This is a genomic window from Delftia sp. HK171, from assembly GCF_001886655.1.
Lineage (GTDB): Bacteria > Pseudomonadota > Gammaproteobacteria > Burkholderiales > Burkholderiaceae_C > Comamonas > Comamonas acidovorans.
The window spans coordinates 341273-735000 of the sequence record NZ_CP018101.1 but is presented as its reverse complement, the minus strand read 5'-3'; the positions used below and the strand labels follow the sequence as shown (position 1 = coordinate 735000).

Below are 393728 nucleotides of genomic sequence, written 5' to 3'. Positions count from 1 at the left end.
CAGGGTGGCGATGCCGGTCATGCTGATGATGCGGGAGATGGGCAGGTTGTAGCCCGTGGCGCGGATGACGGCCACGCCGGGCAGGTTCTGCGAGGCCATGGTGACGACGAACAGGGGCAAGGCCAGGCTCACCAGGGCGGGCACGGAGAACTCGGGCATGGTGAAGACCGGCCAGGCCAGTGCGACCTGCACGGCAGACCATTGCATCTGGCCGGTGAGCGCCACCCAGGCGATGGAGACCGCCAGCGTGGCGATGACCGCATAGCGCGGTGCCAGGCGGCGAGACAGCAGATAGGTCAGCAGCATGACCAGCACCAGGGGCAGCGCGTGCCTGGCGGCGGCAAAGGCCTGCATGCCGAAGTTGGCCAGTACGCCCGCCAGGAGGGCGGCAGCGATTTCCATGGGGATGCGGTTCATGACGCGCTCGAACCAGCCTGTGGCACCCACCAGGATGATCAGCCCCGCGCTGATGATGAAGGCGCCGACGGCCTCTCCCATGGAAAAGCCACCGGCAAGCCCCGCCGTGGCCAGCACGGCAGCGCCTGGTGTGGACCAGGCGACCATGACGGGCATGCGCAGTATCAGCGAGGGCAGCAAGGAGCACAGGCCCATGCCCAGCCCCAGCGCCCAGACCCAGGAGGTGATCTGCTCAGGAGTGGCATGGAAGGCCTGGGCGGCCTGGAAGACCAGGGCCACCGAGCTGGTGAAGCCCACGAGCACGGCCACGAAGCCGGCCGCAAAGGCGGAGGGACTCAAGTCACGGAGAAAGCGCATCGCGCGATTCTGTCACCACAGTCGCGGATCGTGCGATGCGCGGGCGACGCCTACAGCTCGATCTTGGAGCCCAGCTCCACCACGGAGTTGCTGGGCAGGTGCAGGAAGTCGGAGACACGGCTGGCGTTGCGGTGCATCTGGGCGAACAGCTTTTCGCGCCAGGGCGCCATGCGGTGGCTGATGCGCGGGATGATGACATCGCGCGACAGGAAGTAGCTGGTCTCCATGGCGTCGAGCTGGCAGCCCCGGGGGCGCAACAGGGACAGCGCCGCCGGCACGTCGGGTTCGTTCTTGAAGCCGTAGTTGATGATGACCTGCCAGCAGTCGCTGCCCAGGGCCTCGATCTCGGTACGCTTGTCCAGGCCCACCCAGGGAATTTCGTGGTTGCGCACCGTGACGAAGATGTTCTGGCTGTGCAGCACCTTGTTGTGCTTGAGGTTGTGCAGCAGGGCGTTGGGCACGGTGCCAGGCTCGCCGGACAGGAAGACGGCCGTGCCCGGCACCCGCGCCGGGGGATGGCGCCAGACCGATTCGAGGAAGCTCTTGAGGTCGATGGCATCGGCCTGCAGCTTTTGGTGCAGCAGCTCGCGGCCCTTGCGCCAGGTCATCATCAGCGAGAACACCGTGCCGCCGATCAGCAGCGGGAACCAGCCGCCATCGAACAGCTTGAGCAGGTTGGACGAGAAGAAGGCCAGGTCCACCAGGAAGAAGAAGCCGGTGGCGGCAATGCACAGGGCCAGCGGGTAGTTCCAGCGGTAGCGGATCACGAAGAAGGTCAGCGTGGTGGTGATCAGCATGTCCAGCGTCACCGCAATGCCGTAGGCGGCCGCCAGGTTGCCGCTGGAGCGGAACAGCACCACGGCCAGCGCAATCGCCACGAACAGGCTCCAGTTGACCAGGGGCATATAGATCTGGCCAGCCTCGCGCACGCTGGTGTGGCGCACTTCCAGGCGCGGCAGATAGCCCAGCTGTATGACCTGGCGCGTGACGCTGAAGGCGCCCGTGATCAGGGCCTGCGAAGCGATGACCGTGGCCATGGTGGCCATCAGCACCAGGGGCAGCAGGGCCCAGGCCGGGGCCATCATGTAGAAGGGGTTCTTCACGGCGGCCGGGTTGGCCAGCAGCAGCGCACCCTGGCCGAAGTAATTGAGCGTGAGGGCAGGCATGGCCACGGAGAACCAGGCCAGGCGGATGGGCTTCTTGCCGAAGTGGCCCAGGTCGGCGTAGAGCGCCTCCGCCCCGGTCACGCACAGCACGACGGCGCCCAGGATGATGAAGCTGGTGCCGGGGTTGTCCCAGATGAAGCGCACCGCGAAGTGCGGGCTGATGGCCGCCAGGATTTCCGGATGGCCGGCGATCTGGTGTATGCCCAGGGCGGCGATGGTGGCGAACCAGACCAGGGTGATGGGGCCGAAAAAGCGCCCTATCCCTGCCGTGCCGTGCTTCTGGAACCAGAACAGCAGGAACAGGATGACCAGGGTCAGCGGGATCACCGCCTTGGTGAAGTGCGGGGACACCACCTCCAGGCCCTCGACGGCCGAAAGCACGGAGATGGCCGGCGTGATCACGCCGTCGCCATAGAACAGCGAGGTGCCGAAGATGCCGATGAGCAGCAGCACGCTGCGCAGGCGCGGCTTGTCCTTGACGGTCTGCGAGGCCAGGGCCAGCATGGCGACCAGGCCGCCTTCGCCATTGTTGTCGGCGCGCAGCACCAGGACCACGTATTTGAGCGAGACGATGACCGTCAGCGTCCAGAACAGCAGCGACAGGACGCCGTAGATGTTCTCCTGGGTGAACGGCACATGGCCGGAGCCGAACACCTCCTTGACCGAATACAGCACGCTGGTGCCGATATCGCCATAGACCACGCCGATGGCGCCCAGGGTGAGCGCGGCCAACGAAGATTTGGTTTTCTGCACAGGTCTATGCGCCATCCCGTGGGGAGATGGCTTCAGTCAATTGAAATGCCGGCATTGTCCGCTGTCCTGATGACGAGCGCATCGGACAGCACCCCGATCAGTCGTAGATTTCCGCGTTGGGGTTGGTCGCCTCCAGCTCATAGCTGGCCGCCAGCATGGCGACCCGGGCCACCACGCCGTACATGTAGAAGCGATTGGGCATGCTGGCACCCGGGCGGGCGCCGATCTGGGGCAGCTGGGTGCTGTGCTGGAAGGCCAGCGGCACGAAGCCGGCACCGGGCGCGTTGAGGTTTTCGTCCACATCGCGCTCGGGGTGCATGCGGTAGAAGCCGCCGACCACGTAGCGGTCCATCATGTAGACCACGGGCTCGGCCACGGCGTTGTTCATGCGCTCCTGGGTGAGCACGCCTTCCTGGATGATCACGTCGTGCACGGTCTGGCCGTCCTTGATCATGCCCATCTTGTTGCGGCTCTTGCGCGGCAGCTCGGCCAGTTCCTTGGCGTCGCGCACGGTCATCACGCCCATGCCATAGGTGCCGTTGTCGGCCTTGACGATGGCAAACGGCTTTTCCTTGATGCCGTATTCCTTGTACTTGCGGCGCACCTTGGCCAGCAGCACATCGACCTGCTCGGCCAGGCCTTCCATGCCCACGCCATTGGCGAAGTCGATGCCTTCGCTGCGCCCGAACAGCGGGTTGATCAGCCAGGGATCGATGCCCAGCAGCTTGCCGAAGCGCTTGGCCACTTCCTCGTAGCTCTGGAAATGGCGGCTCTTGCGGCGCACGCTCCAGCCTGCATGCAAGGGCGGCAGCAGGTATTGCTCGTACAGCTCCTCGACGATGCCCGGCACGCCGGAGGACAGGTCGTTGTTGAGCAAGATGGTGCAGGGGTCGAAATCCTTGAGGCCGATGCGGCGCTTGCTGCGGATCACCGGCTCCAGCGTCACCGTGTCGCCATGCGGCAGGGTGACGGTGGTGGTCTTCTTCACATCGGGGCTGATGGAGCCGATGCGCACATTCAGACCGGCCATGTTGAAGATGCGCTTGAGCTGCACCACGTTGGCCAGGTAATGGGTGTTGCGCGTGTGGTTCTCGGGAATGATGAGCAGGTTGCGCGCTTCGGGGCAGATCTTCTCGATCGCCGCCATGGCCGCCTGCACGGCCAGCGGCAGCATTTCGTCGGTCAGGTTGTTCCAGCCGCCAGGAAACAGGTTGGTATCCACGGGCGCGAGCTTGAAGCCGGCGTTGCGGATGTCCACCGAGCAATAGAAAGGCGGCGTGTGTTCCATCCATTCGAGCCGGAACCAGCGCTCGATCGCCGGCATGGAGTCGAGGATGCGCTGCTCAAGCTCGTTGATCGGGCCTGTCAGGGCCGTGATGAGATGTGGAACCATAAAGACCCTCTGGGTACGGCGGTGGGGGGCAATTGTAGAGATTGGACCATGGTCTAAGTGTTTTCCCTAGTCTCTTCGGCATCATCGGCGCCAGAAAGCCGGGGAAAGCAGCGCCATGAAACTGAGGATTTCCAGGCGCCCCAGCAGCATGGCCAGGGTGCAGATCCAGGTCTGGAAGTCGGTGAGCACAGCATAGTTGGAGCTCGGCCCCAGCGCGCCCAGGCCCGGCCCCATGCAGTGCACGCTGGCCAGCACGGCGGAAAAGGCGGTCACCGGGTCCAGGTCGGTGAGCAGCAGCACCATGCTGAGCGTGATCACGGTGGCGCCATAGACCAGCATGAAGGCCAGCACCGAGAAGATCATGCGGTCGTCCACCACGCCGTTGCCCAGCCGCACGGGCTGCATGGCGCGTGGGTGCACGAGCCGCGTGAGCTCGCGCCGCGCCTGCTTGAGCAGGATGAGCATGCGCACCATCTTGATGCCGCCACCCGTGGAGCCCGCGCTGGTGGCCACGCCCGACAGCAGCAGCATCAGCACGGGCGCGAAGACGGGCCAGCTCAGGTAGTCAACGGTGGTGAAGCCCGTGGTCGTGGCCACCGAGACCACGTGGAAGATGCCGTAGCGCAGCGCCTCGACAGGCCCGTACACGCCCTTGGCCCACAGCAGCAACGCGACGATGAGCCCGCCGCCCAGTAGCACGGCCAGCGTGGCGCGCATTTCGGGGTCGCGCCAGAAGCCGTCCCAGCGGCCCTTGCGCATGGCCACGAAGTACAGCGCGAAGTTGCAGCTGGCCAGCAGCATGAAGACCAGGGCGATCAGCTCGATCAGCGGCGAGTCGAAGTAGGCGAAGCTGGCGTCATGCGAGGACAGGCCGCCCAGGCTCACCGTGGCGAACATGTGCATCAGCGCATCCAGCGGCTCCATGCCCGCGGCCCAGAAAGCCAGTGCACAGGCCAGCGAGAACACGCCGTAGACGCCCCACAGGCCCTTGGCGGTCTCGGTCATGCGCGGCGTCAGCTTGGTGTCCTTGATGGGGCCGGCGGCCTCGGCGCGGAACAGCTGGGCACCGCCCACGCCCAGCAGCGGCAGGATGGCCACGGCCAGGATCAGGATGCCCATGCCGCCCAACCATTGCAGGAAGGTGCGCCAGACATTGATGGACACGGGCAATGCGTCCAGCCCCGTGAGCACGGTGGCGCCCGTCGTCGTCAGGCCCGAGACGGCCTCGAAATAGGCATGGGTGAAGCTGATGCTCAGGCCCACATGGCCCAGGCCCAGCACCAGGGGCAGCATGGCGCACAGCGGCAGCACCACCCAGACCAGGGTGACGAGGATGACGCCGTGGCGCGGCTGCAGCTCGCGCCGGAAATGGTCCAGGCCTACCCACAGCGACAGCCCCGCCGCCGCCGTGATGCCGATGGCCCAGGGGTAGATGCGCCAGATGCCGTCGTCGGCAAACCAGGACACGGCAAAGGGCAGCAGCATGGACAGCGCGAACATGACCATGAGCATGCCAAGCACGCGCAGGACGGGGAACAGGTCGCGCATGGGTATGGGCTCAGAAGAAGGTGGCGCTGACGCGGAACAGGTTTTCCACGTCCCGCACCAGCCGCTTGTGGGGCAGGAAGAAGACCACGTGGTCGCCGCTCTCGATCACGGTGTTGCCGCGCGGGATGATGACCTCGGGCTCGGCACCGGCCGCGATCTCGTCGGCCGGCACGCCTTCGGGAATACCGCGCACGATGAGGCCGATGTGCGCATCCTCGGGCACGCGCAGGTCCTCGACCTTGCGGCCAACCACGCGCGAGCTCTTGCGGTCGCCGCGCGCCACGATCTCCAGCGCCTCGGCCACGCCCCGGCGCAGGCTGTGCACGGCCTGCACGTCGCCGCGGCGCACATAGGCCAGCAGCTCGCCGAGCATGGCCTGGGCCGGCGACAGCGCAATGTCGATCTGCGTTCCGTGCATCAGGTCGGCATAGGCGCGCCGCGTGATCAGCGAGAGCACGCGCCGCGCGCCCATGCGCTTGCCCAGCAGGCTGGCCATGATGTTGTTCTCGTCGTCGTCGGTGAGGGCCAGGAACAGGTCCACGTCCTCCACGCTTTCATCGGCCAGCAGGTCCTCGTCGGTGGCATCGCCGTGCAGCACAAGCACCTCGGCCGGCAGCAGCGAGGCCAGGTCCTGGCAGCGCTGCTCGTCGGGCTCGATGATCTTGATGTGAAAGCGGCCCGGCACGCGCGACAGCTGCAGCGCCAGGCGCAGGCTGACCTGGTCGCCACCGGCGATCATGATGCGGTAGACGGGGCGCGAAGGCCGGCCCGCGGGCTGGTGGATGGCGCGCAGCACCTCGGCCACATGCTCGCGCGCGGCCAGGATGAAGACTTCGTCGCCGGGCTCGATGCGGGTGTTACCGTCGCAGCGCACGAAGCGGTCGGGCTCCTCCAGGAAACGCCGGTAGATGGCCACGATGCGCATGGCCAGCTCGGGCATGCAGTCGCGCAGCTCGCCGATGTGCTTGCCGACGGCGGGGGCGCCGTCGCGCGCACGCACCGAGGCCAGCGCGGCACGTCCGCCCGCGAAGGCGCGCACCTGCATGGCCTCGGGGAACTCGATGAGCTTGCTGATGTAGTTGGTCAGCGACTCCTCGGGGCAGATGATGCGGTCCACGCCGAAGCCTTCCTTGCCCAGCAGCGTCTCGTCATCGCCAAAGCCCGAGGAGCGCACGCGCGCGATGCGGGTGGGAATCTCGAACAGCACCTGGGCCAGCTTGCAGCACACCAGGTTGGTTTCGTCGAGCGCGGCGCAGGCGATCAGCAGGTCCGTGTCCTTGGCTCCGGCCTCGGCCAGCACCTGGGGATCGATACCGTTGCCCACGACACCGCGCAGGTCGAACCGCGACTCCAGCTCGCGCAGGCGACGCGCATCGGTGTCGATCACCGTGATGTCGTTGCGTTCGGACACCAGGCTTTCGGCCACGCTGTAGCCCACACGGCCGGCGCCAAGAATGATGATTTTCATGGGTTCATTGCGGTGCTGCGGTGCCGGCGCGGGGCATCCCGGCCGGGTGCCTGCCAGCGCGCAGCACGGTCCGGTCAGGTGCGGACTTCGCCTTCACCCAGCACCACGTATTTGAGCGAAGTGAGACCTTCGATGCCCACAGGACCGCGCGCATGGAACTTGTCGGTGCTGATGCCGATTTCCGCGCCCAGGCCGTACTCGAAGCCATCGGCAAAGCGCGTGCTGGCATTGACCATGACGCTGGCCGAGTCCACCTCGCGCAGAAAGCGCTGGGCATGCATGTGGTCGCGCGTGAGGATGGCATCCGTGTGGTGGCTGGAGTAGCGGTTGATGTGGGCGATGGCTTCGTCCACACCCGCGACGATCTTGACGCTGATGATGGGCGCCAGGTATTCCTCGCTCCAGTCCTGCTCGGTGGCCTCGGCCAGCTGGGCACCGGCCACGGACTTCAGGATGGCCAGCGATTCGGGGCAGCCGCGCATCTCGACCCCCTTGGCGGCGTAGATGGCACCGATCTGCGGCAGGAACTCGGCGGCCACGCCGCGCGCCACCAGCAGGCTCTCGCTGGCGTTGCAGGGGCTGTACTTGTTGGTCTTGGCGTTGTCGGCCACCTTGACGGCCATGGCGATGTCGCAGGGATCATCGACATAGGTGTGGCAATTGCCGTCCAGGTGCTTGATGACGGGCACCTTGGCCTCGCGGCTGATGCGCTCGATCAGGCCCTTGCCGCCGCGCGGGATGATGACGTCCACGTAGTCGGGCATGGCGATGAGCTGGCCCACGGCCTCGCGGTCCGTGGTCTGCACCAGCTGCACGCCGTGCTCGGGCAGGCCGGCCTCGGCCAGCGCCCTGGCCACGAGGGCGGCCAGTGCCTTGTTGGAGTCGATGGCTTCCGAGCCGCCGCGCAGGATGCAGGCGTTGCCGCTCTTGATGCTGAGGCTGGCCGCCTCGATGGTCACGTTGGGGCGGCTCTCATAGATCATGCCGAACACGCCGATCGGCACGCGCATCTGGCCCACGCGGATGCCGCTGGGCATTTGCTTCATGCCGATGATCTCGCCGATCACGTCGGCCATGGATGCCAGCTGTTCGCAGCCCTGGGCACAGGTTTCAAGCACCTTGGGCGTCAGGCGCAGGCGGTCCACCATGGGTGCGGACAGGCCGTTGGCCACGGCGCGGTCGAGGTCACGGGCGTTGTCGGTCTGCAACGGCTCCACGTTCTCCCGCAGCAGGCGCGCCAGCGCCAGCAGGGCGCGGCTTTTGACGGCAGCCGAGGCTCGGGCCATCTGGGCGGAGGCCACTTTGGCCTGAACGCCCAGGTTGTGGGTGTATTCGACGATATTGAGCGCGTTCATTCCGAGATTCTCGCCGAGTTGCGCCCATTTGCGCACCGGGACCGGGCATGCCCCGCGCCGACATGCGGCTGCGATGCGGCCGGGATGCGTCTGCGCACGGCCGCCAGAGGGCAAACCCCGCGTTGCGGCGGCCGGCAGGATGTCGCGGCCACCCTACACTGCTGCCCAGTACGCAGAGGTTTCCCGCCATGTCCACCAGCCACGACACTCTTCTCGCCGCCCAGCAGCTCGCCCAGTTGCACGCCGGCTTCGCCCAACTGGCACAGCAGCAGCTGTCGGCCGCCGTGCTCGGACAGCAGGCCAGGGCCTCGTCGGAGTTGCTGCAGGCCCTGCCGCCGCGCTACGGCGAAGTGCTGCTCAATCTGCTGGACCGACTGGAGTCCAGCGCGCTGTTCAGCGAGGAAAGCTGCTCCTTCAGCCAGAAGGACCTGCTGGACAACCTTGAGACCTGGGCCACCAAGGCCCAGGCGCAGCTGGAAAAGACGCGCTAGAACGGTACGTCAGCCCTTGGCACCGGCCTGGGCCAGGTCCACGGCCAGGCGGCGCAGGGCCTGCCAGCCGTCGCGCGGCCAGCCTTCGAAGGCCAGGCCCTTGACGATGCCGTCCACCGCGTGGGCCGATTGCAGCAGGCGCGCGGCCTGGGCATCGGTGATGCGCGGCAGCAGGCGCTCGAACAAGCGTTCCTTGACGCCCCAGATGCGCTGGGCGCGCAGCGCCATCGGCAGGGGCTGGCCTGCGGCCATGGCGTCCCTCACGCGGCAGATGGCGCGGATGTCCTCGGCCAGGGTCCAGTGCACCAGCACCTCGGCCGTGCCTTCGGCCTGCAGGCCATCGAGCATGCGCGAGACGCGCGCCAGCTGCCCGCCCAGCACGGCCTCCGACAGCTTGAAAACGTCGTAGCGCGCCACATTGAGCACGGCCTGCTCGACCTGGGCCTGGCTCAGTTCACCCTCGGGATGCAACAGCGCCAGCTTCTGGATTTCCTGGTGCGCGGCCAGCAGGTTGCCTTCGACGCGGTCGGCAAAGAACTGCAGCGTGCGCTGCCCTTCCTCGCCGGGTGCGACGCGCTGGCACTGGGCCGCCAGCCGCTGGGCAATCCAGGCCGGCAACTGGGCGCGCTCAATGGGATCGATCTGCAGCGTCATGCCCTGGGCCTCCAGCGCGCTGAACCAGGCCCCCGTCTTGGTGGCCTTGTCCAGGCGCGGCAGCAGGACCAGGGTGAGCGTGCTGTCGTTGCCCCGCGCGGACTCGGCGATCTGCTGCAGCGCGGCGCCGCCGTCCTTGCCGGGCTTGCCCGAGGGAATGCGGATCTCGACGATCTGCCGGTCGGCAAACAGCGACAGCGAGCCACCGGCCGCCAGCACGGCGCTCCAGTCGAAATGCGCGCCGGCCACGGTATAGCTGCTGCGCTCGGTATAACCGGCCGCGCGCGCCGCGGCGCGGATGGCATCGGCCGCCTCCTGCTGCTGCAGCGGCTCGTCGCCGTGCAGCACATAAAGCGGGCGCAGGCCCTTGGCCAGATGGCCGCCAAGCTGGTTCAGGGCAAGCTGCATGGGGCTCAGGTCAGGCTCTTGACGGCCGCCAGACGGCGCAGCAACTGCTGCACGATGTCAGTGCGCATGTCCTTGTAGAGCATGGCCTCCTCGGCTTCCTTGGACAGCGCGTTGGTTTCGTTGTACGTCACATCGCGCTGCTGCAGGATTTCGGTCTCGGGAATCGGCTCGTCGCCATTGGGCGTGCGCAGCTTGAAGCGCACGCGCAGGCGCAGCTGCAACTCGCGCACCTGGCCCAGCGCGTTCATGCCGACGATGACCCGCTCCTGCCGCTCGCTGACGATCTGGAAGATCGCTTCGGCATCGTCGGGCGATGCAGGATCGCGCAGCACGGTCAGCTTGTCGCTGGCACTGGCCAGATTGCGCGAAAGCTCCCGCGCTACCGGAGAGCCCCGGCCCGCCTGGATGTAGAGCGAGCGGAACACGAAGGTCGGCACCCCCCGCAGGCGAAAGCCGCAGGCCCCCAGCAGCGGAGCCAGGGCCAGGGCGGTGAGCAGGGTACGTTTTTGCATGCTTGGTTCCTTGTGGGCGCCGGGCAAGCCCGGCGCCCAGGGGGTCAGACCACGACGTTGACGAGGCGGCCAGGCACCACGATCACCTTCTTGGGCACGGCACCGTTGGTGAACTTCTGGCATTCCTCGTTGGCCAGGGCAATGCGCTCGATCTCGGCCTTGTCGGCCGTCGAGGACACCAGGATGGCCCCGCGCAGCTTGCCGTTGACCTGCAGCACCAGAGAGATCTCGTCCTGCACCAGAGCCTGGGGATCGACCTGGGGCCAGGGCGCGTCCAGCACATCGCCCAGGTGGGCGGCGTAGCCCAGCTCGCTCCACAGCGCATGGGCCAGGTGGGGCGTGGCCGGGTAGAGCACGCGCAGCAGGATGCCGAAGCCTTCGATCAGCGCCACCTGGGCGCCCGCGTCGTCGAAGGACTTGAAGTCCTCCAGCGCGTTGATCATCTTCATGGCGCCCGAGACCACGGTGTTGTACTGCATGCGCTGGTAGTCGTATTCCACCTGCTTGAGCACGGTGTGGATCTCCAGGCGCAGGGACTTGGCGGCCTTGCCGAACTCCACGTCGTCCAGCGACTTGGCGCCGGCCACGCTTTGCACGGCACCGGCCATGTCCATCTGCGACAGCTTGGCGCCGAAGTTGTAGACGCGGCGCAGGAAGCGGTAGCTGCCTTCGACGGCGGCATCGTTCCACTCCAGCGTCAGCTCGGGCGGCGCGGTGAACATGGTGTACAGGCGCGCGGTGTCGGCGCCGTACTTCTCGATCAGCTCCTGCGGATCGATGCCGTTGTTCTTGGACTTGGACATGGTGCCCACGCCCTCGTAGTCGATGTCCGTGCCCACGGGCAGCAGGCCATCGGCGCTGTCCACCTCGGCCTTGAGCTTGGCGCCCACGATCTTGCCGGTCTCGTCGAACACATGCTCGACATCCTTGGGCCAGAAGTACTCCTTGGCACCCTTGGCCGTGCGGCGGCTGTAGATGTGGTTGAGCACCATGCCCTGGGTCAGCAGCTTGGTGAAGGGCTCATCGACCTTGACCAGGCCCAGGTCACGCATGACCTTGGTCCAGAAGCGCGCGTACAGCAGGTGCAGGATGGCGTGCTCGATGCCGCCGATGTACTGGTCCATGCCGCTGCCGCCGGTGGCGGCATTCTGGTCCCGCATCCAGTACTCGGCACCTTCCGCCACCATCTGCTCGCTGTTCCTGGCGTCGCAATAGCGCATGAAGTACCAGGACGAGTCCACGAAGGTGTCCATGGTGTCGGTCTCGCGGCGCGCGCTCTTGCCGCAGCAGGGGCAGACCACGCCGGCGTGGAAGGCTTCGCTCTTGATCAGGGGGTTGCCCGAGCCATCGGGCACCAGGTCCTGGGGCAGGACCACGGGCAGGTCCTTGGCAGGCACGGGCTGGGCGCCGCAGTCCTCGCAGTGGATGATGGGAATCGGCGTGCCCCAGTAGCGCTGGCGGCTCACGCCCCAGTCGCGCAGGCGCCAGGTGGTTTTCTTCTCGCCAAGGCCCTTGGCCGCCAGCAGTTCGGCCACCTTGTCCACGGCCGCCGCATGGGGCAGGCCGTCGAGTTCGCCGGATTCGATGCAGACAGCGCGCTGCTTGTCGCCGTACGAGTCGGCCCATGCCTCGGTGCTGAAGGTCTCGCCTTCGACCGCGATGACCTGGCGGATGGCGATGCCGTACTTCTTCGCAAAGGCGAAGTCACGCTCGTCATGCGCGGGCACGCCCATGACGGCGCCGTCGCCGTAGCTCATGAGCACGTAGTTGCCGACCCAGACCTCGACCTGGGCGCCCGTCAGCGGATGCGTGACGAACAGGCCCGTGGGCAGGCCTTCCTTTTCCTTGACCGCGAGTTCGGCCTCGGTGGTGCCGCCCTTCTTGCACTCTTCGATGAAGGCGGCCAGCTTGGGGCTCGTGGCGGCGGCGTGCAGGGCCAGCGGATGCTCGGGCGCCACGGCGCAGAACGTCACGCCCATGATGGTGTCGGCACGCGTGGTGAACACGTACAGGCGGCCGTCCTGGATGGGCTGGCCGTCGGCGCCACGGATGTCGTGGGTGAACGCAAAGCGCACGCCGGAGCTCTTGCCGATCCAGTTTTCCTGCATCAGGCGGACTTTTTCAGGCCAGCCGGTCAGCGTGGCCTTGTCGCCGCCCACCTGGACATGGTCCAGCAGTTCCTGGGCGTAGTCGGTGATCTTCAGGTAGTAGCCGGGGATTTCGCGCTTTTCGACCGGCGCGCCCGTGCGCCAGCCGCGGCCGTCGATGACCTGCTCGTTGGCCAGCACGGTCTGGTCCACCGGGTCCCAGTTCACGACCTGGGTCTTGCGGTAGGCAATGCCCTTTTCCAGCATCTTCAGGAACAGCCACTGGTTCCACTTGTAGTAGTCGGGGTCGCAGGTGGCGATCTCGCGGCTCCAGTCGATGGCCAGCCCCATCGCCTGCATCTGCTTTTTCATGTAGGCGATGTTGTCGTAGGTCCACTGCGCGGGCGGCACCTTGTTCTTGAGCGCAGCGTTCTCGGCCGGCAGGCCGAAGGCGTCCCAGCCCATGGGCATGAGGACGTTGTAGCCCTTCATGCGCAGCTGGCGCGTCAGCATGTCGTTGATGGTGTAGTTGCGCACATGGCCCATGTGCAGCTTGCCGCTGGGGTAGGGCAGCATGGAGCAGGCATAGAACTTGGGCTTGGCCTGGTCTTCGGTCACGCGGTAAGCGTCGCGGGCGGACCAGTGGTCTTGCGCTGCGCGCTCAACGTCGATGTGGTTGTATTTCTCTTGCATGGTGCTGCGGCCCAGGGGCCTGACAAGGTGGATTGCCGGAATCAACCGGCGATTTTAGGCCCCCGGCCCGGCCGTGCCCGAAGCCGCCCACAAGCCCGCAGGCGGTACTGCGTCATCGGCGGCCGCTTGCCCGCCTGTGGCACGGGGAAAAGCCGCACTGCGTATGCTTGCCAACTCTGCGGCGCCATGCCGCAGGCGTTCCTCCATCGCCAGCCCGGGCTTGCGCAGGAACCGATGCGCATCTCCCGGGCATGCCGCCACTGCGCGCGGCCTCATGGTGCCGGCCGCAGGCAGGCCGGCACTGCAACGCCCTGGAGTTTTTCTTGCTGAACTGGTCTTTGATTTCCGGCTGGGATCCCGTCATGCAGGCCCTGGCCGCGCTGTGCGCGCTGGTGCTGCTGGCCCGCTCGGCGGGGTTTGTCGTGCAATGGCTGCTGCTGCGTGTGCTGCCGCGCATGCGCAGCACGCTGGTGGAGATGGAATGGGCACAGGTGCTGCTGCACGACAGCGTGCTGCAGCGGCTGGCCAAGGCCGTGCCTTCGCTGGTCATGCAGTCGGGCGTGCAGGCCATACCGCAGCTGCAGCCGCAGTGGGCCACGCTGATCCTGAACCTGGCCATCGCCTGCACCATCTACCACGTGGCCCGCGTGATCAGCGCCCTGCTCAACGCCATGAACGAGGCGCACGAGCTCAAGGAAGAGCGCAAGGCCACGCAGGCCCACTCGATCAAGAGCTATGTGCAGCTGGGCAAGCTGCTGGTGTTCCTGATCGCCATCGTGCTCATCGTCGCCACCCTGGTGGACCGCTCGCCGCTGTTGCTGCTGTCGGGCCTGGGCGCGGCCTCGGCCGTGCTGATGCTGATCTTCAAGGACACCATCATGTCCTTCGTGGCCGGCGTGCAGCTGGGCTCCAACGACATGCTGCGCGTGGGCGACTGGATAGAGATGCCCCAGGTCGGCGCCGATGGCTTCGTGATCGACATCGCGCTGCACACGGTGAAGGTGCAGAACTGGGACAAGACCATCACCACCATTCCCACCTGGCGGCTGATGAGCGACAGCTACAAGAACTGGCGCGGCATGTTCGAGTCGGGCGGGCGCCGCATCCGCCGCTCGCTGCACATAGACGCCCACACCATCCGCCTGCTGACGCCCGAGCAGCGGCAGAAACTGGCGCTGCTGGAGCCCCTGAAGGACCATTGGACCCGCAGCGGCGACCTGCGCATGGCCGACGCGCCTGCAGGCAGCAAGATGGCCGCGCAGCAACTCAGCAATCTGGCCGTTTTCAAGGCCTATGCATACGCCTACCTGCTGCGCCATCCGCACATCCACAAGACGCCGAACATGTTTTTGCTGGTGCGCACCATGGAGCCTTCGCCCATGGGGGTGCCGCTGGAGCTGTTTTGCTACACCAGCACCACGGTCTGGGTGGAGTACGAGGCCATACAGGGCGCGATCTTCGATCACCTGATCGGCATGCTGCCGCTGTTCGGGCTCAGCCTGTACCAGCGTTCCTCGGACCATGGCCAGCATCTGCGGCTGGCGGGCAGCGAGCGCTGGCCCGAAGGGCAGGAATAGGTTCGCGGGCGCAGGCCCGGCGGCGCTTCAGCGCCCGGCGCCGGAGGGGCCCAGGACGGCGGCGGACCGGCCCTGCTGGCTTCGCGCAGGCTCTGCCACGAAGCCCATGCGCGTCAGGCCCGCCGCGTGGGCCCAGCCCATGAGCTCAGCCACGCGGCCATAGGGCACGGCCTGGTCGGCACGCAATTGCAACTCGGCCTGGGGATTGCGGGCGCCAAGCCGGGCCAGGCGCTCGCGCAGCGCCTCGGGCGTGGTGGGCTGGCCCTGCACCCAGAGCGCGCCCTGCGCATCGACCTCCAGCAGCAGCGCATCGTCCTCGCCCGCAGCCGCCATGGGCTGGGTGCCCTGGGCCTGGGGCAATTGCACGCGCAGGGAGGCGGCCAGCATGGGTGCCGCAAGAATGAAGATGACCACCAGCACCAGCATCACGTCCACCAGCGGGGTGACATTGATGGCGTGCATGGGCTGGGGGGCGCTTTCCTTGCCGCTCAGTCGTCCGAAGGCCATGTGCGCTCCTGCCTGGCCGCCCGGTCAGGGCGCGTCCATGGGGCCGGCCGGCAGGCCGGCGACGGGCATGCCGTCATCCTGCTGCGCCTGCCCCGGCTGCTCCAGGCCGAACATGGCCTGCAGGTCATGGGCAAAGCCTTCGAGCAGGGCTTCCATCTGGGCGGCGGCGCGGCCCAGCAGGTTATAGGCCAGCACGGCCGGCAGGGCCACGGCCAGGCCGGCTGCCGTCATCACCAGGGCCTCGCCCACAGGGCCGGCCAGTTGCTCGATGCCGATCTGTCCGCTGCCGGCCAGCGTGGCCAGCGCGTGGTGAATGCCCCAGACGGTGCCCAGCAGGCCGACGAAGGGCGCCGTGGCGCCCACGGTGGCCAGCAGGGTCTGGCCCCATTGAAGCTGGTGGCTAGCCGACTGCAGCGCCTGGCGCAGGCCGCGCGTGAGGCGCACGGAGCGCGCTGCGCGCCCCGAGAGCGCCATGCCGCTGCTGCCCGTGGGCGCGAGGGCCTGGTATACGGCCCCGGCCATGGGCGCCACCAGTTGCTGGCGATCGCCCTCGGCCATGCGGGCCTGGCCCGTGGCCAGGTCCGGCGCACTCCAGAACGCCGCAATGGCCTGTGGAACGCGGCGGCGGCTGGCGGCCATGAACCAGATCTTCCAGACGATGACCACCCAGCTGGCCACCGACAGCGCCAGCAGCAGCAGCGCCGTGCCGCGCGCCACGGCGTCGCCTTGCTGCCACCAGAGCCAGAGTGGGCCGGTCATGGTCTTTATCTCGCCCGTATGGCCAAAGAGAGGTACGCGGCGCTACGGCCCTGGGTCTGTGCCATCACAGACCCAGGACATCGTTCATGTCGTACTGGCCTGTTGCCTTGCCAGCCAGGAAGCGCGCCGCCCGCAGGCTGCCCTGCGCATAGCCGGCACGGCTGCTGGACTTGTGCGAGATCTCGATGCGCTCGCCCGTGCCCGCGAACAGCACCGTGTGGTCGCCGATGATGTCGCCGCCGCGCACGGTGGCAAAGCCGATGGTGTTGTCCTCGCGCGCGCCGGTGTGGCCGAAGCGCTCGTAGACAGCGCGGTCGGCCAGCTTCGTGCCCTGGGCTTCGGCGATGACCTCGCCCATCTTGAGGGCCGTGCCCGAGGGGGCATCGACCTTGTGGCGGTGGTGGGCCTCGACGATTTCGATGTCATAGCCGCTGGACAGCGCCTTGGCCGCCATCTCCAGCAGCTTGAAGGTGACGTTCACGCCCACGCTCATGTTGGGCGACAGCACCACGGCCGTGCGCTGGGCGTACTCGGCGATGCGGGCCTTTTGCTCGTCGCTGAAGCCCGTGGTGCCGATGACCAGCTTGACGCCCAGCTCGGCGCAGATGGCCAGGTGGTCCATCGTGCCTTCGGGGCGCGTGAAGTCGATCAGGCAATCGGCCTTGGACAGCGCGGCGCGCACATCGCTTTCGATGGCGATGCCGCTGGGCTGGCCCAGGAAGGCCGAGGGATCGGTGCCCAGCGAAGGGCTGTCGGCGCGGTCCAGCGCGGCGGCCAGCGCAAGGTCATCGCTTTGCGCGATGGCCTCGATCAGCATGCGGCCCATGCGGCCGGAGGCGCCGGCCACGGCCACACGCAGGCGCTGGTTGTTGCTGGAGGAAGTGGCAGTCGTGGCGTTCATGTCGGGAAAGGGATGCACAAGCTCAATGCATGGACAGCAGGCAACAGGGGCGCCAGACAGGCGCCGCAGCGGCCGCCATCCACGGAAAAACGCCCGCATGCCTTGCGGCGCGCGGGCGGCGATATCAACGGGCGCCGGATTCCAGTGGCGGGTAGCTGGCCGCTGCAGGCGGCGGCTCGGCGGCCACGGGCTCTTCCACAGGCTTGGCGGCCGGGAACTTGGACAGCTGCTCCTCGCTGGCTTCCAGCTGCGGAATCTTGCCCAGCTTCTTCTTGGAGCCCAGGCTGGCGACGAATTCGGCCTCGGTGGGCATCTCGTCGCCTTCGGAGCGGGCAAACAGGTCGCCGTTGAAGAAGACGGTCAGCTTGCGCACCTGAGAATCGACGCCGGGGCGCTTGATGGTGAACACATATTCCCAGCGGTCGGCATGGAATACGCTGGTGACCAGCGGCGTGCCGAGAATGTCGCGCACCTGCTGGCGGCTCATTCCGGGCTGCAGGGCCTCGACCTGTTCACGGGAGACGAAGTTGCCTTGGACGACCTCGACCTTGTAGGGAGTGACGACATTGGCGACTCGGTGCGCGGCGCCATCGAGGCTGCTGCAGCCTGCCAGCGCCACCCCGATCGACAGCATCAGGGCCGCACTCGTGCGGCAACGGGCTTGAACATGCATTGGTATCAGCATAGGGATATGATCGTGGATCATTGTAGCGGCTGGTCCCTAGGGCTTGCGATCATGCGACGCCCCTGGCACCAGGGCCATTTTGTTCGCCGCCCCGCGCCTGCCATGGTGGCAGTCCAGCGGGCAGTCTCTGCCAAAGACCCAGACATGAAGAACATCGACGAACTCAAGAGTACCGGCCTGAAGGCCACGCTTCCCCGCCTGAAGATCCTGGAGATCTTCCAGACGGGTGCGCAACGCCACATGACGGCCGAAGACGTGTTCCGCGTGCTGCTGGACGAACGCTCGGACATCGGCCTGGCCACGGTCTACCGCGTGCTCACGCAGTTCGAGCAGGCCGGCATCCTCATCCGCAGCAATTTCGAGAGCGGCAAGGCCGTCTACGAACTCAATGAAGGCCAGCACCACGACCACTTCGTGTGCACCAGCTGCGGCAAGGTCGAGGAGTTCTACGATCCCGATATCGAAAAGCGCCAGAACCTGATCGCCAAGGCCAAGGGCTGGGTGATCCAGGACCATTCGATGGCCCTGTACGGACAGTGCGCGGAATGCGCGAGCCGGCCCAGCAAATAAGGCCGGGTCCCTCAAAAAAAGCGGAGTGCTTCACACTCCGCTTTTTTTTGCCTTTTACTTTTTGCTACCGGCGCTTTACAGGGCGAAGCACATGGGCGGCGGATGCTGGCGTCCAATGGATGCCCCCTACCCACCGAGACACCATGCGCCGCACATCGCCGTTCGCCATCGCTCTCACGTTCTGCGCCATCACCCTGGCCACGGGCTGCGCGCCCCTGCAGGCGCCGCACTCCTCCGCAACGCCCGCACTCCAGGCCCTGCCCGATGCGCCCCTCACCGCCGCGCAGCGCCAGCAATGGCTGGACCGCGTGACCTGGGGCGCCAACGACAGCGAGGATGCACAGCTGCAGCGCCTGGGCCTGAAGGCCTGGCTGGCCCGGCAGTTGCAGCCCGGCCCCCGGCCGCTGCCGCCGCAGGCGCAGCAGCGGATTGACCAGTTGGCCATCAGCCAGCGCCCCATGAACGAGGTCTTGCTGGAACTGGAGACCCAGCGCAAGGCCGTGCAGGAGGCGGCATCGGCCGATGAAAAGGCCACGCTGCAGCAGACCTACCAGCGCACGCTGAACCAGTTGGGCAACGATGCCCAGAAGCGCTTCGTGATCCGCGCGCTGTACTCGCCGGCGCAGCTGCAGGAGCAGATGACCTGGTTCTGGATGAACCATTTCAGCGTCAGCCTGCGCAAGGCCGATATCCGCGCCTGGGTGGGCGACTACGAGGAGCAGGCCATACGCCCGCATGCGCTGGGCAGCTTTCGCAGCCTGCTGGAAGCCTCGCTGCGCCACCCGGCCATGCTGCGCTACCTGGACAACGCCAGCAATGCGGCGGGCCGCATCAACGAGAACTACGCGCGCGAACTGCTGGAGCTTCACACCATGGGCGTGGGCAGCGGCTACACCCAGGCCGATGTGCAGGAGATGGCGCGCATCCTGACCGGCGTGGGCATCAGCCTGCAGCCGGCCGGCACGCCGCCGCCGCGCATGCGCCCCGAGCGCCAGGGCGACTACCTGCGCTCGGGCTTTTTCGAGTTCAACCCCAACCGGCACGACTACGGCCCCAAGACCTTCCTGGGTCAGCCCCTGCACGCACGCGGCATGGCCGAGGTCCAGGAGGCGCTGGACCGCATCGTCGCCTCGCCGGCCACGGCGCAGTTCATCGCGCGCAAGCTGGCGGTGTTCTTCATTGCCGACGATCCGCCGCCCGCCCTGGTGCAGCGCACGGCCCAGGCCTTCACGCGCAGCCGGGGCGATATCGCGGCCACCGTGGCCACGCTGCTGGCCGATCCCGAGGCTGCCCGCTTCGGCCGCAAGTTCCGCGATCCGCTGCACTACGTGCTGGCCGCCACGCGGCTGTCGGTGGACCAGCGCGTGGCGGCCGACGTGGCGCCGGTGCTGGGCTGGGTCAACCGGCTGGGGCAGAACCTCTATGCGCACGAGACGCCGGACGGCTATCCGCAGATGCAGTCCGACTGGGCCAGCTCGGGCCAGATGGCGGCGCGCTTCGAGGTGGCGCGCCAGATCGCCACGCGCAGCGCCGTGCTGTTCCGCACCGACCCCGCAGACGCGCTGGAGAAGCCGCCCTACCCCACGCTGTCGGAATTGGCCAGCGTGCGCCAGCGCCTGCCGCAGTGGAGCCAGGCCACGCAGGCGGCACTGGCCCAGGCCCGCAATCCGGCGGACTGGAATACCTACTTCCTGTCCGCCCCCGAAATGATGTTCCGCTGACCCCCGGGGAGACTGTCCATGCAGCGACGCCACTTTCTGTCCCTGGCCTCCACCCTGCCCTTTGCCGCCCACCTGGGCCGGCTGCAGGCCGCCACGCCCCGGCCAGCCACGCCGCGCCTGCTGCTGGTGTTCCTGCGCGGCGCCTATGACAGCAGCAATCTGCTCGTGCCCACGCACAGCGACTTCTACTACGAGGCCCGCCCCAGCATCGCCATTGCCCGGCCCGGCGAGGCCCGGGGCGCCCTGGCGCTGGACGACCGCTGGGGCCTGCACCCGGTGCTGCAGGACAGCATCCACCCGCTGTTCCAGGCAGGCCAGGCCTGCTTTGTGCCCTTTGCGGGCACGCACGACCTGTCGCGCAGCCATTTCGAGACGCAGGACTCCATCGAGCTGGGCCAGGGCCTGGACGGGCGCCGCAGCTACCAGTCGGGCTTTCTGAACCGGCTGGCCCAGGTGCTGGGACAGGATGGCCGCACGGCGGTATCGCCCATGGCCTTCACGCCCCAGCTTCCGCTGCTGCTGCGCGGCAGCCTGCCGGCCGCCAACATGGCGCTGGCATCCGTGGGCAAGGGCGGCCTGGACGATCGCCGCAGCCAGGCCATTGCCGCCATGTACGCGGGCACTGCCCTGGGCCCGACCGTGCAGGAGGGCTTTGCGGTGCGTGATGCCGTGCAGCGCAGCGTGCAGGAGGAAATGGACCAGGCCGGGCGCAATGCCATCAGCGCACGCGGCTTTGCCCTGGTGGCGCAGCGCATGGCGGCCCTGATGCGCGAGCGCTTCGACCTGGGCTTCGTCGATGTGGGCGGCTGGGATACGCACGTGGCCCAGGGCGGCGCCACGGGCGCGCTGGCCGGGCGGCTGGACGAGCTGGGCCGGGGCCTGGCCGGCTTTGCCCAGGAGATCGGCCCCGAGGCCTGGCGGCATACGGTGGTGGTGGTGATCAGCGAGTTCGGCCGCACCTTCCGCGAGAACGGCAACAAGGGCACGGACCACGGCCACGGCACGACCTACTGGCTGCTGGGCGGCGGGCTGTCCTCGCATGCGGGCGGGCGCATCGTGGGCGAGCAGGTCGAGGTCAACCAGAAAAACCTGTTCCAGAACCGCGACCACCCCGTGCTCAACGAGTACCGCGCCGTGCTGGGCGGCCTGTTCCAGCGCATGTATGGATTGAGCCCGGCCCAGCTGCAGCGCGTGTTCGAGGGCGTCACGCCCCGCGATCTTCAGTTCATCTGACCCTCTGACTACGCTGCAGGGCCTGCCGGGAACGGCAGTGGCGCCGGCACGGCCACGCCGGCCAGCTTGTCGGGGTTGCGCAGCGTGTAGATGCAGCGGATCAGGCCGTCCTCGACCAGCAGCGTCTGCACGGACTCCAGTTCGCCGTCGATGCAGCGCAGCAGGCCCGGCAGGCCGTTGACGCGCGCCAGATGCAGGCTCTGTTGCTGGCCGTTGCGCCGCATGCGGCGCGTGGTGGCGAAGTACAGCAGGGCCAGGCGCCGGCCCGTCTCCAGCACGCGGCCAAACGAGGGCACCTTGCCGCCGCCGTCGCTGATGAGCTCGGCATCGGGCGCGAACAGCGCCTGGATCTGCGCGAAGTTCCCGCCCTGCACGGCCTGCGCAAAGCGCTGCAGCAGCGCGGCATGGGCCTCGGGCGGCGCCGCAAAGCGCGGGCGGCCGGCCTGTACATGGCTGCGGGCGCGGTGCACGAGCTGGCGGCAGGCGGCCTCGCTGCGGCCCAGGGCCTGGGCCACCTCGGCATAGTCGGCATCGAAGATCTCGCGCAGCAGGAAGGCCGCACGTTCGTCGGGGGTGAGCTGCTCCAGCACGAACATCAGGGCCGTGGACACGTCGTGGGCCCGCTCCAGCAGGTCTTCGGCCGAGGGCGCGGCCTCCTCGGCCCAGGGCTGGACCAGGGGCTCGGGCAGCCAGAAGCCCTGGTAGTGCTCGCGCTCGGCGCGCAGGCGGCGCAGCCGGTCTATGGCCAGGCGCGTGGTCACGGAGACCAGCCAGGCCTCGGGCTGCTCTATGCCGGCGCGCTCGGCGCCATGCCAGCGCAGCCAGGCTTCCTGGACCAGGTCTTCGGCATCGGCGCGCTGGCCCAGCATGCGGTAGGCCAGGCCGAACAGGCGCGGGCGGTGGCGCTCAAACAGCGCCAGGGGATCGTCAGGGGCGGAGGAGGTCTGCATGCCATCAAGACGCGGGAGCGTGGCGTTTTGTGACAGACAGGGCCGGCATGGTGCTCGGTGCCTTGGTGACTCAGTGGGGCTGCGGAGCCTGCATCACGCTGGGATCGGTATGGATCAGCTCCAGCGGATAGCGGCGGCCGGCCAGGTAGTCCTCGATGCTTTGCATCACCAGCGGGCTGCGGTGCTGGGCTGCGCAGGCCTTGAGTTCGTCCAGCGTCATCCAGACCGTGCGCAGGATGCCGTCGTCCAGCGGCTGGCCGGGCCGGAAGTCGCCCAGCTCGCCCGTGAACGCAAAGCGCAGATAGGTGATGTCCGAACCCGTGCGCGTACGCACGAAGCGGTTCAGGTAAATGCCGACCAGGGCCGTGGGCACGAAGTCGTGCGCGGTTTCCTCATCGACCTCGCGCACGCAGGCGGCGATGGGCGACTCGGCCGGGTCGAGATGGCCTGCGGGCGTGTTGTAGCGCACGCCATCGGCCGTGTCTTCTTCCACCAGCAGAAAACGGCCATCGCGCTCAATGATGGCCGCCACAGTGACATTGGGTTTCCAGCGATCGGGCATGGCGCGCATTATGACCAGAGGCGGCCAGCACGTCCCCGACCAAAACCCCATCAACACGCCCTCAACACGCCCTGCCGGCCACCCACGCGACACCGCGCCCTACAGCGGCCGGACCATGTACAGCGCACCATCGCCATAGCTGTCCAGGCGCTGCTGCTGCAGCGGGTTCACCAGCGCCTGCACGGCATAGCCATGGCGCTCCCAGTAGCCGCGTGAGCCCTGCACCGAGACCAGGGCCGTGTGGCGCAGGCCCTCGGCACGCGCCCTGTCCCACAGCGGCGCCAGCAGCGCACGCGCCAGGCCCTGGCCTGCAGCGTCGGGGTGCACGGCCATGTCGTGCAGGTAGAGGGTGTCGGCCTGCTCCACGGCTTCGAAGTCACCGTGCAGCGGGGTGATCTTGGCCATCCGGCTGCGGTAGGCCGCGAGGTAGGCGCGCACCCGGCCGCCCTGCTCCAGCGCCAGCGAGCAGTTCGCCGCGCTGGCCAGGCGCCGCGCAAAGACCTCGCCGCTCTCGGCATAGTCCGCGCCATAGCAGGCCAGCTGGATGTGCAGCAGATCGGACAGGTCGGCAGCAGTCAGTGCGCGGACATGGAAGCGGCCAGCGAGGGACGGGGGAGAAGACATGGACAGGTCATTTGAGCGCCGATGGCAGGCCCGCCAGGGTAAGCGATGGCCCATGCCCCAGCATGCCCTGCCGGAATCGGTGCTGCCGGTGCAGTCAATCCTTCCAGCGCTCGCGTATGTCTTCCAGCTGCGGGCGCAGGCCGATGAACAGCGGCACCAGGCGCGGGTCGAAGTGGGCGCCGGCCTGCTGCTCTATGTGCTCCATGGCGTCGTCCACGGTCCAGGCGTGCTTGTAGGGGCGCTCCGTGGTGAGGGCATCGAACACGTCGGCCACGGCCACGATGCGCGAGGCCAGCGGAATGTCCTCGCCGGCCAGGCCCTGCGGGTAGCCCGTGCCGTCCCATTTCTCGTGATGGGTCAGCGCAATGCTGTAGGCCATCTGCAGCACCTGGGAATCGTGCTCGCCGATGATCTCGGCGCCGATCTGCGGATGGCGGCGCATGACCGTCCATTCCTCGGCCGTCAGCGGGCCGTTCTTGAGCAGGATGGCGTCGGGGATGCCGATCTTGCCCACGTCGTGCATGGGCGCGGCGTTGAGCAGGTCGTCCGCCCACTCGTCGGTGCAGCCGGCCGCCAGCGCCAACGTCTTTGCGTAGTGGCTCATGCGGATCACGTGCATGCCGGTTTCGTTGTCGCGGTACTCGGCCGCGCGGCCCAGGCGCTGCACGATCTGCAGCCGCGTGCTGCGCAGCTCGTCGAGCTTGACCAGCGACAGGTGGTTGCGCACCCGCGCGCGCACCACCGGCGCACGCACGGGCTTGACGATGTAGTCCACCGCGCCGGAGGCAAAGCCCAGCGCCTCGTCCTGCCCGTCCGACAGGGCCGTGATGAAGATCACCGGGATGCGGGCGGTGTCGGCCTGTGCCTTGAGCTGTCGGCACACGGCGTAGCCATCGAGCTCGGGCATCATGATGTCCAGCAGGATCAGGTCCGGCTGGTGCTGTGCCAGCTGCAGTGCCTTGCGCCCGTCCGTGGCGAACGAGAGCCGGTAGTCCTCGCCCAGGATCTGGCGCAGCACATGCAGGTTGGTCGGGTCGTCATCGACCAGCAGCAGGCGCGGGCGCTTGTCCGTTGCCAGTAGATTGGGCGCATTCATGCTCTGTCTCCATCGATCGAGGGCAGTTGCTGCTGCAGCTGCTGGGCGCATTCCTGCGCACGCTCGAAGTCGAAATTATCCAGTGCCTGCTGCAGTGGTTGCAGCTGTTCGGCCGTCAGCATGCGCACCAGGGCCTGCATGGCCTGCCCGTCCAGCTCCCCGCTTTGCAATGCGGCAACGATGCGCTCCAGCCAGGGCCGGGCATCGGCCGGCAGGCAGGACGCGCCGCCCTGCGGCCCGGCATCGGCCACGGGCGGCGCCGGTGCCGTGCCGCCGGGCAGCGCCTGGCCCGCGACCTCGGCCACCGGCATGGCGGCCGGATGGCGCTGGCGCAGCTCCTGCGTCACGGCATCCAGCGCCTGCTGCAACTGGTCGATGAGGGCAAGCAGCTGGGGTTGCGGGGCGCCATCCTGCGCATGGCCTTCCAGGCGCGATGCCAGGCGGTATACGGCCTGCAGCCCCAGGTTGCCTGCCGCGCCGCGCACGCGGTGCGCCAGGCCCACCAGGGCCTCGGTCCCCGGGCGCTGCAGGGCGCGGCGCAGGCGATCGGCCAGATCAAGCTGCTCGTTCAGAAAGCGCCGAATGGCAGCCACCAGCGGGTCGACCCGGCCCCACAGCGCAATGCCCGAGGCCCAGTCCACCGTGACATCGGGCAGCCCCGCCTGGGCACTGGCGGGCGCGGGCGGCCTGGCCTCCTTGAGCGCCACCTGCAGCGACAGCAGCCGCGCGATCTCGGCCTGCAGCCGCGCCATGTCCAGCGGTTTGGAGGCAAAGCCGTCCATGCCGGCGGCGCTGGCGTCGCTGCGGTCCTTCTCCAGCACGCTGGCCGACAGCGCGACGATGGGCACGGGCCGGCGCTGCAGTTGCCGCTCCCAGACGCGGATGGCACGCGCCGCCGCCAGGCCGTCCATGCCCGGCATCTGCAGGTCCATCAGCACCACGTCGAAGGGCGGCTCCTGCGCCTGCACGCAGCGCAGCGCCTCGGCGCCGTCATGCGCCAGCGCCATCTGGTGGTTCTGGCTGGAGAAGTTGATCTGCAGCAGCTCCAGGTTCTCGGGCACATCGTCCACGGCCAGGATGTGCAGCGGCGGCAGGCCGCGGCTGGCCGCGCCGCGCTCGGACAGCGGACTCTCGCCGACCGGCAGGGGCAGGCGCACCTCGAACACCGTGCCCACGCCCACGGTGCTGTGCAGCTGGATGCTGCCGCCCATGAGCTCGGCCAGCTGGCGCGAGATGGTCGTGCCCAGGCCCGTGCCGCCAAAGCGCCGCGTGGTCGAGGCATCGGCCTGGGCGAAGGGGTCGAAGATGCGGTGGATCTTCTCGGGCGCGATGCCGATGCCCGTGTCATGCACATCGAGCTGCAGCACGCCCTGCTCGTAGCGCACGCGCAGCAGCACATGGCCACGCTCGGTGAACTTCACGGCATTGCCCAGCAGGTTCACCAGGATCTGCTGCACGCGCATGCCGTCGCCACGCAGGGCCGCCGGTGTGTGCGGGTCGTAGTCCAGGCGCAGGTCCAGGCCCTTGCGGTCGGCCGTGATGCGCAGCGACGCCAGGATCTGCTGGCACAGCTCGCGCACCGAGAAATCCTCGATCTCCAGCTCCACCGCGCCCTTGTCGAGCTTGGCCGTGTCCAGGATGTCATTGAGCAGGCGCAGCATGGAGCGCGCCGCGTAGTGCACCGTGTCCAGGTAGCGCGCCTGCGTGGGCTGCAGGGCGGTTTCGCGCAGCGCCTCGGTGAAGCCGATGATGGCGTTCATGGGCGTGCGGATTTCGTGGCTCATGTTGGCCAGGAAGGTGCTGCGCGCGGCGGCGGCCGCCTCGGCATGCTCCTTGGCCAGCACCAGCTCCTGGGCCAGCTTGCGCTGGGCACTGATGTCGGTGAGCAGCTTGACGATCTTGTAGGGCCGGCCGTCGGCGTCGCGTATGGGGTTGTAGGTGGCCTGCACCCAGATGCGCCGCCCCTCGCGCCCGCAGCGCAGGAATTCGCCGGCCTGGAACTCGCCCTCGGCCAGGCGGCGCCAGAACTGCACATGCTCGGGCGTGTGGGCATAGCCGGGCTCGCAGAACATGCCGTGGTGGCGGCCCGCGACCTCGTCGAGCCGGTAGCCGAACAGGTCCAGGAAATTGCGGTTGGCGCGCAGCACTTGGCCCAGCAGGTCGTACTCGATGGTGGCCAGCGACAGGTCGATGGCGCGCACCGTGCCCTCGAACTCGGCATTGCGCGCGCGCGCCGCCGTCTGGTCCATGATCACGCCGTCGATCCAGGTCAGCTCGTCGTGCTCGTTGAAGACGCCGCGCCCGGTCTCGGACACCCAGCGGGTGCTGCCGTCGCGGTGCAGCAGGCGGTAGTCGGCGTTGTAGGTCTGGCGCCGTGACAGCGAATGCGAGACCGCAGCCTCCAGCCGGTCGCGGTCCTCGGCATGGATGAGCCGGTCCCAGCCCGTGAGTCCGTCCGTGAAGTCCTGCTCCGTCCAGCCGGTCAGCTCCTTGATGGAGCGGCTGAGCAGCAGCGGCGTCCACTTGCCGTCATACAGGCAGCGGAAGGTGGTGCCCGGCACGTTGTTGATCAGGGTGCGGTACTGCTCCTCGCTGCGGCGCAGCGACTGCAGCATCTGGCGGCGCTCGCGGATGTCGGTCACAAAGCCCACGAACAGCGGATCGCCCGCAATCGCCACCCGGCCCACGGCCAGGCGCACGGCGATCTGCGTGCCGTCCTTGTGCAGGGCATGGACATCGCGGCTGGAGCCGAGCAGGCCTGCAAAGCCCGCGGCCAGCTGCTTTTCCAGCGAGCCGCCCTCACCATCGCAGCCCGACGCAGGCATGAGCAGGCTGGCGCTGCGGCCCAGCACCTCCTGCGCCGTCCAGCCCAGCAGCCGCTCGGCCGCGCCGTTGAACGAGACGATGCTGCCGCGCCCGTCGATCATCACGATGCCGTCCACCGCCGTATCCACCACGGCGCGCAGGCGCGACTCGCTGCGCTGGACCTGCCGGTAGATCTGGCGGTAGCGCAGCGTCATGTTGACCGCGAGCACCAGGCCGAAGATCAGCACCACCACGCCCACGATGGAGAACACCAGCAGCGCATGCGTGGGCGCCTGCTGCTGCGCCAGCGCATCGATACCGGGCTTGAGGCGCAGTGCGTACAGGCCCGCATAGTGCATGCAGGAAATGGCCAGGCCCATGACTATGCCGGCCACCAGCGTGGGCCACAGGCGGCCCGTGTTGCCCAGCCGAAAGCGCACCCACAGCGACAGCATGGCCATGGTGGCGGCCACGATCACCGACAGCAGCACGCCCCAGGGGTCGTAGAGCATCAGGCTCCAGGTCTGGGCCGCCGCCATGCCGATGTAGTGCATGGAGCCAATGCCCAGCCCCATGAGCACGCCGCCGCCGACCAGCGCCTGGGCGGACAGCCGGGGCCGCACCATCAGCGTCAGCGCCAGCCAGGACGCCAGCATGCTGGGCAGCATGGACAGCGCGGTAATCCAGGGGTCGTAGTCGCCGAAGGTGCAGGGCACGAAGGCGAGCATGCCGATGAAGTGCATGGCCCAGATGCCGGCGCCCAGGCAGAAGGCGCCGGTCAGCACGCCGGTGCGGCGTATCCGGGGCGAGGCGGCATTGCGCGCCAGCCCCGCGATCTGCATGGCCATCATCGACGTGGCCACGGCCACCCCCACCGACAGCGCCACCAGGCCCGGATGCAGCCACTGGAACCACTGCGGATGGGGTGCCCATCCGAGCACGAAGATCTCGTCCCAATTCATGGCGCTCCCCCTGAATGGCACAGGGCCACGGCACCTGCCTGCCCGCCATCGATAGTCTTCATGTCTTTGATAATCATTTTCGATTGGCCGCAGCTATTGATCACACCTAGCATGGAGTCTCATCACGAGAAAAGCCCCGAGGAAAGCCCCATGACCCGCATCCGCCAGACCCTGCACCACCACCGCCACACGCTGATGAAAACCGCCAGCTACTACGTCATCCACGTCACGGTGGCGGCGGCAGTGGCCTATGCCGTGACCCGCAACCTCTGGGCCGCGCTGACGCTCAGCCTGCTGGAGCCCACTGTCCAGGCCGTGGCCTTCTTCTTCCATGAAAAGCTCTGGGAACGGGGCCTGCGCCGCCGTGCCGATGCCGCCGCCGCGATGGCGCCGCCCACGGCTGCAGCCTGAGCCTGCCGAGAGGACGGAGATGAACATGCCCATGCCCATGCCGGCACCCATGCAGCCCCTTGGCGCAGACTCATTCGGGAAATGGCTGGCCGAGACCCTGGCCAGGATGGTCGATGGCGGCACGGGCTGAAACCCGGCCCTGCCGTGGCGGCAAGAGAGGTGGACATGGCGGCGCATGGTGGCAAGAACCCGGAAAATGCGAAATCGTTGGTATCAAGGCGCTGCTCGTACGGCCCAGGGCCGACACGGAATCCATGCATGCATGTCGGCGCAATCGGGGCGGACTGAAGCCCTGGCACCGGCCACAATGCCAAACATTGTCAAGCGCATACGCTGCAAAAACCTGAGCACAAGCTGTGCAAAAACCTGTGCACATCCTGATATCAAACCTGTGAATTTCCTCTTTCCAAGGCTGTGATGAACCCGTTCATCCATGGTGCACGGACAGCAGGGCGTCAATGAACACCCGGGCCGCACGCCCAGGGGCCACGGCATTGCGCCAGACCGCGAAGAAATCGCACAGATAGAAAAAGCGGTGCGGTGCCACGGCCTGCAGCAGGCCCTGGTCCTGCATGGCCTGTGCATAGTGATCGGGCAGAAAGCCCAGGTAGCGGCCCGATCGCACCAGCATGGCAATGGCCTCCTGGTCAAAACCGGTGGCCTGGCGCTGCAGGCCGGCCTGGTGGCTGAGCGCCATGTTGGGCGACTGGTAGCCCAGGCCTGCGAAGGCATGCGCGCCCAGGCTGCTCCAGTCCAGCGCGCCATGGTCGGCGCCATGCAGCGGATGGCCGGGAGCGCAATACAGCTGCATGCGCTCGCCAAACAGCCGGGCGCTGTCCAGCGCGCCCGAACTGGGTGCCGATGGCAGCACGCCCACCTGCCAGCGCCCCTCCATCAGCCCCCGCTCGATGGCCTGGATGGAGGCCACATGCAGGCGCAGATGCAGCTGCGGCGCCTGGTCGTGCAAAACGCCGATCGCCTCGGGAATGCGCGACTGCGGATTGCCCACGGTCTTGTCGAACAGCGCCACGTCCAGCGTACCGGCCAGCCGGCCATGGATGTCGTCCACCTGGCCCAGGAAGCCTTCCACGCCACCGAGCAGTTGCAAGGTGGCCTCATAGATGCGGTGGCCTTCGGGCGTGAGCGCGAAGCCCGCGCGCCCGCGCCGGCACAGCGTCAGGCCCAGGCGCTCCTCCAGGTCCTTCATATGGCGGCTCAGCGTGGAGCTGCCGATGTTCAGCTCCAGCTCGGCAGCCGACATGCCGCCGCACTCGACCACGGCCTTGAACACGCGCAGCAGGCGCAGGTCCATGTCGCCCAGCTGGCCCAGCGCGGCGCGCGCGCGCCCGTCCCGCGCCGGGCGGCCTGGGGTGCTGTCCATCGAAAAATCCGCCATCGCCCTTCGCCTCCCGGTGCCCGCCTGAACCGGCCACCACTACAGGGGAGCCACTATAGGCGAGCACCAGGGCGGCATCGGCCATGGATTCCCACAATGCGCGCTCTCCGGGCCCGGACCGGCAAGCCCCTGCTCACTTGCAGGAATCCGCAAGTGAACCTCGATATCACGCACTTCGAGAAATCAAAAGGCACGATCACAATGGGCCGGTTCCTTTATTTCTTTCCCGGCCCGAGGAGATCACCATGACCCTGGTTCCCACCGAACAAGGCGCTGCAGCCGCCACGCGCACCGATGCCGCCTGGCTTGACGCCCACTGGATGCCCTTCACCGGCAACCGCGAGTTCAAGGCGCGCCCGCGCATGATCACCAGCGCCCAGGGCGCCTACTACACCGATGCCGACGGCCGCAAGATCTTCGACGGCCTGTCGGGCCTGTGGTGCTCGGGCCTGGGCCATGGCCGCCGCGAGATCGCCGAAGCCATCGGCCGCGCGGCCCAGCAGCTGGACTATGCGCCGGCCTTCCAGTTCGGCCACCCGGCCTCGTTCGCGCTGGCCAACAAGATCAAGGAGCTGACGCCTGCAGGCCTGGACCATGTGTTCTTTACGGGCTCGGGCTCGGAGGCGGCCGACACGGCGCTGAAGATGGCGCGCGCCTACTGGCGCGCCAAGGGCCAGGGCGGCAAGACCCGGCTGATCGGGCGCGAGAAGGGCTACCACGGCGTGAACTTCGGCGGCATCTCCGTCGGCGGCATGGTGGGCAACCGCAAGACCTTCGGCCAGGGCGTGGAGGCCGACCACCTGCCGCACACGCAGCCAGCGCTGGGTTCCTTCCACAAAGGCATGCCCACCACCGATGGCCGCGCGCTGGCCGACCGGCTGCTGGACCTGATCGCCCTGCATGACGCCAGCAACATCGCGGCCGTCATCGTCGAGCCCTTCTCGGGCTCGGCCGGCGTGGTGATTCCGCCGGCCGGCTACCTGCAGCGCCTGCGCGAGATCTGCACGCAGAACAACATCCTGCTGATCTTCGACGAGGTCATCACGGGCTTTGGCCGCTGCGGCGCCATGACGGGGGCCGAGGCCTTCGGCGTCACGCCCGACATCATGAACATCGCCAAGCAGGTGACCAATGGCGCCCAGCCCCTGGGCGCCGTGGTGGCCAGCAAGGAGATCTACGACACCTTCATGGCAGCGGGCGGCCCCGAGTACATGCTGGAGTTCCCGCACGGCTACACCTACTCGGCCCACCCCATTGCCTGCGCAGCAGGCGTGGCCGCGCTGGACCTGCTGCAGCGCGAGGACGGCCCGGGCCGCGTGCGCGCGCTGGCCCCGTTCTTCGAGCAGGCCGTGCACAGCCTCAAGGGAGCAAAGCATGTGGCCGACATCCGCAACTTCGGCCTGGCTGCGGGCTTCACCATCGAGTCGCTGCCCGGCGAGCCGGCCCGCCGTCCCTACGAGATCGCCATGAAGTGCTGGGACAAGGGCTTTTACGTGCGCTACGGCGGCGACACCATCCAGATCGCGCCGCCCTTCATCAGCGAGAAGGCCGAGATCGAGCGGCTGGTCAGCGCCCTGGGCGATGCCCTGACGGAAACGAACTGAGCATCTCCGGCACATGAGAAAAGCCCCTGGGCCGTGAGGCCGCAGGGGCTTTTTTACATGGCAACGGCAAGGCTGCGAAATCAGTCCAGCGTGATGCCCGCGTTCTTGATCACATCGCGCCACTTGTCCACTTCCACGCGCAGGAACTGGGCCGAGGCATCGGGCTTGAGGCCCGAGGGCAGCACGCCCATGGCGTCCAGCTTTTCCTTGACCTCGGGCGCGGGCAGGGCCTTGGCGATCTCGGCGTAGAGCCTGTCCACGATGGGCTTGGGCGTGCCTGCGGGCACGGCCGCGAGGAACCAGGCATCGGCCGTGAAGTCCTTGAGGCCGGCCTCGGACATGGTGGGCACGTCGGGCATGGACTGCAGACGCTCGTTGTGGGCCACGGCCAGGGCGCGCACCTTGCCGGCCTTGAGCTGCGCGGCAATCGTCACGGCCGTGAGAAAGCCGAAGTCGGTCTCACCGGCGGCCAGCGACACCACGGAAGGCGCGCTGCCCTTGTAGGGCACGTGGCCGATCTTGACCTTGGCCTGCATGGCATACAGCTCGGCGCCCAGGTGGTTGGGGCCGCCCGTGCCCGACGAGGGGTAGTTGAGCTTGCCGGGCTGGGCCTGGGCCGCCGCCGTCAGCTCCTTGAGCGAGTGGAACGGGCTTTGCGCGCCCACGGTGAGCACCAGCGGGCTGCGTGCCACCAGGCTGATGGGCGCGAAGTCGCGCAGCGGGTCATAGGGCAGCTTGGTGTACAGGCCCTTGGCCATGGCCATGCAGCCCACATCGCCCAGCACCACGGTGTAGCCGTCGGCCGGCGCCTTGGCCACCAGGTCGCAGCCGATGGTGCCGTTGGCGCCGGGCTTGTTGTCCACCACCACCGTGGTGTGCATGCTCTCGCCCATCTTTTGCGCCAGCAGGCGGCCCAGGATGTCGGTGGAGCCGCCAGGCGCAAAGGGCACGACCAGGCGAATGGTCTTGGACGGATAGCTGCCTGCGCCCTGGGCATGGGCGAAGGGCGCCGCCAGCGTGGCCGCCAGCGCCAGGCCGCCGGCCAGGGCGCGCCACAGGGCAGGGGTACGGGAAGATGCGAAAGGGGTTTGTCTCATGCTGTTGTCTCGTGAGGGGGTGGAATGCGTGAAGGCCGAGCGCGCGGCAGCATACCAGCAGCGGGCGGCGCGAAACGCGTGGCGCGGGCCGGCAATGACCGGCGCGGGACAGTTCAGGAGGCCGCGCGCTTGCGTGCGGCGGCGGGACGCGCCGACGGTGACTTGGCGGGTGCCTTCGGAGCCGCCTTTGCGGTGGTCTTCGCGACGGCTTTTGCGGCGGTCTTCGCGGCCGGCCTTGCCGTTGTTGTTGGCGCTGCTTTTGCTGCCGGTTTCGGTGCCTTTTTTGGTGCAGTCCTCGGCACTGCCATCGCAGGCTTTTCCACCGGCTGCACGGCGCGTTGCGGACGCGGGCTGCGCAGGCTGTCGGCATCCAGGATGAGCCGCCCCTGGATGCGGCCCTTCATGCGCTTGACGCTGCTGGCCGCATCCCGCATGTGCTGCTGCATCAGTGCATGCACCTTCACGGCATCGCGTTCGCGTGCGGCCTGCACGATGTCGCGGTGGATCCGGGCATTGGCCTCGCCAAAGCGCCGGTGCTCGGACTGGGGCGTGCGGTTGGCGAAGACGATGAGCTGGCGAATCATCTCGTTGATGAGCTCGCAGGTGAAGCGCAGGAAGGGGTTGGGATTGGCTGCGGCAAGGATGTCGTGGAAGTTCACGTCCTCGCGCCGCTGGCTGACCAGGTCCTCGCTGCTTTGCGTGGGGTCGCAGCAGGCGATGCTGTGCTCCAGCGCGTCGAAATCCGCCTCGGTCAGATGGGGCACGGCGCCTGCCGCCAGCTCGGGCTCCAGCATCTGACGCACCGTGTAGATGTCGTCGATGGTCACCTCCTGGAAGAACAGGTAGTTCTGCATGAACTGCAGCGTGCGGTCCAGCGGCACCTCGACGACCGTGCCACCGCCCGAAGGGCCGGTGGAGATGGTGATCAGCCCCTGCACTTCCAGCGATTTGAGGGCCTCGCGGATCGTGCCCTTGCTGACCTGGAACTGTGCCTGCAGCTCGCTTTCGCGCGGCAGGCGGTCGCCGGGGCTGAGGTTCTTTTCGGTGATCAGGCGCTTGATCTCCTGGGCCACGAGATCCGGGCGCTTGAGCTGCCGGATGGCCAGGGAGGGCGACTTGGGTGTATCCATTGTTGTGTTCTCCGGAAGGGCACCGGATCGTGTCCGCGCCCAATCTGCATGCGGGTTTGGTGCAGTATGCACCGCCATGGCGCGTGGCCGTGCCCGCCTAGGGTTAGCACGCGCCCTATTTCTTCTATTTATCACTATAAATATGAATCAAGGAGCCTGCACGCACCCATTTCGACTGGCATGCAACTTGCTCTGAAAAGCGTACCCGGGCCGCAGCGCCTTCAGTCCCCACCACGGAGATCCCATGCAACGTCGTCACCTCCTGCAACTCTCGGCACTGGGCGCATTGCCCGCATCGCTGGGCCTGGGCCGCAGCGTCTGGGCGCAGTCCAAGGACAGCATCCAGTTCGCCTGCCCCGTGCCCATGTCGGGCGCCTTCGCGGCCAACGGAAAGTATGCGGACCTGGGCATGAAGCTGGCCATCGAGCAGTACGGCAAGGCGCTGGGCCGGCCGCTGGCCTACACCGTGCTGGACACCGAGGGCAAGCCCGCCACGGCCGTGCGCAAGCTGCAGGAGTCTTCGCAGCAGCAGGGCACGCGCTTCTTCGCAGGCGGCATCCTGTCGTCGGAGGCGCTGGCCATGGGCAAGGAGGCCGAGAAGACCGGCGGCATCTTCATCACCACCGCAGGCGCCGACGAGATCACGGGCAAGGACTGCAACAGCGCCACCTTCCGCTGGTCGGCACCCACCTTCGGCGCCATCGAGCAGACCGTGCGCCCCCTGGTCGAATCCCTGCCCAAGGCCAAGCGCTGGTACACCATCACGCCGCAGTACGTGTTCGGCGACGGCCTGCTGACGGCGGCCAAGAACATCTTCAAGGAAAAGGGCATCGAGCATGTGGGCAACAGCTACCACTCGCTGACCGAAAAGGAGTTCAGCGGCTACCTGACCAACGCCGTGGCCGCCAAGCCCGACGTGCTGCTGCTGCTGAACTTCGGCGCCCAGTCCTCGGACACGCTGCGCCAGGCCATCAGCTTCGGCATGAACAAGAACATGACCATCCTGATCGCCTGGGCCTCGGGGCTGGAGCAGTTCGAATCGCTGGGCGCCGACCTGTGCGACGGCGTGTACTTCGGCGCCCAGTACTGGCACACGGTGGACACGCCGCTCAACCGCGATCTGGTGCAGCGCTGCAACGACAAGTTCAAGGCCAATCCCAACTACAGCCTGGCCGGCCACTACATCTGCACCAAGCTGATGATCGACGCCATCATCAAGGCCGGCACGGCCGACCCCAAGGCCGTGGTCGCCGCGCTGGAAGGCATGAAGTACCAGGGCCTGACGGGCGAGGAAGAGGTGCGCAAGGCCGACCACCAGGTGCTCAAGAGCTACTACCTGCTCAAGGGCAAGGCCAAGTCCAAGATGAAGAACAAGGACGACTACGTGGATGTGGTCAGCTCAGGCAAGTCCTTCCTGCCCGTAGATCAGACCGGCTGCAAGCTGGTTTGAGATGGAAGGCACCCCCTGAGGCGCTGCGCGCCTTCCCCCTCTCCTTCGGGAGGGGGACGACACCCTCGCGGCGGGGCGGCCCTTGCTCGGTGTCCCCGAGTTGGGCCATGCCGGTTCAAGGGCTCAGCCCTGTGTCGCACGGGGTTCAAACCATCGCGCATTCCGCGCCGCCTCCTTCGTCCATCGTTTCGGACCCTGTATGAGCATCTATCTGCTTCAGACCATCAACGGGATCGGCATAGGCATGCTGTATTTCCTGTTGGCCGTGGGCCTGTCCATTGTTTTCGGCCTGCTGCGTTTCGTGAATTTCGCGCACGGTGCCTTCTACCTGCTGGGCGCCTATTTCTGCTATCAGATGACGCGCTGGGGCATGAGCTTCTGGCTGTCCCTGGTCGTGGTGCCGCTGGCCGTTGGCGCGCTGGGCTGGCTGGTGGAAAAGCTCATGCTGCGCCATGTGTATGCCAAGGCGCATGAGTTCCACATCATCGTCACCGTGGGCCTGGCCCTGGTGGTGCAGGAGCTGGTGATCGTGCAATGGGGCCCGCTGGGCGACAGCGTGGCCGTGCCCGATCTGCTGCAGGGCGTGGTGATGTGGGGCAGCTTCGTCTATCCCAAGTACCGGCTGTTCGTGATCGGCTTCACCGCCGTGCTGGCCGTGCTGCTGTGGTGGCTGCTGGAGGGCACGCGGCTGGGCAGCGCGGTGCGCGCGGGCAGCGAATCGACCGAGATGGTGTCCCTGCTGGGCGTGAACGTGCTGCGCATCTTCAGCCTGGTGTTCGCGCTGGGCGCGGCCACGGCGGCGCTGGCCGGCGTGCTGGCCGCGCCCATACGCGGCGCCGAGCCCTTCATGGGCGTGGAGGCGCTGGGCGTGGCGTTCGTGATCGTGGTCGTGGGCGGGCTGGGCAGCTTCGGCGGCGCCCTGGTCGGCGGCCTGCTGATCGGCATCGTGCAAAGCGTGATGAGCACGCTGTGGCCCGAGGGCGCGCGCCTGATGATCTACGTGGCCATGGCCGCGGTGCTGCTGCTGCGACCCCATGGCCTGCTGGGCCGCAAAGGATGAAGACCATGACCAGGCATTCCCATCTCCTTCTCGCGCTGGCCATCGTGGTCGCCATGCCGCTGTGCATGCAGTCGGGCTCGCTGGCCAGCGAGGTGCTGATCTTCGGCCTCGCGGCCATGGGCTGCAATCTGCTGCTGGGCTACACGGGGCTGCTGTCCTTCGGGCAGGGCATCTTCTTCGGCCTGGGCAGCTACACCATCGCCCTGCTGCTGACGCGCTGGCCCCTGCCCATGCCGCTGGCCCTGCTGGCCGCCACGGCCATGGGCGCCGTGGGCGCGGCCATCGTCGGCTGGGTGGCCATACGCCAGCGCGGCACCTACTTCGTGATGCTCACCCTGGCGTTTGCGCAGATGTTCTATTTTCTGGCCTACTCGGCCACGGACATCACCGGCGGCGACAACGGCCTGCTCGATGTGCCCCGCCCCGCCCTCGCGGTGGCCGGCCAGACGCTGTGGCCGCTGGCCACGCCCTGGCAGTACTACGGCTTTGTGGCCGTGCTCTTTCTGGTGGTGTTCTGGCTGCTGCGCCGCGTCTGCGACTCCATGTTCGGCCGCACCCTGCTGGCCGTGCGCGACAACGAGGAGCGCGCCGCCGCCGTGGGCTACGACCTGAGGCTGCTGAAGCTGCAGGCCTTCGTGATCTCGGGCGCGGTCACGGGCCTGGCCGGCGCGCTGCACGCCATGATGACGGGCATCGCCCCGCTGTCCAACGCCGAGTACCACACCAGCGAAATGATCCTGGTGATGACCGTGATCGGTGGCACGGGCAACCTGCTGGCCTCGGTGCTGGGCGCGGCCTTCTATGTGCTGCTGGGCGACTGGCTGTCCACCCTGTGGCCACGCTGGCTGCTGCTGCTGGGCGTGGTGCTGATGATCGTGAGCCTGGGCCTGCAGCGCGGCCTGTGGGGCCTGGGCGAGAGCCTGTGGGCCCTGGTGCGCCGCAAAGGGCCGGCAGATGCCGAGACGGCCGCTGCAGAAACCAAAGGAGGCCAGGCATGAGCGCCGCAGCATCTCCCATCCTGCTCGAAGCCGTGGGCGTCGAGAAACGCTATGACAAGTTCGTCGCCCTGGGCGGCGTGGACCTCACGGTCCGCGCCCACACCGTGCACTCGGTGATCGGCCCCAACGGCGCGGGCAAGACCACGCTGTTCCACATGCTTACGGGCACCAAGAGCGTGAGCGGCGGGCGCATCGTCTTCGACGGCCACGACGTGACGCGCGAGCCCGACCACCGCCGCGTGCGCCGTGGCATGGCACGGTCCTTTCAGGTCACCAGCCTGTTCCTGACCCTGCCCGTGCGCGAGAACCTGCGCCTGGCCGCGCAGGGCGTGGCGCCCGCCAGGGCCCTGGACTGCTGGAACGCGCCCGTGGGTGCTCGCGCCCTGGCCGATACCGTGGCCAGCGTGCTGTCGCGCCTGGGCCTGGAGCGCCACGCGGACACGCCGGCCGGCAACCTCTCGCACGGCCAGCAGCGGCGGCTGGAGGTGGGCATGGCCCTGGCCGCCCGACCCAAGGCCATCTTCCTGGACGAGCCGACCTCGGGCATGGGCATCGACGACCTGGACGAGATGAAGCGCCTGATCCAGGGCCTCAGGGACGAGCACACCGTGGTCCTCATCGAGCACAACATGAACATCGTCATGGACATCTCCGACACCATCACCGTCATGCAGCAAGGCCGCGTGCTGGCCGAAGGACTGCCCCACGAGATCCGCGCCGACGAGCGCGTGCGCAGCGCCTATCTGGGCAACATGATCACGGGAGGAAAGGCATGAGCGGTCCCCTGCTTTCGGTCGAGGGCATACACGCCCACTACGGCAAGAGCCATGTGCTGCAGGGCGTGTCGCTGCAAGTGCAGGACGGCGAACTGGTCACGCTGCTGGGCCGCAACGGCGCGGGCAAGACCACCACGCTCAAGTCCATCGCGGGGGTGATGCAACCCTCGCAGGGGCAGATCCGCTTCGGCGGTGAACCCGTGCACCGGATGGCCACGCACCAGGTGGCCCAGCGCGGCATCTGCCTGGTGCCAGAGCACCGCGGCATCTTCAAGCTGCTCACGGTGGAGGAGAACCTGCTGCTGGGCCAGCGCAAACGCTCGCCCTGGCAACTGGCCGACATCTACCGCATCTTCCCGCGCCTCAAGGAGCGGCGCGGCAACGGCGGCGGCCAGCTGTCGGGCGGCGAGCAGCAGATGCTGGCCATAGGCCGCGCCCTGATGAACGCGCCGCGCCTGCTCATGCTGGACGAGCCCGTCGAGGGCCTGGCGCCCGTGATCGTGGAGGAGATCGTGGCCCAGCTCAAGACCATCAAGGCCGCTGGCGTGGCGATCTTGCTGGTGGAGCAGAACCTGGAGGTCTGCACCCAGCTGGCCGACCGCCACTACATCATCGAACAGGGTGCGATTGCGCACGAGGCAGGCAATGCCGCTTTCCTGGCCGATGACGCCATCAAGGACCGGTATCTCGGTGTAGGGATCGCCTGATCCACCGCTTTTCGCATTCCCAGGAGTCATTCATGGATCTCAGTACCCCTCTTGCAGCCACCGCCGTTGCGGCCGGGCTGCGCACCGACGGCGCCCGCCTGTGGCAATCGCTGATGGACCTGGCGCGCATAGGCGCCACACCCAAGGGCGGCGTGTGCCGCCTGGCGCTGACGGACCTGGACCGCCAGGGGCGCGATCTCTTCGTGCAGTGGGCGCGCGAGGCCGGCTGCAGCATCCGCGTCGATGCCATCGGCAACATCTTCGCGCGGCGCGCGGGCCTGGACGATGCGCTGCCGCCCGTGATGACGGGCAGCCACATCGACACCCAGCCCACGGGCGGCAAGTTCGACGGCAACTACGGCGTGCTGGCCGGGCTGGAGGTGCTGCGCACGCTCAACGATGGCGGCGTGCGCACGCGCGCCCCGGTGGAGGTGGCCGTGTGGACCAATGAGGAAGGCTCGCGCTTCGTGCCCGTGATGATGGGCTCGGGCGTGTTCGTCAATGCCTTCACGCTGGAGCATGCGCTGGCCCAGCGCGATGCCCAGGGCGTGAGCGTGGACGAGGCGCTGCGCGCCATCGGCTATGCCGGGCCGGCCGGCCCGGCGCCTGCAGTGGGCGCGTATTTCGAAGCCCATATCGAGCAGGGCCCGGTGCTGGAAAACCATGAACGCGTGATCGGCGTGGTCAGCGCCGCGCTGGGCCAGCGCTGGTACGACGTCAGCGTGCAGGGCATGGAGGCCCACGCCGGCCCCACTCCCATGGAGCTGCGCCACGACGCCCTGCTGGCCGCCAGTTGCATCGTGGCCGAGGTCAACCGCATCGCCCTGGACCGCCTGCCGCATGCGCGCGGCACCGTGGGATCGCTGGAGGTGTTTCCCAACTCGCGCAACGTGATCCCGGGCGGCGTCAAGCTCAGCGTGGACCTGCGCGCGCCGGACGACGACCAACTGCTGGACATGGACGCCGCACTGCGCGCGGCCTGCGAGCACATTGCCGCCGCGCGTGGCGTGACCATTGGCGTGGAGCAGGTCGTCTACTTCCCGCCCCAGCCCTTCACGCCGCACCTGGTGGAGGCCGTGCGCACCAATGCCGCCGACCTGGGCTACAGCGCCATGGACGTGGTCAGCGGCGCGGGCCACGATGCCGTCTACCTGGCGCGCGTGGCGCCTGCGGCCATGATCTTCGTGCCCTGCGCCGACGGCATCAGCCACAACGAGATCGAGGATGCCGAGCCCGCCCACCTGGAGGCCGGCTGCAACGTGCTGCTGCGCGCCATGCTGGCGGCCGCGGGCGTGGTGCAGGCAGCGGACGGCGGGGTGCCGGCATGAAGATCCTGATCGCCCGGCTCAACCACGAGACCAATACCTTCTCGCCCGTGCCCACGCCCATCGAGGCCTTTGCGCCCACCTATGGCGAGGCGGCCTATTCGGCCAACAAGGGCATGCGCACGGCCATGGCCGCCTTCATCGACCTGGCCGAGGCGGCGGGCGCCACCCTGGTCACGCCGGTATCGGCCACCTCCAATCCCAGCGGCCCCGTGCATGCTGCCGCCTACGACGAACTCACGCAACGCATCGTGGCGGCCGCGCCGGGCTGCGATGCCATCTTGCTGGACCTGCACGGCGCTATGGTGGCCGAGAACAGTGCCGACGGCGAAGGCGACCTGCTCGAACGCGTGCGCGCCGCCGCGCCCGGCGTGCCCGTTGGCGTGGCGCTGGACCTGCACGGCAACATCACCGAAAAAATGGTGGGCAATGCCGATGTGATGGTCGGCTTCAAGACCTATCCGCACATCGACATGTACGAGACCGGCGAGCACGCGGGCCGGCTGCTGCTGGACATGCTGGCCGGCCGCGCGCGCTACGCCGTGTGCTGGCACCGCCTGCCCCTGATGAGCCACACGCTGCGCAGCACCACGCTGGACGGTCCCATGCTGGACGCCGTGAACGCAGCGCGCGCCCTGGAAGCGGAGGGCCTGCCCGCGGTCTCGGTGTTCGGCGGCTTCTCGCTGGCCGACATCGCCGCGCCCTGCGTGAGCGTGGTCGCCACCTGTCGCACCGAGGAGCGCGCGGCCACCCAGGCGAGCGTGGACGCGCTGGCCGCCCGGATCTGGCAGCGCCGGGCCGATTTCATCTACCGCAGCGAGCCGCTGGCCGATTCGCTGCGCCGCGCCCAGGCCCTGGCCGAAGGCGCCGACCGCCCCGTGCTGCTGCTCGACCATGGCGACAACTGCATGTCCGGCGGCACCTGCGACACCATGGACGTGCTGCAGACCGCGCTGGAGCTGGGCCTGTCAGGTATTGCCGTGGGCCCGCTGTGCGACCCCGAAGCGGTTGCCTCGCTCACGGCGGCGGGCGAAGGCGCCGAGGTGGAGATCGCGCTGGGCAACAAGGTATCGCTGGAGCGCATAGGCCTGCACAAGCAGCCGCTGCGGCTGCGCGGCACAGTGCGCGCCGTCAGCGACGGCGCCTACACGGTCAGCGGCCCCATCTACACGGGCCAGCGCTGCCACATGGGCCGCACGGTCTGCCTGGATACGGGCGCCGCGCAGATCGTGATCACCGAGCAGACGCACGAGCCCTGGGACCTGGGCGTGTTCCACTGCGTGGGCATGGACCCGACGCGCTTTCGCTTCGTGCTGCTCAAGTCGCGCATGTACTGCCGGCCCGTCTTCGTGCCGCTGTCGGCCGGCCTGGTCGAGTGCGACAGCCCCGGCGTGACCACCTCGGACTATTCGCGCTTTCCGTTCGCCCGGGTCAGCCGCCCGGTGTTTCCGCTGGACGCCATCTGATGGATGCCAGGTGATTGCCCGGCTTTGCGGCGGCGCGCAAGCAAAGACCGCCGCCGCCGCGGGGCATTGGGCAACCAGGCATCACAACAGTTTCACAGCAGGGCCCGGCTATTGCCTGTCGGCCTACAATCGGTTCCCCCCTACCTCGGCCGACGGCACGCGGGCTGATCCGCGCGTGCGTTGGCCATGCCTTCGCTGGAGACGCTTGATGTCCGACAACACGGCCCCGACCCCTTCCGATAAACGTGCCCAGCTGCGCCGTGCCGCACTCGAATACCACGAGTTTCCCAAGCCCGGCAAGTTGACCATCGTGCCGACCAAGCCCATGGCCAACCAGCATGACCTGGCCCTGGCCTACTCGCCCGGCGTGGCAGCGCCCTGCGAAGAGATCGTCAAGGACCCGGCCGCCGCCTTCAAGTACACGGCGCGCGGCAACCTGGTGGCCGTGATCTCCAACGGCACCGCCGTGCTGGGCCTGGGCGACATCGGCGCCCTGGCCTCCAAGCCGGTGATGGAAGGCAAGGCCGTCCTGTTCAAGAAGTTCGCGGGCGTGGACGTCTTCGACATCGAGATCAACGAGAAGGACCCGCAAAAGCTGGTCGATGTGATCGCCGCGCTGGAGCCCACCTTCGGCGCCATCAACCTGGAAGACATCAAGGCACCCGAGTGCTTCTTCGTGGAGCGCGAGCTGCGCCGCCGCCTGAAGATCCCCGTCTTCCACGATGACCAGCACGGCACGGCCATCACCGTGGCAGCGGCCATGGTCAACGCGCTCAAGGTGGCCGGCAAGAAGATCGAGGAGGTCCGTCTCGTGGCCTCGGGCGCGGGCGCTGCCGCCCTGGCCTGCCTGAACCTGCTGCTCAAGGTCGGCCTGCGCCGCGAGAACGTGTTCGTCACCGACCTGGCCGGCGTGGTCTACGAGGGCCGCACCGAGCTGATGGACGAGGACAAGGCCCAGTTCGCGCGCGCCACCGAGCTGCGCACGCTGGGCCAGGTCATTGAAGGCGCCGACGTCTTCCTGGGCCTGTCGGCCGGCGGCGTGCTCAAGCAGGACATGGTGGTCAAGATGGCCGCGCGTCCGGTGATCTTCGCGCTGGCCAACCCCAACCCCGAAATCATTCCCGAAGACGTGAAGGCCGTGCGCAGCGACGCCATCATCGCCACGGGCCGCTCGGACTACCCCAACCAGGTCAACAACGTCCTGTGCTTCCCGTACATCTTCCGGGGTGCCCTGGACTGCGGCGCGACCACCATCACCACCGAGATGGAAATCGCCACCGTCCACGCCATCGCCGAGCTGGCCCAAGCCGAGCAAAGCGAGGAAGTGGCGGCCGCCTACGTGGGCGAGCAACTGACTTTCGGCCCTGAGTACCTGATCCCCAAGCCCTTCGATCCGCGCCTGATGATGAAGATCGCATCGGCCGTGGCACAGGCCGCCGCCGAGTGCGGCGTGGCCCAGCGTCCGATCCAGGACATGGATGCCTACCGCGCCCACCTGCAGACCTTCGTCTACGCCTCGGGCACGATGATGAAGCCGCTGTTCGCCGCGGCCAAGAAGGCCGCCAAGAAGCGCGTGGCCTACGCCGAGGGCGAGGAAGAGCGCATCCTGCGCGCCACGCAGATCGTGGTGGACGAGCGCATTGCGCGCCCCACGCTGATCGGCCGCCCGGCCATCATTGCCCAGCGCATCGAGAAATTCGGCCTGCGCCTGAAGGAAGGCACGGACTACGACGTGGTCAACGTCGAGCACGACGAGCGCTACCGCGACTTCTGGCAGACCTACCACCGCATGACCGAGCGCAAGGGCATCACCGTGCCCATCGCCCGGATCGAGATGCGCCGCCGCCTGACCCTGATCGGCTCCATGCTGCTGCACAAGGGCGAAGTCGATGGCCTGATCACCGGCACCTGGGGCCAGACATCGCACCACCTGCAGTATGTGGACCAGGTGATCGGCCGCCGCGCCGGCGTGCAGACCTATGCCTGCATGAACGGCCTGCTGCTGCCCGACCGCCAGGTCTTCCTGGTGGACACCCACGTCAACTACGACCCCACGGCCGAGCAGCTGGCCGAGATCACCATCATGGCCGCCGAGGAAATGATGCGTTTCGGCGTCAAGCCCAAGGCCGCCCTGCTGTCGCACTCCAACTACGGCTCCAGCAACCAGCCCAGCGCCGTCAAGATGCGCCAGACCCTGGAGCTGCTGCGCGAGCAGGCCCCGTGGCTGGAAGTGGACGGCGAGATGCACGGCGACGTGGCCCTGGACGGCAAGGCCCGCGCCCAGCTCATGCCCAACAGCACGCTGCTGGGCAACGCCAACCTGCTGGTCATGCCCAACATCGACGCGGCCAACATCAGCTACAACCTGCTCAAGCAGGCCGCCGGCGGCGGCATTGCCATCGGCCCCGTGCTGCTGGGCGCCGCCCGTCCCGTGCACATCCTCACGCCGAGCACGACGGTGCGCCGCATCGTCAACATGACGGCGCTGACGGTGGCGGACGCTAACGCTAACCGTTGAGGCTCCCCCTGAGCCGCTTCGCGGCTTCCCCCTCTCTCGCTTCGCGGGAGGGGGACGACACCCTCGCTGCGGGGCGGCCCTTGCTCGGTGTCCCTCGTTTTGGCCGCGCGCGCTTTTTTTGACAACGGGCGGCATTTGCATTGAATAGCAGGCAACTCAGGCGCAGAGTTGCCTTCCCACTGTTCAATCCCCAGACATTTCCTTGGTCAAGCTGCCTGTTTTTTGGGCAGAACTTGCATTTTGAGGGGTGTTCCGTCACACTAGCGGGTCGAGATTTCAGGGCTTCCCTGGATTTCTGAAAGGTGTAGTTGATGCTGAAGGCAGCCGCCGCCAAGGCGTACCAGTCCGGTCTAGCGCTCATCGTCGGGGCCGCCTTTGTGCTGTCGCCCTCGCTCGCTGATGCGCGCCGCTCGGCGCCCGAGAGCGTGGAGACGACGGCGGCCGTGGCCACCGTCGCCCTGTCCGAGTTGCCGCGCGAAGGCCGTTCCACGTATACGCTGATCCTGCGCGGCGGGCCTTTTGCCCACGACAAGGACGGCACGGTGTTCGGCAACCGCGAGCGCATCCTGCCGCGCCAGTCGCGCGGCTATTACCGTGAGTACACGGTGCGCACGCCCGGTTCGCGTGACCGTGGGGCCCGCCGCATCGTCTGCGGCGGAGAGCCCCAGCAGCCCGATGCCTGCTACTACACCAGCGACCACTACAGCAGCTTTCGCAAGATCATCGAATGACCTCGACCCAGTCTCTACAGCCAGTTCGACCCTCCGTGTCCGACGCAGTGCGCTGGCAGGGGTCTGCATTTCATCCACAGCCCAGGGATGCCGAAGGCCATGAGCCCGTCCCCGCAGGCCACATCCACGTTAGAGAAAGAGCCACGGAGATGGATGCACCACTTCGTAAGATCCCCGACACCCCTTTGCGGAACGTGCGCGCCAACATCGTGCAGTCGATCCGCGCCTACAGGGTGGAGGATCTGCAACAGGCGGCCGAGACGCTGGGGTGCCATTTTCTGTATGCCAACCTGGCCCATGCGCAGACCAAGGCCGATATCCTGGAACTGCTGGCCACGCAGTTCTTCTTCCCCGCGCATTTCGGCAAGAACTTCGACGCGCTCTACGACTGCCTGACCGACCCCATCCACAAGGCCGGCCCGCAGCCGGGCTTTGTGCTCGTGCTCGACCAGATCCCGACCACGCCCAAGTTCGACAAGGAAGTGCGCGAGCAGCTGCTGGACAGCTTCCGCGACGCGGCCGAGTACTGGGCCGAGCGCAAGATTCCGTTCCGCTGCTTCTACTCGTTCCTGTAAGCGCAGGACATTGAGGACCCAGAGCCCCCAGCGCCCAATCGGGTGCTGTGGGCTCTGCAGTCGCTGGGCGCCGCCTGTGCCTAGGCGCGCGTGAAACGGGCGGCGAGTGCCTCGTATTCGGACACCGGCACTTCCTCGGCGCGGCGCTGCAGGTCGAATTCCCCGTCAAAGCCCTTGGCTTCCAGCCAGCGCCCCAGCGTGTTGCGCAGGATCTTGCGCCGCTGGCTGAAGGCCACCTGCACCATCTCCTCCAGCAGCTTCGCGTCCAGGGTCGCCGGCGCCTCGCGCGGGACCATGCGCACGACGGCGCTGTCCACCTTGGGCGGCGGATTGAAGCTCTCGGGCGGCACATACAGCACGCTCTCCATCGCATAGCGCCACTGCAGCATGACCGTCAGCCGCCCATAGGCGGCCGTGGAGGGCGACGCCACCATGCGGTCGATGACCTCCTTTTGCAGCATGAAATGCTGGTCCTCGACCACGTCCACCTGCTCGAGCAGGTGAAAGAGGATGGGGCTGGAGATGTTGTAGGGCAGGTTGCCCGCAATGCGCAGCTTGGGCACGCCCAGGCGCGCGGCAATGGCACGGAAGTCCACCTTGAGCACGTCGGACTCGACCACGTCGAGCTGCTCGTGCAGGCGCAGGCGCACGGCCAGGTCGCGGTCCAGCTCGATCACGGTGAGCCGGCCCAGGCGTTCAACCAGGGGCTGGGTCAGGGCCATCAGGCCCGGCCCGATCTCGACCATGGACTGGCCCGGCCGGGGGTCGATGGCGCTCACGATGCCGTCGATGATGCCGTCATCGGTCAGGAAGTTCTGGCCGAAGCGTTTGCGAGGAATGTGTTTCATAGAAAAAGCAAGGCGGTGCGCCATGGCACCGCCTTCCATTGTGGACTGCCGCAGCCGCAGCTGCTCGGGGGGTGTCTTATTGCGGAGGCTCGCGGTACTCGACGTAGGCGCGGCCACGCAGCTCCTGAAGCCAGGTCTGGTAGTCGGTTTCGAGCTTGCGCTCGCGCACCACGTTGCGCACCATGTCGCGCTGCTCGCGCGGCGTCAGCGCAGCCTGGCGGCGCTCGATGAGCTGGATCAGGTGCACACCGAAGCGCGAGACCAGCGGGTCGCTGACCTGGCCGGGCTGCAGCGCATTGAGCACCTGCTCGAACTCGGGCACGAACTGGCCGGGCGAGGCCCAGCCCAGGTCGCCGCCGTTGCGCGCGCTGCCGTCCTGCGAGAACTCGCGGGCCAGCGATTCGAAGCTGGCCTGGCCGCTGTCCACGCGGCGCTTGTAGTCGGCCAGGCGCTTGGCGGCATCGGCCTCGGTCATCTGGTCGCCAATGCGCAGCAGGATGTGGCGCGCATGGTTTTGCGTGACCACGGACGGCATGCCGGCCTGCGACTTCTCCAGCACCTTGAGCACGTGAAAGCCCGCGCCCGAACGGAAGGGGCCGACGATGCCGCCCTGCGCCGTCTGGCCCACGGCCTTGGTGAACAGCTCGGGATAGCGGTCCAGCGGGCGCATGCCCATGGCGCCGCCGCCCTGGCCGTCGGGCACATCGGAGAACTCCTTGACCACGGCCAGGAAGTCGCCTTGCGTGCGGGCGGCCTCGGCGGCCTGCTTGGCGCGGGCCTCGCGCTCGGCCACTTCGGCGGGGCTGGCGTTCTCGGGCACGGAAATCAGGATGTGGCCCAGGTTCACGGCGGCCGGTGCCTTGTCGGCACCGCCGCTGCGCTGCTCAGCCAGGTAGCGATCGATGTCGGCATCGGTGACGCGCACGCGGCCGTCCACATCGCGCTCGCGCAGACGTTGCAGCGTGATCTGGCGACGCAGCTCTTCGCGGAACTGCTTTTCGTTCACGCCTTCGGCCCGCAGGCGGGACTGCAGGCCAGCCTTGTCCAGGCCGTTTTGCCGCGCCACATTGGTCAGCGCCTGGTCTACGGCGTAGTCATCCACGCGCAGGCCCGTGTCCTTGGCTTCCTGCAGCTGGGCCTTTTCGACGATCAGGCGCTCCAGCACCTCGCGGGCCAGCAGCGCCTCGGGCGGCATCTGGCCACCCTGCTCGGCAATGTTCTGCGCCACGCGCGCCATGCGGGCACGCACTTCGTTGTTGGTCACCGGCTCGGAGTTGACCACGGCGACGATGTAATCGGCCGAGCGCACGCCTGCCTTGGCGCCGCGATCGCGCGACGAGGGCAGGTTGGTGGCGTCCAGCGCACGCGAGACGGAGGCATCGCCGGCCTGGGGCGCCCTGGACTGGCCCGGAACACGCAGGCCTTGCGCCTGGGCTGTGGTGGCCAGCAAGGCCAGCGCCACAGCGGCAGCTGCGCAGCAATGGGTCTGGGAAAGAAAACGCATGGGAGAGATGCCTTGCAAAAAGCGTGTTTGGAGCGTTGGCTCTAATCGTAGTTGGTGAAGCGGCTGGGAGGCGTCACGGACTCGCGCAGGTACTGGTAGCGCGGCACATTCTGCTTGAGGCTGCGCTGCGGGTCTGCACCCAGGCTCAGCCGCGAGAAGCCGACGAACTCGATCTGGAACAGCAGCCGGGTGTTGGACTGGGTGATGGAGCTTTGCAGACGCTCCAGCACCACGCGGCCAATCCAGCAGCAGCCGTCGTACTCCAGCCCGACCACGGTATCGACGAGCTTGCGGTCCTTCAGGCTGTAGTTCAACCGGCCCACCGTGTACCAGCGCCCGCCGCCCTGGCCACGGCCGGCACCCAGGTCGCGCCCCTTGTCGCCCCACAGGTCGTTGATGGGCCATTGCCAGCCCACGTCGACCAGCTTGCTGGCGTCGGTACGCGCCACGGTGTCGTACTGGGTACGGTAGGCCACGTTCACCGTGCGGTAGGAACTGGGGCTGTAGCGCGCGCCAAAGGTGGTACGCACCGAGCGGTTGAGGTCGCGGTTGTACTGGGTCGTGCCTTCGGTGGACCAGGCATCGGTCCAGTTGATGGCCGCACCCAGCAGCACGTCGGACAGGCGGCTGGTGGCCGGCACCTCGCCGGGCAGGATGACCTTCTGGTCGGAGAAACGCACGCGCTGCGCAATGCCGAAGCGCGCCTTTTCCGCACCCGTGGTCCCGTCGATCAGGCGCGTGGTCGCACCCAGGGTCAGCAGGTGGTTGTCGGCAATGCGGTCCTGGCCGTTGTAGTCGTTCTCGGAGTAGATGCTCGCGAAGTTGAAGTCGTTGCGCGCCGTGTCATACAGCGGCAGAAAGCTCTGGTCGCGGTAGGGCGTGTAGGTGTAGAAGGCGCGCGGCTCGAAGGTCTGCAGCAGCTGGCGGCCGAACAGCGTGGTGTCGCGCTCGAACACCAGCCCGCTGTCCACGCTGACCGTGGGCAGCGTGCGCGAGGCATTGCGGCTGCCGTTGCTCATCAGGCTGTCCACCTGGTAGTTGCTGGTGTGCAACTGGATCCTGGGCGTGATGAAGGCGCCCGGCGACAGGAAGGGGCGGCTCACCTGGGCCAGCATGTAGCTGCGCTGGCCGTTGTTGTAGGTGATGCCGGCCAGGGGCTTGTCGATCTCGAAGCGCGTGGTGTCGGCCACAAAGCTGAAGTCCAGGCCGTGCGGCAGGTCCAGCGGCGTGTAGCGCCATTGCAGCTGCGGCTTCATGCCGTAGGGCGGGGCAATGGGCGCCGATGCATCCTGCATGGTCTGCCAGTACAGGGTGCGCAGTGTCAGCACATTGTCGCCCCGCGCCCAGGACAGGTTCACATCGTTGGGCAGCAGGCGCTCGCGCAGCGATTTCGCGGCCAGCGGGAAGTCGCGCCAGTAGTTGTCGTCGCTGACGCGGTTGAGGTTCATGTTCAACCCCAGGCCACCGATGGGCGAGTCGATGACGCCCCGGTGCTGCAGCGAGTAGGCCCAGCGGTCCCGGTCACGCTGGCGGTCGCCGGGCATGTAGGCCGCATAGGCCTCGCCCGAATAGGTCGGCTCCAGGTAGCGGAACTGGGCTCCCAGGTTGACGCCGCGCTTGCTCATGACCGAGGGATACAGGGTCATGTCGCGGTTGGGCGCAAGGTTCCAGTAATAGGGCTGCGTGTATTCGATGCCGCTGAGCTTGTCCAGGCCCATGGTGGGAGGCAGCAGGCCCGACTTGCGCTTGTCCGACAGCGGAAAGCTCATGCGCGGCACGGGCAGCACGGTCACGCCCTTGAACTGCAGGGCCGCACCTTCGGCCACGCCCACTTCCTCGGCCATATCGATGTGCAGGGTCCGGGCGCGCAGCATCCAGGCCGGCTCCCAGCTGGCCTCGTCGTCGCGCTGGCAGGTAGTGTAGGTGGCATCGTGGACCACGGCATGGTCGCGGTCGATGAAGTCCACGCGCGAGGATTTGCCGTAGGCGCCATTGGCCAGGAAGCGATATCCGGCGTTGTCGAAAAAGCCCTTGAAGGCATCGACCTCCAAGTCCAGCTGCGAGCCCTCGTAGACATTGCCGGCCTGGTTGATGTGTACTGCGCCCGAGGCATTGACGCGGTCGTCGGGCACCTGGTACTCGAGCCGGTCGGCGCGGATCATCGTGTCGCCACGGCGCAGTTCGGCATTGCCCTCGACCACCGAGTTGATGTCCGGCTGGCCGCTGAGCGCGTCACCGCGCACATAGACGGGCTGCTGGGAGCGCACCGCCTCGGGATAGGTTTCCTGCATCAGCGTGCTGGGGCGCAGCGGGCGGACTTGCTGCAGCCGGCCTTCGTCGGCTGCAGCGGGCTGGGCCTGGGCCATGGTGGAGCCACCGGCCCATGCGAGAGCCACAAGCCAGGCCAGCGGGCGTACAGCGGGGCGCGCGGGCGCGCGGGCAGCCAGCGGATCGGGGAGCGGCGGTCGGAGGTACACGGTGGTCAACAGCGGCGGGTGGACAAAGGCGCAAGCCTAGCATCACCGCCGGGCATTCGCCGGGGTGGCGGTTTGTAGAATCGCGATTATCCATGAGCCATCCAAACACCCCCACGGCCGGCGTTGTCTGGGCCGACCCCGCCCGCCACGCCGCCTTCGACGCCTGGCTGGCCCCGCTGTCCGCCCGCCACGCGCTGCGCCCCGAAACCCTGCGCCCTGCCTCGGCCGATGCCAGCTTTCGCCGCTATCTGCGCCTGGACACCAGCGCGGGCGCCAGCCTCATCGTCATGGATGCCCCGCCGGACAAGGAAGATTGCGCGCCCTTCGCCAAGGTGCAGGCGCTGATGGCCTCGGCCGGGCTGGCCGTGCCGCAGATCCTGGACTGGGATGCGGCGCACGGTTTCATGCTGCTGTCCGACCTGGGCGGCCACACCGTCATCGAGGCGCTGGACCCGGAAAAGCCCCAGGACGCGGAAGCCTGGTACCGCTCGGCGCTGGAGGTGCTGCTGGCCTGGCAGACCGCCTCGCGCCCCGACGTGCTGCCCGCGTATGACGACGCGCTGCTGCGCCGCGAGCTGCAGCTGTTCCCCGACTGGTACATCGCGCGCCACCGCGAGACCGTGCTCGACGACAGGCAGCAGGCCACGCTGGCCAAGGCCTTCGACCAGATCGTGGCCCACAACCTGGCGGCACCCAGCGTCTTCGTGCACCGCGACTTCATGACGCGCAATCTCATGCAGCCCGTGACCGCCAGCGGCCCGCTGGGCGTGCTGGACTTCCAGGATGCGGTCTATGGCCCGGTGACCTATGACATCGCCAGCCTGCTGCGCGATGCCTTCATCAGCTGGGAAGAGGACTTTGTCATCGACATTACCGTGCGTTACTGGGAGAAGGCGCGCAAGTCGGGATTGGTCGGCGCACGCAGCCAAAGCGGCTGGGGCGACGATTTCGGCGAGTTCTACCGGGGCGTGGAGTGGATGGGCCTGCAGCGCCACCTCAAGGTGGCCGGCATCTTCGCGCGGCTGACGCTGCGCGACGGCAAGCCCCGCTACCTGGCCGACGCGCCGCGCTTCATCCACTACATCCGCTCCACCTGCAGCCGCTACCGCGAGCTGACGCCGCTGCTGCGCCTGGTGGACCAGATCGAAAACATCCAGCCCCAGGTCGGCTGGGCCTACGGGCGCGTCTGAGAACGGATACGCCATGCCACGCTTTCACTGCCCCATTGCGCTGCGCAGCGGCGCCGACATCGACCTGCCGCCCGGCGCGGCGCGCCATGTGCAGGTGCTGCGCCTGCAGCCCGGCGACGGCATCACCCTCTTCGAAGGCCGCGCCGGCGAAGGCTTCAGCGGCGGCGAGTTCGAGGCCACCGTGCTGCGCATGGGCCGCAGCGACGTGGCCGTGCGCATAGGCGCGCACCACGCCGTGGAACGCGAGCCCCTGCGCCCCGTGCACCTGCTGGCCGGCATCACGGCCAACGAACGCATGGACTGGCTGGTGGAGAAGGCCGCCGAGCTGGGCGCCGCCAGCATCACCCCGCTGGTGGCCGAGCGCAGCGTGCTCAAGCTCAAGGGCGAGCGCGCCGAGAAAAAACTCGCCCACTGGCAGGCCGTGGCCGTATCGGCCTGCGAGCAGTGCACGCGCAACCGCGTTCCCCCGCTGCACACCCCGGCAGACCTGGAGGACTGGCTGGAGGGCGGTGCGAAACAGCTGCCGCCCGGCACGCTGCGCCTGCTGCTGTCGCTGGGCGAGGGCACGCGGCCGCTGGGTGAGATCCTGGATGCCACGGCCGAGGATGCACCCGTGGTCTTTCTCTCCGGCCCCGAGGGCGGCCTGTCGCCTGCCGAGGAGGCCCTGGCCCGCGCCCAGGGCTTTGTGCCCGTCACGCTGGGGCCACGCGTGCTGCGCGCGGAAACCGCGCCCCTGGCCGCGTTGGCGGCGCTCACGCTGGCCTGAAGCGGCCCAGCCAGTCGCGCAGCCGCGCGAACACGGGCGCGGCGAAGTCATCGCGCTCGTTGAACAGCTCGTGGTAGGCGCCGTCAAAGCACTGCGCCTGTACCACGGCTGGCGGCGCGCGGTCGGCAAAGGCCTGGCTGCCGGCCGGCGCCACCAGCCTGTCGTCCCCCGCCCACATCAGCAGGCTGGGCACGCTCCACTGCCCCGCGCGGGCCAGCACCTGCGGGCCGCCCTGCGCCAGAAACCGCGCCAGCCGCGCGCAGATGCGGTCATGGCACAGCGGATCGGCGCGGTAGGCATCGCAGACCGCCGCGTCATGCGAGAGATAGGGAATCTGCAGGCCGTTGGACACGCGCAGGTCGGGCACCAGGCGCGGCAGCGTGCCCACGAGCAGTTTCTGGACGGGCGACAGGCCCACGTCGAAGGCCGGCGAAGACAGCACCAGCGCATCGACAGGCCGGATGGCACGCGCCACGAACAGCGCAGCCACCAGGCCGCCCAGGCTGTGGCCCAGCAGCACCAGCGGCTGGCCAGCGGGCTGCTGGGCACGCGTGGCATCGACCACGGCCGCAAGGTCATCCAGCAGCCGGCCATCGGCCGTCAAGCCGCCGCGCGGCCCTGCCGAGCGCCCATGGCCGTATTGGTCGTAGCCGCGCACCGCATAGCCCCAGGCATTGAGGCGCCGGGCCAGCGCCTCATAGCGGCCGATGTGCTCGCCCAGGCCGTGCACCAGCAGCACGGTGGCGCGCGCCTGGCCCCCGTCCACGGGCCAGTCGCGCAGTGACAGCTCGGCGCCGTCGCTGGACGCAAGGCGCGTGACCTGGCCTTGCGAGGCAGGTGCGGGAACGGGTGCGGGGGCCGGCGCTGCCATCACGCCACGCCAGCAGCGCCAGCCTCGGCGGCTGCCTGCGCCCCGGCCATGGCGGCGATCACCTGGGCCACGGCGGCCGTGAGCTTCTTGGCATAGGGCACGTGCAGGAATTCATTGGGACCGTGGGCATTGCTCTTGGGACCGAGCACGCCGCAGACCATCATCTGGGCCTTGGGAAAGCCCTGGCTGAGCATGTTCATCAGCGGAATCGTGCCCCCCTGGCCGATGTAGCCGCAGGAGGCGCCGAAATGCGCCTGGCTTGCCGCGTTGAGCGCGTCCTCGAACCAGCCGTCCATGGCTGGCGCATTCCAGCCGCTGGCGCCCGACAGGCCCTGCCAGGTCACACGGGCCTGGTAGGGCGCGTTGTCCTCCAGCAGCGCCTTCATTTCCTGCACGCAGGCAGCGGCATCGACCAGGGGTGGCAGGCGCAGGCTGAGCTTGAAGGCGGTATAGGGGCGCAGCACGTTGCCGGCATCCTGCAGCGCGGGCAGGCCCTCGGCGCCGGTCACGCTCAACGTGGGCTCCCAGGTGCGCTTGACCAGGGCCTGGACCGGGTCGGTGGTGGTGGGCAGGGCGAACAGCGTGGAGCCGCCGCAGTCGTAGTGCGCCCAGGGGAAGCGGGCATAGGTCTCCTCGCCCAGGATGGCCGCCGTGTCTTGCATCTGCGCCATGCGCTCGGCCGGCACCTCGCAGTGGAAGCTGGCAGGCAGCAGGCGCCCGGTCTTGCTGTCCTCCAGCCGGTCCAGCACCTGGCGCAGGATGCGGAAGGACGACGGCACGACGCCCGAGGCATCGCCCGAATGCACGCCCTCGGTGAGGATTTCCACCTTCAGCGTGCCGCTGGCCATGCCGCGCAGGCTGGTGGTCAGCCACAGCTGGTCGTAGTTGCCGGCACCACTGTCCAGGCAGATCACTAGGCCCACATCGCCCAGGCGCGGACGCAGGGCATCGACATAGGGCAACAGGTCGCGCGAGCCGCTTTCCTCGCAGGTCTCGATCAGGCCCAGGATGCGCGGGTGCGGCACGCCCTGGCGCTTGAGCTCCTGCACGGCCGCGATGCTGGCGTAGACCGCATAGCCGTCGTCGGCGCCGCCACGGCCATAGAGCTTGCCGTTCTCGTACTTGGGCGTCCACGGGCCCAGGTCGCTGCGCCAGCCGTCGAACTCGGGCTGCTTGTCCAGGTGGCCGTACATCAGCACCGTGGGGCTGGAGGCCGCCTTGTCCTGCGTGCCTTCCACCTCGAAGAACAGCACCGGCGTGCGGCCGGGCTGGCGCACGATCTCCAGCGTCAGGCCCGCCACCTTCTGCGCCAGCACCCAGTCGGCCGCATTGCGCAGCACGGTCTCCAGGTGGCCCTGCTGCTCCCAGTCGGGCGCGAACATGGGCGATTTGGCGGGAATGGCGATGTACTCGGTCAGCGCCGGGACGATGCGCTCGTCCCAGGAGCGGCTGATCTGGTCAAGCGCGGCTGCGGGCTGCAGCAGCTGCGAAGGGGTGCGTGCGTTCATGGCGGGTCCTCGTGTCATGGGTCGGCGCACCGTTCGAGCGAAGCCAGCGCCGCGATCCGATCATTGTGCGCCAAGGCGGCACGGACCCCGGACACCCCGCCGCCAACGACTACGATCGCGCCATGTATATTGGAGAACTCGCCCGACGCGCCGGCTGCTCGCCCAAGGCCGTCCGGCTGTATGAATCACGGGGCCTGCTCGGCGCCGTGGCACGGGCAGGCAGCTACCGCATCTATGGCGAGCAGGACCTGGTGCTTGTGCAGCGCATCCGCCAGGCGCTGGGACTGGGCTTTCGGCTGGACGAGCTGCACGGCCTGCACCGCATCCATGAGGCCGCAAGCTGGGAAGCCCTGGCCCGGCTGCTGCGCGAGCGCAGCACCCAGGTTCAGGCGGACATCCGGCGCCTTCAGGCACAGCAGTCCCAGTTGGCGGCGCTGGAGCGCGAACTGCTCGAATGCAGCCTGGAGACGGCAGGTACCCAGGGCGCCTGCGAACCCGCATTGGCCTGAGCACGCGGCCTGAGCCCGGGTGCTTGACCCTGCCCCAAGGGGCAAGGCGAACATGGGTGCCATGTCTCCAAGCACCGCCCACCCTCCTGCCGATACGCATCCCCAGCGCATCCTGATCATCCTCGGCCACCCGTCGGCCAGCAGCCTGTGCGCAGGCCTGGCCGACGCCTACGCACAGGGCGCACGCGACAGCGGCGCCGAGGTACGCCTGCTGCGCCTGGGCGAACTGGACTTCGACCCGCTGCTGCGCGCCGGCTACCGCCAGGACCAGCCCCTGGAGCCTGACCTGCAGCGGGCCCAGGCCGACATCCTCTGGGCCAGCCACCTGGCATGGGCCTATCCCACCTGGTGGGGCGGCCTGCCGGCCTTGCTCAAGGGCTTCATCGATCGCATCTTTCTGCCGGGCTTCGCGTTCAAGTACCGCAAGGGCTCGGTGCTGTGGGACCGGCTGCTGGCCGGCCGCACGGCCGACCTGCTGGTGAGCATGGATTCACCGCCCTGGTACTACCGCTGGGTGGCGCACATGCCGGGCCACCACCAGATGCGCCGCGCCATCCTGGAATTCAGCGGCATCCGGCCCGTGCGCATACATAGCTTCGGCCCCGTGCTCGGCGCCGAGGCCGCCCGTGTGCAGCAGTGGCTGGAGCAGGCGCAGGCAGCAGGCAAGCGCGCGGCGGCGCGCCGTCTCAAGGCTTCGGTTTGAGCAGGTCATCGATGGCCGCGCGCCCCACCGACGGATCGTCGGTGAAGATGCCGTCGATGCCCGTGCGCAGGAAATCGTCCATGTCGGCGCGTGCATTGCCGCGCCGGGTGCCGTCCTGTGCGGGCGGCGATTTCAGGCTCAGGGGAAGGAAGGCGTTCTCGGGCCGCAGCGTCCAGGGATGGACCAGCAGCCCCGCACGGTGGGCATCGGCCACTAGCGCCGTGGGCGCCGCATTGGCGCCCTGCACCACGGGGATCACCATGCTCTTGCTCGGCCCGATGCCATTGGCATAGCGCGCAATCTCGGCCAGGCCTGCGGGCGTGACCATGTCGGCATAGCCGGGGCCCGTGCCGCGCGCCACGCTGTCATAGGGCTTGCCCTTGGGCGCCAGCAACTGCACCAGGCGCAGGCTGCTGCGCGCACGGATCCAGCGCAGGTTCTCGACCTCGAAGGACTGCACGAAGACTGGCGCCTGCGCATGGTTCCAGCCGTTGTCCGCAAGCAGCTTCAGCAGCGCGGGCTCCAGCGGCAGGCCGATGGACTGGAAGTAGCTCGGGTGCTTGGTCTCGGGATAGATGCCTATGGTGCGGTTCGTGCGTACGCTCTCGGCTCGGGCCAGGTCGATGACCTCCTGCAGCGTGGGCACCTCGAAACGGTCATTGAACTGCACATTCGCCGGGCGGATCGCCGGGATGCGTTCACGCGCACGCAGCGTCTTCAGCTCGGCCAGCGTGAAATCCTCCACGAACCAGCCCGTGATCGCCTGCCCGTCGATGGTTTTGGTGGTCTTGCGCGCCGCGAACTCGGGGCGGTCGGCCACATTGGTGGTGGCCTCCTTGAGGCTGCCGTCGGCCGCGAGGATGGCGATGGCGTTCTCATGCCGCGCCACCAGCACGCCATCACGCGTGATGACCAGGTCGGGCTCGATGAAGTCGGCGCCCGCGCGTATGGCCTCCCGGTAGGCCTCCAGCGTGTGCTCTGGCCGCAGCGCCGATGCGCCGCGGTGCGCGATCAGCGCGGGCCGGGGAGGCCAGTCCGCGGCCCGCGATGGGGAATTGGCGGCCTGCGGCGTGGCGCAGCCTGCCAGCAGCAGGCCGGCGGCCGCGCCGGCCAGGGCCAGCGCGCGGCGGCGTGGGAAGCGGTTCATGTCTGCCTTTCGGGTTCGCAATCCGTCGATTGTGCGCGCCACCCATGGCACGGGCATGGACCGGACCGCCGCTCAGGCGTGCTCGAAATGGAAGACGGCCGTGCCCGCCATGAGATTGGGCAGGGTGCGCACGCTGCGGCCATCCTGCAGGCCGAAGGAGTCCAGGATGCGCAGCCGGTTGCGGGTGGCCAGCACCTCGAAGTCCTTGTAGGTGCCCACGCGGATGTTGGGCGTGTCATACCACTGGTAGGGCAGGCGCCGCGTCACCGGCATGCGCCCGCGCAGCACGGACAGGCGGTTGGGCCAGTGCGCGAAGTTGGGGAAGGCGACGATGCCCGCGCGGCCTATGCGCGCCGTCTCCTGCAGCATGGTCTCGGCATTGCGCAGATGCTGCAGCGTGTCGATCTGCAGCACCACGTCGAAGCTGTTGTCCTGGAAGATGGCCAGGCCGTCCTCCAGGTTCAGCTGCAGCACGTTCACGCCCCGGCGCACGCAGGCCAGCACATTGGCGTCGTCCAGCTCCACGCCGTAGCCGGTGCAGCCGCGCTCGCGCTGCAGGTGCGACAGCAGGGCGCCATCGCCGCAGCCCAGGTCGAGCACGCGCGAGCCCTTGGGGATCAGGCGCGCAATCGCCTGCATGGTGTTCAGCTCGGTCATGCGGCCTCCTTGGCAGCTGTCGTGGTTTCCTGGGCGATGTTGTCAAAGTAGGAGCGCATCACCTTCATGTAGCGGGGGTCGTCGAGCAGGAAGGCGTCATGGCCGTGGGGCGCGTCGATCTCGGCGTAGCTGACGTCGCGGTTGTTCTCCAGCAGCGACTTGACCAGCTCGCGGCTGCGCGCGGGGGCAAAGCGCCAGTCGGTGGTGAAGCTCACCAGCAGGAAGCCGGCCTTGGCCACGGACAGCGCCCGGGTCAGGTCGCCGCCATGCGCGCGCGCCGGGTCGAAATAATCGAGCGCACGCGTGATCAGCAGGTAGGTGTTGGCGTCGAAGTAGCTGCTGAACTTCTCGCCCTGGTAGCGCAGGTAGCTCTCGATCTGGAACTCCACGTCCTGCGTGCTGTACTTCAGGTCCAGCCCCTCCCTCAGCTGGCGGCCGAACTTCTGGTTCATCACATCGTCGCTGAGGTAGGTGATGTGGCCGATCATGCGGGCGATGCGCAGGCCCCGCGCCGGCACCACGCCGTGCTCGTAGAAATGCCCGCCGTGGAAATCAGGGTCGGTGACGATGGCGCGCCGCGCCACCTCGTTGAAGGCGATGTTCTCGGCATTGAGGTTGGGCGCGCTGGCCACGACCACGGCGTGGCGCATGCGGTCAGGGTGGCGCAGCGACCACGACAGCGCCTGCATGCCGCCCAGGCTGCCGCCCAGCACGGCGGCCAGCTGGCCAATGCCCAGCCGGTCCAGCAGCCGGGCCTGGGCGTCCACCCAGTCCTCCACCGTGACCACGGGGAAGTCGGCGCCGTAGATCTTGCCGGTGTCGGGATGCGCGTGCATGGGGCCGGTCGAGCCAAAGCACGAGCCCAGGTTGTTCACGCCGATCACGAAGAACCGGTTCGTATCCACGGGCTTGCCCGGGCCGATCATGTTGTCCCACCAGCCTTCGCTCTTGGCCTGGCCTTCGTAGACGCCTGCCACATGGTGGGAGGCATTGAGCGCATGGCAGACCAGCACCGCGTTGCTGCGATCGGCATTGAGCTGCCCGTAGGTCTCATAGGCGAGGTCGTAGTCCCGGATCGAGCCGCCGCCCTGCAGCGGCAGGGGCTCGTCGAAGTGCATGGTTTGTGGTGTGGCGATGAAGGACATGAAAAAACCCGGCATCGCTAAAAACGAGGCCGGGTTCTCTGGTGTCGTCTTTAGCAGGATTTATAAAGCGCCCGCAAGCAGAAGCAAATCGGCGCATGAAGGCTCATTATGCCAAAACGCCCGTCCCCGGAAGGAACAGGGCCAGCACGCCCAGCACCAGGAAGATCACGGCCGAGACCACATGCACCAGGCGTATGGGCACGCGCTTGACCAGCTTGTCGCCCAGCCACACCACAGGCGCGTTGGCCAGCATCATGCCCAGCGTGGTGCCGGCCACCACCCACAGGTAGGCGTTGTACTTGGCCGCCAGCATCACGGTGGCAATCTGCGTCTTGTCGCCCATCTCGGCCAGGAAGAAAGCCACCAGCGTGGTGCCGAAGACGCCCCAGCGCGAATGCCCGGAGACCTCGTCCTCGTCGAGCTTGTCGGGGATCAGCATCCAGATCGCCATGGCGATGAAGGAAAGGCCCAGGATCCAGCGCATGGCGTTCTCGCCCAGGTAGCTGGTGATCCAGGCACCCACGGCACCGGCCAGCGCATGGTTGACCAGCGTGGCCACGAAAATGCCCGCAACGATGGGCCAGGGTTTGCGAAAACGCGCGGCGAGCACCAGCGACAGCAGCTGGGTCTTGTCCCCCATCTCGGCAAGTGCGACGACGGAGGTTGAAATCAGGAAGGCTTCCATGGTGTGGGGATTTATCCGGCCGGATAGAGCACGCATTGACCACGCTCCGACTCCGGCCTTTGGATCGGTGCGCGGTCAATGGTCTCGATCGGTCACACGCAGCATTGCACTGCGCGCCGCATACGCCATAGGCCAGCGAAGGCCCAAGTTTGTTGACGCATGCATCCGGCCACTGAGCCGAACAATCTACTCCCCAAAGACTGAGGCGGCGATCATAGCAGCCCCCCGATCCGCATGCCGACCACCACTGCCGCCACGGCACTTGCTTATGCGCTGCCGCAATTTCAGGGTTACTCCCAGGGGCATTCTGTGGCGGGCACGACGAATTTTTGCGAAACAGTAATAACGTGCGAAAACTTCTGCCACATAATGGGCAGGCTTTCGTTCGGGCTTCGGCTCAATGAGGGCGAGTGCGTTTGCGTCTCTAACGTTGTCATCCCGTGTTGACTCCCTAGGGCTCCATCGCGTTTTCCAGTTTTTTCAGGAGTCCTCCATGGGCAACAAGCTTTACGTCGGCAACCTGCCGTACACCTTCCGTGACAGCGATCTGGAGCAAGCCTTCAGCGAATTCGGCGCCGTCAACAGCGCCAAAGTGATGATGGAGCGCGACACCGGCCGTTCCAAGGGTTTCGGCTTCGTCGAAATGGGCAGCGATGCCGAAGCACAAGCTGCTATCCAAGGCCTGCACGGCCAAAACCGCGGCGGCCGTGACCTGGTGGTCAACGAAGCCCGTCCGATGGAGCCCCGCGCTCCCCGTAGCGGCGGCTTCGGCGGCGGCTTTGGTGGTGGCGGCGGTGGCGGCTTCGGCGGCGGCAACCGTGACGGCGGCTACGGCGGTGGCGGCGGCCGTCGCAACAGCTACTAAGCACTCGCTTAGAGCTTGCGTTAGCAAAAAAATGGGGCCTTCGGGCCCCTTTTTTGTTGCCAAACGTTATCAGCTTGTGTTTTCGAGCATTTATCTTTTTGATTTTTGTGCTTCATAATTTGGTTTCGGGCAGACCCGTTCGAACGCTATGTGTTTAGGAAGGTTGGACAGGCTCTTGTATACAAAGAACCTGATGTCTGTGCGTCCTGAAGCCGAGCGCAAACCAGTGAGCATTGAGGAGTTGAGGAGTTTTTGATGGGCAATAAGCTTTACGTCGGCAACCTTCCCTATGGTGTGCGTGACAACGACTTGGAGCAGGCATTCAGCCAGTTCGGCGCTGTCACCAGCGCCCGGGTCATGATGGAACGCGACACAGGCCGCTCCAAGGGATTCGGGTTTGTCGAAATGGGCAGCGATGCCGAGGCACAGGCAGCCGTTCAAGGCATGAATGGCCAGCCATTGGGCGGGCGCAGCCTCGTGGTGAACGAAGCGCGCCCCATGGAGCCTCGTCCCCCGCGCTCGGGCGGCTTTGGTGGCGGCGGCGGTGGTGGCGGCTATGGGCGTGGTGATGGCGGCGGCGGTGGCTACGGTGGCGGTGGCCGCGGTGATGGCGGAGGCTACGGACGCAGCGATGGCGGCGGCGGTGGTGGCTATGGCCGTGGTGACGGCGGTGGTGGCGGCGGCTACGGCGGCCGTGGCGATGGGGGTTTCCGCAGCCCCTATGGCTCCGGCCCCCGCAATGGCGGCCGTGGCGGCGGCTGGGGAAACAACAATAACAATGGAGAATGAGACCCCGGTCTCCATGTTCTCCCAAACAAGAAAAGGCTCCTTCAGGGAGCCTTTTTTGCGGGTGCAAGTTTATGCATGAACATATTCCCTGAGCACGACGAACTTCAGGGATTTTTCGAATGACGATGTTTGCGCTTTCGTCCTACAAGCAGCCGATCAAACAAGGGGTTTGGCAGAATTTTCATCAAACGGCCAACCCACACCATTTGCCAGGGGATGATGGCCAGGCTGCGCCCGGCATCAATGGAACGCCAGGCCCTTGCAGCAAACTCATGGGGTTGCAATAGGAATGGCATGCCATAGCGGTTACCGCGTGTGAGGGGTGTATCTACATAACCAGGAAGCAATGTAGTGACTTTTACGCCACTACTGCGCAATTCACCGCGAAGGCTTTCGCAATAGGCAATGACTGCAGCCTTGCTGGCGCAATAAGCACCATGTCCCGGCAGGCCGCGCAGCCCGGCCACGCTGGCGATACCGACCAACTGCCCGCTGCCACGCCGCACCATGGGCGCGATAAAGGGATGGAAACTGGCCGCCACGCCCATGGTGTTGACGGCCAGCACCTGCTGCATGGTGTCGATATCCTCGCGCATCGAGGTGTCCACACCCCAGCTGACGCCGGCATTGGCAATCACGACATCGGGCAGGCCCTGCTGCTGCTCACAGCGCCGGGCGGCAGCGATGATGCTGTCGGGCACGGCCACATCGGCCTCGTAGATGGCGAAGCGCGACGCCTCCAGGCCCTGCTGCGCAGCCCATTGCGCCATCACGTCGCCACGCCGCGCAACCAGTGCCAGCGACCAGCCTTGCTGGTAGGCATGCCAGGCCAGGGCCTGGCCTATGCCGCTGGATGCGCCGGTGATGAAGGCCAGGGGTGCCGGGCTGCGCGAGGATGTCGTCATGGCTTGTTCTCCATCGGCAGGCCTGCGCTTGCGCTGGCGCCTTACTTGGTCCTGGACGGCTGCAGGGTGCCGCGCACGCGGCCCTGCAGCTTCATCACCAGATCCAGGTTGCTGTACTGCATGCTGTCGGCCGTGAAACGGTCCTTGTCACGGGTCAGCACCACGGGCTGGTTGGAACTCACTCTTTCCTCGTTGGGCCAGGCGTGCAGGAATTCGCCCTGGAATTGCAACTGCGGCTGCGGTTGTTTACCTGCTGTCACAAATGGCTCGCGCGTGACGACGGCATTGCCAAACATCTGCACCTCGGAACCATCGGCATTGCTCAGCGCCCGCTTGGCGCTGCCGCGCGTGATGCGACCTTCAGGCGAGACCGCGAACATGCGCACGTTGTCGATTTCGAGGGTGTCGGTATCCGGATAGTGGCGGCCCATGCTGCCCTCGATCTGGCTCTTGAGCCGCCCCGTGGCGTCGAAGCTCTTGATCGAGAAATCCTTCATGAAGTAGTCGGGCTCATGCGCCACGGCCTTTTCGGTGCCGCTGGCCACGGGCTGCGGTGCATTGCGCACCAGCCACCAAGTGCCCAGCGCCAGCAGGCCCATCAGCAGCACGGGCAGGTACAGGGAAAGCCGGTCACCGACGCGGCGCCAGGCCTGGATCATGATGCGTATTCCGCCAGCAGTCCGGCATAGGCGCCACGCGCGGCCAGCAGCAGGTCGCACAGCTGGCGCACCGCCCCTTCGCCACCGCTGCGCGGCGTGATCCAGTCGGCCACGGCCAGCACCTCGTCATGGGCGTTGGCCGGCGCGCAGGCAAAGGCGGAGCGCCGCATCACGGGCAGGTCGGGCCAGTCGTCGCCCATGGCTGCCGCCTGGTGCCACTGCAGGCCCAGCTCGCCCAGAATGGCCTCGGCGGCAGGCACCTTGTCTTCCGTGCCAAAGCGCGCATGCGTGACGCCCAGGTTGCTCAGCCGCAGGCGCAGGGCCGGCGAATCGCGGCCCGTCACCACGGCGGGCGTGATGCCGGCCTTTTGCAGCAGCTTCAGGCCATGGCCGTCCAGCGTGTTGAAGCGCTTGAGCACCTCGCCTTCGCCAGAGAACAGCAGGCCGCCATCGGTAAGCACACCATCGACATCGAAGAAGGCCACCCGCACATCCTGTGCCAGCAGCAGCAGTTGTGCGTCCCAGTTCTGCACGGGCGTCAAAGGAGCGCGTGCCATCAGATCACCTTGGCGCGCATCAGGTCGCGGATATGGACCACGCCGCGCAGCTGGCGCTGCGCATCGGCCACCAGCACCGCGGTGATGCCGTGCTCCTCCATCATGCTGGCGGCGTCCACGGCCAGCGCGTCTTCGGCGATGGTGCGGGGCCCCTTGTGCATGACATCGCCGGCCTGCAGCGCGCGCAGGTCGGTGCCGGCCTCCACGCGGCGGCGCAGATCTCCGTCAGTGAAGATGCCCTGCAGCACGCCCGCCGCATCGACGATGGCCGAGCAGCCCAGGCCCTTGGCGCTCATCTCGCGCATCAGTTCGACAAAGCTGGCATCGGCCCCGACCTTCGGCAGCTCATCGCCGCTGCGCATGACATCACGCACATGGGTCAGCAGCTTGCGGCCCAGCGCACCGCCCGGATGGGAGCGCGCAAAGTCCTCGGCGCCAAAGCCGCGCGCATCGAGCAGGGCCACGGCCAGGGCGTCGCCCATGGCCATCTGCGCCGTGGTGCTGGCCGTGGGTGCAAGGTTCAGGGGGCAGGCCTCGCGCTCGACACGGGTGTCCAGCACCCAGTCGGCATGGCGGGCCAGCGTGGATTGCGCGCCGCCGGTCATGGCCACCAGCGCAATGCCCTGGCGCTTGATGGCCGGCAGCAGCGCAGCGAGCTCATCGGCCTCGCCGCTGTTGGACAGCGCCAGCACCAGGTCGATGCCGGTCACCATGCCCAGATCGCCATGGCTGGCCTCGGCCGGATGCACGAAGAACGCAGGCGTGCCCGTGGAAGCCAGGGTGGCGGCCACCTTGCGCCCGACATGGCCGCTCTTGCCCATGCCCATCACGACGACGCGGCCGGACAGCCGCAGGATGCGCTGCACCACTTCGCCGAACACGCCATCAAGGCGCTGCGACATGGCTTGAAGGGCATCGGCCTCGATGCCCAGGGTGTCGCGGGCCAGGCGCAGGGCACGGGGCGTGTCCAGCGCATCCAGGGTGGCAGCATCAGAATTCATCTGGATGATTTTAGGCGGTCTGGCCATCCGGCGGCGGCGGTCGCCATCGGGCGCCTGGGTACACTGGCCCGTCTTCTCCAGCCCCCCGATCCAGCGCCATGCATACCACCCCCAGCGTCAACGACTACCTGCGCACGCACATACGCACCGTTCCCGACTGGCCGGCGCCCGGCGTGCAGTTTCGCGACATCACGCCGCTGCTGCAGGACCCGCAGGTCTTTCGCGTGATGACCGACGCCTTCGTGCACCGCTACATGCAGCGCGGCATGCGCCCCGATGTGGTGGCCGGGCTCGATGCGCGCGGCTTCATCCTGGGCGCCGTGGTGGCCCACGAATTGGGCGTGGGATTTGTACCCATCCGCAAAAAGGGCAAGCTGCCCTTCACCACGGTGGAGGAGACCTATGAACTCGAATACGGCAGTGCCACCGTGGAGCTGCACACCGACGCCGTCAAGGCGGGCGACCGCGTGCTGCTGATCGACGATCTGATCGCCACCGGCGGCACCATGATGGCCGGCAAGCGGCTGCTGGAAAAACTCGGCGCCACCGTGATCGAGGGCGCGGCCATCGTGGACCTGCCCGAGCTGGGCGGCTCCACCTTGCTGCGCGATAGCGGACTGCCGCTGTTCACGCTGGTGGATTTCGCCGGCCACTGACACTGAGCCAGGCCGCAGCCCGGTCAGCGCAGTTCGCCGTACTGGGTGACGCCCAGGTCCAGGTGGTCCAGCGTGCTGTGGGGAAAGTCCGCACCGCGATCGCCTGCGCCCGGCCCGAGCAAGGGGCCCGAGCGGCGCACACCAGCGGGAGCCGCTGCAGCAGAGCCTGCAGAACCCGCTCCCCGCCCGGCTGCGGGCATGGCCGCCACGGCGAGCTTGAAGGCCGCCATTTCCTGATCGTCTATGGGTTCGAAGGGCGCCATGTCCTGCCTGCGGCGCTGGGGCGCTGCCGCCTCCATCGAGGCCGCCAACGGGACGGCCATGGGCGGGACGGGACGCGGTGCGCGCGTCGCCGCGGAATGCACCTGGGCTTGGGCCTGGGCTGCAGCGTTCTGGTCGCTGACCCGCCAGTACACGGCCGTCACGACCGCGCCCATGCGGGCCTTGGCCGCCTGGGCCAGCATGGCCTCGATCTCGCTGAGCCGCGCGGTTTCGCTGGCATAGGCCCGCGCCAGGTCCATCATCACCACGAAGCGCTGGCCCACGTTGTCCAGCGAGAGCACCTTGAACTTGTAGCTGGCGGACAACACCCCGGCACGCACCATGACATCGCGCACCACACCGTAGAGCTGCTCACGGCGCTCGGAACGCTCGCTGCGGCGCCCGCCGGGCCCTGCATCACGACGCGCCGCGGCACTGGCCTGGCCATCGTCTCCGGGCGAACCACGGCCCTGCTCCGGCACAGGCTTGCGGGAAAACCAGTTGAACACAGACATGGGGGCTCTCATTGTCACGAATAGTCACAAACTCGCGGCATTGTGCCTGCAACTTTGCGACATTTCGAGCACGGGCGCAGCAAAACCGCTGTATCAATTTGTCGCAGCGCAAAGGCCGGCCTGTCACCGCCCCGCGCCCGCAGAGCGCCCCGCCCCAGGTGCTGCCCGGGAGCCTTTCAGGTACTGGCCACCCGGCGGCGGCTGTCCACCGCACGGCGGGCAAGCACTTGGCCGGCCGCCATGACCAGGGCCAGCGCCACACCGGGCTGGCGATTGCTGAGTTCGGCGAAGCGCATGGCCGTCAGGCACCAAAGCCGTCCCGGCGCAGCCGCCTGCACGGTGGCATGGCGCGCACGGTGGGCGAAGAAGGCGCCCTCACCCAGGATGGAACCCGGGCCGACGATGGCCAGGCGGATGCGCTCCTTCGCATCCTGGTAGTGCACGCTGAGGCTGCCGGACTCCACGAAGTACAGATTGCGGTCCAGCGAACCTTCGGCAAACAGCAGCTCGCCCGCCGCCAGCATGACCGGCACCAGGTAGGGCGCCAGCAGATCCCATTGCTCCAAGGTCAGCGCGTTCTGCACACCATCGACAGCCACGGCCGACGACATGGCCTGGGCCAGTGGCCGCAAATCATTGTGGGAGGAAGAAGACATGGCGGATCCGGTTCGAATTGGGCCGCGCACCCGCGCCAGGGCTGCGCCCGGCGACAGGCAGCGACGAGGGCCGCTGCGGCACGCCGCATGCTAAGCGACGGCAGCGGGCACGCCAATGCCGACAAGCGGGTTTTCGGCGGCAAATTTTGTAGCAAAAGATAAGTATTGCAGCAACTCTGCCGGCTGTGCGAATGGGTCGGGGCCATCCGGCAGCCCGGTCACTTGCCGATGCAGAAGCTGGAAAAGATCACGCCCAGCAGATCGTCGGAGCTGAATTCCCCGGTGATGGAGTTCAGCGAGACCTGGGCCAGGCGCAGTTCCTCGGCCAGCAAGTCCAGGTGGGCGGCCTGGGCCGCCAGCTGCAGCTCGGCCTCCTGCAGGTGGGCGGCCACGGCCTGCAGTGCCTCCACATGGCGCGCGCGCGCCAGGTACAGGCCTTCTGGGGCCGACTGCCAGCCGGCCACGTCCAGCAGGCGCCGGCGCAGGGCATCCAGGCCGTCGCCCGTGCGTGCCGACAGTGCCACGCTGCCTTCACGGCCGCCATGCGCCTGCATCTGGGCGGGTTCCGCGCGATCAGTCTTGTTCCAGACGTCGATGACGGGCACCTGGCGCGGCAGCTTCTGGGCCAGGGTTTCGGCAATGGCGGCATCGGCAGCGAGGTAGTCGTGCTCGCCCATGCGTGTGAGGTCGTGCAGGAAGAGCACGGCATCGGCCGCGGCGATCTCGTCCCAGGCGCGCGCGATGCCGATGCGCTCGACCTCGTCGCTGCTCTCGCGCAGGCCTGCCGTGTCGATCACATGCAGGGGCACGCCCTCGATCTGGATGGTCTGCTGCACCTTGTCGCGCGTGGTGCCGGCAATCGGGGTGACGATGGCCAGCTCCGCACCGGCCAGCGCGTTGAGCAGCGAGCTCTTGCCCGCGTTGGGCTGGCCCGCGATCACGACCTTGATGCCTTCGCGCAACAGCGCACCCTGGTGGGCACGCGACAGCACCTGGTCCAGCTTGCCACGCAGCCGCGCGAGCTGGCCGCTGGCATCGGCCTTTTGCAGGAAGTCGATCTCTTCCTCGGGAAAGTCCAGCGTGGCCTCGACCAGCATGCGCAGGTGCACCAGCGCGTCGCGCAGGCCATGGATTTCCTCGGAAAAAGCGCCCGACAGCGAACGGCTCGCACTGCGCGCGGCGGCCTCGGTGCTGGCGTCGATCAGGTCGGCAATGGCCTCGGCCTGGGCCAGGTCGATCTTGTCGTTGAGAAAGGCGCGCTCGGTGAATTCACCGGGCTGGGCCAGGCGCAGGCCCGGCAGCACGCTGCGATGGTCTTCGCCAGAGGCTTGTGCAGCCTCCAGGCAGCGCGCCAGCAGCAGTTGCAGAACGACGGGGCCGCCGTGGGCCTGCAACTCCAGCACATCCTCGCCGGTATAGCTGTGCGGCGCCGGGAAGAACAGGGCCAGGCCGTGGTCGATGGGGCCACCCTGGGCATCGCGAAACGGCAGATAGGTGGCCTCGCGCGGCTTGAGGTCGCGCCCGCACAGCGCCCGCACCAGCGGCGCCACGCCCTTGCCGGACACACGCACGATGCCCACGGCACCCCGCCCCGGGGCGGTGGCGATGGCGGCGATGGGGTCGTTGTGGCGGGGCAGCATGGATGGAGCTTTCTTGGGAGGGATTTCAGGCCGCCGATGATAGGCCGCCCATGAAAAAGCCCGCCGAAGCGGGCTTTGGAGCCAGGGCCTTCGCAGGCTTACTTGGCCGGCGTGGACTTGCCGAATTTGGGCAGGTTGAACTGCGGCGGCACGCCCATGCGGGTATTGATGATCCACTGCTGGGCGATGGACAGGATGTTGTTCGTCAGCCAGTACAGCACCAGGCCGGCCGGGAAGAAGAAGAACATCACGCTGAAGACCAGGGGCATGATCCACATCATCTTGGCCTGCATCGGATCCGGCGGAGCGGGGTTCAGCGCGGTCTGCAGCAGCGAGGACAGGGTCATCAGCACGGGCAGGATGAACAGAGGATCCTTGGCCGACAGGTCGGTGATCCAGCCGATCCACGGCGCGTTGCGGATTTCCACGCTGGACAGCAGCACCCAGTACAGCGCGATGAATACCGGGATCTGGATGATGATGGGCAGGCAGCCGCCCATGGGGTTGACCTTTTCCTCGCGGTAGATGCGCATCATCTCCTGCTGCATCTGCTGGGGCTTGTCCTTGAGGCGCTCACGCATTTCCATGATGCGCGGGTTGATGGCCTTCATCTTGGCCATCGAGGAGTAGGCCTTGGCATTGAGCCAGTAGAAGGCGATCTTCAGCAGCAGCACCAGGGCCACGATGGACCAGCCCCAGTTGCCCAGGAAGCCGTGCAGCTTGTCCAGCAGCCAGTACAGCGGCTTGGCCAGGATGGTCAGCCAGCCATAGTCCTTGACCAGCTCCAGCCCGGGCGCCAGCGATTCCAGGCGCTTTTCGATCTGGGGACCGGCGAACAGGCGCGCTTCCACGCTCTTGCTCTGGCCAGGCTCGATGGTGCCCACCGGCGTGATCATGCCGACGGCGTAGAGGTTGTTGTCCACCTTGCGCAGGAAGTTGTCGCGCTGGATGCCTTCGGCCAGCAGCCAGGCGCTGGCGAAGTAATGCTGGACCATGGCCACGTAGCCGCCCGAGGACGACTTCTCGACGCTGGCCTTGCCGCTCTCGATGTCCTTGAACTCGACCTTCTGGTACTTCTTCTCGTCGGTGTAGACGGCCGGGCCCGTGAAGGTGGAGTACATGGTGGACTGTTCGCCTTCGGGCTTGTTGCCGTCGCGCACCAGTTGCAGGTACAGCTGCGGGCTCACGGCCGCCGTGCCGGTGTTCACCACTTCATGGCGCACGCCGATGTCGTAGGCGCCGCGCTTGAGCGTCCAGATCTTGACCAGCTTCACGCCACCCATGTCGGGCGACTCGAAGCGCAGTTCCATCTGGTCCTCGCCGTCCTTGAGCTCGCGCGCGCCGGGCAGCGCGGTCATGGTCGTCTTGTGCGTGGGGAAACCGCCGCCGATCAGGCCCGACTGGCCCAGGTACACGCGGTGCACGCTCTCGTCGAACAGCACCACAGGCTTGTCCTTGTGCACGGAATCCGCGTACTTGAGCAGTTCGGCATGGCGCAGCGTGCCGCCCTGGCTGTCGAAGGTCAGGCGCAGCACGTCGGTGCTGATGGTGACGTTCTGGCGCGGGGCCGCCTCGGGCGCGGCGGCAGCGCCGCCAGGCACTTCGCCGGCACCGGCCGTTGCCGCAGCAGCCGCCGAGGGCACGCTGGCATCGCCGGGCGCCTTGCCCGTTTCAGGTGCCGGGGCCGTGGCGACGGCAGGCGCGGGGAAGAAAGTGGCCTTCTTGCCGCTGTGCACTTGCCATTTGTCCCATAGCAAGACCAGCGAAAAGCCAAATATCACCCACAGGATGGTGCGGCGAATATCGTTCATGAAGACTTCTTAGGTGAGGAAGGTTGGGTGTTTTCGGGCGCAGCCGTCAGGCTGGTGAACAGCCTGGGCTTTTGCTCTGGCACAGGGTCATGCCCCCCGTCACACCACGGATGACAGCGCGCCAGGCGGCGCAGCGTCAGGTAGGAGCCTACCGCAGCGCCGTGTTGCTCCAACGCTTCAAGGGAATAGGCCGAGCAGGTGGGCGTGAAGCGGCAGGCCGAGCCCAGCCAGGGACTGAGCATCAGCCGATAGCCGCGCACCAGCGCCATCAGCAGCCGCTGCATCATGGCGCAACCCCGATGCTCTCGCCAGCGGCTGCGGCGCGTTCCTGTGCAGGCTGCGGCAGCTCGGGCGCAGGCTGCGACAGGCGTTTCGCCGCATAGGCGAACAACTGCTGCAGCTCGGCGCGCACGGCCTGCCGGAGCACATCAGAAGTGGCGCTCACGAACTGGCGCCGGTCAAAGCCCGAGCGCAGCCGCACTACATGGGCGCCTTGGAGCATCAGGGTCTCATGCTCGCTGCCCACTGCATAGATCTGCCGCTTGATGGTGTGTCGCGTCACCGAGCGGCGCGCCCAGCGCTTGGGCACCATGGCGCCCAGCCAGGCATCCTGGCGCACGGCGCCAACGCCGAACAGGGCCTGCGGGTCTTGCGACCCGGGCCCTGTCGGTGGCGCCATGGCGCCGCCCTGCTCCGTCAGAACGAGACGGTGCAGGGCGAAATGCGCGGTACGCGATACCGTACCGGCAGCCATGGCGGCCTGAAACTGCGGACGTGTTTTCAGCCGTTGCATGCCAGCACCCCGTTCAGGGGTTCAGTGCAGCGAGCAAACCGCCCAGCAATGGCTGGCCTTAGACGGCCAGACGCTTGCGGCCCTTGGCGCGGCGAGCGTTGATCACGGCGCGGCCGCCCTTGGTCTTCATGCGGACCAGAAAGCCGTGGGTGCGGGCGCGACGGGTCTTGGAGGGTTGGTAAGTACGTTTCATGTTGGTTCCTAGAGAAGGTTCAGTTTTGCACCGGTCCCGTATCCGGCACGCTACACGCAGTGCAGCCAGCAGCCGCCACAAAGGCAAACCGCCAGGCCACCTGCCAAAAATCTGCACGATGCACTTGCCATGTGCAGCCCAAGGAGCAACCCCGAGAGGTTTCGCCCAAGGCCGCCAGCGGCAGCATGCAGACCCGATGCAGACGGGCGGGACATATCACCCTGAACACATTCAGGGAAACCCGCGATTATCACAGCGTTGTCCACTTGATGCAATGCCCTTCGAACCCGAAGGATGCCTGCCCATTTTGCGACAAGGCGGAGGACAAGCTCCTGATATTTTGTGGATAACTTCCGCAAAAGCTACAATGGCAGCCTCGCAACAGTTCCTCCTATCCACAACTAGACTTCGACAATGACAGAGGAACCTACGAACGATGCAGGCCAGGGCCTGTGGCAAGTCTGCGTTGAGCAACTGGGGCAGGAAATGCCCGAACAGCAGTTCAACACCTGGATCAAGCCCCTGACCGCGCACGTCGCCGAAGACTTCTCCAAAGTCACCGTCTACGTGGCCAACCGCTTCAAGCTCGACTGGATCCGCGCCCAATATGCAGGCCGCATCTCGGCCATGCTGGAGTCGCTCTATGGCCAGCCGGTGACGCTTGAGTTGGCACTCGCTCAGCGGGAAAGCGTTGTGCGGACTTACGTCCGCCCCTCCTCCAGCGAGCGCTCGGCCCCGCCGGAAACCATTGTCACCTCGGTGCCCACGGTCACCAGCGAAGACGCGGCAGCGCCCGTCTTTCGCACGCGCCTGAACGCCGCGCTGACCTTCGAGACCCTGGTGGAAGGTACAGCCAACCGCATGGCACGCTCGGCCGCCATGCATGTGGCGGGCTCGCCCGGACACCTGTACAACCCGCTGTTCATCTACGGCGGCGTGGGCCTGGGCAAGACCCACCTGGTGCATGCCGTGGGCAACAAGCTGCTGGCCGACAAGCCCGACGCCAAAGTTCTCTACATCCACGCCGAGCAGTTCGTCTCGGATGTGGTCAAGGCCTACCAGCGCCGCACCTTTGACGAATTCAAGGAGCGTTACCACTCGCTGGATCTGCTGCTGATCGACGACGTGCAGTTCTTCGCCAACAAGGACCGCACGCAGGAGGAGTTCTTCAACGCCTTCGAGGCGCTGCTGGCCAAGAAGAGCCACATCGTGATGACCTCGGACACCTATCCCAAGGGTCTGGCGAACATCCACGAGCGGCTGGTATCGCGCTTCGACTCCGGGCTGACGGTGGCCATCGAGCCGCCCGAGCTGGAGATGCGCGTGGCCATCCTGATCAACAAGGCCCGCGCCGAGAACGCCGAGATGCCCGAGGAAGTCGCCTTCTTCGTGGCCAAGAACGTGCGCTCCAACGTGCGCGAGCTCGAAGGCGCGCTGCGCAAGATCCTGGCCTATTCGCGCTTCAACCAGAAGGAAGTCTCCATCCAGCTGGCCCGCGAGGCCCTGCGTGATCTGCTGTCCATCCAGAACCGCCAGATCAGTGTGGAGAACATCCAGAAGACGGTGGCCGATTACTACAAGATCAAGGTGGCCGACATGTACAGCAAGAAGCGCCCGGCCAGCATCGCCCGGCCGCGCCAGATTGCCATGTACCTGGCCAAGGAATTGACCCAGAAGAGCCTGCCCGAGATCGGCGAGCTGTTCGGCGGGCGCGACCACACCACCGTGCTGCACGCGGTGCGCAAGATCGCCGGCGAACGCCAGCAACTGACCGAGCTGAACCAGCAGCTGCACGTGCTGGAGCAAACTCTCAAAGGTTGATGAAAACTCCCCCATTCTGGTCGTATGTACGCGGCAAAATGGGGGATTCGAGCGGCAAGAGGGGGCTCATTTGTGAGCCGCCGCTCCTACCGAGACCCGCATCCTTAAATCAGAGGTTGACATGATCGTCCTGAAAGCCACACAAGACAAAGTTCTCGCGGTCCTGCAATCGGTGTCCGGCATCGTCGAACGCCGCCACACGCTGCCCATCCTGGCCAACGTGCTGATCAAGAAGACCGGCAACGCATTGCAGCTGACCACCAGCGACCTGGAAATCCAGATCCGCACCACCGCCGAGCTCGGCGGCGACACCGGCGACTTCACCACCACCGTGGGCGCGCGCAAGCTGATCGACATCCTCAAGACCATGCCCGGCGACCAGACCGTGAGCCTGGAGACCCAGCAGGCCAAGATGGTGCTCAAGGGCGGCAAGAGCCGCTTCACGCTGCAGACCCTGCCGGCCGAGGACTTCCCGCTGGTGCAGGAGGCTGCGGCCTTCGGCCCTTCCTTCAGCGTGCCGCAGAAGGTGCTCAAGGACCTGCTGGGCCAGGTCTCCTTCGCCATGGCCGTGCAGGACATCCGCTACTACCTCAACGGCATCCTGTTCGTGGCCGAGGGCAAGCAGCTGTCCCTGGTGGCCACCGACGGCCACCGCCTGGCGTTCGCAAGCAGCCAGCTGGACGTGGAAGTGCCCAAGCAGGAAGTGATCCTGCCGCGCAAGACCGTGCTGGAGCTGCAGCGCCTGCTGTCGGATGCCGGTGGCGAGAACCAGCCCCACATCGAGATGCAGTTCGCCAACAACCAGGCCAAGTTCACCTTTGGCGGCATGGAGTTCGTGACCAAGCTGGTCGAGGGCAAGTTCCCCGACTACAACCGTGTCATCCCGCGCAACCACACCAACAGCGTGACCCTGGGCCGCGCCCCTCTGCTGGCCAGCCTGCAGCGCACGGCCATCATGACCAGCGACAAGTTCAAGGGCGTGCGCCTGACGGTGGAGCCCGGCACCTTGCGCGTGGCGTCCAACAACGCCGAGCAGGAAGAGGCCATGGACGAGCTGGACATCGACTACGGTGGCGACACCATCGAGATCGGCTTCAACGTCACCTACCTGATCGACGCCCTGTCCAACATGAGCCAGGACATGATCAGGATCGACCTGCAGGACGGCAACAGCTCGGCCCTGCTGACCATCCCCGAGAACGACAGCTTCAAGTACGTCGTGATGCCCATGCGCATCTGACCGCGCGCCACACGACACCGATGCCTGACACATTGCGCAGCCCCTGCACCCGCCGCCCGGTGGCACAAGCCGGTGCACGGTGCGCAACCACCCTACCCGACTCGTAGCCCGCAGCGCGCGTCCCTACGCACCGCGCCAGCGGCCGAATCGAACATTTTCAAGCGAAGCGACAGCTTCCGACGGAACTACCCCAGGGCCTTCCATGACCGACGAGAACAAGCCAGAAAACCAGACCATTGCCCCCGAAGGCTCAGACTCCAGCGGCTATGGCGAAGGTGCGATCCAGATCCTCGAAGGCCTGGAGGCCGTGCGCAAGCGCCCCGGCATGTACATCGGCGATACCTCCGATGGCACGGGCCTGCACCACCTGGTCTTCGAAGTGGTGGACAACTCCATCGACGAAGCCCTGGCCGGCTACTGCGACGACATCCTGGTCACCATCCATGCCGATGGCTCCCTGTCCGTCATCGACAACGGCCGCGGCATCCCCACGCGCGTGAAGATGGACGACAAGCACGAGCCCAAGCGCTCGGCGGCCGAGATCGCCCTCACCGAACTGCACGCGGGCGGCAAGTTCAACCAGAACAGCTACAAGGTCTCGGGCGGCCTGCACGGCGTGGGCGTGTCCTGCGTGAACGCGCTGTCCATCTGGCTCAAGCTCAACGTGCGCCGCGATGGCGAGGTCTACGAAATCGACTTCTCGCGCGGCCACGTGCAGAACCGCCCGATCGAGATCGTGGACGGCGTCGAGGTCTCGCCCATGCGCGTGGTCGGCAAGAGCGACAAGCGCGGCACCAAGGTCCACTTCCTGCCCGACACGGAAATCTTCACGCAGAACCATGAGTTCCGCTACGAGATCCTGGCCAAGCGCCTGCGCGAACTGTCCTTCCTGAACAACGGCGTGCGCATCCGCCTCAAGGACGAGCGCGACGGCCGCGAAGACGACTTCTCCGGCGCCGGCGGCGTCATGGGCTTCGTGCAGTTCATCAACGCCAACAAGAAGGTGCTGCATCCCACGGCCTTCCACGCCAACGGCACGCGTCCTGCGGAAAGCTACGGCGGCATCCCCGGCACCGAGATCGGCGTCGAAGTCGCCATGCAGTGGAACGACAGCTATGCCGAACAGGTGCTGTGCTTCACCAACAACATCCCGCAACGCGACGGCGGCACCCACCTGACGGGCCTGCGCGCCGCCATGACGCGCGTGATCGGCAAGTACATCGAGCAGAACGAACTGGCCAAGAAGGCCAAGGTCGAGGTCAGCGGCGACGACATGCGCGAAGGCCTGTGCTGCGTGCTGTCCGTGAAGGTGCCCGAACCAAAGTTCAGCAGCCAGACCAAGGACAAGCTGGTCTCCAGCGAAGTGCGCGCGCCCGTGGAGGACATCGTCGCCAAGGCGCTGACCGACTACCTGGAAGAAAAGCCCAACGACGCCAAGATCCTGTGCAGCAAGATCGTCGATGCCGCGCGTGCCCGCGAGGCCGCGCGCAAGGCCCGCGAGATGACGCGCCGCAAGGGCGTGCTCGACGGCATGGGCCTGCCCGGCAAGCTGGCCGACTGCCAGGAAAAGGACCCGGCGCTGTGCGAGATCTACATCGTCGAGGGTGACTCCGCCGGCGGCTCCGCCAAGCAAGGTCGCGACCGCAAGTTCCAGGCCATCCTGCCGCTGCGCGGCAAGATCCTGAACGTGGAAAAGGCCCGCTACGAAAAGCTGCTGACCAGCAACGAAATCGTCACCCTGATCACGGCCCTGGGCACCGGCATCGGCAAGGCCACGGCCGAATCGGGCAAGAGCGGCAGCGACGACTTCGACCCCAACAAGCTGCGCTACCACCGCATCATCATCATGACCGACGCGGACGTGGACGGCGCCCACATCCGCACCCTGCTGCTGACCTTCTTCTACCGCCAGATGCCGGACCTGGTCGAGCGCGGCCACATCTACATCGCCCAGCCGCCGCTGTACAAGGTCAAGAACGGCAAGGAAGAGCTGTACATCAAGGACGGCCCCGCGCTCAACCAGTACCTGCTGCGCATCGCGCTGATGAACGCCAGCGTCAGCACCGGCGGCGCCAACCCGCGCACGCTGGACGGCGAGGAACTGGCCAAGCTGGCCAACATGCACCTGGCGGCAGAGACCGTCATCGACCGCCTGTCCAACTTCATGGATGCCGAGGCCCTGCGCGCCATCGCCGACGGCGTGCAGATCACGCTGGACAGCATCGAGGCGGCCCAGGCCTGCGCCCCCATCCTGGAGGCCAAGCTGCGCGAGTTGACCACCACGGGCGTGCCCGCCGAGGTCACGGCCGAAATCGACCCGGTCTCCGAAAAGCCCGTGCTGCGCATCAGCCGCCACCACCACGGCAACATCAAGAGCTCCATCCTCACCCAGGAGTTCGTGCGCAGCCACGACTACGCCGCGCTGGCCGACGAAGCCCAGAACTTCAACGGCCTGCTGGGCGAAGGCGCCAAGGTCACGCGTGGCGAGGGCGAAAAGGCCAAGAGCGACAAGGCCGGCGACTTCCGGCAGGCCATGCAATGGCTGCTGCACGAAGCCGAACGCACCACGGCCCGCCAGCGCTACAAGGGCCTGGGCGAAATGAACCCCGAGCAGCTGTGGGAAACCACCATGGACCCCACCGTCCGCAGCCTGCTGCAGGTGCAGATCGGCGACGCCATCGAGGCCGACCGCGTGTTCACCATGCTCATGGGCGATGAAGTGGAGCCACGCCGGGAATTCATCGAGACGAATGCGCTGCGGGCGGGCAATATCGACGTGTGATCGCGCAGGTTCTCATCCATCTCGTAGAACCTTCGACGTCGCCATCGAGCTGTTGACCCTGCAGTGCGGCATTGGATTGCACAGCATGGCGCCAACAGCAACGCAAAGCCCGGGATCAGCATGCCCCTGATACCCGGGCACCAGCGCATCGCCAGATCAAGCGCAGAAAACAGCGGCTGAAAGAGAATGTCGATCGATCCAAGAATCGCCGGCATTCTTCACCCGGGCCATGATGTGATGCCTCAATTGATGCATTCGCATGCGCGAGAAATTCGTTGGGAGCCGTTTTGCTGAATGCAGAAACGAGCATGTCCAACCAACGACATCAACCGCCGGGCCTCCTTCTGCCTTGATGCACGACCGGCTCGAGGAACAACTGCCGAAAGTAGTCGCGAAACGCCGTCATCGCTGGGGAAAATTCGATGCCTTGCTTCCACCCAAGCCCGATGTTCATCGTAGGCACGGCGTCGCGCAGACTGATGGTTTCAATGCGCTTTCCCTCCAGCGACCAAGGTCGATAAACCATATCCGAGAGAACGGTCACGCCAAGGCCATTCGCCACGGTGCTGCGCACTGCTTCTACAGAGCTCGTGCGCAGCCTGATCTGAGGTTGGTACGGCGTCTTGCTCCAATATTTCATTGCAGTGCCCGCAGCCTCGTCCACGGTGAGCAGGATATAGGGCTCGGCAGCCACATCGGCCAGCGTGACTTCCGCCTTTTCGAGCAGCGCATGCTTGGCCGGCACCCACAGTCGGCGTTGCGAGCCAAAGAATGTCTCGAGCGACAGCTCGCGCAGCACCACATTGGACGTGAGCAGTACTCCCATGTCGTATTGCTGCGTGATCAGCCCCTCCTCAATGGCTTCACGCACTACTTCGTGCACCTTGACCTTGATCTGCGGATGCAATTGCTCGAAACGCTGAAGGTGATGGGGCAAGAAGTAGCCGAGTACCGTGTAGGTGGCGGCAATGGTCAGCGTCCCCTCGACATTCACTCCCTCATGCGGCATGCGGATCGCCTCGTCGGCAGCCGAGAGCACGGCATAGGCATGGCTCAGAAAACGCCGTCCGGCCCGGGTCAGTTCCACGCCATGAGGCTGTCGCTCAAACAGCTGCTGCCCCAGCATTTCCTCCAGCTCCCGGACTGCCGTGGTCACCGCCGATTGCGAGATGTTGAGTTGCAGTGCCGCATGTGAGATGCGCCCCACTTCGGCCACCGCCGTGAAGTATTTGAGCTGGCGAAGGGTCAGAGACATGGTGCGGTCTTCCTGGGGTATTTACTTATCTCTCAAAAATTACATGCCAGCGCGCGCAAATCCGATACCGAGTATTCACTGATCTACAGGGTAGCGTTCATTGCAGGCAGTCGGAGTAACTGTTTTTCAGATATCGCATCGCCTGTAAATAATGCTTTTCAGCCGATTTTCAGCTGACTAATCTTCACCTTGTCCCGCATTGCTGCCATCTGGCCGTGCCAACAACACAAGGTGAAACGTGAAGAAGACGCTGATTGATCTGAACTCCGACATGGGCGAAAGCTTCGGTCCATGGGCCATCGGCGATGGCGTGGACCAGGAATTGATGCCGTTGATCAGCTCGGCCAATATCGCCACAGGCTTTCATGCGGGTGATCCGAACATCATGCGCAAGACGGTGTTGTTGGCCCGGGAAAACGGCGTGGGCATCGGCGCGCACCCGGGCTTTCGCGACCTCGTGGGCTTCGGGCGCCGCCATATCAATGCACCGGCCGACGAGCTGGTGAACGACATGGTCTACCAGCTCGGCGCGCTGCGCGAATTCGCGCGGCTGGCCGGCATGACGCTGCAGCACATCAAGCCGCACGGCGCGCTCTACATGCATGCGGCGCGCGACGAGGCGCTGTCGCGCGCACTCGTCACGGCCCTGCAGCAGATCGAACCGACGCTGCGCCTGTTCTGCATGGAATCGTCCGTCACCTTCCAGGTGGCGTGCGAATTGGGCCAGCCCGTGGCGCGCGAGTTCTATGCCGACCGCGACTACGACCTGAGCGGCTCCATCGTCTTCACCCGCCGCGTCGGCGCGCTCGACCCCGAGGCCGTGGCCGCCAAGGTGCTGCGCGCCTGCACCGAAGGCGTGGTGCGCACGGTCGAAGGCCAGGACCTGGCGATCGGCTTCGACTCGGTGTGCATCCACAGCGATACACCTGGCGCGCTGGCGCTCGTGCAGGCCACGCGCCGCGCACTGGCCGAGCACGGCATCGAAGTTGCAGGTTTTGCCGGTGCGGCTGCGCCGGCGCAGCCTTGAGTTTTCCGTTCTTCCCGCTTTCGTTCCTGTTCCCGCTTTCCAGGAGTGCATCGATGCCCGCTACCCATGAAGTCCTGAGCCCGCTGCCGGGCACCTTCTACCGCCGTTCGGCGCCTGACGCTCCGCCATTCAAGGCCGAAGGCGACACCGTGGCCGTGGGCGATGTGATCGGCCTGGTCGAGGTGATGAAGCAGTTCAGCGAAGTCACGGCCGACGTGGCCGGACGGCTGCGGGGCTTTGCCGTGGAGAACGGCGAACCCGTCGATCCTGGCCAAGCGCTGGCCGTCATCGAAACGGCGTGAGGCCCCGGACCATGACCGCCGCATTCGACAAACTGCTCATCGCCAACCGCGGCGAGATCGCGGTGCGCATCATCCGCGCCGCGAAGGAACTGGGCCTCAAGACCGTCGCCATCTACAGCGACGCTGACGCGCAAAGCCTCGCGGTGCGCATGGCCGACGAAGCCGTGCGCATTGGCCCGGCGCATGCCACCAGGAGCTATCTGAGCGTGGACGCCATTCTTGAAGCGGCAGCCGACAGCGGCGCCGGCGCGGTGCATCCGGGCTACGGTTTCCTGTCGGAGAACGCCGCGTTCGCCGAGCGCATCGAGGCCGCGGGCTTGGTGTTCGTCGGCCCGACGCCGCACGCGATCCGCACCATGGGCGACAAGGCCGCCGCGCGCGCCGCAGCCATGAAGGCCGGTGTGCCCACCGTGCCCGGCAGCGCGGGCGTGGTGACAGACGCCGACAGCGCCGTCGCGCTGGCAAAGGGCATCGGCTACCCCATCATGATCAAGGCCTCGGCCGGCGGGGGCGGGCGCGGCATTCGCGTGGCGCACGACGAAGCCGAGCTGCGCCAGCAGTTCGCCACCGCCACGGCGGAAGCGCAGGCCGCTTTCGGCAACGGCGAGGTGTACCTCGAACGCTTCATCCGCCAGGCGCGCCACATCGAGGTGCAGATCCTGGGCGACGGCCAGCGCGTGGTTCACTGCTTCGAGCGCGAATGCTCGCTGCAGCGACGCCGCCAGAAAGTGTGGGAAGAAGCGCCCTCGGCCGCCATCAGCGAGGCCACGCGCGCGGCGCTGTGCGAATCGGCGCTGCGGCTGGCCCATGCCGTGGCCTACCGCGGCGCGGGCACGCTCGAATACCTGTACGACGACGACACGCGCGAGTTCTTCTTCATCGAGATGAACACGCGCATCCAGGTCGAGCACCCCATCACCGAGATGATCACCGGCATCGACCTCGTGAAGGAGATGCTGCGCATCGCGCTCGGCCAGCCGCTGCGCCTGCAGCAGGAAGACATCCGGCTGACCGGCGCGGCCATCGAGGTGCGCATCAACGCCGAGAACGCCGCGAAGAACTTCACGCCAAGCCCGGGCCTCGTGTCGCAGCTCGTGGTGCCGGGCGGCCCCGGCGTGCGCTTCGACACCATGCTGTTCCCCGGCTGCACCGTGCCGACGTACTACGACTCGCTGCTGGGCAAGCTGATCGTGCACGACACCGATCGCGCCGGTGCACTGGCCCGCATGCGGCGCGCGCTCGGCGAGCTGCAGGTCGAAGGCATCCACACCACGATCCCGCTGCACCGCGCACTGTGCGAGGACGCGGGCGTGGCGCAGGCCGCATTCCACACGGGCTTTCTCGAAACCTGGCTGTCGGTGAATCCGCTGGCCGACGCACCCGCCCCACTTGCGAAGGTGACCGCATGACCGCTGCCAGCACCCTCCCCGCCCAGGCCCGCTACAGCTTCGGCGGCGACGAGCACCTGTTCGTCGAGATCAGCGAGGAGATGTCGCTGCCCGCGTTCTTCAAAGGCATGGCCATCTGCAACGAGCTGCGCCGCCGCGCACAGGCGGGCGAGATCACGGGCGTGACCGAGATCTGTCCCGCCAACGCCGCCTACCTCGTGCGCTTCGATCCCGATGCGATCGCGCCCGACGCACTGCTCGCCATGCTCAAAGACATCGAAGCGGGCCTGGGCGATGCCGACCTGCAGATGCAGACGCGCATCGTCGAGATTCCCGTGCTCTACAACGACCCGTGGACGCACGAGACGCTGATGCGCTTTCGCGAGCGGCACCAGGACCCGTCGGGCACCGACATCGAGTACGCGGCGCGCATCAACGGCCACGTCTCGGTCGAGGCCTTCATCGAGGCGCACTCATCGGCGCCCTGGTTCGTGTCGATGGTCGGCTTCGTGGCCGGCCTGCCCTTTCTGTTCCAGATGGTCGAGCGCCAGCGCCAGATCCAGGTGCCCAAGTACCTGAGCCCGCGCACCGACACGCCCAGGCTCACGCTGGGCCACGGCGGTTGCTTCAGCTGCATCTACTCGGTGCGTGGTGCGGGCGGCTACCAGATGTTCGGTGTCACGCCCGCGCCCATCTTCGACCCGGCGCAACGGCTGTCCTACCTGAAGGAGCTGATGGTGTTCTTCCAGCCCGGCGACATCGTCAAGTACAAGCCCATTGACCGCGCCGAGTACGACCGCCAGATCGCGCAGGTCGAGGCCGGCACCTACGCGCTGCGCATCGCACCAGTGTCGTTCTCACTCAACGATTTCCTGGCCGACCCGGGCGGCTACAACCAACAGCTCCTGAAAGTGCTCCATGGCGATTGAAGTGCTCAAGCCCGGCCTCGCGACCAGCGTGCAGGACGCCGGCCGCCCCGGCTACTACCACCTGGGCATTCCGCTGTCGGGTGCGCTCGACCAGCAAAGCCTGGTGCTCGCAAACCTGCTGGTCGGCAACGACGAAGGTGCGGCCGTCATCGAAAGCACGCTGCTCGGGCCCGAGCTGCAGTTCGACGCGCCCGCGCTGGTGGCCGTGACCGGCGCCGACGCGAAGATCAAGCTCAACGGCAATGAGGTGCCACGCAATACCGCATTCGCGGTGCAGGCCGGCGACAGGCTCGGCTTCGACTTCATGAAGCTCGGCGCGCGCATGTGCATCGCCGTGGCCGGCGGCATCGACGTGCCGGTGGTGCTGGGCAGCCGCTCGACCTACGGCCTTGGCGCATTCGGCGGCTTCAACGGACGCAAGCTGCTGGCCGGCGACAGACTGCCCGTGGGAGTACCGTCCGCCACCGCCCGCGCGGGTCGCACGGTGCAGGCCGCATTGCTGCCGGTGCTCGACAAGGAAGTGGTCCTGCGCGTGCTGCCGGGCATCTACTTTCACCGACTGCAGGAGGTGTCGGTGCAAAGCTTCTTTGCCGACACCTGGACCGTCGGTTCCGAGGCCGACCGCATCGGCTACCGCTACAAGAACGGCACGCCGCTGAAGTTCCACGAGCGCACGCCGCCATTCGGCGCGGGCGACGACCCGTCGAACATCGTCGATGCGGGCTACCCGTACGGTTCCATCCAGGTGCCGGGCGGACGCGAACCGATCATCCTGCACCGCGACGCAGTCTCGGGCGGCGGCTACGCGATGGTCGGCACCGTCATCAGCGCCGACATGGATCTCATCGCCCAGATGCAGCCAAACCACAAGGCACGCTTTGTCGAGGTCGATATGGCGCAGGCGCTCGAAGCACGCGCCGAGCGGCGGCGAAGCATCGAGCGCTTGCGCGCAGCGCTCTCGGCCTGAGCGCGACCCTCTTCGTCCCTCTCAAGAGAGCCGATGACAACCAAGGAAGCGGTCGAGTTCGCCACGCTCGAATGGGTTGCGTCGTTCAACCACCATCGCCCGCCTGGACCCATCGGGCATCACTCTTGCCGGCCTCGAGCCTGCCCGCCAAACTCCTCCCACAGCGCCTGCGTGTGCTCGCCCAGCGCGGGCACGGCGCCCATGGCGGCTTCGGCATCCGACAGCGTGGCCGGGGGCAGCAGGGCCTGGATGCTGCCGGCGGGCGTGGCCACCTCGCGCCAGCGTTCGCGCGCCTGCAATTGCGGATGGTTCCAGACCGCGTGCATGTCGTTGAGCGGCGCGTTGGCGATGCCGCCTGCATCCAGGCGCTGCATGGCCTGTTCGCGGCTCAGGTGGGCCAGCACGGATGCGATCACCGCATCGAGTTCCTTGCGGTGCGCCACGCGCTGCAGGTTGGTGGCAAAGCGCGCGTCCTGCGCCAGCGCGGGCTGCTGCAGCACATGGGTGCAGAAGCTGTGCCATTCGCGGTCGTTCTGCAGGCCGAAGATCAGGCTCTGGCCATCACCGGCCGTGTACTGGCCATAGGGCGCGATGGAAGGATGGGTCAGCCCGCTGCGCGCGGGCGCCGTGCCGCCGTAGTGGGCGAAGTTCAGCGGGTAGGACATCCATTCGGCCAGCGCCTCCAGCATGGACACCTCCACGCGCAGGCCCCGGCCCGTGCGGGCGCGCTGCAGCAGCGCAGACAGGATGCCCGAGTAGGCATACATGCCGGCCGCGATGTCGGCGATGGAAATGCCCACGCGCGCGGGCTGGTCGGGCGTGCCCGTGACCGAGATCAGGCCGGCTGCCGCCTGGATCAGCAGGTCATAGGCCTTCCTGTCGCTGAGCGGGCCGCCCTCGCCATAGCCCGATATATCGCAGACGATGAGACGCGGATATTTCTCATGCAGGCTGTCGAAATCCATGCCCATTCTCTGCATGGCACCCGGGGCCAGGTTCTGGATCAGGATATCGGCGTTTTCCAGTATTTTCCCGACGATATGCTGCCCCTCGGCAGTCTTGATATCCGCAGCCAGGCTTTGCTTTCCCCGATTGGCCCAGACAAAAAAGGATGATTCACCATGGACCTTGTCGTCATAGCCCCGTGCAAAATCCCCATCGGGCAATCGCTCCAGCTTGATGACCCTGGCCCCCAGGTCCGCCAGCTGCCGGCTGGCAAAAGGCCCTGCCACGGCGTGTTCCATGGCCAATACCGTCAAACCATCCAATGGGCGTGTCTGCATTTTCTTGAACGAGGCGAATATTCGATTCGCCGCATTCTAGAAGTGCGACCATCACCCAGCCAGTCGGCATTTTCTAAGCGGAATTTCAAATCTTCTAAGGCAGGGATTCCTGCACGGCGCCTTCCTCGGGCAAAGGCTGGGCCGCCACATAGGCCACGAAATCGCGGGCATAGGCGGGCAGGGTTTCGGGTTCGCGCGTGACCACCCTCTGCTCGCGCTGCGCCCAGGCCTCGTCCAGGCCTACGGCAGCCAGCCGGCGCGCCTGCAGCGCCGGCCGGGCAATGGAGCGTGGCACCAGCGCAATGCCCACGCCTTCCTGCACGCACTGCAGCACGGCCTCGAATGTTGGTGCGTGCACACGTACCCTGGGATTCATACCCAGCTTGGAAGCCATGCCTTGGAGGTAGAGGAAGTTGCTGGTCTTGCGGCCGATCGAGACCAGGTCGTAGGTCAGCGCGGTTTCCAGCGGCACCCTGCTGCTGGCGGCCAAGGGGTGGCCAGCGGGCACCACAAACACCAGTTCATCGTGGCCATAGGTGATGGCATGCAGGCCATGCAGATCGATCTGGCCGGCCACCAGGCCCACATCGGCACTGCCGTCGAGCACGGCGCGCACCGTGTCTTCGCTCAGGCGCTCCTCCAGGTCCACATTGACGTTCGGATAATGGGCCAGATAGCGGCTGAGCACAGGCGCAATTCCCGTCAGCGTGCTGCTGTTGGCAAAGACGCGGATATGGCCTGATATTCCGTTGATGTGTCTTTGCATTTCTCCGTGCAAGCGGTCCACGCTGCCGAAAATGGAATCGGCGTATTTCTTGACCGTCATTCCCGCCGGCGTGAGCACCATGCCTTTGGACGTTCTTTCAAACAGCGATGCACCCATGGCCTGCTCCAGATTCTTGAGCCGGTAGCTGGCCGATGGCGCCGTCAAATGCATTTCAGCCGCGCCTGCGCTGAGGCTTTTGGCCTGGGCAATGGCAAGGAAAACCCTGAGATCCGTCAATTCATATCGCATCCGTTGCATGCCCGCCGGGAGCATTTCCTTGGTGTTAGACGGTTTCTAACCGCCCTATCAATGATTCGACTGGCTGCATTGGCCGCGCATTTCTATAGTCGGCGCCAGGAGACAACGGAGAAAATTATGGACTTCAAGACGGCAAGACGCCAAACCCTTCTCACCGCCCTGCTTCTGGCCGCAGGCGCGGCCGCATCGCAGGACTATCCTGCGCGCCCCATCAAGCTGGTGATTCCCTATGCGGCAGGCGGCCCCACCGACACCTTTGGCCGCGCCATGGCCGATGTCTGGAGCCAGAAGCTGGGCACGCCCGTGGTGATCGAGAACCGCACGGGTGCCGGCACCCTGGTGGGCACGGAGGCGGTTGCCAAGGCAGCCCCTGACGGCTACACCCTGCTGCTGACCACGGTGGCGCATGCCGTCAATCCCTACATCCACGACAAGCTGGGCTACCGCACGGAGGAAGACTTCGCGCCCGTGGGATTGCTCGCCAGGGCGCCGCTGGTGCTGGTGGTGGACAAGCGGCTGCCCGTGCAGAGCCTGCCGGATTTCCTGGCCTATCTGCGGGCGCGGCCCGGCCAGGTCAACTATGCCTCGGCGGGCGTGGGCAGCGCTCCGCACCTGGGTGCGGAGCTGCTGAACCTGATGGCGGGCACCCGGGCCCAGCATGTGCCCTACCGGGGCAGTGCGCCGGCCATACAGGACCTCATCGGCGGGCACCTGGCCTTCATGCTGGACAGCGCTCCAACGGGCCTGGCCCAGGTCAAGGCGGGCACGGTGCGCCTGCTGGCCACCACCATGGCCCAGCGCCTGCCGCAGACACCCGACACGCCTGCCATTGCCGAGCAGGTGCCCGGCTACGAGGCCTATACCTGGAACGCCGTGTTCGCCCCCGCAGGCACGCCGCCAGCGCTGATTGCCCGCCTGCAGTCCAGCCTGCAGGCCACGGTGGACGATGCCGGGCTGCAGAAAAAGGCCTACGACATGGGCCTGGTGCTGGAAAAGCAGCCGCGCCCCCAGGCGCTGGCCACCTTCCTCAAGCAGGAACTGGACAAATGGGGCAAGGTCGCCCGGGCCGCCCACATGAGCGCGAACTGAGGAGAGTCGCCATGCCACGCCACCCATCCCTGTGCGCCCAGCGCTACTTTGAAGACTTCGCGCTGGGCGAGGTCTTCGCCCTGCCCTCGCGCACCATGACCGATGCCCTGTTCGCCGCCTTCCAGCTGGCCAGCGGCGACAACCATCCCGTGCACTACGACGTGGAGTACTGCCGCGCGCGCGGCATGCCCCATATGCTGGCCCACGGCTACCAGGTGGCCATACAGACGGCGGCAGGCGCCGGCCTGTTCCCGCACATGGTCGAGGAATCGCTCAAGGGCTTCCTGGAGCAGGGCAGCCGCTTCCTGGCCCCCGTCTATGTGGGCGACACGCTGTACTGCACGCTGACGGTGTCCGAGCTCAAGCCCGGCAACACCACGGGCGTGCTGACCCTGGCCACCGAGGTGCTGAACCAGCGCGACGAGCGGGTATCCGACGGGTTTCAGAAATACCTGTTGAGGAAGCGGCCGGCCTGAAGGCCAGGGGATGGATGCAGGGGCAGCGTCCCCCAAAGACCCGCCCCCTCGCTTGGCTACGCCGGCGCGGCAACCGCCGCCGGGCTTTCTGGCGAAAAATAGCGGCCCTGCACACGCCCATCCCCCCACCATGAGATCCCCCATAAGCATCGTCGACGTCGACCGCCTCGACTCCTGGAGCAAATACAAGCCCGGCATGTGCGACAGCTGTGCGGCCAACTGCTGCACCATGCCGCTGGAGGTGCAGTTGCCCGATCTGGTGCGGCTGGAGCTGGTGGATCCGTTCGAGGTGGACAACGTGGAGCCCAAGCTCATCGCCAAGCGGCTGATGAAGATGCGGCTGATCGACCACTACAACCCCAAGCACAACATCTTCACCATGGCGCGGCGCGCCAGCGGGGACTGCAATTTCCTGGATGCCAAGTCGCGGCGCTGCACGGTATACGACAAGCGGCCCGAAACCTGTCGCCTGCACCCCAAGAAGGGCCCCAAGCCCGGCTTTTGCGCCTACGGTCACAAGGACCGCTGAAACGGCTTCAGGCCGTGGGCAACCCGGGCAGCCAGATCCTTGCCTGCAGGCCCGGATGCATGTTCTCGAAGCCCAGCTTGCCGCCGTGCAGCTGCACGATGGCCAGCACGCTGGCCAGGCCCAGGCCATAGCCTTCGCGGTCCGATTCGGCGCGGTAAAAGCGGGTGCTCATCTTCTCGCGCGTCTGCGCGTCCACACCGGGGCCTCGGTCCTGCACGATGATTTCCACGCCCCAGGCGCCGCCGTCCATGCCGTGCTCGTGGGCCACGCCCGCGCGCAGCAGCATGTCGGCGCCGTGGTCGCTGTCGGGCAGTGATCCGTACTTGATGGCGTTGTCCACGAGGTTGGCCACGGCGCTGGCCAGCAGGTCGCCGTCACCCAGCGCCATGGGCGTGCCCTCGACCTCCAGGCGCAGCACGCCGCCTGCGTCCTCGACCAGCGGTTCGTAGAACTCCACCACGTCGACCAGCAGGGCACGCAGGTCCACGGGCGCGAAGTTCTTGCGGCTGGCCCCGCTTTCCACTTCGGCGATCTGCAGCAGCTTGTCGAAGACCACACCCAGCTCGGCCACTTCCTGGGCCACCAGCGCCAGCGTCTCGTTCTTTTCCTCGGGCGTGGCCTGCTGGGCATTGCGCAGGCGCAGCAGGATGCGCGTCAGCGGCGTGCGCAGGTTGTGGGCGATGGTGTTGGAGACATGGCGTATGCCGTCCATCAGCAGTTCCAGCCGGTCCAGCATGGTGTTGATGTCGCGGTTGAGCAGCGTGAACTCATCGTCGCGGCGCGTGACCGGGATGCGCTGGCGCAGGTCGCCCGTGGCCACGCGCGCCATGGTGCTGCGGATGTCGGCGGCACGCTCTTCCACCACGCGCCGGAAGGCCCCGGCGCCCAGCACGGCCATGCCCAGGGCCACCAGGCCGGCCAGCAGGCTGGCGCGGCCGAACAGCTCCTCCACATCGCTTTGCACCTGCATGTCGCTGCCCACGGCCAGCAGCTTGCCGTCGGACAGCTGGGCCACGGCCACGCGGCCCGCGATGATGCGGCCGTTGCGCCGCACCTTGAGATCGCGCACGCCCATCTCCGTCAGGCGGCGTGCGGGCACCACGTCGGCGTTGCCGATGATGGGATTGCCGTCGCCATCCATGAGGATGAGGATTTCGGTATCGGTGTTGACGCCGTCCAGCAGGGTCTGCTGGATCTCGGCCTCCAGCGCGGGCTCGCCGTACTTGTCGCGGTGCTCGACCAGGCGGCGCATGTGGTTCTCGGCCTGCCGGTCCATGCGCATGCGCAGCACGCCCACGGTCTGCACGTAGAACACCGACAGCACGATGGACATGGTCAGCACCAGCAGCACGCCGTAGGTCAGCGCCAGCCGGAAGGCCGTGGAGCTCCAGGGCTTGGCCAGCGACATCGGGTCAGGCCACCTGCGGCAGGTCCTGCGGCCGGTCCGACAGGCTGTAGCCCACGCCGCGCACGGTGTGGATCAGCGCAGGCTCGAAGCCCTTGTCCACCTTGCCGCGCAGGCGGCTGATATGCACGTCGATGACATTGGTCTGCGGGTCGAACCGGTAGTCCCACACCGACTCCAGCAGCATGGTGCGCGTGACGATCTGGTGCGCGTGCTGCATCAGAAAGGCCAGCAGGCGGAACTCGCGCGGCTGCAGGGCCAGCGGCTGGCCTGCGCGCTCGGCGCTGCGCGTGAGCAGGTTCAGCCGCAGGTCGGCCAGGCGCATCTCGCGCGCAGGGGCCGGGATCTGGGCGCGGCGCACCAGGGCCTCCAGGCGCGCCGAGAGTTCGGAGAAGGCAAAGGGCTTGGTCAGGTAGTCGTCGCAGCCGGCCTTGAGGCCGCGCACGCGCTCGTCCGTGGCCGACAGGGCGCTGAGCACCAGCACCGGCGTCTGCTTGCCCATGGAGCGCAGCGTCTGCAGGATCTGCAGGCCGTCGAAGCCGTTGGGCAGCATGCGGTCGAGGATGATCACATCCCAGCTCTCGCCCACGGCCATGGCGATGCCCTGCACACCATCGCTGCACACCGCCACCTGCGCGCCCTGCTGGCGCAGGCCTTCGGCGATGTAGCGCGCGTTCAGCGCGTCGTCTTCGATGATGAGATAGCGGTACATGCGGGCGGCAGGGCCTGACTCGAAACTGAGGCAGACACTATACGGCGCGCCAGACTCCGCCGATATCGGTGGGGGTGCCGGCATGTTTACCACCTCTTTTCAGCCTTGGGCTGCGCTGCGCGGCATCGCACCGCATGAAACTGGCGTGATCCGGACCAGGCACACCGCGGGGTGCCACCCAGGGTCCGACCGCCCCTCCCGCACAGCAGGAGGGGAAGGGCGTCAAGCGCCTCAGGGCGCTGCCCACATCGGCAGATCGCCGCTGGCCACGCGCACCTGCCACTCGGCCAGCATCATTTCCTTGACCAGGTCCAGGTGCTCCAGGCGGTGCTCGTTGATCGATCCCAGCGAATCGATCAGCTCCAGGATGGAGCCCTGGCCCAGCTTGTAGGCGTCCTGGGCCATCTGGTTGAGCGGCGCGATCTGCGCCAGGCCCTGCTTTTCGTAGGCGCGCACGGCATCGCGGCGCAGCTTCAGCTGCTTGATGGCGCGCTGCAGCTCGGTACGCGCCTCGATCAGCGCGGCGTCGTAGCGCAGCTGGGCCTGCTCGGCCTCCACCTGGGCACGCGCGATAGGGCCTTCGCGGCGGTCGAACAGCGGTAGCTCCACCGACACGCCGATCTGGTTGTAGTTGCCGTCAAGGCGGTTGCGCACGCGCGCCACGCTCACGCTGGGCGTGGGCAGGGCTTCGCGGCGTTCCAGCTCGACCTTGTGGCGCAGCTGGTCCAGCTCGGCCTGGGCAGCGACCAGGGCCGGCAGGCGCTGGCGCGCGGCCTCCCACAGCTCCTGCTCGTGCAGCAGCTGGCCCACGGGCACGGCCTGCAGGCTGCCCGTGGCGCGCGGCGCCCATTGGGGCAGGGCGGCCAGCGCGGCGGCGTGCGAGGCGGCGTCCTGCCAGTCCGACTGGGCCTGGCTGACCTGCATGGCCATCTGGGCCTGCTGCAGGCTCAGGCGCGCGCCGTCATAGCGGCTGCGCGCGCCGGCCTCGATCTGGCCGCGCACGATATTGCCTGCGCCGTTCAGCGACTCCTGCGCCTCTTCCCAGACCTTCAGGCGCTGCTGCGTCATCAGCAGGTCGATGAAGGCCGTGGCTGCATCGTTGAGCGTGGTGGCCACGGCCACCTCGACATTGGCACGCGCCGCCGTCTCGCCCTTGCGCGCGTTCTCCATGCGCAAACGCCGCTGGCCGAAGATGGGCAGCGGCTGCTCTATGCCCCACTGCTTCTCGCCCGGCTTGCTGCTGTACGACGCCGTGGGATTGGGAAACGCCGCCGCTGTGCGGCTGTCCGCCTGCGCAATCCCGATCTGCAACCGCTGCGCCGCCAGCTGGGGCTGGTTGCGCACCACCATCTGCAGATACTCCTGCATCCCCACCGGCTGCTGCGGCGCAGCCGCCGGAGCCACCTCGGAGGCAGGCGCCGCAGTGATGGCCGGCACAGCCGCCCCGCCCGGTACAGCGGGCACAGCGGGCACAGCGGGCACAGCCTGCTGCGCAAGCGCAGAACCCGCCCCCCAGCACAGCGCCACAGCCACAAACAGGGCCCGATAAGGTGAACGACCCGCAAAACCGGCACGGCCCAAATCAGAGACGCCAAGCAAGAGCCGCCTCGCGGCGATGGCGTCGTCCCTCTCCCGCGAAGCGAGAGAGGGGGAAGCGGCGCAGCCGCTCAGGGGGTGCTTACTCTTTTTCATCGAGTTCTTCCTGCGTCAACATGTTCTTGGGGCCCAGCAGCGCATAGAGCACGGGCAGCAGCACCAGGGCCACCAGGGGCAGCACCACCATGCCGCCCACGATCACGGAGGCGAAGGGCTTTTGCGTCTCGCTGCCCACGCCCGTGGACAGCGCCATGGGCAGCAGGCCCAGCAGCGCCAGCAGCGCCACGAGCACAATGGAGCGCATGCGTTCGGCAGCGCCCTCGACCAGGGCCTGCATCATGGGCATGCCCTGCCGTCGCAATTCCTCCACGGCCGAGATCACCAGCAGGCCGGCCAGCGCCACCTGTCCCAGCAGCGCGATGAAGCCGATGGCCGCGCTGATGGACAGCTCGATGCCCGCAAAGTGCAGGGCCGCGATGCCGCCCACCATGGTGAAGGGCGCACACAGCAAGATGATGCCGGCGCTGCGCGCCTGGCCCAGCGCGCCGAACAGCAGGGCGTAGACGATGATCAGCGACAGCGGCACCACGATCTTCAGGCGTGCGGCCGCGCGCTGCTGGTTCTCCCACTCGCCGCCCCAGACGGCCTGGTAGCCCTCGGGGATCTTCACGTTCTTCTTGAACGTGGCCAGCGTGTCCTTGACCACGGAGCCGATGTCGCGGCCTTCCACGTTGAACTTGAGCGCCATGTAGCGCGCATTGCCTTCGCGGAAGATGGAGGAGTTGCCGATCTTGATGGCGACCTGGCCCACTGAATGCAGCGGCACCGAGCCGCCGTTGGGCAGGGGGATGGCGATGTTGCGGATGCGCTCCTCATCCATGCGGTCCACATAGGGCAGGCGCACGCGCACGGGCACGGGGTACTCGCCCTCCCACAGCGTGGTGGAGATGTTGCCGGCCAGCGCCGCCTCCAGCGTCTTTTGCGCGGTCTCCATGGCAATGCCCTGGCGCGCCAGCGACTGGCGGTCGAACTCCACGTGGACCTGGGGTGCAGGCGCATCGCGGTACAGGCCCAGATCGACCACGCCGTCGATGTCCTTCACCAGGTCCACGGTCTGCTGCAGGATGGCGCGCAGCTGCGGAATGTCGGGGCCGAAGACCTTGAGCACCACCTGGCCGCGCGCGCCGGACGTCGATTCCTCCACGCTGTCGCGGATGGGCTGGGCGAAGTTGAACGACACGCCCGGAATCTCGCCCAGCGTGGCGCGCATCTGCTCGATGAGCTGGGGCTTGGTCAGGCCCTTGCGCCATTCGCCGTGGCCCTTCAGGCGCACCAGCACCTTGGCCAGGTTCAGCGTCTCGTTGTCGGTGCCGGACTCGGGCCGGCCCTGCTCGGTGGTGACGGTGATCACCTCGGGGAAGGTCTTCAGGCGCAGGCGCACGTCGCGCAGCACTTCCTGGCCCTTTTCCAGCGAGATCGATGCGGGCATCTGCACCAGCACATAGGCATCGCCCTCATCGAGCTCGGGCAGGAATTCCGTGCCCAGCCAGGCCGCCGACAGGCCGGCCGCCACCAGGATGGCGAGCGAGCCGACGATGACGATGACGCGGCGGCGCCCGGCACCCAGCAGGGTGCCGATCCAGTGCTGGTAGCCGTGGTGCGCGCGGTCGAAGATCTTGGGCTCTTCCACCATCACGTGCTGGGGCTTGAGGAACAGCGCGCACAGCGCCGGCACCAGGCCCATGGCGAAGACCAGGGCGCCCAGCAGCGCGAAGCTGTAGGTCATGGCCAGCGGACGGAAGATGCGGCCCTCGATGCTTTCCAGCGAGAACACGGGGATCAGCGCCGCGATCACAATGGCCATGGCGAACAGCGTGGGCTTGGCCACGGCCACGGCCGAGTCGATGATGATGTGGCGCATGTCCGCCTGCGTCTGCGGCTTGCGCAGGCGGGCGTTGCGGATGATGTTCTCGGCCAGCACCACGGCGCCGTCCACCATGATGCCGAAGTCGATGGCACCCATGGAGATCAGGTTGGCCGGCATGCCCAGCAGGTGCAGGCCGATGAAGGCCACCAGCAGCGACAGCGGGATCACCGTGGCCACGATCAGCGAGCCGCGCAGGCTGCGCAGGAACAGCCACAGCACGCCCACGATCAGCGTGGCGCCGAACAGCAGGTTGTGCTGCACCGTGCCCAGCGTGTGGCCGACCAGGTCGGAGCGGTCGTAGTTGGTCTCCATGTGCATGCCCTCGGGCAGGCCGCCGTCATTGAGCGCGGCCACCTTGGCATGGATCTGGTCCAGCACCACCGAGGGGTTCTCGCCGCGCTTGAGCAGCACGATGCCCTGGACCACGTCGTCGGCATCGTCCATGCCCACCGAGCCCTGGCGCGGCGTATGCGACTGCACCACGCGCGCCACGTCGCCAATGGTCACGGGCGCGCTGCCGCGCATGGCCACGACCACGCCCTGGATCTCCTGCGGCGTGCGCAGCAGGCCGATGCCGCGGATGATCAGCGACTGCTCGCCCCGGCGCATCAGGCCGCCGCCCACGTTGCGGTTGGACTTGGACAGGGCATCGCTCACGTCTTCCAGCGACAGTCCCAGCGCATACAGCTTCTCGGGATCCACCTCGACGTGGTACTCCTTGACGAAGCCGCCGATGCTGACCACGTCGGCCACGCCCTGCACCTGCTTGAGGGTGCGCACCACGCGCCATTCCTGCTCGGTGCGCAGCTGTGCCAGCGTGTGGCGGTCGCTCTTCAGGCGGTAGTAGAAGATCTTGCCCAGCGGCGTGTAGTCGGGCGCCATCTCGGGCGTGACGCCGTCGGGCAGATTGGCCTGGGGCAGGCGCTGCGACACCTCGGCGCGCGCATGGAAACTGTCGGCATCGTCATTGAAGACGAGGTTGATCATGGCCAGGCCGAAGTAGCTCTCCGAGCGCAGCGACACCAGGCCCGGCGTGCCGTTGAGCTCGCGCTCCAGCGGCTGGGTGATCTGGCGCTCCACCTCCTCGGGGGCCAGGCCCGGCGCCTGGGCAATCACGCCGACCTGCACATTGGTCACATCGGGATAGGCCTCGATGGCCGTGTGCAGGTATGAGTACACGCCATAGATGGCGATGATCAGGGTGGCACACAGGGCGACGAGCCGCCGGTGCACCACAAACGCTATCAGGGAACGCAGCATTGATGGGACTCCTTGCCGCGATCAGAGCAGCTGGCTGGCTGCGCCGTCGAGCAGCAGGCCACCGCGCACGACGATCTTTTCACCCGACTTCAGGCCCGACACCACGGGCACCATGCCGCGCGAGGGCCGGCCCAGCACCACGGTGCGGGCCTCGAACTGCTGCTCGCCGGTCTGCACGAAGACGATGCTGCGGCTTTCATCCTTGATGAGCACGGCCGTCACGGGGATCAGCATCTCGTGCTCGTTGGAGACCTGCAGGCCCACGCGCGCCTGCATGCCGGAACGCAGCACGGGGTTCTGCGCATCGAGCTGCACGATGACGGAGGCGCGGCGCGACTCCTTGTCCAGCGTGGCGCCCAGGTGGCGCACCGTGCCGGTCAGGGGCTTGGGCAGCTGCGGCACATCGACCTGCACGGCACTGCCCAGGCGGATGCCGGGCAGATCGCTTTCAAAGACATCGGCCACCACGTTCATGGCGGCGGGATCTCCGATCAGGAACAGCTCGCCGCTGGGCTCGACCGAGGCGCCGACCACGGCCTTGCGCTCGGCCACCACGCCGGCGCGCGGCGCCCGCAGCACCAGCCGGTCGCCGCCGCCTTGCCCCAGCAGCGCCGACGTGCCCTGGGCACGCGCCAGCTCCTGGGCCGACTCGCGCAGCTTGGCCTGGGCCGCACGCAGATCCACTTCCACGCCCACGCCCTTGTCCACCATGGTCTGCTGGCGCCGCACTTCCACGGTTGCCACGTCATGCGCGCTGCGGGCAGCTTCCACCTCGTAGCGCACACGCAGTGCCTCGGGGCTGACCAGGGTGGCCAGCTCGTCGCCGGCCTTGACGATGTCACCCACGTGGGCACGAACCGACACCACGCGCGCGGCCAGCGGCACCGAGACGGTGGCCACGCGGTCCTCGGCAAAGGCCACACGCGCGGGCGCCCAGGCCATTTGCGTGCCCTGCGGATCGGCCACCACGGCGATATCCAGCATCTTCAGCGACTCGGGCTTGACCCGCACCACGCCGGCCGGCGCGGGCGCCTGCACGGCAGGTTCGTTCTGTGCCGATGCCTTGGATGCATCGCAGCCCGCCACAAGGCAGGCCACGGCGATGACAGCGCATGCCGATGCCGCCGGAAACCGGGCTGCCTTGGGCAGGCCCGCAAATGTCTTGATCATTCTTGCCCCTTCAATCCATGCCTGGAGCGCAGGGACTGCAGCGAGCCGACCCTTGTCTCCTGAGATGAAACAGATGCTAGAAAACGCATCTTCCTGCGTGCGTGAAGCCTTCATTACCGTTTGGTAAGACATTCGCGTACCTGGGCCGGCGCCCAGGGCTGATCCCTGGCAGGGATCGCCTGCGCTTTTTCGAGATCCAGCGCGATCCGCTGCGCCGCCGCGGACCTGCCGCCTGGCGGTGCACCAAGGCCCCAGCCGCAGCGGCTGCAGCGGCCGCAGACCTGTGGATATCCCGGGGAAAAACGTGCTTTGCAAAGCCAAAGATCTGCACAGGCCCTGTTTTCCACAGTGGTGACAACTTCCACCGTCTTCTGGAAATCGCGGGGAACCTGAATCCATGAAAAATCCGTTGCAAATCAACGGTGAATAGCGACAATCACCCAATCAATCCACAAACATGCCAACAACATGCACACAGGATTGATCACAGGCCGAACGCCCTGGCCGCTGTGGGCAAGACTGTGGATGCGGCCGCGCGCATGGTCATCAACGACCATGGGAACAATCCAGGAACAGCCGGTGGACAGATGTCCATCCCGGTGACCGATACCCACCTGTGCACACATGCGATTGGCGGGTTCAGTGATCCATATGACGGGCAGCTTGTAGGCTGTACGGCATACGAAAAACGCGCTTTGTGCGCTGTATTTCATAAGATTTCGCATCTTATTTAATACATATCACTGTACGAATCTTTATAAACAGATGGACCAAGATGATCCATTTGGTCAAAACACGCCGAAATGCATGAAAAAAAATGGGCTGATCAGGCCCTGAAATCCTTTGATGACGTGGTCGGGGCCATCCCAGGGTTCCGAAATCGTGAGGGGCAGCGAAAAATGGCGGCCCAGATCGCGCAGACCTTCAGCCAAGCCCAGCTGGGAAAAATCGATGAGGGCGCACCGGAGCCCACCCGGTCCATTGCCGTGGTGCAGGCCGGAACGGGGGTGGGCAAATCGCTGGCGTACAGCATTCCCGCCATTTCGATGGCGCTGGCGCGCGGCACCCGGGTGCTGATTTCCACGGCCACCGTCGCCCTGCAGGAACAGCTGGTAAACAAGGATCTGCCCGCGCTGGCCCAGCAGCTGGAGCAGCCCTTCAAATTCGCGCTGGCCAAGGGGCGGGGCCGCTTTGTCTGCAAGCTCAAGCTGGAGCGGCTGGCCAGCACCGGCGAGGCCCAGGACGAGGATCTGGACGATCTGTTCGCCGAAGAAAAGGCGCAGGCCCAAAGCCGCGTGGCACGCCCGGCCCAGGAGCTGGAGGCGCGCATGCAGTTCTACAAAAGCATGGCCAACGCGCTGGCGTCCCAGGCCTGGGACGGCGACCGCGACTCTCTGGAGACCCCGCCCGAGGCCGAGGCCTGGAGCCCCGTGGCGGCCGAATCCTCGTCCTGCACCGGCAAGCACTGTCCGGCCTTCAGCAACTGCGTCTACTACGAGCGCCGCAAGGACCTGGTGGCCGCCCAGGTCATCGTGGCCAACCACGATCTGCTGCTGTCCTCCCTGGGCGCGCGGCTGCTGCCCGAGCTGGACAACTGCCTGCTGGTGCTGGACGAAGCCCACCATCTGCCCGCCACGGCGCTGGGCCAATTCGCCGGCGAGATGGACCTGAGCCGTCTGGGCTGGATAGACAAGCTGACCAGCCGCGCCCTGCGCGTGAATACCCTGGTCGAAGTGGAGGAACTGGCCGACCTGCCCAGCCATGCCAGCCAGCTGCGCCAGCAGCTGCAGGAACTGGCGCGCCTGGTGATGGAGCTGTACGGCGACACGCTCAAGTCGCAAAAGGACAGCTGGGGGCCGGCGCGGGTGCGCGCACCGCGCGGCATGCTGCCCGAGCCCCTGCTGGAGCCTCTGGGCAAGGCCGCCCACCATGCCAGCAGCTTTCTGGATGCGCTGCGCGCCATCTCCAAGGCACTGCGCGCCGCCATCAAGGACAATCCAGAGGAAGCACGCAGGCTGTCTACAGCTTATGCACAGGTTGGCGCACTGGCTCCCCGCCTGGAATCCGTCTATGACACGGCTCAGCTGCTGATGCAGCAGCCAGCACAGGATGACGACAGTAGCCGCGTTCCCAATGCCAAATGGTTCACGTTGGAGACAGATGGCGAGTACATCGTAGTCAAGGCCCATGCCAGCCCCATCCTGCCTGGTGCCACGCTGCGCCACCATCTGTGGTCCCAGGTGCGTGGTGCCGTGCTCACGTCGGCCACCCTGACCAGCTGTGGACAATTCGACTTCTTCCTGCGCGAGGCAGGCCTGCACGACGATGCGGCCGTGACCACGCTGGAAGTGCCCAGCCCCTTCGACTACGCGCGCCAGGGCACGCTGGTGGCGCGCGAAACCGTGGCCGACCCCAAGGAGGCCGCCCGCTTCACCCAGGAGATGGTGGACGCGCTGCTGGGCGACCTGTCCCACGTGCAGGCCGGCGCCCTGGTGCTGTTCACCTCGCGCGAGCAGATGCGCCTGGCGGTCGATGCGCTGTCCACGGCCATGCGCTCGCAGGTGCTGGTGCAGACGGCCATGCCCCGCGCCCTGCTGCTGGCCCGCCACCGCGATGCCGTGGAGATGGGCGAGCCGTCCATCATCTTCGGCATGCAGTCCTTCGGCGAGGGCCTGGACCTGCCCGGCGCGCTGTGCGAGTCCCTGTTCATCACCAAGCTGCCCTTTGCCCCGCCCGATGACCCCGTGGGCGAGGCCCGGGCCGAATGGCTGCGCAGCAGCGGCCGCAACCCCTTCAATGAGCTGGTGGTGCCGGCCACGGCGATCCGCCTGGCCCAGTGGGTGGGCCGCGCCATACGCACCGAGGAAGACCAGGCCCATGTGTATTGCTATGACCGGCGCCTGGTGAACACCAGCTATGGCCAGCAGCTGCTCAAGGGCCTGCCGCCCTTTGCCTTGCAGCGCCGCCCGGCACGCTAAGCCGGACCCTGTGGAAAGCATGCGAAAAACAGGCCACGCCCTGTCGCCACTGCATTCCTTTGCATACGCAAGTCATTGATCACGGCTGATTTTTTCAATCAGCGAGCTTGCCGATTGCCCACAGGCCACTTGCACACAGCCTGTGGGCAACCGTATTTCCCGGCTCCCGCATCTCCCTGCATGCCTGTGCAGCACGGTCCCCGGATCCCGCGGGATACCGCTGGATCTCGCAGACCGTGCCTGCTCCCCGGCCCGGCCATACCCGCCATACCCCGCCAACGGGCCAGCAGAACGCCCAGGACGCGCTGGCGCGGGCAACTCAGGGCCTGACAGCTGCCAAGCCTCCACGGTCCTCTGCAGGCCGCTGAAGCGCTCGGGCTGATTCACATCCTCTTGCCCTGGTGCGCCAGCAGCCATCACTTTTCGTGATTGCCCTTGCCTGGACTGGATCTGCTGCTCCTGATCCGGATGCGCAGTCCTCTTGCAGGCCGGCAACAAGGGGTTGAATTTTTTTGAATGGCCGAACACTGCCTCTGGCGCATCCGCTTGCGTCCGCCTGGCAGGCCGCGTTTTCCTGAAGTCTTCCACGTCCAGTGCACAGCCCGTTGTGGAAAAGCGCCCGTTCCACAGCGTTCCTGCGTGGCCGCGAGGAAGTCTTGTCTTCGTGCTTCTTTGTGCATACGGCCATGGCGCGTGAATCGATCCGGAATTTTTTTGAACACAGGCGCGCCAATTTCGCTGGAGCAGTCCCTCGTCTGGACATGCCCAGGCTCCAGACAACCTGGCACGTCTGTTTTTTTTTGAAAAACCGTTCGGCCTTCGCTTCCCGCGTGACTTCGCCTTCGGTTGTTCTTTGATCTTCTTATAAAGAATAGTCGTAGTAGTAGAGGCATGACATCTCTGTGGATAACTCTCTATTTATCAAAAAAAACAATGCCTTGCCCGATTGAAAAACATGTGATCAAAGCCCTGTTCCCGGTGTCTCCCGAACGGGGATAGTTTGCCTGTTTCGATTTTTTCTGTGGATAACTGTTGAGTTGGTCTTCATCTATCCACAGTTTTGTGCGATGTGTATTTTTTCCTTTATTGCACTTCAAGTTGTTGATCTATAAGGATTTTTCTGTTTATCCAGGTGAAAAGAAGGCTTGCCAGACATGGATGAGCACATGGTCTGCCAGCGCTGTGACCTGTTGACAGGCTTTTTTTTCTGATGGATCGGCTGCCTTTTTTTATCCAGAACGGTCTTGCCGCTGTGAAAAACCGCCCTTGGCTGTTATTCCTATCTCTCTTATTTTTTAATTAGTAGTAGTAGTAAGTGAAGTGCTTAATTGTTGATAACTGAATTTGTCTTATAAAAATCAACAACTTAAGACACTTCAAACCCTGTGGTGGATGCTGCTTCGCTGCTGCACCCGTTTTGGGCACAACTTTCCATGGCGCATCCTCCTTGTGGATAAGCATGGATTTACGAGATTTTTATGCCCAGGTTTTTCCACAGGGCGGCCGAGGACAAAAAAAGACCACCTCGAAGGTGGTCTTGCCGGGATCTGCAACCGTGATCAGAAATGGTGGGCGTAGCGCAGCTGCAGGAAGTTTTCGCCGGGGTTGGGTTTCTTGATGCCTGCGTTGGAATGGTGCTCCAGCCGCAGCACCAGCTCATGCTGGCCCTGGCTGCCAAACAGGTAGCCCACGCCGATATGGGTGGCGAAGTTGTAGCGCGTGGGGAATTCCTTCTCGTCCGTGACGTAGCGACGGTTCAGCGCCCAGCTCAGGCCCACGCCGGTTTCTGCAAACCAGGGCGACTGCCCGTTGCTGGGACGCCAGCGCACGGTGGGATTCACGCCGATGACCCAGGTGCCGCGATCGCGACCCTCCAGCGGCGCCGACCAGCGGGCGCCCCAGACATCCCAGTAGCCGCTGAGCTGGCCGCCCCACAGCGCATGGCGCCAGTTGCGCCATGGCACAGTGACGCCCACGGTCCAGCTGTCGGCACTGTGCTCGGCCGCGCCGTATTGCAGGTACATGGAGGGGGAGGATTCCGGCGTGGACTGCGCCTGCGCCGCCAGGGGCAGGAGGGCCGCTGCACCGGCCAGCAGCACGGCGGCAAAACTTCCGGTTCGTCTGGGTCGCTCTGGTCGCCCTGAACGTCCTGGTGGATGTTTGCGCGCCGTTGCGTGGTTCTGGCAGCTGGATGGCGTCGTTTGAGTGTTTTTGGGGGCCATGATCTTCTCCGGGGCAGCACACAATGCTGTGCCTGTTCCACTCTAGGCAGTCCGGGGAAGATCGGGGAGTCAGCAAAAAAGCCCTTGCACTGTCGGCCGCCTGACAAGGCGTCCGTGCAAGGGCTGGCGCAAGCAATCCGGCTGCCCGCTGGTGGCGGGCAGGCCAGGTGGCTGCTTACTGGGCGGGTGCCGGGGCAGGGCGGGCCTGGCCGCTCTTGTGGTCATGGCGCGGGCCGTGGTCCATGCCGTGGTGGCCGGGGTGGCCCTTGTGCAGCGTGGCGGCATCGAAGGTCTTTTGCTGGCTGGCATCCAGCTGGGCGTAGAAGGCCTTGGTGGCTTCGCCGCGGCGATCGGCATCGGCCGCGCGCTGGGCGCGCATTTCACGCATCTTGTCGATGCGCTGGGGCGTGGTCAGCTTGGCGAAGTCCTCGCGCTCCATGCGCTGGGGACGCTCGCCGGGCTTGAAGGTGGCCGCATAGGTGTTCCATGCGGTCTCCTGGGCCGGCGTGAGCTTGAGGTCGGCCTTGAGCTTGGCGATGCGCTGCTGCATGTGCTCCCTGCGGTCGCCGTGCTTGTGCATGGCGCGATCGGGCTTGGGTGCTGTGGTGGTAGCGGCGGCGGCGGGGGCTGCCGGCGCGGCGGTCTGGGCGTACGAGGGCAGGGCGAACGATGCCAGCAAGGCGGTGGCAGCGGCGGCGCTGGCGAGGGTGCGGCGGAAGGTGGTGGTCATTCCAAAATCCTTTCTGGAGAGGGTGACTGAAGGCCGCCGTCAAGGCACTTGGCGAGCCCTGTGCAGCGGATGATTGAAGTGTGGTCGTCCGATGTATCGGGGCAGTGAGGTTTTGCGCACGGCTTGTAAAGAATTGACAAGCTTGTGCAGCGCTGTCCGGTGCCAGGCATGCACAATGACCGGGCGGGGCGCCAAGGCATGGCGCCCCTGCTGTTTTTTCTGTTTTCTCCCTCTGGATGGAGGCGGCGCAGCCCGGTGTTGCACACCCCTGCTGCGGCGCAGCCGCAGTCCGTCCGAGCAAAGGTTCGCTATGTTCAAAAACATGATCGTCTATCGCATTGCCGAGAGCTGGCAGGGCGATTTGCAGCAGCTTGAAGAAGCCCTGGGCAAGAGCCCGTTTGCCGAGTGCGGCGCCACGCAGGAGCGCAGCGCCGGCTGGGTGCCGCCGCGCGGCGAGCCCCATGGCCCGCTGGCCGAGTCCGTGGCCAATCAGTGGGTGATGCGCTTCATGACCGAGGCCAAGATGCTGCCGGCCAGCGTGCTCAACCGCCGCGTCAACGAAAAGGCTGCCCACATCGAGGCCACCGAAGGCCGCAAGCCCGGCAAGAAGGAAAAGAAGGAACTCAAGGACGAGGCCAAGCTGGACCTGCTGCCCATGGCCTTCACCAAGCAGGGCGCCATGTGGGTCTGGCTGGACCCGCAGGCCCGCACCCTGGTGCTGGACACGGGCAGCCAGGCGCGCGCCGACGAGGTGGTCAGCTCGCTGGTGGAGGGCCTCACAGGCTTTGCGCTGGCCCTGGTCGATACGCAGACCAGCGCCCAGGCCGCCATGGCGCACTGGCTGACCACGCAGGAAAGCCCGGCCGGCTTCTCGATTGACCGCGAATGCGAGCTCAAGGCCGCCGACGACTCCAAGGCCGTGGTGCGCTATGCGCGCCATCCGCTGGACATCGACGAGGTGCGCCAGCATATCGAGCACGGCAAGCTGCCCACGCGCTTGGCGCTGACCTGGGATGACCGCGTGAGCTTCGTGCTGACCGAGGGTCTGCAGATCCGCAAGATCGCGCTGCTCGATGCCGTGATGGAAGGCCAGTCGCAGGACGACGGCGGCTTCGATGCCGATGTGGCGATTGCCACGGGCGAGCTGTCCAGGCTCATCCCCGATCTGATCGAGGCGCTGGGCGGGGAAGGGCGCACGGGCCTGGGCCAGGATCTGCCGGCATCGCTGCAGACGCCCGCTGCCCAGACTCCTACAGCGACACCAGCGGCACCGCGTGCAGCGACGTCGGGCCGTGGTGCGCTGACGGGGCCGGCCCTGGCGCCCGTGGATACGGCGCCTGAAGAAGCGCCTTTCTAGGCCGGCAGGCGGCTGCGGTGGCGATGTTTCATGTGAAACATCGCCACGCCCAGGCGGCGCTCAGACTCTTTCAAAGATGGCCGAGATCCCTTGGCCGCCACCAATGCACATGGTCACCAGCGCATAGCGGCCGCCCGTGCGCTGCAGCTCGGCGATGGCCTTGGTGGTGATGATGGCGCCCGTGGCGCCGACCGGGTGGCCCAGCGAGATGCCCGAGCCGTTGGGGTTGACCTTGGCCGGGTCCATGCCCAGCTGCTGGATCACGGCGCAGGCCTGGGCCGCGAAGGCCTCGTTGGCCTCGATCACGTCCATGTCTGCAATCTTCAGGCCCGTGCGCTGCAGCACCTTCTGCGTGGCCGGCACGGGGCCTATGCCCATGTAGGCGGGGTCCACGCCGGCATGGGCGTAGCCCACCAGGCGCGCCAGCGGCTTCAGTCCCAGGGCCGCCACGCGATCGCCTGCGGCCAGGGCCACGGCGGCGGCGCCGTCGTTGATGCCCGAGGCATTGCCGGCCGTCACGCTGCCGCTTTCCTTTCGGAACGCGGGCTTCATGGTGGACAGCAATTCGATGGTGGTGCTGGCGCGCACATGCTCGTCGGTGTCGAAGACCACGACGCCCTTGCGCGTGGCGATCTCCACGGGAACGATCTGCTCCTTGAAGTGGCCGGCCGCAATGGCAGCGGCCGCGCGCTGGTGGCTGGCTGCCGCCAGTTCGTCCTGCATTTCGCGGCTGATGTGGTAGCGCTCGGCCACGTTTTCGGCCGTGATGCCCATGTGCATTTTCTGCCAGGGGTCGTGCAGGATGCCCAGCATGTAGTCGATGCTCTTGGCGTCGCCCATGCGCGCGCCCCAGCGGGCGGCCTGGTCGAAGTAGGGCCCGCGGCTCATGGACTCGCTGCCGCCGCCGATGGCCACGTCGCAGTCGCCCAGCGCAATGGCCTGGGCGGCAGAGACGATGGCCTGCAGGCCGGAGCCGCACAGCCGGTTGACGTTGAAGGCCGGCGTCTCGATGGGGCAGCCCGCATCGATGGCGGCCACGCGCGAGAGGTAGGCGTCCTTGGTATCGGTGGGGATCACATTGCCCATGACCACGTGGCCGACGGCGTCGGGCGCCAGGCCCGCGCGCTCGATGGCCGCCTTGACGGCCGTGGTGGCCAGCTGGGTGTTGGGTACGTCCTTGAGGCTGCCGCCGAAGGTGCCGATGGCGGTGCGCGCAGTGCCGACGACGAAGACGTCGCGTGGGGTCATGGTGAAGCTCCTCGAAGCGATGAACACGGGGGATGGAGTGCATTGTGCCGGGCAGGCGGCAGGCAGCGCAGCCGCCTCGGCGTCAGTTCCGGGCGCAGGTCAACGTCCCTCGAATTGCGGCGTCTGCTTGGCGTGGAACGCCGCAATACCGCGCGGCAGGTCGGCCGTGCGGGCACAGGCGTCGAAGGCGCAGGCCTCGGCGGCCAGCTGGTCGCGCAGGCTGCGGTCCAGGCCGGCGCGCATGAGGCGGCGCATATGGCCCAGCGCCACCGTGGGGCCGGCGGCCAGGCGCTGGGCCAGCTGCAGCACGGCGGCGTCGAGTTCGGCGGGCGGCAGGACGCGGTTGATGAGGCTCAGGCGCTGCGCTTGGGCGCAGTCCAGGGTCTCGCCCAGCATGGCGATCTCCAGCGCGTTGCGCAGGCCCACGATGCGCGGCAGCGCCCAGGAGGCTCCCACGTCGCAGCTGGCGCCCAGGTTGATGTAGGCCAGGTTGAAGCGCGTGCCCTCGGCCGCGCAGACGAAGTCGGCCTGCAGCATCAGCGACAGGCCTGCGCCTGCCGCCGCGCCATGCACCTTGGCGATGACGGGCGCATCGAGCTGGCCCAGCAGCGCCACGGCCTCGTTGAGCGGCGCCAGCAGCTCGGCCGCGCCGCGCACGGGGTCGGCGGCCAGCGTGTCCAGGTCGCCGCCCGCCATGAAGGCGCGGCCTGCGCCTTCCAGCACCACGCAGCGCAGCGCGCGGTCCTGGGCCAGGGCGCGCACGGCGTCGCGCAGTGCCAGCGCCATGGGCACGTCGATGGCGTTGAGGGCGGCGGGGCGGTGGAAGGTCAGCGTGGCGATGGCGCCTTCGCGGTGCAGCAGCAGCGGGGTGTCTTGCGTGTCGGTCATGGGAGCGGATCAGTGGTACAGGGCGTCGATTTCGGCGGCGTAGGTCTTGTAGATGGACGAGCGGCGCACCTTCATCGTGGCCGTGACTTCGCCGTCGTCGTGGTCCAGCTCCTTGGTCAGCAGATGGAAGCGCCGCACATGCGAGACCTGGGCCAGGCGCGCATTGCCCTGCGCGATCTCGGCATCGATCAGCGCGCGCACCTCGGCCATCTCGGCCAGGGAGCGGAAATGCGTGAAGGGAATGCGCCGCGCCTGGGCCCATTGGCCCACCGTCTCGTAGTCGATCTGCACCAGCGCGCCCACGAACTTGCGGCCCTCGGCCACGACGATGCACTCCTTGATGAAGGGGCTGGCCTTCATGGTGTTCTCGATCTCCGAGGGCGTGAGGTTCTTGCCGCCGGCGGTGATCATGATGTCCTTGAGGCGGTCCACGATGCGCAGCTGGCCGCCCTGCACGCGCACCACGTCGCCCGTGTGCAGCCAGCCGTCCTGCAGGCTTTGCGCCGTGGCCTCGGGGTTCTTGTAGTAGCCCGCGAAGACCATGTCGCCCTTGATCTGGAGCTCGCCGCTGCCGTCGCCCTCATCGGGGCCGGCATGGGTGGCAATGCGCCATTGCACGCCTTCGGTGGCCACGCCCACGGTGCCCACGGCCACGTCGTCCAGGCGGTGGCCGGTAACCATTCCCGTGGATTCGGTCAGCCCGTAGACCTCGATCAGCGGCACGCCCAGCGTGCGGAAAAAGCGCACCACGTCGGGCGGTATGGGCGCGGCGCCGGTGAGCGCCACGCGCGCCTCGCGCAGGCCGATGAAGTTCTGCAGCGCGCGCAGCACGCTCCAGTAGCTGGCGGCCCAGGCCAGGCGCTCGGCCAGGCTCCACTGCCTGCGGGGCTTTTCGGCCAGCGGCGCGCAGGCCGCCATGGCGCGCCGGTAGAGCGCGCGGCGCAGCGGTCCGGTCTCCTGCATCTTGATGCTGATGGCCGCATGCAGCTTCTCCCAGATGCGCGGCACGCCCAGGAACATGTTGGGCGCGACTTCGCGCAGGTCTTCCTGCACCGTGCGAATGGACTCGCCGAAGTGCACCTGCGAGCCCAGGTAGACGGGCACGAAGCTGGTCAGCATCTGCTCGGCCACGTGGCACAGCGGCAGGTAGGACAGGTGGCGCGTGCCGCCGTCCAGCCCCAGCCGCTCGGCAATGCCGGGCACCACGCCGCGAATGTTGCGGTAGGTGATCATGGCGCCCTTGGGCTTGCCGGTGGAGCCCGAGGTGTAGATCATCAGCCCCACGTCATCCAGCGTCTGGTGTGCCAGCGCCTCTTCGATGGGGGCGCGGCTGGCGGCCTGGGTGCCCAGGCGCTCGACCTCGTCGAAGGTGGCGATCAGGGCGCGGACCTCCGGCGCGAAGCTGCGCAGGCCCTTGGTCTCCATGACGATGATCTTTTTCAGGCGCGGCAGCTGGGGCAGTGCGGCCAGCAGCTTGTCGGTCTGCTCCTGGTCCTCGCAGACCATGATGTCCACATCGGCATGGCCCGCCACATAGGCGACCTCGGGCGTGGGACTGGTGGGGTACACGCCCACGGTGATGGCGCCGATCAGGCCCGCGCCCATCTGGGCCAGCACCCACTCGATGCGGTTCTCGGAGATCACGCCCATGTGGCCGCCTGGCGGCAGGCCCAGCTGCGCCAGGCCCAGCCCGAAGTGGCTGGCACGCTCGTGGTAGCGCGCCCAGCTGGTGGGCTTCCAGATGCCGAAGTCCTTTTGCCGTATGGCCACGCGCTGGGCATCGCTGCGCGCGCGTTCGGCCAGCATCTGGGGCAGGGTGAGTTCGGGAAGGTTCTTCATATCAATGACCCATCGCGCTGCCTTTGACACTGGCGTGCCCCCACACGGGAGCACCGAGGAAGGGCCGCCCCGCACCGAGGGTGCTGTCCCCCTCCCTCGCGAAGCGGGAGAGAGGGGGAAGGCGCGAAGCGACTCAGGGGGTGCTTCATGACAACCAGCGCTTGCGGCGCTTGTAGTGCTTCAGGTCGCGAAAACTTTTTGCCTCGCCACCACCGCCCATGCCCAGGTAGAACTCGCGCACGTCGGCATCCTGGGCCAGGCGTTCGGCCGGGCCGTCGATGACGATCTTGCCGTTCTCCATGATGTAGCCGCTGTGCGCCACGGCCAGGGCCACGGTGGCGTTCTGCTCGACCAGCAGCATGGAGGTGCCGCGCTCGGCATTGATGCGCGCGATGATGGTGAAGATGTCCTCCACCAGCTTCGGCGCCAGGCCCAGCGAGGGCTCGTCCAGCAGCATGAGCTGGGGCTCGGCAATCAGCGCGCGGCCAATGGCCAGCATCTGCTGCTCGCCGCCCGACAGGTAGCCGGCCAGGCCTTTGCGTCGCTCATGCAGGCGCGGGAAGTAGCTGTAGACCAGGTCGAAGTCGGGCTTGACTTGATTGCGGCCCGTGAGCGCGTAGGTGGCGGCCACGAGGTTTTCCTCCACCGTGAGGTCCTCGAACACGCGCCGGCCCTCCATCACATGCGACAGCCCCAGGCGCACCAGCTGCTGGGGCGCGTACTGCGCGGTGGACTGGCCGTTGTAGCGCACGCTGCCGCTGGCCAGCAGGCCGTCCTCCAGCGCCAGCAGTCCGGAGACGGCCTTGAGCGTGGTGCTCTTGCCCGCGCCGTTGCTGCCCAGCAGGGCCACGATCTGGCCGCGCGGCACGGCCAGCGACAGGCCCCGCAGGGCCTGCACGACCTTGTTGTAGATGACCTCGATGTTGTTGATTTCGAGGACCTTGTCCGTGGGCTGCTCGGTCATGTGCGGGCGTCTGTTCGGACGACGGTCAAAGTGCGATCCAGTCAGAGGCGGGCAGCATCTTCTGCGCCTTCATGTCCGCCTTGTAGACGCGGCCCACGGGAATCGAATTGCCCTTGATGGTGATGGGCACGCCGATCAGTCCGCCCGTGTCGAAGTCCTTGATGGAATTGAGCGCGGCCTTGAGGTTGGGGCCGGTGAGCGGCTTGCCCGCGTCCAGGCAGCGCCTGGCCGATTCCACGAACAGCATGGCCGCCAGAAAGCCCTGGATATAGGCCGTGCTCTGGTACTCGGGGCGCAGCGCGCGGATCTTGTCCAGCATGGGCGCCTTGGCCGAGGTGTCGTAGTAGTAGCGGTAGGGCATGACGCCCATGAAGCCGTCGCCGGCCTCGCCCATCTTCATGACGGTGGAGCTGTCCATGGTCCAGAAGGTGCCCATCCATTGGCTTGTCATGCCCATCTGCTTGCCCTGCTGGATGAACTCGGGAATGGGCGCGAGGATGTAGCCGTGGAAGATGGTGTAGTCGGGCGCGGCGCGGCGCAGCTTGATGACTTCGGTGGACACGTCCACGCTGCCGGGCGGCGTCATCAGCTTGGCCACCACGTTCAGGCCCAGCTTCTTGGCGGCCGCCTCGCTGGCCTCGATGGGGTCGCGGCCGAATTCGGAGTCGGAGTAGACGAAGGCCACCTTGGCGCCCGGCTTTTCCTTGGCGATGTGCTTGAGCAGGATGCCGAACATCTCCGTGTAGTCGGGCCCCACGAGGAACTGGTTCGGGTACTTGGCCGGGTTGTTGAGCTCGGTGGCGAAGGAGGCGCCCGCCATGAGGATGGCGCCGTTGCGGTCCAGCTCGGGGTTGATGGTCTTGGAAAAGCCCGTGGAGTCGCCGTAGTAGAGGTTGACCTTGTTCTGGCTGGTGATCTTCTTGAACGCGGCCACCGAGACATCGACCTTGTAGCCCGTGTCCTCGGGCACGTAGCGGACCTTGCGGCCCTTGATGCCGCCGGCCTCGTTGACCATCTTCACGTAGTCGCCCATGCCGGCATTGATGCCCACGCCCGCGAAGGCGAACACGCCCGTCATGGGGATGGAGCCGCCGATCACGATGTCTTCGCCGCCAGCCTGGGCGCGGGCGGCCAGCGGTGCGGCCAGGCTGGCGCCGGCCGCCAGCAGCAGGCTGCGGCGGCGCGAGGAGGTCGGGTGTTGCTGCATTGCTTGTCTCCTTTTGCTTGTCGTGCGCGGCGCCGCCTCAATTGCGGAAGGGCCACAGGTGGAAGAAGCGGCGCAGGCGCCGCCACATTTCTGCGAGCCCCTGCGGCTCGAAGACCAGAAAGACGATGATCAGCAGCCCGAACACCATGGTGCGCACGGGCGACAGGAAGACGGCCAGCTCGGAGCCGCCGGGCAGCAGGTCCACGATGAGCTTGAGCAGCTCCGGGACCATGGTCATGAAGACCGCGCCCAGGATGCCGCCCAGGATGGAGCCCATGCCGCCGACGATGATGGCCGCCAGAAAGAAGATGGACATCAAGAGCGGAAAGCTCTCGGGCGTGACCACGCGAAAGAAGTACGCCCACAGCCCGCCCGCCACGCCCGCGTAGAACGAGGACAGCCCGAACGACAGCAGCTTGTAGCGCAGCAGCGGTATGCCCAGCACCTCGGCCGAGATGTCGCGGTCGCGGATGGCGATGAAGGCGCGGCCGATGCGCGTGCGAAACAGGTTGGCCGCGCCCAGCAGCATCAGCAGCGTGACGGGCACGATCACCCAGTACAGCCGGAACGAGGTGTCCAGCGTCACGCCGAACACCGTGGCCGGCTGCAGCGTCAGGCCCGCCGTGCCGCCCGTGAGCTTGAGGTTGGCGAACAGGAAGTGCGCGATGAACGAGGCCGCGATGGTGGCAATCGCCAGGTACAGGCCCTTGACGCGCAGCGAGGGCAGGCCCACCACGATGCCGCCCAGCATGGCCACGAAGCCGCCAGCCAGCAGGTTGAACAGCACGGGCGTGCCCCAGCGCGCCTGCAGGATGGCCACCGTGTAGGCGCCCAGGCCCATGAAGGCGGCCTGGCCCAGGCTGACCAGGCCCGTGTAGCCGGTGAGGATGTTCAGCCCCGTGGCGCCGGCCACGTTGATGCTGACCAGGCAGGCCAGGTACAGCCAGTAGTCGCTGGCCATGAAGGGAAACAGCACCAGCAGCGCGCCGGCCATGGCCAGCCAGATGCGTTGCGTGCGGGAGTCGAACAGCGCCGCATCGGCGATGTAGCTTTCCTTGAGGGTGCCTATGCGCATGCTGCCGTCTTTCTGAAGCTGTCTAGAGCCGCTCGATCTCGTGCGTGCCGAACAGGCCGTAGGGCCTGAGCATGAGCACCACGACCAGCACGATGAAGGTGGCCAGCAGCTTGTACTCGCCGCCCAGGTAGGCACCGGCCAGCGCCTCCACCAGGCCGATGAACAGGCCGCCGACCAGGGCGCCCAGCACGCTGTCCAGCCCGCCCACGATGACGACCACCAGCACCGACAGGCCGAACACGCCCATGCTCGACGAGATGCCGCCGATGGAGCCGACGATGATTCCCGACACGGCGGCGATCATGGCCGACACCACCCAGGCCAGCGAGAACACACGCGGCACGTTGATGCCCACCGAATAGGCCGCTGCCTGGTCGCTGGCCGTGGCGCGCAGGGCCACGCCGCCACGCCAGTAGCGGAACACCAGCAGCACGGCCGCGATGAAGACCACGGCCACAGCTGCGCCCCAGGCCACCTTGGGCGCGAGAAAGGCCTCGCCGATCATCACGGGCTGCGTGGGCATGAACTCGGGCAGGCGGCGCTGGTCGGCCGTCCAGATCAGCTCCACCAGGCCCACCAGCACCGAGGCCAGGCCCACGGTGACCATGAACACCGAGATCGGCGGCTCGCCCAGCAGCGGCCGGATCATGGTGCGCTCGATCAGCGCGCCCAGCAGCCCCGTGCCCAGCACGGCGGCGGGAATGGCCAGCCACAGCGGCAGCGCGAACATGGCCGCGAAGGTGAAGAACAGGTAGGCGCCCACCATCAGCAGCTCGCCGATGGCGATGTTGACCACGCGCGTGGCCTTGTAGACCACCACGAAGGCCAGCGCGGCCAGCGCATACAGGCCGCCTGCGGCCAGGCCCGTGAGGGCGATCTCGAACAGGTAGGCCCAGTCCATCATGCGGCTTCCTGTGCCAGGGCAGGCTGCGGCTTGGCGGGCTCTGGCCGGGTGGACGCGCCGCGCAGCCGGCGCCGCAGCTCGCCCACATCACCGGCGCCCAGGTAGGCCCGGTTCACCTCGGGATCGGCCTGCACCACGGCAGGCGTGCCCTGGGCGATGACCTGGCCGAAGTTGAGCACCACCACATGGTCGGACAGGTCCATGACCATGCCCATGTCGTGCTCCACCATGAGCACGGTCACGCCCCATTCGGCGCGCACGTCGAGGATGAAGCGCGCCATGTCCTCGGTCTCCTCTCGGTTCATGCCGGCCACGGGCTCGTCCAGCATCAGGATGCGCGGCTGCATGGCCAGGGCGCGCGCCATCTCCACGCGCTTTTGCAGCCCGTAGGACAGGGCGGCCACGGGCGCATGGCGGATGTGGTCTATCTCCAGGAAATCGATGATGCGCTCCTCGATGTCGCGGCGCAGCTCGGCCTCTTCGCGGCGTGCGCGGCCCAGGTAGAGGAGGGCATCGAGCACGTTGGTGCGCAGGTGGGCGTGGCGGCCCAGCTTGATGTTGTCCAGCACCGTCATGCCCCGGAACAGCGCAATGTTCTGGAAGCTGCGCCCCAGGCCCAGCCGCGCGCGGCGCGGCGCCGGCATGCGCGTGATGTCCTCGCCCTGGAAGCGGATGGAGCCGCCCGTGGGCCGGTAAAAGCCCGAGATGGTGTTGAACAGCGACGTCTTGCCCGCGCCGTTGGGGCCGATCACGGCCGTGATCGAGCCGGGCTGCACATCGAAGCCCACGCCCGACAGCGCCTTCACGCCGCCAAAGGCGAGCGTGACGCCATCGACCTGCAGCAAGGGGGCGGGCGGGCCGCCGTCGGGGTGTGTCTCCATGGCGCTCTCGTGCGTTGGTTCGTCGAGCCGGGCAGGAGCCTACTGAAGCGTAGGCTGTTTACTTTGGAGTAGATTCTGGTTGTCGCCCTCCGCATGCAGCATCGGTGATTTCCCCGGTGCACCCGCCGCCATGAAGCCATCGAGCCCTGAAACCAAGACCCGACCCAGCCCCGGAACCCGCACCCGCAAAGGCCGTGCGGCGCCCGCCGTGGACTCGCCCTGGAGCGGCACGCCCGACCGCGAGCAGCAGCGCGAGGCCAAGCGCCAGGCCGTGCTGCAGGCCGCCGCGCAGCTGTTCAACGAGCGCGGCTTCTCCGCCACCTCGCTGGACGACATCGCCGCACGGCTGGGCGTGAGCAAGCCCACGCTGTACTACTACGTCAAGAACAAGGACGAGATCCTGCTGCAGTGCGTGAACCAGGGCCTGGCCATGACGCTGGAAGGCATCGAGGCCTCGCGCCGTGCAGGTGGCCAGGCCGTGGACCAGCTGCGCGCCTGCATGCAGGTCTATGCGCGCATCGTCACCATGGACTTCGGCATGTGCCTGATCCGCGTGGGCGACGAACAGGTCCCCCCGACAGCCGCCGCGAACTGCGCCGCCAGAAGGCCGCCATAGACCAGGCCTTCCGGCGCCTTGTGGCCGCCGGCGTGCAGGAGGGCTCTCTGGCTCCTTGCGACCCCAAGATGACGGCCTTCGTGATTGCCGGCGCGCTCAGCTGGATAGGCCGCTGGTACCAGCCTGGCGGCCAGTACTCGGCCGAGGAAGTGGCGCAGCAGTGCATTGATACCTTGATGGGGGGGTGTTGCGCAGGGCGGATGTTCTCGATACGCCCAAGTTATCCAAGCCACCCAAGGTGGGCAAGCCTGCAAAGCGTGCGAAGGCGGGCGGCTGAAGCGCCGTTCCCTGCCGTGAGACACGCTACGGCGCCGCACTCTCCTGCGCCGCCAGATCATCCAATATCGGGCAGTCCGGCCGGTCGTCGCCGTGGCAGCAGTGCACCAGGGTCTTGAGCGTGCGCTGCATGGCCTGCATGGCGGCGATGCGCTCGGTCAGTTCGTCGATGTGGCGCTGGGCGATGGCCTTGACCTGGCTGCTGGCGCGGCTCTTGTCCTGCCACAGGCCGAGCAGGGTGGCGATCTCGTCCATGGAAAAGCCGAGGTCGCGCCCCCGGCGGATGAAGCGCAGGGCATGCACGTCGGCCTCGGCGTACTGGCGGTAGCCACCGTCCGTGCGGTGCATGGGCGGCAGCAGGCCCTGGGCTTCGTAGTGGCGCACCATGCGCGCCGAGACACCGGCGCGGCGCGCGGCCTCGCCGATGGAGACGGGCCAGTGCTGTGCGGGGTGGGCGGACATGGTGCGTGCCTTTCGGATGCCTTCGGTGTCTTTGAGGTGTCTCTCAGGCGACCTTGTAGCCTTCTTCGGCAATGGCGGCGCCCAGTGCCTCGCGGCTGGCGCTGCTGTCGACTTCCACGCGCTGGGCGGCGCGATCGATTTTTACCTGGGCCTGGTCATCCACGCCCTGCACGGCCTGGGTGACGGCGCGTTCGCAGTGGCCGCAGGTCATGCCCTGCACGGTGAAAACATGTTGCATCTCTCGCTCCTGGTTGGGGCGCGCCGAAGTGGCGCAAGCCATGGACGGCATGTTGAACCCTGACACCATGGCAAGGTCAAGCGTCTGGCTGGACAAGGGTTGATTTGGCCCAATTCGATGTGAGTCGGCCGGCTCAATGATCCGCTGCAATGGCCGATAGATCGAAAAGAGCCGTGAATAGGCAAAAACCGTCATAGGCCATTGGCGATCATCTGACAAACTGCAACAATTTGTATTTACGTTGGCGCTATGCATTTGGAGACCGTGCGGGCGCCTTGACTGACAGAGAGGAAAACGGTCATGAACTTGTTGGGAATGATGCGGGCTTTCACGATCCGCACGCGGATGCTGGGTGCCATCGCCATGGTGCTGGTACTGCTGGGTCTGCTGGGCGGAGCCGGGATGCTGGGCATGTTCCGCATCCATGGCATGAGTCAGCAGTTCATGCATACCTCGTACGCCAAGATGGGCTACATGGTGGAGTTGCGCGCCGAGCTGGGTGCCGTGCGCGCCCATGAAAAGGACATGATCATCCAGTACGAGCGTGCCGAAGAGGTGCGCAAGGCCCACACCCAGTGGCTGGCCGCCATCGACCGCGTGAAATCCGTGGCCGAGCGCTTTCTGAAGGACGAGGACCCGGCCGACGATGCCATCGTCAGCGGCATCTCCGAGCGCGTGGACCGCTACCGCCAGCAGTTCGAGCACATTGCGCGGCAGCTGGAGGCCGGTGGCTATGACACGGCGACCACGGCCAACCGCATGAGCGGCAAGGCCATGGCCGAGGTGGCCGAGGTCGAAAAGCTCATCGCCCAGCTCGACCAGCTGCTGCGCCAGCAGGTCGATGCCATGGCCGCGGAGGAGCAGGGCGTGGCCGAGCAGACGCAGTGGATCTTCGTGGCTGCCGTGGTGCTCACGGTGCTGGTGGTGGTGCCGCTGACGCTGATGAACATGCTGTCCATCTGCCGCCCCCTGGTGCAGGCGCGCCAGACGGCGCTGACCATTGCCCAGGGCGATCTGTCGCAGAGCGTGAAGGTGGAGGGCAAGGACGAGGTGGCCGATCTGCAGCGCGCGCTGGACCAGATGCAGCAGAGCCTGGGCTCCATGGTGACCCAGGTGCGCGACGCCAGCGGCAACATCGCCACGGCCAGCCAGGAGATCGCCACGGGCAACCAGGACCTGTCCTCGCGCACCGAGCAGACGGCCAGCAATGTGCAGGAGACCGTGGCCTCGCTGTCCCAGCTCACGGCCACGGTGCAGCAGACGGCATCGTCCTCGCAGCTGGCCAACCAGCTGGCGGCCTCTGCCTCGACCACGGCCACGCGCGGTGGCGACGTGGTGGCCCAGGCGGTGGTCAGCATGCAGGAGATCACGACCTCCAGCCGCAAGATCGGCGACATCATCGGCCTTATCGACTCCATCGCCTTCCAGACCAACATCCTGGCGCTGAACGCCGCCGTGGAAGCGGCACGCGCCGGCGAGCAGGGCCGCGGCTTTGCCGTGGTGGCGGCCGAGGTGCGATCCCTGGCCCAGCGCTCGGCCCAGGCGGCCAGCGAGATCAAGGCGCTGATCCAGACCAGCGTGCAGGCCGTGGACGTGGGCGTGCGCCAGGTCGAGGACGCGGGCAAGACCATGAAGGAAATCGTGGACAGCGTGCAGCGCGTGGGCGACATCATTGGCGAGATCACGGCGGCTTCCAGCGAGCAGTCGGGGGGCATCGGCCAGGTCAACCAGGCCGTGGGCGACATCGACCGCATGACGCAGCAGAACGCAGCCCTGGTCGAGGAATCGGCTGCCGCCGCCGAGTCGCTGCGCGAGCAGGCCGCGCGCCTGGCGCAGGTGGTGGGCCAGTTCCGCATTGCCGGTGCGGCCGTGGCGTCCATGGGCTCGCATGCTTCCTATGGCCGTCCCTCCCAGGGCCAGCCCAGCCTGGCGCCGGCTGCAGGCCGCGCCTCGCTGGCTTCGGCCCGCGAGACCCAGCTGCTGGAACACGCCTGAGAAGGCAGGGGCCAGCGGCCCTGTTTCACGTGACCCCGTGAATCGCGCGAACGAAAAAGCCCGCAGGCATGGCCTGCGGGCTTTTTGCTTTGCAGCGCCGCAAATCAGGCCTGGCGCGCGAACGGGTAGTCGGTATAGCCCTCGGCGCCGCCGCCGTAGAACAGGCTGGAGTTCCAGGGGTTCAGCGGCAGGTCGTCGCGCAGGCGGTGGACCAGGTCGGGGTTGGAGATGAAGGCCTTGCCGAAGGCCACGATATCGGCGTGGCCGCTTTCCACGGCGCGCAGCGCCATGTCGCGGTCATAGCCGTTGTTGACCATCCAGGCGCCCTGGCCCCCGGCCTCGCGGTAGGCGGATTTGAGCGCCGCGTAGTCGAAGGGCCGGTCGGGCAATTCACGCGGGCCGCCGGTGGAGCCTTCGATGATGTGGATGTAGGCCAGGCCCAGCGGCGCCAGCTGGCGCACCACGTATTCGAACAGCGGCTGGGGGTCGGCATCGGCGATGTCGTTGGCCGGCGTCACGGGCGACAGGCGGATGCCCACGCGGCCGCCGCCCACGGCATCGGCAGCGGCGCGCGTGCATTCGAGCAGCAGGCGGGCGCGGTTCTCGATGCTGCCGCCGTAGTCGTCATCGCGCTGGTTGGCGCCGGTCTTGAGGAACTGGTCCAGCAGATAGCCGTTGGCGCCGTGCAGCTCCACGCCGTCGAAGCCGGCCGTCTCCACGGCATTGCGCGCGGCCACGGCGAAGCTGTGGACGATGGCGGGAAGCTCCTGCTGGGCGAGCGCGCGCGGCGCGGAGGTGGGCACGAACTGGCCCTTGCCCGAGTCCTCGTCGATCACATAGGTCTTGGATCTGGCCGCCACCGGGGACGGCCCCACGGGCGCCTGGCCTTCGGGCTGCAGCGAGGTGTGCGAGACCCGGCCCACATGCCACAGCTGGGTGACGATGCGCCCGCCGGCCTTGTGCACGGCGTCGGTCACGCGCTTCCAGCCGTCGAGCTGCTCGCTGCCGTACAGGCCCGGCACATGGGCATAGCCCTGGCCCTGGTGGCTGATGGCCGTGCCTTCGCTGATCAGCAGGCCGGCGCTGGCGCGCTGGGCGTAGTAGGTGACCATGATGTCGTTGGGCAGGGCCTGGGGTGCGCGGTTGCGCGTCAGCGGCGCCATGGCGATGCGGTTGGGCAGGCGCAGCTCGCCAGCCTGTATGGGATCGAACAGAGAGGTCATGCAACGGGGCTTTCTGTGCGTGAAGCAAAAGCGCCACCCGTGCGGGCGGCGCGGCGTACGGCACAGATTACGCCCATGAAATCAATCGTGCAGGCCAGGGATTTGCGCGCTGTCGTGCAGGCGACGGTGCTGCGCCACGAGTCGCCCCAGCGCCTGCATCTGCGCCGTCACGAAGCTGCGCGTGGCGGCATCGGTGCACAGGCCCTGGCTGTCGAATTTCTGCGCCGCCTGGCCCACGAACACCTCGGGCCGGGCCAGCACGTCGGCTTCCATGCACTGCAATACCTTGCGCAGTTCGTACTGCACGCGCGCGCCGCCCAGCGGGCCGGGCGAGGCCGAGACAAGGGCCACGGGCTTGTGCCGAAAGGGCTGGTCGTCGCCACGCGAGATCCAGTCCAGCGCATTCTTGAACATGCCTGGAATGGAGAAGTTGTACTCGGGCGTGGCCAGCAACACGGCGTCGGCACGGCGGATGCGCTCGCGCAACTGGTGCACGGATTCGGGCATGCCCGTGGCCAGCAGGTCGGCATCCAGCGGCGGCAGCGCGCGCCAGTCGCAGACCTGCATCGTGGCCTGGGGTGGCAGGCAGCTGCCCGCCAACTCCAGCAGCAGGCGGTTCAGGGAATGGCGGCGCAGGCTGCCGCACAGGCCGATGATGTCCATGGCGTCAGGCCTGCAGCGGAATGCCGACCTGCTGGATTACGCCGCGCCAGCGCGAGATCTCGGCGCCCACCATGGCACGCATCTCCTCGGGGCTGCAGGGCGTGGCCGCGCTGCCGGCGCTGGCCAGGGCCTGGAGCAGGTCGGGCTCCTTCAGGGCCTTGTGGGCTTCGGCGGCCAGCCTTTGCACCACGTCGGCGGGCGTGCCTGCGGGCGCGGCCAGGCCCAGCCAGGAGCGCACCTCGAAGCCGGGCAGCACGGCCGAGGCCGGCGGCACCTCGGGCAGGGTGGGCCAGGCCTGGGCGCTGGTGACGGCCAGGGCGCGCAGCCGGCCCGACTTGATGTGCGGCATGGCCACGGTCAGCGTGTCGCTGAGCACGTCCACATCGCCCGCTATCACGGCCTGCACGGGTGCGCCGCCGCCCCGGTAGGGCACGTGCAGCAGCTGTACCTTGGCCGTGGAGCCCAGCAGCTCGCCGGCCATGTGCTGGGTGGAGCCCACGCCCACCGAGGTGAAGGTGATGCGGCCCGGTTCCTTGCGCGCCATGGCCAGCAGATCAGCCAGGGTCCTGGCGGGATGCTCGGCGCGCACGGCCACCACGAAGGGAAAGGACGAGACGGTGGAGACAAAGGCGAAGTCCTTGACCGCGTCGTAGGGCAGCGATTTGCGCAGCGCGGCCGACACGGTGTGCGCGCCCGTGAGCATGACCAGGCTGTAGCCGTCCGGCACCGCCTTGGCCACGAAGTTGCTGGCAATGGAGCCGCCCGCGCCGCTCTTGATCTCCACCACCACGGGCTGCCTGAGCGATTCCTGCAGCTTCTGGGCCACGAGCCGGGCCACCACGTCGGCGTTGCCGCCCGCGCCAAAGCCGTGGATCAATTGAATGGGCCGGTTGGGAAAACCGCCCTGGGCCCGGGCCGTGGGCAGGGCGAGTGAGGCGGCGCCTGCAAGCAGGGCCGTGCGTCGGGTGATGGCAGTCATGTCGTGTCTCCTGTTTTTGTATTGCGCGCTGCGGACGTGTCCAGTGGCTTCGCTGGCCTCGCTGGCGTTGCGGCTAGCGGTCTGCGCGCGCGTAGCCGGTCTGGGCGCCGTAGAGCTTTTCGCGCTGCGACCAGTCGCGGGTCTCGTTCCACAGGGCCAGCACCTGCATGGCCTCCTGCTCGAAGACCTGGTGGCGCGCCGCGTCGGCCGTGCGTGCGGTCAGCTCCAGGCGGTGGCCCGAAGGGTCGAAGAAGTAGATGGAGGTGATGAAGTCGTCGTGGTTGGTGGGACCCACCACGTCAATGCCCCGGTCCAGCAGGTCCTGCCGGGCGCGCAGCACGGTGTCCACGTCGGCGACCTCGAAGGCGAAGTGCTGTATCCAGCCCGGCGACTCCATGTCCTTCATCTGGCCCGGGTCCCTGGGGCACTCGAAGAAGGCGATGGAGCTGCCGTCCTCCATCTCGAAAAAGATGTGTATGTGCGGGCTGTACTGGCCCGTGGAGGGCACATGGTCCTCGCCCATGGCGTGGGTGAAGCGCAGGCCCAGCACCTCGGTATAGAAGCGCACGGTCTCGGCCGCGTCCTTGCAGCGGTAGGCGGCGTGGTGAAGCTTTTTGCACAGCATGGATGTCTCCTGTCAGTCGGTGGAAAGGGGGCCGGAAGTGGACGCGGGGCCTGTGGCGCCGTGGAGCGGCTCCTGGCAGCCGCTCCACTGGGGCTGGAAGAAGGGGGCCGGGACCAGGAACTTCGATTCCTGGCTTTGCAGCAGCGGCAGCATGCGCGCCACATAGGCCTGCCAGCGTGGCTCGGCCAGCAGGCGGGCGCGGCGCTCGGCGCGCTCGTTCAGGTCCGTATAGGCCCACAGGTGGACGATCTGGTTGAGCGGCCCCGAGTCGCTGGTGTAGTAGCCGACCATGCGGCCCAGAATGCGCTGCTGCAGCTCCAGGCCCTCGGCCTGGTAGAGCGCCAGGTAGTCCCGCCACTTGCCGGGGTGGGCTGTGTAGGTGCGTTGTTCGACGAGCATGCCGTGCCTTCTTTCAACCGAGGCTGTGGCCGCCGTCGATCACGATGCGCGTGCCCGTGGCCGTGCGCAGATGCGTGGCGCAGGCGAGGATGGCCTGCGCCACATCGCCGGGCTCGACCACGCGGCCCAGCGGCGTGTGCGCGGCCTTTTTCTCCAGCTCCTGGCGGCTGCGGCCCCCGACGAAGCCCGTGTCCACGGCGGCGGGCGAGACGCAGAGAAAGCGCACCGGGCCGAAGGCGCGCGCCATGGACACCGTCAGCGTGTCCAGCGCGGCCTTGGCGGCGCAATAGGCCATGTTGCTGCCCAGGCCCGTGAAGGCGGAGACCGAGGACACGTTGACCACGGCGGCATCCTGCGAGGCGCGCAGCAGCGGCAGCAGGGCCCGCGTCACGGCATAGGTGCCGCCCACGTTGGCGCACAGGATGCGGTTGAACAGAGCGGGCTCCAGCGCATCGATCTGCGCGTGCGCGATGCGCTCGGTGAAGCCCGCGCAGTTGACCAGCAGGTCCACCCGGCCCAGATGCTGCTGCAGCCACTGGGCGGCGGTGGCGTGGCTGGCCTCGTCTTGCAGCGACAGCTGCAGCGTGTGGTGGCTGCCCGGCAGCTCCTCGCGCAGCGCCTGGGCGCGGTCGCGGCCCTGGTGGTAGCCGATCACGACGGTGGCGCCCTCGCGGGCCAGGGCCCGCGCCGTGGCGGCGCCTATGCCGCTGCTGGCGCCAGTGACGACGGCGATTCTGTCTTGCAATGGCGGATGGGAGAGTTGCATCATTCGGAAATCCGTGGCGCCCGGCCTTGCCGTGCCCTGGCCGGGCCGTGGTTGATCGGCCATTCCGATTGTTTTCAAATCGCCCGGCGGCGCCACTCAGTTGTCCGATAAACGAACATGACCTCATCGTCCGATGCCGGCTCCCTCAAGCGGGGCGTGGCCTTTCTCAAGCTGCTGGCGACCGGGGGCGCGCGCGGTTGCCCGCTCAGCGAACTGGCCGAAAAATCCGGCGTGCCCCACCCTTCGGCCCACCGCATCCTCAAGCAGCTGATTGCCGAGCGCCTGGTGGTGCACGACGCCCAGACCCACCGCTACCGGCTGGGGCCGCTGGCCTTCGAGCTGGGCCTGGCAGGGTCGATGCTGCACGACATACGCGACCTGTGCGAGCCGGCCATGGCGGCGCTGTCACGTGAAACCGAGGACACGGCCTACCTGGTGGTGCGCAGCGGATTCGAGGCCGTGTGCCTGCACCGGCTCGAAGGCGACTTCCCCATACGCACGCTGGTGCTGCAGGTCGGCAGCCGGCGCCCGCTGGGCGTGGGCGCCGGGGGGCTGGCCGTGCTGGCCGCCATTGCGCCCGAGGAGCGCGAGGCCATCATCGAGCGCGTGGCGCCCGCCCTGCCGGCCTTTGGCAAGCTCACCGATGCGGGGCTGCGCCTGGCCTGCGAGGAAACGGCCCGCGCAGGCGTGGCCGTGATACAGAACCGCGTGAGCCTGGGCGTGACGGCCGTGGGCGCGCATTTTTGCGACAGCATGGGCCAGGCCATGGGGGCGGTCAGCGTGGCCGCGCTGACCCAGCGCATGACGGCGGCGCGCGTGCGGCGCATCGCCCAGCAGGTGCGCGCTGCGGCGGCCCAGATAGAGCAGCGCATCCGCACGCGCAAAAGATAAGGGGCCGGCTGGTTCACACCAGCCGGCCCCTTGTGCCGCCGAGCCCGGGCTCGGCGCTGCTTACTTGAGCAGGCCTTCGGCCTTCATCGCGGCCTGCACGGCAGGGCGGGCCAGCACGCGCTCGCGGTAGGCCAGGAGGTTGGTCAGCTCGGAGATGTCCACGCCTACGAACTGGGCCCAGCCCGTCACGGTGAACAGGTAGGCGTCGGCCACGGTGAACTGCTCGCCCATCAGGTAGTCGCGGCCATTGAGCTCGCCGTCCACCCACTTGAGGCGGTCCAGCACGCGCTGGCGCACCACGGGCTTGTAGTCGTCGGGCGTGGCGGGGTTGAACAGGGGGCCGAAGCCCTTGTGCAGCTCGGTGCCGATGAAGTTCAACCACTCCTGAAGGTGGTAGCGGGCCATGGTGCCGTTGGCCGGTGCCAGCTTCTTCTCGGGGACCAGATCGGCCAGGTACTGGACGATGGCCGGGCCTTCATGCAGCGTGTCGCCGTCGTCGAGCACGAGGAAGGGAACATAGCCCAGCGGGTTGATGCCGTAGTAGTCCGTGCCGTCCTGCAGCTTGTGCGTCTTGGTGCTGGCCAGGACCGGCTCGTAGGCCAGGCCTGCCTCGTGCAGGACGATGTGGGGAGACAGAGAGCAGGCGCCAGGGCTGTAGTAGAGCTTCATGGTGGATGGCTTCCGATCAGGGTAAGAAAGACAAGCGCCCATGCTAACCCCATGTGCAGGGGCTGCGCATGATGGGACCGCGCTGGCGGCAGGGTTCAGGCCGACAGGCGCTGTGCAGCCCAGAGCACCTGTTCCAGCACGGCCTTCATGCCCAGCTGGTCCTGGGGTCGCTGCAGGCGGCCGGCGTCGTCGAATGCCTGGCCTGCCTGGCCGACGGCGTGGCTCACGGGGGCCAGCCAGCACTGCAGGTTCAGCAGCAGCGGCGCCAGGTGCGACTGGGCGCGCAGGCCGCCCAGGCCGCCGGGCGAGGCGCTGGCCATGCCCACGACCTTGCCGCGAAAGGGCAGGGTGCCATCGGACCAGACCGGATCACCGGCCACGGGGCTGGAAGCCCAGTCAATGGCGTTCTTGAGCAGGGCAGGGTAGCTGCCGTTGTACTCGGGCGAGCAGATCAGCCAGGCCGGGTGGCTGTGCAGCGCGGCCTTGAAGCGCAGCACGTCAGGCGGCGTGCCGCTGGCCTCCAGGTCGGCGTTGTACATGGGGATGTCGAAATCCGACAGCTCCAGCAGCGTGGGCTGGGCGCCCAGTTCGCGCGCCATGCCGGCGGCGGCGGCGGCCAGGCGCCGGTTGTGCGATTGTTGGCGGGTACTGCCCGCGAAGATGAGGATCTGCATGGCCGCCATTGCATCACAGGCCCTGCACATGTTTCTTGCAAGCGGGCCGCCCTGCGGGCGGCGGCGCGCAGCATCCTGCGGTGAACACGCTGTGTCCGCCGCACTGTTTCACGTGGAACACCGGCGCAGTGCCGGCCCGGTGGCAGGGCCGGCCGACCCCTTGCAAGGCACTGGTGCGGCAAAGGTGGGAAAATCGCGGGTTCCCCGCTGGGTTCCCCTCGCTACATGAACGAGGGCCGCCTGCCATGAGCGCCGGAGCGTGAGTGCTCCGTGTCGGGGGCTTGGGCCGGGCAGGCCCCCGGAGTGATAAGCATGTTGTACCCACAGGAATTTGATGTGATCGTGGTCGGTGGCGGCCACGCCGGCACCGAGGCCGCGCTGGCCGCTGCGCGCATGGGCTGCAGGACGCTGCTGCTGAGCCACAACATCGAGACCCTGGGCCAGATGAGCTGCAATCCCAGCATCGGCGGGATCGGCAAGGGCCATCTGGTCAAGGAAGTGGATGCGCTGGGCGGCGCGATGGCGCTGGCCACCGATATCGGCGGCATACAGTTCCGCATCCTCAACAGCTCCAAGGGCCCGGCCGTGCGTGCCACGCGCGCCCAGGCCGACCGCATTCTCTACAAGGCCGCCATCCGCGACATGCTGGAGAACCAGCCCAACCTGTGGCTGTTCCAGCAGGCGGTGGATGACCTCATGGTCGAGGGCGACCGCGTGGTGGGCGCCGTCACCCAGGTGGGCGTGCGCTTTCGCAGCCGCACCGTGGTGCTCACGGCGGGCACCTTCCTGGACGGCAAGATCCACGTGGGCCTGAACAACTACGCGGCAGGCCGCGCGGGCGACCCGCCAGCCGTCAGCCTGTCGTCGCGGCTCAAGGAGCTGCAGCTGCCCCAGGGGCGCCTGAAGACCGGCACGCCGCCGCGCCTGGATGGCCGCAGCATCGATTTCTCGCAGTGCGAGGAGCAGCCCGGCGACGGCATGCCCGGTGGTGTCAACGAAGGCGTGCTGCCCGTGTTCAGCTTCATCGGCAATGCGGCCATGCACCCGCGCCAGATGCCCTGCTGGATCACCCACACCAACGAGCGCACGCACGACATCATCCGCAGCGGCTTTGACCGCAGCCCCATGTTCACGGGCAAGATCGAGGGCGTGGGCCCGCGCTACTGCCCCAGCGTCGAGGACAAGATCAACCGCTTTGCCGACAAGGAAAGCCACCAGATCTTCCTGGAGCCCGAAGGCCTGACCACCAACGAGTTCTATCCCAACGGCATCTCCACCAGCCTGCCCTTCGACATCCAGTACGAACTGGTGCGCAGCATGAAGGGGCTGGAGAACGCGCACATCCTGCGCCCCGGCTACGCCATCGAGTACGACTACTTCGATCCGCGCTCGCTCAAGAGCAGCTTCGAGACGCGCCAGATCCAGGGCCTGTTCTTCGCGGGCCAGATCAACGGCACGACCGGCTACGAGGAGGCGGCGGCCCAGGGCCTGTTCGCCGGCCTCAACGCCGCGCTGCAGTGCCGCGGCCAGGAAGCCTGGCTGCCGCGCCGCGACGAGGCCTACCTGGGCGTGCTGGTCGATGACCTGATCACCAAGGGCGTGACCGAGCCCTACCGCATGTTCACCAGCCGCGCCGAGTTCCGGCTGCAGCTGCGCGAGGACAACGCCGACATGCGCCTGACCGAAGCGGGCCGCGCCATGGGCCTGGTGGACGATGCGCGCTGGGATGCCTTCAGCCGCAAGCGCGATGCTGTTTCACGTGAAACAGAGCGCCTGAAGTCCACCTGGGTCAATCCGCGCATCGTCACGCCCGAGGAATCGGAGCGGGTGCTGGGCAAGTCCATCGAGCGCGAGTACAACCTGTTCGACCTGCTGCGCCGGCCCGATGTGGGCTACGGCAAGCTGATGAGCCTGAACGAGGGCCGCTATGCCTCGGCCGATGTCCAGCCCGAGGTGCTGGGCGATCTCAGCGCCTCCGTGGTCGAGCAGGTGGAAATCGCGGCCAAGTACGCAGGCTACATCGACCGCCAGAAGGACGAGGTGCAGCGCGCCGCCCACTTCGAGAACCTGCGCCTGCCGGCCGAGCTGGACTATATGCAGGTGCCGGCCCTGTCCTTCGAGGTGCGCCAGTCGCTGCAAAAGCACAGGCCCGAAACCTTGGGCCAGGCGTCGCGCATGTCGGGCGTGACGCCGGCGGCGATCTCGCTGCTGATGGTGCATCTGAAGAAGGGCGGCTTTCGGGGCTTTGCACCGGATGTGACTGACGCGAAGGGCGAGGAGGCATCCGCATGAGCCAGGAACTGCGCGCTCCGCTCGAAGCCGGCCTGCAGGCGCTGGGGCTGGGCCTCACCCCCGCCCAGATCGATACGCTGATGGAATTCCAGGCCCTGCTGGGCAAGTGGAACAAGGTCTACAACCTCACGGCCGTGCGTGATCCGCAGGAAATGCTGACCCATCACCTGCTCGACAGCCTGGCTGCCGTGCCGGCGCTGCAGCGCCATCTGGCACAGATGCCTGCGCGCGAAGGCCGCACCGCCATGCTGGACGTGGGCTCGGGCGGCGGCCTGCCTGGCGTGGTCTTTGCCATCTGCTGCCCGCAGATCGACGTGCACTGCGTGGACACGGTGGGCAAGAAGGCCGCCTTCATCCAGCAGGCGGCGGCCACGCTGCGCCTGCCCAACCTGCGCGGCATCCACAGCCGCGTGGAGCAGCTGACCACGCGCTATCCGCTGATCAGCTGCCGTGCCTTTGCCTCGCTGGTGGACTTCACCAGCTGGTCGCGTCAGGCGCTGGAGGAGGGCGGCACCTGGCTGGCCATGAAGGGCAAGCACCCCGACGATGAAATCGCCGCGCTGCCCGCCGACGTGCAGGTGTTTCACGTGGAACCATTGAAGGTGCCGGGCCTGGATGCCGAGCGCTGCATCCTCTGGCTGCGCGTTTGCGCCTGATTTTTTTACCGAATGGCACACTGCCGCGTTGCGGCGGGGCCATGTTCCACATGCGCTGGCCATGGCCCTCGCATAAACTCCCAGCTTTCATCGCTCAGGGGTCAGCATGTTCGGCATCTCCGATTTCAGCGCATTCGTTGTTGCCATTCTTCTGTTTTTGCTGATTCCGGGGCCGGGCAATCTGGCGCTGATCACCTCCACCGGCAAGGGCGGCATACGTGCCGGAATGGCGGCCTGCGCCGGCGTGCTGGCGGCCGACCAGGTGCTGATCTGGATGGCCGTGGCGGGCGTTGCCGCGCTGCTGGCTTCCTATCCCACGGCCTTCCATGCCGTGCAGTGGCTGGGCGCCGCCTACCTAGGCTGGCTGGGTTTCAGGATGCTCACGGCCAAGCCCGGCGACAAGCCCGTGCTACACATCGAGCCGCGCCACTACTTTCGCCAGGCCGGCCTGATCACCCTGATGAACCCCAAGTCCATCGTGTTCTACATGGCCTTCTTCCCGCTGTTCGTGGATCCCGCAAGCCACCAGGGCCTGCTCACGTTCGCGGTGATGGCGGCCACGGTGGCCGCGCTGACCTTTCTCTATTGCCTGATCGTGGTGCTGCTGACCGCGCATCTGGCCGAGCGCATGCGCGCCAATCCTGCGGTTTCCCGGGTTCTCGAAAAGACTGCGGGCGTGTTCCTGATCGGTTTTGGCCTCAAGCTGGCCATCGCCAAATAAGCGTGTAAATACCATGGCCAAAATCTTCTGTGTCGCCAATCAAAAGGGCGGGGTCGGCAAGACCACCACCGCCGTCAACCTTGCAGCGGGCCTGGCCAAGGTCGGCCAGCGCGTGCTGATGATCGACCTGGACCCGCAGGGCAATGCCACCATGGGCTCGGGCGTGGACAAGCGTGCGCTGGAGCTGTCGGTCTATGACGTGCTGCTGGAGAACGCCAGCGTCAAGGAAGCCGCCGTGCGTTCCGATGCCGTGGGCTACGACGTGCTGGGCGCCAACCGCGAACTCAGCGGCGCCGAGATCGAGCTGGTCACCCTGGAGCGCCGCAACGATCGCCTGAAGGGCGCCCTCAAGGCGGTCGATGCCGACTACGACTTCGTGCTGGTGGACTGCCCGCCCAGCCTGTCCATGCTCACCTTGAACGGCCTGTGCGCGGCCCATGGCGTGGTCGTGCCCATGCAGTGCGAGTACTTCGCGCTCGAAGGCCTGACCGACCTGGTCAACACGATCAAGCAGGTGCACGCCAACATGAACCCCGACCTGCAGATCATCGGCCTGCTGCGCGTGATGTTCGATCCGCGCACCACGCTGCAGCAGCAGGTCAGCGACCAGCTCAAGGAGCACTTCGGCGACAAGGTGTTCGACACCGTCATCCCGCGCAACGTGCGCCTGGCTGAGGCGCCCAGCTATGGCGTGCCCGGCGTGGTCTTCGACCCGGGCGCCAAGGGCAGCAAGGCCTTCATCGATTTCGCGCACGAGATGGTGCGCCGCATCAAGAAGATGTAGCCATGCAAGGTTCACATGAAGCGGCAGGGCAGGGCGTGCCGACCGGGTGGGCCGCCGAGGACGTCTGGCTGCTGCCCGGCTGGCAGAACTCGGACGCCGATCACTGGCAAAGCCGCTGGGAGCAGCGCCACGGCTACCGCCGCCTGGAGCAAAACGACTGGGACCGCCCGCTGCGCGGCGACTGGAGCGCCAGGCTGCAGGAGACGGTGCTCGACGCGCCGCGCCCCGTGGTGCTGGTGGCGCACAGCCTGGGCTGCATCCTTGTGGCCTGGTGGGCGGCGCATTCGCCGCTGGCCGCCCGCAAGGTGCGCGGCGCGCTGCTGGTCGCCCCCGGCGATACCGAGCAGCCCCAGCTGCGCGAGCAACTGCCCGGCTGGTCGCCCGTGATGATGCAGCGCCTGCCGTTTGCCTCCATCGTGGTCGGCAGCGACAACGACATTTACTGCAGCGCCCAGCGCGTGCAAGCCATGGCCGATGCCTGGGGCGCACGCTTCGTCGACGCAGGGCCTTCGGGCCATCTCAACACGGCCAGCGGGCTGGGCGACTGGGACAGCGGACACGCGCTGCTGGCATCGCTTTGACAAGGACAACACCATGGTGACCAAGAAACCCAAGGGACTGGGACGCGGGCTGGAAGCCCTGCTCGGACCCAAGGTCCACGACAAGGAAGAGGGCGGCGGCCCGGTGGCCGAGACCGGCCTGCCCAGCATCCTGCAGCTCGACGTCATGGTGCCCGGCCAGTACCAGCCGCGCACCCACATGGACGAGGGCGCGCTCTACGAGCTGGCCGAAAGCATCAAGGCCCAGGGCATCATGCAGCCCATCCTGGTGCGCCGCCTGGCCAAGGGCGACCACGCCGGCAAGTACGAAATCATCGCGGGCGAGCGGCGCTTCCGTGCGGCCCGCATCGCCGGCCTGGCCGAGGTGCCGGTGCTGGTGCGCGAGGTGCCCGACGAGGCCGCCGCCGCCATGGCGCTGATCGAGAACATCCAGCGTGAGGACCTCAACCCGCTGGAAGAGGCCCAGGGCCTGTCGCGCCTGGTCAAGGAATTCGGCCTCACGCACGAGCAGGCGGCCCAGGCCGTGGGCCGCTCGCGCAGCGCGGCCACCAACATCCTGCGCCTGCTCAACCTGGCCGACCCGGTGCAGACCATGCTCATGGCCGGCGACATCGACATGGGCCATGCGCGCGCCCTGCTGTCGCTGGACCGCGCGGCCCAGATCACGGCCGGCAACCAGATCGCGGCCAAGAAGCTGTCGGTGCGCGAGGCCGAGGCCCTGGTCAAGAAGATCGGCGCCGACTTCAGCCTGGTGCGCCAGAAGTCCAAGAAGGACGGCAAGTCGCGCGACATCAAGCGCGTGGAAGAAGAGCTGTCCGACCTGCTCATGGCCGATGTCGAAGTGCGCATCAAGAAGTCCGTGCGCCGTGGCGGCAAGCTGCAGGAAATGGGCGAAGTGGCGATCCAGTTCGGCTCGCTCGATGCGCTCAACGGGCTGATCGAACGTTTGCGCGGCGATGCACCCGAGTGATGACAACAGCTTGTAACCGTCTGTGATCTGTCGTTCTCCAGCAAAGCAGCGCTTTTTCGCAAGGGTGAATCCCGGTATATTTGCGCGCTGTTATGCGGGGTAATTGTGTGTAATCGCTGACTGGCGACGCTGCCAGTGCGTGGATGCCCATTGCCCTGGCGCTGATTCACCTAGACCAGACCAAGAGGATTACAACGTGAAGAAGTATCTTGCCCTGACTGCCATCGCTGCCGTGGCGCTGACCGGCTGCGTGACCACCGACATGCGCATGGGCTCGCCCGAAGCCAAGACCGTGGCCACGGGCGCCGCAGGCGGTGCCAGCGCCGAGAACGCCAACACCGAGCTGGAGCGCTGCGACTCCTCGCTGGGCACCATCTCCCTGGTCGAGAACCAGACCGCGGGCTGGTACACCATCCTCACCCAGCAGTACCGCCTGCCGCCCACCTCGCAGCTGCTGCGCCTGATGATCCAGCAGTCCAACTGCTTCATCGTCGTGGAACGCGGCGCGGCCGGCATGGGTGCCATGGCGCGTGAGCGCGCGCTGATGGACTCGGGCGAAATGCGCGGCGGCAGCAACCTGGGCAAGGGCCAGATGGTGGCCTCCGACTACGGCCTGTCCCCCGAAGTGATCTTCAACCAGAGCGATGCCGGCGGCATGGGCGGTGCCATCGGCGGCCGCGCAGGCGGCATCTTCGGCGCGCTGGCTGCGGCCACCAAGACGCGCGAGGCCTCGGTCATGCTGGCCCTGGTGGACAACCGCTCGGGCGTGCAGGTGTCGGCTTCCGAAGGCTCGTCCTCCAAGACCGACTGGGGCGGCATGGGCGCGCTGTTCGGCGGCTCCGCCGGCGCCTCGCTGGGCGGCTACACGCGCACGGCCGAAGGCAAGGTGATCGCCGCCGCCTTCATGGACGCCTACAACCAGATGGTGCGCTCGCTGCGCAACTACAAGGCGCAGACCGTCAAGGGCCAGGGCCTGGGCGGCGGTGGACGCCTGGGCGTGGACGGCGGTGCCGCACCGTCGCAGACATCGGCTCCGGGCGCCAATGCCGCCGGCATGTCGCTGCGCGCCGCGCAGCAAAAGCTCAATGCCCTGGGCTACACCGCAGGCACGCCTGACGGCTCCATGGGCAAGAACACCCAGAACGCCCTGCGCGAGTTCCAGCGCGACCAGAGCCTGCCGCAGACCGGCCGCCTCGACCGTGCCACCTCGCAAGCACTGCAACAGCAATAAGCGGCTCCCGGCCGGAGGGCGCGCATGATGCGGCGCCTTCCCTGGCCGGCCTCGGCCCTTCTTGCCTGGGCGGGCGCCTGGCTTGTCTACGCCGCGCTGCAATCGACTCTAGGGCCGCTGGCCGCCTGGCTGGCGGCCTGTTTTTTGGGCGTGCTCGCCAGCCTGCTGGCCACGCCCTGGTGGCGGCGCCTGGCCGTGGCGGCGGGCTTTCCGCTGTCCTGCCTGATGCTGTGGGGGCCGGGCGGCCTGGCCGCCATCAGCCCCTGGCTGTGGCTGGCGGCGCTGGGCCTGCTCACCCTGGTCTACCCGCTCAACGCCTGGCGCGATGCGCCGCTGTTTCCCACGCCGACCGATGCGCTGCAAGGCCTGGCCGATGCCGCGCCGCTGCCCGATGGCGCCGCCGTGCTCGATGCCGGCTGCGGCCTGGGTGACGGCCTGCGCGCGCTGCGCGGGCAGTACCCGCAGGCGCGGCTCAACGGCATGGAGTGGAGCTGGCCGCTGCGCTGGCTGTGCGCGCTGCGCTGCCCCTGGGCCCGCGTGCGCCGCGCCGATATCTGGCTGGCCGACTGGAGCGGCTACCAGATGGTCTACCTGTTCCAGCGCCCCGAAAGCATGGGCCGTGCGGCCGTCAAGGCCGCCACGGAGCTGCCTGAGGGCGCCTGGCTGGTCAGCCTGGACTTTGCGCTGCCCGGCGTGGAGCCCTCCTGGCAGCGCCAGGGCCCGGGCCGGCATAGCCTCTGGGTCTACCGCATGCCGCTGGGCGGTGCCGGCGAGGCCGTGGTGCATGTGCCCGAGCCCGAGGAGACGCCCTACGAAAAGGCGCGGCGGGAACTGCAGGAACGCCGGTGACGGCTGTGCGTGGCGCCTACTTCTTCGCGCTGGCCTTGCTCACATAGAGCGACAGCGCGGCGATATCGGCCTCGCTGAGCGTGGCCTTGAACGAGGGCATGGCGCCTATGCCGTCGCGCAGGGCACGGGCCACGCGCGCGGCGTCGGGCTTGAGCTCGTCGAGCACGGGGCCGATGGCGCCCTCGGCACCCGCGTCCTTGAGCGTGTGGCACAGCGCGCAGGCGGGCGTGGCCGTGGCGAACAGCTTCTTGCCCAGGGCCATCTGGGCCGCTTCATCGGCAAAGGCGGGGGCGGACAGCAGCGCGCTGCCGAGCAAAGTGCTGCCCAGCAGGGCAGTGTGGATCAGGTGTTTCATCGTGAACATGGCAATGGGGGTACGGGCCCGCCACGGTCTGGCGCCGTGTGCGGGAAGTGACGGGAGTGAAGAGAAGGGGTGGCGGGATGAGCGCGCGGGCCGTGCTCAGGCCACGGTGACGGTCACGGCGTGGTCGGCCCAGCTGGTGTTGTTGTAGCCACTCTGGTTTTCACCGCGCGTCTCGGGCTGGGCCCGGCCGCGCGCGTCGGTGGCGCGGCTGGCCAGCACATGCGTGCCCTTGGGCAGGCGCGCCTGCAGCACGAACTGGCGCCAGGCGTACTTGCCCAGGTCGGGGCCGATCAGGCGCGCGGCCTGCCAGCTCTTGCCGCCGTCCGTGGACACCTCCACGCCCTTGACGGCGTCCATGCCGCCAAAGGCCACGCCGTGGATCTGCACCAGGCCGGCGGCCTGCCCGCCGTCCTCGGGCAGGGGCGAGTTGATCCAGGACTTGACGCTCATCTCCTGCACCGAGGGCTGGCTCGGGTCGCCCTTGCTGCCGGGTGGCGAGATGCGGTAGCCGTGGGACATGATGTGGGCCTCGCTCTCGCGCGGCGTGAAGGCCAGCTGCTTGATGTACTTGATGTTGTTCACGCCCGTGTAGCCGGGCACGATCAGGCGCAGCGGCCCGCCGTGGGCCAGCGGGATGGGCTCGCCGTTCATCTCCCAGGCCAGCAGGGCGTCTTCCATGGCCGAAAGCGGCACCGAGCGCTCGACGATGACGCTCTTGAGGTCCAGCCCCGCAGGCAGCACCTCGCCGCCCGTGCCGGTCATGTAGAGACCGCCGTCTGACACACCGCCCAGGGCCTTGACCACCTCGCGCACGGGCACGCCGCTCCAGACCACGCAGCCGGCCGCACCCACGGTCCAGGCCGTGCCGCTGGGCTTGCTGGGAAAGAAGGCCCGGCCATTGCCCGAGCACTGCAGCACCATGGCCACGGTCTCCAGTCCCAGGGACTTGAGCTCGCGCACGCTGAGGCTGCGGGGCTGGCGTACGCCCTCCACCTGCAGCTGCCAGGCATCGCGGTCGGCCACGATGGATTCGGGCGGCGTGGGCAGGTTGTTGCGCACATAGAGCTGGTCGCTGGGCGTGATCACGCTGGTGCCGAAGGCGCCGCGCCGCGTCTCTATGGTGGTGGAGCTGTGGACGATGAGGGCATCGGCCTTCTTCCAGCCCGCGTAGCCGGGCAGGGGCTTGGCCGCCGGTGCTGCCGCAGCTGCGGGTGCCTGGGCTTGGGCTTGGGCTTGGGCCAGTGCGCCCTGGTGCAGGCCGGCCAGGCCTGCGGCGGCCAGTGCGCTGGCGCTGCCGGCCAGCAGGCTGCGGCGCGCGGGGGAGGTGGGGGATGTCGGCAAGTGGTTCATGGGTGTCTCCTCGTGGTGGTTGTCATGGGGCATCTCATGGGGCAGGGGTGCCCAGGGCCTTGCTGGCCACGGCCAGGGCCTGTTTCTTCTGGGCCACCAGCACCAGCGGCCGGCCTTCGCGCGAGCGAACGACCTGCCAGTGCATGTTGGCCCACCAGCCCTGGCCATCGGCCAGGCGCTGGGGCTGGTCGAAGGCCAGCACGGTGACGATGCCGCCCTTCTCGAAGAAGGTGGTCAGGTGGTAGGCGCGCGTGCCGTCGATGTCGCAGGGCCGCATCAGCTGGGTGTAGCCGGGCAGCTTCTCGCCGGCCGGCAGGTCCATGCGGCGCGCGACCTCGGCTTCGGGCATGAAGCTGCCGCGCAGCGTGCGCTCGTAGTACTCGTGCTCGATGGCGGCGCGCACCAGCTCGGGCGGGCGCATGGCGAACACGGCGGTGGCGGCCGAGCTGCCCACCAGCAGCGCGGCGATCAGCCGGCGCACGCCGCTGCGCGCATGCCAGGGCGTGTGGCGCAGCAGATGGGCGGGCGGCTCGCCGTGCGGTCCGGGGTCGAAGGCCAGGGCCAGTTCGGCGCGTGCGCGCAGGTCGAAGGCCGATTCGTCGGTCGTGTCCGGGGCAGTCATTTCAAGCCTTGGTATCGGGTGGGGCGCAGCGGGGTGGGGCGCAGCGGAATCACGCTGGCAGTCTCTGGCGCAGGCGCCGGGGCCGCCTGCTCCAGCGCCGCCTTCAGCGCATCGCGGGCGCGTGACAGGCGCGACAGCACCGTGCCCGGCGCAATGTCCAGGGCCTCGGCCATCTGGGCCGTGGGCATGTCGTCGAAGTAATAGAGCACCAGCACTTCGCGGTGGATGGGCGCGATGCGCGCCAGCGCCTTGACCACGTCGAGCCGGTCGTCCAGCGCCGAAGGCGAGGGGGAGGGGGCGGGATGCTGGTCCAGCGCCTCGTCATCGCTGACCAGATGGGCCGATGGCGCAAGGTGCCGGAAGGCATGGCGGCGCATGATCTGGAACAGCCAGGCCCGTGCCATTGCGGCCTCGCGCAGCTGGTGGCGAAAGCGCCAGGCGCTGGTGAAGCAGTCCTGCACCACATCCTCGGCCAGCGCGCGCGAGCCGGTCAGCGCCCAGGCGCTGCGCAGCAGGAATCGGTAGTGCTCGCGCACCCACTGGTTGTAGCGCGACTCGGCGGTGGAGATCATGCGGCATAAGAGCACGCAGGGCGCCGCCGCATTCCATGGCCGGCCCATCGGCAAACCCTATATCGGATCAGCTATCGCGAAGAGGCGATGGCTCCCTGTCATTCCCTGGTCGGCCGCGATACAGCGCCTGTTCCGACCCTGTGGGCAGCGGAACCGGCCTGCTGCCCGAAGAACCGTGCCGGAGGCATGCCCACCGTGCGGTGCACCATGGCGCTGAAGGCGCTGGGGCTGTAGCCCAGCTCGGCGGCGATCTGCTGTATGGGCAGGCCGCGCGCGGCCAGGCTCAGGCCATGGGCCAGCACCACTTGCTGGCGCCAGGTGGTGAAGCTGCAGCCCAGCTGCTGCTGGAACAGCCGGGCCACGGTGCGCGGGCTGGCGCCGGTGTCTGCCGCCCAGTCGGCCAGGCTCTCGTGCTGGGTGGGGTCGGCCACCACGGCCTCGCAGAGCATGCGCAGCCGCTTGTCCTGGGGCATGTTCACGCCAAGGTGGACTTCGCTGGCGCGGCGCAGTTCTTCCAGCAGCAGGGCGCTCAGATGGTGCTCGCGCTGCAGGGTGGCGGCGTCCGGGGCGGGCTGGTCATCGCTTTGCTTGGGCAGGGCCGTGATCAGCTCGCGCATCAGCGGCGAAACCTCCAGCACGCGGCAGCGTGCCCAGTCCTGCGGGTTGCAGGCCACGCCGCAGGACGGGAGGTCCGGCAGTACGGGGCCCTGGGCCGGATCGTCCTGCAGCACGTAGATGGAGACGAGATCGGCTTCCTCGACCATGGCCACGGCGTGGACCAGGCCGGGCGGAATCCACACGGCCTTGGAGGGTGGGGCGATCAGCGTGCCCTGGGGCGCCGACAGGTGCAGCACGCCGTCCAGCGAGATGGCGATCTGTGCCCAGCTGTGGCTGTGCGGTATGACGCGCGTGCGTGCCGACAGGCGATGCTGCTTGGCGCGCACGGGGCGCTGGGGCGTGGGCACGAACAGGTGCGGATGCAGGGCCTCGACCGGCTCCATCGGCCGGGCCCTGCGCACCGACCGCAGTGCGGCTGCGGGGCAGGCGCTGGGCAGGGTGTCGGCAGAAGGGTCGGCAAGGGTGTGGGCAGGGGTGCCGGGCGTGGAGACAGGCTTTGGCATGTTTGCGACAGAAGTTGGCAGACTATCGCATACAAGACGAAACGCTGCTGCCTAAGATGCGGCCCATGACCGCCTCTTCTTCTTCCATGCCGGACGCCGTGGCTCCGGACCCGCTGCGCAGCGATGTGCGCACCATCGGCCTGATCGGCCTGGCGCATGGTTCCTCGCATTTCTTCCACCTGCTGCTGCCGCCGCTGTTCCCGTGGCTGATCGCCGAGTTCGGCTACAGCTATGCCGAACTCAGCGTGATGGTGTCGCTGTTCTTCGTGGTCTCCGGTGTGGGACAGGCCATGGCCGGCTTTGCCGTGGACCGCTTTGGTGCGCGCCCCATTCTGTTTGCGGCGCTGGGCAGCTTCACCGTGGCGGGCGTGGTCGCCAGCCTGGCACAGGGCTATGGAATGCTGCTGCTGGCAGCCTTCTTCGCGGGCCTGGGCAATGCGCCCTTCCACCCGGTGGACTTCACCATCCTCAACAAGCGCGTGTCGGCCAAGCGCATCGGCCATGCGTTCTCGGTGCACGGCCTGTCGGGCAATATCGGCTGGGCGCTGGCGCCGCTGTTCATGGCGGGCATCACCACGGCCACGGGCTCGTGGCGCCTGGCCTGCCTGTGCGGCGCGGCCCTGGCCGCCGTCATCCTCACCATCATGGTGCTCAACCGCGAGGCGCTGGACGACCGTGCGGCCGATGCCCAGGCCCCCGCAGCGCGCGCCGCTGCGGCCGCCGTGCCGCAGGAGCATCCCATGGCCTTCCTGAAGCTGCCCTCGGTCTGGCTGTGCTTCTCGTTCTTCTTCTGGAGCACCTGCGCGCTCAGCGCCATCCAGAGCTTTGCCAGCCCCGCCATGCAGTCCATGTACGGACTGCCGCTGAGCGTGACGGCGCTGATCGTCACGGGCTACATGCTCTGCGGCGCGGCAGGCATGCTGGCCGGCGGCTTCCTCGTGGGCCGTGTGCAGCGGCTGGAGAAGGTGATTTCCATCTGCATGCTGGGCTCGGGCGTTGCGCTGTTTCTGGTCGGCACGGGCTGGCTGCCGGCCATGGCGGCCGTGGCCGTGGCCTCCATCGCGGGCCTGGGCACGGGCCTGGCCGGCCCCTCGCGCGACATGCTGATCAAGCGCGCCGCGCCCCCCGGCGCCACCGGCCGCGTCTACGGCACGGTGTATTCGGGCCTGGACCTGGGCTTTTGCCTGGCAGCCCCTGTGTTCGGCTACATGCTGGACCACGGCATGAGCCACGGCGTGTTCTACGGATCGGCCATTGCCCTGGTGCTGAGCGTGGTGTCGGCCGTGGTCGTGGGCGATGGCGTGAGCAAGAAGGGCGGCATGGCGCTGAGCGCGGGCTGATCCCGGGTCTCGCTCCCCACAAGGCCCCGCAAGCCAAGGCTTGCGGGGCCTTTGCTTTGGGCAGTGAGATGGACAAAACAGGCACGGCAATTGCGTGCGCCCTGCGCGGCGCCTGCTATCGTGCAGGCACAACTTTTTCAACACAGGAGACCTGTCCATGCGTTCCGCCTTCGCACCGCTTTCCCTCATGTTCCGCAGCGCCCCGCTGGCGCTGGCCCTTGCCATGGCCGGCCTGTCCGGCAGTGCCCTGGCTGCGCCCAAGGCTGATATCCAGGCGCTGGCGCAAAAGCACCAGCAGCCCTTGCTGGACACGCTGCGCGACCTGGTGCACATCGAGTCAGGCAGCAAGGACATGGAGGGCGTGGAGCAGATCGCCAACTACGTGGCCGGCAAGCTGCGCGAGCAGGGCGGCAAGGTCGAGATCCTGCAGCCCACCGACGTCTACCGGCTGGGTGACACGCCCGAGAAGATCGGTCCCATGGTGCATGCCGAGTTCAAGGGCAAGGGCAGCAGCCGCATCATGCTGATCGCCCACATGGACACGGTCTACCTGCGCGGCATGCTCAAGGACCAGCCGTTTCGCATCGACGGCGAGCGCGCCTACGGCCTGGGCATTGCCGACGACAAGCAGGGCGTGGCCCTGATCCTGCACACCGTGGCCATGCTGCGCCAGCTGGGCTTCGACAACTACGGCACGCTGACCGTGCTGATGAACAGCGACGAGGAAATCAGCTCGCCCGGCGCGCGCAGCACCATCACGCGCATGGGCGCCGAGCAGGATGCGGTCTTCTCGTTCGAAGGCGGCGGCACCGACGGCGGCGTGCGCCTGGCCACCAGCGGCATCGGCGCGGCCTACCTCAAGGTCGAGGGCAAGGCCTCGCACGCGGGCGCCAAGCCCGAGGACGGCGTGAACGCGCTGTACGAGCTGTCGCACCAGCTGCTGCAGATGAAGGACCTGTCCAAGCCCGAGACCGGCCTCAAGCTCAACTGGACCGTGGCCAAGGCCGGCACCAACCGCAACGTCATTCCCGCCGAGGCCACGGCCCAGGCCGACGCCCGCGCGCTGCGCGTGGCCGACTTCACGGCGCTGGAGCAGGCCATGCAGGCCAAGGTGGGCCACAAGCTGCTGGACGCCAGCAAGGTGCAGCTCAAGTTCGAAGTGCGCCGCCCGCCGCTGGAGGCAAACGAGGCCTCGCGCAGCCTGGCCAAACAGGCGCAGACCATCTACAGCGATGAGCTGGGCCTGAAGATGAGCGTGATGGAAAAGGCCACGGGCGGCGGCACCGACGCGGCGTTTGCGGCGCTCAAGGCCAAGGGTGCCGTCATCGAGGGCTTTGGCCTGAGCGGCTACGGCGCGCACTCCAATGATGCGGAGTATGTGCAGCTGAACACCATCGTGCCGCGCCTGTACCTGGCCACGCGCATGATCATGGATCTTTCCAAGTAAGGGTCGGCTATCAGGCTGCACTCCTGCGTTAAGCCAAAGCCAGACGGTGGCTTGAGTCGCTTTTTCTGACCCTGCCGGGTGGTTGTTTTTCGAGGCCGGGTTTCGGCCCGGCAGCCGACTGCCCTTTCTTGTTTCGCCAAGAAAGGTCAGGTCAAAGAAGGCGACCCGGTACGACTCACACTCATAGGTGACACATCAGTACAAGGACATGGGTAACAGATCCAAGCTTGGCAGCTGGAGCCAACAGCAGCCAAGGAGCGATCACCATGCCCTGGAAGGAGTGCGCACCCATGGACGAGAAACTGCTCTTCATAGCCGACCACCTGCGCGGTGGTGTGCCGCTGAGCGAGCTGTGCAGGCGCTACGGCATCAGCCGCAAGACGGCCTACAAGTGGGTTGAGCGTTACCGCCAACTGGGCATGGATGGATTGCAAGAACGCAGTCGCAGGCCCCACGGGAACAATCAGGCGATCAGCTATGCACAGCGCCGGGCCATCATTGAGCTGCGCACGCAGCAAAGGTCACAGATGGGGCCCAAGAAGCTGCACGCCTTGCTCCTGCAGCGTTGGGGCCCACAGGAGACACCCAGCAAAACCACCATCTACAACGTGCTGAAGGCTGAGGGGCTTGTTTGCAGCAGGCGTGTACGCAGACGCTCGGTGCCTACGGCCCAGCCCTTGCGAACGAGCAAGCAGCCCAATGGGGTGTGGAGTGCAGACTACAAAGGCCAGTTCAAGACAGCCGATGGTCACTGGTGCTATCCATTGACCATCATGGACCACGCCAGCCGCTATTTGCTGGCCGTGCATGTCTACGACAGCCCCAACTACGAGGATGCCAAACGCAGCTTTGAACAAGTGTTTCGGCAATACGGACTGCCCGAGCGCATACGCAGTGACAACGGTCCGCCGTTCGCGACTACTGGCGTGGCGGGCCTGTCACGCCTGGCGATATGGTGGATAAGGCTGGGCATCAGGCCGGAGCGCATCGAGAGGGGCAAGCCACAGCAAAACGGTCGCCACGAGCGGATGCACCGCACGCTCAAGCATGCCCTAGGCAAAGAGCCTGCGGCGGACAAAGCGGCATTGCAGATGCAGCTCGATGCCTTTGTGGAGCACTACAACCAGCAGCGCCCGCATGAGGCCTTGCAGCAAAGCATGCCGGCCCAGCATTACAGCGACTCGACCAGGCCATACCCCTCAAAGCTACCCGAGCTGCAGTACCCGAAGCATTGGGAACGAGTTCGAGTCAGCCACAACGGCCTGATCTACTGGCGAGCGCTGCGGGTCTACATAGGCTACCTGCTGGCGGGGCAGTGGATCGGGATGCAGGAGGTGGCCGCTGGCCAGTGGGATGTGTATCTGGGGCCGGTGCGACTGGGCTGCTTCAACGAAGAGGATGTGCGAGGACCCCAGAAGGACTATGTGAGCTTGAAGTGTTACCCATGTCTGTGAGCTGAGTTGTTACCCATGTCCTTGACACGTACAGACCCGAATGTCCGCGACCCCTTCGCTTCGCTGCGGGGCAACCTGCGTCGTGGCGGTTGCGGGGTTCGCTGCGGAACTCGCTGCGTTCACTGCGTGAACTCCGCTCAGACAACCGCAGCGAGTCAGTTGACGAAGCAGTCCTGTCCTTCGGCAGGACTGCAACCCCGCAACCACCACGCCGCAGGCGCGGCCATACGGGAGTGAACAGCAGGCGCCGAGCATTTGCGGCCGTAAAAAAGGGCATGCCTTGCGGCATGCCCTGAAGGCTCATCGTGGGGCGCTCTGTGTTCTTTACTGCGAAGAGATGTTCTTGTCTTTCGCGATCTTGCTCCAGCGCGTGAAGTCGGCATTCAGGCGTGCCTTCATGGCTGCGCCGTCCTGGTAGGTGGCGATGGCGCCTGCGGCCAGCATCTTCTTTTGCAGCTCGGGCTCGGCCAGGATGAGCTTGAGCTCCTGGTTCAGGCGCTGGACCACGGCGGGAGGCGTGTTCAGCGGGGCGATCAGGCCGCCCCAGGTGTCGGCGTCGAAGCCGGGGAAGCCCTGCTCGGCCACCGACTTCACATTGGGCAGCAGCTGCTTGGCCTTTTGCGAGCTGACGGCAATGGCGCGCAGCTTGCCTGCCTGGATGTGCGGCAGGGCGGCGACCACGTCGGCGAACATCACGGCGATCTGGCCGCCGATCAGGTCGGTCACGGCCGGCGCGCTGCCGCGGTACGGCACGTGCTGCATGTCGAAGCCGCCCAGGTCCTTGAGCTGCTCCATGGACAGATGGCCGAAGCTGCCCGTGCCCGAGCTGGTGTAGTTCAGCGCCGGCTTGGCCTTCTTGGCATGCTCGATCAGTTGCTGCAGGTTGGTCACGTCCGGCAGCTCGCGCGGGTTGATGACGATGGCCATGGGCAGGTCATAGACCGTGGCCACGGGCAGGAAGTCCTTGCGCACGTCGTACAGGTTGTTGTTGAACAGCATGGGCGCCAGCAGCGCGGGCATGCCGAACATGGACAGCGAGTAGCCGTCGGGCTGCGACTTGATGAAGGCCGCCGTGCCCACCGAGCCCGAGGCGCCGGGGCGGTTGTCGATGACGATGGTCTGGCCCAGGCGCTCGGTCAGGCGCTGCGCGACGATGCGCGCGGCCGTGTCGGTGGGGCCGCCGGGCGGGAAGGCCACGGTCAGCTTGATCAGCTTGTCGGGCCACTGGCTCTGGGCCCGGGCGGTGGGAGCCAGCGTGGCGATGGCGGTGGCGCAGGCGGCGGAAAGGATCTGGCGGCGCGAGGCCTGGAAGGGGGTGGAAGTCATATGTCTCCTCAAGCGGGAAGGGGTGGAAATGAGAGCCGTGGAGCGGTCTGGGTGGGAACGTCTGCGCGCTCTCAGATGATGTTTTTGGCGCGCAGTGCGGCGCGGGCCTGTTCGTCCAGGCCCAGGCGCTGCTGCAGCACCTCGTCGGTGTGTTCGCCCTGGTGCGGCGGCGGGCGGCGCACGGGCAGGCGCTGGCCGTCCAGCGCATAGGGCGGGGCCAGCACGGACTGGCTGCCGGCCTCGCTGTCCTCGAAGCGGTGCAGCAGGCCGGCGTCGGCCGTGCGCTGCGAGTTCAGGGCCTCGAACAGGCCCAGCACCTCGCCGCAGGGAATCTGCGCGGCCGTCAGGCATTCGAGCAGTTGGGCGCGCGTGAAGCGCAGCAGCTCGGCCTGCACCAGCGGCATCAGCAGATCGCGGTTTGCCGAGCGTGCGGTATTGGTGGCAAAGCGTTCGTCGGCGGCCCACTCGGGCTTGGCGATGACGTCGGTGCAAAAGCGCTGGAACTGGCCGTTGTTGCCCACGGTGATGACCAGCGGGCCGTCTGCCGCCTCGAACACGCCGTAGGGCACGATGGACGGATGGGCGTTGCCGAACTTGGGCGGGTCGCCGGCCTTGAGCAAGGCCTCCATGCCGTAGTAGCTGGTGATCATCAGGCCGCAGTCGTACAGGGCCATCTGCACATGGCGGCCGCGCCCGCTGCGCTCGCGCTCGTAGAGCGCGGCCAGGATGGCCTGGGCCGAGTACATGCCCGTGAACATGTCCACGGCGGCCACGCCGAACTTCAGCGGGCCCTGGCCCTGCTCGCCGTTCATGGCCATGATGCCGGACTCGCCCTGCACCACCAGGTCGTAGCCGGGCCGCGTGGCCTCGGGGCCGCTGCGCGAGTAGCCCGAGATGGAGCAGTACACCAGGCGCGGGTTCAGCTGCGACAGCTGCTCGTAGCCCAGGCCCAGCTTCTCGGCGCCGCCGACCTTGAAGTTCTGGATGACCACATCGCTGTCGGCCGCCAGCTCGCGTGCGATGCGCAGGCCCTCTTCGGCCTGCAGGTCCAGCGTGACCGAGCGCTTGTTGCGGTTGGCGCTGTTGAAGTAGGAGGTGTTGCGCTGGCCCACGCGCACGCCCCAGTCGCGCGTGTCGTCGCCGCGGCCCGGGTGCTCGACCTTGACGACATCGGCGCCCAGGTCGGCCAGCGCCATGGCGCACATGGGGCCGGCCAGCACGCGCGAAAGATCCAGGACGCGCACGCCGTCCAGCGGCAGGGAAGAGGGGAGAGCACTCATGCGAAACCTTGTCGAACCACGAAAACCGCCACGGGCCAGAGCCCGGGCAGGCCCGCATTCTTCATTCGTTTATGGACTTTGACAATCGTGCTAAAAAATGGACATTGTGTGTACTGAGGTTTGACAATGGATCTGGGCGGACTGTCCCTGCTGGTGGACATCATCGAAGCCGGCAACCTGAGCCGCGCCGCCGTGCGCCTGGGCATGAGCCGCGCCAATGTCAGCCACCGGCTCAACCAGTTCGAGCGCCAGATCGGCCAGCAGCTGCTGCGCCGCACCACGCGCCAGGTCGAGCCCACCGAGCTGGGCCTGCGCCTGTATGCCCATGGCCGCGCGATACGCCAGGAAGCCATGGCGGCGGACGAGTCGGTGGACAGCCTGGGCCAGAGCCTGCAGGGCACCGTGCGGCTGAGCGTGCCCAGCGGCTACGGCCAGCTGCAGATGTCGGGCTGGCTGACGGAGTTCATGCGCATGCACCCGGGCATCACGCTGGAGGTGATCTTTGACAACGACATCGAGGACCTGATGCAGGGCGCCGTGGATTTCGCCGTGCGCGTGATGACCGAGCCGCCTGAAAGCCTGGTGGCCTGCAAGCTCGGCGATGTGCTCTACGAGGCCTGCGCCACGCCGCAGTTCCTGGCGCAGCATGGCCATCCCGACTCGCTGCTGGCGCTCAAGCGCGTGCCGCTGATCACCTCGGCGCTCACGGGCCAGAAGCTGCGCACGGCGGGCATGAACGGCGCCCGACCCACCGAGCTGCGCATACGCCCGCGCCTGATGTCGCCCAACTTCCACTTCCTGCGCGATGCCGTGCTGCAGGGCCTGGGCGTGGCCGTGGTGCCGCGCTACATGGTGGCGGCCGAACTGGCCAGCGGCGCGCTTGAGCGCCTGCCGCTGCCGCCCGGCAGCCTGGACTTTCTGGCCACGCGCCAGTACCTGCTGTACATGCCGTCCCACTACCAGACGCGGGCCATCACCACGCTGATCGACTTCCTGCGCGAGAAGGCCGCGGCGGAGGGACTCAGAGGCTGAAGATTTTCCCGGGGTTCAGGATGTTCTTCGGGTCCAGCGCCTGCTTGATGGAGCGCATCATCTGCACCGCGCCGTCGCCGGCTTCCTCGCGCAGGAAATCCATCTTGTGGATGCCCACGCCGTGCTCGCCCGTGCAGGTGCCGCCCAGCGCAATGGAGCGCGACACCAGCTGGTGGTTGAGCTGCTCGGCGCGCGAGCGCTCGTCCTCGTTGTCCGGGTCGATCAGGTAGCCGAAGTGGAAGTTGCCGTCGCCCACGTGGCCGACGAGGAAGTAGGGAATGCCGCTGTCATCGGCCTCGCGCACCGAGTCCAGCAGCGCATCGGCCAGGCGGCTGATGGGCACGCAGGCATCGGTGGTGATGCAGCGGCAGCCGGGGCGGCTGGAGACAGCCGCGAAATAGGCGTTGTGGCGGGCTGTGAACAATCGCGTGCGGTCCTCGGGACGCTCGGCCCATTCGAAGGCGTTGCCGCCGAACTCGCCCGCAATGTCCTGCACCATCTCGGCCTGCTCCTTCACGCCCGTGGGCGAGCCGTGGAACTCCATCAGCAGCATGGGTTCCTCGCGCAGCGTGAGCTTGCTGTAGGCGTTGACCATGCGCACCGAGTTCACGTCCACCAGCTCCACGCGCGCGATCGGCACGCCCATCTGGATGGTCTGGATCACCGTGCGCACGGCGGCCTCGATGCTGGGGAAGGAGCAGATGGCCGCGCTCACGGCCTCGGGCAGCGGGTACAGGCGCACCGTGATCTCGGTGACCACGCCCAGCGTGCCTTCGCTGCCCACGATCAGGCGCGTGAGGTCGTAGCCCGCGCTGCTTTTCTTGGCGCGCGTGCCGGTGCGCATCAGTTCGCCGCTGGCCGTGACCAGTTCCAACGCCAGCACGTTCTCGCGCATGGTGCCGTAGCGCACGGCATTGGTGCCGCTGGCGCGCGTGGCGGTCATGCCGCCGATGGAGGCATCTGCGCCGGGATCGATGGGGAAGAAGAAGCCCGTGTCCTTGATGGCATCGTTGAGCTGCTTGCGCGTGATGCCGGGCTGCACGGTGACCGTCAGGTCCTCGGTGTTGACCGAGAGAATGCGGTTCATGCGGCTCAGGTCCAGGCTGATGCCGCCTTCGACGGCCAGCAGATGGCCTTCGAGCGAGGAGCCTGCGCCGTAGGGGATGACCGGCACGGCATGCTGGTCGGCCAGCTTCAGCGCGTCCTGCACGTCCTGCGTGCTTTCGGCAAAGACCACGGCCGCAGGCGGGGGCGCCTGGATGGCGCCCTCGTCGCGGCCGTGCTGTTCGCGCACCACCAAAGCCGTGGAGCACTGGGCGCCGAAACGCTGGGCCAGGGCTTGGAGGAAGGCTTCAGGGATGGGGCGCTGAGCGAAGTCAGGCTGCAGGCGGACGGGGGCGACAGGGGCGTTCATCGGTGTTCTCCAGGGGGAACTGGAAAGAATACCACCGGCCCTGTCGCCCAACCGTGTAGGTCAGCCGCCAGGCATCCGGGTGTCAGCGCGGCTGGACAGCCTTGCTGAATTCATCGCGCGACAGCGATCCGTTCTTGTCGGCATCGATCTGGGCGAAATTGCTGCTCACGGCGGGCAGGGCCTCGGCCTCCTTCTTGCTCAGCTTGCCGTCCCTGTTGGTGTCGGCGCGGTCGAATGCGGCTTGGACATCGTTGGTGCCAGCGGGGGTGGGGGCACTTTGCACACCAGCGGCAGGTCCCATCTGGGCGGCGGGAGGCGGGGGCGCGGCAGGTGCCTGTGTCTGCGCCATGGCAGCAACGCTGCCCAGCGAAATGGCCGCGAACAACATCACGCTGCGGATTTCAAAACCAGAGACTTTGCGCAGTTGAGAGGTCATGTGTCGAACTCCTTGTCGAACGTGGAACATGACTGCATTCCACCTGTTGCAGCGCAGCAGGGCCAGCACTTTTGCCGGCTGTTGCCTGCTACAACATTTGCGTGCCGCCTGTAACGCACAATTGGGTGTTGGGCCGTTACGGGTCCGGCTTTCCACCCCCGCACCGCCAAGGAGAACGCCCATGGGCAACCGTTTGACACAGATCGCCACGCGCACCGGAGACGACGGCAGCACGGGCCTGGGCGACAACACGCGCGTCTCCAAGAACAGCGGCCGCCCGCACGCCATGGGCGATGTGGACGAGCTCAATTCCCACATCGGCCTGCTGCTGTGCGATGCCCTGCCCGACGACGTGCGCGAACTGCTGGTCGATGTGCAGCACCAGCTGTTCAACCTCGGTGGCGAGCTGTCCATTCCCGGCTATGAACTGCTCAAGGACGAGGCCCTGCTGCAGCTCGATGAAGCGCTGGCCCACTACAACGCGCAGCTGCCCCGGCTGCAGGAATTCATCCTGCCGGCCGGCAGCCGCGCCGCGGCCCAGGCCCATGTCTGCCGCACGGTGGCACGCCGCGCCGAGCGCATGGTGGTGGCGCTGGAGCAGGGCGAGGCCATGCGGCCCGCGCCGCGCCAATACCTGAACCGCCTGTCGGACCTGCTGTTCGTACTGGCGCGCGTGCTCAACCGCATGGATGGCGGCGACGACGTCTACTGGAAGAGCGAGCGGATGGCCCGCGCACAGACCGCCGAAGAGTGAACCTGCACTGAACCTGCGCTAATCCCGCGCCAATCCCGCGTTTAGGACGGCCCATGCGCCTGCGCCACATCGAGGTCTTCAATGCCGTCATGCAGACCGGCAGCGTCAGCGCTGCCGCACGGCTGATCAACATCACCCAGCCGGCCGTCAGCCGCACCCTGCAGCACGCGGAGCTGCAGCTGGGCTTTGCGCTGTTCCAGCGCGCACGCGGCCGGCTCACGCCGACCAATGAGGCGCTGGCGCTGTTCCCCCACATCGAGAAGCTGTTCGAGCAGCTCGACGAGGTCCAGCGCCTGGCCGACAACCTGCGCCATGGTCAGGCCGCGGACCGGCTCACCGTGCTCACCGTCTTCGCGCTCAGCCGCGAGGTGCTGCCGCGCGCCGTGGCGGGCTTTCGGCGCCGCCACCCCCAGGTACAGGTCCATGTGCAGGCGCTGCACACCCCCCAGGTGGTCTCGGCCCTGCTGCTGCAGGAGGCCGACGTGGGCTTCGTCATCAGCTCCGTGGGCCAGCCCGCGCTGGAGCATGAACTGCTGGCCGAGGTGGACATGTTCTGCGTGCTGCCCAAGGGCCTGCTGCCGCCCTCGCGCGTGCGCGAAGAGGGGATGGAGCTCAAGGACCTGGCCGAGCTGCCTGTGGTCGCTCTCGATGCACGCGACCCGCTGGGCATGCGCCTGGGCCAGGCCTGCCGCGAGCACGGCGTGGGCCTGTCGCCCGTGGTCACCGTGCAGACCTACCACGCGGCCCTGTCCATGGCCGAGTACGGCCTGGGCGCCGCCATCATGGACGGCTGCACCGCCCTGGCCGCCGACCGCCGCAAGGTCCATGTCGTTCCCCTGCTGCCGCGCATCACGGTGGGTGTGAATGCACTCAGCCTGCCCCAGCGGCCGGGGTCGGTGCTGGCGCGGGCAATGACCGAGGAAATGCGCAAGGCCTTGCGCGAGTTGCTGGCTGGTTGAGGCCTGCGGGTTTCAGGCCTCCTCCATCTGCCCCACCAGCCTCTGCGCCGACCCGAACGCCAGCGTCAGCCCCAGCGCGCCATGCCCTGTCTGCAGCCACAGGTTGCGCGGCCCGCCGCGCTGGCGGCCGGTGAGGGGCAAGCCGGTGGGTGTGGCGGGTCGCATGCCGGTCCAGGGGTGGAGGTTGCCGTCCAGCGGCAGGTCGGCGAAGACCTCCTGCGTGGAGCGGCGCAGGCTGGCGATGCGGCGCGGGTCGGTGCGCGTGTCCCGGCCCACGATCTCCACCATGCCGGCCACGCGAAGGCGTTCGCCGATGCGTGCGAAGACGACCTTGCGTGCGGTGTCGGTGACGCTGACCCGGGGCGCGGCGTGCGGCAGCTGCGCGGCGGCATCGGCGGTGATGCTGTAGCCCTTGAGCGGGTAGACGGGAATGCGCAGGCCCAGCTGGCGCGCGTGGACCGCGCTTTCCCAGCCGCTGGCCAGCACGTAGTGGTCGGCATGCAGCGGCAACGGGCCTGCGGCGGTGCGCAGGCCGGTGATGGCGTCGCCTTCGCGCTCGAAGCCCTGCAGCTCCACGCCGTAGCGCAGTTCGGCGCCGCGTGCGGTGAGCCGGGCGGCCAGTTGTTCGCACAGCAGGCGGCAGTCGGCTGCGGCCTCGCTGGGCGTGTGCACGGCGCCTGCAATGCGCTGGGCGTAGCGGGCGAGCGCGGGTTCGATGTGCGCCACTTCGGCGGCGTTGACGATGCGCTGCGGCGCGCCACCCAGGCCCGCCTGCAGTGCCACCTGCTGCGCGGCGGCATCCAGCGCCTGCTGGGTGGGGTAGAGCACCAGCTTGCCCGGCGTGTGCAGGTCGCAGGCCAGTGCTTCGTCGGCCTGGAGCGACTCGAAGGCCTGGCGGCTTTCGGCGGCCAGGGCCAGCAGGGCGCGCGTGCCTTCGGCCGAGGCATGGGCATTGCAGGAGCCCAGAAAGCGCAGTCCCCAGGCCCATTGCGCGGGGTCGGCGCGCAGGCGGAAGGCCAGCGGCGAATCCTTTTCCAGCAGCAGGCGGGGCAGCATCTTCCAGATGCCGGGATCGGCCAGCGGCTGCACGTAGGAATAGCTCAGCTGCGCGCCATTGCCGCCGCTGGCGCCCTGGGCGGGGCCCGGTGCGCGGTCCAGCACGGTGATGCGGTGGCCGGCCTGCTGCAGCGCCCAGGCCGTTGCCAGGCCGACGATGCCGGCGCCCACGATGCAGACATGCATTGATCGTTTCTCCATGCAGCCGCACTGTAGGCCGCGCGCGGCAGGCCGGGCCATGGCATTTGGCACACGGGCCATGCACGCAGGTTATGGCCGGGGGCTGCTGCTCAGGGCAGGGCGACAGCCCATAACCGGCGGGCATGGACCGGCCCGATATTGTCATTCCGCAAAGGCCGCCGCCCTTCCTACACTGGCTGCACATCCACCAAAGACGAGGAGACAAGCATGCAACTTCACACCACCGCGCTGTGCGCGGCCCTGGCCCTGGGAGGCCTGGCTGCGGCCCATGCCGACACGCTGGCCAAGGTGCGCGACAGCGGCCGCATCACGCTGGCCTACCGCGAGTCCTCCGTGCCCTTCAGCTACCTGGACAACGGCAAGCCCATCGGCATGACGGTGGAGATGTCCCAGGCCGTGGCCGAGGCGGTGAAGAAAGCGGTGAACCGGCCCGATCTGAAGGTGCAGTGGCAGGCCGTGACCTCGCAGAACCGCATGCCGCTGCTGGCCAACGGCACCATCGACCTGGAATGCGGATCGACCACCAACAACACGGTGCGCGGCAAGGAGGTGGCCTTTGCCATCAACCATTTCTACACGGGCACGCGGCTGCTGGTGAAGAAGAGCTCGGGCATCAAAAACTACGTCGACCTCAAGGACAAGACCGTGGCCATCACCACGGGAACCACCAACCTGCAGGTGCTGCGCAAGGCCAATGCCGACAAGGCCTGGGGCATGAACATCGTCATGGCCAAGGACCATGCGGACGGCTTTCTGCTGGTGGAGAACGACCGCGCCGCGGCCTTCGGCATGGACGACATCCTGCTCTTCGGCCTGATCCCCACGGCCAAGAACCCCGGGGACTTCGAGGTGGTGGCCGACTCGCTGCAGGTCGAGCCCTATGCCTGCATGCTGCGCAAGGACGACCCCCAGTTCAAGCAGCTGGTCGATGGCGTGATCGGCGACATGATGAAGTCGGGCGCGTTCGCCAGGCTGTATGACAAGTGGTTCATGCAGCCCATTGCCCCGAGGAACGTGGCCCTGGGTCTGCCGATGAGCGAGCAATTGCAGAAAAACCTGCAGGACCTCAGCGACAAACCCGCTTTTTGATTTCGGATCGCAGCATGCAGCAGCAGCTTCAGCCCCCGCGCGCGGTGGGCATTCTCGGGGGCATGGGACCGGCCGCAGGCGCGGATTTCGTGCGCCTGTTCGTGCAGGCCTGCACGGCGCACCTGCAGCAGCAGGGCCTGCCCGTGCATGACCAGGCCTATCCCGAGCACTGGCTGGTGCAGCTGCCCATGCCCGACCGCAGCGCCGCGCTGCGCGCGGACCCGCAGTCGCCCACGGGGCCGGCCCAGCACCTGCTGCAGGGCGTGGGCCGCATGGCGGCGCTGGGCGTGCGCAGCGTGGCCCTGGCCTGCAACACGGCCCATGCCTGGCATGGGCAGCTGCAGGCGCTGTTTCCGCAGCTGCATGTGCTGCACATCGCGCGCCAGGCCGCCCTGCACCTGCAGGCCGGCGGCGCGCAGCAGGCCATCGTGCTGGCCACGCAGGGCACCTATGACAGCGGCCTGTACGACGCGGCGTTGGCCGAGTGCGGCATCACCGCGCTGCAGCCCGATGCGCAAGGCCGCGCGAGGCTGATGCAGGGCATCTACGACGGCGTCAAGCAGGGCGACATGGACCTGGCTGCGCGCTGCTTCGGCGAGGTGCTGGCGCCGCTGCTGCAGCGCCATGGCGATGTGCCCGTGATCATGGGCTGCACCGAGATCCCGCTGGCCCTGCCGCAGTCGCCGCTGGCGCGCGGTGCCGAACTGGTGGACCCGGCCTGGATCCTGGCCCAGGCCCTGGCCGGCGATGCCTATGGACAGGTCCGGGAGACCCACCGGCTTCAATAAGTCTCGAGGTGCAACCGGCCTTCGCGCTTGAGGCGTGTACCGACCTGTTCCCAGTCCAGCCCGGCTTGCTGCGCCACGTCGCGCAGTGCCAGCACCACGCCTTCCTCCATGCTCTTGAGCCCGCAGACGTAGAAGTGCGCGTTGTCGTCGCGCAGCAGGCCCGCCAGGTCGGCCGCACGTTCGCGCAGCAGGTCCTGCACGTAGCGCCGGGGCTGGCCGGCCACGCGCGAGAAGGCCAGGTTGTTGTCGATGAAGTCGCGCGGCAGGCTTTGCAGCGGGCCGAAGTAGGGCAGCTCCTGCGGCGTGCGTGCGCCGAAGAACAGCATGAGCTTGCCGCCCTCGAATTTGCCGCTCTTGCGCAGTCGCCTGCGCCATTCGGTCATGGCACGCATGGGGGCGCTGCCCGTGCCCGTGCAGATCATCACGATGTGCGAGCGGGGATGGTTGGGCATCAGGAACGACTGGCCGAACGGGCCTATGACCTGGACCCTGTCGCCGATGCGTGCGTCGCACAGGTAGTTGCTGGCCACGCCGCGCACGGGGCGGCCCTGGTGGTCCTGGGTGACGCGTTTCACGGTCAGCGCCAGGTTGTTGTAGCCAGGCCGCTCGCCATTGCGCGCACTGGCCACCGAGTACTGGCGCGCCACATGCGGGCGGCCCTGGGCATCGGTGCCGGGCGCGATGACGGCGATGGACTGGCCTTCGAGCACGGGGAACGGCTGGCTGCCGAAGTCCAGCACGATGTGGTGGGTCTCGCTGTCGAATCCCGCCTCCGTGCAGTTGAGGTTGCCGACCACGGTGGCCGTGACGGGGCTCCTGGGGCCATGCAGGTTGGTGTACGGATGGGCGGCCGACCAGGGCGGCACGGTGGCGCCGTAGCTGGCGCTGCGCAACACCTGGGTATCGGCCTGGTCGTCGGGCCGGGCCGCATCCGCACCGCGCGTGGCGGCCGCCGCGATCACGGCCTGGGCCTGGCTCAGGTCCTCGGCGGCGGGCGCGTCCGCTGCGTCCTGTGCCTGGGTCCGTGCCTGAGCCAGTGCCTGGACCAGCGCCTCAGGCGGCAGCTCCTCGGGCAGCTCGTCCCAGAGCAGCTGCTCGGCCACGGGATAGGCGCTTGCCAGCGGCACCTTGCGCCAGTTGTCGATGGCGCCCGTGGGGCAGGGCGAGACGCAGTCCATGCAGCCGTTGCACTGCTCGGCCAGGACCACGTAGTTGCGGTCATCGTGCGTGATGGCGCCCACGGGGCAGGTGGCCTCGCAGGTGTTGCAGCGTATGCAGATCTCCGGGTCGATCAGGTGCTGCGTGAGGATGCCGTGTTCTACCAAGGCGACTGTCATGGGCGACTCCCTGCTGGCGCGGCGCTTCAGTTGAAGCGCACGTATTCGAAATCCACGGGCTGGCGGTTGATGCCCATGACCGGCGGCGCGATCCAGCCCGCGAACTGGCCCGGCTCCACGCAGCGGCCCATGAGCGAGGCGACGAAGGCGCGGTCGGCGTCCGTGGGCAGCCATTCGGCCTCGCGCATGCGCCATTCCTGCTCGCTGACCACGCGGCCGTCGGGGCTCATGCGCACGCCGGCAAGCGCGCCGATCTGGCGGTTGAAGGCCTTGTGCGGCACGCTGAGACGGAAGTCGATGCCGGCCTTTTCCATGACCTTGTTCCAGCGGCCCACGCCCGCGTTGGAGTCCTTGATGTAGTCGTCGCGCAGCACCTCGTTGAGCGCGTTGAGCATGGGTACTTCCTTTTCCTGCAGCCTACCGTCCACCACTTCCAGCACCTTGTAGTGCTGGTCGTGCAGGCGGTGGTCGTCCGCGCGCTTGCCTTCCTCGTAGCGGCCCTTGAGGCCGCTGCTGTAGAAGGTGGCGGCATTGCTGGACTGGTCGGCGCCGAACAGGTCGATGGTCACGCTGTAGTGGAAGTTCAGGTAGCGCTGCAGCGTGGGCAGGTCGATCACGCCGGCCGCGCGCAGGCGGCCCACGTCGTCGGTGCGCAGCTCGTTCATGACCTGGCAGGTGCGCTGCAGCACGCGCGAGACGCCGGACTCGCCCACGAACATGTGGTGGGCCTCCTCGGTCAGCATGAACTTGGTGGTGCGCGCCAGCGGGTCGAAGGCGCTTTCGGCCAGCGCGGCCAGCTGGAACTTGCCGTCGCGGTCGGTGAAGTAGGTGAACATGAAGAAGGACAGCCAGTCGGGCGTCTTCTCGTTGAAGGCGCCCAGGATGCGCGGGTTGTTCTCGTCGCCGGACTGGCGCTCCAGCAGGGCCTCGGCCTCCTCGCGGCCGTCGCGGCCGAAGTGCTTGTGCAGCAGGTAGACCATGGCCCACAGGTGGCGGCCTTCCTCCACGTTGACCTGGAACAGGTTGCGCAGGTCGTACATGGACGGCGCGGTCAGGCCCAGGTGGCGCTGCTGCTCCACCGAGGCGGGCTCGGTATCGCCCTGGGTGACGATGATGCGGCGCAGGTTGGCGCGGTGCTCGCCGGGCACGTCCTGCCAGGCCTTCTCGCCCGCGTGGTCGCCGAAGTGCACCTTGCGGTCGGCCTCGGCAGGGTTCAGGAAGATGCCCCAGCGGTAGTCGCGCATCTTCACGTGGCCGAACTGGGCCCAGCCCTGGGGGTCCACGCTGATGGCGGTGCGCAGGTAGACGTCGTAGTCGGTGGAGCCTTCGGGGCCCACGTCGCCCCACCAGTTCAGGAAGTTGGGCTGCCAGCTCTCCAGCGCGCGCTGCAGGGTGCGGTCTTCGCCGAGGTTGACGTTGTTGGGGATCTTCTCGCTGTAGTTGATGGCGCTCATGGTGGGGTCTCCGTGGATGTTTCGGGGCGTGCCTGCGGTCAGACGCGGTTGAAGTCGAAGCCGGCCTTCTGGCCCGTGCCGTAGAGCTTGAGAGCGCCCTTGTCGCCCACGGCATTGGGGCGGTTGAAGATCCAGTTCTGCCAGGCCGACAGGCGCCCGAAGATGCGCGTGACCATGTTCTCGCGGCTGGCAAAGCGCAGGTTGGCCTCCAGGCCCGTGAGCGCATCGGGCGACATGGCGGCGCGCTCTTCCATGGCGATGCGGATCTCGTCGTCCCAGTCGATGTCGTCGGGCGCGGCCGTGACCAGGCCCAGGGCCAGGGCCTGGTCGCCGTCCAGCGCGCGGCCCGTGGCGGCGCGCGCGGCCTCCAGCGGTGCGGCTTCCTCGTAGAAGCGGCGCTGCAGGCGCGACTGGTCGTTGACCAGGGGCAGCAGGCCGAAATTGAATTCGTCCAGCTGGATGCGCGGGGCGCGCTCGGTGTCATCGGGCAGCACCAGCATGTAGGCGCGGTCGGCCGCGAATGCCAGCTCGGCCAGCATGCCCACGAAGCAGGAGCCGGGCTCGATCAGCGCGAACAGCGTGCGCGAGGACACATCCAGCCGCGCAAAGCTGCGGCGCAGCAGGCCCAGCGTCTCGCGCGCCAGCCAGTGGTCCTGGTGGGCCAGCAGGGCTGCGTCTGCGGCCAGCACGGCGGCGGCATCGCCCTCGGTCTTGAGCAGCCAGGTGCCCACGTCCAGCTCGTTGGTGCGCAGGTGCAGGATGGCGTCGTCCAGCTCGCGGCCCATGGCCAGCGGCCACCAGGCGTCCCCGGCCTGCTCGATGGCTTCGATGGTGGCCGGCTGCGAACCCTGCGGAGCCTTCACGGTCAGCGTGGCGCTGCGGCGCGCGCGGTCGATCTGCACGCTGACATGGCGGTAGTGCAGCGCGTCGTCCGTGGCCTCGCGTTCCAGGCGCGTGAGCGTGATGCCCTGCGCATTGGCGGGGCGCGTGCTGCCCTCGGCCAGGCGCTGCGCGCGCTCGGCCACCACGGCCTCGAACTGCGCGGGCTTGGCCACGGCATCGACCAGGCGCCAGTCCACGGCGCGCTGGCCGCGCACGCCTTCGACGCTGGTGCAGAAGATGTCGGCCAGGTCATGGCGCACATGGCGCTTGTCGGTCACGCGCGTGAGGCCGCCCGTGCCGGGCAGCACGCCCAGCAGCGGCACCTCGGGCAGGGAGACGGAGGAGGAGCGGTCGTCGATCAGCACGATGTCGTCGCAGGCCAGGGCCAGCTCGTAGCCGCCGCCCGCGCAGGCGCCGTTGACGGCGGCCAGGAACTTCAGGCCCGAGTGGCGCGAACTGTCCTCGATGCCGTTGCGCGTCTCGTTCGTGAACTTGCAGAAGTTCACCTTCCAGGCATGGCTGGACACGCCCAGCATGAAGATGTTGGCGCCCGAGCAGAAGATGCGGTCGCGCCCGCTGGTGACGATGACGGTGCGCACCTGCGGATGCTCGAAACGGATGCGGTTGAGCGCGTCGTGCAGCTCGATGTCCACGCCCAGGTCGTAGCTGTTGAGCTTGAGCTTGTAGCCGGGCCGTATGCCGCCGTCCTCGGCGATGTTCAGCTGCATGCGGGCGACGGCGCCCTCGACGGTGAACGACCAGTGGCGGTACTGGGCGGGCTCGGTGCGGTAATCGACAGTGGGGCTGGACGGGTGCATGGACGGCCTCTTGGATGAAAAATAGTGCAGTCGCAGATACGGTGCAGGCACAATTATGCAGATTCATCCAAAAAATGCACGCAGCAACACGCACGATAGTGCGTGTTTTGGCCATATCCAGGGTAAACACCAGCCAGCACAGGCGAAAAAAATCCAGGCCTGGGGCCTGGATGCCGTGGGTTGCTGCCGCCGTCTCAGCGTGCGGGCAGGAACAGTGCCTTCAACTGATCGAAGCTCTGCTCCAGCGTCTGCCCGCTGGTATCCACCACGTGGTCGGCCTTGGCGTAGAAGCCGGCGCGGCCTTCGAGGATGCTGCGCAGATCGTCCATGGCCTCGGGATTGGCGGCCATGGGGCGGGTATCGCCCTGGGCCACGACGCGGGCCATGTGCTCCTCGGGCTGGGCCTTGAGCCAGACCGTGGTGCAGTGCGACAGCAGCTCGTTGAAGGTGGCCGGGTCGGAGACGATGCCGCCCGGCGTGGCGATGACCACGTCGCTGTAGATCTGCACGGCCTCCTCCAGCGCGCGGCGCTCGTAGCGGCGGTAGGCGTTGGCACCGTACAGGTCGTGGATGGCGCGCACGCTGCAGCCCGCAATGCGCTCGATTTCCTGGTTGAGTTCGAGGAAGGGCACGCCCAGCTGCTCGGCCAGCATGCGGCCCAGCGTGGACTTGCCCGCGCCGCGCAGTCCGATCAGGGCGATGCGCGTGTGGCGCTGGCGGTCGCTGGGCGCCGTGCCCAGCAGCTCGCCTGCGGCCAGGCGCACGCGGCGCAGATCCTCTTCATTGCGGCCTTCCAGCAGCTCGCGGATCAGCAGCCATTCGGCGCTGGTGGTGGTCACGTCGCCCAGCAGCTCGGCCATGGAGCATTGCAGGGCCTGTGCAATATGGTGCAGGACCAGCACCGACACATTGCCCGTGCCGTATTCGAGGTTGGCCAGGTGGCGCTCCGAGACATCGGCCGCCGCCGCCAGGGCGCGCCGCGTCATGCCCCGGCGCGAGCGCAGGCTGCGCACACGCTCGCCCAGCGCCTGCAGCACCTGGTTCCTGGGGCTTCTGAGAGGGAATCCGCCGCCCCGGCGGACTGGGCTGCCGTCTCGAACTGGTCCATAGAGTTTCCTTGAAGAGGGCGTGAATGATAAACAGTCGGGGTTAATACCAGCCATGCAATATAGTGCTTGACGCTCGGTGGTGTTCTAACTATCTTTCTGATGCACGCACAATATTGCATGTTGTGCGGAAGATCACAAGTCGGGCCGGATGCCCGATGTCGAAGGAGACCCCGATGATCGACTTCACCCAGCCCTTCAATTTCGCCGCGCACCTGTTCGCGCTCAATGAGGGGCGGCCCGGCAAGATCGCCTACATCGACGACCACGGCACGCTGAGCTACGGCCAGCTGCAGCAGCAGGCGCAGCGCATGGCCAGCGGCCTGCTGGCGGCGGGCATCCACCGCGAGGAGCGCGTGCTGCTGCTCATGCACGACCGCCATGAATGGGCCGTGGCCTTTCTGGGCGCACTGTATGCGGGCGTGGTGCCGGTGGCGGTGAACACCTTGCTCACGGCCGACGACTACGCCTACATGCTGGGCCACAGCCGCGCCCAGGCCGTGCTGACCTGCGATGCGTTGCTGCCCCTGCTGCGCCAGGCGCTGGACCGGGCGCCCAACGAGGTGCGCCATGTCTGGGTGGCCGGCGACGAAGCGGCGGCGCGCGCCGCAGGCTTTGCGCCCCTGCAGCCCTGGCTGGCGGCGCAGCCGCCGCTGCCCGCACCGGCGCCCACGCTGGGCGATGACCCAGGCTTTTGGCTGTATTCCTCGGGCTCCACGGGCAAGCCCAAGGGCGCGGTCCACACGCATGCCAATCCGTACTGGACGGCCGAACTCTATGGCGGCCCGGTGCTGGGCCTGGGCGAGGGCGACATCTGCTTTTCCGCCGCCAAGCTCTACTTCGCCTACGGCCTGGGCAATGCCCTGAGCTTTCCGCTGAGCGTGGGCGCCACCGTGCTGCTGATGGCCGAGCGGCCCACACCCGAGGCCACCTTCGCGCGCTGGGTGCAGCACCGGCCCACGGTGTTCTTCGGCGCGCCCACGGGCTTTGCGGGCATGCTGGCCTCGCCGCTGCTGCCCGCGCGCGAGCAGGTCAGCCTGCGCATGTGCTCCTCGGCCGGCGAGGCGCTGCCGGCCGAGATCGCCCAGCGCTTCAAGGCGCATTTCGGCGCCGACATCGTGGACGGCATCGGCTCCACCGAGATGCTGCACATCTTCCTGTCCAACCGGCCCGGCGACATCCGCTACGGCACCACGGGCAAGCCCGTGGACGGCTATTGCGTGGAGCTGCGCGGCGAGGACGGCCGCCCCGTGGCCGATGGCGAGGTGGGCGACCTGTTCATCCAGGGCCCCAGCGCCGCCCTCATGTACTGGGGCAACCGGGACAAGACGCGCGAGACCTTCCAGGGCGGCTGGCTCAAGAGCGGCGACAAGTACGTGCGCGACGCCGATGGCTACTACACCTATGCCGGGCGCAGCGACGACATGCTCAAGGTCAGCGGCATCTATGTCTCGCCCTTCGAGGTCGAGGCCACGCTGATGCAGCACCCGGCCGTGCTGGAGGCCGCCGTGATCGGCAAGACCGACGCCGACGGCCTGCTCAAGACCAAGTCCTTCGTCGTGCTCAAGGACGGCTGCAGCGCCACCGAGGCCGAACTCAAGGCCTTCGTGAAGCAGCGCCTGGCCGCCTACAAGTACCCGCGCTTCATCGAATTCGTGGACGAACTTCCCAAGACCGCCACCGGAAAGATCCAGCGTTTCAGGCTCCGAGAGCGCGAAGCCAGTACACCCCCTGAGCCGCTACGCGGCTTCCCCCTCTCTACTCGCTGAGCGAGGGAGGGGGACGACACCCTCGGTGCGGGGCGGCCCTTCCTCGGTGTCCCTCGCTTTGGGCCGCGCCAGTTTCAAGGGGCGTGGCAGTGCCATGGAGAACCGAAATGAATTGTGTGAGCAAGACCCGCAAAGCAAGACCCATCCACCACAAGGAGACACGCATGAACACCGATCGCAAACACTGGGCAGCCCTCGCCCTGACGGCCTCCCTGTCCTGCGGCGCATACGCGCAGGACAAGATCAAGGTCGGCTTCATGCTGCCCTACAGCGGCACCTATGCGGCGCTGGGCTCGGCCATAGAGAACGGCTTTCGCATGTTCGTGAACGAGCAGGGCGGCAGGCTGGGCGGGCGCGAGATCGAGTTCTTCAAGGTCGATGACGAGTCCGATCCGGCCAAGGCCACGGACAACGTCAACCGCCTGATCAAGCGCGACAAGGTCGATGTGCTGGTGGGCACCGTGCATTCGGGCGTGGCCATGGCCATGGCGCGCGCGGCCAAGGAAAGCGGCACCGTGCTCATCGTGCCCAATGCGGGCGCCGATGCGGTCACGGGCGCCATGTGCGCGCCCAACATCTTCCGCTCGTCCTTCTCCAACTGGCAGTCCTCCTATCCCATGGGCGTGGTGGCCGCCAGGCAGGAAGGCAAGAAAACCGCCATGACCATCACCTGGAAATACGCGGCCGGCGAGGAGATGACCAATGCCTTCAAGGAAGGCTTCGAGAAGGAGGGCGGCAAGGTCAGCAAGCAGCTCACCGTGCCCTTTCCCAACGTGGAGTTCCAGGCCCTGCTGACCGAGATCGCGGCGGCCAGGCCCGATGCGGTGTTTGCCTTCTTCGCGGGCGCGGGCGCCGTCAAGTTCGTCAAGGACTACCACGCGGGCGGCCTGCACAAGACCATCCCGCTGTACGGCTCGGGCTTTCTGACCGACGGCACGCTGGAGGCCCAGGGCGAGGCCGCCCAGGGCGTGCTGACCACGCTGCACTACGCCGACGAGTTGGGCACGGAGCGCGACCGGCGCTTTCGCTCCGCCTATGCCCAGGCCTACAAGCTGATGCCCGATGTGTATGCCGTGCAGGGCTACGACGCCGCCCAGATGCTGGGCGTGGGCCTGAAGGCGGCGGGCGGCGACATCGCCAAGAAGGCCGAGTTCCGCCAGGCCATCGAGAAGGCCACCATCCCCAGCCCGCGCGGTGACTTCACCATCAGCAAGTCGCACAACCCCGTGCAGGACATGTACCTGCGCAAGGTCGTGGGCAAGGAGAACCAGCGCATGGGCGTGGCCATCAAGGCCCTGGGCGATACGGGCCGCGGCTGCCGCATGTGAGGCGCGGGGCGCACTCATACGGACGAATACGCACGCATACGGACATCGCCATGGACCTTGCCACCTTTCTCGTGCAGTGCCTGAACGCCGTCCAGTACGGGCTGCTGCTGTTCCTGCTGGCCTCGGGCCTGACGCTGATCTTCGGGATCATGGGCGTGATCAACCTGGCCCATGGCAGCTTCTACATGATCGGCGCCTACATGGCCTTTGCGCTGTCCCCGCTGCTGGGCCAGCACTTCATCACCATGCTGCTGGCCGGCGTGGCGCTGACCGTGGTGCTGGGCTATGCGCTGGAGTGGGCCTTCTTCAGCTACCTCTACGAGCGCGAGCACCTGCAGCAGGTGCTGATGACCTTCGGGCTGATCCTGGTGTTCGAGGAGCTGCGCTCGCTGCTGGCGGGCAACGACGTGCATGGCGTGCCGCTGCCCGGCTGGCTGTCGGGCAGCTTCTCGCTGGGCGGGCTCATGAGCTATCCGTGGTACCGGCTGTTCGCTTCGGGCGTGTGCCTGCTGGTGGCGCTGGCGCTGTACTGGGTGGTCAACCGCACGCGCCTGGGAATGATGGTGCGCGCGGGCGCCAGCAACCGCGACATGGTGCGCGGCCTGGGCATCGACGTGAAGCGCCTGTACCGCATCGTCTTCGCCATCGGCGTGGCGCTGGCGGCACTGGCAGGCATGATCGCCGCTCCCATGAGTTCGGTCTATCCGGGCATGGGCGGCAACGTGCTCATCATCTGCTTCGTGGTGGTGGTGATCGGCGGCATCGGCTCGATCACGGGCGCGCTGCTGGCCTCGCTGCTGGTGGGCTTTGTCGATACCTTCGGCAAGCTGTTCTTCCAGGAGCTCAGCGGCATGAGCGTCTACCTGCTGATGGCGGTGGTGCTGGTGTGGCGGCCCCAGGGCCTGATGGGGCAAAGGAGCTGAACAATGGCCGTATCCAATCCTTCTCCGGCGCTGCTGGCAGCCGCCGTGCAGCCTGTGCAGCCCGTAGAGATGCCGCGGCGCGCCTGCCGATGGCAGGCCTGCGCCGTGCCGCTGGCCTGCGTGGCGCTGCTGGCGCTGGCCGGCCCCTGGTGGTCGGACTATCTGTCGGGCCTGGTGGTCAAGACCATGATCCTGGCCATCTTCGCGCTCAGCCTGCAGCTGCTGGTGGGCGGAACGGGCCTGGTGAGCCTGGGGCATGCTGCCTTCATGGGCCTGGGCGCCTATGCCGCCGTGCTGTCCGCAGGCAACGAGGGCGGCAGCCTGCCGGCCATGCTGGGCTGGGCGCTGCTGGCCTCGGGCGGCTATGCGCTGCTGGTGGGCCTGCTGAGCCTGCGCACGCGCGGCATCTACTTCATCATGGTGACGCTGGCCTTCGCACAGATGGCCTACTTCGTGGTCCACGACACGGGCATCGGCGGCGGCAGCGATGGCATCTACCTGATGGCCCGGCCTGCGCTGGGCGCCATCGACATGGAAATCCCGCGCGTGCAGTACTACGTGGTGCTGGCCGCCCTGGTGCTGGTCTATGCCTTCCTGGCCGGGCTGCGCCAGTCGCGCTTCGGCGCGGCGCTGGCGGGCATACGCGTCAACGAACAGCGCATGCGTGCGGCCGGCTTCACCACCTACGGGTACAAGCTCGCGGCCTTCGTGCTGGCCGGCATGCTGGCTGGCGTGGCGGGCTTTCTGCTGGCGGTGCGCGATGCCGTGGTCAACCCCGAGCTGCTGTCCTGGCACCACTCGGGCGAGGTGCTGCTGATGGTCATCCTCGGCGGCCTGGGCTCGCTGCGTGGCGCCGTGCTGGGCACGGTGGCCTTCATCGCGCTCAAGGAGGTGCTGTCCACGCATGCCATCGTCGGCCCCATGGCCGACCACTGGCAGCTGAGCCTGGGCCTGGCCATCATCGTGCTCGTGGCCCTGCTGCCGAAAGGACTGATGGGGCTGATCGGGCTGGCGGGCCTTGCACGGCAACGCGCCGGAGTACACAACGAGGTCCACCACAAGGAGGCCGGACATGGCTGATGCGGCACTGCTTTCGGTGCGCGGCCTCACGCGCCGCTTCGGCGGGCTCACGGCCGTGGGCGGCGTGGACCTGGACCTGCACGAGGGCGAGGTCCATGCCGTGATCGGCACCAACGGCGCGGGCAAGTCCACCCTGGTCAACATGCTCTCGGGCGAACTGGCGGCCAGCGCGGGGCGCATCGCGCTCGCGGGCCAGGACGTCACGCGCATGCCCCAGCCCCGGCGCGCGCGTGCCGGCGTGGGCCGCAGCTACCAGCGCACCACCATCTTTCCCGAGTTCTCGGCGCTGGAGAACTGCCGGCTCGCGGCCCAGGCGCAGATGGCGCTCAGGCCCTGGCAGCTGGGTCTGTCCGCACAGCGCTGCGCGGCCAGCCTGCGCCAGGCCCATGCGGCCCTGGAGCGTGCGGGCCTGGCCGGGCAGGCCCAGGCCGTGGCCGGCACGCTGAGCCACGGCGCCAAGCGCCAGCTTGAAGTGGCCATGTGCCTGGCCACCGGCCCGCGCGTGCTGCTGCTGGACGAACCGCTGGCCGGCATGGGCGCCGAGGAGACCGAGCGCATGCTGGCCCTGCTGCAGGAGCTCAAGCGCGGCCATGCGGTACTGCTGGTCGAGCACGACATGGACGCCGTGTTCCGCATCGCCGACCGCATCACCGTGATGGTCAACGGCAGCGTGGTGGCCACGGGCACGCCCGCGCAGATCCGTGTCGATCCGGTCGTGCGTACAGCCTACTTGGGAGAAGACGATGACTGAGCCCATGTTCGCCATCGACGAGCTGCATACCTACTACGGCGACAGCCACATCCTGCAGGGCGTGAGCCTGGCGCTGGGCGCGGGCCAGGCCGTGGGCCTGCTGGGGCGCAACGGCATGGGCAAGACCACGCTGATCCGCACGCTCATGGGCTATGTGCCCGCGCGCCGTGGCCGCCTGCGCGCCGATGGCCGCGACTGCACGGGCGCGCCGCCCGAGCGCATGGCGCGGCTGGGCATTGGCTATGTGCCAGAGGGGCGCGGCATCTTCCCCAACCTCAGCGTGCGCGAGAACCTGGTCATGAGCGCCCGCCCCGGCCTGCAGGGGGAGCGCCACTGGACGCTGGAGCGCGTGCTCGACACCTTCCCCCGGCTCGCGGAGCGCCTGGCCAACGGCGGCGACCAGCTCTCTGGCGGCGAGCAGCAGATGCTGTCCATAGGCCGCGCGCTGATGACGCACCCGCGCCTGCTCATCCTCGACGAAGCCACCGAAGGCCTGGCCCCCCTGGTCGTCGCCGAAATCTGGCGCGTGATCGCCGCCATCCGCAGCACCGGCATCTCCACCCTGATCGTGGACCGCGACTACAAAAAGGTCCTGGCCCACACCGACCGCGCCGTGGTCATGGCCAAGGGCCGGCTGGCGCTGCAGGCCGACTCGCGGGAGCTGCTGGCGCAGCCGGAGCGCCTGTCGGAGTTGCTGGGGGTTTGATCAGGGCTGGGCCGCCACCGGCGGCTGCGCGGCAAGCTTGACGTTTTGGGCGTGGGTCGGCGGCAGCAGCGCCATGGTCAGGCTGCAGGTACAGGTCAGGCGGCCGGTTTCGTCGTGCAGTTCGATGGCCCAGACATGGGTGGTCTGGCCCAGGTGCACGGGGCGGGCCGTGCCCGTGACCCAGCCCTGGCGCGCGGCGCGCACATGGTTGGCCGAGACGTTCAGGCCCACGCTGCGCCAGCCTTCGGGGATGGAGCAGGCCGCGGCCACCGAGCCCAGGGTCTCGGCCAGCACCACGTTCACGCCGCCGTGCAGGATGCCGTAGGGCTGGCAGGTGCGCTGGTCCACGTGCACGCGGCCGCGCAGGAAGTCGTCACCGATCTCGGTGAACTCGATGCCCAGGTGCGAGACGGCCGTGTCGGCGCTCAGCGAGGTGATGTCTTCAAGGGTGAAGCTGCGCTTCCAGATCGGCATGGGAGAAGTCCTGTGGGTGCAACGAAAAAGACGGCCCCGGGGGCCGTCCTTGCATGCTACGCCAGTCCAGGCAGCCATGCCGATGGCTGCCTGTAGCCCAGGAGACTGCGCGCTGGCGCGCTTGCGCGCCTCAGGCGCGCATGTCGCCCGTTTCGACAAAGCGCTGGTGCCAGCTCAGCGCTTCGCCCAGGATGTGCGGCGTGTGCAGCGCGCCCTGGCGCTGGGCGCGGTCGAAGTAGTCCTGCAGCTGGGGACGGAAGTCGGGATGGGCGCAGCGGTCGATGATGACCTGGGCGCGCTTGCGCGGCGACAGGCCGCGCAGGTCGGCCAGGCCCTGCTCGGTGACGATGATCTGCGTGTCGTGCTCGGTATGGTCCACGTGCGAGCACATGGGCACGATGCAGCTGATCTTGCCGCCCTTGGCCACCGAGGGCGTGACGAAGAAGGACAGGTAGCCGTTGCGCGCGAAGTCGCCCGAGCCGCCGATGCCGTTCATCATCCCCGTGCCCATGACGTGGGTGGAGTTGATGTTGCCGTAGATGTCGGCCTCGATCATGGAGTTCATGGCGATCACGCCCAGGCGGCGCACCAGCTCGGGGTGGTTGCTGATCTCCTGGGGGCGCAGGATGATGCGCTCGCGGTAGAAGTCGATGTTCTCCTCGAAGTCCCTGTAGGCGCTGCCGGACAGCGAGATCGAGGTGGCCGAGGCGCGGCTCATCTTGCCTGCGCGCAGCAGGTCCAGCATGCCGTCCTGCAGCACCTCGGTGAAGCCCAGCAGGTTCTCGAATGGACCCGTCAGCAGGCCGGCCAGCACGGCGTTGGCCACGTTGCCCACGCCCGACTGGATGGGCAGCATCTCCTTGGGCAGGCGGCCCATCTTCATCTCGTGCGCGAGGAAGTCGATGATGGACGCGGCGATCAGGTTGGAGTTGGCGTCGGGCTGGGCGAAGACGTTGTCGCGGTCGCCCTTGTGGGTTTCGACCACGGCGACCACCTTGGCCGGGTCCACGCGCAGGTAGGGCTCGCCGATGCGGTCATCGGCATGGGTCAGGGCAATGGGCACGCGGCGCGGCGGGATGGCCGTGCCGTAGTAGATGTCGTGCATGCCTTCCATCTTGGCCGGCGGCTTGGTGTTGACCTCCAGGATCACCTTGTCGGCGATCTCCAGCCAGGTCTTGTTGTTGCCCACGGCGGTGGAGGGGATGAGGCGTCCGTCCTCGGTCACGCCCAGCACCTCGACCACGGCCACGCTCATGGGGCCCAGGAAGCCGAACCACGCATGCTGGGCCACGTGGGACAGGTGCATGTCGATGAAGTCGATCTCGCCGGCATTGATCCTGGCGCGGCAGGTCGGGTCGGTGTTGAAGGGCAGGCGCTGGCCCAGTGCGCCGGCCTCGGCCAGGGCGCCGTCCATCTCGGCGGCCGTGGAGGCGCCGGTCCAGACATTGATTTTGTAGGGCCGGCCGGCCGCGTGTTCGCTCTTGGCGTGCTGGGCGATGGCCTGGGGCAGGGCCTTGGGGTAGCCCGCGCCCGTGAATCCGCTCATGCCGACGTTGACGCCGTGGGGGATCAGGGCGGCGGCCTGCTCGGCCGTCATGGTGCGCGAAAGGAATTCTGGGAAACGTACGCGGTCTGCGAGGGACATCTATGGCTCCGGCTGACGGCTCGCGCCAGCCGGCAGGGTGCCGCAGCGCTGGCTTGCAAGCCTAAAAAAAACCGCCCCATGCAAGAACGCAAGGGCGGTATATCTCCGGAAACCGATGGTAGCAGCGCTGGCAGCGGCCCTCGGGTTTCCCCGTAAAGGCCCTGCCGCGCAGTCAAAGGCTCAAAGAATGTTTGCGTGTGCTCACATTCAATGAATCAGTGGCTGATCGTCGCGTGCGTGATCCAGCAGCGCGTACAGGATGATGGCGCCGAAAGTCGCGGTCCCGATGCCGCCCAGCGCGAAGTCGCCGAACTTGAGCGTGAAGTCGCCCGTGCCCAGGATCAGGGTGATGGCCGCCACGATCAGGTTCTTGTTCTGCGAGAAGTCCACGCGGTTGTCCACCCAGATCTTGGCGCCGGCCACGGCGATCAGGCCGAACACCACGATGGACACGCCGCCCATCACGGGCAACGGGATCGCCTGGATCAGCGCGCCGAACTTGGGCGAGAAGCCCAGCAGCACGGCCAGGACGGCGGCCACGAAGAACACGGCCGTCGAGTAGATGCGCGTGGCGGCCATCACGCCGATGTTCTCGGCATAGGTGGTCACGCCGGTGCCGCCGGCCGCGCCGCTGACCATGGTGGCCACGCCGTCGCCGATGAAGGCCCGGCCCATGTACTGGTCCAGGTTCTTGCCGGTCATGGCGGTCACGGCCTTGATGTGGCCCAGGTTCTCGGCCACCAGGATGATGACCACGGGCACGATGAGCACCATGGCCGGGCCGCTGAACACGGGCGCGTGGAACTGGGGCAGGCCGAACCAGGCGGCATTGATCACGCCGGACAGGTCCACGGGCTTGCCCATGCCCAGCACATTGGTGAACAGGCCGTACAGCAGGCTGGCGGCGATCAGGCCCACCAGGATCAGCAGGCGCTGCACCATGCCGCGCGTGAACACGGCCACCAGGCCCACGCAGACGAAGGTCAGGGCCTGCATCCACGACTCGAAGTTGTTGGCCGCCATGTTCTTGACGGGGATGGCCGCCAGGTTCAGCCCGATCACGGCCACCACGGCGCCCGTGACCACGGGCGGCATGAAGCGCTCGATCCAGCGCGTGCCCACCATCTGCACCACCAGGCCGATCAGCGCATAGACCGCGCCGCAGGCAATGATGCCGCCCAGCGCCACGCCGATGTTGCCGTTGGCGCCCTTGCCGCCATAGGCCGTGGCTGCGATCACCACGCCGATGAAGGCAAAGGACGAACCCAGGTAGCTGGGCACCTTGCCGCCCGTGATCAGGAAGAAGATCAGCGTGCCGATGCCGCTCATGAGCACGGCCACGTTGGGGTCGAACCCCATGAGGATGGGCGCCAGCACGGTGGAGCCGAACATGGCGATCACGTGCTGTATGCCCATCAGCCCGGTCTGGGGCCAGGGCAGGCGCTCATCGGGGCCGATCACGCCTCCCCGTTGCAGCTGGTTGGCGGATTTTTCCGTCCATTGGAAAAGGCCCATGTGGCATCGCTCCTTGTAAAAAATTGGCGCGATATTAGAGGCATTTGTTTTCTGGCAGGTGGGGTGAGCGGAAATTTTTTCCCAGTGTTTGTGCGGAGATACGCGATCCGGCCCGCAGACTTTGTCGCCCAGGTGCCAGGCTAGTGGCTTTCCCGTCTGGGCTCGCGGGCAGCGCGCGCGTACCGTGGCCGGTCATGAGCCATACCCCTGCCTTCATCCCCCAGATCCGCCTGTACCAGGACTGGCTGCGCGAGCGCCACGGCCTGCAGTTCGACAGCTACGACGCGCTGTGGCGCTGGTCGGTGACCGACCTGGACGCCTTCTGGCAAAGCATCTGGGACTACAACGCGCTGCAGTCGCCCACGCCGCACACGGCCGTGCTGGAGCGCAACACCATGCCCGGCGCCCAGTGGTTTCCGGGCGCCCAGATCAACTACACGCGCCAGGCGCTGCGCCATGTGGGTGCCGCCCATGCGGCCGGCATGCCCGCCGTGGTCAGCCGCAACGAGACGGGCCGCCACCGCGAACTGTCCTGGCCCGACCTGCGCCGCCAGGTCGCCGCCCTGGCCCTGCACCTGAAAGCCCAGGGCGTGGGCCGCGGCGACCGCGTGGCCGCTTACCTGCCCAACATCCCCGAGGCCATGGTCGCCCTGCTGGCCACGGCCAGCCTGGGCGCCGTCTGGAGCATCTGCGCGCCCGACATGGGCACCAACGCGGTGCTGGACCGCTTTCGCCAGATCGCGCCCAAGGCGCTGATCGCCGTCGATGGCGTGCACTACGCCGGGCGCGATATCGACCGCATGGCCGTGCTGGCGGAGCTGCGCGCAGGCCTGCCCAGCGTGGAGCATGTGGTCCTTGTGCCCAACCTGGATCTGCAGGCCAGCCTGGCCGATGCCGCCGACTACGTGCAGGTCACGGCCCGCGACGATGCGGCCACGGCGGCCTTCGAGCCCGAATGGCTGCCCTTCGACCACCCGCTGTGGATCGTCTACTCCAGCGGCACCACCGGCCTGCCCAAGCCCATCGTCCACGGCCATGGCGGCATGGTGCTGGTGGCCCTGCAGCTCAAGGCCCTGCACAACGACGTGGGCTGCAGCTACCACCCCAACAGCTGGGGCGAGCGCTACCACTGGTACAGCTCCACGGGCTGGGTGATGTGGAATGCCCAGGTCTCGGGCCTGCTGGGCGGCACCACCTGCGTGATCTTCGACGGCAGCCCCGGCGGCAGCAAGGACAGGCCCGACTGGGGCGTGCTGTGGCGCTTCGCGGCCGAGACCGGCGTGACCAGCTTCGGCTCGGGCGCGGCCTTCTACGCCAACTGCATGAAGGCCGGCGTGGAGCTGGCGCAGTGCGGCGACCTGTCGCGCATCCGCAGCCTGGGCACCACGGGCTCGCCGCTGTCGCCCGAGGTGCAAAGCTGGGGCACGGCGCAGTTCGCAGGCATGGGGCGGCCTGATATCTGGTGGAACAACATCTCAGGCGGAACCGACTTTGCGGGCGCCTTCATCGGCGGCCACCGCGAACTGCCGCAGCAGCCGGGCATCATGCAGTGCCGCCAGCTGGGTGCGGCCGTGGAGGCGTGGAACGAGCAGGGCCAGCCCGTCATCGACGAGGTGGGCGAGCTGGTCTGCACCCAGCCCATCCCCTCCATGCCGCTGTACCTGTGGGGCGATGCGGACGGCAAGCGCTACCTGTCCAGCTACTTCGACATGTACCCGGCCGGCCATGGCCGCGCGCCCGGCGGCGGCGACGGCCCCGCCGCCATGGGCCCGGTCTGGCGCCACGGCGACTGGATACGCATCCTCCCGGAGGGCGGCTGCATCATCTACGGCCGTAGCGACGCCACCATCAACCGCCACGGCCTGCGCATGGGCACCAGCGAGATCTACAGCGCCGTCGAGGCCCTGCCCGAAGTGCTGGACTCCATGGTCGTGGACCTCGAATACCTGGGCCGCGAAAGCTACATGCCGCTGTTCGTGGTGCTGCGCCCGGGCGTGGATCTGGACGACGCCCTGCGCGCGCGCCTGCAGGGCGCCATCCGCCAGGCCCTGTCGCCGCGCTTCGTGCCCGACGAGATCGTGCAGGTGGCCGAAATCCCGCGCACGCTCAGCGGCAAGAAGCAGGAGCTGCCCATCAAGAAGCTGATGCTGGGCCAGCCGCTGGACAAGGTGGTCAACAAGGAGGCCATGGCCAACCCGGGCTGCCTGGACTGGTATGTGGGCTTTGCGGCGCAGCATGCCAAGGCGCAGGCTGCCTGATATTCAAACGGTATCAGTGGCGCGGTTTTTAATATTGGACTGCGACAGACCGGCTGCCTAGAGTGGGGTCCAACCATGGAGCCCTGCAATGAGCGTGCTTGATTCCCTTGCCCTGACCCGCATCCCCGCCGAGGACGAAGCCCTGCGCGCCGAGGTTCGCGCCTTCCTCGCCCAGGCCATAAGCGGCCTGCCGCCCCATGTGCGTGCGCGCTCCTGGGGCGGCTACAGCGCCGAACTGAGCCGACAACTGGGCGAAAAGGGCTGGATAGGCGTCACCCTGCCGCGCGAGTACGGCGGCGGCGGGCGCAGCGCCTTCACGCGCTACGTGCTGGTGGAGGAATACCTGGCCTGCGGCGCGCCCGTGGGCTCGCACTGGATTGCCGATCGCCAGAGCGGCCCGCTGATCCTCAAGTACGGCACCGAGGCGCAAAAGCAGTTCTACCTGCCGCGCATCTGCCGGGGCGAGGCCTTCTTTTGCATCGGCATGAGCGAGCCCGGCGCGGGCTCGGACCTGGCCAGCGTGAAGACGCGCGCCGTGCCGAATGACAAGGGCTTCGTGCTCAACGGCCAGAAGATCTGGACCACCAACGCCCACCACTGCCACTACATGATCGCCCTGGTGCGCACCTCGGGCGAGGCGGGTGACCGGCACAAGGGGCTGTCCCAGGTCATCGTGGACCTGTCGCTGCCGGGCGTGACCGTGCGGCCCATCACCGACCTCTCGGGCGACAGCCATTTCTGCGAAGTCTTCTTCGACAACGTGCAGCTGCCGCCCGACGCCCTGATCGGCCAGGAAGGCCAGGGCTGGGAGCAGGTCACGGCCGAGCTGGCCTTCGAGCGCAGCGGACCCGAGCGGTTGTTCTCCAGCATCGTGCTGTTCGACGAATGGCTGGCCTGGCTGCGTGCAACGGGCGAGCGCAGCGAAGGCGCGCTGCGCCTGGCCGGCCGCGTGTTCACCGAGCTGGCCCCGCTGCGCGCCATGTCGGTGGCCGTGCAGGACAAGCTGGTGCGCGGCGAAAGCCCCATCGTCGAGGCGGCCCTGGTCAAGGAGCTGGGCACGACGCTGGAGCAGTCCATTCCCGCCGCCATCGCCGACGACCTGTTCGCACGCGAGGCGTCCGAGGTTCCGCTGGAGCTGCTGCGCACCCTCAACTACGTGACGGAGGTTGCGCCCTCGTACTCGCTGCGCGGCGGCACGCGCGACATCCTGCGCGGAATGATCGCGCGTGGCCTCGGCCTGCGTTGAATAAGGTTCCCCTTGAGTTGGGGCGCGCCAGTTTCAAACGGAACGCCCAAGGCCTGGCGTCATGTGTCATGAATGGAGAGAGACATGGAAGACGATTTGTTTGCCGATGCCGCACGCCAGCTGCTGCAGGGCGAGTGCACGCCCGCGCAGGTGCGCGCCATCGAGGCCGGGGGCTCGCCCCGGGCGCTGTGGCAATCGCTGGAGCAGGCCGGCTTTGCCGATGCCCTGGTGCCTGAGCACGCGGGCGGCGCGGGGCTGGCGCTGGCGCAGCTGTTCGATGTGTGGTCGCAGGCCGGCGCCCATGCGCTGCCCGTGCCGCTGGGCGAAACCATGCTGGCGCGCGCGCTGCTGGCGGGCGCGGGGGCGGAGCGTCCACCAGGCGCCATCGCGTTGGCGCAAGGCCTGCTCCAGCCGGATGGCAGCCTGCACTGCGAACCCGTGCGCCTGGGCGCGGTGGCGGACAGCGTGCTGGTGCAGCATGCGCAGGGCTGGAGCCTGCTGCCCGTGGCGCAGGCGCAGTCCGAGCCAGCGGCCTTCTGCTTGGACGTGAACCTGCGCTGGAGCGCCGATCAGGTCCGCGCGGCATCTGCTCCCGCTATCGCCCTGCCGGATGGGCTGGACCTGCGCACGCTGCAGGCCGGCCTGGTGGCGGCGCAGCTCGCGGGCGCGCTCATGGAGGTGTTCCAGCGCACGCTGCAGTATGCGAATGACCGCCAGCAGTTCGGCCGCCCCATCGGCAAGTTCCAGGCCATTCAGCACCAGCTGGCGGTGATGAGCGAGCATGTCTTCGCCGCGCGCATGGCCGCCCGGCTGGGCTGCGCGGGGCAGGGCGTCTTCCCCGATCGGCTGCGCGTGGCCGTGGCCAAGGCGCGCTGCAGCCAGGCCGCGCTGGCCGTGGCCGAGGCGGCCCACGCCATCCACGGCGCCATGGGCTTCACCGAGGAATACGACCTGCAACTGCTCACCCGCCGCCTGCATGCCTGGCGCCAGACGGCCGGCTCCGAGTCGTACTGGCATGGCGTGGCAGGCGCCGCGCTGGTCCATGGCCACGCGGGCAGCACGCTGGATCTGATCCGCTCCACCACCGATATCACCGCCGATATCACCGCCTGACAGGCTCTCGAAGGAACCCCATCCATGCCCTTTCTGAACATCGAGCGCGACGGCGCCATCTGGACCCTCACCATGAACCAGCCCGAGACGCGCAACGCGCTCACGGGCAACACGGCCGTGGAGGAATTCGTGCAGGTCTGCGACGAGATCCGGCGCGATGCCTCGGTCAAGGCCGTCATCCTCACGGGCGCCGGCCCCATCTTCAGCTCGGGCGGCAACGTCAAGGACATGCAGCGCTTCTTCGACGACGCGCTCACGCCCGACGCCATCCGCGAGGAGTACCGCCAGGGCATACAGCGCATTCCGCGCGCCCTGACCCAGCTGGACGTGCCCGTGATCTGCGCCATCAACGGCCCGGCCATCGGCGCGGGGCTGGACCTGACCTGCATGTGCGACATCCGCATCGCCAGCGAGACGGCCACCTTTGCCGAGAGCTTCGTGCGCGTGGGCATCGTGCCGGGCGACGGCGGCGCCTGGCTGCTGCCGCGCGCCGTGGGCCGCGCCAAGGCGGCCGAGATGGCGTTCACGGGCGAGGCCATCGACGCGCAGCAGGCCCTGGCCTGCGGCCTGGTCAGCCGCGTCGTGCCCGCCGACCAGCTGCTGCCCACGGCGCGTGCGCTGGCCGACAAGATCGCCGCCAACCCCGGCGCCGTGATGCGCATGACCAAGCGCCTGCTGCGCGAGGGCGAGCACAGCACGCTGGAATCGCTGCTGGAGCTGTCGGCCGGCTACCAGGCCCTGGCCCACAAGACCGCCGACCACCGCGAGGCCGTGATGGCCTTCGTGGAGAAGCGTAAGCCCCGGTTTCAGTGACCGGGCCCGCCCGGCCCCCGCCACGGGGGCATGGGCCGTGTGTGACACAACACAAATGGACACTCCCCGGTGCCGGCCTCCCGGCGGGAGTGGGCGCCCATGTACTGCGCACACAGTACACTTTGCGCGTCGAGAGGCAACTCTCCCATCCACCGCACTCCCAGTCCCATGGCCGTTGAAACGACGAGTACTGCCCGCCCCAGCTTCGACCTCAAGAGCGCGCAGCTGCCCGTGGTGGCCGTGACCCTGCGGGATACCGACGTACGTGCGCTCGTGGCCGACCTGGCCCAGCGCCTGGCCGACGACCCGGATTTCTTCGACAACGACCCCGTGCTGATCGACCTGGCCCATGTGCGCGACGCCGAGGAGGCCATCGACTTCGCCGTGCTCGTGGAGGCGCTGCGCTTTCACCGCACCGTGCCGGTGGCCGTGCGCGGCGGCAGCCCGGCGCAGATGGAGGCGGCGCGTGCCGCAGGCCTGGCGCCCGCGCCCGAGGCCGCACCCGTGCGGCCCACGGTGCCCGAGATCGAGATCCAGGAAGTCGTGCGCGAGATCGAGGTGGTGCGCGAGGTGCCTGCTCCCCAGGCCGACGCCCTCATCGTGGACAAGCCGCTGCGCTCGGGCCAGCGCGTCTATGCGCGCGGCACCGACATCGTGGTGCTGGCCATGGTCAGCTATGGCGCCGAAGTCATCGCCGACGGCAACGTCCATGTCTACGCGCCGCTGCGCGGCAGGGCCATCGCCGGGGCACGCGGCAACACCGAGGCGCGCATCTTCAGCACCTGCATGGAAGCACAGCTGCTGTCGATTGCCGGCATCTATCGCACAATCGAGACCGATCTCCCGGCGGACGTGGCTGCCAGGCCCGCCAAGGTGCGTCTCGACGGCGAGAAAATCCTCATCGAGCCGGTATGACACCGGACCCCTCTTCTTTGCTCTCCAGTCTTTAAGGAACCGTGCAAACATGGCCAAAATAGTCGTCGTGACCTCCGGCAAGGGTGGCGTGGGCAAGACCACCACCAGCGCCAGCTTCGCATCGGGCCTCGCATTGCGCGGGCACAAGACCGCCGTCATCGATTTCGACGTGGGCCTGCGCAACCTGGACCTGATCATGGGCTGCGAGCGCCGCGTGGTCTACGACCTGATCAACGTCATCCAGGGCGAGGCCAACCTCAACCAGGCCCTGATCAAGGACAAGCAGTGCGACAACCTCTTCGTGCTGGCCGCCTCCCAGACGCGTGACAAGGATGCGCTGACGCAGGACGGCGTCAAGAAGATCCTGGACGACTTGGCGGGCATGGACTTCGAGTACATCATCTGCGACTCGCCGGCCGGCATCGAAAGCGGCGCCCTGATCGCCATGCACTTCGCCGACGAGGCCCTGGTCGTGACCAACCCGGAAGTCTCCTCGGTGCGCGACTCCGACCGCATCCTGGGCATGCTCAGCTCCAAGACCGCGCGCGCCATCGCGGGCGAGAGCGTCAAGGAGCACCTGCTGATCACGCGCTACAACCCCAACCGCGTGCAGGACGGCCAGATGCTGTCGCTGGAGGACATCCAGGACATCCTGCGCATCGAGCTGATCGGCGTCGTGCCCGAGTCCGAAACCGTGCTGCAGGCCTCCAACCAGGGCATTCCCGCCGTGCACATGCAGGGCTCGGACGTGGCCGAGGCCTACCAGGACGTGGTCGCGCGCTTCCTGGGCGAGGAAAAGCCCATGCGCTTCACCGAAGCGCAAAAGCCCGGCTTCTTCAAACGCATGTTCGGGGGGAGGTAAGCGGCCATGTCCATGCTCTCTTTCCTGCTCGGAGAAAAGAAGAAGACGGCCTCGGTGGCCAAGGAGCGCCTGCAGATCATCCTCGCGCGCGAGCGCGTGGGCGGCAACGGCGGCGGTCCCGACTACCTGCCTGCGCTGCAAAAGGAGCTGATGGCGGTGATCTCCAAGTACGTGGACATCGACGTCAACGATATCAAGGTGCACCTGGAGCGCCAGGAAAACCTGGAAGTGCTCGAAGTCAAGATCGAACTGCCCGACGCCTCGCGCTGAGCGCTGCCCGGCGCCGTGCTCAGCCCAGGCGCAGCGTGCAGCGCAACCCGCCCAGCGGGCTGGGCCCCATCTCCAGCGATCCACCATAGGTCTCGGCGATGTCGCGCACGATGGCCAGGCCCAGGCCGTGGCCCTGGGCCTGTTCGTCGAAGCGGACACCGCGCTCCATGGCCTGCGCGAGATGCTCCGGCGCCAGGCCTGGGCCGTCGTCATCGATCTGCAGCAGCGTCGTCGTGCCATCCTGGCACACGGCCAGCGTGACGCGGCTGCGCGCCCACTTGCCGGCGTTGTCCAGCAGGTTTCCCGCCATCTCCTCCAGGTCCGAGGCCGCGCCGCGCCAGCGCAGCCCATGGCCGGGCAGCGGCGTGGAGGTCTGGATGGACCAGGAAAGGCGCCGCTGGGCGTGGATCTGGCGCATGGCATCCAGCAGCCGGGCCAGCACCTCATCCAGCGCCACGCTGCCGGCGCTGCCGGCGCCGCTGGCGAAGCGCGCCAGATGGCGGTCGATGGTGTGGGACATGGCCTGTACCTGGTCACGCAGCCACGGGCCATCGACCTGATGGCCGCGTGCCTGGATGCCGAGCACGGCCAGCGGCTTCTTGAGCGCATGGCTCAGGTCGGCCGCCTGGTGGCGCGCGCGCTCCACGACCTGGGCATTGCGCTGCAGCACCTGGTCCACGGCCTCGGCAATCGGGTCCAGGTCGGGGCCGAAGTGCCGCCCCAGCTGCGTGCGTGTGCCGTCTTCCATGTCCTGCAGCGCCTGCTGCAGGCTGCGCAGCGGCTGCAATCCCAGGCGCACCAGCGCCACCGTGCACAGCAGCAGCGCGGCGACCAGGCCCAGCTCGGTGACCAGCAGGATGCGGTCGATGCGGCGCCATTCCTGGCGCGTACCGTCCAGCGGGCCGAAGACATGCAGCTGCACGCGCCTGCCCGCGACATCGAAGCTGCGGCGCAGGCCCAGCAGTTCGCGCCCCTGCGGCCCGCGCAGCGACAGCAGCGTCTCGCTGCCCTTGTTCCGGGGCCAGGGACGGGCGTCGTCCAGCTCCAGGCTGTCGTCCCAGACCGAGCGCGACTGCTGCAGCCGCCCGTCCTGCTCCAGTGTCCAGTACCAGCCCGAGAAAATGCGGCCGAACTCGCCGCGATTGAGCCGCGTGCCCTGTCCGGTCAGGGGCCCAGGGGACTGCAGCTCGGCCTGCAGCCGCTCGGCACGGTCCTGCAGGCCGGCCTTGAAGCTGCGCAGCACCGCATCGTGCAACTGCTCGCGCAGCAGCCAGCTGGCGGCCGTGCCGCAGGCCAGCGTGGCCACCAGGCTCAGTGCCAGCAGGCGCTCCGACAGGCCCCAGTGCCTAGGACGCATGGTCGCCGCTGGCCTGCTGCAGGCGAAAGCCCCGTCCGCGCTCGGTATGGATCAGGCCATGCGGGGACAGTTTGCGGCGGATGCGGCCGACCAGCACGTCCACGGTGTTGGAGTCCGGGTCCAGGTCGCGTGCGTAGACATGCTCGCTGATGTCGGCGCGGCTGACGAGCTGTCCATGCCGGTTGGTCAGAAAGCTCAGGATGCGTTGCTCCTGCGCGGTCAGCGCAAGCGGCCGTCCTTCGAGCGTGAAGCGGTCTGCCATGGTGTCGTAGGCCAGCGGGCCTATCTGCACCAGGGGCCGGCTGCCGCCTGCTGCGCGCCGGTGCAGCACGCGCAGCCGCGTGACGACCTCCTCGTGCAGAAAGGGCTTGGTCAGGTAGTCGTCCGCGCCGGCCTGGAAGGCCGTGAGCTTGTCGCTCCAGCGGTTGCGGGCCGTGAGCACCAGCACGGGAAAGGAGCGGCCCTGCTCGCGCCAATGGCGCAGCACCGAGACGCCGTCCTGTCCTGGCAGCCCCAGGTCCAGCAAGGCGGCGTCATAGTGTTCGACGCTGCCCAGTTCCTGGGCGAGGCGGCCGTCCGCGCAGCACTCGGCCAGCATGCCGGCCTCCTGCAGGATGGCCTGCAGGCCTGCAGCAAGATCGGCGTCGTCTTCGACGATGAGCACCCGCATCAGCGCAGTCCGTCCTCTTCGATGGGCTGGCCGCTGTACGCATCCACATGCACTTCGATGCTGCGGCCGGCGCTCAGCTGCAACTCGACCTCGTAGTAGGCGCGCTGCCGGACGTCGATCTTGAGCTCGGCCTCTGTGGCACGGGCCTGGTACTTGCGCTCCAGCTCCTCAAGAATGCGCGGCAGCGGTTGCAGCGTGGCGGCCTGCTCCCGGCTCAGGACAGGCTCCACCAGGATGCGGCCCGTCTGGGCGTCGGCGCGCAGCAGCTGCTCACGGCCTTCGCGCGTGAGCAGCTGGATCTCGTAGTAGGGCCTGGGGCTGCGCGTTTCCTCCAGCTCGATCTGCAGCACGGTGCCGGGATGCAAGCGGGTGACGGCTGCCGCCACGGCGGACATGGGTATCAGCACGGCGGTGGTCGCGCCCGGCCGGGGGATGTCCTGTCCCGTGACTGCATCGATATAGATCTCCGTGCGCTGGCCATTGGCGAGCTTGATTTCGTACCAGCGCCGGCCGTCGGCGCCGCGCTCGAGTTCGATGTCGATGACGCGCCCTTTGTGGCGCTGCTGCACGTCCTGGAGGATTTCCGCCAAGGGCCGCAGGCGCTTCGACTGCACCTCGCGGCGCACGCTTTCATGCTCCGCTGGCGTGGTGGCAGAGGCGGGCGCCAGCGGCAGGGCCAGCAAGGCAGCAAGTGCGAGGCGGAGTTTCACGGCCACGCATCTTATGTGCACGTTCTTAAACAGTGCATGAACGCGCCATTCATGCGCGGTTTAGGCGCCTTTGCCGACACTGCAGGCGGTTGCACCGACGGCCCCGCCGCGGTGCCTTTTCATCTGTTTCTTTCTGGCATTGAACACCATGCATTTTCTTCGCTTTTCCCGCTCCGCCCCGCCATTGCACCGGGCCCTGGGCGCTGGCGCGCTCTCGCTGTCCGTGCTGCTGGCCGCCTGCGGCGGTGGCGGCGGCGGGGCTGACAAGCCCGTCCCCACGCCGGTCACTCCCAGCGCCAGCTATGCGTCGGGCACCATTGACGGCTTCGGCTCCATCCTGGTCAATGGGGTGCGGTATGACGAGCGCCAGGCCCGGATCACCGATGGCGATGGCGTCCTGCTGGCCAGCGATGCGCTCAAGCTGGGCATGGCGGTCCATGTCACGGCCGACCCCGTGACCACCGGCAGCGACGGTGTGGCGCGCGCCATGGCCCGCCAGATTCTTGTGCGCAGCGATCTGGAAGGTCCGTTGAGCGCGGTCGTGGGCGACCGGCTGACCGTACTGGGCCAGACCGTGATCGTCGATGCGGCCACGGTGTTCGAGGACGGCCGCGCGGCGGCGCTGCAGGTCGGCCGTGTGCTGGAAGTCCACGGCCTGCGCGATGCGCAGGGCCGCATTCTTGCCAGCCGCATCGAGATCGAGGATGACGCCGACGAGCCTTGGCGCCTGCGCGCGCCTGTGGATGCCGTTGACGCGTCGCGCCGCACCCTGCGCATCGGCGAGGCCATCGTCAACTGGAGCGGCGTGCAGGTTGCCGCCGCGCTGGCTGCCGGCGACGTGGTCAGCCTGCGACTGGCGCGCCAGCCCGATGCCGCCGGCCTGTGGGTGGCCACCGCACTGTCGGTGCAGCGTCCCACGCTGCCCGAACAGGCAGGCGTGGAGGCCGACGTCACCGGCCATATCACCCGCATGGACTCGCCGACCCGCTTCGTCGTGGACGGCCTGAGCGTGGATGCGGGCAGCGCCACACGCCTGCCCGCAGGCCTTGCCGTGGGCGACCTGGTCGAGGTCGAGGGTATGTTCCAGGACGGGGTGCTTCGCGCCTCCGAGGTCGAGCGCAAGCTGCGGCTGGACAGTGACGATGGCTTCGAGATCGAGGGCCGCATCACCGCTGTCGACAGCCTGGCCGGCATCTTCGAGCTGCGCGGCGTGCGCGTGGACTATCGCAATGCGCGCTTCGAGGATGGCAGCGCTGCCCAAATTGCCGTGGGGCGCGTGGTGGAGGTCAAGGGCCGGCTCTCGGTCGATGGCGCGATGGTGGTGGCCACCGAGGTCGAGTTCGACTAAGGGTTCGCGTTCGCCGCAGGCCGCATCGCCTCGCTCTGCGCACGCGCGGCGGCGGGGCGCACCCACAGCACGTAGGCAGCGCCCAGCAGCGCGATCCACAGGCCGCCCACGACCAGGGCTGCCCGGGTGTGGGGGAAGTAGCCGAGCACGCCCAGCACCAGCAGCATGAAGCCGATGGCCGCCAGCGGCGCGGCGGGCCACAGCGGGACCGGGAACTTCAGCGCGGCCACCTGCTGCGGGCTCATGCGGCGGCGCGCCGCGAACTGCGACAGCAGGATCATCAGCCAGACCCAGACCGTGGCGAAGGTGGCGATGGAGGCGATCAGCAGGAACACGTCCTCGGGGATCAGGTAGTTCAGCACCACGCCGGCCAGCAGCGCCACGGCCATCACCACCACGGTCATCCAGGGCACGCCATGGCGCGAGACACGGCCGAAGCCGGCGGGGGCCTGGCCCTGGTGCGCCATGCCGTAGAGCATGCGGCCGGCGCCGAAGATGTCGCTGTTGATGGCCGACACGGCCGCCGAGATCACCACGATGTTGAGGATGGTGGCGGCCGAGGAAATGCCCAGGCCGCTGAAGATCTGCACGAAGGGGCTGCCCTGGCTGCCGATCTGCGGCCAGGGGAAGATGCTCATCAGCACGAACAGCGTGAGCACATAGAACAGCAGGATGCGCAGCGGCACGGCGTTGATGGCGCGCGGGATCACGCGCGCCGGGTCCTTGGCCTCGCCGGCCGAAATGCCGATGATCTCGATGCCGCCGAAGGCGAACACCACCACCGCCAGCGAGGCGATCAGGCCCGAGACGCCATTGGGCATGAAGCCGCCGTGCACCCACAGGTTCTGCACGCCGGTCGGCGCCTGGTCGGCGGACATGCCGAAGCCGAACACCATGATGCCCAGGCCGCCGCCGATCATGGCGATGATGGCCGCCACCTTGAGCAGGGACAGCCAGAACTCCATCTCGCCGAACACCTTGACCGAGCACAGGTTGAGCGCGCCGATGAAGCAGACGATGGACAGCACCCAGATCCAGCGCGGCACCTCGGGAAACCAGAACCCCATGTAGATGCCGAAGGCCGTCACGTCGGCCAGGCAGACGATGACCATCTCGAAGGTATAGGTCCAGCCCGTGACGAAGCCGGCGAACGGCCCCAGGTAGTCGCTGGCGTACTGGCCGAAGGAGCCGGGCACGGGGTTGTGCACGGCCATCTCGCCCAGCGCGCGCATCACCATGTAGACCGCCGCGCCCGCCAGCAGGTAGGCGATCAGCACCGAGGGGCCTGCCTGCTGTATGGCCTTGGCCGAGCCGTAGAACAGCCCCGTGCCTATGGCCGAGCCCAGTGCCATGAAGCGGATATGGCGGGCCGACAGCCCTCGGTGCAGGCTGCCTGCAGATGGTGAACTCATGCGCTGTCTCCCCCCGTCATTGGTGAAATGGCTGCCGCATCCACAGGCTTCATCAGCCTGCGGATGGGTCTGCGATCAGATGTATAAGCCTGTATATACAATATGCGCAGACACCGATTTCCCGGACCGGGGATTACCCGGAGGCGGGAAGTAACGGGAATGGGGGAGTCGCCGAAAGAGCCGACGAGAGTGCTGCCGCAGGCCCCGGTATCAGCCCAGGCCGCCCGTGTGCATGCGGCCTGCGTGGTACAGCAGCGGCGTGTGGCCGGCCTGATGGCTGCACTGCTCGACCTCGCCGATGAAGATCACATGGTCGCCTTCTTCATGGCGATGGCGGTTGCGGCACTCGAAGACGGTGGTGGCTTCGGACAGCAGGGGCACGCCCTGGGCCGAACTGCGCCAGGCGGTGTTGGCGAAGCGGTCCACGCCCTTGCGCGCGAACAGCTCGGCCAGGGGCTTTTGCGAGGCCGACAGCACGTGGATGGCGTAGTGCGAGCAATGCTGGAACACGGGCAGCGAGGCCGCCGACAGCGCCATGCTCCACAGCACCAGCGGCGGCGTGAGCGAGACGGAGTTGAACGAGCTCACGGTGACGCCCACCGGATGGCCCTGCGGGCTGCGTGCGGTGACGATGGTCACGCCCGTGGCGAACTGGCCCAGCGCGTCGCGGAACTCGCGCGACGAGAACGGGGACTGTGGAGGCAGGGCGGCCATGGCGGCGGGAGGCAGTGCGGAATTCACGGGTGCAAGAACCAGGCGGCAGCAAGGCCGCAGCAGGGCTGCAGCGTTTGGGACGGGCGCCCGGAGCCGGGCAGCAACCTCGCATTATGGGTGCGGATGCCGGCAGAAGCGGCCGATGGGGCCTCTGCCAGGGAGGTCTTTGCCCTGTGTGCGCGGCGCCGGCTCACAGCGCCATGCTCATCTGGGCGGGCGCGGCGTTCTCGTTCAGCCAGGCCTTCATGCGGGCCCGCGTGCAGCGCTGCAGCTGCATCAGCAGGGCATGCTCGGGCCAGGCCAGCGCGTGGCGCAGGCACAGGTCCTGCTGCATGCGCGCCAGCAGGGCGGCGGCCATCTCGGCATCGGCCAGCGCCCGGTGAGCACGCTCGGCCACGGGCAGGCCCAGGTGGGCGGTGAGCCGGCTCAGGCTGTGGCTGGGCGCCTCCGGATAGATGCGGCGCGACAGCAGCACGGTGCAGGCAAAGGGCTGGGGCGCGGCCTCGCCGGCCAGGGCCAGTTCGGACTGCCAGAACTTGCTGTCGAAGGCCGCGTTGTGCGCCACCATGGGGGCGCTGCCCACGAAGCGCGCGGCATCGCGCATCACGTCCTCGGCGGGCGGCGCGGCTGCGACCATGGCGTTGGTGATGCCGGTCAGCCGCGTGATGAAGGGCGGTATCCAGGCGCCCGTGCGCATCAGGCTCTGGAAGCGGTCCACGACCTTGCCGCCCTCGATCAGCACGATGGCGACCTCGGTGGCACGCGCGCCCTGGGCGGGCGCCATGCCCGTGGTTTCAAAGTCGATGACGGCAATCGGCTGCGGCATGGGGCGATTGTGCCCGGCAGTGCCCGACCGGCGTGCCGGGGCGGCTATTCCTCGGCCTGGCTGCCGTCGGCCGCGCCCAGGCGCTGCACGACCTGGTCGAGCAGGGCGTAGAGCTGCTCGATCTCTTCATGGCCCACCAGGCGCTCGATCTCGGCATAGGTCTCGGAGGAATGCGGCGCGATCTCGGCCACGATGGCGTGGCCGGCCGCCGTGAGCTCGAACTCGGCGCCGCGCATGTCGCTGGCGTGGCGCGAGCGCTCCACCAGCTGCCGGCCTTCCAGCGTCTTGAGCAGGCGCGAGAGGCTGGGCATGCTGATGTAGGTGGCCTGCGACAGCTCCATGGGCCGCAGCCTGTGCGTGACCGCCGCCATGGCGCGCAGCACGCGCCACTGCTGTTCGGTCAGGCCATGGGCGCGCAGCATGGGCCGAAAGCGCACCATGACCGATTCGCGGGCGCGCAGCAGCGCCATGGGCAGGGAGCGCGAGAAGGCGCGCAGCGGCTCGGGGGCAAAAGAGGGCGTGGTCTGGGGCATGTTCGGCAGCATCTGTCGGCTGGATTCTATGCAGCCGCCGCTCCCTCCCCGGAGCGGCGTTGCGGGCGCCTTGTCAGGCCGGGGCCTCAATAGGTCTGGCTTTTCGGCGCGGGGGCCGCTGCCTGCTTGAAGCGCGCAGCCAGGGCGCTGGTGGCCTGCACCAGCACGCTGGTGTCCAGGCCCACGGCCGTGAAGGTGCAACCCAGCTCCAGGTACTTGCGCGCCAGGGCCTCGTTGGGCGTGAGGATGCCGGGCGCCTTGCCCGCGCGGCGTATGCGGGCGATGGCGTCGGCAATCGCCTCCTGCACCTCGGGATGGCCGGGGTTGCCGATGTGGCCCATGGAGGCCGACAGGTCGGCCGGGCCGATGAAGACGCCGTCCACGCCCTCGGTGGCGGCAATGGCGTCCAGGTGGGCCAGCGCCTGGCGCGTTTCCACCTGCACCAGCACGCAGACCTGGGCGTTGGCTTCATGGGCGTAGTTGGCACGCCGGCCCCAGGCCGAGGCGCGTGCGCCGCCCATGCCGCGGATGCCGCCCTGGCCGTCGGCCTGCGGATAGCGCGCGGCACGCACGATGCGTGCGGCCTGCTCGGCCGTGTCCACCATGGGCACGAGCAGGGTCTGCACGCCGATGTCCAGGTACTGCTTGATCAGCATCTCGCCGACCTCGCCGTGTCCCATGGGCACGCGGGCAATGGCATGGCTGTCGGGATAGGCCGCGATGGCCTGCAACTGCGCCAGCAGGGTGCGCGTGTCGTTGGGCGAATGCTCGCCGTCGATCAGGAGCCAGTCGAAGCCGGCGCCCGCGCAGATTTCCGCCGAATAGGCGTCGGCCAGGCCCAGCCACAGGCCGATCTGGGGTTGGTCGGCCGCAATGGCGGCCTTGAAGCGGTTCACAGGTGTCTGCATGGTGTGATTGTCCGGGCCTCAGTGGCCCATGCACAGGTACTTGGTGCTCAGGTATTCCTCTATGCCGGCGGCGCCGCCCTCGCGGCCCATGCCCGACTGCTTGACGCCGCCAAACGGCGCCACGGCCGTGCTGATGATGCCGCTGTTGATGCCCACCATGCCGTACTCCAGCGCCTCGCCCACGCGCCACACGCGGCCCACGTCGCGGGCGTAGAAGTAGGCGGCCAGGCCGTACTCGGTGTCGTTGGCCATGCGGATGGCCTCTTCCTCGGTCTTGAAGCGGAACACGGGCGCCACGGGGCCGAAGACCTCTTCCCTGGCGATGCGTATGCGGTCCGTGGCGTTGGCCAGGATGGTGGGCTCGTAGAAGGTGCCGCCCAGCGCGTGGCGCTTGCCGCCCAGCACGACCTCGGCGCCGTTCTTCACGGCGTCGGCCACCAGCTCCTCGACCTTGTCCACGGCGGCCTGGTCGATCAGCGGGCCCTGGCCCACGCCGGCCTCCAGGCCGTTGCCCACCTTGAGGGCCTGCACGGCAACCTTGAGCCTGGCCATGAAGGCGTCGTACACACCGTCCTGCACCAGCAGGCGGTTGGCGCACACGCAGGTCTGGCCGGTGTTGCGGTACTTGGAGGCCATGGCACCTTCGACGGCGGCATCGAGGTCCGCGTCATCGAAGACGATGAAGGGCGCGTTGCCGCCCAGCTCCAGCGACATCTTCTTGAGCGTGGGCGCGCATTGCTCGGCCAGCACGCGGCCCACTTCGGTGGAGCCCGTGAAGGTCAGCTTGCGCACGGCCATGCTGGCCGTGAGCACGCCGCCGATGGCGCGCGAGGAGCCCGTGATCACGCTGAACACGCCCTCGGGAATGCCGGCGCGCTGGGCCAGCTCGGCCATGGCCAGGGCCGACAGCGGTGTCTGCTGCGCGGGCTTGACGATGATGGTGCAGCCCGCCGCCAGGGCCGGCGCGACCTTGCGCGTGATCATGGCGGCCGGGAAGTTCCAGGGCGTGATCGCGGCGCAGACCCCCACGGGCTCCTTGGTCACGATGATGCGCTTGTCGGCCCAGGGCGCGGGCACGGTGGAGCCGTAGATGCGGCGGGCTTCCTCGGCAAACCACTGCACGTAGGAGGCCGCATAGGCGATCTCGCCGCGCGACTCGGCCAGGGGCTTGCCCTGCTCGCTGGTCATGATCAGGGCCAGGTCCTCCTGGTTCTCCATCATCAGCTCGAACCAGCGATGCAGCAGGCGCGCGCGGGCCTCGGCGGTCTGCTGCTTCCAGAGGGCGAAGGCGCGCTCGGCGGCGGCGATGGCGCGCTGCGTCTCGGCCTCGCCCATACGGGGCACATGGCCCACGGACTCGCCCGTGGCGGGGTTGTGGACGTCGATGCGGCTGCCATCGTCGGCGGCCAGCCATTGGCCGTCGATCAGGCAGAGGTTCTTGAGCAGGCTGGGGTCGCGCAGTGCAAGCGGCATGGGAAATCTCCAATAAGGGCGGGGCAGGCGTCGGGACGACGGCGCCTAGACAAAACGGAATTGCAGGCGGCCCAGCGGGCCGTAGTCGGCGTCGAACAGGTCGCCAGGCTTGGCGGCCACGGGGCGCGTGAACGAGCCCGCCAGCACGGTCTGGCCGGCCTCCAGGGCTTCGCCCCAGGGCGAGAGCTTGTTGGCCAGCCAGGCCACGCCGATGGCGGGATGGCCCTGCACGCCTGCAGCCAGGCCGGTCTCCTCGACCACCCCGTTCTGGCGCAGTATGGCGCCGCACCAAGGCAGGTCAAGCACCCCGGGAACAGCCTGCCCGGCGCCGACCACGATGCCCGCATTGGCCGCGTTGTCGCTGATGGTGTCGTAGACCTTGCGCATGGCCTTGGTGTGGCGGTCGAACTGCTCGATGCGCGCGTCGATGATCTCGATGGCCGGCGTCACATGGTCGGTGGCGTCCAGCACGTCCTGCAGCGTGATCTCCTTGCCGCCGGGCAGGCCCGGGCCGCGCAGCGGCGCCTTGAGCACGAAGGCCAGCTCCACCTCCACGCGCGGCGCGATGAAGTGGGCGGCCGGGATGTCCAGCACCTGGCCCGGCGTGCAGCGGTAGAGCATGCTGTCGAGCAGGGTGCCGTAGTCGGGCTCGTCGATCTGGCTCGATATCTGCATGGCGCGCGAGGTCAGGCCGATCTTGTGGCCGATCACCTTGCGCCCCGCCGCGATCTGCAGGCGCACCCATTCGCGCGAGACGCGGTAGCCATCCTCCACGGTCATGCCGGGAAAGCGCTTGGAGAAATGCTCGACCTGCACGCGCGTCTTCTCGCTGCGGTCCAGCTCCTGGGCCAGTTGGGTCAACAGTTCTTGGGTAAACATTTTTTCAGTTATTCAGTACGTTGTTGCTTCACTTGAGGCGTTTGATACTGGCGCGCTCCAAAGGAGGGACACCGAGGAAGGGCCGTCCCGCACCGAGGGTGTCGTCCCCCTCCCGCGAAGCGAGAGAGGGCGCCGTGCAACGGGGGAAGGCGCGAAGCGACTCAGGGGGTGGCTCACCCGAACAGAGGGTGGAGGGTGCTGTGCTTGCCGTCATACACCTGGCCCGGGCTTTCATCGACCTGCACGGTCAGGCCCAGGTGGCGCTGCGCGAACAGCGGCTGCAGATGGCGGCGCGCGCAGGCCAGCAGGGCGTCGCCGGCCTGCTGCTGCACGGCGGCCGAGCGGCCCCGGCCCATGCGCAGGTTGATGTAGATGAAGCCGTAGTCGCCATCGCCGCCCGCTGCGCGGCCAGCAGCCCCGCCATCGGCCACGGCGCTGTGCGGCGCGGGGTAGGCCAGCACGCGCGTGCCGCCCGTGGGAAAGACCTGGGCGCCGTCTTCGGCGCGCACGGTGAGCATGGTGTCGGCCAGGGCGCGGCACAGCTGCGTCATGTCGGTGTGCGCGCCCAGGCTGGCCGTGTAGAGGATGACCACGTGCGGCATTCAGGCCACCTCCATGGTGGCGGCCGTGCAGCTCACGGCGAAGATGGGAATGGGCTGGCAGTACAGCACCTGGCCCGCGCCGCGCGCGGCGGCGGCCACGGCGATGAAGCTGCGGATCTCGAAGCCGCCCTGGCCGCCGTCGCGGTAGGTCTCGGCGTCGGTGTACGACAGCAGCGCGTCCCGGTCGTTGCGGCACCAGCGGTCCATGAACTGCTGGTCCCATTCCCAGTTGACCTTGCCCGAGTCGGGTGTGGCCGGCCAGTGCGAGATGCCGCCCGTGCCCACGATGGCGATGCGCTCGGGCGCCTTGTCGCAGGCGCGGCGCAGGGCCTCGCCAAAGGCCCAGGCGCGGTGCAGCGGCGTCAGCGGCGGGCCCTGGCAGTTGATGTTGACGGGGATGATGTCCTTGTCATAGGCCGGCGTCAGAAAGTGCAGCGGGACCATGATGCCGTGGTCGAACTTCCACTCCTCGGCAAAGGCCACGTCCACGGTCTGCATGACCTCGGCGATCAGGCGCCGCGACAGCTCGGCATTGCCGGGAATGCGGTGGCGCTCTATGCCCAGCCAGGCCGGGTCCTCGATGGGCCCTTCGTAGTGGTCCGCCATGCCGATGGCATAGGCCGGCATGTTGTTCATGAAGAAGTTGGCGAAGTGCTCGGCCGCGATGACGATCACGGCATCGGGCCGCGCCGCCTCCAGCCGTGCGCCCATGTCGCGGAAGGCGGCATGGAAGGCATCCTTGGTGGCCGGATCGGCCAGGTGTGCGCGGCCCGTGATGCCGGGCGCGTGGCTGCAAACGCCTGCAAATACCAGACTCATCTCAAACTCCTGCGATCTTTTCGTTGGTTCCGGTGGTCATGGCGTAGACGCCCGCGCGCACCGGTCCGTGCTTTTGCACGCCGTCGCGCATGGCCTGCAGGTAGTCGGCCCAGGGCATGCCCAGCAGCGGCGCGAAGTGCATCAGCAGCTGGCCGTTGCAGCCCAGCACGTAGAGCTTGCCGATGTCGCCGTGGAACATGGCTTCGTACTCCTCGGGCTCCAGCGCGTACTCGGCCAGCAGCGCGGCGCGGTCCTCGGCAAAGCGCCGCTGCACCTCGGGCTCGCGGTTGAGCTGGAACAGGAATTTCTGCATGGTGTACAGGCTCATGGCGGCTCCCGGTGTCTGCCTCAACCCAGCGTGATGTTGGCGCGGCGGATGATGGCTTCGTACTTGGCGATTTCGCTGGTGACGAAGGCCGCGAACTGCTGCGCCGTGCCGGCCTGCGAGACGATGCCGCCGCGCGCGAAGGCATCCACCACGGCGGGCTCGGCCAGGGCCTTGACCACGGCGGCATTGATGCGCTGCACCAGCGCATCGGGCGTGGCGCCGGGTGCCAGCAGCCCCTGCCAGGAGTTGGATTCCAGCGCCACGCCCTGCTCGGCCAGCGTGGGCACCTGGGGAGCGAACTGCGAGCGCTGGCGCGTGGCCATGCCCAGTGCCACCAGCTTGCCGCTTTGCACATGGCCACGGAACTCGGGCCAGTTGCCGAACATCACGTCCACCTGGCCGCCCAGCAGGTCGGCCAGCGCCGGGCCCTGGCCCTTGTAGGGGATGTGGACCATGTCGATGCCCATCTCCTGGCACAGCAGGGCGCCCGACAGATGGGCCGAGGTGCCGTTGCCGAACGAGGCATAGCTGAGCTCGCCGGGCCTGGCCTTGGCGCGGTTGCGCAGATCGGCCAGCGTCTTCAGTCCGCTGCCCGGGTGGGTGGCCAGCACATGCTCGGACAGGCCCATCAGCGCCACGGGCTTGAGGTCGCGCGTGGTGTCGTAGGGCAGGTTCTTCACCAGCGTCTTGTTGGCCGTGAAGCTGTTGGCCACGCACACCAGGGTGTAGCCGTCGGCCGGCTGCTTGGACACATAGTCCACGCCGATCACCGTGCCCGCGCCGGGCTTGTTCTCCACGATGACAGGCTGGCCCAGGGACTTGCCCAGCTCGGTGCCCACCAGGCGCGCCACCAGGTCGGTGGTGCCGCCCGGCGTGAAGGGCACGATGATGCGCAGCGGTTTTGCAGGCCAGGTGCCGGCCGGGCTACCGGGCTGGGCCTGGGAAAGGCCCGGGAGCATCAGCGCTGCGGCCGTGGTGGCTGCGGTGGATTGCAGGAAATGGCGGCGTTGCATGTCTTGTCTCCTCGGTTCTCTTTGTCGTTGTCGCTGGTCGCCCGTTCAGACGCCCCAGTGCGGAATATGGTGCGAGCCCAGCGAGACGGCCACGTTCTTGGGCTCGCAGAAGACCTCGTAGCTCCAGCTGCCGCCCTCGCGGCCCGTGCCCGAGGCCTTGGTGCCGCCGAAGGGCTGGCGCAGGTCGCGCACGTTCTGGCTGTTGACGAAGCACATGCCGGCCTCGATGGCGGCGGCCACGCGGTGGGCGCGGCCCACGCTCTCGGTCCAGACGTAGCTGGACAGGCCGTACTGGATATCGTTGGCCAGGCGCACGGCCTCGGCCTCGTCGCCGAAGGGGATGATGCAGGCCACGGGGCCGAAGATCTCGTCCTGGGCGATCTGCATGCGGTTGTCCACGTCGGCAAACACCGTGGGCAGCACGTAGTTGCCCTTGCGCACGCGCTCGGGCAGCACGGGCGCATCCAGGCCGCCGCACAGCATGCTGGCGCCTTCCTTCTGGCCCAACTCGATGTAGTGGCGCACCTTGGCCAGGTGGCTGGCGCTGATCATGGGGCCGACGATGGTGGATTCGTCCAGCGGGTCGCCCACGGTGATCTTCCTGGCGCGCTCCACGAAGCGGTCCACGAACTTCGCATAGATGCCCTTTTGCACCAGGATGCGGCTGCCGGCCGTGCAGCGCTCGCCGTTGTTGGAGAAGATCATGAACACGGCCGCATCCAGCGCGCGCTCGAAGTCGGCGTCGTCAAAGATCACGAAGGGGCTCTTGCCGCCCAGCTCCATGCTGAACTTCTTGAGGCCGGCGGCCTGCACGATGCGGTTGCCGGTCTGGGTCGAGCCCGTGAACGAGACGGCGCGCACATCGCGGTGGCGCACCAGGGGCTCGCCCGCGTCCTTGCCGTAGCCGTGCACCAGGTTGAGCACGCCGGGCGGAATGCCGGCCTCCAGCGCCAGCTCGCCCAGGCGCGCGGCCGTCATGGGCGACAGCTCGCTCATCTTGAGCACGGCCGTGTTGCCGAAGGCCAGGCAGGGCGCCACCTTCCAGGTGGCCGTCATGAAGGGCACGTTCCAGGGCGAGATCAGCGCGCACACGCCCACGGGGTGGAACAGGGTGTAGTTCAGGTGCGTGGGCGTGGGATAGGTATGGCCGTCCACGCGCGTGCACATCTCGGCAAAGTAGTAGAAGTTGTCGGCCGCGCGCGGCACCAGCTGCTTGCCCGTCTGGGCGATGACCTGGCCGCAGTCGTTGGTCTCGGTCTGCGCGATCTCGGGCACATGGCGGGCGATCAGGTCGCCCAGCTTGCGCACGAGCTTGGCGCGTTCGGTGGCGGGCGTGTTGGCCCATTTCGGGAAGGCGTTCTTCGCGGCGGCGACGGCGGCCTGCACCTCGGCCTCGCCGCCTGCGGCGACCTCGGCCAGCACCTCCTGGGTGGCGGGGTTGACGGTCTCGAAATAGTCCTTGCCGGCGACGGCCTTGCCGTCGATCAGGTGGTCAATGCGCATGGGAATTCCTTGGCGTGTGCGGTGGGTTCAGGAGGCAGCCGGCGCGTCGCCGACGATGGTGTTGACCAGGCGGCCCAGGCCTTCGATCTCGGTGACGATCTCGTCGCCCACGCGGGAGTCGGCCACGCCGTCGGGCGTGCCGGTGAGGATGAGGTCGCCGGGGTTCAGCGTCATGAAGCCCGACAGATGGGCGATCAGCGAGGGGATGTCATGCACCATGTCGCGCGTGCTGCCGTCCTGCTTGAGCTCGCCGTTGACCCAGCTGCGCAGGCGCAGGTTCATGGGGTCGGGCACATCGGCTGCATCGACGAACCACGGGCCCACGGGCGTGGCGCCGTCGCGGTTCTTCACGCGCAGGTTGGGCCGGTAGAAGTTCTCCAGGTAGTCGCGTATGGCGTAGTCGTTGGCCGTGCAGTAGCCGGCGACCACGCCGTAGGCGTCTTCGCGGCGCACGTTGCGGCAGGTCTTGCCGATGACCACGCCCAGCTCGCACTCGAAGTGCATGTAGGCCACGTCGGCGGGCCGGTACGTGCGGCCGCGGTGGCCGTTCAGCGTGTTCGGGCCCTTGAGGAAGACCAGCGGTTCCTCGGGCGCCTTGTTGAAGGCGATTTCCTTGGCATGGTCCGCATAGTTCAGGCCCAGCGCGAAGACCGTGCCGAACTGCAGCGGCGGCAGCCACTGCACGGCGGTCTCCGCCACCAGGCGGCCATCGGGCAACTGCACCTGTCCGTGCGGGCCTTCGGTGACCTGCAGGGTCTGGCCTTCGAAGATGACGCGTCCGTGCTTCATGCTGCTGCTCCCTGTTCTGCCACCACCGAATGCGTGAGCCGGCCCAGGCCGGGCACCTCGATGACCACGCGGTCCCCGGTCCGCGCCAGCGGCGCGCCTTCGCCCGGGCCCAGCAGCAGCACGTCGCCGGGCGACAGCGTCATGAATTCGGTCACGTCGGCCAGCAGCCTTGCGGGCGAGCGCACCAGGTCGGCAAAACCGCGCTGCCAGGCCTGTTCACCATTGATGGACACCGTGAGCGTGGCCGCCTGTGCGTCAAAGCCTGCGCCGCGAACGAGGGCGCCCAGCGGGCAGAAACCGTCGCGGCAGCGCTGGCGGATGGCGGGGCGGTAGTAGTTCTCGTGCGGCAGCGTGAGGTCGCTGGCGATCAGCCAGCCGGCCACATGGTCCAGGGCCGTTGCTTCGCTGACGCGCGTGGCGCTGCGGCCGATCACCAGGCCGATGCTGGCATCGACGCGGACCTCGCCGGGATCGGCCGGCACGGCCACCGCAGCGCCATCGCGTGCCCAGGTGTTGCGCGGCTTCAGGTAGAGCACGGGGGCGCGCGGAGCGGCCTTGTAGGGCGCGCTGTCGAACTGCGGCGACAGGCGCTGCACGGTGGCCTGCTGGTTGAGCAGCGTGCCGTAGACCGTGCCCAGCGCAAGGCCGTCATCCAGGAGAAAGGGCTGAATCTGCATGATGTGAATTTAGTTAACGTGGTAATTATTGTTTTTGCAACAAGCCCCGTCAACACGGTGGATTCAGGGTTTTCCCAGGCCGCAGCAAAAAGCCCCTGCGCGGCGAACCGTGCAGGGGCTTGAAAGGGGTACCGGGTGCTGCCGGTGCTGGCGGTGGCTGGCCGGTGCTGGCGTCAGCCGCGGCGGCGGCGCAGTGCGGCCATGCCGCCCAGGGCCAGCGCCAGCAGCGCCTGGGCCAGTGTGGACAGGCCGGGCACGGGGGTGGCCGTGGCGCCGGGCGGCAGGGCCGCAGGCGCGGCCACCGCCACGGGGTCCACGATGACGCCGTTGACGGTCAGGTCGCTGTCTCCCGTCTGCCCGTCGGTGATGTCGAAGCTCACCGAGCGGCGGTCGGGTGCGAAGCGGTAGGCCGATGCGGCCAGCTCATACCAGTGCGCCGTGGGCGTGGCCGCCGTGGGGCCGTACTTCCAGAGCGTGGCCTGGGCGGGTGCGGCTTCAGGCAGGTCCATGCGGATGGTGGCCATGGAGCCCGGCGTGCCGCCCATGAGCACGAAGCTCAGGCTGCCATAGGGCAGGCGCAGGTTGCCCGGCAGCGGGCTTTGCGAGGGCGCGGGCTGAAAGCCTGCCGAGTTCGAGGCGAACTGCCATTGGTCTGCACCCACATTGCCCGTGCCGTTGCTCACGCCCGCCGTGTTGCTGCCCGTGCCGATCTGCGTGCCGATGGGCACAGGCTTGCTCAGGGCCAGCACAGCCGGCGCGCTGGCCGTGCCCGAGGCCGGCAGGTTGACCGCATGCACGCGGTAGCTCACGGCAGGGTCCAGGCCGGTGAAGGACAGCGTGGCAGCGGTATTGGCCGCGGTGCTGACCGTGTTGCTGGCAGGGGCCGGCAGGCCGGCGGCATCCAGGCCGGCCATGACCTGTTCCCAACTGGGGACGGGGGCGTTGGCGGGCAGGGCCACGGCGCGCAGGCTGCCGGCCACGCTGGGCGTGGCCTGGACCACGGCCGATGTCTGGTCCACGGCCTGGGCGGACAGGGCCACGGTGGACAGCGCCGGCACCGCCAGGCTGTCCAGGCGCGCCTTTTTCCAGGCGGCATAGGGCAGGTCCTTGGCCACGGTGCCATCGCCGTAGAAATCGGCATCGCCGCAGTCGCTGATGATGTCCACGCTGCCGCCTGCGTCCAGGCTGGCCGGCATGGCGCCTATGCCTTCGGCCGAGCAGGCGGTATTGGGCACGGTGATGGCGGGCAGGTCGGCAGCGCGCGGGCGCAGGTTCAGGGCCAGGCCTGCGCTGTTCACGCGGCCATCCCAGGAGTAGAGCTGGAAGTTGCGCGGCGCGGTACCCGTGGCGCTGGCCGAGGGGCCGGCAATGATCAGGTACTCGCCGGCCGCATTCTTGCGGATTTCGCGGATGCCTCGGCCGCCCAGGTCCAGGCGGATCGGCTGGCCCATGGTCGCGCTGCCCTTGCTGCCGCCATCGGCCGCAGGCAGGGCCGCGAAGTTGGTCACGGGCACGATCAGCGCATGCGTGCGGCCCGTGGCGTCGTCCGCCGTGACGGCGGGCGCGCCCGGTGCCGGCACCAGCGGCGCGCGAAAGCCCAGCCATGCGGCGCCGTTGTCGGGGCTGGTGGACATGCCCTCGATGGAGAAACCGCTCATCGTCTCGGCCTCGGGCGCCTTGGTGGCGCCGCCGTCCGAGCTGGCCACCAGGCCCAGGCAGTTGGCGGCAAGGCCGTCATGCGCGGCCGCGTCCCAGCTGCGCAGGTCCTCGCGCAGCCAGCGGTAGTAGCCACTGGCGGTCAGCGCTGTGGAGGCGCCGGAGCCGGTCACATCCATCGCCGCCAGGCGCCAGCGGTCGGTGCGCGACTTGCCGCTCTTGTTGTTGGAGTGCGAGCCCGCCACGTACACGCGGCTGCCCAGGGCAAAGCTGGCCTCGATGTCCATTTCCTCGTCGCTCTTGCAGCTGTCCAGGCCCGTGAGGCCGGGGGCGGCGCAGGCGGCGGCATCGGCCAGGCCCAGGGCGGTCCTGTCCAGCATCAGCGGCTTGATGGGCAGCCCGCCGGCCGGGCCATAGGCCGAGAAGGAGTTGCCGGCCGGCAGTGCATTGCCCGAGGCATCCTGGGCGGGCGCCTCGTCGTCGCCCACCAGCATGGTGGCGGCATCGATGACGATGGCCGTCGATGCGTCCGAGCGCCCGGCCAGCCAGCGCGGGCTGGTGTTGGCTGCGGTGTTGGCCGAGGCCGCGTACTTGATGGTGCGGCTGACGGAGGCGCCGCCCGCGTTGGTCAGCGTGACGGTGATGTCGGCATAGCCCACGCCGGTGGGAGTGATCCTGAGCACGGCGTTGCCACCGCTTTGCGTCGCCACCAGGCCGTTGGCGGCGACCACGGCGAGATTGCTGGACGTGGCGCTGACCGTGGCGGCCGGATCGCTGACGGTGAAGGACAGGCCCGTGCCCGCAAGGACATCGCTGGCATCGCCGACCACGCCCGAATAGGCGGTCAGCGCGGGCAGGGAAGTCGTCGGGGGCGGGCTGGTGGTGACGGGCGCGGAAACGCTGGCTACCCCGCCGCCCAGGCTGTTCACCGCGCGCACGCGCACCAGGTGGCTGCCGGCCGCCAGTCCGTCCACGGTCTGGCTGGTGCCGAACACCGCCAGGCTGTGCGACACGGTGGCGAAGCCGTCGCTGGACAGTTCGACCAGGTAGTAGGACGCGCCGCTCACGCTGGCCCACTGAGCCTGCACGCTGTTGCCCGAGGCGCTGGCATTCACGCTCGCAGGGGCTGCGGGCACGGTAGCTGGCGGGGACACTTCGGGTGCCCAGGCCAGGCCGTACAGCACGCCGTCGATGCCCGACGCCAGCGGCTGCGGCGTGCCAGCCAGCATGCCGGTGCGGCCCGAGGCATCGAACAGGCGATACAACTGCCCATCGGAGCCGGTGGCCAGCAGCATGACCGCGCCCTGGCCCAGATGCACGGCTGCCAGGCCATGGGCGCCTGCCAGCGGCGCCGAGCCCCGGGCCACCCAGGTGCCCGCTTCCAGCGTGTACTTGCGCACCGTGCCTGTGCCATCGTTGTTGGCGGCCACGTAGAGCGTGTCTGCGCCCGGCGTGCCATCGAGATCGAGGAAGGCCAGGCCGCGCAGGTTGTTGCCCGCCAGGCCCGGCAGCGCGCTGACTGCGGGCGTGCCTGTCGTGGGCAGCCCGGTTCCGATCCTGTTGAGCGTGTCGCCGCTGGCAAAGGCCGCGTAGAGCTGGCCATCGGCCATGGTGATGCCCTGGGTGTTCTTGTTGCTCAGCTGGATGGCGCTGGTGGCATCTTTCTGGACGAACCAGATGCCGCGGTTGGCGTTGGGGCTGCCGCTGCCGCTGGCCCAGGCTCGGCTGCAGTCGTCGCTGACCACGCTGCGAAAGGCATCGCCGACCAGGGCCGTACCGCCCAGCCGCGTGCCATTGCCCACCTCACCGTCGGCATCGACAAAGGCCACGCCGCGTGCCGCCGCCGTCTTGGGGTCGGCGCCGTCCGGTGCCACCGCATAGCCGGGGACCGTCAGGCACAGGCCGTTGGCCGAGCGGTTGAGCAGGCCTTCCGAGCCCGTGCTGCTGGCCGTCAGCGGCGTTGCTCCGCCTGACAGCGGCAGCGATTGCACCAGCGTGCCGTCCACGCGGTACTCGTCCAGGTACACCGGCAGGGCGCCCGTGCCGGTGCCCACGCGGTAGGCCACCAGGTTGCCCGGGGTGAACGGCGCGGACCATGCAGCGCCACACAGGGCCAGGCAGGCCGTTGCAATTGCCTTGTGCCGCCAATCCAAAGTATCCATGCGCATGCTCACCATCCCCTGTGTGACAAATCGCGCGACTGTAAAAGGCGGCTGTGACAGCCCGGTGACGGCAGGCCATGCACGATGGTGGCAAGCTGCCATGCAAAAAAAGACGGCTCCCGCGGGGGAGCCGTCTTTGGTTCATTGCGCCGTGAAGCCTGCGCTTTGCTTTTTCTGGTTATGGGCGCCGCATGTCCACGGTGCAGCGGATCAGCGGATCAGCAGCACCGGCACCTGGCTGCCGGCCAGCACCTGGGTGCTGACCGAGCCCATGACCAGGCGGCCCAGCGCGCCATGGCCATGCGTGCCCATGACCAGCAGGTCGAACTTGCCTTCCTCGGCGGCCTTGATGATGGAGTCGGCGACCGGGCCCACCTTGCTCAGGCGCGTGGCCTGCACGCCGTGTTCGGCCAGGTAGCTGCACACGGGGTCCAGCACCTTGGTCGATTCCTCGGCGTAGTACTCGTCCACCACCTCCTTGCCCAGTGCGGCGCGCGCGCGGGCCGGCAGCTGGGGCTGGACGGTGATGGCGCTGTAGCTGTGGGCGGAGCCCAGGATCTCGGGGTGCGAGGTCAGGTAGGCCAGCATCTTCTGGGTGTAGGGGCTGCCATCGACTGCGAGCAGGATGTTCATGAAAGTCCTCCTTTGGTATGGCCCAAGACTAAGCCCAAGCCGGGATGGAGTGCTTGATCCAGGTCAAGCGCGGACCGGCGCATCTGCCACCTCTGCCGCCCCTGCGGTCACGTGCGCCGGCAACTCGATGGTAGAGCGCGGGAAAAAGCCCTCCTGCTCGCCCTTGCGTGCATAGCCCAGCGGGTTGGCCACCACGCGGCAGCGCCAGGCGCTGCCATCGTCGCGGAGGCCCTCGGCCACATAGTCGCTGGGCGAATGCAGGTGGCCGTGCAGCCACAGATCGGCAAAGGGCAGCAGGTCGTCGAGCACATTGCAAAAGCCGGCCGTGCCGGGCACCAGGCCATAGCGCGGATCGGCGCTGCGCAGGCTGGGCGCGAAGTGCGTGACGGCCACCGTGGGGCCATCGAAAGGCTGGGCCAGCGCCTGGCGCAGCCATTGCTGGCAGATCAGCGACTGCTCGCGCATGGGCTCGGCCAGGAAGGGCTCGCCGTCGCGCGTGCCGCCGGTCTTGTGCAGGTAGAAGTTGGCGGCGCGAAAGGCCTTCTCGCGCAGCTTCAGCAGCCGGGTCAGGTCGCTCACGCCTTCGTGCATGGACATGGCGTCGTAGTCGCTCCACAGCGTGGTGCCCACGAAGCGCACGCCGCCCAGCACGGCAGTCTCGCGCTCCAGCCAGACCATGCCCATGCGCTCGCAGGCGGCGCGCAGGCGGGCATGGGCAGCGTCGAAGTCCTGCATGTCGTACTCATGGTTGCCCGGCACGAAGATCACGGGGCAGGGCCAGCCCGCGTACTGGGGCAGGGGAGAGAAGCGCTCCAGACCGAAGTGCTCGCCTTGCAGCAGGCTGCCGCTTTGGTAGGAGCCTATGTCGCCGGCCAGCACCAGCACGTCGGCATCGGGTGCGGGCTCGGCGATGAAATGCGGATGGGCCTCGAGGTGCAGGTCGGACAGCAGCTGGATCTTCATGCGGCCAAGTGTAGAACCTGCGCTGGCGCAACACGCTCTCAGGTGTGCGGGAAGGTGGCCTCGGCCGAGCGCGTGAGCGTGCGCAGCAGCCATTCATAGGCCTGCGGGTGCTGGCCGCGCCGGCGCCACAGCGCGTCCACATGCACGGGCTGCACGTCGAAGGGCAGCTCGCGCAGCACCAGCTTGTCGGCCATGCCGGTCACGGGCACGAAGTGGCGCGGCAGGATGGTCAGCAGGTTGGAGTTCATGACCACGCGCCCGGCCGTGAAGAACTGGTTGACAGTGAGCACCACCTGGCGCGTGCGGCCCAGCGAGGCCAGGGCCTCGTCGATGAAGCCGAAGGAGCGGCCCGAGAAGCTCACCAGCATGTGGCGCGCCGCGCAGTAGTTGTCCAGCGTCAGCGGCACATCGGCCAGGGGATGGCCCTGGCGCATCACGCACAGGTACTCGCCTTCATACAGGCGCCGGCTGTCGAAGGCCACCAGGGCGCCCGACTGCGCGCGCGCCGTCAGGTCGGCCAGCGCGGCGGGGAAGTAGCCCACGGCCATGTCGGCCTCGCCGGCCTCCAGCAGGCCGCGCGGGTCGCGCGTGGTCAGCGGCAGCACGCGGATGCCCACGCCGGGCGCCTCGCGCTCCAGCAGGCTGAACATGGGCGGAATCAGCGTTGCCGCCGTGGCGTCGGCCATGGCCAACACAAAGGTGGCGGTGGCGGTGGAAGGATGGAATTCGCCCGGCGTCAGCGTGTCCTGCAGCTGCTGCAGCGCCTCCCGGATCACGGGCCACAGCGCCAGCGCGCGCGGCGTGGGCTCCACGCCCTGGCCCTGGCGCACCAGGAGCTCGTCGCCCAGCGCCTCGCGCAGGCGGCGCAGGGCGTTGCTCACGGCCGGCTGGGTGATGGCCAGCTTGTGGGCCGCCCGCGTCAGGCTGCGCTCTGCCATCACCTCGTCGAAGACGCGCAGCAGGTTCAGATCCAGTGTGCGGAAGTTCAGGGCAGACATGGCGGCGGGCGCTGAGTCATCACTGGCGTGAATGCTACAGATTCAAGATATAAATTTGAAGAGCTCTAGGGTAAACCCTATAGTTACACCTAGTCGCCCGCCACGCCGTCAAAAGCGGCTATTTAACTGGGTTTATCTGCCATGAGCAACTTCATTTACAACTCCTACTGTGTCGAGCACCCTGGTGTGGTGCATGTCTATCAAGCCGCCGATGACCGCAAGAGCGCTGCCAAGCGTTTCTCCGGCAAGCGTGGCGCCAGCGCCCTGCTGCTCGCTGCCCTGGTGGCCGCGCTGATGGTGGTGGTCAACGAGGTCGCCCACAACTGGACCGACGGCCACATGCTGGGCGCCTGGGTGGTGCTGTGGGTTGCCGCCTTCATGGGCCTGGCCCTGTTCTCCGCTCCCGCCCGCCGCGCTGCCATGACGGCCCGCGCCGGCTACCGCGCCTGGACCGAGAGCCGCCAGCAGGCCGCTGCCGACGAGCGCATCTGGAATGCCGCCCTGCAGGACGCTCGCCTGATGGCCGACCTGGCCCGCGCCATGGATAGGCAAGGCAACTGATCTCTGCCTGGGGCGCCTTTCGGCGCTCCTCCAAAAAAGCCGCTGCCCACAAGGCGCGGCTTTTTTGTTGTCTGGGGGCGTCGTTGAAACGCCACAAAAAAAGCCTCGCAGTGCGAGGCTTTTTCCATGGGCTGGCGCCGGATCAGGCCGCCAGGCGCTTTTCCAGTTCAGCCTTGGTCACCAGCAGCTCTTGAGGCAGCTTGTGGGCCAGCTTGTCGAAGTGCTCGGTGTGCAGCTGCATTTCCTCGGCCCAGGCGGCCTTGTCGATGCTGGTCACGCTGGCGAACTGGTCGGCGGAGAAGTCCAGGCCGGTCCAGTTGATCTCGGCGTACTGGGGCGCAATGCCGAAGGCGGTCTGCTCGCCCTGGGCCTGGCCTTCGAGGCGGTCGATCATCCACTTCAGGACGCGCATGTTCTCGCCGTAGCCGGGCCAGACGAACTTGCCGTCGGCGTTCTTGCGGAACCAGTTGGTGGTGAAGATCTTGGGCAGGGCGGCGCCCTGGCCTTCGATCTTGGCGCCCAGCGTGAGCCAGTGCTGGAAGTAGTCGCTCATGTTGTAGCCGGCAAACGGCAGCATGGCGAAGGGGTCGCGGCGCACCACGCCCTGGGCGCCGAAGGCGGCGGCCGTGGTTTCCGAACCCATGGTGGCGGCCATGTAGACGCCTTCGGTCCAGTTGCGGGCCTCGGTCACCAGCGGCACGGTGGTGGAGCGGCGGCCGCCGAAAATGATGGCGTCGATCTTCACGCCCTTGGGATCGTCCCAGGCTTCGTCCAGCGCGGGGTTGTTGGTCGCGGCCACGGTGAAGCGGGCGTTGGGGTGGGCGGCCTTGGCGCCGGTTTCGCGGGCGATCTGGGGCGTCCAGTCCTTGCCTTGCCAGTCGATCAGGTGATCGGGCTGCTTGCCGGTGTCCTTGTCCATGCCTTCCCACCACACGTCGTTGTCATCGGTCAGCGCGACGTTCGTGAAGATCACGTTCTTGTCGAGGCTGGCCATGCAGTTGGGGTTGGTGTGGTAGTTCGTGCCCGGGGCCACGCCGAAGTAGCCGGCTTCGGGGTTGATGGCGCGCAGCGAGCCGTCGGCCTGGGGCTTGATCCAGGCGATGTCGTCGCCAATGGTGGTGACCTTCCAGCCTTCGAAGACCTTGGGCGGCACCAGCATGGAGAAGTTGGTCTTGCCGCAGGCGCTGGGGAAGGCCGCAGCCACGTGGTACTTCTTGCCCTGGGGGTTGGTCACGCCCAGGATGAGCATGTGTTCGGCCAGCCAGCCCTGGTCGCGGCCCATGGTGGAGGCGATGCGCAGCGCAAAGCACTTCTTGCCCAGCAGGGCGTTGCCGCCGTAGCCCGAGCCATAGCTCCAGATTTCGCGCGTCTCGGGGTAGTGGACGATGTACTTGGTCTTGTTGCAGGGCCAGCTGGTCTGGTCCTTCTCGCCTTCGGCCAGGGGCGCGCCCACGGTGTGCACGCAGGGAACGAACTCGCCTTCGACGCCGATCACGTCATACACGGCACGGCCCATGCGGGTCATGATCTTCATGTTGACGGCCACATAGGCGCTGTCGGACAGCTCCACGCCCACGTGGGCGATGGGCGAGCCCAGGGGGCCCATGGAGAAAGGCACCACATACATGGTGCGGCCGGCCATGCAGCCGTCGAACAGCGGCTGCAGCGTGGCGCGCATCTCGTTCGGGGCCATCCAGTTGTTGGTCGGGCCCGCATCTTCCTTGTTGGCCGAGCAGATGTAGGTGCGGTCCTCGACGCGCGCCACGTCGGACGGGTCGGACCAGGCCAGGTAGCTGCCGGGGCGCTTGACGGGATCGAGCTTCTTGAAGGTGCCGGCATCGACGAGCTGCTGGCACAGCTGCTCGTACTCTTCCTGGGAGCCGTCGCACCAGTGGATCCGGGCGGGCTTGCACAGTGCGGCCATCTCGGCCACCCAGGCGATCAGTCGGCTGTTCTTGACGTAGGCAGGGGCCTGGATGTTCAGGCCTTGCATGACGGGTGCGTTCATCGCGGAGCTTCCTTCAATTGAAAAAACCAGTTTTTCAAAGGGGACGCGCCTGTTGCCGCACCAACTTTGAGAAACGGGCTCTTGTTCAGTCGGCGCGCGAAGGAAGCTCTTCTCGGGGCGGCGAGGCGGCGCTGGCGGAAGCTGGCGGCGCACCGGCTGGGAATTCGATTCTAGGGAGCGGTCACGAATTTGTCAGCAAACGAATGGCAAAAACTATGCATTCTGTGCATTGAAATATGCAAGATGATCTGTCTGTTTGCCTATGCAATAGGCAAACAAAAAGCCCCGCAAAGCGGGGCTTGGTGCAGGGGACGAAGGGGCCGTATCAGGCCATGTTGACGGCGATGAAGGCCAGCAGAAACATCATCACGGCGCCCGCCAGGGGCAGGATGACGGGCATGTAGGGGACGATGGCCTCGGTGGCGTCTTCGGGGGGCGACTGCTCGCCGTGGTTCGCTGCGGGATCATGCGACATGCAAAAGCTCCTGGCTGCCAATGGGGATGCCCCATTCTAGGCAGGCCTGCCCGCCAGCGCCTTCGGGGAAAGCCATGACACAAGGGGCCAGGGGCCTGCTAGGGCTCTAGACGGCGTTGACCTGCATGCCTTCGGCCTGCAGGGCAGCGATGACCTCTTCGATGTGGGCCTTGTTGCGGGTCTGCAGCACCAGCTCGATCTCCACGCTCTGCGCGGCCAGCATGGTGAAGGCGCGCTGGTGGTGGACTTCCTCGATATTGGCCCCCGCCGCCGCCACCGTGGCCGTGATGCGCGCCAGCACGCCGGGCACGTCGCGCGCGCTGACCTTGATGCGCGCCAGCCGCCCGGAGCGCACCATGCCGCGCCCGATGATGGCCGCCAGCAGCAGCGGGTCGATGTTGCCGCCCGACAGGATCAGCCCCACCTTCTTGCCCGCGAAGTGCTGCGGATGGCGCAGCAGCGCGGCCAGGCCCGCGGCGCCCGCACCCTCGACCAGGGTCTTCTCGATCTCCAGCAGCATGAGCACGGCCTGCTCGATGTCGCCTTCATCGACCAGCAGCATGTCGTCCACCAGGCGCGATACGACTTCCTGCGTGATCGCGCCGGGCTGGGTGACGGCAATGCCCTCGGCGATGGTCGAGGTGCCCATGGGCAGCCCGGCCTGGCGCACGGCATTGAACATGGACGGAAAGCGCTGGGTCTGCACGCCGATGATCTCGATGCCCGGGTTCAGTCCCTTGGCAGCCGTGGCCACGCCCGCGATCAGGCCGCCGCCGCCGATGGCCACGATGAGCTGGTCCAGGTCGGGCTGCTCGGCCAGCATCTCCAGCGCCAGCGTGCCCTGGCCCGCCGCGATCTGCTCGTCGTCATAGGGGTGGACGAAGCACAGGCCCTGCTGCTCGGCCAGCGTGTAGGCATGCTGGCGCGCCTCGGCCAGGGAGTCGCCGTGCAGCACGATCTCGGCGCCGAAGCCGCGCGTGCGCTCCACCTTCACGCCCGGCGTGAAGCGCGGCATGACGATGACGGCACGCACGCCCAGGCGCTGCGCGTGGTAGGCCACGCCCTGGGCATGGTTGCCGGCGCTCATGGCGACCACGCCGCGTGCGCGCTCCTCGGGCGAGAGCTGGGCCAGCTTGTTGAGGGCGCCGCGTTCCTTGAATGAGGCCGTGAACTGCAGGTTCTCGAACTTGAGATAGACCTGCGCTCCCGTGATCTGGGACAGCGTGCGCGATTCCACGCAGGGCGTTTCGAGCACGGCGCCGCGCAGGCGGTCGGCGGCGTTCTGGATGTCTTGGAGGCTGAGCATCACGCATTGTGGCGCACGGCGGCCCGGGCGCGCGGCAGGGCACGCCATGGATTCCCCGCAGAAAGCGCCGCACCGGCGCGATCCATAAAATGAGAATCATTCTTGTCTTTGGGGCGCACACCGCTCCGGCTGGCCATGGCTCTTTCCTCTGTCCAAACACCTGCACGCCCTCCGCGCTGGCTGGGGCGGGGCACGTTGCGTGCCTGCGACTTCAGCGGTCCCGACTACCGCATCCTCGACGCCGAGGTCACGGCCGAGGACGCGCTGCTGGCCGGGCACCTGCAGTCCTGGCAGGTCCAGCCCGGCCTGTGGCTGCATGGCGTGGAGGCGCGCGACCTGCGCACCATGAACACGCGTTCGCCGGCCGTGCCGGGGCTGCACCTGGTCGTGCTGCTGGAGGGCTGCGTGGACGTGGCCTTCGGCAGCCAGGGCCTGCAGATGCAGGTGGCGCCCGCCAGCCCGGCCGGTGCCCATGTGCAGGCCTGCGGCGCCGTCATCCATTCGCGGCCCGGCGACATGTTCATGCGGCATTGGCGGCGCGGCAAGTTCGAGCGCAAGCTCAGCATCACCGTGCAGCCGCAATGGTTTGCCGCCCAGGCCCTGCCCATGGTCGCGCCACCGCTGCTGCGGCACTGGATGGAGCAGCAGTTGCTGGCCATACAGCCCTGGCAGCCATCGCCGCGCGCCGTGGCGGTGGCCGAGCAAATCATCCAGCTGGCGCGCGAAGGCTCTGCGCCCCTGCTGCTGGCCAGCCGCACGCTGGAGCTGGTGCACGAGGCCGTGCAGGCGCTGGACGCGCCCGAGCCCGACCCAGCGCAGACCGTGCCGGGCGTGCTGGGCGTGCGCGAACACCGGCGCATGGCGCGCCTCAAGGCCTTGCTGGACAGTGGCGGCGACGGCTGCCGCCCGCTGGCCGAGATCGCTCGCGAGGTCGGCCTGAGCGCCAGCGCCCTGCAGCGCCAGTTCCGCCTGGCCTACGGATCGAGCATCGACGGGTACCGGCGCGAGCAGCGGCTGGAACGCGCCTGGGCCGCGCTGGAGCAGACGGGCTGCAGCGTCTCCGAGGTCGCGCATGCGGCCGGCTATTCCAGCGCCGCCAATTTCTCCACGGCCTTCAAGCGCCGCTTCGGCATCTCTCCCAAGCTGGTGCGCGCCAGGCTCTGAGGGCCTGATGGGCTTATGGGCTGATGGGCGCGCTGCGCAAACGTCGGCGGGGCTGGCGCAAACCCCGCGGGCGCCACGCGATGCTGCAATCACCGAACGAAAGGACATCCGTCAATGACACAGCTGCAGGCACGCACTTCGGTGCGCATGGACAGGGCCGAGGAGGCCATCGCCGCCATCGTCGGGCACATGCAGGAGCACGACATCACCGTGCGCCGCGAAGGCACGCGCTGGGTGGCCGACTACGAAGGCGGCCGGGGCCAGCTGTGGCTGGAGGGCGGGCAGGTCCATGCCGAGGTGGCGGCGCCGGGCGTGGAGCTGCTGCAGGACATGAAGCTCATGCTGGCCCACCTGCTGCTGGAGGCCACGGGCGCCGCCGATGGCTCCCTGGCCTGGGAGGGTGACGGCGCCGCGCTGCAGCGCCCGCCGGCCTTCCGCGAGCTGCGGGTGCTGGCCGTGCGCGATCTCACGCCGCACATGCGCCGCGTGCGCTTTGCCTGCGACGACATGGCGCGCTATGCGCAGGACACCAACATCCACGTCAAGCTGCTGTTCCCCCAGCCCGGCGTGACCGAGCCCGAATGGCCCACGCTGTCGGCCAGTGGCCTGCTGCGCCTGCCCGCGGGTGACGGGCGCCTGGATATGCGCACGTACACCATGCGTGCGATGGGAATGGCCCAAGACGGCGCCGACGGATGGATCGACGTGGACTTCGTGCTGCACGAGGATGCAGGCCCCGGGTCGGCCTGGGCCGCGCGCGCCCAGCCGGGCCAGCGCATCGGCATGACCGGCCCCGGCGGGCGCACGGCCACCCCGGCCGACTGGATGCTGCTGGCCGGCGACGACACCGGCCTGCCGGCCATGCTGCGCATTGCGGCCGCCCTGCCGGCGCACACGCGCGGCCATGTGTTTGCCGAAGTCCAGGGTCCGCAGGACGAGCAGCCCGTGCAGGCGCCCGAAGGCCTGCAATGGCACTGGCTGCACCGGGGCGCTGCCGAGGCCGGCACCACCACGCTGCTGATCGACGCGCTGCGCGCCGTGCGCTGGCCGGATGCGTTGGCCGGTCATCCCGCCAGCCGCTTCGTCTGGGCCGCTGGCGAATTCGACACCGCCCAGGCCGTGCGCCAGTGGGCGCGCGAGGAGCGCGGGCTGGAAAAGCACGAGCAGCTGGTCGTGGCCTATTGGCGGCGCGGCATGAGCGAGTCGGATTTCAAGGCCGCGAAGTAGGCCGCTAAGTAGGCCGCCAAGTAGGCCACGCAGGGGGCCGGCGCCTCAGGTGGCGCTGCGCTCCTGACGCAGCAGGAATTTCTGCAGCTTGCCTGTGGGCGTGCGCGGCAGGCTGGCCGCAAAGACGAATTCACGCGGGATCTTGTAGCGCGCCAGCCTGTCGGCCAGGAATTGCTGCAGTGCCTCGGCCTGCGGCGCGGCCTCGCCGCGCGTCACCACGTGGGCGACGACGGTCTCGCCCCATTCGGCGTGGGGCCTACCCACGACGGCGACATCGGCGACCTGGGGATGGGCCGACAGCGCGTCCTCCACCTCCTTGGAATACACGTTCTCGCCACCCGTGATGACCATGTCCTTGGTCCGGTCCACGATGAAGAGATAGCCCGCGTCGTCCAGGCGCGCAAGATCGCCCGTGCGGTACCAGCCGCCCGGTGCGAAGGCGGCAGCCGTGGCCTGGGCATCGTGCAGATAGCCGTCCATCACGCTGCCGGTGCGCAGCCAGATCTCGCCGGTGTCGCCCGGGCCGGCATCCTCGCCGTCGTCGCGCACCACGCGCATGTCCACGCCGGGCAGGGCCACGCGGCCGATGGAGCCGGCCCGCTCCACCTGCTCCTCGGGGTAGAGCGTGGTGCCCGTGGGGCCGGTCTCGGTCATGCCGTAGACCTGGTAGAAGCGGTCGCTGCGGTAGGCCGTGGCCAGCTTGCGTGCCATGTCGGCGCCGATGGGGCCGCCGCCGTAGACCCAGGCGCGCACGCTGCTCAGGTCGTAGCGGGCAAAGTCCGGCAGCATCTGCAGCGGCGCAAAGTAGGAGACGGGGGCGCCGAAGTACAGCGTCACGCCCTCGTCCTGCACGGCCTGCAGGAAATGCTGCGGGTGGTACTCGCGCAGCAGCACCACGGTGCCGCCCATGTACAGCGTGCCGCCAAACCAGTTGTTGAGCGGCGAGGAATGCCAGATGGGCATGGCCATCAGCGTGCGTTCCTCGCGCGTGATGGACAGGCCCAGCGCCGCCGTGATCGCCGCCAGCGTGACGGCGCGGTGGCTCAGCAGGCAGCCCTTGGGCCGGCCCGTGGTGCCCGAGGTGTAGAGCACCTGGGCGATGTCGCCATCGGCGGGCCGCGTGCCTTCCATGGGCCTGGCGGCCGCCACCAGCGTGTCCCAGTCCTGGACACCTGGGACGGCATCTTGCGCCTCGGTCACAAGGCGGGCGCAGGGGTGCTGCGCGGCGGCGACCACGGGCGCGAGTGCGGCGTCAAACACCAGGGCCTTGCACTGCGCGTGGTCGAGGATGTACTGCAGCTCGGGCGCCTGCAGCTTGTGGTTGACGGGCACCAGCGCGGCGCCCAGGCGCCAGGCGCCGAACAGGGCTTCGACAAAGCCCGGCGTGTTCAGGCACATCAGGGCCACGGTATCGCCCCGGCCCACGCCCTGGGCCTGGAGTACGGCGGCTGCGCGCTGCGAGCGCCGCTGCATGTCGGCATAGCTGATGGAGGCGCCGCGGTCGCGCAGAAAGGCCTTGGCGGGCGTCTTGCGCACGGCGCTGTCGAAGGCGTCGAGCAGGTTCATGTCTTGTCTCCTTGTGCTTTGTTGTGTGGTGGGCCGGCGGCCGCTTCAGGCGGGCAGCGCGCGCTGCAGGATGGCGGCGATGTCCAGGCCTGCCGGGTCGAAGGCGCCCGCCACCATGGCGCCCTGCTGCGCCCCCAGGCGCGTGGCGATGAAGCCGTCGGCCATTGCGGGCGGCGCATGGCGGCGCAGCAGGCAGGCCTGGGCCAGCAGCACCAGGTCCTGCACCAGGCGGCGTGCCTGGGCCTCGAGCTGGTCAGGCGGGCCGGACAGGCGCCGTGCCAGCGATTGCGCCTGCTGCAGCAGCGCGGGCTCGCCCGCTGCCGTGTCGATCAGGTCCTGCAGCAGCAGCTGTGCGCCGTCGGGCTCGCGTGAGATGGCGCGCAGCACGTCCAGGCACATGACGTTGCCCGAGCCTTCCCAGATCGAGTTCACGGGCGCCTCGCGGAACAGGCGCGCCATCACGCCCGTGTCCACATAGCCGTTGCCGCCCAGCACCTCCATGGCCTCGCCCGTCAGCTCCACGCCGCGCTTGCAGACCCAGAACTTGGCCGCTGGCGTCATGATGCGCTTCCAGGCGCGCTCCAGCGGATCGCCCTCGTCGCCTCCACGCTCATAGGCCTGGGCCAGGCGCATGGCGATCTGCAGCGCGGCCTCGCTTTCCAGCGCCAGATCGGCCAGCACGGTGCGCATCAGCGGCTGCTCGGCCAGCTGCTTGCCGAAGACGCTGCGCCGGCGCGCATAGGCCAGGGCCTGCACCGTGGCCGAGCGCAGGATGGCGGCGCTGCCCAGCACGCAGTTCAGGCGGGTGTAGGTGGCCATCTCGATGATGGTGGCAATGCCCCGGCCTTCCTCGCCCATCAGGATGCCCCAGGCGTCCTCGAACTCCACCTCGCTGCTGGAGTTGCTGCGGTTGCCCACCTTGTCCTTCAGGCGCTGCACGCGCACGGCATTCCTGCTGCCGTCCGGGCGCCAGCGCGGTACGTAGAAGCAGGCCTGCCCACCGCCTTCCCCCATGCGCGCCACCACCAGGTGGGCATCGCACATGGGTGCCGAGAAGAACCACTTGTGGCCGCGCAGCAGGTACTCGCCGCCACGCCCGCCGGCGTGCACCGGCATGGCCACCGTCGTGTTGGCGCGCACGTCGGAGCCGCCCTGCTTCTCGGTCATGCCCATGCCCAGCCACATCGATGCCTTGTCGGCCACGGGCAGGTCGCGCGGATCGTATTCGTGGCTGAACAGCTTGCCCTGCAGCTGCTGCCACAGCGCCGGTTCCTTTTGCAGCAGCGGGATGGCGGCCGTGGTCATGGTGGCCGGGCACAGCGTGCCCTGTTCGACCTGGCCATGCAGGTAGAAACCTGCGGCCCAGGCGCTCCAGCGGCCCGCGCTGCTGTCCTCGAAGGGCAGGGAGATCAGCCCCTGCTGCCGGTATAGTCCCAGCAGCGTGTGCCAGCTCGGGTGGAACTCCACGGCGTCGATGATGCGGCCGCGCGCGTCGAAGCGGTGCAGCTCGGGCGTGTGGCGGTTGGCCTGCTCGGCCAGCTCCCAGGTGGCGCGCTCGCCCAGCTGCTGCGCATAGCGCGACAGCGACGGAATGTGGCGCGCGGCGCCGTTGCGCTGAAGGGCCTCGGCCAGGGCAGGGTCGGCCTCCAGCAGGTTGAAGTCGGTGAGTTCGTCGACCTGGTTCAGGACGTCGTGCGTGTTCCAGGTGTGCCCTGTCTGCAATGTCTGGCCGGTGCTCATGCGTGTCTCCGTGATCGTTGGTCTCAACGCAAAAGTCTAGGAAAAATGCCCAGCAAAGGTGTTCGGGTTTCACGGCAGCAGCCGCAGCCGCCCAAAGTGCGGCGCCGCCCCCTGCAATCGCGCGCGCAGGCCACGTCGCAGGCTCTGCAGGACGCCTTTGTTCGGCTTGTGATCGAGCAGGGCTACGAGCGCACCACGGTGCGCGAGGTGGCCGCCGTGGCCGGCGTGGGCCTGGGCACCTTCTATGAATACTTCGGCAACATGGACACGCTGGCGGCCATGTGCATCCACCGCCAGGTGCAGGCCCTGCACGCCCAGGGGCTGCAGACGCTGCAGGACAGTGCCGGCATGCCGCTGGCCACGCGCGTGGACCGCCTGCTGGACACCCTGGTCGACGGCATTGCGCGCGAGGCGCCGATGTGGGCCGCGCTGTTCATGCTGGAGCGCAAGGTGTCCGCGCCCGAGCCCTTCCGCCGCCACTACCAGGCCTATGTACAGCTGTGGGGCACGGCATTGCAGGACTGCGATCCGCCGCTGCCCGCGTCGGCCCAGCCCCTGGCACGGCTGCTGCACACGCTGACCTATGGCTGGGTGTCGCAGTCGCTGCTGGCGCTGGGGCCGCAGCAGACGCTGCAGCAGCTGCGCGCGCCGCTGGGCTGGGCCATCCATGCGCTGCTGCGCGAGGTGCAGGCTCCGTCCGCGTAGCGGCCCCCGGCGGCGCAGGATCAGACGCGCGGAAAGCGCAGCGTGAAGCGGGCACCGCCCTGCTCGGAGTCGTCGGCCTCCACGCTGCCGCCCTGGGAGACGGTCAGTGCCTTGACGATGGACAGGCCCAGGCCCGAGCCCTCGCGGCGGCGCTTGCCGGGCACCTGGGCAAAGCGCTGGAAGGGGTGGGCGCGCAGCTCGCTGGGCAGGCCGGGACCGGCATCGCTGATGCGCAGCACGGCCCAGGCACGGCCTTCGATATCGGATTCCACCGTCAGCGCCACGCCCAGCCATGCGCCGCTGGCCGCATGACGGATGGCGTTGCTGACGAGGTTGGAGAGGATCTGGCGCATGCGGTCGGCGTCGGCACGGATGTCGGCCATGCCGATGTCACTGGGCGCGGGCAGGTGCATCTCCAGCTGCATGCCATGCTGCAGGAGCTGGGGGTGCAGGTGGTCCAGCGTCTCGGCCACGAGTTCGGCCAGGTCCAGGCGCTGCTTTTGCAGCGACAGCTGGCCGGCATCGGCCATGGACAGCGTGTGCAGGTCGCCGACCAGCCGGCCCAGGTGCTCGACCTGGAACAGCAGCGTGTTCAGCTCGGTGTCGTCTGCGGCGATGACGCCGTCGCAGATGGCATGCAGGCGCGCCTGCAGCACGGTCAGCGGCGTGCGCAGCTCGTGCGAGATCGAGGCCGCCGTGGCGCGGCGCTCGGCCTCCAGCGTCTCCAGCGAATCGATCATGCGGTTGAAGGCCACCACCATCTCGGCCATCTCGCCATGGGCCTTGCCGGGCAGGGCGCGCGCGCTGAAGTCGCCCAGCTCCACGCGCTTGGCCACCTCGACCATGGACGCCAGGGGCCGCGTCACCAGACGCGAGACCCAGAAGCCCACGGCCAGCCCGAAGGGCAGGCACACCAGCAGGCCGATGACCAGGGACCATTTCTCGCCGAACAGCAGATCGCCCGTCCAGTACTGGCCGTAGATCTGCATGGCGCGCGGGCTGTCTTCCAGCGACTGCGCGTTGAGTTCGTCCAGCTCGATCTGCACGGCCGGCGGCAGGCTGCTGTAGAAGTCGCGGTACTGGATCTCGGAGAACACCAGCACGCCGATGGCCAGCAGGGCAATGGTGCTGAGCACGGTGGCCGTGATCCACAGGCCGAAGCGCACCCAGATGCGGTTGGGCCTCAGTCCCAGGGCCATAGCCGGTAGCCAATGCCGCGCACGGTCTCGATCAGGCCTTCCTGGCCGGCCAGCTGCAGCTTGCGGCGCAGCTTGGACAGGTGGGAGTCGATGACGCGCTCCAGCGCATCGCTCTCGGGCAGGCAGTGCTCGATCAGGTGGGAGCGCGAGAAGCAGCGCCGGGGCTGGGCCGCCAGGCAGGCCAGCAGGCGGAATTCGGTCAGCGTCAGGGGCAGCGGCAGGGCGCGGCCCTCGTTGTCGTAGACCACGGCGCTGTGCGCCTCGGCGTCGATCTCGATGGGGCCCACGCGGATGGGCGCGGGCGCCGGGTTCTTGCGTGCCTGGGTGCGGCGCAGCACGGCGCGCACGCGGGCCACGACCTCGGGCGGGTTGAAGGGCTTGACCACGTAGTCGTCGGCGCCCAGGCGCAGGGCCAGCAGCTTGTCCACATCGTCGGCCAGGGCCGTGACCATGATCACGGGCGTCTGGCTGTCATCGCGGATGGCGCGCAGCACGTCGATGCCGTCCATGCCGGGAAGGTGGATGTCCAGCAGCACCAGGTCGGGTCGCAGCAGGCGGAACAGCTGCAGCGCTTCCTGGCCGTCCGAGGCCATGCGCGAACGCAGCCCGTCCCGCTCGAGATAGGCCGTCAGGATGCTGGCGATGGCGGGCTCGTCTTCGACGACGAGCACGAGGGGGTGGTTGCCGTTGGCTGTGCTGTGGAGTTCATGGGAAAGCTGGCAGGGCCAAGCGCACATTATGGTGCGATGCCCTGGATGCCGCCGCCCCTCCATATTGGCTCCACGAAGTCTGCAATCGCGCGCAAGGCTGGCGCTGTTCATTTCCTGCGGACCCATCAGCGGCTATTGGTAGCTCATCGTGAAGGTCGCCCTGCCATAGGCCATGCCAGGTGTCACGCTGCCGGCTGTCTGCACCAGACGTGCGCTCAACGGAATCTTCAGGCTGTTCTGCCCTTGTGCGACCTGGCCCGCATTCCATTGGTTGGCATTGCCCAGGCTGCCGGAGTCAGGGCCGAAGCTCACGGGCACGTTGTTTCTCAGTACCTGTATGCCGACACCCCGGGCCTTGGAATTTTGGGCCAGCGTCAGCGTGCTCGATCGGTTGGTCGCCTGGGTGGCATCCGTCAGCGTGATGAAGGCGGTCAGGCGTGTATTGGCTTCGCCTCCCGCGCAAGTCAACTCGATGCTGAAGTCCTTGGCTGCCGTGACGGACCCGATTCCCTTGAAATCGGCGAACGGGGCGGGGGCCATGGTCACGTCGATCTTGCCCGTGGACACCCGGCAGGTCGGCGGCCTGGGGCGGCTGCTGACGTTGACGGTGATGCCACTCGAAAAGAATACCGTGGCCAGCAAGTCACGGGCATTGCTGGTCCCAGAGTAGATCCGTGCGAAGCTGCCATTCAGGGAACCGCCAGATGTGAGTTCTCCGGTTTTCACGAGCTCGAGGGTCATGTTGTTGCTTGGCAGTGAATGGAATATGCCCTGTTTCAGCATGGACCCTGAATAAGGCGCGGCTCTTTCCCATGTGATTTTCATGCCCAGGTTGGGGATGGCGGTGGAATATATTCCACCGCTTTCCGTTCCAATGCCTTCTATGTAATAAAAATCATTGTCGCAAGAAATGTGGTAGCTGCCGGCTCCGGTATTTTGCAAAGCCATTGTCCTGGAATAGACAACGCTGCCAATCGGATAATTTTCATTGACGATGGTGGGGGTGTTGGCTGAACCCGGAAACTGGGCATTCCAACCCTGGGAGGAACAACGGGCGCAGGATGAAATAGGGGCCATACAAAAAATCAAGAGGAGAGGCGTGGCCAATGCATGGCGCAAGATGGCTGTGAAAGACATGCTGTGAACTCCAGCCTGGAAGATATGGATCAATGCCTTGGGACGGGTGGCATAGGGCGCGATATCCGGCCAATGTACTGACCTGAATGCGGCATTGGAATTGGAGCGTTCTGAAAATAAACTCGGAATCATCCGAGTCCCCAGTGATGGGGCGGTCCGCAACTGGCTCTTGCCCGGGTTGGGGCAGAGAGGCTCCCGCAAGGCGCTGCGCTCTCCATGTTTCCTCCATAAAGCCTGCAACCTCGCGCAAGCTTGGCCGCGTCCAATGGCCATCCGGGGACATGGTTCCCTGGCCTCGTTTTCCCGGCCCTCCCCTCGATCATCCCCTCCCGCCTGTCCATCCCGTGAACCACGCCGCCGCGACGCATCGCCTCTCCAGCCTGTGCCTGGGCGCCGCCCTGGCGCTGGCCGGTTGCTCCTCGCCGCCTCCGGCGCAGCTTGACGGCTCGGTGCCCACGCAGTGGACGCAGCCCCTGCCCGCCGCCGCGCCGGGTGCACCTGGCTCGGCCGCAGCGCCCGACCTGCAGGGCTGGTGGAAGGCCTGGGGCGACGAATCCCTGAACACCCTGGTCGAGGAGGCGCTGGCCGCCAACCTCGACCTGTCCCAGGCCCAGTCGCGCCTGCGCCAGCAACGGCTGCTGGCCGGCACGGCCGGCTCGGCCTTCCGGCCCGTGTTCACGGCCGGTGCGCGCACGCTGCAGGACATTGCGGCCATCGACTCGTATTTCCACGCCAGCATCGACGTGAGCTGGGACCTGGGCCTGTTCGGCGCCCGCGAGGCCGGCGAGCGCAATGCCGCCGCCTCCGTGCTTGACGCACGGGGCCGCCTGCAGGCGGCCCGCGTGGCCCTGGTGGCCGATGTGGTCCACCGCTATCTGGACATCCGCATGGCCCAGCGCCAGCGCGCCCTGATCGACGAACAGGCACTGCTGGATGCGCGTGCCCTGCAACTGGCCCAGGTGCGCCAGCAGCAGCGCCTGGGCACGGCAGAGGCCGTGCACCAGCTGCAACTGCAGGCCGGCCAGAGCGCGGCCTTGCGTGCCAGCCTGCGCGAAACCCAGGCCCGCAGCGCCCACATGCTGGCCGCCTTGCTGGGCCGCACGCGGCCCGATGCGCAGTGGCTGCAGGCCGATGCCAAGGCCCCGCTGCCCGGCCCCCAGGCGCTGGGCGTGGCCGTCCTGCCGGCCGACCTGCTGCGCACGCGCCCCGACATCCAGGTGGCGCAGGCCGCCGTGGAACGCGCGGCGGCCGAGCAGGGCATTGCGCATGCGGCGCTGTATCCGCGCTTCGTGATCGGCGGCTCGCTGCTGTACTCGTTCAACATCACCCAGAACCTGCGTACCACGCAGGACAACGCACCCACCTTCGGGCCGCAGATCGACATTCCCCTGTTCGACTGGGGCCGCCGCCGTTCCCAGGCCGACGCCAGCGAGCTGGCGCTGCAGGCCGCCATCCAGGCCTACCGCCAGAGCGTGCTCGACGGCGTGGCCGAGGTCGAGTCCGCACTGGCCGCGCTGGACGCCCAGCGCGAGCGCATCGCCTCGCTGCAGTCCACCCAGCAGGTGCTGGCCGAGCGCGAGCGCGTGCAGGACCAGCGCCTGAAGCTGGGCCTGGACAGCGAATTCGGCGGCCTGGCGCCCCGGCGCGCCGCGCTGCAGGCGCGCAGCGAGCAGACCACGGCCCTGGCTGCCCATGCGCTGGCCTACGTGGCGCTGTACAAGGCCCTAGGCGGCGCGCCGCTGCCGGCCGAGGACCAGGACGCTGCCGACAGCGGCATGGCTCCACTGGCTCCGCTCGCACAAGGAGCGCCCTCATGATCGCCCTGGCACGCAAGACGCTGGTGCACGAGTGGCGCCGCTTCATTCCCTCCGTCTTCGCCGTGGGCTTCTCCGGCGTGCTGCTGGCCATGCAGGCCGCGCTGGTGCTGGGCATCTTCGGCTCGGCCGCGCTGTATGTGACGGCTTCCTCGGCCGACCTGTGGATCGGCTACCCGGGCACGCAGAGCGTGAACTTCGGCCGCACCATCGGCCGCGACGTGGACATGCGCCTGCGCATGGACCCCGATGTCGCGGCGGTCGAGCCCTATGTCTGGGTGGACGGCGACTGGCGCTCGGACTCGGCGGCCGGCGGCGCGGCGAGCGAGCACGGCGGCGGCGTGTCGGTCTACCTGTCGGGCATTGCCACCGATGACGCCTCCATGCTGTTTTCCCACGTGCTCCAGCCCTGGCAGCGCCAGCGCCTGCGCGAGACCGGCGCCGTGATCGTGGACCGGGCCGACCTGCAGACCCTGGGCACCAGCGAAGGCGGCGTGGCCTGGGTCAACAACCACCGCGTGCAGGTGGTGGCGGCCGTGGACGGCCTGCGTGGCCTGGGCGGCGTGAACGTATTGGCCTCGCTGGCCACGGCCCGCGAGATTGCGGGCGACCCTGGCCAGGGCAGCACCTATTTCGTGGCGCGCGTGCGCCCGGGCGCCTCGGCCAAGGCCGTGAAGCAGCGCCTGAACCAGCCCACACCCAGCTTCGGCCCCTACGAGGCCTGGACGGCCAGGGAATTCGCGCGGCGCTCGCAGCGCTACTGGATGTTCGACACGGGCGCCGGCGCGGGCGTGCTGTTCATGGCCGTCATCGTCTGCCTGGTGGGCTCGGTGGTCACCAGCCAGTCGCTCAAGGCCGTGGTGGCCGCTTCCTCGCGCGAGTACGCCGTGCTCAACGCGCTGGGCGTGAGCCGCGCGGCACTGGGCCGCGTGGTGGTCGAGCAGGCCTGCTGGATCGGTGGCCTGGGCTTTGTGATGGCCGCCCTGGCCAGCGCCGTATTGCTGGCCCTGGCCATGGCCTACCGCGTGCCCGTGGCGCTGAACGCATCGGCCGTGCTGGCCTGCGCCGTGCTGGTGGCCGTGCTGTCCCTGCTGTCGGGCCTGGGCGCTATGCGCAGCCTGCTGCGTGCCGACCCGGCCACGCTGCTGCGCTGAAGACGGCCAGACCCCATGAACGTGATGAATGCCCACTCCCCCGCGCCCACGGCGGCGCCCCGCACGGCACCCAGCCTGGAGGCCGTGCGCCTGTGCAAGTCCTTCCTGTCGGGCATGGTCAGCGTGCAGGTGCTGCAAGGCCTGTCCGTGTCGCTGTACCCGAGCGAGCTGAGCCTGATCTCCGGGCCCTCGGGCTGCGGCAAGAGCACGCTGCTGTCGCTGATGTCGGGCCTGCAGGCGCCCGACAGCGGCCACGCCATGGCGCTGGGCGAGGACCTGGGCAAGCTGGGCACGCGGGCGCTGGAGAAATTCCGCCTGCGCCACACGGGCTTCGTCTTCCAGGGCTTCAACCTGTTCCCGGCGCTGACGGCCATCGAGCAGGTGCAGCTGCCCCTGGGCTACATGGGCCTGCGCAGCGACGAGGCCCTGCGCCGCGCGCAGCAGGCGCTGGACGAGGTCGGCCTGTCCCACCGCGCCCACATGCGCCCGGCCGAACTGTCGGGCGGCGAAAAGCAGCGCGTGGCCATCGCGCGCGCCATGGCCAAGGCGCCGCAGCTGCTGTTTGCCGACGAACCCACGAGTGCGCTGGATGCCGAAAGCGGCCAGCGCGTCATCGACATCCTGCACCGCGCGGCGCGCAACCATGGCACGACCGTGCTGTGCGTGAGCCATGACCCGCGTCTGGTGCGCCATGCCGACCGCGTGCTCGGCATGGAGGACGGCGCCATCCGCAGCGACTGGCGCCAGACCTCCCCGTTGAAGGAAAAAGAATGAAGTACCCCCTGAGCGGCCTTGCCGCGTCCACTGCCGGTCTGGCTGCGGCGCTGGCCGCCGCCGCGCTGCTGGCGGGCTGCGGTCCTTCGCACGATGCGCCTGCCAATGCCGGCCAGGCCAGCGCCAAGGCGCAGCAAAACGGCCCGGCGGCCGTGGCCGTGGCGCGCGGCAAGATCGAGGTGGAAGGCGGCCTGCTGGACCTGTCGCCCGCCGTGGCCGGCGTGGTGCAGCAGCTGTCCGTCAAGGAAGGCCAGTCCGTGCAGCGCGGCCAGTTGCTGCTGAGGCTGGCCGACGATACGGGCCAGGCCGACCTGGCCGTGGCCGAGTCCGAGGCCCAGCTGGCCAAGGCCCGCCAGAAGGCACGCGCCGCGCGCCTGCCCCAGCTCAAGCAGACCCTGTCGCGCTGGCAGGCCGCAGCGCGCGAGGGCGCCGCCGATGCGCAGAACGTGGACGAGGCCGCGCAGGCGCTGCGCGATGCCCAGGCCGAGATCGACGTGGCCGCGGCCGAGGCCCAGGTGGCACAGCGCAAGCTCGAACAATTGCGCGCCCAGCACAAGCGCCAGGAACTGCGCGCACCCGAGGCCGGCACCGTGGTGCGCCTGGCCACCCACGCGGGCAGCCAGGCCGTGCCCGGCACGCCGGCCGTGGTGCTGCTGCCGCAGCGCCCGCTGCAGGTGCGCGCCGAAATCAACGAAAGCTTCGCCGCCGCCGTGCGCGAAGGCATGCGGGCCACGGTGACGCTGGACGCCGATGGCGCCGCACAGCAGCAACTGCCCTCGGCACGCGTGCTGCGCATCAGTCCCGTCTATGGCACGGCGCGGCTGCAGGACGACCAGCAGCGCGGGCCGGTGCGTGTCATCGAGTGCGTGCTGGTCTTCGAGCAAGCTCCCGCCGCCGCCGTGCGCGTGGGTCAAAACGTAAGGGTGCAGTTTCATGAATAAGCGCATTCCCCTGTATCTGGACACCGCCGCCCCCGGCTGGATGGTGCAAAGCGACTTCGACGGCACGATCAGCCTGCTGGACGTGACCGACACCCTGCTCAACCGCTTCGGCAAGCCCGGCTGGCAGGAACTGGAAGACGCCTGGGAGCGCGGCGAGATCGGCTCGCGCGAATGCATGAAGGGTCAGGTCGCGCTGCTGGACATGGACGAGGCCGAGCTGCGCGCCCACCTGGACACCATCGAGATCGACCCCGGCTTTGCCGGCTTCGTGGCGGCCGCCCAGGCCCACGGCATGGTGGTGCAGGTGGTCAGCGACGGCATCGACTACGCCATACGCCATGTGCTGGAGCGCCATGGCCTGGGCCATCTGCAGGTCATCGCCAACCGCCTGGTGCAGGCCGGCGAGCGCAGCTGGCGCCTGGACTCCCCCTGGGCCAGCGCGCAGTGCGCGCGCGCCAGCGGCAACTGCAAGTGCGAGCGCCTGGCCGAGCAGCAGGCCCTGCACGGCCGCGTGCTCTACGTGGGCGACAGCACCTCGGACTTCTGCGTCTCGGGCCGGGCCGACTTCGTGCTGGCCAAGTACAAGCTCATCGCCCACTGCGAAAGCCGGGGCATCGCCCATGCGCCCTTCGAGCATTTCGAGCAGGCCACGGCCCTGCTCGACAAGGTCGTCCTGGGCCTGGAGGCGCTGGCATGACATACCACCCCCTGAGTCGCTTCGCGCCTTCCCGTTGCACGGCGCCCCCCAAGGGGGACGATACCTTCGGTGCGGGGCGGCGCGGCCGGCCAAGGCCCTTCCTCGGTGTCTCTGGCTTCAGGGCACGCCAGTTTCATGGACAGAGGGCGACGCGCAGCGTCATGGAAAATTGACATGAATTTGAGTGATGGGCTCTCCTTGGTTCAGCACAGCGAGCAGGCTGCTGCCACGGGGCTGGACAACGTCTGCGTGACCGAGCATGAATTCGTCATGCCCGGCACGGGCGCTGCCGCGCGCACCGGCGTGCTGCTGGTGCACGGGCTCACGGGCACGCCGGCCGAGATGCGCCTGCTGGCCAAGGGGCTGAACAAGCAGGGCTTCACCGTCTATGCGGTCCAGCTGGCCGGCCATTGCGGCAGCATGGAAGATCTCGTGGACACGCGCTGGACCGACTGGCTGGCCAGCGTGGAGGCCGGGCTGCAGCGGCTGTCGCAGCACATGGACCATGTGGTGGTCGGCGGCCTGTCCATGGGCGCCGTGCTCTCCCTGGCCGTGGCCCAGCGCCACCCCGACAAGGTGGACGGCGTCTGCGCCCTGTCCACCACCTTCCGCTACGACGGCTGGAGCATTCCCTTCTACACGCGCCTGGCCTTCCTGCTGCCGCTGTTCCGCGCGCTGGGCATTGGCCGCCACAGCGTGTTCATGGAGCAGCCGCCCTACGGCATCAAGGACGAGGCCCTGCGCGCGCGCGTGGTCGAGCAAATGCATTCGGGCGACAGCGCGGCGGCCGGCCTGCCGGGCAATCCCTGGTGGTCCATCATCGAGCTGCGCCGCCTCTCGGCCCATGTGCTGGCGCGCCTGCCCCAGCTGCGCTCGCCCTGCCTGGTCATCCATGCGCGCAACGACGACATCTCGTCGGTGGCCAACGCCCATGACATCGTGCATGGCGCCAGCCAGGCCCATGTCGAGCTGGTGCTGCTGGACAACAGCTACCACATGGTCACCATCGACCGCGACCGCCGCACCGTGATCGCGCGCACCACCGAATTCGTGGCGCGCATCGCCAGCGGTGCCGCCCCCCGCGAGGTGCGGGCTGCGGAGGCCGCACGGCATGGGCAGTGATCTCTCTCCGCTGGTCATCACGCTGTGGGTGCTGAACGTGCTGGTGGACAGCGGGGGCCAGCTGGCCTTCAAGGCCGCCGCCAGCCAGCCCGGTGACCTCGACGGCCTGGCGCGCTGGCGCTTCATGGCCTCCAGGCCCTGGCTGTGGCTGGGCGTGGGCTGCTACGTGGCCGAGTTCGTGCTGTGGCTGGCCTTTCTCTCGCTGGTGCCGCTGTCCGAAGGCGTGCTGCTGGGCTCCATCAACATCGTGGCCATCATGATCGCGGGCCGGCTGCTGTTTGCCGAGAAGCTGGCACCCATGCGGGTCGCCGGAATTGTCCTCGTGTCCATAGGCGTCGCCATCGTGGGCCTGCATTGAAATGAAGCGTTTCTATTTCATCGGCTTTCTGGTGCTCATGGCCTTCGACACGCTGGCCCAGCTGAGCTTCAAGCAGGCCGGCAATGCGGCGCTGCCGCTGGAGTTCTCCACGGCCTGGCTGGCGCGCGTGTTCGGCCAGCCCTGGATCTATGGCGCCTTCGTGGGCTACATCGGCGCCTTTTTCTCGTGGATGACCTTGCTCAAGCGCGCGCCCATCGGCCCGGCCTTTGCGGCATCGCACCTGGAGATTCTTTCCGTGCTGGCGCTGTCGTACTGGCTGTTCGACGAGCGCATAGGCATGCCCCAGATCATCGGCTGCCTGTTCATCGTGGCCGGCATCGCCTGCCTGGCCGTCAGCGAGACGCAGGAGGCCGAGGGACCCGGCGCAGACGATGACACGCCGGGCCATGCGGGCGGCAACCCGGGCGCGGGTTCGGCCAGCGCGGGCGCCGCGCATCTGGCGTCCTCGGCCGAGCACGGCACGCACCGTGGCTGAACGCGTGCTGCCGCCCACGGCAGGCCTGCCGCTGCGCGCGGCCGACCTGCTGCCCTGGGGCGACGCGGACCTGGCGACGGCGCTGGCGCAGTGGCTGGGCGTGCCCGCCGTGCAGCTTGAATGCTCGGGCACCTCGGCGCTGATGGTGGCGCTGCAGACCCTGCGCCGCCTGGCGCCGGGCCGCAGCGAAGTCATCGCACCCGCCTATACCTGCCCGCTGGTGGCCCTGGCCGTGGCGCACTGCGGCCTGCAACTGCGCCTGTGCGATCTGCATGCCGACACGCTGGACATGGACCCCACGCGCCTGCGCGCCCTGTGCAGCGAACGCACCCTGGCCGTGCTGCCCACGCATCTGTGCGGCCGCGTGGCCGACGTGGCCACAGCCGTGGACTGCGCGCGCGCCGTGGGCGCCTGGGTGGTGGAGGACGCGGCCCAGGCCCTGGGCGCACGCCTGCGCGGCGAGCCCGTGGGCTGGCAGGGCGATGTGGGCTTCTACAGCCTGGCCGTGGGCAAGGGCCTGACCACCTTCGAGGGTGGCGTGCTGCTGGCGCGCGACCCCGCGCTGCGCGAGGCACTGCGCGAGACACATGCGGCCAGCGTGCGCCAGGACCGGGGCTGGGAGTTGCGCCGCAGCCTGGAGCTGCTGGGCTATGCGGCGCTGTACCGCCCCGCCGGGCTGGACCTGGCCTATGGCCGACCCCTGCGCGATGCGCTGTCGCGCAGCGACTGGGTGCAGGCCGCCGGCGATGATTTCGACGACGCCATTCCCTGCCATGAACTGGGCGCCTGGCGCCGCCGCGTGGGCCGGCGCGCGCTGGCGCGGCTGGCGGATTTCCAGCAGCGACTGCAGCGCCAGGCCCGTGAGCGCGGTGCCTGGCTGTCGGCCATCGATGGGATCGAGGTGGTGGGCGACACCGTGCCGGGTGCGCAAGGCGTCTGGCCCGTGCTGCTGCTGCGCCTGCGCGATGCCGCCACGCGCGATGCGCTGCTGCGCGCGCAATGGGGGCGGGGCTGGGGTCTGTCGCTGCCCTTCGTCCATGTGCTGCCCGACTATGGCCGCTACGACCATGTGCTGGGCCTGGCGCGCCAGGACGTGGTGGACCAGGGGCGCGACTGGGCACGGCGCCTGGTGGCCGTGGGCAACAGCCTGTGGTTCGACGACGCGCGCTTCGAGGCCTTGCTCAGTCTGCTGGAGAGGCCGCACGCCGCGCCTGGCTGACGGCTGCGGCCTGCGTGGCGCCGGGTTGTGTCGTGGCGCCGGGCGGTGGCTCGCGCCCGCGCAGGGCCTGGCTGCGTTCGGCGACATAGTCGCGCGTGAGCGGAACCGCTTCCTGGCGGCGTGCCAGCTGCACCTGGAAAATGGCGATGTCCTGGTAGCGGAAGGCGGCTTCCGACATGGACAGATAGAACTCCCACATGCGGCAAAAGCGCTCGTCGTAGAGCGCGGCAGCCTCGTCGCGGCGCGCCATGAAGCGCTCGCGCCACAGTCGCAGCGTGCGCGCATAGTGCAGGCGCAGCACCTCGATATCGGTGACCACCAGGCCGCTGCGTTCGATGGCCGGCGTGAACTCCGACAGGGACGGGATGTGGCCGCCCGGGAAGATGTAGCGCTCTATCCAGGGATTGTTGAAGTCGGGCACATCGCTGTTGCCGATGAAGTGCAGCAGCATCACGCCATCGTCGGACAGCAGCTCCCGGCACTGGCGGAAGAAGGCGTCGTGAAAACGCGTGCCCACATGCTCGAACATGCCCACCGAGACGATGCGGTCGAAGGTGCCGCGCGTGTCGCGGTAGTCTTCCAGGCGGTAGCTGAGGCGGTCTGCGCACGGGGACTGGCCGGCACGCTGGCGGGCGCCCGCCAGCTGCTCGCCGGACAGCGTCACGCCCGTCACATGGCCCGCACAAGCCACCTCGGCCAGGTAGCGCGACAGTCCGCCCCAGCCGCAGCCTATGTCCAGCACGCGGTGGCCGGGCTCCACGAGCAGCTTGGCGGCGATGTGGCGCATCTTGGCCCGCTGGGCCTGCTCCAGGCTTTCGTCGCCATGCTCGAAGTAGGCGCAGGAGTACTGGCGCTCGCCATCCAGAAAGAGCCGATAGAGCCGGTCGTCGAGGTCATAGTGGTGCGCCACGTTGGCGCGCGCCTTGCTGCGGCGGTTGTGCTGCAGCAGCGGGCGCAGCCGCATGCGCCAGGCATCGAGCAGCCGCACGCTGGCCGGCACGGGCAGGTTGCGCGCGTTGCGCAGCACGAGCTCCAGCACGTCGTAGATGCTGCCCCGCTCCACCACCAGGCGCTGCTGCATGAACATCTCGCCAAGGTTCAGGTCCGGGTCGCGCATCAGGGCCCACAGCGCGCGCCTGTCCGTGAAGCGGATGCGTGCCTGCGGCTGGCCGCCGTCGCCGAAGGCCAGCATGCGTCCCCAGGGCAGGCAGATTTCGAGCAGTCCCTTGCGCACCAGGGGTGTGAAACTGCGCTGCAGCAGTCTTTCGGTCAGCCGGTCGATCATGGGGTTGCCTCCTGTCTTGCGGTCGGCCGCGGTGCGCGGACGTGGGGGATGCGGGGTGTGAACGGATCCTAGGGGCTGGTGCAGGTCTGGATGTATTCGACCAGCCGTTCGTTGAAGGCATGCTGGCCCAGCTGCCAGGTGGCCAGCGTCTGCGCGTCGATCTGCGTGTCCTGGCCGTCTCCGGCGCTCATCCAGCGCTTCCACCAGGTCGTGTAGCGCCAGGAGGACACATCGCCCGTGATGTCGCTGCCCACGATCTGGCCGGCCAGCGCGCCGATGATGTCCAGGGCCTCGCCTTCCTGCATGCGGCCCTGGTCCCAGTTGGTGCGCACCACCTCGGGCGCGAACACGTCCTTGTCGATGCTCAGGTAGGTGGGCTGAGCCTGCTCGCGCAGCATGCGCGCCAGCGTGCGCGACAGGTCGGCCACGCTGGCAAAGCCGCGAAAGGCGGCATCCACGCCCAGGCGGCGCGCCCAGCCCGTGTCCACGCCCGCGCTCCAGTAGCTCAGGCGGCCGGCGCGCAGTGGCGTGAGGTAGTTCTCCCAGGCGTGCGCGCGGCCGATGTCGCCGGAGGTGATGCCGGCCACATGCACATGCGAGACGGCCGGATGCAGGGCCACGCGCCGCACCCAGGAGCCGCAGTGCACGCCCCAGGGAAAGCGCATGTTGTCGGGGTGGTTGTCCAGCACGACCACGCGCAGCGGCCGGCCCGCGGACAGGGCCTGGGCGGTGATGCAGCGCTCGATCAGCGGCCAGCTCAGGTGGTGGAAGTCGCCACTGCCCATGAGGGCCGTGCCATGCGCGGCGGGCAGTTGCGCGTCAAGCGCCGCGCGGAACTGCGCAAAGCGGCGCAGGCCGCAGCCAAAGCGCACCTGCTCCTGCCAGTCCTGCAGCGGCAGGCGCAGCTCGCCGGGCAAGGTCCCCACCGAGCCATCCACATCCAGCACGACCGGCTGGGCATTCAGTTCTGTTCGCTCCATTGGCGATCGCTTTCGAAGTGGCCGGCAAAGCGCCGGCCCAGTGCGCGCAGCAGCGGATTGCGGATGAAGACCGCATGCTGCGTGAAGGTGAAGCTGGCGCCCAGCTGGGCCTTGACCTCGGGGTCGGTCCAGCCGGCCACGTAGTGGCTCAGGCCGCGTTCGATGGCGTATTCAAGGTTGACCATCCAGCTCACGAAGTAGAGATTGGCCTCGCGCGCGGCCGGGTAGGACAGGCCGATGTACTTGTCGATCAGCTTGCCGCCGTGCTCGAAGCACAGGTTCCAGCCCAGCAGCGCGCCGGGGGTGCCGTCGTCCTGCAGCGCGCGGTACTCGAACACGGTGCCGCCGTTGCCTGCATCGCGCAGCAGGGCCGCGAAGAAATCGCGCGTGAGTTTGTCGAAGTGGATCTCGCTTTGCGCATACACCGCATCGAACAGCGCGTAGTAGGCATCGACGCAGGCGTCATCGGCAAAGGCCGCGCCCGTGGGAATGCGCTGCACCTGCAGTTGCGCGCGGCTCCTGAGCTTGCGGCGCAGGTTCTGGCGGCGGCTCCTGGACAGGCGCGCAAGGTATTCGTCCAGGCTGGAGAAGTCGATGGGCACATGGGCCAGGGCCTGGCCTTCGACCAGGATGAAGCCCGCATCGGCCAGCGCCTGCGCCAGCGCCCGTGCGTGGGCGTTGTCGGCGTCCGGCAGCAGCGGTGAATCCTGGGGCAGGTCCTTGACGATGGTCAGCATGCGCCGGCCTGCGCGCGCACGCAGCGCGGCAGCCTGCTGGGCGGCAGGGATGCCCATGGGCAGCACGGCGTACTCGCTGACCGTGGTGCCCACGAAGTCGGTGGACAGGCGCAGCCGGCGCGACAGCCAACTGCCACAGGGCAACGACAAAAGACGCGCCTTGAGCGCGTCGTCCGCCGTGGTCAGAAGATCGAAGGGCGCCGTGAAGGCCGGCGCCGGCCAGTCCTGCAGCAGTGCGAAGCCCTCGGGAGGATGGGCCGCGAACTGCGCGAGCAGGCCTGGGGGTTCGAGCTGGTTGTGCAGGCGCTCTGCGGGCATCGCGCCTTCAGGCCGCCTTGGCTTTCGTGAGCAACTGGTCCAGCAGGACCATGGCTTCGTCGATCTCGGGGCGCGAGATCATCAGCGAGGGCGCGAAGGTGATCACGTTCTTGTAGTAGCCGCCCACGTCCAGCACCAGGCCGCGTTTCTGGCCCTGGTATTCCAGGCCGCCTTCGAGGCCGATGTCCACCATCTTGTCCAGCAGCGCCTTGTTGGGCGTGAAGCCGTCTTCGGTGCAGATCTCGGCGCGCAGCGCCAGGCCCAGGCCGTCCACATCGCCGATTTCCTTGTGGCGCTTTTGCAGCTCCTTGAGGCCTTCGAGGAAGTAGGCGCCCGATTCGCGCACCTGGCGGCCGAAGTCCATCTCGTGGGTCATCTTCATGACTTCCAGGCCCAGGGCCGTGCCCAGCGGGTTGGAGGCGAAGGTGGAGTGGGTCGATCCCGGCGGGAAGATGGTGGGGTTGATCAGCTCCTCGCGCGCCCACAGGCCCGACAGGGCGTTGAGGCCGTTGGTCAGCGCCTTGGCGAAGACCAGCACGTCGGGCTTGACGCCGAAGTTCTCCACCGACCACAGCGTGCCGGTGCGCCAGAAGCCCATCTGGATTTCATCGACCACCATCAGCACGCCGTGGTCGTCCAGCACCTTCTTGAGGCCCTTGAAGAAGTTGGGCGGCGGCACGACGTAGCCGCCCGTGCCCTGGATGGGTTCGACGTAGAAGGCCGCGTACTCGCACTGGTTGGTCTTGGGGTCCCAGATGGCGTGGTATTCGTTCTCGAACTTGCGCGCGAATTCCCGGACGATGGAGTCCGCATACTCCTCGGACGTCATGCCCTTGGGGCGGCGGAACGGGTAGGGGAAGGGGATGAACTGCGCGCGGTCGCCGAAGTGGCCGTAGCGGCGGCGGTAGCGGTAGCTGGAGGTGATGCTGGAGGCGCCCAGCGTGCGGCCGTGGTAGCCGCCCTCGAAGGCGAACATCAGGCTCTTGCCGCCGCTGGCATTGCGCACGACCTTGAGCGAGTCCTCGATGGCCTGGGCGCCGCCCACGTTGAAGTGCACGCGGCCGGCATGGCCCCACTTGCGCTCCGCATCCTGGGCGATGAACTTGGCCAGCTCGATCTTGGTGGGGTGCAGGTACTGGCTGGCGACCTGGGGCAGGGTCTGCAGCTGCTCGATCATCTTCTGCTCGAGGCGCTTGTTCTTGTAGCCGAAGTTCACGGCCGAATACCACATCTGCAGATCAAGGTAGGGCGTGCCGGCCTCGTCGTACATGTAGCTGCCTTCGCAGCCCGAGAAGATCTTGGGCGGGTTGACGTAGTGGACGGTATCCCCGAACGAGCAGTACTTGGCTTCGTCGGCCAGAAGTTGGGCGTTATTGATCACAGCAAAGGGCTCCAGATATTCAGCCGCCGCAGTGTGAGCGGGCAATCTTGCTGCGCTGTCGAGTCTTTGTGTGGGGTTTGTGGAGGAGGCCCGCGCGGAGCCTGGATCGGCCCCTGTGACGTAAATGAGACAAAATAAATGATAATCATTATCAATTGATGGGAGAATCGCGGAAAGCCAGCAGGAACAATCACACACGGGGGGAGCAATGGTCTCGCAAGAGCACTCCGCGGACAGGTCGGCAGCTAGCCAGCAACCCTCTTTCCCCGATTCCCGCCATGGCTGTGTCTTCGCGTTCGTCTTTCCTCTCCCTCTCCTGCAATCCCTCGCGCACGCCGGCATTGCGGCACAGCCTGCTGGCCGTGGCCGTGCAGGCCGCCGTGATCGGTCTGGCCTCGCCCGGCGCCTGGGCACAGACGCAGACGCAGACGCATGTGCAGACTGCGGACGATGAGGCCCGGCTGATGGCACAGGCTCCCACCAAGGCGCTGGCCCAGGTCGATGTGGTCGATGCAGCCGAGCCCGTGCAGCGCACGCCCGGCGCCTCCACCACCGTCAGCGGCCCGGCGCTGGAGCAGGCCGGCAGCATGGCCGACGTGGTGCGCTACCAGCCGCTGGTCTCCGCGCCGGGCACGGCCTCGGGCACCAGCCGCAACCGCAGCAGCTTCGACCGCTCGGGCACCACGGGCTACAACATCCGCGGCATCGAGGGCAACCGCATCGGCATGGATGTGGACGGCGTCGAGATGCCCGACGCCACCACGCGCCCCTATGTGAGCCGTGTCGGCGCCAACACCTTCGGCGTGGGCCGTGACTTCATCGACCCCGAGATGTTCTCGGCCGTGGACATCCTCTCCGGCACCACCACGGCGCGGCGCGCGGCCGGTGGCATCGGCGGCTCGGTGGGCTTTCGCACCAAGTCCGCCGAGGACTACCTGGTGGGCGGCAAGACCTCCTACCTGGGCGGCAAGATCGGCCACGACACGGCCGACCGCTCCTGGAACGAGAGCTTCACGGCCGCTGGCCGCTCGGGCGACCTCGACGGCCTGATCGCCTACTCGCGCCGCGACGGCCACGAGACGCGCAACCACAGCGCCATCGTCAACAGCTATCCCGATGACTGGAACTCCAACGCGCTGCTGCTCAAGGGCGGCCTGCGCATCAACCCGGCCCACCGCCTGGTGCTGTCGGCCGACCTGTACCGCCGCAAGAACGACACCTCCTTCCACGGCTGGGACACCACCAACACCAGCATCACCGAAAGCTCGCGCCAGAACAGCGACACCAGTCGCAACACGCTGCAGCTGCAGCACCTGTGGACACCGACTGGCGCCTGGGTGGACCAGCTGGACACGCGGCTGTACTTCCAGAACACGGACACCAACGACGTTACCGACACCACCACGCTGGCCACGGGCGCCAAGGTGCACAACGTCTCCGGCAATGAGACGCGCACCTGGGGTTTCTCGAGCACGGGCGACAAGCGCATCGACCGCCACCGCCTGAGCTTTGGCGTGAATGCATCGACACAGGACACGGAGCGTCCGTGGAACGTTTTCGCTACCGGCACGCCCGTTATGAAGCCCCAGCCCGACACCACCACCCGCCGCTACGGCGCCTTCCTGCAGGACGAGATCAGCTTCCAGGCCGGCGGCCGCCGCCTGGCGCTGATTCCCGCGCTGCGCGTGGACCGCGTGGAGATCAAGACACGCGACCTGGACAACTTCGTCTCGGGCGTGCTCACGGCCGCCGATGTGGAAAAGATTTACGGTGGCACGCGCGGCAACACCATCCTCAGCCCCAGCCTGGCCCTGGTCTATGACCTCACGCCCACGTTCAGCGCCTATGCCCAGTTCAAGCGCAGCGGGCGCGCGCCCTCGGCCGGCGAGATCTTCGGCTCGTGGAACATGGCCAGCAACTACAACGCGGCAGGCCAGTACGCCCTGGTGGGCAACCCCAACCTGAAGGAGGAAAGCAGCAATGCCTTCGACTTCGGCCTCAAGGGGTCGCCCACGCCGGGCGTGACCTTCAACAGCTCGGTCTTCTATACCAGGTACTCCGACTTCATCGCCTACACGCGCTACCTGCGCGCGGGCCGTCCCGACCTGTTCGTCAACGTGCCCGCCCACATCGGCACCATCTACCAGGCCGAGAACCGCGACAGCGCAAAGATCTACGGCTTCGAGGCCAGCGCGCGCCTGGACCACGGCCAGTGGATGCCCGCCGCCAGGGGCCTGTACTCCACCTGGGCGCTGGGCATCAGCCGCGGCACCTCCAAGTCCTACTACGCAGGCGACAAGGATGTGCCGCTGGACAGCGTGCTGCCGCGCAAGGCCATCGTCGGCGTGGGCTATGACGCACCGGCCCGGCAATGGGGCCTGAACCTGACCGGCACCTTCGTCGCGGGCAAGCAGGCCGTGGCCACCAACCGCGACAGCTACCTGAACGCGGGCACCGGCCTGACCGACTCGACCACCGAGCTGTTCCGCGTGCCCGGCTATGCCATCTTCGACCTGGCCGGCTACTGGCAGGTCGCAAAGAACGTGCGTCTGAACGCCGGCATCTACAACCTGGGCGACAAGCGCTACTGGGACTATTCCAGCACCCGCAGCCTGCAGCCCGGCGTGGCGCGCGACCGCCGCGACATCGAGCTGCTGAGCAACCCGGGCCGCACCTTCGCCGTGTCCATGAACGTTGCGTTCTGAGCGCCCTGCGCACCATGCCATTGCATCCACGCCACCTTCACTTGCCGCGTGGCGCGGATCCGAGGAGTTTCTCCAGGGGCCGGCCGGCCTTCCCTACAGCGGCGGTGTCGGCCGGAAAGCCTCCACCACCATCGCAGCCGCCGCTGTATCTGCCTACTTCAGGAGTCGTTTCATGATCGAGTTCTCTCTGTCCCACCGCATGCTGGCCGCTGCCGGCCTGGCGGCCCTGCTCACCGCCTGCGCATCGCCCACGGCACCGTCCGCCAGCGGCCCGGCCCAGCCTGCGGGCGGGCATGGCCAGTCTGCCTTCATGGGCAGCTACGACGCCAACCGTGATGGCGTGGTCACGCGCCAGGAGTACGACACCGTGCGCAAGCAGCGCTTCCTGGCCGGCGACACCAATGGCGACGGCTGGCTCAGCGAGAAGGAGTACGTGGACGAGTTCGAGGCCCGCCTCAAGCAGCAGTACGCGGGCCGCCAGCCCGACGAGCGCTATGCCCAGTCCATGAAGCAGGCCCATGTGCGCTTCGGCATCGTGGACAGGAACCGCGACGGCAAATACACCGTGGAAGAAGACATGGCCATCGCCGAACGCAGCTTCAAGGAAGCCGACGTCAACGCCGATGGCGTCGTGGACAAGAACGACGTCAAGAAGCCCTGAGCGGACATGGCCAAAACCCCATCCAAGCGATTGGCCTGGTGGCTGCCGCTGCTGTCGGCCGTGTGCATCTCCGCCCAGGCCCACACGCCCTACCTGCTGCCCACCAGCTTCGAGGCTTCGCCCCGGGCCGTCATCAGCGTGGACGCCAGCTTTGCCGACAAGTTCTTCATCCCCGAAGTGGCTTTTGGCGAAACGCGCTTCACCGTGACAGCGCCCGACGGCTCGGTCACGCCCATGGCCGATGTGCGCCAGTTCAAGACCCGCACCGTGGCCGAGCACCAATTGCCCGACGAGAAGGGCACCTACCGCGTGAGCACCGGCCCGCGCCTGGGCGCCGTCTTCCGTTCGTGGGAGCGCAACGGCAAGGTGGAGACCGCGCGTGATCCCGCCACGCCCACGCCGGCCGATGCCAAGCTGCTCAGCCACTACCAGTCGCTGTCGGTCTCCGAGACCTACATCACGGTGGGCAAGCCCAGCCGGGCCGCGCTCGCGCCCTCAGGCAAGGGCCTGGAGATCGTGCCCGTCACGCATCCTGCCGACCTGTTCGCGGGCGAGAAGTTCGACTTCACCGTGCAATACGACGGCAAGCCGCTGGCCGCGCAGAAGGTGGAAATCTTCCGCTCGGCCATGGACCTGGCCAGCCAGCACAGCGTGGATGCACTGACCACCGATGGCGAGGGCCGCATCTCCTACGCCCTGCCCAAGTCAGGCATCTACCTGGCCCTGGTGCGCTACCGCGCCGACGCCCCCGCCGGCGCCGCCGCGCCGCAGTACGGCAACAACTACACGCTGACCTTCAGGGTGCTGGCGCAGTAAGGGGTTCCGGTTTCACGAAAAGGCCTGCCGCCACGGAGGTGCAGGCCTTTTCTCATGGTGAAGCCCAGCCCCATGCGATGTGCATGAGGGCTATGCGCCTCAACCCGTGGCCACCACCCGCAGCACCTCGGCGCCGTAGGCGTCGAGCTTCTTGGCGCCCATGCCGCTGATGCCCTGCAGGTCGTCCAGCGAAGCCGGGTTGCGTTCGGCAATGGCCGCCAGCGTGGCGTCGTGGAAGATCACATAGGCCGGCAGGTTGTGTTCGCGCGCGACCTCGGCGCGCCAGGCCTTGAGGTTGATGAAGCGCACCTGGGCGTCGGGGCCCAGGCTGGCAGCGGCCGCGTTGGGCTGGGTGGCGCGCTTGGAGGTGCGCGTGCGCGGCGCGGCCACGGCCTCGCGCAGCTGCACGGGCACATTGCCGCGCAGCACGTCGCGCGAGCCATCGGCCAGGCACAGGGTGTCGAAGCTGTGGCCGCTGTTCTCGCTGGTGATCTTGTGCAGGCCCAGGGCGCCCGTGGCCAGCAGCTGGCGCATCACGCCGCGCAGCTGGGGCTCGCTGTAGTCCTTGCCCAGGCCGAAGGTGGAGATCTTGTCGTGGCCGTACTGGCGCACCTTCTCGGTGTCCTTGCCGCGCAGCACGTCCATGATGTGGCCTGCGCCAAAGGTCAGCTGGCTGGCCTCGTGCACGCGGTAGATGGTGGACAGCAGCTTGCGCGCGGCGTCCGTGCCATCCCACAGGGCCGGGGGCTCCATGCAGTTGTCGCAGTTGCCGCAGGCGGTCTTTGCCACGCGCTGCAGCGGCCTGCCTTCAAGGTCCGTCTCTGCGTCTTCTCCCGGTGCGCCCAGGCCGTACTGCTCGCCGAAGTAGGCCAGCAGCCGCACGCGGCGGCAGTCCGTGGCCTCGGCCAGGCCCAGCAGGGCATCGAGCTTGCCGCGCATGACCTGCTTGAAGGTGTCCTCGGCCGGGCTTTCGTCGATCATGCGGCGCTGGTTGACCACGTCGGACAGGCCGTAGGCCATCCAGGCATCGGCGGGCAGCCCGTCGCGGCCTGCGCGGCCGGTTTCCTGGTAGTAGCCCTCGATGTTCTTGGGCATGTCCACGTGGGCCACGAAGCGCACATCGGGCTTGTTGATGCCCATGCCGAAGGCGATGGTGGCGACGATGACGATGCCGTCCTCGCGCAGGAAGCGGTCCTGGTGCAGCTGGCGCGTCTCGAAGGGCAGGCCCGCGTGGTAGGGCAGGGCGGGCACGCCGGCCTGGCTCAGCGTCTGGGCCAGCTCCTCCACGCGCTTGCGCGACTGGCAATAGACCACGCCGGCCTCGCCCTCGTGCTCGCGCTCGATGAAGCGCAGCAGCTGGTTGCTGACGTCCTTCTTCTCGGCGATGCGGTATCGGATGTTGGGGCGGTCGAAGCTGCTGACGAAGTGCCGTGCGCTCTCCAGCTGCAGCCGCTCGACGATGTCGGCGCGCGTCAGCGCATCGGCCGTGGCCGTGAGCGCAATGCGCGGCACGCCCGCATAGCGTTCGTGCAGCACGCTCAGCGCGCGGTACTCGGGCCGGAAGTCATGGCCCCACTGGCTCACGCAGTGCGCCTCGTCGATGGCGAACAGCGACAGCTTGCCCTGGGCATGCAGGTCGTCGAGCAGGCCCAGGAAGCGCGGCGTGTTCAGGCGCTCGGGCGCGGCATACAGCAATGTGATGTCGCCGCTTTGCAGGCGCCATTCCACTTCCTGCGTCTCGTCATAGGACAGCGTGGAGTTCAGGTAGGCGGCGCTCACGCCGGCCTCGTGCAGCGCGCCCACCTGGTCGTGCATGAGCGCGATCAGCGGCGACACCACCACCGCCACGCCGTGGCCCTGCTGCTGGCGCACGATGGCCGGCACCTGGTAGCACAGGCTCTTGCCGCCACCCGTGGGCATGAGCACCAGCGCATCGCCGCCGGCGACCACGTGCGAGACGATGGCTTCCTGCGGACCGCGGAATTGTTCGTAGCCGAACACGGCTTGCAGGACGGAATGCGCGGCGGACAACGGGGACTTCTTTCGGCAGAGGCGGCTGGCGCGGGAGGGAGCGGGATGCGGGCGCTTCCCGCAAAAAATGCGCTGCGGCCCGAAGGCCGCAACAGCCGCCATTTTGCGCCCCCTCGCAAGGTCCAGGGAAGACCTGGGGTTTGAGCCGCTCTGCATCAACGGCCTTTTCCGGGCGCGAGGGTGCCATTTTCAGATTTCTCCTAGCCACCCGCTGCTGCATTCAGCTGCCGCCCAGCACCCCGCGCGCAATGATGCTGCGCTGCACTTCGGACGAGCCTTCGTAGATGCGCAGGATGCGCGCATCGCGCACCAGGCGCTCCAGCGGCATCTCGCGCGTGTAGCCGTAGCCGCCGTGGATCTGCAGGGCTTCGTCGGTGACGAAGCCCACCATTTCGGACGCATGGAGCTTGGCCATGGCCGAGTGCTGGGTGAAGGGCTGGCCGGCCTGGCGCAAGGCCAGGGCCTGCATGGTCAGCGCCCACGATGCCTCCAGGCGCAGCTTCATGTCTGCCAGCTTCCACTGGATGCCCTGTTTGGTGGCCAGTGGCTCGCCGCCGACCAGGCGCTGATTGGCCCATTGCGCGGCGGCGGCCAGGGCGGCCTCGGCCACGCCCAGGGCGGTGGCCGCCACGTCCAGGCGGCTGTTGTCCAGCACCTTCATGGCCGTCTTGAAGCCCGTGCCCTCGGCGCCCAGCCGGTGGCTGGCAGGCACGCGCACGCCGTCCAGCGATACCTCGAAGGCATGGCCGCCGCGGATGCCCATGAGCTTTTCGGGGGCCGAGACCTGGATGCCGGGCAGATCGCGCGGCACGATGAAGGCGCTGACGCCGCGCGCGCCGGCCTCCATGTCGGTCTTGGCGAAGACCACCATGAAGCGCGCCTCGGCGGCGTTGGAGATGAAGTGCTTGACGCCCGTGATCAGATAATCGTCCCCATCGCGCACGGCGCGCGTGCGCATGTCGGCCGGGTGGGAGCCGCCGCGCGGCTCGGTCAGCGCAAAGGCGGCCAGCCATTGGCCGCTGGCGCAGCGCGGCAGCCACTGCTGGCGCTGCGCGTCGTCGCCGCCGATGAGCACGGCGTCCGTGCCCAGGTAGTGGGCGCCGATCATGGACGAGGTGGCCGCGCAGGCGCGCGAGATGGCCACCAGGGACAGCAGCATGGCCGTGGGCGTGACGCCGGGGCCGCCCAGGGCCTCGGGCAGGTTCATGCCCATCACGCCCAGGGCCGCCAGGCCCGGCACATGGCAGGTGGCGGACAGTGCCTCTTCGTCCATGCGCTGCGCCAGCGGGGCGAGTGCGTCGTCGGCAAATCGGGCCACGGCATCGGCAATGGCGTGGTCGTCGGCGGTGGTGCCCAGTCGTTGGAAGTTCATGGAAGTTCGCTCAATGTGATGGGGAAGAGGGGGCGGCGCCTGCGGTGCCCAGGGCACCGGATGCGCGCAGCGCGGCAATGGCTTCGGCGCCCCGGCCCAGCCACTGCGAGAGCAGGGCCTCGGTGTGCTCGCCCAGGGCCGGTGCGCGCTCGGCGCGGTTGGGTGCGGCGCCGCTGAAATGCACGGGCTGGGTGGGCAGGCGCAGGCCGGGCAGGCGCTCGTCCTGCACCGCGCCGAGCAGGCCGCGCGCCTGGCTCTGGGGCGACTCCAGCGCCTGGGCAATGTTCCAGATGGGGGCGGCGGGCACGCCCGCTGCATCCAGCGCGGCCACCACCTGCGCCACTTCATGCCGGCCGGCCCAGGCCTCGATGGCCTCGCGCAGCGCGGGTTCGTGGGCCGAGCGTGATTCGTCGCTGGAAAAGCGCGGGTCGCCGGCCAGGCTGCCCAGTTCCATGGCCTGCAGGGCGGCGGCGAACAGCTTGTTGTTGAGCACGGCCAGCGCGAAGTGGCCGTCGCCTGCGCGGTACACGCCGAACGGCGCGGACAGCGGATGGCGGTTGCCTACGCGGCGCGCGGGCCGGCCCGTGAACAGATAGCGCGCCACCGAGGTGGCCAGAAAGCTCAGCGTGGTGTCGAACATGGCCACGTCCACCTGCTGGCCCTGCCCGGTAGCGCGGGCCTGCAGCAGCGCGGCCAGCGTGGCCCAGGAGGCGAACAGGCCGGCCACCACGTCGCTGACGGCCTCGCCCACGACGGTGGGCGCGCCATCGGGCTCGCCCGTGGCCTCCATGAGGCCGCTCATGGCCTGCACGATGATGTCGTAGGCCGGCCGGTGGGCCAGCGGCCCGGTCTGCCCGAAGCCCGAGACGCTGACATAGACCAGGCGCGGATTGAGCGCCCGCAACTGGCTTGCCCCGATGCCCAGGCGCTCGGCCACGCCGGGCCGGAAGTTCTCCACCACCACGTCGGCCTGGGCCGCCATCTCGTGGACCAGGGCCACGGCCTCGGGGTGCTTGAGGTCCAGCACCAGGCTTTGCTTGTTGCGGTTCATCACCGTGAACAGCGCGCTTTCGCCGTTGTTCATGGGGCCGATGGCGCGGTAGTCGTCGCCCTGCGGCGGCTCGATCTTGACGACCTCGGCGCCCAGGTCGGCCAGCAGGGCCGTGGACAGCGGCCCGGCCAGCACGCGCGTGAAGTCGAGAATGCGCACGCCGTCCAGCGGGCGGGCGGTAAGGGGGGAGGACTTGGTCATGGGTGCAGCCTTGGACGGGTGGTCTATGGCTGCATGCTGGCGCGGGATTGAATCAATGGAAAATATTCATTCCTGATTCACTGCATTCAAAAAAATGATCCAGATCAGCCTGCGCCAGCTGGAGTATTTCGTGGCCGCCGCACGCCATGGCAGCACGGCGCGCGCGGCCGAGGCCATCGGCGTGTCCCAGCCGTCCATCTCCAAGGCGATTGCCGACCTGGAGGCGCTGTGGGGCGAGGCGCTGTTCGTGCGCCGCCATGCCAGGGGGCTGGATCTCACGGCGGCCGGCGCGGTGCGCAGCCGCGAGGCCCAGGCGCTGCTGGACGGCGCACGCAGCCTGCAGGGGCCGCGCACGGCGGCGATGGCGGGCGTGCTGCGCCTGGGCTTTCTGAGCACGCTGGGCGCGCGCTGGGTGCCGGCCCTGCTGGCGCAGATGCAGCGCCTGCACCCCGGCATTGCGCTGGAGCTGGTGGAGGGCGACATCGCCTCGCTCACGCAGCAGGTGGAGCGCGGCGAGCTCGATGCTGCCCTGCAGTACGACACGGGCCTGGCGCGCCCCCGCATGGAGCTGCTGCCCGTGGCGGCGCTGCCGCCCTATGTGCTGCTGCCGCAGCGCCATGCGCTGGCGGCCAGGACCAGCGTGGGGCTGGCCGAGGTGGCCCGCTACCCGCTGGTGCTGATCAACCTGCCGCACAGCCGCGAGTATTTCCTGTCGCTGTTCCGCGAGTCCGGCGTGACGCCGCTGGTGGCCCATGAGTTCGCCTCCATCGAAATGCTGCGCTCCATGGTGGCCAACGGCCACGGCCTGAGCGTGCTGACCACGCGGCCGGTGGTGGACCGCGCCCACGATGGCCAGCGCCTGGCCTGCCGCCGCATCCGGGGCCGCGTGGCCCCCCAGGGCGTGGTGCTGGCCGTGCCGGCGGGCAATGCCTCGCCGCTGATTGCACCGTTCTTGAAGGTGGCGCGTGCCGTGATTGCACCGTAGCGGCGCGCAGCCCCATGGCATGCACCACGGTGGTGAGCTGTTACCCGGGATTTTCCCCAGGTTGTATGGACAAGCTTGGTTGGCACGGCATTTGCTGTTGCTCTCCGTGTTGATCGCAGGTAGATGCAGGATGCTCGCTCCATCACCGGTTTGCCGGGTAATCCTGTATATACATGTCCGGTCGGCAAAAACACACTTCGGGCTCCCGCACTGGTCTGCCTGCGGACCCCGAAACTGCCATCGCCAACTTGCTTTCCCGACCGAGGAGTGCCACATGAGTTCGATCCCCACGTTCCGCCGCCTGCCCCTGGGGCCGCTGGCCGCCGCCCTCTGCCTTGCCGCCGCACTGCAGCCCGCTGCCGCGCAGGAGACCAAGATCACCCTGGGCATGTCGGGCTGGACCGGCTTCGCGCCGCTGACCCTGGCCGACAAGGCCGGCATCTTCAAGAAGAACGGCCTGGCGGTGGACCTGAAGATGATTCCGCAGAAGGACCGCCACCTGGCCCTGGCCTCGGGCGCCATCCAGTGCGCGGCCACCACCATCGAGACGCATGTGGCCTGGAACACGAACGGCGTGCCCATCGTGCAGATCTTCCAGATGGACAAGTCCTATGGCGCCGACGGCATCGCCGTGCGCAATGACGTCAAGGGCTTTGCCGACCTCAAGGGCAAGACCGTGGCCGTGAGCGCGCCGGGCACGGCGCCGTACTTCGGACTGGCCTGGATGCTGCACAAGAACGGCATGACCATGAAGGATGTGAAGACCGTCTCGCTGGAGCCCCAGCCCGCCGCCCAGGCCTTCGTGGCCGGCCAGAACGATGCGGCCATGAGCTACGAGCCCTACCTGTCCACCATCCGCGCCAACCCGGCCGCGGGCAAGATCCTGGCCACCACCATCGACTACCCCATGGTCATGGACACGGTGGGCTGCGATCCCAAGTGGCTCAAGGCGAACACGGCCGCCGCCAAGGCCCTGGCCCAGTCGTATTTCGATGCGGTGGCCATGATCGAGGCCGACAAGACCAAGTCCTTCGAGATCATGGGCGCGGCCGTCAAGCAAGGCGGCGAGCAGTTCGGCAAGTCGGCCTCCTACCTGAAGTGGTCCGACAAGGAAGCCAACCAGAAATTCTTCGCCAACGAGCTGGTGCCCTTCATGAAGGAGTCGGCCGTGATCCTCAAGGAGGCCGGCATCATCCGCTCCATCCCCGAGAACTATGGCGTGATGTACGACGCCAGCTTCATCCAGTAAGCCCGCCAGGGGATGACCATGCAAGCCGCATCCACTTCCGCAGTCCAGCCGGCTAACAAGCCCATGACCCACGCCACACCGCACGCTCCCGCGCCCGCTGCGGCGCCAGCCCCCGTCCGCCGCCGCCGCATGGCGCCGCTGGAGCCCGTCAGCCCCACGGCCAAGTGGGTGCTGGGTGTGGCCTTCTTCGTGCTGTTCTTTCTCGTCTGGGCGGCTGTGACGCTGGGCGGCTTCGTCTCCCCGACCTTCCTGGCCAGCCCCATGACCATGGCGCGCGAGGGCGTGCTGCTGTTCACCGAGTACGGCTTCCTGCACGACATCGGCATGACGGTATGGCGCGTGATGGGCGGCTTCATCCTGGCCTCGGTCGTGGCCGTGCCCCTGGGCATCGCCATGGGCGCCTGGAAGCCGGTCGAGGCCTTCTTCGAGCCCTTCGTCTCGTTCTGCCGCTACCTGCCGGCCTCGGCCTTCATCCCGCTGCTGATCCTGTGGGCCGGCGTGGGCGAGACGCAGAAGCTGCTGGTCATCTTCATCGGCTCGGTGTTCCAGATCACGCTGATGGTGGCCGTCACCGTGGGCGGCGCGCGCAAGGACCTGGTGGAGGCCGCCTACACGCTGGGCGCCTCCAACACCGGCGTGGTGCGCCGCGTGCTGATTCCGGGCGCCGCGCCCGGCATTGCCGAGACGCTGCGCCTGGTGCTGGGCTGGGCCTGGACCTATGTGATCGTGGCCGAGCTGATCGGCTCGTCCTCGGGCATCGGCCACATGATCACCGACAGCCAGGCGCTGCTGAACACGGGCCAGATCATCTTCGGCATCATCGTGATCGGCCTCATCGGCCTGGTGTCCGATTTCATCTTCAAGACCGTCAACCGTCGCATGTTCGAGTGGAGCACCCTGTGATGAATCTGCTGTCCATTCAAGGTGTTTCGCGCACCTTCACCAGCCACAAGGGCACGAGCACGCAGGCCTTGCTGCCTGTGGATTTCGAGGTCCGCGAGAACGACTTCGTCACCATCCTCGGCCCCTCGGGCTGCGGCAAGTCCACCATGCTGCGCATTGCGGCGGGGCTGGATTTCCCGACCACGGGCCAGGTGCTGCTGGACGGCCGCGCCGTGGACGGGCCGGGCGCCGACCGGGGCATGGTGTTCCAGAGCTACACGCTGTTTCCGTGGCTGACGGTGGCGCAGAACATCCGCTTCGGCCTGCGCGAGAAGGGTGTGAGCGAGGCGCTGCAAAAGGAGCGCAGCGACTACTTCATCGCCAAGGTGGGGCTGCGCGGCTTCGAGAACCACTTTCCCAAGCAGCTGTCGGGCGGCATGCAGCAGCGCACGGCCATTGCGCGCGCGCTGGCCAATGATCCCAAGATCCTGCTCATGGACGAGCCCTTCGGCGCACTCGACAACCAGACCCGCGTGCTCATGCAGGAGCTGCTGCTGGGCATCTGGGAGGCCGAGCGCAAGACCGTGATGTTCGTCACCCACGACATCGACGAGGCCATCTTCATGGCCAACCGCGTGGCCGTGTTCAGCGCGCGCCCGGGCCGCATCAAGGCCGATATTCCCGTGAACCTGCCGCATCCGCGCCACTACACGGTCAAGACCTCGCCCGAGTTCATGGAGCTGAAAGCCCGGCTGACCGAAGAGATTCGCGCAGAGTCGCTGGCCGCTGCTGCACACTGACGCTTTTCCATGACCACTGCCCACACCATGTCTTCGCGTTCCACGGCTTCCCGACTTTCCGCAACGACGGCGGAGGTGCCCATGGCCCTGTACCAGCAGGTCAAGGACCATGTGCTGCGCAAGATCGCCGATGGCTCGCTGTCGGCCGGCGAGCGCGTGCCGTCCGAGCAGGAGCTGGTGCAGGAGTTCGGCGTGGCCCGCATGACGGCCAACCGCGCGCTGCGCGAGCTGGCCGAGCAGGGCGTGATCGTGCGCGTGGCCGGCGTGGGCTCCTTCGTGGCCGAGGAAAAGCCGCAGTCCACGCTGCTGCGCATCGCCAACATCGCCGAGGAAATCCGCCAGCGCGGCCATGACCACCGCTTCGAGCTGATCAGCGTGCGCCGCGAGTCGGCCTCGCCCGAGGCGGCGGCCTCGCTGCAGCTGTCTGCGGGCAGCTCGGTGTTCCACCTGCAGGGCGTGCATTTCGAGAACGACGTGCCCGTGCAGCTGGAAGACCGCCATGTGAACCCGCGCATGGCGCCGGACTTCATGGAGCAGGACTTCTCGCTGATCCAGCCTTCGGTGTATCTGGTGCGCAACGTGCCCTTCGACCAGATCGAGCATGTGGTGGACGCCATGCTGCCCACGCCCGAGCAGGCGCGCTGGCTGCAGATGGACGCCGACCAGCCCTGCCTGACGCTGACGCGCCGCACCTGGTACCTGGGCACGCCCGTGACCTGGGTGCACTGCGTGCATCCGGGCATGCGCTACCGGCTGGGCAGCCGCTTTCGCACCGACGGCGGATCGCACGACGGCTGAGGCCTGAAAGGCGGGGTTCCCGCTCTTGCGCTGTTCCGCTTCGATTGATATTGTATAGACAGGCATAGACATCCATCCCGGCACACCCTCCCAGACACCGACAGGGCATCACCATGAACACCATCACGACTCCCGGCCTCACCTCCCGTCCCGGCACCGCGCTGACGCTGCAGCCCGGCCAGGTCAGCCTGGCCCAGCTGCGGGCCATCCAGCAGGGCGGCGTGCGCCTGTCCATGGCGGCGTCCGCCTACGAGCGCATGCGCGCCGCCCAGGCCCATGTGCAGCACATCGTGGATGAGGACCAGGTCGTCTATGGCATCAACACCGGCTTCGGCAAGCTGGCCTCCACCAAGATCGCCCATGACCGCCTGGCAGAGCTGCAGCGCAACCTGGTGCTGTCGCACAGCGTGGGCACGGGCGATCCGCTGCCCGACGCCGTGGTGCGCCTGGTGCTGGCCACCAAGGCCGTGAGCCTGGCGCGCGGCCACTCGGGCGTGCGCCCCGAGCTGGTCGATGCGCTGCTGGCCCTGGCCAATGCCGACGTGCTGCCCGTGATCCCCGCCAAGGGCTCGGTGGGCGCCTCGGGCGACCTGGCGCCGCTGTCGCACCTGGCGTGCGTGCTGATCGGCGAAGGCCAGGCCAAGATCGATGGACAGGTGGTGTCCGGCACCGAGGCCATGCGCCACGTGGGCCTGGAGCCCTTCGTGCTCGGCCCCAAGGAAGGGCTGGCCCTGCTCAACGGCACCCAGGTATCCACGGCCCTGGCCCTGGTGGGCCTGTTCCAGGGCGAGAGCGTGTTCGCGGCCGGCCTGGTGGCGGGCTGCCTGACGCTGGAGGCCATCAAGGGCTCGGTCAAGCCGTTTGACGCCCGCATCCACGAGGCCCGCGGCCAGCTTGGCCAGATCGCCGTGGCCGCCGCCGTGCGCGAGCTGCTGGACGGCAGCGCCATCGACACCTCCCACCCCCACTGCGGCCGCGTGCAGGACCCGTACTCCATCCGCTGCGTGCCCCAGGTCATGGGCGCCTGCCTGGACAACCTCAGCCATGCGGCCCGCGTGCTGGTGATCGAGGCCAACGCCGCCTCGGACAACCCGCTGGTCTTCGACAACGGCGACGTGATCTCGGGCGGCAACTTCCACGCCGAGCCCGTGGCCTTCGCGGCCGACATCATCGCCCTGGCCCTGGCCGAGATCGGCGCCATCTCCGAGCGCCGCATGGCCCTGCTGCTGGACACCGGCCTGTCGGGCCTGCCGGCCTTCCTGATTGCCGACAGCGGCGTGAACTCGGGCTTCATGATCGCCCAGGTCACGGCCGCCGCCCTGGCCGCCGAGAACCAGTGCCTGGCCCATCCCAGCAGCGTCACCAGCCTGCCCACCTCGGCCAACCAGGAAGACCATGTCTCCATGGCCACCTACGGCGCGCGGCGTCTGGGCGAGATGGCGCGCAACACCGCCGTCATCGTGGGCGTGGAAGCCATGGCCGCCGCCCAGGGCATGGACTTCGACCGCAGCCTGAACAGCTCCGAGCTGATCGAGGCGCAGTACGCGCTGATCCGCAGCCAGGTTCCGCACCTGGACCGTGACCGCTACCTGGCACCCGACATCGAAACCATGCGCCAGTGGGCGCTTGCCACGGACTGGCCCCAGGCCATCGTCCGCCACCTGCCCAGCCACCAGGCTGCCTGAACCCCGCAACCGCTCACCCCCCGCATCCAGGAGATCGCCATGAACGCCAACGACGCCATCCTCAACGCCAACGCTGCCACGGCTGCCACCAATCCCCGCTATGACGCCAGCCGCGTCATCCGCGCCCCGCGCGGCAGCGAACTGCACTGCAAGAACTGGCTGGCCGAGGCCGCCTACCGCATGCTCCAGAACAACCTGGACCCCGACGTGGCCGAGAACCCCAAGGCCCTGGTGGTCTACGGCGGCATCGGCCGCGCGGCGCGCAACTGGGAGTGCTATGACCAGATCCTGGAGTCGCTCAAGAAGCTGGAGGCCGACGAGTCGCTGCTGATCCAGTCGGGCAAGCCCGTGGGCGTGTTCAAGACGCACGAGAACGCACCGCGCGTGCTGCTGGCCAACTCCAACCTCGTGCCCCAGTGGGCCAACTGGGAGCACTTCAACGAGCTCGACCAGAAGGGCCTGTTCATGTACGGCCAGATGACGGCCGGCAGCTGGATCTACATCGGCGCCCAGGGCATCGTGCAGGGCACGTTCGAGACCTTCGTCGAGGCCGGCCGCCAGCACTACAACAACGACCTCACGGGCAAGTGGATTCTCACGGCGGGCCTGGGCGGCATGGGCGGTGCCCAGCCCCTGGCCGGCGTGCTGGCCGGCGCCTGCGTGCTGGCCATCGAATGCCAGCAAAGCAGCATCGACTTCCGCCTGCGCACGCGCTACCTGGACAAGCAGGCGCGCGACATCGACCACGCGCTGGAGCTCATCGCCCAGCACACGGCCGCGGGCGAGGCCATCTCCATCGGCCTGCTGGGCAATGCCGCCGAAATCCTGCCCGAGCTGGTGCGCCGCGCAAAGGCCGGCGGCGCCCGCCCCGACATCGTGACCGACCAGACCTCGGCCCATGACCTGATCAACGGCTACCTGCCCGTGGGCTGGACCGTGGACGAGTGGCGTGCCGCCGCGGCCGACCCGTCGCGCCATGCCCAGCTCAAGGCCGCTGCCGCCCAGGGCTGCGCCCAGCACGTGCAGGCCATGCTGGACTTCCAGGCCATGGGCATTCCCACGGTGGACTACGGCAACAACATCCGCCAGGTGGCCCTGGACCAGGGCGTGAAGAACGCCTTCGACTTCCCCGGCTTCGTGCCCGCCTACATCCGCCCGCTGTTTTGCGAAGGCAAGGGCCCGTTCCGCTGGGTGGCCCTGTCCGGCGACCCCGAGGACATCTACAAGACCGACGCCAAGATCAAGGAACTGTTCCCCGACAACAAGCACACCCACCGCTGGCTGGACATGGCGCGCGAGCGCATCAGCTTCCAGGGCCTGCCCGCGCGCATCTGCTGGCTGGGACTGGGCGAGCGCCACAAGGCGGCCCTGGCCTTCAACGAGATGGTGAAGAACGGCGAACTCAAGGCCCCCATCGTGATCGGCCGCGACCACCTGGACTGCGGCTCGGTGGCCAGCCCCAACCGCGAGACCGAATCCATGAAGGACGGCACGGACGCCGTCAGCGACTGGCCGCTGCTCAACGCCCTGCTCAACACCGCAGGCGGCGCCACCTGGGTCAGCCTGCACCACGGCGGCGGCGTGGGCATGGGCTACTCCCAGCATGCGGGCGTGGTCATCGTGGCCGATGGCACGGACGAGGCCGCCGCCCGCCTGGGCCGCGTGCTCTGGAACGATCCGGCCACCGGCGTGATGCGCCATGCCGACGCGGGCTACGACATTGCCGTGGCTGCGGCCAAGCGCCATCAGCTGAACCTGCCCATGGTCAAGTGAGCCGCTGGCAGGACACCACGGCAATGCAGCGTTTCGACCTGAACCAGATCGCCGCCAGCCCCTGGAAGAACGGGGGCGGCAGCACGCGCGAGATCGCCTGCTGGCCGCCCGGGGCGGGCATGGAGGCCTTTGGCTGGCGCATCAGCGTGGCCACCATTGACCAGCCCGGCCCGTTCTCGGCCTTTGCGGGCGTGGACCGGCAGATCATGCTGCTCGATGGCGACGGCGTGCACCTGCGCGGCGAAGGCATCGACCATGTGCTGGACGCGCGCTGGCAGCCGTTTGCCTTCTCCGGCGATGTGGCGCTGGGCTGCTCGCTGCTGGGCGGCACTTCCACCGACTTCAACGTGATGGCGCGGCGCGGCCGGTGGCGGGCGCAGGTCCAGGTGCTGGACAGCGCGGCCGACGCCGGCCGCGCCGACGCCGGCCTGTGCATGGTGCTGCAGGGCAACTGGCAGGCGGATGGCGCTGCGCTCATCCCCGGCCAGGGCCTGTGGTGGAGCGCGCAGCAGCCCGACCCGCAGCAGCTGGTGCCGCAGACCGACGACGCGCGGCTGGTGCAGGTGCTGCTGCAAGCCTGCTGACGACCCACGACATCCAAGGAATCACCCGCCATGACCGAGCCCCACGCACCCGCTTCTGCATCCGCTTCCGCACTCGCTCCATCCTCTTCGGCCGACGGCTGCTGGCAGAACCTGCGCCTGGCGCCTGACATGTTCGAGGCCGGCCAGGCCGTGGGTGACGGGGAGGATGCCTGCATCGTGGTGCAGCAGGGCCGTGTGGCCTGGGTGGGGCCGCAGCAGGCCCTGCCGCCCGCATATGCGTCCCTGCCGCGCCATGACGGCCAGGGCATGCTGGCCACGCCGGGCCTGGTCGATTGCCACACCCACCTGGTCTATGGCGGCGAGCGCGCCAACGAATTCGCCATGCGCCTGGACGGCGCCAGCTACGAGGAAGTGGCACGCGCCGGCGGCGGCATCGTCTCCAGCGTGCGTGCCACGCGCGAGGCCAGCGAGGACGAGCTGTTCGCCCAGGCCCTGCCGCGCCTGCAGCAGCTGCTGGACGAGGGCGTCTGCGCCATCGAGATCAAGTCGGGCTACGGCCTGGCGCTGGAGCACGAGCGCAAGCAGCTGCGCGTGGCCCGGCGCCTGGGCCAGGCCCTGGGCGTGACCGTGCGCACCACCTTCCTGGGTGCGCATGCGCTGCCGCCCGAGTACGCAGGGCGCAGCCAGGACTACATCGACCTCGTCGCCGGCACCATGCTGCCCGCGCTGGCGGCCGAGGGCCTGGTCGATGCGGTCGATGTGTTCTGCGAGCGCATCGCCTTCTCGTTGGCCGAGACCGAGCAGGTCTTCCAGGCCGCACGCCGCCTGGGCCTGCCCGTCAAGCTGCATGCCGAGCAGCTGTCGAACATGGAGGGGGCGGCCCTCGCGGCCCGCTATGGCGCGCTGTCGTGCGATCACATCGAGCACCTGTCCGAATCCGGCATCGCCGCCATGCGCGGCGCGGGTTCCGTGGCCGTGCTGCTGCCCGGCGCCTACTACACGCTGCGTGACACCCACATGCCGCCCATCGCGGGCCTGCGCGCCGCGGGCGTTCCCATGGCCGTCTCTACCGATCACAATCCGGGCACCTCCCCCTGCCTGAGCCTTTTGCTCATGGCCAACATGGCCTGCACCCTGTTCCGGCTCACCGTGCCCGAGGCCCTGGCGGGCATCACCCGCCATGCCGCGCGCGCCCTGGGCCTGCAGGACGAGCATGGCCTGATCGCGGCCGGCCGTCCCGCCCACTTCGTGCTTTGGCCCGTGCGCCATGCGGCCGAGCTGGCCTATTGGTTCGGCAACCGGCCGGACTGCACCATCGTGCGCCAGGGCCGCATCGTGCGGACCCGCAGGCAGGGGAGCCACTGAAAGCCTGCTCATGTCCCATGCACTGTTTCTCGATGAATTGATTTCCACCCTGGGCGCCGAAGTGGCGCAGCGCGGCGACGATGTGCCCGCGCGCTACCACACCGACTGGAGCGGCACGCCGCCCCAGCGCCCGCTGGCCCTGGTGCGCCCGCGCAGCACCGACGAGATCAGCGCGCTCATGCGCCTGTGCACGGCCCACCGCGTGCCTGTCGTGCCCCAGGGCGGGCTCACGGGCCTGGCCGGTGCGGCCGTGCCCGTGGCGGGTGCCGTGGCCGTCTCCATGGAGCGCATGAATGCCATCGAGGACGTGAACGCGCGCACCGCGCTGATGACCGTGCAGGCCGGCGCCACGCTGCAGGCCGTGCAGGAGGCGGCCGTGGCCGTAGGCATGGTCTTCGGCGTGGACCTGGGCGCGCGCGGCAGCTGCCAGATCGGCGGCAACGTGGCCACCAATGCGGGCGGCAACGGCGTGCTGCAGCACGGCATGATGCGCGAGCAGGTGCTGGGCCTGGAGGTGGTGCTGGCCGACGGCACGGTGCTGCCCATGCTGCGCCCCATGCTCAAGAACAACACGGGCTACGACCTCAAGCAGTTCTTCATCGGCTCGGAGGGCACGCTGGGCATCGTCACGCGCGTGCTGCTGCGCCTGCGTCCCGCGCCCCAGGCCCGCGCCACGGCCCTGGTGGCCGTGCCGGACTTCGATGCGGCGCTGTCCGTGCTCGCGCGCATGCAATCGCGCTTCGGCAACGGCGTGGCGGCCTTCGAGCTGATGTGGGACAGCTTCATCCAGGCCTCCATCCGCTGGCAGAAGCTGCAGCCGCCCTTTGGCCAGGCGCATGCGCTGCTGGCCCTGATCGATGTGGACGGCAAGGACGAGGCCACGCTGCGCGCCGACGTGGAAGAGGCCCTGGGCGAGGCCATGGAGGCCGGCGAGGTGGCCGATGCCGTCATCGCCCAGTCCGTGGCACAGGCGCGCCAGCTGTGGAAGCTGCGCGAGGCACCGGCCGAACTCAACACGAACATGCATCCGCCCGTCAACTTCGACGTCAGCCTGCCCCAGGCCGACATCGGCCGCTTCGCCGATGCCTGCCGCGCCGCGTTCGACGCGCGCTGGCCCGGCCACCACTCGCTGTTCTTCGGCCATGTGGGCGACGGCAACCTGCATGTCTCGGTGGACGGTGCCACCGCCAACGGTGATTGCGATGGCGTCGAGGCCGCGCTGTACCACCTGGTCGGCGAGTTCGGCGGCAGCGTCTCGGCCGAGCACGGCATCGGCCTGCACAAGAAGCCCTATCTCGGCGCCAGCCGCACGCCGGCCGAACTGGCCGTGATGCGCGCCATCAAGCAGGCGCTGGACCCCCTGCATCTGTTCAACCCCGGCAAGGTATTCGACCTATGAACGCTCCCGCCATCCACGCGATCCACACCCTGGCACGCCCCGAAGTGCCGCCGCTGCCGCCCTACAACGCAGGCCTGTCCTCCGAGGCCGTGCGGGCGCGCTACGGCGTCACCGAGATCGCGCGGCTGGCGAGCAACGAGAACCCCTTTGGCGCCAGCCCCGCCGTGGCCCGCGCCCTGGCCGACCTGGCCCTGCATGTGGGCACCTATCCCGATGCGCAATGCACGGCGCTGCGCGCGGCCATCGCGGCGCGCACCGGCGTGCCGGCCGAGGCCATTGCCGTGGGCAACGGCTCCGAGGACATCCTGCAGATGCTCTGCCAGGCCTTTCTCTCGCCCGGCGACCGCGTGCTCACCCAGCGCCCGGCCTTCGGCCTGCACGAGATCTACCCGCGCATGATGGGCGCCCGCGTCGAGCTGCTGGAGCTGACGCCCGCGCTGGGCTTCGACGTCGATGCCTGGTGCCAGGCGCTGGCGCGCGGCCCCAAGATCGCCATGCTGGCCAACCCCTCCAATCCCGTGGGCTGCATGTTCAGCGCCGACGATTTCGCGCGCCTGCTGGACGCCACGCCGCCGCAGACCCTGCTGGTGGTGGACGAGGCCTACTACGAGTACGCCCTGCACGCCGACGGCTACCCCGACGTGCTGGCCCTGCTGCGCGGCCGCGCCATGCCCTGGATCGTGCTGCGCACCTTCTCCAAGGCCTGGGGCCTGGCCGGCCTGCGCGTGGGCTATGGCCTGGCCAGCGATGCGGCCCTGGTGCAACTGCTGGACCGCGTGCGCACGCCCTTCAACGTCAACCAGGCGGCCCAGGCGGCGGCGCTGGCGGCCTGGGGCGATGAGGGCTTCATGCAGCGCGGCGTGGCCGAGACCGTGCGCCTGCGCGATGTGCTGGCGCAGCGGCTGGCCGCCCTGCCTGCACTGCCCGCACTTCGGATGGCGCCTTCGGCCGCCAACTTCCTGTTCATCGACATCGGCCGCCCCAACGGCCCGGTGAACGAGGCGCTGCTGGCCCGGGGCATCATCACCAAGCCCTGGAAGGAGCCGGGCTTCGAGCACTTCATCCGCGTCTCCGTGGGCACGGAGGCCGACAACGAACGCTTCGTGCGCGCGCTGGCCGAGATCCTGGAGGCCGTGCAATGAGCGGCATCGACCCGACACCCGGCAGCCGCACGCTGTTCGCTGAGCACGCGCTGCTGCCCACGGGCTGGGCGCGCAATGTGCTGCTGCGCTGGGATGGCGCAGGGCGCCTGCTGGCCGTACAGGCCGACGCCCCGCCCGGCAGCGCGCCGCGCGCGCCCGGCCCCGTGCTGCCCGGCATGCCCAACCTGCACTCGCATGCCTTCCAGCGCGCCTTTGCGGGCCTGACCGAATACCGCGCCGAGGCCCAGGACAGCTTCTGGAGCTGGCGCGACCTCATGTACCGCTTTGCCGCGCGCATCACGCCCGAGTCGCTGGAGGCCATCGCCACCTGGCTGTACGTGGAGATGCTGGAGGCCGGCTACACCTCGGTGTGCGAGTTCCACTACGTGCACCACGACCGGGATGGCCGGCCCTATGCCGACGACGCCACGCTGTCCCTGGCCCTGCTGCGCGCCGCGCGCAAGGCCGGCATGGGCATCACCCTGCTGCCCGTGCTCTACCAGACCAGCGGCTTCGGCGGCAAGCCGCCGCGCGCCGACCAGGCCCGCTTCATCCGCAGCACCGACAACATGCTGGCCCTGCTGCAGCGCCTGCTGCCCGAGGCCCATGCCCAAGGCGCGGCTCTGGGCCTGGCGCCGCACTCGCTGCGCGCCGTGCCGCCCGACAGCCTGCGCGCGGCGGTGGAGGGCCTGACGGCGCTGGACGCGCGCGCGCCCATCCACATCCACATTGCCGAGCAGACCCAGGAGGTGGACGACTGCCTGGCCTGGAGCGGCCAGCGCCCCGTGCAATGGCTGCTGGAGCATGCCCCCGTGGACGCGCGCTGGTGCCTGGTCCACGCCACCCACATGACGCCCGGTGAATACGCGGGCGCCGCGCGCAGCGGCGCCGTGGCCGGCATCTGCCCCACTACCGAGGCCAACCTGGGCGATGGCATCTTCGACATGCCGCAATGGCTGGGCCACGGCGGCGCCTGGGGCGTGGGCTCGGACAGCCATGCCTGCGTCAACGCGGCCGAGGAACTGCTGATGCTCGAATACAGCCAGCGCTTGTCGCTGCGCCAGCGCAACGTGCTGGCAGGCCCCGACCCGCAGGTGGGCACCGCGCTGTGGACCGCCGCCGTGCAGGGCGGTGCCCAGGCCGCAGGCCGCCCCGTGGCCGGGCTGGCCGTGGGCCAGCAGGCCGACTTCCTGGCGCTGGACGCAGGCCATGTGGCGCTGGCCGGCCTGCCGGTGCAGGCCATGGTCTCGGCCCATGTCTTCGGCAGCCACCGCAGCAGCGCGCTGCACAGCCTTTGGGTGGGCGGCGAGCGCCGCGTGCAGGCTGGACGGCATGCGCTGCACGAGGCGGCGGCCCGCGGCTTTGTCGCGGCACGCGCGGCCACCCTGCAATCCTGAGGCACCCGCATGCCATGGGCCCGCAAAAACCGCCAGAAACGTTCCAGAATCACACCATGACCGATACCGCTCCCCCTCCCTTCGTCTTCCACCAGGGCACGGCGCCGCTGCTGATCTCCATGCCGCATGCGGGCACCCATGTGCCTCCCGACATCGCCGCGCGCCTGACCGAGGAAGCCCGCCACGTGCCCGACACCGACTGGCACCTGCCGCGCCTGTACGAGTTCGCCAAGGCCATGGGCGCCTCCATCCTCGTGGCCACGCATTCGCGCTATGTGGTGGACCTGAACCGTCCGCCCGATGGCGCCAGCCTCTACCCGGGCCAGAGCGTCACCGGCCTGTGCCCCGTGGACACCTTCGACGACACGCCGCTGTACGCCGACCCGGCCGATGTGCCCGCAGACGCCGAGATCGCCGCGCGCCGCGAGGCCATCTGGGGCCCGTACCACGCACAGCTGCGCGCCGAGCTGGACCGCCTCAAGGCCGTGCACGGCACCGTGGCGCTGTGGGATGCGCACTCCATCCGCTCGGTGCTGCCGCGTTTCTTCGAAGGCAAGCTGCCAGACCTGAACCTGGGCACCGGCAAGGGCACGAGCTGCGCGCTGGAGCTGGCCGAGCATCTGCTGGCCATTGCGCAGACCGCGCCGGGCCACACCGCCATACTCAACGGCCGCTTCACGGGCGGCTACATCACGCGCCACTACGGCCAGCCCGAGGCCGGCATCCACGCCGTGCAGCTGGAGATGACGCAGTGCAGCTACATGCAGGAAGCCCTGCCCTTCGACTACCTGCCCGAGCGCGCCGAACAGATCCAGCCCACGCTGCAGCGCATGCTGCAGGCGGTGCTGGACTTCGTCACGACACGGCGCGTGTCCTGATCAGCCTTCGTCGTGGCAGTGGCCCGGGCAGGGCCCGCCCATGGCCACGGGCGGCGGGTCGCCCAGCCAGCGGCGCGGCCCGGGGCCGTTCTGTGCGCACAGGTCGCCGGGGTTGTGCAGCACGCAGTGGCGCAGCGACAGGCAACCGCAGCCAATGCACTGGTCCAGGCTCTCGCTGAGCCGCTGCAGCTCGCCTATGCGGTCGTCCAGCCGCTGCTTCCAGACCCGCGACATCTTCTGCCAGTCCCCGCCCGTGGGGACGTGACGGCTGGGCAGCTTGGCCAGCTGCTCGGCGATCTCCTCCAGCGTGAAGCCTATGCGCTGGGCGAACACCACGAAGGCGATGCGCCGCAGCGACGAGCGGTGATAGCGCCGATGGCCGCTGGCGCTGCGCACGGACTCGATCAGGTTCAGCGACTCGTAAAAGCGCAGCGCCGAGGCCTTGACCCCGCTGCGCTGCGCCACGTCGCCGATGCTGAGCAGCGGATCATCCTCGGTTTTCATGGTGGCTTTCCTTTGTGGCTTGACTTCAAGTTCACTTGAACTCGAAGAATGCGGCCATTCTGAGCGAAAGCGCAGGAACAGGGCAACCGGGTCTGTACCGCCCATGCGAGCGTCCTGGCCGGACTGCGAAATTCTTTGGCTGAGTGCTGCAATGACGCAGCTGCCGTTCATTCATACAGTAATGGGTCTCATTTGTATTGAATGGCATCGGCCGGAGGTTTCCATGTACATCGACAGCAGCAGCTTTCCCCTGGTCCGCATGGGCTACGAGCGCGACAAGGCCGTGCCCGTGGACCGCTTGCTGGAGGATTTCTCGGCCCTGCTGGCCCGCGGCCAGGCCTTTGTCTTCTTCAGCGACGGCGACATGTCCCAGGAGGAGCGCTCACCTGAGGAGCGCAAGCAGGTCGTGCTGTGGATGAAGGCCCGCCGCCCCGAGCTCAAAAGCCTGGTGCGCGCCCTGGTCCACGCCGAGCCCGATGCGCACAAGCGCGCCGAGGCCGAGGCCTTCGCACAGATGTTCGGCAAGGCCTGGGGCTATCCCATGCTGTTGGTGGCCTCCCCCGAGGAGGCGCAGCAGCGTGCACGGGAGCTGCTCGGGTCCGATTGATGACCGATTGACATGAACTGAGAGAAACACCATGAATGCCGTGGATTCCGCCCTGCTCAAAGTCCTGCCCGAGAGATGGGACCCCGATCATGTGGACCGTCCCGTGATCGTCCTGCCCATGCGGTCGGGCCCCGGCGACTGGGGGATGAACTTCCATGCCCACCGCAAGAGCCAGCTCATGGTCACCCATGCGGGGCTGATCACGCTGGAGACCGATGCGGGCGTCTGCGTGGTGCCGCCGCGCAGCGCCGCCTGGATTCCGGGCGGCACGCTGCACCGCGTCAGCTGCAGCGGTGCGGCCAGCGGCTACGTGGTCTTTGTCGAGGCAGGGGCCGTACGCCCCGTGCCCGGACCCTGCCATGCGCTGGCCGTCTCGCCCTTTCTCAGTGCGCTGCTGGACCGCGTGCAGGGCCTGCCGCAGGACTACGAGCCCGACAGCGGCGATGGCCGGCTCATGCAGGTGCTGCTCGACGAGATCCAGGCGGCACAGCCCGAAGGACTGCACCTGCCCCTGCCGCACGACCGGCGCCTGCGCCGCATGACCAACGCCCTGTGCGAGCAGCCGCAACTGCAGGCACGGCTGGCCGACTGGGCCCAGCGCATCGGCATGAGCGAGCGCAGCATGACGCGGCTGTTCCTGGCCGAGACCGGGCTTACGGTCAACCAGTGGCGCCGCCAGCTGCATGTGCTCACCGCACTGCAAAAGCTGTCCGAGGGACTGCGCATACAGACCGTGGCAGATGCCCTGGGCTACGAGAGCGCACCCGCCTTCGTGACCATGTTCCGCAAGGCGGTGGGCACCTCGCCGCGCCGCTTCCTGGCGCTGCGCAGCGCACCCTTGGCGGGCGGCGGCGCAGGCCTCTGAGGCCTGCGGCCCCGTGAACATCACGACAGCCGCAGCCCCAGGCCCAGCAGCACGGCCACCACCATCGCAGCGGCAAAGACATCCCAGCGCCGTATGCGCCGGTAGCGCAGGAGCAGGACCAGCACGATGCCGATCAGCGTGATCAGGCGCGCCTGGAACACCGTGCCCAGCAAGAAGCAGATCACGATCTGCGCCCAGTAGGTCAGCAGGCCGGGCATCGGCGATGGGCCGGGTGCCTGGGCGTCGGGGCTCGGCGCCTGTGCGGGCTGCTGCTGCGGCGTGTTCACGGCCGGCCGAGCGGCCGCAGCTGCCTGGGTGCGTGCGGCCTCGCGCTCCTGCAGCCGCTGTTCGCGCCGCTGCTGGTCGGTCTTCTCGATCACGGGTGCCGCCGGCTCGGCCGGCTGCCACCACGTCTTGCCGCTGGCCAGCGCAGGCGCCTGCCCGCTGGCGGCCAGACGCCGGAACTGTGCGCTTGCGGGCGGCTGTGCACGCGCCGCCGCGCGGTCCTGCCGGCTGGCTTGCAGCAGGGCATCGTTGGCGCGGTCGATGGGGCTGCGTGTGAGCTGGCGGGCCTGGCCCAGCAGCGGGCCGCCCTGCACGGGGTCGACCTGGTACACGAACTGCGCCAGTCCCAGCAATTGCGAGGGCTGGGCTGCCTGCCCCTGCCAGTGCGCCGGCTTGCCGGCGCTGGCCTGCGTGGCGCGGTGCAGGGCGGCGCGCAGGCGCCTGCGCGTCTCGCGCGATACGCCGGGCTTGTCCGCGTTCACCACCAGCCCCGTGACCTCCTGGCGGCGGCCCTTGCGCATCACGCGCTCCTTGTCGGGGTGGGGCGTGAAGCCTTCGTCGCGCAGTATCCAGCGCACGCGGCCCAGCAGCCGGCCCACGTTGTCGCGCGCGGCCTCGCCCGAGGCGGAGAAGGTCAGGTCGTCCGCATAGCGCGTGTACACAAAGCCCAGCTGCCTGGCCAGGCCCAGCAGGCGCCGGTCCAGGCGGCGGCACAGCAGGTTGGTGAGCATGGGGCTGGTGGGCGCGCCCTGGGGCAGCACGCGCTCGCGCGCCTTGCCGCCGACGAAGAGCTTCTCGCCATCCACCTGCCAGGCCTGGGCGCGGTTTTCGCTGCACAGCAGGGCCAGGAGGGTGGCCATGGCCTCGCCATAGCCCAGATGACGGAATACTCCCTTGATGCGGCCGAAGGCAATGCTGGGAAAGAAGTCCTTCACATCCAGGTTGATGACCACGTCGTGGCCCGCATGCGGCGCGGCATTGCTCACGATGGAGCGGCCGGCCAGGAAGCCGTGGGCGGCATCGTGCGCGGGCACCTTGGCGAGGATGTTGTCCAGCACCCAGTACTGCGCGCGCTTGAGGCGAGGCATGGGCGCGGAGATCAGCCGCTCGCCGCCGGTCTTCTTGGGCAGGGTGAACGAGTGGTAGTGGTGGGTGCGGGCCACCTCGCGGTGAAAGCCCAGGAAGCGCAGCTCGGCCACGGTGATGCCCATGGCATCGGCCAGTTGCGCCGCATCGGCAAGTTCCGGCAGGCCATGCCGGGCCAGCCTTTGCGGGTCGGCCTGCCGGCGTTCCCCGGCAGCAGGCGGTGCCTCACCGGCCTGCGGCCCCTGCAGGGCAGCGGAGACGCCGGGGCCCAGATAGCCCACGTGCGTGGCCCGCTTGGCATGCCAGGCCAGCGCCTTGTCGTGGCGCTCCTGGGCCTGGCGACGTTTGGTTTCCTCGCGCTGGGCCAGCGCCTTTTGCATGCGCTCCTTGCGCATCTGGCGCAGTGCGCGCTGGGGGTTCTGGCGCACGGCGATCTGCTGGCGCAGCTCGGCCAGCTCGCGCTGCAGCTCGCCTTCGCGCTGGATGTGGGCGGCGGCCAGCTGCGGCTGTCCCTCGTCCTTGGGCCAGAAGCCCAGGCGCTGCATCTCGTCGAGGATGACTTCCTGTTTGCTGGAGGCCTTGATGCGCTCGTAGATCTCGGCGCGTGTGGGTTGCGGCTGGCTCATGCGGCCACCCCGGCAAGGCGGGCCCGGCCGCTGTGCGGCGGGCAAAGAAATGGAGCGACGCGCTTCTCGTCGAAGAGCCCGCAGGGCTCACGGGACGGGAGCTGTTCGCTCGACGCCACCCCGCGACGGTATGCGTGTTTCGCTTGTGGCAAGCCACTCAGGAAAACGCATACCGTCGCTGGGGTGGCACAGTGAAAACGGCGCCCGTGGTGCATGAAGCGGCAGTTCACAAGGGTGGCGAAACACCACCCGGATTGCAAGAGCCTGCGCGTCGCTCCGCGTGGCAGTGTAGAGCAATTGAAGCGGTTCACGCGATTTCTCCTTGTCCTGCGGCCTTCATCTGCGGGCCGGTCGGCTGGCGGGCGGCATCGAGCTGGGGCTGCGCCACCAGGCGCAGCGCAATCATGTGCTCGCAGGGCCCCTGGCGCAGCCGGTACTGCTGGTAGTGGTTGCAGCTGCAGCGCGCATCGGTCAGGCGCTCGTCGGCATCGAGTTCGAGCTGGGTGTCGAACAGGCGCTTGCCGTCGGCGCGCGGGATCTGGCCGGTGATGCGGCTGAACCCATCCTTGCGGTCGATGCGCGGCGGGGCAATGGCCTTGCCGCGCACCAGGGCCAGCGCCTTGTCCTCCTCGGGGTTGGCGGGCTGCAATTGCTGCGCCGTCAGCGGCTCGCGCAGCAGCTCGCGCCATGCGTAGCGCCCGGCGTCCAGGTCGTAGACCGCGCGCCCGGCCTGCATCCAGCGTGTCATGGCCGTGTGCACCTGGGCCGTGGACAGGCCCGTGGCCTGGGCCAGTTCCTGCGCGCCGGCCTGCCAGCACGACTGCAGTTGCCGGCCCACGGCCTCGACCTGGGCGGGCGTGACCTCGGCCTGCGGCGCCATCAGGTGAAAGCGTGCGCTGGCGGCCCAGTCGTTGGCGCTCCAGCCCGACAGGCCCAGCGTGACCGTGACCAGGCCCAGCTCGATCACCCAGAAGCTGGGCATGCCGCTGCCCAGCAGGTGCACGCGCACGCGCGTGGCCTGGGAGATCAGCCGCTCCAGCGTGAGCAGGCGGCGGCGCCCCCACAGGCGGATGGTGCCGCCGCCCGTGCCCATGGCATCGCTGACGACGTGCGAGCGCCGGGTGGCCAGGCGCTCCTCCCAGGGCTCGAACACCACGGTGGGCGGCTGTCCCGGCACCAGCTCGAAGCGCAGCGCGCGCGGGCCATGGCGCTCGCGCCGGGCACGCAGCCGCGCGCAGATGTTGAACAGGTCCATGGGGTGCAGCTCCAGCACGGTGGCAGGCAGGGCCATGGCGCTGGAGACCTGCACGAAGCCGCGCAGCCAGCTGTCGGGCAGGTCGATCTTTTCCTCGCGCAGCGCGGGGTCGCCGCCCACCTGCACGGCAAAGCCCGCCGGGTCCAGCGTCAGCCGCGTGTCCCGGTAGTTGCGGATCTTCTGGAATTCTTCGTAGAGGCTGGCCGAGTAGTCGATGTTGGTCGTGCCGCAGATGCGCTCGCCCGCATGCTCGAAGGCCTCGTGCCGGATGCTGACCGCGCAGTAGCTCGATTCGTCCTGGCTGAAGGCCTCGAACAGCAGCCGGTCCGGGTGCACGGTGATCACGGGGTCCAGCACATACCAGGCATCGCGGTTGGCCACGAACAGCCAGTCGAAGTACTTGCGCTGGGCCTTGTAGAAGGGCGAGAGCACCTGGTTGCGGGTCTCGCGCAGGTTCTTGAGTTCGGCGCTGATTTCCTTGGCGCGCGCCTGGGCGCCGCCGGTGTCGGCCATGAAGGTGGCCAGCATTTGCGCTTCGTGCTCCTGCAGCCATTCGCGGTAGGCCGTCTTGTCGCGGCCGCGCGTGCGCAGGTCGCTGACCACCACGCTGTGCAGCGCGGACAGCCCTTCGCGCACCTGCAGGTAGGCCGGGCCGTCGCGCCGGAGCAGGCCGTCGAAGCGCGTGGGTGGGCGCAGCAGGTCGGGCGCGAAGGAGAAGGCCTGCTCGGCCGCCGTGTCGTTGACCTGCGTGCTGCCGTAGTACTGATAGCGAAATTCCATGTCCGATCGACTCCGTGCCTTGTTGCGGCGCTCAGGTTGAAGACGGGGCCTGGCCGCGCCGCTCCGCCGCCAGGGGCTGCATGAAGCTTTGCGCCAGCTGGGGATGGCGCTGCACGATGTCGCGCAGCCCGGCCACATAGTCGGGCTGGTCGGCATGGCTGGCGCTGACCACCTGCCGCGCAAAGATGGCCGCCACCACGGCGGCGGTCTCGGGCGCCTGCACCTGGCTGCGCAGGAAATGCAGCACGCGCGTCTTGCTGGCGCGCGCGCGGTGCACCTGGCTGAGCACGGCCAGGAAGTAGGGCTGCAGCTCCTGCAGGCGCGCCGCGCGCTGCGGTGCGGGCTCGTCGGGCAGGGCGAGCAGCCATTGCGTGACGAACAGCTGCACGCTGGTGGCGGGGTGCTGGGCCAGACGCGTGAGGAAGAGGCTGGCCTCGGGCGCGCTCATGTGCTGCGCGAGCCGCTGGCGGCCCAGAGCCTGCACCCAGGGCTGGGCGTGATCGACCCAGCCGAGCAGCAGCTGCGGCGACAGGGCGCCGTCCGGCAGCCGCTGGCCGAACATCTCGCGTGCGTACTGCTGCGTGTCGGCAAACAGGGCGTCGGCCAGCGGCAGCAGCTGTTCGGCCTGCTCGGGCAGGGTCCGGTCCATGGGTGTGAGCTGCGCATCGATGCTCTGGCGGCTCAAGGCGCGCACGTCGGCATCGGCATGCCGGGCCAGCGTGGACCACTGGCGCAGCGTGTAGGCCTGCAGGTCCAGCGCCTTCAGGCCCCAGGCGCCGTAGCGCTGTGCGCCCTTGGCCTGCGCCTGCAGGGCGCGCCAGATGCCCGAGGCATCGCGGGCCGGGGCCACGGCGGCCAGCGGGCCGGTGAGCAGCCGCAGCGCCGCGTCGTGAACGCCTTCGGCCTTTTCCGCGCGGAACAGCACTTCGTGCAGGCGTTCGGCGATCTGGGCGTTGCAGCGCGTGTTGTAGAGGGGAGTGCTGGCCAGTCGCTCGACCAGGGGCGCTGCCGCTGCACGCAAGGCGGCATGCGGTGATACGGCGAATTCGGCCAGCATGGCGGCCTGCTCGCACAGCAGGTCATCGGCCAGGCTGCCCATGAGCCGTATGCCGCAGGCCATGCGCGCAGGTTCCTCGGATTCCAGCAGCCCGCGCAGCGCCGCCGGGGGCAGGGTCCGCAGGCCCTGCGGGTGTGCCAGCAGCCAGGCGGTCGCCATCTCCACCAGCGCCGTCACCGAATGCGCCAGCAGGTGGTGCAGCGGCGGGGCCGGGACGCTGGTGGCCTGCGCAGCCAGCGGGCCGTTGCCATTGAACAGCGCCTGCACGGCATCGCGGATATCGGCCAGCGCGGGGCTTTCTGCGTCCAGCGTGGGCAGCGCCGCCAGCAAGGCCAGGGCCACGGCTGCACCATCGGCATAAAACAGCAGGGCCAGGCCCTGGGTGCGCGAGCTGGCGGCCGGTGACAGCAGCAGGGCGGCCACCAGTTCGGTATCGCGCGCAGCGCCTGCGCGGTCACGCGACAGCCAGGCGCACAGGTAGCTGGCGGCAGGCCCGTCGCCGCATTGCGCAAGCGCCAGCAGCCAGGGCCGGCGTGCCGCATCGTCAGTCAGCGAGACCATGCGCTGCTGCGCGATCTGAAGGCCCAGCGCAGCCGCCGGTGCATAGGTTTTCTGCAGCAGCGGCGCGGTGGCCGCTGCATCGAGGCCGTCCAGAAAGGCCTTCTGGTCCTGCAGGGCGCGCGTGAGCGACCACAGCAGCAGCGTGGACTGCGAACGGCCCACCAGTTGCAGCAGTTGCCCGGGGTGGGCGTCCCACATGGCCGAAAGCCCTTCCACGCGCTGCGCGGGCAGCTGCTGCAGGTCCAGCGGCTCGTCGGTGTACCAGGTGTGGGCGCGGGCCGAGGCATGCAGTTGCGGCCAGCGCGGCAGCAGCAGCCGGGCGGCGAGCAGCCAGCGCGATTCGGGCAGGCGGCCGGAGCGCGAGGCAGGCTGGCCCGCGCAGCAGCGGTCCATGGCCTGGAGCAGGGCTGCGGCATGGGCGGCGCTTTCGCTGTGGTCGGCCGAGGCCATGCGCCGCAGCTGGCGCCAGCCGCGCAGGCGCAGGTACAGCGAGGTGTCGCGGCTGAAGACGGCACCCTCGTCGCGCGGGCCATCGAAGCGCGCATGCAGCACGGCCAGCAGGGCGTGGTCGCGCCGCCACTCGGCACGCTTGTGGATGCGCCGCAGGGCCGGCCACCAGGCGCGCGTGAAGGGGATGCGCTCCATCCAGGCCAGCAGCTGCTGGTGGACGGCGCCGTCGTGCGCGCCCAGCGCATCGGCCGCCAGCAGCGCCTGTGGCCCAAGGGCCTGGAAGAAGGCCTGTTCGGCCTGCGGTCCGTCCTCTTTCGGGCCGATTTCCTGCGGGGGAATCCCGGCCCACTGCGCCTGGTACTCCTGCAGCGCCGCCTGGCGTTCCTGCGGCGCCAGCAGGGCCAGCCAGGCCTGGTGCGCCAGATCGCGCGTGGCCTCGCTGGTGCCGCGTTGCGAGAGCGCCTGCAGGGCCACTGCCGCGCCGCCATCGCCCAGGCGCCCGATGAGGTAGGCCAGGCAGTAGTCGAGCAGATCGTCCCCGGTGCCCAGCAGCGCCACCAGGCGTGGAACCTGGGCATGCAGCAGGCGCTGGGCGGCGCCGCCGCGCGCGGGGTCCGCATACTCGGCCAGCCGCCACACCAGCCGGGCCTGCTGGCCCGAGGGCATCAGCCGCCAGGCGCTGCCGTCCAGGCGTTTGCACAGGGCGGAAATGGCGCCGGCCTGCAGGGCCGACTCCGGCAGGCCTGGCGGCACCGTGGCCTGTTCCCGGGCCGGGCCGGGGGAGGGCGCCGGGCCTGCTTCAGCATCCAGCTCCGCAAAGCCCTCATGGGACTGCAGCACATCGCCCGCGCCCAGGCGCTGGCGCAGGTAGGCCAGCGCGCGCTGGCGTGCAGGCTCCAGCGCCTGGGGCAAGGGGGTGAGCGTGCTGTCATCGACCTGCGCGACGACGCCGGCCTTCAATTGCGTGACCTGCAAGGTCACGACATGGCGCGCTGCGGTGGCCGTGGTGTCGCCGCCCGGCATCTCCAGGGCCAGCACCCTCACGGTGCTGATGCGTTCGTTGCGTCCCTGTGGCCGGGACAGTGTGGCGTGAGCAAGCAGATTCATGCGGCAGGCATCCAGTGCTTTTCCATGGAGGGTGTCGGCGTTCGTCGGCAGTAGTCGGCGGCTTTTGGCGGTACCTGGCGGTTCCTGGCAATGCCTGGCCGCCACCCTGGGTCAGATGGCCTTGCAGTGTAGTGGTGGCGTCCTGCAGGTGCGGCAACGCGCGTGTGTCCGTCTGTGCGCGCCTGTCCAGGTCTTTTCAGGTTTTCTCAGGTCGTTCCTGGTCAATTGCCGCTGCGCTTGTCCGATCCGGCCAGCAATGTCCCCGGCAAACCGTCCTCAATTTTCGTGGTGTCTTTGCGCGCGGATCTTGACTTCAAGTTCACTTGAACTTGAAGAATGCAACCCATTGTGAGCAACCGCCTGGAAGGCCTCCAGAGCCTGCGGTCCCGCCCCTTTTTCCGGCCCCGCCGCAGCCCCGGCAGCAGGGCCTTGCCCATCCCCCTCAAGGAGAGTCGATCCATGCCCGTTCTTCCCCGCCGCCGTTGCGGCGTGCCCTGTTCGGAGGCGCCCTGGCGGCGCTGGCCCTGCTTGCCGGCTGCCGCCCGCAGGCCGTGGGCGATGCCCACGCCAGCGACGGCCCGCCGCCTGCGCCCGAGGTGCTGGTGAGCGAGGTCGTGCCGGCCAGCGTGCGTGTCTGGGACGAGTTCAACGGCCGCATCGATGCCGTGGAGTCGGTCCAACTGCGCCCGCGCGTGTCGGGCTATATCGAGCGCATTGCCTTCAGCGAGGGGCAGGAGGTCCGGAAGGGCCAGTTGCTGTTCGTGATCGACCAGCGGCCCTACCGCGCCGCCCTGGCCAGTGCCGAGGCCGAGCTGGAGCGCACGCGCGCAGGCGCCGCGCTGGCCCGCACCCAGGACCAGCGCGCCCGCCAGCTGGTGGCCGAACATGCCGTCTCGCGCGAGGAAGCCGATACGCGCGCCGGCGCCCTGGCCCAGAGCGCCGCCCAGGTGCGCGCCGCCGAGGCCGCGCTGACGGCAGCCCGGCTCAACCTGGATTTCACCGAGGTGCGCGCGCCGGTCTCCGGCCGCGCGGGCCGCGCCCTGCTCACCGTGGGCAATCTGGCCCAGGCCGACCAGAGCGTGCTGACCACCGTGGTTTCGCAGGACCCGGTGTATGTCTACTTCGATGCGGATGAGCACAGCTTCCTGCGGCAGCAGCAGGCCGCCAAGGACACCAAGGGGCGGCCCGGCGTGCAGCGGCCCGTGCGTGTGGGGCTGGCCGGCGACGAAGGCTTTCCGCATGCGGGCAGCCTGGACTTCACCGACAACCAGCTCAACGCAGGCACGGGCACGGTGCGCATGCGCGCCCGCCTGCCCAATCCCGACCGCATGCTGACGCCGGGCCTGTTCGCGCGCGTGCAACTGCAAGACGCGCAGGGCGTGGGCGGCGAGCGGCAGACGCTGCTGATCGACGACAAGGCCGTGCTCACCGACCAGGACCGCAAGTACGTCTATGTGGTGGGCGAGGGCAACAAGGCCGAGCGCCGTGACCTGGAGCTGGGCCGCATGGTCGATGGCCGGCGCGTGGTGGACAAGGGGCTGGCGGCGGGCGACCACCTCGTGGTCGGCGGCCTGCAGCGCATCTACTACCCCGGCATGCCGATCAGCCCCAAGCCTGCGCCCGGCGACGGGCAGGCGGCGGTGGCCAAGGCGCCGGCCGTGGCCGCGCAGTGAACCGGGAAGCACCATGGACTTCTCCAAATTCTTCATAGACCGGCCGATCTTCGCGGTCGTGCTCTCCATCATCCTGTTCGCCGTGGGGCTGGTCGCGATTCCGCAGCTGCCCGTGGGCGAGTATCCCGAGGTCGTGCCGCCCAGCGTGGTGGTGCGCGCCACCTATCCGGGCGCCAATCCCAAGGAGGTCGCCGAGTCGGTGGCCGTGCCGCTGGAGGAGGCCATCAACGGCGTCGAAGGCCTGATGTACATGAAGTCGGTCGCGGCGTCCGACGGCAGCCTGCAGGTGGTCTCCACCTTCCGCCCCGACGTCGACCCCGACACGGCCGCCGTGCGCGTGCAAAACCGCGTCAGCCAGGCCCAGAGCCGTCTGCCCGAGGAGGTGCGCCAGTTCGGCGTGACTACGCAAAAGCAGTCGTCCACGCCGCTGATGTACGTGGGCCTGGTGTCGCAGGACGGCCAGCATGACGCGCTGTACCTGCGCAACTACGTCACGCTCAAGATCAAGGACGTGCTGGCACGCATTCCGGGCATTGGCGATGTGGGCATCTACGGCGCGGGCGACTACGCCATGCGCGTGTGGCTGGACCCGGACAAGGTGGCCGCGCGCCAGCTCACGGCGCCCGAGGTGATTGCCGCCATCCGCGAGCAGAACATCCAGGTCTCGGCCGGGCAATTGGGCGCGCAGCCCAGTCCGCAGAGCGCGGACAAGCTGCTGTCCATCAACGTGCGCGGGCGGCTGAAGACGCCCGAGGAATTCGGCAGCATCGTGCTCAAGGGTGGTGCGGACGGCCAGGTCGTGCGCCTGGCCGACGTGGCGCGCATCGAGCTGGGCGCCAGCGACTACACGCTGCGCTCGTGGAGCGACAAGAAGAACATGGCGGCCGTGGGCATCTTCCTGTCGCCGGGCGCCAATGCGCTGGGCGTGGCCGAGCAGGTCTACGCGGCCATGGACAAGCTGTCCCAGGACCTGCCCGAGGGCGTGGCCTTCGAGACGGTCTGGGACCCCACGGTCTTCGTGCGCGACTCCATCAAGGCGGTGCAGAGCACGCTGATCGAGGCCGTCATCCTCGTGGTGCTGGTGGTCATCGTCTTCCTGCAGACCTGGCGCGCCTCCATCATTCCGCTGCTGGCCGTGCCCGTGTCCATCGTCGGCACCTTCGCGGGGCTGTACCTGCTGGGCTACTCCATCAACACGCTGACCCTGTTCGGCCTGGTGCTGGCCATCGGCATCGTGGTGGACGACGCCATCGTGGTGGTGGAGAACGTGGAGCGCTACATCGAGGAAGGGCACACGCCCCTGGAGGCGGCCCACCTGGCGATGAAGGAGGTCTCGGGCCCCATCATCGCCATCGCCCTGGTGCTGTGCGCGGTCTTCGTGCCCATGGCCTTTCTCAGCGGCGTGACGGGGCAGTTCTACAAGCAGTTCGCCGTGACGATTGCCATCTCCACGGTGATCTCGGCCATCAACTCGCTGACGCTGTCGCCCGCGCTGGCGGCCAAGCTGCTGCAGCCGCGCGGCGCGCCGCGCGATCCGCTGGCGCGCGGGCTGGACCGCAGCCTGGGCTGGCTCTTCCGGCCCTTCAACCGCTTCTTCGACCGCAGCGCCCATGGCTATCAGAACTCGGTGGGGCATTCGCTGCGCCGCCGGGGCCTGGTGTTCGCGGTCTATGCGGCGCTGCTGGCGGGCACGGCCGTGCTGTTCCAGGCCGTGCCGGGCGGCTTCATCCCGCTGCAGGACAAGCTGTACCTGTTCGGCGGCGCCAAGCTGCCCGAGGGGGCTTCGCTGAACCGCACGGATGCGGTCACGCGCCAGATGGTCGATGCCGCCAAAAGCGTGGAAGGCGTGGACATGGTCGCCGCCTTCGCGGGCTTCAACGCGCTGCAGTCCACGACCACGCCCAACCTGACCAGCGCCTACATCATGCTCAAGCCCTTCGGCGAGCGCACGCGCAGCGCCGAAGCCATCAATGCCGAGCTGGGCGCGAAGTTCTCGCAGATCGAGGGCGGCTTCGCCTATGCGCTGATGCCCCCGCCCATCCAGGGCCTGGGCAACGGCTCGGGCTACTCGCTGTTCCTGCAGGACCGCGCGGGCCTGGGCTACGCGGCGCTGCAGCAGGCGCTGCAGGCCTTCCAGGCCGAGATCGCCAAAACACCGGGCATGACCTACCCGGTCAGCAGCTACCAGTCCAACATCCCGCAGCTGGAAGTCAAGGTGGACCGCACCAAGGCCAAGGCCCAGGGCGTGGCGCTGACCGACCTGTTCCAGACGCTGCAGGCCTACCTGGGATCGGTCTACGTCAACGACTTCAACGCCTTCGGCCGCGTCTGGCGCGTGATGCTGCAGGCCGACGCTGACCACCGCCAGACCGTGGAGGACATCGCCAGTCTGCGCACGCGCAATGCACGCGGCGAGATGGTGCCCATAGGCTCCATGGTCACCGTGGTGCCCAGCTTCGGGCCCGACCCGGTGCTGCGCTACAACGGCTTCCCGGCGGCCGATCTGATCGGCGACTCCGACCCGCGCGTGCTGTCCTCGGGCGAGGTGCTGGCCAAGCTCCAGGAGATCGCGCAGCGCACGCTGCCGCGCGGCATCGAGCTGGCCTGGACCGACCTGAGCTACCAGCAGGTGGAGCAGAGCAACGCCGCGGCCGTGGTCTTCGCCATTGCCGTGATGCTGGTCTTCCTGGTGCTGGCCGCGCTCTACGAAAGCTGGACGCTGCCGCTGGCCGTGATCCTCATCGTGCCCGTGTGCATCTGCGCGGCGCTGTTCGGCGTCTGGCTGGCCGGAGGGGACAACAACGTCTTCGTGCAGGTGGGGCTGGTGGTGCTGATGGGGCTGGCCTGCAAGAACGCCATCCTGATCGTGGAATTCGCACGCGAGCTGGAGCTGCGCGGCGTGGGCATCGTCGATGCCGCGCTGCAGGCCTGCCGCCTGCGGTTGCGCCCCATCGTCATGACCTCGATCGCCTTCATCGCGGGGGCCGTGCCCCTGCTCATCGGCGGGGGGCTGGCAGCGAGGTGCGCGCGGCCACGGGCGTGACGGTGTTCTCGGGAATGCTGGGCGTGACCCTGTTCGGCCTGTTCCTCACGCCGGTGTTCTATGTCACGCTGCGCCGGCTTTCGGGCCGCGCGCTGACGGGGCATGCGCCTGCGCATTCCACCGGGCCTGCCCAGCCCGCCTCCCTGGAGTCCCCACATGCCTGAGATACGCAAGTCCCTGAGCCGCCACGCGCTGGCGCTGGCATCCGCCGCCCTGGTGGGCGGCTGCGCGGTCGGCCCCGACTTCAAGGCGCCTGCGGCGCCGCGGGCCGCAGCGCAGTTCGCGCGGGCCGAGCCTGCACCGGCCACCCCGCAGGCCGAGCCCGACGCCGCCTTCTGGCGCCAGTTCCAGGACCCGCAACTGACGCAGCTGGTGGAGCGCGCGCTGGGCGACAACCAGGACCTGCAGGTGGCGCTGGCGCGGCTGGACGGTGCCCAGGCGCTGCTGCGCGAAAGCCGCTTCGACCAGTTGCCCACGGTCACGATGTCGGGCCGGGCCACGCAGCAAAAGCTCAGCGAGAGCGAGGCCTTCTATGGCCCGCGCAGCCAGCGCAGCTACACCGCCGGATTGGCCGCGAGCTGGGAGATCGACGTGTTCGGCCGCGTGCGGCGCAGCATCGAGGCGCGGCATGCCGACCTGCGCGCCGATGCGGCCGACCTGGCGGCCCTGCAGGTGGCCATTGCGGCCCAGGTGGCGGGCAGCTACGCCGACCTGCGCGGCTGGCAGCAGCGCCTGGCCTTGGCGCAGGCCAATGCGGCCAACCAGCAGGACACGCTGCGCCTGGTGCAGCTGCGCCTGGCGCACGGCAGCGGCACCGAGTTCGACCTGGCGCGCGCCCAGGCCCAGCTGGAGGCCACGCGCTCGCGCATTCCCGCGCTGCAGGCGCAGATCGCCATGGCGCAGCACCGGCTGGCCGTGCTCACGGGCCAGGTGCCCGAGGCGCTGATTGCCGCGCTGGATGTGCCTGCCGCCCTGCCGCAGCTGCCGCCGGCCATCGACCCCGGCACGCCGGCCGGCCTGCTGCGCCGGCGCCCGGACGTGGCCGTGGCCGAGGCACGGCTGCATGCGGCCACGGCACGCATCGGCGTGGCCACGGCCGACCTGTTCCCGCGCCTGTCGCTGGGCGGGCTGCTGGGCAGCACGGCGTTGCATGGCGGCGCGCTGTTCGAGGGCGCCAGCGCCCGCAGCAGCGTGTTTCTGGGCGTGGACTGGTCCTTTCTCGACGTGGGCCGCGTGCGGGCGCGCATCGCGGCCAGCGAGGCCGGCGCCCAGGCTGCGCTGGCCCAGTACCAGCAGACCGTGTTGCTGGCGCTGGAGGACACGGAGAACGCCCTGGTGCGCCTGCAGCGCACGCGCAGCGAAGACGCCCACCTGGCGCAGGCCGCCGAGCAGCGCCAGCGTGCCGAGCAACTGGCGCAGCGCCGCTACCAGCTGGGCAGCGTGGGCCTGTACGAAGTGCTGGATGCGCAGCGCGACCTGTATGCGGCCCAGGACGCGGCCGCCGACAGCCGCGCGCGCGGCCTGCGCGCCGCCGTGGCGCTGTACCAGGCCCTGGCCGGTGGCTGGGACGGAAAGCTGCCGCCGGCCTGAGCGTGCGGCGCGCATTGCCACAAGGGACGGCCAGGCGCCGTCCCTTTTTTCTTGTCCGGCGCACCCGGTGAAAACCACGAGTACCAGGGGCTTGCCTCATTTTTTTCTTATCGGATAATTTTCTCATTGGAAAAAAATGGAGCGATGGATGATGGAAAGCCAGGTTCTGGATTTCGCGGTGATCGGTGGCGGCATGGCCGGTGCCTCGGTGGCCTGGCGGCTGGCCGGGGGCGGCGCCTCGGTAGTGGTGCTGGAACGCGAGCCGCAGCCCGGATACCACGCCACGGGCCGCTCGGCCGCCATGTTCATGGAGAGCTACGGCACCGCGCAGATACGCGCGCTGACACGCGCCAGCCGTGACTTCTACAGCGCGCCGCCCGAAGGTTTTTGCGAGCACGCGCTGCTGCAGCCGCGCAGCGTGCTCTACATAGGAACGGCCGGCCAGGAACCCCAGCTGGACGAGGCCCTGGCCATGTACCGCCGCGACGGCCTGCGCGCCGAGCGCATCGACGCGCGCCAGGCCTGCGCCCTGGTGCCCTGCCTGCAGGAGAGCCTGCTCGTGGGCGCCGTGCATGACCTGGACGCCATGGACATCGACGTGGCCGAACTGCACCAGGGCTTTCTGCGCGGCATGGCGCGTGCCGGTGCGCGGCTGCGCTGCGGCGCCGAACTGTCGGGCGCCGAACGTGAGGTGGATGGTGATGGCCAGGGCCTGTGGACCCTGGTGCTGCAGGACGGGTCGCAGGTCCGCGCCCGCGCCGTGGTCAATGCCGCAGGCGCCTGGGCCGATGCCGTGGCCCGGCTGTGCGGCGCGCGGCCGCTGGGCATCGAGCCCCGGCGCCGCTCGGCCTTCACCTTTGCCGCACCCGAGGGCGAGGACATCCACGGCTGGCCTGCCGTGATCGGCGTGGACGAGAGCTTCTACTTCAAGCCCGATGCGGGCCAGCTGCTGGGCTCGCCCGCCAATGCCGATCCCGTGCCGCCGCACGACGTGGTGGCCGAGGAACTGGACGTGGCCATGGGCATAGACCGCATCGAGACACTGACCCGCCTGCGCATACGCCGGCCGCGCCATGTCTGGGCCGGGCTGCGCAGCTTTGCGCCCGACGACGACTTCGTGATCGGCTGGGATGCGCAGCGCGAGGGATTTTTCTGGCTGGCCGGGCAGGGCGGCTACGGCATACAGACGGCGGCCGGTGCCTCGGCCGCCGCGGCCGCACTGCTGATGCGCGAGCCGCTGCCCGCCGAGCTGCTGGCGCAGGGCGTCGATGCCCTGCGGCTGAGTCCGGCGCGCTTCGCGGCCTGACCCGTCATCCCTTTTTCACCTTTTCAGCCCCCGCAACACACAACAATCCAAGGAGACAGGCATGGGTGCATTCAAGGAAGTGAGCAGGATTGCCGGCGCCTTCGTCGGCGTCATCGTCGGGGCGGGCTTCGCCTCGGGGCAGGAGATATTGCAGTTCTTCGCGGGCTTTGGCGCCATCGGCCTGGCGGGCTGCCTGGTGGCGGCCCTGGCCTTCGTCTTCCTGTCCATGGCGTTCTCCACCATGGGCCAGCGCCTGCAGGCCGGCTCGCACAAGGAGGTGGTGCAGGCCCTGCTGGGCCGGCATGTGGGCATGGTGTTCGATGTGCTGATCACCTTCTTCCTGTTTGCCATCACGGTGGTCATGCTGGCGGGCGCAGGCTCGCTGCTGCACCAGTGGCTGGGCCTGCCCGAGGTCTGGGGCAGCGTGCTGGCCACCGTGGCCACGGTGCTCATCGTCTGCCTGGACGTGGGCCGGGTGATCGCCTTCATCGGCGCCGTCACGCCGCTGCTGGTGTTCATGACCGTGGTGGTCGCCGGCTACGTGCTGCTGACGCCCCACGGCGACATGGCCGCGCTGGAGGCCGCCGCCGCCTCCCAGCCCCGGGGCGCGGGCCACTGGCTGGTGGCCGCGCTGCTCTACGTCTCCTACAACGTGGTGGCGGGCATGCCCTTCCTGGTGATCATGGGCGGGCAGGCCAGCTCGCGCCGCGTGGCGCTGTGGGGCGGCGTGGCGGGCGGGCTGCTGCTGGGCCTGCTGATGCTGATGATCGCGGCCGCGATGTACTGGCGCATGGACACGCTGGGCGGCCTGTCCATGCCCATGCTGTCGCTGGCCACGCAGATCTCGCCCTGGCTGGGGCACCTGATGTCGCTGGTCATCTTCGGCATGATTCTCAACACGGCCGTGGGCATGCTCTATGCCTTCGTGGCCCGCATCCTGCCGGCCGGCACGCCGCGTTTTCGCTGGGGCACGGGCGTGGCGGGCGTGCTGGCCCTGGGCGGCAGCTTCGCGGGCTTCATCACGCTGGTGGGCATGGTCTACCCGGTCTATGGCTACATCGGCTTCGCCCTCATGGCCTGCGCGCTGGTGGGCTGGCTGCGCATGGGCCGCAGGCAGGCGCCCGGGGCCGGCCTGCGCGGCGCCTGACGGCCGGGCCTGACCCTAGAATCGGGCGGTCGCCAGCCCCGATCGCCCGCTTCATGCCCAGCCCCCGCACCAGATCCAGCCCCAGGTCCAGCCCCAGGTCCAGCCCCAGGTCCAGCCCCAGGTCCAGCACTCTCCCCACGCCAGACCAGGTCCTCGCCGCCGTGCTGCCGGGCGCCCGCACGGCCGCCGCCATGCCTGCGGGCAAGCACGAAGTGGGCGCCAAGCTGCGCAAGGCGCGCAAGGAGCGCGGCCTGACGCTGCAGCAGGTGGCCGAAAGCAGCGGCCTGGCCGTGTCCACCATCTCCAAGGCCGAGCGCGGCCAGATCGCGCTGAGTTACGAGAAGGTGCTCATGCTGGGCAACGCGCTGGACATCGACATGACACGGCTGTTCATGGTCGGGGACGCCCAGCAGGCGGCCGGCGACACGCCCACCGTGGTCAAGGACTGCTTCGAGGACGTGCAGCGCTACGAGACCGACCAGTACCTCTACAGCGTGCTGTGCGGCGCCTTCCCGGGCAAGAAGATGCAGCCCCTGGTGGCCGTGATCAATGCGCGCGAGGCCGGCGAATTCTCGGAGACCATCCGCCATGCGGGCCAGGAGTTCGTGATGGTGCTCTCGGGCCGGGTGCGCATCCTGTTCGAGAACGGCGAATCGGTGGAGCTGGGCCGCCACGAGGCGGCGTATTTTGACAGCGGCGTGGGCCATGTGTATGTGAGCCTGAGCCGCCAGCCGGCTCAAGTCGTCTCTGTCTGCAGCTGAAATGGTTAGCACCCCCTGAGCGGCTGCGCCGCTTCCCCCTCTCTCGCTACGCGGGAGGGGGACGACACCCTCGGTGCGGGGCGGCGCGGCCGGCATAGGCCCTTCCTCGGTGTCTCTGGCGTGGGGGTGCGCTAGTTTCATAGGTCGCGCCTCTTGTTTGGGGCGCAGGCCGTTTTTCTGGGGGAATCCTCGTGCCCGGCACGGCCGCCCCGGAGTTCCTACAATCGCTGCCCATGAGCCTGCCCCAGTACACCCGCGCCAAAGAGCTTCCCGCCATCCTTGCCAAGCGCCTCGTCATTCTTGACGGCGCCATGGGCACCATGATCCAGCGCTTCAAGCTGGGAGAGGCCCAGTACCGGGGCCAGGGCTACACGGGCCCCGGCAGCGTGGGCGACCGCTTCAAGGACTTCCCGCATGACGTCAAGGGCAACAACGAGCTGCTGTCGCTCACCCGCCCCGACGTGATCCGCGACATCCACGACAAGTACCTGGCCGCCGGCGCCGACCTGATCGAGACCAACACCTTCGGCGCGACCACGATTGCGCAGGACGACTACCACATGGCCGATCTGGCGCGCGAGATGAATCTCAAGAGCGCCCAGCTGGCCCGCGCGGCCTGCGACAAGTACAGCACGCCCGGCCATCCGCGCTACGTGGCCGGCGCCCTGGGCCCCACGCCCAAGACGGCCAGCATCAGCCCCGACGTGAACGATCCGGGCGCGCGCAACGTGAATTTCGAGCAGCTGCGCCAGGCCTACCTGGAGCAGACGCTGGCGCTGATCGAGGGCGGCTCCGACGTCATCCTGGTCGAGACCATCTTCGACACGCTCAACGCCAAGGCCGCGCTGTTCGCGGTGGACGAGGCCTTCGAGCAAAGCGGCGAATGCCTGCCCATCATGATCAGCGGCACGGTGACCGATGCCTCGGGCCGCATCCTGTCGGGCCAGACGGTGACGGCCTTCTGGCACAGCGTGCGCCATGCCAACCCGCTGTCCATCGGCCTGAACTGCGCGCTGGGCGCGGCGCTGATGCGCCCCTACGTCCAGGAACTGAACAAGGCCGCGCCCGAGACCTTCATCAGCTGCTACCCCAACGCCGGCCTGCCCAATCCCATGAGCGACACGGGCTTTGACGAAACGCCCGAAGTCACCAGCCGCCTGGTGCACGAATTCGCGTCCGAAGGCCTGGTCAACATCGTGGGCGGCTGCTGCGGCACCACGCCGGACCACATCGGCGCCATCGCCAAGGCCGTGGGCAGCACGCCCACGCGCCGCCTGTTCTACCCGGAATCGGCCTGATGGCCCGGGCGGAGCCTCTGACATGAGTTCGCCGCTGCCGCCCGTCCCGTCCCCTGCCGCAGGGCTGCCGCTGCCCGTGGCGGCGCCTGTCTCCGGCCCGGCCGCTGGCGCGCCGGTGGCGCCACAGGCTCCGTCCGGTGCGGTGGCGCCGGCTTCGCCCGCGTCACCCGCTTCCCCCGCGTCACCCTCCATTCCCGTCACGCCGCCAGCGGCCACGGCCGTGCGCTGGTCGCCCGAGATGCTGCAAAGCCTGCGCCTGCAGGCCTTCGAGCAATTGGTGGCCCAGCTGGCGCGCCAGGTCCAGTCCAGCCCCGGTGCGCCCGCGCCGCAGTGGCCGGCCAGCGGCGTGTCCGAGGCGCTGGGCCGGCTGCTGGAGGCCTTGCTGGCCCAAGTAGGTACCCAGCAGGGCCAGGCCCTGCAACTGCTGGCAGCCCAGCCGGGTTCGGCGGCCTTGCTGCAGGCGCTGGCCGCCGGCACGACAGCTGGTACAGCGGCAGGTGCAGCGGCAGGTACAGCGCCGGCCGGAGGGCAAGCGCAGCCATCCCAGAGTCCGCAGACGGGGACATCAGCCTCTGCCCAGGCCGGCGCCGCGCCGCAGGCGGCGTCTTCCTCGCCTGCACTGCAGGCAGCAGCCTCCCTGCAGCCCTCTGCTGCCGCAGTGACGCTGGCCGTGGCAGCCGCCAAGGCCAAGGTGGTGGATGCGCTGCTCGCCGGATCGGGACTGGCGCCGCAGGCTGGTGCCAGCGCGCCTGGAGGTGTTGCAGGCGGTGCCACCCAGACCCTGCCCGCGCTGCAAAGCTGGTGGGTGCAGCAGGGCACGCTGCTGACGCCCCAGGGCGAGCGCGGCTTCACGCTGAGCCTGCAGGTGCCCCAGGCCTGGGCCCAGGCGCAGGGCGCGGCCATGGCGCTGGCGGCCGCATCGGCTTCCGCGCCGGGTGCGGCCCCTTTCACGGCGGCGGCGGCCCTGCCTGCGGGCGCCGCGCTGCCCTTGGCGGGCGCGCAGGCCACGGAGCCGGGCCTGCGCCTGCCGCTGGATGCCTCGCTGCAGTCCCTGGCCTCGGGGCCGGTGGCCGTGGTGGTGCAGCCGCGTGGCGCCGATGCGCTGCGCACCAGCGCCCTGCTGCTGCTGGAGCTGCAGCCGCTGCGCCAGCCGGGCGGCGCCATGGCGTCGCCGGCCGGCCTGGCCTCGGTGGCTTCGCTTTCGCCTGCGCTTGCGCAGGAGGTGCAGCAGATGCTGCAGCAGCGCAACGATCCCTGGCTGCACATGGCGGCGGCCCAGGCCTCGGGCGCCTTGCCGCGCGAGCGCCGCGCCTTCGAGCACCAGTCGCATTTCTGCACCACCGAAGGCTGCCAGTACGAGGGCCGCGCACCCTGCGCCCAGCCTTTTTGCAGCGAGATGAACCGTCTCTGGGACGTGTCGCGTACCGAGCGAAGCCGCTGACGACCTGGCCCCGGCCCGGGGCCGCCACGCTACGAAACTGACCGGGCCTGACGGTGGCGTGGTCATCGTCGGCCCCAGCTTTCATAATGCCGGCTGTCGTTCGCCATCTGCGCGGATGACGTCTTTGGCCGGGATGTGCAATGAATGTGCAGCGATCATGCTGCGATCTGCATCCTGGCTGCCTCCAAGTCGCTGCAAGCCACCAGCCCGCCGCGCACCTTCCAGCCACCTCTGTCGTGGCAACCCCCGTCGCCGTTTGCGCATGCCCCCGGGCCGCGCCGGTGTTGTGCCATCTTTCATTTCCAGGAACCCGTTCAGGATGCGTTGTACCTCCCGCTTGACCCTTGCTTCTCTCGCCGTTGCGGCTGCCCTGCCGGTGGCTGCCCAGTCATCTGCCACAGGCTCCAACGTCACCATCAGCGGTTATCTCGACGCTGGCGTGTTCCGGGATTTCGACAAGACCAGCAAGCTGGGCACGATTCAGCGCAGCAACCTGGCGATTGCCGGTTTCGAGGACCTGGGCGGAGGCCTGAAGGCCACCTTCCGGCTGAGCACGCGTTTCGACCTGGACACGGGCCTGACCGAGGACTATCCGAAGAAGCCCTTCTGGCATGACGAGTCCACCGTGGGCCTGCAGGGCAGCTGGGGCCATCTGCGCCTGGGCCGCGCGCTCAGCGCCATGTGGAGCCAGGAGTGGCAGTTCGATCCCTGGGGCAACTTCAACCGCATCGCCTCGCCGGCCTGGCACATGGCCCACTACCTGACGCCGACCGACCGCGCCAGCAACAACGGCTCGCCCGAGTACGGCCGCATGTCCAACGGCGTGTTCTACGACTCGCCCAAGTTCGGCGGATTTTCGCTGCACCTGAGCGCCTCGCCCGAGCGCACCGAGGCGCCGGGCCGCCAGGGCCGTGCGCGCTCGGTGTCGGTCAACTACGACCAGGGCGCGGTGGCGGCCATGCTGGCGCACGAGCGCAACGGCAGCGGCGACACCGACCTGTACATGGGCGGCAAGTACCGCATCGGCACGGCAGCGGTGATGCTGGCCTATGACCGCAGCAAGTCGGGCACGCCCGGCACGGGGCCCGACAAGTCGCGCATGGTCTCGCTGGGCGCCACCTACGGCATCGGGGCGACCACGCTCAAGGCCAGCTATGCACGCCAGCGCCTGGACCGCGATACCAACAACATGCTGTCGCTGGGCGCCGAGTACGCGCTGTCCAAGCGCACCATGCTCTACACCAGCCTGGGACACCAGCGCTACGAGAACCAGAGCTCGCGCACCGCTTTCGGCGTGGGCATGGCCCATTCCTTCTGATCAATGCGCTTCCCAGCGGCCTGACTGGGCAGCGCTGGTGATCCTGGCCAGGCCTGGAGCCGGCATGGGCTGAGGGGTTGCGGGCAGGGCGGTGAGTTCCAGCCCTTGCTCCAGCTTGAAGACGCTCACGGCCTGCTGCAGGCCATAGGCCTGCTCCTGCAGGGACTGGGCGGCGGCGGCGGCTTCCTCGACCAGGGCGGCGTTCTGCTGGGTGACCTGGTCCATCTGCGAGATGGCCTGGTTGATCTGCTCCAGGCCCGCCGTCTGCTCGACGCTGGCGGCCGTGATCTCTCCCATGATGTCGGTCACGTTGCGCACGCTGCTGACGATGTTCTGCATGGTCTGCCCGGCCTGAGCGACCAGGGCAGAGCCGGTGCTGACCTTGCCGTTGGAGTCCTCGATGAGCAGCTTGATTTCCTTGGCCGCATCGGCGCAGCGCCGCGCCAGGGCGCGCACTTCGGCCGCAACGACGGCAAAGCCCCGGCCCTGCTCGCCCGCGCGGGCCGCTTCCACGGCCGCGTTGAGCGCGAGGATGTTGGTCTGAAAGGCGATGGCGTCGATCACGCCGATGATGTCGGCGATCTTGCGCGAGGAGGCATGGATGGCGCCCATGGTGTCCACCACCTGGGAGACCACCTCGCCGCCTTGCTGGGCGACGGCCGAGGCCGAGGCCGCCAGCTGGTTGGCCTGGCGCGCGTTGTCGGTGTTCTGACGCACCGTGACGGTGAGCTGCTCCATGGAGGCAGCGGTTTCTTCCAGCGAGCTGGCCTGGTGCTCGGTGCGTACCGAAAGATCGTTGTTGCCCGAGGCGATCTGGCTGGAGGCCGTGGCGATCGAGTCCGTGCCACTGCGCACCTGCCGGACGATGTGGATGAGGCTCTGGTCCATGCGGTGCAGTGCGTGCAGCAGCTGGCCTGTTTCGTCGGTGGTGGTGGCCTGGATGCGGCGCGTCAGGTCGCCTTCGGCCACGGCCTGGGCCACGCCCAGGGCCTCGTTCAGCGGACGCGCCACGATGCGCGCCAGCGTGAGCGCCAGGGCCAGCCCCAGCAAAATGCTGGCTCCCAGCAGGCCGACCACCCAGATGCGTGCGCTGCGGTAGAGGGCGTTGGCATGGTCGTTGGCCTGCTGTCCGCCTTCGTGGTCGATCTGCACCATGCGGTCGATCTGGTCATACAGGCGTCGGCTCAGCTCCAGCGATTCGCCCTGGGCCAGCACCAGGGCTTCGTCCTTGCGGTCATTGCGCGCCAGGGCCATGACCATGGCGTGCTCCTTGGCGTACTCGTTGCGCAGCCGGCCCAGTTCGTCGTAGGCGGCCTTCTCCGGCGCGGAGCTGATGAAGCTGGCGTAGTTGTCGTAGCTGGTCTGGGTCTTCTTCCACAGCTCGCCCATGATCCTGTCGAAGGCACCGATGTCCTGCTCGCTGGTGGATATCAGGTACTGCAGCTCGTTGACGCGGTAGCGGGCCGTGGTGGCGCGGATGTCGAGCAACATGCGTGATGAAGGCATCCAGCGCGTGGCGATATCGATGGACGCCTGGTTGATCCGGCTGAGCTGCAGCACGGCATAGAGGCCCACGAAGGTGGTCAGCGCCAGGACGGCCACGAAGGCCAGCAGCAGCTTGGAGGAGATCTTGAGATTGCGAAAGGCTTGCATGGCGAAGTCCTGTAGGCGTGTCCCTTGAACGGCAAGGGGAAAAAAGGCGTGCAGCAGGGCGCACCTTGCCTGCCGTGCAGAGCAAGGTGGAACGGGTATCAGCGAAAGAGAAAACGAGGGCCGCAGTGCCCGCTCAGGGTGGGAACCAGCCCGAGGTCCGGCAGATGCGGCCCTTGATGCGGGGCCTCATGGCGCAGGCCCTGTCCGTGCGCCTGCGCTGCGGCGGGCGCTTCGCGGGCATGCCGCAGCAGCGGGGAAGATGCAGAGGATTGCGAACCGTCCGCCTGCACCGTTTGGCACGCGGATACCCGCTGCAGCCAGGCGTTCGGCGGCGGCTGTCGCGCGCTGGGGGCGGGCATTGCGGGTAGTTGTCCTAGGGACTTCGGACAGGGAAAAAGTGGCTATCTGCATCTGTGGTGGGAATTATTTCCGCACCGTCTGAGGATGAGGATGCCCGCCATCTGATTTTGGATAGGACGTGTCCTAAAAGCCGTTTGCAGGCCCGCAGCCAAGCCATCCGCGTCTGCGGATGGCCGGTTTCAAGGCATCGGAAACTTCAGCGCATCAAGGCGACCGGCGTCTGTCGCCAGTCGCTCAGACCACGCCCTTGCCGCGCAGGGCCTGCAGCTGCTGCGCATCCAGGCCCAGGCGCTCGCGCAGCACCTCGTCCGTGTGCTGGCCCAGGGCGGGCGGCGCATGGCGCAGCGTGGTGGGCGTGTCCGACAGGCGCAGCGGGCTGGCCGTGGTCACCACGCGGTTGATGGTCTCGCCCGCAGGCGGCGTGGCGCCCGGATAGCGCTCCTGCTCCACGCGCAGGCCGCGCGCGCGCACCTGTGCATCGTCGAAGGCCTGGCCGATGTGGTTGATGGGGCCGCAGGGCACGGCCTTGTCCTCCAGCAGCGCGATCCACTCGGCCGTGGGCCGGCCGCGCGTGAGTTCGGCCATCAGCGGGATCAGCGCGTCGCGGTGGATGACGCGGCCGGCATTGGTGGCAAAGCGCTCGTCGCGCGCCCAGTCCACGCCAGCGGCCCCGCAAAAGCGCGCGAACTGGCCGTCGTTGCCGATGGCCAGCAGCATGCGGCCGTCGGCCGTGGGGAAGTCCTGGTAGGGCACGACGCTGGGGTGGGTGTTGCCCTGGCGGCCCGGCACATGGCCGGTGTTCAGGAAGCCCGCGCCCTGGTTGGCCAGCACGGCCATGGCCACGTCCAGCAAGGCCATGTCGATGTGCTGGCCCCGCCCCGTGTGGTGGCGCGCCTCCACGGCGCCCAGGATGGCCGTGGTCGCATACATGCCGGTGAACAGGTCGATCACGGCCACGCCCACGCGCAGCGGGCCGCCGCCGGGCTCGCTGTCGGCGCGGCCCGTGATGCTCATGAGGCCGCTCATGGCCTGCACCAGCAGGTCGTAGCCGGCGCGCGGCGCATAGGGCCCGGTCTGTCCGAAGCCCGTGACCGAGCAATAGATCAGGCGCGGGTTCAGCGCGCTCAGCGAGGCGTAGTCCAGGCCGTAGCGCTTGAGGCCTCCGGTCTTGAAGTTCTCCACCACCACATCGCTTTGCATGGCCAGCTCGCGGATCAGCTGCTGGCCCTCGGCCGTGGCCATGTCCACGGTGACCGAGCGCTTGTTGCGGTTGCAGGCCGCGAAGTACACGGCGTTGTCCGAGGGATTGCCTTGCGCATCGGGAAAGAAGGGCGGGCCCCAGTGGCGCGTGTCGTCGCCCTCGCCGGGCTTTTCGATCTTGATCACGTCGGCCCCCATGTCGGCCAGGTTCTGGGTGCACCAGGGGCCGGCCAGCACGCGCGAGAGGTCGAGCACGCGCAGATGGCCCAGCGCTCCTGCGGTCTGGGTGGCCGTGTTGTGGATGGGGCTGGGGGAGGGGGGTTCTGTGTGGTTCATGGGCTGAGGCGGCTATCCCGGGCAGATGGGCCCATGCTACGGCGCGCGGGCCTGCTGCGGCTTCGCATTTGTGAAAGCGCGCGTTCGCGCACGGGCCGGCACTGCGGTTTGTACTGACGCGCGCGGCTCAGTGCCGGAGCCTGCGGCTTTCTACAATGCCGGATGGCCATGCATTTCGATCTTGTGGATCTGCGCCTTATGGTGCACATCGCCGACGCCAACAGCATGACGCGTGGCGCGGAACTTTCCTTCATCTCCCTGCCGGCGGCCAGCACCCGCATCAAGAACCTGGAAGAGAGCATCGGCACCAAGCTGCTGTACCGCACCAGCCAGGGCGTGACGCTGACGCCGCCGGGCCAGGCCTTCGTCACCCATGCGCGCATGGTGCTGGGCCAGATCGAGCATCTGCGCGGCGACATGCAGGAGTACGTGCGCGGCATCAAGGGCCATGTGCGGGTGTTTGCCAACACCACCTCGCTGGGCGAGTTCCTGCCGCCCGTGCTGCGCCACTACCTGCGCCGCAATCCCGACGTGAACATCGACCTGCGCGAGCGCCTGTCGCACGACATCGTGCGTGCCGTGACCGAGGGGCAGACCGACATCGGCATCGTCGCCGGCCTGGTGCGCACCGAGAACCTGGAGACCCTGCCCTACCGCCGCGACCGCCTGGTGCTGGTCGTGCCGCGCGGCCATGCGCTCGATGGCGAGATGCAGATGGCCTTTGCCGACACGCTGGACCTGGACCATGTGGGCCTGCACGAATCCAGCGCCATCCACGCCTTCCTGCGCCAGGCCAGCGACCAGCTGCACCGGCCCATCAAGCAGCGCATCCAGGTGGGCAACTTCGAGACGGCCTGCCGCATGATCGAGTCCGGCGTGGGCGTGGGCGTGCTGCCCGAATCGGCCGCCAGCCGCCATGCGCATTCCATGGACATCGCCATCGTGCCGCTGTCCGATGCCTGGTCGGTGCGCGAGATGCAGATCTGCGTGCGCAGCCTGGAGGCCCTGCCGTCCTTCGCCCAGGAGCTGGTGGAGCTGCTGGTGGCCGACGCACAGGGCCGGCTCACGCTGGAGTAGCGGCCGGCCAACAGCAGCCCGCCGACCGCCGCCCGTTCAGTCGGCCTGGGCCGTGTCCCGGTCCAGCGTGGTCGGTGCCAGCCAGTACTTGAAGGTGCCGGTGGCCGTGGCCACCAGCTTTCCGTCTTCATCGAGCAACTGCGCCGCGCAGCTGCACAGGCTGCGGCTGGCATGCACCACCCAGCCTTCGGCCAGCAGCGCGCCCTTGCCCGGGCGGTGGAAGCGGCTGCTCATCTCCACCGTCACGGCGGTCTGCGATGGCGCACCGGGCAGCTCGCCCGCGGCGCGCGACATCACGGAGTCCAGCAGCGTCATGAGCACGCCGCCGTGCGCGGCGGGCAGCTGGTTGAGCAGTTCCTCGCGCATGTGGGGCAGGCGCACATGGACCTTGCCGGGCGGCGCGGGCACCTGCGAGGCGCCGATCAGCCGCATGAAGGCATTTCGGTCAGGGGGCGGTGCACTCATACGGCTCATGCGGCGCGCGCCTCGCGCACCATGTTGCGCGCGATGATGACCTGCTGGATCTGGGTCGTGCCTTCGTACAGGCGGAACAGCCGCACGTCGCGATAGAAGCGCTCGATGCCGAACTCGGCCAGGTAGCCCGAGCCACCCAGGATCTGCACGGCGCGGTCGGCCACACGGCCCACCATCTCGGTGGCGAACATCTTGCAGCACGAGGCCTCGGTGGAGACGTTGCGGCCCTCGTCGCGGCGGCGCGCGGCGTCGATCACCATGCACTCGGCCGCATACAGCTCGGCCTGGCTGTCGGCCAGCATGGCCTGCACCAGCTGGAACTCGCAGATGGGCTGGCCGAACTGCTTGCGCTCCAGCGCATAGTTCAGCGCGTCGCGCAGGATGCGCTGCGCCACGCCCACGCTCACGGCCGCGATGTGGATGCGGCCCTTGTCCAGCACCTTCATGGCGGTCTTGAAGCCCTGGCCTTCCTTCAGACCGATGAGGTTGGCCGCCGGCACGCGCACGTTGTCGAAGAACACGTCGCAGGTGTGCGCGCCCTTCTGGCCCATCTTCACGTCGTTCTTGCCGAAGCTGATGCCCGGCGACTTCGCATCCACGATGAAGGCCGAGACGCCGCCCGCGCCCTTGTTGGCCGGGTCGGTGCGCGCCATCAGCGTGAACATGCCCGCATGCGGCGCATTGGTGATGAAGCGCTTGTTGCCGTTGACCACGTAGTGGTCCCCGTCCCTGATGGCGGTGGTGCGCAGCGAGGCCGCGTCCGAGCCCGCCTCGGGCTCGGTCAGCGCGAACGAGGCCATGATCTCGCCCGTGGCCAGCTTGGGCAGCCAGGCCGCCTGCTGCTCGGGCGTGCCGTCGATGAGGATGCCCTGCGAGCCTATGCCCACGGTCGTGCCGATCACCGAGCGGAAGGCCGGCGCGGTCTGGCACAGCTCGAAGAGCACGCGCACCTCTTCCTCCATGGTCAGCTCCAGCCCGCCGAACTGCTCGGGGATGGTCATGCCGAACAGGCCCAGGTTGCGCATCTCCTGCACGATGGACTCGGGAATCTCGTCGGTCTCGGCCACTTCGTTCTCGGCGGGCACCAGGCGCTCGCGCACAAAGCGGCGCACGCTGTCCAGCAGGGCTTCGAGGGTTTCTTGGTCGCGGATCATTGCGGTGTTCTTTCTCTCTGCGGAATCAAAGCGCTTCGGCCGTACCCAGCACAGCCGTGGACTGGCTGGAAAGGGTGCCGCCATTGCCATGGACCACGGCCGTGCGGTGGCGTCCCAGCTGGCGCTGGCCGGCCTCGCCGCGCAGCTGGCGCACGGCCTCGATCAGCGCAAAGATGCCGTACATGCCCGGGTGCACGCAGGACAGGCCGCCGCCGTTGGTGTTGACGGCCAGCCGCCCGCCGGGCGCGATACCGCCCTTGGACACGAAGGCGCCGCCCTCGCCCTTGGCGCAAAAGCCCAGGTCCTCCAGGAACAGCAGGGTGTTGATGGTGAAGGCGTCGTAGACCTGGGCCATGTCCATGTCGGCAGCGGTGAGCCCCGCCATGGCAAAGGCCTGGGCGCCGGACTGCGCGGCGGCCGTGGTGGTCAGGTCGGGCATGCAGGAGATCTGGCGGTTCCAGATGGCGGTGGCATTGCCCAGCACGTAGACGGGGGGGCGCGGCAGGTCGCGTGCGCGGTCGCCGCGCACCAGCACGATGGCGCCCGCGCCGTCCGTCACCAGGCAGCAGTCGCGCACGCTCAAGGGGCTGGCGATGGGGCGGGCCGAGAGCACGTCCTCGATGGTCAGCGGGTCGCGCATGAAGGCTTCGGGGTTGAGCTGCGCCCAGGCACGCGCGGCCACGGCCACCTCGGCCAGCTGTTCGCGCGTGGTGCCGAACTCGTGCATATGGCGCGCGGCCGCCAGCGCATAGGCGGTCACGGGCAGCACGGGCTCGTAGGGGAACTCGTAGGGCTGCGGGTCCAGGAAGCGGCGCGCCGCCTGGCCTTCCTTGCGGCCGAAGGTGGCCGAGCGCTGGGCGCTGCCGTAGCACACCAGCACGGCCTTGCACTGGCCGGCCTCCAGCGCGCGGATGGCGGGCAGCAGGTGGGCGATGAAGCTGCTGCCGCCGATCATCGTGCCGTCCACATAGGTGGGGTTGATGCCCAGGTGCTCGATCACGGGCATGGTCCACATGCTGGCGTTGACGCTGCAGGTGGCCAGGCCGTCGATGTCCTGCATGGTCAGGCCCGCATCGACCACGGCCGCATGGGCGGCGCGCACCAGCAGGGTCATGTCGTCCATGCCGGGTGCCTCGCCGCAGCCATAGGTGGCGGCGCCGGCAATGGCCACGCGCCCGCGCAGCGGGCGGTTCACGGCGGAGGCGTCCAGGGTGGATTGGGGGATACGGGCGCTCATGCTGCACCTCCCTGCGATCCCTGTGCCGCCTGTCCGAGCGCGGGCTGGAACAGCACCAGGCCGCGTCCGTCCTTGCTCGCCACATGGGCGCTCACGCGCTGGCCTATGCGCACGTCGGCCGGCGCAATGCCTTCGACGCGGCCCATCATGCGCACGCCTTCGTCCAGGTCGATCAGGGCCACGTTGTAGTCGCCACCGGCATCGCTCTTGCGCGCGACGGTGCTGGTGGAGTAGACCGTGCCCTGGCCGCTGGCGCGCACCCAGCGCAGCGGGCTGGCGCCGCAGTGCGGGCACAGCTCACGCGGGGTGAAGACATGGCGCGTGCATTGCGTGCACTGCTGTATGCAGAAGCGGCCGGCATCGAGTTCGGCCTGGTAGTGGGTCTGTGTGCTCAGGTGCATGGGCGGTGTCTCCGTTCTTGGTGTTCTTGGCGCTGCACCCGGCACGCGGGCGCAGCGGCTGTCCGCCAGCATGCCCGCATCGCGGGGCCGCTTCAATTCGCCAATCTGGAAGGGTGGCTTCACCAGTGCCGGCGCCCGGCTGTCAACCCAGGGTTGCTGCCTAGGCGGGCCGGCGGGCACGGCTGCTATGGTGTTTATGCATTCCCGGCCTTTTCTTCATACCCGCCCTGCGCCGCCTGCCGGCGCACCGAGGGCTCGCCGCCGCTTTGGCACAGCGTGGCGCCACAGGAAGGCCGGCAATGGCGCGCCGCACCCCGGCCCGTTCTCCGCTGTCGATCCCCACCCACCCAGGAGGTTTTTGCACATGACGGATACGCTGATCAAGGTGGACCTGAACCGCCCGCCCACCGACAACGAAAGAGTCCACAACCGCTGGCACCCGGACATTCCCATGGCCTGCTGGGTCCAGCCCGGCGACGACTTTATCCTGGAGACCTACGACTGGACCGGCGGCTTCATCAAGAACAACGACAGCGCCGACGATGTGCGCGACATCGACCTGACCACGGTGCACTACCTGTCCGGCCCCGTGGGCGTGAAGGGCGCCCAGCCCGGCGACCTGCTGGTGGTGGACCTGCTGGACATCGGCGCCAAGCCCGACAGCCTCTGGGGCTTCAACGGCTTCTTCTCCAAAAACAATGGCGGCGGCTTCCTGACCGACCATTTCCCCTCGGCCCAGAAATCGATCTGGGACTTCAAGGGCATGTTCACCAGCTCGCGCCACATACCAGGCGTGAACTTCCCCGGCCTCATCCATCCCGGCCTCATCGGCTGCCTGCCTGACCGGCCCATGCTGGAGATGTGGAACGAGCGCGAGCGCGCACTCATCGCCACCGACCCCGAACGTGTCCCCGGCCTGGCCAACCCGCCGTCGGCCGGCACGGCCCACATGGGCCAGATGCGCGGCGAGGCGCGCGATAAGGCCGCCGCCGAAGGCGCACGCACCGTGCCGCCGCGCGAACACGGCGGCAACTGCGACATCAAGGACCTCTCGCGCGGCGCCAAGGTGTTCTTCCCGGTCTATGTGGACGGCGCCGGCCTGAGCGTGGGCGACCTGCACTTCAGCCAGGGCGATGGCGAGATCACCTTCTGCGGCGCCATCGAGATGGCCGGCTGGGTGCACATGAAGGTCTCGCTGATCAAGGGCGGCATGGCCAAGTACGGCATCAAGAACCCCATCTTCAAGCCCAGCCCCATCACGCCGCGCTATGACGACTACCTGATCTTCGAGGGCATCTCGGTGGACGAGAGCGGCAGGCAGCACTACCTGGATGTCAACGTGGCCTACCGCCAGGCCTGCCTGAACGCCATCGAATACCTGAAGAAATTCGGCTACAGCGGCGCCCAGGCGTATTCCATCCTGGGCACGGCGCCCGTGCAGGGCCATATCAGCGGCGTGGTGGACGTGCCCAACTCCTGCGCCACGCTGTGGCTGCCCACGGGCATCTTCGACTTCGACATCAACCCCAACGCGGCGGGGCCGGTCGTCCAGTTCGACGGCAGCATCGACATGCCCCTGTCCCCCGACCTGCGCTGACGCCAAGGAGTCCGCCCATGCCCACCTACGACTATGACTGCGTGCAATGCGGCGGCTTCGAGGCCCTGCGGCCGCTGCGCCTGCGCGACGAGCCCGCGGCCTGCCCCGGCTGCGGCACGGCGTCCGCGCGCGTGCTGGCCGCCGCGCCCCGGCTGGCGCTGATGGCCGACGGCACGCGCCGCGCCATGGACACCAACGAGCGCGCGCGCCACGAGCCCGCCAGCTCGCGCGACCATGACCATGGCTATGCGCGCTTCAAGCACCCGGCAGGCTGCGGCTGCTGCGGATCGGGCCGGCGCAGCGCCACGGTGACGGCGCCCAACGGCGCAAAGTCCGCGCCCTCGCGGCGGCCCTGGATGATCAGCCACTAGGCTGCATCGGAGTGGACCGCTTCCCAGGGTTTCCACCGCTTGGGAGCCCTGGAAGCGCGCCTTCCACATTGGCGAAACACGGCGCAGGCCGGCTTGCCCAGAATGGGTCGCGCGGCAAGCCGCCGCCCGTTGCCCGGAGTTTCGCCATGCCCCCGTCTTCCTTCCCATCCTCTTGCCCGTCTTCCTTTTCGTCGCAGCGCCGCCGCCTGCTGTCCGCCGGCGGCGCGCTGGCTGCCAGCAGCCTGTTTCCCGCAGCCCGGGTGGCCCATGCGGCCGATGCCTGGCCCACGCGGCCCGTGCGCTTCATCGTGCCCTTTCCGCCCGGCGGTCCCGTGGACACCACGGCGCGCGCCTTCACCCAGAAGCTGGGCGAGATCTGGCAGCAGCCCAACCTGGTGGACAACCGCGCGGGCGCCGGCGGCATGGTGGGCGCGGCCCTCGCAGCCAAGGAGCCCGCCGACGGCTACACGCTGTTCGTGGGCTCCATCCACCATGCGGTGAACCCGGCGCTGCAGCCGAAGATGACCTACGACATAGAGCGCGACTTCGCGCCCGTGAGCTTTGCGGCCATGTTCCCGGTCTTCCTGGTGGCCCATCCCTCGGTGCCCGCCAGCAATGTGCGCGAGCTGATCGCGCTGGCCAAGTCCGGCAACGGCCTGAGCTTCGGCTCCTCGGGCAATGGCGGCGGCACGCACCTGGCCGGCGAGCTGTTCAACATGCATGCAGGCATCAAGCTGCAGCACATTCCCTACAAGGGCAGCGCGCCGGCCATGAACGACCTGCTGGGCGGCCAGGTGCAGCTGATGTTTGCCGATGCGCCCAGCGCGCTGCAGCACATCAAGTCCGGCCGCATCAAGGTACTGGGCGTGGCCAGCCGCCAGCGCTCGGCCATGCTGCCCGAGGTGCCCACCATTGCCGAGTCGGGCCTGCCCGAGTACGAGGCCTATTCCTGGGCCGCGCTGTTTGCGCCGGCCCGCACGCCGCCCGCCGTGCTGGCGCGCATCAACGCCGACTTCAACACCGCGCTGCGCGATGCCGCCGTGCGCCAGCGCCTGCTGACGGCGGGCGCCGAGGCCGACCCCGGCACCCAGCAGCAGATGCGCGAGCGCCTGGGCAGCGAGCTGCGCAAATGGGCCCAGGTGGTCAAGGTGGCCGGCATCCAGGCGGACTGAGCGCGGCGGCGGGCCGGAGTCGGGACAAACCCGGCTTCGCAGCGCTGCAACCCCGCCTTTCGCAATCGCGCATAGGCGGGCCGCTATGGCCTGCTTAGGCTTGCCTTCGGTATCCAGAAAAACAACCCCGAGACAAGGAGACGGATATGCGGAAAGGCTTGATGCGAGGCGGCTTGACCAAGGCGCGCGCTGCCGGCTGCGCGCTGGGCGCCGGCCGCCGGCCTGCTGTGGACGGCGGCGGCGCAGGCCCATCGAGGACTTCTTCGCCCAGAACGGCAAGGTGCGCGAGGACGGCCGCATGGTGCACGACATGTACCTGGTGCAGATCAAGAAGCCCGAGGAATCCAGATACCCCTGGGACTACTACAAGGTGCTCTCCACCATCCCCGGTGACGAGGCCTTCCGCCCGCTGTCCAAGAGCAGCTGCAAGCTGGTGAAGACATCATGAAGACACGCGCCGCCGTACTCACGAGAACGGGCGCAGCCGCGCCCTATGCCGACAGCCGCCCGCTGGAGATCTGGGAGGTGGACCTGGCGCCGCCCGGCCCCGGCGAGGTGCTGGTCAAGGTGGCCGCCGCAGGCGTGTGCCACTCCGACCTGTCCATCATCAACGGCGACCGTCCGCGCGACACGCCCATCGTGCTCGGCCATGAGGCCGCAGGCGTGATCCAGGCGCTGGGCGAGGGCGTGTCTGACCTGGAGGTGGGCGACCACGTGGTCATGCTCTTCGTGCCCGGCTGCGGCAACTGCCAGCCCTGCGCCGAGGGCCGACCGGTGCTCTGCGAGCCCGCAGGCCAGGCCGGCGTGGCGGGCACCCTGCTGTCGGGTGCCAGGCGGCTGTCGCGCAATGGCCAGTCCATCTCGCACTTCGTCGGCGTCTCGGCCTTTGCCGAGCATGCCGTGCTCTCGCGCCGCGGTGTGCACCGCATCGACAAGTCGGTGCCGCTGGAGCTGGCCGCGCTGTTCGGCTGCGCCGTGATGACCGGCGTGGGCGCGGTGGCCAATACCGCCAGGGTGAGCCCCGGCCAGAGCGTGGCCGTGGTGGGGCTGGGCGGCGTGGGCCTGTCCTCGGTGATGGGCGCGGCGGCGGCGGGTGCGGCCCGCGTGGTGGCCGTGGACCTCAATGCCGACAAGCTGGCCATGGCGCGCGATTTCGGCGCCACCGACACCGTCAATGCCGGCGACGAGGATGCCGTCAAGCAGGTGCGGGCGCTGACGGGCGGCGGCGTGGACCATGCCTTCGAGATGGTGGGCTCGGCCAAGGCACTGGAGATGGCCTACCGCATCACGCGGCGCGGGGGCCAGACCGTGACGGCGGGCCTGCCCTCCAGCGCCCAGGCCATCAGCCTGCCGGTCTGGCACCTGGTGGCCGAGGAGCGCACGCTCAAGGGCTGCTACATGGGCAGCTGCGTGCCGCGCCGCGACATCGACCGCTACCTGGCCCTGCATGCGGCCGGCAGGCTGCCGGTGGACCGCCTGGTCACCGGCCACCTGACGCTGGACCAGATCAACGAGGGCTTCGACCGCCTGGCGCGTGGCGAGGCCATACGCCAGATCATCCGCATGGAGGCCTGAGGTCAGGCTGATCAGCGAGGTCCGGGGCTGCTGCTGCGGCTGTGTCCAAGCCAAGCACGGCGGTCAGGTGCCGTCGGGCAGCAGCTGGTTTTCCCAGCCGGTCAGCCGCTCGATGGCCCGGGCCACCTGCAGGATGCGGGCCTCGTCGAAGTAGCGTCCCACCACCTGCACGGCCAGCGGCAGGCCTTGCGGCGACAGGCCCACCGGCACGCTGATGGCCGGGTGTCCGGTCACGTTGAAGGCATGGGTCTGCACCGGCCAGTGGCGGAAATGCGGCATGGGATCGAAGCGCGGCGCCGTATCCAGGGTGATGGCGGTCAGCAGCACGTCGCAGCGGTCCAGGGCCGCGTCCACGCGAGCCGCCAGCATGCGGCGCACGCGCAGGGCGTTCAGGTAGTCCTCCGAGGACACGGTGGCGCCCAGCAGCAGCCGCGCCGCCGTGAGTTCGCCATAGTCCAGCGGGCGCGAGCGCAGGTCCTGCGCATGGATGGTGAACATCTCGGCACTGAGGATGACGCGGCCGGCCGCCAGGAACTGCTGGCTGTGGGGCAGGCTCACGTGGATGGGACGGGCGCCGGCCTCGGCCAGCAGCGCGGCCGTGCGGTCGAAGGCCGAAAGGAACGTGGGCGACGCCTGGGGCGACGACTGGAAGTGGTCCTGCGGCACGCCGATGGTCAGGCCCTTCACGCCCTGCTCAAGCCCCGTGCAGTAGTCGTCCACGGGTTCGGTGGAGCTGGCCGGGTCCAGCGGGTCGTGCCCGGCCAGCACCTGCAGCGCGATGGCCGCATCCTCCACGCTGCGCGACAGCGGGCCGCAATGGTCCAGCGTCCAGGCCAGCGGAAACACGCCGTGCTTGGAGACGCGGCCGTAGGTGGGTTTCAGCCCCACGGCGCCGCACCAGGCGGCCGGTATGAGGATGGAGCCGCCCGTGCAGGTGCCCAGGGCCAGCCGCGTGAAGCCTGCCGCAATGGCGGCGCCCGAGCCCGACGACGATCCGCCCGGGATATGGGCCAGGTCCCAGGGATTGCGGGCCGCGGGAAACGGCAGGTCGGGGCTGGGCGCGCCGATGGCGAACTCGTGCGTGGCCAGCTTGCCCAGGATGATGGCACCGGCATCGCGCAGGCGCCGCACCGGCGTGGAATCCTCTTCGGGCACATAGTCCAGGCTCAGCCAGGACTGGCAGGTGGTCGGCAGGCCGGCCACGTCGTAGACGTCCTTGATGGCCACGGGAATGCCGTGGAGCAGCGGCAGGTCGGCGCTTTCGGCGCGCGCCATGTCTGCGCTGCGCGCAGCCTCCATGGCACCGCTGGCATCGAGATTGGTGAAGGCATGGATGTCGATGTCCATGGCGCGGATGCGTCCCAGCGCCGCCCGGGTCAGCATCTCCGAGGTGGTCTTGCCGGCGCGCAGCGCGCTGGCCATCTGCCGTATGGAAAGTTCAGGACTGCCGCGCATGGTTGCTCTGACGGGAAATGGTGGTGTGGATGTGCGAGGGACCCGCCTCATGCGCCAGTTCGTTGACGAGGCCGCGGTGCTCCATCAGCAACTGGTGCTCCGCCAGGATGGGGCCCAGCCGCTCGAAGGGGATGTCGATGCCGTGCTTTTTCAGCGCATTGAGCAATTCGTGCAGCGCATTGACATCGGGCCCTGCCAGTTTCTGCGGCGAAGGGGGTATTTCAGATTTTCGCGATGCCGGCATCACTGACCACCTTTCTCCATTTTCTGGCGTCGTCGGATACGAATGCCTTGGTGCCGCCCACGGATTTCCAAAGGGGAATGCTGCCAAGCTCCATGAATTTGCGCTGCACCTTTTCATCGGCCAGGATATTTTTCATCTGTGCATTGATGGCGTTCACTATCGCGGCCGGCGTGCCCTTGGGTGCCATGAGCACATTCCATGCGGTCTCGTTGAAATTGCCGAGCCGGGCCGGGCTTTGCTCGCTGAGCGTCTGCCAGTCGGGCATGAGGGGCGAGCGCTCGCGCGTGGCCACGCCCACGCGATTGACCTTGCCCTGGTTCACATACTGCTTGGCCGTGATCAGCAGGTCGAAGGCGATATCGACCTGGCCGCTGACCAGGTCGGCCATCATGGGCGCGGCGCCCTGGTAGGGGATGTGCAGCATGCGTATGTCGGCGGCCAGGCTCAGGGCCTCGGCCGCCATGTGGCCCGCGCTGCCATAGCCCGGCGTGGCATAGGTCAGCTTGCCGGGGCTGCGCCGCGCCAGCTCGATCAGGTCCTGCACCGACGACAGCTGCAGGCCCGGGCGTGTGATCAGCACCAGGGGACTGTCGTTGATGGTGGAGATGGCTTCCAGGTCGTTGGCCACGTCATACCCGGCCTGCGTGTACAGCGCGCCCGAGATGGTCTGGGCCGTGGTGCAGATCAGCAGCGTATATCCATCGGGACTGGCCTTGGAGACCTGGCGCGCGCCGATGTTGCCCGAGGCGCCAGGGCGGTTTTCCACCACCACGTTGACGCGCAGGCGTTGTGCAAGCTCCTTGGCGATGATGCGCCCCACGACATCAGTGCCACCGCCTGCCGGGAAAGGTACAACCAGCGTGATCTGCCGGTCTGGCCAGGCCGCATGAACCAGGCTGGCAGCGACCAGGAAAATACCTCCGAGAAACAGGCTGAGGATTCTTTTCATGGGCTTGATTCATGTGGTTGCAGGGGAGAGGATGCATGCCCTGTGCAGATCCGGGCCGACACGCCGGGATGCATCTCACGATGGATCCGGTAACTGCGGCCAAGGCCAAGGCAGGCGAAAAAATAATGAATTTGTTAAAACTATTGAAACATTGAGTGCCATAGTTTTACATCATGAAGGATGGGGTGCAAGGCCTGCGGATGCGCAATGTAGGGGTGTTGCGTCCATGCTGCAGAGGCCGGTTCCGGAAGGCGGTGGCGCGTGCGCACATCCGGACATGGGGCAGGGAAGGGGCAGGCAAGACAAAGGTTGCACCGGCAGCGGTGCCGGCGCAACTGCTGGGCGGCCCGGGCTCAGGAAACGCGCAGCGCCTGTTCCTGCAGCAGGCGCTTGAGCACCTTGCCGTTGGGGCTGGTGGGCAGCTCGGCCAGGGGCACGATGCGGGCGGGCAGCTTGTAGGGCGCCAGCCGTTCGCGCAGGTGGGAGCGCGCTGCGGCGCTGTCCAGCGTGGCGCCGGGCTGCAGCTCGACGAAGGCGATGACCTCCTCGTTGCCATCGCCCTCGGGCCGCCCGACCACGGCGCTGCGCTGCACGCCGGGCAGCTCGTTGAGCGCCAGTTCCACCTCGGCCGGATAGACGTTGAAGCCCGAGCGGATGATCATTTCCTTGAGCCGCCCCACCACGAAGAGTGCGCCGTCGGCATGCAGCTCGCCCAGGTCGCCGCTGGCGTACCAGCCGCCCTCGCGCATCACGGCGGCCGTGGCCTGGTCATCGCGGAAGTAGCCATGCATCAGGCCGCGCCCGCGTATCCACAGCTCGCCGCGCTCGCCCACCGGCAGGCTGCGGCCCGTGGCCGGGTCCACGGCGCGCACCTCGGCGCCTTCCACCACGTAGCCCGCGCTGGTGTCGGGCCGCTGCTCGCCCTGGCGCGTGAGGTGGACCGACCCTGCGTATTCCGACAGGCCGTAGCCGTGGTGCAGCGCCTGGCCGAAGGCGGCCTCCACGCGCTTTTTCAGCGTCAGGTCCAGCGGGCCGGCGCCGGTATAGACATAGCGCAGCGCTGGCGCCTGTGGGTGGGCAATGCCCTGCTCCTGCAGATAGGCCAGCAGGCGTGCGTACAGCGCAGGCGGCCCCTGAAGCTGGGAGATGCCGTGGCGGGCCAGCGCATCCAGAAGATCGGCGGGGTCGAACTGCGGGCGCATCACCATCTGCGCGCCCGCATGCAGCGAGGCCAGCAGCACCGTGCCCAGCCCGAAGATATGGGTCATGGGCACGAAGGCGTAGCTGCGGTCCTGCGGACCCAGGCCGCGCGATGCGGCCGAGACGCGCGCGAACAGCGTCAGCGCGTCATGCCCCACCATCACGCCCTTGGGCGTGCCCGTGGTGCCCGAGGTGAAGATCAGCGCCGCCACCTCGTCCTGCAGCGCGCCGGATTCGGCCACCGCCTGCGCGCGCACGGGGCTGTGCTGCATGCCGGCCAGGGCCGAGTCGCCTGCGCCAAAGCGCCGCGCGTGGCCGCTGGCGCTGTCCGATGCGGCCGAGGTGAAATACACCACGCGCGCATCGGCCTTGGCCGCAAAGGCATCGATCTCGCCGGGCGCCATGCGTGCGTTCACGCCGCAGGACCAGGCGCCCACGCGGCTGCAGGCCAGGATCAGCGCCGCATGCTCGGGGCAGTTCTCGGCCACGACCAGCACGCGGTCGCCGGGCCGCACCTGCAGCGCGCGCAGCTCGGCCTCGGCCGTGTCTGCCAGCGCGCCCAGGTCGGCAAAGCTCAGGCTGCTGTCGTCGGGCAGGTGGATGAAGGGACGCTGCGGCGCTTCGGCCAGCCAGCGGTCCAGCAGATGGTGTATTCGTTGATTCATGCTCCGCGTATCCCTCAGTCCACCACAATGCCTTGGGTGACGGTGGCCCACATCGCGCGTTCTTTTGCACCGCGCTCGGCCAGTTTCTGAGGGGCGCCGGTCCACTCTTCGTAGCCCAGTTCCTTGAGGCGCTTGCGCAGCTCCGGCTGGGCCAGGGCGGCGTTGATGGACTTGTTCAGGCGGGCCACGAGTTCGGGCGACATGCCCTTGGGGCCGTAGACGCCATACCAGCCGCCCACGTCGAAGCCCTTGAGGCCTTCGATGCCGGACTCGGCAAAGGTGGGCACATCGGGCAGCGAGGCATTGCGCTGCGGCGAGGTCACGGCCACGGCGCGCACCTTGCCGCTCTGGATGTAGGTGCTGGCGGTGCTGATGATGTCCAGCATCATGCTCAGCTGGCCGCCGATCACGTCGGTCATGGCCGGTGCGTTGCCCTTGTAGGGGATGTGGTTCATCTCGATGCCGCTGCGCCGCGCGAACAGCAGCGCGCCCAGGTGGTTGGAGCCGCCCACGCCGGCCGAGCCGTAGTTGAGCTTTTGCGGATGGGCCTTGGCATAGGCCACGAGCTCGGCCGTGGTCTTGTAGGGCTCGTTGTTGTTGACCACCAGCACGTTGTAGTAGCTGAGCACGGGCGCCACGGGCGTGAGGTCACGGGCCGGGTCGAAGGACATCTTGCTCATCACGTTGGGGCTGATGGTGATGGTGGGGCTGGCCGCGAACCACAGCGTGAGCCCATCGGGCTTGGCGCGCACGACCTCGCTGCCGGCCATGGTGGCGTTGGCGCCGGGCTTGTTCTCCACCACCACCGAGGCGCCCAGCTCCTTGGTCAGCGCCACGCTGAGCAGGCGGGCACCCTGGTCCACGGGACCGCCGGCCGAGTAGCCCACGATGAGGCGCACGGGCTGCGCGTCCTGCGCGGCGGCGGGGAGGGCGGTCAGGGTGGCTAGGGCGGTCACCAGGGACGCCAGAAGCGGGGCATGGGCCAGGGTGGCCAGGGCCTTGCGGCGGTGTTGGGCGGGCATGTGCATGTCTCCTGCAAAAAATGAATGAAGCGCTGCCGTGGCCTGCACGGCGGCGCGCCCGGTCTGCGCCGGACATGCAGGCAATGGTGCGCACGCCGGCGCTTCTTGGGAATCTGCTTTTGCCTAAGCCGGGGTTTGCCGGCTGTTAGGACGTCCTAGGAAGACAGGTCCGCGCCCGCCTCTTCGGCGCCCGCCTGCCAGCTGGGCGCGGCGGTGACGATGGCCTCGCGCAGGAACTGCTGGAAGGCGCGGGCCGCCATGGTGGGCTGGCGGTCGGGCATGCGCACCAGGTACATGGCATTGCCCAGGCCGGAGAACACCACCTGGTCCAGCACGGCCACCAGCGTGCCGCCGGCCAGCGCGGCCGAGGTCACGTAGTCGGGCAGCAGGGCCAGGCCCAGGCCGTCCAGCACGGCGTCGTACAGCAGGCGGTAGTCGCCCGATTGCAGCGAGGGCAGCACATCGAGGGCAGCGGCGACGCCATCGTCGCCGCTGCCGGCCAGCCAGGCCAGCCTGCCGCCCATGGCCAGCGGCAGGATGAGGCGGGCCTGCAGCAGGTCGGCAGGCGCGCGCAGGGGCCGGCCCAGCGACTGCTCCAGCGCCTGCAGGCAGGCGGGCGTGGCCACGAAGTTCCAGCGCACATCGCACAGCCGCGTGGCCACCAGATCGTCCAGCGGCGCGGAGGTGATCTGCACGGCCAGATCGACCTTGGAGGCCACGAGGTCGGCCATCTGGTCGTTGATCAGCAGGCGCAGGCGGATGTCGGGATGCTCGCGGCAAAAGCCCAGGATCAGCGGCTTGAGATAGAAATGCCCGAAGCCGGTGGGCACGCGCACGCCCACCTCGCCGCTCACGGTGGAGCGCAACTGGTGGATGGCATCGCGGGCACGCTGCAGCTCCTCCATCATGGCCAGGCAGCGCCGGTACAGCAGCTGGCCGGCCTGGGTGAGCTCCACATTGCGCGTGGTGCGGCGCAGCAGCTGCGTGCCCATCTCGGTCTCCAGCGCACGCAGCCGGCGCGAGACGTTGGAGCGCGTCATGCCGCCGCGCTCGGCCGCCCGCGTGAGGCTCTTGGCCTCGGCGATGTCGATGAAGACGCGGCACAGGTTCAGGTCCATCTCGGCATTCTTTGCAGGGCCGGGGCCGGCCATTGTTGATCGGGAGTCACCAGGCCTGGCCTGCTGGCGAGGATTGTGGCGCCTGCCCTGCCTCCCTAGCATGGAGGAAACCATGGCGAAAGGCCGCTGACCGTGAACCAAGAAGCTTTGCAAACCGCGCCGCCGGCGCCCCTGGCGCACTACCGTGTGCTCGATCTGAGCCAGGGCGTGGCCGGCCCCTACTGCACCCACCTGCTGTCGCGCCAGGGCGCCGAGGTGATCAAGGTCGATCCGCCCGAAGGCGACTGGGCGCGCCACGTGGGCATCTCGCGCAACGGGCACAGCAGCCTGTCGGCCACCTACAACGCGGGCAAGCGCAGCATTGCCGTCGATGCGCGCCAGGCCCAGGGGCGCGCGCTGCTGCTGCGGCTGGCGCGCGAGGCCGACATCGTGGTGCAGAACTTCCGCCCCCAGGTCGTGCAGCGCATGGGCGTGGACTACGACAGCCTGCGCGCGGCCGGCCTGGACCCGGTGTACGTCTCCATCAGCGGCTACGGACCCACGGGGCCGTATGCGGACCGGCCCGCCACCGACTCCGTCATGCAGGCCGACACGGGCTTGATGACCAGCAACCGCGACGCGCAGGGCCAGCCCCAGCGCGTGGGCCTGCTGCTGGCCGACATCGCGGCCGGTGTCTACGCGGCACAGGCCTGCACGGCGGCCCTGCTGGGCAAGGCGCGCAGCGGGCGCGGTCGCCATGTGGAGCTCAATCTGTTCGAGGTCTGCTGCGCCCTGCAATCCACGGTGCTGGCCGAAGACACGCTGCGCGGCGGCCTGCCTGCCGAAGGGGTGAGCGCTCCCAACGGCGTGTTCGCCACGGCCGATGGCTTCATCACCGTGCTGGCCCTGAACAACGACCAGTTCGAGCGGCTGTGCCGCGCGCTGGACCTGCCGCACTGGCTGCAGGACGCGCGCTTTGCGACCAATGCGGGCCGCATGGCCCACCGCCATGTGCTGCATGCCGGGCTGCAGGCCTTGCTGGCGCAGCAGCCGCGCGCCCACTGGGAGCAGCGCCTGGCGGCGCAGGGCGCCCTGCATGCGGGCGTGCGCACGCTGGCCGATGTGGTGGCGCATCCCCAGGCCGTGCACCGCGCCTCGTTCGCCACGCTGGCGCAGCCCGGGTTCGGGTCGCTGCTGTATGCGGCGTCGCCCTGGTCGGCAGACGCAGCAGCCTGCGGTGCATCCCTTGGCGCCGCGCCGCGCACGGGCGAGCACACGCGCCAGATCCTGGCCGAGGCCGGCTGCACGCCGCAGGAGATGGAGCAATGGATGGCCAGTGGCGTGGTGCACCAGTGCGCGCAGGAGGTCATGGCATGAGCGCTTCCACATCCACGTTCACACCCACCTCTCCGGACACCTCCCCGGACACCTCCATGCAGGCCCTGGTCTGCCATCAATTCGGCGCGCCGCACGAGGTGGTCAGCCTGCAGTCCATGGACCGGCCCGGCCAGCCCCTGGGCGCGCACCAGGCGCGGATTGCCGTGGCCTACGCCAACGTCAGCCACGCCACGGGCCTGCTGATCGAGGGCCGCTACCAGCGGCGCCCGCCGCTGCCCTTCGTGCCCGGCACCGAAGGCGTGGGGCGCGTGCTGGAATGCGGCAGCGCGGTGCAGCACCTGCAGCCCGGCGATGCCGTGGCCTTCATTGCCGACTGGGGTGCCTTTGCGCAGGAAACGGTGGTGCATGCGTCCACCGTCTACCGCCTGCCTGCGGGCATGCCCTGGCTGCAGGCCCTGCCCATTCCCCTGTCCTACGGCACGGCCTACACGGCCCTGCACTGGCGCGCGCGCCTGCAGGAAGGCGATGTGGTGCTGGTGCTGGGCGCCGGTTCGGGCGTGGGCGCCGCGGCGGTGGAGGTGGCCCGGCAGACGCCCGGCGTGCAGGTCATCGCCTGCGCCAGCACCGAGGCCAAGCGCGCCGATGCGCTGCGCCGTGGCGCGCACCAGGCAGTCACCCCGCAGGACCTGGCCGCCCAGGTCAAGCAGGCCACGCAGGGCCGGGGCGCCTCCGTCGTCTTCGACCCCGTGGGCGGCGATCTGCTGCTGCAGGCGCTGCGCGCGGCCGCGCAGAACGCGCAGCTGCTGAGCGTGGGCTTTGCCAGCGGCACCATCCCTGCCGTGCCCATGAACCTGGCCCTGGTCAAGAACCTCACGCTGCACGGCTTCTTCTACGGCCGCTACATCGGCTGGACGCCGGCCGACGAACGCCAGGCCTTCGCGGCGCAGCTGCAGCCCGTCATTGCCAAGCTGCTCGACTGGGCTGCCCGGGGATGCATCCATCCCCAGGTCAGCCAGGTCTTCGCCATGCATGAACTGCCGGCTGCGCTGGATGCGCTGCACGGCCGCAACGTGACCGGCAAGCTCGCACTCGCCATTCAAGGAGACAAGGTATGACAACGCAACGCACAGGCCCCGCGCTTTCCCGCCGCACCCTGCTGGGCGCCGCTGCGGCGCTGGCCGCATGGAGAACGGCAGGCGCGCAGCCATCCGCCGGGGCCCAGGGCTATCCCAAGGCGCCCATCCGCGTCGTCGTGCCCTATCCACCGGGCGGGCCTACCGACGTGGTCGGGCGCGTGGTCACCACGCGGCTGGGCGAGGCGCTGGGCCAGCCCCTGGTCGTGGACAACAAGGCCGGCGCCAGCGGCATGGTCGGCGCGGCGCTGGTGGCCAAGGCGCCGGCCGATGGCTATACGCTGCTGGTCAACGCCTCCATCCACGTCATCAACCCTTACGTCTATGCCAGCGCGCCCTATGACGCCTTCCGCGATTTCGAGCCGGTCACGCAGCTGGTCGATGTGCCGCTGGTGCTGGTCGTGGGCAGCCAGCTTCCGGTGCGCAATGTGCAGGAGCTGATCGCCTGGGCCAAGGCCCATCCCGGGCAGGTGAACTTCGGCTCTGCCGGCAATGCGTCGTCACAGCACCTGTCGGGCGAGCTGTTCCGCCTGAAGACCGGCGCGCAGATGCAGCATGTGCCCTACAAGGGCAGCTCGCCGGCCCTGACCGACCTGATGGGCGGGCAGATCCAGCTCATGTTCGACTCCATGCCCTCGGCCATGCCCTTCATCGCCTCGGGCCGGCTGCGTGCGCTGGCCGTCACCTCGGCCAGTCGCTCACCCTCCCTGCCCGATGTGCCCACCATGGAAGAGGCCGGCATGCCCGGCTTTCGCACCAGCACCTGGTACGGACTGTGGGCGCCGAAGAACACGCCCCAGGACGTGGTGCAGAAACTGTGGACCGAGTCCCGCCGCGTGCTTGCCGAACCCCAGATCGCCGCGCAATACCGCCGCCTGGGCGCCGAGCCCGTGGGCTCCACGCCCGCCGAGTTCGCGCGCTACATCCAGGCCGAAGCCCGCAAGTGGGAAGAGATCGTGAAGGCTTCGGGAGCGCGGGCGGATTGAGGCGGGAGCGTGACTGGCTTCAATCCTCGTCCCATGGCGAGTCGGAGGCCAAGTGCCGCTCCAGCTCCATGGCATCGTGCAGCACGCGGCCGATGACCAGTTGTTCGCCATGCATTCGGTAGATCAGGAAATGCCTGGGGTGGCGCACGATGCCGGTGGCTGTGCGTGCCCGGTCACGGCTCAGACGCAAATGCCATGAGCGCACGCCGTCTCCCAACTCGGGCCGCTCCATGCTGCCCGCTCGGCAGGGCTGGGCAGCAAGATCGCGCAATGCAGTCGCAATCAGGGCTTGATAGCGCATGCGGGCTGGCACGCCAAAGCGCTGTTGAGACCAAGCGAGGATGTCGACAAGGTCTGCTTGCGCTGCCGTGGAAAGGCGGTATTGCGCCATCAGGCCTTCGTCTGGGTGCGGCTGGAAGCTTCCTGTCCCAGGCTTGCGATGAAGCTGTCGAGTTGGTTGTCCGACACATCGATGTAGCGGCCAGCGGCGATATCGGTCCAGCCTTGCCGCGCCGCCTCCTGAAGGGCCTTGAGCTTTGCAGCTTCGAGGGATTCTCGCTGCTCGACCAAGCGAAGGCCTTCACGCAGCACCTCGCTGGCGTTCTGATAGCGGCCTGACTGCACCAGTTCTTCGACAAGTTCGTGCTGGTGGTCGCTGAGCACCACATTGCGTGTCGGCATGGTCGTCTGCTCCTGCGGTGAATAGGGCTTCAGTCTAGAAGGATTGGCATAGTATGCCAATTCTTGAGCATCCAGCGGATACTCCCCCGACCTCACACCCGCTCGAACACCGCCGCAATCCCCTGGCCGCCGCCTATGCACATGGTCTCCAGCCCATAGCGGCCCTTGCGGCGCTCCAGCTCGTGCAGCAGGGTGGCCAGGATGCGCACGCCGGTGGCGCCGATGGGGTGGCCCAGGGAGATGCCGGAGCCGTTGACGTTGAGCTTGTGGTCTATGGCGTCCTGGTCGTTCCACTCCCAGCCCTTGAGCACGGACAGCACCTGGCAGGCAAAGGCTTCGTTGAGTTCGACCAGGTCCATCTGGTCAAGCGTGAGGTTCAGGCGCGCCAGCAGCTTCTTGACGGCGGGCACGGGGCCTATGCCCATGTGCGAGGGCTCGCAGCCTGCGGCGGCCCAGCCCACCAGGGTGGCCATGGGGGTGAGGCCCAGTTCGGCCAGCCGGTCCTCGGCCACGATCAGGCAGGCGGCGCTGGCGTCATTCTGCTGGCTGGCATTGCCGGCCGTGACCGTTCCATTGGGCATGAGCACGCGCAGCTTGCCCATGCTGTCGGTGGTGGCGTCGGCGCGAAAGCCTTCGTCGCGCGTGAACAGCACGGGGTCGCCCTTGCGCTGGGGCACCTTGACGGGGACGATCTCGTCGGCGAAGCGGCCCGCCTCCCAGGCAGCGGCGGCGCGCTGGTGGCTGCGCACGGCATAGGCGTCGGCTGCCTCGCGGCTGATGCCGTAGTCGCGCGCCAGGTTCTCGGCGGTCTCGATCATTCCCGAGATCTTTCCGAAGCGCTCCACGGGCTGGGAGCGCTCGCGGCCGCGGTCCAGCCGGTCGTAGAAGCGCACATTGCCCGAGCGCGCACCCCAGCGCATGTCGGTGCTGTAGTACTCGATGTTGCTCATGCTTTCCACGCCGCCTGCGATCACCACGTCGGCGGCGCCGCTTTGCACCATCATGGCCGCCGTGGCCACGGCCTGCAGGCCGCCGCCGCAGCGCCGGTCCAGCTGCATGCCCGGCACCGTCACCGGCAGGCCGGCCTGCAGCGCGGCCCAGCGGCCCACGCAGGGCGTCTCGCTGCTGGCGTAGGACTGGGCGAAGACCACGTCGTCGATGCGTGCGGGGTCGATGCCGCTTTTCTCGACCACGGCGCGCACCGTGGTGGCGGCCAGCTCCTCGACCGATACCGGCCGCAGGCTGCCGCCGAAGGTGCCCACGGGCGTGCGAAGGGGGGTGACGATGGCGGCTCTGCGCATGGCGTTGTCTCCTTGGGAATCAGTGGATCAGTGGATCAGGAAAAGGCTGCGCCGCATTGGCGCAGCAGGGTATGTGCCTGTTGTTCCAGGTCGGCGCGGTGCTCCGGTGCCGCGATGTCGATCAGCCGTTTCACGCGGCGCGACAGCGTCTGGCCGCGCAGGTCGGCCACGCCGTGTTCGGTGACGATGAGGCCGGCATCGCTGCGCGGCGTGCTGACGGGGCCGGACAGCCGCGCAACGATGCGCGTGGCACCCCTGGCCGTGGCGGGCAGGGCGATGATGGGCAGGCCGCCGCGGCTGCGTGCCGCGCCGCGCAGAAAGTCCACGGCGCCCCCCACGGCGCCCACGTAGACACCGCCCGCCACTTCGGAATTGATCTGGCCCGTGAGGTCCACTTCCACCGCCGAATTGATGGCGGCCAGCCGGTGGCTGGCGGCCAGCACCTCGGGGTCGTGCGTGTAGCGCGTCTCGCGCAGTTGCAGGGCGGGGTTGCGGTGGGCCCAGCGCCTGAGCGATTCGCCGCCCATGAGGATGCCGCCGATGCCCACGCCGCGGTCCTGGCTCTTGCGCGCGTGGGTCAGCACGCCGGCTTCGGCCAGGGCTGCAATGCCGTCGCCCACGGCGCCGCTGTGCAGGCCCAGGTCGCGGTGGCCGTGCAGCGCGGCGAGCACGGCCTCAGGCAGGTTGCCCACGCCCACCTGCAGCGTGGCACCGTCTTCGATGAGGGCGGCCACATGGCCGGCAATGGCCTGCTCGGCAGGGCCGGGCGCGCTGCGCGCCTGGTCCAGCGGAGGGTGTTCGGCATCGACCAGCAGGGCGAAGTCGCCGGCCTGCAGGTGCAGGCTGCCGTGCGTCCACGGAATGGCGGGGTTGACCTCGCCGATCAGCACGCGTGCCTTGCGTATGGCGGCCGGCAGGTATTCATGGACCAGGCCCAGGCTGTAGCGGCCTTGTGCATCGGGTGGCGAGACCTGGAGCAGCACCACGTCGGCAGGCAGCAGGCCCTCGTCGATCAGGCCGGGCAGGTGGGAGTAGTGGCTGGGCAGGATGTCCAGCACGCCCGCCTGGGCCAGCGCGCGGTGGGGGCCGCCGGCCGCGTAGCCGAAGAAGTCGATGGCGTCGGCATGCGCCGGTTGCAGCGTGTCCGATGCGCCCATGCCCACGAAGACGCGCAGCCGGCCCTGGCCACCGTGCCGGGCCAGTGCATGGCGCTGCGCGACCACGGCGCGCGTGAGCGTCAGCGGCTCGGCCGTGGCCTGGCCCCACCACAGGGTGTCGCCGGGGCGGATCAGGGCCTGCAGCCTTTCTTGCAGGGCGTCCGGCGACAGCACGCTCATGGCGCGCGGTCCCAGTCGAAGCGCGTGGGCTGCTTGTCCTTGAAGCGCTGCACCGCCTCCTGGTGGTAGTCCGAGCCACGGCACATCGTCTGGGCATAGGCTTCCAGCTCGGCCATGGCGCGTGCGTCCAGCTCGAAGGCCTGGTTCATGGCCGTCTTGGCCATGCCGATGGCGGCTGTGGATGCCTCGCCGAAGCGCCGCGCCAGCGCCACGGCGGCGGCCTGCAGGGCCTCGCCGTCTTCCACGATCTCGTAGACCATGCCCAGCGACCTGGCTTCCTCGGCCTGCACGGTGCGCGCGGTGAAGACCAGCTCCTTGGCCTTTTGCAGGCCCACGATGCGCGGCAGCATGTGCATGGCGCCCAGGTCGGGCACCAGGCCGATGCGGCCGAACACGGCACAGAACTTCGCGCGCTGCGTGCACAGCACGAAGTCGGCGGCCAGCGCCAGGCTCAGGCCCGCGCCGAAGGCCGGGCCGTCCACGGCGGCGATCACGGGCTTTTCGAGGTTGACCAGCTCGGGGAACCACTGGTGCAGGCTGCGCATGCGCTGGCGCCAGGGCAGGCCGGCCTGGCTGGCATCCATCATCTGGCTGATATCGCCGCCCGAGCAGAAGGCGCCGCCCGCGCCCGTGAGGATGACGGTGTGCACCTGCGCGTCATCGCGCATCTGCGCCACGGCGGCGGCCAGGGCCGGGCGCATGGCCTGGTTGAGCGCGTTGCGGGCCTCGGGCCGGTTCAGCGTGATCGTGCCTATGCCGTCCTGGACGGAGGTCAATACGGGGGAGGTTTCAGGTGATGTAGTCATGGTGCCGAGATTGGATTCTTTGAGATCAAAAGCTGGAATGTCTTGCTTGCTCCTATGCGCACCTTTGACGAGGCGTCCAAATCGGCATGTCCCAAGCCAGGGACACCGAGCAAGGGCCGCCCCGCAGCGAGGGTGTCGTCCCCCTCCCGCGAAGCGAGAGAGGGGGAAGGCGCACAGCGACTCAGGGGGTGATCCATTCAAGCGAGTTCGGCGTAGCCGTGGCTGAGCACGATCTTGTCGCGCTCCAGCACGCGGGCGCGCAGTTGCAGCTGGCAGGGCTGGTCGGGCGTGCGCCAGATCTCGGTGACCAGGGTTTCGCCGGGATAGACGGGCGCGGTGAAGCGCACATCCAGCGCCTTCAGGCGCGCGGGATTGCGGTCGCCGCACTGGCGCAGCACGGCATGGGCCATCAGGCCGTAGCTGGCCAGGCCATGCAGGATGGGCCGCTCGAAGCCGGCCTTGCGCGCCACGGCCGGGTCGGCATGCAGCGGGTTGTAGTCGCCCATCAGGCGGTACAGCAGCGCGGCCTCGGGGCGTATGGCCTGGGTGTCGGTGAAGTCGGGCGCGCGGTCCTCCGGCGTGGGGCGCAGCGGCGCCAGGGGCGCGTCGCTGGGCTGGCCGCCGTCCAGCAGGCTGTAGCCGCCATCGCCGCGCAGAAAGCTGACCTGCTGCACGGTGGCCAGCAGCTCGCCCCCGGCGGTCTCCAGGCGCCGCTCGGTGACCATGATGGCGCCCTTGCCCTCACCCTTGTCCGTCAGATGCGTGATGCGGTTGTGGCCCACCACGTCGGCGCTGGCCGGCAGCGGGCGGTGCAGCCGCATGCGCTGCTCGCCATGCAGCAGCTTCACCCAATCGATGCCCGTATCGGCCTCGCGCGCCCAGAAGCCCGGGTAGCCCAGCACCACGGCCTGCGAAGGCAGGGCGCGCAGCCCGCCGGGCGCCCCTTCGTAGAAAAAGGGCAGGGCCGCATCCGACAGCGGATCGCTGCCCAGGCCCAGGCTCAACGCATAGAGCATGGTGTCGCGTTCGCCATAGTGCTGGCGCACGGGCTCGAAGGGGCGCTGTTTCAGGTGGTCGTAGCGAATGGTCATGGAACGGGTCATCTCGGTAATTGATTGCGCTGGCGCAATACCAACAGCCTTCAAAGCCGGCGCACCCCAACCCAGGGGCGCCGAGCAAGAGCCGCCTCGCGGCGAGGGCGCCGTCCCCCTCCCGCGAAGCGAGAGAGGGGGAAGCGGCGCAGCCGCTCAGGGGGTGCTCTTCTAGACAGGGTCCCAGCTGAAGACATCTGCCGAGCGGTCCAGGGGGACGAACGATGCCTTGAGCGCAGGCATGCCGTGCTCGGCAATGAACTGGGGCGACCAGCCCTCGCTGCGGTGCACCGAGCGCAGCGGGCGCGGCTGGCTCATGACGAAGATCTCGTTGTTGCGCACGGCAAAGACCTGGGCGTTCACGTCGCTGGCCGCGTCGGACAGCAGGTAGACAGCCAGCGGGGCGATCTTGTTGGGCGTCATCTGCTGGATCTTGGCCACGCGCGCCTGCTGCTCGGGCGTGTCGGTGGGGATGGAGCCGATCATGCGGCTCCAGGCGAACGGCGCGATGCAGTTGGAGCGCACGTTGAACTTCTGCATGTCCAGCGCGATGGACTTGGACAGGGCCGTCAGCCCCAGCTTGGCGGCGCTGTAGTTGGCCTGGCCCAGGTTGCCGATCAGGCCCGAGGTCGAGGTCATGTGTACGAAGGCGCCGCTTTCCTGCTCCTTGAAATGGTTGGCGGCCGCGCGGCTCATGTAGTAGCTGCCGTACAGGTGGACCTTGATGACAGCGTCCCACTCGTCCAGGCTCATCTTGTGGAAGAACCGGTCGCGCAGGATGCCGGCGTTGTTGACCACGCCGTCGATGCGGCCGAAGCTGTCCACGGCGCACTGCACGATGCGGCCCGCGCTGGCGGCCTCGGCCACGCTGTCGGTGTTGGCCACGGCCTGGCCGCCTGCGGCCTTGATCTCATCGACCACCTTCTGCGCCGGGCCGGCGTCCGTGCCCTCGCCCGTGGTGGAGGTGCCGATGTCGTTGACCACCACCTTGGCGCCCTCGGCCGCCATGGCCAGCGCCATGTCGCGCCCGATGCCGCCGCCGGCACCCGTCACCACCACTACCTTGTCCTGCATCATTTTCTGCGCCATGGCCTGTCGTCCCCGTTCAGTGTTCGTTGGAAAGAAGTCGGGACCAAGGATGCCGGCAAACGCCGCACCGCGCCATTCGCCAATCACAAGGGCGGACTTCGCAGGAATGAAAGCAGCGGCGGACAGGCCGCGCCGGCCCAGCCTTCAGCGCGGCCAAAGGCTTGCTTAAGAAAACGCGGATTGCGGGCCGCCGCGCTTGCACCGACCATGGCGGCCATGACAGACAAGCAAGCTACCGACACCCTCGACGCCGCCGCGCTGGCGCATCTTCAGTCCTGGCAGGGCCGCAGCGAAACCCTGGCAGACAGCATCACGGCCGCGCCCGTGGCCGCGCTGTCGGCCACGCTGGACCGGGAAGACCCTGAGCCCGCCGACGGCACGGCGCTGCCGCCGCTGTGGCACTGGATGTACTTCCTGCCCCATGCACGCCAAAGCGAGCTCGGCCCCGACGGCCACCCGCGCCGTGGCGGCTTTCTGCCGCCCGTGCCGCTGCCGCGCCGCATGTGGGCCGGCGGGCGCCTGCTCTGGGAGGCAGGCAACGCGCTGCAGGTGGGCCAGAAGGTGCAGCGCCGCTCCACCATCGGCTCGGTCAGCCACAAGAGCGGCCGCTCGGGCGAGCTGCTGTTCGTGCTGGTCGAGCATGCCTATAGCAACGACCAGGGCCTGGCGCTGACCGAGGAGCACGACATCGTCTACCGCGCCGCTGCCCAGCCCGGCGATCCCGCGCCCACGCCGCAGAAGCCGCCGCTGGACGGCCAGCAAACCTGGTCGCGCACCATCGTTCCCGACGACGTGCTGCTGTTCCGCTACTCGGCCCTGACCTTCAACGGCCACCGCATCCACTACGACCGCCGCTATGTGACGGGTGTCGAAGGCTATCCGGGCCTGATCGTGCACGGCCCGCTGATCGCCACCCTGCTGCTGGACCTGCTGCGCCGCGAGCTGCCCCAGGCGCACGTGCTGTCCTTCGAGTTCAAGGCCGTGCGCCCCACCTTCGACCTGCATGCCTTCAGCGTGCACGGCAAGCCTTCTGCGGACGGCAAGACCGTCGAACTCTGGGCGCAAGACCACGAGGGCTGGCTGACCATGACCGGAAAAGCCACCCTGGCCTGAGACCCCTGAACACCGAGCCTTGAGACCACCATGATCGAACACACGCTTTCCAACAATTTCCCCGAAATCCGCGACGCCATCCGTGCGCTGTGCGCCGAGTTCCCCGACGAGTATTTCCGCAAGATCGACGAGCAGCGCGCCTATCCCGAGACCTTCGTGGACGCGCTGACCAAGGCCGGCTGGCTGGCCGCGCTGATCCCGCAGGAGTACGGCGGCTCGGGCCTGGGTCTGACCGAGGCCAGCGTGATCATGGAAGAGATCAACCGCTGCGGCGGCAACTCGGGCGCCTGCCACGGCCAGATGTACAACATGGGCACGCTGCTGCGCCACGGCTCGCAGGCGCAAAAGGAGAAATACCTGCCGCGCATCGCCTCGGGCGAATGGCGCCTGCAGTCCATGGGCGTGACCGAGCCCACCACGGGCACGGACACCACCAAGATCAAGACCAGCGCCGTCAAGAAGGATGGCCGCTACGTGGTCAACGGCCAGAAGGTCTGGATCAGCCGCGTGCAGCACAGCGACTGGATGATCCTGCTGGCGCGCACCACGCCGCTGGCCGAGGTGAAGAAAAAGAGCGAGGGCATGTCCATCTTCATGGTGGACCTGGCCGAGGCGCAAAAGAGCGGCCTGACCGTGCGCCCCATCCCCAACATGGTCAACCACGAGACCAACGAGCTGTTCTTCGAGAACCTGGAAATCCCCGAGGAGAACCTGATCGGCGAGGAAGGCAAGGGCTTCAAGTACATCCTCGACGGCCTCAATGCCGAGCGCACGCTGATTGCGGCCGAATGCATTGGCGACGGCTACTGGTTCCTGGACCGCGTGACCAACTACGTGCGCGACCGCAACGTGTTCGGCCGCCCCATCGGCCAGAACCAGGGCGTGCAGTTCCCCATTGCCGATGCCTTCATCGAGGTCGAGGCCGCCAACCTCATGCGCTGGAAGGCCTGCGAGATGTTCGACGCCAACCAGGCCATGGGCGCCCAGGCCAACATGGCCAAGTACCTGGCGGCCAAGGCCAGCTGGGAGGCGGCCAATGCCTGCATCCAGTTCCACGGCGGCTTCGGCTTTGCCTGCGAATACGACGTGGAGCGCAAGTTCCGCGAGACGCGCCTGTACCAGGTGGCGCCGATCTCGACCAATCTCATTTACTCCTACGTGGCCGAGCACATCCTCGGTCTCCCGCGTTCTTTCTGAAGGCACTGCGCATGACACAGCAACGCCTGAGGCCCCTGGACGGCACCACCGTCGTCTCGCTGGAACATGCGGTGGCCGCACCGTTTTGCACGCGCCAGCTGGCCGACCTGGGCGCGCGCGTGATCAAGGTCGAGCGGCCCGGCAGCGGCGACTTTGCGCGCGGCTATGACCAGCGCGTGCAGGGCCAGTCCTCGCACTTCACCTGGATCAACCGCAGCAAGCAGAGCCTGGCGCTGGACCTCAAGCAGGACGAGGCCATGCAGGCGCTGCTGCAGCTGCTGGAGGGTGCCGACGTGCTGGTGCAGAACCTGGCGCCCGGCGCGGCCGCGCGCATGGGCCTGTCCTATGCGGCGCTGCGCGAGCGCTTTCCGCGCCTCATCGTCTGCGACATCAGCGGCTACGGCGCAGACGGCCCCTACCGCGACAAGAAGGCCTACGACCTGCTGATCCAGAGCGAGGCGGGCTTTCTCTCGGTCACGGGCACGCCCGAGGTGCCGTCCAAGGCCGGCATCTCGGTGGCCGACATCGCGGCCGGAATGTACGCCTACACCAACATCCTGTCGGCCTTGCTGCTGCGCGGGCGCACGGGCGAGGGCAGCCACATCGACGTGTCCATGCTGGAGGCGCTGGGCGAGTGGATGGGTTACCCCATGTACTACGCCTTCGACGGTGCGCCGCCGCCGCCGCGCACCGGCGCCTCGCACGCCAGCATCTATCCCTACGGGCCGTTCGAGGCCGGTGACGGCGGGACGGTGATGCTGGGCCTGCAAAACGAACGCGAGTGGAAGCTCTTTTGCGAACAGGTGCTGCTGCAGCCCGCGCTGGCTGCAGACGCGCGCTTCGACAGCAACGCGCGCCGCAACGCCAACCGCGAGGAGCTGCATGCGCTGATCCTGGGCGTGTTCAACGCGCTCGATGCCGCCCAGGTGGTGCAGCGGCTGGATGCGGCCGGCATTGCCAATGCGCGCGTCAACGACATGGCCGGCCTGTGGGCCCATCCCCAGCTGGCCGCACGCCAGCGCTGGTGCAGCGTGGACACGCCGGCCGGTCCGGTGCAGGCGCTGCTGCCCCCCGGTGCCAACAGCGCCTTCGACTACCGCATGGAGGCCGTGCCCGCCGTGGGCGAGCACAGCGCCGCCATCCTGGCCGAGCTGGGCTGGAGCGCCGAGCGCATCAGTGCCCTGTGCCCGCCCCCGGGAAAAACCGCCCCCTGAAACCAGGGCGCATGCCCAAGAATGCGCCGGAGACCCAACCCATGAAAAACGACACCCAAGTGAGCATCCATCCGCTGGCCCAATTCGCTGCCTCGCTGCGCTGGGACGACGTTCCCGCCGCCGTTCAGCAGCGCGCCGAAGACCTCTGGGTGGACTGGTTCGGCTCCGTGCTCGCAGGCCAGGGCGCGCGCCCCGTGCAGAGCATCACGCGCTTTGCGCTGTCCCAGGGACCGGCGCAGGGGCCTAGCGAGATCCTGGGCAGTGCCGACACCACCTCGCCCATGATGGCGGCCCTGGCCAATGCCGCAGCCTCGCATGTGGCCGAGCAGGACGATGTGCACAACGGCTCGGTCTTCCACCCCGCCGCCGTGGTCTTCCCGCCCGCGCTGGCCGTGGCACAGAGCATCGGCGCCAGCGGCGCCGAGCTCATGGCCGCCTGCGTGGCCGGCTATGAGGTCGGCATCCGCGTGGGCGAGTTCCTGGGCCGCAGCCACTACCGCATCTTCCACACCACGGCCACGGCCGGCACCCTGGCCGCCGCGGCCGCCGTGGGCCGGCTGCTGGGCCTCACGCCCGCGCAGATGCAGCATGCCTTCGGCTCGGCCGGCACGCAGTCGGCAGGGCTGTGGGAGTTCCTGCGCACGGGCGCCGACAGCAAGCAGCTGCACACGGCGCATGCGGCCGCTGCGGGCCTGATGTCGGCCTACCTGGCCCGGGACGGATTCACCGGTGCGCAGGACATCTTCACCGGGCCGCAGGGCCTGGCGGCAGGCATGTCCACGGACGCCGATCCCACGCGCCTCACGGACGGCATCGGCACGCGCTGGGCCACGGCCGAGACCTCGTTCAAATGGCATGCCTCCTGCCGCCACACGCACCCGGCCGCCGACGCGCTGCTGCAGGTCATGCAGGACCACGGCCTGGCCCCCGCCGACCTGGCGCAGGTCACCTGCCACGTGCACCAGGGCGCCATCGACGTGCTGGGCCCCGTGGTCGATCCCGGCACGGTGCACCAGAGCAAGTTCTCCATGGGCACGGTGCTGGCGCTGGCCGCGCGCCACGGCCATGCGGGCCTGGACGAGTTCGACAACGAATACCTGGCCGCCACCACCGTGGCCCTGCGCGAGAAGGTGGGCATGGTGCTGGACCCCGAGGTCGATGCCGCCTACCCGCAGCGTTGGATCGGCAAGGTCACCGTGCTCACCACCGATGGCCGCACGCTGCACGGCCGCGTGGAAGAGCCCAAGGGCGATCCGGGCAACACGCTGTCGCGCGAGGAGATCACGGCCAAGGCGCTGCGACTGATCGCCTATGGCGGTGCCCTGCAGGACGACCCCGCCCAGGCCGCTGTAGCGCGGCTGTGGCAGATCGCGCACTGGCCGCGCGTGCAGCGCCTGCTTGACTGAGTTCTTGACTGAGTTTTCGCGCCGGCCCCGGCCGGCGAATCCATGGGAAAGGCGCCACCACAGAGCGCCTCCCGCTTCCACCAAAGTGCACAGGAGACAAACCATGCAACGCACCACTTCTTTCCGCCGCCGCCTCGTTTACGCAGCGGCCGCCGCCTGCGCCCTTGCCGCCGGCGGGACGACCACCGGCGCCCTGGCCGCGGCCTGGCCCGAGAAGCCCGTCGTCCTCGTCGTGCCCTACAGCGCTGGCGGCCCCACCGATGTGGTGGCGCGCCTGCTGGCCGTGCCCATGGGCCAGGTGCTGGGTCAGAGCGTGCTGGTCGAGAACACCGTGGGAGCGGGCGGCACCATTGCGCCCAACCGCGTGGCCAAGGCCAAGGCCGACGGCTACACCATCCTCATCCACCACATGGGCATGGCCACGGCGCCTGCGCTGTACAAGAAGCTGCCCTATGACCCGCTCAAGGACTTCGAGTACATCGGCCAGGTGCTGGACGTGCCCATGACCCTGCTGTCGCGCAAGGACTTCCCGGCCAACAACTTTGCCGAGCTGCTGGACTACGTGAAGAAGAACCAGGAGAAGGTCTCGCTGGCCAATGCCGGCATCGGCGCCGTCTCCCAGCTGTGCGGCATGCTGTTCATGCACCAGGCGGGCGTCAAGCTCACCACCGTGCCCTACAAGGGCGCAGGCCCGGCCATGAACGACCTCATGGGCGGCCAGGTGGACCTGCTGTGCGACCAGACCACGCAGACCGTGCCCGTGATCAAGGACGGCCAGCGCGCCAAGGTCTTCGGCGTGACCACGCCCAAGCGCCTGTCCTCGCTGCCCGACATCCCCACGCTGGACGAGCAGGGCCTCAAGGGCTTCGACGTCAAGGTCTGGCACGGCATGTACGCGCCCAAGGGCACGCCCAAGGAGGTGGTCATGGCCATCAACAAGGCGCTGAACGTGGCCATCAAGGACGAGAACGTCAAAAAGCGCATCGCCGAACTCAGCTCCGACCTGGTCACGCCCGACAAGGCCACACCCGAAGGCCTGCGCACCCACCTGCAGGCCGAGGTGGCGCGCTGGGACAAGGTCATCAAGGCCGCAGGCGTCTCGGCCGAATAAACCGCTCTCCCAAGGACATCCGCATGCACGATCTGGCGCGACAGGCCACTTCCTTTCTCTTCGTCCCCGCCACGCGGCCCGAGCGCCTGGGCAAGGCCCTGGACAGCGGCGCCGACATGGTCATCGCCGACTGGGAGGACGCCGTGGCCCCGGCCGACAAGGACGGCGCCCGCCAGGCGCTGGCCCAGGCCGTGGGTGCGCTGGAAGGCCCGGCCCGTGCCCGCCTGCTGGTGCGCATCAACGCCGAAGGCACGCCCTGGCATACGGATGACCTGCGCGCGCTGGCGCAGCTGGTGGATCAGGGCGTGGCCGGCGCCATGGTCTCCAAGGCCGAACGCGCCCAGACCCTGCATGCGGTGGCCCAGGCTGCGGGCGCACGGGCGGCCGTGCTGCCCCTCATCGAAAGCGTGGCCGGCCTGGACGCGGCCGACGCCCTGGCTGCCGCGCCCCAGGTGGTGCGCCTGGCCTTCGGCCACCTGGACTTCCAGGTCGATGCGGGCATGGCCTGCGAGCAGGGCGAGGAAGAGCTGCTGCCCATGCGCATGGCCCTGGTCCTGGCCTCGCGCCGCGCCGGCATTGGCGCGGCTGTGGACGGCGTGACGGTGGACACGCGCAACCCCGAGCGGCTGGCCCAGGACGCGGCACGCGCGCGGCGCATGGGCTTTGGCGGCAAGCTGTGCATCCACCCGGCCCAGGTCCAGCCCCTGCACGCCATCTTCGACCCCGACGCAGCGGCCGTGGCCCACGCGCAGCGCCTGCGCCAGGCCCTGGCCGAGGCCGGAGGCGGCGTCTGCGTGCTGGAGGGCCGCATGGTCGATGCGCCCGTGCTCAAGCAGGCCGAACAGGTGCTGCTGCGCCATGCCTGGGCGCAACAGAGATCTGCAGCACGATCTTGATCAAAATGAGACTGAAAGGCCGTTTTGCACTCAGAGTTTTCTGATTCTGGTGCAAACAGTCCAATGATTTCCCTGATGGTGAATCCATCTGCCTCGAATACGCTTGGCCAGCTCGATTGATTTCGAGACGGCAGTTTCTTGATCCGATATCTCCACCCATGGAGGTACCCAGGCAAAGGAGCGTGTGATGGCAGTGATCTCGGGGACGGCATCGAACAGCGGATTCAACGGCCAATTGAATGACCGACTGAATGACAGACTGAACAACCGATTGAATCGGCGCCAGGCGCTGGCCCTGGCGGCCGGCGCCGTGGCGGCAGGGCCCGCCAGCGTGCTGGCGCAGGCCGGCTTTGCCACACGGCCCGTGCGCATCGTCGTGCCCTTTGCGGCAGGCGGCGCCACCGACGTGATTGCGCGCATCCTGGGCGAGCGCATGGCCCAGCAGCTGGGCCAGACCGTGGTGGTGGACAACAAGCCCGGTGCGGCCGGACTGATCGGCGGCGAAATGGTGGTCCGCTCCGCGCCGGACGGGCTCACCCTGCTGCTGGGCACCACCTCCACCATGCTCACCAACAAATACCTCTACAAGAAGACCGCCTACGATCCGCTGACCGACCTCACGCCCCTGTCGCGCGTGTGCATGGCGCCCATCGCCCTGGTGGTCACGGCCGACGTGCCCGCCTCCAACCTGCGCGAGTTCATGGCCTGGGCCCAGGCCAACGCGGGCAAGCTCTCATATGGCTCCTACGGCATAGGCTCGCACGGCCACCTGGCCTGCGCCGTGCTCAGCGACATGGCCGGTGCCGGCATGGCGCATGCAGCCTACCGGGGCGAGGCGCTGATGGTGCAGGACATGCTGGGCGGACGCATCCCCATCGGCATGGGCAGCCTGCTCACGCTCAAGCCCCACATCGATGCAGGCAAGCTGCGCGCCCTGGCCGTCACCGGCACGCGCCGCGTGCCCCTGCTGCCCGAGGTGCCCACCTTTGCCGAGGCCGGCTACCGCCACGAGGCCATGGAACTGTCCGGCTGGCTGGCCATCGCCGGCCCCAAGGGCCTGCCGGCCGACCTCACGCGGCAATGGGGCGAGATCTCCAACCGCGCCGTGGCCAGCCGCGAAGGCACGGCCCGCATCATCGCGGCCGGCTTCGTCCCTGTTGATGACGACAGCCCTCAGCGCTTCGGCAAGGCCTGGGCGCAAGAGGCTCCGGTCTGGGGGCGGCTGCTGCAGGCGGCGGGGGTGCAACCCGGTTGATGGCGCACAGCGGCCCTGGTTGCCCAAGGCTGCACTCATGCCCTGTGCTGTAATCGCCCCTCCTCAGGCGGCCCCGGTGGTGCAATGCCATGACGGGACAGCCCGTGGTTTCTCAAACATTCAAGAGAGGGTATTACCGTGAGTGCATTGGTCATCAAGGCCTGGAAGGCCAGCGAGCAACCCATAGACGACAAGGGCAACCACATTGCCATCACAGGCCGCGAAGGCGGCCTGGTCGCCTGGATCCTGTCCAAGGTCAACATCGATCCCACCACCACCATCCGCGTGGGCAGCGAGCGCCTGGAGTTCAGCAGCGCCTCGCTGTCGGGCACCCAGTCGCGCCTGATCCCGCTGCAGGGCATCTGCTCCACCTACTACGGCTATCACAAGCCCTGGAAGACGGCGCTGGGCATCGGTGCCCTGTCGCTGTTCATGGGCGGGTCCATGATGGCCCAGAGCTTCTTTGCAGGCCTGGTGGTCATGCTGATCGGCTGGGGCATCGCCGCCGTCATCTACTTCCTGAACCGCACCCTGACGCTGGGCTTCATCGAGAACAGCGGCGCAGTCAACGGCATCCAGTTCAAGCGCTCGGTGATCGAGAACATCGACATCACCCAGGAGCAGGCCAGGCAGGTCTGCGAACTGATGCAAAAGCTGATCGAGGCCAAGGAAAAGCGGCTCTGACGACGCGGCGGCACGCAAGTGCCGTCCGGCGCCATCCGGCGCCGCGCGTGCCCTGCGCTCAGGCCTGTGCCGGGCTGCGCGCCATCAGCTTGAAGGTGCCGGTGGCCAGTGCCACCAGGGTGCCGTCCTCGGAGCGCACTTCGCCGCGCGCGAAGCTGATGGATCGGCCGCGCCGCTCGCAGTGGGCGGTGGCGATGAGATCGCCGCTGCCGGCCGAGACGTAGTGCAGCGTGAGGTCGATGGTGGCCACGCCGAAGGCCGTGGGGTCATGCGAGCGGCAGGCCGATGCCAGGGCGCAGTCCAGCAGCGAGGCGATGGCGCCGCCGTGCACGTCGCCGCGGCTGTTGGCCTGGTCCGGTTGAAAGCCCATGCGGATCTGGGCGCGGTCCTCGCCGATGCGTTCACCGCTGAGCTTCATGGCGCGGGCCATGGGCATGGGCAGGCCGAAGAGGATGCCGGGCGCCTCGCCTTCGAAGGGGTTGGCCGGGTGTTCTTTGATGGGTGTGTTCATGCGGGCAATCATCGCATCGGCATGACTCAATCCACCCGTGCACCTGTCGATTTGACGACAGTGGCCCAGCGCGTGATTTCCTTGTCGATATGCGCCTGCAGCGCCTCGGGCGTGGAGCCCACGGGCTCGTAGCCGCCGGCGGCCAGCTGGGCCTGCAGCGCGGGCTGGCGCAGGGCGGTGGCGATCTCGCGGCTCAGGCGCTGGGTGGCTTCGGCGGGCGTGCCGGCCGGCGCGATGACGGCGTACCAGCCGGTCACGTCGAAGCCTGCGATGCCCTGCTCCTGGATGGTGGCCAACTCGGGCGCCAGCGCCGAGCGCTGCGGGCTGGTGACGGCCAGCGCATGCATGCGCCCGCTGCGGATGTGGGGCATGGAGGTGGAGATGCTGTCGAAGGTCAGGTCGATGTCGCCGGCCAGCATGGCGTTGACCACGCCCGCGCTGCCCTTGTAGGGCACATGGGTCATGCGCACGCCTGCCATGGAACCGAAGTACTCGGCCGCAAGATGCCCCGTGTTGCCGTTGCCCGCCGAGCCGAAGGTGAGCTTGCCGGGGTTGGCCTTGGCGGCCTGGATGAGTTCCTGGATGTTCTTTGCCGGCAGCTTGCTGCTGGCCGCAACCACCATGGGCAGGTTGGCCACCAAAGACACGGGCGCGAAGTCGCGGCGGGTGTCGTAGGGCAGCTTGGGATAGAGGCTGTCGTTGATAGCATGGGCGGCCAGCACCATGAGCACGGTGTAGCCATCGGGCCTGGCGCGCGCCACGTATTGCGAGGCCAGCGTGCCGCCTGCGCCAGGCTTGTATTCGAGCACCACGGGTTGGCCCAGCTGCTGCTGCAGCTGCACGGCCAGCGGGCGGCCCAGCAGGTCGGCACTGCCGCCGGGTGGATAGGGAATGACCAGCTGGATGGGCTTGGCAGGCCAGGCCTCGGCAGCAAGGGCGAGATGGGCGGAGGGGGCCAGCAGGGCGCAGGTCGCCAGGGCCAGGCAGGACAGCAGGCGGCGGCGCGGGAGTGGGTGCATGGGCATGGACATGGGCATGGGGGGACTCCGTTTCATGAAGAGGACAGGGCGCCGGCCTGGTACTGCTCGCGCAGCGCGCGCTTGAGCACTTTGCCGATCTCGCTGCGCGGCAGGCTGGCGGCCAGCCGCAGCTCGGCCACGCGCTGGGTCTTGCCCACGCGGGCGTTGAGCCATTCGCGCAGCTCGGCGGCCGAGGGCGTGGCATCGGGGCGCGCCACGGCGTAGGCCACGGGGGTCTCGCCCCAAGCATCGGAGGGCACGCCGATCACCGCGCATTCGGCCACCTGCGGGTGCTGCAGCAGCACGGACTCGATGTCGCTCGGGTAGACGTTGAAGCCGCCCGTGATGATCATGTCCTTCTTGCGGTCGCCCAGCACGATGAAGCCGTCCTCGTCCAGACGGCCCACGTCGCCGCTGCGGATGAAGCGCAGGCCCTGGGCATCGAACCATTCGGCCTCCTGCGTCTTGTCGGGCAGGCGGTGGTAGCCGCTCATCATCCCGGCCGAGCGGCCCACGATCTCGCCCTGCTCGCCGGGCGGCAGTTCGCGGCCCTGCTCATCGATGAAGCGGATGTCGGCGCCCGGTCCCGGCCTGCCCACGGTGTGCAGCTTGTCGGGGAAGTCATGGCAGTGCAGCTCGCAGCGCACGCCGCCTTCGGTCATGCCGTAGTACTCGATGAGCCGTCCAGGCCAGCGGCGCAGCACCTCGGCCTTGAGCGCGGGATGGAACGGTGCGCTGGTGCAGAACTTGTGCCGCAGGCGGCTCAGGTCGGCGCCGTCGAACCCCGGGCACTGCATCAGCCGCTGGTACTGCACGGGCACGAGCATGGTGTGGGTGGCACGGTGGCGCTCGGCCAGTTCCAGGTAGTGCGCCGCGTCGAACTTGCGCATCAGCACCAGGGTGCCGCCCAGGCCCAGGGTGGGCAGGGCCGCGACCAGGGTGGTGTTGGAGTACAGCGGCGTGGCGCACAGCGAGACGGCATCGGGCCCGTAGCCGTTGTGGATGGCGCGCTGCACATGGGCCCAGCGCATGGCCCAGGACTGGACGATGCCCTTGGGCACGCCCGTGGTGCCCGAGGAGTAGATGACGTTGAAGGGCCAGTCGGGCTGGGGTTGGATGGGCGTGGGTGCCGTGCCATGGTCCGTTTCGTCCGCAGCCAGCCATTGCGACCACGGCATGCCGGCTTCGACAGCGCCGTCCAGGGCCACGCATTGCAGATCCTGTCCGGCCTGCAGCGGCCATTGCGCTGCGGTGTCCGCGTCGCGCAGCACCAGCCGGGCGCCGCAGTTGTCCAGCATGGCGCTCAGGTGGCCTGCCGTGGCCGACGGGGCCAGCGGCGCCACGGCCACGCCCGCGCGCAACGCACCCAGGAAGGCCCGCACGTACTCGGGCGAGCTGCCCGCGCAGATGGCCACCACGTCGCCGGGGCCCAGGCCCTGGCGTTGCAGGCGCAGGGCCACGCGGTCCATGCCCAGGCGCAGCGCGGCGTAGTCGAGGCTGCGGCCGTCCATGGCCAGGGCGGTGTGGCTGGGGCGCTGGCTGGCCTGCAGCGCGACGAGTTCGGGCAGCGAGCCAAAGGGCTGGCGCAGCAGGGAGGCGATGTCTTCTTGCATGGGAGGGACGGGAGGGGACCACTATTCCAGCGACAGGCCTGCGGCCTTGACGATCTGGGCCCAGCTCTTGCGTTCCTGGGCGATGAAGGCGTCGTACTCGGCCGGTGTCTCGCCACCGGGCACGCCGCCCAGGTCGGCAAAGCGCTGGCGCACCTCGGCCGTCTGCATGGCGCGCCGGGCCGACTGCTGGATGCGCTCGACCACGGCATCGGGCGTGCCGGCAGGGGCCAGCAGCCCGAACCAGGCCGTGACCTGCATGGGCACGCCGGCCTCGGTCATGGTGGGCACCTCGGGCAACTGGGCCGAGCGCGTGGCGCTGGTGATGGCCAGCGCGCGGAACTTGCCGCTTCTGATGTGCGGCATGGAGCTGGGCAGGTTGTCGATCATGTAGTCCACCTGCTGGCCCAGCAGCGCCGTGACCGCAGGCGCGGCACCGGGAAAGGGCACGAGCGTGACCTCGATGCCGGCCTTCTGGCGGAACATCTCCGAGGACATGTGCGGCGACTGGCCCACGCCCGAGGTGGACACGTTCAGGCGCCGGGTCCTGGCCAGCTCCACCAGCTCGCGCACGCTGCGCACGGGCGAATCGGCATGGACCACGAGGATGTTGGGCACGGAGATCACATTGGTGATGCCGCGCAGATCGCTTTCCTTGTAGCTGAGCTGCTTGTACAGGCTGAAATTGATGGCCACCGGGCCGATGTTGCCCATGAGCAGCGTGTAGCCATCAGGCCTGGCGCGCGCCACCTGGGCCGTGCCGATACTGCCGCCGCCCCCGCCCTTGTTCTCCACCACCACCGAGGTGCCCAGGTCCTTGCCCATCTTCTCGGCCAGCACGCGCGCGGCAATGTCCGTGGTGCCGCCTGCGGCGGCCGGCACCACGATGGTGATGGGGCGTTCAGGCCAGGCCGCCGCCAGCGCGGCGGCAGGAGCCAGGGAGAAAAAAGGCAAAGCGGCCAGCAAGGCCAGCAGGCTGCGTCGGGCGGTCATGGGCAGTCTCCAGTTCACTGCCCGCAACGATAGAAAACCCTGGGCCCCAGGGCACCAGGGTTTGACTGGAGATCCGCTTCGCCATTCGGAAACCCGCGCTTAGGCCCACTGGAACGCGTGCTAACCCGTTGCCGAAAAGGCGGCCACAAGAAAAAAGGCGCCGAAGCGCCTTTCATTGACCGTGTGGTGCACAGCGCCAAAAACTGGCGCGGCCCAAGTCAGGGACACCGAGCAAGGGCCGCCCCGCCGCGAGGGTGTCGTCCCCCTCCCTTGCGAAGCAAGCAGAGAGGGGGAAGGCGCGTCAGCGCCTCAGGGGGTCAGGGATACAGTCCCCGCATCTCGCGCGCATGCAGGATGCGCTGGCAGGCCACGATGAAGGTGGCGGTGCGCAGCGTCACGCCGTGCTGCTGGGCGACCTGCCAGATGGCCGCGAAGGCGTCCTGCATGATGCGCACCAGGCGGGCGTTGATCTCGTCCTCGCTCCAGAAGAAGCTGGAGAAGTCCTGCACCCATTCGAAGTAGCTCACCGTCACGCCGCCGGCATTGGCCAGCACGTCGGGCAGCACCAGCACGCCCTTTTCGGTCAGGATGTCGTCGGCCTCGGTGGTGGTGGGGCCGTTGGCGCCCTCGATCACCATCTTGGCCTTGATCTTGCCGGCGTTGTCCTTGGTGATCTGGCCTTCCAGTGCGGCGGGGATCAGGATGTCGCAGTCCACGCTCCAGAAGTCGGCAGCGTCCATGGCCTCGGCGCCGTCAAAGCCGCCCACGCCGCCCTTGGCGGCCACGTGGGCCAGCAGGGCCGGCACATCCAGGCCATTGGCGTTGTGGATGGTGCCGGTGTGGTCCTGCACGGCCACGACCTTGGCGCCCACGTCGGCGAACAGCTTGCCCGCCGTGCCGCCCACGTTGCCGAAGCCCTGCACGGCGATGCGCGCACCCTGGACCGACAGGCCGGTCAGCTTGGCCGCTTCCACGCCCACGGTGAACACGCCGCGGCCGGTGGCCTCGACGCGGCCCAGCGAGCCGCCCAGGTCCACGGGCTTGCCCGTGACCACGCCGGTGGCGGTGGCGCCGGTGTTCATGGAGTACGTGTCCATCATCCAGGCCATGATCTGGCCATTGGTGTTGACGTCAGGCGCGGGGATGTCCTTGGAGGGGCCGATCAGCAGGCCGATCTCGCTGGTGTAGCGGCGCGTAAGGCGCTCCAGCTCACCGCGCGACAGCGTCTTGGGATCGACACGGATGCCGCCCTTGGCGCCGCCGTAGGGCACGTTGACGGCCGCGTTCTTGACCGACATCCAGGCCGACAGGGCCATGACTTCGGACAGGGTCACATCCTGGTGGAAACGCACGCCGCCCTTGCCGGGACCGCGGCTCAGGTTGTGCTGAACGCGGTAGCCTTCGTAGTGGGCGATGGTGCCGTTGTCCAGCTCGATCGGCACATCGACGATCAGGATGCGCTTGGGGCGCTTGAGGGTTTCGACCCAGCGGGCGAGATGGCCCAGGTAGGGCGTGACGCGATCGACCTGCTGCAGGTAGTTGCCCCAGGGGCCGAGGTGATCGGCCTGCAGGTAGGAAGGGATGGCGTGGTTGGTAACGCCGGCCGAAGCGGGTTGCTGCATGGTGGTTCCACACAAGAGTTGTCTGAGGGTTTTGAGCTTATTCCCGGGGCTATGCGCTGTCCAACGCCTTATGAGCGAGAGCCTTATGCATTTAATGCATAACCCTGGGAGCGCCTTGTCCAGCGGACAATCGGGGCCGCTTGAGACCCACCGATGCACTCCAGGAAAGCCGCCCCATGACGAATACGCCCCGCACTCCCACAGCCTTGGCCCATGCGCTGCTCCAGGCACGCCACAGCGGCGAATTGCTGGATGCCGACGATTGGGCCGACGTGGTGCGCACGCCCGCAGATGCACAGGCCGTGCAGGCCGCCATGGCGCCCGCCCTGGGCTGGCGCGTGGCCGGCAGCCAGCAGGGACCGGGCCGCGTTCCGGGCTACTGGAAGTCTGGCGCGCCGCGCCGCGATGCCCCGCTGACCCATGCGCCGCTGCCCGAAGAAGGCGTCTGGGCCAGCCCCTCGGTCGCTGGCGGCGCGCCGCTGCACCTGCGCGGCATCGAAGCCGAGATCGCCCTGCGCCTGGGCCGCGATGTCACGGCCGCGATGGCCGCCGCCCTGCAGCCCGGCGAGGGCCTGGAGCTGATCGACGGCATCACCGCCGCCATCGAGGTGGTGGATACGCGCTGGCGCCAGCACCTGAAGGCACCGCCGCTGCTGCTGGCCGCCGACGGCCTGTGCCATGGCGCCCTGGTACTGGGACCTTGGCAGGACGCTTCGCGGCTGCTGCCGCGCGAGTCGCCGCGGGACTGGTCAGCCCAGGTCTGCAGGCTGCGTGTGGGCGCGGCGCCGGTGCAGGCGTTCACCGGAACGCATCCGCTGGGCGACCCGCTGTGGCTGCTGGCCGGCTGGCTGCAGGAACTGGTGCGCCGCTATGGCAGCGTGCCCGCAGGCACGGTGGTGACTACGGGCACGTGGAATGGCCTGGCCTTTGCCCAGGCCGGTGACCTGGTGGTGGCCGAACTGGACGGCATCGCCGAGGCCCGCCTGCAGCTGTGAGGCTTCAGGCAGGCCATCGAGTGATCAGGTGATCTTGTAGTCCTTGAGGGCCGGATCGCCGGGCGGAAAGCGCAGGTCCAGGTTGCGCATCACCTCGCGCAGCAAGGTGGCGATCATGAGGTTGCGATGCGTCTTGGAATCCGCGGGCACGCGATGGTGCATGCGCCACAGGTAGTCATGCCACGGAATTCACACCCGGCCGAAGGCGCCTTTTCAGCGTACGACCGCTGTCAGTGTGGTAGCTGGGGGAACACGCAGCTGTTCTTGGTAGACGCCTTGGGCATCGGGCTGGCGCAGGAACGGGAAATGGCCGCGCGCATTGAGTTTGACCGGAACCGTGGTGGGCAGAGTTCGGATGGCGGCCATGCTGGATCCGTTGATCGCAGGCAGCGTGAAGCCCTGCTCGGAGCGTGCAGGCCAGCCATAGCCTTTGGGCGCTTCCTCCGGCAGCAGGGCAATATTGGCGCCCCAGCGCTGGATGGCGACCGGCAGCGTGGGCCCTCCTGCCTGCTGGATGGCATTGCCCAGCACCTGCAGTGAATCAGATGATGAGGTGTTGTTCAGCAACTGCTTGTAGAAGCCTACGCCGTACTGGCGCACCAGGTAGGCGCCCAGGCTGCCGTTGACGCCGTAGCCGAAGCAGTGATCGACGGTGTCACTGTCCCAGGCAGCAGGATCGCAGTTGAAGTTCGCGTCGGCCAGCCAGGATGTGATTCGCAGATTGACGGAGAAATTGAAGCCGGGCGTGACGCGCTGGGCCACGATGTCCTCCGCCATCATGGCGCTCATTTCCTCCAGGAAAGTGTCGAAGGCGTAGTCTGTTCCCGGCTTCGAAAGGAGGACGCTGCGCCGGTAGAAGTTCGTCATGTGGAGGAACTCATGGGCCAGCGTACTGACTTGAATGTTCATGCCTTCGGTAGCCAGGTACAGCGTCTCCGTGTCCATGTAGAACGACAGCGATTGGTTGGTGTCCTTGAGGTCGGGGTTCGCGAGGTCTGCCTTGAAGTTGTTCAGTGACCAGAAATAGCCCATCAGTCCGAAAGGATTGCGGTCCGGCACGAAGTTCATGAACACGATGTCGATGGGCTGCTCTGGGTCGATGAGGTCGCTGCGGGTGTGTGGGCCCCAGGGTTCGCCCGACAGCCCCGTGATCAGGGGGTAGATTGCATCGGAGCCGCTGGTGAAGCGCTGGATCAGCGTATCGAGCAAGGCGTCGCTGACCTTGTCTGCTCCATATTCACCGTCTTCGAGCCACAGGTTGACGGTGCGCGTGCCGGTGGATGTGGACACGCTGGCTTGGCGTCTGAGCGTGGCCTGGCGGGTTTCGGTGCGGTAGTTGCCGGTCACGACGAACCAACTGCGCTGGCTGCCCACGGGCTGGATAGCCGCAGCCTGCGGCTTGATGGATGGCCGCGCCTGTGTGTCCGCCGCCGTCAGGCGGGGCTTGAAATTGCGGATGCGCTCGGGAATCTGGTTGACAGTAGCCGTGGCCGGGCGGATGCTTTTTTGCGCCGTGGCGGTGGTGCCGGTGGGGGGCGTCAGCGTCAATGCAGGCATGGGCACGCTCGCATCGCCGTTGTTGGTGTAGATCAGCGTGACTTGCTTGCCGCCCAGGTTGCTGAGGCCGACGGGGATCTGCTGCTCGGCCTCCGTGATGTTGGTATAGGTCCAGACACCCACGCCCTGGCCCGAGTAGGTGGTGGCGTCAGCGGCGCCGCAGGCAGTGCCCGTGCAGGCCACCGTCAGCTGGGAGGACGGGCCGGACGGGCCACCGCCACCGCCACTGCCGCCGCAACCGGCCAGGACGGCGCCCAGGGCCAGTGCGACCGTGGTTTTGCTGTAGGAATGATCAAAGAACATTGTTTCCCTTCCTCTTGGCTATCGCGATGTTGATGATGTGAATTTTTGAGCCGATATGGCGTGAGATGCTACCCGGGCCCTCGAATGCCTCGTGGCGGCTGCCGCGGGACTGGTCAGCCCAGGTCTGCAGGCTGCGTGTGGGCGCGGCGCCGCTGCAGGTGTTCACCGGAACGCATCCGCTGGGCGATCCGCTGTGGCTGCTGGCCGGCTGGCTGCAGGAGCTGGTGCGCCGCTATGGCAGCGTGCCCGCAGGCACGGTGGTGACTACGGGCACGTGGAATGGCCTGGCCTTTGCCCAGGCCGGTGACCTGGTGGTGGCCGAGCTGGACGGCATCGCCGAGGCCCGCCTGCAGCTGTGAGGCTTCAGGCAGGCCATCGAGTGATCAGGTGATCTTGTAGTCCTTGAGGGCCGGATCGCCGGGCGGAAAGCGCAGGTCCAGGTTGCGCATCACCTCGCGCAGCAAGGTGGCGATCATGAGGTTGCGGTGCGTCTTGGAATCCGCGGGCACGATGGTCCAGGGCGCCCAGGGTGTGTGCGTGGCGCCCAGCAACTGGCCGTAGGCCTGCTGGTAGTCCTTCCACTGCGTGCGCACCTTCATGTCGTTCTCGTCGAACTTCCAGTGCTTGGCCGGGTCGTCCAGGCGCTCCTGCAGGCGCGCGCGCTGCTCGTCGGCGCTGATGTGCAGCAGGAACTTGACGACCACGGTGCCCGTCTCGCTGAGCATGCGCTCGAAGTCGTTGATGTGGGCAAAGCGCTGGCGCTGCTGCTCGGGCGTGATCCAGCCGTTGACCACGGGCACCAGCACATCCTCATAGTGGCTGCGGTTGAAGACCGTGATCTCGCCTGCGCCCGGCACGCGCTGGTGGATGCGCCACAGGTAGTCGTGCGCGCGCTCCGCATCGGTTGGCGCCTTCCAGCCCACGGCGTTCATGCCCAGGGCGCTGGTGCGGCCGAAGACGCCACGGATGGTGCCGTCCTTGCCCGCCGTGTCAGTGCCCTGCAGCACGACCAGCAGCTTGTAGCGGCGGTCGGCGTACAGCAGGTTCTGCAGCGCATCGATCTCTTCGGCCAGGGCCTCGACGGCGGCCTTGTCCTCGGTCTTGCCGTTGCCGTTGGAAAAGGGCTTGGCGCCGGGGTCGAAGTCGGCCAGGGCAATCGGCTTGTCCTTGTCGGACTTGGCGGAGCGCGGCTGCCACTGCTCCCAGAGCTTTTGCACGGCCGCATCGCGGCTGGAGAAAGGGTTGAAGGCGTCCATGGCTTGAGCGGTGGGTGAGCGGGGAAGGTCAGGGCTGGGCGCGAATGGATTGCACCTGCAGTTGCGGCGGCGCCATCGAAGGCGCGGCGCCAGCGGCGGGCCTGGGGCCGGGCTGGCCCCGGACCTCCACGTTCTGCCGCTGCCACTGCGTGACCTGCTCGGCGCTCAGGCCCTTGAGCTGCCAGGTCTCGCCGGAGGCGGTCTGCAGCACGGGCTGTTCATGGGGCGCATTGCCACGCAGCACCAGACGGCCTTGCAGGGTCAGGGGCTGGCCCGGTTCGGCCGCCGCGCCCGAGGCTGGCGCAGCCGCGCTGGCGGCGGGCGAAGCCGGGGCCGAGCAGGCGCTCAGCAGGGCCAGGCCGCTGGCCAGCAGCAGCGGAAGACTGCGGCGCAGGCCGCGGGCGGAGGCAGTCGGGTGTGCGTGGTTCATGGCGTTCAGCGTACGACGGCTGTCAGCGTGCTGCCTGCCGGAACACGCAGCTGTTCCTGGTAGGTGCCTTGCGCATCAGGCTGACGCAGGAAGGGGAAATGGCCGCGCGCATTGAGGTTCACCGGCACCGTGGTGGGCAGGACCCGGGAAGACGCCAGGCTGCTGCCGTTGATCGCCGCCAGGGTGAAGCCCTGCTCCGTGCGCGCAGGCCAGCCAAAGCCGCTGGGGCTGTCTGCGGGCAGCAGGGCGATGTTCGCGCCCCAGCGCTGGACGGCAACGGGCAGCGTGGGACCGCCGGCCTGCTGGATGGCATTGCCCAGGACCTGCAGCGAATCGGTGGACGTGGTGTTGCTCAGCAGCTGCTTGTAGAAGCCCACGCCGTACTGGCGCACCAGATAGGCGCCCAGGCTGCCATTGACGTCGTAGCCGAAGCAGGGCGCGGCGGTGTCGGCGCTCCAGGCGGCCGGATCGCAGTTGAAGCCCGAGTGGGACAGCCAGGAGGGGACGCGTCCGCTGGCGATGGAGTTGAAGCCGGGCGTGACGCGCTGGGCCACGATGTCTTCGCCCATCATGGCGCTCATTTCCTCCAGGAAGGTGTCGAACGCGTAGTCGGTTCCCGGCTTGGACAGCTGGACGCTGCGGCGGTAGAAGTTCGTCATGTGGACGAACTCATGGGACAGCGTGCTGATCTGGTTGGTCATGCCGGCGGCAGGGTCCAGGTACAGCGTCTCCGTGTCCATATAGAAGGACAGCGATTGGTTGCTGTACTTGACATCGGGATCTGCAGGGTCCGCCTTGAAGTTGTTCAGCGACCAGAAATAGCCCAGCAGACCGTACGGAGTGCGGTCCGGCACGAAATTCACGAACACGATGTCCAGGGGCTGGTCGGGGTCGATGAGGTCGCCGTAGGAGTGTGCTCCCCAGGGTTCGCCAGACAGCCCTGTGATCAGGGGGTAGACCGCGTCGGAGCCGCTGGTGAATCGCTGGACCAGCGTGTCGAGCATGGCATCGCTGACCTTGGCCGCGTCGTACTCGCTGTCTTCCAGCCAGACGTTGATGGTGCGGGTGCCGGTGGGCGTGGGCACGCTGGCCTGGCGCCTGAGAGTGGCCTGGCGGGTTTCGATGCGGGAGTCGCCGGGTTGGACGAACCAGCTGCGCTGGCTGCCCACGGGCAGGATCGCCGCTGCCTGCGGCTTGATGGATTGCCGCGCCTGCGTGTCCGCTGCCGTCAGGCGGGGCTTGAAGTTGCGGATGCGCTCGGGAATCTGGTTGACCGTTGTGGATGCGGCGCTGAGGCTTTTCTGGGCCGTGGCGGTGGTCGCCGCGGGCGGTGTCAGCGTCAGGGCGGGCATGGGCACGCTGGCGTCGCCGTTGTTGGTGTAGATCAGCGTGACCTGCTTGCTGCCCAGGTTGGTCAGCGCCACAGGAATCTGCTGCTCGGCCTGCGTGGTGTTGGTGTAGCTCCAGACGCCCACGCCCTGGCCTGAATAGGTGGTGGCATTGGCCGCGCCGCAGGCCGTGCCCGAGCAGGCGGCCGTCAACTGGGAAGACGGGCCGGACGGGCCGCCGCCGCCACCCCCGCCGCAACCGGCCAGGACGGCGCCCAAAGCCAGTGCGATGGCGGTTTTGCTGTGCTGATGATCAAAGAACATGTTTTCCCTTCCTCTTGTGTGACCTGCTGCTGGAGATGTGGATTCTTGATCCGATATGGCGAGAGATGCTACCCGATGCGATCCGCATCGCTGTCCGGCAACGGCCGCACCGGCACCTGCAGCTGCTCCACAAACCGCCGCGCCGCCAGCCCCAGCGGGCGCTCCTTGGACCACACCCAGTCGACGAACAGCTGGGTGCCGTTGCTGATGTTGCACAGCGGAATGCGCAGCAGCGCGCCCGTTTGCAGCAGGGGCTCGGCGACGCTGAAGGGCAGCCACCCCCAGCCCAGGCCGGCCGAGACCAGCGACAGGGCCGCCAGATGGCTGTCCGTGCGCCACAACTGGTGCGAGAACACGAAGCGCGGATCGGTATGGGCCAGGTCGCGGCTGGCCAGCAGGATCTGGCGCGCGCCGGCCAGCTGGCCCACGTCCAGGCGTTGCTGCCCGTCCACGCCCAGTTGCCGGGCCAGCGGGTGCCTGGCCGCCATCACGGCGACCATGGTTTCCTGGCCCATCTCCTGGAAATCCTCGCGGCCGTCGATGGCCGGGCGCTCGAAGACCAGGGCCAGATGCGCGCGGCCCGAATGCAGTTCCTTGAGCGCATCAACCTGGGCGGCCACCAGCACCTCCACCTCCAGCCCCGGGAATTCCTCGACCAGCGGCTGCAGCGGCGCGGCCCAGGCCGTGGACAGCAGCTCGGGCGCGATCACCAGGGTCAGCCGCTCCTCCAGTCCCTGGTGCAGAGCCAGTGCCTGGTGGTTGAGCTGCTGCAGTTGGGCGGCCAGCAGCCGGGCCTGGGGCTCCAGTGCGCGCGCCGCCGCCGTGGGCCGGGGCTCGCGGCCGCTGCGGTCGAACAGCTGCAGGTCCAGCTCGGCCTCCAGCTGGGCGACGGCCATGCTCACGGCCGAGGGCACCCGCCCCAGCCGGCGTGCGGCGGCAGAAAACGAGCCGTGGTCCAGCACGGCAAGGAACAGCGGCACCTGGTCAGCGGGGAAGGACATGGCGGGAACCTGTCAGTTTTATTGAAAGAATCTGACTTTAACGTTCAATTCCGGACAAATAAACTGCGCCCCCTATGACCTTGCAGACACACAAAAAGGGCCTCCAGGGGCCCAAGCGCAAAGTGGTCTTCGTGACCCTGTATGAACTGATCGCCATCGCGGCCTCCAGCCTGCTGTTCATGGCCATCGGCCAGAGCGCCGGGCATTCGGGCGGCATGGCGATTGCCGCTTCCACGCTGGCCATCGTCTGGAACCTGACCTTCAACCACCTGTTCGAGCAATGGGAGGCGCGCCAGAGCGTCAAGGGCCGCTCGGTGATGCGCCGCGTGGTGCACGCCCTGGGCTTCGAGGGCGGGCTGGCCATGGTGCTGATCCCGCTGATGGCCTGGTGGTTCGGCGTCACGCTGTGGGAGGCCACGGTGATGGAGGCCGGTCTGCTGGTCTTCTTCCTGGTCTACACCTATGTCTTCAACTGGTGCTTCGACCATGTGTTCGGCCTGCCGGCCTCGGCCTCGGCATCCGCTGCGGTGGCCCCGCGTGCTCAGGGCGAGCCGGCCTGCAGCAACTGACCGGCCACGGCGGCGGCGGCCGTGCGGGTCTCCACGCCGAGTTTCTCGAAGATGTGCTCCAGGTGCTTGTTCACCGTGCGCGGGCTCATGCCCAGGATGTCGGCGATGTCGCGGTTGGTCTTGCCCTTGCTCAGCCATGACAGCACCTCGGTCTCGCGCGGGGTGAGCGCCACCTGCTGCAGCCGGCGCGCGGCGGGCGTCTGCGGCGCCTCGTGGCTGAGCAGCACCATCGACTCCCCCAGGCCGCTGGCGCCCATGTGGCGCGCCAGCAGCTGGCGGCCATCGGCCAGGGCCAGCGCCAGATCCTGGGGGGCGGGCTGGCCCTCCTGATCCGCCTGGCCGGGCTGATCCGGCTGGCGGGCGCCGGCCAGCCAGTCCCCGGCCGCCTCCAGCGGGAAGGGCTGGTCCGCAAAGGCCTCCTCCAGCCAGCGCGATGCCTGGGGCGAGCGCCAGGCCACGCGGCCCTGGCCGTCGAGCACCACCACGCCCAGCCCCGCCACGTCCACGGCCTCCTGCGCCTGGCGCGTGGCGCGGGCGTTGCGCACATGGGTGGCCAGGCGCACCAGCACCTCGGGGATGCGCAGCGGCTTGACCACGTAGTCCACGCCACCGCTGGCAAAGCCGCGAATGATCTGGTCCGTGTCCGACAGGCCGGTCATGAACACTACGGGCACATGGGCCCAGGCCGGCGTGGCCTTGAGCGTGCGGCACAGCGTGAAGCCGTCCATGCCGGGCATCACGGCGTCCAGCAGCACGCCGTCGGGCACGGTGAGGGCGAAGCGCTGCAGGGCCTCGTCGGCGTCGCGGGCGGCGAGCACCACGTAGCCTTCGGCGGCCAGCGCGTCGCACAGCATGCGCAGGCTGTCCAGCGCGTCGTCCACCACAAGGATGACGTGGGCGTTGTGAGGGGGGTGGCTGGGGTGGCTGCTGCTGTCGGCGGTGGTCATCTGTGGCCTTTGCGGGTTCTCATTCATCGGTCTCCTCTCTTTCTTCGTCTTCTTCATCCTCTTGCTCGGGCCGCGGCAGCATGCGCGCCAGCGCATCGAAGTCGAAGCGGTTCGCGCAGGCCTGCAGCGCATCGAGCAGCGCGGCATGCGCGGGCGCCTGCTGGCGCGCCTGGCGCAGGCGCTCGCGCAGGGCGGTGGCCTGGCCCGAGCGCGCCAGCCGGGCCAGGTCTTCACGCAGATCGGGCGGGAAGGGGGCGGCTGCCGGCGCCTCCTCTGCCTTGGCCTCTGCCTGCTCTGCACGCGGCGCCGGCAGCAGCACCGGGCGGTTGTCATGCACCCATTCCAGCCGCAGCACGCGCTCGAGCACCTGCAGCAGCTCGGACTCGGTCACGGGCTTGGCGACAAAGCCCTGGCAGCGCGCATCGGCCAGGCGCGGCGGGTCGTTGTCGAACAGGTTGGCCGAGACGAAGACCACGGGCAGCTGCTGCGCATCCCAGCGCGCGCGCAGCAGGGCGGCGGTCTGCCAGCCGTCCAGGTCGTCCATGCTGATGTCCAGCAGCACCAGGTCGGGCGGGCTTTGCTCCACGATCTCCAGGCACTCGCGGCCGCTGGCGGCCTCGCGGATCTCGAAGCCCAGCGGCAGCAGCAGGCCGGCCAGCAGCTGGCGCTGCAGCGGCTGGTCGTCCACCACCAGCAGGGTGCGCCGGGGCGGCAGATAGCCGATGACGGTGTGCAGCGTGGCGGCGGCGCCCGGAGGGACCCAGGACGCGTCGGGCGCCATCTCGGGCAGGTACAGGCGCACGGTGAAGCAGCTGCCCTCGCCGGGCGTGCTGCTCAGGGTGAGCTGCCCGCCCATCAGCTCGGTCAGCAGGTGGGTGATGGTCAGCCCCAGGCCCGTGCCCGCCTCGCTGACGCGCCGCCCCGCGCTGCCGCGCTCGAAGGGCACGAAGATGCGCTCCATGTCCTGCGGTTCGATCCCGATGCCGGTATCGATGACCTCGATGCGCGAGACATGGGGCCTGAAGTCCATGCGCAGCCGCACCTCGCCGCGTTGGGTGAAGCGCACGGCGTTGGACAGCAGGTTGATCAGGATCTGGCGCAGCCGCTTGGCGTCGGCCCGCACCCAGCGCGGCATGGTGCCCAGCGTCTCGACCGAGAACTGCAGCCCCCTGGCCTGTGCCTGGGGCCGCATCATGGCCTCGATGCCGTCGATCAGCGCGGGCAGGGGCAGGGGGGCGAGGTCCAGGCGCAGGCGGCCGGCCTCGATGCTGGCCAGCTCCAGCGATTCGTCGATCAGCGCGCGCAGGTGCTGGCCGCTGTGCTGCATGGTGGACAGGGTCTCGCGCACCCAGCCATCGACCTGCGGGCTCTTGAGCAGGATCTGCGTATAGCCCAGCAGGCTGTTGAGCGGCGAGCGCAGCTCGTGCGTCATGCCGGCCACATAGCGGGTCTTGGCCTGGCTGGCCTGCTCGGCATGGTCCTTGGCGGCCTGCAGCTCGGCATCGGTGCGCTTGTGGGCGGCGATCTCCTGCAGCAGCAGCTGGTTCTGGCGCTCGGACTCGTCCTGGGCCATGCGCCGGCTGTCCGTGCTCAGCACCACCCACCAGGCGGCCACGGCGCACAGCAGGGCCAGCAGCGCGAAGACCTTGAGGAAGGGGATGCGCAGCGCGCCGCCATCGACGCTGCCTGCCTGCAGGCTTTCCTGCATGTAGACCACGCCCACCATGAAGGCCGTCACCGCGCACAGCGACAGCATCACCACCAGGTACTGGCCCGCGCGGAAGTTCACCTTGGTCGCCCAGCGCGGCGGCAGCAGGGCCGAGGCCAGCGCATGCAACTGCTCGCCTGCGCGCGAGCCGGTCTTGCAGCGGTCATGGCAGCGCGACTCCAGCGAGCAGCACAGCGAGCAGATGGGCGCGCCGTAGGCGGGGCAGTGCGCCATGTCCTCGGATTCGAAATGCTTCTGGCAGACGGCGCAGCGCACGGTCTCGCCGGGCTTCCACAGGTTGCCTGCGGGCCGCGCCAGGTAGTAGCGCCCGCCCGTCAGCCAGGCCAGCAGCGGCGACAGCAGCATGGACAGCGCCAGCGCGATGAAGGGCGAGAACGCGGCCGCCGTCTCGCCCAGCAGGCCCGCATAGGCGCAGCAGGCCACGGCGGCGGCTAGCAGCATGGCGCCCGGGCCCACGGGATTGAAGTCGTACAGATGGGCACGGCGGAACTCGATGCCCGGCGGGCTCAGTCCCAGCGGCTTGTTGATGACCAGGTCGGCCACCAGCGCACCCACCCAGGCGATGGCCACGTTGCTGTAGATGGTCAGCACCTTCTCCAGCGCGCCGAACACGCCCAGCGTCATCAGCAAGGTGGCGATGACCACGTTGAACACCATCCACACCACGCGCCCTGGATGGCTGCGCGTGATGCGCGCGAAGAAGTTGGACCAGGCAAGCGACCCCGCGTAGGCATTGGTCACGTTGATCTTGACCTGCGAGATGACCACGAAGACCACGGTCACCGCCACGGCCAGCCCCGGCAGGCCCAGGGCCTGCAGCACCTGCTGGAAGCCCACCAGGAACATCTGCGTGGGCTCGGCCGCGCGCGAGGCATCCACCCCCTCCAGCTGCATGGCCGCGAAGGCGAGAAACGCGCCGCCCGCCATCTTGAGCATGCCCATCACGGCCCAGCCCGGCCCGGCCACCAGCACCGCGCCCCACCAGCGCAGGCGGTTGGCCCGGGTGCGCGGCGGCAGAAAGCGCAGGAAGTCCACCTGCTCGCCGATCTGCACCACCAGCGCGAAGATCACGGCCGCCGCCGCGCCGAACATCAGCGGATCGAACTGGCTGCTGCCCGAGCGCAGGCCGGTGAGGCTGGCGAAGTCGCGGTACAGCTGGGGCTGGGACAGCGCCATCCACACGAAGGGCAGCACCAGCAGGAACAGCCACAGCGGCTGCGTCCAGGCCTGCAGGCGCGAGATCAGCGTGATGCCGCGCATGGCCAGCGGCAGCACCACCAGGGCCGACAACGCATAGCACCACTGCAGCGGCCAGTCCACCACCAGCTGCAGGGCCAGCGCCATGATGGCCGCCTCCAGCGCAAAGAAGATGAAGGTGAAGACGGCGTAGATCAGCGAGGTGATGGTCGAGCCCAGGTAGCCGAAGCCCGCGCCCCGCGTCAGCAGGTCCATGTCCAGTCCGTAGCGCGCCGCGCAGACGGCGATGGGCAGCCCCGTCAGGAAGATCACCAGGCCCACGGTGACGATGGCCCACATGGCGTTGGCAAAGCCGTAGTTCAGCGCAATGGCGCCGCCGATCGCCTCCAGCGCCAGGAAGGACAGCGAGCCGAAGGCCGTGTTGGCCACGCGGAACTCGCTCCAGCGCCGGAAGCTGCGCGGCGTGTAGCGCAGCGCGTAGTCCTCCATGGTCTCGTCGGCCACCCAGGCGTTGTATTCGCGCCGGAACCGAAAGATGGTCTGCGGCGCGGGCGAGGTGCTGGCGGGGCTGTCGGGCGGGGGTGCGGAGTGCATTCCCAGGTCTAGCAAGAAACGTGCGGGGCCAATGCTGGCGCGGCTTTCAAGAGGAGTGCGCGGGGTGCGTACGCAGATGGCTACGTCAATTGACGTATGGGCGGTTTCAAGGGTTCTTCCTAATCTTGGACCCAGCGCGGAAACAAGCCGTAACCGCAACGCCAGTTTTCAGCCACTTGCAGATCACCCAACCGATCCTTACAGGAGAGTCACCATGAGCCACCCCTCCGACCCCCGCACACCTGGTTCCCCCGGCACGGAAATGGGCCGCCGCCGCGTCCTGCAGGCGCTTGGCGCCGCCTCGGTGGCCGGGCTGCCGGCCTGGTCCTTCGCCCAGCCCACGGCCCAGGTCAACACCACCAAGCTGGCCGTGACCGATACCGAGGTCGTCGTGGGCCAGCTGCACTCGGCCACGGGCACCATGGCGATCTCCGAGACCGGCTCCATCCAGGCCGAGCAACTGGCCATCGACCAGATCAACGCCATGGGCGGCATCCTGGGCCGCAAGATCCGCGTGATCAAGGAAGACGGCGCCTCCGACTGGCCCACCTTCGCCGAGAAGTCCAAGAAACTGCTCATCAACGACCGCTGCGCCGCCGTCTTCGGCTGCTGGACCAGCGCCTCGCGCAAGGCCGTGCTGCCCGTGTTCGAGAAGGAAAACGGCCTGCTGTACTACCCCACCTTCTACGAAGGCCTGGAGCAGTCCAAGAACGTGATCTACACGGGCCAGGAAGCCACGCAGCAGATCCTGTACAGCCTGGACTGGGCCAAGGCCGAGAAGAAGGCCAAGACCTTCTTCCTGATCGGCTCGGACTACATCTGGCCGCGCACCTCGATGAAGATCGCGCGCAAGCACATCGAGAACTTCCAGAAGGGCAAGGTCGTCGGCGAGGAGTACTACCCGCTGGGCAGCACCAACTTCGGCTCGCTGGTCAACAAGATCAAGCTGCAAAAGCCGGACTGCATTTTCGTGGCCGTGGTGGGCGGCTCCAACGTGGCCTTCTACAAGGCGCTCAAGGCCGCAGGCATCACGGGTGACAAGCAACTGCTGGTCACGCTGTCGGTGACCGAGGACGAGATGACCGGCGTGGGTGGCGAGAACTTCACGGGCTTCTACTCCTCGATGAAGTACTTCCAGACGCTGGACAACGAGAACAACAAGAAGTTCGTGGCCGCCTTCAAGGCCAAGTACGGCCCCAATGCTGTCATCGGCGACGTCACCCAGGCCGGCTACCTGGGCCCCTGGCTGTGGAAGGCCGCCGTGGAAAAGGCCAAGAGCTTCGACGTGGACAAGGTGGTGGCCGCATCGCCGGGGCTGGAGCTCAAGACCGCGCCCGAAGGCTACGTGAAGGTGGACGCCAACCACCACCTGTGGAGCAAGTCGCGCATTGCCGTGGGGCAGCCGGACGGCACGTTCAAGGTGGTCTCGGAGTCGCCTGAACTCATCAAACCCGATCCCTTCCCCAAGGGTTACCAGTAAGCCCTGATCCGTTCAGGCAGGTGATGCGTGGCGGCCTGCGGCCTGGTGGGCGGGCTGCCGCGTGAATCGTTTCCCCCTCTCCCGATTGGCTTGCGCGCAGGAGCAGCACCATGAGTTTTTCCGACATGATGAACATCGGCCTGATGCAGGGCTTCGCGGGGCTGAGCCTGTTCGCCGTGCTGCTGCTGATGGGCCTGGGCCTGGCCATCATCTTTGGCCAGATGGGCGTGATCAACATGGCGCATGGCGAGTTCATGACCATTGGCGCCTACACCATCTACCTGGGCTCCACGCTCACGGCGCAGCACGCGCCCGAGTTCATGCCCTACTACTTCCCGCTGGCCATCGTGGCCGCCTTCCTGTTCGCCTTCGCGGCCGGCTGGCTGGTGGAGTGGGGGCTGATCCGCCACCTCTACAAGCGCCCGCTGGACACGCTGCTGGCCACCTGGGGCGTGAGCCTGGCGCTGCAGCAGTGCTTTCGCACCTTCATCGGCCCCAAGGAAGTCAGCCCCACCCTGCCTGACTGGCTGATGGGCTCGTGGGCGCCGGCCGAGGGGCTGGACATTCCCATCAACGGCCTGTTCGTGCTGGCGCTGACCGCGGTGGTCACGGCCGGCGTGCTGATCGCGCTGCACAAGAGCCGCTGGGGCCTGCGCGTGCGTGCCACGGTCAGCAACCGCGTGATGGCCAATGCCATCGGCATCGACACCAAGAAGACCGACCGCCTGACCTTTGCCATCGGCTGCGGCATCGCAGGCGTGGCGGGCGCGGCCTTCACCACCATCGGCTCCACCGGCCCCACCTCGGGCTCGCTGTACATCGTGGACGCCTTCCTGGTGGTCACCTTCGGCGGCGCGGCCAGCCTGCTGGGCACCGTGGTCTCGGCCTTCGGCATTGCGCAGACGCAGTCCATCACCGAGTTCTTCCTCGCGGGCTCCATGGCCAAGGTGATCACGCTGTCGCTGATCGTCTTCATCCTGATGCTGCGTCCCCAGGGCCTGTTCGCGTCCAAGGTGCGGCGCTGATCCCGGCGCCTGCCCTGTCCACGAATTCCCCCGCGTTCCCCCGATTTCCCCTGAGTTCACCGGAGTCATTCCATGCAAGCCCTCAAAGCCTGGATACAGCGCTACCAGCTCGCCAGCCTGGTGCTGCTCACCGTCCTGCTGGCGGTGGTGCTGCCCCTGGCGCTGGACATCTTCCGCCTCAACCTGGTCGGCAAGTACCTGACCTATGCCTTCGTCGCCATCGGCCTGGTCATGGTCTGGGGCTATGGCGGCGTGCTCAGCCTGGGCCAGGGCGTGTTCTTCGGCTTGGGCGGCTATGCCATGGCCATGTTCCTGAAGCTGGAGGCGTCCGACCCCATCAGCACCAAGATCCAGTCCACGCCCGGCATCCCCGACTTCATGGACTGGAACCAGCTGACCGAGCTGCCCTCGTTCTGGCTGCCCTTCAAGAGCCTGCCGTTCTCGCTGGCCGCCGTCATCGCCGTGCCCACGCTGCTGGCCTGGCTCATCAGCTTCGCCATGTTCAAGCGCCGCGTGGGCGGCGTGTACTTCGCCATCATCACGCAGGCCGTGGCACTGATCGTCACCGTGCTCATCATCGGCCAGCAGGGCTACACGGGCGGCGTCAACGGCATGACCGACCTCAAGACCCTGTGGGGCTGGGACACGCGCACGGACAGCGCCAAGTACATCCTCTACTACGTCTGCGTGGCCCTGCTGATCGGCGCCATCGTGCTGTGCCGCTGGATACAGACCGGCAAGGTGGGCACCCTGCTGCTGGCCATGCGCGACAAGGAAGACCGCGTGCGCTTTTCCGGCTACGACGTGGCCAACTTCAAGGTCTTCGTGTTCTGCCTGGCCGCTGCGCTGTCGGGCATAGGCGGCGCCATGTTCACGCTGCAGGTGGGCTTCATGTCGCCCAGCTTCGTGGGCATCGTGCCCTCCATCGAGATGGTCATCTACGCCGCCGTGGGCGGGCGCATGAGCCTGGTGGGCGCCGTGTACGGCACGCTGCTGGTCAACGCGGGCAAGACCTATTTCTCGGAGAGCTTCCCGGACCTGTGGCTGTTCCTCATGGCGGGCCTGTTCATCGGCGTGACCATGGCCTTCCCGATGGGGCTGGCCGGCCTGTGGGAAAGCCGCATCGTTCCCTGGTGGAACAGCCGCCGCAAGGGCACGGCACCTGGCGCAGCGCAGCTAGCCCAGGCAGCACCTGCCCCGGCCCCGGCCGCCACCAAGCCCACGTCCGCCCTGTCCGAAGGCATGGGCCGCCAGGGCGCCTGAACCACAGCGGGAGCACACCATGAGCAATACCGACTTCACGCTGGCCGTGGAAGACCTGACGGTCTCCTTCGACGGCTTCAAGGCCATCGACGCGCTGAACCTGTACATCGACAAGAACGAGCTGCGCGTCATCATCGGTCCCAACGGCGCGGGCAAGACCACGCTGCTGGACCTGATCTGCGGCAAGACCCGCGCCACGGCCGGCAGCATCAAGTTCAAGAACGAGGAACTCACGCGCATGGCCGAGCACAAGCGCGTGCGCCTGGGGATCGGGCGCAAGTTCCAGACGCCGTCCATCTACGAGAACCTGTCGGTCTTCCAGAACCTGGAGGTCTCCTACCCGCAAGGCCGCTCGGTCTTCGGCGCGCTGGCCTTCAAGTGCACGGAGGCGGTGCGCGACCGCGTGCAGGCCGTGGCCGCCGACATCGGCCTGGACGAGCGCCTGGACACCGAGGCCGGCCTGCTCAGCCATGGCCAGAAGCAGTGGCTGGAGATCGGCATGCTGCTCATGCAGGAGCCCGAGCTGCTGATGCTGGACGAGCCCATCGCCGGCATGAGCGCCCGCGAGCGCGAACTGACGGCCGAGCTGCTGCAGCGCATCTGCAAGAACCGCTCCGTCATCGTCATCGAGCACGACATGGAGTTCGTCGCGCGCATCGCGCACAAGGTCACCGTCATGCACCAGGGAAAGATCCTCGCCGAGGGTCCCATGGACAAGGTGCAGGCCGACCCCAAGGTCATCGACGTCTACCTCGGCCACTGAGGCACGCACAAGGAATTCACATGCTGCAAGTCAAGGATCTGTACGTGGCCTATGGCCAGAGCGAGGCGCTGCACGGCATCAGCTTCGAGGGCCGCGAGAACGAAACCGTGGCCATCATGGGCCGCAACGGCATGGGCAAGACCACGCTGTTCAAAAGCCTGATGGGCGTCATGCCCGCCAAGAGCGGCCAGATCACCGTGGCCGGCCAGGACGTCACGAAGGACGAGAGCTTCCGGCGCGTGGCCAAGGGCATTGCCTACGTGCCCCAGGGCCGCATGATCTTCCCCACGCTGACCGTGGAGGAGAACATACAGACGGGCCTGGAGAACGCGAAGACGCGCCAGGTGCCCGACGACATCTACGCCCTGTTCCCCGTGCTCTGGGACATGCGCCGGCGCAAGGGCGGCAACCTCTCGGGCGGGCAGCAGCAGCAGCTGGCCATTGCGCGCGCCCTGGTCACCGACCCCAAGGTGCTGCTGCTGGACGAGCCCACCGAGGGCATACAGCCTTCCATCATCAAGGACATCGCCAAGGCGCTCAACGAGATCCGCAAGCTGCGCCGCATCACCATCGTGGTCAGCGAGCAGGTGCTTTCCTTCGCAATGGATGTGGCCGACCGGCTGTTCGTCATCGAGGGCGGGAGATTGGTACATGAAACCGCGCGTGCCGATACCGACGAGCAGCGCATCAAGTCCTACCTCTCCGTCTGATCCGTTTTTTCCCACTGCCATCGCAAGGAGCACACCATGGCCGAAACCCTGATCAAGGTCGATCTCAACCAGTCCCCCTACGACAACCCGCAGGTGCACAACCGCTGGCATCCCGACATTCCCATGGCGGTCTGGGTGGAGCCGGGCGCGGAGTTCAAGCTGGAGACCTATGACTGGACCGGCGGCGCCATCAAGAACGACGACAGCGCCGAAGACGTGCGCGACGTGGACCTGTCCACCGTCCACTTCCTGTCCGGCCCCGTGGGCGTGAAGGGCGCGCAGCCCGGCGACCTGCTGGTGGTGGACCTGCTGGACATCGGCGCGCGCGACGACAGCCTCTGGGGCTTCAACGGCTTTTTCTCCAAGCAAAATGGCGGCGGCTTCCTGGACGAGCATTTCCCGCTGGCCCAGAAGTCCATCTGGGACTTCCACGGCATGTTCACCAAGAGCCGCCACATCCCCGGCGTCAACTTCGCAGGCCTCATCCACCCGGGGCTGATCGGCTGCCTGCCCGACCCCAAGATGCTGGCCAGCTGGAACGAGCGCGAGACCGGCCTCATCGCCACCGACCCCGACCGCATTCCCGGCCTGGCCAACCCGCCCAACGCCACCACCGCCCACATGGGCCAGATGCAGGGCGAGGCGCGCGACAAGGCCGCCGCCGAAGGCGCGCGCACCGTGCCGCCGCGCGAGCATGGCGGTAACTGCGACATCAAGGACCTCTCGCGCGGTTCGCGCGTGTTCTTCCCCGTCTACGTGGACGGCGCGGGCCTGAGCGTGGGCGACCTGCACTTCAGCCAGGGCGATGGCGAGATCACCTTCTGCGGCGCCATCGAGATGGCCGGCTGGGTGCACATGAAGGTCTCGCTGATCAAGGGCGGCATGGCCAAGTACGGCATCAAGAACCCCATCTTCAAGCCCAGCCCCATGACGCCCAACTACAAGGACTACCTGATCTTCGAAGGCATCTCGGTGGACGAAAAGGGCAAGCAGCACTACCTGGACGTGACCGTGGCCTACCGCCAGGCCTGCCTGAACGCCATCGAGTACCTGAAGAAATTCGGCTACAGCGGCGCCCAGGCCTACTCGCTGCTGGGCACGGCGCCCGTGCAGGGCCACATCAGCGGCGTGGTGGACGTGCCCAATGCCTGCGCCACGCTGTGGCTGCCCACGGAGATCTTCGACTTCGACATCAATCCCACGGCCGAGGGACCACAGAAGATCATCACGGGCGGGGTGGACCTGCCCATCGCCCAGGACAAGTAAGCCCGACATACGACACCCGCCATCCACCATCCGCCAGAGGCCGCCCATGCCCACCTATGACTACCACTGCACCGCATGCGGCGGCTTCGACGCGCTGCGCAGCCTCTCACAGCGCAACGAGCCCGCGCCCTGCCCCAGCTGCGAGGCGGCCTCGCCCCGCGTCTTCGTCAGCGCGCCGCGCCTGGCCTGCACCAGCCCCGAACAGCGCCGCGCCCACGACACCAACGAGCGCGCCCGGCACGAGCCCAGGCGCTCACGCGATGTGGCCGAGGGCAGCTACGCGCGCATGCGCCACCCTTCGGGCTGCGGCTGCTGCAGCGGTGCCAGCAAGCGCGGCTCCACGGTCACGGCGCCCAACGGCGCCAAGACCTTCCCGACCAAGCGGCCCTGGATGATCAGCCACTGACCGCGGCCCCTGCGCCGCACCGATGCAAAAAAGGCCCGCGACGCGGGCCTTTGTCCTGCCTGGCCGTCCCGCTCAATGCACGGCGCCGATGAAGCCCGCCAGCTCCGGCGTCTGCGGGCTGGCGAACAGCTGCTTGGCCGGGCCGCTTTCATGGATCAGGCCCTGGTGCATGAACACCAGCTGGTCGCCCACGTCCCGGGCAAAGCGCATCTCGTGCGTGACCATGATCAGCGTCATGCCCTCGGCGGCGAGCTGCTTGACCACGGCCAGCACCTCGTTGACCAGCTCCGGGTCCAGGGCCGAGGTGATCTCGTCGCACAGCAGCACCTTGGGCTGCATGGCCAGCGCGCGTGCAATGGCCACGCGCTGCTGCTGGCCGCCGCTGAGCTGGTCGGGGTAGCTGTCGTACTTGTCGCCCAGGCCGACCTTGGCCAGCATCTGGCGCGCCAGCGCCGCCGCCTCGGGCTTTTTCACGCCCTTGACCACGGTGGGCGACAGGGCCACGTTCTCGCCCGCCGTCAGGTGGGGGAACAGGTTGAACTGCTGGAACACCATGCCCACGTTCAGGCGCAGCGCGCGCAGCTGGGCGGGCGAGGGCGCGCTGCCCTCCGAGCCCTTGAGCACGGCGTCGTCCACCACGATCTGGCCGGACTGGATGGCCTCCAGCCCGTTGATGGAGCGCAGCAGCGTGCTCTTGCCCGAGCCGCTGCGGCCGATGATGGCGACCACCTGGCCGCTGTCCACGCTCAGGTCCACGCCCTTGAGCACATGGTTGTTGCCGTAATGCTTGTGAACGGCGCGCACATCAACGAGCGGCATAGAGTTTCTTCTCCAGATGGGATGCGTAGAGGGACAGGGGCCAGCACAGCAGGAAGTAGCCTGCGGCGACCAGGCCGTAGATGAGGAAGGGCTGGAAGGTGGCGTTGGCCAGCATGGAGCCGAGCTTGGTCAGCTCGCTGAAGCCGATGATCGAGGCCACGGCCGTGCCCTTGATGATCTGCACCGAGAAGCCGACCGTGGGCGCTATCGACAGGCGCAGCGCCTGCGGCAGCACCACATGGCGCATTTGCTGCAGGTAGCCCATGGCCAGGCTGGACGAGGCTTCCCACTGGCCGCTGGGGATGGACTCCACGCAGCCGCGCCAGACCTCGGCCAGGTAGGCGCTGGTGTACAGCGTCAGGCCGATGGCGGCCGCCGTCCAGGGCGAGATGTCCAGGCCGGCCATGGACGAGCCGAAGAACACGATGAACATCTGCATCAGCAGCGGCGTGTTCTGGAAGGCCTGGATATAGGCCTTGGCCAGGCGGCGCAGGTTCTGGCTGCGGCCCACGCGGGCGAGCAGCACCAGCAATCCGGTGGCGCCGCCCAGCACGAAGGCCAGCAGCGACAGCGCCAGCGTGGCTAGCAGGCCCTCGGCCAGCTTGGCCAGGATGGGCAGCAGGGGAATGTCGGCAATCATGCGGCGTCTCCGGCAGTGGTTGCGGGTGCAGCAGGTGCAGCGGGCCGGGTTGCACGCGGCGTGCGGCGGCCCACCACGAAGCGCTGGCCTATCCAGGCCAGCAACTGGCGCAGTGCCAGGGCCAGCACGAAGTACGCCGCCGTCACCACCAGGTAGGTCTCGAACGCGCGGAAGTTGCGCGACTGGATGAAGTTGGCGGCGAAGGTCAGGTCCTGGGCGGCGATCTGCGAGACCACCGAGGTGCCCAGCATCACGATCACGATCTGGCTGCTCAGCGAGGGCCAGACCCGCTGCAGCGCAGGGCGCAGCACCACATGGCGGAAGACCGCCCAGCGGCCCATGCCCAGCGCGCCAGCGGCTTCCAGCTGGCCGCGCGGCGTCTCCTGGATGCCGGCGCGCACGATCTCGGTGATGTAGGCGCCCAGGTTGATCACCGTGGTCAGCAGGCAGGCCTGCCATTCGTTGATCTGCACGCCCAGCGAAGGCAGGCCGAAGAACACGAACATCAGCTGCACCAGGAAGGGCGTGTTGCGTATGCCCTCCACGTACACCTTGAACAGCCAGTGCAGCGGCGCAATGCGCCAGGCGCGGCTGACGCCGCCGGCCACGCCGATGGCGCCGCCCAGCACGGCGCCCGCCGCCGTCAGCACCAGCGTGAAGCCTGCGCCCTGTGCCAGCAGGCCGCTGTAGTCGAACACGGCACCGAAGTCGAATTGATAGGCCATGGAGGGATTTCCGGGAGCAGGGGCGCAGCGGTTACAGGGTGGCGGGCAGCGGCATCTTCATCCAGCGCTGGGACAGGCCGGTCAGGCGGCCGTCGGCCTTGAGCTTGGTGATGATGGCGTCCACCTTCTGCAGCAGCGCCGGCTCGCCCTTGGCCACGCCGATGTAGCAGGGCGTGTCCTCGACTGCGAACTTCGCGTCCAGCTGGCGCAGCCTGGTGCGCTCGTTCACGGCGTTGGCCACGATGTTGCCCAGCGTCACCAGCTGCACCTGGCCCGTCAGATAGCTTTGCGCGGTGGCGTTGTTGTCCTCGTAGCGCTTGATGGTGGCCGAGGCCGGCGCCACCTGCGTGAGGGCCAGGTCCTCGGTGGAGCCGCGCGTCACGCCCACGGTCTTGCCGGCCAGGTCGGCAGGGGCCTTGATGCTCACGTCCTTGGGGCCGTAGACGCTCTTGGGGAAGGGTGCATAGGCCTGGGTGAAGTCGATCACCTTGGCGCGCTCGGCGTTCTTGCCCAGGCTGGAGATGACGATGTCGGCCTTGCCCGTGGTCAGGAAGGGGATGCGGTTGGTGCTGGTCACGGGCACCAGCTCCACCTTCACGCCCAGCTCCTGGGCGACCAGGGCGGCCATGTCGATGTCATAGCCCTGCAGCTTCAGGTCGGTGCCCAGCGAGCCGAAGGGCGGGAAGTCCTGCGGAATCGCCACGCGCAGCACGCCGGCCTTCTGGATGTTGGCCAGCATGTCGGCATGGGCTGCGCCGCCCAGGCCGGCAGCGGCCAGGGTGGCGGCCGCCAGGGCGGTGCGGATGAATGCGCGGCGGGGTGTCAGGGGGGAAGTCATGCGAAAGCTCCTTCGGAAGGTGGGGTGAGGCGAAAGGAAAGCGGGTCAGGGTCGGGCGCAGATGTATCGGGCGCTGTTGCGTCGGGCGCCGTTGCGTCGGGCGCCGCCGCGTCGTCCGGTGTGTCGAGATCGATGCCGCTGCGCCTGGCGGCCGACAGCAGGTGGGCGCGCATGGCGCCCGCGGCACCCGGCGCATCGCCGGCGCAGACGGCCTGCACGATGGCGTCGTGCTCGCGCACGGGCTGGTCGTCGGCGCCGCTCCAGGCAAACGGCAGGCGCAGGCTGTGGCTGATGGCCAGCTCCAGCTGGCGCGCCATGGCCACCAGGCCCGGGTTGCCCGACAGCTGGGCCAGCAGCAGGTGGAACTGCAGATCGGCGTCGGCGGCGGCCAGCAGGTCGCTGCGGGCGAGGGCGTGGGCCAGCTGGGACTGGGTCCATTGCAGCTGGCGCAGGCCGCTGTCGTCGGCGCGCACGGCCGCCAGCGCGGCCCAGCCGGGCTCCAGCACCAGGCGCAGCTCGATCAGCTGGCGCGGCGACAGCGTGCCCAGCGCCGGGGTGGCATAGGCGCGGTGCATGCGTGCACGGCCGCTGTGCGGGCCGTTGATGCGCACGCCCTTGCCCGGCTGGATCTCGACCAGGCCCAGGGCCTCCAGCATGGACAGCGCCTCGCGCAGCGAAGCGCGGCTGATGCCCAGCTGCCGGGCCAGCTCGCGCTGCGGCGGCAGCTGGCTGCCGCCGGGGTAGTGGCCGCTCAGGATGTGCTGCTGCAGCGTCTGGGCCATCGAGATCGGAATGCTTTGCATGGGCTGGCGAGGGTGGAGGGTTTTGGCCTGACTGGTCAGACCACGTACCCAGCAGATAGCGAATTGCGTGCCAGATGCAAAAAAAGGAGCGTTGTCTTCAGGCATTGCAAAGAATCCGGGGCGATGGGACATCGACAATCCGCCCCGAAGGCGCCGCCGGCGGCCCGCGCTGCCGCGCTTTGGTGCAGTGCCGCATGGCTTTGTGCAGGCCTGCCCCGAATGCGGGCGTAAAACCCGCACTGCAGGCCGCCGCCAGCCGCCGTAGAATCCCGGGCTTTGGCCCGAGGAGCGTTGCAGCGCGGCACCCGCCCATCCGTACACCGGATCGCGTGTCGCGTCAGGCTTGGGCCAGGTGCAGGTTCCCGGCCGGACCGCGCCCACGGTGCCAACGACGCTCACCTGTTGCCATGCCGTTTTTGCAGGTGAGCTTGATGTCGTCCTCTTTCACTCCCCCTCCCATGCGTCTGTCGGGCCTGGAGCCTGTCTCCATCGGCGAGGGCACGCTGTTCGTCAACGTGGGCGAGCGCACCAACGTCACGGGCTCCAAGGCCTTTGCACGCATGATCCTCAACGAGCAGTACGAGGAAGCGCTGTCCGTGGCACGCCAGCAGGTGGAAAACGGCGCCCAGGTGATCGACGTGAACATGGACGAGGCCATGCTGGACAGCAAGGCCGCCATGGTGCGCTTCCTGAACCTCATCGCCTCCGAGCCCGACATCGCCAAGGTGCCGGTCATGGTGGACAGCTCCAAGTGGGAGGTCATCGAGGCCGGCCTGCGCTGCCTGCAGGGCAAGGGCATCGTCAACTCCATCTCCATGAAGGAAGGCCTGGATGAATTCAAGCGCCAGGCCCGGCTGATCAGGCGCTACGGCGCGGCCGCCGTGGTCATGGCCTTCGACGAGAAGGGCCAGGCCGACACCTACCAGCGCAAGATCGAGATCTGCGAGCGCGCCTACCGCATCCTGGTGGACGAGGTGGGCTTCCCGCCCGAGGACATCGTCTTCGACCCCAATATCTTCGCCGTGGCCACCGGCATCGAGGAACACGACAACTACGCCGTGGACTTCATCGAGGCCGTGCGCTGGATCAAGAAGAATCTGCCCGGCGCCAAGGTCTCGGGCGGCGTCTCCAACGTGAGCTTCAGCTTCCGCGGCAACGACCCCGTGCGCGAGGCCATCCACACCGTGTTCCTGTACCACGCCATCTCGGCGGGCATGGACATGGGCATCGTCAACGCCGGCATGGTCGGCGTCTATGACGACCTGGAGCCCCAGCTGCGCGAGCGCGTGGAAGACGTGGTGCTCAACCGCCGCCCTGACGCCGCCGAGCGCCTGCTGGAGATTGCCGACGCCGCCAAGGGCGCCGCCAAGGACGACAGCAAGAAGCTCGAATGGCGCGGCACGCCCGAGAACCCGAAGACCGTGGGCGAGCGCCTGTCGCACGCCCTGGTGCACGGCATCACCGACTTCATCGTCGTCGACACCGAAGAGGCCTACCAGCAGATCGTGGTGCAGGGCGGCGGCCGCCCGCTGCACGTGATCGAAGGTCCGCTCATGGACGGCATGAACATCGTGGGCGACCTGTTCGGCGCCGGCAAGATGTTCCTGCCCCAGGTGGTCAAGTCGGCGCGCGTGATGAAGCAGGCCGTGGCCCACCTCGTGCCCTACATCGAAGAGGAAAAGCGCCAGCAGGAAGCGGCGGGCCTGGACGTGTCCAGCAAGGGCAAGATCGTCATCGCCACTGTCAAGGGCGACGTGCACGACATCGGCAAGAACATCGTCACCGTGGTTTTGCAGTGCAACAACTTCGAGGTCATCAACATGGGCGTGATGGTGCCCTGCCATGAGATTCTGGCCCGGGCCAAGGCCGAGGGCGCGGACATCATCGGCCTGTCGGGCCTGATCACGCCCAGCCTCGAAGAGATGCAATACGTCGCCGGCGAGATGCACAAGGACGACTACTTCCGCATCAAGAAGATTCCGCTGCTGATCGGCGGCGCCACCTGCTCACGCGTGCACACCGCCGTCAAGATCGCGCCCAAGTACGAAGGCCCCGTGGTCTACGTGCCCGATGCCTCGCGCAGCGTCAGCGTGGCCCAGAGCCTGCTGGGCGAGAACAAGGGCAACTACCTGGCCGAGATCCAGGCCGACTACGACAAGGTCCGCACCCAGCACGCCAACAAGAAGAAGACACCGCTGTGGCCTCTGGCAAAGGCCCGCGCCAACGCCACGCCCGTGGACTTTTCCCAGGCCCCCGTGGCGCCGCGTGCCCTGGGCCGGCGCGTGTTCCGCAACTTCGACCTGGCCGAGATCGCCGAGTACATCGACTGGGGCCCGTTCTTCCAGACCTGGGACCTGGCCGGCCCCTATCCGGCCATCCTCGACGACGAGATCGTCGGCGTCGAGGCGCGCAAGGTGCTGGCCGACGGCCAGGCCATGCTCAAGAAAATCATCGAAGGCCGCTGGCTGCAGGCCAACGGCGCCATCGGCCTGTTCCCGGCCAACCGCGTGGGCGATGACATCGAGTTCTATGCCGACGAGTCCCGCAGCCAGGTGCTGATGACCTGGTACGGCATGCGCCAGCAGACCGAAAAGCAGATGGTGGAAGGCCCGGATGGCCAGCCCGTGATGCGCCCCAGCCGCTGCCTGTCCGACTTCGTGGCCACCCAGGAATCGGGCATCCACGACTACGCGGGCCTGTTCGCCGTCACGGCCGGCATCGGCGCCGAGAAGAAGGACAAGGAGTTCCAGGACGCGCTGGACGACTACTCCGGCATCATGTTCAAGGCCCTTGCCGACCGCCTGGCCGAGGCCTTCGCCGAATGCCTGCACCAGCGCGTGCGCAAGGACCTGTGGGGCTATGCGCCCGACGAGGACCTCAGCAACGAAGCGCTGATCAAGGAGCAGTACAAGGGCGTGCGCCCCGCGCCCGGCTACCCGGCCTGCCCCGACCACAGTGCCAAGACCGACCTGTTCGCCGTGCTCAAGGCCGACGAGATCGGCATGACCCTGACCGAAAGCCTGGCCATGAACCCGGCCTCCAGCGTCAGCGGCTTCTACATCGGCCACCCCGACGCCGTCTACTTCAACGTCGGCGAGATCGGCGAGGACCAGCTCGCCGACATGGCCGCGCGCCGGGGCATGGACATCGAGGAACTGCGCCGGTTGCTGGCGCCGAATCTGGGGTGAGAACGTTTGTCCGCGCGGACTGGTGCCGCGCGTTGCAAGAAAAAAGCCAGGGCATGCCCTGGCTTTTTCATGGACGCCGCCGCAGCGGCATTCAGCGCTCGATCAGAGCCCGATTTCCTTGTTGTACGCCTTGCGCGCCGCCACGGCCGTGTCCGTGAAGTCGGTGAACACGCCGTCGATGCCCAGGCGGTAGTAGGTCAGGTATTCCTGCACGGGGTCGCCCTTGTACAGGCCGGCCAGGCGGCCCGGCTCGTTGCGGAAGGTGAAGCTGTGCACGATCAGGCCGGCCTTGTGGGCGTCGCGGATCAGGCCCGTGTCCTTGACGGTGTTCACGTCCTTGAGGCCGGCGCCGTCCTTGTAGGGCACGACGGAGTGGGCCAGGACCTGGGGCTTCCAGGGGCCGATGCCGTCTGCATAGGTCTTGATGTCGGCCAGGCCTGCGGGCGTGAGCATGGCGGCGAAGGTGCGGGCGTCGCCGGCCAGGGTCCAGCTGTAGGGGCGGCCGCTGATGAAGGTCCACTCATCGTTGGTGATGTAGACCATGGAGCCGTCGCGCAGGCTGAAGTCGTTGCCGTCGATCAGCTGCACGCCCTTGGCCTTCATGCCGGCCTGGCGCAGGTACTTGAGGCTGGCCGGGTCGAAGCTCTGGATGTAGATGGCCGAGTCCTTGGCGTTGAGCTTGTTCTGGTCCAGCAGCTTGATCACCGCGTCTTCAAACGGGCGCGAGCCGGGCGCGCCGCAGCCGTTGGCGATCGCCTGCTGGTTGTTCCAGTAGGGGTTCTTGGTCTCGGCGTAGACGGGGATGGTGCGGCCCAGGGCCTTGCCCTTGGCGGCGGCGATGTCCAGCACGTCCTGGGCGCTGATCAGGGGCAGCTTGCCGTTCCACTCGGTGGGGCGCTCGCTGCGGTTGTCCAGGATGGTGCCGGTCAGCCAGCTGCGCAGCTCTTGCAGCGTGAAGTCGCTGATGGACCAGTCGTTGCGATGGTCCTCGCCATCGACCACCAGGGCCTTGAGCACGGACTTGGGATCGTTGGCATCGAGCTGGTCGCTCAGGTATTGCGAGGGGCCGTTGGCAGGCACGGCGGGGTACTTCACGTTGACCAGCACGCCGGCCGTGGTGCGCTGGCGGCGTGCCACTTCGGCATTGGTCTTGGCTACGTCGGCCACGTTGGTGCTGTCGCTGAGCCAGGCGTTGTGGCGGGCGACCAGCTGGCAGTCCTTCGTCATGTGCATGTCGAGTTCGAGCATGTCCGCGCCTGCATCGGCGGCGGCCTCGTAGGCCATGCGCGTCTGCTCCGGGAACTTGCCCGAGAAGCCGCGGTGGGCGATCACCTGGGGCTGCTTTCCGTCGAGCGTGAGGTAGAACGAGCCGCCGTCACCGCCGCAGGCCGTGAGGACTGCAGCCGCGCACAGGGACGCGAGCAGGGGAGTGCGGGAAAAGGACATAGGACGTTGGGTCATATCCGAAGCAGTGGTGGGTTGATGAACGGCGCGCAATGCGCCAACTCAGCAGCGTATGCAGTCAGCCGTGTCGGCACCATGACAGTGCGTCCCGTATGACCCAGATTGGCGTTTTAGCGACGGTCGACGGAAATTTGCCGACCCTCCGACACAGGGTTATCCCCCGAACAGGGGCGCCAGCGTGGCGCGCAGGCGGTCGCTGGCGTCGGGCGCCTCGGGCGGGCGGATCTCCAGCGAGCGTTCCACCGTGCCGATGTGCTCCAGCAGCAGGGCCTTGGCGCCCTCGGTATCGCCGCGCTCCAGCGCCTCGACGATGCGTTCGTGCTCGGCGCAGGACTGGCTGGCGCTGTGCGTGGACTGGAACAATGTGGCCGCCAGCGTGGTGCGGGCCGTGAGGTCGCGCAGGGTGAGCGCCAGCAGGCGGTGGCCCATCTGCTCGGCCAGGCAGACGTGGAAGTCGGCCAGCAGGAAGGCGCGCGTGGCCGCGTCGGCGCCGGCAATGGCTTCCTGCTCCTGGGCGATGTGGCGGCGCAGCTGGCCGATCACGCTTTGCAGGGGGCGGCCGGCCTCGCCCAGGATGCCGGTCTCGATGATGCGGCGCGCCGCGAAGGCGTCCTGCGCCTCCTCGGCCGAGGGCTGGACCACGTACCAGCCGCGCCGGGGCTGCACCTGCACGAAGCCGCGCGCCTGCAGCTGCATCAGCGCCTCGCGCACCATGGTGCGGCTGACCGCGAAGTTGTCGGCCAGCTCCTGCTCCCCCAGCCGTTCGCCGGGCGCCAGTTTCTGGGCCAGGATGGCTTCGACGACGCGCTCGGCGATGTGCTGGGGGCTTACAGGTGTCATTGCGTTGCAGGGTGGGCAGGAGTCACGGTTGCGGGGACGGCGGCGGCGCCGGAGGGCTCGGCGTCGGGCCCCTGATTGTCGGCCAGGCCGTTGAGCACGGCATGGGCGCGCTCGCGGTCGATGTCACCTTCCCAGGCCGCGATGGCCACGGTGGCCACGCAGTTGCCGATCAGGTTGCCCAGCGCGCGGGCAATGCCCATGAACCAGTCCACCGACAGCACCAGCACCAGGCCGATGGCGGGGATGGCCGGAATCGCATGCAGCGTGGCCGCCAGCACCACGATGGCCGAGCCCGGCACGCCGTGCGCGCCCTTGGAGGTCACCAGCGCAATCGCCAGGATGGTCAGCAGGTCGGCCATGCCGATGGGCGTGTTCGTGGCCTGGGCGATGAACACGGCCGCCAGCGTGATGTAGATGGAGAAGGCGTCCAGGTTGAACGAGTAGCCCGTGGGAATCACCAGGCCCACGGTGGAGTCGCGCACGCCCATGTTGCGCAGCTTGGCCATGATCTGGGGCAGCACGCTGTCCGAGGAGGTGGTGGCGAAGACCACCATCAGCTCCTCGCGCAGGTAGCGCAGCAGCTTGATCAGGCTGAAGCCCGAAAAGCGCATCACCAGCCCCAGCACCACGAAGACGAAGAAGATCACCGCCACGTAGAACAGCAGCACCAGCATGCCCAGCTGCTTGAGCGAGCCGATGCCGTACTGGCCCACGGTGAACGAGATTGCACCCAGCACGCCCAGCGGCGCCAGCTTGATGAGGATGCCCATGATCTTGAACAGCACGTTCGACAGCGTGTCGATCAGCGCATGCACGGGCGCGCCGCGCTCGCCCAGCATGGTCAGCGCGCAGCCGAACAGCACGGCGAACAGCAGCACCTGCAGCACGTCGCCCGTGGCAAAGGCCTGCACCACGGTGGTGGGGATGAGCTTCATCAGGAAGTCCACCGTGCCGCCGCTGGTCAGCTTGTCGGCGTTGCTGGCGTAGGCGCTCATGGCCGAGGCGTCGAGCTTGCTCGGGTCCACGTTCATGCCCGCGCCGGGCTGGAACACGAAGGCCAGCACCAGGCCCAGCACCAGGGCGATAGTGGTCAGCACCTCGAAGTAGATCAGCGACTTGACGCCGACCCGGCCCACGCGCTTGAGGTCGCCTGCGCCCGCGATGCCGTGCACCACCACGCAGAACACCAGCACGGGAATGATCATCTTGATGAGCTTGATGAAGCCATCGCCCAGGGGCTTGAGCTTCACGGCCCATTCAGGGGCCAATATTCCGGCGAGCACACCCAGGATGAGTGCGATCACCACCTGTCCGAACAGTGATCTGGCAAAGCGGCGCATAGTCGTCTTTCGCAAGTTGTGGAATCTTGTATGCAAGTGGATTTACAACTTGCATGCAAGAATGTAGACAAGCGAAACGCGTGCCAGCAGAGGGTATTCCCTGCAGATTTGCGGCACTCCAGAGAGCATCAGCCCTGACTTTTTCTGCATGAAATCCGCCGATGCGGGCGGGCCTCCCCGCCGTGGTGCAGGGCGGGTGGCCGTCATGCCCGCGCATGGTGCGCAGGCGGGTGCGCGGGCGGGGCGCAGGCCCCGTGGCGGGGCATGCGCGGCATGCGCGGGCGCGGTGCCTTGCGCACCGCACCGGGATCAGCGCAGGTTGCGCTCCAGAGCGCGGTCCTTGATGAAGAAGGCCGCGAACAGGCCCAGCGTCACGCCGAACATCACATAGAAGGCCGGCGCCATGGGCGAGCCCGTGGAGCGGATCAGCCAGGTCACGATGAACTGCGCGAAGCCGCCGAAGATCATCACCGCCACGTTGTAGGCCATGGACATGCCGGCCGAACGCACCTGGGGCGGGAACAGCTCGGCCATCACCGTGCTGAACACGCCGAAGAACACGGCCACGAACACGCAGACCACCAGCTGGGTGATCAGCAGCTTCTGCACCGTGGGGCCGTCGGTCAGCCAGGCATACAGCGGGTAGAGCACGACCAGGTAGCCGATCAGCGAGCCGATGGTCAGCATGCGGCGGCCCACGCGGTCAGACAGGGCGCCGAAGAACGGCATGATCACCACCATCAGCGCGGCGCCGGCCATCTGCACCATGAAGGCATCGCGCATGGGCAGCTTCAGCGTCACCGTGGCATAGGTCACCAGATAGGTGAAGGTGATGTAGATGGACACCGTGGCCGTGACCACCAGGCCCATGCCCACCAGCGTCTCGCGCGCATGCGTGCGCAGCATCTCCATGATGCCGATCTGGCGCGCCTTGCCGCTGGCCTGCGCGGCCTGCATTTCCTTGAAGACCTCGGGCTCCTCCACATGGCGGCGGATGTACAGCGCCACCGGAACGATCAGCAGGCCCACGGCGAAGGGCACGCGCCAGGCCCAGGCCATCAGTTCCTCCTCGGTGAAGATCTCGGTGATCAGCGTGCCCGTGGCCGCGCCGATCAGCAGGGCCAGCATCTGGCCGGCCATCTGCCAGGAGCCATAGAAGCCGCGCTTGCCGGGCGGTGCCAGCTCGATCAGCAGTGCCGTGGACGTGCCGAACTCGCCGCCGGCCGCAAAGCCCTGCAGCAGCCGCGCCAGCACGATGAACAGCGGCGCCAGGATGCCCACCGCCGCATACGTGGGCGCCAGCGTGATCAGCGCGATCGCCACCGCCATCAGGCCCGTCACCATCACCATGGCCGCCTTGCGGCCCTTGCGGTCCCCGTACAGGCCCAGCAGGATGCCGCCCACGGGCCGCATGAAAAAGCCCACGCCGAACACGGCCGTGGTCATCAGGATGCGGTTGATGTTGTCGTCCGGATTGTCGGGATTGCTGGGGAAGAACAGCTTGGCGACGATGGGTGTCATGAAGGCGAACACCAGGAAGTCATACCACTCCAGCGCGTTGCCGATGACGGCAGCCACGATGTTGCGGGTCGAGACGGTTTGCTTGGTCAAAGCAGGGTCCATTTCCGAAAAGGGATTGAAAAGACGGCAGTCACGCCCGGGGCATGGGTCGGCGTGCCTGCCCGGGCCGCAACCCGGGCGTACACTGCTTCGCCATATGCAATGCCTATGCCATGGCCTGCGTCGTCCACGAAGGGCGGCGCAGGCCATGGCGCAGATGGAACCACATGACTACCTGGAAAAACACCCGCGACTGGCTGGAAACACTGGTCGCATTCGACACCACCAGCCGCAACTCCAACCTGGCGCTGATCGAGTGTGTACGCGATGAGTTGGCCACGCTGGGCGTGAGTGCCCGATTGTTCCACTCTCCGGACGGCGCCAAGGCCAATCTCTTCGCCACTTTGCCGGCCCACAACGGCGAAACGCAGGGTGGCATCGTGCTGTCCGGCCATACCGACGTGGTTCCGGTCGATGGCCAGCAGTGGAGCACCGACCCCTTTGCGCTCACCGAAAAGGGCGGGCGCCTGTATGGTCGCGGCAGCTGCGACATGAAGGGCTTCATCGCCGCCTCGCTGGCGCTGGTGCCCGAATTCCTGGCCACGCAGCGCGCCAGGCCCGTGCACCTGGCGTTCTCGTACGACGAGGAAATCGGCTGCGCGGGCGCGCCCGTGATGATCAACCAGCTCAAGGCCGAGGGCGCGCGCTTCGACGGCTGCGTGGTCGGCGAGCCCACCAGCATGCAGGTGGTGGTGGCGCACAAGGGCATCAACCTCTACCGCTGCCGCGTGCACGGCAAGGCCGCGCATTCGTCGCTCACGCCGCGCGGCAGCAATGCCATCGAGTACGCGGCGCGGCTGATCTGTCGTATCCGGGACATCGCCGACCACTTCAAGGCGCACGGCCCCTACGACGAATTCTTCGACGTGCCCTTCACCACCATGACCACCAACCAGATCCAGGGTGGCATCGCGGTCAACACCATCCCCGAGCTGTGCGAATTCGCCTATGAATTCCGCAACCTGCCCGGCATGTCGGTGGATGGCATCCAGGCCCAGGTCGAGTCCTATGTGCGCGACGAACTGCTGCCGCGCATGCGCGCCGAATTCGCCGACGCGCGCATCGAGATCGAGACCGGCGCCAGCGCGCCCGCGCTGGAAGCCTCGGAAGAAGCCGCCATCACCCAGCTGGTGCGCGCGCTGACCGCCGACCAGGAAAAGCGCAAGGTGGCCTACGGCACCGAGGCCGGCCTGTTCCACAACGCCGGCATTCCCACCGTGGTCTGCGGCCCCGGCTCCATCGAGCAGGCGCACAAGCCCGACGAGTTCGTCGAGCTGGCCCAGCTCGACGCCTGCGAGCGCTTCCTCAGCAAAATGGGCACGAGTCTGTGATCACCCCCTGAGTCGCTTCGCGCCTTCCCCCTCTCTTCGGAGGGGGACGACACCCTTGCTGCGGGGCGGCCCTTGCTCGGTGTCCCTCGCCTTGGGGGCGCGGGAGTTTCGAGGTCAAGCTCAAGAAATCTCGTCTTGCCCCGCTCAGCGCACCGGGATGGCGATGGGCCGCAGCGGCGCGGCGTCGCCGCCGCGGATCTTGAGCGGGCCGCCGATGAAGGCGAACTCGTAGACCTTGTCGCGCGACAGATCGTCCAGCGCCACCAGCTCCATGATGGGCACGCCCTTTTGCGCCAGCAGGTAGCTGTGCAGCGGTACGTAGTCGTCGTCCACCTCGGACGGGAACGTCTCCAGGCTCAGGGTGTCGGCGCCCACGATCATGGCGCCGCCTTCCTCCACCAGGAAGCGCGCGGCATCCAGGCCCAGGCCCGGCGGCTTGGCCATGTAGGCCAGGGGCTGGCCGTACAGCTTCATGCGGCCCGTGCGCACCAGCACGATGTCGCCCTCCTGCAGCGTCACCTTCTGGCGTGCCAGCGCATCCTTGAGGTCCTGGCGCGTGATGCGGTACTGGTCGGGCAGCATCTCCAGGCCCTTGGCGGCCGCCACGTCGATCAGCACGCCGCGCGCCACCAGCGGCGGGAATTTCTCTATGCCCGTGCGCTGCCAGCCCCGGTCGCCCAGATGCTGGTCGGCGCTGAAGCCGTTCCAGATCCTGCCGCGTATGCCGAAGTGGTTGAGCGCATCGATGTGCGTGCCCGTGTGGCTGTACATGGAAAACGCCGTGCCCGTGTAGCTGCGCGTGGCGTTCATGTCCTTGCCCACGTTCATGGGATCGTCCACCACGGTGCCGCGCGGCGTGTGCGTCATCCAGAACTGGTAGTGCGGATCGCCCGCGTCCTGCCAGCTGGGCATGCCCACGTAGTACTCGGTGGCCAGGTCATAGACCTGCCCGCCCGTGATGCGCTGCAGGATGGCCGCGCGCGAGGCCGGCGTGATCAGGTTCAGGCGGCCGATCTCGTCGGCCGGCCCCCAGGGGCTGGTGCCCACGTCCTGGCGTGCGCCGGCCGGAGGCTCGTGGCCGCCATGGGCCTGGGCGGCTGTGCCCGCGAAGGCGGTGGCCAGGGCGATCACGAGAGAGGGCAGCGCCATGCGGCGAGCGAAGCGTTGGAGAGTCATGCAAGAGTCCTTGGTCTGCTGAAAAAGGGCGCGCATGCCGCGCGCGAGGGAAGGCGGAAAAACGCCGGTGAAAAAAGCAAAGACGGGGGCGCTCAGGCCGCCAGGAAGTGCAGGCGTTCGCGCAGCGCAGCCAGCGACTGGGTCTGCAGCGGCGGCAGGCGCGGCGCGATCAGCGTGGGAATGGAGCGCAGGCCCATGCGCTGCGCCAGCGCGCGGTCCTGGCGCACCTGCTCCAGCGCCTGGGCGCCTTCCATGCAGCCCGCGAAGGCATTGCGCTCGAAGCCTGTGCGCGTGGCGATGTCCAGCAGCACTTCGGCGTCGCCGATGTTGCGGTGCTCGCTCATGTGGGCATGCTGGATGGCGTCGAACAGATCCCAGTGCGCGTCATCGCCGCCCAGGATCTGGGCCGCCTGGCAGGCCAGTGCGCCGGCCATGCCGCTGGGGTACTCGAAGGCCTCGCGGCGCATGCCCTCGATGTCGATGCGGTCCTCGTCGTCATGCTCCGCGCAGGCCTGCCAGTGCTCCAGGATGACCTGCTTGGCGCGCTCCATGGAGCCGAAGGCCGCCACCATCTCGGCGCGCGAGGCCTGCAGCACGAAGCTGCGGTGGCGCACGCGCAGGCCCAGCTCGCGCGCCACCTGGCGCAGGCGTGGCGACATCACGTAGCACCAGCCGCAGACCACGTCATGGAAGAAGTCGATGGCGGGGGCGACCGCAGGCGCCGCTGCGGGCGCCGCCTGCAGGGCCTGCTGCGGCGAGGGCGCCGCCGCATCCTGCGCGGGCAGGGCGCAGGAAAAATCATTGCATTGCGTCATGCTTGTGTCCTTCATGGCTGTGATGGACGGCAAGCGTAGGCCGCAGGCCCGGCGCGAAAAAGGGGCGTGCGCTTGAGGAACTCTTAACGCGGCGTCAACAATCCTCGCCCATGGCGGCAGGCAGCTCCTCGGCCAGGAAGTCCACGAAGGCGCGCACCTTGGGCAGCAGGTGGCGCTGCGTGGGATAGACCGCGTAGACATGGCGGGCCTGCGCCGCCTGGTCCGCAAGGTCCAGTGCGACCAGCTGGCCTGCCGCAATCGCCGGCCGCGCCAGGAACGAGGGCAGGGCGCCAATGCCCAGGCCCGCCACCAGCAGGTCGCGCAGCATCAGGCTGTTGTTGACGTTGGCACGCGCCTCGGACGGCGCCTGGGGACTCTCGCCCGCTTCGCGGGGCGCATGCGCCAGGCTGTAGTTCAGCAGCGCATGGCCGCGCAGCGCGGCGGCACTGGCCGGGCGGCCATGCGCCTGCAGATAGGAAGGGGCCGCGCACAGCATCTGCGACAGCGAGGCCAGGCGCCGCGCGATCAGCGAGGAGTCCGCCAGCTCCGCGCTCAGGCGGATGGACACATCGAAGCCCTGGCCCACCGCATCCACCAGCCGGTCTTCCATGGACAGGTCGATCTGCAGCTGCGGATGGCGCTGCATGAAGCGCGCCAGCAGCGGTGCCAGCGTGCTCAGCGCAAACGACAGCGGCGCATTCACGCGCAGCCGGCCGGCCACCTGCTGCGACTGTGCGCGCACCGACTGCTCCAGCGCATCGAATTCATCAAGCAGCCTGCAGCACTCTGCGTAGTAGGCCTGGCCCGTGTCGGTCAGGCTCATGCGGCGCGTGGTGCGCTGCAGCAGCACGGCGCCCAGATGGGCTTCGAGCGCGCGCAGCTGCTTGCTCAGCGCGGCCGAGGACAGGTCCAGCGCGTCGGCCGCCTTGGCGATGGAGCCTAGTTCTACGATGCGCCGGAAGGCGCGCAAGGGGGTCAGCGTATCCATGGGGAAAAAGCAAAGAGTGGCGCGCAGCGTAGCAGGCCGCTCGGGTTTGCCGGGGCATGCCTGCGGGGGCAGGGGCGACAATCGCCAGGTACGGCGCGCCCGCCGCGCCCCTTTGTCTTCACCGAATCTGTCCATCCCATGCCCCAGACCACTCCCGCCTGCCCCCAGTGCGGCCTTGAAAACACCTATCCCGACGCCACCAGCTACATCTGCCCCGACTGCGCCTTCGAATGGCCCATGCAGGCCGAAGAAGAGTCCGGCGAAGCCGCCGCTGGCGACGGCATCGCGCGCGACGCCAACGGCAATGCGCTGGCCGACGGCGACGCCGTGATCCTGGTCAAGGACCTCAAGGTCAAGGGATCGTCCACCGTGCTCAAGAAGGGCAGCAAGATCAAGGGCATCCGCCTGGTCGATGGCGCCGACGGCCACAACGTGGACTGCAAGACCGAACTGGGCTCCATGCTGCTCAAGTCGGAGTTCCTCAAGAAGGCCTGATCATGCTGGCGCTGTCGCTTGCGGTATCGGCGGTCCTCGGGCTGCTGGCGCTGTGGGTGTTTGCGCCCTTGTTCATTGCGCTGACCGCTGGCGCGGTGGTGGCCCTGCTGCTGCTGGCACTGGCCGGCCGTACGGGTCTCACGGGACGCACCGCGCGCACCCTGCCCGTGGCGGGCTGGTGGGCCGTTGCGCTGTGCGCCGGCGCGGCCTGCGTGGCCATGCTGGTGCTGCTGCCCGACCGGCTCGATGGCGCGCCCTTCCTCGCCTTCGGCATGGGCCTGCTGGCGGCCACCTGCGCCGGGGCGCTGGTCTGGTTGACGGGCTGGCTGATCGCCGGGCGGCAGCCTGTGCAGGTGTCCTGGTGGACCGGATCGGCCCTGGCCGGCCTGGGCGCCTTCCTCGCCCTGCTGCTGGGCAGCCCCGACACGGCGGGCTGGATGGCCTGGCGCGACCAGCTGCGCGGCTACGAGGCCGTGCCGCTGCGCATCACGCTGGCCGAAGCGCCCACGGCGCAGCGCGAGCAGGCCCTGGCCGAACTGCTGCAGCCCTTGCTGGAGCAGGGCAGCCGTGCCGTCCGCCATCGCCAGTCCACGCGCTTCGGCAACTCGGTAGAGCATGCCGTGGTGCCCGCCCGCTGGCGCATCGAGGGCAGGCTGCTGGAGATCATGCTGGCCGAGAAGCCACCCGCGCCCCTGCTCAGCGCCCATGTCGCTTTGCTGGAGCAGTTCGCCGCCAGCGGCCCCGCCCAGGCGGGCCAGGCACCGTCCTGGCTGATGCTGGCCAGCGCCCAATGCCTGCCGCCACCGCGCCTGCGCGAGCTGTCGCGCCTGCTAGGCCAGGGCAGCGAGCTGCTGGCCCGCGCGCGGCGCTGCACGCAGCAGCGCTCGGCGCAATTGCAGCGCCTGTGGCCGCTGCTGGCCGGCAGCGTGGAGCGCGTGGAGGTGGGCGAGGCGCGGCGCTTTCATCCGTGGCTCGGCCTGCAGCGCTGGCAGGCTGTGGCACTTCCCGACAATCCGGAGCCTTAGGCGGGCTCCACGTCCTTCCACTGGCCGGGCTCCAGGCCGTCCAGCGTGTAGGGTCCGATGGCCGCGCGCACCAGCCGCAGCGTGGGGTGGCCAATGGCCGCCGTCATGCGGCGCACCTGGCGGTTGCGGCCTTCGCGGATGACCAGTTCGATCCAGCAGTCGGGAATGTTCTGGCGCACGCGGATGGGCGGGTCGCGCTGCCACAGCACGGGCGGCGGCTCCAGCCGGCGCGCCTGCGCGGGCAGCGTCATGCCGTCGTTGAGCTGCACGCCCTGGCGCAGGGCCTGCAGCGCGGCCTCGTCGGGCAGTCCCTCGACCTGTACCCAGTAGGTCTTCTCCATCTTGAAGCGCGGATCGGCAATGCGCGCCTGCAGCGGGCCGTCATTGGTCAGCAGCAGCAGTCCTTCGCTGTCGGCGTCGAGCCGGCCTGCCGCATGCACGCCCGGCACGTCGATGTATTCCTTGAGGCCACGCCAGCGGCCCTCGGGGGTGAACTGGCTGAGTACGCCGTAGGGCTTGTTGAAGCACAGCAGGCGTGAGGGGCCGGTGTCGGGCCGGTCGGCGAAGGCGGGTCGGGCGCGCAGGGCCGGGCCTGCAAAAGGGCGCAAGGGTGGGCGTTTTCTGGGTTGCATGGACTCAGCGATTGTCGTCGGGATAGACCGCACGCACGCACTCCAGCCAGGCCCTCGCCGCGCGTGACAGATAGCCGCTGCGCCACAGCTGCACCACGTCCCAGTGCAGTTCAGGCCCCACCAGCGGGCGGCTGGACACGCGCCGGGGGTCGAACCGCGCGATCACATGTTCGAACATCACGGCCACGCCCACGCCTTCTGCCACCAGGTCGCCGATGAAGTCCCAGTAGCGCGTCTGCAGCCGCACCTGTGGGCTGAAGCCTGCCGCCGCGCAATGCTCCAGCACGGCCTGGTGCAGGGCGAAGTCCGAGGTGTAGAACACAAAGGGCCGCCGGGCCAGCTCGCTCCAGTGCACGGGTGCGTTCGGGTCGGGCACCTCGTGCGCGGCAAAGGCCACGCGTGTCTTCTGGTGGGCGATGGTGCAGTACTCCAGGCCCTCTCCGGCCAGGTCGCCACCCGCCTCGCCCGCGCCGTGCAGGCCCAGCGCCATGTCCAGCTTGCCGTCCAGCAGCAGCTGGCGCTGGGCGCGTGCGCCCTGCTCCTGCACATGCAGTTCCACGCCCGGATGCAGTTGCTGAAAGCGCGCGATCACGGGCGCCATGTAGTGCCCGGCCGTGGGCATGATGCCCACGCTCAGGCTGCCGCGCGCAATGCCGTCCACCTCGGCCACCTCCTGCAGCAGCTGGCGTGACTGCTCCAGCACCTGCAGGCCGCGCGCGTGGACTACCTGGCCTGCGTCGGTCAGTTGCACACCGCGCCCCTCGCGCAGCAGCAGCGGGCCGCCCAGCTCCTCCTCCAGCGCCCGCACCATCTTGCTGATGGTGGGCTGGGTCACATGCAGCGCCTCGGCCGCACGCGTGAAGCTGTTGCAGCGCACCACCTCGACAAAGTAGCGCAGCGCGCGCAGGTCCATGAGGATTCCTTTTATGCATGGGAAAAATGGAAATTATTCATTTTACGAATCTGAGTGCAAACCCTAGGATTGCCCCATGTCAAAGATTTCCGCCACGCCCGTCCTGCGGCCGCAGGTGTTTCAGGGTCTGCTGCACCGCTGCTGGCCGCTGCTGCGCGGCGTGCTGCAGGTGGGGCTGCTCAGTGCGCTGTGGGTGGCCATGGAGGCCGTGCGCGCCCATTTCGGCTGGGGCATGCCGGCTGGGCTGATCGGCTTCGCGCTGCTGGCCGTGGGCCTGTTCAGCGGGCTGGTCAAGGCCCGCTGGCTGCAGGGCGGCACCAACTGGCTGCTGGCCGAGATGCTGCTGTTCTTCGTGCCCGCCATGCTGGTCGTCACCGAATACACCGACCTGATCCAGCACCAGGGCCTGCGCATCCTGGGCGTCATCGTGGCCAGCACGGCCTGCGTGATGGCCGCCACGGCGCTGGCCGTGGACCGCGTCTACCGGCTGGAGCTGTGGCTGGCCCGGCGCCGCTCCACGCGCGCCGGGCTGCACAGGGAGCAGGAGTGAACGCCATGTCCGACCAGGCCATAGGCCTGCTGTCGCTGCTGGCCACGCTGGCCTGCTATGCGGCCAACAAGCGCGTGTACCGCCGCCATCCGCATCCGCTGCTCATGCCCATCGTCGCCACGCCCATGGTGCTGATCGCGCTGGCGCTGCTGACCCATGTGCGCTACCCGCAGTACATCGCCCAGACGCACTGGCTGGTCTGGCTGCTGGGCCCCACCACGGTGGCCTTTGCGCTGCCCCTGCACGAAAACCGCCACTTGCTGCGCAAGCACTGGATGTCGATCGCCACCGGCGTGCTCGTGGCCAGTGGCGTGTCCATTGCCACCACCATCTGGTTCGCACAGGCCTTCGGACTGCCCGTGGACCTGCAAAAGGGCCTGGCCGTGCGCTCGGTGACCACCCCCTTCGCCATCGAGGCCGAGCGCGTGCTGGGCGGGCCCACCGACCTGGCCGCGCTGTTCGTGCTGCTCACGGGCGTCAGCGGCATGCTCATGGGCGAGACCATCCTGCGGCTGCTGCCGCACGTGCGCAGCAAGCTGGCTGCGGGCGCCATTCTGGGCGGTGCCGCGCATGGCAGCGGGGTGGCGAAGGCGCGGCAGTTTGGGGATGTGCAGGCGGTGGTTGCTTCGTTGGTGATGATGATTGCGGGGGCGTTGAATGTGGTGGTGGCGCCTTGGGTGCGGGTGCTGTTTTTCTGAAGTGATTTGCTGAAGTGATGCGGGAGCTACTATCCGTGACCGGGGTTTGATGGCTGGGGTTTTGGGGACCCGGCTGTCTTTGGGTTTGGGGCGGGATGGGGCTACCCGTAAGGGCGTCCGCATGCCTTGCACATGTTCTTAACTCCCGCCCACCTTGTTGCTTTTGGCTTAGGTGCAATCTTTTGCCCCTGCCGGGTGGTTGTTTTTCGAGGCCGGGTCTCGGCCCGGCAGCCGACTGCCCTTTCTTGATTCGCCAAGAAAGGTCAGATCAAAGAAGGCGACCGGTACGACTCACACTCATAGGTGACACATCAGTACAAGGACATAGGTAACAGATCCAAGCTTGGCAGCTGGAGCCAACAGCAGCCAAGGAGCGATCACCATGCCCTGGAAGGAGTGCGCACCCATGGACGAGAAACTGCTCTTCATAGCCGACCATCTGCGCAGTGGCGTGCCGCTGAGCGAGCTGTGCAGGCGCTACGGCATCAGCCGCAAGACGGCCTACAAGTGGGTTGAGCGTTACCGCCAACTGGGCATGGATGGATTGCAAGAACGCAGTCGCAGGCCCCACGGGAACAATCAGGCGATCAGCTATGCACAGCGCCGGGCCATCATTGAGCTGCGCACGCAGCAAAGGTCACAGATGGGGCCCAAGAAGCTGCACGCTTTGCTCCTGCAGCGTTGGGGCCCACAGGAGACACCCAGCAAAACCACCATCTACAACGTGCTGAAGGCTGAGGGGCTTGTTTGCAGCAGGCGTGTACGCAGACGCTCGGTGCCTACGGCCCAGCCCTTGCGAACGAGCAAGCAGCCCAATGGAGTGCAGACTACAAAGGCCAGTTCAAGACAGCCGATGGTCACTGGTGCTATCCATTGACCATCATGGACCACGCCAGCCGCTATTTGCTGGCCGTGCATGTCTACGACAGCCCCAACTACGAGGATGCCAAACGCAGCTTTGAACAGGTGTTTCGGCAATACGGACTGCCCGAGCGCATACGCAGTGACAACGGTCCGCCGTTCGCGACTACTGGCGTGGCGGGCCTGTCACGCCTGGCGATATGGTGGATAAGGCTGGGCATCAGGCCGGAGCGCATCGAGAGGGGCAAGCCACAGCAAAACGGTCGCCACGAGCGGATGCACCGCACGCTCAAGCATGCCCTGGGCAAAGAGCCTGCGGCGGACAAAGCGGCATTGCAGATGCAGCTCGATGCCTTTGTGGAGCACTACAACCAGCAGCGCCCGCATGAGGCCTTGCAGCAAAGCATGCCGGCCCAGCACTACAGCGACTCGGCCAGGCCATACCCCTCAAAGCTACCCGAGCTGCAGTACCCGAAGCATTGGGAAAGAGTTCGAGTCAGCCACAACGGCTTGATTTACTGGCGAGCGCTGCGGGTCTACATAGGCTACCTGCTGGCGGGGCAGTGGATCGGGATGCAGGAAGTGGCCGCTGGCCAGTGGGATGTGTATCTGGGGCCGGTGCGACTGGGCTGCTTCAACGAAGAGGATGTGCGAGGACCCCAGAAGGACTATGTGAGCTTGAAGTGTTACCCATGTCTGTGAGCTGAGTTGTTACCCATGTCCTTGACACGTACAACCCGGATGTCCGCGACCCCTTTGATGTCGCCCCCGTATTCCCGACCCCACCCTATTCGCAATAAAGCAGCTGGTCAGCCCCTGCAGCCTGTTGCCGCCTGAACTCCCGAGGCGACCGCATTTTCAGCGAAGAATGCGGATGCACCTCGTTGAAGTGCTCGAAGGCCGCAGGCAGTTGCGCCAGTACCGTCTGCGCGTCATTCAGGTCCATGCGCGCCACATAGTCGCGCTTGAAGGTGTTGACGAAGCTCTCGGCCATGCCGTTGCTCTGCGGGCTGCAGACGGGAGTGTTGATGGGCTTCAGGCCCAGCGCGCGTGCCAGCGCCCTCGTTTCGGCGGCGATGTAGGCACCGCCGTTGTCACTGAGGAACTCCAACTCCTGGCCCTGCGGGACCGCTTCGACCGAGCCGAAGCGGCGCTCCACGGCCTCGATGAGCATCTCGCGTACCGGCTCACCTGGCAGCCCTTTGCCCTCCCACGCGCGCCAAGCCATCACCTCACGGTCGCAGCAATCCTTGGTGAAGGTGGCCGTCACAGTCTGACCTGAATCGCACTTGATTTCCAGACCATCGGAGCACCATCGAAGGTCGCTGCGCGAGACCGCAACACGGCCCTCATGCGAGCGTGCGGACTGGCGCCGGCGAGGCGCCTTGGGCAGCAGCAGAGCGGCTTGTGCCATGACGCGATAGACGCGTTTGGCATTGACCCTCGGGGCGCCCCGTGCCGCACGCTGGCGGTTCACCAAGGCACAGGCACGTCGGTAGCCATAGCTGGGCAAGTCGGCAATTTGCTGGCGCAGTTCGGCGAGCAGCCCGGCATCGTCGCTGGGTGTGCGATGGCTGCGGCCATCGGTCCAGTCTTCACCGCGCCCAAGCAGGTCGCGCACATGCGAGCGCGCCAGCCCCATCGTCCGGCAAACCGTCTTCACTGGTCGTCCCCGGGCAACAAGGGCGAGCGCGCAATCCACTTTTTTTCTGCGGCGTACTCCACGGCTTCCTTGAGGATTTCGTTCTCCAAGGTTTTCTTGCCGAGCACGCGCTGCAGCTTGGCGATTTCCGCGCGAGCAGCCGCCAGTTCGGATGCGGGCACGACTGCCTCGCCAGCGGAGACGGCGGTCAAAGCACCTTGCCGTTCGAGCTTGCGCCACTGGAACAGCAGTCCAGCCGAAACGCCTTCCTGCCGAGCGACCAATGACACGCTCATGCCTGGTTCGTAGGTTCGGCGCACCAGCGCCGCCTTCTCTGCGAGAGACCAGCGCCTGCGGCGCTGGTCCTTCACGACTACCTCTACTGACTCCGTATGCCTAGTCATATGCACAGTCCTGTTCCTATCTTCAAAGATAAGCGATAGGACGGGGCCGGGGAATCAGGGGGCTATCTCACCTTCGCTGCGCTGCGGGGCCACCTGCGCCGTGGCGGTTGCGGGGTTCGCCGTGAAACTCACTTCGCTCTGCGAGCTACGTTCAAACAATCACGGCGAGTCAGATGACGAAGCAGTCCTGTCCTGCGGCAGGACTGCAACCCCGCAACCGCCACGGCGCAGGCGCGGACATACGGGGAGTGGGTGCGGGCCTTCGCTGCGCTCGGCCTGGAGTGCTGGGGCGCTTGCCCTCTTGAAAGCCTCTATCATCGCGGCAGCCCCCTGTTCCGGGGCCGGTGCGTAAGAACACCCAAAACGAAGCGGTGCGGCCTCGCCGTCAAGGAGGCCTTGTCACGTCTGATTTCCGGAGCGTGGGCGCAAGCCTGCGTTCCTGCGGTTACGGACGGGATGGGGCTACCCGCAAGGGCGTCCGCACGGCTTCGTTCGTGTTCTTAACATCCCGTCCACCTGTCTGTGCGTAAGAACACGGGCCGGTGGTTTTTGTTCTCACGAAGGAGTACGAAACCATGCACGGCATTTCTTCTTTTGCATTCCCCTCTGTCACCCAAGCGCCTCACTCTCGCGCATCTGCCGTGGGAAGGGTTGCGCCATGAGTACCGCTTCCACAACCCTGACCCAGCCCACGCCGCAGCAGTTGAGCCATGCCGTGACCGAGATCGGCCGGCTGACGCTGCAGGGCAGCAGCGAGGTGTATTCCCTGGGCCAGATGGCGCTGGCCTGGCTGGAGCGGCCCGAGGGCTACCGCAATCTGGAGGTGGTGGCCAATGCGCTGCAGGCCATTTGCGGGGCTGCGCAGCGGATGGAGGAACTGGTGGAGGACGAGGTCAACCACGTGCATTGCCTGCAGGAAGACCCGGCGTATCTGCGGCGAATGGCGGCTGCTGCGGCGGCGTTCCAGCGCTGATTCAGGCCTTCTTGTGCCAGGCCTGCCGGGGCATTGCGCCCCGGGTTTCTGCAAATCAATCTAGGTCAGTTAGTTTCTTGAACCTGCCTGATGTATTCCATCCACGTCCTTTTGCACAAGATACCTGCGTGTAGCCGAGATCTTTTCGGATGATCATCTCTTCACTGACAGCACATATCTCTCCTTTTTCCAACACGAAAGCGACAATCAAGGGATGATCGTTGTTTTTATAAATATCCACGGTATCCATTGCCTCCCATTGACCCGTTGGCTTATAACTGCAGGCGGTCAATGCTATTGCGGAAATGATTCTGGTAGTGTTGGTGATTATTCTCATTGAATAATCTCTCTGAGGTTGGTTCTATTTTCTGGACTATTCAATTCCGAACTGACTTCATGCCATTTTGTCTGATTTTTGAATGACCGCTTTATTTTTTGATGACTGCCCAGGTATATAATTTTATTCACTCAATTTCTTGAATTTTCCTGTTATCTCCCATCCACTCCCCTTTGCGCATGAGACCTGTAAATAGCCCAAGTCTTTTCTGATAACGGGTTTTTTGCTTACAGCGCAAATCTCACCTTTTTCTATAACGAATGCAATTTTCAACGGATGGTCATTTGTAGTGTAGACATACAAATCTTCTGTTGCTTCCCATTGCCCTGCGGGCATGTATTCGTCGGGGTTGCTGCATGCGCTCAATACGGTGGCAACGCAGGCTGTTGCACATGTTGAAAAAGCTTTTAGCAGTTTGCGGCAGGGATCGCGTTGCATATGTCCGTTGAGCAATTGCTGGACAGTGAACACGTCTTTTGGATGGTTCATTGCCGCACGCCCCACGGGGCCGGAAATTCTTGCAGTTGTTGCCATGGTCTCCCTCCGGTATGGACACCGGCCGGCTGAAGCCGGCTCTCACGTTGGGGAAGATGCTATGCAAGGCCCTGGTGCAATGGACGGGGCGGTCTGCACTTTCGCGCACGAGAATTGACTGTGGGCGCAACGACGAATGAAAAACGCCATCCGCATCGTTTTGTTGCGGATGGCGTCAGTGATGAAAGCAGTCGCCAGCACCTGGCGGCTGCTTTGGGTTCAGCCTCAGGCCAGCGTATACGCCGTCTTCACCGTCGTATAGAACTCCTGCGCATAGCGGCCCTGTTCGCGCGGGCCGTAGCTGCTGCCTTTGCGGCCGCCGAAGGGCACGTGGTAGTCCACGCCGGCCGTGGGCAGGTTGACCATGACCATGCCGGCCTGGCTGTGGCGCTTGAAGTGGGTGGCGTGCTTGAGGCTGGTGGTGGCAATGCCTGCGGCCAGGCCGAAGGGCGTGTCGTTGGCCACGGCCAGGGCTTCTTCGTAGTCCTTGACGCGGATGACGCTGGCCACGGGGCCGAAGACTTCCTCGCGGTTGATGCGCATGGCGGCTTGTGTGTCCACGAACAGGGTGGGCGCCATGTAGTAGCCCTTGTTGCCGCTGCCGGTGTGGCATGCGGCCGTTGCACCACCCGCAGCCAGCACGGCGCCTTCGGCCTTGGCGATTTCCACGTAGCTCAGGTCCTGCTCCAGCTGGGCCTGGCTGACCACGGGGCCCATGTCGGTGCCTGCGGCGCGGGCGTCGCCCACCTTGATCCTGGCCATGCGGGCCTGCAGGGCCTCGATGAAGGCGGGGTAGATCCTGTCGGTGACGATGAGGCGGCTCGATGCCGTGCAGCGCTGGCCCGTGGAGTAGAAGCCGCTTTGCGCGGACAGCTCCACGGCCTGGGTGAGGTCGGCGTCGTCCAGCACGATCTGCGGGTTCTTGCCGCCCATCTCCAGCTGCACCTTCTTGCCGCTTTCCACGCAGGCGCGGGCAATGCCGCGGCCCACGCCGACGGAGCCGGTGAAGCTGATGGCGGCCACGTCGCTGTGGCGCACCAGGGCATCACCGATGACGCGGCCCGGGCCCATGACGAGGTTGAAGACACCAGCCGGAATGCCCGAGCGGTGAATGATGTCGGCCAGCGCCCAGGCGCTGCCGGGCACGAGGTCGGCAGGCTTCAGGACCACGCAGTTGCCGAAGGCCAGGGCCGGGGCGATCTTCCAGGCGGGAATGGCGATGGGGAAGTTCCACGGCGTGATCAGGCCCACCACGCCGACGGGCTCGCGCGTGATTTCCACGCCGATGCCGGGGCGCACGGAGGGCAGGGTTTCGCCGGCCAGGCGCAGGCATTCACCCGCGAAGAACTTGAAGATCTGGCCTGCACGGCCGACTTCGCCAATGGCTTCGGGACGGGTCTTGCCTTCCTCGCGCGCCAGCAGGTCGCCCAGCTCTTCCTTGCGGGCCAGGATTTCGTTGCCGATCTTGTCCAGGGCGTCGTGGCGGGCCTGGATGCCCGAGGTGCTCCAGGCGGGAAAGGCCGCGGCCGCCGCGGCGATGGCGGCTTCCACATCGGCGGCATTGCCCTGGGCGTACTCGCCGATCACATCGGACAGGTCGCTGGGGTTGGTGTTGGCGCTGTAGCCGTCGGCGGCCTTCCATTGGCCGTTGATGAGGTTGTCGTAGCGGGACATGAGGTGCTCCGGGAAAGGGGTAACGGAAGGAAGGGGTCAGCGGACCATGCAGGGGCGCTTGTTGTCGAAGGTCCAGCCGGGAATCAGGTATTGCATGGCCATGGCGTCATTGCGCGCGCCCAGGCCGTGCTCCAGGTACAGGGCGTTGGCGCGCTGCAGCGCGGCGCGGTCCACGGTGACGCCCAGGCCCGGGGTCTTGGGCACTTCGACGAAGCCGCCCTTGATCTGCAGCGGGTTCTGGGTGAGGTACTGGCCGTCCTGCCAGATCCAGTGCGTGTCGATGGCCGTGACCTTGCCGGGCACGGCGGCGGCCACGTGGGTGAACATGGCCAGCGAGATGTCGAAGTGGTTGTTGGAGTGCGATCCCCAGGTCAGACCCCAGTCGCGGCAGGTCTGGCCCACGCGCACGGAGCCGGCCATGGTCCAGAAATGCGGGTCGGCCAGGGGGATGTCCACGGACTGCAGCGACAGCGCGTGCACCATCTGGCGCCAGTCGGTGGCGATCATGTTGGTGGCCGTGGGCAGGCCGGTGGCGCGGCGGAATTCGGCCATGACTTCGCGGCCCGAGAAGCCGTTCTCGGCGCCGCAGGGGTCTTCGGCATAGGCGAGCACGCCGTGCATGTCGCGCATGAGGCGGATGGCGTCCTTGAGCAGCCAGCCGCCGTTGGGGTCCAGCGTGACGCGCGCCTGCGGAAAGCGCCTGGCCAGCGCGGTGACGGCCTCCACCTCCTGCTCGCCGGCCAGCACGCCGCCCTTGAGCTTGAAGTCGTTGAAGCCGTAGCGCGCGTGCGCCGCCTCGGCCTGGCGCACGATGGCGGCCGGGTCCATGGCGGTCATGTGGCGCACCTGCGTCCAGTCGTCGCTGCCGCTTTGGTCTTCGCCGGGCTGGACGTAGGGCAGATCGGTCTTGTCGGTGGGGCCGGTGAAGAACAGGTAGCCCAGCATCTCCACGCGGTCGCGCTGCTGGCCTTCGCCCAGCAGGGCCGCCACGGGCACGCCCAGGTGCTGGCCCAGCAGGTCCAGCAGGGCCGACTCCACGGCGGTGACGGCATGCACGGCAATGCGCAGATCGAAGGTCTGCAGGCCGCGCCCGCCCGTGTCGCGCCCGGCCAGGGCCTGCTGCAGGTTCTGCAGCAGCTTGAGGTGGTTGCCCACGGACTGGCCGATGAGCAGCGCCTTGCTGTCCTCCAGCGCCTGGCGTATGCCTTCGCCGCCAGGCACTTCGCCCACACCGGTGTGGCCCGCGCTGTCGTGGATGAGCACGATGTTGCGCGTGAAGTAGGGCGCATGCGCGCCGCTGAGGTTCATGAGCATGCCGTCGCGGCCGGCGACGGGAATGACTTCGATCTCGGTGATGGTCGGGGTGGAGGACATGGCGTGCTCTTGGATCGTTTGGATCGGTCTCTGGGAAAAAACGGCTATGCGGCGGCGGTGGCCGCCTGCTGCGCGGCGGACCACGGCACCTCGGCCTCGGGCCGGCCCGTGGCGATGAACTGCGCCAGGTTGCGCAGCACGAGGTCGGCCATGGCGCGGCGGGTTTCGTGCGTGCCGCTGGCGATGTGGGGCGCAAGCACCACGTTGTCCTGCGACAGCAGCTCGGCATGGGGGCGTGGCTCGTCCTCGAACACATCCAGGCCCGCGCCTGCGATGCGGCCCTGCTGCAGGGCCTGGACCAGGGCGGCCTCGTCGACCACGCTGCCGCGCGCCACGTTGATCAGAAAGCTCTGCGGGCCCAGCGCGTCCAGCACCTCGGCGTTGACCAGGTGCTGCGTGCCGTCGCCGCCTGCGGCCGTGATGACGAGGAAGTCGGCCCAGCGCGCCAGCTCCAGCAGCGAGGGCTGGTAGAGGTGGGGCGATCCCTCGACCGGGCGGCGGTTGTGATAGGCCACCTCCATGTCGAAGCCGGCCGCGCGGCGCGCCACGGTGGAGCCGATGCGGCCCATGCCGAAGATGCCCAGGCGCTTGCCGCTGGCGCGCGTGCGGATGCCGAAGCGGCCTCGGCTCCAGTCGCCCCGGCGCACGAAGCGGTCGGACTCGCTCAGGCCACGCGCGGCGTCCAGCAGCAGCGCGAAGGCCATGTCGGCCACGCAGTCGTCCAGCACGCCTGGCGTGTAGCCCACGCGGGCGCCCTGGCGCAGCAGGGACTCGCGGTCCAGCGCGTCAAAGCCCACGCCGAAGCTGCTCACGAAGCGCAGCCTGGGCAGGGCCTGCACCACGCTCGCGGGCACGCCCATGGCAGCCGAGGTGACCAGGTATTCGAACTGCGCGCCGTGCTCGGCGAGAAAGCGCTCGCGGTCGGGCTGCTCGGACAGCAGCGTCACCTCATAGGCCTGGGCCAGTTCGGCATCGAGCTGGGGCAGCGGCATCTTGCCGAACTGGAGAACGCGTGGACGGGAGGTCGCCATGCCTTGGAATCCTTGGAACTTGCAGGGGCTGGAAGCCCCGGTGAAAAGGGCCTGCGGTGCGCAGGCCAGCGGGCAAAGGTAGGCGGGCAAAGGCCCGGGGACCGGCCCGTTGTTTCCAGCTCAATCAGCGGTGATTTTTCGGGTCTGGATCAGTTGCTTCCAGCGCTCCGATTCCTGGGCCTGGTAGCGCGTGAATTCCTCGGGCGTGTTGCCCACGATCTCCAGGCCCTGCTCCACGAAGCGCTTGCGGATGTCGGGCTGCTGCACGGAGGCGATGGCGGCCTTGGCCAGCTTGGCCTTCACATCGGCGGGCAGGCCCTTGGGGGCGGCCAGGCCTTGCCAGGAGTAGACCTCGGCGCCCTTGACACCGGCCTCGGCCAGCGTGGGCACATCGGGCAGCACGGGCGAGCGCTGGCTGCCGGTCACGGCGATCGCATGCAGCTTGCCGCTGCGCAGATGGGGCAGCACGGCGTTGACGTTCTGGAACGAGAAGTCCACCTGGCCGCCGATCAGGTCGGTGATGGCCGGGGCGCCGCCCTTGTAGGGGACGTGCATGCCTTCGGTGCCGCTTTGCTGCCAGAACAGCTCGGCCGACAGATGGTCCGAGGAGCCGTTGCCCGAACTCGCGAAACTGATCTTGCCGGGGTTGGCCTTGAGCGCGGCGATGACCTCGGCCACGGTGCGGGCCTTCTGCGCGGGGCTGGCCACGAGCACGTTGGGTGCCTGCACGGGGATGGTGATGTAGTCGAAGTCCTTGCCTGCGTCATAGGGCACGTTCTTGACCAGGTGCGGCGTGACCACGAAGGGGCCCAGCGAGGCCACCAGCAGCGTGTAGCCATCGGCCGGTGCGCGCTTGACGGCGCCTGCGCCGATGGTGCCCGTGGCGCCCGGGCGGTTTTCCACCACGAAGGGCTTGCCCAGCTGCTCGCCCATGCTCAGGGCCATGGCGCGCGCCACCGTGTCGGTGGAGCCTCCGGCCGGGAAGGGCACGATGATGTTGACGGCCTTGTCCGGAAAGCTGCCGGCCGCCTGCGCCGTGAGGGCCAGTGCGGCACCCAGCGTGATCAGAATCTTCTTCATGTTCTTGTCTCCTGGGGGGCGCAAGGGCCGGACTGGCCCCTGCGTCCGGTCTTGTTGCTTATTGCGGGCCGAGCTTGTCGATCAGGGCCTTGAGCTCTTCCAGCTCGGAGGGCTTGAGGTCCGTCAGCGGGGCGCGCACGGGGCCTGCGTCGTGGCCGACCAGCTTGGCGCCGGCCTTGATGATGCTCACGCCGTAGCCTTCGACGCGGTTGCGGATCTTCAGGTAGGGCATGAAGAATTCCTTGAGCAGCTTGTGCTGCGTGGCCATGTCGTCGGTGCGCACGGCTTCGTAGAACGCCATCGCCGTCTTGGGGATGAAGTTGAAGACGGCCGAGGAGTACACCGGCGTGCCCAGGGCCTTGTAGGCGGCCGCATAGACCTCGGCTGTGGGCAGGCCGCCCAGGTAGGCGAAGCGATCGCCCATCTTCATGAAGATGGCGGACATGGTCTCGATGTTGCCCATGCCGTCCTTGAAGCCCACCAGGTTGGGGCAGCGCTCGGCCAGGATGGCCAGCGATTCGGGCGTGAAGCGGGTGCGGTCGCGGTTGTAGACGATGACGCCGAACTTCACGCTCTTGCAGACCTGCTCCACATGGGCGATCAGGCCTTCCTGGCCGGCTTCGGTCAGGTAGTGGGGCAGCAGCAGGACGCCGTGGGCGCCCAGGCGCTCCGCTTCCTGGGCATGGGCAATGGCCGTGCGCGTGGGGCCGCCGGCGCCCGCGATGATGGGCACCTTGCCGCGGCAGGTGTCCACGGCGGTCTTGATGATCTGGCCGTATTCCTCGCCGTACAGCGAGAAGTACTCGCCCGTGCCGCCGGCCGCGAACAGCGCGCTGGCGCCGTAGGGGGCCAGCCATTCGAGGCGGGCCGCATAGCCCTTGGCATTGAAGTTGCCGTTGCTGTCGAAGTCCGTCACGGGGAAGGACAGCAGGCCGGAACTCATCACGTCTTTGAGGTCTTGGGGGGTCATGGTGCTCTCGGGAATAAGGGTGGGGAAGAAAGAAAAAAAAGGGCGGAATCAGTCGAGCTTCAAACCGGCTGTTTGAACCACTTTTTGCCAGCGCTGGCGCTCGGTGCTCAGGAAGCGCGCGGTCTCGGCGGGGTTCATGGTCACGACCTCGGCGCCCTGGCCCGTGAGGCGGGCGCGCACCTCGGGCGAGCGGATGGCGGTGATCAGGGCCTCATGCAGGCGCTGGACCACGGCCTCGGGCGTCTTGGCCGGAACGACCACGCCTTGCCAGGTGCCGGTCTCGAAGCCGGGCACGCCCTGCTCGGCGATGGTGGGCACGTTGGCGGCCAGCGGCATGCGCGTGCCCTTGGACAGGCCCAGCAGCTTGAGCTTGCCGCTTTGCACATGGGGGTAGGTGGCCAGCATGCCGTTCATCAGCACCTGGGTCTGGCCTGCCACCGTGTCCTGGATGGACTGCACGCCGCCCTTGTAGGGCACGTATTCCCAGCGGGCGCCCGTGGCGCGCGCCAGTTCCACGCCGGCCAGGTGCGGGGCGCTGCCCGTGGCGGTGACGGCAAAGCTCAGGTCTTCCTTCTTGGACAGGGCCACCAGCTCCTGCAGGTTGTTCGCCGGCACTGAAGGGTGGACGACCAGCAGGTGGGGCGAGTAGGCCAGCATGGCCGTGCCGCGCAGGTCCCGGGACAGGTCGAAGGACAGCTTGGTGTAGAGCGAGGGCGAGATGGCCAGCGCACCCAGGTCGCACAGCATCAGCGTGTGGCCGTCGGGCTGGGCCTTGGCCACCATGTCGGCACCCAGGTTGCCGTTGGCGCCGGGCTTGTTCTCGATGACCACGGGCTGCTTGAGTTCTGCCGACAGCAGCGGGCCGATGGCGCGCGCAATGATGTCCGAGCTGCCACCCGGCGGGTAGGGCACCACCAGGCGCAGCGGCCGCGTGGGCCAGTTGCTCTGGGCCAGCGCACCGGCGCCGGTGGCTACGAGGGCGGTGGCGCCAGCGGCGCGCAGGAACTGCTTTCGGCTCAGGGTCATGCTCTTGTCTCCGGGTTTTGTGTTGTCAGTTGTCGTACAACTGAAGCCGATTTTTAACCGAGATTTGCGAGCAGTGATAAAGGGTTTTCCCTTGGTTGTCTGAATTCCCGTGACAAAGCCATCGGCCCCGAAAGGCCCATGGGAGCACTCAGGCGGCGCTGGTCTTTTGCGCCAGGCGCAGGCGTTCGCGGCTGTTGGTCAGGTGGATGCGCATGGCCGCGCGGGCCGAGTCGGCATCCTGGCGCTCGATGGCGGCGAGGATTTCCTCATGCTCGCGGTTGACGCGGCGCAGGTAATCGGGGTCGCGCTGGGGCTGGTGGATGGAGGCGATGCGCGTGCGCGGAATCAGCTGGGCGCCGAAGTGCCGCAGGATGTCGCCGAAGTAGCGGTTGCCCGTGGCCTCGGCGATCTGGGTGTGGAAGGCCAGGTCATGGGCCACCGTGTCCTCGCCGCGCGCAAAGGCGATCTCGAAGGCCTGCAGCGCCATGCGTATGCCCTGAAGCTGCTCGGGGCTGCGACGCAGCGCGGCCAGGCCGGCGCTTTCGGTCTCCAGGCTGATGCGCAGCTCCAGCACGGCCATCACGTCCACGGCGGCCGTCAGCTCGTCGGCATTGAGCATCAGCGTGGATGCGGGCTGGGCGGCGCGCACGAAGGTGCCTATGCCGTGGCGCGTCTCCACCAGGCCCGAGGCCTGCAGGCGCGACAGCGCCTCGCGCACCACGGTGCGGCTGACTTCGTAGGTCTGCACCAGCGACGACTCCGTGGGCAGCTTCTCGCCTTCGGCCAGCAGGCCGTTGCGGATCTTGCTCGCGAACTCGTCGAACAGCAGGGCGGCCAGATTGCGGCCGCTGCGACCGGACTTTCCTCGCAGGGGAAGCTCGATCGTTGGGGGTGATGCGGGAAATCCCTTTGCCGAACTTTCCATGGTGCTGATCATAATCGCTCCAAGTTGTACGACAACGTATCACAAGACGTCCACGCCATCGAGTTTTTTCTGATCCTCCTGAGCCCGCATTCCAGATGAGCACCACCCACGCGATCCACGCGATCCGCCACATACGCATCACGCCCATTGCCTTCCGCGATCCGCCGCTGCTCAATGCGGCCGGCATCCACGAGCCCTGGGCGCTGCGTTCCATCATCGAGATCGAGACGGCCTCGGGCCTGGTCGGCATCAACGAGAGCTATGGCGACCAGCCCATGCTCGATGCGCTGGCCAAGGCCGCGCCCGCGCTGGTGGGGCTGTCGCCCTGGGCGCTCAACGAGATGGAGGTCCGCGTCGCGGCCCTGGTGGCGCCGCCTGCGCTGACGGCTTCCGAATTCCTGGGCCAGCAGGTGTCGCTGGCGCCGGGCACGCATGTGTCCAAGACCGTGGCCAAGGTGGTCAGCGCCTTCGAGGTCGCCATGCTGGACCTGCAGGGTCAGATGGCGGGCGCCCCCATCGTGGACCTGCTGGGCGGCGCCGCGCGCGACAGCGTGCCGTTCTCGGCCTACCTGTTCTACAAGTACGCCGAGCACATCGACAGGCCCTATGGACCAGATTCTTCGCCCGACGCCTGGGGCGAGGCCCTGGCGCCGCAGCAGCTGGTGGAGCAGGCGCGGCGCATGATTGCGCAGTACGGTTTCCAGAGCATCAAGCTCAAGGCCGGCACGCTGCCGCCCGAGCAGGAGGCGGCCGGCATCCTGGCGCTGGCCGAGGCCTTTCCGGGCACGCCGCTGCGCATCGATCCCAATGGCAACTGGACGGTGGAGACCAGCCTGAAGATCGTGCAGCAGCTGCAGGGCGTGCTCGAGTACTACGAGGACCCGGCGCCCGGCCTGGACGGCATGGCCGCCGTGGCACGCGAGTGCGATGTGCCGCTGGCTACCAACATGGTGGTGACGGACTTTGCCGAGTTCCGCCGCAACGCCGACATGGGCTGCCCCGTGAAGATCGTGCTCAGCGACCACCATTACTGGGGCGGGCTGCGCGCCACGCAGCGCCTGTCCACGCTGTGCCGCACCTTCGACCTGGGCCTGTCCATGCACAGCAATTCCCACCTGGGCGTGAGCCTGGTGGCCATGACGCACCTGTGCGCCAGCGTACCCCTGCTGACCTATGCCTGCGACACGCACTACCCCTGGCAGGACGAGGAAGTCGTCGAGGGCGGCCGGCTGCAGTTCGAGCAGGGCAGCCTGCGCGTGCCCACGGCGCCCGGCCTGGGTGTGCGGCTGGACCGCGAGGCCCTGGCCCGGCTGCACGACAACTACCTGCACTGCGGCATCCGCAACCGCGACGACCTGGGGCAGATGCGCAAGTACGACCCCGCGTTCACCGGCCACCAGCCGCGCTTCTGAACCCGCTTTCACACCATTCCAACGACAAGCACTTCCCGGAGACAAGCACCATGCAACGCCGCACACTCATCCAACATTCCCTCGCCAGCGCCCTGCTGCTGGGCACGGCCCTGGCCGCCATGCCCGCCGCCGCGCAGGGCAACTGGCCCACGGGCAAGCCCATCACCTACCTGGTGCCGTTCCCGCCTGGCGGCAATACCGATACGCTGGCGCGCGTGATCGCCCAGCCGCTGAGCAAGGCCCTGGGCACGCCCGTGGTGATCGAGAACAAGGGCGGCGCGGGCGGCAGCGTGGGCTCGGCCATTGCGGCGCGCGCACCGGCCGATGGCTACACCATCCTGGGCGGCACCATCAGCTCGCACGCCATCAATGTGAGCCTGTACGCCAAGCTGGACTACGACCCGGTCAAGTCCTTCACGCCGGTGGCCATGCTGGGCTCGGGCCCGCTGGTGCTGGTGGTGCCGGCCTCCAGCCCCTACAAGACGCTGGCCGACGTGCTGGCCGCCAGCAAGGCCAAGGCAGCGGCGGGCGGCCTGACCTCGGCCTCGCCGGGCAGCGGCACCTCCAACCACATGGCGCTGGAGCTGCTGGGCTACCAGACGGGCGTGAAGTTCACCCACGTGCCCTACAAGGGCAGCGGCCCGGCCGTGCAGGACGTGATCGGCGGCCAGGTGGACATGATGTTCGACACCGCCCTGGTCGTCGGCCCCCATGTGCAGGCCGGCAAGCTGCGTCCCATTGCCGTGACCAGCTCGCGGCGCCTGGAGTCGCTGCCCGATGTGCCCACCATCGCCGAGGCCGGCGAGAAGGGCTTCGACATGGGCTCGTGGCAGGCCGTGTTCGCGCCCGCAGGCACGCCCAAGCCTATCGTGGACCGGCTGCATGCGGAGATCATGAAAATCGTCGCCACGCCTGAGGTGCAGGCGCGCCTGAAGAACTTCGGCATGCTGCCCTCGCAGATGACGCCGGCCGAGCTGGGCGAGTACCAGAAGGCCGAGGTGGTCAAGTGGGGGAAGGTGATCAAGGCTGCTGGAATAAAAGCAGAGTGACCCCCTGAGGCGCTTCGCGCCTTCCCCCTTCTCGCTTCGCGGAGGGGGACAACGCCGTCGCCGCGAGGCGGCTCTTGCTCGGCGTTCCTGAGTTGGGACGTGACGGTTGCGAGGGCTGCACTCCGATTGCGACAGGCCCCTAGAAAATTGAGACATTGCCATGAGTACCCCACTTCCTCTTTCCATCCGCATGCATCCGGCCGACAACGTGGCCATCGTGGCCAATGACGGGGGGTTGCCTGCGGGCACGGTGATGCCCGGGGGGCTGGTGCTGGTCGACAAGGTGCCGCAGGCGCACAAGGTGGCGCTGGTGGACATTGCCGAGGGCGGCGAGGTGCGCCGCTACAACGTGGTGATCGGCTATGCGCTGCAGGCCATTGCCGCGGGAAGCTGGGTGCATGAGCGGCTGCTGCGCATGCCGGGGGCGCTGTCTCTTGAGGGGTTGCCGATCGCCACGGTGCAGCCGCCCGAGCTGCCGCCGCTGACGGGCTACACCTTCGAGGGCTACCGCAATGCCGATGGCACGGTGGGCACGCGCAATATCCTGGCCATCACCACCACGGTGCAGTGCGTGGCCGGAGTGCTGGATTTCGCGGTGGGCCGCATCAAGGCCGAGCTGCTGCCGCGCTATCCGAATGTGGACGATGTGGTGGGCCTGGAGCACAGCTATGGCTGCGGCGTGGCCATCGATGCCGTGGGCGCCGAGATTCCGCAGCGCACGCTGCGCAACATCAGCCACAACCCGAATTTTGGCGGCGAGGTGATGGTGGTGAGCCTGGGCTGCGAGAAGCTGCAGCCCGAGCGGCTGCTGCCGCCGGGGTCCTTCCCCATCGTCGATGAGCGAGAGCCCGCGCTGGACGTGGTCTGCCTGCAGGACGAGGCGCATGTGGGCTTCATGTCGATGGTGGACTCCATCATGGGCAGCGCCAGGGTGCATCTGGAGCGGCTGAACGCGCGCCGGCGCGAGACCGTGCCGGCCAGCGCCCTGGTGGTGGGCGTGCAGTGCGGCGGCAGCGATGCGTTCAGCGGCGTCACGGCCAATCCGGCCGTGGGCTTTTGCACCGATTTGCTGGTGCGCGCAGGCGCCACCGTGATGTTCAGCGAGGTGACCGAGGTGCGCGACGGCATCGACCAGCTCACCTCGCGCGCCTCCAGCCCCGAGGTGGCCGAAGCCATGATCGAGGAGATGGCCTGGTACGACGCCTACCTGGACAAGGGCCGCGTGGACCGCAGCGCCAACACCACGCCGGGCAACAAGAAGGGCGGCCTGTCTAACATCGTCGAGAAGGCCATGGGCTCCATCATCAAGAGTGGCACGGCGCCCATCACCGGCGTGCTGTCGCCGGGCCAGCGTCTGGCCGACCGGGGCATCCAAAGCGGCCTGGTCTATGCGGCCACGCCGGCCAGCGATTTCATCTGCGGCACGCTGCAGCTGGCCGCCGGCATGAACCTGCATGTGTTCACCACGGGCCGGGGCACGCCCTACGGCCTGGCCCAGGTGCCCGTGATCAAGGTGGCCACGCGCAGCGACCTGGCGCGGCGCTGGCATGACCTGATGGACGTGAACGCGGGCCGCATCGCCGAAGGCCAGGCCAGCATCGAGGACGTGGGCTGGGAGATGTTCCGCCTGATGCTGGACGTGGCCAGCGGCCGCAAGAAGACCTGGGCGGAGCAGTGGAAGCTGCACAACGCCCTGGTGCTGTTCAATCCAGCGCCCGTGACCTGAGCCGCGCACACAGGCCCCTGTCGGCACAGGCTGACAGGGCGCCGGTGCGCCGCTGCGCACAATGGGGGCCATGCCCTCAGATACCCCGGAAACTCCCCCCGCCTCGTCCTGGTCCGCACGCCTGCAGCGCCTGATGGAGCTGAACCCGCTGCGCGCCATGTGGAATGCCGTGCAGCTGTGGCTGGACGCCGATGGCCTGCGCATGAGCGCGGCCATGTCCTTCTACGGCATCCTGAGCCTGGCGCCGCTGCTGCTGCTGCTGGTCGGCCTGCTGGGCTGGTGGGTGGACCGCAGCTATGTGGAGCACCAGTTGATCGACCAGGTGCAGGACGTGATCGGCGAGCGCGGCGCCCAGGTGGTGCGCGGTGCGCTAGAAAGCGCCCAGCGGCCCGACGAGGGGCGGCTGGCCTCGCTGTTCGGCTTCATCCTGCTGATGTCGGGCGCCACGGGTGTGTTCGTGGAGCTGCAGTCCGCGCTGGAAAAGCTCTGGACCTCGAACGGCGAGCCACCGCCGCCCAAGGCCGTGTGGTGGCGCATGGCCGCGCTGCGGCTGCGCGGCCTGACCTATGTGCTGGCGCTGGGCTTCTTGCTGCTGGTGTCCATGGCTCTGTCCACGGCCATCCAGCTGATCACCAACTGGGCCGGCACCAAGCTGCAGATTCAGCCGCTGGGGCCGCTGATCAGCCTGATCAACGAATGCGTGTCCTTCGGCATTGCCGTGCTGCTCTTCGTGGGGCTGATGCGCATCGGCAGTGGCCCCAAGCCCCGGCTGCGCTATCTCATCTTCGGCGCCATCGTCGGCGCCCTGCTGTTCACGCTGGGCAAGCAGGCCCTGGCCTGGTATCTGTCCACGGCGGCCGTGGTCTCGGCCTATGGCGCGGCGGGTTCGCTGGTGGTGCTGTTGATGTGGATCTATTTCTCGTCGGCCATCCTGCTGCTGTCGGCCGCCACGGCCAAGGCTTTCAGCGACGCCGAGGTGCGCTTCACCCACCCCATCCGCTGGGCGCCGCCCGCCGGTCCAGCGCAGGCCAGGGACACTTCGGACGGCAAGGGCTGAGCGGCTGCATTTCGACGAAGATGAACGCCTGCGCCGCGGCCCGCAAAGCCGCGGCGCAGGGCGTTTGGGAGTGGAACAATGCAGCGAAAGTCCCCGGGCACCGAGGCCCGGGGCCAAGGACAACATGGACCGATTGCAGACCATGCGGGTGTTTCAGACCGTGGCCGACGAGGCCGGGTTTTCGGCGGCGGCGCGTCGCCTGGACATGTCCGTGCCCACGGTCACGCGCCTGGTGGCCGACCTGGAGCAGCACCTGGGCACGCGGCTGCTGCAGCGCACCACGCGCAGCGTGTCGCTGACCGAGGCCGGCGAGGCCTATCTGGAGCGCGTGCGCGGCATCCTGGCCGATGTGGAGGATGCCTTCAGCCTGGCGCAGGCGCACACGCTGGAGCTGTCGGGCGCCGTGCGCGTGCTCACGCCGCCCGTGTTTGCCGAGCATGTGCTGGCGCCGCTGGTGGCGGACTTCCACCGCCTGCACCCGCGCATCTGCATCGAGGTTTTCGTGGAGTCGGCCAGCGAGGCCGCCGTGGGCGAGTACGACATCACCTTCCTCAACGCCGAGGAGGGTTATGACGGCAACGTGGTGGCGCGGCCCATCGTCACCACCTGCGGCCTGGCCTGCGCCTCGCCCGAGTACCTGGACGCCCATGGCGTGCCCGCCGTGCCCGGGGATCTGGCGGGCCACCAGTGCCTGCTGCGCCGCCGCGCCCAGGGCCGCTCCGACGTGCTGCGCCTGCGCCGGCTCGATGGCAACGCGGGCGAGGCCGAGGTGGCCGTGCAGCCCGTGCTGGTGGCCAACCACACCGGCACGCTGCTGCGTGCCACGCTGGACGGCGCGGGCATCAGCACCCAGCCGCTGGACCTGATTGCGCGCCACCTGCGTTCGGGCCGGCTGCGCCATGTGCTGCCCGAATGGACCACGGGCCATTTCACGCTCTACGCCACCTTGCCCACTCGCAAGTTCATGCCGGCGCGCGTGCGCAGCTTCCTGGACTTCGTGGCCGAGCACACGCAGCGCTCCATGCAGGGCCTGCCCGCCAACTTGCCGGCCCTGTCCATCTGAGCGCGGCTGTCATCTAGGTTACTGGCGGGGCCCTGAGGGTCTCGGGGTTTCCCAGGTGAATTCCGCTGTGCGGAATCTTCGGGTTGATCGTGGCGCCGCCCCCCTCCTAAGCTGGCCTTGCCTGTCTGCCGCATGCGTTGTCGCGCCGCGCCGGCCGGCCATGCAAAGGAGACAAGACAATGCAAGCACAGACCCTGGCCGGGCGCCGAGCCGCGCCTTTCCGCAGGAGGCGTTGATGGACGTTTTTCTGCAGCAAGTGCTCAACGGCCTGACCCTGGGCGGCATCTACGGCCTGGTGGCCCTGGGCCTGACCCTGGTCTACGGCATCCTGCACGTGCCCAATTTCGCGCACGGCGGCTTCTACATGATCGGCGCCTTCGTGGCCTTCCAGGCCATGGTGGCCTGGAGCTGGGGCTACTGGGCGGCCATGCTGACCGCAGCCGTCGCGGTGGCGGTGCTGGGCATCGTCAGCGAGCGGCTGATCTTCCATCCGCTGCGCAAGGCCTCGCCCCTGCATCCCAAGATCGCCTCCATCGGGCTGCTGCTGTTCCTGGAGGCGGGTGCCCAGGCGCTGTGGGGCGCGGACTTCCAGCGCATGCCCACGCCCTACACCTCCATCGTGGAGATGGGCGGCATCACGGCGCCCGCGCAGCGCCTGCTGATCATCGGCGCGGCCTTTGCGCTGATGGTGGCCCTGCACCTGTTCCTGACGCGCACCATCACGGGCGCGACCATCATCGCCATGGCGCAGAACCGCGAGGGCGCATCCATGGTGGGCATCGACGCCAACCGCGTGTCCATGCTGACCTTTGCCATCTCGGGCGTGCTCGCGGCCGTGGCGGCCACGCTGTATGCGCCCATCAACCTGGTCTATCCGGCCATGGGCCACCTGGTCATCACCAAGGCCTTCGTGATCATCATCCTGGGCGGCATGGGCAGCATCCCGGGCGCCGTGCTGGGCGGGCTGATCATCGGCTTTGCCGAGAGCTTCGGCGCCTACTACATCTCCACCGACTACAAGGACATCATCGCCTTCGTGCTGCTGGTGGTGATCCTGTCGCTGCGCCCGCAGGGCCTGTTCGCCAAGAGGAGTCATTGAATGAACGGATTCATCGACTCCCGCGTCGCCTGGGGCCTGCTGCTGGCCGCCGGCATCGCCTTTCCCTGGCTGGCGGGCAACGACTACCACCTCACGGTGATGAGCACGGCCTACATCTTCGCCATCGCCACGCTGGGCCTGAACCTGATCACGGGCTACACGGGCCAGCTCAACCTCGCGCATGCGGGCTTCATGGCCGCGGGCGCCTATACCGTGGGCATCCTCACGGTGGATCATGGCTGGCCGTTCTGGGGCGGGCTGGTGATGTCGGGCGTGGTGTGCGCGGTGCTGGGCTACCTGATCGGCATCGTCTCGCTGCGCCTGAAGGGGCACTACTTCTCGATCTTCACGCTGTGCGTGGGCTACATCATGTTCCTCGTGATCGAGAAGTGGGAGGGCCTGACCCACGGCACGGTAGGCATCATGGGCATCCCCGCGCCCGAGGCCCTGGGCGCGCTGAGCTTCGAGTCGCCGCTGGCGCTGTACTACCTGGTGCTGGCCTTCCTCGTGGCCTCGGTCTGGGTGATGCGGCGCATCGTCCGGTCGCTGCTGGGCCGCACCTTCATGGCCATCCGCAACAGCGACGAGCTGGCCGAGGCGCTGGGCATCAACCTCATGCGCAACAAGGTGCTGGCCTTCATGTTGAGCGTGGTCTACGCGGGCGTGGCGGGCGGCCTGTACGCCGGCTTCGTGCGCTTCATCGGTCCCGACATGGCCGGCGTGCACCACACCTTCGACATGATGATCTTCGCCATGGTCGGCGGCATGGGCACGGTGCTGGGGCCGCTGCTGGGCGCCATCGGCATGCCCTGGATCACGCAGTACCTGCAGTTCCTGCAGGAGTACCGCTTCATCGTCTTCGGCCCGATTCTCGTGATGCTGGTGATCTTCATGCCCTACGGCGTGGTGGGCAGCTTCACCGCATGGCGCGCGCGCCGCAATGCCAAGGAGGGCAAGCCGCATGCTCAAGATTGACCACCTGACCAAGACCTTCGGCGGGCTGGCTGCCGTCAACGATGTCAGCACCGTGATCGAGGAAGGCCGCATCAACGCCATCATCGGCCCCAACGGCGCGGGCAAGACCACGTTCTTCAACCTGATCAGCTGCGTGCACAAGCCCACCTCGGGCACCATCACCTTCAACGGCCAGGACGTGACCTCGCTGCGCACCGACCAGGTGGCGAAACTGGGCGTGGCACGCACCTTCCAGACCACGGCGCTGTTCGACCGCGCCACGGTGCTGGACAACCTCATCGTGGGCCACCGGCTGCGCACGCGCTCAGGCCTGTGGGACGTGCTGCGCGGCTCCAGCCGCCTGCGCGAGGAAGAGCGCGTGTGCCGCGAGAAGGCGCGCGACGCGCTGGACTTCGTGGGCTTGTCGCATGTGGCCGGCCGCATCGCGGGCGACATCACGCAGGAGGAGCGCAAGCGCGTGGCCTTCGCGCTGGCCCTGGCCACCGACCCGAAGCTGATGCTGCTCGACGAGCCTGCCGGCGGCGTCAACCCAGAGGAGACCGAAGGCCTGGCCGAGCTGATCCGCAAGCTGGTGCGCCATGGCATCACGGTGGCGCTGATCGAGCACAAGATGGGCATGATCATGAGCCTGGCCGACAAGATCCTGGTGCTCAGCTACGGCGAGAAGATCGCCGAGGGCACGCCCGAGGAAATACGCCGCAACCCCGCCGTCATCGATGCCTACCTGGGGAGCGAGCATGCTGAAGTTTGAGAACGTGTCGCTGCGCTACGGCAGCTTCCTGGCGCTGGACGGAGTCAGCCTGCATGCCGACCGCGGCGAGCTGGTGGTGCTGCTGGGCGCCAACGGCGCGGGCAAGAGTTCGCTGTTCCTCACGGCCAGCGGCATCCACAAGGCCGCGGGCGGCTCCATCGTCTGGAATGGCAAGGAGCTGGCTGGCAGCAAGCCATCGGCCATCGTGCAGTCCGGCGTGGTGCAGTGCCCCGAGGGGCGCAAGCTGTTCCCCCAGATGTCGGTGCTGCGCAACCTGCAGCTGGGCGCCTATGTGCACCGCCGCGACCCCGGCCCCAGCCAGAAGACGCTGCAGGAGGTGATGGAGCTGTTTCCCATCCTGCGCGAGAAGCAGCACGACCCGGCCGGCTCGCTGTCGGGCGGCCAGCAGCAGATGGTGGCCATCGGCCGCGCCATGATGGGCCGGCCCCAGGCCCTGCTGCTGGACGAGCCCTCGCTGGGCCTGGCGCCCCTGGTCATCAAGCAGATGTTCGAGGCCATACAGCGCATCAACGCGGCCGGCACCACCGTGCTGCTGGCCGAGCAGAACGCCTATGCGGCGCTGAAGATCGCGCACCGCGCCTATGTGATGGAAAGCGGCCGCATCGTGCGCGAGGGCAGGCCGGCCGAGCTGCTGGCCGACGACTCCATCCGCAAGGCGTACATCGGCGCATGACGCCGCCTCTTGCCTCTACCCAAGCCACCACCACCAACGATCCAAGGAGACAGACATGACAGCATTCGCACCATTGACCCGCCGCAGGGTGGGCACGCTGGCCCTGGCCTGCGCCGCCGTGGCCGCCGCCGGCCCTGCGCTGGCGCAGGAGGTGGTCAAGATCGGCTACTCGGGCCCGCTGTCCGGCGGCGCTGCCCAGTACGGCAAGAACGTGCTCGACGGCATGCAGATGGCCGTCTCCGAGATCAATGCCGCAGCCCCCGAGATCGGTGGCAAGAAGGTCAAGATCGAGATCGTTCCGCTGGACGACAAGTACAACCCGTCCGAGACAGCGATCAACGCCCAGCGCCTGGTGCAGCAGCACAAGACGGCGGCCATCCTGGTGCCGCATTCGGGCGGCATCTTCGCGCTGCAGACCACCAACGAGCGCAGCAACTTCATCGTGCTGGCCTACAGCTCGGTGCCGCAGATCACCAACCGGGGCAACAAGCTGACCCTGCGCATCCCGCCCGAGTTCACTTCGTACATCGACCCGTTCTCCAAGTACGTGATGGGCCGCTTCGGCAAGAAGGTGGCCCTGGTCGGCGCCGACCACGACTACGCCAAGGCCTGGGTCGCCGCCTTCAAGCCCGGCTGGGAAAAGCTGGGCGGCACCGTGGTGGCCGAGAACGCCATGAGCTACAACCGCGCCACCGACTTCTACAGCGGTGTGAGCAAGGCCCTGGCCGAGAAGCCCGACGTGCTCTTCGTGGGCGGTGCCTCCGAGCCCACGGCCCTGGTCGTCAAGCAGGCGCGCGAGCTGGGCTTCAAGGGTGGCTTCGTGGTCATGGACCAGGCCAAGCTCGACGAAATGGCCCGCGTGGTCGGCAGCTATGCGCCGCTGGAAGGCGCCATCGGCGTCATGCCCGTCTCCGAGGACACCAAGCCCGAGAACAAGGCCTTCGTCGAACGCTTCGGCAAGGTCTACCCGGGCCGCATCCCCGGCTCGGAGGCACAGTGGAACTACACGGCCGTGCACGCCACCGTCAAGGCCATGCAGCTGGCCGGCTCGGCCTCGGACACCAAGGCCATCCACGCCAAGCTGGACGAAGCCTACAAATCCCTGCGCCCCGACGTGAACCCTGGCGGCGTCAAGGGCGTGGATGAGCGCGGCGGCACGTTGACCACGGAACGCGGCGCCGCTGTGCGCGACGGCAAGATTGAGGCGGTGATGACGGTGGCGAACAAGTAGAGCGCCGCGCATTCCTCAAAAGACAAAGCGCACCCTTGGGTGCGCTTTGTCTTGGCGTCGCCCTCAAAGAAGGCTCGCTCCACCATCCAGCACCAACGCCTGCCCCGTCATGTGCCGAGACGCATCGGACGCCAGGTAGACCACGGCGCCCTTGAGGTCCTCCTCGCCGCCGATGCGGCGCAGCGGGGCGCGGGCGATAAGCTGGTCGCCGAGCTTGTCGATGAGGCCGTTGGCCAGCTTGCTGGGGAAGAAGCCCGGGCAGATGGAGTTGACGCGGATGCCGTAGTGGCCCCATTCCGAGGCCAGGGTGCGCGCCAGGTGCACGGCGGCCGCCTTGGAGGTGTTGTAGGCCACGGTGTTCATGCCGGGCGGCGTGCCCTTGAAGGCCGCGACCGAGGCCGTGATGATCACGTTGCCCTGGCCCTTGGGGATCATCACGCGCCTGGCCACTTCGCGGGTGAGGAAGAAGGGCGCGGAGACGTTGAGGTTCATGACCTTGTTCCAGGCCTCGTCCGGGTATTCCTCGGCCTTGGCGCCCCAGGTGGCGCCGGCGTTGTTGACGAGGATGTCGATGTCGCCGCAGCGCGTCAGCACGTCGTCGACCAGGGCGGGGATGGTGTCGAACTTCTGCAGATCGTTGGTGAAGGTCTCGACCTGGTAGCCCAGGCCTTGCAGGTGGGCCTTGGCCTCGGCCAGTTCGTCGGACTTGCGCGCCGTGATGGCGAGGCGGGCGCCCATCTCGCCCAGCGCCTCGGCCATCTGCAGGCCCAGGCCGCGCGAGCCTCCGGTGATGAGGGCGGTCTTGCCGGTGAGGTTGAACAGTGCTTTCACGCTCATGCTGGGTGTCTCCTGCCTTGGTTTCCTGATGGTTGAGCAACGCCCTCCATGCTAGGGCGCCAGGGCGGCGCGCGCTGTCGTCTTGGCTACTGTGCGGGTAATGCGCGGGCGCCTGCGGGACAGCCGGCCAGGCCCGGTCTGCGGTCAGGCGCGGTCTATGTCCTGCTGCAGCCGCCGCACCATGCGCTGCAGTGCAGGCACGCCGTCCTGGCGCAGCGCATCGGCCGTGACGAAGCGCGAGGGCCCGCCCAGGCTGACGGCCATCAGCGGCAGGCCACGCCCCGGCGAGAAGGCCAGGGCGATGGCGTTGACCTCGGGCTGCCAGTCGCCGAACGAGCACGACAGCCAGGGTTGCGGATGTGTGCTGGCACCGGGCCACAGCGGCAGCTGGGCCTGGGCGGCGGCCCATTGTTCGGGGGCGTGCGATTGCAGGTAGTCCAGCGCGCGCTGGCGCTCGGATGCGGGGCTGGCGGCCAGCCAGGCGCGGCCCACGGCCGTGGTGGCCAGGGGGATGCGCGAGCCCATGTCCAGGTCGCGGTGCGTGAAGCGCGCGCTGGGGCAGTGCTCGATGTAGACCATGTTGTGCCTGTCGCGTGCGGCCAGGGCCACCTCGGCATCGGTGGTGGCGGCCAGCTTTTGCATCAGCGGGCGCGCGATCTGGCGCACGTCCAGGCGCGAGAGCATGGCGCTGCCCAGGGCCAGCGTGGCTGTGCCCAGGCGGTATTTGCCCTCTTCGGGCACATGGATGAGGTAGCCCAGCGTGGTCAGCGTGTGCGTGAGGCGCGAGACCGTGGACCTGGGCAGTCCGCAGCGCCTGGCGATGTCCTGGTTGCCCAGCAGCTTTTCGCCGGAGCGAAAGCAGGACAGGACATCAAGGCCGCGCGCCAGGGCGACGATGAAGTTGCGGTCATCGTCGCCGGGCTGGGGCGGCGGGGTGCGGGAGGGCGGCATGCGCCGATTATCGGCAGCCGCCCCGCCACGGGGTGTCGTGGGCTTTACTTCTCGACGAAGGCGCGCTCGACCACGAAGTCGCCGGGCGTGGTGGTGTTGCCTTCCTTGAAGCCGCGGTGCTCCAGCAGCTCCTTGAGTTCGTTCAGCATGGCGGGGCTGCCGCACAGCATGACGCGGTCGGTCTCGGGATTGAGCTCGGGCAGGCCGATGTTCTGCGGGAAGGTGCCGGCCGTGATCTGGTTGGAGATGCGGCCCTGGTTGCGGAAGGGCTCGCGCGTCACCGTGGGGTAGTAGACCAGCTTGTCCTTGACGATCTCGCCGAGGAATTCATGCTCGGGCAGTTCCTTCTCGAACAGCTCCTGGTAGGCCAGCTCGCTGGCGTGGCGCACGCCGTGCACGACGACGACCTTCTCGTAGCGCTCGTAGGTCTCGGGGTCGCGGGCCACGGCCAGCCAGGGGGCCAGGCCCGTGCCGGTGCCGATCAGGTACAGGTTCTTGCCGGGCAGCAGGTAGTCGATCAGCAGCGTGCCCGTGGGCTTCTTGCCGACGAGGATGGTGTCGCCGACCTGGATGTTCTGCAGGCGCGAGGTCAGCGGACCGTCGGGCACCTTGATCGACAGGAACTCGAGGTGCTCCTCGTAGTTGGGGCTGGCGATGGAGTAGGCACGCAGCAGGTTCTTGCCGTCGACCTTCAGCCCGATCATCGTGAAATGGCCGTTGGAAAAGCGCAGCGCGGTGTCACGGGTGGTGGTGAAGGAGAAAAGGCGGTCGGTCCAGTGGTGGACGGACAGCACGCGTTCTTCAAGAAAAGCACTCATGTTGGCAATACGGTGAATTCGGGGCAGGCAGTGCCCGCCGGGACGTTGCAATGAGAGGTCAGTGCCATTCAGGCACGCGGTGGCGGGAAGCACAGGGGGCAGGCGCGGTGTGCGCGTTGCCGCTGCTTCGTGGCGGCCGGTGACCGGGGCAAGGTCGCTATTGTCCGGTAAATGGCGTCAAAAGGGGCAGGCGCGAACCTTTGTCTTGATACGGATTAGTGATAAGCAAAATGACGCTGGCTGAATCGCTGCAGCGCTCGCTAGGGCTTTTCGGCCGGGCCAGCGCCAAGCGTCCAGGGCAGGACCGCTTCGGCCAGCCAATCCATGAGCACGCGCACGCGGCGCGGCAATTGGCGGCGCTGGGCGTAGATCAGGTGCAGCGGCATGGGCGGCGGCGGGTGGCGGGGCAGCACCTCGACCAGTTCCCCTGCGTCCAGCAGCGGCTGCACGGCCAGGCGCGGAACCTGGATCAGCCCCAGGCCGGCCTGGCAGGCCGCGAGATACGCCTCGGCGTTGTTCACGGTGAGCGCGCCCGTCATCGCCAGGTACCGGGGCTGGCCATCCTCCTCGTACTCGAAGCCCAGCGGCCGCGCGCCCAGCGTGCGCTGGTAGTGCACCAGCCGGTGACTGCCCAGATCCTGCAGCGTGGCGGGCAGCCCGTGGGCCTGGACATAGCCGGGGCTGGCGCAGGTGGCCAGCGCCACCAGGCCCAGCGGGCGTGCCACCAGGCCGGGCTCGTCCACGGGGCCCAGGCGCAGCACGCAATCAAAGCCTTCGCGCACCAGGTCCACGCGGCGCTCGGTGCAGCTCAGTTCCAGCTCCAGCGCCGGATGGCTTTGCAGCAGTTGCGGCAGCAAGGGCATGACGACGTGGCGCGCCAGGCCGGTGGTCATGTCCAGCCGGACCTTGCCCTGCAGCGGCGCGTCGCCGGCCTGCTGGAACTGGCCCTGGAACTCGTCCACGTCGGCCAGCAGGTCCTGGCAGCGCTCGTAGCAGGCCTGGCCGTCCTGGGTGAGCTGCACGCGCCGCGTGGTCCGGTGCAGCAGCCGCGTGCCCAGCCGCGCCTCCAACTGCTGCACGGCCTGGGAGACGCTGGCCTTGGGCAAACCCATGCTGTCGGCCGCCCGCGTGAAGCTGGCCATCTCGGCCACGCGGCTGAAGATCTGCATCTGCTCCAGAAGCTTGATTGTTTGCATGGGGCGAACAAATAAATCAGAAACAGCCAATTTATCCAAAAATCGACCTTCAATACAGTCGCTGTCATTGCAAACCACCTAACGAGGTCCGCCATGACAGTTTCTCCTTCGACCGCTTCTTCCCCTGCCGCCCGCCGCATCGTCCTCGTCACGGGCGGCAGCCGCGGCCTGGGCCGCAATACGGCAGAGCACCTGGCGCGCCAGGGCTTTGACGTGGTGCTGACCTACCGTGAGCGTGCCGACGAGGCCCAGGCCGCCGTGGCCGCCATCGAGGCGCTGGGCGGGCGGGCCGCCGCCCTGCAGCTGGACGTGGCGCGCAGCGCGGGCTTTGCGGACTTTGCGGCCCGCGTGCGCCAGGCGCTGGCCGATACCTGGCAGGCCGACCGCCTTGATGCGCTGGTGCACAACGCCGGCATCGGCATCAACGCGCCATTCGCCACCACCACCGAGGCGCAGTTCGATGAATTGGTCGCCATCCACCTGAAGGCGCCGTTCTTCCTGAGCCAGCACCTGCTGCCCCTGCTGCGCGATGGCGGCAGCATCATCCACCTGTCCAGCGGGCTCACGCGCTTCACCCAGCCGGGCTATGCGGCCTATGCATCCATGAAGGGCGGGGTGGAGGTGCTGACGCGCTACCTGGCGCGCGAACTGGGCGCGCGCGGCATTCGCGTCAACACGGTGGCGCCGGGGGCGATTGCCACGGATTTCGGCGGCGGCCGTGTGCGCGACGATGCGCAGATGGGCGCCGCCCTGGCCAGCCAGACGGCATTGGGCCGCGTGGGCCTGCCCGACGACATCGGCCCCGTGATGGCCGCCCTGCTGCAGCCCGGCATGGGCTGGGTGCAGGGCCAGCGCATCGAGGCCTCGGGCGGCATGTTTCTCTGAAGGCGCCGGGAGGGCCGTCAGCGCAGCCGCTCGCGCGCCACCATGGACAGCAGCACGATGGCCGCTGCTGCGGCGATGTGGCCGAACCAGGCCACCAGCCCCAGCGACCAGGGCTCCACCTGCAGCGCCGCCCACAGCGACAGCGCCAGCAGCACCCAGCCGGCCGCGCGCAGGCGCCGTGTGTGGGCAGATGGCAGTTCCTTGCCGAACAGGTCGCTCTGGTGGCGGTCCATGGCCAGGGCCAGGCAGGCGAAGGCGCCCAGGGCCAGCAGCTGACAGAACAGATGGGCCATGCTCATGCGCTGGTCTCCGCTGCGGCGGCCGCTGCCGTGGCGGCTGTTGCAGTGGCGGCTGCTGCAGTGGCGACTGCCGTAGGCGCGGGCCGGGCGGCGCGCACCGGTTTGGCCTTGGGCTGGTGGCGCTGGGTGCGCAGGGCCAGATGGGCATGCAGTGCGGCCAGGGCCAGCAGCATGAAGTCCATGCCGGCAAACACCCAGTCGCCCGCGCGCAGGCTGGCCAAGAGGCCGCGATCCGTGGTCAGCGCGTTGACCACGGGCAGCAGGGCCAGGGCGGCGGCGCCGGCCCACAGCAACTCGATCCAGGCCCGCTTGGCGGGCCGACCCATCGCCCAGAACAGGGTGGTGCCCCAGGCGATGAACATGGCGTGCACCTCCCACTCGGCGCGCTGCGCCATCTCCACCGGCAGCAGGCGATTGGCCCAGAGCATGCCGGCCATGCCGATGGACAGGCCGGCGATGGTGGCGATGTTCAGACGTTCCACGAGCCGGAAGCCGAAATGCGGCCTTTCCGGGTCGGGCAGCTTGCTGCGCCGCTTCACGTTCCACAGCACCAGTCCCGTTCCCACCATGGCCGTGCCCGCAAGGCTGACGATGAAGTACAGCCAGCGCGTGGGCAGGTCGCCGAAGCGGCCCATGTGCAGCGCATAGAGCACGCCGCGCGTCTCGGCGGCGGCGCCCACGCTGTCCTGTGCCTGCAGCAGCTGGCCGCTGACGCCGTCGAACATCATGAACTGCGGGCTGATGGAGACGCGGCCGTTCTCGCCGCGGATGGCGGTCACGCGCGCATTGGCATCGCCGGGCAGGTTGACGTTCAGGCGCTCCACCTGGCCCGCGCCCCAGCGCTGCTCGGCCTGGCGGACCATGTCGGCCAGCGGTGCCAGGGGCGCGGCCTGGCCCGAGGGCTTGCCTGCGGGAACAAAGGCACTAAGCTGCTGGCCGGCCACCACGCGCTGCTCGGGCGTCATGGTGGTGGCCAGATTGGCCCAGGGCATGTACATCAGGGCCAGGGTCACCAGGCCGGTGTACGTGATCATCAGGTGAAAGGGCAGGCCCAGCACGGACAGCGCGTTGTGCGCGTCCAGCCAGGAGCGCTGGCCCTTGCCCCAGCGGAAGGTGAAGAAGTCGGCAAAGATCTTCTTGTGCGTGATCACTCCGCTGACGATGGCCACCAGCATGAACATGGCGCACAGCCCCGCCAGATAGCGGCCCCAGAGCACGGGCATGTAGTGGAACTGGAAGTGGAAGCGGTAGAAGAACTCGCCGCCGCGCGTCTCGCGCACCGGGCCTTCGAGGCGCGTGCCGGTGGCCGGGTCGAAGCGGCCGTTCTCGAAGCGGCGCTTGCCCTGGCCTTCGGGAGGGCTCCAGAACACCGTGGCCACCGTGCTGCGTTCATCGGGCAGGTTGATCAGCCACCGAGGGCTTTGCGGTGCCAGGCGCGCCATGGCGTCACCCACACGCTGGGCCACCAGCGCGGGCTCGCTCGCCTGGCTCTGGTGCGGCTGCTCGGGCTGCATCCACTGCGTGATCTCGTTCCTGAAATAGCTCACCGTGCCCGTGAGGAACATGGCGTAGAGGAACCAGCCCAGCAGCAGGCCGACCCAGGTGTGCAGGTCGGACATGGTCTGGCGGATGCCAGGCGCCTTGGCGGCTTTCGCGGGCTTGGCGGGCTTGCCGGCCGTGTTCGTGGTGTTCGTGTTCATGCGCCCAGCCCCTTGCCCCAGGTCCACCACGCGGCAGGCGCCAGTACCAGGGCGGCGACCAGCAGGCCGGCCCAGGCGCGCGTGGCGCTGCGCACGGCAAACACCCAGATCACCGCGCCCGCATAGACGGCAAAACTCAGCAAGGTGCCCGAGATCGCCGCCTGCGTGCGGTCTGCGGGCAGGGCCAGCACGGCCACGCTGGCCAGCGCCGCCACGGCGTAGCCGCCAAACAGCGCGGCGAGGATGCGGGAAATCAGCGGCCCGTAGTCACGGAACCAGTCACGGAACCAGTCATGGGTGCGGGCAAGAGTGGGAGATGGCATGGCACGGGGGGCCTGGAAAGGCTCGAAAAACGCCGGCCGGAGGGGGCGGCGGTGGCGCGGATGTTATTTGAGAATAAGTCCCATTACAAGTGGTGCAGTCAAGTGCGCCGCCACATCCAGCGCCGCCACATCCAGCGCTGCCGCGCGCCAAGCGCCCCGGCGCTCAGCCCGCCGGCTGGCGCATGCGGGCCTGCAGGTTCTCGAAGATCTGGCGTGTCACGGGGCTGATCACATGGCTGCGGATGTACAGGCGGTAGGCCAGGTCCGGCAGCGGCGGCATGCCGTCGCCCGCGCCCAGCACGCGCAGGCCCGGGTCGAGCTGCTCCACGCCGCGCGCCGTCACGCCCAGGCCGGCGCGCAGCGCTGCGCGTATGCCCACCAGGCTGGTGCAGGTGTGGCGCGGCGTCCAGGCAATGCCGGCCGCATCCAGCGCATCGCAGCCCAGGCGCCGGAAGATGCTGGGCCCGTCGGCCATGACCAGGGGCACGGGCTTGCCCGGGTCATGGGCATAGCCCGCGCCGCACAGCCACACCGTGGGTGTGGAGCGCAGGGCAAAGCCCTCGAAGCCTTCGTCCTCCCGGTTGGAGATGGCCAGGTCCAGCTCGCCCTGCTTGAGCGACTCCATCAGGAACGGGCTGCGCCCCACATGGATGTCGATCTGCATGCCCGGAAAGTTCAGCGCGATCTCCTGCAGCACGGGCGGCAGCATGTTGTCGGCCGCGTCGTGGGGTGCGCCAATGCGCACCAGGCCCTGCACCTGGCGGTGCTGCAGGTTGCGCAGCGCCTCGTCGTGGATGGCCAGCATGTGGCGCGCATAGCCCAGCAGGCGCTGGCCATGATCGGTGAGGCGTTTTTGCCGGCCCTGCTTCTCGAACAGCGCGTGGCCGATCTTCTCCTCCAGCCGCTGCATCTGCTGGGTGATGGCCGATTGCGTGCGCCCCATCTGCACGGCGGCGGCGGCAAAGCTGTCGTGGCTGGCAATGGCGGCCAGGGTGCGCAGCAGGTCCAGGTCAAGCGTCTCCATACTTCAATTTTATTGAAGTATTTATTGGGCATGCGTGGATTGTTGCGGGCCGGGCGCCTCACTACAGTGGACTTCAACGACGACAAGGAGCCCCCTTTGAACACCACCACCAACACCATCACCGAACAGCGCAGCGCCGCCGTGACAGCGGCCATCGGCAGCATGAAGCAGGCCATTGGCGAGGACGCGGCCACGCGCACCAGCCTTGACGCCGTGCTCCAGCAACTGCTGGGCCTGGCCGCGCGCCGAGACTTCTGGCAACAGGCCGACTACGCCGCACCGGAGCAGGGCGAGCACCAGGCGCGCTACCTGATCGCCGAGGACGCCGACCAGAGCTATGCGCTGTACCTCAACGTCATGCGCCCGGGCAAGCGCATCGTGCCGCACAACCACACGACCTGGGCCTGCATTGCCGCCGTGGAAGGCACGGAGCACAACCGCGTCTACGAGCGCACCGACGACGGCTCCGTCCCCGGCAAGGGCACGCTGCGCGAGACGGAACTCGTGGTGGTCGCACCAGGCCAGGGCATCGCCCTCATGCCCGAGGACATCCACTCCGTGGAGATCCAGGGCGAGCAGGTCATCCGCCACCTGCACATGTACGGCCGCGCGCTGGAGACGCTCAACGAGCGCACCAGCTACGACCTGGCCACCGGCACCTGCCAGACCATGGCCATCGGCGTGCAGACGCGCCGCTGAGCCCCGGCCTTCCGGCCGCTATCTCCCGCTTCCTGCCTTTTCACTGTCCATGCCGCAGCGCCCTCCACGGGGCGCGCGTGGCAGGGCTTTGCCCGAAATTCCTTGCCGATCTTTTTCCCGGACCGCATGCAATGACCGCATCCATTGACGCCCACACCCTCAAATCCTGGCTGCACGACGGCCAGGAGATCGCGCTGCTCGACGTGCGCGAGCACGGCCAGTACGGCGAGTCGCACCTGTTCTACGCCACGCCCCTGCCCTACAGCCGGCTGGAGCTGGATGTGCCCCGCCTGGTGCCACGCAGGCAGGTGCGCGTCGTCACCTACGACGGTGGCGAGGGCGATGCCAGCGCGGGCGTGGCCGAGCGCGCCGCGCGCCGCCTCGAAGCCCTGGGCTATACCCAGGTCGCCGTGCTCGAAGGCGGTGCCAAGGCCTGGAGCGCTGCGGGCTACACGCTGTTCGCTGGCGTGAACCTGCCTTCCAAGACCTTTGGCGAACTGGCCGAACACGCCTATGGCACGCCGCGCATCACGGCCCAGCAGCTGGCGGCGCGCCAGGCGGCGGGCCTGCCCCTGGTGGTGCTGGACGGCCGGCCCGTCTCCGAGTTCCACAAGATGAACATCCCCGGCGCCATCTGCTGCCCCAATGGCGAGCTGGCGCTGCGCGTGAGCCGCCTGGTGCCCGATGCGGCCACGCCCATCGTGGTCAATTGCGCGGGCCGCACGCGCTCCATCATCGGCGCGCAGACCTTGATCAACCTGGGCATTCCCAACCCCGTCTACGCGCTGGAGAACGGCACCCAGGGCTGGTACCTGGCCGACCTGCCGCTGGAGCACGGCGGAACGCAGCGCTATGGCGACGACTCGGCCAGCAGCGCGCTGCAAGCCCAGGCCCGCGCCCTGTCCGAACGCTTCGACGTGCCCGAGGTCGATGCCGACACCGTGCGCGCCTGGAGCCGTGATGCGGCGCGCACGCTGTTCCTGTGCGATGTGCGCACGCCCGAGGAATTCAAGGCCGGTTCGCTGCCCGGCGCCCAGCACACGCCCGGCGGCCAGCTCATGCAGGCCGGCGACCAGTACGTGGGCGTGCGCGGTGCGCGCCTGGTGCTGTTCGACAGCGATGGCGTGCGCGCCCCCGTGGTGGCCAGCTGGCTGCGCCAGCTCGGCCATGACGCCTGCGTGCTGCGGGGCGGCCTGCAAAGCGGCCTGGACCTGGCACCGGCCCAGCCGCCCCAGGTCCCCGCACTGGCAGGCATCACGGCGCAGGCCCTGCACGAACGCATGCGCCAGGGCGAGGTGGCCGTGGTCGATCTGCGCGCGGGCATGAAGTACCGCGCAGGCCACATCGCCGGGGCCCGCTGGTCCATCCGCCCGTGCCTTGCCAGCGATCTGGCCGGCGAGACGCGCCAGATCGTGCTGGTGGCCGACGAGCCCGGCATGGCGCAATGGGCCGCGCTGGAACTGCAGGGTGCCGCGCCGCTGCTGCTCGAAGGCGGCCTGGCCGCATGGCAGCAGGCCGGCCTGCCCGTCGAGGCCACGCCCGACAGCCCCACCGACGCCGAGTGCATCGACTACCTGTTCTTCGTGCACGACCGCCACGACGGCAACAAGGAAGCGGCACGCCGCTACCTGGCCTGGGAGACGGGCCTGGTGCCCCAACTGGACGCGCAGGAACTGGCCGCCTTCCGCCTGCCGGAGCCGGCAATGTCCTGATCCACGCAAAGAGCATCCGAACAGCCCAACACCACATAACGACAGGAGACAAGACATGTTCGCAATCCCCACCCTGGCCAGGATGCTGGCCGCCAGCCTCGCGGCCCTGGCCGTGCTCTCGCAGGCCACGGCCGAGCCGCTGGCTGCGCGCAACGGCTATCCGGGCCAGCCGATCCGCTTCATCTCGCCCTTCCCGCCGGGCGGCGGCAACGACGCCAGCACGCGCTGGGTCACCACGCGGCTGACCGAGGCCACGGGCCAGCCCTCCGTGGTGGAAAACCGGGGCGGTGCAGGCGGCAACATCGGCGCCAAGGCCGTGGCTGAGGCCAAGCCCGATGGCTACACCGTGCTCACGGGCCAGGTCTCGCTGATGGCGGTGAACCCCGCGCTCTACAGCGCGCCGGGCTTCGATCCGCTCAAGAACTTCGTGCCCATCACGCAGATCAACGCGGCGCCGCTGGCCATCGTGGTCGCCTCGGCCTCGCCCCTCAAGAGCTTTGCCGACCTGGTGGCGCGCAGCAAGGGCGAGCCGGGCCGCGTCACCTATGCCACGCCCGGCAACGGCACGCTGTCGCACCTGGTGGGCGTGGTGCTGTCCAAGGAAAACGGCGTGCCCATGACCCATGTGCCCTACAAGGGCGCGGGGCCGGCCATCAACGATCTGCTGGGCCAGCAGGTCGACGTGCTGATCACCTCCACCTCGTCCGTGGCCGGCATGATCCAGGCGGGCCAGGTGCGCGCGCTGGCCGTCACCAGCCCGCGCCGCATCGGCGTGTTCGGCAAGGTGCCCACGCTGGAGGAGCTGGGCCTGCGCAATGCGCGCTTCGAGGACTGGTACGGCTTCTTCGCCCCCGCCGGCACGCCGCCCGAGCGCGTGGCCTATCTGCACGACGCCATCGTGCGCACCCTGCAACTGCCGGAAGTGACCAAGCTGGTCGTCGATGGCGGCAGCGAAGTCGTTGCCAGCACGCCCGAGGCCTTTGCCGCCCAGCTGCGCCAGGACATGGAGCGCTGGTCGCGCGTGGTCAAGCTCTCGGGCGCGAAGATCGACTGATGGCTGCCGAACACGCCCCCGCCCCTGACGCCCCCGCGCTGGACCTGCAGACCCGGCTGCTGCATGCGGGCAAGCGCCCGGCCTATGCGGGCGGCACGACCGTCAACCCGCCCCTGGTGCGCGCCAGCACCGTGCTGTTCGAGAGCACGGCACAGCAGCGCGAGATGCGCGAGCGCCGCGCCGGCGAGCGCATCTTCAGCTACGGCGCGCGCGGCACGCCCACCGGCTTTGCGCTGGAAGACGCCGTCAGCGAGCTGGAAGGCGCCCACCGCACGCGGCTGCTGCCCACCGGCCTGGCGGCCATCGGCATGGCCCTGCTCAGCTACCTGTGCCCCGGCGACCATGTGCTGCTGACCGACAGCGCCTACCAGCCTGTGCGCCACCTGGCCGGGCAATGGCTGCGGCCCTACGGCATCGAGTACGACTTCTTCGCGGCCGATGGCAGCGACGCCCAGGCGCGCATGCGTCCCAACACCCGCATGGTCTATGCCGAATGCCCGGGATCGCTGGTCTACGAGATGTGCGACCTGCCCGCGCTGGCGGCCATGGCCCATGCGCGCGGCGCCCTGGTCGTGGCCGACAACACCTGGGGATCGGGCTGCCAGTACCGGCCGCTGGCGCTGGGGGCCGATGTCTCGGTGATGGCAGCCACCAAGTACCTGTCGGGCCACTCCGACGTGATGATGGGCACCGTGGCCACCACCGAGGCCGCCTGGGAGCCGCTGGCTGCGCGCTGCGATGCCTTCGGCATGGCGGTCAGCCCCGACGATGCCTGGCTGGTGCTGCGCGGCATGCGCTCGCTGGCCGCACGGCTGCAGATGCACGAGGCGCATGCGCTGGAGGTGGCGCACTGGCTGCAGCAGCACCCGGCCGTGGCCACCGTGTTCTGCCCCGCGCTGCCCACGCACCCCGGCCATGCGCTGTGGCTGCGCGACTGCCAGGGCACGAACGGCCTGGTGTCGCTGGAGCTGCAGCCCGGCACCGCCGAGGCCGCCGTGGACCGCTTCATCGACGGCCTGCGGCTCTTCGGCATTGGCGCCTCCTGGGGCGGCTACGAGAGCCTGGCGACGGCCGCGCACATGGCGCAGGCGCGCAGCGTCACCGACTGGAGTGCGCGCGGGCCCGTGGTGCGCCTGCACATCGGCCTGGAGTCGCCGCGCGACCTCATCGCCGACCTGGAGCAGGGGCTGGCGGCACTTTAGTGGATAACACGCTCTAGCGGCCTGCCTGAGCGCGCGCCAGTTCGCCGGCCAGCGTCTGCACCAGCGCAGCGGCCGGCATCTCACGCGCCAGCGGCGCACCCTGGCCGGCCCAGTGGGCTGCGTAGTCGGAGCTGCCTTGGGCGGACGCCGCCTGGTGCAGCGCCTTGCCCGCGTCGTAGACGCGCGGGTAGTCGGGCAGGGGCTGGCCATGGCTGGCGCCCAGCGCATGCAGCCGGTTGACCATGCCGCGCGCCGGCCGGCCCGAGATGGCGGCGGTGATGCCTGTGTGGTGGGCGCGTTCGCTGCGCAGCTCGGCACGGTAGGCCGGGCTGGCGGACGATTCAGGGCAGAGGATGAAGGCCGTGCCCAGCTGCGCCGCACAGGCGCCCAGGCCCAGCGCGGCCGCAATGCCTTCGCCATCCATGATGCCGCCCGCCGCGATCACCGGCAGGGCCGTGTTGCGCGCCAGCACGCGCACCAGGGCGAAGGTGCCCATCATGCGGTCCTGCGCGGGATCGAACGTGCCGCGGTGTCCCCCGGCCTCCACGCCCTGGGCCACGATGGCATCGACACCGGCCTGCTCCACCTGGCGCGCCTCGTCCAGCGACGTGGCGCTGGCCAGGGTCACGACGCCGGCCGCGCGCAGCGCGTCGATGAAGCCCTGCTCAGGCAGCCCGAAATGAAAGCTCACCACGGCAGGCCGCTCCTGCAGCAGCATGGCCTGCAGCGCCGCGTTGCCGACGGCGGTGGCGTAGATCTCGTTCAGGCCGGCCGGCGGCTTGGCGCCGAAGCGCGCGAACTCGGGCGCCAGATGGGCCAGCCAGGCGGCCTCGCGCTGCGCATCGGCCCGGGCCGGCCGGTGGCAGAACAGGTTGACGTTGAAGGCGCCCGAAGTCAGCGCGCGCGTCTGCACGATCTGCTGGCGCGCCTGCTCCGTGCCGCTGGCGCCAATGCCCAGCGAGCCCAGGCCGCCGGCCTCGGTGACGGCGGCCGCCAGCGCGGGCGTGGACGTGCCGGCCATGGGGGCCTGGATGATGGGATGGCGCATGCCCAGTCGGGCCATCCACGCGGTCTTTGCGGTGCTCATACGACTCCTTGTTTCCTGTCTCGAATCCGCGCACTCATGCGGCAGCCTGCCGGCGCGCGCTGGCGCGGCTGGCGGCGATCATGAGCGTGCCCAGCAGCAGCGACACGCTGCCGATGACGAACAGGCGCTGGTACGAGCCCAGGCCCGCATAGCTCCAGGCCATGAAATATCCCGACACGGCCTGCATCAGCGCAAAGGCCGCCGTGGCATAGCCCCACATGCGCTTGTGCTGCGCGGGGCCGATCAACTGCATCAGGTAGCCCGAGGTGATGGCCGCCATGCCCGGCGACAGCGCGCCCACCAGGAAGGACGAGGTCGCATGCCCCGCAAATCCCACCCAGAACAGCGGCATGGCAATGGCCAGGGTCTTGACCGCATAGGCGCCCGTGGTCGTGCCCCACCAGCCAAAGCGCGTGGCGCACAGCGAGGCCACCAGCGGCCCGGCAATGGCGCCCAGGCCGAACACGGCCCACTGCGTGGAGGCGTAGGCATCGCCCAACTGCAGCTCGCGCGCCAGGTAGTCCACCCAGAACACCGTGTGCGGCACAAAGCCGAAGGCGTCCGTCATATAGGCCAGCATCACCAGCACCACGGGCAGCGTCCACAGGGGCGCGGCACGCGCGGGCTGGGCATGGGGCGTGATGGCAATGGGCGCAGGCACCGGCAGCCGCCGCACATGGCGCCAGCCCAGCCAGCCGGCCCAGGCGCAGACCGCCGCCAACGCCCACCAGACGGCTCCCAGGCTCTGGCGCGCCAGCAGCGGTATCAGCGTGGCCGACAGCAGGGCGCCGGCGCCTATGCCGCAGAACATCAGCGGCCCCAGCGCCGCACGCCGCTGCACGGGCGTGGCCGCCAGGGCCACGGAGGGGCCCAGCACCATCAGGATGGCGCCGCCAATGCCCGAGATGCAGCGCCAGGCAAAGAACCAGGGCATGGGCAGCGGCCAGGCGCAGGCCGCAAAGCTCAGCGCCAGGGCCACCCAGCACCACAGCAGCACGCGCAGCGCGCCCAGGCGTTCGGCCAGCGGCGCGGCGGCCAGCGCGCCAATCAGATAGCCCAGCAGGTTGGCCGCACCCAGGTAGGCCACCTGCTCGCCGCTGAACCAGCCGGCATGCACCATCTGCGGCATCAGCGCCGTGTAGGCAAAGCGCGCCAGGCCGACGCCGCTGAGCGTGGCCATGAAGCCGGTCAGCAGCAGGGAAGTTTCGTTGCGTTGGATCACGGGAGTGGGCGCCATGCGGGGAGGATGGGCATACATTAGGCGCTGCCGCCCATCATGTCCAATGATTCAAAATGATGGCGTTGATCTCGATTGAAGATGAATGTCACTGGAGCCGCGATGCAACTGAAGTCCCTGCGCATGTTCCTGGCCGTCTGCGACAGCGGCAGCTTCGGCGCTGCCGCGCAGCAACTGCACACCGTGCAGTCCAACGTGACGGCCCATGTGAAAAAGCTCGAGGACGAGGCCGGCGTGCAACTGCTGGAGCGCAGCGCACCCGTGCACGCCACGCCTGCCGGCCGCCTGCTGGAGCAATACGCGCGGCGCATGCTGGCCGACCATGACGAGGCGCTGGCCCTGCTGCAGGGCAGCTCCCGGGCCGCCGGCGCGCTGCGCATAGGCTCCATGGAAACCACGGCCGCGCTGCGCCTGCCGCCGCTGCTGGCGCGCCTGCACCAGGCCCAGCCCGGCCTGGACCTGGAGCTGCGCACGGCCACCACGGCCGAGCTGCTGGCCGACCTGCTTGCCGGGCGGCTGGACTGCGCCTTCGTCTCCGGCATGCCGCCCCAGTCCCGCCTGCAGGGCTGGCGCGTCTTCGAGGAAGAACTGGTCCTGGTCACCGCCTTCGCGCTGCCGCGCTTTCCCGATGCCGCCCAGCTCAGCGCCGTGCCCTTCCTGGCCTTCCGCCAGGGCTGCAGCTACCGCCAGCGCATCGAGCTGCTGCTGGCCGCGCGCGGCGTGGCCGCACGCATCATGGAAATGGGATCGCTGGACGCCATCCTCGGCTGCGTGGCCGCCGGCATGGGCTACGGCCTGCTGCCGCGCAGCGTGGTCCAGGCCCAGCAGCACCGCTTCGGCGTGCATATCACGGCCCTGCCCGGCGCACTCGCCCAGGAAGTCGCCCGCGTGGAAACCTGGTTCGTCGTGCCCGCGCGCCAGGGCTGGTCGCCTGCGCTGCATGCTTGCGTGGAGGTGTTGGGGATCGACCAGGAGGTTGCGGCTGTCGATGCGCAAGGCCTGGTGCCTGCCGGCTCATGAAGGCAACCGCAACACCCTCCGATACTGCATGGCCTCGGCCACATGCCCCGTCTCCACTGCCGCGTTACCGGCCAAGTCGGCAATGGTGCGCGCCACCTTGAGCGCGCGGTGGGTGCTGCGGGCCGACCAGCCCAGGCGTGCGGCGGCCTTGTGGGCGAAGGTCAGGGCCTCGGGCGAGAGGCCCAGGTGGTCGTCCAGGGCCTGGCCCTGGAGCTGGTGGTTGGCGCTGCCCTGGCGCTGCACGGCCAGCGCGCGGGCCTGGACCACGCGCTCGCGCACGGCCTCGCTGGTTTCGCCCGAGCGCGCGGCCAGCAGCTCCTGCGGGGGCAGGGCGCCGACTTCCACATGCAGGTCGATGCGATCCAGCAGCGGGCCGCTGATGCGCGCCTGGTAGCGCGCCACCTTGTCGGGCGTGCAGCGGCAGCGCTGCACCGTCGACCCCCAATGGCCGCAGGGGCAGGGATTCATGGCCGCGACGAGCTGAAAGCGCGCGGGGAATTCGCAGCGCTGGGCGGCTCTGGCGATGGTGATCTGGCCGGTCTCCAGCGGCTCGCGCAGCGCCTCCAGCGCACTGCGTGCGAACTCGGGGAATTCGTCCAGAAACAGTACTCCCTGATGGGACTGCGAAATCTCGCCGGGGCGCGGTGGCGAGCCTCCTCCGACCAGGGCCACGGCACTGGCCGTGTGATGCGGGCTGGCCGTGGGGCGCTGGCGCCAGCGCTCGGGCGTGAAGCGGCCGGCCAGGCTGGCGATGGCGGCGGCTTCCAGCGCCTCGTCGTCGCTCATGGGCGGCAGCAGGTCGGCAAAGCGCTGGGCCAGCATGGACTTGCCCGAGCCCGGCGGCCCCACCAGCAGCAGGCCGTGGCCTCCGGCCGCAGCGATTTCCAGCGCGCGCCGCGCCTGCGCCTGGCCACGCACCTCGGCCAGGTCGAGGCTGCTGCGCACTGGGGCGGCGGGCTGAGGCTGCACCGCATGCCAGCCCAGGCCGGAGCATGTCTGGGTGTCGCCTGCTGCCGGCAAGGCGTCGGTTTCGTCGGTCTCGCCGGTGTCCTCGCTTTCGTCGCTGCAGCAGGCACTGTCCGTGTCCTGCTCCGTCTGCACCAGGGCATTGGCCGAGCGAGTGATGAAGCGGCGCACCACGTCCAGCAGGTGGTGCGCGCAGAACACCTGGGCCGATGGCACGAAGGCCGCCTCCTGCGCGCTGCCCGGCGGCAGCACCAGGCGGGCGCCGTCCTGCTGGCGGTGCAGGGCCAGGGCCGTGGCCAGCGCGCCGCGCACGGGCCGCAGCGCGCCCGACAGCGACAGCTCGCCCGCGAATTCATAGTCGGCCAGCGCATCGCCATTGATCTGGCCGCTGGCCGCGAGAATGCCCAGCGCGATGGGCAGGTCGAAGCGCCCCGAATCCTTGGGCAGGTCGGCGGGCGCCAGGTTGACGATGATGCGTTTGTTGCTCGGGAACTCCAGCCCGGAGTTCAGCAGCGCCGAGCGCACGCGTTCACGCGCTTCCTTGACCTCGACATCGGCCAGACCCACCAGCGTGAACGACGGCAGGCCGTTGGCCAGATGCACTTCCACGGTGACACGCGGGGCGGCCAGCCCCAGCAGCGCACGACTTTGAACCAGGGCCAGACCCATGGGCACCTCGCAGAAACGACAGACACAAAGCCACACAAAGGAAGAGGCCGCCAGCGGTGCGGCGGCCTCGGTGACCCAGTATGGCAACGGCCTTGGGCCTTGTGGGCGGCGGGTGCGGCGCTGCCCCCAAATCTCAGAATGTTCTGACCCTTGCGGCGCTAAAATCAGAACAGCTTCACCAGCGCCGGAACACTCAGCACGGCCGTGTAGTAGCCCATGAACTGCACGCCGGTGTTGAAGCCGAAGCCGCG

Annotated in this window: 349 protein-coding genes, 6 pseudogenes and 1 riboswitch (2 of these 356 running past the window's edge); of the genes and pseudogenes, 161 read left to right on the top strand and 194 right to left on the bottom strand. The window is 68.2% G+C overall.

Going from position 1 to position 393728, the window contains the following annotated elements; genetic code table 11:
• The 6 genes from BO996_RS03355 to BO996_RS03330 all read right to left on the bottom strand — a co-directional run.
• Positions 1-774, bottom strand: partial view of a benzoate/H(+) symporter BenE family transporter gene (locus BO996_RS03355; RefSeq protein ID WP_071953999.1) — the 5' portion only. The gene continues 408 nt to the left of window position 1, outside the view; 774 of the gene's 1182 nt are visible here — the first part of the coding sequence; the start codon lies at positions 772-774; its stop codon lies beyond the left edge, outside the window.
• A 50-nt stretch (positions 775-824) separates the two neighbouring features.
• Positions 825-2693: a potassium transporter Kup gene (locus tag BO996_RS03350; protein ID WP_034397428.1), complete on the bottom strand. Its 1869-nt coding sequence runs from the start codon at positions 2691-2693 to the stop codon at positions 825-827.
• Between the two features lie 97 nt (positions 2694-2790).
• Positions 2791-4086: a glutamate--cysteine ligase gene (gene gshA / locus BO996_RS03345; protein ID WP_012207794.1), complete on the bottom strand. Its 1296-nt coding sequence runs from the start codon at positions 4084-4086 to the stop codon at positions 2791-2793.
• Between the two features lie 81 nt (positions 4087-4167).
• Entirely contained in the window at positions 4168-5634 is a 1467-nt protein-coding gene (locus tag BO996_RS03340; protein WP_013804766.1) for a TrkH family potassium uptake protein, read from the bottom strand.
• 10 nt (positions 5635-5644) lie between these two features.
• A complete protein-coding gene (trkA, locus tag BO996_RS03335) occupies positions 5645-7102 on the bottom strand; it encodes a Trk system potassium transporter TrkA (RefSeq protein ID WP_012207796.1) in 1458 nt (485 codons plus the stop codon).
• A gap of 74 nt (positions 7103-7176) precedes the next feature.
• Entirely contained in the window at positions 7177-8457 is a 1281-nt protein-coding gene (locus BO996_RS03330) for a glutamate-5-semialdehyde dehydrogenase (RefSeq protein WP_012207797.1), read from the bottom strand.
• Between the two features lie 188 nt (positions 8458-8645).
• Here BO996_RS03330 and BO996_RS03325 point away from each other — a divergent pair, with 188 nt between their 5' ends.
• Complete coding sequence (locus BO996_RS03325) at positions 8646-8948, top strand: hypothetical protein (protein ID WP_013804767.1); 303 nt, start codon at positions 8646-8648, stop codon at positions 8946-8948.
• Between the two features lie 9 nt (positions 8949-8957).
• Here the strand turns inward: BO996_RS03325 and holA are convergent, their stop codons facing one another.
• Genes holA through leuS form a run of 3 tightly spaced genes read right to left on the bottom strand, consistent with a single transcriptional unit; the run spans position 8958 to position 13302 of the window.
• Positions 8958-10010 (bottom strand): DNA polymerase III subunit delta, encoded by a 1053-nt coding sequence (holA, locus tag BO996_RS03320; RefSeq protein ID WP_071953998.1) that lies wholly within the window; start codon positions 10008-10010, stop codon positions 8958-8960.
• Positions 10011-10015: 5 nt separating this feature from the next.
• On the bottom strand, positions 10016-10522 hold the full coding sequence (locus tag BO996_RS03315; protein WP_012207799.1) for an LPS-assembly lipoprotein LptE: 507 nt from the start codon (positions 10520-10522) through the stop codon (positions 10016-10018).
• A gap of 44 nt (positions 10523-10566) precedes the next feature.
• On the bottom strand, positions 10567-13302 hold the full coding sequence (gene leuS / locus BO996_RS03310) for a leucine--tRNA ligase (protein ID WP_071953997.1): 2736 nt from the start codon (positions 13300-13302) through the stop codon (positions 10567-10569).
• 362 nt (positions 13303-13664) lie between these two features.
• Here leuS and BO996_RS03305 point away from each other — a divergent pair, with 362 nt between their 5' ends.
• The gene (locus BO996_RS03305; RefSeq protein ID WP_071957014.1) at positions 13665-14879 is read left to right on the top strand and encodes a mechanosensitive ion channel family protein; all 1215 of its coding nucleotides are present in this window, start codon (positions 13665-13667) and stop codon (positions 14877-14879) included.
• A 27-nt stretch (positions 14880-14906) separates the two neighbouring features.
• Here BO996_RS03305 and BO996_RS03300 read toward each other — a convergent pair whose 3' ends face one another.
• The 4 genes from BO996_RS03300 to BO996_RS03285 all read right to left on the bottom strand — a co-directional run bounded on the left by BO996_RS03300 (position 14907) and on the right by BO996_RS03285 (position 17719).
• A complete protein-coding gene (locus BO996_RS03300; RefSeq protein ID WP_071953996.1) occupies positions 14907-15386 on the bottom strand; it encodes an ExbD/TolR family protein in 480 nt (159 codons plus the stop codon).
• A 24-nt stretch (positions 15387-15410) separates the two neighbouring features.
• The gene (locus BO996_RS03295) at positions 15411-16145 is read right to left on the bottom strand and encodes a MotA/TolQ/ExbB proton channel family protein (RefSeq protein ID WP_071953995.1); all 735 of its coding nucleotides are present in this window, start codon (positions 16143-16145) and stop codon (positions 15411-15413) included.
• A gap of 64 nt (positions 16146-16209) precedes the next feature.
• Positions 16210-17046, bottom strand: coding sequence for a 4-hydroxy-tetrahydrodipicolinate reductase (gene dapB, locus BO996_RS03290; protein WP_063328566.1), 837 nt, complete (start codon positions 17044-17046; stop codon positions 16210-16212).
• 124 nt (positions 17047-17170) lie between these two features.
• Complete coding sequence (locus BO996_RS03285; protein ID WP_065345015.1) at positions 17171-17719, bottom strand: outer membrane protein assembly factor BamE; 549 nt, start codon at positions 17717-17719, stop codon at positions 17171-17173.
• A 156-nt stretch (positions 17720-17875) separates the two neighbouring features.
• Between BO996_RS03285 and fur the strand changes: the two genes are divergently transcribed.
• From fur to BO996_RS03270, 3 genes are all read left to right on the top strand, one after another.
• A complete protein-coding gene (gene fur, locus BO996_RS03280) occupies positions 17876-18301 on the top strand; it encodes a ferric iron uptake transcriptional regulator (protein ID WP_013804774.1) in 426 nt (141 codons plus the stop codon).
• A 143-nt stretch (positions 18302-18444) separates the two neighbouring features.
• Positions 18445-20022, top strand: a complete 1578-nt coding sequence (locus BO996_RS03275; RefSeq protein WP_071953994.1) for a DUF1800 domain-containing protein — start codon at positions 18445-18447, stop codon at positions 20020-20022.
• An 18-nt stretch (positions 20023-20040) separates the two neighbouring features.
• On the top strand, positions 20041-21255 hold the full coding sequence (locus BO996_RS03270; protein ID WP_071953993.1) for a DUF1501 domain-containing protein: 1215 nt from the start codon (positions 20041-20043) through the stop codon (positions 21253-21255).
• An 8-nt stretch (positions 21256-21263) separates the two neighbouring features.
• Here the strand turns inward: BO996_RS03270 and sigJ are convergent, their stop codons facing one another.
• The 5 genes from sigJ to BO996_RS03245 form a co-directional block, all read right to left on the bottom strand.
• Complete coding sequence (sigJ, locus tag BO996_RS03265; RefSeq protein ID WP_034397441.1) at positions 21264-22205, bottom strand: RNA polymerase sigma factor SigJ; 942 nt, start codon at positions 22203-22205, stop codon at positions 21264-21266.
• Positions 22206-22275: 70 nt separating this feature from the next.
• Positions 22276-22776: an NUDIX hydrolase gene (locus tag BO996_RS03260; protein ID WP_012207810.1), complete on the bottom strand. Its 501-nt coding sequence runs from the start codon at positions 22774-22776 to the stop codon at positions 22276-22278.
• A 90-nt stretch (positions 22777-22866) separates the two neighbouring features.
• A complete protein-coding gene (locus tag BO996_RS03255; protein ID WP_071953992.1) occupies positions 22867-23391 on the bottom strand; it encodes a GNAT family N-acetyltransferase in 525 nt (174 codons plus the stop codon).
• Between the two features lie 94 nt (positions 23392-23485).
• Positions 23486-24487, bottom strand: a complete 1002-nt coding sequence (locus BO996_RS03250; RefSeq protein WP_012207812.1) for an HD-GYP domain-containing protein — start codon at positions 24485-24487, stop codon at positions 23486-23488.
• Positions 24484-28254 (bottom strand): PAS domain S-box protein, encoded by a 3771-nt coding sequence (locus tag BO996_RS03245; RefSeq protein ID WP_071953991.1) that lies wholly within the window; start codon positions 28252-28254, stop codon positions 24484-24486. Before BO996_RS03245 ends, BO996_RS03250 begins: the two co-directional genes overlap by 4 nt.
• A 150-nt stretch (positions 28255-28404) precedes the next feature.
• On the opposite strand from BO996_RS03245, the gene BO996_RS03240 reads away from it, so the two are divergent.
• Positions 28405-28665, top strand: a complete 261-nt coding sequence (locus tag BO996_RS03240; protein ID WP_013804781.1) for a DUF2061 domain-containing protein — start codon at positions 28405-28407, stop codon at positions 28663-28665.
• Positions 28666-29092: 427 nt separating this feature from the next.
• Here the strand turns inward: BO996_RS03240 and BO996_RS03235 are convergent, their stop codons facing one another.
• On the bottom strand, positions 29093-30061 hold the full coding sequence (locus tag BO996_RS03235) for a LysR family transcriptional regulator (protein WP_071953990.1): 969 nt from the start codon (positions 30059-30061) through the stop codon (positions 29093-29095).
• A gap of 245 nt (positions 30062-30306) precedes the next feature.
• Here BO996_RS03235 and BO996_RS03230 point away from each other — a divergent pair, with 245 nt between their 5' ends.
• Positions 30307-31665, top strand: coding sequence for an aspartate aminotransferase family protein (locus tag BO996_RS03230; RefSeq protein WP_013804783.1), 1359 nt, complete (start codon positions 30307-30309; stop codon positions 31663-31665).
• An 80-nt stretch (positions 31666-31745) separates the two neighbouring features.
• Here BO996_RS03230 and BO996_RS03225 read toward each other — a convergent pair whose 3' ends face one another.
• The gene (locus tag BO996_RS03225) at positions 31746-32762 is read right to left on the bottom strand and encodes a Bug family tripartite tricarboxylate transporter substrate binding protein (RefSeq protein ID WP_012207818.1); all 1017 of its coding nucleotides are present in this window, start codon (positions 32760-32762) and stop codon (positions 31746-31748) included.
• Between the two features lie 113 nt (positions 32763-32875).
• On the bottom strand, positions 32876-33892 hold the full coding sequence (locus tag BO996_RS03220) for a FadR/GntR family transcriptional regulator (protein ID WP_071953989.1): 1017 nt from the start codon (positions 33890-33892) through the stop codon (positions 32876-32878).
• A gap of 244 nt (positions 33893-34136) precedes the next feature.
• On the opposite strand from BO996_RS03220, the gene BO996_RS03215 reads away from it, so the two are divergent.
• The 10 genes from BO996_RS03215 (at position 34137) to BO996_RS03170 (ending at position 45498) form a co-directional block, all read left to right on the top strand.
• Positions 34137-35342: an ABC transporter substrate-binding protein gene (locus tag BO996_RS03215; RefSeq protein WP_071953988.1), complete on the top strand. Its 1206-nt coding sequence runs from the start codon at positions 34137-34139 to the stop codon at positions 35340-35342.
• 199 nt (positions 35343-35541) lie between these two features.
• Positions 35542-36402: a branched-chain amino acid ABC transporter permease gene (locus BO996_RS03210; RefSeq protein WP_012207821.1), complete on the top strand. Its 861-nt coding sequence runs from the start codon at positions 35542-35544 to the stop codon at positions 36400-36402.
• 5 nt (positions 36403-36407) lie between these two features.
• Positions 36408-37400, top strand: coding sequence for a branched-chain amino acid ABC transporter permease (locus tag BO996_RS03205; RefSeq protein ID WP_013804787.1), 993 nt, complete (start codon positions 36408-36410; stop codon positions 37398-37400).
• Positions 37397-38176 carry an ABC transporter ATP-binding protein gene (locus BO996_RS03200; RefSeq protein ID WP_071953987.1) on the top strand — a complete coding sequence of 260 codons (780 nt, stop codon included), beginning with the start codon at positions 37397-37399 and terminating at the stop codon, positions 38174-38176. Before BO996_RS03205 ends, BO996_RS03200 begins: the two co-directional genes overlap by 4 nt.
• On the top strand, positions 38173-38883 hold the full coding sequence (locus tag BO996_RS03195; protein WP_071953986.1) for an ABC transporter ATP-binding protein: 711 nt from the start codon (positions 38173-38175) through the stop codon (positions 38881-38883). Before BO996_RS03200 ends, BO996_RS03195 begins: the two co-directional genes overlap by 4 nt.
• Positions 38884-38915: 32 nt before the next feature.
• A complete protein-coding gene (locus BO996_RS03190; protein ID WP_071953985.1) occupies positions 38916-40211 on the top strand; it encodes a Zn-dependent hydrolase in 1296 nt (431 codons plus the stop codon).
• Positions 40208-41674, top strand: coding sequence for a M81 family metallopeptidase (locus tag BO996_RS03185; protein WP_071953984.1), 1467 nt, complete (start codon positions 40208-40210; stop codon positions 41672-41674). Before BO996_RS03190 ends, BO996_RS03185 begins: the two co-directional genes overlap by 4 nt.
• Positions 41675-41882: 208 nt before the next feature.
• Positions 41883-44192 carry an NADP-dependent malic enzyme gene (locus tag BO996_RS03180; RefSeq protein WP_012207827.1) on the top strand — a complete coding sequence of 770 codons (2310 nt, stop codon included), beginning with the start codon at positions 41883-41885 and terminating at the stop codon, positions 44190-44192.
• A 311-nt stretch (positions 44193-44503) separates the two neighbouring features.
• Positions 44504-44923, top strand: a complete 420-nt coding sequence (locus tag BO996_RS03175; protein WP_013804791.1) for a ribonuclease domain-containing protein — start codon at positions 44504-44506, stop codon at positions 44921-44923.
• Positions 44924-45072: 149 nt separating this feature from the next.
• Complete coding sequence (locus BO996_RS03170; RefSeq protein ID WP_013804792.1) at positions 45073-45498, top strand: barstar family protein; 426 nt, start codon at positions 45073-45075, stop codon at positions 45496-45498.
• Positions 45499-45578: 80 nt separating this feature from the next.
• Here the strand turns inward: BO996_RS03170 and rsmA are convergent, their stop codons facing one another.
• From rsmA to BO996_RS03155, 3 genes are all read right to left on the bottom strand, one after another.
• Positions 45579-46346: a 16S rRNA (adenine(1518)-N(6)/adenine(1519)-N(6))-dimethyltransferase RsmA gene (gene rsmA, locus BO996_RS03165; protein WP_071953983.1), complete on the bottom strand. Its 768-nt coding sequence runs from the start codon at positions 46344-46346 to the stop codon at positions 45579-45581.
• 76 nt (positions 46347-46422) lie between these two features.
• Positions 46423-47850, bottom strand: a complete 1428-nt coding sequence (locus tag BO996_RS03160) for a peptidylprolyl isomerase (protein WP_013804794.1) — start codon at positions 47848-47850, stop codon at positions 46423-46425.
• Positions 47851-47891: 41 nt separating this feature from the next.
• On the bottom strand, positions 47892-50327 hold the full coding sequence (locus BO996_RS03155; RefSeq protein WP_156517070.1) for an LPS-assembly protein LptD: 2436 nt from the start codon (positions 50325-50327) through the stop codon (positions 47892-47894).
• Between the two features lie 92 nt (positions 50328-50419).
• Here BO996_RS03155 and BO996_RS03150 point away from each other — a divergent pair, with 92 nt between their 5' ends.
• Both BO996_RS03150 and BO996_RS03145 read left to right on the top strand, forming a co-directional pair.
• On the top strand, positions 50420-51517 hold the full coding sequence (locus BO996_RS03150; RefSeq protein ID WP_013804796.1) for an aminoglycoside phosphotransferase family protein: 1098 nt from the start codon (positions 50420-50422) through the stop codon (positions 51515-51517).
• A 13-nt stretch (positions 51518-51530) separates the two neighbouring features.
• Positions 51531-52283, top strand: coding sequence for a 16S rRNA (uracil(1498)-N(3))-methyltransferase (locus BO996_RS03145; RefSeq protein ID WP_013804797.1), 753 nt, complete (start codon positions 51531-51533; stop codon positions 52281-52283).
• On the opposite strand, the gene BO996_RS03140 is transcribed toward BO996_RS03145, so the two are convergent.
• Positions 52270-53154, bottom strand: coding sequence for an alpha/beta hydrolase (locus BO996_RS03140; protein ID WP_071953982.1), 885 nt, complete (start codon positions 53152-53154; stop codon positions 52270-52272). The genes BO996_RS03145 and BO996_RS03140 overlap by 14 nt on opposite strands.
• Positions 53154-54662, bottom strand: a complete 1509-nt coding sequence (locus tag BO996_RS03135) for a M20 family metallopeptidase (protein ID WP_071953981.1) — start codon at positions 54660-54662, stop codon at positions 53154-53156. The genes BO996_RS03140 and BO996_RS03135 overlap by 1 nt, the downstream gene beginning before the upstream one ends.
• A 122-nt stretch (positions 54663-54784) precedes the next feature.
• Between BO996_RS03135 and BO996_RS03130 the strand changes: the two genes are divergently transcribed.
• Together BO996_RS03130 and BO996_RS03125 are read left to right on the top strand one after the other, a co-directional pair.
• The gene (locus BO996_RS03130) at positions 54785-55171 is read left to right on the top strand and encodes a MerR family transcriptional regulator (protein WP_012207837.1); all 387 of its coding nucleotides are present in this window, start codon (positions 54785-54787) and stop codon (positions 55169-55171) included.
• 52 nt (positions 55172-55223) lie between these two features.
• Positions 55224-55874, top strand: a complete 651-nt coding sequence (locus tag BO996_RS03125) for an NAD(P)H-dependent oxidoreductase (protein WP_071953980.1) — start codon at positions 55224-55226, stop codon at positions 55872-55874.
• On the opposite strand, the gene BO996_RS03120 is transcribed toward BO996_RS03125, so the two are convergent.
• The 4 genes from BO996_RS03120 to BO996_RS03105 all read right to left on the bottom strand — a co-directional run bounded on the left by BO996_RS03120 (position 55858) and on the right by BO996_RS03105 (position 59508).
• Complete coding sequence (locus tag BO996_RS03120; RefSeq protein WP_071953979.1) at positions 55858-57021, bottom strand: glycerophosphodiester phosphodiesterase; 1164 nt, start codon at positions 57019-57021, stop codon at positions 55858-55860. The two genes, BO996_RS03125 and BO996_RS03120, sit on opposite strands and share 17 nt — an antisense overlap.
• A gap of 72 nt (positions 57022-57093) precedes the next feature.
• The gene (metW, locus tag BO996_RS03115) at positions 57094-57678 is read right to left on the bottom strand and encodes a methionine biosynthesis protein MetW (RefSeq protein ID WP_012207840.1); all 585 of its coding nucleotides are present in this window, start codon (positions 57676-57678) and stop codon (positions 57094-57096) included.
• Complete coding sequence (gene metX / locus BO996_RS03110; protein ID WP_012207841.1) at positions 57675-58823, bottom strand: homoserine O-succinyltransferase MetX; 1149 nt, start codon at positions 58821-58823, stop codon at positions 57675-57677. The genes metW and metX overlap by 4 nt, the downstream gene beginning before the upstream one ends.
• A 106-nt stretch (positions 58824-58929) precedes the next feature.
• Positions 58930-59508 carry a TMEM165/GDT1 family protein gene (locus BO996_RS03105; RefSeq protein WP_034397481.1) on the bottom strand — a complete coding sequence of 193 codons (579 nt, stop codon included), beginning with the start codon at positions 59506-59508 and terminating at the stop codon, positions 58930-58932.
• Between the two features lie 493 nt (positions 59509-60001).
• Here BO996_RS03105 and BO996_RS03100 point away from each other — a divergent pair, with 493 nt between their 5' ends.
• Both BO996_RS03100 and BO996_RS03095 read left to right on the top strand, forming a co-directional pair.
• Positions 60002-60373 carry an RNA recognition motif domain-containing protein gene (locus BO996_RS03100; RefSeq protein ID WP_071953978.1) on the top strand — a complete coding sequence of 124 codons (372 nt, stop codon included), beginning with the start codon at positions 60002-60004 and terminating at the stop codon, positions 60371-60373.
• 255 nt (positions 60374-60628) lie between these two features.
• Entirely contained in the window at positions 60629-61162 is a 534-nt protein-coding gene (locus tag BO996_RS03095) for an RNA recognition motif domain-containing protein (protein WP_071953977.1), read from the top strand.
• A gap of 104 nt (positions 61163-61266) precedes the next feature.
• Here BO996_RS03095 and BO996_RS03090 read toward each other — a convergent pair whose 3' ends face one another.
• From BO996_RS03090 to BO996_RS03075, 4 genes are read right to left on the bottom strand one after another with little or no spacing between them, the layout of a single operon-like run.
• Positions 61267-62067, bottom strand: a complete 801-nt coding sequence (locus BO996_RS03090) for an SDR family oxidoreductase (RefSeq protein ID WP_071953976.1) — start codon at positions 62065-62067, stop codon at positions 61267-61269.
• A 41-nt stretch (positions 62068-62108) separates the two neighbouring features.
• On the bottom strand, positions 62109-62726 hold the full coding sequence (gene lptC, locus BO996_RS03085; protein ID WP_013804806.1) for an LPS export ABC transporter periplasmic protein LptC: 618 nt from the start codon (positions 62724-62726) through the stop codon (positions 62109-62111).
• On the bottom strand, positions 62723-63283 hold the full coding sequence (locus tag BO996_RS03080) for a KdsC family phosphatase (RefSeq protein WP_012207847.1): 561 nt from the start codon (positions 63281-63283) through the stop codon (positions 62723-62725). Before BO996_RS03080 ends, lptC begins: the two co-directional genes overlap by 4 nt.
• The gene (locus tag BO996_RS03075; RefSeq protein ID WP_034397490.1) at positions 63283-64284 is read right to left on the bottom strand and encodes a KpsF/GutQ family sugar-phosphate isomerase; all 1002 of its coding nucleotides are present in this window, start codon (positions 64282-64284) and stop codon (positions 63283-63285) included. Before BO996_RS03075 ends, BO996_RS03080 begins: the two co-directional genes overlap by 1 nt.
• A 98-nt stretch (positions 64285-64382) precedes the next feature.
• Here BO996_RS03075 and BO996_RS03070 point away from each other — a divergent pair, with 98 nt between their 5' ends.
• Complete coding sequence (locus BO996_RS03070; protein WP_012207849.1) at positions 64383-64940, top strand: adenine phosphoribosyltransferase; 558 nt, start codon at positions 64383-64385, stop codon at positions 64938-64940.
• A gap of 23 nt (positions 64941-64963) precedes the next feature.
• On the opposite strand, the gene BO996_RS03065 is transcribed toward BO996_RS03070, so the two are convergent.
• From BO996_RS03065 to rpmH, 7 genes are all read right to left on the bottom strand, one after another.
• A complete protein-coding gene (locus tag BO996_RS03065; RefSeq protein ID WP_071953975.1) occupies positions 64964-65716 on the bottom strand; it encodes a hypothetical protein in 753 nt (250 codons plus the stop codon).
• A 176-nt stretch (positions 65717-65892) separates the two neighbouring features.
• Complete coding sequence (locus BO996_RS03060) at positions 65893-66372, bottom strand: Crp/Fnr family transcriptional regulator (protein WP_013804809.1); 480 nt, start codon at positions 66370-66372, stop codon at positions 65893-65895.
• 218 nt (positions 66373-66590) lie between these two features.
• Positions 66591-68012, bottom strand: a complete 1422-nt coding sequence (gene mnmE, locus BO996_RS03055; RefSeq protein ID WP_071953974.1) for a tRNA uridine-5-carboxymethylaminomethyl(34) synthesis GTPase MnmE — start codon at positions 68010-68012, stop codon at positions 66591-66593.
• Between the two features lie 98 nt (positions 68013-68110).
• Entirely contained in the window at positions 68111-69823 is a 1713-nt protein-coding gene (gene yidC / locus BO996_RS03050; protein WP_012207853.1) for a membrane protein insertase YidC, read from the bottom strand.
• A complete protein-coding gene (gene yidD / locus BO996_RS03045) occupies positions 69820-70110 on the bottom strand; it encodes a membrane protein insertion efficiency factor YidD (RefSeq protein WP_012207854.1) in 291 nt (96 codons plus the stop codon). Before yidD ends, yidC begins: the two co-directional genes overlap by 4 nt.
• Positions 70107-70616: a ribonuclease P protein component gene (locus BO996_RS03040; protein ID WP_012207855.1), complete on the bottom strand. Its 510-nt coding sequence runs from the start codon at positions 70614-70616 to the stop codon at positions 70107-70109. The genes yidD and BO996_RS03040 overlap by 4 nt, the downstream gene beginning before the upstream one ends.
• A 58-nt stretch (positions 70617-70674) precedes the next feature.
• The gene (rpmH, locus tag BO996_RS03035) at positions 70675-70809 is read right to left on the bottom strand and encodes a 50S ribosomal protein L34 (protein WP_012207856.1); all 135 of its coding nucleotides are present in this window, start codon (positions 70807-70809) and stop codon (positions 70675-70677) included.
• 414 nt (positions 70810-71223) lie between these two features.
• On the opposite strand from rpmH, the gene dnaA reads away from it, so the two are divergent.
• The 3 genes from dnaA (at position 71224) to gyrB (ending at position 76652) form a co-directional block, all read left to right on the top strand.
• Positions 71224-72630 carry a chromosomal replication initiator protein DnaA gene (gene dnaA, locus BO996_RS03030; protein ID WP_012201941.1) on the top strand — a complete coding sequence of 469 codons (1407 nt, stop codon included), beginning with the start codon at positions 71224-71226 and terminating at the stop codon, positions 72628-72630.
• 121 nt (positions 72631-72751) lie between these two features.
• A complete protein-coding gene (gene dnaN / locus BO996_RS03025) occupies positions 72752-73870 on the top strand; it encodes a DNA polymerase III subunit beta (protein ID WP_012201942.1) in 1119 nt (372 codons plus the stop codon).
• Between the two features lie 202 nt (positions 73871-74072).
• A complete protein-coding gene (gene gyrB, locus BO996_RS03020; RefSeq protein ID WP_012201943.1) occupies positions 74073-76652 on the top strand; it encodes a DNA topoisomerase (ATP-hydrolyzing) subunit B in 2580 nt (859 codons plus the stop codon).
• Between the two features lie 325 nt (positions 76653-76977).
• Here gyrB and BO996_RS03015 read toward each other — a convergent pair whose 3' ends face one another.
• Positions 76978-77907 carry a LysR family transcriptional regulator gene (locus BO996_RS03015; protein WP_012201944.1) on the bottom strand — a complete coding sequence of 310 codons (930 nt, stop codon included), beginning with the start codon at positions 77905-77907 and terminating at the stop codon, positions 76978-76980.
• 238 nt (positions 77908-78145) lie between these two features.
• Here BO996_RS03015 and BO996_RS03010 point away from each other — a divergent pair, with 238 nt between their 5' ends.
• The 5 genes from BO996_RS03010 to BO996_RS02990 are packed head-to-tail and all read left to right on the top strand — an operon-like array spanning position 78146 to position 82520.
• On the top strand, positions 78146-78934 hold the full coding sequence (locus BO996_RS03010) for a 5-oxoprolinase subunit PxpA (protein ID WP_065344986.1): 789 nt from the start codon (positions 78146-78148) through the stop codon (positions 78932-78934).
• Between the two features lie 53 nt (positions 78935-78987).
• A complete protein-coding gene (locus BO996_RS03005; RefSeq protein ID WP_012201946.1) occupies positions 78988-79236 on the top strand; it encodes an acetyl-CoA carboxylase in 249 nt (82 codons plus the stop codon).
• A gap of 11 nt (positions 79237-79247) precedes the next feature.
• Complete coding sequence (locus BO996_RS03000; protein WP_071953973.1) at positions 79248-80645, top strand: acetyl-CoA carboxylase biotin carboxylase subunit; 1398 nt, start codon at positions 79248-79250, stop codon at positions 80643-80645.
• The gene (locus tag BO996_RS02995; protein ID WP_047217519.1) at positions 80642-81553 is read left to right on the top strand and encodes a 5-oxoprolinase subunit B family protein; all 912 of its coding nucleotides are present in this window, start codon (positions 80642-80644) and stop codon (positions 81551-81553) included. The genes BO996_RS03000 and BO996_RS02995 overlap by 4 nt, the downstream gene beginning before the upstream one ends.
• Complete coding sequence (locus BO996_RS02990) at positions 81543-82520, top strand: biotin-dependent carboxyltransferase family protein (protein ID WP_071953972.1); 978 nt, start codon at positions 81543-81545, stop codon at positions 82518-82520. Before BO996_RS02995 ends, BO996_RS02990 begins: the two co-directional genes overlap by 11 nt.
• 119 nt (positions 82521-82639) lie before the next feature.
• Here BO996_RS02990 and BO996_RS02985 read toward each other — a convergent pair whose 3' ends face one another.
• Both BO996_RS02985 and BO996_RS02980 read right to left on the bottom strand, forming a co-directional pair.
• Positions 82640-83764, bottom strand: a complete 1125-nt coding sequence (locus BO996_RS02985; protein WP_232240459.1) for a CaiB/BaiF CoA transferase family protein — start codon at positions 83762-83764, stop codon at positions 82640-82642.
• A gap of 133 nt (positions 83765-83897) precedes the next feature.
• Complete coding sequence (locus BO996_RS02980; RefSeq protein ID WP_071953970.1) at positions 83898-84818, bottom strand: LysR family transcriptional regulator; 921 nt, start codon at positions 84816-84818, stop codon at positions 83898-83900.
• A gap of 126 nt (positions 84819-84944) precedes the next feature.
• On the opposite strand from BO996_RS02980, the gene BO996_RS02975 reads away from it, so the two are divergent.
• The 3 genes from BO996_RS02975 to BO996_RS02965 all read left to right on the top strand — a co-directional run bounded on the left by BO996_RS02975 (position 84945) and on the right by BO996_RS02965 (position 86921).
• Positions 84945-85916 (top strand): tripartite tricarboxylate transporter substrate binding protein, encoded by a 972-nt coding sequence (locus tag BO996_RS02975; RefSeq protein WP_071953969.1) that lies wholly within the window; start codon positions 84945-84947, stop codon positions 85914-85916.
• Between the two features lie 11 nt (positions 85917-85927).
• Positions 85928-86392 carry a MaoC family dehydratase gene (locus BO996_RS02970; protein WP_012201953.1) on the top strand — a complete coding sequence of 155 codons (465 nt, stop codon included), beginning with the start codon at positions 85928-85930 and terminating at the stop codon, positions 86390-86392.
• Between the two features lie 130 nt (positions 86393-86522).
• Entirely contained in the window at positions 86523-86921 is a 399-nt protein-coding gene (locus BO996_RS02965; protein WP_013799932.1) for a YkgJ family cysteine cluster protein, read from the top strand.
• 7 nt (positions 86922-86928) lie between these two features.
• Here BO996_RS02965 and BO996_RS02960 read toward each other — a convergent pair whose 3' ends face one another.
• The 5 genes from BO996_RS02960 to BO996_RS02940 all read right to left on the bottom strand — a co-directional run bounded on the left by BO996_RS02960 (position 86929) and on the right by BO996_RS02940 (position 94991).
• Complete coding sequence (locus tag BO996_RS02960; protein WP_013799933.1) at positions 86929-88329, bottom strand: sensor histidine kinase; 1401 nt, start codon at positions 88327-88329, stop codon at positions 86929-86931.
• A 4-nt stretch (positions 88330-88333) separates the two neighbouring features.
• Positions 88334-89038 (bottom strand): response regulator transcription factor, encoded by a 705-nt coding sequence (locus BO996_RS02955; protein WP_017407046.1) that lies wholly within the window; start codon positions 89036-89038, stop codon positions 88334-88336.
• A gap of 231 nt (positions 89039-89269) precedes the next feature.
• Positions 89270-90502, bottom strand: a complete 1233-nt coding sequence (locus BO996_RS02950; protein ID WP_232240458.1) for a TolC family protein — start codon at positions 90500-90502, stop codon at positions 89270-89272.
• 214 nt (positions 90503-90716) lie between these two features.
• Positions 90717-93821 (bottom strand): efflux RND transporter permease subunit, encoded by a 3105-nt coding sequence (locus BO996_RS02945; protein WP_034397505.1) that lies wholly within the window; start codon positions 93819-93821, stop codon positions 90717-90719.
• A 21-nt stretch (positions 93822-93842) separates the two neighbouring features.
• On the bottom strand, positions 93843-94991 hold the full coding sequence (locus tag BO996_RS02940; protein ID WP_013799937.1) for an efflux RND transporter periplasmic adaptor subunit: 1149 nt from the start codon (positions 94989-94991) through the stop codon (positions 93843-93845).
• A gap of 803 nt (positions 94992-95794) precedes the next feature.
• Here BO996_RS02940 and dinG point away from each other — a divergent pair.
• Entirely contained in the window at positions 95795-97969 is a 2175-nt protein-coding gene (gene dinG / locus BO996_RS02935) for an ATP-dependent DNA helicase DinG (RefSeq protein ID WP_071953967.1), read from the top strand.
• Positions 97970-99528: 1559 nt separating this feature from the next.
• Here dinG and BO996_RS02925 read toward each other — a convergent pair.
• Both BO996_RS02925 and BO996_RS02920 read right to left on the bottom strand, forming a co-directional pair.
• Complete coding sequence (locus BO996_RS02925; RefSeq protein WP_071953966.1) at positions 99529-100191, bottom strand: acyloxyacyl hydrolase; 663 nt, start codon at positions 100189-100191, stop codon at positions 99529-99531.
• 175 nt (positions 100192-100366) lie between these two features.
• The gene (locus BO996_RS02920; RefSeq protein ID WP_071953965.1) at positions 100367-100921 is read right to left on the bottom strand and encodes a Spy/CpxP family protein refolding chaperone; all 555 of its coding nucleotides are present in this window, start codon (positions 100919-100921) and stop codon (positions 100367-100369) included.
• 310 nt (positions 100922-101231) lie between these two features.
• Here BO996_RS02920 and BO996_RS02915 point away from each other — a divergent pair, with 310 nt between their 5' ends.
• Complete coding sequence (locus tag BO996_RS02915; RefSeq protein ID WP_071953964.1) at positions 101232-102278, top strand: recombination-associated protein RdgC; 1047 nt, start codon at positions 101232-101234, stop codon at positions 102276-102278.
• A gap of 60 nt (positions 102279-102338) precedes the next feature.
• Here the strand turns inward: BO996_RS02915 and BO996_RS02910 are convergent, their stop codons facing one another.
• The 8 genes from BO996_RS02910 to BO996_RS02875 all read right to left on the bottom strand — a co-directional run bounded on the left by BO996_RS02910 (position 102339) and on the right by BO996_RS02875 (position 111284).
• Positions 102339-103526: an acetyl-CoA C-acyltransferase family protein gene (locus tag BO996_RS02910; RefSeq protein WP_071957013.1), complete on the bottom strand. Its 1188-nt coding sequence runs from the start codon at positions 103524-103526 to the stop codon at positions 102339-102341.
• A gap of 99 nt (positions 103527-103625) precedes the next feature.
• Positions 103626-104414: an enoyl-CoA hydratase/isomerase family protein gene (locus BO996_RS02905; RefSeq protein WP_071953963.1), complete on the bottom strand. Its 789-nt coding sequence runs from the start codon at positions 104412-104414 to the stop codon at positions 103626-103628.
• A gap of 9 nt (positions 104415-104423) precedes the next feature.
• Entirely contained in the window at positions 104424-106253 is a 1830-nt protein-coding gene (locus BO996_RS02900) for an AMP-dependent synthetase/ligase (protein WP_071953962.1), read from the bottom strand.
• 145 nt (positions 106254-106398) lie between these two features.
• On the bottom strand, positions 106399-107217 hold the full coding sequence (locus tag BO996_RS02895) for an ABC transporter ATP-binding protein (RefSeq protein WP_071953961.1): 819 nt from the start codon (positions 107215-107217) through the stop codon (positions 106399-106401).
• Positions 107218-107242: 25 nt separating this feature from the next.
• Positions 107243-108424: an ABC transporter substrate-binding protein gene (locus tag BO996_RS02890; protein WP_043825208.1), complete on the bottom strand. Its 1182-nt coding sequence runs from the start codon at positions 108422-108424 to the stop codon at positions 107243-107245.
• Between the two features lie 37 nt (positions 108425-108461).
• Entirely contained in the window at positions 108462-109499 is a 1038-nt protein-coding gene (locus tag BO996_RS02885) for a branched-chain amino acid ABC transporter permease (protein WP_071953960.1), read from the bottom strand.
• Between the two features lie 22 nt (positions 109500-109521).
• Positions 109522-110403 (bottom strand): branched-chain amino acid ABC transporter permease, encoded by an 882-nt coding sequence (locus BO996_RS02880; RefSeq protein ID WP_013799949.1) that lies wholly within the window; start codon positions 110401-110403, stop codon positions 109522-109524.
• Entirely contained in the window at positions 110400-111284 is an 885-nt protein-coding gene (locus tag BO996_RS02875) for an ABC transporter ATP-binding protein (protein ID WP_071953959.1), read from the bottom strand. Before BO996_RS02875 ends, BO996_RS02880 begins: the two co-directional genes overlap by 4 nt.
• 130 nt (positions 111285-111414) lie before the next feature.
• Between BO996_RS02875 and BO996_RS02870 the strand changes: the two are divergent.
• Positions 111415-112177, top strand: a pseudogene (locus BO996_RS02870) (TetR/AcrR family transcriptional regulator).
• Between the two features lie 26 nt (positions 112178-112203).
• On the opposite strand, the gene cueR reads toward BO996_RS02870, so the two are convergent.
• Together cueR and BO996_RS02860 are read right to left on the bottom strand one after the other, a co-directional pair.
• Positions 112204-112638 carry a Cu(I)-responsive transcriptional regulator gene (cueR, locus tag BO996_RS02865; RefSeq protein ID WP_012201974.1) on the bottom strand — a complete coding sequence of 145 codons (435 nt, stop codon included), beginning with the start codon at positions 112636-112638 and terminating at the stop codon, positions 112204-112206.
• A 43-nt stretch (positions 112639-112681) separates the two neighbouring features.
• On the bottom strand, positions 112682-112876 hold the full coding sequence (locus BO996_RS02860) for a heavy-metal-associated domain-containing protein (protein WP_012201975.1): 195 nt from the start codon (positions 112874-112876) through the stop codon (positions 112682-112684).
• Positions 112877-113176: 300 nt separating this feature from the next.
• Here BO996_RS02860 and BO996_RS02855 point away from each other — a divergent pair, with 300 nt between their 5' ends.
• Positions 113177-114871, top strand: coding sequence for a methyl-accepting chemotaxis protein (locus BO996_RS02855; protein WP_071953958.1), 1695 nt, complete (start codon positions 113177-113179; stop codon positions 114869-114871).
• A gap of 104 nt (positions 114872-114975) precedes the next feature.
• Here BO996_RS02855 and BO996_RS02850 read toward each other — a convergent pair whose 3' ends face one another.
• The 6 genes from BO996_RS02850 to BO996_RS02825 all read right to left on the bottom strand — a co-directional run bounded on the left by BO996_RS02850 (position 114976) and on the right by BO996_RS02825 (position 119505).
• Positions 114976-116094 (bottom strand): alkene reductase, encoded by a 1119-nt coding sequence (locus tag BO996_RS02850; protein ID WP_071953957.1) that lies wholly within the window; start codon positions 116092-116094, stop codon positions 114976-114978.
• An 81-nt stretch (positions 116095-116175) separates the two neighbouring features.
• A complete protein-coding gene (locus tag BO996_RS02845; RefSeq protein WP_071953956.1) occupies positions 116176-116757 on the bottom strand; it encodes an NADPH-dependent FMN reductase in 582 nt (193 codons plus the stop codon).
• Positions 116758-116761: 4 nt separating this feature from the next.
• The gene (locus BO996_RS02840) at positions 116762-117736 is read right to left on the bottom strand and encodes a tripartite tricarboxylate transporter substrate binding protein (RefSeq protein WP_071953955.1); all 975 of its coding nucleotides are present in this window, start codon (positions 117734-117736) and stop codon (positions 116762-116764) included.
• Between the two features lie 73 nt (positions 117737-117809).
• Positions 117810-118361, bottom strand: a complete 552-nt coding sequence (locus BO996_RS02835; RefSeq protein ID WP_065344965.1) for a VOC family protein — start codon at positions 118359-118361, stop codon at positions 117810-117812.
• Positions 118362-118373: 12 nt separating this feature from the next.
• Positions 118374-118760 (bottom strand): NIPSNAP family protein, encoded by a 387-nt coding sequence (locus tag BO996_RS02830; RefSeq protein WP_063327853.1) that lies wholly within the window; start codon positions 118758-118760, stop codon positions 118374-118376.
• 13 nt (positions 118761-118773) lie between these two features.
• Positions 118774-119505: an SDR family NAD(P)-dependent oxidoreductase gene (locus BO996_RS02825; RefSeq protein ID WP_231574354.1), complete on the bottom strand. Its 732-nt coding sequence runs from the start codon at positions 119503-119505 to the stop codon at positions 118774-118776.
• 138 nt (positions 119506-119643) lie between these two features.
• On the opposite strand from BO996_RS02825, the gene BO996_RS02820 reads away from it, so the two are divergent.
• Entirely contained in the window at positions 119644-120417 is a 774-nt protein-coding gene (locus BO996_RS02820) for an IclR family transcriptional regulator (RefSeq protein ID WP_065344964.1), read from the top strand.
• Between the two features lie 60 nt (positions 120418-120477).
• Here BO996_RS02820 and gstA read toward each other — a convergent pair whose 3' ends face one another.
• Together gstA and BO996_RS02810 are read right to left on the bottom strand one after the other, a co-directional pair.
• Entirely contained in the window at positions 120478-121086 is a 609-nt protein-coding gene (gstA, locus tag BO996_RS02815) for a glutathione transferase GstA (protein WP_013799958.1), read from the bottom strand.
• Positions 121087-121181: 95 nt separating this feature from the next.
• Positions 121182-121769, bottom strand: coding sequence for an NADPH-dependent FMN reductase (locus BO996_RS02810; protein WP_012201985.1), 588 nt, complete (start codon positions 121767-121769; stop codon positions 121182-121184).
• A gap of 303 nt (positions 121770-122072) precedes the next feature.
• On the opposite strand from BO996_RS02810, the gene mnmG reads away from it, so the two are divergent.
• The 8 genes from mnmG to BO996_RS02770 all read left to right on the top strand — a co-directional run bounded on the left by mnmG (position 122073) and on the right by BO996_RS02770 (position 129823).
• Complete coding sequence (mnmG, locus tag BO996_RS02805) at positions 122073-124052, top strand: tRNA uridine-5-carboxymethylaminomethyl(34) synthesis enzyme MnmG (protein WP_071953954.1); 1980 nt, start codon at positions 122073-122075, stop codon at positions 124050-124052.
• Positions 124049-124708 carry a 16S rRNA (guanine(527)-N(7))-methyltransferase RsmG gene (rsmG, locus tag BO996_RS02800; protein ID WP_071953953.1) on the top strand — a complete coding sequence of 220 codons (660 nt, stop codon included), beginning with the start codon at positions 124049-124051 and terminating at the stop codon, positions 124706-124708. Before mnmG ends, rsmG begins: the two co-directional genes overlap by 4 nt.
• 106 nt (positions 124709-124814) lie before the next feature.
• Positions 124815-125429: a LysE family transporter gene (locus tag BO996_RS02795; RefSeq protein WP_012201988.1), complete on the top strand. Its 615-nt coding sequence runs from the start codon at positions 124815-124817 to the stop codon at positions 125427-125429.
• A gap of 13 nt (positions 125430-125442) precedes the next feature.
• Positions 125443-126213, top strand: a complete 771-nt coding sequence (locus tag BO996_RS02790; RefSeq protein WP_034397528.1) for a ParA family protein — start codon at positions 125443-125445, stop codon at positions 126211-126213.
• Between the two features lie 2 nt (positions 126214-126215).
• Complete coding sequence (locus BO996_RS02785; protein WP_071953952.1) at positions 126216-126794, top strand: RBBP9/YdeN family alpha/beta hydrolase; 579 nt, start codon at positions 126216-126218, stop codon at positions 126792-126794.
• 13 nt (positions 126795-126807) lie between these two features.
• Positions 126808-127743: a ParB/RepB/Spo0J family partition protein gene (locus BO996_RS02780; protein WP_013799965.1), complete on the top strand. Its 936-nt coding sequence runs from the start codon at positions 126808-126810 to the stop codon at positions 127741-127743.
• A gap of 196 nt (positions 127744-127939) precedes the next feature.
• Complete coding sequence (locus tag BO996_RS02775; protein WP_013799966.1) at positions 127940-128974, top strand: peptidoglycan-binding domain-containing protein; 1035 nt, start codon at positions 127940-127942, stop codon at positions 128972-128974.
• A gap of 24 nt (positions 128975-128998) precedes the next feature.
• Entirely contained in the window at positions 128999-129823 is an 825-nt protein-coding gene (locus BO996_RS02770) for a methyltransferase type 12 (RefSeq protein ID WP_071953951.1), read from the top strand.
• 16 nt (positions 129824-129839) lie between these two features.
• Here BO996_RS02770 and sorU read toward each other — a convergent pair whose 3' ends face one another.
• The 5 genes from sorU to BO996_RS02745 form a co-directional block, all read right to left on the bottom strand.
• Positions 129840-130187, bottom strand: coding sequence for a SorU family sulfite dehydrogenase c-type cytochrome subunit (gene sorU, locus BO996_RS02765; protein WP_034368558.1), 348 nt, complete (start codon positions 130185-130187; stop codon positions 129840-129842).
• 96 nt (positions 130188-130283) lie between these two features.
• Positions 130284-131537 (bottom strand): SorT family sulfite dehydrogenase catalytic subunit, encoded by a 1254-nt coding sequence (gene sorT, locus BO996_RS02760; RefSeq protein ID WP_071957012.1) that lies wholly within the window; start codon positions 131535-131537, stop codon positions 130284-130286.
• Between the two features lie 34 nt (positions 131538-131571).
• Positions 131572-132159, bottom strand: a complete 588-nt coding sequence (locus tag BO996_RS02755) for a hypothetical protein (protein ID WP_012201996.1) — start codon at positions 132157-132159, stop codon at positions 131572-131574.
• Positions 132156-132731, bottom strand: coding sequence for an RNA polymerase sigma factor (locus BO996_RS02750; RefSeq protein WP_071953950.1), 576 nt, complete (start codon positions 132729-132731; stop codon positions 132156-132158). The genes BO996_RS02755 and BO996_RS02750 overlap by 4 nt, the downstream gene beginning before the upstream one ends.
• A gap of 98 nt (positions 132732-132829) precedes the next feature.
• On the bottom strand, positions 132830-133852 hold the full coding sequence (locus BO996_RS02745; protein ID WP_071953949.1) for an AraC family transcriptional regulator: 1023 nt from the start codon (positions 133850-133852) through the stop codon (positions 132830-132832).
• Between the two features lie 65 nt (positions 133853-133917).
• Between BO996_RS02745 and BO996_RS02740 the strand changes: the two genes are divergently transcribed.
• The 3 genes from BO996_RS02740 to BO996_RS02730 all read left to right on the top strand — a co-directional run bounded on the left by BO996_RS02740 (position 133918) and on the right by BO996_RS02730 (position 138093).
• Entirely contained in the window at positions 133918-135192 is a 1275-nt protein-coding gene (locus BO996_RS02740) for an MFS transporter (RefSeq protein ID WP_043795639.1), read from the top strand.
• A gap of 157 nt (positions 135193-135349) precedes the next feature.
• Entirely contained in the window at positions 135350-136639 is a 1290-nt protein-coding gene (locus BO996_RS02735; RefSeq protein ID WP_071953948.1) for a M20/M25/M40 family metallo-hydrolase, read from the top strand.
• 266 nt (positions 136640-136905) lie between these two features.
• The gene (locus BO996_RS02730) at positions 136906-138093 is read left to right on the top strand and encodes an IS481 family transposase (RefSeq protein WP_071953947.1); all 1188 of its coding nucleotides are present in this window, start codon (positions 136906-136908) and stop codon (positions 138091-138093) included.
• Positions 138094-138417: 324 nt separating this feature from the next.
• On the opposite strand, the gene BO996_RS02725 is transcribed toward BO996_RS02730, so the two are convergent.
• A complete protein-coding gene (locus BO996_RS02725; RefSeq protein ID WP_071953946.1) occupies positions 138418-139419 on the bottom strand; it encodes a Bug family tripartite tricarboxylate transporter substrate binding protein in 1002 nt (333 codons plus the stop codon).
• Positions 139420-139490: 71 nt separating this feature from the next.
• Positions 139491-140699, bottom strand: a complete 1209-nt coding sequence (locus BO996_RS02720) for a CaiB/BaiF CoA transferase family protein (protein ID WP_013799976.1) — start codon at positions 140697-140699, stop codon at positions 139491-139493.
• Positions 140700-140825: 126 nt separating this feature from the next.
• On the opposite strand from BO996_RS02720, the gene BO996_RS02715 reads away from it, so the two are divergent.
• Complete coding sequence (locus tag BO996_RS02715; RefSeq protein ID WP_071953945.1) at positions 140826-141731, top strand: LysR family transcriptional regulator; 906 nt, start codon at positions 140826-140828, stop codon at positions 141729-141731.
• On the opposite strand, the gene BO996_RS02710 is transcribed toward BO996_RS02715, so the two are convergent.
• Both BO996_RS02710 and BO996_RS02705 read right to left on the bottom strand, forming a co-directional pair.
• Positions 141721-143145: an FAD-binding oxidoreductase gene (locus tag BO996_RS02710; RefSeq protein ID WP_071953944.1), complete on the bottom strand. Its 1425-nt coding sequence runs from the start codon at positions 143143-143145 to the stop codon at positions 141721-141723. The two genes, BO996_RS02715 and BO996_RS02710, sit on opposite strands and share 11 nt — an antisense overlap.
• An 82-nt stretch (positions 143146-143227) precedes the next feature.
• Positions 143228-143581: an EF-hand domain-containing protein gene (locus BO996_RS02705; protein WP_071953943.1), complete on the bottom strand. Its 354-nt coding sequence runs from the start codon at positions 143579-143581 to the stop codon at positions 143228-143230.
• Between the two features lie 181 nt (positions 143582-143762).
• Here BO996_RS02705 and BO996_RS02700 point away from each other — a divergent pair, with 181 nt between their 5' ends.
• A complete protein-coding gene (locus tag BO996_RS02700; protein ID WP_071953942.1) occupies positions 143763-144335 on the top strand; it encodes a cob(I)yrinic acid a,c-diamide adenosyltransferase in 573 nt (190 codons plus the stop codon).
• A gap of 53 nt (positions 144336-144388) precedes the next feature.
• Complete coding sequence (locus tag BO996_RS02695; protein WP_012202007.1) at positions 144389-145294, top strand: LysR substrate-binding domain-containing protein; 906 nt, start codon at positions 144389-144391, stop codon at positions 145292-145294.
• A gap of 12 nt (positions 145295-145306) precedes the next feature.
• Here the strand turns inward: BO996_RS02695 and BO996_RS02690 are convergent, their stop codons facing one another.
• Positions 145307-146536, bottom strand: a complete 1230-nt coding sequence (locus tag BO996_RS02690) for a D-amino acid dehydrogenase (RefSeq protein WP_071953941.1) — start codon at positions 146534-146536, stop codon at positions 145307-145309.
• 222 nt (positions 146537-146758) lie between these two features.
• Here BO996_RS02690 and BO996_RS02685 point away from each other — a divergent pair, with 222 nt between their 5' ends.
• Together BO996_RS02685 and BO996_RS02680 are read left to right on the top strand one after the other, a co-directional pair.
• Positions 146759-147640 carry an amino acid ABC transporter substrate-binding protein gene (locus tag BO996_RS02685; RefSeq protein ID WP_071953940.1) on the top strand — a complete coding sequence of 294 codons (882 nt, stop codon included), beginning with the start codon at positions 146759-146761 and terminating at the stop codon, positions 147638-147640.
• A gap of 14 nt (positions 147641-147654) precedes the next feature.
• Positions 147655-148428: an aspartate/glutamate racemase family protein gene (locus BO996_RS02680; RefSeq protein ID WP_071957011.1), complete on the top strand. Its 774-nt coding sequence runs from the start codon at positions 147655-147657 to the stop codon at positions 148426-148428.
• Here the strand turns inward: BO996_RS02680 and boxA are convergent.
• From boxA to BO996_RS02660, 4 genes are all read right to left on the bottom strand, one after another.
• Positions 148422-149765, bottom strand: coding sequence for a benzoyl-CoA 2,3-epoxidase subunit BoxA (gene boxA, locus BO996_RS02675; RefSeq protein WP_071953939.1), 1344 nt, complete (start codon positions 149763-149765; stop codon positions 148422-148424). The genes BO996_RS02680 and boxA overlap by 7 nt on opposite strands.
• A gap of 26 nt (positions 149766-149791) precedes the next feature.
• Positions 149792-151219, bottom strand: coding sequence for a benzoyl-CoA 2,3-epoxidase subunit BoxB (gene boxB / locus BO996_RS02670; protein WP_071953938.1), 1428 nt, complete (start codon positions 151217-151219; stop codon positions 149792-149794).
• A 38-nt stretch (positions 151220-151257) separates the two neighbouring features.
• Entirely contained in the window at positions 151258-152919 is a 1662-nt protein-coding gene (gene boxC / locus BO996_RS02665; protein WP_071953937.1) for a 2,3-epoxybenzoyl-CoA dihydrolase, read from the bottom strand.
• Between the two features lie 194 nt (positions 152920-153113).
• Positions 153114-154082, bottom strand: coding sequence for a helix-turn-helix transcriptional regulator (locus tag BO996_RS02660; RefSeq protein WP_156897925.1), 969 nt, complete (start codon positions 154080-154082; stop codon positions 153114-153116).
• 119 nt (positions 154083-154201) lie between these two features.
• On the opposite strand from BO996_RS02660, the gene BO996_RS02655 reads away from it, so the two are divergent.
• From BO996_RS02655 to BO996_RS02630, 6 genes are all read left to right on the top strand, one after another.
• Positions 154202-155794, top strand: coding sequence for a benzoate-CoA ligase family protein (locus BO996_RS02655; protein WP_071953936.1), 1593 nt, complete (start codon positions 154202-154204; stop codon positions 155792-155794).
• A 164-nt stretch (positions 155795-155958) separates the two neighbouring features.
• The gene (locus BO996_RS02650; RefSeq protein ID WP_071953935.1) at positions 155959-157122 is read left to right on the top strand and encodes an ABC transporter substrate-binding protein; all 1164 of its coding nucleotides are present in this window, start codon (positions 155959-155961) and stop codon (positions 157120-157122) included.
• A 50-nt stretch (positions 157123-157172) separates the two neighbouring features.
• Positions 157173-158045: a branched-chain amino acid ABC transporter permease gene (locus tag BO996_RS02645; RefSeq protein WP_013799989.1), complete on the top strand. Its 873-nt coding sequence runs from the start codon at positions 157173-157175 to the stop codon at positions 158043-158045.
• 3 nt (positions 158046-158048) lie between these two features.
• Complete coding sequence (locus tag BO996_RS02640) at positions 158049-159125, top strand: branched-chain amino acid ABC transporter permease (RefSeq protein WP_071953934.1); 1077 nt, start codon at positions 158049-158051, stop codon at positions 159123-159125.
• Positions 159118-159876: an ABC transporter ATP-binding protein gene (locus BO996_RS02635; protein ID WP_071953933.1), complete on the top strand. Its 759-nt coding sequence runs from the start codon at positions 159118-159120 to the stop codon at positions 159874-159876. The genes BO996_RS02640 and BO996_RS02635 overlap by 8 nt, the downstream gene beginning before the upstream one ends.
• Positions 159869-160582 carry an ABC transporter ATP-binding protein gene (locus BO996_RS02630; protein WP_016447319.1) on the top strand — a complete coding sequence of 238 codons (714 nt, stop codon included), beginning with the start codon at positions 159869-159871 and terminating at the stop codon, positions 160580-160582. The genes BO996_RS02635 and BO996_RS02630 overlap by 8 nt, the downstream gene beginning before the upstream one ends.
• Here BO996_RS02630 and BO996_RS02625 read toward each other — a convergent pair whose 3' ends face one another.
• The 3 genes from BO996_RS02625 to BO996_RS02615 form a co-directional block, all read right to left on the bottom strand.
• Entirely contained in the window at positions 160583-161056 is a 474-nt protein-coding gene (locus BO996_RS02625; protein ID WP_012202024.1) for a hotdog fold thioesterase, read from the bottom strand. It abuts the gene before it with no gap.
• A gap of 130 nt (positions 161057-161186) precedes the next feature.
• Positions 161187-162701: an acetyl-CoA hydrolase/transferase family protein gene (locus BO996_RS02620; protein ID WP_012202025.1), complete on the bottom strand. Its 1515-nt coding sequence runs from the start codon at positions 162699-162701 to the stop codon at positions 161187-161189.
• Between the two features lie 207 nt (positions 162702-162908).
• Positions 162909-164216, bottom strand: a complete 1308-nt coding sequence (locus tag BO996_RS02615) for a solute carrier family 23 protein (RefSeq protein WP_012202026.1) — start codon at positions 164214-164216, stop codon at positions 162909-162911.
• Between the two features lie 194 nt (positions 164217-164410).
• Here BO996_RS02615 and BO996_RS02610 point away from each other — a divergent pair, with 194 nt between their 5' ends.
• The 7 genes from BO996_RS02610 to minE all read left to right on the top strand — a co-directional run bounded on the left by BO996_RS02610 (position 164411) and on the right by minE (position 171693).
• Positions 164411-166474: an acetoacetate--CoA ligase gene (locus BO996_RS02610; RefSeq protein WP_071953932.1), complete on the top strand. Its 2064-nt coding sequence runs from the start codon at positions 164411-164413 to the stop codon at positions 166472-166474.
• A gap of 88 nt (positions 166475-166562) precedes the next feature.
• Positions 166563-167720: an acyl-CoA dehydrogenase family protein gene (locus BO996_RS02605; RefSeq protein ID WP_047217563.1), complete on the top strand. Its 1158-nt coding sequence runs from the start codon at positions 166563-166565 to the stop codon at positions 167718-167720.
• Between the two features lie 84 nt (positions 167721-167804).
• Positions 167805-168833, top strand: a complete 1029-nt coding sequence (locus BO996_RS02600) for an acyl-CoA dehydrogenase (protein WP_071953931.1) — start codon at positions 167805-167807, stop codon at positions 168831-168833.
• A gap of 24 nt (positions 168834-168857) precedes the next feature.
• Positions 168858-169646, top strand: coding sequence for a crotonase/enoyl-CoA hydratase family protein (locus BO996_RS02595; protein ID WP_071953930.1), 789 nt, complete (start codon positions 168858-168860; stop codon positions 169644-169646).
• A gap of 168 nt (positions 169647-169814) precedes the next feature.
• A complete protein-coding gene (gene minC / locus BO996_RS02590; RefSeq protein ID WP_043823374.1) occupies positions 169815-170561 on the top strand; it encodes a septum site-determining protein MinC in 747 nt (248 codons plus the stop codon).
• A 49-nt stretch (positions 170562-170610) separates the two neighbouring features.
• Positions 170611-171423: a septum site-determining protein MinD gene (gene minD, locus BO996_RS02585; RefSeq protein WP_012202032.1), complete on the top strand. Its 813-nt coding sequence runs from the start codon at positions 170611-170613 to the stop codon at positions 171421-171423.
• A 6-nt stretch (positions 171424-171429) separates the two neighbouring features.
• The gene (gene minE / locus BO996_RS02580) at positions 171430-171693 is read left to right on the top strand and encodes a cell division topological specificity factor MinE (protein ID WP_012202033.1); all 264 of its coding nucleotides are present in this window, start codon (positions 171430-171432) and stop codon (positions 171691-171693) included.
• Between the two features lie 19 nt (positions 171694-171712).
• Here the strand turns inward: minE and BO996_RS02575 are convergent, their stop codons facing one another.
• The 3 genes from BO996_RS02575 to BO996_RS02565 are packed head-to-tail and all read right to left on the bottom strand — an operon-like array spanning position 171713 to position 174430.
• Entirely contained in the window at positions 171713-173050 is a 1338-nt protein-coding gene (locus BO996_RS02575; RefSeq protein ID WP_071953929.1) for a sensor histidine kinase, read from the bottom strand.
• Positions 173040-173720: a response regulator transcription factor gene (locus tag BO996_RS02570; RefSeq protein ID WP_013800000.1), complete on the bottom strand. Its 681-nt coding sequence runs from the start codon at positions 173718-173720 to the stop codon at positions 173040-173042. Before BO996_RS02570 ends, BO996_RS02575 begins: the two co-directional genes overlap by 11 nt.
• On the bottom strand, positions 173720-174430 hold the full coding sequence (locus BO996_RS02565; protein ID WP_224986229.1) for a PepSY domain-containing protein: 711 nt from the start codon (positions 174428-174430) through the stop codon (positions 173720-173722). The genes BO996_RS02570 and BO996_RS02565 overlap by 1 nt, the downstream gene beginning before the upstream one ends.
• Before the next feature lie 148 nt (positions 174431-174578).
• Between BO996_RS02565 and BO996_RS02560 the strand changes: the two genes are divergently transcribed.
• Positions 174579-175778: a DUF5666 domain-containing protein gene (locus tag BO996_RS02560; protein WP_071953928.1), complete on the top strand. Its 1200-nt coding sequence runs from the start codon at positions 174579-174581 to the stop codon at positions 175776-175778.
• Here BO996_RS02560 and BO996_RS02555 read toward each other — a convergent pair.
• The 18 genes from BO996_RS02555 to BO996_RS02470 all read right to left on the bottom strand — a co-directional run bounded on the left by BO996_RS02555 (position 175775) and on the right by BO996_RS02470 (position 194666).
• Positions 175775-177190 carry an amino acid permease gene (locus BO996_RS02555; RefSeq protein ID WP_071953927.1) on the bottom strand — a complete coding sequence of 472 codons (1416 nt, stop codon included), beginning with the start codon at positions 177188-177190 and terminating at the stop codon, positions 175775-175777. The two genes, BO996_RS02560 and BO996_RS02555, sit on opposite strands and share 4 nt — an antisense overlap.
• A gap of 210 nt (positions 177191-177400) precedes the next feature.
• Positions 177401-177904 carry a flavin reductase family protein gene (locus BO996_RS02550; protein ID WP_012202035.1) on the bottom strand — a complete coding sequence of 168 codons (504 nt, stop codon included), beginning with the start codon at positions 177902-177904 and terminating at the stop codon, positions 177401-177403.
• A gap of 190 nt (positions 177905-178094) precedes the next feature.
• The gene (locus BO996_RS02545; protein ID WP_071953926.1) at positions 178095-178730 is read right to left on the bottom strand and encodes a 3'-5' exonuclease; all 636 of its coding nucleotides are present in this window, start codon (positions 178728-178730) and stop codon (positions 178095-178097) included.
• A 44-nt stretch (positions 178731-178774) separates the two neighbouring features.
• The gene (hpaR, locus tag BO996_RS02540; protein WP_013800005.1) at positions 178775-179263 is read right to left on the bottom strand and encodes a homoprotocatechuate degradation operon regulator HpaR; all 489 of its coding nucleotides are present in this window, start codon (positions 179261-179263) and stop codon (positions 178775-178777) included.
• A gap of 86 nt (positions 179264-179349) precedes the next feature.
• Positions 179350-180171 carry an aldolase/citrate lyase family protein gene (locus tag BO996_RS02535; protein ID WP_012202038.1) on the bottom strand — a complete coding sequence of 274 codons (822 nt, stop codon included), beginning with the start codon at positions 180169-180171 and terminating at the stop codon, positions 179350-179352.
• Positions 180172-180189: 18 nt separating this feature from the next.
• Positions 180190-181644 carry an NAD-dependent succinate-semialdehyde dehydrogenase gene (locus BO996_RS02530; RefSeq protein ID WP_071953925.1) on the bottom strand — a complete coding sequence of 485 codons (1455 nt, stop codon included), beginning with the start codon at positions 181642-181644 and terminating at the stop codon, positions 180190-180192.
• A gap of 45 nt (positions 181645-181689) precedes the next feature.
• A complete protein-coding gene (gene hpaH / locus BO996_RS02525; protein ID WP_071953924.1) occupies positions 181690-182523 on the bottom strand; it encodes a 2-oxo-hept-4-ene-1,7-dioate hydratase in 834 nt (277 codons plus the stop codon).
• A gap of 173 nt (positions 182524-182696) precedes the next feature.
• Positions 182697-183125 (bottom strand): 5-carboxymethyl-2-hydroxymuconate Delta-isomerase, encoded by a 429-nt coding sequence (locus BO996_RS02520; RefSeq protein ID WP_071953923.1) that lies wholly within the window; start codon positions 183123-183125, stop codon positions 182697-182699.
• A complete protein-coding gene (locus BO996_RS02515) occupies positions 183126-183944 on the bottom strand; it encodes an extradiol ring-cleavage dioxygenase (RefSeq protein WP_046986327.1) in 819 nt (272 codons plus the stop codon).
• Between the two features lies 1 nt (position 183945).
• Positions 183946-184272, bottom strand: a complete 327-nt coding sequence (locus BO996_RS02510) for an aromatic ring-opening dioxygenase LigA (protein WP_047471858.1) — start codon at positions 184270-184272, stop codon at positions 183946-183948.
• Between the two features lie 20 nt (positions 184273-184292).
• Positions 184293-185285, bottom strand: coding sequence for a tripartite tricarboxylate transporter substrate binding protein (locus BO996_RS02505; RefSeq protein WP_071953922.1), 993 nt, complete (start codon positions 185283-185285; stop codon positions 184293-184295).
• A gap of 45 nt (positions 185286-185330) precedes the next feature.
• On the bottom strand, positions 185331-186788 hold the full coding sequence (hpaE, locus tag BO996_RS02500; protein ID WP_071953921.1) for a 5-carboxymethyl-2-hydroxymuconate semialdehyde dehydrogenase: 1458 nt from the start codon (positions 186786-186788) through the stop codon (positions 185331-185333).
• Between the two features lie 27 nt (positions 186789-186815).
• Entirely contained in the window at positions 186816-187577 is a 762-nt protein-coding gene (locus BO996_RS02495) for a fumarylacetoacetate hydrolase family protein (protein WP_016452249.1), read from the bottom strand.
• On the bottom strand, positions 187574-188254 hold the full coding sequence (locus BO996_RS02490) for a fumarylacetoacetate hydrolase family protein (RefSeq protein WP_071953920.1): 681 nt from the start codon (positions 188252-188254) through the stop codon (positions 187574-187576). Before BO996_RS02490 ends, BO996_RS02495 begins: the two co-directional genes overlap by 4 nt.
• Before the next feature lie 173 nt (positions 188255-188427).
• The gene (locus tag BO996_RS02485; RefSeq protein ID WP_232240455.1) at positions 188428-192072 is read right to left on the bottom strand and encodes an IPTL-CTERM sorting domain-containing protein; all 3645 of its coding nucleotides are present in this window, start codon (positions 192070-192072) and stop codon (positions 188428-188430) included.
• A 210-nt stretch (positions 192073-192282) separates the two neighbouring features.
• Positions 192283-192705, bottom strand: a complete 423-nt coding sequence (locus BO996_RS02480; protein ID WP_012202049.1) for a universal stress protein — start codon at positions 192703-192705, stop codon at positions 192283-192285.
• 63 nt (positions 192706-192768) lie between these two features.
• Entirely contained in the window at positions 192769-193668 is a 900-nt protein-coding gene (locus BO996_RS02475; protein ID WP_071953919.1) for a metallophosphoesterase, read from the bottom strand.
• A gap of 38 nt (positions 193669-193706) precedes the next feature.
• Complete coding sequence (locus BO996_RS02470) at positions 193707-194666, bottom strand: LysR family transcriptional regulator (RefSeq protein WP_013800015.1); 960 nt, start codon at positions 194664-194666, stop codon at positions 193707-193709.
• Positions 194667-194807: 141 nt separating this feature from the next.
• On the opposite strand from BO996_RS02470, the gene BO996_RS02465 reads away from it, so the two are divergent.
• Positions 194808-195227, top strand: a complete 420-nt coding sequence (locus BO996_RS02465) for a hypothetical protein (RefSeq protein WP_012202052.1) — start codon at positions 194808-194810, stop codon at positions 195225-195227.
• Positions 195228-195369: 142 nt separating this feature from the next.
• On the opposite strand, the gene BO996_RS02460 is transcribed toward BO996_RS02465, so the two are convergent.
• The 3 genes from BO996_RS02460 to BO996_RS02455 form a co-directional block, all read right to left on the bottom strand.
• Positions 195370-197235, bottom strand: coding sequence for a phosphoenolpyruvate carboxykinase (GTP) (locus BO996_RS02460; RefSeq protein WP_071953918.1), 1866 nt, complete (start codon positions 197233-197235; stop codon positions 195370-195372).
• Positions 197236-197560: 325 nt separating this feature from the next.
• The gene (locus BO996_RS29365) at positions 197561-197710 is read right to left on the bottom strand and encodes a hypothetical protein (RefSeq protein ID WP_013800017.1); all 150 of its coding nucleotides are present in this window, start codon (positions 197708-197710) and stop codon (positions 197561-197563) included.
• A 106-nt stretch (positions 197711-197816) separates the two neighbouring features.
• Positions 197817-199016 carry a threonine ammonia-lyase gene (locus tag BO996_RS02455; protein ID WP_065344929.1) on the bottom strand — a complete coding sequence of 400 codons (1200 nt, stop codon included), beginning with the start codon at positions 199014-199016 and terminating at the stop codon, positions 197817-197819.
• A gap of 135 nt (positions 199017-199151) precedes the next feature.
• Between BO996_RS02455 and BO996_RS02450 the strand changes: the two genes are divergently transcribed.
• On the top strand, positions 199152-200180 hold the full coding sequence (locus BO996_RS02450; protein WP_071957009.1) for a helix-turn-helix transcriptional regulator: 1029 nt from the start codon (positions 199152-199154) through the stop codon (positions 200178-200180).
• A gap of 114 nt (positions 200181-200294) precedes the next feature.
• Positions 200295-201407 (top strand): siderophore-interacting protein, encoded by a 1113-nt coding sequence (locus BO996_RS02445; RefSeq protein ID WP_071953917.1) that lies wholly within the window; start codon positions 200295-200297, stop codon positions 201405-201407.
• Between the two features lie 45 nt (positions 201408-201452).
• Here the strand turns inward: BO996_RS02445 and BO996_RS02440 are convergent, their stop codons facing one another.
• Complete coding sequence (locus BO996_RS02440) at positions 201453-202973, bottom strand: class I adenylate-forming enzyme family protein (RefSeq protein ID WP_071953916.1); 1521 nt, start codon at positions 202971-202973, stop codon at positions 201453-201455.
• Between the two features lie 45 nt (positions 202974-203018).
• The gene (locus BO996_RS02435; protein WP_071953915.1) at positions 203019-204713 is read right to left on the bottom strand and encodes an acyl-CoA dehydrogenase family protein; all 1695 of its coding nucleotides are present in this window, start codon (positions 204711-204713) and stop codon (positions 203019-203021) included.
• Between the two features lie 45 nt (positions 204714-204758).
• Here BO996_RS02435 and BO996_RS02430 point away from each other — a divergent pair, with 45 nt between their 5' ends.
• The gene (locus BO996_RS02430; protein WP_071953914.1) at positions 204759-205418 is read left to right on the top strand and encodes a TetR/AcrR family transcriptional regulator; all 660 of its coding nucleotides are present in this window, start codon (positions 204759-204761) and stop codon (positions 205416-205418) included.
• A gap of 20 nt (positions 205419-205438) precedes the next feature.
• Here the strand turns inward: BO996_RS02430 and BO996_RS02425 are convergent, their stop codons facing one another.
• From BO996_RS02425 to BO996_RS02415, 3 genes and pseudogenes are all read right to left on the bottom strand, one after another.
• Entirely contained in the window at positions 205439-206617 is a 1179-nt protein-coding gene (locus tag BO996_RS02425; protein WP_012202061.1) for a sensor histidine kinase, read from the bottom strand.
• A pseudogene (locus BO996_RS02420) lies at positions 206602-207326 on the bottom strand (response regulator). The gene BO996_RS02425 and the pseudogene BO996_RS02420 overlap by 16 nt, the downstream one beginning before the upstream one ends.
• A 133-nt stretch (positions 207327-207459) precedes the next feature.
• The gene (locus tag BO996_RS02415) at positions 207460-208464 is read right to left on the bottom strand and encodes a fimbrial protein (RefSeq protein ID WP_071957008.1); all 1005 of its coding nucleotides are present in this window, start codon (positions 208462-208464) and stop codon (positions 207460-207462) included.
• Between the two features lie 344 nt (positions 208465-208808).
• Here BO996_RS02415 and BO996_RS02410 point away from each other — a divergent pair, with 344 nt between their 5' ends.
• From BO996_RS02410 to BO996_RS02370, 9 genes are all read left to right on the top strand, one after another.
• Positions 208809-210281, top strand: a complete 1473-nt coding sequence (locus tag BO996_RS02410) for an efflux transporter outer membrane subunit (RefSeq protein ID WP_043795644.1) — start codon at positions 208809-208811, stop codon at positions 210279-210281.
• Positions 210278-211432 carry an ABC transporter permease gene (locus BO996_RS02405; protein WP_012202065.1) on the top strand — a complete coding sequence of 385 codons (1155 nt, stop codon included), beginning with the start codon at positions 210278-210280 and terminating at the stop codon, positions 211430-211432. The genes BO996_RS02410 and BO996_RS02405 overlap by 4 nt, the downstream gene beginning before the upstream one ends.
• Positions 211433-211447: 15 nt before the next feature.
• Positions 211448-212206 (top strand): ABC transporter ATP-binding protein, encoded by a 759-nt coding sequence (locus BO996_RS02400; RefSeq protein WP_013800028.1) that lies wholly within the window; start codon positions 211448-211450, stop codon positions 212204-212206.
• Complete coding sequence (locus BO996_RS02395; protein WP_034397595.1) at positions 212203-213147, top strand: HlyD family secretion protein; 945 nt, start codon at positions 212203-212205, stop codon at positions 213145-213147. Before BO996_RS02400 ends, BO996_RS02395 begins: the two co-directional genes overlap by 4 nt.
• Positions 213140-213844, top strand: a complete 705-nt coding sequence (locus BO996_RS02390; RefSeq protein ID WP_071953913.1) for an MtnX-like HAD-IB family phosphatase — start codon at positions 213140-213142, stop codon at positions 213842-213844. Before BO996_RS02395 ends, BO996_RS02390 begins: the two co-directional genes overlap by 8 nt.
• A gap of 174 nt (positions 213845-214018) precedes the next feature.
• Positions 214019-214966 carry an alpha/beta hydrolase gene (locus BO996_RS02385; RefSeq protein WP_071953912.1) on the top strand — a complete coding sequence of 316 codons (948 nt, stop codon included), beginning with the start codon at positions 214019-214021 and terminating at the stop codon, positions 214964-214966.
• A complete protein-coding gene (locus tag BO996_RS02380) occupies positions 214956-215324 on the top strand; it encodes an EamA family transporter (protein ID WP_012202070.1) in 369 nt (122 codons plus the stop codon). Before BO996_RS02385 ends, BO996_RS02380 begins: the two co-directional genes overlap by 11 nt.
• 1 nt (position 215325) lies before the next feature.
• Entirely contained in the window at positions 215326-215820 is a 495-nt protein-coding gene (locus BO996_RS02375; protein ID WP_071953911.1) for a DMT family transporter, read from the top strand.
• Entirely contained in the window at positions 215813-217039 is a 1227-nt protein-coding gene (locus BO996_RS02370; protein ID WP_071953910.1) for a DegT/DnrJ/EryC1/StrS family aminotransferase, read from the top strand. The genes BO996_RS02375 and BO996_RS02370 overlap by 8 nt, the downstream gene beginning before the upstream one ends.
• On the opposite strand, the gene BO996_RS02365 is transcribed toward BO996_RS02370, so the two are convergent.
• The 4 genes from BO996_RS02365 to BO996_RS02350 form a co-directional block, all read right to left on the bottom strand.
• The gene (locus tag BO996_RS02365; RefSeq protein ID WP_071953909.1) at positions 217002-218324 is read right to left on the bottom strand and encodes an SAM-dependent methyltransferase; all 1323 of its coding nucleotides are present in this window, start codon (positions 218322-218324) and stop codon (positions 217002-217004) included. The genes BO996_RS02370 and BO996_RS02365 overlap by 38 nt on opposite strands.
• Positions 218325-218392: 68 nt before the next feature.
• Complete coding sequence (locus BO996_RS02360) at positions 218393-219304, bottom strand: hypothetical protein (RefSeq protein ID WP_013800035.1); 912 nt, start codon at positions 219302-219304, stop codon at positions 218393-218395.
• Positions 219286-220359 (bottom strand): GNAT family N-acetyltransferase, encoded by a 1074-nt coding sequence (locus BO996_RS02355; protein WP_071953908.1) that lies wholly within the window; start codon positions 220357-220359, stop codon positions 219286-219288. Before BO996_RS02355 ends, BO996_RS02360 begins: the two co-directional genes overlap by 19 nt.
• Before the next feature lie 7 nt (positions 220360-220366).
• Positions 220367-221740: an aspartate aminotransferase family protein gene (locus BO996_RS02350; RefSeq protein ID WP_034397609.1), complete on the bottom strand. Its 1374-nt coding sequence runs from the start codon at positions 221738-221740 to the stop codon at positions 220367-220369.
• A gap of 278 nt (positions 221741-222018) precedes the next feature.
• Here BO996_RS02350 and BO996_RS02345 point away from each other — a divergent pair, with 278 nt between their 5' ends.
• From BO996_RS02345 to BO996_RS02335, 3 genes are all read left to right on the top strand, one after another.
• Positions 222019-224445 carry a TonB-dependent hemoglobin/transferrin/lactoferrin family receptor gene (locus BO996_RS02345; protein ID WP_071953907.1) on the top strand — a complete coding sequence of 809 codons (2427 nt, stop codon included), beginning with the start codon at positions 222019-222021 and terminating at the stop codon, positions 224443-224445.
• A gap of 172 nt (positions 224446-224617) precedes the next feature.
• Complete coding sequence (locus BO996_RS02340) at positions 224618-225106, top strand: hypothetical protein (protein ID WP_012202078.1); 489 nt, start codon at positions 224618-224620, stop codon at positions 225104-225106.
• A gap of 6 nt (positions 225107-225112) precedes the next feature.
• A complete protein-coding gene (locus tag BO996_RS02335) occupies positions 225113-225922 on the top strand; it encodes a DUF4198 domain-containing protein (RefSeq protein ID WP_071953906.1) in 810 nt (269 codons plus the stop codon).
• A gap of 99 nt (positions 225923-226021) precedes the next feature.
• Here the strand turns inward: BO996_RS02335 and BO996_RS02330 are convergent, their stop codons facing one another.
• The 3 genes from BO996_RS02330 to BO996_RS02320 form a co-directional block, all read right to left on the bottom strand.
• Complete coding sequence (locus tag BO996_RS02330) at positions 226022-227953, bottom strand: RecQ family ATP-dependent DNA helicase (protein ID WP_043780224.1); 1932 nt, start codon at positions 227951-227953, stop codon at positions 226022-226024.
• 220 nt (positions 227954-228173) lie between these two features.
• Positions 228174-229325, bottom strand: coding sequence for an acyl-CoA dehydrogenase family protein (locus BO996_RS02325; protein ID WP_016452226.1), 1152 nt, complete (start codon positions 229323-229325; stop codon positions 228174-228176).
• 10 nt (positions 229326-229335) lie between these two features.
• A complete protein-coding gene (locus BO996_RS02320) occupies positions 229336-230577 on the bottom strand; it encodes a CaiB/BaiF CoA transferase family protein (protein WP_071953905.1) in 1242 nt (413 codons plus the stop codon).
• Positions 230578-230671: 94 nt separating this feature from the next.
• Here BO996_RS02320 and BO996_RS02315 point away from each other — a divergent pair, with 94 nt between their 5' ends.
• From BO996_RS02315 to hutG, 13 genes are all read left to right on the top strand, one after another.
• Positions 230672-231562, top strand: a complete 891-nt coding sequence (locus BO996_RS02315; protein WP_071953904.1) for a LysR substrate-binding domain-containing protein — start codon at positions 230672-230674, stop codon at positions 231560-231562.
• Between the two features lie 274 nt (positions 231563-231836).
• The gene (locus tag BO996_RS02310) at positions 231837-232811 is read left to right on the top strand and encodes an ABC transporter substrate-binding protein (protein WP_043823311.1); all 975 of its coding nucleotides are present in this window, start codon (positions 231837-231839) and stop codon (positions 232809-232811) included.
• Positions 232812-232874: 63 nt separating this feature from the next.
• Positions 232875-233714 (top strand): ABC transporter permease, encoded by an 840-nt coding sequence (locus tag BO996_RS02305; protein WP_046240485.1) that lies wholly within the window; start codon positions 232875-232877, stop codon positions 233712-233714.
• Complete coding sequence (locus tag BO996_RS02300) at positions 233714-234493, top strand: ABC transporter ATP-binding protein (protein WP_012202086.1); 780 nt, start codon at positions 233714-233716, stop codon at positions 234491-234493. Before BO996_RS02305 ends, BO996_RS02300 begins: the two co-directional genes overlap by 1 nt.
• A 27-nt stretch (positions 234494-234520) precedes the next feature.
• Entirely contained in the window at positions 234521-235291 is a 771-nt protein-coding gene (hutC, locus tag BO996_RS02295) for a histidine utilization repressor (RefSeq protein ID WP_049801468.1), read from the top strand.
• A gap of 113 nt (positions 235292-235404) precedes the next feature.
• The gene (gene hutH, locus BO996_RS02290) at positions 235405-236976 is read left to right on the top strand and encodes a histidine ammonia-lyase (protein WP_013800045.1); all 1572 of its coding nucleotides are present in this window, start codon (positions 235405-235407) and stop codon (positions 236974-236976) included.
• Between the two features lie 39 nt (positions 236977-237015).
• The gene (hutU, locus tag BO996_RS02285; protein WP_016447381.1) at positions 237016-238749 is read left to right on the top strand and encodes a urocanate hydratase; all 1734 of its coding nucleotides are present in this window, start codon (positions 237016-237018) and stop codon (positions 238747-238749) included.
• 23 nt (positions 238750-238772) lie between these two features.
• Complete coding sequence (locus tag BO996_RS02280) at positions 238773-239333, top strand: HutD/Ves family protein (protein ID WP_043783094.1); 561 nt, start codon at positions 238773-238775, stop codon at positions 239331-239333.
• Positions 239334-239363: 30 nt separating this feature from the next.
• Positions 239364-240659 carry an imidazolonepropionase gene (gene hutI, locus BO996_RS02275; RefSeq protein ID WP_043823309.1) on the top strand — a complete coding sequence of 432 codons (1296 nt, stop codon included), beginning with the start codon at positions 239364-239366 and terminating at the stop codon, positions 240657-240659.
• Positions 240660-240669: 10 nt separating this feature from the next.
• Positions 240670-242058 (top strand): FAD-binding oxidoreductase, encoded by a 1389-nt coding sequence (locus BO996_RS02270; RefSeq protein ID WP_071953903.1) that lies wholly within the window; start codon positions 240670-240672, stop codon positions 242056-242058.
• Positions 242055-243200, top strand: a complete 1146-nt coding sequence (locus BO996_RS02265; protein WP_071953902.1) for a histidinol-phosphate transaminase — start codon at positions 242055-242057, stop codon at positions 243198-243200. Before BO996_RS02270 ends, BO996_RS02265 begins: the two co-directional genes overlap by 4 nt.
• Complete coding sequence (locus BO996_RS02260; protein WP_071953901.1) at positions 243197-244597, top strand: formimidoylglutamate deiminase; 1401 nt, start codon at positions 243197-243199, stop codon at positions 244595-244597. Before BO996_RS02265 ends, BO996_RS02260 begins: the two co-directional genes overlap by 4 nt.
• Positions 244598-244611: 14 nt before the next feature.
• A complete protein-coding gene (hutG, locus tag BO996_RS02255) occupies positions 244612-245475 on the top strand; it encodes an N-formylglutamate deformylase (RefSeq protein WP_013800051.1) in 864 nt (287 codons plus the stop codon).
• On the opposite strand, the gene soxR is transcribed toward hutG, so the two are convergent.
• Complete coding sequence (soxR, locus tag BO996_RS02250) at positions 245476-245979, bottom strand: redox-sensitive transcriptional activator SoxR (RefSeq protein WP_012202096.1); 504 nt, start codon at positions 245977-245979, stop codon at positions 245476-245478. It lies immediately after the preceding gene.
• A gap of 223 nt (positions 245980-246202) precedes the next feature.
• Between soxR and BO996_RS02245 the strand changes: the two genes are divergently transcribed.
• Together BO996_RS02245 and BO996_RS02240 are read left to right on the top strand one after the other, a co-directional pair.
• Positions 246203-246586: a hypothetical protein gene (locus tag BO996_RS02245; RefSeq protein WP_016447388.1), complete on the top strand. Its 384-nt coding sequence runs from the start codon at positions 246203-246205 to the stop codon at positions 246584-246586.
• Between the two features lie 31 nt (positions 246587-246617).
• Positions 246618-247451 carry a helix-turn-helix domain-containing protein gene (locus BO996_RS02240; protein ID WP_013800053.1) on the top strand — a complete coding sequence of 278 codons (834 nt, stop codon included), beginning with the start codon at positions 246618-246620 and terminating at the stop codon, positions 247449-247451.
• Between the two features lie 20 nt (positions 247452-247471).
• Here the strand turns inward: BO996_RS02240 and BO996_RS02235 are convergent, their stop codons facing one another.
• From BO996_RS02235 to BO996_RS02225, 3 genes are all read right to left on the bottom strand, one after another.
• Positions 247472-249448 carry a reverse transcriptase family protein gene (locus tag BO996_RS02235; RefSeq protein WP_071953900.1) on the bottom strand — a complete coding sequence of 659 codons (1977 nt, stop codon included), beginning with the start codon at positions 249446-249448 and terminating at the stop codon, positions 247472-247474.
• A 307-nt stretch (positions 249449-249755) separates the two neighbouring features.
• A complete protein-coding gene (locus tag BO996_RS02230) occupies positions 249756-251483 on the bottom strand; it encodes an SWIM zinc finger family protein (RefSeq protein WP_071953899.1) in 1728 nt (575 codons plus the stop codon).
• A gap of 31 nt (positions 251484-251514) precedes the next feature.
• Positions 251515-254658 carry a hypothetical protein gene (locus BO996_RS02225; protein ID WP_071953898.1) on the bottom strand — a complete coding sequence of 1048 codons (3144 nt, stop codon included), beginning with the start codon at positions 254656-254658 and terminating at the stop codon, positions 251515-251517.
• Positions 254659-255140: 482 nt separating this feature from the next.
• Here BO996_RS02225 and BO996_RS02220 point away from each other — a divergent pair, with 482 nt between their 5' ends.
• From BO996_RS02220 to BO996_RS02175, 9 genes and pseudogenes are all read left to right on the top strand, one after another.
• Positions 255141-256331: an efflux RND transporter periplasmic adaptor subunit gene (locus BO996_RS02220; protein ID WP_232240453.1), complete on the top strand. Its 1191-nt coding sequence runs from the start codon at positions 255141-255143 to the stop codon at positions 256329-256331.
• Positions 256273-259538 (top strand): annotated as a pseudogene (locus tag BO996_RS02215) (efflux RND transporter permease subunit). The gene BO996_RS02220 and the pseudogene BO996_RS02215 overlap by 59 nt, the downstream one beginning before the upstream one ends.
• On the top strand, positions 259531-260964 hold the full coding sequence (locus BO996_RS02210) for an efflux transporter outer membrane subunit (protein WP_043823460.1): 1434 nt from the start codon (positions 259531-259533) through the stop codon (positions 260962-260964). The pseudogene BO996_RS02215 and the gene BO996_RS02210 overlap by 8 nt, the downstream one beginning before the upstream one ends.
• Positions 260965-261115: 151 nt before the next feature.
• Positions 261116-262270 carry an NAD(P)/FAD-dependent oxidoreductase gene (locus BO996_RS02205; protein WP_269667644.1) on the top strand — a complete coding sequence of 385 codons (1155 nt, stop codon included), beginning with the start codon at positions 261116-261118 and terminating at the stop codon, positions 262268-262270.
• 61 nt (positions 262271-262331) lie between these two features.
• On the top strand, positions 262332-263417 hold the full coding sequence (locus BO996_RS02200; RefSeq protein ID WP_012202106.1) for a YkvI family membrane protein: 1086 nt from the start codon (positions 262332-262334) through the stop codon (positions 263415-263417).
• A gap of 161 nt (positions 263418-263578) precedes the next feature.
• Positions 263579-264178 carry a helix-turn-helix domain-containing protein gene (locus BO996_RS02190; protein ID WP_065344899.1) on the top strand — a complete coding sequence of 200 codons (600 nt, stop codon included), beginning with the start codon at positions 263579-263581 and terminating at the stop codon, positions 264176-264178.
• Between the two features lie 233 nt (positions 264179-264411).
• Entirely contained in the window at positions 264412-265476 is a 1065-nt protein-coding gene (locus BO996_RS02185; protein WP_043823294.1) for a homocysteine S-methyltransferase family protein, read from the top strand.
• Between the two features lie 22 nt (positions 265477-265498).
• Positions 265499-266917, top strand: a complete 1419-nt coding sequence (locus BO996_RS02180; RefSeq protein WP_071953895.1) for a Fe-S oxidoreductase — start codon at positions 265499-265501, stop codon at positions 266915-266917.
• Positions 266918-267236: 319 nt separating this feature from the next.
• The gene (locus BO996_RS02175; RefSeq protein ID WP_012202110.1) at positions 267237-268235 is read left to right on the top strand and encodes a porin; all 999 of its coding nucleotides are present in this window, start codon (positions 267237-267239) and stop codon (positions 268233-268235) included.
• Here BO996_RS02175 and BO996_RS02170 read toward each other — a convergent pair whose 3' ends face one another.
• Together BO996_RS02170 and BO996_RS02165 are read right to left on the bottom strand one after the other, a co-directional pair.
• Positions 268236-269888 (bottom strand): methyl-accepting chemotaxis protein, encoded by a 1653-nt coding sequence (locus tag BO996_RS02170; RefSeq protein ID WP_071953894.1) that lies wholly within the window; start codon positions 269886-269888, stop codon positions 268236-268238.
• A gap of 594 nt (positions 269889-270482) precedes the next feature.
• Positions 270483-271784, bottom strand: a complete 1302-nt coding sequence (locus BO996_RS02165; RefSeq protein WP_071953893.1) for a CaiB/BaiF CoA transferase family protein — start codon at positions 271782-271784, stop codon at positions 270483-270485.
• Positions 271785-271946: 162 nt separating this feature from the next.
• Between BO996_RS02165 and BO996_RS02160 the strand changes: the two genes are divergently transcribed.
• Positions 271947-272861, top strand: coding sequence for a LysR family transcriptional regulator (locus tag BO996_RS02160; protein ID WP_012202113.1), 915 nt, complete (start codon positions 271947-271949; stop codon positions 272859-272861).
• Positions 272862-272897: 36 nt separating this feature from the next.
• On the opposite strand, the gene BO996_RS02155 is transcribed toward BO996_RS02160, so the two are convergent.
• The 4 genes from BO996_RS02155 to BO996_RS02140 are packed head-to-tail and all read right to left on the bottom strand — an operon-like array spanning position 272898 to position 276127.
• Positions 272898-273326, bottom strand: coding sequence for a PaaI family thioesterase (locus tag BO996_RS02155; RefSeq protein WP_034365600.1), 429 nt, complete (start codon positions 273324-273326; stop codon positions 272898-272900).
• Positions 273327-273331: 5 nt separating this feature from the next.
• Positions 273332-274489, bottom strand: a complete 1158-nt coding sequence (locus BO996_RS02150; protein ID WP_013800068.1) for an acyl-CoA dehydrogenase family protein — start codon at positions 274487-274489, stop codon at positions 273332-273334.
• A 25-nt stretch (positions 274490-274514) separates the two neighbouring features.
• Entirely contained in the window at positions 274515-275726 is a 1212-nt protein-coding gene (locus BO996_RS02145; protein ID WP_071953892.1) for a thiolase, read from the bottom strand.
• On the bottom strand, positions 275723-276127 hold the full coding sequence (locus BO996_RS02140) for a Zn-ribbon domain-containing OB-fold protein (RefSeq protein WP_071953891.1): 405 nt from the start codon (positions 276125-276127) through the stop codon (positions 275723-275725). The genes BO996_RS02145 and BO996_RS02140 overlap by 4 nt, the downstream gene beginning before the upstream one ends.
• 364 nt (positions 276128-276491) lie before the next feature.
• Here BO996_RS02140 and fmdA (BO996_RS02135) point away from each other — a divergent pair, with 364 nt between their 5' ends.
• The 5 genes and pseudogenes from fmdA (BO996_RS02135) (at position 276492) to BO996_RS02115 (ending at position 280842) form a co-directional block, all read left to right on the top strand.
• Positions 276492-277724 carry a formamidase gene (fmdA, locus tag BO996_RS02135; protein WP_013800071.1) on the top strand — a complete coding sequence of 411 codons (1233 nt, stop codon included), beginning with the start codon at positions 276492-276494 and terminating at the stop codon, positions 277722-277724.
• Positions 277725-277741: 17 nt separating this feature from the next.
• Entirely contained in the window at positions 277742-278095 is a 354-nt protein-coding gene (locus BO996_RS02130) for a zinc ribbon domain-containing protein (RefSeq protein WP_071953890.1), read from the top strand.
• Positions 278096-278241: 146 nt separating this feature from the next.
• Entirely contained in the window at positions 278242-279267 is a 1026-nt protein-coding gene (locus BO996_RS02125) for a tripartite tricarboxylate transporter substrate binding protein (RefSeq protein WP_071953889.1), read from the top strand.
• Between the two features lie 247 nt (positions 279268-279514).
• Positions 279515-279715: pseudogene (locus tag BO996_RS02120) on the top strand (ABC transporter substrate-binding protein); the annotation flags it as partial.
• Positions 279712-280842 (top strand): zinc-dependent alcohol dehydrogenase family protein, encoded by a 1131-nt coding sequence (locus BO996_RS02115; RefSeq protein ID WP_071953888.1) that lies wholly within the window; start codon positions 279712-279714, stop codon positions 280840-280842. The pseudogene BO996_RS02120 and the gene BO996_RS02115, both read left to right, overlap by 4 nt.
• Before the next feature lie 63 nt (positions 280843-280905).
• On the opposite strand, the gene BO996_RS02110 is transcribed toward BO996_RS02115, so the two are convergent.
• The 6 genes from BO996_RS02110 to BO996_RS02085 form a co-directional block, all read right to left on the bottom strand.
• Positions 280906-282297, bottom strand: coding sequence for an amidase (locus BO996_RS02110; protein WP_013800076.1), 1392 nt, complete (start codon positions 282295-282297; stop codon positions 280906-280908).
• Complete coding sequence (locus BO996_RS02105) at positions 282281-282541, bottom strand: hypothetical protein (RefSeq protein ID WP_013800077.1); 261 nt, start codon at positions 282539-282541, stop codon at positions 282281-282283. The genes BO996_RS02110 and BO996_RS02105 overlap by 17 nt, the downstream gene beginning before the upstream one ends.
• Positions 282519-283490, bottom strand: a complete 972-nt coding sequence (locus BO996_RS02100; protein ID WP_071953887.1) for a tripartite tricarboxylate transporter substrate binding protein — start codon at positions 283488-283490, stop codon at positions 282519-282521. Before BO996_RS02100 ends, BO996_RS02105 begins: the two co-directional genes overlap by 23 nt.
• Positions 283491-283843: 353 nt before the next feature.
• Positions 283844-285355, bottom strand: a complete 1512-nt coding sequence (locus BO996_RS02095; protein WP_071953886.1) for a class I adenylate-forming enzyme family protein — start codon at positions 285353-285355, stop codon at positions 283844-283846.
• 14 nt (positions 285356-285369) lie between these two features.
• Complete coding sequence (locus tag BO996_RS02090) at positions 285370-286377, bottom strand: Bug family tripartite tricarboxylate transporter substrate binding protein (RefSeq protein WP_013800080.1); 1008 nt, start codon at positions 286375-286377, stop codon at positions 285370-285372.
• A gap of 155 nt (positions 286378-286532) precedes the next feature.
• Positions 286533-287528: a LysR family transcriptional regulator gene (locus tag BO996_RS02085; protein ID WP_082848247.1), complete on the bottom strand. Its 996-nt coding sequence runs from the start codon at positions 287526-287528 to the stop codon at positions 286533-286535.
• A 99-nt stretch (positions 287529-287627) separates the two neighbouring features.
• Here BO996_RS02085 and BO996_RS02080 point away from each other — a divergent pair, with 99 nt between their 5' ends.
• Genes BO996_RS02080 through BO996_RS02070 form a run of 3 tightly spaced genes read left to right on the top strand, consistent with a single transcriptional unit; the run spans position 287628 to position 290931 of the window.
• Positions 287628-288851: a CaiB/BaiF CoA transferase family protein gene (locus BO996_RS02080; RefSeq protein WP_198041263.1), complete on the top strand. Its 1224-nt coding sequence runs from the start codon at positions 287628-287630 to the stop codon at positions 288849-288851.
• A gap of 56 nt (positions 288852-288907) precedes the next feature.
• Entirely contained in the window at positions 288908-289927 is a 1020-nt protein-coding gene (locus BO996_RS02075) for an NADPH:quinone oxidoreductase family protein (RefSeq protein WP_071957006.1), read from the top strand.
• Positions 289924-290931 (top strand): Bug family tripartite tricarboxylate transporter substrate binding protein, encoded by a 1008-nt coding sequence (locus BO996_RS02070; RefSeq protein ID WP_034397674.1) that lies wholly within the window; start codon positions 289924-289926, stop codon positions 290929-290931. The genes BO996_RS02075 and BO996_RS02070 overlap by 4 nt, the downstream gene beginning before the upstream one ends.
• Before the next feature lie 19 nt (positions 290932-290950).
• Here the strand turns inward: BO996_RS02070 and BO996_RS02065 are convergent, their stop codons facing one another.
• From BO996_RS02065 to BO996_RS02035, 7 genes are all read right to left on the bottom strand, one after another.
• Complete coding sequence (locus BO996_RS02065; protein ID WP_071953884.1) at positions 290951-291322, bottom strand: type II toxin-antitoxin system RelE/ParE family toxin; 372 nt, start codon at positions 291320-291322, stop codon at positions 290951-290953.
• On the bottom strand, positions 291322-291612 hold the full coding sequence (locus BO996_RS02060; RefSeq protein WP_071953883.1) for a type II toxin-antitoxin system ParD family antitoxin: 291 nt from the start codon (positions 291610-291612) through the stop codon (positions 291322-291324). The genes BO996_RS02065 and BO996_RS02060 overlap by 1 nt, the downstream gene beginning before the upstream one ends.
• Positions 291613-291704: 92 nt before the next feature.
• Complete coding sequence (locus BO996_RS02055) at positions 291705-292913, bottom strand: acetyl-CoA C-acetyltransferase (protein WP_071953882.1); 1209 nt, start codon at positions 292911-292913, stop codon at positions 291705-291707.
• 35 nt (positions 292914-292948) lie between these two features.
• The gene (locus BO996_RS02050) at positions 292949-294250 is read right to left on the bottom strand and encodes an acetyl-CoA hydrolase/transferase family protein (RefSeq protein WP_013800085.1); all 1302 of its coding nucleotides are present in this window, start codon (positions 294248-294250) and stop codon (positions 292949-292951) included.
• Positions 294247-295056 carry an enoyl-CoA hydratase/isomerase family protein gene (locus tag BO996_RS02045; RefSeq protein ID WP_071953881.1) on the bottom strand — a complete coding sequence of 270 codons (810 nt, stop codon included), beginning with the start codon at positions 295054-295056 and terminating at the stop codon, positions 294247-294249. Before BO996_RS02045 ends, BO996_RS02050 begins: the two co-directional genes overlap by 4 nt.
• A gap of 197 nt (positions 295057-295253) precedes the next feature.
• Positions 295254-296147 carry a MaoC family dehydratase gene (locus BO996_RS02040; RefSeq protein ID WP_071957005.1) on the bottom strand — a complete coding sequence of 298 codons (894 nt, stop codon included), beginning with the start codon at positions 296145-296147 and terminating at the stop codon, positions 295254-295256.
• Between the two features lie 171 nt (positions 296148-296318).
• Positions 296319-297236 (bottom strand): SDR family NAD(P)-dependent oxidoreductase, encoded by a 918-nt coding sequence (locus BO996_RS02035; protein ID WP_016450244.1) that lies wholly within the window; start codon positions 297234-297236, stop codon positions 296319-296321.
• Between the two features lie 207 nt (positions 297237-297443).
• On the opposite strand from BO996_RS02035, the gene BO996_RS02030 reads away from it, so the two are divergent.
• The 8 genes from BO996_RS02030 to BO996_RS01995 all read left to right on the top strand — a co-directional run bounded on the left by BO996_RS02030 (position 297444) and on the right by BO996_RS01995 (position 306112).
• Positions 297444-298349, top strand: a complete 906-nt coding sequence (locus BO996_RS02030; RefSeq protein ID WP_071953880.1) for an FAS1-like dehydratase domain-containing protein — start codon at positions 297444-297446, stop codon at positions 298347-298349.
• 30 nt (positions 298350-298379) lie between these two features.
• Positions 298380-299546 (top strand): acyl-CoA dehydrogenase family protein, encoded by a 1167-nt coding sequence (locus BO996_RS02025; protein WP_012202137.1) that lies wholly within the window; start codon positions 298380-298382, stop codon positions 299544-299546.
• 11 nt (positions 299547-299557) lie between these two features.
• Positions 299558-300760 (top strand): CaiB/BaiF CoA transferase family protein, encoded by a 1203-nt coding sequence (locus BO996_RS02020; RefSeq protein WP_071953879.1) that lies wholly within the window; start codon positions 299558-299560, stop codon positions 300758-300760.
• A 41-nt stretch (positions 300761-300801) separates the two neighbouring features.
• Positions 300802-302166, top strand: coding sequence for an MmgE/PrpD family protein (locus BO996_RS02015; RefSeq protein WP_012202139.1), 1365 nt, complete (start codon positions 300802-300804; stop codon positions 302164-302166).
• Between the two features lie 103 nt (positions 302167-302269).
• Positions 302270-303277, top strand: coding sequence for a tripartite tricarboxylate transporter substrate binding protein BugD (locus BO996_RS02010; RefSeq protein ID WP_013800091.1), 1008 nt, complete (start codon positions 302270-302272; stop codon positions 303275-303277).
• 23 nt (positions 303278-303300) lie between these two features.
• Complete coding sequence (locus BO996_RS02005; protein ID WP_071953878.1) at positions 303301-304173, top strand: HpcH/HpaI aldolase/citrate lyase family protein; 873 nt, start codon at positions 303301-303303, stop codon at positions 304171-304173.
• Positions 304174-304360: 187 nt separating this feature from the next.
• Positions 304361-305428: a Bug family tripartite tricarboxylate transporter substrate binding protein gene (locus BO996_RS02000; protein WP_071953877.1), complete on the top strand. Its 1068-nt coding sequence runs from the start codon at positions 304361-304363 to the stop codon at positions 305426-305428.
• Positions 305429-305566: 138 nt separating this feature from the next.
• A complete protein-coding gene (locus tag BO996_RS01995) occupies positions 305567-306112 on the top strand; it encodes a hypothetical protein (protein ID WP_012202143.1) in 546 nt (181 codons plus the stop codon).
• Positions 306113-306170: 58 nt separating this feature from the next.
• On the opposite strand, the gene BO996_RS01990 is transcribed toward BO996_RS01995, so the two are convergent.
• The 5 genes from BO996_RS01990 to BO996_RS01970 all read right to left on the bottom strand — a co-directional run bounded on the left by BO996_RS01990 (position 306171) and on the right by BO996_RS01970 (position 311867).
• Positions 306171-306623, bottom strand: coding sequence for a PaaI family thioesterase (locus BO996_RS01990; RefSeq protein ID WP_013800094.1), 453 nt, complete (start codon positions 306621-306623; stop codon positions 306171-306173).
• A gap of 26 nt (positions 306624-306649) precedes the next feature.
• The gene (locus BO996_RS01985; protein ID WP_442856963.1) at positions 306650-307648 is read right to left on the bottom strand and encodes a tripartite tricarboxylate transporter substrate binding protein; all 999 of its coding nucleotides are present in this window, start codon (positions 307646-307648) and stop codon (positions 306650-306652) included.
• A gap of 26 nt (positions 307649-307674) precedes the next feature.
• Complete coding sequence (locus BO996_RS01980; protein WP_071953876.1) at positions 307675-309255, bottom strand: class I adenylate-forming enzyme family protein; 1581 nt, start codon at positions 309253-309255, stop codon at positions 307675-307677.
• Positions 309256-309276: 21 nt separating this feature from the next.
• Positions 309277-310245, bottom strand: a complete 969-nt coding sequence (locus BO996_RS01975; protein ID WP_071953875.1) for a Bug family tripartite tricarboxylate transporter substrate binding protein — start codon at positions 310243-310245, stop codon at positions 309277-309279.
• 317 nt (positions 310246-310562) lie between these two features.
• Positions 310563-311867, bottom strand: a complete 1305-nt coding sequence (locus BO996_RS01970) for a Glu/Leu/Phe/Val family dehydrogenase (RefSeq protein ID WP_013800098.1) — start codon at positions 311865-311867, stop codon at positions 310563-310565.
• A 176-nt stretch (positions 311868-312043) separates the two neighbouring features.
• On the opposite strand from BO996_RS01970, the gene BO996_RS01965 reads away from it, so the two are divergent.
• Positions 312044-312862: a fumarylacetoacetate hydrolase family protein gene (locus BO996_RS01965; RefSeq protein WP_071953874.1), complete on the top strand. Its 819-nt coding sequence runs from the start codon at positions 312044-312046 to the stop codon at positions 312860-312862.
• A gap of 24 nt (positions 312863-312886) precedes the next feature.
• On the opposite strand, the pseudogene BO996_RS28890 reads toward BO996_RS01965, so the two are convergent.
• Both BO996_RS28890 and BO996_RS01960 read right to left on the bottom strand, forming a co-directional pair.
• Positions 312887-313015: pseudogene (locus BO996_RS28890) on the bottom strand (PPK2 family polyphosphate kinase); the annotation flags it as partial.
• 60 nt (positions 313016-313075) lie between these two features.
• Positions 313076-314722 (bottom strand): M30 family zinc metallopeptidase, encoded by a 1647-nt coding sequence (locus BO996_RS01960; protein WP_071953873.1) that lies wholly within the window; start codon positions 314720-314722, stop codon positions 313076-313078.
• A gap of 65 nt (positions 314723-314787) precedes the next feature.
• Here BO996_RS01960 and BO996_RS01955 point away from each other — a divergent pair, with 65 nt between their 5' ends.
• Positions 314788-315081: a fumarylacetoacetate hydrolase family protein gene (locus BO996_RS01955; RefSeq protein WP_071953872.1), complete on the top strand. Its 294-nt coding sequence runs from the start codon at positions 314788-314790 to the stop codon at positions 315079-315081.
• Between the two features lie 24 nt (positions 315082-315105).
• Here BO996_RS01955 and BO996_RS01950 read toward each other — a convergent pair whose 3' ends face one another.
• From BO996_RS01950 to BO996_RS01935, 4 genes are all read right to left on the bottom strand, one after another.
• Positions 315106-315978: a PPK2 family polyphosphate kinase gene (locus BO996_RS01950; RefSeq protein WP_043823254.1), complete on the bottom strand. Its 873-nt coding sequence runs from the start codon at positions 315976-315978 to the stop codon at positions 315106-315108.
• A gap of 28 nt (positions 315979-316006) precedes the next feature.
• Positions 316007-316408 carry a hypothetical protein gene (locus BO996_RS01945; RefSeq protein ID WP_013800101.1) on the bottom strand — a complete coding sequence of 134 codons (402 nt, stop codon included), beginning with the start codon at positions 316406-316408 and terminating at the stop codon, positions 316007-316009.
• Between the two features lie 5 nt (positions 316409-316413).
• A complete protein-coding gene (locus BO996_RS01940; RefSeq protein ID WP_013800102.1) occupies positions 316414-318060 on the bottom strand; it encodes a M30 family zinc metallopeptidase in 1647 nt (548 codons plus the stop codon).
• Between the two features lie 68 nt (positions 318061-318128).
• Positions 318129-319061, bottom strand: a complete 933-nt coding sequence (locus tag BO996_RS01935) for a LysR family transcriptional regulator (protein ID WP_071953871.1) — start codon at positions 319059-319061, stop codon at positions 318129-318131.
• Positions 319062-319135: 74 nt separating this feature from the next.
• Here BO996_RS01935 and BO996_RS01930 point away from each other — a divergent pair, with 74 nt between their 5' ends.
• The gene (locus tag BO996_RS01930) at positions 319136-319630 is read left to right on the top strand and encodes a PACE efflux transporter (RefSeq protein ID WP_012202156.1); all 495 of its coding nucleotides are present in this window, start codon (positions 319136-319138) and stop codon (positions 319628-319630) included.
• Here the strand turns inward: BO996_RS01930 and BO996_RS01925 are convergent.
• Positions 319603-320577, bottom strand: coding sequence for a response regulator transcription factor (locus tag BO996_RS01925; protein ID WP_034397700.1), 975 nt, complete (start codon positions 320575-320577; stop codon positions 319603-319605). The genes BO996_RS01930 and BO996_RS01925 overlap by 28 nt on opposite strands.
• Before the next feature lie 19 nt (positions 320578-320596).
• Complete coding sequence (locus BO996_RS01920; protein WP_071953870.1) at positions 320597-324097, bottom strand: hybrid sensor histidine kinase/response regulator; 3501 nt, start codon at positions 324095-324097, stop codon at positions 320597-320599.
• A 214-nt stretch (positions 324098-324311) separates the two neighbouring features.
• Here BO996_RS01920 and urtA point away from each other — a divergent pair, with 214 nt between their 5' ends.
• From urtA to BO996_RS01885, 7 genes are all read left to right on the top strand, one after another.
• Positions 324312-325577 (top strand): urea ABC transporter substrate-binding protein, encoded by a 1266-nt coding sequence (gene urtA / locus BO996_RS01915; RefSeq protein ID WP_012202159.1) that lies wholly within the window; start codon positions 324312-324314, stop codon positions 325575-325577.
• 110 nt (positions 325578-325687) lie between these two features.
• Entirely contained in the window at positions 325688-326602 is a 915-nt protein-coding gene (urtB, locus tag BO996_RS01910; RefSeq protein ID WP_013800106.1) for an urea ABC transporter permease subunit UrtB, read from the top strand.
• Between the two features lie 72 nt (positions 326603-326674).
• Positions 326675-327865 (top strand): urea ABC transporter permease subunit UrtC, encoded by a 1191-nt coding sequence (urtC, locus tag BO996_RS01905; RefSeq protein WP_071953869.1) that lies wholly within the window; start codon positions 326675-326677, stop codon positions 327863-327865.
• A gap of 19 nt (positions 327866-327884) precedes the next feature.
• The gene (gene urtD, locus BO996_RS01900; protein ID WP_012202162.1) at positions 327885-328628 is read left to right on the top strand and encodes an urea ABC transporter ATP-binding protein UrtD; all 744 of its coding nucleotides are present in this window, start codon (positions 327885-327887) and stop codon (positions 328626-328628) included.
• A gap of 20 nt (positions 328629-328648) precedes the next feature.
• Positions 328649-329338, top strand: a complete 690-nt coding sequence (gene urtE, locus BO996_RS01895; protein WP_012202163.1) for an urea ABC transporter ATP-binding subunit UrtE — start codon at positions 328649-328651, stop codon at positions 329336-329338.
• A gap of 36 nt (positions 329339-329374) precedes the next feature.
• The gene (fmdA, locus tag BO996_RS01890) at positions 329375-330604 is read left to right on the top strand and encodes a formamidase (protein WP_013800108.1); all 1230 of its coding nucleotides are present in this window, start codon (positions 329375-329377) and stop codon (positions 330602-330604) included.
• A 46-nt stretch (positions 330605-330650) separates the two neighbouring features.
• Positions 330651-331010, top strand: coding sequence for an FmdB family zinc ribbon protein (locus tag BO996_RS01885; RefSeq protein WP_012202165.1), 360 nt, complete (start codon positions 330651-330653; stop codon positions 331008-331010).
• 72 nt (positions 331011-331082) lie between these two features.
• Here the strand turns inward: BO996_RS01885 and BO996_RS01880 are convergent, their stop codons facing one another.
• Genes BO996_RS01880 through BO996_RS01860 form a run of 5 tightly spaced genes read right to left on the bottom strand, consistent with a single transcriptional unit; the run spans position 331083 to position 334835 of the window.
• The gene (locus BO996_RS01880; protein ID WP_016448706.1) at positions 331083-331829 is read right to left on the bottom strand and encodes an amino acid ABC transporter ATP-binding protein; all 747 of its coding nucleotides are present in this window, start codon (positions 331827-331829) and stop codon (positions 331083-331085) included.
• Positions 331816-332469, bottom strand: a complete 654-nt coding sequence (locus BO996_RS01875) for an amino acid ABC transporter permease (protein WP_071953868.1) — start codon at positions 332467-332469, stop codon at positions 331816-331818. Before BO996_RS01875 ends, BO996_RS01880 begins: the two co-directional genes overlap by 14 nt.
• On the bottom strand, positions 332466-333194 hold the full coding sequence (locus BO996_RS01870; protein ID WP_071953867.1) for an amino acid ABC transporter permease: 729 nt from the start codon (positions 333192-333194) through the stop codon (positions 332466-332468). The genes BO996_RS01875 and BO996_RS01870 overlap by 4 nt, the downstream gene beginning before the upstream one ends.
• 31 nt (positions 333195-333225) lie before the next feature.
• Entirely contained in the window at positions 333226-334032 is an 807-nt protein-coding gene (locus tag BO996_RS01865) for a transporter substrate-binding domain-containing protein (RefSeq protein WP_071953866.1), read from the bottom strand.
• The gene (locus BO996_RS01860; RefSeq protein ID WP_026062625.1) at positions 334029-334835 is read right to left on the bottom strand and encodes a FadR/GntR family transcriptional regulator; all 807 of its coding nucleotides are present in this window, start codon (positions 334833-334835) and stop codon (positions 334029-334031) included. The genes BO996_RS01865 and BO996_RS01860 overlap by 4 nt, the downstream gene beginning before the upstream one ends.
• A 277-nt stretch (positions 334836-335112) precedes the next feature.
• A riboswitch (S-adenosyl-L-homocysteine riboswitch) is annotated at positions 335113-335239 on the top strand.
• A gap of 54 nt (positions 335240-335293) precedes the next feature.
• Here BO996_RS01860 and metH point away from each other — a divergent pair.
• Positions 335294-338023, top strand: coding sequence for a methionine synthase (metH, locus tag BO996_RS01855; RefSeq protein ID WP_083571109.1), 2730 nt, complete (start codon positions 335294-335296; stop codon positions 338021-338023).
• Positions 338024-338125: 102 nt separating this feature from the next.
• Here the strand turns inward: metH and BO996_RS01850 are convergent, their stop codons facing one another.
• From BO996_RS01850 to BO996_RS01835, 4 genes are all read right to left on the bottom strand, one after another.
• Entirely contained in the window at positions 338126-339469 is a 1344-nt protein-coding gene (locus BO996_RS01850; protein ID WP_034397710.1) for a glycerophosphodiester phosphodiesterase family protein, read from the bottom strand.
• Between the two features lie 171 nt (positions 339470-339640).
• Positions 339641-340327, bottom strand: a complete 687-nt coding sequence (locus tag BO996_RS01845) for a GntR family transcriptional regulator (protein ID WP_034397712.1) — start codon at positions 340325-340327, stop codon at positions 339641-339643.
• Complete coding sequence (locus tag BO996_RS01840) at positions 340324-341667, bottom strand: C4-dicarboxylate transporter DctA (RefSeq protein ID WP_043823239.1); 1344 nt, start codon at positions 341665-341667, stop codon at positions 340324-340326. The genes BO996_RS01845 and BO996_RS01840 overlap by 4 nt, the downstream gene beginning before the upstream one ends.
• 309 nt (positions 341668-341976) lie before the next feature.
• Positions 341977-343290: an MFS transporter gene (locus tag BO996_RS01835; protein ID WP_071953865.1), complete on the bottom strand. Its 1314-nt coding sequence runs from the start codon at positions 343288-343290 to the stop codon at positions 341977-341979.
• Between the two features lie 164 nt (positions 343291-343454).
• Between BO996_RS01835 and argE the strand changes: the two genes are divergently transcribed.
• On the top strand, positions 343455-344618 hold the full coding sequence (argE, locus tag BO996_RS01830) for an acetylornithine deacetylase (RefSeq protein WP_071953864.1): 1164 nt from the start codon (positions 343455-343457) through the stop codon (positions 344616-344618).
• A gap of 144 nt (positions 344619-344762) precedes the next feature.
• On the opposite strand, the gene BO996_RS01825 is transcribed toward argE, so the two are convergent.
• The 3 genes from BO996_RS01825 to BO996_RS01815 all read right to left on the bottom strand — a co-directional run bounded on the left by BO996_RS01825 (position 344763) and on the right by BO996_RS01815 (position 347597).
• Complete coding sequence (locus BO996_RS01825; protein WP_071953863.1) at positions 344763-345794, bottom strand: cyclase family protein; 1032 nt, start codon at positions 345792-345794, stop codon at positions 344763-344765.
• Between the two features lie 92 nt (positions 345795-345886).
• Positions 345887-346609, bottom strand: coding sequence for a DsbA family oxidoreductase (locus BO996_RS01820; RefSeq protein WP_013800118.1), 723 nt, complete (start codon positions 346607-346609; stop codon positions 345887-345889).
• Positions 346610-346703: 94 nt separating this feature from the next.
• Positions 346704-347597 (bottom strand): LysR family transcriptional regulator, encoded by an 894-nt coding sequence (locus tag BO996_RS01815; RefSeq protein WP_071953862.1) that lies wholly within the window; start codon positions 347595-347597, stop codon positions 346704-346706.
• 138 nt (positions 347598-347735) lie between these two features.
• Here BO996_RS01815 and BO996_RS01810 point away from each other — a divergent pair, with 138 nt between their 5' ends.
• Together BO996_RS01810 and BO996_RS01805 are read left to right on the top strand one after the other, a co-directional pair.
• The gene (locus tag BO996_RS01810; protein ID WP_071953861.1) at positions 347736-348092 is read left to right on the top strand and encodes a zinc ribbon domain-containing protein YjdM; all 357 of its coding nucleotides are present in this window, start codon (positions 347736-347738) and stop codon (positions 348090-348092) included.
• Positions 348093-348094: 2 nt separating this feature from the next.
• Positions 348095-349117, top strand: coding sequence for a hypothetical protein (locus tag BO996_RS01805; protein ID WP_071953860.1), 1023 nt, complete (start codon positions 348095-348097; stop codon positions 349115-349117).
• On the opposite strand, the gene BO996_RS01800 is transcribed toward BO996_RS01805, so the two are convergent.
• A complete protein-coding gene (locus BO996_RS01800; RefSeq protein WP_013800122.1) occupies positions 349114-349749 on the bottom strand; it encodes a pseudouridine synthase in 636 nt (211 codons plus the stop codon). The genes BO996_RS01805 and BO996_RS01800 overlap by 4 nt on opposite strands.
• A 4-nt stretch (positions 349750-349753) precedes the next feature.
• A complete protein-coding gene (locus BO996_RS01795) occupies positions 349754-350662 on the bottom strand; it encodes a LysR family transcriptional regulator (protein WP_013800123.1) in 909 nt (302 codons plus the stop codon).
• A 76-nt stretch (positions 350663-350738) separates the two neighbouring features.
• On the opposite strand from BO996_RS01795, the gene BO996_RS01790 reads away from it, so the two are divergent.
• The 3 genes and pseudogenes from BO996_RS01790 (at position 350739) to BO996_RS30015 (ending at position 353473) form a co-directional block, all read left to right on the top strand.
• Complete coding sequence (locus BO996_RS01790; protein ID WP_071953859.1) at positions 350739-351212, top strand: CidA/LrgA family protein; 474 nt, start codon at positions 350739-350741, stop codon at positions 351210-351212.
• A gap of 5 nt (positions 351213-351217) precedes the next feature.
• Positions 351218-351910 (top strand): LrgB family protein, encoded by a 693-nt coding sequence (locus BO996_RS01785; RefSeq protein WP_013800125.1) that lies wholly within the window; start codon positions 351218-351220, stop codon positions 351908-351910.
• A gap of 382 nt (positions 351911-352292) precedes the next feature.
• Positions 352293-353473, top strand: a pseudogene (locus BO996_RS30015) (integrase core domain-containing protein).
• 85 nt (positions 353474-353558) lie between these two features.
• Here the strand turns inward: BO996_RS30015 and BO996_RS01775 are convergent.
• Positions 353559-354817 (bottom strand): IS3 family transposase gene (locus BO996_RS01775; protein ID WP_232240349.1). Its coding sequence is split into 2 segments (ribosomal slippage): positions 353559-354487 and positions 354487-354817, totalling 1260 coding nucleotides; the frame shifts between segments, so codons are not numbered across the junction.
• A gap of 658 nt (positions 354818-355475) precedes the next feature.
• Between BO996_RS01775 and BO996_RS01765 the strand changes: the two genes are divergently transcribed.
• A complete protein-coding gene (locus BO996_RS01765; protein WP_071953857.1) occupies positions 355476-355790 on the top strand; it encodes a hypothetical protein in 315 nt (104 codons plus the stop codon).
• Positions 355791-355845: 55 nt separating this feature from the next.
• Here BO996_RS01765 and BO996_RS28885 read toward each other — a convergent pair whose 3' ends face one another.
• From BO996_RS28885 to BO996_RS01730, 9 genes are all read right to left on the bottom strand, one after another.
• Entirely contained in the window at positions 355846-356127 is a 282-nt protein-coding gene (locus BO996_RS28885; RefSeq protein ID WP_156897922.1) for a hypothetical protein, read from the bottom strand.
• A gap of 123 nt (positions 356128-356250) precedes the next feature.
• The gene (locus BO996_RS28880; protein ID WP_156897921.1) at positions 356251-356661 is read right to left on the bottom strand and encodes a hypothetical protein; all 411 of its coding nucleotides are present in this window, start codon (positions 356659-356661) and stop codon (positions 356251-356253) included.
• A gap of 225 nt (positions 356662-356886) precedes the next feature.
• Entirely contained in the window at positions 356887-358335 is a 1449-nt protein-coding gene (locus tag BO996_RS01760; RefSeq protein WP_071953856.1) for an aldehyde dehydrogenase family protein, read from the bottom strand.
• A gap of 36 nt (positions 358336-358371) precedes the next feature.
• Positions 358372-359709 carry an enolase C-terminal domain-like protein gene (locus BO996_RS01755; RefSeq protein WP_071953855.1) on the bottom strand — a complete coding sequence of 446 codons (1338 nt, stop codon included), beginning with the start codon at positions 359707-359709 and terminating at the stop codon, positions 358372-358374.
• 44 nt (positions 359710-359753) lie between these two features.
• On the bottom strand, positions 359754-360740 hold the full coding sequence (locus BO996_RS01750) for a 2-hydroxyacid dehydrogenase (protein ID WP_071957003.1): 987 nt from the start codon (positions 360738-360740) through the stop codon (positions 359754-359756).
• Positions 360741-360860: 120 nt separating this feature from the next.
• Positions 360861-361820, bottom strand: a complete 960-nt coding sequence (locus tag BO996_RS01745) for a Bug family tripartite tricarboxylate transporter substrate binding protein (RefSeq protein ID WP_012202189.1) — start codon at positions 361818-361820, stop codon at positions 360861-360863.
• Between the two features lie 58 nt (positions 361821-361878).
• On the bottom strand, positions 361879-362790 hold the full coding sequence (gene kdgD, locus BO996_RS01740; protein WP_012202190.1) for a 5-dehydro-4-deoxyglucarate dehydratase: 912 nt from the start codon (positions 362788-362790) through the stop codon (positions 361879-361881).
• Between the two features lie 48 nt (positions 362791-362838).
• A complete protein-coding gene (locus tag BO996_RS01735) occupies positions 362839-363816 on the bottom strand; it encodes a Bug family tripartite tricarboxylate transporter substrate binding protein (RefSeq protein WP_071953854.1) in 978 nt (325 codons plus the stop codon).
• Positions 363817-363964: 148 nt separating this feature from the next.
• A complete protein-coding gene (locus tag BO996_RS01730) occupies positions 363965-364753 on the bottom strand; it encodes a FadR/GntR family transcriptional regulator (RefSeq protein WP_012202192.1) in 789 nt (262 codons plus the stop codon).
• Positions 364754-364836: 83 nt separating this feature from the next.
• Between BO996_RS01730 and BO996_RS01725 the strand changes: the two genes are divergently transcribed.
• The 10 genes from BO996_RS01725 to BO996_RS01680 all read left to right on the top strand — a co-directional run bounded on the left by BO996_RS01725 (position 364837) and on the right by BO996_RS01680 (position 375798).
• Positions 364837-366153 carry a glucarate dehydratase family protein gene (locus BO996_RS01725; protein WP_071953853.1) on the top strand — a complete coding sequence of 439 codons (1317 nt, stop codon included), beginning with the start codon at positions 364837-364839 and terminating at the stop codon, positions 366151-366153.
• Between the two features lie 50 nt (positions 366154-366203).
• On the top strand, positions 366204-367202 hold the full coding sequence (locus tag BO996_RS01720; protein ID WP_063327751.1) for a Bug family tripartite tricarboxylate transporter substrate binding protein: 999 nt from the start codon (positions 366204-366206) through the stop codon (positions 367200-367202).
• Positions 367203-367362: 160 nt separating this feature from the next.
• The gene (gene garD, locus BO996_RS01715) at positions 367363-368928 is read left to right on the top strand and encodes a galactarate dehydratase (protein ID WP_065345449.1); all 1566 of its coding nucleotides are present in this window, start codon (positions 367363-367365) and stop codon (positions 368926-368928) included.
• Positions 368929-368998: 70 nt separating this feature from the next.
• Positions 368999-369985, top strand: coding sequence for a YihY/virulence factor BrkB family protein (locus BO996_RS01710; protein WP_013800134.1), 987 nt, complete (start codon positions 368999-369001; stop codon positions 369983-369985).
• A gap of 124 nt (positions 369986-370109) precedes the next feature.
• The gene (locus BO996_RS01705) at positions 370110-371048 is read left to right on the top strand and encodes a LysR family transcriptional regulator (protein WP_013800135.1); all 939 of its coding nucleotides are present in this window, start codon (positions 370110-370112) and stop codon (positions 371046-371048) included.
• Between the two features lie 235 nt (positions 371049-371283).
• Positions 371284-372147, top strand: a complete 864-nt coding sequence (locus BO996_RS01700) for a branched-chain amino acid ABC transporter permease (RefSeq protein WP_012202199.1) — start codon at positions 371284-371286, stop codon at positions 372145-372147.
• Complete coding sequence (locus BO996_RS01695; RefSeq protein WP_012202200.1) at positions 372148-373122, top strand: branched-chain amino acid ABC transporter permease; 975 nt, start codon at positions 372148-372150, stop codon at positions 373120-373122.
• Positions 373109-373873 (top strand): ABC transporter ATP-binding protein, encoded by a 765-nt coding sequence (locus tag BO996_RS01690; protein ID WP_013800137.1) that lies wholly within the window; start codon positions 373109-373111, stop codon positions 373871-373873. The genes BO996_RS01695 and BO996_RS01690 overlap by 14 nt, the downstream gene beginning before the upstream one ends.
• Positions 373860-374567 carry an ABC transporter ATP-binding protein gene (locus BO996_RS01685; RefSeq protein WP_013800138.1) on the top strand — a complete coding sequence of 236 codons (708 nt, stop codon included), beginning with the start codon at positions 373860-373862 and terminating at the stop codon, positions 374565-374567. Before BO996_RS01690 ends, BO996_RS01685 begins: the two co-directional genes overlap by 14 nt.
• 55 nt (positions 374568-374622) lie before the next feature.
• On the top strand, positions 374623-375798 hold the full coding sequence (locus BO996_RS01680; protein ID WP_071953852.1) for an ABC transporter substrate-binding protein: 1176 nt from the start codon (positions 374623-374625) through the stop codon (positions 375796-375798).
• Positions 375799-375861: 63 nt separating this feature from the next.
• On the opposite strand, the gene BO996_RS01675 is transcribed toward BO996_RS01680, so the two are convergent.
• The 4 genes from BO996_RS01675 to BO996_RS01660 form a co-directional block, all read right to left on the bottom strand.
• A complete protein-coding gene (locus tag BO996_RS01675; protein ID WP_012202205.1) occupies positions 375862-376635 on the bottom strand; it encodes an SDR family oxidoreductase in 774 nt (257 codons plus the stop codon).
• A gap of 144 nt (positions 376636-376779) precedes the next feature.
• On the bottom strand, positions 376780-377586 hold the full coding sequence (locus BO996_RS01670) for an IclR family transcriptional regulator (protein ID WP_012202206.1): 807 nt from the start codon (positions 377584-377586) through the stop codon (positions 376780-376782).
• 44 nt (positions 377587-377630) lie between these two features.
• The gene (locus tag BO996_RS01665; protein WP_012202207.1) at positions 377631-378404 is read right to left on the bottom strand and encodes a ferredoxin--NADP reductase; all 774 of its coding nucleotides are present in this window, start codon (positions 378402-378404) and stop codon (positions 377631-377633) included.
• A gap of 260 nt (positions 378405-378664) precedes the next feature.
• On the bottom strand, positions 378665-379600 hold the full coding sequence (locus BO996_RS01660) for a LysR family transcriptional regulator (RefSeq protein ID WP_071953851.1): 936 nt from the start codon (positions 379598-379600) through the stop codon (positions 378665-378667).
• A gap of 93 nt (positions 379601-379693) precedes the next feature.
• Between BO996_RS01660 and BO996_RS01655 the strand changes: the two genes are divergently transcribed.
• Positions 379694-380485, top strand: coding sequence for an SDR family NAD(P)-dependent oxidoreductase (locus BO996_RS01655; RefSeq protein WP_071953850.1), 792 nt, complete (start codon positions 379694-379696; stop codon positions 380483-380485).
• A 17-nt stretch (positions 380486-380502) separates the two neighbouring features.
• Here BO996_RS01655 and BO996_RS01650 read toward each other — a convergent pair whose 3' ends face one another.
• The 4 genes from BO996_RS01650 to BO996_RS01635 all read right to left on the bottom strand — a co-directional run bounded on the left by BO996_RS01650 (position 380503) and on the right by BO996_RS01635 (position 383831).
• Positions 380503-380784, bottom strand: a complete 282-nt coding sequence (locus BO996_RS01650; protein ID WP_013800144.1) for a DUF3325 domain-containing protein — start codon at positions 380782-380784, stop codon at positions 380503-380505.
• The gene (locus tag BO996_RS01645) at positions 380781-382484 is read right to left on the bottom strand and encodes a PepSY-associated TM helix domain-containing protein (protein WP_071953849.1); all 1704 of its coding nucleotides are present in this window, start codon (positions 382482-382484) and stop codon (positions 380781-380783) included. The genes BO996_RS01650 and BO996_RS01645 overlap by 4 nt, the downstream gene beginning before the upstream one ends.
• Complete coding sequence (locus tag BO996_RS01640) at positions 382481-382807, bottom strand: DUF3649 domain-containing protein (protein WP_013800146.1); 327 nt, start codon at positions 382805-382807, stop codon at positions 382481-382483. Before BO996_RS01640 ends, BO996_RS01645 begins: the two co-directional genes overlap by 4 nt.
• Before the next feature lie 163 nt (positions 382808-382970).
• Entirely contained in the window at positions 382971-383831 is an 861-nt protein-coding gene (locus BO996_RS01635) for a LysR substrate-binding domain-containing protein (RefSeq protein ID WP_013800147.1), read from the bottom strand.
• 162 nt (positions 383832-383993) lie between these two features.
• Between BO996_RS01635 and BO996_RS01630 the strand changes: the two genes are divergently transcribed.
• The 4 genes from BO996_RS01630 to metC all read left to right on the top strand — a co-directional run bounded on the left by BO996_RS01630 (position 383994) and on the right by metC (position 388498).
• Positions 383994-384530: a cysteine dioxygenase family protein gene (locus tag BO996_RS01630; protein WP_071957002.1), complete on the top strand. Its 537-nt coding sequence runs from the start codon at positions 383994-383996 to the stop codon at positions 384528-384530.
• Between the two features lie 131 nt (positions 384531-384661).
• Positions 384662-386242: a rhodanese-like domain-containing protein gene (locus BO996_RS01625; protein ID WP_071953848.1), complete on the top strand. Its 1581-nt coding sequence runs from the start codon at positions 384662-384664 to the stop codon at positions 386240-386242.
• Between the two features lie 55 nt (positions 386243-386297).
• Positions 386298-387296 carry a Bug family tripartite tricarboxylate transporter substrate binding protein gene (locus BO996_RS01620; RefSeq protein ID WP_071953847.1) on the top strand — a complete coding sequence of 333 codons (999 nt, stop codon included), beginning with the start codon at positions 386298-386300 and terminating at the stop codon, positions 387294-387296.
• Complete coding sequence (gene metC, locus BO996_RS01615; protein WP_071953845.1) at positions 387296-388498, top strand: cystathionine beta-lyase; 1203 nt, start codon at positions 387296-387298, stop codon at positions 388496-388498. Before BO996_RS01620 ends, metC begins: the two co-directional genes overlap by 1 nt.
• A gap of 13 nt (positions 388499-388511) precedes the next feature.
• Here the strand turns inward: metC and BO996_RS01610 are convergent, their stop codons facing one another.
• A complete protein-coding gene (locus BO996_RS01610) occupies positions 388512-389585 on the bottom strand; it encodes an NAD(P)H-dependent flavin oxidoreductase (RefSeq protein WP_071953843.1) in 1074 nt (357 codons plus the stop codon).
• 34 nt (positions 389586-389619) lie between these two features.
• Positions 389620-390822: a YbfB/YjiJ family MFS transporter gene (locus BO996_RS01605; RefSeq protein ID WP_065345491.1), complete on the bottom strand. Its 1203-nt coding sequence runs from the start codon at positions 390820-390822 to the stop codon at positions 389620-389622.
• 102 nt (positions 390823-390924) lie between these two features.
• Between BO996_RS01605 and BO996_RS01600 the strand changes: the two genes are divergently transcribed.
• The gene (locus BO996_RS01600; RefSeq protein WP_071953841.1) at positions 390925-391842 is read left to right on the top strand and encodes a LysR family transcriptional regulator; all 918 of its coding nucleotides are present in this window, start codon (positions 390925-390927) and stop codon (positions 391840-391842) included.
• Here BO996_RS01600 and BO996_RS01595 read toward each other — a convergent pair.
• Both BO996_RS01595 and BO996_RS01590 read right to left on the bottom strand, forming a co-directional pair.
• On the bottom strand, positions 391837-393477 hold the full coding sequence (locus BO996_RS01595) for a YifB family Mg chelatase-like AAA ATPase (protein ID WP_071953839.1): 1641 nt from the start codon (positions 393475-393477) through the stop codon (positions 391837-391839). The genes BO996_RS01600 and BO996_RS01595 overlap by 6 nt on opposite strands.
• 164 nt (positions 393478-393641) lie before the next feature.
• Positions 393642-393728: the end of a tripartite tricarboxylate transporter permease gene (locus BO996_RS01590; protein ID WP_017405458.1), read on the bottom strand. The gene runs 1296 nt beyond the window's last position; only the last 87 of its 1383 coding nucleotides appear in the window; its start codon lies off the right edge, out of view — the gene reads right to left on this strand; it ends in the stop codon at positions 393642-393644.

Excerpts from the sequence above, each read along its gene's own strand:
- BO996_RS01720 (WP_063327751.1), top strand. The coding sequence starts at position 366,204 with ATGCAACGCCGCACACTCATCCAACATTCCCTCGCCAGCGCCCTGCTG.
- BO996_RS01745 (WP_012202189.1), bottom strand. The coding sequence starts at position 361,820 with ATGAAGAAGATTCTGATCACGCTGGGTGCCGCACTGGCCCTCACGGCG.
- BO996_RS02125 (WP_071953889.1), top strand. The coding sequence starts at position 278,242 with ATGCCCCCGTCTTCCTTCCCATCCTCTTGCCCGTCTTCCTTTTCGTCG.
- BO996_RS01650 (WP_013800144.1), bottom strand. The coding sequence starts at position 380,784 with ATGAGCATGGCCCATCTGTTCTGTCAGCTGCTGGCCCTGGGCGCCTTC.
- BO996_RS02555 (WP_071953927.1), bottom strand. The coding sequence starts at position 177,190 with ATGAGTTCACCATCTGCAGGCAGCCTGCACCGAGGGCTGTCGGCCCGC.
- yidD (WP_012207854.1), bottom strand. The coding sequence starts at position 70,110 with ATGATGCAGCGGCTGCTGATGGCGCTGGTGCGCGGCTATCGGCTGATG.
- BO996_RS03040 (WP_012207855.1), bottom strand. The coding sequence starts at position 70,616 with ATGCAACGGCTGAAAACACGTCCGCAGTTTCAGGCCGCCATGGCTGCC.
- trkA (WP_012207796.1), bottom strand. The coding sequence starts at position 7,102 with ATGAAAATCATCATTCTTGGCGCCGGCCGTGTGGGCTACAGCGTGGCC.
- gstA (WP_013799958.1), bottom strand. The coding sequence starts at position 121,086 with ATGAAGCTCTACTACAGCCCTGGCGCCTGCTCTCTGTCTCCCCACATC.
- BO996_RS02885 (WP_071953960.1), bottom strand. The coding sequence starts at position 109,499 with ATGCGCATAGGCACCCTCAAGGAAAGCTACATCGCCGATGCGGCGCTG.
- BO996_RS02340 (WP_012202078.1), top strand. The coding sequence starts at position 224,618 with ATGATCGAGTTCTCTCTGTCCCACCGCATGCTGGCCGCTGCCGGCCTG.
- BO996_RS02970 (WP_012201953.1), top strand. The coding sequence starts at position 85,928 with ATGCCACGCCACCCATCCCTGTGCGCCCAGCGCTACTTTGAAGACTTC.
- BO996_RS03160 (WP_013804794.1), bottom strand. The coding sequence starts at position 47,850 with ATGCGTTTTCTTTCCCAGACCCATTGCTGCGCAGCTGCCGCTGTGGCG.
- urtE (WP_012202163.1), top strand. The coding sequence starts at position 328,649 with ATGCTGCAAGTCAAGGATCTGTACGTGGCCTATGGCCAGAGCGAGGCG.
- BO996_RS03305 (WP_071957014.1), top strand. The coding sequence starts at position 13,665 with ATGCAGGCCCTGGCCGCGCTGTGCGCGCTGGTGCTGCTGGCCCGCTCG.
- kdgD (WP_012202190.1), bottom strand. The coding sequence starts at position 362,790 with ATGACCCCCCAAGACCTCAAAGACGTGATGAGTTCCGGCCTGCTGTCC.
- BO996_RS02010 (WP_013800091.1), top strand. The coding sequence starts at position 302,270 with ATGCAACGCACCACTTCTTTCCGCCGCCGCCTCGTTTACGCAGCGGCC.
- BO996_RS01975 (WP_071953875.1), bottom strand. The coding sequence starts at position 310,245 with ATGACCGCCCGACGCAGCCTGCTGGCCTTGCTGGCCGCTTTGCCTTTT.
- BO996_RS01870 (WP_071953867.1), bottom strand. The coding sequence starts at position 333,194 with ATGGCCTATCAATTCGACTTCGGTGCCGTGTTCGACTACAGCGGCCTG.
- BO996_RS02115 (WP_071953888.1), top strand. The coding sequence starts at position 279,712 with ATGAAGACACGCGCCGCCGTACTCACGAGAACGGGCGCAGCCGCGCCC.
- BO996_RS02265 (WP_071953902.1), top strand. The coding sequence starts at position 242,055 with ATGAACGCTCCCGCCATCCACGCGATCCACACCCTGGCACGCCCCGAA.
- BO996_RS02475 (WP_071953919.1), bottom strand. The coding sequence starts at position 193,668 with ATGAAGATCCAGCTGCTGTCCGACCTGCACCTCGAGGCCCATCCGCAT.
- sigJ (WP_034397441.1), bottom strand. The coding sequence starts at position 22,205 with ATGCAGACCTCCTCCGCCCCTGACGATCCCCTGGCGCTGTTTGAGCGC.
- BO996_RS01920 (WP_071953870.1), bottom strand. The coding sequence starts at position 324,097 with ATGCACTCCGCACCCCCGCCCGACAGCCCCGCCAGCACCTCGCCCGCG.
- BO996_RS01660 (WP_071953851.1), bottom strand. The coding sequence starts at position 379,600 with ATGCAAACAATCAAGCTTCTGGAGCAGATGCAGATCTTCAGCCGCGTG.
- BO996_RS02480 (WP_012202049.1), bottom strand. The coding sequence starts at position 192,705 with ATGAACATCCTGCTCGCAGTCGATGGCAGCCCCTACACCCAGAAGATG.
- BO996_RS03000 (WP_071953973.1), top strand. The coding sequence starts at position 79,248 with ATGACCGCCGCATTCGACAAACTGCTCATCGCCAACCGCGGCGAGATC.
- BO996_RS02940 (WP_013799937.1), bottom strand. The coding sequence starts at position 94,991 with ATGATCAAGACATTTGCGGGCCTGCCCAAGGCAGCCCGGTTTCCGGCG.
- BO996_RS02560 (WP_071953928.1), top strand. The coding sequence starts at position 174,579 with ATGCATTTTCTTCGCTTTTCCCGCTCCGCCCCGCCATTGCACCGGGCC.
- BO996_RS03295 (WP_071953995.1), bottom strand. The coding sequence starts at position 16,145 with ATGACCGGCCCACTCTGGCTCTGGTGGCAGCAAGGCGACGCCGTGGCG.
- BO996_RS03340 (WP_013804766.1), bottom strand. The coding sequence starts at position 5,634 with ATGCGCGACCTGTTCCCCGTCCTGCGCGTGCTTGGCATGCTCATGGTC.
- BO996_RS02235 (WP_071953900.1), bottom strand. The coding sequence starts at position 249,448 with ATGAGCCAGCCGCAACCCACACGCGCCGAGATCTACGAGCGCATCAAG.
- BO996_RS02695 (WP_012202007.1), top strand. The coding sequence starts at position 144,389 with ATGCGCCTGCGCCACATCGAGGTCTTCAATGCCGTCATGCAGACCGGC.
- BO996_RS02070 (WP_034397674.1), top strand. The coding sequence starts at position 289,924 with ATGACAACGCAACGCACAGGCCCCGCGCTTTCCCGCCGCACCCTGCTG.
- BO996_RS01800 (WP_013800122.1), bottom strand. The coding sequence starts at position 349,749 with ATGCAACCCAGAAAACGCCCACCCTTGCGCCCTTTTGCAGGCCCGGCC.
- BO996_RS01965 (WP_071953874.1), top strand. The coding sequence starts at position 312,044 with ATGACGAATACGCCCCGCACTCCCACAGCCTTGGCCCATGCGCTGCTC.
- BO996_RS02600 (WP_071953931.1), top strand. The coding sequence starts at position 167,805 with ATGGAAGACGATTTGTTTGCCGATGCCGCACGCCAGCTGCTGCAGGGC.
- cueR (WP_012201974.1), bottom strand. The coding sequence starts at position 112,638 with ATGTCCGCCCACCCCGCACAGCACTGGCCCGTCTCCATCGGCGAGGCC.
- BO996_RS02100 (WP_071953887.1), bottom strand. The coding sequence starts at position 283,490 with ATGAAAAGAATCCTCAGCCTGTTTCTCGGAGGTATTTTCCTGGTCGCT.
- BO996_RS02985 (WP_232240459.1), bottom strand. The coding sequence starts at position 83,764 with ATGGAACACGCCGTGGCAGGGCCTTTTGCCAGCCGGCAGCTGGCGGAC.
- BO996_RS02535 (WP_012202038.1), bottom strand. The coding sequence starts at position 180,171 with ATGCAGACACCTGTGAACCGCTTCAAGGCCGCCATTGCGGCCGACCAA.
- BO996_RS03075 (WP_034397490.1), bottom strand. The coding sequence starts at position 64,284 with ATGAATTCTGATGCTGCCACCCTGGATGCGCTGGACACGCCCCGTGCC.
- BO996_RS01960 (WP_071953873.1), bottom strand. The coding sequence starts at position 314,722 with ATGTTCTTTGATCATTCCTACAGCAAAACCACGGTCGCACTGGCCCTG.
- BO996_RS02680 (WP_071957011.1), top strand. The coding sequence starts at position 147,655 with ATGCAGCAGCAGCTTCAGCCCCCGCGCGCGGTGGGCATTCTCGGGGGC.
- BO996_RS01885 (WP_012202165.1), top strand. The coding sequence starts at position 330,651 with ATGCCCACCTATGACTACCACTGCACCGCATGCGGCGGCTTCGACGCG.
- BO996_RS03120 (WP_071953979.1), bottom strand. The coding sequence starts at position 57,021 with ATGAACCGCTTCCCACGCCGCCGCGCGCTGGCCCTGGCCGGCGCGGCC.
- BO996_RS01815 (WP_071953862.1), bottom strand. The coding sequence starts at position 347,597 with ATGGATACGCTGACCCCCTTGCGCGCCTTCCGGCGCATCGTAGAACTA.
- BO996_RS03090 (WP_071953976.1), bottom strand. The coding sequence starts at position 62,067 with ATGACGACATCCTCGCGCAGCCCGGCACCCCTGGCCTTCATCACCGGC.
- BO996_RS01725 (WP_071953853.1), top strand. The coding sequence starts at position 364,837 with ATGAGCACCACCCACGCGATCCACGCGATCCGCCACATACGCATCACG.
- hpaH (WP_071953924.1), bottom strand. The coding sequence starts at position 182,523 with ATGTTTACCCAAGAACTGTTGACCCAACTGGCCCAGGAGCTGGACCGC.
- rpmH (WP_012207856.1), bottom strand. The coding sequence starts at position 70,809 with ATGAAACGTACTTACCAACCCTCCAAGACCCGTCGCGCCCGCACCCAC.
- BO996_RS02810 (WP_012201985.1), bottom strand. The coding sequence starts at position 121,769 with ATGGCGGCCATGCAGATCCTCATCTTCGCGGGCAGTACCCGCCAACAA.
- BO996_RS02735 (WP_071953948.1), top strand. The coding sequence starts at position 135,350 with ATGCGTTCCGCCTTCGCACCGCTTTCCCTCATGTTCCGCAGCGCCCCG.
- BO996_RS01600 (WP_071953841.1), top strand. The coding sequence starts at position 390,925 with ATGCAACTGAAGTCCCTGCGCATGTTCCTGGCCGTCTGCGACAGCGGC.
- BO996_RS02890 (WP_043825208.1), bottom strand. The coding sequence starts at position 108,424 with ATGCAGCAACACCCGACCTCCTCGCGCCGCCGCAGCCTGCTGCTGGCG.
- BO996_RS01825 (WP_071953863.1), bottom strand. The coding sequence starts at position 345,794 with ATGACTCTCCAACGCTTCGCTCGCCGCATGGCGCTGCCCTCTCTCGTG.
- BO996_RS01760 (WP_071953856.1), bottom strand. The coding sequence starts at position 358,335 with ATGTCCCGCTACGACAACCTCATCAACGGCCAATGGAAGGCCGCCGAC.
- BO996_RS02000 (WP_071953877.1), top strand. The coding sequence starts at position 304,361 with ATGGCAGTGATCTCGGGGACGGCATCGAACAGCGGATTCAACGGCCAA.
- BO996_RS03215 (WP_071953988.1), top strand. The coding sequence starts at position 34,137 with ATGCAACGTCGTCACCTCCTGCAACTCTCGGCACTGGGCGCATTGCCC.
- BO996_RS02720 (WP_013799976.1), bottom strand. The coding sequence starts at position 140,699 with ATGAGTGCTCTCCCCTCTTCCCTGCCGCTGGACGGCGTGCGCGTCCTG.
- BO996_RS01955 (WP_071953872.1), top strand. The coding sequence starts at position 314,788 with ATGCTACCCGGGCCCTCGAATGCCTCGTGGCGGCTGCCGCGGGACTGG.
- BO996_RS02430 (WP_071953914.1), top strand. The coding sequence starts at position 204,759 with ATGCCCAGCAAAGGTGTTCGGGTTTCACGGCAGCAGCCGCAGCCGCCC.
- BO996_RS03185 (WP_071953984.1), top strand. The coding sequence starts at position 40,208 with ATGAAGATCCTGATCGCCCGGCTCAACCACGAGACCAATACCTTCTCG.
- BO996_RS02085 (WP_082848247.1), bottom strand. The coding sequence starts at position 287,528 with ATGGCCGGCCCCGGCCCTGCAAAGAATGCCGAGATGGACCTGAACCTG.
- BO996_RS02900 (WP_071953962.1), bottom strand. The coding sequence starts at position 106,253 with ATGAAGAACCTTCCCGAACTCACCCTGCCCCAGATGCTGGCCGAACGC.
- BO996_RS02550 (WP_012202035.1), bottom strand. The coding sequence starts at position 177,904 with ATGGCCGCCCTGCCTCCACAGTCCCCGTTCTCGTCGCGCGAGTTCCGC.
- BO996_RS02575 (WP_071953929.1), bottom strand. The coding sequence starts at position 173,050 with ATGCGTCCTAGGCACTGGGGCCTGTCGGAGCGCCTGCTGGCACTGAGC.
- BO996_RS02440 (WP_071953916.1), bottom strand. The coding sequence starts at position 202,973 with ATGAACCTGCTCGACGCCTTCGACAGCGCCGTGCGCAAGACGCCCGCC.
- BO996_RS02380 (WP_012202070.1), top strand. The coding sequence starts at position 214,956 with ATGGGCAGTGATCTCTCTCCGCTGGTCATCACGCTGTGGGTGCTGAAC.
- BO996_RS03245 (WP_071953991.1), bottom strand. The coding sequence starts at position 28,254 with ATGAATTGGGACGAGATCTTCGTGCTCGGATGGGCACCCCATCCGCAG.
- BO996_RS01675 (WP_012202205.1), bottom strand. The coding sequence starts at position 376,635 with ATGAGCGTGAAAGCACTGTTCAACCTCACCGGCAAGACCGCCCTCATC.
- BO996_RS28880 (WP_156897921.1), bottom strand. The coding sequence starts at position 356,661 with ATGGCAACAACTGCAAGAATTTCCGGCCCCGTGGGGCGTGCGGCAATG.
- urtD (WP_012202162.1), top strand. The coding sequence starts at position 327,885 with ATGAGCAATACCGACTTCACGCTGGCCGTGGAAGACCTGACGGTCTCC.
- BO996_RS03275 (WP_071953994.1), top strand. The coding sequence starts at position 18,445 with ATGCGCCGCACATCGCCGTTCGCCATCGCTCTCACGTTCTGCGCCATC.
- BO996_RS02945 (WP_034397505.1), bottom strand. The coding sequence starts at position 93,821 with ATGCTGCGTTCCCTGATAGCGTTTGTGGTGCACCGGCGGCTCGTCGCC.
- BO996_RS01820 (WP_013800118.1), bottom strand. The coding sequence starts at position 346,609 with ATGACGCAATGCAATGATTTTTCCTGCGCCCTGCCCGCGCAGGATGCG.
- BO996_RS03100 (WP_071953978.1), top strand. The coding sequence starts at position 60,002 with ATGGGCAACAAGCTTTACGTCGGCAACCTGCCGTACACCTTCCGTGAC.
- BO996_RS02595 (WP_071953930.1), top strand. The coding sequence starts at position 168,858 with ATGCCCTTTCTGAACATCGAGCGCGACGGCGCCATCTGGACCCTCACC.
- BO996_RS03130 (WP_012207837.1), top strand. The coding sequence starts at position 54,785 with ATGTATATTGGAGAACTCGCCCGACGCGCCGGCTGCTCGCCCAAGGCC.
- BO996_RS02510 (WP_047471858.1), bottom strand. The coding sequence starts at position 184,272 with ATGAGCCTGTACACCATGCAGAAATTCCTGTTCCAGCTCAACCGCGAG.
- BO996_RS02245 (WP_016447388.1), top strand. The coding sequence starts at position 246,203 with ATGTACATCGACAGCAGCAGCTTTCCCCTGGTCCGCATGGGCTACGAG.
- BO996_RS01735 (WP_071953854.1), bottom strand. The coding sequence starts at position 363,816 with ATGACCCTGAGCCGAAAGCAGTTCCTGCGCGCCGCTGGCGCCACCGCC.
- BO996_RS01595 (WP_071953839.1), bottom strand. The coding sequence starts at position 393,477 with ATGGGTCTGGCCCTGGTTCAAAGTCGTGCGCTGCTGGGGCTGGCCGCC.
- boxB (WP_071953938.1), bottom strand. The coding sequence starts at position 151,219 with ATGAGCGCCATCAACTACAGCGAGAAGATCCCCAACAACGTCAACCTC.
- BO996_RS02705 (WP_071953943.1), bottom strand. The coding sequence starts at position 143,581 with ATGACCTCTCAACTGCGCAAAGTCTCTGGTTTTGAAATCCGCAGCGTG.
- BO996_RS03240 (WP_013804781.1), top strand. The coding sequence starts at position 28,405 with ATGACCCGCATCCGCCAGACCCTGCACCACCACCGCCACACGCTGATG.
- BO996_RS03150 (WP_013804796.1), top strand. The coding sequence starts at position 50,420 with ATGAGCCATCCAAACACCCCCACGGCCGGCGTTGTCTGGGCCGACCCC.
- BO996_RS01710 (WP_013800134.1), top strand. The coding sequence starts at position 368,999 with ATGCCCTCAGATACCCCGGAAACTCCCCCCGCCTCGTCCTGGTCCGCA.
- BO996_RS02260 (WP_071953901.1), top strand. The coding sequence starts at position 243,197 with ATGAGCGGCATCGACCCGACACCCGGCAGCCGCACGCTGTTCGCTGAG.
- BO996_RS02030 (WP_071953880.1), top strand. The coding sequence starts at position 297,444 with ATGGCGGCCATGACAGACAAGCAAGCTACCGACACCCTCGACGCCGCC.
- hpaE (WP_071953921.1), bottom strand. The coding sequence starts at position 186,788 with ATGCGCATTGACCACCTGATCGACGGCAAGGCCGTCGCCGGCAAGGAC.
- BO996_RS02495 (WP_016452249.1), bottom strand. The coding sequence starts at position 187,577 with ATGAAGCACGGACGCGTCATCTTCGAAGGCCAGACCCTGCAGGTCACC.
- BO996_RS02700 (WP_071953942.1), top strand. The coding sequence starts at position 143,763 with ATGGGCAACCGTTTGACACAGATCGCCACGCGCACCGGAGACGACGGC.
- BO996_RS03225 (WP_012207818.1), bottom strand. The coding sequence starts at position 32,762 with ATGAGACAAACCCCTTTCGCATCTTCCCGTACCCCTGCCCTGTGGCGC.
- BO996_RS02630 (WP_016447319.1), top strand. The coding sequence starts at position 159,869 with ATGACTGAGCCCATGTTCGCCATCGACGAGCTGCATACCTACTACGGC.
- BO996_RS01700 (WP_012202199.1), top strand. The coding sequence starts at position 371,284 with ATGGACGTTTTTCTGCAGCAAGTGCTCAACGGCCTGACCCTGGGCGGC.
- BO996_RS28885 (WP_156897922.1), bottom strand. The coding sequence starts at position 356,127 with ATGAGAATAATCACCAACACTACCAGAATCATTTCCGCAATAGCATTG.
- BO996_RS02715 (WP_071953945.1), top strand. The coding sequence starts at position 140,826 with ATGGATCTGGGCGGACTGTCCCTGCTGGTGGACATCATCGAAGCCGGC.
- BO996_RS03140 (WP_071953982.1), bottom strand. The coding sequence starts at position 53,154 with ATGGCAGCGCCGGCCCCCGCACCCGTTCCCGCACCTGCCTCGCAAGGC.
- BO996_RS02850 (WP_071953957.1), bottom strand. The coding sequence starts at position 116,094 with ATGACCTCTCTGTTCGATCCCATACAGGCTGGCGAGCTGCGCCTGCCC.
- BO996_RS03190 (WP_071953985.1), top strand. The coding sequence starts at position 38,916 with ATGGATCTCAGTACCCCTCTTGCAGCCACCGCCGTTGCGGCCGGGCTG.
- garD (WP_065345449.1), top strand. The coding sequence starts at position 367,363 with ATGAGTACCCCACTTCCTCTTTCCATCCGCATGCATCCGGCCGACAAC.
- BO996_RS01880 (WP_016448706.1), bottom strand. The coding sequence starts at position 331,829 with ATGCCGCTCGTTGATGTGCGCGCCGTTCACAAGCATTACGGCAACAAC.
- BO996_RS02130 (WP_071953890.1), top strand. The coding sequence starts at position 277,742 with ATGCCCACCTACGACTATGACTGCGTGCAATGCGGCGGCTTCGAGGCC.
- metC (WP_071953845.1), top strand. The coding sequence starts at position 387,296 with ATGGCTGCCGAACACGCCCCCGCCCCTGACGCCCCCGCGCTGGACCTG.
- BO996_RS03060 (WP_013804809.1), bottom strand. The coding sequence starts at position 66,372 with ATGTCTTCTTCCTCCCACAATGATTTGCGGCCACTGGCCCAGGCCATG.
- BO996_RS02880 (WP_013799949.1), bottom strand. The coding sequence starts at position 110,403 with ATGATGGACTGGGCCTACCTGTTCGAGATCGCCCTCACGGGCCTGGCC.
- BO996_RS01645 (WP_071953849.1), bottom strand. The coding sequence starts at position 382,484 with ATGAACACGAACACCACGAACACGGCCGGCAAGCCCGCCAAGCCCGCG.
- BO996_RS03135 (WP_071953981.1), bottom strand. The coding sequence starts at position 54,662 with ATGAACGCACGCACCCCTTCGCAGCTGCTGCAGCCCGCAGCCGCGCTT.
- hutI (WP_043823309.1), top strand. The coding sequence starts at position 239,364 with ATGACCGAGCCCCACGCACCCGCTTCTGCATCCGCTTCCGCACTCGCT.
- mnmE (WP_071953974.1), bottom strand. The coding sequence starts at position 68,012 with ATGCTGCCCCGCCACAACGACCCCATCGCCGCCATCGCCACCGCCCCG.
- BO996_RS01970 (WP_013800098.1), bottom strand. The coding sequence starts at position 311,867 with ATGCAGCAACCCGCTTCGGCCGGCGTTACCAACCACGCCATCCCTTCC.
- BO996_RS02520 (WP_071953923.1), bottom strand. The coding sequence starts at position 183,125 with ATGCCGCACGTGGTCATCCTCTACACGGCCAGCCTGGGCGCGCACACC.
- sorU (WP_034368558.1), bottom strand. The coding sequence starts at position 130,187 with ATGTTCACGATGAAACACCTGATCCACACTGCCCTGCTGGGCAGCACT.
- BO996_RS02465 (WP_012202052.1), top strand. The coding sequence starts at position 194,808 with ATGAGCAACTTCATTTACAACTCCTACTGTGTCGAGCACCCTGGTGTG.
- BO996_RS02845 (WP_071953956.1), bottom strand. The coding sequence starts at position 116,757 with ATGGACATCATCGGCCTGTGCGGCAGCCTGCGCCGCCATTCCCTGAAC.
- boxC (WP_071953937.1), bottom strand. The coding sequence starts at position 152,919 with ATGCACCCGTCCAGCCCCACTGTCGATTACCGCACCGAGCCCGCCCAG.
- rsmA (WP_071953983.1), bottom strand. The coding sequence starts at position 46,346 with ATGAAACACATTCCTCGCAAACGCTTCGGCCAGAACTTCCTGACCGAT.
- hutU (WP_016447381.1), top strand. The coding sequence starts at position 237,016 with ATGAACGCCAACGACGCCATCCTCAACGCCAACGCTGCCACGGCTGCC.
- BO996_RS03230 (WP_013804783.1), top strand. The coding sequence starts at position 30,307 with ATGACCCTGGTTCCCACCGAACAAGGCGCTGCAGCCGCCACGCGCACC.
- BO996_RS02620 (WP_012202025.1), bottom strand. The coding sequence starts at position 162,701 with ATGTCCCTCGCAGACCGCGTACGTTTCCCAGAATTCCTTTCGCGCACC.
- BO996_RS01605 (WP_065345491.1), bottom strand. The coding sequence starts at position 390,822 with ATGGCGCCCACTCCCGTGATCCAACGCAACGAAACTTCCCTGCTGCTG.
- BO996_RS29365 (WP_013800017.1), bottom strand. The coding sequence starts at position 197,710 with ATGTCGCATGATCCCGCAGCGAACCACGGCGAGCAGTCGCCCCCCGAA.
- BO996_RS02375 (WP_071953911.1), top strand. The coding sequence starts at position 215,326 with ATGAAGCGTTTCTATTTCATCGGCTTTCTGGTGCTCATGGCCTTCGAC.
- BO996_RS02075 (WP_071957006.1), top strand. The coding sequence starts at position 288,908 with ATGCAGGCCCTGGTCTGCCATCAATTCGGCGCGCCGCACGAGGTGGTC.
- BO996_RS02570 (WP_013800000.1), bottom strand. The coding sequence starts at position 173,720 with ATGCGGGTGCTCATCGTCGAAGACGACGCCGATCTTGCTGCAGGCCTG.
- BO996_RS02415 (WP_071957008.1), bottom strand. The coding sequence starts at position 208,464 with ATGTCTTTCACAGCCATCTTGCGCCATGCATTGGCCACGCCTCTCCTC.
- BO996_RS02920 (WP_071953965.1), bottom strand. The coding sequence starts at position 100,921 with ATGACCACCACCTTCCGCCGCACCCTCGCCAGCGCCGCCGCTGCCACC.
- BO996_RS03170 (WP_013804792.1), top strand. The coding sequence starts at position 45,073 with ATGGATGCACCACTTCGTAAGATCCCCGACACCCCTTTGCGGAACGTG.
- BO996_RS02460 (WP_071953918.1), bottom strand. The coding sequence starts at position 197,235 with ATGAACGCACCCGTCATGCAAGGCCTGAACATCCAGGCCCCTGCCTAC.
- BO996_RS02625 (WP_012202024.1), bottom strand. The coding sequence starts at position 161,056 with ATGCCGATCTGGAAGCGCAGCTTCACCCTTGAAGACATCACCTCGCTG.
- metX (WP_012207841.1), bottom strand. The coding sequence starts at position 58,823 with ATGTCCTTCATCGCCACACCACAAACCATGCACTTCGACGAGCCCCTG.
- BO996_RS01695 (WP_012202200.1), top strand. The coding sequence starts at position 372,148 with ATGAACGGATTCATCGACTCCCGCGTCGCCTGGGGCCTGCTGCTGGCC.
- BO996_RS03070 (WP_012207849.1), top strand. The coding sequence starts at position 64,383 with ATGCATACCACCCCCAGCGTCAACGACTACCTGCGCACGCACATACGC.
- BO996_RS02065 (WP_071953884.1), bottom strand. The coding sequence starts at position 291,322 with ATGGCGCAATACCGCCTTTCCACGGCAGCGCAAGCAGACCTTGTCGAC.
- BO996_RS02470 (WP_013800015.1), bottom strand. The coding sequence starts at position 194,666 with ATGTCTGCCCTGAACTTCCGCACACTGGATCTGAACCTGCTGCGCGTC.
- BO996_RS02355 (WP_071953908.1), bottom strand. The coding sequence starts at position 220,359 with ATGCCCGCAGAGCGCCTGCACAACCAGCTCGAACCCCCAGGCCTGCTC.
- BO996_RS02855 (WP_071953958.1), top strand. The coding sequence starts at position 113,177 with ATGAACTTGTTGGGAATGATGCGGGCTTTCACGATCCGCACGCGGATG.
- BO996_RS02730 (WP_071953947.1), top strand. The coding sequence starts at position 136,906 with ATGCCCTGGAAGGAGTGCGCACCCATGGACGAGAAACTGCTCTTCATA.
- BO996_RS02395 (WP_034397595.1), top strand. The coding sequence starts at position 212,203 with ATGAAGTACCCCCTGAGCGGCCTTGCCGCGTCCACTGCCGGTCTGGCT.
- BO996_RS02155 (WP_034365600.1), bottom strand. The coding sequence starts at position 273,326 with ATGAGTGCACCGCCCCCTGACCGAAATGCCTTCATGCGGCTGATCGGC.
- BO996_RS03095 (WP_071953977.1), top strand. The coding sequence starts at position 60,629 with ATGGGCAATAAGCTTTACGTCGGCAACCTTCCCTATGGTGTGCGTGAC.
- BO996_RS02315 (WP_071953904.1), top strand. The coding sequence starts at position 230,672 with ATGATCCAGATCAGCCTGCGCCAGCTGGAGTATTTCGTGGCCGCCGCA.
- BO996_RS03125 (WP_071953980.1), top strand. The coding sequence starts at position 55,224 with ATGGGTGCCATGTCTCCAAGCACCGCCCACCCTCCTGCCGATACGCAT.
- BO996_RS03210 (WP_012207821.1), top strand. The coding sequence starts at position 35,542 with ATGAGCATCTATCTGCTTCAGACCATCAACGGGATCGGCATAGGCATG.
- metW (WP_012207840.1), bottom strand. The coding sequence starts at position 57,678 with ATGACCGAGCTGAACACCATGCAGGCGATTGCGCGCCTGATCCCCAAG.
- BO996_RS02055 (WP_071953882.1), bottom strand. The coding sequence starts at position 292,913 with ATGCGCAGAGCCGCCATCGTCACCCCCCTTCGCACGCCCGTGGGCACC.
- BO996_RS03285 (WP_065345015.1), bottom strand. The coding sequence starts at position 17,719 with ATGCATGTTCAAGCCCGTTGCCGCACGAGTGCGGCCCTGATGCTGTCG.
- soxR (WP_012202096.1), bottom strand. The coding sequence starts at position 245,979 with ATGAAAACCGAGGATGATCCGCTGCTCAGCATCGGCGACGTGGCGCAG.
- BO996_RS02150 (WP_013800068.1), bottom strand. The coding sequence starts at position 274,489 with ATGATCCGCGACCAAGAAACCCTCGAAGCCCTGCTGGACAGCGTGCGC.
- BO996_RS02780 (WP_013799965.1), top strand. The coding sequence starts at position 126,808 with ATGGTGACCAAGAAACCCAAGGGACTGGGACGCGGGCTGGAAGCCCTG.
- BO996_RS02425 (WP_012202061.1), bottom strand. The coding sequence starts at position 206,617 with ATGGCCCTGGGACTGAGGCCCAACCGCATCTGGGTGCGCTTCGGCCTG.
- BO996_RS01750 (WP_071957003.1), bottom strand. The coding sequence starts at position 360,740 with ATGGCGACCTCCCGTCCACGCGTTCTCCAGTTCGGCAAGATGCCGCTG.
- BO996_RS02755 (WP_012201996.1), bottom strand. The coding sequence starts at position 132,159 with ATGACTGCCCCGGACACGACCGACGAATCGGCCTTCGACCTGCGCGCA.
- BO996_RS01730 (WP_012202192.1), bottom strand. The coding sequence starts at position 364,753 with ATGATCAGCACCATGGAAAGTTCGGCAAAGGGATTTCCCGCATCACCC.
- urtA (WP_012202159.1), top strand. The coding sequence starts at position 324,312 with ATGAGCCACCCCTCCGACCCCCGCACACCTGGTTCCCCCGGCACGGAA.
- urtB (WP_013800106.1), top strand. The coding sequence starts at position 325,688 with ATGAGTTTTTCCGACATGATGAACATCGGCCTGATGCAGGGCTTCGCG.
- BO996_RS02740 (WP_043795639.1), top strand. The coding sequence starts at position 133,918 with ATGACCGCCTCTTCTTCTTCCATGCCGGACGCCGTGGCTCCGGACCCG.
- boxA (WP_071953939.1), bottom strand. The coding sequence starts at position 149,765 with ATGACAGTCGCCTTGGTAGAACACGGCATCCTCACGCAGCACCTGATC.
- BO996_RS02895 (WP_071953961.1), bottom strand. The coding sequence starts at position 107,217 with ATGACCGAGCAGCCCACGGACAAGGTCCTCGAAATCAACAACATCGAG.
- leuS (WP_071953997.1), bottom strand. The coding sequence starts at position 13,302 with ATGCAAGAGAAATACAACCACATCGACGTTGAGCGCGCAGCGCAAGAC.
- BO996_RS02345 (WP_071953907.1), top strand. The coding sequence starts at position 222,019 with ATGGCTGTGTCTTCGCGTTCGTCTTTCCTCTCCCTCTCCTGCAATCCC.
- BO996_RS01620 (WP_071953847.1), top strand. The coding sequence starts at position 386,298 with ATGTTCGCAATCCCCACCCTGGCCAGGATGCTGGCCGCCAGCCTCGCG.
- BO996_RS02455 (WP_065344929.1), bottom strand. The coding sequence starts at position 199,016 with ATGCTCAGCCTCCAAGACATCCAGAACGCCGCCGACCGCCTGCGCGGC.
- BO996_RS01945 (WP_013800101.1), bottom strand. The coding sequence starts at position 316,408 with ATGAACCACGCACACCCGACTGCCTCCGCCCGCGGCCTGCGCCGCAGT.
- BO996_RS03220 (WP_071953989.1), bottom strand. The coding sequence starts at position 33,892 with ATGGATACACCCAAGTCGCCCTCCCTGGCCATCCGGCAGCTCAAGCGC.
- BO996_RS02310 (WP_043823311.1), top strand. The coding sequence starts at position 231,837 with ATGAGTTCGATCCCCACGTTCCGCCGCCTGCCCCTGGGGCCGCTGGCC.
- BO996_RS02745 (WP_071953949.1), bottom strand. The coding sequence starts at position 133,852 with ATGCCAAAGCCTGTCTCCACGCCCGGCACCCCTGCCCACACCCTTGCC.
- BO996_RS02835 (WP_065344965.1), bottom strand. The coding sequence starts at position 118,361 with ATGCTGTGCAAAAAGCTTCACCACGCCGCCTACCGCTGCAAGGACGCG.
- BO996_RS03015 (WP_012201944.1), bottom strand. The coding sequence starts at position 77,907 with ATGTCTCTGACCCTTCGCCAGCTCAAATACTTCACGGCGGTGGCCGAA.
- BO996_RS02490 (WP_071953920.1), bottom strand. The coding sequence starts at position 188,254 with ATGCAGATTCAGCCCTTTCTCCTGGATGACGGCCTTGCGCTGGGCACG.
- BO996_RS01985 (WP_442856963.1), bottom strand. The coding sequence starts at position 307,648 with ATGCCCATGCACCCACTCCCGCGCCGCCGCCTGCTGTCCTGCCTGGCC.
- BO996_RS02785 (WP_071953952.1), top strand. The coding sequence starts at position 126,216 with ATGCAAGGTTCACATGAAGCGGCAGGGCAGGGCGTGCCGACCGGGTGG.
- BO996_RS03065 (WP_071953975.1), bottom strand. The coding sequence starts at position 65,716 with ATGTCTGTGTTCAACTGGTTTTCCCGCAAGCCTGTGCCGGAGCAGGGC.
- BO996_RS02640 (WP_071953934.1), top strand. The coding sequence starts at position 158,049 with ATGGCCGTATCCAATCCTTCTCCGGCGCTGCTGGCAGCCGCCGTGCAG.
- BO996_RS03255 (WP_071953992.1), bottom strand. The coding sequence starts at position 23,391 with ATGTCTTCTCCCCCGTCCCTCGCTGGCCGCTTCCATGTCCGCGCACTG.
- BO996_RS02905 (WP_071953963.1), bottom strand. The coding sequence starts at position 104,414 with ATGACCGACACGCAAGACACCCCGCTGCTGCTGCACCGCGAAGGCGCC.
- BO996_RS02280 (WP_043783094.1), top strand. The coding sequence starts at position 238,773 with ATGCAGCGTTTCGACCTGAACCAGATCGCCGCCAGCCCCTGGAAGAAC.
- BO996_RS02795 (WP_012201988.1), top strand. The coding sequence starts at position 124,815 with ATGTTCGGCATCTCCGATTTCAGCGCATTCGTTGTTGCCATTCTTCTG.
- minC (WP_043823374.1), top strand. The coding sequence starts at position 169,815 with ATGGCCGTTGAAACGACGAGTACTGCCCGCCCCAGCTTCGACCTCAAG.
- BO996_RS02650 (WP_071953935.1), top strand. The coding sequence starts at position 155,959 with ATGAACACCGATCGCAAACACTGGGCAGCCCTCGCCCTGACGGCCTCC.
- sorT (WP_071957012.1), bottom strand. The coding sequence starts at position 131,537 with ATGAACCACTTGCCGACATCCCCCACCTCCCCCGCGCGCCGCAGCCTG.
- fmdA (WP_013800108.1), top strand. The coding sequence starts at position 329,375 with ATGGCCGAAACCCTGATCAAGGTCGATCTCAACCAGTCCCCCTACGAC.
- BO996_RS01670 (WP_012202206.1), bottom strand. The coding sequence starts at position 377,586 with ATGCCGCCCTCCCGCACCCCGCCGCCCCAGCCCGGCGACGATGACCGC.
- hpaR (WP_013800005.1), bottom strand. The coding sequence starts at position 179,263 with ATGCCCCAGACCACGCCCTCTTTTGCCCCCGAGCCGCTGCGCGCCTTC.
- dapB (WP_063328566.1), bottom strand. The coding sequence starts at position 17,046 with ATGAACGCCACGACTGCCACTTCCTCCAGCAACAACCAGCGCCTGCGT.
- BO996_RS02690 (WP_071953941.1), bottom strand. The coding sequence starts at position 146,536 with ATGCATGTCTGCATCGTGGGCGCCGGCATCGTCGGCCTGGCAACGGCC.
- BO996_RS01655 (WP_071953850.1), top strand. The coding sequence starts at position 379,694 with ATGACAGTTTCTCCTTCGACCGCTTCTTCCCCTGCCGCCCGCCGCATC.
- BO996_RS02170 (WP_071953894.1), bottom strand. The coding sequence starts at position 269,888 with ATGCAAGCCTTTCGCAATCTCAAGATCTCCTCCAAGCTGCTGCTGGCC.
- BO996_RS02035 (WP_016450244.1), bottom strand. The coding sequence starts at position 297,236 with ATGGCGCAGAAAATGATGCAGGACAAGGTAGTGGTGGTGACGGGTGCC.
- BO996_RS02090 (WP_013800080.1), bottom strand. The coding sequence starts at position 286,377 with ATGCCCGCCCAACACCGCCGCAAGGCCCTGGCCACCCTGGCCCATGCC.
- BO996_RS02960 (WP_013799933.1), bottom strand. The coding sequence starts at position 88,329 with ATGTCGCTGGCCAAGCCCTGGAGCTCCACGGCCTTCCGGCTGGCGCTG.
- BO996_RS02725 (WP_071953946.1), bottom strand. The coding sequence starts at position 139,419 with ATGACTTCCACCCCCTTCCAGGCCTCGCGCCGCCAGATCCTTTCCGCC.
- BO996_RS01935 (WP_071953871.1), bottom strand. The coding sequence starts at position 319,061 with ATGTCCTTCCCCGCTGACCAGGTGCCGCTGTTCCTTGCCGTGCTGGAC.
- BO996_RS02995 (WP_047217519.1), top strand. The coding sequence starts at position 80,642 with ATGACCGCTGCCAGCACCCTCCCCGCCCAGGCCCGCTACAGCTTCGGC.
- BO996_RS01765 (WP_071953857.1), top strand. The coding sequence starts at position 355,476 with ATGAGTACCGCTTCCACAACCCTGACCCAGCCCACGCCGCAGCAGTTG.
- BO996_RS03205 (WP_013804787.1), top strand. The coding sequence starts at position 36,408 with ATGACCAGGCATTCCCATCTCCTTCTCGCGCTGGCCATCGTGGTCGCC.
- BO996_RS02110 (WP_013800076.1), bottom strand. The coding sequence starts at position 282,297 with ATGCGCGGCAGTCCTGAACTTTCCATACGGCAGATGGCCAGCGCGCTG.
- BO996_RS02610 (WP_071953932.1), top strand. The coding sequence starts at position 164,411 with ATGAGCCATACCCCTGCCTTCATCCCCCAGATCCGCCTGTACCAGGAC.
- BO996_RS02530 (WP_071953925.1), bottom strand. The coding sequence starts at position 181,644 with ATGCCGCTTGCACTGCGCGACCCCAGCCTGCTCAAGAACCTCTGCCTG.
- BO996_RS02140 (WP_071953891.1), bottom strand. The coding sequence starts at position 276,127 with ATGCACCTGAGCACACAGACCCACTACCAGGCCGAACTCGATGCCGGC.
- BO996_RS01850 (WP_034397710.1), bottom strand. The coding sequence starts at position 339,469 with ATGTCCTTTTCCCGCACTCCCCTGCTCGCGTCCCTGTGCGCGGCTGCA.
- BO996_RS01940 (WP_013800102.1), bottom strand. The coding sequence starts at position 318,060 with ATGTTCTTTGATCATCAGCACAGCAAAACCGCCATCGCACTGGCTTTG.
- BO996_RS01755 (WP_071953855.1), bottom strand. The coding sequence starts at position 359,709 with ATGTCCTCCACCCCGACCATCACCGAGATCGAAGTCATTCCCGTCGCC.
- BO996_RS02915 (WP_071953964.1), top strand. The coding sequence starts at position 101,232 with ATGTTCAAAAACATGATCGTCTATCGCATTGCCGAGAGCTGGCAGGGC.
- BO996_RS02185 (WP_043823294.1), top strand. The coding sequence starts at position 264,412 with ATGAGCCTGCCCCAGTACACCCGCGCCAAAGAGCTTCCCGCCATCCTT.
- BO996_RS02175 (WP_012202110.1), top strand. The coding sequence starts at position 267,237 with ATGCGTTGTACCTCCCGCTTGACCCTTGCTTCTCTCGCCGTTGCGGCT.
- BO996_RS02435 (WP_071953915.1), bottom strand. The coding sequence starts at position 204,713 with ATGAGCACCGGCCAGACATTGCAGACAGGGCACACCTGGAACACGCAC.
- BO996_RS02240 (WP_013800053.1), top strand. The coding sequence starts at position 246,618 with ATGAATGCCGTGGATTCCGCCCTGCTCAAAGTCCTGCCCGAGAGATGG.
- BO996_RS02450 (WP_071957009.1), top strand. The coding sequence starts at position 199,152 with ATGGCTCTTTCCTCTGTCCAAACACCTGCACGCCCTCCGCGCTGGCTG.
- BO996_RS02180 (WP_071953895.1), top strand. The coding sequence starts at position 265,499 with ATGAGTTCGCCGCTGCCGCCCGTCCCGTCCCCTGCCGCAGGGCTGCCG.
- BO996_RS02045 (WP_071953881.1), bottom strand. The coding sequence starts at position 295,056 with ATGACTACATCACCTGAAACCTCCCCCGTATTGACCTCCGTCCAGGAC.
- BO996_RS03200 (WP_071953987.1), top strand. The coding sequence starts at position 37,397 with ATGAGCGCCGCAGCATCTCCCATCCTGCTCGAAGCCGTGGGCGTCGAG.
- BO996_RS02635 (WP_071953933.1), top strand. The coding sequence starts at position 159,118 with ATGGCTGATGCGGCACTGCTTTCGGTGCGCGGCCTCACGCGCCGCTTC.
- BO996_RS02710 (WP_071953944.1), bottom strand. The coding sequence starts at position 143,145 with ATGAACGCCCCTGTCGCCCCCGTCCGCCTGCAGCCTGACTTCGCTCAG.
- BO996_RS02965 (WP_013799932.1), top strand. The coding sequence starts at position 86,523 with ATGAGATCCCCCATAAGCATCGTCGACGTCGACCGCCTCGACTCCTGG.
- rsmG (WP_071953953.1), top strand. The coding sequence starts at position 124,049 with ATGAGCCAGGAACTGCGCGCTCCGCTCGAAGCCGGCCTGCAGGCGCTG.
- BO996_RS02660 (WP_156897925.1), bottom strand. The coding sequence starts at position 154,082 with ATGGCTGGTATTAACCCCGACTGTTTATCATTCACGCCCTCTTCAAGG.
- BO996_RS02910 (WP_071957013.1), bottom strand. The coding sequence starts at position 103,526 with ATGACCCCACGCGACGTCTTCGTCGTCGGCACTGCGCGCACCGCCATC.
- BO996_RS02205 (WP_269667644.1), top strand. The coding sequence starts at position 261,116 with ATGGAAAGCCAGGTTCTGGATTTCGCGGTGATCGGTGGCGGCATGGCC.
- BO996_RS01795 (WP_013800123.1), bottom strand. The coding sequence starts at position 350,662 with ATGGACCTGCGCGCGCTGCGCTACTTTGTCGAGGTGGTGCGCTGCAAC.
- BO996_RS02095 (WP_071953886.1), bottom strand. The coding sequence starts at position 285,355 with ATGAATCAACGAATACACCATCTGCTGGACCGCTGGCTGGCCGAAGCG.
- BO996_RS02390 (WP_071953913.1), top strand. The coding sequence starts at position 213,140 with ATGAATAAGCGCATTCCCCTGTATCTGGACACCGCCGCCCCCGGCTGG.
- BO996_RS01950 (WP_043823254.1), bottom strand. The coding sequence starts at position 315,978 with ATGGACGCCTTCAACCCTTTCTCCAGCCGCGATGCGGCCGTGCAAAAG.
- BO996_RS02830 (WP_063327853.1), bottom strand. The coding sequence starts at position 118,760 with ATGCTCGTCGAACAACGCACCTACACAGCCCACCCCGGCAAGTGGCGG.
- BO996_RS02685 (WP_071953940.1), top strand. The coding sequence starts at position 146,759 with ATGCAACTTCACACCACCGCGCTGTGCGCGGCCCTGGCCCTGGGAGGC.
- BO996_RS02605 (WP_047217563.1), top strand. The coding sequence starts at position 166,563 with ATGAGCGTGCTTGATTCCCTTGCCCTGACCCGCATCCCCGCCGAGGAC.
- BO996_RS02005 (WP_071953878.1), top strand. The coding sequence starts at position 303,301 with ATGCACGATCTGGCGCGACAGGCCACTTCCTTTCTCTTCGTCCCCGCC.
- BO996_RS02820 (WP_065344964.1), top strand. The coding sequence starts at position 119,644 with ATGACCTCATCGTCCGATGCCGGCTCCCTCAAGCGGGGCGTGGCCTTT.
- BO996_RS02405 (WP_012202065.1), top strand. The coding sequence starts at position 210,278 with ATGATCGCCCTGGCACGCAAGACGCTGGTGCACGAGTGGCGCCGCTTC.
- BO996_RS02165 (WP_071953893.1), bottom strand. The coding sequence starts at position 271,784 with ATGAACCACACAGAACCCCCCTCCCCCAGCCCCATCCACAACACGGCC.
- BO996_RS03250 (WP_012207812.1), bottom strand. The coding sequence starts at position 24,487 with ATGAATGCGCCCAATCTACTGGCAACGGACAAGCGCCCGCGCCTGCTG.
- BO996_RS03195 (WP_071953986.1), top strand. The coding sequence starts at position 38,173 with ATGAGCGGTCCCCTGCTTTCGGTCGAGGGCATACACGCCCACTACGGC.
- BO996_RS01875 (WP_071953868.1), bottom strand. The coding sequence starts at position 332,469 with ATGATTGCCGACATTCCCCTGCTGCCCATCCTGGCCAAGCTGGCCGAG.
- BO996_RS02335 (WP_071953906.1), top strand. The coding sequence starts at position 225,113 with ATGGCCAAAACCCCATCCAAGCGATTGGCCTGGTGGCTGCCGCTGCTG.
- BO996_RS01835 (WP_071953865.1), bottom strand. The coding sequence starts at position 343,290 with ATGGACCCTGCTTTGACCAAGCAAACCGTCTCGACCCGCAACATCGTG.
- dnaN (WP_012201942.1), top strand. The coding sequence starts at position 72,752 with ATGATCGTCCTGAAAGCCACACAAGACAAAGTTCTCGCGGTCCTGCAA.
- BO996_RS01845 (WP_034397712.1), bottom strand. The coding sequence starts at position 340,327 with ATGACACCTGTAAGCCCCCAGCACATCGCCGAGCGCGTCGTCGAAGCC.
- BO996_RS02955 (WP_017407046.1), bottom strand. The coding sequence starts at position 89,038 with ATGTACCGCTATCTCATCATCGAAGACGACGCGCTGAACGCGCGCTAC.
- metH (WP_083571109.1), top strand. The coding sequence starts at position 335,294 with ATGCGTCTGTCGGGCCTGGAGCCTGTCTCCATCGGCGAGGGCACGCTG.
- BO996_RS01790 (WP_071953859.1), top strand. The coding sequence starts at position 350,739 with ATGTCAAAGATTTCCGCCACGCCCGTCCTGCGGCCGCAGGTGTTTCAG.
- BO996_RS01640 (WP_013800146.1), bottom strand. The coding sequence starts at position 382,807 with ATGCCATCTCCCACTCTTGCCCGCACCCATGACTGGTTCCGTGACTGG.
- fur (WP_013804774.1), top strand. The coding sequence starts at position 17,876 with ATGAAGAACATCGACGAACTCAAGAGTACCGGCCTGAAGGCCACGCTT.
- BO996_RS02925 (WP_071953966.1), bottom strand. The coding sequence starts at position 100,191 with ATGGCCCCCAAAAACACTCAAACGACGCCATCCAGCTGCCAGAACCAC.
- BO996_RS01805 (WP_071953860.1), top strand. The coding sequence starts at position 348,095 with ATGCTGGCGCTGTCGCTTGCGGTATCGGCGGTCCTCGGGCTGCTGGCG.
- BO996_RS02270 (WP_071953903.1), top strand. The coding sequence starts at position 240,670 with ATGTCCCATGCACTGTTTCTCGATGAATTGATTTCCACCCTGGGCGCC.
- BO996_RS03105 (WP_034397481.1), bottom strand. The coding sequence starts at position 59,508 with ATGGAAGCCTTCCTGATTTCAACCTCCGTCGTCGCACTTGCCGAGATG.
- BO996_RS02020 (WP_071953879.1), top strand. The coding sequence starts at position 299,558 with ATGACACAGCAACGCCTGAGGCCCCTGGACGGCACCACCGTCGTCTCG.
- BO996_RS02230 (WP_071953899.1), bottom strand. The coding sequence starts at position 251,483 with ATGGAATTTCGCTATCAGTACTACGGCAGCACGCAGGTCAACGACACG.
- BO996_RS01625 (WP_071953848.1), top strand. The coding sequence starts at position 384,662 with ATGACCGCATCCATTGACGCCCACACCCTCAAATCCTGGCTGCACGAC.
- BO996_RS01840 (WP_043823239.1), bottom strand. The coding sequence starts at position 341,667 with ATGCGCCGCTTTGCCAGATCACTGTTCGGACAGGTGGTGATCGCACTC.
- BO996_RS02840 (WP_071953955.1), bottom strand. The coding sequence starts at position 117,736 with ATGACTGCCATCACCCGACGCACGGCCCTGCTTGCAGGCGCCGCCTCA.
- dinG (WP_071953967.1), top strand. The coding sequence starts at position 95,795 with ATGCATGAAAAAAAATGGGCTGATCAGGCCCTGAAATCCTTTGATGAC.
- BO996_RS02025 (WP_012202137.1), top strand. The coding sequence starts at position 298,380 with ATGATCGAACACACGCTTTCCAACAATTTCCCCGAAATCCGCGACGCC.
- BO996_RS01690 (WP_013800137.1), top strand. The coding sequence starts at position 373,109 with ATGCTCAAGATTGACCACCTGACCAAGACCTTCGGCGGGCTGGCTGCC.
- BO996_RS03260 (WP_012207810.1), bottom strand. The coding sequence starts at position 22,776 with ATGCGCGCCATGCCCGATCGCTGGAAACCCAATGTCACTGTGGCGGCC.
- BO996_RS02360 (WP_013800035.1), bottom strand. The coding sequence starts at position 219,304 with ATGGAGCGAACAGAACTGAATGCCCAGCCGGTCGTGCTGGATGTGGAT.
- BO996_RS02770 (WP_071953951.1), top strand. The coding sequence starts at position 128,999 with ATGATGCGGCGCCTTCCCTGGCCGGCCTCGGCCCTTCTTGCCTGGGCG.
- BO996_RS03315 (WP_012207799.1), bottom strand. The coding sequence starts at position 10,522 with ATGCAAAAACGTACCCTGCTCACCGCCCTGGCCCTGGCTCCGCTGCTG.
- BO996_RS02040 (WP_071957005.1), bottom strand. The coding sequence starts at position 296,147 with ATGACCATTCGCTACGACCACCTGAAACAGCGCCCCTTCGAGCCCGTG.
- BO996_RS01680 (WP_071953852.1), top strand. The coding sequence starts at position 374,623 with ATGACAGCATTCGCACCATTGACCCGCCGCAGGGTGGGCACGCTGGCC.
- dnaA (WP_012201941.1), top strand. The coding sequence starts at position 71,224 with ATGACAGAGGAACCTACGAACGATGCAGGCCAGGGCCTGTGGCAAGTC.
- minD (WP_012202032.1), top strand. The coding sequence starts at position 170,611 with ATGGCCAAAATAGTCGTCGTGACCTCCGGCAAGGGTGGCGTGGGCAAG.
- minE (WP_012202033.1), top strand. The coding sequence starts at position 171,430 with ATGTCCATGCTCTCTTTCCTGCTCGGAGAAAAGAAGAAGACGGCCTCG.
- BO996_RS01980 (WP_071953876.1), bottom strand. The coding sequence starts at position 309,255 with ATGCAAGAAGACATCGCCTCCCTGCTGCGCCAGCCCTTTGGCTCGCTG.
- BO996_RS01810 (WP_071953861.1), top strand. The coding sequence starts at position 347,736 with ATGCCCCAGACCACTCCCGCCTGCCCCCAGTGCGGCCTTGAAAACACC.
- BO996_RS01665 (WP_012202207.1), bottom strand. The coding sequence starts at position 378,404 with ATGAGTGCTTTTCTTGAAGAACGCGTGCTGTCCGTCCACCACTGGACC.
- BO996_RS01860 (WP_026062625.1), bottom strand. The coding sequence starts at position 334,835 with ATGCAAAGCATTCCGATCTCGATGGCCCAGACGCTGCAGCAGCACATC.
- BO996_RS02385 (WP_071953912.1), top strand. The coding sequence starts at position 214,019 with ATGAATTTGAGTGATGGGCTCTCCTTGGTTCAGCACAGCGAGCAGGCT.
- urtC (WP_071953869.1), top strand. The coding sequence starts at position 326,675 with ATGCAAGCCCTCAAAGCCTGGATACAGCGCTACCAGCTCGCCAGCCTG.
- BO996_RS01930 (WP_012202156.1), top strand. The coding sequence starts at position 319,136 with ATGACCTTGCAGACACACAAAAAGGGCCTCCAGGGGCCCAAGCGCAAA.
- BO996_RS02320 (WP_071953905.1), bottom strand. The coding sequence starts at position 230,577 with ATGACCAAGTCCTCCCCCCTTACCGCCCGCCCGCTGGACGGCGTGCGC.
- mnmG (WP_071953954.1), top strand. The coding sequence starts at position 122,073 with ATGTTGTACCCACAGGAATTTGATGTGATCGTGGTCGGTGGCGGCCAC.
- BO996_RS02790 (WP_034397528.1), top strand. The coding sequence starts at position 125,443 with ATGGCCAAAATCTTCTGTGTCGCCAATCAAAAGGGCGGGGTCGGCAAG.
- gyrB (WP_012201943.1), top strand. The coding sequence starts at position 74,073 with ATGACCGACGAGAACAAGCCAGAAAACCAGACCATTGCCCCCGAAGGC.
- BO996_RS01990 (WP_013800094.1), bottom strand. The coding sequence starts at position 306,623 with ATGAACACACCCATCAAAGAACACCCGGCCAACCCCTTCGAAGGCGAG.
- BO996_RS03145 (WP_013804797.1), top strand. The coding sequence starts at position 51,531 with ATGCCACGCTTTCACTGCCCCATTGCGCTGCGCAGCGGCGCCGACATC.
- BO996_RS01865 (WP_071953866.1), bottom strand. The coding sequence starts at position 334,032 with ATGACTTCCCCCCTGACACCCCGCCGCGCATTCATCCGCACCGCCCTG.
- BO996_RS03080 (WP_012207847.1), bottom strand. The coding sequence starts at position 63,283 with ATGGCACGCGCTCCTTTGACGCCCGTGCAGAACTGGGACGCACAACTG.
- BO996_RS01705 (WP_013800135.1), top strand. The coding sequence starts at position 370,110 with ATGGACCGATTGCAGACCATGCGGGTGTTTCAGACCGTGGCCGACGAG.
- BO996_RS02655 (WP_071953936.1), top strand. The coding sequence starts at position 154,202 with ATGATCGACTTCACCCAGCCCTTCAATTTCGCCGCGCACCTGTTCGCG.
- BO996_RS03005 (WP_012201946.1), top strand. The coding sequence starts at position 78,988 with ATGCCCGCTACCCATGAAGTCCTGAGCCCGCTGCCGGGCACCTTCTAC.
- lptC (WP_013804806.1), bottom strand. The coding sequence starts at position 62,726 with ATGATCCAGGCCTGGCGCCGCGTCGGTGACCGGCTTTCCCTGTACCTG.
- BO996_RS02750 (WP_071953950.1), bottom strand. The coding sequence starts at position 132,731 with ATGATCTCCACCGCCGAGTCGCGCTACAACCAGTGGGTGCGCGAGCAC.
- BO996_RS02875 (WP_071953959.1), bottom strand. The coding sequence starts at position 111,284 with ATGGAGACACACCCCGACGGCGGCCCGCCCGCCCCCTTGCTGCAGGTC.
- BO996_RS02400 (WP_013800028.1), top strand. The coding sequence starts at position 211,448 with ATGAACGTGATGAATGCCCACTCCCCCGCGCCCACGGCGGCGCCCCGC.
- BO996_RS02060 (WP_071953883.1), bottom strand. The coding sequence starts at position 291,612 with ATGCCGACACGCAATGTGGTGCTCAGCGACCACCAGCACGAACTTGTC.
- BO996_RS01635 (WP_013800147.1), bottom strand. The coding sequence starts at position 383,831 with ATGGAGACGCTTGACCTGGACCTGCTGCGCACCCTGGCCGCCATTGCC.
- fmdA (WP_013800071.1), top strand. The coding sequence starts at position 276,492 with ATGACGGATACGCTGATCAAGGTGGACCTGAACCGCCCGCCCACCGAC.
- BO996_RS02975 (WP_071953969.1), top strand. The coding sequence starts at position 84,945 with ATGGACTTCAAGACGGCAAGACGCCAAACCCTTCTCACCGCCCTGCTT.
- hutH (WP_013800045.1), top strand. The coding sequence starts at position 235,405 with ATGAACACCATCACGACTCCCGGCCTCACCTCCCGTCCCGGCACCGCG.
- BO996_RS03235 (WP_071953990.1), bottom strand. The coding sequence starts at position 30,061 with ATGGCGGATTTTTCGATGGACAGCACCCCAGGCCGCCCGGCGCGGGAC.
- BO996_RS01685 (WP_013800138.1), top strand. The coding sequence starts at position 373,860 with ATGCTGAAGTTTGAGAACGTGTCGCTGCGCTACGGCAGCTTCCTGGCG.
- BO996_RS03175 (WP_013804791.1), top strand. The coding sequence starts at position 44,504 with ATGCTGAAGGCAGCCGCCGCCAAGGCGTACCAGTCCGGTCTAGCGCTC.
- yidC (WP_012207853.1), bottom strand. The coding sequence starts at position 69,823 with ATGAACGATATTCGCCGCACCATCCTGTGGGTGATATTTGGCTTTTCG.
- BO996_RS02980 (WP_071953970.1), bottom strand. The coding sequence starts at position 84,818 with ATGCGATATGAATTGACGGATCTCAGGGTTTTCCTTGCCATTGCCCAG.
- hutG (WP_013800051.1), top strand. The coding sequence starts at position 244,612 with ATGGGCCCGCAAAAACCGCCAGAAACGTTCCAGAATCACACCATGACC.
- BO996_RS02445 (WP_071953917.1), top strand. The coding sequence starts at position 200,295 with ATGACACAGCTGCAGGCACGCACTTCGGTGCGCATGGACAGGGCCGAG.
- BO996_RS01785 (WP_013800125.1), top strand. The coding sequence starts at position 351,218 with ATGTCCGACCAGGCCATAGGCCTGCTGTCGCTGCTGGCCACGCTGGCC.
- BO996_RS02050 (WP_013800085.1), bottom strand. The coding sequence starts at position 294,250 with ATGAGCGTGCTGTCGCCGGACGCCCTGCAAGAAAGGCTGCAGGCCCTG.
- BO996_RS01925 (WP_034397700.1), bottom strand. The coding sequence starts at position 320,577 with ATGACCACCGCCGACAGCAGCAGCCACCCCAGCCACCCCCCTCACAAC.
- BO996_RS02615 (WP_012202026.1), bottom strand. The coding sequence starts at position 164,216 with ATGGGCCTTTTCCAATGGACGGAAAAATCCGCCAACCAGCTGCAACGG.
- BO996_RS02325 (WP_016452226.1), bottom strand. The coding sequence starts at position 229,325 with ATGAACTTCCAACGACTGGGCACCACCGCCGACGACCACGCCATTGCC.
- BO996_RS02545 (WP_071953926.1), bottom strand. The coding sequence starts at position 178,730 with ATGCCGCAGCCGATTGCCGTCATCGACTTTGAAACCACGGGCATGGCG.
- BO996_RS02485 (WP_232240455.1), bottom strand. The coding sequence starts at position 192,072 with ATGGATACTTTGGATTGGCGGCACAAGGCAATTGCAACGGCCTGCCTG.
- BO996_RS03300 (WP_071953996.1), bottom strand. The coding sequence starts at position 15,386 with ATGGCCTTCGGACGACTGAGCGGCAAGGAAAGCGCCCCCCAGCCCATG.
- BO996_RS02160 (WP_012202113.1), top strand. The coding sequence starts at position 271,947 with ATGGCCATGCATTTCGATCTTGTGGATCTGCGCCTTATGGTGCACATC.
- BO996_RS01610 (WP_071953843.1), bottom strand. The coding sequence starts at position 389,585 with ATGAGCACCGCAAAGACCGCGTGGATGGCCCGACTGGGCATGCGCCAT.
- BO996_RS02145 (WP_071953892.1), bottom strand. The coding sequence starts at position 275,726 with ATGAGCGCCCGTATCCCCCAATCCACCCTGGACGCCTCCGCCGTGAAC.
- BO996_RS03330 (WP_012207797.1), bottom strand. The coding sequence starts at position 8,457 with ATGAACGCGCTCAATATCGTCGAATACACCCACAACCTGGGCGTTCAG.
- BO996_RS02200 (WP_012202106.1), top strand. The coding sequence starts at position 262,332 with ATGGGTGCATTCAAGGAAGTGAGCAGGATTGCCGGCGCCTTCGTCGGC.
- BO996_RS02015 (WP_012202139.1), top strand. The coding sequence starts at position 300,802 with ATGAAAAACGACACCCAAGTGAGCATCCATCCGCTGGCCCAATTCGCT.
- holA (WP_071953998.1), bottom strand. The coding sequence starts at position 10,010 with ATGCAGCTTGCCCTGAACCAGCTTGGCGGCCATCTGGCCAAGGGCCTG.
- BO996_RS02505 (WP_071953922.1), bottom strand. The coding sequence starts at position 185,285 with ATGCAACGCCGCCATTTCCTGCAATCCACCGCAGCCACCACGGCCGCA.
- BO996_RS03180 (WP_012207827.1), top strand. The coding sequence starts at position 41,883 with ATGTCCGACAACACGGCCCCGACCCCTTCCGATAAACGTGCCCAGCTG.
- hutC (WP_049801468.1), top strand. The coding sequence starts at position 234,521 with ATGTCTTCGCGTTCCACGGCTTCCCGACTTTCCGCAACGACGGCGGAG.
- argE (WP_071953864.1), top strand. The coding sequence starts at position 343,455 with ATGACTACCTGGAAAAACACCCGCGACTGGCTGGAAACACTGGTCGCA.
- BO996_RS02225 (WP_071953898.1), bottom strand. The coding sequence starts at position 254,658 with ATGAATCTGCTTGCTCACGCCACACTGTCCCGGCCACAGGGACGCAAC.
- BO996_RS02860 (WP_012201975.1), bottom strand. The coding sequence starts at position 112,876 with ATGCAACATGTTTTCACCGTGCAGGGCATGACCTGCGGCCACTGCGAA.
- BO996_RS02645 (WP_013799989.1), top strand. The coding sequence starts at position 157,173 with ATGGACCTTGCCACCTTTCTCGTGCAGTGCCTGAACGCCGTCCAGTAC.
- BO996_RS02515 (WP_046986327.1), bottom strand. The coding sequence starts at position 183,944 with ATGAGTCTGGTATTTGCAGGCGTTTGCAGCCACGCGCCCGGCATCACG.
- BO996_RS02105 (WP_013800077.1), bottom strand. The coding sequence starts at position 282,541 with ATGCCGGCATCGCGAAAATCTGAAATACCCCCTTCGCCGCAGAAACTG.
- BO996_RS03270 (WP_071953993.1), top strand. The coding sequence starts at position 20,041 with ATGCAGCGACGCCACTTTCTGTCCCTGGCCTCCACCCTGCCCTTTGCC.
- BO996_RS02300 (WP_012202086.1), top strand. The coding sequence starts at position 233,714 with ATGAATCTGCTGTCCATTCAAGGTGTTTCGCGCACCTTCACCAGCCAC.
- BO996_RS02365 (WP_071953909.1), bottom strand. The coding sequence starts at position 218,324 with ATGATCGACCGGCTGACCGAAAGACTGCTGCAGCGCAGTTTCACACCC.
- BO996_RS02305 (WP_046240485.1), top strand. The coding sequence starts at position 232,875 with ATGACCCACGCCACACCGCACGCTCCCGCGCCCGCTGCGGCGCCAGCC.
- BO996_RS02990 (WP_071953972.1), top strand. The coding sequence starts at position 81,543 with ATGGCGATTGAAGTGCTCAAGCCCGGCCTCGCGACCAGCGTGCAGGAC.
- gshA (WP_012207794.1), bottom strand. The coding sequence starts at position 4,086 with ATGGTTCCACATCTCATCACGGCCCTGACAGGCCCGATCAACGAGCTT.
- BO996_RS02210 (WP_043823460.1), top strand. The coding sequence starts at position 259,531 with ATGCCTGAGATACGCAAGTCCCTGAGCCGCCACGCGCTGGCGCTGGCA.
- BO996_RS01630 (WP_071957002.1), top strand. The coding sequence starts at position 383,994 with ATGAAGCAGGCCATTGGCGAGGACGCGGCCACGCGCACCAGCCTTGAC.
- BO996_RS03325 (WP_013804767.1), top strand. The coding sequence starts at position 8,646 with ATGTCCACCAGCCACGACACTCTTCTCGCCGCCCAGCAGCTCGCCCAG.